Raw genomic sequence first — 461,373 nt, 5'->3', positions numbered from 1 at the left:
TGCAAAGTATTCTAACCATTGTGCTGCTGCCCGTCACCTTGGGACTGATCATGAATACCTTTTTCGGCCAACGGCTGGGCAAACTCACTGACATTTTTCCCGTCCTTTCGGTCTTTGCCATTGTGCTTATCGTGGCGATTATTGTCGCCATTAATCAGGATAAGCTGACCCTTATCGCTCCTGCCCTCACCCTCAGCATCCTGTTACATAATGGACTGGGCCTGGCAAGTGGCTACGGCTTAAGCCAGTTGTTCGGCTTTAATCCACGCCAGTCCCGTGCCGTAGCCATTGAAGTAGGCATGCAGAACTCAGGTCTAGCAGTGGCCCTCGCCCTAAAGTACTTTAGCCCTCAAACCGCCTTACCCGGGGCCCTCTTCAGCATCTGGCACAACCTCTCCGGTTCCCTGCTTGCCTACTATTGGTCACGCCATCCCAGCGGGCCATTAATAGCCAAAAATTACTCCGTCTGGAAGAAGGCTTCCACCTCCTTGATATCTCGACTCTGGGCTATCCTTGGCAAGCTCCTCAGGAATAAGCGACCATAAGATTTACTGCGAAGACGGGGATCGCACAGCATCAACACCCCCCGGTCATGGGCATCGCGAATCAGCCGCCCCACCCCTTGCTTAAGCTGAATGATGGCATTAGGCAGCTGGTAGTCCATAAAAGGATTACCGCCCCGACGACGGATGGCCTCGATCCTAGCTTGCAACAGCGGCTCGTCTGGTGCAGCAAAAGGCAATTTATCGATAATCACACAAGATAAGGCCTCACCGCGGACATCCACCCCTTCCCAAAAACTGCTGGTGCCTAATAGCACGGCATTACCCAGGGTGCGAAAACGGCTCAATAGCTCACTGCGGGGCACACTGCCCTGAACTAACAGGGGGAAGGCGATTTGCTCCTGGAGCAAACTATAGGCTTCCTGCAGCGCCCGATGACTGGTAAACAACAAAAAAGCACGACCACAGCTTGCAGCGAGCACCGGCAGGGCCGCTTTGATCACTTCCCGGGTATAATCGGAATGGTGGGGTTCGGGCAGTCCAGTGGGTTGATACAATAGGGCCTGCCGTTGAAAATCGAAGGGGCTTTCCCAACGGTGAGTGGTGGTGGTTTCCAAACCCAACTGCCGATTGAAGTGCTCGAAGCGTTCCCCCACCGCCATCGTGGCCGAGGTAAATATCCAAGCGCTCTGTTGACGTCCCATGTAAGCCTGAAAATTTTCACTGATATCCAAAGGGCTTGCACTTAAAATAAAAGATCGACTGCGGGCCTCGAACCAATAAACAAAATCCTCACTGATCTCTTCAGAAAAGACCGCAAGCTGTTCCTGTAAACTCCCGCAACGCTTAAAGCAGTTTTCCAAGCCCTTACCCCGCACTGCCGCCAGCTCCAGTTCAGCTTCCAGATCCGCCAATGCCTGACTTAATTTCTCCAAAGCTCTAATCACCGAGGGAGTATTGGCAACCTCCCTCCAAGCCAAGCGACGTTCTCCGAGCCCCAAGGCCAGACGGAAATCAGCCGTGGCTTTTTCCAGCCGCTGACAAGTTTCGCGAATATGGGACATATCGGGAGCATCGTTGAGCTGTTCCGCAACGCTGTCACGGGCCAACTCTACCAATTGACGACTACTCACCCGCCGCCCAAAAAAGCGGGAGGCAATTTCAGGGAGCTGGTGGGCCTCATCCAAGACATAAGCCCCCACCATCGGCAACAGATCACCGTGGCCTTCCTCCCGCAAGGCCATATCCGAGAGCAGTAAATGATGATTAATCACCAGAATGTCCGCTTCCTGAGCCTGCCGCCGGGCCGCCATTAGGTGGCACTCTGAAAATGACGGACAATCTTGTCCAAAACAATTATCCGCTGTCGAAGTGACCCGGGGCCACAAGGGCGAATCCTCAGGGATTCCGCTTAACTCATTCGTATCGCCAGTAGCAGTCTGTCTCGCCCACTGTTGCACCTTAACCAACTCCGACGCCAAACGGCTATGCCCTGTTTTTCCTTCCTTTTCAAATAGATGTAAACGGTGCAAGCACAGATAATTGGCCCGCCCTTTAAGCAGAGCCAGCCGGGCAGAAACGCCGAGGGCATTTTTTACTAAGGGTAAATCTCGGTGGTAGAGTTGGTCCTGCAGATGCTTGGTACCCGTAGAAATAATAACCTTAATTCCCGACAACAGAGCTGGTACCAGATAAGCAAAGGTTTTGCCGGTTCCAGTACCGGCTTCAGTCACCAGGATCTGTCCTTCTTCTAAAGCCTTGGCGACCGCTTCAGCCATCTCCTGTTGTTGATGGCGAGGGGCAAACCCCTCAATTTGGCGAGCCAATGGACCCTCTTTACCCAAAAGCTCGGCTATAGAAAATAAAGCATATTCCATGGGTACGTTGTTGGAAACCAATAACCAATTCCCCTTAAGTTAAGGCCTAAGTATTTCAGTATAAGTTTTGAGGGGCGGGTTTTCCTGGCTTCTCATTCCTCCTCTTCGTGCGCGCAGCGCATGCTACTTGTCAGCTTGTAGGAGCGGTTGAACAGCGCGAAAACGGCCCATTCCTCCCAAAAATTTTACCGACTCGCAACCCCCTCTATCCAATGTACATATTATTGAAGGAGCACAAGGAAGTGCGACACCCCCCCTAGCGAGAGTGCGAAGTGAAACGGCGCATGAGACGCGAGGGCCACATTACTTTCGTTTCGCCATAAATTCGCGTTTCGCGTAGTTGGCCAGTACCGTCTCGACCAAGTTCGACAGCGTTCGGTTTTCCCCTTTCGCCAACTCTTGTAGTTTCTTCTTGAGTTCGGAATCGATTCGCACATTCAGCATTTCTCTTGCCATTGACGTGACCATTCATTTGCAATACCATCGCATTATGGTAGCACAATGGGCCTACAAGTTCAGGTTTTACCCCACACCCACACAAAAGCGGCAATTGGCCATCGAATTTGGCCATGCGCGGTTTGTCTGGAATTGGGCGTTGGAGACCCGAACGAAGGCGTACCAGGAACACAGCAAATCTTTGAACTATTCTGGCCTGAGCCGCAAGCTGACAGCACTGAAACAAACGGAGTGCCCCTGGCTTGGCGAAGCCACCGCCAGTTGCCCTACCCAGAAACTGAGGGACCAGGACACGGCGTTTAAGCATTTCTTTGCCGGACGGGCCAAGTATCCCCGCTTTAAGAAGCGCCATCAGACTCAGTCGGTGCGCTACCAGTTGGACCAACGCCATGTAGAAAAGAACTTCAACGCCGAAAGCCAGCGGTTGAAGCTGCCCAAACTCGGGGCGCTGAAGCTGAAATGGTCTCGCAGGATGACGGGTATTCCCAAAATGGTGACGGTCAGTAAAGACCCGGCTGGCCGTTATTTCGTCAGCCTGGTCTGCGAGATAGAAATTCTCCCCTTGCCTACCCGCAAGAATGTGATTGGCGTGGATGTGGGCGTTAAGGATGTAGTGATTACTTCCGAGGGGTATAAATCGGGCGCACCCAAGTACACCTATCAATATGCTCGCCAATTAAAACAAGCTCAGCGACGCTTGAGCAAGAAGCGTAAAGGGTCTTATCGCCGCCGCCGCCAGCAGCAGCGCGTAGCACGGATTCATGCCCGGATAGCGGATAGCCGCCGGGATTTTTTGCACCAGCAATCCTCGAAGCTGATTAACGAGAACCCAGTAATTTGTCTTGAGGATTTGAACATCAAAGGGATGTTGAGAAACCGCCACTTGAGCAAAGCCGTCGCGGACTGTGGGTTGTTTGAGCTTCGCCGGCAAATGGAGTACAAAGCCGCTTGGTATGGCCGGGAAGTGTTGATCGTGGACCGCTGGGCACCGACTAGCAAAGCGTGCTCTGAGTGCGGGACTATTCACGAGTCCATGCCGCTCAAAGTTCGCGAGTGGGTTTGCCCTGATTGCACTACCCGCCACGATAGGGACATCAACGCGGCTATCAATGTTTTGAGGTTGGGTACGGTGGGGAGCGCCGGAACCGATAAAGCGCGTGGAGCGGTAAAGACCCCAAGGGCCGTGGCCTAGCCGCCGCCCGAGGACTGCTGAGAAACGCGAGTTTGTCAGACTGACAAGGTGAGGAGGGACCGAACCGGAGTCAGTTATGGCGAAACTCCAAGCAACCAAGACACGGTAGTGAATAGACAACTCAATGACCTAAACCATGAAGAGGCCCTTAGGCGCCATTATTATTGGCGATGAACTGCTTACTGGGAAACGGCACGACAAGCACTTTCCCCATCTTATCGAAACCTTGAACCAGCGGGGATTAGAATTAAGTTGGTGTAGCTTTATCGGCGATGATGCCAGGATAATTACCCGAGCCCTAGGCCATACCCTCCAGTCTGAAGATATTGTTTTCTGCTTTGGTGGAATTGGTGCCACACCAGACGACCGCACCCGGCAGTGTGCCGCAGAAGCAGCCGGCGTCGCCCTTTTTCCCCATCCCGATGCCATGCGGGAGATTGAGGCTCAATATGGGGAGCGTGCCTATCCTTACCGCATTCGAATGGCTCACCTTCCCCAGGGGAGCCAAATTATTCCCAACCCCTTTAATCGAGTCCCTGGTTTTTCCCTTCATTCCCATCACTTCTTGCCAGGATTCCCGGAAATGGCCTGGCCTATGATGGAATGGGTACTGGACACTTGTTATTCAGATTTACAGGAGCTAACGCCTAAAACGGAGCAAATTATTCGGGTGACGGGGGTTGGCGAAAGTGATCTGCTTCCGATAATGGAAGAGATAGTCTCCCGCTACCCCAACCTGCGTCTCTCCTGCCTTCCCCACCTCGGTGGTAGCCAGCCTATGCTTGAACTTGGATTACGGGGAGATACTCCAGCAGTCATAGAGGCCATGAATGAACTGAAGGATCGTTTAGACATGCTCAATGTATCCTGGCATTTTATTTGATTTGACGCGCTTAGCTAAGGCAGCGATACCAAAAGGGCAACGTCAGTAGACTAAAGATGGTAGAGAGAGTCACCGCCGCCGCATAAATGGAGGTGTTCAGCTGAAAGCGATCACACAATACCACCCCCAACACCATACTCGGCATGGCCGCCTCCAAGATCGCCGCAATCCGCTGAGAGGAATCGAAGTTAAAAAAATCACTAATGAACCAGGCCCAGACGGGCATTAACCCTAACTGGATAATAAGTATGGGAAGCAATAGCGGTAAATTCCGCCACTGGCCACGGGGCCATTCCAACCCCATACCCAGTGAAAGGAGCATTAAAGGCACCACACTCGAAGCCATCATGGTTAAAAAGCCATGGAACCAATCGGGCTCTGCCACACCGCCAAGATTAAGACTCACCCCCATGGCAGCCGCCCACAAGGGGGGTACTTTGAGTAGCTCAATCAAGGGATTAGCAGATTTTTCACCGATACCATGAGTACGGGCAATGTGGATTCCCAGGGTAAGCACCAGCGGTGTACAGGCAAATAAATCATATTGTATAGCCACCGCTCTTGCCCACTCCCCTAAGGTGCTTTGCAACACGGGGAGCCCTAAATAGGTGGCATTTGGAAAACCGGCCGCGAGAAGCAACGCGCCACGGGTAGGACGAGGAGTGGCTGCCAAATAATAAACGACCCAAGCCAGGGCAAGCCCCATTAACACGCCGCTCGCAGCCACCATGGCAATGCCCGCAGTAGCCCTTCCTAAATTCGTTGACCATAGGACATCTAGCACCAAGGCAGGGAGAAATAAATAGTAAACCAACTCCGTTAGGACTTCACGCTTCTCTTTGGGGCTGAGGCGTCGTTGAGAAAAACGGCGCCAGGCAACGCCACAAACAATGAATGCTGCCATTTGCAGCAGGACTTCAATCATGGATCACTGTGTCAATATGTGAGATAGATGGATTTTAGTTATTGAAATGTGATGCAGATCCCTTAAGCCCCTAGCAGTAGGGTCGAAATAATGTCGGAATAACGCATAAATAAATCAACCCGCTTTTGGAGGCTCCACCATGGAATTTAAGGATTACCTGAAAATATTAGTGGCCCACGATGGCTCGGATGTTTATCTCAGTGCCGGAGCCCCCCCTTGTGCCAAGTTTCACGGTTTACTGAAACCCCTTGAAAAAAAAGCCTTAACCTCTAACGACATTAAGGAAATAGCCTATGGCATCATGAATGAAGAACAAACAGCCGAGTTTGAGAACAAACCTGAGATGAATTTAGCCATTTCCGAAACGGGCATAGGACGCTTTCGGGTCAATATTTTCAAGCAGCGCAGTGCCGTTTCGATGGTCATCCGAAATATTAAGACCACTATCCCCAACGCGGATAACCTCGGTCTACCCCCCATATTAAAAGAGGTTGTCATGTCTAAACATGGCCTCATTCTGTTTGTAGGGGCAACGGGTTCCGGCAAATCTACTTCCCTTGCCGCGCTCATCGACCACCGCAATAATCACAGCGCCGGGCATATCATCACCATTGAGGACCCTATCGAGTATATCCATCACCATAAAAAATCTATTATTAATCAACGGGAAGTGGGCGTTGACACGGATTGCTATGAAGATGCGCTTAAAAACACCCTTCGCCAAGCTCCTGATGTGATTCTGATTGGAGAAATCCGTGATCAGAACACGATGGAACATGCCATTGCCTTTGCAGAAACAGGCCATTTGTGCCTCTCAACCCTGCATGCTAACAATGCCAACCAAGCCCTTGACCGGATCATTAACTTTTTCCCCGAAGACCGGCGTTCGCAGCTTCTATTGGACCTCTCCTTGAACCTACGGGCTTTTGTGTCTCAACGTCTCGTTCCCACTATTGATGGCAAACGCACCGCGGCTATTGAAATTTTACTGGGTACGCCTTTGGTTCGCGATCTTATCCACCGCGGTGATATCCATGCCATTAAAGAAGTAATGGAAAAGTCAGAAAATCTCGGCATGCAAACTTTTGACAGTGCCCTCTATAAATTATATATAACAGGCCATATCAGCGTTGAGGAAGCATTACGCAATGCCGATTCCCCTAACAACCTCCGCCTTAAAATCAACTTATCAAAGAAAAACCCCGGGGCTACCGCTAAGCCCACCTCCACAGAAAACGCTTCCTCAGAGCAAAAAACGGAAAAGAGCGCATCAGGGGGACTCTCTTTTAGCCTAGTGGAAGAAGAAGATTAAATTTTCTTGGGCAGCCGCACTAATCCTTGTTATTCTAATAGTGCAATCAACCTGGTACCGACGGAAGCCTCTCCCTTGCCTTGGTAAGCTTGAGGCATGCCCAGCAATATAGGGCTAGCTATCGATCCTATTCCCATATTGCCCGGCGTTGACTACAATCCCGCCTTACCCAAGAAGACCATAACCATTTATCAAGAGGTAGGGGCATGTACCATAGCTGGCTATCGCTAATGCTTGCTATTTTATTAGAGGTGGCAGGAACGACCTGCATGAAATTATCTATGGGGTTTTCGCGCTTGACCCCCTCGATTTTGATCTTTATCTTTTATGGTCTATCTTTTACTGCATTGACCTATAGCCTCAAAAAGATCGATCTCAGTATCGCCTATGCGTTGTGGTCAGGTATCGGAACAGGGCTTATTGCGATTATCAGCTTCTTTTACTTCAAGGAACAAATCACTTCACTAAAGCTTGCAAGCATTGCGCTTATCATGTTGGGTGTAATTGGAATTAATCTAAGCGATCTGAAGCATTGAATTTTACCTACCCTCCGCAAAAACGATCTCTACCCTTACCAAGCCAGACTCTCTAGAAAGAGCAATTTTAGTGAATTATTGATCGGCCGATAAATTCTAAAAGCTTGCGATTACCGTTAGGTAGGATCAAAAAATCCTATAAGCATTCCTGTTCCGAGGCAAATATTATGGCAGAATTCAAGCAAAAATCTCTAGTTTATCTACTTTGTCTAGCATTTTTCAGTAGTGCAGCCAACTTTCCAATCCTTGCTAATGCTGCCGGCACCTCTATGCAAGCCTATGAATCAAGTCCTGCGTCATCCTATACCGAGACTGAAGATGAACCACGTTACTTCCGAATGATCGGAGATCTCCTGATCGGTCGCCCCTTACTGTTAGTGGCCACAGGGATAGGCACAGGTATTTTCCTAGCCAGCCTCCCTTTTAGTGTCTTAGGTGGTAATGTTAAAGAAGCTGCAGATACCCTAGTGATTGGTCCTGCTCGGCAAACATTTGTGCGCTGCCTAGGGTGCCGAATATCTGTTATAGGATCAGACCAATATTCAGATACCCCCGAAACTTCAATAGAAGAGGGTTCCCCCCACGCGCCTATCAATAAGCACACCCCTTTTCAAGGTATTCCCCCCACGGACTAATTAGCCTAAACTTTGGTTTTTATCCCCAGAAATTGTTGGACAACCCTTTTATAGAAAGAGAAAATTGAATGCAGCGACCGATCGCCGGGCGCGAATTAGGATATCCGAGGGGTGCACGCAGAAGCGCGCCAGGGAAGGCGCATCTCTGCCTGTTTGCTGATTTCTATTTCGATGATGCCATCGCTAGCCGCACCTATCTTACTATAGGGTTTAACTCCTAAATTATCTCAATCTTTCTCCCCCTTCCGCGACTCTATGATATTATTTCGCGTTGTTTTAACCTCTCTTTTTTATTTAAACTAAAATCATTGGCCCTGATATTTTAGGCCTATTGTATTTGTCATGAATATTTTGACGGCTATACCCAATGGAGAATAATATGGCTAGGAAACCAAGCACAGCTAAAAAAACAACAAAAACAATGGCAGCTCACAGCAAAGCAACACCCGCAACCTCCCGCACAACTACGAGGGCGGCCACTAAAACACCCAATAACACCAAGCGCAAACTCGCTGGACTGCGTGAGCCAATGACGAAGACCCAGCTCTATGCCACCATTGCAGAAAATACCAATCTTTCCAAAAAAGACGTTGTCGCTGTGTTTGATGAACTCAATACACTCATTAACCGCCATATTAAAAAACGTAGCGCAGGGGTATTTACCCTACCGGGATTATTAAAGATCACTACAGTAAAAAAACCTGCACGAAAGGCGCAAAAAAATGTCCCTAATCCCTTTAAACCGGGGGAAACCATGGACGTTGCCGCTAAACCTGCTAGAACCGTCGTCAAAGTACGGCCATTGAAAAAACTAAAGGATATGGTCGCCTAATTTTTAGGAAAAACTCCCTCATAGGCGGCTATGTTTCGCTCCCATATACGTAGCCGCTGCATTTTTTCGCCCCATTGCTTCTAATAAAAAAAGCTGGAAATTACATTTACCAAATTTAGTCATCCAGACACCCTATCAGTCCCCTATCAGTTTTATCCTCCATCTCGCCAAGCCCGCCTAGCAAAGGTTTCCTTGCAGGCCCATCAATCAATATCTATAAAACCAATCAGGGTCATCATTAGCGGCAAGGCTCAGAAGAACTATGACTACCCATTTTTTGCATTCATTATTTGAACCCCAATCCGTTGCGGTCTTTGGCGCCAGTGATCGCCCCAGCTCCGTGGGTATGACGGTATTTAAGAACATGTTGGAGGCCGAGTTCCATGGTGAAATCCACGCCATTAACCCCAAGCGGGAAACGGTCCAAGGAAAACCCGCTTATCCCTCATTGGAAACCTTAGGAAAACCCATTGACCTTGCAATTATCACCACTCCGGCAGCCACAGTTCCTGACATTATTGAATCTTGTGGCAAACATGGCGTGGGGGCGGCTGTTATCATTTCCGCAGGCTTTCGGGAAATTGGTCCTCTGGGTAGGGAGTTAGAGGAAAAGCTCCTATTCCAAGCGCAGAATTATGGGGTTCGACTGTTGGGCCCTAATTGTCTCGGTATTATGCGCCCCCATCTTGGCCTCAACGCCACTTTTAATAAGGGTATGGCACTTCCCGGCAAGTTAGCACTAGTATCCCAATCCGGAGCTCTATGCACGGCAATTTTAGACTGGGCGACTTATAACAAAATTGGCTTCTCCTCGGTGATCTCTACAGGTATTTCTGCCGATTTAGATTTCGGTGAAATCTTGGATTATTTAGTCTTGGATCATCACACCGAAAGCATTCTTCTTTATATAGAAGGAATTCATCATGCCCGGGGATTCATGAGCGCGCTCCGCGCTGCTGCCCGGGTAAAACCCATTATTGCGGTAAAAGGGGGTCGGCACGCCGGGGGCTCCCAAGCCGCAGCTTCTCACACTGGAGCGCTAGTAGGAGCCGATGATGTCTTTGATGCTGCCTTACGGCGTGCAGGTGTGGTACGGGCCACCACCGTAGTGCAATTATTTTCTATTGCCAGGACTTTGGCCTCAGGTTACCGCACCCGAGGCAACCAGCTTGCTATCATCACCAACGGCGGAGGCCCTGGGGTGTTAGCCGCCGATCGGGCTGAGGACCTAGGCATACCACTGGCATGTTTAACCCCTTCAACCACTGAAAAGTTAAATCAAGCCCTCCCCCCTACGTGGTCTCATGGCAATCCCGTGGATGTGATTGGAGATGCTTCAGCGGAACGCTACCGAGAAGCAATTACCCTGTGTTTACAGGATGATCATGTGGATACCCTGTTAGTCATTTTGACCCCCCAAGCCATGACCCATCCCCAAGAGGTGGCCGAAACCCTCATTAAGCTCGCTTCTGAGGACAGAAGCAAACCGATTCTCGCCTGTTGGATGGGGGAAACTCAGGTGGCTTACGCTCGCGAGGCCTTTAGTAAAGCCCAAATTCCATGGTTTCAAACTCCAGAAGCGGCCGTAGAAGCCTTTGCTTTTCTCGCCGAATATCATCGCAATCAACTGCAATTACTGCAAACTCCAGGGCCCTTATCCCGACGTGAACCCCCTGATGCCAGCGGAGCACAGCTTATCATCGAAAATGCCCTTGCTGAACATCGAAAAGAACTCAGCACCATGGAGGCAAGAGCTGTGTTACGGGCCTTCCGTACTCCCGTTGCCACTTGCATGATGGCCCGCTCTCCCAATGAAGCATTGGTTTTGGCGCAAGAAATCGGTTACCCCGTGGCCATGAAAATCGCCTCTGCCCAGATCACCCATAAAAGTGACGTGGATGGGGTTCGACTTCACCTAGATAATGGTCAAGCGGTGCGGCGCGCCTATCAAGATCTTATCAATAGCGTCAAAAGTCATAGACCCGACGCCCCTATTGAAGGGGTTACCATTGAGCCCATGTGTATCAAACCCAATGGACGGGAATTAATGATCGGAATTATTCGAGATCCCATCTTTGGCCCTGCAATTACTTTTGGTGCCGGAGGCACTGCTGTGGAAGTACTTAGCGATCGGGTTGTGGCTCTTCCTCCGCTCAACCGGAGTTTGGTGCAAAGTATGATCGCCGGCACCCGTATCTCCCGTCTGCTAGGTCCCTTCCGTAATTTGCCCGCGGCCAACATGGAAGCCATTGAGCAAATTCTGCTACGCGTTTCTGAAATGGTCTGTGAGCTTCCCTGGCTTAAGGAAATGGATATTAATCCTCTCATTGTGGACGAATGTGATGCAGTGGCTGTGGATGCCCGGATGACCCTCGATTATCCGCCCCCGGCGATGACTCCTTACGCCCATATGGCGATCCATCCCTATCCCCATCATCTCGTCCAGCGCTGGCAATTACCCGACGGCACAGAAATCATTATCCGCCCTATTCGTCCCGAGGATGCGGAAATAGAACAGCGGTTTGTCCGTGGACTTTCCGCGGAAGCACGAATGTTTCGATTTATGCAGGCTTTAAAGGAACTTCCGCCCGCCTTGCTAGCCCGTTTTACGCAAATTGATTATGACCGTGAAATGGCTTTGATCGTGGTGACCGAACAAGAGGGCCAAGAAGAGGAAGTGGCCGTCGCCCGTTATATTACCCACCCTAATGGAACGAGCTGTGAATTTGCCCTCGTCGTCGCCGATGCTTGGCAACATAAAGGAATTGCCCACAAATTGATGGAAGCACTCATGGATGTAGCGCGAGAGCGGGGCCTAGAAATCATGGAAGGGGATGTCTTAGAGAATAACTACCGCATGCTTAGTTTATGCCGATCATTGCATTTCATCCTCACCGCCCATCCTGACGATCCTGCGCTTATGCGGGTCTATCGCCGGCTATAGCAATATTGCTAGAGAAGCTCTTTATCCTTAAATCTGGGACTAACCCTTAGCAGGCCAATCCACCACATGATCCTCCAAGTCCCGAACTTGGGATTCTAGAACTGTCCGCCCCCGTGCTGAAACACCAGCCTGGTGTACGGTTTCCGGATCACCGGAAATCAAGGGATGCCAATCAAACAGTTCTTTGCCCTCCCCTATCAGACGATAAGCGCAGGTGGAGGGCAGCCACTTCAGCGCTTCTGTCAACTCCGCCCTCAAGCTTAAACAGTCTGACACTTTCTGAGCACGGTGCTGATAATCCATGCAGCGGCAACTATGTAGGTCCAAGAGTCGACAAGCCACATCCGTATAGAAGATCTCTCCAGTCTCCGCATCTTCTAGCTTATACAGACAACATTTACCGCAACCATCACACAGCGCCTCCCATTCCTCTGGGGACATAGCTTGCAAAGTCTTATGTTTCCAGAATTCAGGTTCAATCATCGTATTTTCCCGCGAGGTTTATCCCTTAAAACTTTCCACGATAGGGGTATTAATACGGCCAAAAATAGTTTGAGGTTGGGTACAGCGGGGAGCGCCGGAACCGATAAAGCGCGTGGAGCGGTAAAGACCCCACGGGCCGTGGCCTAGCCACCGCCTGAGGACCGCATTGAGGCGCGAATTCTCCCGACTAGCCACAGGCGAGTAGCTCGTCATGTCGAAACGCCAACTTAGGAGCACGCGATTACCGTAGCTCGACTTTAATTTCTAGTTCCTTATCCTCATCAAAAAAAGCACTTCGACGTACCTTGACGATCACCTCATCACCGGGCTTTTTATCCCACATGATTTCTTTCACATCAGACATATCAACAACAGGATGACCGTTCAAAGCAAGGAGTTCATCTTTCTCTTTAATTCCAGCCGTCTTAGCCGCGCTAGTCTCAGAAAAAGCCTGGATTTTAAGTTTTCCGTCGGATTGCTTGAGCATTACTCCCAAAAAACCGGCATTTGGCAGTTCTTTTTTCTCGGAGAGCAATAAATAATCCGCAATTTCTGGCTCAATAAGACCTTCCCAATCATTCAGCACGATAGCCACACTCACCTTGTCAAGACGCCGGCTGAAGCGCTCTGGGATACCCACGCCATAGGCTAAATGACCATTGCCCGCAAGGACCACCATGTGAGTATCAGGATGGTCCTGCAGATAGTGGGTAGCCCCCTCCGCCATGGATTCGTCCCATACCAGTTGAGCCTCATAAAAAGTCTCGAAAGTCCCGAAATGCTGGGGATGATTTTCAAACACTTTTTTCAGGCGCTGACGGTACTCTGCATTGGAACGGTCAATATCGGCAGGAAGCTGCCCCCGTTCCTCTTTAGAAAGTCCCTCTAGACCATCTCGGCCCACCTTTTGAATGAGCTCCGTGGGGACATTGAGGGCCAGTATGGGAATGTCGTTCTCTTGGGCAAACTCAAGGATCGGGGCATACAGGCGGAAATCATAGATCCAACGATCATAATATTCGGTTTTATCTAAAAACTCCCCGACGCTTAATTCACCCGCGATGTATTGATCCAAATAAGGCTGAAACGGTTGCTGAAAAAACTCAACCCCAATCACCAATTCCGGATGTATGGCGTGCAGTCCACGAATGATGGCAAGCTGATTCAAGTGGTGATCATAGCGGGGGTGCTGCTCCCCCACAAAGACAACCTGATAACGTGACAGCTCGGGAATAAGTCCCTCCAACTCGAGCAACTGCCTCAAATTTACCGCCTTGGTGGAGGGCTCAATTTTAGTAGTATCTGGAACAACTTCCCTCTCCTTGACTTCCCCCTGCACTGCTCCCTCTGGGGCGCTTTCCCTAGGCGAAGATTGCACTAGCGCAGGGAATAAGACAATAAATAACAGCAGCAAGAAAATAGGAGTAGTTGCTTGATTTTGCATCTATGGAAATCCGCCTTAATCGATTTTTTTATCTAATATCATCAGGTAAGACACGGGCTTCTGTAGAAAGTTTATAAGGATGTCCTGCCGAAGTGGTCATCTCTACTTCAAATAGGTAGGCACGATACCCCTGCTTTGGAATATCTACCTGAGTCGCCGCATAGCTGCTGCCAGATAGGATTTTTAGATTTCTGCTTGACCAACGCTCATCACGAAAATCCCGATCGGCTGAAGTCGCTGTCCAAAGACGGATTGCCCGAGCGGATTGATCGCCAAAGACTTTAACACTCGCCTCTCCGCCAGCCCCCTCTTGTCGTTTCCATTCCATTTTCGGCAACTCCTCACCATCAGCAATCATTTGGAAAAAAGCAGCTAGAGTCTGCATGGCTTCTTCTCCCCCCCCTAAGTGATGCCCCCCATTGGGGGTTTGAAAAACCAATTTGGGTGCCGGCAAATCATTCCAATAATGTCGTAACGAGTCCACCACCCAATAGGGGTCATTGGTGCCAAGCAACAAAAGTTTAGGCATGGTGTAGCGCAACCGGTATTCATAAGGATCGATCCAACTGCGCAGTTTTACCATGGCCGGGTCATCTTGATTTTGGTGGAGATTGAGCTCGGTATAATCACTGATTTCTTTGCTTTGCCTACCGTAGACTTTTGCACTCCAACGCAATTGCTGCTCCATATTGAGCATATCGATGACCATGGGGGCCATCCCTTTTATCCGAGAATCTAACGCGCCCGTCAACCAAGTCGTCCATCCCCGCTTGGAGGCGCCCGCCACCACAAATCCTTCAATCTGCTGCTGAAATGCCTGTTGGGCAAAGGACTGCACGGTATCCATACCCCGGACAACGCTCTTCACCATGGGAAACAGTAAAGGCCAAGTTTCATCGCCGGTTTTTAAAAATTGGACCAGAGTAAAGGCAATTAAGGCGTCTTCTTTGAGTCCATTATAAAGCGGTTGGTTAGGAACTTGGGTAATGACGGCGGTCACCGCGCCAGCCCGCTGAGCCATCATTTTCAATCGCTCCAGGTATCTCTCCCCATTACCCTCGCCAGCAATCAGGAGAAAACCGATTTCAGGATTTCGGACTTCATTAGGTCGCGCTACCATCAGATGATGGCTCCAGAACTGATTACGCCAATGTTGAGAAACCAATTCCAGGCGAGCCAGTGTTCCCCAATGGTCTTGCTTCTGTGCCGTCAGTTTCCAATTGTAATGGGGGTCGGGCTGGCTTACATAATCTTCAAGCGCACCTGCAAAAGCTGATTTTATTGCCAAAAATAGCGACATTGCTAAAAAAATTGCCTTTGAAGATAAGGGAAAAGGGGGAAATAACATCGTTTTAAGGCCTTTAATATCCTTTAAACCTAGCATCCCAAAATGAGGCCACAAAAATCTTGTTCGCCCTCGACTTAAAGAGTCAATGTGAATTTATCGACTAATGCTCCAGGAAGCCGAAAACTCGATAAGGAGCGGCGCTCGTAGGTATTCGGATCCAGAAGAAATTCCCGCTCCGTGGTAAGGCCCAGCAGGTTGTCGCCAAACATTTGATACCAACTCTCATCAAAACGCATGACGTCGATAGGCGCTTGGGGTTTGCCCCCCTCCACCCAAAAACAGGCATAACGGGTCATGCCAGTAATGCGGGCATCATTAGGATCAGAAAAATTGCTATACCATAGATTAGTGATATAGATACCCTTCTCCAAGTTCTCGCAGACTTCATTCGTCTTCAGTCTACCGGGAGCTAAATCCAGTGACTGGGGGATCTCGCTGCCGGCATTCACCGGAATACCATATTCTTTGCTGCTACGGGGTGAAACCAGGCAATCCTGGTAGGCCCCCTGGGTAATGAGTCGAATCCGCTCCGGCTTTTGAAAGCCCGTCTCTGTAAAGCAGGGGACAACACCGCCCCCCGGGTACTCACTCAAGTTTACCAGGGGATGAAGCAGCCTTTTGCCCTGGGCCATTTTCAGAAGCGGGGTTTGCTGGGTTCGATGGCTTTTTAAGCCGAACCCGCTCCAACCCAGTAAGGAGAAAATTTCCATCAACGCCGTGGGAGCGAGATACACTCGATACCGCCCTGGAGGAAGCACCTTAGCCGGACGGTGAAATAAGCCTAATTGCTCACGCACTCTTTGCATTTTGTGCTCTAAATGGATGGGGTCCCAGCTGGTTCCGGCATATTGGGATTTAACAGCCCCACCACCACCATGATAGCAGCTCCAATCAAAATTAAAATTACCCGTGGAATACCAGTTGTACTGGCCCAGCGAATTGGCAAAACCGCGATATAATCGGCCGCCCGCCCAGAGACCCACCAGATCTAAGCCAGCAGCGACAGTGAGAATATCCTTTAGGACCACCTCCACCCTGGGAAGGTCCTCTTCCTCCATAGTCTCGGTATTGTACCCTGCGGTAGCATAAAAGAGGTAAGGATCCTCAGGGATAAAGCGGCGCTGATCACGCAATGCCGCGAGTAGGGATTGAACGGGAGGCAGATCATTGTTCAAATCCCCCACCAAATGACAGCGTCCGGTGGCATGACGATAGCCTGCTGATAGATCCAAGGAGAGTTCTAATTGCTGAACACTGCCCGCCTGGCGCACCTGGTTCCGGTTAAATCGAATAAAATCCGAGTCCTCTGCCTCGAAGTAAAGCGTCAAAACCTCTCCCGAGTGCAGATTAGTGGTCAAGGTATCGGCCAGAGTGTTAAAGAACTCCCGCAGAGGCATTCAAACTCCCCCAAAGACATCCACAGCAGTGAATAGGCAGGCGGGAGAGGCGTGACCCACGTAGATGGCCTGATTCGGTTCCCCCTTGCCACAATTGAGTGTTCCCATTAACTCAACCGTACCAATATCCCCCACCCCCGAGAGGGCGCGCCAAAAGGTGGCGGAAATGCCACGATAATTAGGGTTCTTGACTACTTCTTGAAGTTCACCATTACGGATCAAACGACCATATTCACAACCAAACTGGAATTTATTACGGCTATCATCAATGGACCAGGAACGGTTAGTGTCCATGAGTACCCCATGCTCTACCTGGCTAATCAGTTGCTCCAGGGTGCTGTCACCAGGTTCTAGATTGAGATTAGCCATGCGATCGATAGGCGGCCGATTCCAATTACAAGCCCGGGCATTCGCCACTCCTGACAGATTAGCACGATTCTGGGATATCACCCCCCCTAAAGGCCGCTTCAGAATACCCTTCCTAATCACATAGGTATGTTCGGCCAGGCTTCCCTCGTCATCGAATCGATAGCTTGCCAACTGGGCGGCGCAGCGGGGGTCGAAGGTCACGTTCAAAAGTGTTGAACCATAAGGATAGGTTCCAAACATATCCAGAGTCACAAAACTGCTTCCGGCGTAGTTGCGCTCATCCCCGAGAATCCGATCCAGCTCCAGCGGATGTCCGATACTCTCATGGATCTGCAGCATCATCTGCTCAGGCAACAGCAGTAGATCCATCTGGCCAGAGGGACAGTTCGGCGCCAGGAGTAATTGCAATGCCTCTTCCGCCACCCGCTTGGGGGCGTCAAAAAACCTCAAGCGGTCCAGATGTTCCAATCCTCCCTGGCGGGCATGGTCATAGCCATAACTTCGAATCTGGGTCTCACTGCCCCCATGGGCCACCGCCTTAAGCTCAGGCATCAGGTAATAAAAAGACTGGGTGATTTCAGCCCCGGCACTGGTGAGGAACAATACCTCACTGGCTCGGTAACTGAGGGTGGCCAACCAATCCACGATGGCATCTGTGATTTTTAAACGTCGGCAGGTATCCTGCAACAACTCGATTTTGGCATTCAAGTTCAAGGATTCCCAGGATTGCTCTACCGGAGTGCGGTACTGTCCGGATTGATGGGGCCAAGTGATATGCTCAGGAGATAAAAGACTGGTGTTAGCCGTACGTTTTGCCCAGGTCATGGCGCGCCGAAAGGCTTCCGCTAACCCTGTTGTGCTGAGATCGCTAGTGGCGGCATAACCTAGGCCCCCTTGATCCATGACTGTAATATAAGCACCTAGACCATGATGGTTAGTGATGGGCTGTAACACATCCTGCCGCACGCCCAACCGCTGACGCCGATCTTCTACTAGGCGCAGGGACCAAAAATCAACCGGAGAGGGAATATTTTTAAAACGCTTTGCGATCAGCTCAAGCATGGCATGTAGGCGTCAAGATCGGTTTGTAGCATCAAGGGGAATTCTTTACAGTAGTTGAAAAAAATGATTTCGTTCAACAAGCTTAGAACAGTCACTGGATGGACGCCCTAATCACAGCGGATAATACCTGGACCCTTTGGGCTATCTTACTCACTGCCGCTGCCCTGGGCACCTGGGGAGAACGCACAGCCTTAGGCGCCCGGTTCTCTGGGGCAGTCATTACCTTGCTCACGACCTTTGCTCTGTCCAATTTAGGAGTCATCCCAGCGGCTGCCCCCGTTTACGACACTGTCTGGACCTACCTGGTACCACTCGCTATTCCCTTGCTGCTGTTTTCCGCCGATCTACGCCGTATCGTCCATGAATCTGGGGCGACCCTAATGGCTTTTGCCCTGGGTGCCTTAGGCACGGTGATGGGCACGGTAGCCGCTTTTTATTTGATCCCCTTAGGAGAACAGGATTGGCAACTGGCTGCTATTTTCAGCGCCACTTACATTGGCGGCTCAATGAACTATATGGGAGCCGCCGAGGCGGTAGGATTACGTACCGGTGATCTACTTACCGCCGGTATCGCGGCTGACAATCTGATGATGACTCTCTATTTCCTGCTGCTTTTTACGCTGCCCTCACTTCCTTGGCTCCAGACATGGTATCCGACTCCTCTCCTCAGGGACACCCCCTCCCTCGATGGTGCACTGACTTTGGAGCCCCCCCCAACCCCCCACCTGCATCTTTCTTCCCTTCTTACTGGACTTGCCCTTAGCAGCCTAATCTGTGCCATTAGCTTTGCCTTGGAAGCAGAACTGGATTGCTCGGGTAGCGGCATCCTCATCCTAACCGCCCTCACCATTACGCTGGCGACCTTGCTTCCCCGCCAGATGGCAAAGTTGGAAGGCGCCCATGAGGTGGGGCTTATACTCATGCAAGTTTTCTTTGCCGCCATCGGCGCCAGTGCCAACATTACCGTCGTTTTAACGGTGGGGCCGGTGTTGTTTGGATTTGCGGGACTGATTCTTGCCATCCACCTGATGACCCTTTTGATTGGCGGCAAACTCTTCAAACTCAGCCTGCCAGAAATGGTGGTCGCCTCCAATGCCAACATGGGAGGCCCAACAACCGCCGCTGCAATGGCAGCAGCCCGCCGATGGGACTCTCTGGTCATTCCGGCCATCCTCTGCGGCACACTAGGCTATGCCACTGCCACCTTTATCGGGGTAGCGCTGGGTTCTGGGTTAAAATCCTAACCCCTCATCACAGTATCAATTTTAAGCTGGCTTATTTTTTATACCGCCCCTATCGGCAGTGATTTTGCACACCACACGGCCGACCCCGCCGGCGACATAGTTTTCCCATTGCAATACACGCAGGTTAGCAGGCTCCTTGGCTCCCCCTGGAGTGATGTAATCAATCTCCCAACCAAATTCTGAATCGCGATTTCCATAGTGGTCACGCCGTACCCAAGCACCACATTCATCCTTTCGCCATAGATTTGGGTCCTGATCAGGAGCAACTCGACTTTTCTGTTCCCAAACCGCCTGTACCAACTCTTCACTGAATGCCATTGCCTGTCTCCCCTTTATCTGAACTATAACTTTTTTGATTTTTACTGAGTTTATTCCGAGGCCAAAAAAAACAGCAATTTAAGATAAATTTTAAGCTCAGGCTCCCCAGCGCTCCTGAAGTATTTTCTTGTAGTTACGGTGGATCATCAGCACCACCTCGTCACCCTTTTTTAGCTTAGTGTCCGACTCCGGCCAAAGGAATTCATCATTCCGATAAATACAGGTCACCCGTGCCAGTTCCGGTAACCCCAATTCTTGTATCCGCACCTGGTCCTCTTCTCTGGCCACAAAGGAAAAGACATCCGCATCCCCCTTGATGAGCGCTGAAATCTCATGCACATCCCGACCTACGGCGAGTTCAGCCAAATAGCGGCCCATCGTCCGGTCTGGGATGATGACATCTTCCAGGCCCAATTCAAGACAAACATGCTGCAGTTCATCATCCTCAATGCGTGTAATGACACGGGGGAACCCCAAAGAGCGCCCTACTAAACTGGCTACTATATTAGCGTGGTCATCACTTGTCAGGCAGAAAAGGACATGGGTCGCCTTGGGGCCCACTTCTCTTAGAATGCTTGGCTTACCGCCATCACCATGCAGAAAACCACAATCTAAATTATCCGCAAGTGCTTCTAGGGTTTCTTTATCCCGCTCGATGATAACCACCTCATGACCCCGATCCACTAGGATGCGGGCCGTCCTTATAGTGAGTGCACTAGCGCCAATAAATACAAATCGCATTTCAATCTATCCGCTTGCCGAACCAGGTGCCGGGGAGTAAAAGAATTAATAGCGCAACTATTTCGAGACGCCCAAGCAACATATCCAGGCACAACACCAATTTAAGCGTCGGCTCTAGACTAGGGCTCGTGACCCCTGTGGAAAGCCCCACGGTAGCCACGGCGGAGACCACATCGAACAGCGAATCCAAGGGGTCATAGCCATAGGCAAGAAAGGGCAGCCAGGACAACACAATAGTAATCAAATACAAAAACACAATTGCGACTGCACGCTCAATGTCAAGGGGCTCAAGGCGCCTACGTCCAAGCGTAGGTTCCAGCACGGCATGGGGTGGCAGGCTAGCACGGACGAACAGGAGCTGAAGCAAGCGCAGCAGGATCAAAAAACGTATTATCTTGATGCCCCCGGAGGTTGAGCCCATCCCACCACCTAGAAACATGGATACAATTAAACCCAATTTTGATACTGAGTCTAGCTCCCCAATCTGCAAACTGGAAAAGCCGGTTGTACTTTGGGCCGAGAAGGCCAGCAAAGGAGCATGCCAAACCGCTTCGCTCCAAGAAGCCCCCCCTACCCATACCCTACTCCAACTTAGGAACACGGTCAGGAGCAGTACCGCTAAAACCAACACGCGCACCTCCATGTCTCCTACCAGCTCACGGAATCCGGCACGGTAAGCCCGATAGTAAAGGGCTAATGGGATCGCGCCGAAAAAAGCAAAGAGCAGGTTCGCTGCCTGCTGCAACCAGTCGCCAAGCCCAATTAAGCTGTCGTCATAGGGGGAAAAACCGCCCGTGGAAACAGCCGCCAAAGTGTGCAGCAGAGCAGGAAATGCCTGCACTCCCATTGACCGCAGAACCAGAAACCCGCAGACTGTAAGCAACAGATACACCATCAGTGCGCTACGAGCGTGAGCACGGGCGCTACCTACCATATCCGATGGTTCCCAGGTTCCGCCAGCAAGGCGCCTAGCGACCTGGCCATGGCCCATAAACAATGCCAAACTTAGAACCACAATACCCAGGCCGCCATACCATTGCATCCACGCTCGCACAAACAGAAAGCCAGAAGGTTTCCCTTCAATAAAACCCAAAGTTGAAAGCCCAGTGGTCGTCACACCAGAAGTGGCTTCAAACAAGGCATCTAGAAAAGAGAGGCCGTATCCCATGAGTGGGTATACCGTGAGCAAGGGCGCGATAAGGAAAATTAAAGCAGTGATGGCCAAAGCCTCATTGACCTGAAGATGAGTGCTCTCCTTGATATATACTGCGCCAGCTGCAACCACGAGCAAAGCACCGGAAATAATTAAAAAGCGCAGTACTACCCGCAATTCACCGAAGCCCAGGGAAACCATGGCAGGCACGAGAGTCAACACGGCAACAACAAAGCATAGCTGCCCCCCATATTTTGCGATAACTGACCACCGAACCGCAGAGGCAAGGGGCTTGATTTGTGAGGCGAACATAGATTTTGTGCGTGCTGACCTCTCCGGCCCCTTTCTTACTTCTTAAATCTTAGTCAGCAAAATGAGTGGGTCTGCATAGCCGTGCGCCTCGCACCCAGCTCCATGGCCGTGGCGCCAGAGAACGATTTTCTCTAAGATCAAATTTTTGGCGGCAAATTACTAGGGTATTTGGATGACTGCCCCTAAGCCCGCCGTAATGAAATCCTCGCCCCAGACTCTCCGAGCCGGACACTTCAAGTCCCTTCCCGCCAAGAAGCCAAGTAAGTGCTTTGTTTTTGGGTTAGCGTATCAATAGAAAGACCCAAAGCCTCCAGCTTTAACCGGGCCACTTCTCCATCAACCTCCCTGGGGACCCCATGGACCTGATTGGCGAACTCACCCTGGTGAGCCCAAAGATGGGCAACGCATAAGGCCTGATTGGCAAAACCCATATCCATTATGGCAGCAGGATGGCCCTCTGCCGCCGCGAGGTTGACTAACCGCCCTTCGGCCAATAAACGGATTCGCCGACCATCTTGGAGAAGATACTCATCTACAGAGGGTCGGGGTCGCCATTTGTCTACTGCCAAAGATTCCAAGGCAGAGAGATTAAATCCCACATTGTCCTGGGTGCTAAGGAGATTGCTGGCGCAGGGCAATAGCTCGGCCCCGCCGGTGGTCAATATCCGAGCCAGATTGGCCGTTTCAGTGGTAATATGCAAACAGCTACTCATGCGCACACCTGCCAACGGGCACTCTCTAGCAAAGCGCACCTCCAGGGTTTGCAGGACAGGCATTTCTGAGCAGGCCCACTGGATCCGCTCTCGCCCTTTATCGGCCAGCCCCTTATCCCGGATATCAAAGGATACAGCGGTCACCGCCCTTTACTCAGAAGGACATGGGTTCCTATTATGCAAGGCGGGTACCTCGGCGTAATTCCTCAAGCTCTTTTTCCAGGCGTTGGAGTCGCTGTGCTAATTGGTCTCGCTCTTCTTCTAATCGCCGAATACCCTCCTCCTCCGGGGCGGGCGGGTAACGCCGGGGATAGGAGGGCGGCGGGTAAGGGTGGGGCTGGGGCCAATCCCAATGATGGTGATGATGCCAATAGTGGCAACAAGGGCAACAACAAGGCATGAATTCAGCTCCTCCTTCATCTACCGCATTAATTCACTCTGTGACTATCTCTTAACTAAATAGCACAAATTACAAATGATGAGACCAGAGAATGCTTATCCTGGAATTAGGTAGAAATACCCATTTCATCACAGAACATTTTAGGGTTTACTTACTAAAAACTGCCAAGCTCCTGTTAATCAGAGGCGATCCTGTTAAACCGAACAACAAAAGGAGGTTGTCGTGTTATTAGCCACTCACCTCGCAGCAAAAACTGTTCCCTTAAGCGGAGTCAAAGCTCACGCTCACACGGTGACTTTAACTCTCCCTCCCATTTTAGACAGCGCCCTGTGCCGGGAATTTTGGGAAGCCGCGCAACAAGCCCGTGATACAGGGATAAAAGTCATTATCGATCTGGAAAAAACCCTCTCTATACGCGACTCCGGTTATACGCTACTCTGGATGTTGAAGGATAGCCTCGATAAGGAGCCGGCCGACCTCTTGCTTGTGGGTTGTCATCCAGCTCTAAAAAGAGCGCTCCAGCTACGCGGCTTCGGACCTCACTTTACTCTGTTATAACTCCACCACAACTCCTGTCGCTTTATCTAGAATTCACGTAGGAGAAGTTACATGGGGAGTCAATACCTACAAAAGATCATTAACCCTGCCAAGTACCTGCGGGACAAAATCTACCCAAGAAAACAAACAGTTCCAAAACCTACTGTTTTTATTGTGGATAGCAATCATTCCAGGGACCCCACTCTAAGTAGGTTAAACAACGCCCAGAATTGGGAGGTCAAAATCTATAGCTCAGCGGAAGCATTTTTAGAAGCTTTTGACCCGTCCCACCCCGGTTGTCTGCTGCTTGATGTTCACGTCCCCAAGATGGGAGGACTAGCATTGCAAAAACAACTGGAGGACCAAAACAGTGAGCTTCCCCTTCTCTTTGTCTCCACCCAGGGAACTGTATCCGAGGCAGTACAGGCTATACACGCCGGAGCCGTGGACTTCCTTATTAAACCCGTCAAGCAATCCCTCTTGCTAGAGCGTCTCCAGGAGGGACTAGCCCAGAGCTTAAGAATCCGGGAGGCCCAGCGGAAACAAGAGGAAATGGCCGCCCGAATTTCCCAGTTAACCCCCCGGGAACAGCAGGTCATGGAACGGCTGATTGAAGGCAAGCTCAGCAAGGTCATCGCTTCAGAGCTGGGCATAAGCACTAAAATTGTCGATCACCACCGGGCGCAAGTGATGGCCAAGCTGCAAACAAGAAATCGGGCGGAGCTGCTCCAACTCACCCTCTCGGGACCACAGGGGGCGAGAGAGAAAACACCGAGAAGAGTCAGCTTATAGCAGCGGCGCTTATAATCTCGTAAGGAATCTCCTACAGGAGTTTGGCAGCGTCCACCGCACCGATTTTTACAACGTATTGGTGCTAGAAGTGCCGGATATCCACGAATTCCTAGGGCAACTCCATCAACGGGTCGCGGCTGAATCCTTCTTATGGACTCGGGAAGACTTGCAGCGCTACCCTCTGCTGAAACTGGACTGATCTTGAGGCCAAATCAATGGATATCCAATGATCAGAAAAAAACTGACCCGATGTCTGCTCCTGGCGTTCTCGGGTTTGATCACCACCAATGGAGTGGCGGTAATGAATGATCCAGCGGAGACCCTCTCCCTGCCCCAGCCCCACTACGAGGGGAAAGTCTCGGTAGAGGCCGCCCTCCAGCAGCGGCGTTCCATCCGAGAACTCAGTCGGCACCCCTTAAGCAGGGAAGAAATCTCTCAGCTATTATGGGCAGCCCAAGGCATCACCCACGGTCAGGGGTTTCGCACCGCCCCCTCCGCTGGCGCGCTCTATCCCTTGGAACTCTACCTCGTTATAGGACAGACACAGGAGTTAGAGGCCGGAGTATACAAATATCAACCCCATGAGCACACGCTGCTTCGGATTACCACTGAGGACCGGCGGAACCAACTCGCCCGTGCCGCTTTGGGCCAGGACCCGGTTAGACATAATGGGGCGCTGCTGGTGTTCTCTGGGGTAGAACAGCGCACGACTCGTAAATACGGCCAAAGGGGAGCACGCTATATGCATATAGAAGTAGGCCACGCGGCCCAAAATGTGCTGTTGCAAGCCATCTCCCTAGGCCTAGGCGCAGTGGTGATTGGGGCCTTTGAGGATAAAGAAGTGGCCAGAATCCTAGAAATGCCCCCCAACGAACAAGCTTTGAATTTGCTGCCCGTCGGACGGTTTTGATCTCCAACAATAGCTTACAAATTAGTCTACCAGAGTTCTCTGTACTGCTTGGACATGGTCGACGACTAGGTCGACTGCCGCACTGTTGGTGAAAGGAGACATGATAAAAGATTTTAGTGCTGCAATAGGAGCGCCATAGATTGTCTCTCGATAATTATCCGTTATTGAAAGACCATGTGGCTATTAAATATTGGTCTATATTTTTCGATCCTAAAGTCCCTTCCAGAAAAAACCTTGAACCACAGACTAACCACTTTCAGCAAAAAGAAAGGGTTGCCAAATGAATATCTATGTTCGTTTAATTATTTGTTTAGGAATTATCGTTCTACACTACGTCAGTTTATTCCTGCCGTTAACTGAACTATTCTTGATTTACATACTTCTTTTTAGCCCGCGCTGGTTCAGGGAATTCCTTAACCATCTCGATAAAAATAGGTCAAGAGAGGCCGTCGATTAAACTTTTTTTGCAAGATTTAGGCTGATTTTTCTTAGGCAAACCTCCTGCTGTTTTTAATGATGGTTGCACACCGTCTTAAGCATTCCAATGGTGTCTTCATAGGAAAGTTCCGGAGCCTTCCTTCCGCTAGCGCCTTTTTCAGAACAAGCCACAATATCGTCTGCGGATAGAATACCCTCCAGATGCCCATTGCCGTCAGTGACCAGGATACGGTGCTCTGACATCGCCTGAAGGGCCGTATGGATATCATCGTCCGGATGAGAAGTAAAAACCTGCCTGTTGTTCCAAACTTCCCTGGCGGTAATTTCCCAAAGGGCTTTATGATTAAGCCCGCACCCCATGGTAATATCCCGGTCCGTAATCACCCCAAGTTGAGACAAATCAGCTAACTGTTACCTACCCCTTGATACAAATGAGAGGCTCAAGACGGGCCACCTTACGGGCCAAACCGGATTCATGGGCTGCATCTACAACCGCATCCACATCTTTATAGGCATCCGGGGCTTCCTCCGCCACGCCCCGATAAGAAGCGCTGCGGATAAGAATGCCTCGCTTCGCGAGCCGGTCCACCACTTCCCGACCGTACCAACGGCGTTTAGCCTCATGACGACTCATACTCCGCCCGGCCCCGTGGCAAGCGGAACTGAAGGCCAGCGCTTCGGTCTCCTTTGTCCCTAGCAAAATGTGGGAACTAGTACCCATGGAGCCTCCTATAAGGACTGGCTGTCCCACCTCCTGCAGGGCTTGGGGCAAATCCGGATGTCCCGGCCCATAGGCTCGCGTGGCGCCCTTGCGATGGATAAAGAGCCGTTTGCGCTGGCCGTCAATGACATGCTCTTCCACTCACTTTGCAGGTGTTATGAGATACATCATATAAGAGGGTAAGATTCGCCTCAGGCAGGATTTCGGCAAAGACTTGCCGGGTCAGATGGGTCAGGATCTGGCGATTGGCGAGAGCACAGTTGATCCCGGCACGCATGGCTCCCAAGTAGGCCTCCCCCAAGGGAGAATGGATGGGTGCACAGGCCAATTCTCGATCCGGCAATGTGATTCCATAGCGGGGCGCGGCGATGGCCATATCCTTCAAAAATTCAGTGCCGATCTGATGCCCTAGCCCCCGCGATCCGCAATGGATGGTGACCACCATATCCCCCCCATAAAGGCCAAAGGCAGCGGCCGTCGCCGGGTCATAGACTTCGACCACGTACTGAACTTCCAGGTAATGGTTGCCTGAGCCTAGGGTCCCCATCTCATCTTGCTGGCGCTTCTTGGCCCTGGCCGAGACTTCATCGGGCACCGCTCCCGGCATGCAGCCCTGTTCTTCAATGCGTGCCAAATCCTCGGGACGGCCGTGGCCCCGCTCCACCGCCCACCGGGCCCCACCGGCCAACATGGCATTCATCTCCCGGTCGTTGAGATGGATAGCGCCCCGACTCCCCACGCCGGCAGAAATCTGATGGTACAGCCGGTCAGCCAGGGGACTCTTAACCGCCTCAATCTGCTCCCGGCGCGGCCCCGTGTGGAGAGTACGGACTCCACAGGAAATATCAAAGCCTACGCCACCTGCCGAGATAACTCCTCCTTGCCCCGGGTCAAAGGCCGCTACACCACCGATAGGAAATCCATAGCCCCAATGGGCATCAGGCATGGCAAAGCTCGCCTCCACAATGCCCGGCAAGGTGGCCACATTCCGCACCTGCTCATAGACCTTCTCATCCATGGCCTGGATTAAGGCTTCGTTGGCGTAAATGATGCTAGGCACACGCATCTCCCCGTGGGGATCGATACGCCACGCATACTCTGAAATTTGGGTTAAACGGCTAGTATCCATGGCTTCTCACACATCCACAATACATTGGGCGATCCAGAGACCCTCCTTGTGGCGCTCTACATGAAGTTCGCTTAGGGTGGCGCCTTTGACTTCCACGGCAGGATCGTGCTTGGTCCGATCCACAGGCTCTCCCCAAGCCTCCCCCACTAGATGGTCATCCTCAATTGACACCGCAAAGTGGCTAAACAACATCTGGCGGGTCGCCATCTCAAACACGAGAGCATTAAGCCATTCCACCAGCAAGAATTCCTTATCCGGCGCAGAGCACTTCACTTCCACCCGCTCTTTGGGCGCAACCGTGTCTAAATCGGCGATGGTCGCCGTCAATGCCAGAGCGGCACCGCAAAAAGCCTCCTCCATGCTGGCCCCCAGGCCACGGACACCTACATCCCCTTGGTGGGGGAAGTGTTCCCAACGGGGTGTGTTTATTTCAGCATTCACAGAATGCGTTACCCGTTACCATGGAAAATAAAATAGACCAAAGAGTAGAATTGCGCCTCATGGAGGGCTTCCATCCTAATAGCTCCCCCAATTCAAGATCACTATTACCGATCTTAGATAGCCGAGAAACGGTGTGATAGCGAGTCTTTTTTCATCACCTGACTGTCATTTTTTCTAACCAAGATCGCTGGCCATGGCCCAAACCGAACTGCCTGATAGCCCCAATAGGCGACGGACACTTTCTGTATCTGCTGCGGCGCAAACTGCCGCCCCTAAACCATTGGCCTCTGGGATATTACAGTCGGCAACCGATTGTGCTAAGTAGGGAATCAATAGCGGCTCAATGGAAAAGTGGCGATAGCCCAAACCCAGTAGCATGGGCAGTACACCGGAGAGCTGCGGAAACAACCCACACAGGCGGATGCGGTCTATCTCCTGTCCCGCTTCCTCGGCGATTTGGCGAAAGAGGCGAAACATCACCGGAGTATAAGGATCCAAAAGGGGACTTACCTGCTCTAAATCCCGATCTGCAGCAAATAAACACTGCATCAAATCGTTACACCCGATTGCCACAAAATCTGCTACGGCCAACCAATCCTTAATGGCCAATACGGCTGCTGGCGTTTCCACCATGGCGCCAATGGCCATGGGAAGGGGTAAAAATTGCTCGATTTCATCCCGCCAGTGGTAAAATTCTTCAATTCGTGCCAAGAAGGGAATCAACAGGGACACTTCATGGTCGGGGGCAATCCGCGCCAAGGCGTCGAGTTCAGCAATAAAAACGCTGCGAACCGGTTCTATGCTATATAAACGTGCCCCTTGCAAACCTAAGGGACCGACTAACCCCGATATCTGCCCTACCCACGGCGGGCACTTATCGGCAGCCAAGTCGAGCAGCCGAACGGTGACGCTTAGCGGATGAGCCGCCCGACATAGGACCGATAAAGCGTGAGTATAGAAATCAGCATCAGGTGCGCCACCATTTTCCGGTGTTAAATACTCGGAACGCACCAGGCTGATCCTGGTGGCGCCACAACCCATGGCATGGGTCACCCCCTGGAGGTTGGCGACACTTGCACCAAGCACAACGGCTTGCCCGTCCCGTGTCAACACTGGCTTGCCCTGCTGTGGTGCTTCAGGCAGCGGCACCTGTGCCTCGGCTCCCGCCAATTTGGAGAGTGCAATAACGCCGCTCATGCCGTCGACAATAACTTCCAAACCCGCTTTCAGTAGTGCTGCCTGCTGGCCTGTTATCAATACCGCAGGCATCCCTAAACCAAGGAGTCGAATCATAAAATGGGACAAGGGCGCAGCATCGACTACGATTACAGCCGCCGGTCGGGTGGTCAACGTAGTCAGTTCCCTGTGGCTAACTACGGCCACTTCCGCGCTACCAGCGCCTCGACCACCAAGCCGAATAACCCCGCGACCACAACCAGGGAAAAAGGGAGTACCCTGAATCTGTTGCATCGGAGTATCCACTATGAACGATAACTTTACTTATAAATATAGATTATTTAGGCAATGAAACCGTTACCTGTGGCTATTATCGGTTTTGGCCGATTGGGCAAGGACTGTGCAGAAAGGATTTTGACTGAGGAGCAGCTTACCCTAGCTGGCATTGTGCGTCGGGCCGAGCGAGTCATGGAACCGCTACCGAAGCCCTTCCAAAAAAATCCCCTCGGTTGTCCATCCCTCCGAGCTAGCAAAAGTGGATGCAGCGCTCCTCTGTGTCCCAACAGAGGAAGTACTGGGGAAAGCCCAGGAGTTTATTCAGCATGGCGTTCCCATTGTGGAGTGCGCTACTTTTCATGGTGAGGCGTTTCAATACCATCAGCAGGCAATCAAGCGGCTCGCTCTCCGCCACAAAGCGGCGGCAATTGTGGGGGCAGGTTGGGATCCGGGCGCACTGTCATTGTTGCGCGCCCTTTTTATGCTTTTAACCCCTAAAGGGCATACGGAGACGACAAGGCGTCCCGGCAAAAGCCTACATCACACCACTGTGGCGCGCGCCATCTCTGGCGTGAAGGCGGCGCTTTCCACTGAGTTACATAGCCGGACAGGAAAACGGCAACGTTACGTCGATATCGAACTGGAGAAAGAAGCAGAACTAGAAAAAGTGAAAGAGGCGATCCGCACTGATCCCCTGTTTCTCAACGAAGAAACCTTTGTCTTTCCCGGAGACAGTGTTGCCATTCTGGAAGAGGAAGGCCAGGGCGTGCTGATGGAGCGCTGGGGAGCAACAGGACACACTGAACACCAATTACTTTTATTTGAGGCCCGGTTCTCGGACTAGCCCTAGCAGCGCAAGTGATGGTGGCTGCAGCACGAGCCTTCCCCTTGTGCGACAGTAAGGCTTACTCTTTGCTAGACCTCCCTTTAGGGAGACTGTGGGGGCAATTACGGGAACAGGTTAAATTTCTATGAACTTCTAAAGCTTATTATGATCTAACGATTAGCTTTATTAATCAGGTATTTTCTGGGAATCAATCAAAAAGCACAGCGGGTACCACCTGCGGAGCTAGTTACCTTCACACTAAGTAGGGGGTGCGGTTCTATCATTTATTGCCTTCTGGTGCTACCTCTTGAGGACACACTAAGGCAGTATAGCGAGTTTAAATTGGGATGACACTGGGGATGATCTTTGCTGTGAATATACTCGCAGATGAATCATCTTTTTAGAGCCCGCTGAGGGTATACGCTGGAGCTTCATCTTTATCGAGAAGCTTGTTACCGTAGGTTACCACAGCAAAGGCAGGAACAAAAAGCGTGAATCGCCACTGGTATTGATAAAAGGGACATCCATTTATCAACTCGCCTGAGGGATTATCACTAAAAAACGGAATAAACTCCAGACGTACTCATTCTGGGCCCTGCTCGAATATGAGCTTCTGACCAGAGAACGAGTCAATCCCAGAATTTAAAGAATACCGCTGCCTTCATGATAGAGGGCCACCATGCGGGGACGGAATCCCTGCGTATTAATATAGTCAATGGTAAAAGTTTTTAGAAGCATCGTGTATTAATCATACAGGGGAATAGGTCCATGGATTTTGAAATGAGACAAGAGGAGCTGAAAAGGCTTATTCTCAAGGGCAAGGCGCAAGGTTTGCTGACTGAGGAGGAGCTACAAGAGTATGTCGTGCAGGAAGTGGAAGACAGTGATGAGGCTGAGGCTGTCGTCAGTCTTTTCCATGATCAGGATCTCGAGGAATTTGATGAAGCCCTAGATCCGGCATTATTGCTCAAAAGCGGGCCGGAGTCGGAAGAGGAAACGGCTGAGGTAGTGCTGTCCTCGGACGGGGCTATCAGCGACATGGTTAACACTTATATGCGGGAGATGGGGGCCCATGCCCTGCTCGCCCGTGAGGAAGAAGTCGCGCTGGCCAAGGCGATTGAAGCAGGATTAAACCAAAGTATTGAGGCTTTAGGCAATTATCCAGCCATAGTGGCCGAGCTACTGCGTTGGGCCGAAGAAGTAGACTCAGGCGAGACCCGCTTGACAGACTGGCTGATTGGCTTTACCGAAACGGAAGCAACAACTTCAGAAACCGAGGCAGGAGATACAAAAGGTCCAAACTTAAAGGAGGTTAACGAGCACTTCTCCCGCATCCGGACCCTCCACTCGGGGCTAGAAGTGGCTTTAGCCCAAGAAGGGGTGGCAAGCGCTCAGGCGCGGGAACTGCGAAGAGAACTCGCCCAGGAGTTCCGGCTCCTTCGCTTAGTCCCGGCTCGGCTCAAGCAACTGGCTCAACCGGTACACGATTGGGTGAGCAAAGTGCAAACCCAAGAACAGGTGCTCAAGAATTACTGTATCCACCAGGGGGGGCTGTCCCAGGAGGACTTTAGGCAGAGTTTCTCCAGCAATGCCACCAACCCCCAGTGGGTTGAAGACCTCTTAGCCGGCAGTCAGGGGGACCGACAGCCACTGCAAGCCCAGGCTGAAACAATCCGAACGGCCCAGGGGATACTGATTCAGGTGGAAACCGAAGCGGGACTTCCTTTGGCTGAACTCAAGGCAGTTCATCGGCACTTGACCCGTGGTCAAATGCAAGCCCAGCGGGCCAAAGCACAAATGGTAGAGGCCAATCTGCGCTTGGTGGTCTCGGTGGCGAAGAAATATCGCAATCGGGGATTGACCTTTCTGGACCTGATCCAAGAAGGTAATATCGGCCTGATGAGGGCAGTGGATAAATTCGATTACCGCCGGGGCTATAAGTTTTCTACTTATGCCCATTGGTGGATACGGCAGGCGATTACCCGGGCTATCGATGATCAGTCCCGCACCATCCGCATCCCAGTGCATGTGATGGAGAAACTCAGTAAGCTCAACCGGGCTTCCTACCAGCTCCGGCAGGAAAAGGGTCGCGAAGGTCGTCCTGAGGAATTGGCCGAGCGCCTGGCCCTGTCTGAGCAACAGATCCACCATATGCATGAGATTGCAAAACAGCCCATCTCCCTGGAAACGCCCCTGGGTAAAGATGAGGACTCTCAGTTGGGCGAACTCATGGAAGACGAGCAGGTCCCGAACCCTATGGAGATCGCCATCACCGCCGGTTTGCAGGCCGGGACCCAGCAGTTGCTGGCCACCCTGACCCCTCGTGAAGCTCAGGTAGTCGCCATGCGCTTTGGGATCGGTATGGACACTGACCATACCCTGGGGGAAGTGGCTCAACAATTCGATCTGAGCCGGGAGCGAATCCGGCAAATCGAAGCCCAAGCCTTGAACAAACTTCGCCGCTTGGGCTACTCCAAAGCCCTGCGCAGCTTTCTCGAAGAGTAAGCTGAAAGGGCTATCAAGCTAAATTAAGGGTTACTAAGGGCAGGGAATAGACTCCCTGCTCCCCTCCCATTTATAGCCTAGCGCTCATTCTATTGTTCCGAAAACTTACTTTCTCCCAATAAAGCAATCACTTATTGGCGATTCCCCTGACTTTTCGCCATTCAGCGCCCCAAGAAGGCCTCAAAACTTTCCTACCCACCTCATTTTCTTAAACTATACTTACGGGGGCAATTACACTTGTTTAATATAGAATTCTATAGAACCAACAAAAAAAACTTGCGAAGGGTAGCCTCCCAACCTCTCAGGCGCATCGGAACAGGGAATAAGTTTCGAGCGCCTTTTTATTTTGCTTGGTTTATCTGTCTTAATTGTTGTGCTTTTGTTTTCTAAGTTGACTCACTCTCATAATCAGCAGGGCGGTCAGGATCAGCCATCCTATAGGATAATGAATAAAACCCATAAAAAAAGCGCCCAAAGTAAGTATCAACAAAACACTCAAGAGCAGGAGATATCGGTCCATAGCCTCAGCTCCTTGATTGCCAATAAAAAAAGCTTAGGGGGCAAAATAAGCACAATTGAACTCTAGCATAAAAGTGTGTCTAATAAGCCTTTATTAATGTGTATAGTCCATTTGGAATTTGATAAGTTTCCTCCATGATTGATCGGGATAATTTGCATCGCTTCTTGTTTGAAGAGATTGGGATTCGGGGCGAGCTAGTCCAGCTTGATGCGAGCTGGCAGGCCGTGCTTACCTGCCACGACTACCCTTCTGCAGTACAATTTCAACTCGGCCAAGCGTTAGCCGCCACAGTTTTGCTTTCGGCCACCATTAAATTTAAAGGATCCCTCATTCTCCAGGCCCAAAGTGAAGGCCCTCTGCAAACCTTAGTGGCACAAGCCACTCACCATAGAACCGTGCGTGGATTGGCCCGCTGGAATGGCGAGGTTCCCCGAGGATCGCTTTCCGAAATGTATGGTCCCGGACGCTTGGTGCTCACCATCCAAACAGAAGGCACAGACCCTTACCAGGGCATTGTTTCCCTGGAGGGCACCAATCTGGCCGAAGCCCTGCAAACCTATTTTTCCTATTCAGAACAGCTTCAAACCCGACTCTGGTTAGTCGCCGATGAGCAACGGGCAGTAGGACTCTTTCTCCAAGAGCTGCCTTCCCAGCCAGGACACGAGACGGATTGGGAGCGCATCACATTGCTGGCGAATACTGTTACAGCACGAGAAATGTTATCGTTACCCAGTACGGAACTGCTGTATCGATTATTCAATGGAGAGCAACTCCGTTTATTCGAGCCTGAACCGATCTCCTTCCGCTGTGGTTGTTCCCGGGAGCGGATCGAGAATACCCTAGTCGCTTTGGGACGGGAGGAAATGGAAGCTATTCTGGAAGAGGAAGGCACAGTTGAAGTAGATTGCGAGTTTTGCAATCGCCACTACAGTTTTGACCGAGTGGATGTAGAGCAACTATTTGCTGAACAGGTAAAAACTCCTGTATCTTCTACGCGGCATTGAGCAATGGTTATGACGCAACTGACCAACTTATCTCCCAGGGAATCAAAAACTGTTTCTCCTTTGACCCTGATTACCCTAGATCTAGACGAAACGGTTTGGCCTAGTGAATCGGTGTTGAAAAAGGCCGAAGAAATACAGTTTAAGTGGCTCCAACAACGGGCACCGCGCCTCACAGCAAGCCATGATCTTGACAGCTTACGAGCCCACCGACGGCTAATCCGGGAGCAATACGCGGAGATTGCTTACGATCTGACAGCCGTACGTACCACCTCCCTACGCCTGCTGCTAAAGGAATCCGATGACTCACCGGATTTGGCGGAAGAGGCTATTGGGGTTTTTCTTGAGGCTCGAAACTGGGTAACCCCCTACGCTGATGTACCGCCCGTACTTGAAAAGTTAGCCCGGACCTACCGCCTCGCCTCGCTCACTAACGGCAACGCTGATGTTCAGTGCACACCGCTAAAGGCTCATTTCCATTTTTCCCTGACCCCTTGTATAGCGGGCGCAGCAAAACCCGCACCGGACATGTTTCAGCAGGCCTTGGAACAAGCCGGTGTTGAACCTCACCAGGCCGTCCATATTGGTGATCATCCAGAATGCGACGTCATCGCTGCCCAGCAAGTAGGGATGCGCGCAGTCTGGATTAACCGACGAGAAGCCCCTTGGCCGGCAGATCTGCCACCTCCAGAGGTGATCATCAAGGACTTTCATGAATTGGAGCGTTGGCTTTTCCAGCAAATTAAAATTTAAATTCATTGCTTCCTACTTGCAGATAAAGAACTTCGTTTTATGAATAACATCTCTGCCCACGATCCCAAGACCTATTCCTCAACTCACCCTGCTTTCGATAAGTTACGCAGCCAACGGATTGCTTCCCTTAATCTTACCCTTGAGGAATACCGCCATCGCAGAACCGGCGCCAAACACTTCCATCTGGCGACAGACAACCCAGAAAATGTATTCCTGGTGGCTTTCCGTACGGTTCCCATGGACTCCACCGGAGTGGCCCATATTCTGGAGCATACCGTCCTTTGTGGGAGCGAAAAATATCCGGCACGCGACCCTTTCTTTATGATGCTGCGTCGCTCTCTCAATACTTTCATGAATGCCTTCACCAGCTCCGACTGGACAGCCTATCCCTTTGCGAGCAAAAACAAAAAGGATTTCAATAATCTTTTAGGCGTCTACTTGGACGCCGTATTTTTTGCCCGCCTCGATCCCTTGGATTTTGCCCAGGAAGGACATCGAGTAGAGTTCGAAGAACCCCACGATCCTGACACTGATTTAGTCTTCAAAGGGGTGGTATTCAATGAGATGAAGGGGGCCATGAGTGGACCGGTGACCGTTCTTTGGCAGACCCTCTCTAGCCATCTGTTCCCCACCACTACCTATCATTACAATAGTGGTGGCGATCCGGAGCATATCCCAGACTTAAGCTACGAGCAGCTCAAGGCCTTCTATCATACCCACTATCATCCCTCCAATGCGGTGTTCATGACCTTTGGTGATATCCCTGCCCAGGAGCATCACCAACAATTTGAATCCCATGCCCTCTCCCAGTTCGATCGGCTGGAGATGAATCTTAGGGTGGGGGAGGAAAAACGCTACGCTGCCCCTCTGCAAGTAGAGGAAAACTATGCCCTGGAAGCTGAAGATGTTACCCATAAGACCCACATTGTGCTGGGCTGGTTGCTAGGTCAAAGCACAGCATTAGAAGAACAGCTCAAGGCCCATCTGCTTTCCGGGGTATTGCTCGATAATAGCGCCTCCCCTTTACGCCATGCTTTGGAAACTTGTGGCCTAGGTGCGGCTCCCTCCCCCCTTTGTGGCTTGGAAGACAGCAACCGGGAGATGAGTTTTGTTTGTGGCCTTGAGGGCTCTCAACCCGATCATGCCGAGGCACTCGAGCAGCGGGTGCTGGAGGTATTGCAGGAGGTGGCCGAGAAAGGCGTTCCTCAGGATCAGGTGGAGGCGGTGCTCCATCAATTAGAGCTACACCAACGGGAGATCGGCGGTGATGGAATGCCCTACGGCCTTCAGCTAATACTGGAAGGGTTGCCAAGCGCTATCCACGAGGGCGATCCCGTAGCCCTGCTCAATCTGGATCCGGTGCTAGAAAAACTACGCCAGGAAATCAAAGATCCTGAGTTTATCAAAGAGCTAGTGCGGGAAAATCTTCTCAACAACCCCCACCGGGTGCGTTTGACCCTACAGCCAGATCCCCACCTTAGCGCTCACCGCACCACAGCGGAAAAAGCCCGCCTGGCCACCCTGAAAGCAGCCATGGATGAGAAGCAAAAAGCAGCCGTGGTAAAACTCGCTGCTGAGCTTATGGCCCGTCAACAACAACAAGACAACCCTGATCTCCTGCCTAAGGTAGGGATCGAAGATATTCCCCCTACCCTCTCTATTCCCGAGGGTACTCAGGAAATCGTTCACAAACTCCCGGTCACCTTTTTCGATCAAGGCACCAATGGCTTGGTCTATCAACAGATTATCATCGACATGCCCCACTTAGAAGACGAGCTGTTGGAGGTGTTGCCCCACTATACCGCTTGCCTTACAGAACTGGGGGTCGGCGATCGGGATTACCGCCAAACCCAAGCTTGGCAAGATAGTGTCAGCGGTGGCATCAACGCCATCACCACCTTACGGGGGCGGATAGACAATGTCCAGCAGGTGAATGGCCATTTTGTCCTCTCCGGCAAGGCCCTTGCCCATAACTACGAGTACCTCGCCGAGTTACTGCAGACCACCTTGCAAGAGGTACGATTCGATGAGTTGGACCACCTCCGTGAGGTGATTGCCCAACGCCGCGCTGATTGGGAAGAGCATATTACCGGCAACGGTCATGCCCTTGCCATGGCGGCGGCAGCCAGCGGAATGAGCCCCACAGCGGCCCTCGCCCATCGCTTGAGTGGGCTCTCCGGCATTTCCTTTCTGCAGGAACTGGACGAAAGCCTCGCCGATAAAACCGCCTGCGAGGCGCTAGCCGATAAGTTCCGCCACATCCACCAACATCTCTTGGCTGCCCCGCGCCAATTGCTGGTTATCGGTGAACAAGAACGTCGCCCAGAATTTCTAGCAATGTTACGCAGACAGGGGCACTATAATCCGGAAGCTGCCGCAAAATTTACCCCTCTGCACCTGTCTGAGATACGCACCTCTGTGCGCCAAGCCTGGACCACAAGCACCCAGGTTAATTTCTGCGCCAAGGCCTATCCCACAGTGCCTGTTGACCATCCAGATGCTGCCGCCCTGACAGTACTCGGTGGGTTCCTTCGCAATAATTACCTCCATCGGGCAATCCGGGAACAGGGTGGGGCCTACGGCGGCGGTGCCGGACAAGACTCGGACAGTGCGACCTTTCGCTTCTTTTCCTATCGAGACCCGCGCCTCACTGAAACCCTCGATGACTTTGATCGGTCTGTGCAATGGCTACTGGAAAATGATCACGAATGGCGCCTTGTGGAGGAAGCCCTCCTCGGCGTTATCAGTGCCATCGATAAACCTAAATCGCCCGCTGGTGAGGCCAAAAGCGCCTTTTATAACAGCCTCTACGGCCGCACCCCTGAACAACGCCGTCGTTTTCGTAGTCGGATATTAGACGTGCGCCTTGAAGATCTCAAACGAGTGGCTGCGGAGTACCTCAATCCAGAAAATGCGAGCATTGCTGTCATCACTAATGCTACTCGCTTTGAACAACTGACTGGGCTGGAGCTGACAAGGTATAAAGTCTAATTAGAGTAGCATCCTATGCATTACCCTCCCCTGTTAGGGTAGCGATGATTATCGCTGTCAGCGATAACGGATTTATAAAAGAAGTAAGAAGTGGGATATATGATGATGCCGAAGCCTAAAACAAGAGATTAAACCAATCGTGGCACGGACAGCAAAACATTCTCAAACTTTAACAAAACTGCGCAGGGGTTACTTCCCTATTATCATTATTTCTGACACCCATTTCTTTAAGAGACAAAATTTAGCCAGGTTACTTTATGAATTTCTAAGTTGGGTTGATTACAGTCTATTGATAAAAAATGGGGATATTATTGATGGCTGGTATATCGAGGATCTTCCTTATAAACCCATTTCGGAATGGGAAAAGCGGGTTCTCGATATCCAAACCGCTAGGCGCTTTGAAGGAAAAGAAGAAATCCAGATTCCTGGAAACCATGACCACCGCTTTCGGAAAATCAATGGGCTGTTTCAACAACCTATCCCCTTTGGGGAAAGCGATCCTGGCATCATTTTTAAACATGAACATCTCCTTGATCTAATGGAGTATCCCCAGGTCCGCATCCGTCACGGGGATCAACATGATGCCCATTTATTAAAATATCTCAAAGAGCGACCCAAATACCATATCGGTCATAAAATTGTCATAGAAGCCCGGGAACTTGGACTTTCACTCCATCAATCCGCCACCCAGTTGTCCCATGGTCTACTAGGTCAGCATTTTTCTGTAGTCGATGCTTTCAAACATGCCGCCAACAGAGGGCCCAACCTGCTGCTGAAAAAGCAACTAGGATTTATTAGCCGTTATCAAGATGTCGTCAAAGAAGCTGTTAAAAACTCAGATTACAGTGGTGAGATTAACGGCCACATTCACAAGCTCTATTTGGAATATTTTAGAGATGAAACGACGGGGCGTCGATTGATGATTGCCAATTCAGGGGACTGGTCGGAAAGCGGGAGCGCCCTTGGAATAGATGAAGACGGTTTCATCCATACCCTAGATTGGTATCGTATGAGGCTTAAGCTTGGTTTCAGAAATTTACCGCGGATTACCGATGAAAATCCCTTCAGAAAATATCGACCCTTTACTGAACAACAGATTGAGTTTATCCGCAGTATCTGGCCGTCCGCAGTAAAGAATAACCTGAAAAGAAAGCTCGAGAACAGGGATCGCCGACCAGGAATTTAGAATTTTAGCGGGAGATTGGAGCCATGCAGGTAGGTTTTATCGGTTTAGGCACCATGGGCTCTCCCATGGCAAAAAATGTCGCCAAAGGTGGTTTTCTTGCTGCCGTCTGGAATAGAACCCAGGCGCCGGCTGAAACCTTAGCCCAGGAATTACAAATCACCTGCGCACGAGAACCGGCGGAATTAGCCGCAGCGGTGGATGCAATATTCACTTGTGTCTCTGCTGACAAAGATGTGCTCGCCGTCGTTGAAGCCCTTGCTCCCGGTCTTACCTCTGGAAAAATAGTGGTAGATTTTTCCACGGTGAGCCGGGAAACTGCCTGCTGCGCGGCAGCTATCGCCCGTGACAAAGGTGCTGATTTCCTGGATTCTCCAGTCTCAGGGGGCGTGGAGGGGGCCCGTAATGGCACCCTGGCGATGATGGTGGGAGGTCAGGGGGCAACGCTAGCGAGAATCCGGCCGGTACTTAAGACCATGGCCCATCCCATTGTCCATATGGGTGAAGTCGGTACCGGGCAGGCCACCAAGGCAGTTAATCAGATCATGGCGGCGGGGATCAATGAGGCTGTCACTGAGGCCCTGGCTTTTGGCGAGGCCCAGGGGCTGAATATGACAAAAGTTATTGATGCAGTCTCCGGCGGCGCGGCCGGCAACTGGTTTCTGGAAAAACGCGGTGGGACCATGGTTCAAGGCAGATTTAACCCTGGTTTTAAAGTCGCATTGCATCATAAAGACCTCCACATCGGAAAGGCCATGGCAGAACAACTTGGCCTCCCCCTGCCCCTTACCGAAATGGCCCTCACCGATTATCAACAATTGCTGGAAAAGGGATTCGGCGAAGAGGACATCTCCGCTTTGTACCGAATCAAGCGGTTAGATTAAAGCACTAGAACAATGTGCCTGAGCTGATTTAGAAGGGGAAAGGAGAGCCTCCGGGGCAAAGACAAAGGCGCAACCTTTTTGTTAAACTCCCTTTCGGTTAGGGGCAGCGTTAAGGATAAGACCGCCTTAAAAGGTTTTTCTTTTCCAACTTTCGTTAAGAGGTAGCAACGGTGGCTAAATTCTTCATCAGTGTTGGCGCAATTCTTGCCGCCTTGGGCGCTACTTTAGGTGCTTTCGGCGCCCATGGGCTACGGACCAAACTTGAACCTCGGATGCTGGAAGTTTGGCAAACGGGCGTTGAATACCACATGTATCATGCCTTGGGTCTCATTCTAATTGGCGTGATCTCTCACGGGATAGACAGTGGCAGCTTAATCAAATGGTCAGGTATCTTAATGCTCATTGGCATTCTGCTTTTCTCTTGCAGTCTCTATCTATTGACTCTGACCAAACTGGGTTGGTTAGGCGCGATTACCCCTTTCGGCGGTACCGGCTTTATTATTGCTTGGATATTGCTTGCCATAGCCCTGTTGCGGGCCGGTTAAGACACCAGGGGCAATTAACGGCAATATCAGCTAAGTTCCTCGACAAAAGTTTTGAGGTATGGGAACGAGGGGGTGGTGTGGAGCCAGAGGACAGGGATGTCCCCACAAACCCTTTTTTCAGGGAGGAAAAACGGGCTTGCAAAGCACTACCCCCTCGTTCCTAAACATCCCCCATATTTTATTCATAGGTACTTATCCAGCGTTTTGGACCTCTCACAAAGGCCAGAGCCTGCCTTCCTATTGCCCCCGCGTTGAACCGGTAACAGGGCGATGCTGTCTGATAGCACAGAGCCTAACAGGAGAGAAACTTCCCGTGTTTAAACGTCACCGCAAAATCGAAATGCCTACGGCTGAGAAAGCGCTGCCGGGCCGAGCAGAAAAAATGCCAGTGCCAGAGCGACATCATGTAAACGGTCACCCCCTCGTGCCTCCTTTCCCTGAAGGTATGGAACAAGCCCTATTTGGAATGGGCTGTTTTTGGGGCGCAGAACGCAAATTTTGGGAAACAGCGGGAGTTTATACCACTGCGGTAGGGTATGCAGGCGGATATACGTCCAATCCCACTTATGAGCAAGTGTGCACGGGGATGACTGGACATGCTGAGGTGGTGCTAGTCGTCTATGATCCCAAGGTGGTCAGCTACTCATCACTGCTCAAGATCTTTTGGGAATCCCACGACCCTACCCAAGGCATGCGCCAGGGAAATGATCTCGGCACTCAATATCGATCCGCCGCCTATACATATAATGACGGGCAGAAAAGAGCGGTAGAATCCTCAAAAAAGATCTATGAGGACAAGCTGCGGGAAACTGGCTATGGCCCAATCTCCACTGAAATTCGCCCAGCACCAGAGTTTTATTACGCCGAGCCTTATCATCAACAATATTTAGCCAAAAACCCTCACGGATACTGCGGACTTGGCGGCACCGGAGTGAGCTGTCTCATTTAACCCCTAGTTTTACCAAAATTTATTCAGCAAATGGAGTGCCTTATCGCCTATTGCCGGGCGGGTTTCGAGGGCGAGTGCGCAGCAGAACTCCAGGCACAGGCTACAGAGCAAGGTTTAACCGGTTATGCCCGCGCCAAACCCGACACCGGGTATGTGGTATTCACTTTATATGAAACGGGCACAAGCCAATCGTTGGCCAACCAGATAAGTCCCCTCCACCTAGTCTTCGCTCGCCAGCTTTTCGTCTCCCACGGCCTGTTGAAGGATTTACCCATCACGGATCGCGTGACGCCCATTGTGGCCGCCCTGGAAAGCCAATGTGAACAATTCTCCGAGATTTGGGTAGAAACGGCCGATACCAACGAATCCAAGGCATTATTGACCTTTTGCCGTAAGTTTTCCAAGCCCTTGCGTAGCATGCTAGAGCAACGGGGCAAAGTGGACTCTGGAAATGCGACCGCACCCCGAGCCCATGTTTTTTTCTTAAGCTCCGTCGCCGCCTATCCCGGTCTTTCCTTTCCCTCCCATTCATCACCCTGGTTCATGGGTATTCCCCGCTTAAGGTGCCCATCCAACGCCCCCAGCCGCGCTACCCTGAAACTAGAGGAGGCCTGGCAGGTATTTTTGACCCCCAAGCAGCGGCAGGAGCGGCTCCAACCAGGAATGCAAGCGGTAGATTTGGGCGCCGCGCCGGGGGGCTGGACCTGGCAGTTTGTGTGTCGAGGAATCCGGACCACGGCGGTAGACAATGGCGCAATAGCACCCTTATTACTAGAATCTGGCTTGGTGGAACACCGGCAAACGGATGCATTTCGTTACGCACCCCGGCATTTTGTGGACTGGATGGTATGCGATATGGTGGAGCAGCCGCGCCGTGTAGCCCAGCTTGCAGCCCAATGGCTAGCCAAGGGGTGGTGCCGACAATGCATATTCAACCTAAAACTTCCAATGAAAAAACGTTACCATGAGGTGCATATCTGTTCGGTCTTTATAGCCGAGACTTTAAACAGGGCAGGTATTCCCTATGAACTTGCTTTCAAGCAGCTCTATCATGACCGGGAGGAGGTGACAGGCTATCTCCACCGTATAGAATAAGTACCTATGAATAAAATATGAGGTGTTTTAGGAGCGAGGGAGTGGTGTTCCGCAAACCTATTTTTTCTCCCTGAAAAAAGGCTTTGTGGGGATATCCCTGTCCCCTGGCTTCACGCCACCGGCTCGCTCCAGGAATACTTCAAAACTTTCACTGAGGTACTTAAAAGCCTTCTGTCAGTTTTGGATTAAACAAGAAAATAAGGTTATCCAGGTGAACGATCAATCCCGCAAAACACAATATAACGCGAACAAACTCCAGAAGAGATTGCGCCGCCTCGTAGGCCAAGCCATCGAGGATTTCAATATGATTGAAGATAAAGATCGGGTGATGGTCTGTCTATCTGGAGGCAAGGATAGCTACGCCCTACTCGACATACTCCTCAATCTACAGAAACATGCGCCGGTGGATTTTGAGTTGATTGCCGTTAATCTTGACCAAAAACAGCCCGGTTTCCCCGAGCATATCCTCCCCCAGTACTTAGAATCCTTAGGCGTACCTTACCAGATTGTGGAACGGGATACCTATAGCGTAGTCAAGCGGATTATTCCAGAAGGAAAGACCTCTTGTTCTCTCTGCTCACGCCTGCGACGGGGCATCCTATACGGAACTGCCGAAGAACTAGGAGCTACAAAAATTGCCCTAGGCCATCATCGAGATGATATTCTAGAAACCCTCTTTCTTAATATGTTCCATGGCGGGACTCTCAAAGGTATGCCACCGAAGTTGCTTAGCGATGATGGGAAACATATCGTGATCCGCCCTCTAGCCTATTGTCGGGAAAAAGATCTGGAAGTCTACGCTAAAATTAAAGCCTTCCCTATTATTCCCTGTAACCTCTGCGGCTCTCAGACAAACCTCCAGCGCCAAGCTATCAAGGAAATGATGAAAACCTGGGATAGACAATTTCCCGGACGCCTTGAAACGATGTTCCGGGCTCTACAGAATGTCAAACCTTCCCATTTGGCCGACTCTACTCTTTATAACTTTAAAGGACTCCGACAACAAGGAAGCCCCTTTCCAGAAGGCGATAAAGCTTTCGACGAAGAAATATTTTTAGAATCTCAAGAAAAACCGCTGTCGTTTAACAGAGACAGAGTACAAGCATTAAAATTCAAATAAGCATCCGCCATCCCTGGCAAATAACATTAGGCGCTATCAGAATTCAATTTTGAGACTACCATTTTTCTAAATGGTTTAATAGACCACACACCAGGGAGCGCATTTCATGATTGGTTGAAAAATTCCAAGATCTAACGAAATTAACGCGAATTTCTCGTATGCTGGGGTTTGAGGCAGAGGGCGGATAGAGATAGCTCAACAGCAATCTGAGGTAAGCTAATACCTCACCATGCTCAAATACACGGTCGATGGCTAATCCAAAGGCATTACGGGTGCGGATCTCTTCGTCTACGCTGTACCAGCCGGTCACTGGTGATGGATTAAAGGCAAAGACCTGGGATACTCTTGGAACTTCAGGATGCAAAGGTAAAGAATAAGCAAATTGTTGTGCCAAACCGCCACCCAGAGAATGACCGCATGAGACAATGGAAACATCTCTCAAGTGATATCCCCGCCGAATGAATTCCCCCACAAATTCATTTCCGAATTTTTTTGCAACTACCGTATATTGGTCCTCGTAGAAAGGAATAAAATGCGCAAACCTCTTCCTAAACCATCGTAAATTCGAGCGCCAATCACGCCAATCTTCGAACTGTGTCCCCTTAAAAACAACGGCAACTGTTCTTTTGCCAGACAGTATTTTCTCCCATACCTCCACATATAATCCCGTCTTCTTAGCTTCCCCAGCTAAATCTGGACTCGGAAAGTTACCCCAGAATACCCAACCGGGCAAAAACAGGCGACCCCTCTCACCAGGTGCGCAGGCGGCCTTGTAGTCACTTGGCCCCTGGCCCGGCACTGCCATACCATTCCTCAACGGAGATCTCCATCCGTTCCCCTCTTTTACCCAGTCACCAAAATAAACATTTTCGCTGAGAACAGCAGCTTCCCAGAGCTTCTCAGCTAAGGCTTTGAATTCAATACCTTGCTTAGTTTTATAAGTTCTGCTGCCGGGCTCACGGATAAGCACCTCATCACTCCGTTGGCCGGATCTTTTAGAATTAATATCTTCGCTCATATCCTGTTCCCCTTTCACTGTGTTATAACTAAACCAGTTTTCATGGTTGAACCGGCAGAACAGACAGAATAGGTAAATTTGCCCGAACCCCCGGATTGGTATATTTTAGTACTAACTCGCTGAAATTATTAAGCCTTAAGAGGTTGTGAAACAGAATTAAATTTTCTATTTTTATGGATTATATAGGATAAACCCAAGGCTCCGAGGAAACCTTTTATGTATTTCAAACAATTTTATTTAGGATGTCTTGCCCACGCTTCCTATCTGATTGGAGACGAAGAGACCAAAACGGCAATTATTGTCGACCCGCAACGGGATATTGACCAATACCTCCAGGAGTCCCAAGAACAAGGTTTTACTATTCGCCATGTTTTTCTAACCCATTTTCATGCAGATTTTATTGCTGGTCATATTGAACTGCGAGACCGGACAGGCGCAAAAATTTACTTGGGTGCACGCGCTGATGCCGATTATGAATTTACCCCAGTTAAAGATGGCGGGATCTTAGATTTTGGCAAAGTCCGCATCAAAATTTTTGAAACGCCTGGCCACACACCAGAGGGAATTTCCCTCGTTGTCTATGATTTAGAGAAAGACCCGGCCATTCCCTATGGGGTGCTTACTGGAGACACTCTTTTCATCGGTGACGTCGGCCGCCCTGATCTGCTGGCATCATTTGGTGTAACCGCAGAAGAACTCGCAGCGGATCTCTACGACTCCCTTCACCAAAAATTGCTGCAATTACCCGACAAAACGCTGGTCTATCCCGCCCATGGGGCAGGCTCAATGTGCGGAAGGAATCTAAGTACAGACACCGTTTCTACGATGGGAGTTCAACGCCAGTATAACTATTCCCTACAGCCCATGGATAAAGAGGATTTCATCAAGCTTGTTACTTCCAACCAACCAGAAGCACCGCAATATTTTTCCTACGATGCCGTCCTTAACCGTAAAGAACGACCCACTTTGGAAGAGGCATTAGAAACAGAAAAAAAACCCCTTTCCTTGGAAGAAGTGCTCAAACAGAAAGATGCTGGGGCACAACTGTTGGATGTGCGCGATGCCGCAGATTTTGCAGGATCACACCTGAGAGATAGTCTCAACATCGGTTTAGGGGGATCTTTTGCTACCTGGGCAGGGACCTTGCTGGATCGAACCCAGCCTATCATTATTATTGCTGAACCTGGCCGGGAAAGAGAGGCTGCCATGCGGCTTGGGCGGATTGGTTTTGATAATGTGGCGGGCTATCTTAAAGGTGGAATGCAAGCACTGGATAAGTATCCTGATCTTGTGCATCGGACGGAGCGCATCACGGCTCCCACATTATCTGAGAAACTTTCCGCGGCAACTCCTCCCCTTGTGCTCGATGTCCGCACGGAAAAAGAATGGAAGGAAAATCGGATTGGGGATAGCCTCAACATCCCCTTGAATAAACTTGAAGGACAGCTCGATAAAATTCCCCGGGATAAAGGAATCGTAGTCCATTGTGGCTCAGGTTATCGCTCATCAATTGCAGCGAGTCTAATGCAAAAGCACGGAATAACCAATTTGTGGGATCTGGTCGGAGGATTTGGGGCCTGGAAAAAATGTTGCCCTGATAAAGTCACGACCTAATCGTAGACAGAGAAGTTCATGAAGTTCATTATGAAAAACTCAGCTTTGTCGCATTCAAGATTCATTTAAAAGGTTTTCCGTTAAATAGCTACGCTGGCTTGGACGCGCAAACTCATACTTAGCAACCGGATAGAAGTTCCGATAATCCTTAAAATACATATAATGAAAAATGCGAATGGAATCTGCCAAGATCTCTATCCAGTTAAAGGAATTCTTTTCTTGTTCCCGCACCCTGCCACGTCGTGAAGTACTCGTACCACATTGAGCAATGATGATGCCGTGTTCCCGGTCTTCCCCCGAGTAGACATCTAATGAATTGCCAACATAAGCACGATGTAAATGACCCGCTAAGATAAGATCAACTTTTAGGTGGGTGAAAAGATCTAGCGCCCGTTTGGCCTTAGGCATTACTTCGCCACCTTTATAATCCGGTGCCGGCGCAAAATGATGATGAGCCACCACAATCCGCACGGCTTCCGCCGGCGCTGCCGTAAATGCCTTAGCACAGAATGCCAATTGCTTCCGATGAATCCGGCCATTAGTGATAGCAAAATAGGGGTTAGTAGAGTCTAATCCCACAATGACAGCTTTATTTTGACGTAATACGGTATTGCGCTGCTCAGAAATATAACGGCGATAGAGTTCGTAGGGCTGAAATAACCTTTCAAAAATTCGATAAAGCGGGATATCATGGTTCCCAGGAACCACCACCTGAGGTATTGGGGGCATAAGGTCTAAATAAGCACGGGCTGCTCTAAATTCCTGCGCTTTAGCTCGCTGAGTAAGATCGCCGCTCACCACTAAAAGTTCGGGAGATAATTTCTCAATTTTACCCAGTAATGCCTCACTTACTTCGGGTAAAAAAGGCTTTCCAAAGTGAAGATCTGAAATGTGTAAAAGATTCAGCATGGAACTACAGTACCTTACCGTGAAGGCAGCTAGAGAGCATTTCCAACGACAATCAACTGCCTTTCCACATCAGCAATTTGTGCTCATTTAGGGATAAGACCATCTATTACCCCAATTTTAAAACACCTGTATCAAAAAAGTATAGCAAAGTATTGAATTCATGCTAGAAACGGCAGTTGACCAATGAGAAGTAAAGGAAGCCACTATTATCCAAATTATCAGCCTGCCGGTAATCAGGGCTAATATTAACTGAAAAACGCGCTAAGCAAAAAAATTATTGTTCATCTATCCTTTAAGGTCATGAAGAGTGCATCATGGCTTAGTTTTTTTCTTGGCCTTACCTTAATCACCCTGCTTGCTCTCTGGCAAGATATGGCAATGATAGCCGGACGGCTCACAACGCCAGGGTGGGGCATTCTATGGGTTGCCGTCTTTGCCCTCCCCGATTTGCTGTTAAGCTCCGCCTCGTGGCGATTTTTATTTACTCCTAACGACTATCAACCCACTTATCGCCATACGGTTACCGCTATGTGGATCGGAACCTCAGTGAATACGATTTTGCCGGTAGCTTCTGTTGGAGGTGAATGGGTTAAAGCCCGCCTACTAACAAAATGGGCAACACCGGGTACCTATGCCGCTGCCTCTGTGGTAGTCGATAAAACAGTGCAGGCACTTTCCGTATTACTATGGGCCATACTGGGCATGGTGTTTCTATTTCTGATTATGCCCGATGCCCAAGTACTATCAGCGGCATTTTTAGGGTGCGCCCTTCTGGCAATCGGCATTATCGGCTTTGTCATGATACAGTGCGTCGGTACGTTTGGTTTCCTAGCGCGCATCCCTGCTAATAGGGCACGCAGTCCTAAATGGCAATCGCTTGCCAGCAATGCGGTCATTCTAGATGCTGCGATTCTAGCCATTTACCGCCAACCTAGCGCTATCCTTCTAGCCAGCGGGGTGCGCCTCCTTTTGCGCATTCTCATGGCGGGAGAAGTCTGGCTGGCGGCCTTGTTAATAGGTTATCCGATTAAAATGGAGGAAGCATTAATTTTGACCAGCCTAGGAATGGCCATCCGCAGCGCAGGCTTTATCATCCCAGGAGGACTAGGCATTCAAGAGGGTGGCTTCATAGCGATTGGAACAATGCTCAATCTCCCCCCCCACGTGGCCCTATCAATTTCCTTGGCAACCAGGATTCGCGAACTGATAACTGCATTCCCCGGCCTTATTACCTGGCAGTATTTAGAAAGCCAGATGCTCTGGCCACGCCTAGCCGCGGCCCTTGCTCACCGGAATCGAACACGGAAAATCTAATTTTTTCTCATCCTTAGCAGGCTTTCAACCCGCTCTTAGCTATTGAGGTAAAATTGGCAGCGGATCAAATCTTGTCCTACTGACTGGGCCGCTTCGACCGGGAGGATTTCTATGCGCTCTTCCTGGATCCCCCCTTGGTCGATGAGATATGTTTTAATGGCTACGGCACGAGCCTGGCCCAGCTGGTGAAGTTCCTTGTTAGTGACTGTCTGTGTCTCAATAAGTTGCTCCTGAAGCGCTTTGCGATAGGGAGGAGCTTCCACTGCTAGATAGCGAGGAATAATTTCTTCAACTGGCTCGGTTCCCGCCTCTGCTGGCCGAAGCCCATATTGGGATCGCTTCTGGTTAAGGGCTTCAATGGAAAACTGCTCTAAATAAAGCTGCTCTAACACCTGTTGCCGGTCAAAAGTAGCTTCTTTTTTGCCGGAAATGTTCCTCTCCTGTTTAAGCCGGGTTGAGACGACGGTTTCAAATTTTTCTTTCTTCAAAAAATTAGCATCTGTTATCGGGTCGTACCGACCTTGAATTTGTAACCGCAATTTTGGACGATTCTTTAGGGCTTCTGCCAACTGTAAAAGCTCCTCTTGGGCCGGAGGCAACAATTTGCTACTCGCTGGTCTAAATTCGACAAATTCCAGATCTAACTCTTCAGCACCAGCCAAGTTGGCCAAAAATCGAAACGGTGAAGAAATGACTTCTCCAATAAAACCGACCAAAACCTTGCCCACAAGATGCCCATAGCTAAATTGAGGGCTATTTAGATTCCCGTCAATAGGCAAACCAACATCAATTATTCCTCGGGGATTCTCAAGTAATGCAATAGCAAGCTTGATAGGTGCCTCAATGGCTTCTGGACTTTCAACTTTCTTGCCTAAATCTAAATTTTCTAGGAGAATTTCATTCTCACCCTCAAGTTGGCCTTCTCTTATCTGGAAATCCAGGTTAAGTGACAGTTTTCCTCCTTCTATGGTGTAACCCAAATATTTCATCGCATAAGGCGTTAATGCGGTAAGCGCAACATTTCGAAAGAGAGCATTGAACTTTGTGGCTCGGCTTAAAGCAAAGAAATTGATCTCTCCTGCCACACGCGTCACCCCATAGGGTTCAACCGTTCCCTCTAATGAAACAGAAGATCTTTTCTTGGTAGCCGAGGATAGATTTTGAATTTCGCCCTGGAGGGAATGAATGCCCATTGAAAATTTCGATGAAAATTCCGGCGGCAAGCTTAGATCAGTAAAAATAACTGCAGCTTCTTTGGCATGGATGGAATTAATAGTAACCTGGGGAGGAACAGATTTAGGCGCTGGTTGGGTCTCCTTTTTTTCTGTTAAGGGACTCAATACCTCTTTGATATTAGTTGTTTGATTCTCATTAATGACCACTTTTCCGTAAGGGGCATCTATTTTTATATCAGCGATTCGGATTCGAGTAGGAAATAGCTCGACCAACATTTGATCAGCTTTCAAAGCATCCCACGCCAGAAAACGTTCACCTAGGAGAGTATCCTCGGCAGAAAATTGCTGCAGAGCAAGATGACCATTGAATCGGAAATCGGGAGTACCGTTATTCTGAGCGTATTCAATATTCCCCTTAGCATCCAAATGACCTGAAGTCATCTCCATTTTGAGAAAACGGCTTACGTAGGGTTGAAAAGGTAACAGCGATAAAGATGTCAAATGAATATTAGCGTCAATGGTTGGGGACAAGGCCGTAAAATTACCATAGGCTGAGAATAGGCCTTGCTCATTAATGGTAAACTTCAAATCAAAGTCAGAGGCTAAATCTGGCATTGAACTAACGTCGGTCAGTTGCAGGGCTAGATCGCTGATATCTACCGTAACTGGCGGTTCAGTCGTTCGATCTTGGAAGCTGGCGCTAAGGTTTTCAATAATGATAGTTTTTATCGCCGCCTGCCAACTCTTGGCTGGAGAGTTAACCGTAGAAGCTTTTTCTTCGGTCGTTTTCTTATTTAGTAATTGCTGCCAATTCAACACTCCTTGTTCATTAAGCCAGGCCCGTAAATTCGTTCCAGCCATGTAGATTTGCTCAATTCCTATGATTTTTTCTGGCCATCGTAATTGCCCCCCAGAAATTTTCAATTTCGGCACCGTAAGAACTTCTTTATCCCCTTTATTGGCTCTCAACCCTAATTGGGACAATGTAGCGGTTGCATTATTCAGGGTAACTTGCAGTGGATCCTCACGGCTATCTAGCATGTAATCCATGCTCGTATCAAACCGACCGCTGCTAATTTTAAAAGCGACCTGATCTGACAAATATTGCCCTAGGGGAGAGGCCTTACCACCTATAAGTGCAAAATGCCCCTTGGCATATAAAGGATTTAAAGTAAAAATATCTCCCTTCATATGAAGGGTTTCCCCTGCCTTAGTCACTGCCTTAAAGGAGTAATCTACATTATGTTCAGCTAGGGTACTGAATTTCGTTAAATTTACATCAATGGATTCTAGGTATTTTTTAAAGGGAGTAGGCTGGCTCCGATCCACAAAATAGACTTCCCCCTTCGAGATGGTAATTTGGTGGCTTATCAGTGGCACCCATCCCTTGCGCTCATTGGGAGTTGGCGTTTCAGCTGGTGGTAGTAGTTCCACCACGTTGAGCTGCCCACTTTTGCTAATTTGCAGCTTCAAATAGGGGTGAGTGAGTCGAAGCTCTTGGAAGGTCCAAGCCTTGTGAAAAACACTTAAAAGCTCAAAATTGGCATAAAATTGTTTAAAACTGAAAAACTTAGGCTTACCTGGCTGCCGGAGGGAAAAATCATCGATCGTCAGAGTTAGCGTATAAGGATTAATAATGACTTGCTCAACACTTGCTTCTGCACCTAGATCTTCCTTTAAGTAATGGACTAGCTGCTTCTCTACCAGATAGGGAACAAGGAAAAAACCAGCCAAAGTGTAGAGGAGAAAAACAAGAAATACCCCAATGGCACTATTGCGTACCCATGGTCTCCTGATCCAAGCAGGGAGGTTGCCTGCTCTTAGGGAAGATTCTGGCATTAGAGAGAGCTTAACGCAACACTCAGAGGTTCCTTAGACCCTCGTTTTGATAGCCTTCCGGGGAAGGACCCGCTGGAATATCGAAAGAGCGATCAATGGGATCAGGTGGAAAAGAAGAACTTTTGGCATCCTCGAAGGTTATTACCTGGACATCGTAGTTCATCTGGCAATGAGACTTAAAAAGCTTTTCACTATTCACCTCAAACTGGCCGGTTGTCATTTGGGTCAGCAAGGGAACAGCGCCTTGGTCGGATAAATTGCCTAATCCTTGATACTCAGGTGATGAGGCACAGGTACCGCTAGAACCAACGATTAGCACCATTTTGCGTTTAACGTCCTTATATACATAGATGGAGCTTCCAACATCCTCTGAAGGACTGATTGTGTCTAGCAAAGCAGCAGTAGCGGGAACGATGAAGAAAGATACCGCTAATCCAATGATTAAACCTATCCCGCGGATAATTTCAGCCATACTGGACAACAACATGTTGCACCTCCTCAAGTGTTGAATATGCCTTATCAAGGCAAATATCAACTGTATCAATCCTATAGCAGCAGAAACACCTTACCTGGTTAAGAATACCCCCCTCCCTAACTCCTTAATAGGTGTTTCTCACAGCCATGTCAACCAAAAACAGGCTCAGCAACCGTTTCCCTCACCTCAATAGGATTAGGCTTAACAATTAAGATATCACAACTCAAAGCATCCAATACTTTTTCTGCAGTATTCCCAATAAATAAATTTTCTAGCGTGCCTTTGGAAACCGCTCCCATCACCACGAGGCTAGCATTCATTTTTTTTGCAAAGGATAACAAAGCATCCGCTGGCTTACTCTCGACAATATGGATTCTCCGGCTCCCTATTCCATAGGGCCTCAGTAATTCATTTAAAAGGGTCTCATGTTCTTCGCGGGCTTCCTGCTTATAATTATTATAACTAGCTCCGGGTTGCCAAAGCCTAAACATAGGTTCAGGCATGAACTCAATCGCATGGAAAATATGCAATTCCCCTCGCAAGCGATAAGCAAGCCATTGCGCAATTTCGATTATCAAATTATCTAGCCCCTCCTCGCGACCATGGATATGAGAGGGGTCAACGCAGGCCACTATTGCCCGCGTTGTCCACGTATTCTCGTCCTTTGCCAGCATTAGGGGGCAAGGACAAGTTCGGATAAGATGCCAATCAGTATAGTTGAAAAGCGTCCGGTTCAACCTGCTGTCATGATGAATAGTTTTAATCATCAGATCCGGTTTAATGCTGGATACTTTTTGCATAATCCCGTCGTATTGATGACGGTTCCATGCCGCATCGGAGGAAACCCTCAACTGTTCTCGACTAGCGAGTGTTTCGGAGATTTCCTGCAATCGCGACAAGGCGAAACGGATGTACGTCTCGGGTTTCCACTCATTATGCAAAGTCTTGCCAAGGAGAGGTGTATAGAATGAGGGATGGTACTCACTGATAAACAGCTCTAGCATCGCGTTGGTTTCTCTGGCAATAAATACCCCCCGATCCAGTGCTGGCTCTGGCTGGGAATCCAACTCATTCTGGCTGAGAACAACGAGTACCCTTTGACGCTTAGCCATAGCGTTTACCCTAATACCCTATATACGAAAGATTAGCGACAACCAAGAGGTAAATAAAGAGGGCAATTACCCCCAGGAGGGGATAATCAATAGAGGTTAAGAAAAGATCAATCGTTCTTCACGACGGTGAAAGCGGCTCTCCAGGAATTCCATTTGGTCCTCCAGAATGCGACGGTTTTTGAGGACTAACCATTCTGCATAGTTCGGGACATAGGGCACCGCGAGGAGGGTCATGCCTGCTTGTTCTGGGGTACGCCCATCTTTTTTTTGGTTACAACTCCGGCAAGCCGTCACTACGTTAGTCCAGGTATCACCACCTCCTTGACAGCGGGGAATAATATGATCACGAGTGAGTTGATTATCCCGAAAAGCCCCCATACAGTAAAGGCATCTGTAGTGGTCCCGATGGAACAATTCACGGTTATTTAAGGGGGGGACTACCTCATATTTATGATGAGCGATCTTACCCTTACAGGCGATAATTGAACTTAGTTCTAAGTGGGACTGCTTCCCAGTCAAGCGGCTAATCCCCCCCCGGACTCGGAAAACAGTATTACCCGCAGTCCATGTCACCATTTCCTTGACATAAAGAACGACAGCCTCTTGCCAAGGAATCCACGCGGTCGGCGTGCCAGTGATATCAAGACGCAGGATAAGCGGGATCATTCATTACCCCCTGTCGATTATTCAGATCATTTCGGTATGTGGTGAACTGAAGTACATCATGACCTATCCCTTAGTCGCTACACTATACTTGAATGCTACACGAAAGTCTTAACGCACACCCCCTTAGACCTCCCTTTTGCCAAGGAAATTCCCTTTTGCCTGATTGCCTTAGGATAGGGCACCGCAGAGGACCCTACTTCTTAGCAGGACGATAAAGGTGAGTGCTTTGGCCAAAAAAGACTTCCGCTGCTTCCATTACTGTCTCTGAAAGAGTCGGATGGGGATGAATGCTAAGCTTAATATCCGAGGCCACGGCCGCCATCTCCACAGCGAGAACCAACTCAGCAATAAGCTCTCCCGCGCCTGGCCCCACAATCCCTGCCCCCAGAACCCGTTCCGTCTCTGGATCGATAATAAGCTTGGTAAGGCCATCGATGCGATGTAAGGTGACTGCCCGACCGGAGGCTGCCCAGGGAAAGCGAGCAACCTGGATGGAGCGGCCTTCCCGCGTAGCCTCGGTTTCCGTCAGACCACACCAGGCCACTTCCGGATTGGTAAACACGACTGCGGGAATGGCTTGGGGTTCGAATAAAACCCGGCGCCCGGCAATGACTTCAGCGGCGACTCGCCCCTCATGACTAGCCTTGTGAGCCAACATAGGTTCTCCCACCACATCCCCAATGGCAAAAATGGCAGGATCAGCGGTTCGACGTTGGGAATCCACTTGGATAAAACCCTTTTCATCAAGTTCCACCTGGGTATGCTCTAATCCAGGGATAGCTGAATTGGGCTTGCGTCCCACTGCCACCAGCACTTTTTCGAAGGTCTGCTCCCCCTCCTCAGCCCCCTCAAAACGGACCCGGATGCCCTCGGCCGCTTCTTCCATATGGGCGACTTTGGTCTTAAGCAGGAGACCATGGAGAATCCCGTCCATGCGCTTGGCCAGTATCGAGGCTAAATCCCTATCCGCTCCAGGCAATAAACCTTCGGTCATTTCAACCACGGTGACCTGGGATCCTAGGCTCCCATAGACGGTCGCCATTTCCAAGCCGATGTAGCCGGCACCAATCACCAGTAAACTTTTGGGAACGTCCTGAATTTCCAACGCTGAGGTGGAATCCAGTAAACGGGAGCTGTCCAAGGAAAGATGAGGCAGGGAAGCAGGATAGGAACCGGTCGCCAAGATAGCATTTTGAAACCGCAATCGAGCTTCGCCCTGCTGTTTCTTAATCCGCAGGGTTCGGGCATCCATAAATCCGGCTTGCCCTTGAATATAATTGATTTTCCGTTGTCGGGACAGCTGCCCCAGCCCCCCCGTAAGCTTGCCCACTACCTGTTCTTTCCAGGCTCTCAGCTTATCCAAATCAATCTCCGGATCAGAAAAGCTTACTCCCCAAGCACTCGCCTCCCTAGCCTCACTAATCACCTCAGCCACATGTAATAAAGCCTTGGACGGAATACACCCCCGGTAGAGGCAAACCCCCCCAGGGTTAGGTTCCGTGTCAATCAGAGTAGTTTCCAAGCCTAGATCGGCAGCGAGAAAGCCTGCCGCGTAGCCACCGGGTCCTCCCCCAATAATGGCTAACTGCGTTGATCCCACTTCATTAGCCATACCTGCTTCCTCTTATTAATTTATGAGATTCCATACTATAAAGCCCTGACACTGGAGCGGCCCTATCCCTCCAATGACAACAAGAGAGGATCTTCCAAGGCCTCTGCAATCCAACGGAGAAAGCGAACCGCATCAGCGCCATCAATGACCCGGTGGTCATAGGACAGGGAAAGGGGAAGAAGCAAACGAGGCTGGAATTCCCCCTCCACATAGAGAGGGGCCATTTTGGCCCGGGAGATACCCAAAATAGCCACCTCCGGCCAATGGATAATGGGGGTGAAATGGGTCCCTCCCAAGCCACCTAAATTGGTGATAGTAAAGGTACCTCCTGCCATCTCTTCTGGGCTGAGTTTTCGACTTCTCGCCTTTTCCCCTAACCCCGTCAGCTCCGCCGCTAACTGGGTGATATTTTTTTGGTCAACCTCCCGAATGACGGGAACCAACAGCCCATAGGCCGTATCTACCGCCACCCCGATATGGTAATACTGTTTATAAACAAGCACTTTGGTACTCAAATCAACCGACGTATTGAATCGGGGGAAGACCTTCAATGCGGCCGCAACAACCTTCAAAGCAATGGCGGTTAGGGTGAGTTTACCTCCTGCTTGCTCCACCCGCTTGGCAAAGCGCTTGCGGTCTTGCTCAAGCTGGGTGATATCGGCTTGGTCGTGCTGAGTCACATGGGGAATAGTCCATGCTTGAAGCATCTGTTCCGCAGTTTTGCGGCGCACCTTACTCATGGGCTCCCGCTCCACCGCGCCCCATTTTTCAAATGGCGGAAGAGGTAGAGAGGGAGCTGCTGGAGAAACGGCCTCGGGGGCCGGAGCAGCCCTCCGCTGTGATACCAAATCGCGGACATAGTGCTTCACATCGTCCACCGAGATCCGTCCACCTGGGCCAGAACCTGGCACTTGATAAATATCAACCCCCAACTCGCGAGCCAGCCGCCGTACCGAAGGTGTTGCTGGAACAGGTGCCAGGGTCTCAGTCTCAGGAGCTGGAGCCATTTCTCTTTTTGCCCCCCCCTGTGTGCTGGCCTCTATGGAGGGAATTTCTGGCGTTGGTTGCTTGCTCTCCTCTGCTGCTGCCTCTTTCTCTAGTATTTTGTGCGTTTCTTCGGCCTTTGGCTCTGTCTTCTCAGCCGGGACCTCCTCTTTTACCTCTTCTCCCTCATCTTCGAGGGTAAGAATGACTTGGCCTATGGTAATTTGATCTCCCTTTTGGACCCGCAACTCTTTGACCTTACCGCTGACCGTGGACGGGATCTCCACCACCGCTTTGTCGGTCTCAAGTTCTAATACCGGCTGATCTTTTTTCAAGACATCTCCCGGTGATACCAACACTTTGGCCACATCACCGGTTTCAATATTCTCACCCAATTCAGGAAGCTTGAATTCATGCGCCACAGGAAATACCCTTCTCAAGAAGTCACGGGATTAGCTTTTTCCGGATCAATGTCTAGATCTTTCATCGCCTGGTGAACCCGCGTCGGCTCTATTTTTCCTTCACGGGCTAGCGCCGCTAGAGTGGCTAAGGTGATAAAGCGGGCATCCACTTCAAAGAAATCACGCAGGGCACGCCGACCGTCACTGCGACCAAAGCCATCCGTTCCCAGGGAAATCACCGGCCGGGGAAACCAACGATAAATTGAATCCGGCAGCATTTTGAGGTAATCGGAAGCCGCCACGAAAACACCGGGGGCCTCTTCTAAGCATTGTCTGACATAAGGTACCCGCGGCTTTTCCATCGGATGTAACATGTTCCAACGCTCTGCGGCGTGCCCCTCTAAGTAGAGTTCCTTATAACTGGTAATACTCCAAACGTCTGCCGCTACCTGATAATCTTCCAACAGCTTCTGGGCCTTTAAGACTTCATTCAAGATGGCGCCACTGCCAAAAAGCTGGGCCCTCAGCTCCGCATCAGGATGGGATGAGGATTTCAATCGATACATTCCCTTCAAGATCCCTTCTCGACTCCCTGCGGGCATCTCCGGCATGGGGTAGAACTCATTAGTGACCGTCAAGTAATAAAAAATATCTTCCTGTTGCTCGTACATACGATAGATTCCATCCTGGATAATCACCGCAATTTCGTGAGCATAAGCCGGGTCATAGGCCTTCAGATTGGGCACCGAGTAGGCCAGCGCATGGCTATGGCCATCCTGGTGCTGAAGCCCCTCACCGGCAAGGGTAGTACGGCCCGAAGTTGCCCCCACGAGGAAACCATGGCAGCGCATATCCCCCGCCGCCCAAATAAGATCTCCAATGCGCTGGAAACCAAACATGGAATAGAAAGTAAAGAAGGGAATGGTGTTGATACCATGGGTGGCATAGGCCGTACCCGCAGCAATAAAAGAAGACATGGAGCCTGCTTCTGTAATTCCCTCTTCTAAGATTTGTCCGTCAGTGGCTTCTTTGTAATAGAGCAAGGTAGAGATATCAACGGGCTCATAGAGTTGACCCACATGGGAATAGATGCCCACCTGACGGAAGAGGGATTCCATCCCAAAAGTACGGGCTTCATCCGGAATAATGGGCACAATCAGTTTACCGATTTCCGGATCACGAAGCAGCTTGGCGAGCATTCTGACATAAGCCATCGTGGTCGCCATGGTCCGCTCACCCGTGCCCTGATAAAACTCGGCAAAAAACTCTTCAGAAGGAGCTTGCAGGGGCTCGCAATGCACTTGCCGCGCCGGCAGATAACCTCCTAGCTCCTGGCGGCGTTCGTGCAGATATTTCATCTCCGGACTGTCTTCCGGCGGTTTATAAAAAGGGGCATGAGCCACCCGGTCATCAGAGATGGGAATACCAAAACGGGTCCGAAAATCACCCAGTTCCTGCTCATTGAGTTTTTTCTGCTGGTGGGTAATATTTTTTCCCTCGCCAGCCTCGCCCAACCCATAGCCTTTAATAGTTCGTGCCAAAATAACGGTAGGTGAGCCCTGGTGCTCTACCGCCGTCTTATAAGCCCCATAGACCTTCTCCGGGTCGTGTCCCCCGGTGCGCAAACGGCGCAACTGCTCATCCGAAAGGTGTTTGACCATTTCTTGGAGGCGAGGATCGGTACCGAAAAAATGCTCTCGAATATAACTTCCCGATTCAACTGCATATTTTTGGTAATCCCCATCCACGGCTTGTTCCATCCGCCGTACCAGCACCCCTTCGTAGTCTTTGGCCAGCAAAGGATCCCAATCACTCCCCCAAATCACTTTAATCACATTCCAGCCCGCACCCCGGAAAATAGCCTCCAATTCCTGGATGATTTTTCCATTGCCCCGTACTGGTCCGTCAAGCCGCTGGAGATTGCAATTGACGACAAAAATAAGGTTGTCCAGCTTTTCACGGGCAGCAAGACTAATAGCCCCCAAGGTTTCTGGCTCGTCTGTTTCCCCATCCCCAATAAAGGCCCAAACTTTTTGCTTGGAAGGCTGTTTAAGTCCCCGATCCTCCAGATAGCGATTAAATCGGGCTTGGTAAATGGCCATGATGGGACTGAGTCCCATGGAGACCGTGGGAAACTCCCAGAAATGGGGCATTAACCAGGGGTGAGGATAGGAGGCTAAGCCCCCTTCCGGTTTTAACTCCCGGCGAAAATTCTCTAGCTGGTGTTCGGATAAGCGGCCCTCGAGGAAAGCCCGGGCATAGGTACCCGTCGAGGCATGGCCTTGAAAATAGATGAGATCACCTTCCTGGTTTTTGCTTTTGGCCCGAAAAAAATGGTTAAGGCCAACTTCATACAGGGTAGCCGCCGAAGCAAAGGTGGAAATATGGCCGCCGATCCCTTCTTCTTCCCGATTGGCCCGCACCACCATGGCCATAGCATTCCAGCGTACCAAACTCCGGATACGCCGCTCGATTTCCTGACTCCCAGGAAAGGGAGACTGTTGATCCGCAGGAATAGTGTTAATATAGGGTGTGTTGGCTGGATAAGGCAGACTCACACCCGCTTTCTGGGCATGGAGTCTCAAGCGATCCAGCAGCCGCACCGTGCGCTGGGGACCTCCCTGCTGTAATACATAATCCAGAGACTCCAACCACTCTCGGGTTTCTTGGGCCTCGATATTTTCGATAGTCTCCGCCTTGTTCTTTGCCATATTGCCTTCCTGCCTTCGGCCCCGTGTATTCCGAATGCCAATATCCTGCCCTTTCCCGCCCTTCGCTAAGCTCAGGACGAGAGTTCTTGGGTGGCCCCAAAAACCTTCCTGCTCCATCACGCCTTCTCTAGAAGCCAGCAGATGCTGGTGTCCCCGTTCCGGTCGTTCCACAGGCTAACCCCGCCAGTCCGGCGGTTTGCGCTTATATCCCCGCCCGAATGAGCAAGACTTTACGCACTATTTGGGTAACAGCTTAAGACTATTCCAAACCTTAGACAAGAATATCTATAAAAGCGAAGCTGTCTCCCTCCCTAAGCATAGTCTGATGATACATTAAATTATAAATATGGCTTAATGATGAAAGTGGCTTAATTCAGGGTTAAGTTCTCCTGAGGCACTAACCCTTCCATCGCCCCCTGGATTAACCTGACGGAATCGACGGGACCGTTCTCATAACGGAGTAATTGCCCTAATTGAGCGGCTCTATCCCCCATGGCAAGAGAGTCCATCGTTGCCTGAATTCGGCGGGCTAATCTTGCTGCCGTGAGTTTCTTTCGAAGAAGAGGTTGGGGGGCTACTCCCAACCGTTTCAGCTCCTTGCCCCAAAAGAACTGGTCGGCCACATGGGGCACCACTATGGATGGGACCCCAGCTGCAAGCGTCGAGTGGGTGGTCCCTGCTCCACCATGATGTACGACTGCCGCGCAGTGAGGAAAAATAAGGTAATGGGGCAATGGTGGCGGGCACAAGAGAATCCGGTCATTCAGGAGAACATTTACTCCAGAATCCGGCCATCCTTGTATAATTGCTCGGCACCCAGCTCGCCGGACCGTATCCACGAAAAGCTCCAGAGTTTGCGGCCATGCTTGATCGCTTTTCGGCGTCAGGCTCCCAAAAGTCATAAAGAGGGGTGGGGCACCTTCAGCAAGAAAGTCCTCTACCACCCTGGGAATAGAGTCTTTATCTCTATCTCTCGCCTGAGAAAAGCCCAAGAATCCGCACACTTGATGCTCAGTAGTCCAATCCGGCTGCCGGGGGAAGATACTTGAACTCACAGCGACCAAGTTCAATCTCGAAGATTGCCACGCTGTGACTAGATCTTTTGCCAGCGGAAGCCCCGCCTGCTGGCGCAGGCCATTGACCTCAGCCAAAAACATCTGATTAAGCAGTTTCTTAACGAGCCACCACCAGGCTGGATTTGCCCAGCGACCCAAATCAGGGACACCCGTTGGAACGATATAACGGGACGGAATGAGATTATGAGCCAGAGTCACACTGAACTCTGGGATACTATAGACCTCAGCTGCAATACGGAGCGGGTAATGCATGAAATGGCCAATGACCAAGTCGCTCCCAGAGCACAACTCCAGAGCCGCATTATAGAGTTCTGGCACCGTCGGCAAAAACAACTGTTCAATAATGAGTTTCCCTTGGCGGGCTGGATGGTTTTCTCTAAGGATGAGCTCTCCAATACGTTCCAGCTCCGTGGGACTAGAGATGACTGGCGTCATCACATGACGAACTTGAATGCCCAGTCGTTCCTCGTAAGAAGAATAATCCCGATCATCCAGATCGGTGACCACCACTGTCACAGTATGCCCTACCTTTGACAGGGCCCCTCCTAGAATAAGGAAAGGGCGAATATCGCCTTCACTGCCCCACGTCTGAATACCAATTCTCATTTAATTAGTCATCAGTAAATTCGGTAAATTAAGCTTTAAATTCCCTTATAATCCGCAAACCCTCACGCTTTCTCCAAATCAGAAACTGGTTATTAGCAGGCATTGAATAGTCATTCAATAAATCTAATCCCTGTTCCTGGGCAAGAAAATTTACGTCTTCAAAATTACGGATACCGCTCTCAGGATCTCGTTCTTTCAGCCACACATCAAAATAAGCATTACTATCACTGGTGTAATTCCCCCCATAGCGAAATGGCCCATAGAGGCACAGCAACCCATCTTGCTTTAGTACCTTCCCAACACCCTTGAAGAATTGCCGAACACTAGGCCAGGGCATTATATGCAAAGTATTTGCGCTAAATATGCTAGAGGTCAAATCGATCGGCCATGGGTGTTGGCGGACATCCAGTTCTATGGGTATTAATACATTGTTTGGCGAATTTGTGCGCAAATTATGCCGCAATACGCTTATAACCGATGGCAGTTCGGTAGGTTGCCATTCCAAGTGAGGGAGGTGCTCCCCAAAGTATACCGCGTGTTGACCCGATCCGCTCCCGATTTCCAACACTTCACTGCAATCCTTAAGCGCAGTTTTTAATCTCTTCAAAATCGGTCTCTTATTATTTTCACACGCCTGTGAGAAGTTCTTCATCAATTGAGAAAATACCTTATAAATAAAGGGGCGAGTGACACTACCAAGGAGGTTTTGGCACAGCAGGACCCTCAGGACCCTTATGAGGCTGTACCGCACCGAACCATCATTCTGACGAGGCCACTCCCCTTAGTATAGGAAATCTAGCATGGATTTACTCCCGCTTCAGTAAACTGAAGCAGGAGTAAAATAAGGACTCCTTCCTGCAATATTCTGGGCTGACCTCCACTCAATCCGGGCTCTCCAACTCAAAGAGCTTCCTCCCTACCTTTCCATGCTCATCATAATCCTTCTTCGCCTTCAGGATCTTCTCGATCCAATTTCGAAGCCAAAAATTTCTCAATAGTCAAGTATCTCTGCAAAAATTTCGAGAAAAGTGGGGTTGGTTTCGCACAAATCAACTGCGCCTCCGAACCGATAAGCGCACGCTGTGCGCACGAAGAGACTGAGTATTCTGTGAGCTTTATCTAGGTATTCAATACCTCTTTTAGCTCATACTTGAAAAGTAGAACTAAGTAAAAAAGAAACTTGGCATATGAAGCCCTGTTAACAGATTTTCAAAGACTTTTTTCTAAATTGATTAGCAATAGGAATATCAAATGCGCGCAGATATGCTGACTGCTGTCCTGCATGACCTCAATGGTACTTCAGCCGATATTGAGGCATCCGGAGTAATTTCAACAGACGGTCTAATGATGGCCGCAGTCTTGCCCGCTACTCTCGATGAGGACAGAGTAGGCGCCATGAGTGCTGCTATGTTGTCATTAGGCGATAGAAGCGCCAAAGAACTGGAGCGTGGAACCTTGGAACAAGTTTTGATCAAAGGGGATCACGGCTATGTATTAATGACCTATGCAGGCGATGAAGCTGTGCTTACAGTAATGGCAAAACCCAATGCCAAACTCGGATTAATCTTTCTTGATGTCAAAAGAGCGGCCGAGAGCATCGCTTCGATGTTATAAAAGTAGCATAAGAAATCATATTTCTGAAAATTTATTGCCGGTTCTGGTGGACATTTTCAATTCATCCGGGGGGAAAACTAAATGATTAAGGATATGGCGCCCGAGGATATGGTGGGAGATTACAAGGAAACGAAGCTAGAACTCTATGGCATCGGGCCACGTCGGGTTCTCTATACGGAAATAGAAGCACCTTATCCAGACGGTCGTCTCATTGTCTCAAGAACTGATTCAGAAGGGCTCATCACCCATTGCAACAAGTCTTTCGTTGATATGTCCGGCTATACCAAAGAAGAATTAATCGGTGTCCCTCATTCCATTTTAAAACACCCTGATATTCCACCGGTAATATATAAAGATCTCTGGGAGACTCTGAAAAAAGGAGATAAATGGCAGGGATTTATCAAAAACCTTCGCAAAGATGGAGGTTATTACTGGGTAAAAGCAACCGTACTCCCCAATGTGCGCAACGGTGAAGTCATTGGTTACACTTCAGTGCGCCGTAAACCTTCCCGTAAAAAAATAGAAGAATGCATCGCCCAATACCCAAGTATGTTTTAACCTAAAATCCGCGGAGATAAATCAATGCCATACAATTTTACAGTCAGCCCAGATTTTACTCCAGATCATTTATCTGGCTGGTATATTTTCAATACTTGGCTACAGAAAGCTCTTGGTGAGGCCGTTCATCTAGAAATGTATAATGATTTTAAAACTCAGCGTGACGCCATCGAAGCAGGAAAAGTAGATTTGATTTACGCTAATCCCTATGATGCCTCTATGCTGGTAAGAGAAAAAAGGTTCACTGCTTTAGTTAAGCCCAAGGGTGATTCCGACGAAGCCACTATCGCCGTTAACGCGAATAATTCTGCAAAAGCCGTAGAAGATTTGCAAGCCGGAGTAAAAGTGGCGATTACCAATGATCCCGATGTCCACATGATGGGATTAATTATGCTTGAGCCTGCTGATTTGAATTCCTCCAATATTCAGTTGAATATACGAGATAATTACATCATGGTTGCAAAAGACTTATTACGCGGTGAAAGTGATGTGGGCATTTTCCTTGCTGAAGCTTTTGATAATTTGTCTTCTGTCGTCAAAAACCAGCTTCGGGTTTTAGTCAACAGCCAAATTCATGTCATTCATCACTCACTAATGCTTGGCCCCGCCTTAGCGGCGAAGCAAGAAATCCTATTACAGGCGCTAATGGACATGATAGAAGATGAAAAAGGTCAAGGCGTTTTGAAAAGCCTCGGCTTTAGCGGCTGGGACCCTGTCGATCAAGAGAACACAGAATTTATGATTGATCTCATGGATACCTTAATGGTTTAACCCCACCTCTCTTCTCACCATGGTAAAGTTAGCATTTAACATACCGGACATGATCAGATGAAATTATATTCAGGGCATGATAGCCAAAGTACTGGTACCTCAATGAGTTACGGACACACTGGGCAGCGGCAGTGCAGGAGGGGTCTGATAGTACCCGGCTCACCAATAAACGTAGCCCCCTGGGGGTTGCCCGCGGGAGTGTGATACTCTCCCCGGCTCCCGCCCAGGCACTCCGGATGGCGATACCCGATGCTCATTGGTCATCAGAATGGCCACCATCGGGACATCAGTGCTCAGCGCGTCAAGGACCGTATTCAGGCCAGCGTGGGTGACTGCGATAACGGCTCGGCGGAGAAATTCCAGTTGTGGAGCGTGGGCACCGCGGCCGGCTAACCAGGGAGATCACCGAGAGCCTATAGAGCAATCCCACGGCCAGTCAAGGGGGGCGAGGATTGCTTTATTGCCTACGTGGACGTGAAGGGCCTGTGCCCATTAGCTCGCGCGCCATCTGCACTCTCTCTGGGCCTGCGCCGGGATTCACCGCATGGCGGTTAAATGGTCTCCGACCTGTTTGAAAAGGAAAACGCCGAGATCATAATATCCCTCGTCATTCAAGTGACAGGCGTCGATAAACACCGGCGCCTGTACCCCGTCAAAGGCACCCGCAAGATCGATGACCGGAATTCCTGCAGCGATCAGATTTTCAGTTAACAGTTGGTGCAAGTCCGCCCGATATTTTCCGTAAGTTGTTTCGATATCGCGCCAGCCTTCCGTGACCCGCCGCCTCACGCCGAGTTCCTCGCCGGTCATGGCTTTTTCTGTCGTGTATATATCGGGTTGCAACGCAATGATGAGTTGTGATCCATGCCGCTGGGTATAGTCCGCCATGGCGAGATATCGATCAAGGATATCAGACGCAACCTTGCTGGAGGTTTCGGCATTATAGCGGGTAACGCCATCATGCGGCTTTGCCAGGGTCATCTTCTCCCTGAAATGGATAACGATCCGCCAGATACCAAGTGATCCCGCAACCTTGCGCAGCGCCCGGATTGTCGTCATTGGTTTGAGGGATTCATCGACGGCATTGGCTAACATTCGGCTTTCCGGGCGCGTATGCAACTCGCCATCGTTGCCATGGGTCAGTGTGAACAAGTCATTATAGCCGGTGAGCACAATGACATAATCGGGGTCAAAGCGATTATAGAATTCCATAAGCGCTATCAGCTCATTTCGCGATTGCCAGCCGGGATAGGCCCCGTTCATCACGCGATAGTTGTAGGCCTGTGTGCCCTGGTTCAGGAGCGATTCCATGACCCCGGTAACGGTATACTCATTAGCAGATGCGCCGAGACCCCAGGCTGTGGAGCCGCCGAGTATCAGCACGCGCCGTTCATCTGTTTGGCGCGGCTCGATGGGGTCGTCTCGAAAGCCCAGGGAGTTTGTACTTATGGTCGGCAAATCAGTGTTTGGTGCTCCTATCCATCCCAAAAACGGGATATAGCGCTGTGGTTGACGATGCACATCAAAAAGAATGGATTTCCCGTCACCGGACCGAGAAAGATAGCTCAGCCGAATGCGTGGATCGCGCTCCGCCTTGATCATTGCCCTAGCGTCAATGTCAAACGGATAGATGACCCTGCCAGTTATCTCCAGAATCACCAGCAGGAGCAACACAGGAAAAAGGCTGAATGTGATAGTCCTGGCCCTACTCATGATTGATTCTCCGCCAGCCTCATGGAAAAGTTTCCAACTGGCATGCAGCGTCCTCCCTTTGCAGCACCATGATTACTTCACATCAGCATGAGGCCATCTTCATCCGCGCCTGCATAGCTGGCTTTTAAAACAGAGTGTAGATGAATGGTGCGACGGCAGAGCCCTGGCCCAGGACGATTAGTGCGCCCAGGAGTAGCATCACGACTATGATCGGTGCCATCCAGAGCTTTTTACGCTCACGCATGAAACACCAAAGATCTTTTATCAGCTCAATCATCAGAAAGGTCGCTCTATATTTTCCTTGGGGGGTTTAGCGCTTGGAATCCTGTAGGTCCGCACGACAGTGTTTATACGTCCTATCATAGGATCCCGGCCAAACATCCGCATTACAAAACCGATGGGAAAGATCACCAGATAAAATACTATGCCCAGCACGAGCGGTGTCGTAATTTTGCTGAGTAACTGCCCAAACTTCATCCAGCCACGGTAGACGGGTCTTAAGGTCGCGGGCGCAACCAACCCCCAAGCCGCCAACACGCTAGCAAGCACCCAAGGCCAGACCGGGATCTTGAATCCAAACACCCAGGGGAAAAAGAGGCCGACCAGGACAATGATAATGGCACCCGTCAGTAGCGCAAAATTGCGCAGCCCCCGTGCGTCCAATTCTGGTATTTCATACATGATTCAGCGCCTCAATCCAGTTCGAATTCATCCTTCCAGGAGTCATCCTTTTCCCAGGCCGGCTGATTCCGCTTGGCCATCAGAAATCCCTCGATGACCAGATAATCCATTTCGGTGCGCATAAAGCACCGATAGGCGTCCTCGGGAGTGCACACGATCGGTTCACCGCGGACATTAAATGAGGTGTTTACCATCACCGGGCAACCGGTTCGTTTTTTAAAATGATTGATCAGGTCGTAATAACGTGGATTGGTTTCCTTGTGAACAGTCTGAATACGAGCCGAATAGTCAACGTGTGTTATAGCAGGGATGGCGGAACGCGGCACATTCAATTTCTCAATGCCGAAGAGCTTCTCCTGCTCTGCGGTCATCGGTGTACGATGCCGCTCCTTAACGGGCGCCACCAGCAACATATAAGGGCTAGAACAGTCAATGTCGAAATAATCAGACACATGATCCGCCAGTATGGAGGGCGCAAAGGGCCTAAACGATTCACGGTATTTAATCTTCAGATTCATGACCGACTGCATTGCCTTACTGCGGGGATCACCAATGATTGACCGTCCGCCCAAGGCGCGCGGCCCATATTCCATACGCCCCTGGAACCACCCGACGACGTTTTCCCCGGCCAGAATATCGGCGAGTCGGGGCATCAGTTCAGCATCGGCCAGTTTTTCATAGTTTGCATTCACGGAATCCAGGTAATGTTTTATTTCATCATCCGAGAACCTGGGGCCGAGGTAAGCGCCGGCCATGCTATCTGTCTGCCCAACCGTGCGCGAATTGCCAAGATATTCGTACCAGATGGATAGCGCCGCACCGAGGGCCCCGCCGGAATCTCCTGCTGCAGGTTGAATCCAAAGATCCTTGAATGGCCCTTCGCGCAGCAATCGCCCGTTAGCAACGCAATTCAATGCAACGCCACCGGCAAGGCACAAGTAATCCGCGCCGGTCTCCTGGTGAATGTTATTCGCCACACGCAGAACCACTTCCTCTGTGACAGCCTGGATCGAGGAGGCGATGTCCATCTCGCGCTGTGTGACCGGCGATTCCGGCTTGCGTGGCGGACCGCCAAACAGATCGTCGAATTTACGATTGGTCATCGTCAACCCGGTGGCATAATTGAAATACTGCATATCCATGCGAAAACTCCCGTCTTCCTTCAGCGAGAGGAGTTTGTCCAGAATCAGCTCAGCGTATTTCGGTGTGCCATACGGGGCGAGCCCCATAAGCTTATATTCACCGGAATTGACCTTGAAGCCGGTGTAATAAGTAAACGCCGAGTACAGGAGTCCAAGAGAGTGTGGGAAGTCGATCTCCCATTGGGGCTCGAGCGAGTTACCTGCGCCCAACCATACACTCGTCGTCGCCCATTCGCCGACACCGTCCATGCACAGGATGGCGGCCTTTTCAAACGGACTCGGAAAAAACGCGGACGCCGCGTGAGATTGATGATGCTCGGTGAACAGCAGCGGTGGAAGATCTTTTGTCTTGCAATGGCCAAGTGCAGCAAATTCCTCCTTCAGCAGTTTTTTCAGGAACAACTTTTCCTTGAGCCATACTGGCATGGCCGCGGCAAATGATTGGAATCCATCGGGCGCGTAGGCCAGATATGTTTCCAGCAGACGGTCGAATTTGAGCAGTGGCTTCTCATAAAAAACAAGATAGTCAACATCCTTCAATTCGGTGCTGCTGCCAGCCAGGCAGTAGTCCAATGCGTTTACCGGGAAGCGCGCATCATGCTTTTTACGGCTAAAGCGTTCTTCCTGTGCCGCGGCGACGATGTGCCCATCGCGCACTAGGGCGGCGGCACTATCGTGGTAATAAGCCGAGATACCAAGGATATTCATCAAGACACTGATGCAGTTACATGAGCTGTTTATTTTACTTTAATTAGATAGTGCGGTGTATAAGAAAAATAAACGCCTATTTTTAATTTTAAGTGTTAAGATGAAAGATACATGAAGTCAGATATTTTATCAAACTCGCTGTTGAACGATCAAAAAAGCGTCTACTTTTCTTAATAACTGGTTAATAACTGTACTTTGTTGTTAATGGGCATAAATATTGATATTTTCCCCCGCTTGGAGTCGATCAAGCCGCCGCCGCTGCAAATACGCTTGATTTTCTGGAGCAAGTGATTGAGCAGATGCCATTCCCTATCCACCAAACACCGCTGTGGGAGGATGTGGGGGAAATGTACGACCCGACTTTCCGACCCCCCCTTTGAGAAAGTGAGGTTTAAGTGCCATGCTAAGCGGATGGACACGAACTATGAAACGAAGACGATAGAGCATGTGGGCTTGGTGGCCGGGATGTTTGATGAATTAGGGGTTGGCGAGTTGCTCGATATAGTCGTGACAATCAACCGGATCTGAACCAGGTGGCCCTAGAGCTCATTAACTATAATGAACAAAGGAGGCCAGTGTCACGGAGACTGTGCACTATGCTCAGCCTGGACGGCCCCGCAAAGATAGCTCCGATCAAAGCACCCGTTACCGCCTTCAAGGGTATCTCGCGGCGCCCATCACCCACTATCAACAGCGCCTCACCCGGGCCTCTTTATTCCTCCTCGCCACCCATGAACTCGATGGCCAAGCGCTCAGTGACCCCGACATACTCACCACCTACAAGGGGCAAGCGATCTCAGAACAGGACTTTAAATTTCTTAAAGTCCCCATGTTCCTGGCGGCCACCCTCTTTCTCAAAAAGGTCGAGCGTCTCATGGCGCTGCTGATGGTCATGACCGTCTGCCTCCTGGTTTATGCAGCGCTGGAGCAGCGTATCTGCACCACCCTCGCCGCCCATCAGGCCAGTGTGCCCGATCAAAAGGGCAACCCCCCCCACAAACCCACCGCCCGAGGGGTCTTTGAACTCTTTTTGGATGTGCATCTGCTCTTGATCACCCAAGAGACCACCCAAGTTTTGACCGTCCATCTCAAAGAAGAACTTAGAACACTGCTGGTCTTGCTGGGTTCACCCTATCTGGAGGCTTACCCGTGAAAATCGGGAATATCTTTATAGGGGGGTCGGAAAGTCGGTTCGACCCCAACAAGGAACGTATTATCTTGCAAAATTACGCAATGGATACCGCTCTGAAAGCGTTGAAACCATCTCTATGAATCACACATATGAACAATACTAAAATCGCAGAAACCGTCCGGCTGGCCTGTTTAGAGGCTGCGCTTAATGCTTACGAGGACGCTGGAATAAGCGGACTTTGCGCCGAAGGCCGGTGGGAATATGCAGTAGCGGCCATTCGAGAATTGGACTTAGAGACCATTTTACGTGAGGTTAATTCAGATCACCGAGATAAGCCCAATTTCCCAAAATAAAAAAAGAAAAGCAATAACTACCCCAAAGGGTCATCCAACTATTCAAGGCTTGATAATCTCAAGCGCTTCCTGAAGTGCAGGCAATGCTGCCTTAAAATTCGCTCGCCTAGCTTCTGCATAAAGCTGCTGCAATGTTTCCTCCATTGTACTTTCCCGAATACCAGCCCCTAAAGCAGCGAGTACACGGGCCCACTCAATAAAGAAATCACTCCAAGGCAGTGGTTCTAGCCGGGTGTATTCCTCCAGCAATGCAGCATAGCGCTCTGCCGCGCACCAATCCTTATCTGCCAAGGCAGCTTCAATGGCATTTTGATAAAATTGAGTGACTCCACGCATGGCAAGATTGGCAACCTCCACTCGACCCAAACCATGCTCGCGGCACAACGCCACGCAACGGTCAAAATAGCCATAGGCGGCGATCATCAAACCGCACTCTGGTAATAGGCATCCCCTAGCCCACTTAAAGCACAGACTTCCAGCAGAGGAGAGTTGGTTTCTGTAGCGAATTTAAGCGCTTGCCGGTGAGCACTCAAACAATCCTCGATGCGGCCTAAAGGAAATAGAATATTGCCCCGATGATGGTAAATTTGCGCCAATTGCTCGATTTGAGGCTGAGGCCCCATTAACTGCTCAGCCCTGCCCAAAGCCTCCAAGGCTTCGGTGTAGCAACCTTGAATACGTAAACCAGCGGCACCGTAGAAAGATATTTGACGGTGTCATGATCGGCCAGCTTCGTGAAGCGTTCGATTCGGCCTGCGAGAAGCTCGATTGCCGCATCCTAGAGTTCGATGGCGAGGAAGATCATGTCCACCTGCTGGTGGAATACCCTCCGAAGCTGTCAATCAGCGTATTGGTCAACAATTTGAAGTCCACCTCTTCGCGTCGCATACGATTCTTGAACACCCACATCCCACGTTTAAGCAAAAGCGTCGCGCTGTGGTCACGATCGTATTTCGCCTGCAGCGCCGGCGCAGCCACCACTAAAACCCTTAAGGCATACGTCAATAGACAGAAAACACCGGACTAAAACTGCTTCGCAGTTCCCGCTTGTCTCTCCGCCCGAGTGGGCGGAGATTTACGCGGATTTTTGCTAATGTCAACAGGCGGATAGATAATCGGATGGCAGGTTCAATCGCCCCCAAAGCTAAGTAATGCTTCAACAGCTTGGCCATGGTCTCCAATATGCTCCCATTATGATGACGCCTTTTCAATAAACTCGCTGTTTAAAGAGAACGGACTGCAGCCAGCAATCCGAGCTTTTACCCCAATACTGAGAAAGCTACTATAAAAGCAATCAGCATTGAGAAATAAACCCCAAAGAGGTTCGCCATGAAAGAAAGATCTCACTTTCCCGCTTGCTATGCTTTTGCGCTGACTCTTAGCGCCATGGTCCTAGTGTTTTTTACCCCCCGGGTTCAGGGGGAAATTCTCGCTATGCTTAATTATGAAACGAAACCGGAACAAATCGTTCGCAAGGAAGGGCTGGCAATCATTGATGTTGACCCCAACTCACCCACATTTGGCAAAATGTTGATGGATATTCCCCTGCCCCCTAACTTGATAGCCCATCATATCTATTACAATAAGGATCACAGCAAAGCCTACGTAACTGCCCTTGGGAAAAGCATTTTACATGTTATGGATATGACCCAGTTTCCCTACCGGATGAAAGGGGTTGCCATTCCTGAATGTAAGGTTCTAGAAGACATGACCTTCTCAAAGGATAACCAAACATGGTATCTCACCTGCATGGGCTCCGATAATGTGATTGTAGGCGATGCCACCACGGATAAGCCTATCAAGAGCATCGAGGCCCCACCCCCAGGTCCCCCCTTTGTGCGTTATCCCCATGGAATTGCCCTTCATGAAGGCATCGATCGCCTATTGGTCACCAGTACGATCCGGCACTCGGATCTAGGCGATCCGGGAGAAACGATTACGGTAATTGAACCCAGCACGGGGAAAGTCCTTTCCACCCACAAAGTTTCCCTGAAACCCTCTCCTTCAGGGGCAGCCCCCGTAGAGGTTTACTTCCTACCCGACTCTAGTCCACCGCTGGCCTATATCACCAATATGTACGAAGGAACCCTCTGGTCAGCCGTTTGGAATCCGAGCCAAAAAGCTTTTGACTTCCAGCAAGTTGCAGATTTCACTCCTCACGATCAAGGCGTTCCTCTAGCCATGCAGTTCAATCGCAAAGGCGACCGGCTTTTCGTGACCACAGCTAAACCCGGTCATTTAAACATTTTTGACATTAGCCATCCCCAAACGCCTAAACTGCTGCAGGCCATTCCCGCGGCTCCCGGTGCTCACCACTTGGAATTGTCACCCGATGAACGTTACGCCTTCGTCCAGAATAGCCTCCTCAACTTGCCAGAAATGAGTGATGGTTCCATCAGCGTGATTGATCTCACAAAAGGCGAAGCCATTGCTCAAATTGATACCCTCAAAAATCAAGGATTCAATCCCAATTGCCTCGTACTTCTCCCTGAATGGAGTGCGGGTAGCCATTCACATTAATTGCAAAATTGCTTAGTTAATGCGGCGGAGCTAGGGCTTGGAGCCCACGGCCCGCCGCGCCTTTGTTTTTCTGCTCCAAAACCTAGCCCGGTTTAAATCCAAATTAATAAACAGAGAAATCAGGAATAGGTAATTCACTGCCTTCTCTAGCAACATACCAACGATGGTGAGTATTGAGCTTAGTGGGATTACTTATCGCAGCTGATAATTTCACTATTCAACAGGCGGATGGAGTGCCGCAGCTTCCGCTCTCCAGAGGCCAGCCGCTCTTGCTCCCTTGGGGGTAAAAAACTTATTGCAGAAATTATTGACATCGCAGAATAAAGCCTCTATCTTTAACTGATTTACCCATACCCAGAACTCAGATTAAATTTTACGACAAATGCGCGCGCTGCAAGAGTTCCTTGCTGCTGAGATTTTAACTGGCGCAATTGCTTAATTTGCAGCCAATGCATGTGCGACATGTGATGGTAGTTAAGTAAAGAGTGGTAGTAGTCTACCATTAGGGCATAGATCCTACTTTAAAACGCGCGGCAAGCCTACACCCTATCCGAGCCCCGGGCACTAAGTCATTTTTGGCCCATTTCATTCAATAATTTTTTCTATAATTCAAGGGGATGCCCTATGCATGTAGTTGAAAACACCCCTGCACCTGTCAAACAGCAGCTACCGAAGGCATCAACCGGAATTCAAGGGTTCGACGAGATTACTCAAGGGGGGCTGCCCCGCGGGCGTACGGCGCTCATCTGTGGTGGCCCGGGGTGCGGCAAGACATTATTTGGAATGGAGTTTCTTGTCCGCGGAATCCTGCAGTATGACGAACCGGGCGTCTTCGTCTCATTTGAGGAAAATGCCGACGATCTGGCGCAAAATGTTGCCTCGCTGGGATATGATCTCAACGAACTTTGCCATCAACAAAAACTAGTTCTCGATCATGTGCACATTGAGCGCAATGAAATTGAGGAAACCGGGGAATACGACCTCGAGGGCTTGTTCATCCGGCTGAATTACGCCATCGACCAGGTAGGGGCGAAACGGGTAGTGCTCGATACACTAGAGGCATTATTTGCAGGGCTTCCGAATGAAGCGATCCTACGCGCCGAGCTGCGACGCTTGTTCAGTTGGCTGAAGAAAAAAGGAGTTACCGCTGTGATCACAGCGGAACGAGGCACCGGTGTGCTGACCCGGCATGGCCTTGAAGAGTACGTCTCCGATTGCGTTATCCTGCTCGATCACCGAGTTGACGAGCAGATTTCCACGCGGCGGCTGCGGATCGTGAAGTATCGGGGTTCGGCGCATGGAGCCAATGAGTATCCATTTCTGATCGATGAGGGCGGATTTTCCGTCTTTCCAGTAACCTCTCTCGAGCTCAACCATCGGGCTGCTACGGAGCGAATCTCCACGGGCGTTCCCCGGCTAGATACCATGCTCGATGGAGAGGGGTTTCACCGAGGCAGCAGCATTCTCGTCTCCGGGACTGCAGGTACCGGAAAAAGCAGCATTGCTGCACAGTTTTCAAGTGCTGCCTGCGCACGTGGAGAGCGTGTCCTCTATTTCGCTTTCGAGGAGTCTCCAAGCCAGATTATGCGGAACATGCGCTCGATCGGCCTCGATCTGGAGTCCTGGGTAAGGGCAGGGCTGCTTCGTTTCCATGCCGTGCGGCCGACGCTCCATGGCTTAGAGATGCACCTTGCTATCACACTCAAACTGGTGCAGGAGTTTCAACCCCAGGCTATCATCATCGATCCAATTTCCAATCTCATTGCTGCGGGGACCCAAAACCAAGCTCGGATTATGCTCACGCGCATGATCGACTATTTCAAGAACAGGGGGATCACAGCGCTTTTCACGAGTCTCACAGAAAAGGCGGATTTTCTAGAGCACACCGATATCGGTGTTTCTTCCCTGATGGATACATGGCTTGGACTACGCACCATCGAGAGCGGTGGGGAGCGCAACCGTGGGCTCTATATCCTCAAATCTCGCGGTACCGCGCACTCGAACCAGATCCGCGAGTTCCGCCTGACCGATCACGGTATCGACCTTGTCGATGTATATTTGGGCCCTGAGGGAGTTCTCACCGGGACAGCCCGTTATCAGCAAGAGGCAAAGGAGCGCGAGGCCGCACGGATCCGCACTGAAGAGATTAAAACCAAGCAGCGCAACGTGGAACGCAGGCGACTCGCCCTTGAGGCACAGATCGCACAAATGCGTGCTGAGATCGAGGCGGAAGAGGATGCACTCGCTCAGGCCGTAGCTCAGGAGAAGCGGGCGGTGGCGTCTCGGGAAAAGAATCGCGCGGCCATGGCGCGGATGCGGCATGCAGAGGAACCCTAGCGCTCGAATTGGCGTCCTATAATATCATTCGGTAGAGCAAACAACTTGAGTAAGCACTGATATTAATTATGATGAGGGAAGAGATAACCGAAGACTTAGGTGAATCAGAGGTTTGGGATCTGCGCCTCTACACGGCAGGACAAACACCGAAGTCGCTGGCGGCGATCCGCAACTTGAGAAAGATTTGTGAGGAACACCTTGCAGGCCGATATCGGATCGAGGTCATCGACTTGATACAGCACCCACAGCTTGCGCGTGGAGATCAGATTCTTGCCGTCCCCACGCTCGTGCGAAAACTACCTTCGCCCATCTGTAGAATCATCGGAGACCTCTCCAATACCGAGCGGGTTTTAGTCGGCCTCGATCTCCGCCACCATTCTGAATAGATGCCCACCCCTTCATAGGAAGAATCGTTCAATGAGTCAACAGAGGGATGATGGCTTTCAGCAACCAAATGATAGAGATTTCTTAGCGATAGACGATCTAACGCTGCGCTTTGAGGAAGCACGAGAGACCCTGCAGGCACTTCGCTGTGGCGAAGTCGATGGCGTAGTCGTTCGAAACGGTCCCCACGACCATGTCTTCACTTTAAAGCCAGTAGACGACTTTTATCGCGTGCTAATACTCCTCATTGAGGAAATGAATGAGGCCGCACTGATTTTGGGACGCGATCGCATCATTCATTACACCAACCGTTGCTTCGCTGAACTCGTTTACAAGCAGCCGAGCGATGTGATTGGCACTCCCCTGGAGCGCTTCCTTTCACTGGCGGATCAATCTCGGATAGGGGAAATGTTTCAGCAAGCCAATGAGGGACCTGTGCGAAGCGAACTCGTTCTGCGTTCAGCAGATGGCGAGGAGTCTATCTGCCTAATATCTATCAAACGACTCACAGTAAGCGGAATGACTGAAAATTACGTTGCTTCGCTCACCGACGTCACAGCTTTGCGGCGAACCCAGGCCGCTTTACAGATAGCACACGATGATTTAGAAAAGCAGGTGCAGCAACGCACCCAGGCATTGGCGGAAACGAACGCGGCTTTAAAAGCCGAGATCATGCAGCGGCGTCAGTTGGAGGAGATACTGCAGAAAAAAGCCAAGGAGCTCAGCCGTCAAAATCACCAGAAGGACGTATTTCTGGCCACACTCGCTCATGAGCTCCGAAATCCCCTAGCGGCAATCTCGAATATGCTACAAATCATGTCTGTAACCCGCTTTGACCCTGATGCGATAAAAGAAGCCCATTCTGGCGCCGAGCGACAGCTTGCCCATTTGGTACGATTGGTAGATGACTTGCTTGATATCTCCCGCATTACACGCGGAAAAGTTGAGCTAAAGAAGAGTCCTGTTACCCTGCAAGCAGTCATCGAAAGTGCCATTGAAACCAGCCGACACTATATTGAAGCAGCTGAGCATCAACTGGTACAACATGTGCCGACCGAGCCAATTCATCTGGATGCGGATCTCACTCGCCTTGCGCAAGCCCTATCCAATGTGTTAATCAATGCCGCCAAGTACACCAAACCCGGAGGAAGAATTGAGCTGGAAGTGCGTCGAGAGGTAAGCGAAGCGTTACTGGAGATCAAGGATAATGGTATTGGTATTGCCCAAGATGACCTCCCTTATCTGTTTGATATGTTCTCACAAAGCAGCGACCACGATTCATTGAAGTACTCTAATTACCACGGGCTAGGTATCGGTCTTTCGCTGACGAAAGCCTTGGTAGAGCTGCACCATGGGACGATTCAGGCATTCAGTGGGGGCCGCGATCAGGGGAGTACTTTTACGATCCGCCTACCCCTAAGAAGCGAATATCAAGCGGACCAGAAGGAGGCAAATAATACAGCTACTGGCTGTGAACCCAACAGAGAGACAACCCAACTACGCATTCTGATTGCCGATGATAATGGTGATGTGCTAGAGAGCTTGGCATCACTACTCAGGGTGGCTGGATATAACGTGTCTACCGTTAAAGGGGGGGGGGCCGCTGTAGAAGAAGCGTTCCGATTCTGCCCCCACATAGCGATTTTAGATATCGGGATGCCAGATATGGATGGTTATGCGGTTGCCGAGAGATTCCGCCAGATGCCGGAGCTAAAGGAAATCCCCATCATTGCGCTTACTGGCTGGAGCCAGGAACAGGATCGCGAACGTTCACGGGTCGCTGGCTTCGACCATCACTTGGTCAAACCAGTTCAGTGGCCAGTGCTCGAACGCCTACTTGAGACCATTATCAATGCCCCGTGAGGTGTTATCAAGTCGGCATCTGGATCAATCGAAAAAATGTCGGCATGCCAGACTTTTGTGGTGATCTCATGAAGTATCCAGGCTAGCTTTATCGCACTACAGCCACTTTGCCTTGCGGAAAGGATAGAAAAGATAGGCGTCCAGGATCACCATGACCCCTAGCGTCACCGGATAGCCAAAGGTCCACTTCAGCTCCGGCATATGTTCGAAGTTCATGCCATAAATACCGGCAGTCATGGTCGGCACGGCAATGAGCGCCGCATAAGCTGCAAGCCGTTTCATCGTCTCATTTTCCGCCAAGGTGATCAGCGAGAGATTGACGGAGAACGCGGTGGTCACCATCTCCCGCAAACTGTCAATCGACTGGTCGATGCGTAGTAGGTGGTCGGCGATATCACGAAAATATTCCTGCGAGGACGATACAATCTCGGGAACGCGTCCACCATAGAGCTTGCCGAGGGCATCGTGCAGGGGCGCAACGGCATGCTTGAGCGTTATGAGCCTCTGGCGTAGGGCGTAAAGTTCTTCAATATTCTCCCGGATGGGATGCTTGCCGAAGATTTGCTCCTCCAACTGCTCGAATCTCTCTTCCAAAGTTTCGAGTGTTGGAAAGTAGCCGTCAACCACAGCATCCATCAGTGCATATAGCACGAAGGCCGAGCCATGCTTAAGAAGGCGTGGTTCCCGTTCGGACCGTGCGCGCACGCTGGCAAAGCATTTTTTGGCACGGTTGCGCACGGACAGTACATAGTTTGCTCCTACGAAAATATTGACCTCACCAACGTGCATATCCTCTCCCGCAGTCTCCAGAGTGTGCAACACGGCGAAGAGGGAATTGCCATACTCCTCGATTTTGGGGCGCTGGTGGCCGTGCCGTGCGTCCTCCACCGCAAGCTCGTGCAGATTGAATTCGTGCTGCATCTCGAATAATTCCTCCGGCGTGGGATCTTTCAGCGCAACCCACACGAAGCAGCTGGGTTTACTCAGGTATATATGGATATCCGACTTGGTGATATCGGCAATCTTTTTTCCCTCCTCGTAAGCCACACAGTTATGAGCATGATCCCTCCGGTCGGTAAGGTGGCGAATCTAGGCGTGACAGGGTCAGAGTGAAGGGGATATCGCTCTTTTTTACCTTCAGCTTTTTGGGTAGGGACTTTCTCTTTAATCCTCAGACCTCGCGCTGACGCTTGAGGGTGATTGACCAGGATGATACCTTGCCACCTCTTGCTAGCAATGCCCCCCGCCCCAGGTAACTTTCATCGTTCTGCTTAACCAATACTTCCATCCCCTTATGTTCACCCTTCTCACTTTCAAACAGAGAGAGGATCATCTCCCCGACCAAGACAAATCGGCCGGAAAGTTTCCCCAACACAGGGTTCACGGATACCCATGAGGTGGTATCACGTCCCGGCGCAAAGGGAATAATATCGTAGCGATTCTCAATGACTAAGGGCGGCTCGCTCAGTACGCGCATCCGCCCCTCATTACGCCAACCTCGAGTAGTATGGGTTACCCGTGTTTCTCCCTCCAACTGCAGTGCATGCCCAGTTGCATCAAAGAAGGTTCCCGCAGCTTCCCATACTGCAGACTCGAATAGAAATGTGTGGCGCATGCTCATTAAGATCCTAATGATTTGAGTGAAAAGGTAAACTGTACTTTGCCACGGGGATCATGCCGATGTTTTTCTCCATTTTGAACCGTTCGAAAACAACCCCATGCCGCACTGCAAGTTCTCTTTCCATCAGTGAAAAAAAAACCGCACCGCCGCCTCCACAGCATCAAAACGACGCTCTGTGAGACCAAGAAAGGCCGGAAAACTTCCCTCTGGACCAGGTATTGTATGCCCACCCCCGTGCACGATGTAAAGTCGTACCTCAGGTTTTCCATGCGTACGCCAAGCGATTTCCTCGACCCAACTCTTCCAACTCGGACCGAATCGCGCTGGAGCAAGCTTTCCGCCCATGCATTCGGTGCGACTATCCCGAGCAGGAACACCACAAAGCCAAGCCTAAAACAATAAAAGCCCCAAAATAATAGGGTAGTCCGATGCCTGCTCATCACCCTCTCCAGCCTAGGTTAGATTCGCGAACTCCTGCTTTACAAAGCGCTCCAAGAACGGGGTAGTTCCAAACAAGTAGTCACATTACACTATTTCCTTTTAAATCGACGCCCTTTTCTCTAATGCTCAATGGGCCCTCATTTATTCAAAGATTTATAAAAATTCTATGCGCTGGCAAAAAATATTACTTTTTCTAACCCTCGGGTTAATAATGTTGCTGCTGATCTCGGGACCAGTAGGCGCCCAGATCCACCATCAATTGCATATCACTCTTGACCCGGAGACTCATCGCCTCACCGCGACAGATACCATCACCCTACCGGAAGATGCTTCCTCCCCGGTGACATTCCGGCTTCACTCGAGCCTCCAGCCCCAAACCATAAGTCCAGGGGTCCGGCTTCGGCAGGTAAGAAAAACCCAATTCATTGAAGACTACGCTGTGATTCTTCCCACGGGAGTCCGCCAGTTCACCTTGGAATACAAGGGGGAAATCTTTCATCCTATCACCCCCATCAGCGAAGAATATGCCCGCAGCTTTAGTGCCTCACCGGGATTGATCGCCCCCGAAGGGGTTTTCCTTGCCGGTCCCAGTTACTGGTACCCCCACTTCGGCGAGAATATGGTGACCTTTTCCCTGGCGACCCAGCTCCCTCCAGGATGGCATTCCATCAGTCAGGGCAGTCGCACCCAGCAAGCTAAAGAGGACGACAGTACCGAGGAAGTCTGGACCATTGATCATCCCCAGGAGGAAATCTATCTAATAGCGGGCCCCTTTACCGAATACCGGGAACAAGCCGGTCAGGTGGAAGCCATGGCATTTTTGCGCCAACCTGACGAAGCCTTAGCCCGAAAATACCTAGACGCCACCGCCCAGTATATTGAAATGTACCGCCAACTAATTGGGGCTTATCCTTACCGAAAATTTGCCCTGGTGGAAAACTTCTGGGAGACGGGTTACGGAATGCCCTCCTTCACCTTGCTAGGCTCACGGGTCATTCGCTTCCCCTTTATCCTCCGCTCCTCCTATCCCCACGAGATTCTCCATAACTGGTGGGGTAACGGGGTGTATGTGGATTACGATTCCGGCAACTGGGCCGAGGGGCTGACCAGCTATCTAGCCGATCATCTGCTTAAAGAACAGCAAGGCCAGGGAGTAAAATACCGGCGTGAGACGCTTCAAAAGTACACCGATTATGTGCAGGAAGAAGGAGACTTTCCCCTGACCGAATTCCGCAGTCGCCACAGTGCCGCCACCCAAGCCGTAGGCTACGGCAAGACCTTGATGCTATTCCACATGTTGCGCCAACAGTTGGGCGATTCCGCTTTTATCGAGGCTCTCCAGCGCCTTTACCACCAGTATCGGTTCCAAGTGGCAAGCTTCAGTGAGGTAGCAGAAATTTTCAGCGAGGTAAGTGATCAACCCCTACAACCTTTCTTTAAGCAATGGGTAGAAGGCACTGGGGCACCCTTTTTGCGCATCCGCGAAGCACGGACTGAACCCCTAGACGAAGAATACCTCCTGACGGCCACTATCGAGCAGCTTCAACCCGGCAAACCCTATCAATTGGAGCTGCCCCTGGCCATTTATCTGGAAGGTACCGAGAAAGTATATCAAACTCGCCTCTCCATGGGAGAAAAAACCCACGGGCTAAAACTGCGGTTACCGGCCCGCCCTCTACGGCTGGAGGTGGATCCTCAGTTTGATGTCTTCCGGCGACTCCACCGCAGTGAGATCCCACCTGCCCTCAGCCAAGCCTTTGGCGCTGATCGGGCCCTGGCGGTATTACCTTCCCAAGCCCCTCGTGCGGTGCGGGAAGGCTACGCCGCCCTGGCTCGGTCCTGGCAGCGGGGACGGGAAAATCTGGAAATCACTACCGATGCAGACCTGGATGAGTTGCCAACGGATCGGGCCGTGTGGCTATTCGGGTGGGAGAACCGCTTTCGCTCCCAACTCAATGAAGCCCTCACCGATTATGCTTATAAAGCAGAAGCAAACCGCCTCCGCCTAGAGGAAAGCGAGCTCCATCGGAAACAACATTCGGCCGTCGTAGTGGCCCGCCATCGGGAAAACCCCGATCATGCCCTCGCCTGGGTGGCTACAGACCAGATGGCGGCTATGCCGGGACTGGCCCGCAAACTCCCCCATTACGGCAAGTACAGCTATTTGGGCTTCACGGGTACAGAACCTGAAAATGTGGTGAAAGGCCAATGGCCGGTGGTCAATTCGCCCCTATCGGTCCTGCTGGTTGAGGATCACCCTCCTATTAAGGCCCAACTTGCCCCTCGCAAGCCCCTGGTGGAACTCCCTCCCCTCTTTAAAGCCCAGCGGATGATGCAAGACATTGCTTATCTGGCTAATCCTAAGATGGCAGGCCGGGGTCTGGGTACGCCGGAGCTGGACCAAGCCGCCCAATATATTGCTCATGAATTCCAGGCTGCGGGGCTCAAGCCCGGTGGGAACGGAGGGAGCTACTATCAGACCTGGACCACAACGGTCGGCGAACCGGAACGAACCGTCACTCTTCGCAACGTGGTGGCCATACTCCCCGGTACCCGTCCAGAACTCCCCCAGGTAGTAGTGGGCGCCCACTATGACCACCTGGGCCGAGGCTGGCCAGATGTGCATCAAGGTGATGAAGGCAAAATCCATCCCGGCGCCGATGACAACGCCAGCGGCATTGCCGTGATGCTGGAATTGGCCCGGGTTTTGGGTCCCCATTGGCGGCCCGAGCGCACCGTGGTGTGGGTCGCTTTTACCGCCGAAGAAGCCGGCAAGCTAGGCTCAGCTCACTATCTGCAACATCTGGGCGAGTCTCCTGCAAACGCTACCATGGCCATGCTCAACCTGGATACTGTAGGCCGCCTGAACAGCGGTGAGCTCTTGGTGCTTGCCGCCAATTCTGCCCGGGAGTGGGTGCATATTTTTCGGGGAATAGGTTTCGTCACCGGCGTGCCTATTAAGACCGTCCCCCAGGATATTGGCTCCAGTGATCACACCAGTTTCCTAGCGGCGGGGATTCCCGCCGTGCAACTTTTCACCGGACCCCATGCCGACTTCCACCGCCCCACGGACACCATGGACAAGATCAATCCTGAGGGACTGTCCAAAATCGCTGCCGTACTGAAAGAGGCGGTAGAATATCTGGCCTTCCGTCCTGACCCCCTGCACTCCCAACAGCTAGCTAAACAGGAAAAGGAAAGAGATCAGCCTAGCCAGAGCCGGCGGGTCGTGTTGGGTACCGTGCCAGATTTTAGCTGGGCGGGAACAGGGGTCCGGCTTTCAGGGGTTACTCCAGACACGCCGGCTGAAACAGTGGGCTTACAAAAAAATGATATCATCATCCGACTCAATGACACGGCTATTCATACTCTAGCGGATTTCGCCAACGTCCTTCGCGCCCTCAAAGCGGGCGATTCATTAACGATTGAATTTCTGCGCGACCAGCAACAACAGACCGTTACCGCTCAGGTGGTCGCGCGATGACTTTCAGAGGTAAGCTTATGCAAAAAATTAACGGTATAGCTTCAGGGCTCTTAGTGATAGCACTGGGAGCGGGGGCTGGAGCTATGGCAGCAGAATCCACTAGCAGCCAGACTCCAGAGGCGGAGGAGCTACGCTATCCTGGGGAAAAACATCTGACCCACATCCGCCAGCTCACCTTTGGCGGTCAGAACGCCGAGGCCTATTTCTCTTTTGACGGCAGCGAGCTGATTTTCCAATCTACCCGTGACAATCTGGAGTGCGATGCCATCTTCCGTATGGATGCCGATGGCAACAATGTGCGCATGGTCTCCTCCGGCAAAGGGGTCACCACCTGCTCATTCATTGCCCCCGATAACCAATCCATTATCTACGCCTCTACCCATCTGGCAGGTGACCAATGTCCCCCCAAGCCGGACTACTCCCAGGGCTACGTCTGGCCCCTCTATAAGGACTATGATATTTTTCGAGCTGGCCCGGAAGGGGATAATCTGGTACGCCTGACCGATACCCCTGGGTATGATGCCGAGGCGGTCTACTCCCCCCTCGGGGACAAAATCATATTCACTTCAGTGCGCACCGGGGATCTGGAACTGTTCACGATGAATCCAGATGGCAGCGAAGTGGAACAACTTACCAATGAACCTGGCTATGATGGCGGGGCCTTCTTCTCCCGCGACGGGCAGTGGATTGTCTGGCGTGCCTCCCGCCCCCAGGGTAAGGCGCTAGAGGATTATCAACATCTGCTCAAGCAAGGCCTGATCCGGCCCGGTCAGCTGGAAATTTTCATCATGAATCTAGAAGAGCGCAAGCCTATCCAGCTCACCGATAATGGCGCCGCCAACTTCGGCCCCTATTGGCACCCGGATGGCAAACACATCATCTTTTCGTCCAACATGCATAATCCAAAAGGCCGCAATTTCGACCTATTTCTCATCAACGTGGAAACCCGGAAAATCGAACAGGTCACCCACTATCCTGATTTCGACGGTTTCCCCATGTTTTCCCATGATGGCAAAAAGCTGGTGTTTGCCTCCAACCGCAATGGCAAGGTGAAAGGGGAAACAAACGTATTCATGGTAGATTGGCGTTGGTAACGGTCTCTATAGCATTCTCGTTTAAAGGAGACTTAAGATATTAAAGAAAAACCCCCCGACGGTTGTCGGGGGTAAGGAGAGGCATAATAAATACAACTATGAAGCTGTAACACGGTTGTAACAGATTCCCGGGATATCCTTAGAAAAACTTGCCATCCCAGGACCGGCGTCGTGTTGTAAATAAGATACTATTTTTTTGTGGACTCAATAAAGAGCCACAATTAGACTTTCATGTAGAACCAAAAAGGTCCATAAGCCCTGTTGTAGATAGGACCAGTAAATCCCCTCTCCTGTTAAGCCGTTATATCCAAGCTTACCCAGGGTTATAGAGGAGCTCCTGTTAGGAGAAAGGCCATAACGCCCTAATTTGACTCAAAGCCACTGAAGGATCACGGTAACTGAAACGGATAGGAGAATACTCATCCGCCTGCTGGAGAACTAAACTAGGAAAACCCTGTGCCCCAATGATTTGAGCGAATTGAATTTGCCGAAACAACTCTGCCTGGGTTTCCGATGAGTTCAAATCATTGGTAAAACGCTGCTCGTCCAATCCTAGCTCAATAGCCAGTTCAATGAGGGTACTGTCATCCGAGGGATTACGTGCTTGCAGGTAGTAGGCCCGTTGAATCAGCAGGATCATTGCTTCTCCAAGTTTGCCCTCTTGTCTTGCCGCAGCGATCACCGCTCGGCAAGCTGGATAAGTGGAACGGCGCGGCTGACATTTAGCCCAGAAATCAAAATTAAATTCGGTCCCCGGCACCTGCTTTTTTATCGTTTCCCAGATCCTTTGAATCTTGTGTTGCTGCTCAAGGGGCATCGGCTGATGGGTATCGGGCGCAAGCCCCCCCAGGACATACTGAATAAGAATCTTTTCGGGAAGAGCCGCGCGGATTTTCTGCCAAGTCGGGCGAAATGCCCAACACCAGCTGCACATGGGATCATGAATATAGTAGAGAATAGCTCGCACCAGTGGAAATATTAAATAGAGTAGCGGTTATTTCATCAGACTGTTCGGAAACGAGCTATAATTGCAATAATAAACATCATTGGAATACCCAGTTCAAAAACTTCTTCTACAATTTTCGCCAACTGTTCCATATTATTACTCGTAGATACACCCACGCTTGCAAGCTTTCTCGATAGACCATCAAGGGTTTTAGTTAAAAATACAAGCAATATTCCCACCCCAACTCCTATAGCGGACGGTTCTCTTTTTTTTACTGCACTTATAAATCCATGAAAATGAGTTTTTGCTAAGTGAACAATAATGTATAGAAACAGCGAGACTATAGCTACACCAATCATTTTCTCTAATAGGGGGACCTCAGAACTCACATAAAATGTGATTTTAGACATACTCATCGTGGTAAAACGATTATGGAAGTCCAGTTCTCTTAACCCCAAGAGAACCAAAATAAATATTACATGGGTATGGTGGGGAATTTTTCTTTTTATAAGGATCACTAACATTGCGCCAGCAAAGTAGCCGATGGCAGACAGTGACTCGATAACCCCTCCCTCCTTAATAATTGAGTCTTTAAGATCCACGCTAGCTGACTGCAAAAAAATAGTGACAATGACTAATCCCGTGAAAATAAGTCCATATAATTTATAATAAATTTTATTATTCACAAAAATTTACTCCCTCACATGGCTTTCGAATTTAATGCCTCTAAACAATTCTCGGCCTTCCCTGTCTGAGGATCGAGGCTGAAATCTATGCTGAGTCGGGCTGAGACTAAGTGGAGATCACCAATGGGGGGCCAGCCGATGGGCCAGAGCGGAAGGGCAACATAGTTCAGATCAACCTGGACACTGAGATCCGTTGGCTGGCGCAGCCAAGGGAGATTTTTCGCAGCGGCGATTCGCAGGCCGATGGTCAACGGCATACCCTCCTGCGTGGATAAGGTAGGAATATCGGTAGGGTTATAATAGCTTCCTCGATTTTTATAGGCGTTTAAGAGATACTACGCGGTTTTAGACAAGACTAGAAACCCGCTTTGAAATACCTTAGCTATCTTTCATTTTTGCTTTTGACGTTCTTAGCGACAGAGGCCCTAGGGGCACCCGCCACATGGTACGAGATAGAGATTCTGATCTTTGAACATCTGACCCAAAATACCAGAGTCTCGGGAACGGGCCTCTCTAATCTTGCCTCACTAGACCTAAGCCACGCCTTAAAATTACCTTCGACGGGTACCCAAACACTGGCCGAAGAAAGCGCGGGCTTATTTCCCCTCCCTTCCCGCACTTGGAAACTCACAGGCATCGAACAGCGCTTACACCAATCGTCCCGTTATCGCAACCTATTACATCGCTCCTGGAGTCAACCGGCAACCTTTCCTCAGGGTGCTCGACCGGTCTATTTACGCTTTCCAGCTTCGACACCTTCTGACCGCAGGGAAGAAACTGCTCCGGAAACAAAACTGACGTCTTCTCCTAGGGAATACCCGAATCCTCAGCTAGAAGGGATCATTAAGCTTAGGCAAGAACGCTTCTTGCAAATATCCCTGGATTTGCGCTACCGGCACCCCTCAAAGACCACCTTATCTGGAGCAGAAGAGGAGGTATACCAACCCCCGCCCCCCGGCAGATATTTTCATCTTACCGAATCACGTCGTATCCATATCCAGGAACTGCATTATTTTGATCATCCCCTATTGGGGGTATTGATTCAGGTCCGGCCGGGCAGTGCTCCCAATGCCAACGACCTGAGTACTCCCAAAACATTTCCCCTGGAGGCCACAGCTGTTCAGGAAATATTGCCAGATGAAGCTGGCGAAGCCATCAAGCCAGGGGAATGAGATGCTCCAGCAGACGACGGACTTTTTCCATCCCTATTTTAAGATTTTGCTCGAGGCTGGCCATATCAATTAGCCCCTCGCTGCGACCAGCCGCCCGGTTAACAATGACGGTAATCGCGGCATAACTCAATTCCAATTCCCGTGCTAGGGCAGCCTCGGGCATGCCGGTCATTCCCACCACATGGCACCCATCCCGCTCTAGACGATCGATCTCCGCTGCGGTCTCTAAGCGCGGCCCTTGGGTCGCACCATAGGTTATCCTATCGACCACCTTTAACTCGGCGGCAGCCGCCGCCTTAAGTAGCAAGTTCCGCAACTCCGCGGAGTAAGGGTAGGTAAAGTCCACATGGGTGACTTGTCTTAAATCTTCTTCAAAAAAAGTATGGGCACGGCCCCAGGTATAATCAATAATCTGATCAGGGATGGCCAGCTCGCTGATACCCAAATGGGCACTAATCCCTCCCACCGCGGCTACAGCTAACACTCGGGTGACGCCTGTTCTGTGGAGAGCCCAGAGATTAGCGCGATAATTAATCTTGTGAGGCGGAATGGTATGCCCAGGGCCGTGGCGTGGCAGAAAAACCACTTCCTTACCACAAAGTTGACCATAAGTCAGCGGACAGGAGGGCTCTCCAAAAGGAGTATGCACCACTTCTCGCCGGGTGACCTCTAGGGCTCTCAAGGTCGTCAACCCAGTGCCACCAATAATAGCTAGATCTGTCATCCCAGTGCGCTCACAGTCCCTTTACTGCATAGATTCCGGGAGCATTGCGAAGGTATTCCTTATAATCCATACCATACCCAAATAAGTAGCGGTTGCCAGTTTTAAGCCCCACAAAATCCGCCGGTGAACCCTGTTTATGGTCCCGTACCTTGTCCACTAACACGGCACTGTAAGCCGTGGCGCCTGCCCCTCGGCAATATTCCATGATAGCAGCCAAAGTATGTCCCTCATCAAGGATATCATCCACCACCAGCACCACTCGATCCTGAAGGGGAATTATAGGCTTACGCAGCCAACGCAGTGTCCCTCCGGCAGTGTTTCCCTGATAACGGGTGACATGGATGTAATCCAGTTGCAGCGGAAAATCAAGGCGTGGCAGAAGACAGCCACAAGGAATAATCCCCCCCACCATACAACACAGCAGCAAGGGATTTTGGGTGCTTAGCTTGGCGGTAATCTCTTCAGCAAGCTGATCCAGCGCTGCCTCCACCTGAGTCTGGGTATAAAGGCGGTCTGCCTCACTATAAACTGATTGAATCTCCTCCAAAATATTTCCCATTAATATGTCTTTTCCGATTGCAGGGTAACGGTAAGGATCACTTTAGGTCAGTGAGTTCTGATTGAACCCGTGCCACCGCCTCTCGTCCCTCGGCAATAGCTTCCTCTGCCCGGTGAAAATCCAACAAGGCAAGGTCGTTAAGACGGGGAGTGATCAACAGGTCGGGAGGGTCCCCTGCCAAACGGCTGCGGGTAATGCGCACTTGCATGATATTAATGCTACTGGCGACAATATCAAACAATGAAGGCGGCGTATTAATTCCGTGGTCCTTGGCGCGCCCTTCAGACTCTCCCCAAAAGCTAGCCCAGAGGGCTTGCGTCAAAGTAGATCCCAGATTCCGGAAGGGAGGCGTTGTTTGATCCCGGGACTGAACCGCCGAACGCACCCGACGACCCAATAAACCCGCATTAAGGTCTACTGCAATGACCTGCGCCGCACCCAAGGCCCGGCAAACACTCACCGGCACTGGATTAGCTAGGCCACCATCCACTAACCAACGACCGTTGCAGTATACTGGAGTCAATAATCCGGGTAAAGCAACAGAAGCGCGCACCGCTTCCAGTAAAGAACCCTGTTGCAGCCAAACTTCCCGCCCATTTTCCAAATCAGTTGCCACGGTGGCAAAAGGCATCGGCAGATCTTGAATTTCTCGGTAAGGAAAACGCCGGCCTAAAAATTTAAAGAGCTTTTTCCCCTCGATGAGACCACCACGAAGCCGGATATCAAAAAAAATAACAGTATCTTTCCACACCAAGGAACGGGCCCATCGCTCCAAGTTATCTAAAATCCCGGCGGCATAGGCGGCTCCCACAAGGGCACCGATGGAAGTCCCTGCCACTACATCAGGGATAATGCCGTTCTCTGCCAAAGCGCGAATCACACCAATATGGGCCCACCCCCGGGCGGCACCTCCTCCCAGGGCAAGCCCGATACGAGGGCAAAGCTGACCCCCTCCCTGAGTCGTTCTAACTCCATAGTTAATATTCTCTTTAGCCAACAGAAAATTCCTCGGAAACTATTTTAAAATGGCTTGCTCTCGCAGAATCGCTCTTACCCGCTGGCAATGTTGCCTAAGCTTGGGATAGTCTATGTTTAAAAAATTGTTTTTATGCTATCCGCTTACCATAGCGTCTAGTAATTATTTGAATAACAGAAGCTTCTTTAAGCTTTGTAATAAAGGGAATACAACCATGCGTGAATTTGCCCGGTTCATTATGCGAGGCCGCCTCTATGCGATAGCGATAGCAGGGTTATTCGGTGCGCTCGCTGTTGCTCTGCCGCCCCTATCTTTATTCAGTGGTGCCGCAGTTGGCTTAGTGACCTTACGGCATGGCATGAAAGAAGGGCTTACCATTATCGCAGGCGCGGCTTTAATAGTGGCAGCAGTATTTTTAGCTATTGCGGGGAGGGCGGATTTATCCTTTCTCCTGATATTAGGATTATGGCTACCCAATGCCTTAGGTTGTTGGATCTTGAGGATCACCCAATCCCAGGCCGTAACCCTGTTAGTTGTCGGAGGATTTGCCGCTTTCTTTGTAGTGAGCATGCATATTTTAACGGGTGATGTCATTGCTTGGTGGCAACAATGGATTGAGCAAGCCATTACCCAGGCCAATATTGAGGGCGTCACGGTTGAGCAGATCTCCCAAGAAAGTGCTCTAGCCTTGATGAACGGTCTTGTAGCCATGTTTTTTGGCCTCAACCTCATGTTGACCATTCTACTGGCCCGGTGGTGGCAATCCCTTCTCTACAACCCAGGAGGGTTTGCGAAAGAATTCAACTCCTTGCATTTGCCACGTAGCCTTACCTATCTCGTCATTCTTCTCTCGGCCCTGGTGCTTACGGGAGTGCTTGATGGCAGAGGCCACGTCTTGACCGATCTATTCATCGTGGCGGTAATGATATACCTATTCCAAGGATTGGCAGCCATGCATGGAATGGCTGCTCTTCGCAGCTTATCCTCATGGTGGCTCCTGCCTCTCTACCTAGGGCTATTTCTTCTTCCCCCCCATTTTATCATCGGCCTGGCCATGGTCGGAGTCGTAGATAGCCTAATCAATCTTCGCAGCACCCCCCCCGCCCCGCCTAAAACTTAGCGTAGGCGGTGACTGCCTGCACTGCCTTCTGCCAAGCCGAGCTTCGGGGTAACTGAGGGCGACTCAAGGGATAACGTCCATAGAGGCGAAGCAGGTGGGCGGAAGGACCTGGAGGGCGGTCCACCTCCAGTTCAGCCAGCAAGTGAGCATAGCCATCGGGATCATTACAAACTAAGGCCATATTGCAGCCGGCACTTAAAGCCGTCCGTACCCGCTCACTCACGCCCCCCACTCCCGCCGCGCCAGCCATACCCAGGTCATCGCTAATAATGGCCCCTTGAAAACCCAACTGCCCACGCAATACTTCCTCTAACCAGAAGCGGGAAAAACCGGCGGGGAGGGGGTCCACTGAAGCATAGCGCACATGGGCCGGCATTATCGCCGGCAAACCGATACCTACCAGACGTTCAAAGGGCAAAAAATCCCGCTCTCGGATCTGCTGCCAAGGGCGCTCATCCACTGGAAGGGCCACATGGGAATCGGCCGCCACTGAGCCGTGCCCCGGAAAATGTTTTCCCACCGCAGCCATGCCCGCCCAAGCCATCCCCCGAACATAGGCTCTAGCCAGCGCGATTACAGCATTAGGTTCCGAGTGAAAGGCCCGATCCCCTATCACCGTGCTGACTCCCTGATCCAAGTCCAAGACCGGGGCAAAACTAAAGTCGACCCCCACCGCCCGCAATTCAGCCGCCATCAACCACCCTGTGATGGCCGCCAAACGCCGAGCTTGTGGCGGATTCCGGTCATAGAGCTGGCCCAGGAAACGCACCGGAGGCAAGGAAGTGAAGCCCTCCCGAAAACGCTGCACTCGCCCACCCTCGTGATCCACGGCCACCAATAGTCGAGGCTCCTTGAGGGTACGGATGCTATCGATCAATGCTGCAATTTGTTCTGGAGATTCATAGTTACGGCTGAACAAAACCACTCCGCCTACCCACGGATGCCGTAATAGCTCCCGTTCCTCCAGATCCAGGGTCATGCCTTTTAAATCAATCATCAACGGACCCATGGTTATGGCTTACCCCCCTGATTTCTACTTGGCTACCTTACATCTAGTCGGTCCCGTAACCAATCCCCCAGGAGATTGACGGCTAACACCACCAGCATCAGGGCAAACCCCGGAACCAACACCATATGGGGAGCAACCAGAAGATAACGGGTCCCATCCCGGATCATACTGCCCCAAGAAGCCGCCGGCGGCTGCACCCCCAATCCAAGGAAAGACAAACCCGCTTCCGCCACCACCACCCCGGCCACCCCAAAGGTAGCCTCCACAATCAGCGGCGCCAGAATAAGGGGGAGTAAATGCCGCCCCACAATGCGCATTGTCCCCGCCCCCAGGGCAATGGCCGCTTGCACATGCTCACGGCCCCGGAGACTAAGCACCTGAGCCCGCGCCAAACGAGCGTAACCTACCCACCCCACCGCGGCCAAAGCGAATACCACATTTTCAATCCCCGGCCCTAAAATCCCTGCCAAGGCGATGGCCAGTAAGATCCCGGGAAAGGCCAAAAAAATGTCCATTAGCCGAGCGAATCCATGATCCCACCAACCCCCCAGATAGGCGCTTAGCATCCCAATCAACGTTCCACAGAACCCAGCGATAGATACCACCCCTACCGCTACTAGAAAGGAAGTGCGGGCCCCAACCACCAAACGATCCCATAGGGGCCGACCCAAATCATCAAAACCCAACCAGGCCTCCGGGCAAGGGGGCATTAAGATCCGTTTCAGATGGATAGCATTGGGCTCCAGCCCCCACCAGGGTCCCAGTAAGGCCAATATCCCCCATATCAGGAGAATCCCCAAGGGTAGCCGCGCTCCCCTCATTGTCCAGCGCCTAACCGCACCCGGGGATCGGCCCAGTCATAAATGAGATCCGTCAAAGTATTGACCGCCACGTAAATCAGGCTAATCAGCAGCACGCACCCCTGTACCACAGGATAATCCCGGCGTTGAATGGACTCCACGGTAAGCTGGCCGATTCCCGGCCAAGAAAACACCACTTCGGTAATCACCGCTCCCCCCAGCACAGTGCCCAATTGCAAGCCTAGCACCGTAATCACCGGAAGCAGGGCGTTGCGCAGTGCATGCCGTCCTATCACCCGACTCAACGACAAACCTTTTGCCTTCGCCGTCCGGATATAATCTTCGCCCAAGACCTCCAACAGGGCCGTTCGAACCATCCGGGAGAGAATGGCGGCCATGGCGCTCCCCAATGTGAGGGCCGGCAACACCAAAGAATCCCAACCGGCTCGTCCACTGACTGGAAACCATCCTAAACCAATGGAAAATACCAAGATCAATAGGGGACCCAGCCAGAAATTGGGCACTGAGACTCCCACCAGGGCAAAGGTCGTCGCCATTCGATCCCAAATCGTGCCCCGCCGCACTGCGGCTAATATTCCTAAAGGAAAGGCAATGATTATCGCCACCACGAGTGCCGCCAGGGCCAATTCCGCGGTTGCCGGCAAACGTTCAGCCAGTAGCTCCATCACCGGCCGCTGGGAATAGAGCGAAGTTCCTAGATTGAATTGGATTAACTCTTGGAGAAATTGCTCCAGTTGCACAAGCAAGGGGCGGTCCAGCCCCAAGGCCTGGCGCAATGCCTCCCGATCGGCGGGTTGGGCGCCTTCCCCCAAAATGACCTCCACGGGATCGCCCGGAATAAGGTGGATGAGCAGAAAAACGAGGCAAGCCACCCCTAGCACCACCACTATTGCACTCAGTAGCCGGCTAAGAAGGAAATATCCCATGACATCTACTCAACCAATAAATATCCGCATTCCCGGCTTGACCCGCTCAAATAACTCCAGCAAGGGGCCATTGTGAATGCGGATGCACCCATGGGAGCCTGGTATGCCCATGGCTACCTCGTCCGGAGCCCCATGGATATAGATATAACGGCCCATGGTATCTACCTTGCCGAAACGATTTTTCCCGGGTTCCAAACCACTTAACCATAAGATCCGTGTCAATATCCAATCCCGCTCCGGATAGGCCCACCCCAATTTCGGGGTATAAATCTCACCTGTGGGCCGCCGTCCCCGAAAGACCGTATTCACAGGGCAACCGGCGCCGATCTTGGCCCGGATCTGGTGCCAACCCCGGGGCGTGCATTCACTCCCCCTTTGCTCTCCAGGACCCTTTTTTGCCAGGGAAACCGGCGTCTCAAACACTACCTTCCGCCCCTGCCTTAGGGTAAGCCGTTGTTCCAAAAAATGGACCCGAATGTAAGGTTCAAGCTTCACCATTGTCTAATCGAAAAATAAAAAAGCAAAATAAACAACTCTTCCTGCCGGAAGCATCTTTTCCAAGCTAGATTAACAGGTTTGAGAAAATCAACCGCGCAATGCTCAAATAAAGCACTAATCCCATCAGGGTGTTCCAACTGCTTCGAGGGCGAGAGTTTGTCTACACTATAACGCTATAAATATTAATAAATATATTAGGGAACCCAGCTTTTCAAAACCGCCAACCGGTGAGGTAACTCCCATGAACAACACAGAAAACAGCTTACTTGCATTGCATAAGCTAGGCCAGGCTATTTGGCTTGATGGAATTGACCGTCAAAGGCTTATGGATGGCACCTTAGAGCGGCTGATTGAAGCAGACGGTCTTGCGGGCCTTAGCACCAACCCCGCTACTTTTGAGAAAGCGATTGAGCAAGATAAAAATTATCAAGCAGCTATTGAAAACGAAGCCCGGGCAGGACACTCCGCCACTGAGATCTACGAACGGCTGCTAGTGGAAGATGTCCGTTTGGCCGCCGATTGCTTCCAATCCCTTTACCATCAAACCGAGGGTCAGGAGGGCTTTGTCAGCCTGGAAATTTCGCCCCTGCTTGCCCATGACACTGAGGCCACGGTGAATGAGGCACGGCGCCTGTGGCAATGGGTGGATCGAGCTAACGCCATGATTGCCATCCCTGGGACCAAAGCCGGACTACCCGCCATCGAACAACTCATCAGTGAAGGCATTAACGTCAATGTTACCCTCCTTTTCTCCGTGGGACGTTACCTGGAGATGACTCACGCTTATATGATAGGGTTGGAAAAGCGCTTGGCAGCGGGCCAACCCATTCAGCGGGTCGCTTCAGTCGCCAGTTTCTTCCTCGGCCGTATTGATCTCAAGGTAGATCGTCTCTTGGATGAAATTGCCAAGGAAAAGGATCCCCAGCGTGTTGAATTGGCCCGGGGATTGCGGGGTAAGGCGGCTCTAGCCAGCGCGGGATTTGCCTATGAGCGCTTCGGGGAATTCCATGGCAAGCCCCGCTGGGAACATTTAGCCGACCAAGGTGGCCGGAAACAGCAGTTGCTTTGGGCCTCTACCTCGACCGAGGATCCCCTTTATAGCGATGTCAAATACGTGGACTCCCTCATCGGTCCGGAAACAGTGAACGCCATGCCCTTAGCCACTCTAGAAGCCTACCGCGAACACGGACAACCTGACATCCGAATATGGACGGCTGTTCACGAAGCCCCTGAGATCATGCACTGCTTGGCGGAATTGAAAATTGATTTGCGCATCGTGGATGAAAATCTGGAAAAGGAAGGAATAGCGCAGTTCATTGAACCCTATCAGCAGTTGTTAGCCACCCTAGAGCAGCGCCAAAAGCAGATTTAGGCAGCCGCCTATCCCTGCCTGGCATTTCGGCTCAATCTGGACAAGATAAATTTTGAGTTCTAAATCAAGAGAGGGGTGTCTAGGGTGGTGAATCCAACCAGCGGTCATAATCCCCAGCAATGTCTGGAAAGTTATCTTGCCCAAGCCCTGCAACGGATTGGTGCTAATGAAGAGATGAATCATCTTCTCCAGGCTTCTTATCGGGAAGTAAAATTCGAATTACCTTTAGTGCGGGAAAACGGATCATTAGCTGTATTCCATGGCTACCGGGTCCAACACCATCGCAGTCGTGGTCCCTTTAAAGGGGGAATCCGTTACCGCCCCCATGTGGATTGGGAACAATTTCGCGCCCTTGCTTCTATCATGACCTGGAAAACGGCACTGGTAGATATCCCGTTTGGCGGCGCTAAAGGGGGTATCGATTGCGATCCTAACACCCTCTCCCCCCTAGAACTGGAGACTCTGACCAAGCGCTTTATGATTAAATTGGGCCCTTTAGTGGGACCGACTCAAGATATCCCGGCACCAGGGATGGGCACGGATGAGCAAATCATGGCCTGGCTCTATGATGCTTACTCCCAAGGACATGGCAATGAACCGGCTGTGGTCACAGGTAAACCCGTGGGTCTTGGGGGTTCCTATGGCCGTACCGAAGCTACTGGCCGTGGCTTAGCCCTGATCACCGCCTGGGCTATGCAAGCGAGGGGTTTTCCCCTTGATGGCGCGACAGTAGCCATCCAAGGCTTTGGCAATGTCGGCAGCCACATTGCCCGTTTCCTTGCCGAAAAGGGAGCCCAAGTGGTGGCCATCAGCGATATCCGGGGAGGCCTCTACAACGGCAATGGCCTCCCTATCAAAAGCCTTATTGATTCCAAAACCGCCGCGGGAAAATCTGCTTCTGTCACGGAGCTAGACGGAAAAGGGGAATCCATCGGCAATGAAGAGTTGCTGACCCTGGATGTAGACATTCTGATACCGGCAGCAGTAGAAGGGGTATTACACGAAAAAAATGTCGACCAAGTCAAAGCCCGCCTAATTGTGGAAGGGGCTAACCTGCCCACAACCTGCGGGGCGGCTGAAATTTTTAAAGATCGGGGGATCCCTGTGGTACCTGATATTTTGGCTAATGCCGGCGGCGTCACCGTATCTTATTTTGAATGGGTGCAAAATTTACAGCGCTATCGCTGGGAACAAGAAACAGTGCACCAAAGGTTAGAGAAAACCCTGCAAAAGGCTTGGGAGGAAGTGCGAAAAAGGGCAGTAGAAGACAACCTCTCTTACCGGGAAGCCGCCTACGTAATTGCCACTAAACGGGTGAAACGGGCCATTGAATTACGAGGATTTTAATATCAGCCTGATGACATCCTGACCTTTTCTCCTCCTGCCATCTCTTTCAAGGCCATTACAGCGGCAATAAGAGAAAGATGGATCAGGCCTTGAGGGAAATTGCCCAACATCTCTTCTCTTTCGGTGTCGTATTCTTCCGAATATAAGCCAAGATCATTGCCCATCGCAACAACCCGCTTGAACAGCTCATGGGCCTCCTCAAGGCGACCTTGATAAGCTAAGCACTCTACCAGCCAAAACGAGCAGGCCAGAAACACGCCCTCTTTGCCCTCCAGAGCATCGTTATTTGCCCGGTAGCGACGCACAGCAGGCCCTCTTCCCCTAATGCCTTCCAAATAGCGTCAGTCGTCCGTACCATACGCTCGTCCTGATAATCCACGAATCCTACCAGAGGGAGCAACAGCAATCCTGCATCCATTTCAAAATAATCAAAGGCCTGGATAAAAACACCATCCCGAGGATCATAGCCCTTTTCCTCTACGGCCCGGCGGATCGCTGCCCGTTCCTGCTCCCACCACGCCACCGGCGCATGATTGCCAAGTTCCTGTGCCAATTTGATTCCTCGGTCCAGCGCCGCCCAACACATGACCTTGGATTGGACGAAATGGCGGGGCGCACCTCGCATCTCCCACAAACCTTGATCTGGCTCCCTCCAGCGTTCAGCAGCTGCATTCACTAGCTCCACCAGGAATTCCCAATAATCTTCATCTGGCATATGCCCCCGCTGATACCAACGCCATGCCAGTTCAAGCAGCTCTCCATAGACATCCAACTGCAACTGCCCTTCTGCCGCATTGCCTTGGCGCACCGGCTTTGCCCCCCGATACCCCGGCAATTCTTTGATTTCATGCTCATGCAAACGACGCTCTCCCCCAATCCCAAATAAAATCTGAATCTCCTCTGCGCTCCCTGCTGCAGTGCGCTCAATAAAACGGCGAAAGCCATCCGCCTCCTTGACATATCCTAGCTCTGCCAATGACCTTACTGTAAAGGTGGAATCACGAATCCAAGTAAAACGATAATCCCAGTTCCGCTCTCCCCCAGTCACCTCGGGAAGAGAGGTGGTCGGTGCTGCTGCGATAGCCCCCGTAGGGGCATTGCAAAGGCCTTTGAGAACCAAAGCTGAGCGCTGCGCTTGTTCGGCATAGAGGCCCTTGAACTGGGCCCGGAAAGACCAGGTACGCCACCATTGGATGGTTTCCTCCAAACGCAGCTCCAGAAGCTCAATAGGGGGGATATCCACCCGGCCTTCATCGAGGTCTTCCGGGAGTCGATAAAGGAGCGAAAGATACGCTCGCTGTCCCTCTTCCACCACACAGGTGGCTACCAGCTCATGACGATGTTTCATTGTCAGGGGGAAATTGCCGGAAATCAGCAAACCATCACTGCCACCGATGGCGATGTAATGTTCCCCTTGGCAATCTTCACAATGCCGTCGGATCCAAGGTTTAATAGCGCCGTAATCAAAACGCGGTGCAATCTCAACCCGGAATCTCAACCGCCCTTTTATACCGGTAACTACCCTTAAGATCTGCCGGTGAGGATGATGTTCTCCCCCTTCTCTCATGGTGAAACCATCTAAAAGGCGAGCTTCCCCTGCCTGAGTTCGAAAGGTGGTTTCAAGAATCAACGTCTGGGGAAGATAACGGCGGGAGATTTCATAAGGATCTAGGGGCACAATTTGGCAGTACCCGCCTTGCTCCCAGCCTAGGAGGCGACCAAAACAACTGGGAGAATCAATTCTTGGCATACAGCACCAATCGATAGAACCGGATTTGGAAACCAGTGCTGAGGAATGGCAGTCGGCAATATGACCATAGTCGCTAAGGGGAGGGTATTTATCCTTCAAAGGCATTTATCCTTCATAGTATGGACGGGAAGCCCGCCGCTCAGGTCGGGGTGGTTAACACTCTTAGAAGAGAAGCTGCCTCTATTTGGCTAAAAGCCTAGTCAAGTTATCTGGGATAAGCTACTCATAGCCTTCCCTACTTAATCTAGAATAATTCATAAGTGAACAGGAGAAGAATAATGACCGATCCAAAATCACCAGCGTCAGCGGACATTGGACTCATCGGTCTTGGCGTGATGGGTGCCAACTTGGGACTGAACATCGCCGAACATGGCTTTACCGTCAGCGGTTACGACCAGGATCCCGGTAAAGGAATCCGACTCACCGACGCCGCCCAAGAACAGCTTTCGGAGCCTGAGCGGATCAAAGCCTATAGTGATATCGTTCCCTTCATAGCCGCCTTGCGCCGGCCCCGGGCCATCCTCATGTTGGTTCCCGCCGGGGCAGCGGTGGATACAGTCACTGAGGCACTTTCCCCCCACCTCGATCAGGGCGATATCCTGATTGACGGGGGAAATTCCCATTTTCGGGACACCGAGCGCCGCCTGCAGACACTGACGGAACAAAATATCCACTTTGTGGGGATGGGAGTGTCCGGCGGCGAAGCCGGTGCCCGCCACGGCCCCAGTTTAATGCCGGGAGGCGATCCGGCGGCTTGGGAACGGCTTCGTCCGTTACTAGAAGCCGCTGCGGCTAAAGTAAAAAGAGAACCCTGTGTCGGCTGGCTGGGGCAAGGCTCCGTCGGCCACTACGTGAAAATGGTCCATAACGGCATTGAGTATGGCCTGATGCAGCTGATTGCCGAAAGCTATGATCTTATGCACCGGGGATTGGGCCTTAGCCAAGAGGAAATGGGTGCTATTTATGGCCACTGGGCCCAGGGGCCCATGGGAGGCTTTCTCCTGGAAATCACGGTGGACATCCTAGGACAACAGGACCCCCTGGGGGAAGGTTACTTGCTGTGCAAAATTCTCGATTCCGCCCACCAGAAAGGCACTGGCCAATGGACCTCCCAGGAAAGCCTGGCCCTCCAAGTCCCTACTCCTCTCATCAATGCCGCCGTCACCCAGCGGGTACTGTCAGCGGCAAAAGCCCAACGCCAGCAGGCCAGCCAACAACTAGGAGGGCCTATCGAGTTGGCGCCCATTGATCAAGAGACTTTTCTTACCCACTTAGGCCATGCCCTCCAAGGGGCGATGCAATTGACCTACACCCAGGGCATGCATCTATTGCAGGCGGCAAATCAGCATTATGACTACTGTCTTTCCTTAGAACTTGTTGCCTCCATCTGGCGCGGGGGCTGCATTATCCGCTCCCAACTGCTGGAAGACTTGCGCGCTGTTTACCAGCGCAATCCGGATCTCATCAATCCCCTTCTTGACAGCGATTACGGAGCCGCCCTTACCCGTACCCAGGAGGGGCTTCGAGCAGTGGTCCAGGCGACAGCCTGCTGGGGACTCCCCGTGCCAGGCCTTATGGCTGCGCTGGGCTACTACGATAGCTACCGTAGCTCCTGGCTCCCCGCCAATTTACTGCAAGCCCAGCGGGATTATTTTGGCGCCCATACCTTCCAGCGTATCGACCGGGAAGGAAACTTTCACCTAGAATGGGGTAAAAAATAAACCATGGAGCCTTACTCCCCTAGCCTGCATAATTCATGAGATCACCACAAAGTCACTGGGTGTCCCTTGTGTCTTGATGGTGAAAAATCCAGCGCCCCTTACCCTACAAGGCCCCGTTCCGTTTGAGCAATGGCCCAAGCGGCGTTAATAAGGCCAATATGGCTAAAGGCCTGGGGAAAATTACCGAGCAATTCCCCACTCTTGGGGTCCACTTCTTCCGCGAGCAGGCCCAGGTCATTGGTAAAAGCAATGGCCCGGGAAAAAACCTTTTTGGCCCGGTCCACTTGTCCCGCCAATGCCACTGCGTGGGCCAGCCAGAAAGTGCAGATAAGAAAGGTCCCCTCCTCTCCTTCCAACCCATCCTCGGTTCGGTACCGGTACACCAGACCATGCTGATCAGTCAGATGGGCTTCAATAGCATCCATGGTGCTCAGCATTTGGGGATCATCCGCCGGCAGGAAACCCACAATGGGCATCATTAAACTGGCGGCATCAAGAACATCGCTGCCAAAGGCTTGGGTAAAGGCCCCCCTTTGCCCATTCCATCCCTGGGTAAGAATCGCCTGGCGAATACTTGCCCGCATCTCTTGCCAATATTCCACCCGGTGGGAAGCTTGCAAGAGATCCGCCAGGGCAATGGCCCGGTCCAGGGCGACCCAACACATGAGCTTGGAGTAAAGAAAATGCTGGGGTGGGCCGCGCACTTCCCAAATTCCCTGATCGGGCTCCCGCCAACGGCAGGCGGCCGTGTCCGCCACCTGGGCCAGAAATTGCCGGGTCTCCTCAAGATGGGGAAAATAGTCTCGCAGCCGATAGGCCGCATTCAACAACTCACCATAAACATCCAGCTGGCGCTGGTCCCAGGCGCCGTTACCTATCCGCACCGGAGAGCTCCCCTGCCAGCCCGATAGATGGGAGAGCTCCCGCTCACTGAGATCATGTTCTCCCCCTACGCCAAACATAATCTGCATATCCACTCCCCGCTGAACTTGGGTCAGGGCGGAGGCCGCCATAAAATCAAAAAATTTATGGGACTCATCGGGACAGGCGGCGATCCAAAGGGCATCTAGGGTCAGACTGGCATCCCGCACCCAGCTATAACGGTAGTCCCAGTTCCGGGTTCCCCCTACCACTTCCGGCAAGGAGGTGGTAGGGGCGGCGATAATGGCCCCCGTGGGATAATAGGTTAAAGCCTGAAGCACCCGGCCGCTGTGTTGAACCAAGGCTTTCCACGGCCCCTGATAATTTTGGTGCAGTTTTGACCAACTCCGCCAAGCCCGAACAGTCTGCTCCAATTGATGGGTGATGCGATGGGGCACCCACGGCGTCGGGGGCGGTTCAGAACTGGAGCGATATTGTAAGGAAAACTCTAAGGCCTGGCCCGCATCGAGCCGAAACCGTCCCCGGGCCGTGGAACCACTAATTTTCAAGGGTACCGTGGAGGACAACAGCAACACCACCGCCCCTCCTCGGGCTAACACTCCCCCATCCACCTGTCGTAGTTGGGGCAGCACCAAACCATACTCCGGGCGGGGGGCATATTCGACTTTAAATTCCACCTTTCCATGGGTGCAACGTACCCGCCGAAGCAAGCCATGGGGAACTTCAGCCCCCAGATGATGGCCGTCCAGATTGGGCCCCACGGCCAGGGTATCCAGCAGCACCGCCGTGCCGGTGGGAGTCCGAAAGGTGGTTCGAAGGACTAGGCTGCCTTCCAAATATCGCCGAGTGATCGTCGCCTCCGAAGTAGGCCGGAGAGACCAGTGGCCGCCGGTTTCATCCAGCAAACGGGTGAAGATGGAAGGGGAATCAAAGCGAGGAAAACAGAGCCAATCCACCGACCCCCTCCGGCTAATCAATCCACTGGAGTGGCAATCGGAAATCAAAGCATAGTCAGCGATGGGTAATTGGCTCATAGGTAACCGTTCCGTCCCCCCTTCAATGCACTACACCAGGGACGGATTATCCAGCCCCCCATAGTTCCCTAAGCCCCCCTTCTCTCTGGTGGGAGAGGACTCGACGGGCACCAGCGCCGTACCATCAGACAAACTCCCTTTCTCCTGGTAGAGGAGGACTATAGCGTTTCCCTTATAGGAGAGATGCGGTTAGATTGAAAATTAAGGTCATGCTAGGTCGATATTCATATCTCATTTATTCGGGAAACGCTATAAACCGCCCCGATTTTTTAACGCCGCTGCTTTCTCCCCTCCCCCTGGCGGGGGAGTAAATGGTGATGTTTACGGCAGGCCTCCCTGCTGCTTGCCCAGGCATTTTTTTCAAGCAGAGTGCTTGGACTCTTTCTTCCCCAGCGTATGGAAGATGCGCATACTGAAAGGGGCGACCCGAATCCGCTGATGCCCCGCTAGGGAATCGGCTTGATGGAGAGGCGTGATTTCCTGGATGGCGTCAATGTCCACACCCATTGCTTCCCCTAAGTGGTCAAGTCCAAAATCATGGCTGTGTTCGGTATCCGTGTTAATCAGCCCGACGGCACTTTCAGCGGTGTGCTCCGACTGGCGTAATAGCCCCACTAGGGGATGGCCGGGCGAAGTGAAACGCCTTTGGGGACCTTCTTCGTTCAACACCCGCGTATTGGCCTTCATGGCATTGACCGCGCCGATAAAAGAAGTCAGGTCGAATAGGGGTTCCTCCCAATCTTCCGGCCGAGTCTCCACTACATGCAACTTGCGCTGGAAACCGTACTCATAGCCGATGGGCAACATCACCCCCGCTGAAAAAAAGGCGGCAAATAGATACCAGGTGCGGGAACGCCGCTCCTCACCCCCCCATTCCGCCGCCAAGCGCTCCGTATCATGACTTTCTGGAAAAGCGATGGAGGGGGCAATATGGCGAAACTGCTCATACTGCTCCAGCAGCCAATCGGCGTGAAAATCCCACCACTTGGCGCTATTGAAAAAGTAATCAAAGCCCGCAGAATGGAGCTGTTCAATTTGATGGAGGGGCGCTCCCAAAGTTTCGGCGAAAAAATGGACCTCCGGATTGACTTGCCGGGCGGTCTCAATCAATTCCGCCCAAACTTCCCCTGGGACCTTATAGGCGGCATCGCAACGAAAACCATGGAACCCCAATTGCGTATAATGGCGAACCAACTGTTTCCAATACTCCAAGAGACTTTTCCGGGCCGGCCGTTGCTGGTAATCAATCTCAGCCAAATCCCCCCACACCGTGATGTTTTGGGGATCATCCGGGTCCACCACGAAGGGGGAGCGCACCGAACCGTCTTCTTCATGGAGATACCATTCCGGATGCTGAGAGACCAAGGGCGAGTCTTTGGCGGTATGATTGATCACCAAATCCATCATTACCCCCAGCCCTTGCTTTTCGGCCTGGTGGACAAACTCTTTAAGCAACTGCTCCGGTTGCTCCTGATGATCCCCCTGAAACAGGGGATGCAATTGATAGTAATCCTTAATGGCGTACAGGCTACCGGAAAATCCGGGTGCCTGGAAAGGGTTTAGAAAGACCCAATTAAACTTCATGGCGGCAATTTCAGGAAGGCGCTGCTCCCAAGCAGGCACCGAACCCACCAGCAAGGGGAAAAGATTATAGATACGCGGACCCGTAGGTATTTTTTTTTCCACAGTTCACCTCGTTAGTTGCTCATCCTGCTCAAGCGCTTCTAATACCAATTTAGCAAAAGGATGCAATTTATTAAGGTTATAAATGATTGTTTATACTAAGCATTATACAATGCGAAGTTACATGAAATTGGTATAAAAATTCTTCCATTACCCACCCTTCATTGATCCTTTTCACCATGGAGGCATGTTCGCTTCCAATGGGCGCCATATCGAAGATCTCTCCTTCAATTAATTCCACTCGCGCTTCGGGCGAAAAAATACCGGCTTCTCCCATTTTGGGATAAACCTCGACAGTAAGGGGATACTTTGCGGGTAATGAATTCGTGGGCCGATTCACCGGGGATGGGGCGGTAGGCATGAGGCTTGTCCTTCAGGCTTCAATCATCGTTATCACTTATTAGTATATATTAATCAGTAAACATCAAATGTTCCCATTAAAAAAATATCGCCACACCAACCCCTTATAGATCTCAGTGGTCAAGACATCTATCGGGGCACTCATGCGTTATTTCTGGATAAGCGGGCCATCTACGTGATTGCCAGGAATCCTCAGTACGAGTGCCCTGAAAATATAGAGGACCCTGGGCCACAGGATGCCTTCTCGCGCAACCGGTCCCTGACCTATAGCGTTTCCCGAATAAATGAGATACGAATATCGACCTAGCAGGACTTTAATTCTCAATCCAACCATATCTCTCCTAAAGGGAAACGCTATAGGCGACAAAAAACGCGAAATTTTTTAAAATTTGTGGATTACTCTGCGCTTATTCAAAATCCCACAACTTCAATCCAGAAAAATGATAAGCATGGAATCATTTGAAACCTCCTCCTATCCCGCAAATGAAGAGGGCGCCCTTGTAACTTTTGCCTCCCCTAAGGGGGATCAGCGCTATGTGCGTATTTGCGCCCTTCACTTTGCCCCGCCCTTGTCCAACAATTTTCTATTGCCCCAGTTTCCTCTGACCGCCACCATCGAGGCGGAATCCGATTGGCCAGAAATCCAGTTTGCCTTGGAGATTTCTCACTTAGATGGATCTCGGCAGCGTATTCCCATGGGCCTGACCCAGCAGCAAGGGCCGCGCCGCCAGTTCAAGGTCACTTTTTTGCCTCCCCAGCCAGGCCCCTATAGGATTGGGATAGAGCTATCAGCCAGCGCTCAATCTATTCCTCTGTTTGAAACCGAGGTTGCCATCTGTGAGCCCCGTGCTCATGAAAGCTGGACTCTGGGTCCCATGATTACGGAAATCGAGCCCTACCTTTATATTGGCAATGCGGCGGCGGCTGCCAATCCCAAACTTCATCCGAAGGATGCTGAAGGACTCTTAGAAAGGCAGGGGATCCGGGCGGTGCTCAATGCTGCCGAGGAAAGGGATCCCCACCCTGCTTTGCTCAATTCGGGCATCGATTACGCCCATTTTCCTTTCCAGGACTTCTCTCACAACCCCCTCGAAGAAGCCCGGCTCTGGGAGGCGGTCCAGTGGATGGCCTGTCATATAGAGAAAAAAAGGTCCGTCTTCGTCCACTGCCATGCGGGCATCGGCCGTTCCGGCTCACTGGTGGTGGCTTATTTACTGCTTTTCGGGTGCCCCCAAGACACTTTCGATACCATCGTCCACCGGATAAACACAAAGCTGAAACTGAAAGGCCATTACATTTATCCCCATGTGGGAATACCGGACACCATTAATACGCTGCGGACCCGCTTAGCATCTTCAGATCCGGCTTGGGAGAGCCGCTATCCGCCGGAAGCCGTCAGTAAAATCCACGCTGTCAGCATCGCTTCTCTGAGGATTAGTAACGCTCCCCCCTTGATTGAAGAACATATTTGCACCGAGCACCCCCATCTAGTACGCCAAGGGATCTCCCTCACATGCCGTGTCAGGGTGGATTACCAAAGTACACCGCCGCGGGGCGTTTACCTTCTCACTAACTTGAACCAAGACGGCCCGTCCTTTGAGAAAATATTCATGTCTCCCACGGAAGAAAAAGGGATTTTTGAAGTCACTGTTACCCCCCGGAGAGCGGGGGATGAGTTCTGGCTGACGGCCTATGCCACCCCACGCCGCTACGACCATGAGTTAACCGCAATGTGGGTAGGCCAGGATATTCGATTTAGGGTAATCGAGCAGTGATAGAGGGGTTCCCATTGAGAGGGAACCCTGTGGGAGTGGGACTAATACTCTCTTTTATTCCTTCTCCTCTCGCGGGAGAAGGTTAGGATGAGGGGGTTAATAAAGAATGCTGGTAGTGTTCCAGATAGGAAGATTCCAAGCATTGTCTTTGCCGGATACGCGACGCTTAGTCCGGCCTACTTAGCCGTTGGCAATGAGTTGCTCACTGCTTTCTAGGCTAAGCGCATGCTCCCGGATGGCATGGAAAGTCACCTCAGGCCAACGTTCCATGGTGAGATCCAGGTTGACCCGGGTGGGCGCCAAATAGGTAAGATCCCCGGCCCCATCCAAAGCCAATTGGGCAGCGGCTTTGGTGCGAAATTCCTCTAACCGTTTGGGATCATCACAACTCACCCAGCGGGCGGTCACCACCTGGACATTCTCATAGCCACAATCGACGCCATATTCATGCTTCAAACGATGGGCCACCACATCGAACTGGAGCACCCCTACCGCCCCTAGGATCAAGTCATTACCCACTAGGGGACGAAAGAGCTGAGTGGCCCCTTCCTCGCTTAGCTGTTGCAGTCCCTTGAGCAGGGCCTTCATGCGCAGGGGGTCTTTCAGGCGGACCCGGCGAAAGAGTTCCGGAGCAAAATGGGGAATCCCGGTAAATTGTAAGTCTTCGCCTTGGGTAAAGGTGTCGCCGATTTGGATAGTGCCATGGTTATGAAGGCCGATAATATCCCCGGGACAGGCGGTTTCCGCCTGCTCCCGCTCGCCCGCCATGAAAGTCAGGGCATTAGCGATTTGTACTTCCCTTCCTAGCCGCACATGCCGCAACTTCATCCCCTTCTGGTAACTGCCGGAACAAACCCGTAAAAAGGCAATCCGGTCCCGGTGTTGGGGATCCATGTTGGCTTGGATCTTAAACACAAAGCCGCTGAATTTCGGCTCCTCGGGCGCTACCCTGCGGGTCACTGTCTCGCGGGCCTGGGGAGGGGGAGCATAATCCTCATAAACATCCAGCAGCTCTTCCACGCCAAAATTATTCATGGCCGATCCAAAGAACACAGGGGTCTGCTCTCCCCCCAGAAAAGCTTCCTTATCAAAGGGGTGGCTGGCGCCTTTCACCAGTTCGATTTCTTCCCGGAGTTCCTCTGCCTGGCCGTCTAATAATTCATCCAGACGGGGGTTATCCAACCCTTGGATCTGTTCCCCGCTTTTAACCTTTCCCCCGTGGGTAGGGCTGAACAAATGGATGCTGTTGCGGTTTAGGTGGAAAATTCCTTTAAAGCGCTTTCCCATCCCAATAGGCCAAGTCACAGGCGCGCAGCGAATTTGCAGCACCTGTTCAATCTCATCTAGGAGCTCAATAGGGTCTCGGCCCTCTCGATCCAGCTTATTAATAAAAGTCAGAATCGGCGTGTTGCGCAAGCGGCAAACTTCCATCAATTTGATGGTCCGCTCCTCCACGCCCTTGGCGCTGTCAATGACCATCAAGGCCGAATCCACAGCGGTCAGGGTCCGGTAGGTATCCTCGGAAAAATCAGCGTGCCCAGGCGTATCCAATAGATTGATAATGGAATTTTTATAGGGGAATTGCATCACCGAGGAAGTGACCGAGATTCCCCGCTGCTTTTCCAATTCCATCCAGTCCGAAGTGGCATAGCGGGCCGCCTTGCGGGACTTCACTGTACCGGCAAGCTGAATCGCCCCGCCGAAAAGCAGTAACTTCTCAGTAAGGGTCGTTTTACCTGCATCCGGGTGAGAGATAATGGCAAAGGTCCTTCTTTTCTCGATTTCTCGGGCAAATTCAGCTGGCGACATACTTTAAAAACTTCAAATAAGAGTGAATATACCATCAACCAAGCGCCCCTTGAGGGAGGCTGTAGAGGTTTAAAAAAGATACCTTGATATTTTCCCTGATCTTGGCCGAATAGACAAACCACTGCCGGACTTCGGCCTATGCCAGCCATCGCCTCTCCAGGGAGGAATTGTTATGATGGAATAGCTTTCCATTCAGTTTGGGAGTTGACCACCGTGGCTTCTCACGCCCTGCTATCCACCGTCAGCATTCAAGATTATCTCGCCGGCGAACAGGCCCGCGAGGTCCGCCATGAATATATCGCCGGCCAACTGTTCGCTATGGTTGGCACCAGCCGCGCCCACAATACCATTGCTGGTAATTTTTTTGCCCTCCTACATACCCACCTCCGGGGCAGTCCCTGCCAGGTTTTTATGGCTGATATGAAGGTTCGGGTAGACAAGGCTGAAGCCTTCTATTATCCGGATATCGTCGTCACCTGTGAGCCACGGGATGATAAGGCCCTATTCCTCAATGCCCCCTCCCTGATTGTAGAAGTGCTGTCGCCGGCCACGGAAAATATTGATCGGCGTGAGAAACGGATAGCCTATCAGTACCTGGAAAGCCTTAAAGAATATGTGCTGGTGGCCCAGGACAGGCCCCAGGTGGAGGTCTACCGGCGCAGTCACACTGGCGTCTGGGAGGTGGATATTTATGAGAGCGGCGAAACCGCTACGCTATCTTCGCTGAATCTGGAGCTGCCTTTGGCCGTCGTTTATGAGGGCGTGGGTTAATTGGGGTTATAGCGGTTCCTATTTAGATGCGCTGAGGGTCGGTCAGATAGGTATCCTCGAAGCGGAAACCACGCTTTTTTAAAGCGGCGAACAAAGACTCGATTTCCCATCAGCCATCACACCCTTAGTTTAGAACTATTGATTGTAACTCGACTTTGGCCATTTTTAACAGGTCAGCAATTAAAAAACAAACGGATATGATTTTGTGATTGGATAACAAAAGGCAATGGTGGCATGATTTGTTTACCACAACGAATCAACCCATCAAAGAATGAAGGGGCCACCATTGCCAGCAGAAATTATAGCAATTTTATCGGCATTTGCGCCGGTTATGAGAGTGACGACTTGGCTAAAAGCGGAAATTTTGCTCATTGGGGCATTTCTATGTCAAGGTCCAAGGCGCATTAGCTCGATATTAAGGGTGTTGGGGAAATCCAATGAAAGGAGATTTGAAAAATACCATCGGGTATTGAACCGTGACAAAGGGTCTTGTGCACTCTGTGCGAAAATACTCTTGGGCCTATGGGTCGCGTTATTACCTGCGGATTTTCCCATTATCATTGCCGTTGACGAAACGCTGGAAAGACGCAAAGGGAAAATGATAAAGGCCAAGGGATGTTATAGGGATGCTGTTCGATCAACCGAGAGAAGAGTGGTTAAATGCTTTGGTTTAAAATGGATTTGCATGGCCTTAATCATCCCACTGCCTTGGAATGAGAGGCCATGGGCGTTACCTTTTTTGACGGTTTTGGCCCCCTCAAAAGCGGCCAATGAGAGACGAAACCGGGAGCAGCGCACCGTGGTGGATTGGACAGTGGTGATGTTGAGGCTGGTTAGTCGATGGCTCAGGAAGTCATGGATATTGGTGGGCGACGGAGCCTATGCTTGTATTGAATTGGGACACCATTGTAGGAAGCATGGAGTAACGCTCATCTCCATATTAAGACGGGATGTAAATTTATATGAATTTCCTGAGCCGCCCAGGCCAGGCAAGCGAGGAAGAAAATCTACTAAGGGCAAACCCATCGCTAAATTAAAAGATATGGCAAAGGATGCTGGTCAAAATTGGACTGAATCGGGAATCACTGGGTATGGCGGGAAGAAGAAATCGATCAAATACTTAACTGGTGTCAATCTGTGGTATAAAGCAGGCGAGGTGCCTTTGCCGGTGAGATGGGTGTTGGTTATTGATCCTGATAATCCTGAACGGCCTGAAGCGTTTTTTAGCACCGACACTGAAATGTCGCCGGAGCAAATCGTAGAACATTTTGTATTGCGTTGGAATATAGAGGTGACTTTCGAAAAATCACGAGCGCACATGGGTATCGAAACGCAAAGGCAATGGTCTGACAAAGCGATTGGGCGAACGACACCGGTCTTAATGGGGCTATATTCATTGGCCTGTGTGATTGCCAAGGAGATGAGTCAAACAATGAAATTAAATGCAGAAGTCACTGCTTGGTATAACAAAGAAGGTCAAGCGACATTTTCCGATGTGATTGCGTTTGTCAGACGATCCATTTGGGCTGCAAAGTTTTTTTTAAACTCAAAATCAACTGATAAAAGCATAAAATTGCCACGCCAAGAACTTGACTTTTTGATAAATCAGCTAGTTATGGCTGCTTAGCGTGGCCAAAGTCGAGTGTAAGAAATAAGAGAAAACAACTAGGAGACACCCCTCCGTTTATCCAGAACTCAGGTTAGTAGGATAATCAAGGAGGGGGTTAATCCGCACATAAAGTAGACATGAAGGCGGGGGTATCCGTGGGAGGAGAAGGGGGCCTTGCAAGTGAGGAAAGAGGAAATGGATAGGGTGGTCGTATTATGGGGTTGTGGAGCGGGAATATTAGGTAGCCCCATCTACTATTTAATATTACATGTAAAACATAGAGGATATTATGAAATCAGTAGATGACATCACAGTGTTTGATCGCGGCCAGGAGATAGGGGCTGAGGAAAGATGAGTTCGCGACATGGAGGCTATCGAAAGGGCAAGAGAAGATAAGGAGGTGGGTATGGATAGAAGCATAAAAGTGCTGTGGGTAATAATAATAACAGTAGTATTAGGGATAACTGCTTACGTAATAAACATAATAGCTGAGATTGGTGAATCTGTGGGCTGGGTTAATATAGTTGTTGGGATAGGGGTGATAACTGGTATAGTTGTTTGGAGGAGGGTGGTGAAAAGGAAAAGACGTCGTGAAAAGTTAATGAATAAATATAGGGATGAAGAATTAGTAGAAGAACTTATGAATGGAAGTTTCTGGAAAGGCCAGACATATGATCAGCTAATAGATTCTCTTGGAAATCCAGAGGAAGTAGAAGAAAAAATTGAAGAAGGAATTATAAAAACTAAAAAGAAGGAGATATGGAAATATGATAAACACGGTGGTAACAGATACGGTTTGAGTATTACATTGGAAAATGGTGTTGTAGTGGGGTGGGATAAAAAGACATAGTACACAGCCTAGGTTTTGACTCTGATGAGGCGCTGACCCTGGGCCGGGCAGTGGCCGGCCTTAACGCCTACTCCAAAAGCAAGCGGCTCGGATTATTCGAGCCTGCTCCCGAGGAAATCAATGAAAAGCGCCACCGGATGCACAAAAAAAGCCATCAAGATTGATCTATTAAACCCGCCAAGCAGACCCATGAAGGCATCCGGGCGTTGAGCAAAGATAAGCCGATCAACCCGGAGAGCGTACAGCGCTATCTGGAGAAAAAGTTCGACGATGCACTTGATGAGGCCTATCAGGGATCTCACCAGGTCGATGGACACCACCCGTCTTGCCGAGGTGGCCTATAAGCTCTTTGAGAAGTTCCGCCCGGATATCCCAGAGGGCAAAAAGGGCTGGGGCGCGGAAGGCACATTGAGCATCGACGAAATTCGCAAGATGGCGAAACTGTTTTTTCAGCATTGCACATAGACCCAGGAGCACCAGAACCAAAAACCTTAATGCATTCTGAAGATGGACCCCCATTCGATGGCAGAAAAGATGAGGAACGGTTCGCCGATTAACAAACAAATTTCCCTGCTCCCCCAAGAACGCATTGATTGGTTGACCAAGCCCATTGCCCGATTCTTGCGCATCGAGTCCATGGCGGATTTGGTGCTTCTGCTGTTTACCCTGTCAGCGTTGGTGCTATCCAACTCCTTATGGAGCCCTCCTTTCCTAGAGGTTTGGGAAACGCCGGTGGGTCTTCAGATCGGCCCATTGGAATTCACCCGTTCGCTGCGTGAATGGATTAACGACGCTTTAATGACCCTGTTCTTTTTCCTTGTCGCCCTGGAACTCAAACGGGAACGGGTGTTTGGCGAATTGCGCAATCCACGTCTGGCCGCGCTGTCTATTATGGCGGCCTTGGGTGGTATGCTCGTGCCTGCTCTCTTCTACTTGATGCTCCAAGTTAGGCCAACCCGGCCGGAATGGTTGGGGCACGGTGATGGCCACCGACACCGCCTTTGTCATCGGTTGTCTGGCGCTGTTAGGGTCGCGCATTCCCCAAAGTCTACGAGTGTTCATGCTGTCCCTGGCCATTATTGACGATATCGGCGCTATTCTGGTGGTAGCTATTGGCTACAGTAGCCACATCAGTTGGAAGGCGCTCGCTCTAGCCGCCATGGGTATCGTTATCGTACGCGCCATGGCGCTGCTCGGCGTCCGTAGTGTGGCGATCTATTTTATAGGGGGAGGGTTGATCTGGATCGCAGTGGATATCTCCGGGATCCATGCCACCGTGACCGGCATCATCCTCGGCTTAATGGCGCCGACCCGCCAATGGGTGAGCGACGAGCGTTTGCATGCCATTTTAAATCGTGTCGTGGCGTATCCACCCGGTGATCACTGGAGTGGTGACTCTGAGGATCGCAAGGCATTTGGATTCGTGATCATGCCTCTTTTTGCATTTGCCAATGCTGGAGTGCCCCTCGCTTTCGCCGAGTTGGAAAACGCCGTCACCCTGGCCGTGTTTGTGGGATTCGCGCTGGGCAAACCGATAGGAGTCTTGATCTTCAGTTGGGTAGCCTCACTAAGATAGAATAGAAACGAGCAGAGAGTAAGGTGAATGATGGCAAAAAAAAGTACACCCCGGAGCTCGAGCAAGGAGCGGTTGAGTGGATTCCCGCTGGCCCTGTATTGAGGCGTCCTTGTTCACGGAGCCATGGTGCGCCATTTCCTTCTATTCGGCTTTGAGGTAGAAAGATTATCCCTACGCGCCATGGTATAAATAAACTTCCAATGAAAGCCTAACCCTATTAGTACCGCCAGGTGAAATAACTCGTGTGGCCCCAAGATCTCACGAAGAAAAAGCGGCTGCCCAGCAAACTCTAAAACGGCGCCTACGGTGTAGGCCAAGCCTCCAGCGAGTAATGGCTTGATGAAGGCGCTGCCTTCTCGATACCAGAGTATCCCTACAGAGACCGCTCCAAGCCACCCGAGGCCCAAAAACAAGGCTAGCCCCCACCCTTCTGGAAAGGAAGTAAAAAATACATTTTTAAGGGTTAGGGCCGTTATCGCGATCAGCCACACCAGCAACAGCCACCCCCAGCGCATCACCCCTTGGAACAACATTTGGTGGATAGGAGTCATCGTGCCCACTATTAAAATAAATATTGCCGAATGATCAAGTCGCTGCAAAATGCCCCCCTTGGGAGATAACCCATGATAGATCCCACTGACAGAGAGCATAAAAACACTGGCCAAAGCGAAAACCCCCAATGCCATCAATTTCGGAAGATTTCCCCCGCCTAATCTCAATAGAGGAAAGGACAATAACAAAAACACGCCGGCGCCCAGCAGATGGCTTAAAGCACTAAAGGGTTCATTGAACCCGGAGATTAAATCGGTCTCATTCATGCGTTTTTGCCTCCTAGACTTTAATGAAGATCCTGGAGATAAACGGCAGGTGACCCGCGGCAATGTGGAATGGCTAGACTATCTTAAGTACCCTTACTCGAAGGAAGAAGCGTACCAAGGATTATAAAGCCAGCTTATAGCAATAGTATAAACGATAAAATTTTTATAAAGAGGAATACCCCCCCAATGAGTCTAGATGAAGACAAGGTAACAAGGGCTACAGAGATCGCAAAGGCCGAGGAACTTCTACCCGCCTGGTTTATTGAGAGGATGATGAACGACACGTGGTTTTTTGGCGTTCTGCTGGATACCGGGCAGATGCTAGGAATTGAGCATATTAATAAGGTGAGGCAGGCCGCCAACGGTGACGTATGGATTGACGTTGAGATGCTTGAACATAGGCAGTTCCGCGTCGAATATTTGCCTGATTCCTGGAAGGGGGTCAATCTTCTCTGCTCGCCAACCTCCAGGACAGACACTTCAATCAATACGCGCCATATTGTGGCCGTCTTCGATCTAGCAGACACCTCGATCTGGCAAATACCTAAAGAAGAGAGTCAGTGATCGGCGAACCCAAGACAGGGAAGTCGTGATAAAGTTACAGGACTATAAACGATGGAACCCCAGCCGGGAAACTGGGGCTTTATCCAGGGCTAACGCATAAAATTTTGAGAAGCGGCGTTATTCAAAGTGACTATCGGCATGATTCAGAAGCTGGTGGCCGTGATGTTACTCTCGCTTGGGGTATTGCTAGTGGCGGGTATTCTCTAGTTTCCGTGCCAGCACCGCATCCAGCGACCATCTGCCTGCACCCACCGCCAGCAGATAGCATGCGCCCATGAGCACGCCCAGTCGGTGCAGGATTCGTGCATGAAGTTCCAGAAGCCGTAGCGCTTCCACGCGTTACACTACGTGTCCTTAGGTGAAGGTTTCCCTTTTACGGGTAAACAACGGCTTGTCTAAACATAATATTTCCATTATTCTGGATATATGGATATAAAAACCGCGATTAAGGCATTGGCGGCATTAGCCCAGGAAACCCGGCTTAGGGCCTTCAAAATGCTGGTAGAGGCCGGGCCGAAAGGACTGTCCGCTGGCGTGATGAGCGAGCGGCTGGGCGTGCCGCAAAATACGCTTTCTTTCCATCTCTCCCATTTGAACAACGCTGGCATCACCCAATCACGCAAAGAAGGCCGCAGCATTATTTACTCGGCTCACTTTCAATTCACCCGCGAGCTTATCCGCTTCATGGTCGAGAACTGCTGCCAGGCGGATACGGTGTCCTGCCATGTGGATGCTCAAGGGGCAAAAGAGATCATCGAATTTTTTATCGAAAAGGAGTGCTGTGGATGAAACGGTTACATATTCATGTCTCGGTGGACGATCTGTCCCCCTCCATCCGTTTTTATTCGGCGCTATTTGGGCGTAAACCTACCAAGCAAAAAAGTGAAAGCAAAAAAGTGACTATGCCCAATGGAGGCTAGACGATCCCCGGGTCAATTTCGCTATTTCCGCCCATGGCGCAGAAGCAGGGATCGATCACCTGGGCATCCAGGTAGAGGAATCGGGCGAGCTGGAGGAGATGCGCGCGCGCCTTAAAAAGGCCGATCTAGCCACCTTTGCCGAAGGGGAAACCACCTGCTGCTATGCCAGGTCGGATAAGACCTGGGTGGAAGACCCCAGCGGCCTTGCCTGGGAAGCGTACCAGACCATGGCGGAAGCAGAATTTTTTAATGAGGTTGACGTAAACGCCACGGCCTGCTGCGCCCCTGAGCGGTGAGTTTTCCGTGCATAATCCATCCTAAAAGAAATTTCCAACAGCTTCCGAAGTCTCATTTAAACGAGAAATGCTATTTCCTTCACTGCTCGAAAAGAACGGCGGTGGATAGGACAGGGGCCTAACTTTTCCAGGGCAGCCAAATGGGCCCGAGTCGGATAGCCTTTGTGAGTACCAAAACCGTAACCAGGATAACGTTTCTCCAATGCGATCATCTCCGCATCCCGGGCCACTTTGGCCACAATGGAGGCGGCGGCAATAGCAACAATCTTTTGGTCTCCCTTGACCACAGCTCGCACCGGACAAGCGGCGGAGGGACAGTGCTTGCCATCCACAAGAACCAGGGAGGGGGCCTCTGAAAGGGCCGCAACGGCCCGCTCCATGGCCAGCAGGCTGGCCCAAAAGATATTGAGTTGCTCGATCTCTTCTACTTCAGCCCGCCCTAAGGCCCAGGCCACCGCCTGGGCTTGAATAAGCGCGGCTAAGCGTTCCCGCGCCAGGGGTGTTAACTGCTTGGAGTCCTTCACTCCGGCGATAGGATATTGCGGATCAAGAATCACCGCCGCGGCGACAACCGGACCGGCTAAGGGACCCCGACCTACCTCGTCCACACCGGCAATCCATCCTTGGACTTCGCTTTGAAAAATTCCTTCCTCCCCCATTTCATTCCCTGCCAAAGGCTCAAGTGACATATTCCACCACTTCCAGGCCAAAGCCCGCCAGTCCGTGCATCCGCCGGGGAGCCCCCATAACCTGCATCTTTCGCACTCCCAGATCGGTAAGAATTTGAGCGCCAACCCCATAGGTCCGTAAATCACTGGAGGGTTCCTGCCGGGGCAGACGCACCCCTTGATCCTCCAACTGATAGTCTTGAATGCGCTGCACCAGATCCCTAGGGGACTCCTGCCGACGGAGGATTACCACCACCCCGGTACCCGCCTGCGCAATGCGATTCATGGCATCACTTAGGGGCCAGCCACAATCGCCACGCCGTACCTGGAGAATATCGCAAAGGGTATCAGCCATATGGACCCGCACCAAGGTGGGCTCTTCCGGATGGAGTTCCCCCTTGACCAAGGCTAGATGGAGCTGTTGATCCACTAGATCCTGGTAGGCCAAAAGGCGGAATAGCCCCTGTTCCGTGGGCAGGGCGCACTCCGCCACCCGAGCCACAGACCGCTCATGCTCCAGGCGATAACGAATCAGATCAGCAATAGTGCCCAACTTCAAACCATGGCACTCGGCAAAGACTTCCAAATCCGGGCGGCGAGCCATGCTCCCATCTTCATTAAGGATCTCAACAATGACTGCCGCCGGTTCAAGACCCGCCAGTCGCGCCAAATCACAGCCGGCTTCGGTGTGGCCAGCCCGGGTGAGCACTCCCCCCGGCCGGGCCATGAGAGGAAAAATATGGCCCGGTTGGATCAGATCCTCAGGTCTAGCCTCCGGGGCCACCGCCACTTGCACGGTCCGAGCTCGATCCGCAGCGGAAATGCCCGTGGTAACCCCCGTTGCCGCCTCAATGGAGATGGTAAAATTGGTGCTGTGTTTGGCGTTACTGTCTGACACCATCAAAGGCAACCGCAATTGGCGGCAACGCTCCTCGGTCAGGGTCAGGCAAATCAGGCCCCGCCCATAGCGGGCCATAAAGTTAATATCCGGGGCTTTCACCTGGGAGGCTGCCATGATCAGATCCCCCTCATTCTCCCGGTCCTCATCGTCCATCAGGATCACCATCTTTCCTTCCCGGAGGTCTTGGATGATGGCTTCTATCTCGCTCAAAGGCATAATCAACTACTTGCTAAAACCGTAACGGGCCAGGAAGGCCTCATCGAGACTTGGCCGCATGGTGGCGGCCGAATCACCCAGTAATAAACGCTCCAAATAACGGGCCAAAAGGTCCACTTCCAAATTCACCTCCCGCCCCGGAAGGTATTCATTCAAAGTGGTGGCTTGGAGAGTATGGGGAATAATATTGACCTCAAAGAGACTCCCCTTCACCCCGTTGACAGTCAAGCTCACGCCATCAACGCCAATGGAGCCTTTCTCGGCGATGTATTTGGCAAGGCCTGCCGGGGCGCGGATAGAAAAACGCACACTTTCCCCCACTGAGGTGCACTCAACCACCGTTCCTACACCATCACAGTGGCCACTAGCCAAGTGTCCGCCGAGAGGATCTTTGAGGGTCAGGGCCGGTTCCAGATTGACCCCATCGCCAGACTGTAACTTCCCCAATACCGTGCGAGATAGGGTCTCTTGGGAAACATCAAAGTCAAACGCCGGGTTAGCGAACCGAGTCACCGTCAAGCAGACCCCACTGACCGCAATACTATCTCCAATACCGACCTCCGCAAGATCCAGTTTACCGCTATCAATACGAAGGGCGGCCTCATTCCCCTTGCGTTGCAATGCCACTACCGTCCCAACCGCCCTGATGATCCCGGTAAACATAGTTTTCCCCACCTATCTCTTATGAATTTCAAATCCAATTTTAACCAGGGTCATAACTCACCCTTTAGGGAGTATTTTGGCCACTAGCCGCCAATCCCGACCGATTGCCCGTATTTCTTTGATGTCTACCTGAATACAATCCTCCATGGTCTGGATACCGGGCAGCCGCAACAACCCTAAAGAGGCCTCCCCCATCAATTTGGGGGCCATATACAGTACGAGTTCATCCATTAAACCGGCCTGGAGCAATGATCCTGCCAACCGCGCACCACACTCCACATGGAGTTCATTGATTTCCCGTGCGGCTAGAACCGCCATTAAGGCCTTAAGATCCAACCCCTCGGTGGTCACCGGCAGGCTGATTACTTCCGCGCCCTTAGAGCGTAAAGACTCCGCTTTCGGCTGCTCGGCATCGGCACAGACAATCAATACCGGCCCCGGCAACGAGAACAACCGGGCCTTCTCCGAAATGGTTAACTTCCGGTCCAGTATGACTCGCCAAGGTTGGCGGTCAAACCCCGGTGGCACCTCATTTTGCAATTCTTCATAGCGGACGTTGAGCGCAGGATTATCTCGGGCGACAGTCCCTATCCCCGTCAAAATTGCGGAACTGCGGGCCCGCCACCGTTGCACATCACGACGAGCAGGGGGGGCAGTAATCCAACGGCTCTCTCCAGAGGCCAGCGCTGTAGCTCCATCCAAGCTCATGGCTAACTTACAGCGCACCCAGGGACGGCCTTGGACCAGACGTTGTACAAACCCGGGATTAAGGGCCTGGGCCTCTTCCTGGAGCAATCCATATTCCACCTGGAGACCGGCCTCCCTAAGCTGCGCTAGCCCCTGGCCGGCGACTTTGGGATTAGGATCTCGCATGGCGGCAACCACTCGAACGACTCCTGCTTTAATAAGCGCCTGGGTGCAGGGAGGGGTTCGCCCCCGATGGCAGCAGGGCTCTAAAGTGACATAACAGGTAGCCCCCCGGGCCCGGCCACCCGCCTGGCGCAAGGCATTGACTTCTGCGTGGGCATTGCCGGCCCATTGATGCCACCCCTCCCCCACAATCTCGCCGGCACGCACCAAAACACAACCGACCCGGGGGTTAGGGTCAGTCGTGAATAAACCCTGCCAGGCTAGCTTTAGAGCCCGGGCCATGTATGCTCTATCGTTCACCTGATCCACGCCAAAGGCAAAAATCTTAACGTGGATATTGCACTAGAAAGACCTCTGATTGCCACTATAATTAAAGCAATGCTCTCACCACTTGTTCTGGCGTAAGGCCATCATGAGAGGGGGGGATGGAAAAATAGCCCTGCTAGTCCGGTTTATTAACCAGAGATCTCTCGTCAAGGAGCAAAGATAACTGAGCAGCCTTTTCCGCCGGTGACAGCGCTTGTTCCAAGCGTTCAATTTCTTCCCGGAAAGCCTGAACGTCTTGAAAGCGGCGGTAAACCGAAGCAAAGCGGACATAAGCCACCTCATCTAAGTGGCGCAATTCATCCATGACCCATTCACCCAACACCTGCGAGTCTAACTCCCGCTCACCGCTCGCCCGTAAACGGCGCACAATGCGGCGGATAGCAGCCTCCACCCTCTCAGTGCCGACAGGACGTTTTTCCACCGCCCGGAGAATGCCGGCCCGCAGTTTGCCTTCCTGAAATGGCTCCCGAGTCCCATTACGCTTGATGATACGGGGCAAAGCAAGTTCTGGAGTCTCGTAGGTCGTAAAGCGCTCACTACACACCTGGCATTCCCGACGACGACGGATAGCATCGCCCTCATTGGCAAGGCGAGAGTCGATGACCTTGGTATCTCCTGCCCCACAAAAGGGACAATGCATCGCCGTCTTAACCTCTAACCATAGACCGGAAAGCGAGCGCAGAGAGCCAATACCTTCTCCTTAGTATTCGCAATCACGGTCTCATTTTCGATATCATCCAGCACGTCGCAAATCCACCCTGCCACTTCCCGGACTTCCGTCTCCTTAAAACCGCGGGTGGTCATTGCCGGGCTCCCGATACGAATTCCACTGGTCACAAACGGAGACTGAGGATCGTTGGGTACCGTGTTTTTATTCACAGTGATATTGGCCCGTCCCAGGGCTGCATCTGCAGCCTTGCCGGTAAGACCCTTATCAATGAGATCCACTAAAAATAGGTGACTGTCTGTGCCTCCAGAAACAATTTTGTAGCCCCGCGACTGGATGCTCTCCGCCATCGTCTGAGCATTGCGAATAATTTGCCGCTGATAATCCTTAAATGCCGGTTCCATGGCTTCTTTAAAGGCCACTGCCTTGGCCGCAATAATATGCATTAAGGGCCCCCCCTGCATACCGGGGAAAACCTTGGAATTAAGTTTTTTCTCAATCTCAGGATTGGCCTTGGCCAAAATCAGCCCTGAGCGGGGACCCCGAAGGGTTTTATGGGTCGTACTGGTAGTCACATCGGCAATCTGAACCGGGTTAGGATAAATCCCGGCTGCGATCATCCCAGCCACATGGGCAATATCTGCTAATAGATAGGCTCCCACCGAATCGGCAATCTCCCGAAAACGCTGCCAATCGACAATTCGGGAGTAAGCAGTAAAACCGGCAATAATAATTTTAGGCCGGTGGGCTTTCGCCAACCGCTCGACTTCATCATAATCGATAAGGCCCGTGTCCGTATTCACCCCAAACTGGACCGCGTTAAAGACTTGGCCGGAAAAATTGACCTTGGCGCCATGGGTCAGGTGTCCGCCATGGGCAAGGCTCATTCCCATGAGCGTATCCCCCGGCTCTAGTAGAGCCAGACAGGCAGCGGCATTGGCCTGGGATCCAGAGTGGGGTTGAACATTGGCGTAATCGGCCCCAAACAGCACTTTAACCCGTTCAATGGCAAGCCGCTCCGCCACATCCACATACTCACATCCCCCATAATACCGTTTGCCGGGATAACCTTCCGCATATTTGTTGGTCAATACAGACCCTTGGGCTTCCAAGACCCGAGGACTGACATAGTTCTCCGAAGCAATCAATTCGATGTGCTCTTCTTGCCGCCGCGCTTCATTGGCAAGGGCGGCTTCGAGTTCTTCATCGTAACCGGCAATACGCATCTCTTTGCTGTACATGGACTATCCTAGTGCTGCAATTTCTATAGATAAAGCCATTCATTTTAACGCATTTTTAGGGAAAATAACGACGCTGAATAGGCCTTCTTCTCCCCTTAGCCAACGACCTCTCCCGACTAGAGGCTAAGATAGTGGACGCTGAACAGATCTTGCGGATCGGTCCAAACCCGCTGCGGTTGAAACCCTGCCGAGCTTGCCAGTTGTTGGAACTCTTCAATGGTGTACTTATAGGAATTCTCGGTATGGAGGGTTTCTCCAGCCTGGAACTCGAAAACTTGGTCGCTCACCGTCACCACTTGTTCCTTTCGACTGACCAGGTGCATTTCCACCCGCCCCTCGGCTGCGTTGTAAAGGGCGCGATGTTCAAAACCGGCCAGGTCAAAATTCCCTTCCAGTTCCCGGTTAATGCGCTGCAAAAGGTTCAAATTGAAAGCCGCCGTAATATCCTGGCTATCGTTATAAGCGGCATTGAGCAACGCCACCTCCTTTTTTAAATCCACACCGATGAGCAGCCCACTCCCCGCGCCTAGCAGGGTTGCTATCCGCTCTAGGAATTGGCGAGCTTCTCCTGGTTCGAAGTTGCCAATACTCGAGCCAGGGAAAAACCCCCCCTTGGGCCTGCCAGCAAACCCCTCGGGTAACACCAAAGGGCGGGTATAATCGGCACAGATAGCATGAACGGCCACCAGGGGATACTCCTCGGCCAGCTCTCTGGCGGAATTAAAAAGATGTTCCCGGGAGATATCAATGGGCAAATAAGCCGCTGGTTGCAGCGCATTAAGAAGCAACCGGATCTTGAGGCTACTGCCACTGCCAAACTCCACCAGGACACTACCCTCGCCGATATACTCGGCCATTTCTGCCCCATATTGTTTCAATAAGCCGATTTCGGTACGGGTAGGATAATATTCTGGCAATTGACAGATGGCATCGAAAAGGCGGGAGCCGGTCCGATCGTAAAAATACTTAGGGGGAATCCGCCGCTGATTCTTGGCCAACCCAGAGAGGACATCTTCCCGGAATCGGGCTGGTTCCGGCCGGTAATCATGGAAAACAGGTTCCCGCGGCGTTTGATTAGAGAACGACGATTTCATGTATCATCCGCCAATCGAAGGCCCGTGAATTGCCAGCGGGCATGGGGGGGGAAGAAGTTCCGGTAAGAAGCACGTAGATGGTCACGGGAACTTACGCAAGAGCCTCCTCGTAAAACCATTTGGTTGCACATGAACTTCCCATTGTACTCACCGATAGCGCCCTCGGAGGGGCGATAGCCGGGGTAGGGAGCATAGGGACTTGCCGTCCACTCCCACACATCTCCAAACATTTGCACGGGAGCATTCTCTGCCGGAGGCGCAGGCAGCGGCTGTAAGGCCCCTGAATCCAAAAAGTTGCCTTGGCATAGCAACGCCCGTGCCGCCACTTCCCATTCAGCTTCCGTAGGCAACCGATAGCCAGCCCAGCGGGCATAGGCCTCTGCTTCATAGTAACTAAGGTGACAAACCGGAGCGTCTTTCCGAACAGGTTGCATCCCATTGAGAGTCATCTGCCACCAACCCTCATCCCGCTGTTCCCAATAGAGGGGCGCCTGCCAACCCTGCTGGCGCACTGCAAACCAACCATCGGATAGCCAATAGTGAGGCTCTTCATATCCCCCTGCCTCCATAAACGCCAAGTACTCTCCGTTGGTAACCAGGCGAGAGGCCAGACGAAAATCACGCAGGTAAATCTGGTGGTTCGGCCCTTCATTGTCGTAGGCAAAGCCTTTGCCCCCATGTCCTAGAGCATGTTGTCCTCCTTCATACTCATACCATTCCAGATTCCCACTTTCCTCACCTCCCCAAGGTTTAGGGATAGCCGGCTCCTGGTAAGCAGGACGGAGGGGGTTAATAGCAAAGATATGTTTAAGATCAGTTAGGAGCAGTTCCTGGTGCTGCTGTTCATGGTGAAGTCCCAATTCAATCAGAGGGGCTAGGGTTGCCCATTCCTCTGGCTCCAAATTTTCTGCTAAGCGCGCCATCCCCCTATCCACGTGGCGGCGATATTCATACACCTCGGCCACCGTGGGGCGGGACAACAACCCCCGCTGGGGACGAGGCCAAAACTCCCCCACGGTTTCATAGTAAGAGTTGAATAAATAGCCATACGCGGGATGGAAGGGTTGATAGTCTTTTAGTTGGGGGATCACAATGAAGTTTTCAAAAAACCAGCTACTATGGGCCAAATGCCACTTGGGCGGACTCACATCCGGCATCGTCTGAATCACATAATCCTCGCTCTCCAGGGGCTGGCATAGCGTTTCACTGAGCTGACGCACCTGCCGGTAGCGCCGCATAAGATGGGAAGACTCCTCCCCCCTATTCAGTTCTCTTTCTTTTAATTCAACTGCATCCTGGCACGATCTCATGGTCTCTCTCCCAGGCCATTCGAATTGACTACGAATAGGAGTGTAATCCATGGCGCCCTAGGCCGCAAAAATTGCTTTGCTTTACCCATTGGCAAGCAGGTGGCGAATAGCGCTAAAATGATTGCCATGCTACTTCTGGAGAAAATTGCCGAGGCCCGCATTACAGAGGCCCTAGAACGGGGAGAATTGGATAATCTCCCCGGCCAAGGGCAGCCATTGTGCCTTGATGATGACCGGCTGGTGCCCGAATCCCTACGCGCCGCCTACCGGATATTAAAAAATGCGGGCTACCTCCCCCCCGAGCTAGAGCCCCGCCGAGAGATCCGAACCATTGAGCAGTTATTAGCCACCACCGAAGATAAAATTGAGCGCCGAGAGGCCCGGAAGAAACTCAACTATTTACTGGGAAAAATAGCGACCCTTCGAGGAGGCTCCAGTCACCTCCAAACAGAGCAATACTATTACGAAAAGCTTATGCAGCGTCTGCAGGAGGAAAAAAAAGGTGAGTGAGAACAAAAATATTGAATTAGAACGCCACCCATCCCTAGAACAGCTGGGAGTATCCTCATGGCCTACCTGGGAATGTGGGATTTCCACTTTTCCCTGGCACTATGACAGCACCGAAGTCGGTTATTTCCTGGAAGGCACGGTGACCGTCACTCCGGAAGATGGCGAGCCTCTCCAGGTAGGCAAGGGAGATTTAGTCACTTTTCCCGCTGGGATGTCCTGCACCTGGGAAGTCCATCACCCCGTCAAAAAACATTATACCTTCAAATAATTGTTATTTTGTATCTTTTCCGGGGGGATAAAGAGGTGAGGGAAAGAAAGTCACATTGCTATCGGCATTGCTGGCTTCGGTGATTTTATTGACTCCCTCCTTATCCACTTCATCAATACGCAAGATCGTATGGAGGGGAATATAGGTTCGCTTTACCCCGGCAAACTCCGTCTTCAGATGTTCCTCAGAGGGGTCGACCACCACTGCCGATTTTTCTCCAAAGATGATTTCGCCAAGCTCGACAAACCCATACATAGCGCTTTGCCCCACCTCGCGGGCGAACAGCTCGTAGATCTTGCCTTGACTAATAAATTTGATTTTATAAACTCGTTTTTTAGCCACTGACCGCAACATCCCCACTTAACAAAATTTGACTCCATTGCCCACTCTGCTGTGGGCGCCCCTTCGCCGATAACATGACCTCAAATGCAAACCAATATCTAACGACTGCTAGCCAGTTTACCAACGAGCGCCCTTCCCCTCAATCAATTGAGGAATTTCCGCACCACTACCAGCAGAGTAGGGTATCGTACCGAAAGCGACGACATTCTTCAGTATTTGGCTGAGGGAGTCGATATAGCGACAATATTCCATCACGAAATGAGGCGCACAAAAGGCATATGCAAGGCGTATTCCTTGATCGAGACACTGTCCATCCCGCCGATATTGATTTCTCTCCTCTGGAAAGGGTCATCCCCCAGTGGAGGTATTACGGGACCAGTTCCACTACTAGCGAGATTATCGACCGCATCCGGCAAGCCACGGTGGTGGTGACCAACAAAGTCATTCTGACAGACGCCATTCTCAAACAGGCGCCCCATTTACAATTGGTCTGCATCGCCGCCACGGGAACCAACAATGTGGACCTGAAAGCCGCCCGCCGTCTTGGGATTGCCGTTTGCAATATCCGAGGCTATTGCACCGCCTCCGTGGCCGAGCATGTCTTTGCGCTGGTTCTGGCGCTCACCCGCCGCCTTGCGGCGACTACCCGCGCGGCAACCAGCGGCGCTTGGCAACACAGTCCCCACTTTACAGTCCCGGACTTTCCCTGCCGAGAGCTTTCAGGAAAAACCTTTGGGATTATCGGTTACGGTGAACTAGGCCGGGCGGTGGCCCGGATCGCCACTGCTTTTGGGATGACCGTGCTAGTGGCGCAACGACCGAATACGCCTAATGGACCCGGCCGCATTCCTCTCAAAGATCTACTCCCTCTAGTGGATATCCTCAGCCTCCATTGTCCGCTGACCTCAGAAACTACCGGATTAATCGACCGGGAAGAATTGGCTTTAATGCGTTCTGATGCGCTTCTCATTAATACCGCCCGGGGCGGGATCGTAAACGAACAAGCCCTTGCTGATGCTCTGCGCGAAGGACGATTGGGAGGGGCCGGGGTAGATGTTTTAAGCCAAGAACCCCCGCCACAGGACAACCCTTTACTAGCGCCGGATATTCCCAATCTGCTGCTGACTCCTCATGTGGCTTGGAGCAGTCGCGAGGCACGCCAGCACCTTCTCCAGCAGGTGACTAAAAATATCCGGAGTTTTCTCGACGGCGAACCCTGTAATCTCGTGAGCTGATATTAAATCCAGGAGCCTCACATGGATGTTAGGCGCCCCCCTAGCAAGGTTGCGAAGTGAAAGCGCAAGGAGCGATAAAGACCCCGAGACCAAGGTCACCCCTTCGTCAAGGACCGCGAGGAACCGCGAATTCTCCAGATTGATGAAGTTTTGTAGGAACACAATTGAAATCAGTCATGGCGAAACTCCAAAATCGACCCTTAAAGGGCGCTGAGTTGGCCGTGAATGCACGCGAATAAACGCTCATAAAAAGAAAGTATTGAGTAGGTTATAGCATTGAATCTGTGGTACAAGCCCTGTTTCTAGACCATAGAAATATTTGCGTGCATTCGCGGCTAAAAGCCAAACTCCCCTAGCCTGGATTTTTTACCACCAAGACACATGATTTCTTTGTGCTCTTTGTGCCTTTGTGGTGATCTCATGAATTATCCAAGCTAGCTTCCCCCTTCACGGTAATTCAGCAAGAAATCCCGCAGGAATTGCAATAACTCAGAGGCTCAACGGCTAGCGTGCAGCAAAAAACTCCCGCGCCGCCACACAATCCTTCTCGATTTGCTGGCGCAAGGCAGAAAGGGATTCAAAGCGCTGTTCGGGTCGCAATTGGCGCAGAAAAGTCACCTGAACGTAACGACCATAAATATCCCCCTCAAAATCCAGCAGATGGACTTCTAAGAGGGCACGGCGGCCACCGATGGTAGGCCGCACTCCCACATTGGCGACCCCCAGCAATGGCGCTGCTGCCAGCCCCTGGATTGCTACTGCGAAGACTCCCGTGAAGGGCGTCCGGCGCCGATGCAAGGCAATATTAGCAGTCGGAAACCCCAATGTTCGGCCCCGTTTATCGCCCTCAATAATGCGTCCACTCATATGGTAAGGGCGTCCCAGGAATTTTTCTGCTTGGGCTAAATTGCCACGGGCCAAAGCTTCACGGATGCGGGTGCTGCTAATCCGTTCCCCCTCCAGGCAAAGGGTAGGCATGGTGGCAACTTCAAAACCATAATGCTCCCCCGCCCTTTGCAGCAGGCTCAAATCACCGCGGCGGCCATGCCCAAAACGAAAGTCCTCGCCGACAATCAAATAGCGGAGTCCCAGCTTTTCCACCAGCACAATTCGAATAAATTCACCGGCCTCCATGCGGGCTAGGGCATGGTTAAAGCGAAGACACAGCACCCAGTCCAGCGGCTGACAATGAAGGGCTTGGATTTTTTCCCGAAAGCGGGTCAGCCTTGCTGGCGCGCGCGCTGGTGTAAAGAATTCATCAGGAGACGGCTCGAAAGTAATGAGCAGTGATGGTCGCTGAAGCTCTGCCGCTTTGGCGGCCAATTGTCCAAGTACGGCCTGATGACCCAAGTGAATCCCATCAAAATTACCGATGGTGGCCACCCCTCCTCGATGAGAGGGCTGCAGGTTGTATAAGCCCCTGATGAGCTTGCTCATAGGACGGTCTCAATCACCAAAATGCATATAGCGTAGCCTTTGCCCGTAATCAGGTCTAGCAGGATAAAATAAAGCTGACCACTTGGTTGACCCCTAACCTAGTCTACGTTAAATTGGAAAGTTTGCCTCATAAATACTTTCTAAGTCATGACAAAGCGTAATAAACTTGACTTTGAAGCCGCCCTTGCCGAGCTAGAAGCACTGGTCTCACGCATGGAACAAGGCGATGTCAACCTGGAAGAGTCCCTGCGACTGTATGAACGGGGAGTCAAGCTCTCTCATCATTGCCAAGAAGCGCTGCGTAATGCTGAACAGAAGATCCAGATATTGCAGCAAAAACAGGGAAAAGAACAAATAAGCGACTTCCCCAGCGAGGAATAGCATGTCATCCACCGATGATTGGATCGGCGCTTTGCAGGCGCGTACTGAACAGGCTCTAGAACGGGTCCTCCCGCCAGCGGATAAACCACCGAAACGGCTGCATGAAGCGATGCGTTATGCAGTCTTGGGGGGAGGCAAACGGCTTCGACCGTTGCTGGTCTACAGTACGGGCATGGCCCTTGGGGCCCCTGAAGCGGTTCTCGATGCTCCAGCAAGCGCGGTAGAACTCATCCACGCTTATTCCCTGGTCCACGACGACCTGCCCAGCATGGATAATGACGACTTGCGGCGGGGGCATCCCACCTGCCATAAGGCCTTTGACGAAGCTACCGCCTTGTTAGTAGGAGATGCGCTTCAGTCTCTGGCTTTTCGCATACTGGCAACTCCCACGTCTGCGCTTCCAGCCAAAAATCAAATTAAAATGCTGGTGCTATTGGCGGAGGCAGCGGGTTCCCGTGGAATGGCGGGAGGTCAGGCCATTGACTTGGAAGCGGTAGGTCAACATTTAACGCTTTCTGAATTGGAAACCATGCATCGGCTCAAAACTGGGGCGCTGATTCGCGCCAGTGTCCTGCTTGGCGCCTGGTGCCATCCCACTATCAATCCCCATACATTGGAGAATCTTGACCGTTTTGCCCAATGTATTGGATTGGCTTTCCAGATCCAGGATGATGTCCTTGACGTGGAAAGTGATACCGTCACCCTAGGCAAACCCCAGGGTTCAGATAGGGCCCGGGATAAACCGACTTATCCTTCCTTGCTTGGCTTAACCCAGGCCAAAGCCAAAGCCCAAAGTCTGCTGGAAGAGGCCCACCAAGCCTTGCGGGTGGTGGACGCACCGACGGAACATTTAGAATGGCTAGCGGATTTCGTGGTCCAACGTCGCCACTAACCACTTCTATTTTGTCAGGATACCAATATCCTAGTACAATGGTCAGGATTAGCGATGGCAGCAATTTATACTCTTAAAATCCTTACCGATTTTGCCTCGGCCCACACCTTGCGTGACTATCCGGGGGAATGTCGCCGTATGCATGGACACAACTGGAAACTAGAAGTAGAGGTCACGGCCCATGTCTTGGATCAACAGGGCATGGCCATGGACTTTAAAGCGATCAAAGAAAATGCCCGAAACTTATGTGCTCAACTCGACCATCGTTATCTAAATGATATTCCCCCCTTTGACCAAATCAATCCTACCGCTGAGAATTTGGCGGCTTTCTTTTACCGTGGCCTAAGCGAAAAGCTTAATAATGAGCGGGCACGAGTGAGCGCCATTACTCTATGGGAGACTGAGCGCGCCTGCGTGCGTTATACAGAGGACCAACAACAATGAACCCAATCGTCCCGGCAGTAGAGTGTTCCATCGAAGACGTACAAGCAAAGGCTGACAAGCGGAAAATTGCGATTAATAAGGTGGGAATTAAAGATATTCGCCACCCCGTACGGGTTAGGGACCGCAGCGGGGGGGAACAGCATACCGTGGCAAATTTCAACATGTATGTGGACTTACCCCACCATTTTAAGGGAACGCACATGTCTCGCTTCGTGGAAATTCTAAACCAGCATGAGCATGAGATCACCGTGCAGTCCTTTAAGGAAATGTTGCAGGAAATGACCCACCGTCTCCAAGCCGAGTCTGGGCATATCGAGATGAACTTTCCTTATTTTGTAACCAAGGAAGCCCCCATCTCAAAGGTGCAGAGTTTGATGGATTATCAGGTCACCTTTATCGGCGAGATTAAGGGAAATAAACCTCAAATGACCGTCAAAGTCGTGGTCCCCGTCACCAGCCTCTGTCCTTGCTCCAAACAAATTTCAGATTATGGAGCCCATAATCAGCGCTCCCATGTGACCATCACCGTGCAGGTAGAACGCTTCGTCTGGATTGAAGATATCATTGATTGGGTAGAGGAAGAAGCGTCTTGTGAGATCTATGGCCTGCTCAAGCGGCCAGATGAAAAATATGTCACCGAGCGCGCCTACGATAACCCCAAATTTGTGGAAGACATGGTGCGTGATATCGCCGCGCGCCTTAACCAAGATGATCGAATTTCTGCCTACATGGTAGAGTCTGAGAATTTTGAATCCATCCATAACCACTCCGCCTATGCGATGATCGAGCGGGATAAGCAACTTAATCCCTAGGGAAGAATAAAGGGCGGAGGCTTCTGAAACTAGACGTTGGCGGCAAAAACGTCGACGTTACGGTCACCCCTGCCCCAGCTCAAGGAGGTTTTCTCTAAATGGAAACCGCTATACCCTTCTACCCTACTTGGATTAACCTCAACCACTTTCTCCCCCTCCACAAATGGGTCCAGCAAAATTGGAGGCTGCATTACCATCTACCTCCTGACTCTCCATGGAGAATCAATTCTCCATATCCATTTAACCTCACGAAGCAGAGGGTAAAGAAGGATTCTTCTTCGAAGAAGAATTTAATATAATGCGCCAGGCAATGGCTATATATAGGAGATAACTGAAACGACGCCATCTGGTAGTCTTCCCTCGCGGTCACCCATTGGCTGCATTTGATGGAAGGCATTTTTTTATTTACATTCTCAAGTCAACCCCCCTGACTGAAGTCAGAGGGTTGGGAAACCCGCAAGCCAAGCGGGCGGCCAATCGAGACTAAACGGTTGACTAGACAGAAAGCTGAACGGGCTGCTCGTGGCAAGGCAAGCGATATCGGGAATGCCTCCCTAGTTTCCGGTCCCTCGGTTCGTCAGCGTCGAAGAGAAGTAGATACTCGAAAGAGGTTTAACGCATGTTTATCCCCGTAAAGGAAGGCTTTACTGTGAAGTCCGAGGCGCAGCAGCCCGCTAAAGGAGGTATTCGAAAACCCTATGGCGGTACCCTCTATGAGTAGGCCCAAGGTTGTGGTTGGTTTATCTGGAGGTGTGGATTCCTCTGTGGCTGCCCTGCAACTCCAGCAGCAAGGCTATTCCCTAAGCGGTCTTTTCATGAAAAATTGGGTGGATTTCGCCGACGAATCCGAATGCACCATTATCCAAGATAGGGAAGACGCCCGTGCTGTTACCTCCTTACTCGGCATATCCCTCCATGAGGCCAACTTTGCAATGGAATATTGGGATCAGGTATTTCGATATTTTCTCGATGAATACCGCCTAGGACGTACCCCCAACCCGGATATCCTCTGTAATCGAGAAATAAAGTTCAAGACCTTCCTTAACTATGCCTTGGAACTGGGTAACACCCTGATTGCCACGGGCCATTACGCCCGCATTAAGCAACAGGAAGGGTGTTACCATCTTCTTAAAGGACGGGATAAGAATAAGGATCAAAGCTATTTTCTGTATACTTTGGGACAAAAACAACTCTCCCACACCTTGTTTCCGCTAGGGGAGTTGGAAAAGCCCCAAGTCCGCCAGATTGCTGCTCAGGCGCGGCTTCCTAATCATAATAAAAAAGATAGCACCGGGATCTGCTTTATTGGTGAGCACCGCTTTAAGGAGTTTCTCAGCCGTTACCTCCCCGCCCAACCCGGTGAGATGCGCACCCCCGAAGGGGAATTTATCGGGGAACATGACGGGCTTATGTACTACACCTTAGGACAACGACGCGGGCTAGGCATTGGCGGCCGTAAAAATAGCAACGGCGCTCCTTGGTTTGTCGTGGGTAAAGATTTGCCACGGAATACCCTCTATGTGGCCCAAGGTAGGGAGCATCCCTGGCTGAAAAGTCAAACCCTTGAGGCCAATCAGTTACATTGGGTAGCCGGCCAGTCTCCTCCTCTGCCCTATCCCTGTGCTGCCAAAACTCGCTACCGCCAAGCCGATCAGCCCTGCACCCTCACAGAAATAATCAATGACCGTATCAAAATTGTCTTTGATTCACCACAATACGCCGTCACTCCAGGACAAGCCGTCGTTTTTTATCAGCGCAACGAATGTCTTGGTGGAGGCACAATTACTACCACGGACGCACCGGGGATACAATTATGAGCAACGTTTGGCATAATCGAACACTGGCTTTGGCTGGCATACTCCAAGCTCTGCACTCAGTCCAACAAATTGCACGTCATGGCAATGCCCCCACTGATGCGATTGCCACCAGCTTGGCCAGCGTTTTTAAGATGAATCCGAAAACTGCGGAAGATGTCTATGGCAACATCGAAGGACTCTCTATGGGGTTGCGGCTCTTAGGCCAACAGCTTGATAGAAAGCGCTACCGTACTGACCCTGAATTGCTACGTTACCTTATCAACATCATGTATTTGGAGCAACGCCTAAGAAAACGCCCTAAGATACTAGCGCAGATTGCGGAGCAGATTAAACACATTGAGCAGCAAATGGAGGATTTTTCCCCAACTCATCCCGACGTTATTGCACGCCTCGCTGACACCTACGTCAACACTATCAGCACCCTGACTCCGAGAATCCAAATTCGGGGTGAAGAGACCCACCTCAAACAGCCGGAGAATATTGAACGGGTACGCGCACTGCTGCTAGCAGGAATTCGATCAGCTGTCCTCTGGCGGCAGATGGGGGGTAATCGCCTCCACTTGCTGTTCCATAGCCGTCAGTTGTTATACGAAACCCACATGCTCCTCAAGCGCCTACCCGAAGCAGGCGCAGCCTAGACAAAAAGCTTTGCTTTAAAATGGCTTCGCCGGACGTCTATACGGCTTCCCTGATCAGCCCCTGGAAGGCAGCGCTTTGAAGCCGCCTTCCATTCTGCGGGCCATGCTGATAGTAGAGGCGTTGATTTAGCCAGGGCGGCGGTACTCGTCGGCCTGCTCTCCAGCACGGAGAATCACAATTTCCACACGACGGTTTTGCTGGCGACCTGCGGTCGTATCATTAGGCGCCACAGGATAATCCTCACCATAACCGCGGGCCACAATACGCTCTGGCGCAATCCCATTATTTATAAGAAAATTACGTACTGCATTAGCACGCTGTTGTGAGAGTTCCTGATTATAAACCCCCGAACCGGTGCTATCCGTATGACCCTCGACAACTATCTCCCGGTCGGGGAACTCTTTGAGAAATGTGACTAGCCGAAACAGGTTTTGCATTCCGCCCGGGGTCAGCTCGGCACGGCCTACCTCAAATAAAATATCCCCCACGGTCACCACATAACCACGCTTGGTCTCTTTAGCCTTGAGTTCCTCAAGTCTTTGCTTAAGCTCACGCACCTCACCTTCCGCCATTTCGGCTTGCTCTCTAGCCTGCTTTGCCTCAAGCTCGCGGACTTCCACCAGCATCTGCTGGCGCCCCTGGGCGAGATCTTTGATCTCAGCCTGTGCTGCTTTTTCTGCCGCCGCCGTTTCAGCAATGGCGGCGCGCTGCTGCGCCAAATAGGCAAGATGATCGACTTCCTCTACGCTCTTATCTTTCTCCCAGGCTACCCGTGCCCGTTGTAAAGCTTCCTCTGCTTCATCTAGCTTTACCGGAGCATACTGGGTAATACTGGGGTCGGTTTGTACCTGCTCAACAGCAACTTCGGCACGTTTCAGATCGGCTGGCTTTGTAGGAGGGGTACATGCTACGACTAAAAACCCTAAGCAGATACCCAGAATGAATATACCGGCCCTGCTCGAGCCACCTATGGAAAAAGGGATTATCATGCTCTCACCTCCTGCCCATCATCTCCGTTCAATTAATTCACGGCGCAGCATTTCAATGCTTTTGCGTAGCTCTTCCACCTGTTGGCGCTGAATCTCTGCCTGAGATTTAGCCTCTGCAAGCTGGGCATCGACGAGGGCTTGCTCGGCAAGGCGGCGTGCTTTCTTATAATCCTCCTCCGCCATCGCACTTTCAGCCGCACTCAGCTTGTTGCGCGCAGTGCGCAGCTCTACGGGGGCATACTGGGGAGCTTCCGTCTCTTGGGCTTCGCTCACAATAAGCGTTGCCTCTGCCATTTCCTTACGGGGTGGTGGTACACTTGCACAGCCACTTAATCCCCATAAGCCTGCTGCAATCACCAAAATAACCAATAAATTTTTTAAACTTATTTGTGGTAGGGACATAGCTTGTCCTCCTCAGCAATTTCCCCTCTGGAAGGTGCTGTCAGCGTAAACCGTCACCCCCCACCGCCAAAGTGAAACGACATGGTATAAACCACTTACAGCTAAATAAAGAATAGCTTAAATAAAGAATAATTTAAGCTGAATTTCGCTCTACCGAGATAAATGCTGGAATAAAAGGTATTGAATGAGATTGAGTATGGAAAGGTGGTGGCTTTATGCCGAAAGTAGCCAAATCACCGCTCGCGCTGCACTGGCGCTGGACTGGGGGTTTTGGCCTGTAATCAGGTTGCCGTCCACCACCACGTTATCCTGCCAGTTCGCTGCAGGCACAAACTCCGCCCCCAGCTCACGCAGCCGACTTTCAAGTAGGAACGGCATGTGTCGGTCGAGCGCCACAGCCCGCTCTTCTTGGTCGGTAAAGGACGTTACCCTACGTCCCTTTACCACTGGTGTGCCGTCCCTCAGCGATGCACCCACCAAGCAAGCTGGACCGTGGCAGACCGACGCCAGGACCTTATCGGCCCGCACAAACTCTGCCACCCACCGCTGCACATCAGCGTTATCCGGCAGGTCAAACATGGTCCCGTGACCACCGCAAAAGAAGAGGGCGTCGAAATCAGCGGTCTGCAGGCTTGAGTCTAACCTGCGGGTCCCTTTAAGCGCCGTACGGGCCGCCTCATTAGCCACAGTGGCTTCGTATTCTTCCAAGCTGCGCGGATCGATAGGGGCATCTCCTCCCTTGGGACTGGCAACCGTGATGGCATAACCCTGGTTGCGAAATAGGGTATAGGGCACTGAGAACTCCTCAAACCATAAACCCGTGGGATGTTTTCTATCGATAGCATCGTGGCTAGTGACGACCATGAGAATGGATTTGCGTTGCGACATATTGTCCCCCTGTGACTGTCGGCCTCACAGAAGTTTACAAGAAAGAAATAACCCATGCTTCAGCGGGTCCAAGAGCCAGCTGAACATTTGTTGGGCTGTTTATTGACTATAGAGAACAGCCCACAAGTTAGCGAATAATTTTTGGGTCACGGCAGGGAGTGATGCTCACTATTTATCTTGCAAAAGAGGTGGGTTTAATTCCCACCAGTCAAGGTCATAAAAACGCCTTTAATCTACTGAAACGGTTTGCTCGGTTGCCTGCTGATATTCCTCCATCTCGTTAAAATTGAGATAGCGGTAAATATTAGCCGCCACAGGCTTGAGACTTTTCACCTGGGCCAGATATTCTTCCACTGTGGGCAAGCGCCCTAAAATGGAAGTTACTGCTGCCACCTCCGCCGAGGCCAAATACACATTGGCATCTCGACCCATCCGGTTGGGGAAATTACGAGTCGAGGTGGACACCACAGTGGCACCATCCATCACGCGGGCCTGGTTGCCCATGCACAAGGAGCAGCCGGGCATTTCGGTACGGGCGCCGGCCTTGCCGAAGATACTGTAGTAGCCCTCTTCCATTAATTGATGGGCATCCATTTTGGTGGGGGGAGCGATCCAAAGACGGGAAGGAATTCGGCCCGAATCCTCTAAGATCTTGCCTGCTGCCCGGTAATGACCAATATTGGTCATACAGGAACCAATGAACACCTCATCCACTTCATTGCCTGCCACTGCCGACAGGGGCCGGACATCATCCGGATCGTTGGGGCAGGCCAGCAGTGGTTCGGTAATTTCATTCATGTCAATCTCGATAACTTCCGCATACTCGGCATCCGCGTCCGCCTCCAATAGGGTTGGATTCTTAAGCCAATCTTCCATGGCAGCGATACGTCTGGCCAGGGTACGCTGATCTTCATAGACCTGGGCAATCATCCAATTTAGCAGAGTGATATTGGACTTCAGAAACTCGATAATAGGTTCTTTGTCCAGCTTCACGGTGCAACCATTAGCGGAACGCTCCGCTGAAGCATCGGCAAACTCAAAAGCTTGCTCTACTTTAAGTTTCGGCAACCCCTCGATTTCTAAGACTCGGCCACTAAAAACATTTTTTTTGCCCTCTTTGGCCACCGTCAACAGGCCTCGCTGGATGGCTACATAGGGGATGGCATGGACCAAATCCCGCAAGGTAATCCCCGGCTGAATTTCCCCTTTGAAACGGACTAAAACCGACTCCGGCATATCCAGGGGCATCACCCCCAGGGCAGCAGCAAAGGCCACTAAGCCAGAGCCGGCGGGAAAACTAATGCCAATGGGAAAACGGGTATGGGAATCCCCGCCAGTACCCACCGTATCCGGAAGAATCATCCGATTAAGCCAGGAATGAATGATGCCGTCACCAGGACGCAGCGTGACCCCCCCGCGGGTGGCCATAAAGTCCGGCAATTCGTGTTGCAGGGTGACATCCACCGGTTTGGGATAGGCGGCCGTGTGACAGAAACTTTGCATCACCAAATCGGCGGAAAACCCTAGGCACGCCAACTCTTTGAGTTCATCCCGGGTCATAGCGCCGGTGGTGTCTTGGGAACCCACGGTGGTCATTTTGGGCTCGCAATAGGTACCCGGACGCACCCCCTCAACGCCACAGGCCCGACCCACCATTTTCTGGGCCAGGGTGTATCCCTTCTGACTATCGGCAGGCGCCACTGGTCTTATAAACAAAGGAGAAGGATCCAGTCCCAGCGCTTCTCGGCTTTTATCGGTTAAGCCGCGCCCAATGATCAGGGGAATCCGGCCACCGGCACGGACTTCATCGGGCAAGGTACTGGGACGAAGTTTAAAGCGGGAAAGTTCTTCGCCCGCTTCGCTGAGAATAACCCCCTCCAAGGGGCGAATTCGAATCATATCACCGGTATTGAGGCGACTTACGTCACACTCAATGGGTAGAGCGCCGGAGTCTTCAGCGGTGTTAAAAAAGATCGGGGCGATCTTGCCCCCCAAGATCACACTGCCTTGGCGTTTATTGGGCACGAAGGGAATCTCGTGGCCCATGTGCCAGAGGATAGAATTGATGGCGGACTTACGGGAGGAGCCAGTTCCCACCACGTCACCGACAAAGGCTAGGGGGAGCCCCTGATCTTTCAAATCGGCTATGGCTGATAATGCCTCAGGCATCTTGTTGACCAACATTGCCTTGGCATGGAGGGGAATATCCGGGCGGCTCCAAGCTTCCTGGGCAGGTGAAAGGTCATCGGTATTAGTCTCACCAGGGACCTTAAAAACGACTACTTTGATCTCCTCTGACAGTTCAGGGCGGCGCGTAAACCATTCGGCCTCAGCCCAGGAGTCGACAACCTGCTTGGCGTATTCATTGCTCTTTGCTTTTTCCAATACGTCATGGTAGTGGTCATAGACCAAAAGCGTATTCGCCAACGCCCTGGCAGCCACCGCCGCTGTAACTTCATCCTCCAAAAGGTCAATCAGCGGCTCAATATTGTAGCCTCCCAACATGGTGCCGAGCAGCTCCGTAGCCTGAACCCGGTCGATAAGAGGGCAGGCAGTTTCACCTTTGGCAACAGCTGCTAAGAATCCGGCCTTGACGTAAGCGGCCTGATCTACTCCTGGTGGCACCCGTTGCACCAAAAGTTCCTTCAGAAAGGTCTCCTCGCCTTGGGGTGGGTTTTTCAAAAGTTCTACCAACTCTGCAACTTGGGTAGCATTTAATGGCAGCGGCGGTAACCCTTCTGATTCCCGTTCGGCGACATGTTTACGATAAGCTGTAAGCACTTTTCTCACCTTTTCCTGTTGAATATCTTATTGGTAATTTTACCTTATTTATTATTTTATGTGGTTGTGGATACTCTTTGCAGCTATCCGGGGGCTTGGAGGACGAATGAGCAGTTCAATCAGCCTCCATTCTCTGGAGCTACATTTGATATAGGAAGTATCTAATCAGATATTCACGCAGGGGGCATTGGCGTTTAGGGGATGGGATTGGATTTTCGCCATGACTGACTGCAGTTTGGTCTCTTTCACTGTAAATCTAACGGCCACCTCTTAAGCGACGCATAAAACCATAAATTCCACCTTGTTTTTGGCCTGTGGTCACCAATTCTGGAACGCTTTCAACTTCTATACTCGTTTCCAATAATCCCACCACAGAGCAAGCGTTGATGAAATTCACTGTCTTCTGCCTGGTAACACCCGTATAGGCGGCAATCGTGGCCAACGTAGCTGCCTGCTTAGTCATAAAGGTGGCTAACCGCATTTCATCCAAGCTATGCCGGAGCACACCTAGATTAGGCCATTGTTTTAGCTTAAGTAGGCCCTCCTCTTCCCAATCGAGTAGCGGCCGTCCTGCAGATCCTTCCAGGGCAGCTAACCAGATGAGACTCTGCAGGGAGCGCCCATCCATCCTTTCTGAGGTGATCCGTTGAGTCAGCAGTTCTTTGGTTATTGCTTCAACCGTGATGTGAGATGAGATACTTCCACAGAGTTTGCGTAAGCATTTCTCGTTATCTTGGTAGAAATATTCCCAATCCGTAGGTTCGACGTATAAGGGCAAACTATCCTGGTATTGAAATTGTACCGGCTGTTTCTCTTCGATTACCGAAAATAGCAGACCAAGAAAATGTTCCGCAGGATTAAAAACTGTATCAGCGAGCCTTTTCTCGGACTTGTTTTTAATAATAGCAGAGACCGGGGCAATTTTCCGTGCTTCTGGTTTTGATCCTCTCACTGCCGTCAATAAATCAACCAAGTATTGATACCGGTAAGGTTTTTTTAGGTAATATTTGACGGCTTCCGTGGGACCCTGTCGCGAGCACCATACCCGTATCGATTCTCGTGTTAGTCCTTGATTAGCATTCCAGGCTGACCGGCCGGCTTCGGTGTCCACATCAAACAGCACCACATTCGCCCGCTCCCCTTCTACGAGGGACCAGCTTTGGCGGGTCCGCGAATTCACAAGTTCCAGCAAAGATCGCAGCACCATAAGATCTCTGTGCTCAAATCCGTGTGCTGACAGACGATAGGAGCTATTTTTGTTCACAAGCCTCTCATGCAGTCCGAACCATTTGCAGATACTATGCTGTAAGAATAATCGACCGAGAGGGCTGAAAGTTTAAATACTTATTTGGACCCTAGTGGTAAACCTAAGCTTAATCTTTCCTCGGCTAGGTTATAATGTGTTTTTGTCTTGCTAAATATAAAAGCCCCATGGATTATTTACCGCTAACTGCTCTTTCTCCTATTGATGGCCGTTACGCCGATAAAGTGAATGCCCTTCGCCCCATTTTCAGCGAATACGGATTGCTGCGCTACCGGGTAGCGGTGGAAGTACGGTGGTTGCAGTTATTAAGTGCTTGCCCTGATATCTCTGAAGTTCCTCAGCTAAGCGATGAAGCTGAAGCCTTCCTGAATGCCATTATGGACAATTTTTCAGAAGAAGATGCTCAGCGTATCAAGGATATCGAAACCATCACCAATCATGATGTCAAAGCGGTGGAGTATTTCTTAAAAGAAAAAGTGAAGGGCCACTCGGAACTAGAGTCAGTCGGTGAATTTATTCATTTTGCCTGCACCTCTGAAGACATTAATAATATGGCCTATGCCCTCATGCTGAAGGACGCCCGGAAAAAGGTACTCCTTCCCCAAATGGAAGCGCTGATCGCCGCCATCCGGACCCTGGCCCATCGCTATCAGCATATCCCGATGATCTCTCGCACCCACGGCCAACCCGCTTCCCCAACCACCTTAGGGAAGGAAATGGCGAATTTCGTCCACCGCTTGGAAATACAACGCCAGCACACGGAAAAAGTTCTCCTTTATGGCAAAATGAACGGTGCCGTCGGCAATTACAATGCCCATCTAGCCGCCTACCCGAACATTGACTGGCCCTTTATAGCCCATGCCTTCGTCACCCAATTGGGCCTGCGTTGGAATAAATACACTACCCAGATTGAACCCCATGACTATATGGCTGAGCTCTTTCAGGCCATGATGCGCTTTAATTCCGTGCTCCTGGATTTCTGTCGGGATATCTGGGGTTATATTGCTCTAGGGTATTTTCGACAAAAGACGGTGGAAGGGGAAGTCGGCTCTTCTACCATGCCTCACAAAGTCAACCCCATCGACTTTGAAAATGCCGAGGGCAATCTGGGGATGGGGAATGCCCTTTTTGAGCACTTGGCTGTAAAGCTGCCCATCTCTCGCTGGCAGCGGGATCTATCCGACTCCACGGTGCTGCGAAACCTAGGGGTCGGATTTGCCCATTCCTTGATTGCCTACCATTCCGCGCTAAAGGGAATCGGCAAATTAGAAGCCCACAAGGGACGGATGAACGCCGACTTGGAAGCCAGCTGGGAAATACTCTCGGAGGCCGTGCAAACCGTCATGCGCCGTTACGGAATCCCGAAGCCCTATGAGAAGCTCAAGGCCTTTACCCGAGGGCAGCATATTGACCGGGATAGTCTCCGGGTATTTATCGAAAGCTTGGATCTGCCGATAGAAGCTAAACAGCAGCTGTTGGCGCTGACCCCGCAAACCTATACTGGCCATGCAACACAACAGGCAAAAGACGTATAAGAGCCCCACTTGAAGGACTCTAAATATTGGTATTCACGAGGAGATTACCACCAGCTTTATGGAAAAGGGCCCGTTTAGCCCCCTAAAAAAAATCCTCTCCGGGCTATTTTTAGGGCTACTTCTTTACCCTCCCTGGAATCAGGGTGAAGAGCTTGCCATCCTCCCCCTAAAGCATCGAATACCAGAGGAGGTGTTACCCACATTGCGCCCTTTTCTAGCCGAGGGTGCCACCATCCAAGCCGACAATAATCTTATTATTGTCCGCACCACTCAGGAGAATCTGGAACAACTCAAAACTATCCTGGCCCAAGTGGATAGGCCCTTGCAGCAGCTGTTGATCACCGTCAAGCAGTTAAGTACCCGCGAAGCGGCTCGCTTTCGCGCCCGTATTAAGATACCTCACTCTAACCAACCCAGGGCCCGTATAACGGGAACGGGGGCCCGGGATCAAAGAAGTGACACCCAGCAGGTGCGGGTATTGGAAGGACAAGCCGCCTTGCTACAAACAGGTCAATCCATTCCCCTAGCTGATAGGGTCTGGCTGCTCCCAGGGGGGCGGCTACTCGCTCAAAACTCAATCCGTTATCGCGACGTAGTCAGCGGATTTGAAGTACTTCCTCGCACTAATGGGAACAAAGTCACCCTGGAAATTCGGCCTTATCAAGCCAACCTCAGCGGGCAAGGCGGGGGCCGCATTGGGATACAAACATTAGTCACCCAAGTCTCGGTCCCCTTCGGACAGTGGTTTGAATTGGGCGGCGCTGATGGAACCCGCCAACAACAAGGGATCGGAGCCGTCTACGGCACCCACAGCCGCACCGAGGAGCTACGCCATATTTTTATCCGCGTGGATAAGGCGCAATAACTACCCCCCTTGTTAAGTATCCCAGTAAAAGTTTGGAAGGATTCCTGGAGCCAGCCGGTGGGCTTGGAGCCAGGGGACACCCTTTTTTCAGGGAGGAAAAACGGGTTTGCGGAACACCACCAGCTCGCTCCTACCTCATCTTTTATTCCTGGGTACCTAAAGAGGCAGCTTTTTTAATGCATCGATGCGCAAGCGAAGCGCGTTGAGCTTAATAAAACCTTCTGCATCCTGCTGGTTATAGGCGCCAGCATCTTCCTCAAAGGTGGCAATTTCAGGGGCAAAGAGGCTATCGGTCTTCGATTGACGCCCGATTACCGTGACATTGCCCTTATATAGCTTGAGGCGGACGGTGCCGTTAACCGTGGCCTGAGAAGCATCAATAAGCTGCTGCAGCAAGGATCGTTCTGGAGACCACCAGTAACCATTGTAGATGAGGCTGGCATAACGGGGCATCAGCTCATCCTTCAGATGAGCCACTTCTCGATCTAAAGTCAATGACTCCATCGCTCGGTGGGCTTTGAGCATGATCGTCCCCCCTGGGGTTTCATAACAACCCCGGGATTTCATCCCCACATAACGGTTCTCCACCAAATCCAGGCGGCCAATCCCATTCTTCCCGCCAAGGCGATTGAGCGTCTCTAGCACTTTGGCAGGGCTTAGGACCTCACCATTAATGGCCACGATATCGCCACAGCGGTAATCCAACTCCAAGTAGGTGGGTTCATTGGGAGCCAATTCAGGGGAAGCTGTCCAGCGCCACATAGCTTCCTCAGGTTCAAACCAGGGATCTTCCAGGGGACCCCCTTCATAGGAAATGTGCAGCAGATTAGCATCCATAGAATAAGGAGAACGGGTCCCCCGCTTACCTTCTACCGGAATGCCGTGGGTCTCCGCATAGGTCAGTAATTTTTCCCGTGAAGTGAGATCCCACTCCCGCCAGGGGGCGATGACTTGAATGTCAGGGCGCAAGGCATAGGCGCCCAATTCAAAGCGTACCTGGTCATTTCCTTTACCGGTGGCGCCATGGGCGATGGCATCCGCGCCGGTTTCACTGGCAATCTCCGCCAAACGCTTGGCAATGAGAGGGCGAGCAATGGAAGTCCCGAGCAAGTATTCCCCCTCATAGAGGGTATTGGCCCGAAACATAGGAAACACATAATCCCGGGCAAATTCCTCGCACAGATCCTCAACATAGATCTCCTTGACCCCTAGCGCCTCTGCTTTAGCGCGCGCGGGTGCCACTTCCTCCCCTTGACCGATATCCGCGGTGAAGGTCACCACTTCACAGCCATAGGTCTCCCGTAGCCACTTCAAGATCACGGAGGTATCTAGCCCTCCCGAATAAGCCAACACGACTTTTTTAATCGTTGACATGGAATCCTCTACGCTAAAACAAGAATAGTGACACTTCTCTGCTATTGCCGTTGGGTGCGGCGCAAGCGCGAAAGTAATCGCCGGGCCATTTCCCCAAACAACTCGGTCTGGGTTGGATGAGGATGAATAGCGCGGGCGACCTGCTCCAAGGTCATCTTCCCCGTCACCATCATGACCGCTTCCCCAATCAAGGTATCGGCGTGATCTGCCAAGAAATGGACCCCAATAATCCGGTGACTGGTCTTGTCCGCCACAATCTTGATGAGACCTTCAGTCTCATTATTGATCATCGCTTTGGCATCAATGCGGATGGGCATTTTCACTTCCGCCGCATCCACTCCCCTTTCTTTGGCCTGGGCCACTGATAGGCCCACAAAAGCCGCCTGGGGGCGGGTAAAAATCACCCCGCAATCCTTCTCCACCTCATAGGCATGGGCCTCACCTAAAATGGTAGCTGCCGCCACCCGCCCTTGCTGCCCTGCGGTATGGGCCAGCATCAACCCCCCAATGACATCCCCCACCGCAAAGATATGGGATTTAGAGGTAGCGCATTGGGCATCCACTTGAATCACGCCGTTTCCTGTGGCCACACCCGCTTGGTCCAAAGCCAAGGATTCCAGATTGGGCCGTTTTCCGGTTGCCATAAGAATATAATCCACCTCCAGATGGTGGCTGTTACCCTCTGAATCATCAAAGGCAACCTGCATCGCTCCCGGCTGACCGCTGATGGCCTGGACCTTGGCGGAAGTCTGCACAGTAAGCCGGGGATCGGCATTGAGGATTTCCGCCAACAGTTTACCAACCTCCGGCTCGACCTCAGCCAATAACCGCTCCTGGGCTTCCAATAATAGGACTTCAGTTCCAAAATCCTGGAAGATTTGGGCCATTTCCACACCAATGGCACCGCCGCCAATGACTGCCAAACGCTCAGGGACACGCTCTAAACCCCAGACCGTATCAGAGGTTAATACCCCACCGGCCTGCAGACCTTCTTGGGCGCCGGGAATAGGGGGAATAAAAGGCGGCGCGCCGGTGGCGATCACCGCTCCCGCAAAACTTATCGTTTGTCCCTGGGAGTCTGGCATAGACTGGGTGCGGGTAAAAGGATCTTCACTGTTACCGCTGGTATCCACCACCAGGTGATGTTCATCAATAAAATGGGCATGCCCCTGAATGAATTTGATTTTCATCCCCTTATCGGTCTTCAAGGCCATCTCGCCCCGGGACTGGAGCACATGGCGGCGGGTTGCCTCTAGCGCTTTCCAGTTCAGCGCAGTAGGCGTGGTGCCGCCTACCCCCAAGTGGGAGTCGTGAACCCGATCGCGAATGCGATCAGCGGCTGCGCGCCAGGTCTTAGAAGGGATGCAACCACGCCACAAACACTCGCCACCCGGGAAAGGAGAATCATTAATCAGGGCCACTTTAATACCGTGTTCAGCCAATTCTCGGGCACAGTCCTCCCCACCAGGTCCCCCTCCAATCACCACCACATCGTAATCCCAGTCTCCCTCCAGGGGCAGCGCCTCCTTGGCCGTCGATGGGGAAGCGCTACCCCCGCTGATCCAGGTTTCTGGGAATTCCACCCGCTCCTTAAAGGTGTTTAAAAAGCGAGCGGCATCAGCGCCATTGATAATCCGATGGTCGGCGGTGATGGTCACCGGCATCCCCTGAGAGCCGGTCGTGGCAATAGCTAAAATAGCGGAAGTCCCCGGCGAGGGGATGGCGTCAAAATAGGCCACCCCCAACATTCCCATATTGGAGATCACAAAGGTTGGATTAGAGTACTCTTCCGGTTTTAACCTTTTAATCCGTGCCCGCTCCACCAGATCCGCCCAGCTAGCGCTGAGTTCGGCAAGATCACGATTAGAGGTATCCCGCAATACGGGCACCACCAAACCCATACCCTCTGTGGTTACCGCTAACCCCACATCGATCTGCTCCCGCTCCAGAATGCGGTCCTCGTGCTGATAAACGCTATTAATCTTAGGGTGTTCTTCAACGGCTAAAGCCGCCGCTTTGGCCAGGGCTACGGTCACGGAGCTGCCCTGTTCCTTAGCTGCTGCCACCAGCCGGGTGGGATCCACATAGACCGTGGCCCGAAAAAGGGGCATAGAAAGGGAATACTCCATATTATGAGCAATCGCCTTCTCCATGCTGTCCATAGGACGCCCCGTGCCCGGAACTTCGAAAATCCGGCGGGTCATGCCTCTCGCTCCCTCTCCACTGACCACATCGGCGGCCACGATTACCCCTTCCGGGCCACTACCCTTAATCCCCGCAAGGTCAATAGCATGAGCGCCAGCGAGCTGCCTGGCGTAAGGGGTAGCACGAGTATGGCTGGGGTGCGGCGCTGGAGTTGCCCCTCCTGGCATGGCTGGGATCTTGGTCTTAGGCTTTGAGGTGCCGGCAGGCTCAAATTTAGGTCTTTCCTCCACCTCAGGCGTTGGCTGGGGACTAGAGCTGGCCTCAGTTTTTTCAACTTGCTCAGCCTCCGCCACCAGGTAAGCAATAGGCTCGCCCACTGCAGCGACCCCATCTACAGGCAACTGAGGTCCGGAAAGGTAACCTTCGCGGAACACTTCCACATCCATGATGGCCTTATCGGTTTCCACTGTGGCCACCACCGTACCACGCTCAATAAATTCGCCAATCTCTTTTTCCCAAGAAACCAGCACCCCCTCGGTCATGGTATCCGAGAGTTGAGGCATCTTGATGACATAGGGCTCAGCCATAAAATCCCAACCTAATTATCTTGTTACTAAACTTTTCCCAATACCTTGAGAGCCCCCTGGTAGACATCTTTGGCATCGGGGATCGCCAACTTCTCCAGGTGATAGTTATAAGGTACTGGGACATCCGCTGCATGCACCCGTACCGGCTGGGCATCCAAAGCAAAGAAACAGTCTTCAATAATCCCGGTAATTATTTCACTGCCCACTCCCACTGGGGCCTCATCTTCCTCAGCCACCAGAACCCGGTGGGTTTTTTCTATGGAACGGCGAATGGTTTCCCGATCGATGGGTTTCAGGGAACGTAAATCGATAACCTCGGCATGAATCCCTTCCTGGGCCAGTTTATCCGCTGCAGACAGGCACCAATGCACACTATAGTTGTAACCAATTAGAGTAATATCTGTTCCTTCCCGAATGACCTCAGCACCCTCCAAAGGCCGGAACGCTTCTTCATCAGGCACTTCCCCTTTGAGGTTATACATACTCTCGTGCTCAATAAAGATCACCGGATCATTACAGCGCACCGCAGATTTAAGCATGCCGTAGGCATCCAAAGGGGTACTCGGCGTAACCACTCGTAGACCCGGCGTTCCCATAAACAGCCTGGCCAACCGTGCTGAATGTTGAGCGGCAAGCTGGTGGGCTGTTCCACCGGGGGTTCGCATCACAATGGGGCACTGGGCCCGACCACCGGACATATAGCGGATCTTGGCTGCTGCATTGATAAGAGTATCCAGCGCCAACAACGCAAAATTAATAGACATTATCTCAATAATGGGTCGCATTCCCGCCATTGAGGCCCCAATCCCGATACCGGTATAGGAATTCTCAGAAATCGGGGTATCGACAATCCGTTCCTCCCCATACTTGTCGTAAAGGCCTAGGGTGACTTTGTAGGTACCCCCTGCCACCCCAATATCCTCCCCCATGGCAATGACCATAGGATCATTAGCCAATTCTTCGTCGTGGGCGCGACGCAACGCCTCCCAATAAGCCAGCTCAGCCATGCCCCCCTCCTTGTGCTTCTAGCGGCCCGATCCACCGGGGATTGGGCTTGTCTTCCAGAACGTACTTCGTCAGCTCTTCTACTTTCGGTTCTGGGCTCTCTTCCGCAAATCTGACAATGTCGTTATCGATTTCATCCTGAACTGCCTGCTCCATCGCCTTAAATTCTTCTTCTGTTAACTCGCCCGCCTCAATTAACCGCTTAGCTAGGATCTGAATGGGGTCCTGCTGCACCCACTTCGCCACTTCTTCCTTGCTGCGGTAGGCCCCAGCATCCGACATCGAGTGCCCCCGATAACGGTAGGTCAGCAATTCTAGGAAATAAGGCCCGGCACCGCTACGCACATGGTCTACAGCGGATTGGGCGGCTTCCATAACTACTTCGATATCCTGGCCATAATGTTGACTCGCCGGGATGCTATAAGCAGCAAGGCGCTTGTATTGATCAACCATTGGCGTTGAGCGCTGGATAGCGGTACCAATGGCGTAGAGGTTATTTTCGCACACAAACAATACCGGCAATTTCCATAGGGAAGCCATGTTCATGGTTTCATGGAAAGTGCCTTGGTTGTTGGCACCATCTCCAAGAAAACAGACGGCAATTCGCCCTTCCTTCTGGTACTTACAAGCTAAAGCCAACCCTGCGGCAAGGGGGAATGGCTGCCCCACTAAGGCATACCCCCCCATGAAACGCACACTAGGATCAAAGATATGCATTGACCCGCCACGGCCTTTGGAACTCCCGGTTTCTTTGCCATATAGCTCGGCCATAACCTCCCGTGCGGGAGCCCCCGTTTTGATGGCGTGGATATGATCCCGGTAGCCCGTGATAACATAATCAAAGCCTATCCCGCGATCTGCCTGGATGACCTCAAGCACTCCCGTCGCCACTGCTTCCTGTCCCGAATAGAGATGCAGAAAACCACCAATTTTACGCTCCATGTAGGCCTCAAATGTGCGGTCCTCGAAGCGCCGGAAGAAAATCATCTCCCGTAGCAACCGTTTACGATCAATCTTACTCATGTCCCCTCTGCGTATTAAGTCCGCAATCTGGAAAAATTTTCTTAAAAATTGGGCAGCCAGTCCGCTGACAAAGCTGCATATGATCGCTTTTTTTATGTTAACTGGTCAAGCTATTACCACTTCTTCGAGCTAAACAACCCACATCGCCCTCCTAAGAATTTAAGAAAATTACTGCGGGAAAAATGGCAGAAACACTCGAATTGATTCCCCCCTATTTAGGACATAATCTTCGCTTTAATTTTCTTCTAGTATGGTGAGCTCTGCTTCAGAAAACCCCGCTTGTAGCCGCGCTTCACGATATAAAGGCCCGCGAGTTTCACCCTTAAAATAGCCGTTAATCAAGTGACGAAAGGTTCTCTCAGAGTCGAGTTTACGAAGCCTGCAGAGGTAGCGGAACCAATGGGAACCCACCGCCACATGTCCCACCTCATCGCGCAAGATAATTTCAAGGATGAATGTTGCCCGCAAATCACCCGCTTGCCGCAGCCGTTCCATCATGCCAGGGGTAACATCAAGTCCCCGGGCCTCTAATACTCTAGGGACGAGGGCCATACGCACGAGTGGATCATGGGTGGTCTTTTGGGCCATCTCCCAAAGCCCGTCATGGGCTGGAAAATCCCCATAGGCATAGCCTAAGGAATGCAAATGCTCCTGTAGTAAACAAAAATGATAGGCCTCTTCCAAGGCTACCTGCACCCAGTCGTCATAAAATGCCTTAGGTAAGTGGTTAAAGCGGCAAACTGCATCCCATGCCAAATTAATTGCATTAAATTCAATATGGGTAATGGCATGGATCAACGCCGCCCGCCCCACTGCTGAGGTGAGCTTACGACGGGGTAATTCCCGGGGGGCAACTAAAGGAGGTCGTAGCGGCCGACCGGGCGTATCAGGCAAATCACCATTTGTAGAACCCGCTCGCAAGCACCCGGCTTTCCAAAGCTGCGCCACATCGCAGGTAGCTTTAATTTTTTCTTCCGGATCGCCAACCCCGAGGCAATGTAAAGCTGCATCGCCAAGAGATAACTTTTCCCATACCAGAGACATGGTACCCACCTTTACCCTACGCTATACCGCCACTTTGCTCGCTTCTCTTCTTAAGAGAGAGTATCATTTCTTTTAGCCTATCCGCTTCGCTGCTAGATTACGGTTCTATCCTCCTCTCAGGGCGTTTGCGGGAATCCACTAATCTTTATCTTTGTATCACTAGCGATAAATAATGATGACACGACCCAGTGCTTTTAGCTATGAAGATCTCTTGCGATGTAGTCGCGGTGAGATGTTCGGCCCAGGGAATGCTCAATTGCCCATGCCCCCTATGCTAATGTTTGATCGCATTACCCACATTAGCAATGAGGGAGGTGCTTTTGGTAAGGGAGAAATTACCGCTGAAATGGAAATCAAACCTGATCTGTGGTTTTTTGATTGCCATTTTCCTGGCGACCCTGTGATGCCAGGCTGTTTAGGTTTGGATGCAATGTGGCAGCTCTTAGGATTCTACCTTGCTTGGCGAGGCGGTCCTGGCCATGGCCGTGCATTAGGCTCGGGGGAAGTCAAATTTACTGGCCAAGTCACCCCTAAGAACAAGTTGGTTACTTATCACATTGATCTCAAACGTGTTATTATGCGTAAATTGGTTATGGGTATCGCCGATGGCATGATGGCGGTAGATGGCCGAGAAATTTACCTGGCTAAGGATCTTCGGGTTGGCCTATTCATTTCAACAGAGGCATTTTGATACTTTCTCCCGTGAGGTCGTCGAAGAATAGTTAATAAGTTTGAACATTATCACGATTCCATCACGCAATTTGCATTCTGTGATGCATTACACGCCATCTCCTATAGTCCAAAGCTATAAAAGTCAGTACCAATTGAGGCCATAAGACCTACTGACTTCCACTGCAGGTATCCACGATGGCGACAAACGTCCATTACTTGCCCCAAGGGGCCAATAAGCAGGCGCAATTCCCAACCCAGCAAATTGCTGATCGGCTTTTCTCCCAAAGTCTTGAGCAGTTTAAGATTCTTATCGACGAGACCTTCGGAGCAATTGATGATACCTTTTTCAAACGTGCCGAAAAGGCGGCAAATAATAGCGAACAAACGACCTATCTAGACGACATGCGTCTGGTGCGTATGGAACGCACGGTTATCGAACGTGCCTTTCTCAATGATATCAGTGGCCGCTTTAATAAACTGCTCGAGCAACCTTATTATGCTGCACCAACAAAACCTAGTGAGCCTCCCCCCACTGCCCATGATGGACTCTCGCTGGTAGAGGATAGCCAGCTAGAAGAAACCTTGGCCCTTAGTAGCATGGTCGCCAGGGCAAGAACCCGTTTCTCGCTTCCCCTGTCTCAGCTAGAAACTCGTCTCGCTTTTCTGATTGGCCTTACTAAAATTGACTATCAGTCTAATCCCGTTGACCCTGAAATCATCGCCAATGCCTTTGATAAAGCTGCTCGAGACCTGGAATTGTCCGTTGAAAACAAACTTATTATTTATAAGCTCTTTGATAAGCATCTAATGAGTTATGTTGGCGAACTCTATGAAAAACTGAATCACCTACTCATTGATGCCAATGTACTGGCGGAATTTGGCCAAACCCCTTGGCTCCACCACCGAAACCAAAGAGCAGAGCCCGTAGACAATGCCCAGCCGGTTAATCCTAGCCAAGATCCCGTAGTCACCTCATCAATGAGCTCAGCTACGGGTTCCGCTGATTTATTTCAATTAATGCAACAGCTATTGAATGCTTCCGCTCCCTTCGAGGGCATGCAACACGCCACCTCCCCTGCACTTGAGGAATCCCCCCATGAATCCGAGCCGGTTTGGAGTGCGGAAAAACTGGTGAATGTTTTATCCACCATCCAAAGTAGTGCCCAAAAAAAAGCAGGCGTAACCTTAGAGAAATTTTCCTATCTTGAAAAAGATATTCTTAAACAAAAACTTATAGGGATATTTCAGCAATCTTCCCCCGAAGGAAAGCTAGCAAACATTAGCCGTAGCGAAGACAATGTCATCGATATCATCGGCATGCTGTTCGATTTTATCCTCGATGACCAAGGAATACCCGATACCATTAAAGCGCTGATTGGCCGACTTCAGATTCCAATGCTCAAGGTCGGCATCCTGGACAAAACTTTCTTTAGCAAAAAGCAACATCCGGCACGGATGCTATTAAATGACTTGGCAAGGGCAGGAACCGGCTGGAATGAAGATGACCCCTTAACCCAGCAAGAACTCTATACCCAAATGCAACATATTGTTAACCGCATTCTCAATGAATTCGACGACGATATTTCAATTTTTATAGAACTTCAAAAAGAGTTCAGCACATTCCTTAGCACGGAACAAACTCAGGTAAAAATTATTGAAGAACGAACCCGACAAGCCGAGGAAGGAAAGTATCGAGTTGCCGAAGCTCGTGCCCAAATACAAAAAGTGATAGAGACTCGTGCCCAAATCAATACGCTACCTGAAGCGATGACGACTTTACTCCATCAAGTTTGGTCTAAAATTCCGCTACTCATTTATCTCAGGGAAGGACCGACCAGCCACGATTGGCAGCAAACTATCGCCACCCTTGATAAATTGACTTGGACATTAGTTCCTAAACACACCGAGGAAGAAAGAAAAAAACTTCTAACAACTATACCGGGTTTATTACAGGAGCTGCGCCAGGGCTTTAAGCAAGTCCAGTGCAATCCGATGGATACCCTACGATTTTTCAAAACCCTAGAAACCTGCCACATTAACTGTATCCGTGCTTCATCTAAGCATAGTTCCCAGAATACCAGGAACCAGGCAGCCGCAGTAGAAAAATTCGAGCAGCCCTGCTCAGGTACAAGCCACTCAAAGCCAACCCCATTTTTTGAAAATCAGTCTAAACCTCATTCTAACCAAATGAGTCAAGAGACTGATCATGTTTCTTCTTCTTCACCCACCGGAACACCCTCCTCCGCTGAAAAAGATCAATATTTACAAGAACTGGAGTCCGCACCTCTTGGAAGTTGGTTCTTATTTACAAATGCCGAAGGGCAGAAACACCGTGCTAAGCTCTCCATCCGAATTGCTGGAGGTGGCAATTACGTTTTTGTGAACCGTGCAGGCATCAAAGTATTGGAGCGATCACCTTCGGCTCTTGTGGAAGGGATACGCCAAGGTCATGTCAAAATCCTGGCTGATGAGCTCATCTTAGACCGTGCTTTGGAGTCTGTTTTAAAAAGCCTACGTCAAATGCACGATAATTTATAGTTTATTATAGGGAAACCTTAGTTTAGGGTTAGGGGCCGGATTGAGTACTACCCACTGAATAAGCCGGAATCTGCTCCAGTCTCCAAATATCAGCGTTATATTCCTTGATAGTCCGATCGGTAGAAAATCTACCACTTGCTGCAGTATTGAGGATAGCCATACGGGTCCAGCGTTCTTCATCACGATAGGCTTCTGCAACCCGACGCTGCGCATCGATATAACTCCGAAAATCAGCAATTGTCATCCATGGATCAAGGGGACTACGCAAGGCGTGTAGGATAGGGTCGAAGATTCTTGGCTCGAACTGGTTGAAATGGCCACACTCGAGCAGGTGTATTACCCGTTGCAGCTCCTCATCACTTGCAATAATAGCGTTAGGATCATAATGATGGCGCGCTGCTTCGACCTCTTCAGCCTTTAGTCCGAATAAAAAGAAATTCTCGTTCCCCACCTCCTCAAGAATCTCAATATTGGCACCATCTAACGTTCCAATAGTAATAGCACCATTCATCATGAATTTCATATTGCCGGTCCCGGAAGCTTCCTTGCCAGCAGTAGAGATTTGTTCTGAGAGATCAGCACCAGGACAAATAATTTCCATGGCTGAAACCCCATAGTTGGGGAGAAAGAAAACTTTAAGGGCCTCATCTGCCTTCGGATCGTGATTAACCACATCGGCAACATTATTAATTAATTTAATAATTAATTTTGCCATCCAATAACCCGGCGCTGCCTTTCCACTGATCAAAACACAACGAGGAACCCAGCCTTCCATATCGCCCCGCTTGATCCGGTCATAGAGGTGGATGATATGCAAAACATTCAGCAGCTGCCGCTTATATTCGTGGATACGCTTCACTTGCACATCGAATAAAAAATGAGTATCGACCTGGATACCATATTGGGCCTGAAGCGCTAGCAACCGTCTCTTGTTTGCATATTTGATACTGCGCCACCGAGCCCGAAACTCTGGATTTTCCGCATGGAGAGAAAGACGGCGCAGCTGGCTTAAATCGGTGGTCCATCCATCCCCAATGGTCTCAGTAATTAGACGGGCTAAATCCGGATTGCATTTGGCCAGCCAACGGCGTGGGGTCACTCCGTTAGTTTTATTATTAAATTTGTGTGGCCAAATTTGATAAAAATCATGAAATAACCCATGCTTCAGCAAACGGGTATGCAAAGCAGCCACCCCATTAACGGAAAAACTAGCAACGATGGCAAGGTGAGCCATCCGCACCTGTTGACTCTCTCCCTCCTCTATAATAGACATACGCGCCTGCCGGTCAGTATCTCCTGGCCAACAGCGGGCAACTTCAATTAAAAAACGTGCATTAATTTCATAAATAATTTCTAAAAGGCGCGGTAGCAGAGAACCAAACAGGCTCACCGGCCATTTCTCCAGAGCTTCCGGCAATAGGGTATGATTAGTATAAGCCACCGTGTGGCTAGTAATTTCCCAAGCCTTGTCCCAGCCTAATCCGTGCTCATCCATCAGCAAGCGCATCAACTCCGGCACCACGCTTGTGGGGTGGGTATCGTTAAGTTGAAAACGATTTTTCTCGGCAAATTGGCTAAAATCCTCACCATAACGCCGCACCCAATCGCGAAGAATATCTTGCAGACTTGCTGAAGTCAGGAAATACTGCTGGCGCAGACGTGTTTCCTTACCCAGTTCCATGGCATCATTAGGATAGAGCACCATGGTGATATTTTCGGCAGCATTCTTTGCCGCGACAGATTCTGGATATCTTCCCGCGTTGAATTCACCTAGATCAAAAACATCCGTAGCTTCAGCTTTCCACAACCGCAAAGTATTGACTGTACCATTGCGGTAACCTGGAATAGGAATATCATAGGGCACGGCTAAAACATCATGGCTGTTAACCCACCGCACACGCCAACCTCCATGACCGTCATCCACATGTTCAGTGCGCCCACCGAATTTGATCCTCTGGGTGTATTCCGGCCTTTCTAATTCCCAGGGATTGCCGTCCCGGAGCCAATGGTCGGGCTCTTCTACCTGATAGCCATTGTTGAATTCCTGACGGAACATCCCGTACTCATAGCGCAAACCATAGCCTCTGACGGGAAGCTGTAAAGTAGCGCAGCTATCCAAGAAGCAAGCAGCCAGACGTCCCAAGCCTCCATTACCCAGGCCAGCATCGTGCTCTAACTCCGCCAATTCTTCTAAGTCTAGGCCATACTTTTCCAAGGCCTCATGCATCTGATCATCAAGACCTAAATTAAGCATGGCATTACCTAAGCAACGCCCTAACAGGTACTCCATGGAAAGATAGTAAGTCCGAGAACAATTACTCTCGTCATAGGCACGATTAGTACTTTTCCAACGCTCCATCAATCGGTCGCGGATTGTGAGCGCCAGAGCAAAATATAGGTAATGTTTCGATACGCAACTTTCATCACGTCCCAGAAAACGGCCAAAATAGCCCTTGTAGTCATTGGCCAGACTATCCCTATCCATACCCAGTGGAGGTAATTCTGTGAGCTTGGATGGGGGTATGATATTGCATACGTACCGAGTTGGCATAGCGTATTGCCCTCATGGTGCTAAAGAGAAAATTAACTCCGGCAGCCGCTCCCTTTTCTGCTACCTAGAAATTCAGCAACAACTAAAGAGTTTGGCTGCCAACCCGCTATGTAGGCATTGCTAAAAAAAACTATTTTCACCGATTTGCTCCCGGCAAATCGGGACATCCGAAGGATGTCCCACCGGGAACGCATCAAAGCTATTCGTTTCCAATCGCCTTGATACTCAAACGAACCCGGCCTTGCTTATCTACTTCTAAGACCTTAACGCGAATAATGTCCCCTTCAGACAACTTATCGCTCACGTTCTTCACTCGCTCGTCTGAGATCTGAGAAATATGGAGCAAGCCGTCTTTGCCAGGCAAGATGGTGACAAAGGCTCCAAAATCCATCAGCCGAGAAACTCGTCCCTCATAGATTTTGCCTACTTCCACATCGGAGACAATTTCTTCCACTCGGCGCCGGGCTTCTTGGCCATCGGCCTTGTCAGAGGAAAAAATTTTCACTGTTCCATCGTCTGTAATGTCAATGGTGGTACCAGTTTCCTCGGTAAGTGCCCGGATAGTCGCTCCCCCCTTACCGATCACATCACGGATCTTCTCTGGATTAATTTTGAATACAATCATGCGCGGGGCATACTCAGACATCTCCTGACGTGGCGCAGAAATGATCTCATTCATCTTCTGAAGGATATGAAGACGGCCCTCTCTCGCCTGAGACAATGCAGTGCGCATGATTTCCTCAGTAATACCGTCAATTTTGATATCCATTTGCAAAGCAGTCACTCCCTTTCCGGTACCAGCCACTTTAAAATCCATATCCCCTAGATGATCTTCATCGCCAAGAATATCACTCAAAACAGCAAACTGGTCCCCTTCTTTAATAAGTCCCATAGCAATGCCCGCCACTGGCTCAGTAATGGGAACTCCCGCATCCATTAGGGAGAGACTGGTACCGCACACTGTCGCCATGGAACTAGAACCATTTGATTCCGTGATCTCAGAAACCACTCGAATCACATAAGGGAAGCTTTCTTCATCGGGCACCACCGCATTTAAGCTGCGCTTAGCTAAGCGGCCATGACCAATTTCACGCCGCTTAGGCGCTCCCACAAAACCTGTTTCACCAACACAATAGGGAGGAAAATTATAATGCAGCATAAAACGCTCGCGACGCTCCCCCTCAATGGCATCAATTACTTGGGCATCACGTTCAGTCCCCAAGGTCGTCGCTACTAAGGACTGGGTCTCACCCCGGGTAAACAGGGCTGAACCATGGGCCCGAGGTAACAATCCCGTCATAATCTCAATAGGCCGGACTGATTGGGTATCACGACCATCGATACGCTCTTCTCCGGCCAGGATCTGCTCGCGCACTAGACGTTTTTCTAAGGCACTGACAGCTTCCAATACCTGTTCTCTGCTCCACTGGGGCTCTTCTTCCGGTACCAAGTGCTCGGCAATAAAATTCCGCACCTCTGCCAAGGAAGCTTGGCGTTCTTGCTTCGAGCGTACTTGGTAAGCTTCTTGCAAGCGGGCCTCTCCACAGTTCCGAACAGCTGACATCAAATCTTCATCTTCAACAGGAGGCGACCAATCCCAAGCAGGCTTTCCAGCTTCCTCCGCTAATTCCCGAATGGCCTGAATCACCGCTTGCATTTCTTGGTGACCAAAGATGACGGATCCCAGCATAATTTCCTCGGGCAACTCTCGAGCCTCGGACTCGACCATCAACACCGCCTTTTCCGTTCCTGCAACCACTAAATCAAGAGCGGATTTTTCCATTTGGCTCAAAGTTGGATTGAGTACATATTGACCATCGATATATCCCACTCGGGCTGCTGCAATTGGCGTGGTAAAGGGTATTCCAGAGAGTGCTAAGGCAGCAGAAGCACCAATGATAGAGGGAATGTCTGGATCATTCTCACCATCTGAAGAAATGACGGTCGCAATGACTTGAACCTCATTAGTGAAACCCTTCGGAAATAAGGGCCGCAGCGGGCGGTCAATCAGTCGAGAAGTTAGTGTTTCCTTCTCAGTAGGCCTTCCCTCACGCTTAAAAAACCCTCCCGGAATTTTACCCGCAGCATAGGTCCTTTCCTGGTAATTAACCGTTAGCGGAAAGAAATCACGACCCTCGATCGCTTCTTTCACTCCTACTGCCGTCACCAGTACGGCTGTTTCACCATAGTGGACTACAACAGCCCCTGTGGCCTGCCGCGCAATACAACCGGTCTCAAGAACTAAGGAGCGATCACCGTATTCGATTACTTTTCTAATGGGGGTCACATTTATTTCCTTACACTGGATAGCTAGGGAAGGGAGACAGCCGACCACCGAGTGGCCTCATCTACAGAGCAGTGGCGCAACTACGGCGGCGATATTTCAGTTCTGATAACTTCAAGCGCTACAACTACTAGCGACGTAGCCCAAGCCTGCTAATCAGCTCACGATAACGATCTAAATCTTTTTTCTTCAGATAGTCCAACAGCTTACGGCGTTGGCCCACTGCCCGCAGCAATCCTTGACGGGAGTGATGGTCATGGGTGTGCTGCTTGAAATGACCAGAGAGTTGATCGATGCGCTGGGATAGCAAAGCCACCTGCACCTCTGGTGAGCCGGTGTCGTTTACGGAGCACTGATACTCCCTAATAATTTGCGATTTTTTTTCACTGCTTAAGGGCATATTGTCATTCCTCGATTTCGGCTTTCAGCTAATACCGACTGTTTGGCTAATCAACTTTAAATTTTACTAATAAATGAGAATTTCCAACAATAATAAGTCACCTGTAACCGACCCCATATCATGAGGGTTCAACCGCTCTGGGTAAAAACCAGGCGACGTGGAGCAATACGACCGTCCTCCATAATCTGCCCTACCCCAAAAAATCCCTTGTCGCGCTCTATCAGGCGAACCCAACCTTGATGTGGGGCTTTTGGAACCCGTACTGATTGTCCTTGCCGCAAGTAATAAGCCAAATCAGCAATTAAGTCTACTGCAGGCCAATCAGCGAGAACTTGTTCCAGAGGCAGCAACAATGCGCTGAGTTGCTCAGCATCTGTTTTAGCTAGTATTTCTAAATGCTCTAGGGAGATCATTCCTGGAGCATTGAAACAACCGACTTGGGTACGGCGCAACGCCGTCACATGGGCACCGCACCCAAGTGCCCGACCAATATCCTCAGCTAAGGTACGGATATAAGTTCCCTTGGAACAAAAAACCTCAAAACTGAGGTGCTCTTTGGCCAATGCTGTCAACTCAATAGCGTGGATAGTTATCTGGCGAGGCTCACGCTCTACTTCAATACCTTGGCGAGCAAGCTTATAAAGTGGCTGGCCCTGGCGTTTAATTGCCGAATACATAGGAGGCATTTGCTCCTGGGAGCCGGAAAAACTGGCTAACACTTTTGCCGCCTCTTGCGTATCTAACTCCTTGACTGGATGAGTTTCTATGATCTCACCATCCGCATCCCCGGTTGTCGTCACTACGCCTAGGCGGCAGGTCACCTGATAACGTTTATCAGCTTCTAATAAAAATCCCGATAACTTAGTTGCTTCCCCCAAACAAATGGGTAACAGTCCACTTGCAAGGGGATCTAGACTACCGGTATGCCCTGCCTTGCGGGCTTGATAGATTCGCTTGACTCGCTGTAAAGCGCTATTGGAGCTAATACCCACTGGCTTATCCAACAGGAGCAGGCCATGAACATTTTGCCTTTGATATCGGCGTTGCTTCCTCATATCCAGTGTACGTTCCTGCCCATTAATTTAAGAACCTTATTCGCTCGAGTTTTCTGATCCACCACCTGGTTGTTTTCGGACCGCTTCATCAATAAGTGCACTTAAATGCCTACCGCGCTCGATGGAATCATCATAAACAAACCGTAGGCGTGGTATAACCCGCAACTCCACCCGCTGGCTTAAACCATGTTGGAGAAATCCAGCGGCTTTATTGAGAACCGCTAACTGCTGCTGAATATTTTTTTCCCCTCCCAGGAAAGTGACGTAGACCTTGGCCTGTCTCAGATCCGGTGATACCCCCACATGAGAAACAGTAACCAGCTTTACTCGAGGATCCTTTAACTCCTTCTGAATCAGTTGAGCTAATTCTCGTTGCAACAGTTCGCCAATGCGACGGGTACGAGAGAATTCTTGACTCATGCCGATTTGCTATAAGGTGGGCTCTATTTTTATTTTTTCATAGACCTCAATGTGATCCCCCACTTTGACATCTCTATAATCCTTGACGCCAATACCACACTCAGTCCCCGATCGAACCTCTTGGACATCTTCTTTAAAGCGGCGCAAGGATTCCAATTGGCCTTCAAAGATAACGACATTATCACGCAATACCCGGATAGGGTTATGACGACGCACAACACCTTCAATCACCAAACAACCTGCAATAGCACCAAACTTGGGTGAGCGGAACACATCATCCACCCGAGCCAAACCGATAATTTCCTCCCGATATTCGGGCTCTAGCATACCGGTTAAAGCCCCTCTAACTTCATCGATGGCATTGTAGATCACACTATAATAATGTAGATCAACCCCTTTCTCCGCAATTGAACGACGAGCCGTTGCATCAGCTCGGACGTTAAAACCGATAAGGATGGCATTAGAGGCGACTGCCAGATTAACGTCCGTCTCGTTAATACCGCCTACACCAGCAGCGACCACTTTAACTTTTGCCTTATCAGTCGACAGCTTAATTAGAGCTTCAGAAAGAGCCTCGGCCGATCCTTGCACATCAGCTTTAATCACCAGATTAAGAGTCCTAACCTCGCCCTCTTCCATTTCACTGAACATATTCTCTAGCTTAGCCGACTGCTGTCGCGCTAGCTTAGCTTCACGCTCTTTAGCTTGGCGAAGCCCCGCAATCTCCCGGGCTTTACGCTCATCCGAGACGACTATGGCTTCATCACCAGCATTGGGTGTTCCTGACAAACCAAGAATTTCTACCGGCGTCGAAGGTCCTGCCTCCGTTATTTCCTGACCCGTTTCAGTAAGCATGGCACGAACTCGACCCGTCTCTACTCCGCTAAGAAGGATGTCGCCTTTATACAGGGTACCACTTTGCACCAAAACGGTAGCTACCGGGCCCCGCCCTTTATCCAACCGGGATTCGATCACAACTCCCCGAGCAGTCCCTTCAGAAGAGGCCTTAAGTTCCATTATTTCCGCCTGGAGCAAAATGGCTTCAATCAGTTCATCAATTCCTTCTCCAGTCTTGGCAGAGACATTGACAAACTGAGTTTCCCCTCCCCATTCCTCAGGGATCACATCGTGATTAGTCAATTCTTGCTTAACTCGATCGGGATCAGCATCAGGACGGTCAATCTTATTGACTGCTACTACCAGCGGCGCCCCTGCTGCACCCGCATGTTGAATCGCTTCTACGGTCTGTGGCATAACGCCATCGTCCGCAGCAACCACCAGAATCACAATATCGGTTACTTTAGCTCCACGGGCGCGCATGGCAGTAAAAGCTGCGTGACCTGGAGTATCGATAAAAGTAATTTCACCTCTGTCCGAATGGACTTTATAAGCCCCAATATGCTGGGTAATCCCCCCTGCTTCACCCGAGGCCACCTTGGCTCGCCGGATATAGTCAAGGAGCGAAGTTTTACCGTGATCCACATGACCCATAATCGTAACCACAGCGGCCCGTGAAACTTGCTTACTGACTTCCTGCTCAGGCTGGGTCAACTCTAATTCAAGCGCATTTTCTTGCAAGAGTTTAGGCTTATGTCCCATTTCCTCCACGACAATCGTGGCTGTCTCCTGGTCCAAGGCTTGATTTATCGTCGCCATAGTTCCCAGTTTCATGAGGACCTTAATGACCTCGGCTGCCTTCACAGACATTTTCTGGGCTAACTCGGCAACAGTAATGGTCTCGGGAATCGGTACTTCGCGCACAATAGGAGCCGTTGGTTTTTCAAAACCATGCTTAGGTGTGGGTGCCGCCGTCTTTTGGGAGCGGAGTTTTTTACGCTTACTGGGCTTACCCGGAGTGATGTGCAATTCCTTGCGCCCAAACTTGGTTCTCCGCTGCTCTTGCTCAAGTTCCCGGTCCCCAGAGCGGGAACGGGGTTTCGCCTTCCTCCCAGCAGATTTTTCGGTTCTAGCTTTTTCAGGCTCAACTCTGGGCCTCGGCTTCCTCTCCTCCTCAGCACGGCGCTTAGTCTCTTCCTCAGCACGGCGCTTAGTCTCTTCCTCAGCACGGCGCTTAGTCTCTTCCTCGGCATGGCGCTTGGCTTCTGCACGGCGCTTGGTCTCTTCCTCGGCACGGCGCTTGGCTTCTGCCTCGGCATGGCGCTTGGCCTCTTCCTCGGCATGGCGCTTGGCTTCTTCCTCGGCACGGCGCTTGGCCTCTTCCTCAGCGATAAGCCGTGCTTCTCGTTCTTGTTGAGCACGAAGGGATGCCTGCTCCTGAAGTGCCTGTTCCTCTTCTTGCCGACGACGCTCCGCCTGGACTTCTGCTAGACGCTTTTGCTCCTGCTCTAGTATCACGCTGCGCTTAATATAGGTGCGCTTTTTACGCACCTCAACGTTAACTGTTTTGGAGCGGCCACCACCGGCATTGACCTGAATCTCACTATGACTCCGGCGCTTTAAGGTAATCTTTTTTGGTGTTGCAGCATCCACACTAGCACCGTGACTACGTCTCAAATACCTTAGCAGCTGCAGTTTTTGCGCCTCTGTAATCGCCGCATCCTCGCAGTCAACACCAATACCCGCTTCACGTAGCTGCTCAAGCAAGCGGCCGACAGGGGTGCCGACTACATGGGCAAGTTGTCGTACGGTTACATCACTCATTGCCGTTCCTCCGTTCCTTCACCCTCCTGCTCGCTAGCAAACCAGGACTCCCGTGCCGCCATGATGAGGCGAGCAGCCTTTTCCTTGTCCATTCCTTCAATTTCCATTAGGTCGTCCACCGACTGCTCTGCCAAGTCGTCTTTGGTTACAATACCTTTGCTAGCCAATATGCCGGCCAATTCATAGTCAATTTCTTCCATGTCTAACAATTCCTGGTCCGGCTGCATGGTTTCAATAGTTTCTTCATTAGCAATCGCTCGCGTGAGAAGAACATCACGGGCCCGATTGCGCAGTTCCTGAACAATCTGGGAGTCAAACTCTTCAACAGCAAGGATCTCCTGTTCCGGCACATAGGCCACTTCCTCAATACTGGAAAAACCTTCGTGCACCAGAATAGCCGCCACTTCTTCATCTACATCTAGCTGTTCCATGAACATTTGCTGGAGTGCTTTTGCCTCGGCCTCACCCTTCTCGCCGGCTTCTTCTTCAGTCATGACGTTGAGTTCCCAACCAGTCAACTGGCTGGCCAAACGTATATTTTGTCCTCCGCGACCAATGGCCTGAGATAGATTTCCCTCGGCTACGGCAACGTCCATGCTATGGCTCTCCTCGTCAACCACAATGGAGGCGACCTCCGCCGGTGCCATGGCATTAATTACAAAATGAGCAGGATCTTCGTCCCAAAGCACAATATCTACCCGCTCGCCCGCAAGTTCATTTGATACAGCCTGGACTCTGGAACCCCTCATCCCCACGCAGGCTCCCACAGGATCAATACGTGCTTCATTAGTTTTCACCGCAATCTTAGCCCGGAGTCCGGGATCCCGGGCGGCGCCCTTAACCTCAATCCGGTTTTCGTTAATTTCAGGAACCTCTAGCTTAAACAATTCGATCAAAAGTTCCGGAGCGGTCCGACTAAGCACCAGCTGAGGCCCCCGCCCCTCAGCACGTACTTCCTTAAGATAGCCCCGCAGCCGGTCCCCTGGTCGAACTGCCTCGCGGGGTATCATTTCCTCCTGGGGGATCATACCCTCGGCATTATCTCCCAGGTCCAAAATCACATTACCACGATCGGTACGTTTGACCACACCCATGGCCATTTCTCCAACCCGGTCCTTGTAGGCAGCCACAACTTTAGCCCGTTCCGCCTCCCGCACCTTTTGCACGATCACCTGTTTAGCGGTTTGGGCAGCAATACGCCCAAATGCGATCGATTCCATGGGTTCTTCTATAAAGCCCCCCACTTCAACATTGGGATCACGCTTGAGCGCTTCACTCAAATATATCTGGCGCTGAGGTGCCTCTAATTCTGCCTCATCCTCCATAACCTCCCAGATCCGGAAAGATTGGTAGTCTCCCGTGGTCCGGTCAATAGCAATCCGTACCGCAATATCCTCTTGGTAACGCTTGCGAGTCGCCATTGCCAAGGCTGCTTCTATGGCCTGGAAAATGATTTCCTTGGCTACGCCTTTTTCATTAGAAACGGCGTCTACCACCATCAGGATTTCTTTGTTCATTGCCGCCCTCGAGCTAGGTCCATCCTCAACACTTCCTTCAGAGTTTAGAGTTCCGGTATTAATTGAGCTTTTTTAATACGCTCTAATGGCAACTCAAATTCTTCACCTTCCACTAAAATCATCACACCATTGCCGCGCACCCCTCTAAGTAGGCCTTTAAACCTACGGCGCCCGTTTAACGGTTCACTTAAGGTGATAGAGACCTCTGCACCAGCAAAGCGCTTGAAGTGCTCTTCCGTAAACAGCGGCCGATTCAGTCCGGGGGAAGAAATCTCTAGAGTATAGGGTGACGCCACAGGCTCCTCTACATCGAGTAGGGCACTAATTTGATGACTCACTCGCTCGCAGTCGTCCACAGTCACCCCTAAAGGAGTATCAATGTATATCCGCAAAAGGACCCCTTTGCCTATCGATAAGCGCTCCACGCCTACTAACTCATAGCCAAGGGCGGTCACTACCGGTTCCACTAATTTGCTAATTCGTTCGTCGCCCCACATACTGACAGAAACAAAAAAAGGGCCAATGGCCCAGTTTTAATCAACAAGTACCTCTCAGATTGCGAGCGCCATATACGACAAAACCCCGAATTCGGGGTTTTGCCATTTAAATTTGGTAGCGGGGGCAGGATTTGAACCTGCGACCTTCGGGTTATGAGCCCGACGAGCTGCCAGACTGCTCCACCCCGCATCTGCAACCTCGATATCTCTTTATGATATCTAATAGATAAAATGCTTTCAAGCTAAGCTGATCTAATTGGAGTTTCATCGTGACTGATTTTGTCCATTCAAAATTTCATCAGTCCGACAAATTCGCGTTTCTCAGCAGTCCTTGGCGAAGGGGAATCTTGGCCTCGGGGTCTTTACCGCTCCACGCGCTTTGGCTTCGGATCCTCCCGACCCTAGGCTCCGCGAGCAGACAAATCGTAGCGCGAATTTGAGGATGAAACAAGTTTTGATTTCGACCCTCGCGCTCGACGCGCCATTTCACTTCGCGGCCTCGCTAGGGGGACATTCACCATCCATGGAAGACTCCAAGACACCTTCTAACCGAAGGATTTTTAAATAGCGTTACTCCGTTATCCTTGTGCAAATGGTAACATAATATTTTTGGGTATATTTAAACCAAAAGTAATGAAAACACCCGTCGAACAACTCATAGAGCAAGCATCAGGGCTATTAGAGCGCTTTGAAAATTTGCTGACGGCTGAGGTATTAGAACCCGATTGGGAGCATTCGATTGCTTTTCGCTGGCGCCGAATCCACACCCGGGATCCTGGCCATTTAGAAGCGGTTCCCCATACCCATAACATCCAGCTAAGTGAACTTCAGGGCATTGAAGTTCAAAAGCGGCAAATTGTCCAAAACACTGCTCAGTTCCTTTCTGGCCTACCGGCTAACAACGTCCTCCTCTGGGGCGCCCGGGGGACAGGTAAATCCTCGCTCATCAAAGCGCTGCTCAACGCTTTCGCTGACCAAGGCTTGCGTCTTATCGAAGTCGATCGACATGAGTTACTCAATCTACCTGACATTGTCGCCCTTGTTTCCCAACGCCCGGAACGTTTTATTCTGTTCTGTGATGACCTCTCCTTTGAAGCCGACGACCCTAGCTATAAGGCACTTAAAGTGGTACTCGATGGTTCCGTGAGCACCACCCCGGAAAACATTCTGGTCTATGCCACCTCCAACCGCCGCCATTTATTGCCCGAATACATGGAAGAAAACCAACATGCCCGACGAGTTAAGGGGGAAATCCACCCCAGCGAAGCGGCGGAGGAAAAGATTGCGCTCTCTGACCGGTTTGGTCTCTGGTTATCCTTTTATCCCTTTGATCACAAAAGCTATATTACGATCGTTAAGGCCTGGCTCAACCATTACGGCGTAGCCCCTGAATTAAGGGAGCAGGCCACTGAAGCTGCCCTGCAGTGGGCTTTGCTTAGAGGTTCCCGTAGCGGCCGTACCGCATGGCAGTTTGCCCGTGATTTTGCCGGCCGCCATGGACTTAACGAGGCCTCTTAATTCCCCTGACGAGGATTATGGAAGTGAAGTACAATCGCTTATACTACCCACCCTCGCTGCATGATCTTCAGTCTTCAAAATGACCAATCCGGATCTCAACCAACTCCAAGCTTATCCCTTCGAGCGCTTAGCCCAACTGTTCAAGGAGGTGGTGCCATCGTCTTCAAAATCTCCCCTTGCCCTTTCCATCGGCGAGCCTAAGCATGCCACGCCTGGCTTGATCGTTGAAGCGGTTATCAGCCACCTGCATGGCTTAGCCACTTATCCCACCACCCGAGGGACGGCAGCCTTTCGAGAAACCATCGCCGCCTGGCTCACCGGGCGGTTTCATTTGCCTGTCGAGGCGATCGACCCTGAACGCCATATCCTCCCGGTCAATGGAACCCGCGAAGCCCTGTTTGCCATTGCCCAGTGCACAATCGATTCTAGCAAGGCCCCGGTGGTAATCATACCTAATCCCTTTTACCAAATTTATGAAGGGGCCGCCTTGCTTGCCGGTGCTCAACCCTATTATGTTAACTGTACCGCCGAAAATCATTTTGTCCCTGATTATCGTGCTGTACCCCAACAGGTGTGGCAACGCTGTCAACTTCTCTATCTCTGCTCGCCCGGTAACCCCACCGGGGCCGTCTTGGACCTAGACACACTAACCGAACTTATTGAACTGTCTCAGCGTTTTGATTTTATTATCGCTGCGGACGAATGCTATTCTGAAATCTATTTTGATGAGAGCGCCCCTCCACCAGGCCTATTGCAGGCAGCCGCCCAAAGTGGCTTGAATGATTTCCATCGCTGCTTGGTCTTTCATAGTCTCTCCAAACGCTCCAACGCGCCCGGACTGCGCTCAGGTTTTGTGGCCGGTGACAGTCAGCTCATCAAGCAATTCTTGCGCTACCGCACCTATCATGGTTGCGCCATGCCCCCTCCAACCCAAGCGGCCAGTATCGCTGCTTGGAATGACGAGCACCATGTGATAGAAAACCGCCGCCGCTACCGGGAAAAATTTTCTGCCGTCCTTGATGTTCTAGGTTCTGCCCTGTCTCTCTCTTCTCCCATGGCAGGATTTTATCTCTGGCCGAAAACCCCAATTGCTGATCCTGATTTTGCCCGCGGACTGTACCAACAGGAAAATGTCTTGGTATTGCCTGGGCGCTTCCTGGCCCGAGAAGCCAACGGGGCTAATCCAGGAGAGCAACGAATCCGTTTGGCCCTCGTCGCCCCCCATGATGAATGCGTTGAAGCCGCGTGGCGGATCAGAAATTTTATCAATACGATTTAAATGATTAATAATGGAGTAGCTCATGAGTGACATCCACACAATTATTGAAGAAGCTTTCGAGCGTCGCGCTGAGATTAACCCTCGCAAAGCGGAAACCCTGGTTAAGGATGCGGTAGAAGAAGCCTTACATCGGCTGGATACGGGGGAAGTTAGGGTAGCAGAAAAGCAAAACGGCGAATGGGTGGTGAATGAATGGCTTAAAAAAGCGGTCCTGCTCTCGTTCCGTTTGTCGGATAATGTTTTTGTAAAAGGGGGCTATACCAATTACTTTGATAAGGTCCCCTCCAAGTATGCCGATTATAGCTCCCGGGACTTCCGTCAGGATGGAGTCCGGGTCGTACCGCCTGCTTCCGTTCGCAAAGGCGCCTTCATTGCACCCAGCGTGGTGCTGATGCCTTCCTATGTCAACATCGGGGCCTATGTGGACCAGGGCACCATGGTAGATACCTGGGCCACCGTGGGCTCTTGCGCCCAAATTGGGAAAAATGTTCATCTTTCTGGCGGAGTAGGCATTGGGGGAGTGCTAGAACCCCTGCAAGCCAAGCCCACCATTATTGAAGATAACTGCTTCATAGGCGCCCGCTCCGAAATTGTGGAGGGCGTTATTGTAGAAGAAGGTTCGGTAATTTCCATGGGGGTATTTATTGGCCAAAGCACCAAGATTTACAACCGAGAAACGGATGAAATCAGCTACGGTCGTGTTCCCGCCGGCTCAGTGGTAGTACCCGGTAATTTGCCTTCTCAAGAGGGTAAATACAGTCTTTATTGTGCGGTTATTGCGAAACGAGTCGACGAAAAAACTCGCAGCAAAGTAGGCATCAACGACCTGCTGCGGAATATTTAACCTAGAAATCTCTATGTCCGCTATCCTAGAACTTGCGAAAAAATTGATTGCTTGCGCCTCGATTACCCCCCAGGATGCCGGCTGCCAGCCCCTTCTGGCTGAACGCCTCGAGGCCCTTGGGTTCCGGGGTGAGCGGCTACCCTTTGGTGAGGTAGACAATATTTGGTTGCGGCGGGGGCAAAAATCACCCGTGTTTGTATTTGCTGGCCACACCGATGTGGTCCCTCCTGGGCCAGCAGAGCAATGGTTGATTGACCCCTTTAAGCCTGAGATCCGGGATGAAATGCTGTATGGCCGCGGCGCTGCCGATATGAAAGGCAGCCTGGCCGCCATGGTCACCGCCAGCGAACGCTTTATTACTGTCCATCCAGATCACTTAGGATCTATCGCTTTTCTTCTCACCAGCGACGAAGAAGGCCAGGCAGTGAATGGGACCGTCAAGGTCGTGGAAACCCTGGAAGCCCGGGGTGAAAAAATCGACTACTGCCTGGTAGGAGAACCCACTAGCCGTGAGCGGGTGGGAGATATGGTCAAAAATGGCCGGCGGGGCTCCCTTAGTGGCCGTCTGCTTGTACACGGAACCCAAGGTCATGTGGCCTATCCCCATCTGGCCGACAACCCCATCCATGGGCTGACCCCGGTGCTAGTAACCCTCTGCGCTAGAGAATGGGATCGGGGCAATGAGGATTTCCCCCCCACTACTTTTCAAGTCTCAAACATCCATGGGGGAACAGGGGCGACTAATGTCATTCCCGGAGAGGTGGAAATTCTATTTAATTTCCGCTATTCCACGGAAGTGACCCATCAACAGCTGCAACAACAAGTGGAAGCAATACTGTCCCAGCATAATTTGAATTATGAGTTAGAGTGGACCCTCTCTGGCAAACCTTTCCGCACAGCACCAGGCAACTTGATGAGGGCAGTCTCCCAGGCGATAGGGGATATCACCGGTCTTGAAACAGAATTTTCAACGACCGGTGGAACTTCAGATGGAAGATTTATCGCCCCCACAGGGGCTCAGGTAGTGGAGCTGGGGCCCGTCAACGCCACCATTCACAAGGTGAACGAATGCGTTGCGGTCGCTGATCTGGAGCGGCTATCGCAAATTTACAGTCGCCTATTAGAAATATTACTTACCGATTAAAAGTTATCCCAATCCCTCAGAACAGGAATTATTCCCTGGGCGTCTCATCAGGAGATTCTATTGCTCCCGCATGGAAGGCTTCAATTTCCAGCAATAGATCGTTCCTGCAGATATCCCCCTGGAGAAACAAAGTGGGCACACCACCACCGAGGCGTTGTTGCAGGCGTTGGGCGATAGAGGCCCTATCCACTCCCTGCCGCAAATAAACCTTCAGTAAGCTAAGCTCGTTGAGGGCTTGAATTTTTAATCCATGTAAACAGCGGGCATTATCTGCCAGTGCTTGCAAATTATTGAGGATCTCATCAAGCTGGGCCGAAGGATTCCCCACATGCTGGGTTTCGTGTCCCACAATACTGGCCGTCCCGGAAATGTAGAGATGGGCCTCGCTTCCCCAAGATTTTAAGGTGGCCCGGGAGAAGGAGGGGCTGCGGGGAGCATAGCGAGAGGGATAGTGGAAAGCGCTGACCTGGCGCGGGTTTTCTACCCGAACCCCGGGTTCAAGCGCGGCCAAAAAATAGATGAGCCCCTGGGAAGTACGGGTTCCCATGGCGGTAGCCGCCACCAAGTGGTGTTCAAAGTTTGGAGTCGTTTCTAGGATTCGGTGACGTCCTAAGCAGAAGGCCCGATAGCGCTCCAACCCCCCCTCTTCCCGGTGAATATCCGGAAGATAATTCCATGTCCGTAGCAAATAAGGATAGCCGAGGCGCTGCTGACAAGCCAGAATTGAGCGGTAGGCATAATAAGTGGCCTGCTCCATCCCTGGAACACGTCCTTCTTCAAAGGGTAAGCAACCAAACAACACCGCATCCGTCCGGCTGTAGCGGATCTCCCCGTCATAGCCCGTCTCCGGCGCACAGGGGGCACGCCAAACTTCTAGGGTGGACTCCCCACCCAGTTCCGGCAGTTCCACGGTCACTAGACGCGGATCCCCTCCCCCACCCCTGACCTCTTGGCCAAAGGAAATAAGCACCAAGAGATCTTCTTCCTTCAGCAGGGTTGGAATACACGCCGTATTTTCGTAGCTCACCTGGAATGGAGAGGCGCGCAAACCGGAAACCCGTTGCTGGCAACTGTTTCCCATTATGGCTTGGAAAGGCAAATATTGGACAGATTACCAAACTGCCCGGGCCGCTCTGACGGCGACCCCTGGCTCAATATCAGCTCCCAGGTCGTGGAGCACAGCTTCCAGCGCACCCAGGAAAACCAGGACATTGCGTGGATTAGAGCCATAACCCATCAGGCCAACACGCCAAATCTTTCCCGCCATTTCACCTAGTCCTGCACCAATTTCTAACCCATATTCTTGCAGCAGCCGAGTCCGCACTGTAGCATCGTCAATGCCTTCAGGAATCGCAATTGCGTTAAGCTGAGGGAGGCGCTCCTCCTCCTTAACGACAAACCGTAATCCCATCGCTTCGATACCCGCACCCAGTGCTTGATGGTTGCGCTGATGCCGCTCCCAGGCTTTTTCCAATCCTTCTTCTTGCAACAACACCAAAGCCTCATGCAGTCCATAGAGGGCATTTATCGGTGCAGTGTGGTGATAAGCCCGTTTGCCGCCCCCTCCCCAGTAACCCATCACCAGATTCAAGTCAAGAAACCAGCTCTGCACCTTGGTCTGCCGAGTCCGGATCCGCTCAGCAGCACGCTCATTAAAGCTTACTGGCGACAACCCCGGCGTACAGGAAAGGCATTTTTGACTCCCGGAGTAAACTGCATCAATACCCCACTCATCCACTTTCAGGGGACTACCTCCCAGAGAGGTCACCGTATCCACTATCGTCAAACAATCATTACGATGCGCGATTTCCACCAGAGTCTTTACATCAGAACAGGCACCGGTAGAAGTTTCCGCATGGACAAAAGCCACTACCTTGGCGTCTGGGTGGGATTTAAGGGCCTCTTCCAGTTTATGCGGGTCCACTGCCGCACCCCAGGGATCCTGGACCAGGATAGGGACAGCGCCGCAACGCTCGGCATTTTCCTTCATCCGCCCACCAAATACGCCATTTTGGCAGATGATCACCTTATCGCCAGGCTCTAGCAAATTCACAAAGCAAGTTTCCATTCCTGCACTGCCCGGCGCAGAAACAGAGAAAGTCAATTCGTTTTTGGTTTGAAAGGCATATTGTAATAGGCCCTTCATCTCATCCATCATGGTAATAAAAATAGGATCTAAATGGCCGATAGTGGGCCGGGACATGGCTTCAAGAATGCGTGGATTCACATCCGAGGGCCCCGGCCCCATGAGGATACGGACAGGGGGATAAAAGGAAGTGATGGACATGGACTCTCCTCTAAAAATAATAATCGCTACAGATTGGGTTAGGTCAGCGGTATCCTCGGGGACGAGCAATAATCAGGCTCTAACCTGAATAATTCATGAGATCACCACAAAAAAAAATCAAAAACTTAAATAGATAAAAATAGTTGGCTTCATGAGCAACGAGCATCTCCATCAGTTTCTCCCAACCGAGTGAGATTCCTTCACCTTCGTGTCCTTTTGTGTTTTAGTGGTAAAAAATCCAGGCTGGCTGCTCCTCGATACTGGAAAACAGCAGCGATGGCAAAGCCAATGAGTCCCCGACCTCAAAAATCACCCTACTCCTCATGCATAATGGGCTGGATAGTCTACCGATGATGGCTATAAATACCAAGTCGGCCCTGCCATCACCCGCTATTTCTTTTAGGACGGAAAAAGATCCTTTTGGGTAACCCCTTGAAATTGACGATGTTCGTCAATTTCAAGCACGAGATCGGCCCGCCCCGGCATCTCCTCCAACAGGTACTCCGTCAACCGTTGAAAATGCATAATAAAGCGTCGAAGTTCCGGCATACTCATCGCACGCCGACCTGCTCTACCTATCCGCCCCTGCCGAAGTGCTTGCGCAAGTTGCTGTTCTTGCTCCAATCGCTGAGTATAAACTACCTCAAACTCAGGTATCTTAAGAAAGAGTAACCCATCTAGCAAACCGAACAGTCGCCTATACTGGCTTCCTAATACCTGGTTGACATAACCTCGCCACACCCCATCAACGTCCTCCTCCGCCTCCAGAGTATTCACTGGCCTTGCTAAACGCTGCTCAGGCTCAGGCTTGGCCCCCACACACCATCCCTCGAATAAAATAACATCCGGCTTTCCCTGAAAAGCGGGCCACTTTTCCCGCGGTAGGGGATCATCGAGCGCCTTGTCAAAAACCGGTAATGGCGTTGAAGTCTCTTGGTTCGCCCCTTGCAAGGACTTTAAAACGTCAATGGCCAAGGGCACATCGTGAGTGCCAGGCACTCCCCGGGTAACCAATAGGGGGTGGACTTGGTCCGCTAAATGTTGGCGCTCGGCCCGGCTAAGATAAAAATCATCAATGGACAAAATCGCTACCCGCTGTCCAAAACCAATCTCAAGAATAACCTGAAGTAAACTGCAAAGGGTGGACTTTCCAGACCCCTGAGCCCCATTTACCCCCAGCACAAACACCTCCATTGGAGCTCTTTCCCCTTGCGCCACTATCCATTGCGCCAAGGGGAGATAAACCCGCCATAGCATTTCTAGCGGTGGCGCCACCAACTGTAACTGCTGACATCTGACCTCAAAAGCGGAATAGACTAACGATAATAGCTGGCACTTGGTCTCCAGCTTCTGGGCATAAGGGGGTTCGGATACGCCCCAAAACCGGTCCGTACAGATTTCCAACTGCTCAAGGACATGGCGGGCACGGGCATCAAGAGTCCCCATCCTTTTGCCTTTCCCCACCAGGCGAAGAATGCTAGAGTTCGAATGATCCATGCTCATTCTGCTCGGACATACTTAGCTTAGCTATAGTAAAATGCTATGATTTAGGATTGGAAGTGGATTGTCATATAGGAACCTAAAGTTTGCCTTCATCAGCTCAAGAAACCCTCGCCCCTGGCATTCCCAAGGGAGATCTCATTAAAGAATTTGGCACTTTTCTCCCTCCAGAAGCCATCCTCTCTGAGGAGGAAGATCTATACCCCTATGAGTGCGATGGACTCTCTGCCTATCGCGCCCTTCCCTGGCTGGCAGTACTGCCGGAAACCGTTGAACAGGCCCAAAAAATCCTCCAAATTTGCCATGCTTGGGATATTCCCGTGGTGGCACGAGGTGCGGGTACCGGCCTTTCCGGTGGTGCCTTACCCTTACAAAACGGTGTTTTGCTCAGCCTTGCTAAATTTAACAAGATCCTTGCCATCGACCCTATCAATCGCACGGCCCGCGTGCAACCGGGGGTGCGGAACCTTGCCATTTCTGAAGCTGCTGCACCCGATGGACTCTATTATGCCCCTGATCCGTCCTCCCAAATTGCCTGCACCATTGGGGGCAACGTGGCAGAAAATTCCGGCGGCGTCCACTGCCTCAAATATGGCCTGACTGTCCATAATATCTTAGCCCTAAAAATTCTGACCATGGATGGAGAACAGATTTCACTGGGGGGTGAAACCTTGGACTCCCCAGGCTATGATTTGCTGGCCCTGATGACAGGGTCAGAAGGGTTACTCGGAGTTATCGTCGAAGTCACGGTAAAGCTTTTACCTCTCCCCGAGCGTGCTCAGGTGGTTCTAGCGGCCTTTGATGAGGTAGCTAAGGCAAGCGCTGCCGTAGGAGGGGTTATTAGTGCGGGGATCATCCCCGCGGGGCTGGAGATGATGGATCACTTGGCTATTCAGGCTGCCGAGGATTTCGTCCATGCAGGTTATCCTCGGGATGCGGCCGCCATTCTACTTTGTGAGCTGGACGGTACTAATGCGGAAGTTTCCCAACAGATCTATCAGGTCCGCGAATTACTGCTGGACTATGGTGCCGTAAAAATCCGGACTGCCCAGGATAAGCAGGAACGGGCAAAACTATGGCAGGGGCGTAAGGCCGCTTTCCCAGCCGTCGGGCGCCTGGCACCCGATTATTATTGCATGGATGGCACCATTCCCCGTAAACGCTTACCCCAAGTCTTAGAACGCATCACCGAACTCTCTCAAGAGTTTAACCTACCTGTGGCTAACGTCTTCCATGCCGGTGACGGAAACTTGCACCCTCTTATTCTCTACGATGCCAATCAACCCGGCGAGCTGGAGCGGGCTGAGCAGCTTGGTGCCCAAATCCTAGAGCTTTGCGTTGCCGTTGGTGGCACGATTACAGGTGAACACGGGGTAGGAATAGAAAAGATTAATCAGATGTGCGTCCAATTTGGCACTGCTGAACTGCAACAATTTCATGCCCTCAAAGGGGCCTTTGATCCCAAGGGCCTGCTCAATCCCGGCAAAGCTATTCCTACTTTGCACCGCTGTGCCGAATTTGGCACCATGCATGTTCACCAGGGTAAGCTCCCCTTTCCAGAATTGGACAGATTCTGACGGCCTGAGCCCCTTGGCTTCCAGTAGACAAAACCATGCCGGAAACGGCCCTAAGGCCTTATTCCGGCCTACTTTTTGCGGCTAGCCCTGATGGGAGACCCCGTGGGGGACATGACCTGTAGTCACGTGACGGCTGGCGGATTCGCAATGGCCCTGCTGGTCATCAAAAAAGATATCGGCGCCAAAGGCCTTAAGGAAATCGCCCTTATCCAGTCCACCAAGGAATAAAGCCTCGTCGATGCGAATATCCCAGGCCCGCAAAGTGCGGATCACTCGCTCATGGGCCGGTGCCCCCCGTGCCGTAACAAGGGCCGTTCGGATAGGTGATTTCTCTGGGGGGTATTCCCGTTGAATCCGCTGTAGCGCTGCCAAGAAATTGCGGAATGGCCCTCCTGAAAGAGGCTGCCGGGCTGAGGCTTGCTCACTGGTTTGAAAAGCAGTCAAACCTTGTTCCTTGAAAATCCGCTCGGCATCATCGGAAAATAGGACAGCATCGCCGTCAAAGGCAATCCGCAGTTGCTCTGAGTAGACATTGAGACTAGCTTTCGAGCGCACAATAGTGGCTGCCGCTACCCCTGCCTCCAGCGCTTTTTTGACATCATCGGGATCGGCAGAAAGAAACAAATGAGCACCGAATGCGGAAACATAACGATAGGGGCTTTCCCCGGAGGTAAAAGCTGCCCGGGTCACCTCAAGCTTATGGTGTTGAATGGAATTAAATACCCGAAGACCCGTATCTGCATTGTTTCGCGACAGCAAGATGACTTCCACTCGTGGTTGGTCGGGGCGCCCCTGATTAAGGGCCAACAGCTTCCGTACCAGCGGGAAAGCCACCCCCGGCTCCAAAAGCACCTCTTCCCGCTCAATCTGATACTGACAGTACGAATCGGTCCCCTGTTCCTCAAAGACCTGATGACTTTCATCCAGATCGAACAAGGCCCGTGAAGAGATAGCGACGACGAGTTTGTCACCCAGTGTGGTGGGCATAACCTTCTGAACCCAATTAGACACAAGGTAATGGGTAATTAACCCCTTGCTAGTACACCAGAGTTATCATCTTGCGTAAAGTCGATAGTGCTTATCCTTTGGGGTTGAACCGGCGTGATATAGAATTTAAGTCAATCATCCAAATTTTTTCGGCCATGAATAGATCTCCACTGTCATCCTCGTCCAAACTTAAGAATCAGCCCAGCGGCCGGCACCCAATGGCCACCATGAATATACTTCTGGCCGCACTCTTACTTATTTCATGTACTCTGGAGCGATCTGAAATGCTAGGCGTCCACAATGACAAATTATCCTCCTGTCCAAGTAATCCCAATTGTGTGTGCAGCGATTCAACAGATGAAAAACACTACATCGAGCCCTATCGACTCAAAGTTGAACCCTACCAAGGATGGGAGGCACTGAAAGAAGTGATCAGCTCATTACCCCGGACAAGGATTATTTCAGCCTCTAGCCATTATCTACACGCAGAAGCCAGAAGCCGTATTTTCCGCTTTGTCGATGACCTGGAATTTCAGCTGCGCCCACGGCAAGGGATTATTGCTGTTCGTTCAGCCGCGCGTTTGGGATACTACGATTTTGGGGTTAATCGAAGTCGAATTGAGAAAATACGCCACAAGCTCCGCGCCCGGGAAGTCTTACAGTCAATCCCGGAATCACAGTAATCTAGGTTAAGGCCATGGGAGAGCATGAAGTTCACAAAAGCACCAGCAAGCAGGAATTACGCGCTTTCATGCAAGCCATCTTAAGTGATCTTCGCGCCCTTGAAGTCATGATTGAACGCCATCTGTTCGAAGGAGGCATCACCCGCACCGGGGCGGAGCAGGAAATGTTTCTGATTGATGGGAAAACCCATGCCGCACCCACTGCGGCCGAATTACTCACCCATCTTTCCGATCCCCGCTTTAAGACTGAATTGGCCCGCTTTAACTTGGAGTTCAACTTAGATCCCAAGCCACTCAGCGGAGGTTTCCTGCGCCAGCTCGAAGAGGAATTAACAGCAGGACTCGATAAAGCTGGGGAAGCGGCCGCCGCCGTGAATACCCAGATTCTGCTCACGGGAATCTTACCCACCTTGCGCCATGAAGATATCAGGCCAGACATGCTTACCCCCGATGCCCGCTATCAACGGATCGATGATTCGGTTTTTCATACTCATCCGCAACCGGTATCCGTGCTCATTGATGGACCGGACCAATACGAGGGAACCCATGACAGTGTGGCCTTAGAGGGAGCGAACATCAGCTTGCAACTACATTGGCAAGTGGAACCTGAAAACGCAGCCTACTACTACAATCTAGCACAGCTTATCAGCGCTCCCTTGCTTGCGGCTGCGGTTAACTCACCGGTGCTCTTTGGCCACCGGCTTTGGCACGAAACCCGAATAGCTCTTTTCGAACGGGCCTTGGATACCCGAAGCGGCCCGCAACTCACTCGCGGGATGCCCTCCCGGATCAGCTTTGGAAGTGCCTGGGTCCAAGAGTCGATCCTGGAAATCTTCCAAGACAACGCCGCTCGGTATCCTATTATCATGACCCGCAAACCAGACCCTAACCCCCTTAAGCTGATTGAGCAGGGGATCATCCCTAAATTATCCGCCTTGACCCTTCACAGCGGCACGGTCTGGCGTTGGAACCGACCCTGCTATGGAATCCTTGAAGGCAAACCTCATCTTCGCATTGAAAACCGGGTATTGCCGGCAGGTCCCACCCTCTTGGATGAAGTGGCCAATGCTGCCCTTTTTTATGGGCTAATGCTAGGGCTCGCGGAGGAATACCATGACTTTACTTCCCGGTTACCCTTCCATGAAGCGAGAGCCAACTTCTTGGCGGCCGCCCAACAGGGTCTTGATGCCCGCTTTACCTGGCTTGACGGCCGGGTCATCCGGGCGCGCAGCTTGCTGTTGGAGGAGCTTATCCCTAAAGCCCGGCGGGGGCTTACTCAGGTGGGCGTGCTTTCTGAGGATCTTGAAAGATACTTAGGCACGCTTAATGCCCGCGTTCGCAAAGGCCAAACAGGGGCCCTCTGGTTGCTAAATGCACTGGCACAGAACCCTCATCAAGACTCAACAACCCTGTTGCACCATGCTGTGTTGGCAATGCTCCACTATCAGCAACAGGGCATACCGGTGCATCGATGGGCGCCTTTAATGGTGGCAAACCAGAGTGAATCGGCCCGCCTTCCCCACACGGTTAGCGATATCATGGCTCAAAACCTTTTTACCGTTCGCCCTGATGATATCATTGATCTTGCGAGTCGCATCATGGACTGGAAGCATGTGCGGCACATCCCAGTGGAAACGGAAAAAGGTAAATTGGTTGGACTTCTCACCATTCACGAGCTATTACATGCCCATAATATCCTGTCTACACAGGACGCCCCCCGTCCTATTCCTGTGGCTGAAATGATGAATCCAAAACCGATTACCATCCCTTCTGATATGCCCATCCTAGAAGCAATGCAACTTATGCTTGCCTCCGAGACCGGTTCTCTATTGGTTGTCAATCGTACTCAATTATTAGGGATCGTCACCGAGCGGGACCTAGTCCGCGCAGCGTGCCAGCTGCTCACTACTGTCTCCTAACTATTTGGTACCGAAAAATGACGCTGAGAAAATATTATGGAAACAGGCGAAACGCTTCTGATTAGTATCGTAATTTTTATTGTCATTATTGCAATTGTACTTATTTATGCATGGTTTTCCCTTAATGGGCTCATAAAAGTTGCCATTGAAAGGTATGGTTCCCAGGTGACTCAAACTAAGGTACAGGTCTCTAAGGTTAAAATTGCGCCTACTGCCGGTGGAGGCTCCCTATCCCATTTTACCATTAGCAATCCACCTGGATTTTCAGGCTCCAGCGCTATTACCTTAGACACCATCAGTATCAAAATTGACACCGCCACCCTTACTCAAAATCCCATCATCCTGAGCGAAGTGATTATCCACTCACCACAAGTACTTTTTGAAATTAACCCGCCCGGCAAATCCAATATTAGCGTCTTGAGAAAAAATATCGTGACGGGGAGTCAGTTTACTCCACCAAAACTGAAACAAGCCGGTAAAAAAGAGATTAAATTAGTGATTCGACGGTTAATCGTGGAAGATGGCCAAATTCAGGCAAGAATGACGGGCCGAAAAGGACCTCAATTGGGGGGAAAATTGCCACGACTTGAATTAATGGATATTGGAGATAAAACAGGGGGGTTCTCCCCCAGAGAAATGGCAGAAAAAGTGATGGCAATACTTATCAACCCCATCGATTCAGCAGCTTCTGGACTCCGGGCAAAAACAGAAGAATATCTAAGCGATGCTTTTAAGGAAATTGGGAAAATAACAGGCCAAAAAAGTAAAACTAGGGCTGGGTGATAAAGGGCCAATCGGGAAAAACATTCTCGAATCGTTTCTTCCCTTGCAGGGGTTGCTCCCTGAGTAGTTGACCGGTTTGGGCATCAAAGATTAATTTTCCCTCGTAGACCACCTTCTTGCCTGCACGACCGCCTGCATATTGGGTTTCTAAGAGCACAATTTGGCTGGGTATTCCCTCCTCTGGGATTTCCATCCCATCCATCGCTTTGGCTTCAGCAAGCAAATAACCATCGCTACCATAAGCTCTTGCAGAAGAGGGAATATTAAACTTGGCCAGGGGGCCAATGCGACTATAACGAATAGTATATTCCGAGCGACCACTCTCAAAATCAACCCCGCACGATAAAATGAGCCCTGAAAGAGGTATACAAAGGAGAAGTACTGCATACAAAATGCGCCTGCGTAACATCTTAAATCCCCCTTCCCTTTGGGCCTGCCAACGAGCAGGGCACCTTAGGCGTTTATTGGAACGCTGACATCAGGACTGCGGGCAACAAGGATTATAAGGGATTAGCTTGTAGCCACTTCTGTAATTAAACAGGATGGCAGATACCTACTTGGCTGGGTCCCTAATTCCAGGATCTGCTCCCTTTAATAAAAAGGTAGTAAAGGAAACTTCTATAATTAATGGAAGTTGACGGTCTCAAAATACAACGCTGCGATCCCGTTCGGCGACTGCCTTAATATAATCTGGCATCCCTTTAACCGTGGCGCCTTTGACCAGATCCTCTTCGGCAATCTGACGGGCTACTGCACAAGCACCGCAGACCCAAATCGGAACATCCAGAGATTGAATCGTCACGAGCAATTCCTTAAGCGGGGTTAGATTTACCCCGGTGATATGATCGGCCGTACCTTTTCGGGCCAAGGTAACCGCTTCATTCCATAACCAGAGAACTACCTCATGACCTTCTTCCTTTGCCACCTTAGCGGCCATAAACGGCAGAGTGGCCATCGTCGGGTCATCAGTACCTCGGCTACCAGAGATAATAAATGTCGCCATTATTGCTCTCCTCAAGTTAACTGCGCCAACTTATAATAATGACTATCTAGAAGGCGGGACCCAAAAAAGCAAGAGACCATGACCTATTAACTATTCTCCACCACAATATTAGGAAATTTGGTACTGTAGTCTTTGCCCTGCAACGAGAGCTTGGCCGCAACCCGGCGAGCAATATCCCGATAGATCTGAGCGATACGTCCCTCCGGATCGGTGACAACGCTGGGATGGCCATTGTCGGCGTCTTCACGGATACGTTTATCCAGGGGAAGCTGTCCCAAAAGGGTGACCCCGTACTGGGCTGCCATACGCTCTCCTCCCCCTTCACCAAAAATGGGCTCTTCATGCCCACACTGACTGCAGATATGGATGCTCATGTTTTCCACGATTCCCAATACGGGCACATTAACCTTCTCAAACATCTTAAGCCCCTTACGGGCATCTAAAAGGGCAATATCTTGGGGCGTGGTGACGATTACAGCACCGCTGACAGGTACCCGTTGAGCCAAAGTAAGCTGGGTATCCCCCGTCCCTGGCGGCAAATCCACCACCAAATAATCTAAATCCCGCCAGTTAGTATCCTGTAACATCTGTTGCAGGGCTGAGGTCACCATGGGACCCCGCCAAATCATGGGTTCTTCTTCGTCGATGAGAAACCCAATAGACATGGCCTGAACCCCATAATTCATCAAGGGCTCGATAGACTTGCCATCCCGGGATTCGGGTCGGCGCTGAACGCCTAGCATCCGGGGCTGGCTGGGGCCATAAATATCGGCATCTAATACTCCCACCGAGGCACCTTCCGCCGCCAAAGCTAACGCCAAATTAACGGCTGTCGTGGATTTGCCCACCCCTCCCTTGCCAGAGGCCACCGCAATCACATTCTTAATGGTCGGATAGGGCTTCACTCCCTGTTGGACTTTATGGGCAACCACTTCCCAACTGACGTCTACCTGGGTATGGGCCACACCTTCCAAAGAGGCCGTTGTTTTTTGAATGGCCGCCACTAATTCTGGAATATAACCCTTGGCGGGAAACCCGAGCTTGATCTTCAAGTCGACCCTATCCCCCTCAATGACAATGGAATCCACTGCTTTCGCAGAGACCAGGTCCTGTTCCAGGTACGGGTCGTGATAACTCTTTAGGGTCTCTTCGACCTGGGCTTGGGTGACCATAATATATTCTCCAGAACACTTTTAGCTTTTATAGCAGATCCCTAATTGACAAAATAGATAGGGATAGATGAATTCTTGAGTATTTTACTATAGTACTCCCTGGACGTCATATCCACAGGGTGATAGCGTAGACTGAGTAAAACTGGTACCTTATGGGGTTTTTTAACCCTCATTAAATTTATTTATGCCGCGTAGGATACTCGTTACCAGCGCTCTCCCTTACGCCAATGGCCCAATCCACCTTGGCCACTTAGTGGAGTACATCCAAACTGACATCTGGGCGCGCTTCCAGCGGATGCGTGGCCATGAATGTTATTACGTCTGCGCTGACGATGCCCATGGCACGCCTATTATGCTGCGGGCCCAACAAGAGGGGATTACTCCCGAGGCGTTGATTGAACAATGTGGCCGGGAACATCGGGCTGACTTTACCGACTTTGCTATCAGCTTTGATAACTACTACAGTACCCACTCGTCAGAAAACCGCACCCTCTCGGAAACGATCTATCTTCGTAACCGGGATGGAGGACATATCACCACCCGCACCGTTCGACAGGCCTATGATCCCATCAAGGAGATGTTCCTGCCGGATCGGTTTATTCGCGGCACCTGTCCCCGCTGCGGGGCTCCCGATCAATACGGCGATAGTTGTGAAGCCTGCGGGGCGACCTACACCCCCACTGAATTGAAAGATGCCATCTCGGTGCTCTCGGGAACGCCCCCGGTAGAGCGGGAATCGGAGCATTATTTTTTCAAACTTAACGACTTCGAACCTTTGCTGAAGGCGTGGACCCAGGGAGGACATCTTCAGCATGAAATGGCCAACAAATTAAATGAGTGGTTTGAGGCCGGACTGCAGGACTGGGATATCTCCCGCGATGCCCCCTACTTTGGCTTCCCGATCCCTGATGCCACCGACAAATATTTCTATGTTTGGCTCGATGCGCCGATTGGCTATCTGGCCAGCTTCAAGCACCTGTGCGACCGCAATGGGCTTGATTTTGACGCCTTTATGGCCCCAGACAGTATCGCCGAGCTTTACCATTTCATTGGCAAGGATATCCTCTATTTCCATGCTTTATTCTGGCCCGCCATGCTTCATGGAGCTGACTTTCGTTTGCCCACGGCCATCTTTGCCCATGGCTTTTTGACGGTCAATGGCCAGAAAATGTCCAAATCCCGGGGAACCTTTATCAAGGCGCGCACTTATCTCAACCATTTGGACCCAGAGTATCTGCGTTATTACTTTGCCGCCAAACTAGGCAGCGGGATTGAGGATTTAGACCTAAATTTCGAAGATTTCACTGCTCGGGTCAATGCCGATCTGGTAGGTAAGGTGGTGAATATTGCCAGTCGTTGCGCGGGCTTTATTAATAAACACTTTCACAGCCGCCTTGCAAACCAGTTGCTCAAGGAAACGCTATTTCAGGAGTTTGCAGCAGCCGCTGACCGCTTGGCCCAATACTACGAAAATCGGGAATTTGGCCACGCCATGCGAGAAATCATGGCACTTGCCGACCAGGCCAACCGCTATATTGACGACCGTCAGCCCTGGGTGGCCATCAAAGAGCCGGGGCGAGAGCAGGAAGTCCAACAGGTTTGCACCCTCGGCCTCAACCTCTTCCGACAGTTAATGGTCTATCTCAAACCGGTCTTGCCGATGATGGCAGAAAAAGCCGAAGAGTTTCTCAATTGCCGCCCACTAGCTTGGTCCGATGCCAACACCCCTTTGCTCAGTCAGACCATTAACCGTTTTCAACCCCTGATGACCCGTGTGGAAAAACCCAAGATCGATGCCATGGTTGAGGATTCCAAAGAACATCTGGAGAAAAAGGCAAGCCCTGCTCAAGCAAATGGCCCCTTAGCTGAAAATCCCATCGCGGAAATTATTCAGTTTGAGGATTTTGCCAAACTCGATCTGCGGGTGGCCCGAATCCTTAAAGCAGAGCAGGTGGAAGGTGCCGATAAACTCCTACGCCTAGAGCTAGATTTGGGGGGTGAAACTCGCCAGGTCTTTGCTGGAATCAAGGCCGCTTACGCACCGGAGAGCGTAATCGGCCGTCTCACAATTATGGTGGCTAACTTGGCTCCACGAAAAATGCGCTTTGGGGTTTCCGAAGGCATGGTCCTGGCAGCCGGCCCGGGAGGTAAAGAAATTTACCTGCTCAATCCCGATGAAGGTGCACAGCCTGGAATGCGGGTCAAATAGCCTTAAAGCCTTCCCATGACCGAGTATGCTTTGATTCTAGTCAGCACAGTGCTGGTCAATAATTTTGTGCTGGTGAAGTTTTTAGGTCTCTGCCCCTTTATGGGCGTCTCCCGGAAACTGGAGACCGCGATAGGAATGGGGCTAGCCACGACTTTTGTGCTCACCCTCTCTTCCGTATGTAGCTATTTGCTCAATCAATACCTATTGGCACCCTTGGGGATTGAGTATCTGCGTACCATCGCCTTTATCCTCGCCATCGCCTTTGTCGTGCAATTTACGGAAATGGTGGTCCATAAAACCAGCCCGCTCTTATATCAGGTATTAGGGATTTTTCTACCCCTGATTACCACCAACTGCGCAGTGCTGGGAGTGGCTTTGCTGAATATACAGCATCAACAGGGATTCTTGCCCTCAGCCCTCTATGGCTTTGGGGCCGCCCTGGGTTTTTCCCTGGTATTGGTCTTATTTGCGGCCCTGCGGGAGCGAATTGCGGCAGCAGAAGTGCCCCGTCCCTTTCAGGGACCGGCCATTGGACTAATTACCGCTGGGCTGATGTCCATGGCCTTTATGGGCTTTTCCGGACTGGTCAAAGGATAATCCCATGCTGGTTGCAATTTTGGCGTTGTCCGCGCTAGCGGCACTGTTTGGCCTCCTTTTGGGGTATGCCAACCTGCGCTTTAAAGTGGATGGCGATCCGGTAGTAGATCAGATCGACGCCCTCCTGCCCCAGACCCAATGCGGTCAGTGCAGCTATCCCGGCTGCCGCCCCTATGCTCAAGCCATTGCCGCCGAGGAAGCGGATATCAACCGTTGTCCTCCAGGAGGAGAGGCAACCATCATCGCCCTAGCGGATTTATTAGGACGCGATCCCAAACCCCTGGATTCGGAGCAGGAAGAAAAACCCAAAGCGCTGGCGGTGATTGATGAAAAGCACTGCATTGGCTGCACCCTCTGCATCCAGGCTTGCCCGGTGGATGCCATCCTCGGCGCGGCCAAGCAACTCCATACCGTGATCGCGGCTGAATGCACGGGCTGTGAGCTGTGCGTCGCCCCCTGCCCGGTGGACTGTATTGAGATGGTTCCCCTCACCCCTGAGCTAGCCACCTGGAAGTGGCCATTTCCGGAGGTCACAGAACCGCCATTACCCATTGCCCTCCAACAGCAAAAGGTAGAGGCGAATAAACCTCTTTTGCCTGAAGTTAGCGACTTTCAGGGAGAAAAGGCTTCATGAAAAAACGTCGGCTTTGGTCATTCCCTGGCGGCCTGAAACTACCTGACCACAAAAGCCCCTCTACCCAAACGCCGATTGCCCCAGCAGCGCTGCCAAAACAACTGGTGTTGCCTTTGCAACAGCACATTGGCGAACCGGCGGAGCCAGTGGTTAACCTCGGTGAGCGGGTGCTTAAGGGCCAAGTCATTGCCACCGCCCAGGGCTACCTCAGTGCCCCCGTGCATGCCTCAAGTTCCGGCCAAGTGGTGGCTATTGACAACTTGCCGATTCCCCATCCTTCCGGTCTGAGCGCCCCTTGCATCGTTATCGAAACCGATGGCGAGGACGCCTGGGGCGAACGCCAGCCGGTGGAAAATTACCGGCAACTCAATCCTAGCCAGTTGCGCAACCTGATCCGCCAGGCGGGGATCGTAGGGCTAGGGGGAGCGGGTTTCCCCACCTTTATCAAGCTCAATCCCGGTCCCGAGCCCCGGGTTGAGACTCTGATTCTCAATGGCGCCGAGTGCGAACCTTATATTACCTGCGATGACCTGCTCATGCGGGAGCGGGCCGAGGAGATTATCCAAGGGATTGGGGTCATAGGCCATGCCCTCCACGCCCGCCATTGCCTCATCGGCATTGAAGACAACAAGCCTGACGCTTATCGCGCTTTGGCGGCCACAGCGACCGAGGGAATCGAGGTCGTGCCGCTTCCAACCCGCTATCCCACCGGAGGCGAGAAACAGCTCATTAAGGTCTTAACCGGCCAGGAGGTCCCGAGCAACGGTCTCCCCATCGATATCGGGGTTGTCTGCCACAATGTGGGCACCGCAGTGGCCGTCCATCGAGCCATAAACTTAGGGGAACCCCTTATCTCCCGAATCGTGACCGTCACCGGCAGCGCCGTGGCCCGCCCCCGCAACCTAGAAGTCCTGTTGGGAACCCCCATCCGCCATCTGTTAACCCAGTGTGATACAGAGATTGACTGCATCGACCGCCTGATCATGGGCGGCCCCATGATGGGCTTCACCCTCCACCATGACGCCGCGCCGGTTATCAAAACTACCAACTGTCTGCTGGCGGGCCTTCAGGAAGGAAGCCGGCAACCCCCGGTGATGCCCTGCATTCGTTGTGGCGCTTGCGGGGAGGTTTGCCCGGTGCAGCTCCTGCCCCAACAGCTCTACTGGCATGCTCGGGCCAAAGAATTGGATAAACTACAGGATTACCATCTTTTTGATTGTATTGAATGTGGCTGTTGTGACTATGTTTGCCCAAGCCACATTCCCTTAGTTCATTATTATCGTTACGCCAAAAGTGAAATCTGGGCCCAAGAACAGGAGCGGGAAAAAGCTGATTTGGCCCGCCAGCGGTATGAGTTTCGGCGCCAACGGCGGGAACGGGAACAACAAGAAAGGGCAGCCCGGCAGCAAGCCAAAAAAGCCGCTGTGGCCCCTTCGGCCAGTAAGACAGACAAGCAGGCGGCCATTCAAGCCGCAGTAGAACGGGCCCGGGCCAAACGCACCGCCCAGAAAAAAACGATAGACGAAACGCCTCCCTCTCAATAGGGCCACTGATATCCCAGAATACCAATATTCACCCATGCCGTTTCAATTTTTCAGCTCCCCCCATCTCCATCAGGGAAAGGGCATTTCCCAGCTCATGTTCCAGGTGATTTATGCCCTGGTGCCGGCCATTGCCCTCTATGTGGGGTATTTCGGTTATGGAGTCCTCATCAATATCGCCCTTGCCGTCATTGCTGCTTTGGCTACCGAAGCGCTCATGTTAATCACCCGGCAGCAACCCCTCACCCCCTTTTTGACCGATGGCAGCGCGGTGGTGACGGCCGTTCTGCTCGCTCTTTGCCTCCCCCCCCTGAATTCCTGGTGGGTGCCCGTCGTCGGCACTGCGTTTGCCCTTATTTTTGCCAAGCATCTCTATGGAGGTCTGGGCTACAACCCCTTCAATCCCGCCATGGTCGGCTATGTACTATTGCTGATTTCCTTTCCCAAGGAAATGACCACCTGGCTACCGGTGCAGGAGCTGGCTGCCCAACCTTTAAGTCTGAAAGAGAGTCTAACCTGGGTATTCACCGGTACCTCTGTTCAAGGAATAGCAATCGATGCCCTTTCAGGAGCAACCCCCTTGGACTATACCAAAACCCAATTGGGGCTAGGTCAACCCATGGCGGAAATCCGCACCCACCCCCTATTTGGTACGCTGGGAGGCAAGGGTTGGGAGTGGATCAATATGGGGTTCCTCCTGGGAGGCCTGTGGCTTCTCTATAAACGGGTGATCAGTTGGCATATTCCCTTTGCCATGGTGGGCAGCTTGCTGACCCTGGCCTTGCTTTTCCAATGGCTGGATCCCACCACCCATCCCTCCGCCCTGCTCCACTTTGTCAGTGGCGGTACCCTGCTGGGGGCCTTTTTCATTGCCACCGATCCGGTCACCGCCGCGGCTACACCCCGGGGCCGTTTGCTTTATGGGGTCGGAATCGGCTGCCTGACTTATATCATTCGCACTTGGGGAGGTTACCCGGATGGCGTGGCCTTTGCCGTCCTGCTCATGAATATGGCGGTTCCCCTCATTGACTATTACACCCCGCCGCGGGTTTTTGGCCAAAACCGGCGCCCGTGATGGGGAATCGCCCAATGCTCCGAGTCGGCTTGCTGCTCGGCCTCTTTGGGGTAGTGGGGACCGGCATCGTGGCCATCACCGAAGCCCTGACCCGAGAACAGATTGCAGCCAATGAACGGGCAGCCTTACGGCAGGCCATTGAGGCAGTCTTGCCTAGTACGACTTACAATAACCCTATTCTAGAAGACACGCTCCAAGTGAGCGACCCCCTGCTGGGAACGGAAAATCCCATACTGGCTTACCGGGCCCGCCGGGATAGCCAACCGGTGGCGGTGATCCTCACGCCCGTAGCGCCGGAGGGTTATAATGGGGCGATTAAGCTGCTGGTGGGAATCCACTACGACGGCAGCCTGGCGGGGGTAAGGGTCCTCTCCCATAAGGAAACCCCTGGGCTGGGGGATGAGATCGAGGAAGGAAAGTCTGAGTGGATCTTGGGTTTTAGGAACCGCTCCCTCGGCAATCCCCCTGAATCCAAGTGGCAAGTCAAGCGAGACGGTGGCACCTTCGATCAGTTTACCGGAGCCACCGTCACTCCCCGGGCCATCGTCAAAGCAGTCCGCAATACCTTGAAGTATTTCGAAAATCATCGGCATAGGCTCTTTTCCAAAGAGGAGGAACACTTCCATGGCAGCCCCCGTTAGCTACGGTCAGATCAGCCAAGAAGGACTATGGAACAATAATGTCGCGTTGGTGCAATTACTGGGACTCTGTCCCCTGCTGGCGGTCACCGGAACGGTGATCAACGGCCTGGGTCTGGGGCTGGCCACCTTGTTAACTTTAGTGGCCTCCAACAGCCTGGTGGCCCTTATCCGCCACTGGGTTCCCACGGAAGTGCGCCTACCGGTGTTCGTGCTGATTATCGCCTCCATTGTGACCACCATCGAACTGTTAATGAATGCCTATTTTTATGATTTATATAAAGTTCTGGGCATTTTTATCCCGCTGATTGTCACTAATTGCGCGATTATTGGCCGCGCCGAAGCCTTTGCCTCCCGGCAAAAAGTGGGGCCGGCTTTTGCCGACGGCCTCATGATGGGCCTAGGTTTTACCCTAGTGCTGGTGCTCTTGGGTGGCCTACGGGAAGCCCTGGGCCAAGGAACCTTGCTGGACCAGGCCCATCTCATGTTTGGTGAAGCCGCCCGCGATTTGAAATTGACCCTCATAGAAGATTACCGGGGCTTTCTCATGGCCGTGCTGCCACCGGGCGCTTTTATCGGCCTCGGGCTTTTGATCGCCCTGAAAAATGTCATTGACCACCGGCTTGCGCAACGGGCGGCAGCCCGAAAAAGCCGTGCCGCCAAACCCGCAGGTATCTTGCCCGAGCGCATTTGAAAAACCATTCCTGCCATGAAAAATAGCGAAGAAATTCATGAAATATTCTCCCGCTTCCAGGCGGCCAACCCTAAGCCCACTACGGAACTGAAGCATCACACCCCCTTTGAACTTCTCGTTGCCGTCATCTTGTCCGCCCAAGCCACTGACAAAGGAGTCAATAAAGCCACCGCCAAGCTTTTTCCGGTAGCCAATACTCCCCAGGCCATCCTAGATCTGGGAGAAGAAGGACTAAAGGGTTACATCAAGACCATTGGCCTATTCAATAGCAAAGCGAAGAATATCCTCCAGACCTGCCATCTTCTGCTAGAGCGGCATGGTGGCCAAGTGCCTAATGAACGAGCCGCTTTAGAAGCCCTACCCGGGGTGGGACGAAAGACCGCCAATGTCATGCTTAACACTGCTTTTGGCCAACCCGTTATTGCCGTCGATACCCATATTTTCCGAGTGGCCAACCGCATCGGTTTGGCCCCGGGTAAAACGCCGCGCCAGGTAGAGGACATGCTGACCCACGTAGTTCCGGATGAATTTAAGCACGACGCCCACCATTGGCTCATTCTCCATGGCCGCTACGTGTGCACCGCCCGCAATCCCCACTGCCAAGACTGTTTAATCAGCGACCTTTGTGACTATTATCAAAAGATAGCCACAGCAGAATCCCGTGGATTAAAAAAAACAGCGAGCTAAATCATGTACAGTCAAGACCGGCAACAAATGCGGCAAATCTTCCTCGCAGTGCGGGAAAAGCAGCGCGCGCAAGAACCCCTTTCTCCCTTGGAAGCCATCATTGGACAGGTCATCGACCAGCATCCTGAGTATTATCCCTTGCTAGACCGCAAAGAATCCTTGGAGCAAGAGTTTTCCGGTCAAAACGGGCAAGAAAATCCTTTTCTGCACATGGCGTTACATATCTCGATCCAGGAGCAAATCAACGTGGATCGTCCCCCTGGAATTCGGGGCATCTACCAAACCCTAGCCTCCCGCTTCCCCGATCTCCATCAGACAGAGCATCGGATGATGGAATGTCTAGCTCAAACCCTCTGGGATGCCCAGGATACCGGTAGGCCCCCCTCGGAAGAGGCCTATTTGGGCTGCTTGCGGCGTTTACTGTAATTGGCCCAATATGCACGGCCGTTCATGGAGAACGTGCCGGTGTCCATTCTGCTCCCGGATCATCCCTTAGCCAAGGAAAACGCCCTCCCTCTAGAATACTTTAGCCAGGGAAGGCGAAGTGGGCAGAGGAAAAGGGATATGCTTTCCACCGCCCCTTCTTAAACAAGAAAAAAGTTATCCGCCGTTCAAGGGGAGTAAAATTTAGGGCAGGACATTATGAATCGTTTCATCCTGGCTGGCTTTTATCTCGCCTTTAGCAACGGCTGCCGGGGATACTGTTGTGGTGCCGTAATAGGCGGCGTTTTCTTCATCATCCCAGACAATATCCTCCACGTTGATAGCGAGATCGGCAAAGAGGCCTTCGGTATCAGACCAGATAATGATATCGCCTTTACCTAAGGAACCTTGGGCACGTGCCGAAGAGTCGATGATAGTGAACCCGGCGTCAGCATTCAGAGAGAAGTTATTATTGGTCATAAAACTCTCTACGGCTTTCTCAGTCATCAGGAGCATGGCAATCTGCCCCGCTTCAATACCGGCCTCAGCTCCAGCGCTGATAGCGGCAAGATTATAGAACATGGGGCTGCTCCATTGGCCATTACGGTGTGTGAGCAATACCCCTTCACCACCTGCCCCCCCCCCACGCCTAGTGCGGCCCTTCCATAATTGGGTACGATAAAAATGCCTTTCGCCGTTCTCATCTGCTGCACTAAGTCGGGATCGGATTTCATTTGCTGCACAACTTTGGCCGCCTCATTAACCGTCTCTTGGGCTTCTGCCAGTTGTTCGGTCCTCTCCTCAACGGATTCGGCAGCTTGCGCAGTACTGAGTGGAAGAATTATTGATATGACGGCGAAAAAACCAGCGGCTGTCAATAGAGTAATTTTAGTATTCTTACTCTCTTCTCCTTAATTGAGTCAATGGGGTTAAGTGCATGGCCCGCTTAGACTGAAGATAGCGCGTGGCCGCCAATTACTTTTCCCTTTGCAGAGGAGCGCGGATAGGATGCGCATAGGCTGATATGCCCTCTATGGGCTAGCACCCACTTTGGCTCTACCGAGGTATTGCCTTTATGGGTCCTTACCTAGCAAAAATAGCAAGGCATATGCCAAGTGAGTCTGTTCAAAGCCTGCTCCCTTGGCATAGACAGTCGCATCGCCTGTCTAATGGGTTTATTAGGAGCATCTATGGCAGTCGCTAGTATGTACTTGTTGCAATAGCTGCAAATGCATTTGTAATATTTACGTCATTCGATATACAAGTCATTGTCCACTAAACCACCTATTCTCATATACCTGTTCTCACTATAAAAGGCACATGTTCACCCCATGATGAGGTGGAAATTGACTTCACAGGGGAAAGTGCTTAACTCTCTACTAATTGATCTCCAAATTGGAGACAGCCTGAACCATGCGTTTCTTGCTGCACTGCATATGTCATTACTCCCCTTGAGGCCCTCGTGAGGAGAACAGGTCATGAGAAATCAGCGACTTAGAAATCAGACTGCGGTGGTCACCGGCTCCGACTCCGGCATCGGTCAAGCCACCGCGATGGCCTTTGCCCAAGAAGGCGCAGATGTCATGGTGACCTACCTCCATGACCAGCAAGGTGCCGAGCACACCCGGCAAGCCGTCGAGCAGGCGGGACGCCGGGCGGTGGTGGTTCAATTCGACCAGCGGGACCCGGACCAGGTCGCCCAGCTTTTTCAAATCACGCGAGAGCAACTGGACACGCCCACTATCCTGGTGAACAACGCCGGCATCGATTCCACTGGTCAGTACGTGAAGGACATGCCCATTGAGGATTGGGACAATGAACTCAAAACCAATCTCTACGGGCCCTTCTTCTGTTGCCAGCAGTTCATCCGCGGATTGGAAGGCACGGACAAGCACGGCGTGATCATCAACATCACCAGTGTTCACCAGGAAATCCCACGGGCCGGCGCAGCAGGTTATGATGTGGTTAAGGGAGGGCTCAAGAATCTCACGACCACGCTGGCCTTGGAACTGGCCGAGAAAAACATCAATGTCAATAACATTGCGCCGGGCATGGTGTTAACTCCCTTTAACCAGCAGGCCATGGACGATCCCAAGGTGCGGGAGCAGCAGGTTCAGTCGATTCCGATGAAACGTGCCGCCGAACCCGAGGAAATTGCCAAAGCGGCGGTATTTCTCGCCTCCGAGGATGCCCGTTATATCCACGGCACGACCTTAGTCGTGGATGGCGCGTTGATGCTGTTCCAGGGCCAAGGCGCCTAAGCGAGGCTTTTGGGGATCGCCCCTACGTTGCTCAATGGGGGAAAGTTCAACCTCCTGTCCCAAAACTTCCCGGTAGCCTTCGTGGACCATGAAGGTGGTGATGTAGGGGATGTGGCACGCCTTCAGACGTTGAATCAGCGCGGGCTCAACCGCCTTATCCTCAATGCTATGGACCAGAATATCCGCACCCGCCTCCACCGCCGCCCGGGCCATTTCCCGCTGGATGGCGGTGTGCGGGATCTGCCTGCTCCTCACCGAAGGGATACTAGCCCGCGCCAATGAAGACCTGCTGAGTGCGCCTCGATTGAAGTGGCAGGCGCCCTGGGTTACCGGCGTGATCGCAGTTGGGCTGGATTTGTTTATCGATCCCATCGCCGTGGCCGTCGGCTATTGGGTGTGGTTCGTGCCGGGGGAAATCTATTACGGAATCCCCCTGCTCAACTTCGTGGGCTGGTTCGTGTTGATGCTATTGGCCCCCCTGGCCTGGAGATACTCATCGCGCGGCGCACGGCTTGGGGGGACGGGCGCAAGCTGCTGATGGCCTTCATCGCCCTGGTGCCCCTAGGCCTGGCCGCCACCGTGCTGTCGCTAGTGCTCAATGGGATCATCGCCATGATGGGGTGGCAGTGAGGGTCGGACATTGGAAACCCCTCAGTGGCCTGTCAATTCGTGCTGGAACGTTCGACTGATGCCATCATACCTTTCTTACCCCATTCTCCTGGGCCCGTGTGCAAGCGCTGGTAGACAACGCCATCTCTTTTATTCTTCATGCGTTAGTCTTGATTCCATACCCCCTCCAGGCACAACGGGAATAACCCTTGGCTTATGTCGAACTGACGTTTTTGATGGGTTAGAATGAACTAATCGAGGAGAATCAGTAACGATTGAAGATTTGGAGACCCATGCCATCACCCACAGTCATGAAGCATCAAGATATCGGTTGGCATTTTGATAACACCTATGCGCAGCTGCCTGGCCACTTTTACACGAAGCTACATCCTGTTCCTGTGCGTGAACCACGCCTTGTCATTGTCAATGATGCCCTGGCAGAAGAACTAGGATTAAATTTCAAAGCCACCTCTGAGGATGAATTAGCGCAGCTTTTTTCAGGCAATCAGCTTCCAGAAGGTGCAGAACCCTTGGCACAGGCCTATGCGGGGCATCAGTTTGGCCATTTTACCTACTTGGGCGATGGGCGGGCCCATTTAATCGGCGAGCATCTCACTCCAGACGGCAAACGGGTGGATATTCAGTTCAAAGGCTCGGGCCAAACACCCTATGCCCGGCGCGGTGATGGGCGTGCCGCACTAGGTCCGATGCTGCGAGAGTATCTCATCAGCGAAGCCATGCATGCGCTAGGCACCCCTACCACCCGTAGTCTGGCAGTAGCCACCACCGGCGAACCTGTTTACCGGGAAACGGTACTGCAAGGAGCGATTCTGACACGCGTCGCATCCAGTCATTTGCGTGTGGGCACATTTGAATATCTGGCCGCACAAGAAGATACAGCAGGCCTGAAGCAACTTGCTGAGTATACTATCCAGCGCCATTATCCGGAAATAATAGACTCTGATACTCCCTATCTTGATCTGCTCAAGGCCGTCATGGCTTGCCAGATAAAACTTATCACCGAATGGCTGCGAGTAGGGTTTATTCACGGCGTGATGAACACGGACAATATGGCCATTTCCTGTCAGACCATTGACTATGGCCCCTGTGCATTCATGGATAGCTATGATCCCAGCACCGTGTTCAGCTCCATCGACCATATGGGGCGTTATGCCTATGCCAATCAGCCCCGTATCGCGCAGTGGAACTTAGCACGGTTTGCCGAAGCTATCCTTCCGCTACTGCATGAAAATATGGAGAAAGCTGCCGCAATGGCAGAGGAAACCATCCAATCATTTAAGGTATTATTTCAGCAGGAATGGCTGGCAATGATGCGTCGCAAGCTGGGGCTGTTCGGTGAAGAAAAAGAAGATATGGAATTCATCAACAGGCTTCTGCAATGGATGCAGCGCAGCCATGCGGATTATACCAATACATTTCGTGACCTGATGGATAAGCATTTTCCCGAAGAGCCACACTACCAGGATCAAGAATTCAAACATTGGCATAATAGATGGCAACAGCGGTTGGAGCGTAACACCAAACCGTTCCCATCCTCCCTGTGCCTCATGGATGCGGCTAACCCGGTGGTCATCCCCCGTAATCATCGTGTAGAAGCAGCGCTCAACGCTGCAGCACAGAACACTGACTTCTCAAAGTTACACGAACTGCTGGATGTGCTGTCTGAGCCCTATAAAGATAAAGAGAAATACACTGAATTCAAAAACCCTCCTGCGCCGAAAGAACGTGTGTCCCAAACTTTTTGTGGTACTTGATAACCTATATACCAGCGGATAGGTACTTAAGTGCCATGACGTTATTATGACGGCTATTATTATCGCCGCCTTTCTCGCCTCACTACTAACGTTGTTCTCTGGCTTTGGACTGGGAACCCTGCTTATGCCGGTAGTCGCGATTTTCTTTCCGGTTACTGTGGCGGTGGCGCTCACGGCTTTCGTATATCTGCTCAATAATCTATTCAAACTGGCAGTGCTCTGGAGGACTGTCAATTAGCAGCTCACTTTAAGTTTACTTAGGAAATATTCACCTATATCCTAGCGTTGCGAATCGTAATCGTACAGGTACAGCATTTGCTGGACTATTCCTTTTCATTGGACTAGGTGAGAGGATTCAATGAACAGAAAGTATGGGCTTGCATCTTTTGGTGCTGTTTTACTTAGTATTGGGCTAGCGGGCCCGGCGACAGCTGCTGGAGACTGCATTCCAATAAAAGGAAAATTTTTTAATAATGCACTTGGTCCCGGAAGCACGCTTGGAATTGCACATATCATTTTCGGTAAAGAAAAATTCAAGTGCGGGTTGAGAGGAGACGGAAAGAATCAGAATCCTAATGACCCCGATGATATCGGGCCTCTGAACTTTGATCACACCATAGTGTGCGACGATGATGTGGGCTATGAATTTCCAGTTCATTCCCAATTGGTGTGGGACACAAGTGGCTATCCAACGAGCGAACCAGAAGACTGTGGGCATGGCCTCCAGAGCTTCTCTTTTTTGGAAGTATCGCAGCCCGTGCTTGGCACCGGAACGGGTCGATTCGATGGAGTAACGGGCGGTTCCATCACCATCGAAGGAACCTTATTCTGTAGCCTAGCAATTGATATGGAGTTTTCCGGAGAATTGTGTTTCTAAAATGGCGCTTTCCCGCCAATTCACGGCTGCCGCTTAGGGCCAGAGTTTTCATGCATTAACTCTGGCTCATGGACCTGTTCCAGGCCGATCAGCCTTAATCAGATTGGCTATTTGGCTGAACCGGGCAGGCCTCTCTAGGGACAGCGTAGCCAAATTTCGTCTACCCTCCTCGCGTTGAGGGTGCCCATTCTCCAGGTCATCACCATCAGTATAGCCACAATGCTATACTGATGGTGTCTTTCACTGATGGGAGATAAGTCATACCAATTTACCCAAAAAATGCAATCTATTACGGAAAGGATATTCATAACAAAATTATTGTTCGCCCTTCCGCACCACTCGGCCATCTGCATACATAATCACACTCTACTCTAGCGGTTGGGCACATTGGCGGTGGAATCCCCTTGGGAGCGCTGCCGCACGGTTCCATCACAATAACTGATCGACCACCCTCCGCTCTACACGTGGGCAGAGTTTGTCTGAAGCTTCTAACAGTTTGTGGAGCGGAATGCCATTGTAGAGCTGCCACTTGAGTAGGGATAATACCATCCTGACTAAATGTTAAAAATTTAGTAAATTGGGTCCCTGCCGATTGTTTGGGAAGTCTCATCTCCCCATACCTCTTCAATAGGGCGTTGCATATACGAGAATCATGCGTTGACATACCCCCCTCGCTTGATAAGCATGCCGTCCATTCTAAAAAAAGTGGCTCGCCCCAGAGGCAGGCGTAAAGATTGAATGACACTCTGTGCACCTGACCTCATGGCGCGTGGTACAACACTCAGTAAAAGGATTGGGGCGATAGCACTGGGGAACATAATGAATGTCAATGCACCCTTCCGGGGGTAATGGCTGTGGAGTGCATACTGCAGTGCATTCTTGTCTGCAAAGCGGAACACAGACGCTATGCCTGCCCAGTGCTGGATCTTGTAAACAGTCCTCAAGGCACGGTCGGTAGCAATCCCTATAACATTCCGGGTCTACGCCTGGAGGTACAAGCCTGGCTGCCCGGGCACAACCCCGAGCAAATGCAGCGGGGAGAATTCCCGCTGGCTGGGTTGGAAGTCTCATCTTTAGTGCCTCTTCGCTTAAGGAGGTTACCGCACAAACCAGGAGCGCACCGGCCCCACCATCACTGGCAAAAGCTCCTTGTCCCTGTATCTCATAAATGGGGGTCGCATCTAGATTGAGGGTCCAGAGAATGGCCGCCGCATTCCAAGGGCTCTCTTCAAGATAAGCCAGCAGCTGCTTAGGGTCATCTGGATTGATAATTTTGACCCCAGTTACTTAAGGGAAGCGGCTTGCCTTGGGCATTCATCGCCACTACCGCCAATACCGTGGGCAATGCGCCGGGAATATGAAGGCAATCGCAGCCCTCGTTGCCGACGGCAGCAACCATCAGGATACCCTGGGCGGCACAATGCCGGACCGCATCGGCCAGGAGAGGATGGGCCGTACCGGAAGGGGAAAGTTCGCCACCGCTGATATTGATGATATGAGCCCCTTTTTGTGCGGCTTGCAGGAGGCCACGGGCTAGGTCGAGTTGGGAACAAAGGGCGATAGCGTGATCATTGCCCTCCTTAAAGACCGGCACAATGAGACCGCGGCAATGGGCGCGATCCCTTTTACAAGTCCCTCGTGCTGACCAAAAATAATGCTGGCGATATGGGTAGCACACAAATCGTTACCAACCCTTAACCTTATCATGAGTCGCTGCTGGGGGTCGGCAGAAGACTCCTCCGCATACAAAATTCAACGGTAATTCCCAGATTGGTGAACTATAAATCTATCAAGAGCATTTTAGGCAGATGCTCCATATTGCTGCTGTGGGAATGGGCGTCGCTTCCCCTTTTCTAGACGTAGATAGCTGCCTCGGAGGCCGGTTAAGAAGGGGCAAGAGGGCAATCATGACAGACATAACAGACCAGGAATGCAAGGCGGAATTTGTCAAAAAATATGAAAGATGAAGATCATTCAAGCTTTGAATAAAGGGAGGTTTATTATGGCGAGAAAAATTTTTAGCTTGCTTGGAGCAGTGCTCATCTTAGTGGTGAGCATTACTATGCCAGGATTTGCCCAGGATAACCGCCCGGACGTCAGTGTGCCAGATGAAGCGCTGGCGGAGACGTTCGGGATCAAAACCGGGACAAATACCTACATCGTCCAGTTAGTCGATGAGCCGGTTGTTACCTACGACGGTGGCATTCAAGATCTTCCAGCTACAAAGCTGACTAAGGGGAAGAAAATAAATCCTCACAGTGCTTCGATACGCGGGTACACTAATCACCTTAGGGATCAACAGGCAGCGGTACTGAACGCTACCGGCGCGGTTGAACAGTTCTACAATTACGTCTACAGCTTCAATGGCTATTCAGCCGCTCTTACGAGGCAACAGGCTATTGCTACCGCCAAACACCCCAACGTTCAGATGATCTTTCCTGAGGAAATCCTACAGATTGAGACGGATAACACGCCGGAGTTCCTGGGCTTGACTGAAAGAGGACTTTGGGACCAGCTTGGTGGCCGGGGTAATGCCGGGGAGGACATCATCATCGGCGTGATCGACACCGGTATTTGGCCTGAGCATCCGAGCTTCTCGGACCAGTTGGATCTCAGTGACGCATCCGGGAGAAGCGGCAAGCGCAATTCCGCCTACGGCCCGCCGCCCTCGGACTGGTTCGGCGAGTGCGTTTCCGGCGAGCAGTTCTCCCAGGAGGACTGTAACAATAAGCTTATTGGGGCACGCTTTTATCGAGTGGGCGCTGAAGCCGCCACGGTCATCACGGAGGATTACCTATCACCTCGCGACAGGGACGGACATGGCACCCATACGGCTAGCACGGCGGGCGGCAATGCAAATGTCCCGGCTGAGATCTTCGGTATCGACCGAGGCATGGTAAGCGGCATTGCTCCCCGCGCCCGCATCGCGGCCTACAAAGTGTGCTGGAACAATGTCGGCTGCTTTGTATCGGATATTATAAAGGCCATCGATGATGCCGTTGCCGACGGTGTGGATGTCATCAACTACTCGATCGGCGGCGGAGCTAGCCTGCTCGGCCCCGATGATATAGCCTATCTGTTCGCAGCGGAGGCGGGAGTGTTCGTGGCAACCTCCGCCGGGAACTCGGGTCCGGGTCCCGATACCGTTAGTGGACCGGCCTCCGTCCCGTGGATCACCGCAGTGGGAGCCAGCACCCAGGATCGCACTTTTGAGGGTTCTGTGAAGCTAGAGAATGGTGCAGAGTATTTCGGCGCTTCCCTCACGGGGGGCACGGATGTGCTGCCTTTAGTGGATGCCGAAGACGCCGGATCGGAGCTTTGCCATCCGGATGCGCTCGATCCAGCCCTGGTGGCAGATAAGATCGTCCTCTGCCTGCGGGGAGAAATCGCCCGGGTGGACAAAAGCCGGGCCGTCTTTGAGGCCGGCGCCGCCGGCATGGTGCTCTACAACACCAGCGACACCGAGGCGCAGATCACAGATAACCACTTTGTGCCCACCGTGCATATCAATAACACCGACGGCCTAGCAGCCAAAGCTTACATCGACAGTGCTGGTCCCACTGCAACCGCTCAGATTACTGGTGGCGAGAAGGTCACGATTCCTGCCCCCTGGATGGCAGCCTTCTCCTCGCGCGGCCCGAATGGGATTGCGCCTGACATCATCAAGCCCGATGTAACTGCCCCAGGCGTCAACATCCTAGCCGGGAACACGCCCAATCCCTACTTTGGGGCACCAGGTGAGCTCTTCCTGGCCATCAGCGGCACTTCCATGTCGAGCCCGCATGTGGCCGGGGTAGGTGCATTGCTGAAACAGGCCCACCCGGACTGGACACCAGCCATGATCAAATCGGCCCTCATGACCACTGGTTCGCAAGATGTCAAGAAGGAGGACGGCGCGACACCGGCCGATCCCTTTGACATGGGTAGCGGGCATATCGCTCCGAATTCCGCCGTCGATCCGGGATGGCTCTACCAGGCCGGCTTCCGGGATTATCAGGCTTTCTTGTGCGGAGCCACCACCGGCGTAAGCCAAAACACCTGTGATGTTCTCGAACGCTTTGGTTTCTCGTTCGATGCCAGCGATCTAAACCTGGCCTCCATTGGCATCGCCGAGTTGGCCGGTGTCCAGACGGTCCCGCGCACGGTCACTAGCGTAACACCGGGGGCGGCCACCTATAACGTGTCGGTCGATGCACCGCCGGGAATCAGTGTCGCAGTGAACCCCTCATCGCTGACTCTCGCCGAAGGGGAATCCGGTACCTATGAGGTCACCTTCACCACGACTTCGAGTGCAACCCTGGATGAATGGGCCTTCGGTTCCCTGGCATGGAGTGACAGCGTACACAATGTGCGCAGCCCGATCGCCATTAAACCCGTTGTACTGGCGGCTCCAGATGAAGTTTCGGGAACCGGGACCGATGGCACCTTGAGTTATGAGATTACCTTCGGCTATTCTGGTGACTTTGCAGCCAACCCCCACGGACTGATCCCGGCAGAGACCCAGGCCGATACGGTGGTGGATGATCCCGCGAATGACATCAACACGGCTCTGTCTACCGGGGTCGGCATCACGGTTCATGTGGTTGATATTCCTGCGGGAACGAAATACGCCAGGTTTTCCCTCTTCGACGGTGACACCGATGGGCAAGACGACCTAGACCTGTACGTGTTTGACCCTGATACGGCCGACTTCGTTGGAAGTAGTGGAACACCCACCTCAGCGGAAGAAGTCAATCTTGAGAACCCTGATCCAGGGATGTACCAGGTGGTAGTCCATGGTTGGCAGACCGACGGCCCGGATGCCAATTACACCCTCTTTAGTTGGGCACTGGGGGCAGCCGATGCCGGCAATATGACGGTGACGGCGCCATCCTCCGCAATACTGGGAGCCTCCGACACTGTGACGGTAGATTGGAGCAGTCTGGAAACCGCCACCAAGTACCTCGGCAGCGTCACCTATCATGATATCACTTCGCCGAGCGGCTACAATGACGGTCTTATCGACTTCACCCTCGTCAGGATCGACACGGATTGGCATTAATATCGTATCGTCAAAGGGCACTCTGCCAGGGGTGCCCTTTTTAAAAATTTGCAAAAACGAATATTGGTTCGGGGTTAACGGTCCCCGGAGCCGCTGCTGGGATTATCCTTGGCGGAGAGCGGTTCTTGGGGCATCATGCACAAAAATGGAGCGCGGCCCGCGCCGCTGTGATAGTGCCAATCCCGGCCCACAGCTCGCAGAATGATGCGTGTCCCGTTGACCAGAACCTGGGGGTAGGCTCGGCCGGATTGCGGACAGCCTAGGCTGCCATCCCGCCAGGTGACCTCCTCGAAAAGAACACGTTCGATCTCATCAGAATTGATGTCGAGCTTTTCGGCGAGATCATGCTTAGCCAGCTCCACCAAAGATTCAGCCTTACCTGGCAATGCGGTCGTCATAAGGCCTTCCCGTATTTCAGGTGCCGGTATATCGATTTCCATTGAAGGAACTGTGATCTCCACAGGTCCGATTTGACGCCTTTCACTTAATTCCTCCATACCAGGTAGTCCAAAAGCAAAGCAACAGCCACCCATTAGAAGGAAGATTCTACTTGGAATATATGCCATATAGCTGTAGAGCGATTTGGCCTTTTTTACAGATAGGATAGCACCCCAATTACTGTAAAAATACACACTAAGGATTTTAGGTAGCACGGCTTACACTCTATTGGTTTTTTCTGCTGCTCACGAATGTATTTGTAGAAGGTGGGCTTGGAAATGCCTATCACCCTTGGGACTAATCGGATGTTTCCCTCCATAGGGCACTTACCATGCCAGGTCGATAAAGAAGAACGTTGCAAACAATGTAAGTTATTAAGTAAGAATAATTATATTTTTATCTTCTTGGCTTAGAATGAGGCCGAAGGAGAAAATTTTTTTCCAAAAAGCGTGGGGGTTAAACCGATAAAAAACAAAAATAGTTGGCTAGAACGCAACGTATTTTTTTGATTTTGCCTAGATGAGGAATCCGAAATGTTCCGACTTCAGGGGGGGCATGCTCACCTAGGGTTATTCCTAATAGGGTATTCCTTTATAGCACTCTCGCGAGCATAAACATAAACTTGTCTCTAAGAGCCTCCCCCTATCCCGTCTGGCCACGAGGCGGAAAATTCGTGGCATTTAGCCTTCCTACTAGCCCGGATTCCTCTCCGGGCTATTTTTTTATAAATTCTCTGGATCCCGAGTGATGGGCTGCGATTCAAAAGGTCTTAGTCGGCGGGTCCTGTTGACACCTCCTCGGCGCATGCGCAGTTTGATGCGGATGAAATAGAGGCCAAGCGGGAACTAGACTAGCTACTGGAAGCCAGGAGAAGCGGAGGCGAGAAAAAATAACGGCTAGGGATGGCCTCTACCACGAGGAGCAAGCAATGAGTGATATTTCTACCACGGTAGCGGGCACAGACCTGAAAACGGGTTACCCATGCAATGAATCGGGCCAATTGTTAGATCCTTATAAGGATGGGGAAAATGTAGTTGATTGGAAGCCGGGCATGGAACTCAGCCCGCTGACCGAGCCGTGTGGGCGCTCCGAATACAACATCGGCACTGAGGATGTCTGCTATTGCTTTGATTTCAAAATCATCACCGCCCTTACAGCCCCTTACCGCAAATTCTTAATATTGGATGCGGTGGTCAATTCAAAGATCGGCAGTTTCATCCAACAAGCTGGGTATGAGGTGATTGATTTGGCAGATTATAGGTCAACGGTCTCTTTGGGCCTCATCGATCTAGCTTGCCATGGGATAAGTAACTCGAAGGAACCTTCCATCGTTCACAGTGATGAGAATGCGGATATCTACCACTTTCACCGGGCTGTCTTCGTTGCTGTCCAGCGCGGATTAGGAAAAGAAGTGCCTGATTTTATTGATCAACAACTCCGGTTTGGCGATTCTGAAATTAATACCTACTGCCAGATTACTTGAGGTGAGTGGAACTGAGAGGAAACACCCAGTGAGAGAAGCCGTAGAACTGAGTTTAAGTTTGGCACCCTACAATACTCCTCGACACTAAAGCGCTCATCGAGGTTACTGATGCCAAAAGTACGCCAATGAGGTGCCAAGGCTTAGCTTTGGTCGTGGTGGGGGTCAATCGGGGTTAATTCTTCTCCGGTAAAGTGGGGGGTGCCCGTCAAGATCCCCTCAAATTGGCGCAGCGGCGCGCCGATGCCAATGCCTTTTGGGCCGAACCGAAGCTCCCGGAGCGCGGCTTCGTGGGCGCCGCCACGGCGCTTGTAGGCCGAAATCACCTTCCGAATCTCGCCAGCGTACTCGAAAGCGTGGAACAACAGCACGGAATCGGCAATGTAGCTCAGATCGAAGGAAACGTGCCGCGGGGTGCCGGGCAGCCCGTGCTGGGCCATCACCAGCAGGACAGTGATCTGTTGCTGACTCAAGTAGGCGAGCAACTCATGGAGGTGGAGCGTCAGCCAGCGCTCATCGGGCATGGCGTGGGCGTAACCGGCCAGGCTGTCGATAACCACCAGCCGAACGTCCCGTTCGGTGATGGCCTGTTGAACTTGGTGGCTGAACTCACCGGGGGTCATCTCCGCCGGATCAACCTGCTGGAGCTCAATGCGGCCCCGGTCCCGCTGTCCGGTCAGATCGATCCCCAGCCCCTGGGCACGTCTCAAGAATGTGTGGACCCGCTCATCAAAGAGGTACAGGGCCGCGCGCTCACCCCGCCCGGCGGCCGCCACCGCAAACTGGCTGGCGAGAATGGATTTGCCGGTGCCGGACGGCCCGAGCAGCAGGGTGGCCGTACTGCGATCGATCCCCCCGCCAAACAGGGCGTCTAATTCGGGCAAGCCGCTGGAGATCACTGCTGGCGCCACCTCCTGGCGATGCTCCGCGGCAACCAGGCGCGGGTAGACCTCAAGGCCTCCGGTGCGAATGGCCATGTCATGATAGCCGCTGTAAAAAGGGTGTCCCCGCAGCTTGGTGATCCGCAGCCGGCGGCGGTCGGGACCATAATCGCGGGCCCGCTGTTCAAGGCGAATCACCCCATGGACGATGCTCTGGCCGGACTCCCGCTCGTCCAGTTGATCGTCGCAAAAGAGGATAGTGCACGAGCGGTCGGCCAAATGCTTCCCGAGGGCGAGCACCTGGCTGCGAAACCAGCGGGGGCTATCGGCCAACAGGCGAATCTCCGCCAAGGAGTCGATCACCAACCGCTGCGGGTCGCTCGCCGCAATCACCGACAGGAGGGTGTCGACCATCTGGGGAAGCTCAATCTCGGCGGGATGAAAAACCGACTGCGCAGGCGTTTCCCCCAGGATCTCCTGGGGGTCAAGATAATGAAGGTGGACCCCCTCCAGGGACCAATCATGGGCGTGGGCAATCTCGCGGATATCTTCCTCGGATTCGCAGGTGCTCAGATAGAGGACCCGCTCGCCTCGCTGCGCCCCGGCAATACAAAATTGGAGACTGAGCATGGTTTTTCCCGCGCCGTGGCCCCCCTCCACTAAATAGGTATGATGGCCTGGCAGCCCACCGCCGAGCACGGCGTCTAAGCCCGGAACTCCGGTGGGGATACGGGCCGTTTGCTGGCGTGGCGACGTCAAGGGGTGATTGAAGGGGCCGGGCATCGTCAAAATCTCCTCTGTCGGCAGGGAATGCGGTTTTCAATAGCGGATTCTAAACACATTGTCGGGTCACTGGCGAGCACGCTGGCGGTGATCGCCCACCCACAGGAAGAGGCTGCTGATTGGCAGACCTTAGCCTCCGCTTAGACCTACCCACCTCCCCTATTAATGCAGAAAGTGGAAGTTTTAAGCAAACACAGCTGGGGCCAGGTAGCCAAGGCACAAGTGTCCGGAATAGTCTAGCCACGTCAAGGGTATCTATCTTCTCAATACAGTTTTTTTACACACATCTACACACCAAACGGATAAGTTTCCTCCTCACCCCTTTCCCATTCCGCTATTGTATCTAACGGTTCGAGCGCCTGGGTTTGATCAAAATGCAGCACAGCATCAAATTGGTCCGCCATACGTGCATAAAAATAGTGACTAGCCCGTTCGGTTTCCGGCAAATACAGTACACCGATAGCCCGCTCCAAGTGCCACTCTCTTAGAACTTCAGCGCTCCCCTTGCAGGGAATCAACAGAAAACGGCGGAGACCGGTGCGATGAAACAGGTCTTCAAAACTTTCCGCCAACGCCGGCCGCACTAACTTGCGCTCCACCGGACCATCCCAAGAGGAGGCGGCAGCGACTGTACCAGTATAGGTGGTAAAACCAATCAGCACGCAATTGCTCCCATGCCGCTCACGGGTTAATTGACCCACATTTAATTCTCCCTGGCGACCCATTTCGGTAGCGCGGGCATCGCCCAAATGCGAGTTATGTTCCCACACAGCAATCCGGGCATTACGCCCCGCCTGGGCAGAGAGATGTTGATGCAACTCATTTAGCGTATTGCTCATATGCTGGTCACGTATATTCCAGGTATTGACGCGCCGGCTGAACAGACCACGATAGTAAGCTTCGGCATTTTTAATCAGGCGTGCATTTTGCTCCGCCTGAAATTGTTCATCGGCTGCCGCCATACCATTTCGTTGGACATAATCCAAAGCATTATGACGCAAGGCTATTAACTGTTGCACCACTTCGTCTTCGCAGGATCGCCGAAGCCCCAACATCACACCGGATCCGTAGCGCTGCTCATCCCCTCTATGATCTAAACATTCATAGGCTTTGCGTGCTTCTTCAGCCGCTTCTGGATCGACCTTTTGTAAATAGTCGAGTACCACCGCTACGGACTCATACAAACTATACAAATCCAATCCGTAAAAACCCACTTGTTGTGCCGGTGCACACTGTTGATTGTATTCGCGCAGCCATTCGATAAAGTTGTGAATGACCGTATTGCGCCACATCCACAGCGGAAAGCGCCTAAAGTCGCTCATCGCTTCTTGCGCGCTACTGTCCTTGCCTAAACCACGCACATAACGATTCAACCGATAGGCACTTGGCCAGTCCGCTTCCACTGCCACCGCATTCAAATCCTGCTCCAGTATCAAACGCTGGGTAATCTCAGCACGGGTGGCATAGAACTCGTGGGTGCCATGGGTGGCCTCACCTAGTAAAATAAAGGATTTATCGCCGATCAACTCCATCAGCGGATCATAATCATCCCACTTCCCCTGGAACGGATAAGCTTGCTGCTGAATTGCGTCTTCCGGCTTTGATAACGCGCCTACCATGATCAAGCCTCCTCGATATTTGTCCTTTTCTATCAGTACTGCTTTCGATCTTTTCACCAGTAAACCTAGCCAATGCCACTCTCTTGCACCTGGCATGCAGGCCTTCATAAGCTAAGTACCTATGAATAAAATATGAGGTGTTTTAGGAGCGAGCCGGAGGTGTTCCACAAACCCGTTTTTCCTCCCTGAAAAAAGGGTTTGTGGGGACTTCCCTGTCCCCTGGTTCCACGCCACCGGCTCGCTCCAGGAATACTGCAAAACTTTTACTGAGATACTTATTGCTCGGTTCTCCCCTTAAGAGTTTTTATTTCCATATTTCCATGCGGCGGCAAATCACCCCGCCCTTAGTTCAGGGTTTAGCATTTCCACTTTAGTTTTCAAGAGGTTAAAACGGCCCGGGTTATGGAAAGCTTTTGGCTTAATTCATTGGCTCTTGAAATGTCGTCAGAGCATAAGGTAGTCCATCTGCACCCAGGTTCGGTATTTTATCTGCCTTCTGGCTTCTGGCATGCAACGCACGCAACGGCCCAGGAATCGATATTACTGAATACCGTCTTTCCACAAATAGCACGGGCAGACGTCTTTCTTCGATTAGGGAGCGTCTTGAATTCTCGGCCCGTGATCTTAGGGAAAGCTTATTAAAAGACGCGCTTGCAAAGCGGCTCAGGCGGGAATTTCTATTGACCGCCGCGGGGAGTGCGCGCCAGTACCCCTGGGATAGAACCTAGTTTTCTCTCTCACCTGCTTGAATGGGGAACTTGTATTCGATATCCAAAGTTTACCCAATTAATTTGATTCGGATATTTGCGAAGGCGACATTGCCGGTATGTGTCTGCAGGCCGATAAAGCCCGAATCGGGATCGACACTAGGCGGATTCCCCCGGACCGTATCGGTCGCGCTACGCCGGAACCGAGTTGCTTCCTGGCCATTGAGGCGGACAATATAGTCCTGGTTGTTTACCTCGATTTCGTAGCTGTGCCAGCGCTCCGCGGCGAGATTTTGATTGTTCTTGTAATCCTGCTGCCCCGGCTCCGTGCCTAGCGATTTAATTTTGTAAATGGCTCCGGTGCGGGCAAAGAACGAACCATCGGACTCGCCAAAACGTGTGTCGCCGCGCGCTTCTTCGTCAATCTGAATTTCAAACCCGGTGTGTACCGCGACAAGAGCAGGATTATTCGGCGGGTCGTTCGGATTAAGGGTCGGCTCAGGCAAACGTGGATCGCGGAAGCGGACAAAGACGCCTGAGTTGTCGTTGTTGTTGCCGCGGGGTTGCGGGAGCAAGAAATTAAGGCGCAGAATAAAATTCTCAAAGCGCTGCGGTGTGTAGAAGAGCAATCCAATGCCTCTCCCATCCTGTTGCGCGATTATGGTTCGGCCGAACCGGAGAAAGCCGCCGCCGCCGACCTTTTGCCAATTCACGAACTGCGCCTCGCTTCCGTCGAACAAATAGGTAAAATTTGGTTCCGGTATTGCCAGCGGCGGCTCCGGTATTAAGTGATCTCCAAGTCGGCGCGTAAGCGCAATGCCCGTGAGCATTGGGTTCGGCGAGCCGATTGTGGGAAAGAGTGCAGGCCCGGCGACATATGCATTGGTGATATGGTGAAAACGGCTGTTGGCGTCGGTCACTGATTTATTCGGGTCCTCACCCATCCGCAGTGTGCCTGCTTCATGATGAGTCGTGCCGAGGCCGTCGCGGCGCCCCAGACCACTTGCATCCGAGAATTTATATGGCAGAATTCTCGAAATCTGGCTAGGATCGACGTGCTCTGCAATTACTTGCCCATTTTTAATCACATCGATTTTTTGCCCGTTGGCGAAAACCTTCACGACGTCATCTGCAGCCTTGTCCATTGCGTTCCACAGTTCCTCATCGCGAGTGCTCGGCTGAAGATTGACAAACGCCCGACGCATTTGAAACTCGTCGTCCTGTTGCGGATCGAGATCAAGTGTGACTGAATTGCTGAAATCATTATCATTTTTCGGCTCCATCTCCCCAATGCCGCGAATGGTAATCACAACCTGCGTATCGGTCGCGTTCTTGTGTGCATCGAACGTGTCGATATCGGGAATCTTCTTAAAAAGCTCAGCCTCAGAGTTAGTCCCGCTCGCACTCAATCCCGATGCGGTAATCTGAAAATGAAAGTGCCCGACACCGTCTGGGGATCCGTCTGACTTTTCGAACTGGTGTTGGCCTTTGACGAACAGCGCCGACGTCTCAAGCGCTTTCGCCGTCTCCGGCAACGCCGTCAGCGCCGCACGCGGCACGCGGATGTCCACATTCGAGCGCAGATGCGCCATGAGATTCCTGCCGATCTTTCCGTCGCTGCCAAAAGAGAGTAGCGCGAGCCGTGTACTCTCAATTGTGCCGAGCGCGATGATCACTTTGGCATCCGGCGATACGGGCAGCGGCCCTCGTTCAGTGATAATCTCGTTCACACGCTGGCTGCCCATGTCGTTAATGGTGTTCAGCCGAATCACATGGCAGCGGGCCACGAACATCAGCCGCTTTTTCACGTCATCAAACCCGGATTGGTCGGCTGCCTCGCGCACTGCTTTCATGAGCAGCGGAACGGTGCTGAATTTGTTAAAGGGGAAGAATCCGGCATGGCCCGATTGTCCTTGCACGGCAAGTGGTGCTTCGAGTTTCGCCTCATTGCGGAGTTTCTGGATAGGGGGCGGACTGGGTAATTTGTCAATGCCGAGCATCTTAGCTAGATTATGAAGTTTCTGGATAGGGGGCGAGCTGGGTAATTTATCAATGCCGAGCACCTTAACTAAGTTGCGGAGTTTCTGGATAGAGGACGGACTAGGTAATGTGTTAGCTAGGTCGTCGAGTGCCGCAGGCGTGTCTCGATACTCAACCTCAGGATGGTCGGGCAGTGCTGCGAGATCTAATGCGTCGGTTATTCGGCCAGCGGCAAGGCCGTTGAAAAGCTGCTTTCGCATTGCGCGGTGCAGATCGCCGAAGATAAAGTCGTTCGTCTCGGTGACACCCATCTGATCGCTTGACTGGTGGAAGTAACCTTTGCGGCCGTCGGGTAGATTCTTCGGCGTCAAATCCTCCACCACCGCCTTCGGCCAGAGGTTTTTTGGTAGTTCCGAATCCAGCAGCCGCGGCGACCAGCCGCCCCAGAACACAGAGCGTCCGCCGACGCAGTAGGCCAGGCCGGGAAAGCCAATAGGATCATTTGAATTCCAGGCAAGCCTCCAGACTTCATTCTGCGGCAAATGATCTTTGCGCGGGCCGCCAGCGTTGAGACCGAGCACCGATAGATTCTGCACGTGCTCTGGCAGCAGGAATGATCCACCGTCGAGTACAAGGATGCGCTCACTGCGGTTTGTGCTGCGGAACCAGAGATGTTCGGCAAGGACTGCACCGAATGTGCCGCCGCCAATAATGATGAAGTCGAATGGCCGAAGATCGCCGCGTGGGGGTAGACCCGCAGCGGCCCGTGCATTTGGGTCAATGGTGACGAGCATTTCGTCAAACGTATTGCAAGTGTAACGCCCGAGCACGTCTCGAGTAAACGTAGTGGACTCAGTCGTGAGCGGCATGGCTATTTCCCCTGGTATTCATTTTTGGTAAGCACCTTTTAGGATATGTCAGATGGGCACCGCCAAGTACAATTTTGGTTCCCATCCCCGAACAAAATCCAAATGTTATGCGCCCGGGAAGAACGAAACGCTGGGCTGATCCGTGGACATGGCTATCCTGGAGTACATCTCCCGGTTCCTTGAGCGCTATGCCCAGCACGAAATAGACTGACACACCTGCATTTTAGTAAGACGCAGACCCTCTCTCTAAACAGAGCAAAAAATCACTGATATCACACCTATAGCCGAAGTCATTTAATTTTTCCAGGAAGAAAAACATCCGGGCCCAACAGCAACAGGCGGCCAAGGGGAGATAAACAAGTTCGTGGAAGCAGGCTAAAAATGCCTTGCTAAGCGCCTCGACACCGTGTAATTTTTATCAAAAGAAATGAACGATTTGCTTTGATTTTCTTATTCCTCATCTATCTATTTGAACATTCGTGTCTAACTATTATCCCTGTCCCATTCTCAACCCTAGAGTCGATATTGAGGGAGTAATTCCGAGCCCACGCCATCGGCTGAATCGCTTAGGAAATATTATTGTCATCCTGGTAGGGGCACTTGCCTTGAACCTGCAAATAGCGATATTTCCTGCTTTTGCCCAGCGTGACTCGAAGGCGAGTCAGAAACTTCAGGCAACTGAAATCTATAATGAACGCCTCTTGCTCATCCATCCGGAATCTCCGCGTGGGGTGACCGGAAAGACCTTTCAATATACAGGTCTTGGCACCCCCCTTGGGGGACGCCACTTTATCAGTGATGTTCTTACCCAGAGCACACCCTGGCAACTGTGGGACGGTTTACCCGCAGAACCCGTTGATGTGGCGGAACAAACGCCAGAAAACTACGATAGTGCCCACAACCACTATCAATCGCTGCTGGTGGAGTTGACGTCCGTTCTCCCTGGCGCCAACGCCGTGCCCATTTGGGGAGACTCTACCGCGGCTGTTTCCGGCGCCTCCGCGTGGGGTTCCTTCTTCTCCGCGCGTTCTTACTGCGATAACCCTGTGATCGAGACCACCTTGCCACAAGCAGTACAGGAATGCAGCAAAGACTTTGATGCCCAATTGACCGGTCTAGAAGTGGACGTCCTAAACGCCGGAAAACCTGGGGTGTATCCCAATATGGCCAAGCATGGTGTACAAATCGTCGGCTTTGGTAACCCCAACTCCCATGCCCTCTCCATTATTGCCCACGGTTTCGACCGACCGGAAGACCAACAAGACGGTCAATTCGAAGCGGTACTCTACGCGCAGAATGCCCTGGTTCCTCAATATGGACGGTTCATGGTTTCAGATCAAAGCCGGGCCATGATGGGAATCGACTACCGGAAGACGCTGTTCACGCAGGGGGCGGGCCTTTTTCGCTCTGAAGGGGCCGGAACCGGGTTGATTTTCAATGAGGGAAAGGGGGGGGAGATTTACGCGGGCAATCGGTGGCCTGGGCAGGAGACAGACGACTGGCTGACGCTTCGAGCCGGCGTCAGTGGCCTGCGGATTGTGAGCAACGACAACACCCGGGAGCTCCTCGTGGTGGACAGAAACGGGGAGGTGAGCGTCAAGGGAGCTCCCCTTAACGAGACCACCCTCCAGGTACTCGATTCTTCAACCAGAGAGCAAGTGCTGAGTCTTGTGCTCCTAGCACTTTTAGCCGGCGCTTGTGGCGTAATGGCGGGATTTCTTGCTGCCCGCCGCTTGATCCGCAAGGAGCTTTCCACCGCTAATCTTGGGGAAGCATCAACACCGGGGCTGAATCTTCCGAGCAGCTATCGAAGCAATCCAGGCTAGCTCTCCTTGCTGCCCATCATGATGCTTGCTTTACGCGGCTGATGAGAAATCGACTTTTCGGAAGAGTTGGCATTCTTGTGAGGCTGATTCGCAGATCCTGTTTGGGTTCAGCATACTCCATAGACTGGGTGAGTAAGCGTAGTGCTCGCTTCATGAGTGCTATCGTGATCCATTCTCCTGGACAACGGTGAGTGTGGTAATGATCGCCTGCACCCTAAGGAAAGATGTCGGACTGATAATGCTGAAACCGCTTTGAGGGAAAGGGATAGCCATCACGCCAAAGAGCGAGTGTACTATCTAGGTTCTTGTCCTGAGGAAACAGCGACATCGCGAGCGATTACTCTTGCGGCGACTTTTTATGGAACATAGAGAAACGCCTCCTTATTAAGCGCACCATTGCCGTCTCGATCAGCCGTCTCGAATAATGAATTCTCTAGCTCATGGGGCTCGGTAACACTATCCCTCCTCTTACTTTTTAGAGGAGTCTGCGGATAAGGGTGCAGATAACCCCCGCTTGCCGCATCTCTACCTCTCTACCTCTCTACCTCTCTACCCGTTGGCAGAATCCGGCATCCAAGCAGGCAAAAACAACAGCGCACGTCGTCTGAATTCCATCAAGAATGCAGGTGCAACCACCAATTCGCTCACAGTCTTGCGCTAACCCCCTAGCAGTTTGTCTAAATACCTCAGATGTGGTGCTTACACTTGTACCGGCTGGTGGTATCGGACTTTGGTCTTTCTTCTCACAAGCTGGAACAAGCAGTATGCATAATAAGAGTATTATTAATACAAATAATGTGTTCTTTGCTCGTTTCATGATAAATACTCCTTCTTAAGTTAAGGACCATCAGATGTTCTGGACTCCCATTTTTATGCATCGCTTGAGAAATTAAAGATAGTCGTTGATACCAACTTTTCAATAGGGTGGCGGACGTCTACTACCCTATTATGGCCTTAATCCCTTCAGTGTTGATTCCCCTGTGTGCTTATCTCCAGCAGCGTAAGGGCCAAGCCCAGGAGTAGCATTTATTGATGCCACTTCCATCGCCGTTTGCCAATGTCAGTTCGGCATAAGCTAGATGCCGATGGGGAGGGTTTGAGTGGAGTGAAAGCGAAGGTTAAGAGAGGGGTTTTTTTGTCCTGATAAGTGTAAGCGATCAGGGCAGCTCCGATTTATCGAGCAGCCCGATCTCGTAGCCTCTGGTGATCTCCTGGCACAACCGTTTTCTGGCAAAGTCTTTTTTTTGAATTTCTTGTAGGCATCATCATCTCTCCAGAATGGGGTTATGTTGAGGCCCTAGCCGGTACGGCGGTACCGGCTAGAACGGCTAAGATTAATGTACCTTCTCTATCCTTTCGGCATCCATAACTAACTCGTCAACAGGCAGCCCGGCGGCTTGTCGTTCGGCGATCATTTGATATATCGCGACCTCAGCCTCCTGTGGCGTCATCCCAAGCCGCTTGGCGATATTCTCTAGCCGGTAAACAGGTTTATTGTCGAAATATCCATCAGGCTTCTCGGGTATGAGGCCCACCGCTTTGGCTTTAGCCATCATGGAATCTTGCAATTCTTGGGGGGCTAACTCCATGACTCTCCACATGGCCCACATCGCTTCGGGATGGTCGTCTCCTAATTTTTCAACGAGTGTTAAATGCTCATCCATGGCTTTGCGAAATTTAGATTCATTATTCATATGCGTTTGAGTTCATTATCTGTTGGACTGTTTTTTGTGTGATACAAGCTTTCCTGTTTTACTCTTATAAATGGAAATGAGCTTGAATGAGCTTCATAGTCTATGTGTACATAGTACACCAGGTCAAACACGCTTTTATCTAAAAATAGGAGATTTTAGTGCGGCAAAATGCGAAGGTCTTCCAACAGCTTTTAACTACGCCAGAATATTCGAGAAAATAGCACCAGGACCGTAAATAACTCCAACCGACCAGCCAACATGGCGAAACTGAGCAACCATTTGGCCCCATCGCTCACCCCGATAAAATTCGTGGCCACCTCCCCGAGGCCGGGACCCAAGTTATTCAAGCAAGTGGCCACGGCGCCAAAGGCGGTGACCTGGTCCATACCATAGGCCATAAGCACCATCATGAGAATGGCAAAGAGCAGGATATAAAGGGAGAAAAACCCCCATACGGCACTGGTGACCTCCTCGGCAACAGGTCGGCCGTCTATTTTAAGCGTGCGTACGATCTGGGGGTGAACCAGCCGATAAATCTCCCGTCGGCCTTGCTTGACTAATAGCAAAAAACGGATCACCTTCATGCCTCCTGCGGTCGATCCCGCACAGCCCCCCATGAAACTGGAGAAAATCAGCAACACGGGCAGGAACAAGGGCCACAGGGAAAAATCGGCGGTCCCATAGCCGGTGCTTGTAATCACCGAGATGGTTTGAAAAGCGGCATAGCGCAGGGCCGTGAGAGGGTGCGTATATGTCCCGGAGAGGAATAAGGTAGCAGCAATCAGGGCAATCAATATCGCCACAACCTTTAGGAAAATGCGGATTTCGTCTTGGCGCCAATAGAGATCAATGCGTCCCTTGTGCAAAGCCAAGTAGTGAATCCCGAAATTAATGGCGCCAAGCAACATGAAAAGACAGGCAATAGCTTCGATCAAGGCACTGTCAAAATACGCTAGGCTGTCATCATGGGTGGAAAATCCACCGGTAGAGACGGTGGTCAGGCTATGAGCCACGGCATCAAACCAGGACATACCCGCGAGCCAATAAGCTGTGGCACAAGTTATCGTCAGCCCCCCATAAATAAACCACAAGGCCCGGGCGGTTTGGGCAATACGGGGGGTCAGTTTTTCTCCTTTAATGGGTCCCGGAGTTTCCGCCCGATATAACTGCATCCCACCAATACCGAGCATGGGCAAAATAGCCACGGCGGTGACAATGACCCCGATGCCGCCTAGCCATTGCAGTTCCTGGCGCCAAAATAGAATCGAAGGAGGTAACTGGTCCAAGCCCACTATCACCGTTGCACCCGTCGTCGTGAAGGCGGAGATGGCCTCAAACACGGCATCGGAAAAATCGAGTTGGGGCATAAAAAGAAAAGGCACCGCGCTGATGAAGCCCAAGATAAACCAAAAAAGGGTCACTATAGTAAAGCCATCCCTTCGGTGAAGATCGAGTTCTCTACGGCGCAGGGGCCACCACATCACCCACCCGAGTAACAAAGCCTCCATCCAGATTATCAGCCAATAGGGCCATTCACCGTCTTGATATCCCACCGAGATGAGCAAAGGCGGGATAATCGCCACGCTATAGACGAGCAGAAGAACGCCCAGGGTGCGGATCACCACAACTAAATGGAGCATCAATACGTCTCTTTAGAGGAAGGCATACGGCGGCGCTGTGACAAAGATAGAAAAAGGTCCATTCATCAGCACCGCGGTCAACCCTCAGTGTTAAAGCGGTTAATTATAAAGCGGCGCTACCCCCTTCTCGCTAAAGACATTGCCCCTTGTGGATTGTCCACCTTATCTGGAAGCTCTGGCATATAGAACATAGACGGTTTCTTTGTGCCGCCTGGATATTCGCGGATGGGCTTTTTGAGCCCTAGGCCGTTGCGCTATTCTCCCATTATAGCGTGTGGTGTAAAGGTCAATTTTATGGCTTAGCCGTGACCCCCCTCCGGGCTTTTGTGGAGTTTCGCCTAGAAAGAGGAGTCTGATCCAAATGAGTTTTGTTCCAAGGCCTATAAGAGTTTATTCATTATTTTAATGAGTGGGTTTACCAGCATTTTGATGAACTCACTTAATAATGGAAGCAGAATTAAGGTGAGGTTATTGATAAAAAAGTAACGCCAGGTTTTCGCATTGACGGGCCAGGTGGGCATATGTTCGATTTCCCCATAGCGTTTCGTCATAAAGGACAACCGATCTTTAAGAAGTTCACGTTGAGCAGGGTCTTGAGACTCGATTAAAGTGGTTTCCACATCATTGATTTCCTGCCCCAGAACATCCGCTTCCCTCAAAAGCTGCATCTTCTGCTTTTGCATCTCCCGGTGGAAAAACCACACAGGCACCAAAAAAGCAATCACTTCAAAAGTGATCGCGACGGGTAATAGCCCAAGGTAGATGTTTCTCCAGGCCTCATATCTCGGCCACAAGGGCATCATCAACCACCAAAGGAATAAATACAGCACAGGCAAGGCCAAGAGCATCGCTTGGAAGAAGTAAAAATCGCCCACGGGCTTAAGCCCTACCGCTCCATCGGGGTAACCGGGCTTGATTTGGATCCGAATTCCCTGCCTTTTTAGCCAATGACCGAGTCGGCCGTAAGAAGCCATGATTCCGAGATGGCGGCCGACAATATAACCCCCAATGGCTTCAAAGAGGGTTAAGGGGATCTGGGCGGCAGGATAGGGCAACCCATTTTTGATAATAAAGCTTATCAAAACAGCGCTACCCACTAGACCTCCTGAGGCGGTCGCCCAGATGGCAGCACGTTCCTTGAGTTCTTTTCTTAAATGATCTTCCTGCGCAGAATCTAATGAAATCACTTTACGATTGAACAAACGCGTGAGCGTGTGATTTATTTTCCTGGGAATGAACTTGACTAACCAGAGACCAAGGAGCGCGGTCAATATGCCGGACAGCAGTAACCAATCCCAATCCTCCACGCGGAAATAGAAATGGAAAAAAACCACAATGGCAAATGCCAAAGAGAAAAAGATGAGCTCGTAAGCTTGATACTGCTGTTCGGTCAATGGTCCGTGTTCTCTTTCAACCTTCTAATACGGTTTGCGTGACCTGTTTCAGCAGATGGCGCCTGCGTTATCCAGGCCCACAGGGCCTGTCCACCTGATCTCAAAGGTAGCCCGTGGCATCCACTACTTGCGAATTATTGTGGTTTTTCCGGATCAGGTCTATGGCAATCTGGGTCTTCACGATGTTGGGCGCAGAACGCCGCGATGGCCTGGGATAGGTCTATCGAGGCCATACGTTCTTCCTTTCTGACCAGGCGCATCGTACTCATATTGCGTTTGAACGGCACGATGACCACCGTTTCGGCCGCTTCCGCCACATCTACAAAATCTCTGTTTTCTTCGTCACTCCAGACAAATGTCCAACGCGGGTCCCAGAGCAGTGCGGTGAAGATCACTGTGCCTTGGGGATTTAATAATTGCGCCATGAACATAGGGGGATTGCCGAGGCTGTTGGGCGGTGCACCGTAATAGATTCTGGGATTCTTTAATACCACAGTATTGTGCTTGTCGACGCGCATGTCGACGGCAAGTACCTTTGTAAACTTTGCCGGAGACGGCAGCGCAGCAGTTTCTGGCGCGGTGGTCAGTGTGCCCCCATCAATGCGTTGGACAACAGCCGTCTCTTCTCGATGTTGCGCCATCGTAGGATTTTGCTCGCCTTTGGGGACCTCATTGCAGCCTGCGAGCAGCAGTAACATAGTCCAGAGGCCTTTCCGCGATAGGCTATTCATGATTTTTTCACCCAGCATCTTACTCAAGGCAGGGCATCGATGATGGCCTGAATACGGCGATCATCGGCGGCGCGCGGTACCTTATTATCTATCATCCGATCGTTTTCCACCTCTACCTCTCTACTGGCCGGGGCATGATCGACACGGAAAAACTGATTCCCGCTGCTAATGCGTGAAGACACAAATCCTAGACAGGAATCGCGCAGCCCAGCTAACGGATCGGCTTGGCACGCGGTTAGCGCCGCGGTACTGCCGGGAGGTTCCGGTCCAAACAGGTTGGGATTAACGCTCGTCTGAAAATACCCCCCGTCGCAGCAATACTCATCGGCCAACCCGAAGGGGCTGTGCCCGGTTTCATGGCGCACGGTCTCAGTCGACCCGGGCTCGCTGCTGAATATTCCCCCCGTGGCGCAGTCCCGAAGATCATCCGTATGGAGCAGCACCCCACTATCGGCAAACGGGTAGTCCGTGGTCCAGTTTGCTGGCGGCGTATAACAGGGTGATCCGGTGGTAAAGCCGTGAGCATCTCCCCTATCCTGCGCGATCCAGAAATTGAACCGGTCTTGATTGCGTAGGAACAGCTCATCGGACAAAAATGCAGTCCAAATCACACCGTAGACGTCATTGCGAAAACTGAGATCATTGGCGCTCGCATAGTTATCGCTATCCGGTATGAACACAAAGTCCATTGCCCGATCGGTGGTCTGGTGCTGTAGTACGGCCACCGCGCGGCCACGTGCTGGCGTTCCAATGGTTGAGCCGCGGCTGCCCGTAGTGGTGGCTACACCCCGTTCCTCGGCTAAACAGCTGTAGTTGAAGGTACCGCTCGTCGTTGCATTGAGATGGACCTCACAGGTCGAGGCGTTCTCACAGGTGTGCACTGTCCCAGCCCCCGTTGCTGGCTGGCGCAACGCAATCCGATCGGCGACAATGGGGCGCATATTCGCATCCAGGGCCTCGGCGCTGAAGGTTACCGTGTCGCCCGGCTGGGGCCAGATTGGCGAATGTAGACAGCGCACGTAAACTCGAGGTGAATCGTAAACTTGGATCCGTAGCTGCATACGTGCACGGTCGCTTTGATTACCGCTGACATCGATTCGCGAATTGACGTCCAGGAGGCCCCCACAGCGTCCGGTGGCCTCGCCGCTGATCACGCAGCTTGCGGGGTTTAAGTCCAGCTCCAATACCCGCCCCGCTCCGGGCTGGATGTCCACTGTGTCATCCGGATTGAGAAAGCCGTCGGAATCCATAATTCGGACGCTGAGCGGAAGCGTTGCCCGATTGAGGTTCACCCAGCGGGTGAACCGCCAGTACGCCGCATCGTCATCTTGATTGCCGAACTGCGTACTCTCGTTGCGCCCTTCATTAGATTGCTCCATGCCATCTATGCCGATGCGCCCGTAGTAATCAGCAGCCGAGCCACACCACCAAAGAAAATCATCCACGCACTCGAGGGTCGTTAAGCGCTCGCCGATGACCTCCACCTCCCCTAGCCGTACCGGAGTTACCTCGATGCGAAAATGAATACGGGCCCGGTCATCGCTAGTGCCACTCGATACCAGCGTCGCTCCGCAGGTCCCCGAGACGCCGCCTGTGATCGCGCAGCTGTCCAGGTTCAAGTTCACATCAAGGTTACGTCCACTCCCCGAGGTGATATCCACGTGGTCGTCGCCAAAACGCAGCCCACCATCCGAATCCCAGATCTCAAGGCGTATGGGAATACGGCGCGACGAAACGGTGTGCCGGAAGCTCCAATTCGGTGAGATATCCGCATCATCGCCAATGGAGTTGCTCTGAAAGGAGGTGCCGTCGAGGGTCACTTTGGCATAAAAGTCACCCGCCGATCCGCACCACCACAGTGTTTCATCGACGCACTCGAGCTGTTCAACTCGCTCAATGATCACAGTGACCTCATCTTCCGTAAGGCCCTGCGGAATGGCGATCAGGAAAGATAGAATGAATATACCGGCGCCCGCAGTATATCTCAACACTGATCTGTACTCCCGACCGGAACATTGGACCTTTTCCATTTTGTGGAAAAGTGAATGCACAACATAGTGGATTCTATGATTAAAACTGTCGGGTTATAGGAGGGACGGGAGAAGGATTACCTCCCTTTCGACCGCTATTCATTAATTTGGACCTTGATCCATTTAGCAACCTCTTTATCCTCCCCCGGGTCCGTTTGTATTTCGGCTCTCAAACCAACCTCAAGATCGCTCAGAGAGCCCTTTAAATTTCTCGTCTTACGCTGAGGCTGATCTAACCAGATAGGGGTGTCTTCCATCACTTTATAGCGATGAGTTTCAGAATCTATGCGAATAGTCACCATCTTAGCCTCTCTATCGATAGCAACAATATTGCCGATAGCCACCTTCTTACTCTCCAGCCCCGGAGAGTAGTCAAAAGGAATAAACTTTTCATATCTTTCTATAAATTCTTCACCCCTGTCAGAATTAGCGCCATCGGCGCCTGAGATAAAAAGCATCAAAAACAGGATCGTTCCTAAACCAGGTTGCTTTTTAAACATCACCATCGCTGCTCCATTGTTACTCCTGGTGGGAAGAGACTGGCGAATCACTAGGATCGAATGAGATCGCTGCGCGCATTATTCAACTGAGCAATTGCTTCGGTCGTAAGATGCATTAATGCAGCGTTTTTTCTGACTTTTTCAATGAAAGTAAAGGCTGTGCTTAAAGCCGTTCTTGCTTGGGGATGTAAATCGCCCTCTTCCAATACTTTCATGGCATCTGAAATTTGAAAATTGGCTATCCTCAGCTGTTCATCCTTATCACCAAAGAGAGCGAAACGCTTGCCCATCGCACCTTCAATCAATTCTATACTCCACCGAATATTTTCCAGAGCATTTATAACCCGGAGAAAAGCAGCGACGGCAACGACCTGTTCTGGATTTAATTGGATACCAATGCCATTAGGATCTAAGCCTGCCAATGTCTGACCCGAGGGGGAATTATTGAAAGCTTCACTGTTATAAAAAGCCACCGCCCCTTCCAAGGTATCAATCGCATGGTTATGGAAAAAGGGCGCTGTATCAGCTGCCTCGACAAGAGGGATAGAGTTGAAGGTCCCATCCCCGGGCGTGCCGAAACCATCATCTGGGGGAATCTGCTTGCCCCCCGGGTGAGGTAGATTTTCAACGCCGGTATTGAAATTTGCATTCCCCGCATCTTGGCCTCCCAGGCGGGCATTCGCTCCGGCATTGCGATGACAGATGTTGCATTTTCCAAGGGTGTCGTCAAGAAATACCTCTTGTCCCTGCTTGGCCCTGTCTCCCTTCAAAGGAAGAGGGAGTTGCAGATCTTCCTGCCGGCCCAAAGCCAATTGAAAAGCTTCCAAGGCTACGAGTTCATCTTCCGTAGGTAACCGAAAGTCAACGCCCGGATCTCTATCCAAAGTCTTAGGAAAATGCTGGATGACCGCGCCAAGTGCAAATAATTTTAGGGTTCCCTCCCGCGCTGAACCGTCTCCCGACCAACCCAAGCGCGGGCCTTGAGGACTTTCTACCGAAGTACGCAAAGCCAGAGTCGGAAGTACACCCCGCAGCACGAAGACATTTTCCAAATCTTCAAAACCATCCAGATTTTCAACAACCAACCCAAATTGGCGCATCAAGGCCGGCTTTTCAAAATTCTCATTCAGATCGGGGTTAAACTCGGCGACAAACAAGGGATCCTTGTCCGGCAAGGTGGCAATGAACTGAGGGGGATCCATAGTGAAGTTCGCTTCTGCTCGGTGGCAGGTACTACAAGTTCGGCCATTGCCGTTAAATGTCTCTTTAAAAAAAAGATCCCGGCCCTTGACTATAAGTTTCTGCTCAGGGGTAGGTGACGGAGGAGAAGGAAAATCAGGAGGAGGAGAGCCGGGACAAGCAGTCAACATCACAAGAGTGATAAGGAGACCTCCTCCTCGCATCCAAATGAAGGTGCCTACAGAATTGGATCCCAAAAAATCAATTCGCTTCATTACGGCTTCTCCCCTCTTTGTTCTTATCCTCTGGGCTATTCTTTGTTCCCCCATTAACCAGTGACAAGTATAGAAAATAATAGGAACCCCGTCTGTGAGAATAGCTGTTGCACGTACCAAGCCCTCTTTTTTCTCGGGCCTTGAAGAAAGCAGCGCCCTTAAAATAACGTCAGTTCTGGATAACTACATGGGTTTATCCAAGAGCATAAGTTGCTAGTTAGTCAGGCTAAGTGAGGGTTTGAGAGGCTGATGGGTATAGACTATCAGCCTAGCCTGAATTTTTTACCACTAAGACACAAAGGACACGAAGATGAGAGAATCTCAGTCAGTTGGGAGAAATTGATGGAGTTGCGTATAAGTACCTATGCATAAAATATGAGGTGTTTTAGGAGCGAGCTGGTGGTGTTCCGCAAACCCGTTTTTCCTCCCTAAAAAAAGGGCTTGCGGGGACTTCCCTCTCCCCCGGCTCCACGCCACCGGCTCGCTCCGGAAATACTTCAAAAATTTTACTGAGATACTTAGAATTAAGCATAGGCGGTTTATCCATCCTCGACCATCCCCATTGGCCCCTCATCATCCTTTACCGCGTGTTTTCAAGCCCTTCCCGGAGGGGGTTAAATTTTATTTTGCCTTTTAGGGAATCACCCTGATAGTAATCGCTGCAAAAGACATCTTAAATTATCTTCTAAGGGGGAAGGATCTATCCCCGATGATTTCTGAAATCGATTTTTTCTATTTACCACAATCAAGAAGGAGGTGCACCATGGCACCGCATACCGCCACGGAAGTGGATATTCATCAACTTTTCAATACCAAGGTCTACGATCGCAACGGTGAGGAATTTGCCAAAGTCGCCAACGTCTGGGTGGATGATAATGCGCACCCGTACTTCTTGGGCATCCAAACGCACGGCAGCGCCAACCACGTCATTCCTGCCCAAGGCGCTGAGCTGAGTTCGCGGGGCAACAAGGTCCGGCTGGCCTACGACAAGGCCACGGTGGAGGCCTCGCCGACCTGCGATCCCCGGGAGGATCTGCGCGATGAGGACGAGCGCAAGATCTACACCTTCTTCCAGGACAAGGGTCCGGATTTGACCGCTTCCTATACTGCCAGGGAGCAGTCCGACGTCGGCCGGGCCGAGGAGAAGAGCATTCCCCGTGAGGAGAAGAGCATTCCCCTTAAGGAGGAGGAGATGGTGGTAGGCAAGCGCGATGTGGAAGAAGGCAGTGTACGCCTGAGGAAGGTGGTGCGCAGCAAGACCGAAGAGCAGCCCGTCGAATTGCGCAGTGAAGAACTTGTGGTCGAGCGCGAGCCGGGTTCGGGCGAAAAGGTCTCTCCGGAAACGCTGGGCGAGGAGGAATACTATATTCCCTTGTACCATGAGGAGGCCGTGGTCCAGAAGCAGGCCCGCGAGAAGGAGCGGGTTCATGTGGGCAAGCGGGAGACCACCGAGCGTGAGGTGGTTTCAGAGAAGCTGCGTGAAGAGGAGCTCAAGGGCCCCGAGCGCCAGTCGTAGTCAGTCACGCAGGCCCGTCCGGGATCCTTTTTCCAAGGACCGGGGAAGACTTCCGGACGGGCTGCTTCCCATACCGTGTGGAATAGGGGGTTGGGTAGTCAAATCTTCTTGAGGGGGGTAAGCCCTAGGGAACAGCCGTCGGCTAAGAACGGGCAAGAAGTCATGCCAATGAAACTCTGCATCTTTGAGGTAGAAGACTGGGAACGCGACACATTCGAGGCGCTCGCCGCGGAGCACGATCTAAAGTTTACTGACCAGCCGCTGACGGCCAAGAACGCGAGCCAGTATGCCGAGGCTGAAGGCATCTCGATTTTCATCTACTCAAAAATTGATCAGGCCGTGCTCATCAACACCGCCCGTGGGGAAGTGGTCGATGTTCGAGCGCTTGTTCACGCCCTCGCCGACGGCAAGATTGCCGCAGCCGGTCTGGACGTATTACCCAACGAGCCCGTAGTCCGCGAGGAAGCAGAGCTACTTCGTGCTGTATATGAGCAGCATCATGACTTATCGACTTTGCTGGCAGATGAGGTTCTCGTGCATATGAGAAACGTAGTGGTCACGCCCCATAGTGCTTTTAACACGCGAGAGGCCGTGCAGCGGATCCTCGATACGACCGTCGAAAACCTTCGCACCTTCGCACAGGGCGAGCCGACCAACGCAGTCGCCCGCCAATAAGCAAGGCTTTGAATGGGTGAACCATCAGCAAAGAAACACGCTTTTTACTTCCGGTAAGCAGGATTTTACGTCACTCTTTATCTATTCCCTTCCATACTTAAGCGCCGTTGAAGAAACGCCAGCACCACCGCTTCCCCTTTGTCCAATTGGCCAAATTCCACCGGCAAGTCTGCCTCTGCGCTTTCCTTAAGCTCTCCCGCCAGTGTCCCCTCCAGATAGGCATTGACCACCTCGGGATGAACATAGCACTTACGGCAAACCTCACTTCCCGCCATCGGGGATGGTACCTGTACTGTTTGCGCCCACGAGCATCGCGTCCTGTAGCTTGGATGTGGCCGTGGGGGTCAGGGCATATCCAGACATCCGTCCATGCCGGCGGGACCGCCAGCGACTTGATCCGCCGCAGCTGATCTTTATCGCGGATAAGACGGCCTATAGCATCCCGATAACTAAAGCCGCAGCCGGCGTGATGACGCGTGATACCGGGTTTATCATCGTGAACGTATCGTAGCCCGGCCTCTTCGGCTGCCAGTACCGAATCTGTGGCCATCGTGCTTGCTTCATTTGCTCTCACCTGACTTTCCTCGGGAACGGGAACATCATTGCCATCCTCGCCGCAATCAGTATCGACATGACGCACATAGGGGCAGTCTGTTGAGATCAAAATCTCTTATCACCTCCCAAAGTTCGATTTCCACATCACCGTGTTCAACTCCGCGTCCTTCTTCATAGGCAACAGGGACGCTCAGGCTAATTGGCCACTGAGGCGTAAAATACCATTCAAGCGCCGGCTCCAGGGCAAGTAAATGCTGGTGATTGTCCGTTGATTGCTTTGCGCTCTTAGTGCCTTTGTGGTGATCTCATGAATTATCCAGGCTAGCGGTGCTGCACCCGTGGCCTTTGGGTCAGCCGCGCGCTCAGGTCAAGGAGCGGTTCGTTTTCCGCCACGAGAAATATCCCGCGGTCTCCCGCCGCCACCCGGGCTTCCCGGGCGGCAGCCGAGAGGATAGGCTCGGGCGAGGCATCGAAAAGTTGCTGCGTGGCATCAAAGCGCAAACCATCCAGGTGAAACTCCGCTAGCCAATAGCGGACATTGGCCAGAACGAAGGCTCTCACCGGAGCGGCGTTTTCTTCATCAAAGTTTAACGACTCGCCCCACTCGCTGTGGTATTGATGGGAGAAGTAATCGGCAGAGAATGCCTTGAGGTTATTCCCCTCAGGCCCCAAATGGTTGTAGACCACATCCAGGATGACGCCTAACCCCACCGCGTGCGCCCGATCGATAAAATAAGTGTTCTTTCATCCTCAAATCCATTGGCTTTTTCCGTTGGGGGAACCCCCTAAGGGGGGCCCTCCTTGGCCAGTTCTCCTCAATAGCAGCGTATCTTCCCTCACTTAAGCCTGCCATCCGGATAAACCCGTAGCGGGGACTTTCTGTCACACGCTCTGAGGACACAGTCTTGGCGGCCCAGGCGCCAGCTTAAACGTCCACGTCGACCCTTCGTGCAGGCGATAATGCCATACGCAGAACTTCCTCATCGTGGCGGAAATCGCTGGCGGGTTGGCCGGTATTCCAGGTTATTGCCTCACCCGCCGGGGCAGGAGCGAGCGCCTGCTGTCCTCTTCAGCACCTGCGCCAGGGACTTCATCCTCGGGTGAGGAAGGCCCCCACTCTTGAAATTCCTCCGCTCCCTTAAGAAAGCACAGTATTTTGCGCAAGGCCAGGGATTCAATATTCTCAGATCGCGGCGCGCTTATGTTCTAAGGTGAATAAGAGAATACTACCAAGGTCAAGCGCACTGACAAAGGTCTGATACACCATGGCAACCGCAAAAGCAGGAGGAACTCCACATCACCATAAAATGGTCATCGTGGGTGGGGGGACCGGAGGCCTGCAACTCGCCACCCGCCTCGGCCGAAAGCTCGGCAAAAAAGGACAGGTGGAGATTACGCTGATAGAAGCCAGCCCTACCCACATCTGGAAACCCTTGCTCCATGAAGTGGCTGCGGGAACCCTTGATTCCTACGAAGATGAAATCGAATACCTGGCGCAGGCGGCTTGGAGCCACTTCCGCTATCGCCTCGGGCGGATGGAGGCTCTCGATCGCCAGCAACGAGAAATCTCTGTCGCGCCGACTTATAATGAAAAAGGGGAAGAGATTATCCCCCGACGCCATTTTCATTATGATACCTTGGTGATGGCGGTGGGTAGCGTCAGCAATGATTTTGGGATTCCCGGCGTCCGAAGCCATTGCTTCTTTTTGGATACGACCCAGCAGGCCGCCGACTTTCAGCGCCAACTCATCGAATCTTACGTACGTGCCCATGCCCGGGGCAAACCCCTCGCACGTGGAGAGCTCAATGTCGCCATTGTCGGGGGTGGCGCTACAGGAGTTGAGCTGGCCGCCCAGTTACATACCGTCTCTCGTCTATTTACCGCTTATGGCCTCGAGGTCAAACCTGCCGATATCAAGCTCAGCATTATCGAAGCTGCGCCCCGTCTCCTGTCTGGATTGCCCTCCCGGATAGCGGAGCCTACCGAAAGACAGCTTCGTCAATTGGGCATAGAAATCCTCGCCAATGAGCGGGTCATTGAAGTTACGGAAAAAGGGATTCATACCCACAGTGGGCGTTTTATTCCGGCACGAATCAAAGTCTGGGCAGCCGGGGTCAAAGCGCCTGACTTCTTAAAAGCGCTAGCTGGCTTGGAAACCAATCCCCGTCATCAATTGGTGGTAAGACCGACGTTGCAAACCAGCCGTGATGACCACATTTTTGCTCTCGGTGATTGTGCCGCCTGCCCCTGGATAGGCCATGAAGGAACCGTGCCCCCTCGCGCCCAAGCCGCCCAGCAGCAAGCGCGCTTCTTGTATCAAAATATCCGCAACCAGCTAGCAGGAAAACCGCTTCGGGACTATCACTATCGTGACTATGGCTCACTCGTGTCCTTGGGAAGATATAGTACGGTGGGGAATTTGATGGGCACGATAACCGGCAGCTTCCTGATAGAAGGGTGGATTGCCCGACTGGTGTATTTATCCCTTTATAAGAGACACCAGATAGTCTTGTTTGGCCCCTTTCGCACGGCCATGCTGACCCTTTCCCATCTGTTCCACCGCAGCGTCCATCCCCAAGTCAAACTCCATTGAAGAAGGCAAGAGGCCTGCGAGAGCGAGAGCCGGTTAGAAAGCACCCTCATGACACTTTAGTCGTCAATAGCAGCCCGCGTAGTTCCTGAACGCTCAAATTCAAAATACTCTTTAATTGAGGAATGATCTAATTAGCTTGGACATGGAAAAGAATACCTTTGTGAGCTATCTTCCAAATAATAAAAATGGATCCTTTATTTCTCTAGTTTCCCCAGATAGTTTCCAGAAGAAGGTGCCTCCCCTACTTAAATAGAGAGAGTTTCAGGAGAGGCGACAGCAGGTATTACACCAAGTGGATGAATTGACCGAATCCGGTTATCGGGCTCTGGCGTGGCGCAACGGGATAAGGGAGACCAAAAGCAGATGATCTCGTACTCATGCACCTAAAAAAAAATAAGAAACCGATGATCCCCGCATCGTCGGAAGGCCCCAGGGGAAACCCTCATGCCGAAGACGCGGAGACGACGCTCCGTTCCCTGGAGGTCGACCCCGAACGCGGCCTGACTGACGAGGAAGCCGCGCATCGACGGGAGCGCTACGGTCCCAATCGTCTGCGCGAGGGGAAAACCCGCAGCACCTGGCAGATTCTGCTTGAGCAGTTCAAAAGCACGGTAATTATTGTTTTAGTGATTGCGGGCGCCGTTGCCGTGATTTTTCAACACGGGCCTGAAGCCATGGCCATCAGTGCGGTGCTGCTGATCAATGCCGCCATCGGGTTCTTTACCGAATGGAAAGCCCGCCGCTCGATGAAAGCCCTGCAGCAAATGGCCGAGGCGCGCACCCGGGTGCTGCGCAATGGGCAGATGCGGGAAGTGGCTGACGAGGCGCTGGTACCCGGCGATATAGTCGTGCTCGAGGGCGGGGATCTAGCTCCCGCCGACATACGGCTGGTGGAGGCCCATCATCTGCGGGTGGATGAATCCCCGCTGACCGGCGAATCGGTCCCGGTCGAGAAACAGGTGGCGCCCGAGGCGCCGCTAGCCGAGCGCCTCAACCTACTCTATAAGGGCACCACGCTGACGGACGGTTCGGCCCGCGGCGTGGTGATCGGCACCGGTATGAACACCGAGCTGGGCCGCATCAGCGAGATGGCCGAGCGCGCCGAAGGGGAAGAAACGCCCCTGCAAAAGCGCCTCGACCGACTTGGCCGGCATTTGGCCTGGATCGCGCTCACCATCGCCGCCACTATCGCCGGGGTGGGGCTGGCCACGGGACTGGAACCCCGCCAGATGATCGAGACCGCGATCGCCTTGGGTGTGGCGGCTATTCCCGAGGGCCTGCCGATTGTCGCCACCATTGCACTCGCCCGCGGCATGTGGTTACTGGCCCGGCGCAACGCCCTTATCAACCGCTTGCCGGCGGTCGAAACGCTCGGCGCCACGCGGGTCATCTTCACCGACAAGACCGGCACCCTGACCGAGAACCAGATGACGATGCGTCGGATCCTCACCCCCGCCGCCGAGCACACGCTCAATGAGGCCGAGGGCAGCATCGACGGGGACGAACCTGACGCGGCGGCGGCAGCCGACCCGCTGCTGCGCCGCCTGTTCGAGGCGGTCGTACTGTGCAACAATGCGGCCCTTGCGCCGCCTGATAGCCCCTCCGAGGAGGAACAGGGCGACCCCACCGAGACGGCCCTCCTGCGCGCAGGCCGGCTGCTCGGGCTCGATCGTGGCGAATTGCGCAAACACCATGAAGAGGTGCGCGAAGAGCCCTTCAGTTCCGAGGTGATGATGATGGCCACCTATCACCGCAGCGACGGTGGCTTACGAGTGAATGTGAAAGGGGCCCCCCTGCGGGTGCTGGAGGCCTGTGACCGCATTGGGGGGGGTGGCGATAGTGAGACGCCGATGAGTGAGGCCAAGCGCCGCGAGTGGCTCGATGAGCAGGAGCGGCTCGCCGGCGAGGGCCTACGCGTGCTGGCCGTCGCCGATAAAATCGTCTCGTCCGCCGAAGAAGAGCCCTACCAGGGACTGCGCCTGCTAGGATTGGTGGGGCTGCTCGACCCGCCCCGTCGCGAAGTGCGTGCGGCCATCGAGCAATGCCAAGCGGCGGGGGTGCGTGTGGTGATGGTCACCGGCGACCAACCGGCTACCGCGGCCGCTATCGCCCGCGCCACGGGCATTGTGGAGGAGAAAGCGCCGCGGGTCCATCACGGGCGCGAGCTCAAAGACCCCGGGGAGATGAATGAGAACGAACGCGAAGACATCTTCAGGACCCCGATTTTCGCCCGGGTCAGCCCCGCCCAGAAGCTCCACCTTGTCAAGCTGTTTCAGGAACGCGGCCAAGTGGTGGCGATGACCGGTGATGGCGTCAATGACGCTCCGGCGCTCAAAAAAGCCGATATTGGCGTGGCCATGGGCGGGCTCACCTCTCTGCCGCTGCCCCTGCTGCCGCTGCAGATTCTCTATCTGAATGTGATCACGGACGTTTTTCCCGCGCTGGCACTGGGGATGGGCCAGGGCGAACCCGGCATCATGCACCGCCCCCCACGCCCCAAAGGCGAATCGGTGCTGGCGCGCCGTCACTGGATCGCCATCGGCGGCTGGTCGACCCTGATCGCGGCCGGCGTACTGGGCGCCCTGGCCGCGGCTTGGTATGGGCTGGGGTTGGAACGTGAACAGGCCATCACCGTGTCCTTCCTGACCCTGGCCTTCGGCAAATTGTGGTTTACCTTCAACCTGCGCCGCCCAGAGACGACACTGCTGCGCAATGATGTGGTCCGCAATCCCTGGATATGGGGTTCGATCGGCTTGTGTACCGCATTGCTGCTAGCAGCGGTCTACCTGCCGTTTCTCTCGACTCTCCTGCAAACTGTCCCTCCCGACACCAGCGGCTGGGGAATTATTCTGGGGGTCAGCCTCATGCCAATGCTGGTGGGTCAAGCACTCCGAATTGTGCAGGCGTATCGATTGGGCAGACAAGAGGGAGCGGCTAAGGGGGTAAAGTCTTCGAACGCGCGTCTTGGCTAAATCTCAACCAAGGAAAACTACCTCTTTAACAATAATGCCTTTACTGAATACCCACAAGACGATTTCCCGCAGCCACTTTGACGCTGTCATCTTCGATCTGGACGGTGTGATTACCCGCACAGCTCGCGTGCATGCCGCCGCCTGGAAGGCCATGTTTGATGACTTTCTGCAAAAGCAGGCCAAAGGGGCTGAGTTCAAGCCTTTTGATGACCGTGATTACCGCGATTATGTGGACGGCAAGCCCCGTTACGAAGGAGTGAAAAGTTTTCTCCACTCCCGCAATATTGCATTACCTTATGGCAGTCCCAGCGATTCAGTGGAGAAAGAGACGATATGTGGGTTAGGCAACCGCAAAAATGAACTCTTTCAAGAAAAGCTAAAAACGGAAGGGGTAGAAGTCTACCAGACCTCCGTCCAATTGATCCGGCGCCTGCGCAGTAAAGGGTTTCAGACGGCCGTGGTCTCTTCCAGCAAAAACTGTGGCCAAGTCCTGGAGGCAGTAGAGCTTTCCCATCTCTTTGACGTAAAAGTGGATGGCAATGATGCGGAAGCTTTAGACCTCAAGGGTAAACCCCATCCGGATATTTTCCTGGAAGCTGCCAACCGATTAGAGTTGCAGCCTAAACGCTGTGTGATATTTGAGGATGCGATAGCCGGCGTTCAAGCAGGCAGACAAGGAAAATTCGGCCGGGTAATTGGGGTCGATCGGAAGAATCAGATGGGAGCTTTGCAAGAGGCTGGGGCGGACATCGTCATTAAAGATCTGGTGGAAATAGGGACCATCGTACACATGCTCGATCTTTCTACGGCCCTAGAATCCCTGGACGCAATCCAAAATAGAATAGCCCAGTGCGAGATCGCCATTTTTCTCGACTACGACGGCACCCTCACCCCCATCGTCTCCCGTCCTGAAGAAGCGCTTCTCTCAGATGACATGGGCCAAACCTTGAGGGGACTGGCAGAGCAATGCTTAGTTGCCATTATTAGTGGTCGAGATTTAAAAGACGTGCGCCAACGAGTCGCCATTGAGGACCTCTATTATGCAGGCAGCCATGGCTTTGAAATCGCCGGTCCCAAAGATTTGAAAATGGAGCAAGCACAGGCTAAAGCCTGCTTGCCCGTCCTCGATGAGGCGGAGAAAGAATTAAGTGAGCAGCTTGAAAATATTGCAGGGGCTCAGTTAGAACGTAAGCGATTTTCCATCGCCATCCACTATCGGAATGTGGCAGAAGCCCAACTCGGCACCGTGGGAAGGATTGTGGATTTAGCACTGGAGAAACATACCGGGTTACATAAAAGTGATGGCAAGAAGGTTTATGACCTCCAGCCTGATGTGGCCTGGGATAAGGGGCAAGCCCTATTGTGGCTGTTAGACAAACTAAAACTCAATCGCCCCGATGTCCTGCCCCTTTATATTGGCGATGATATTACCGATGAAGATGCCTTTCGTGTCCTGGAAGAACGCGGTTTAGGATTAGTTGTGGGAGAAGAGGCCCGGGATACCCACGCTGAATACCGACTGAGAGACCCCGCTCAAGTGAGGGAATTTCTCCGTGCCCTGACCCGAATACTGGGAGAACGCCGTACCTGGACCCTGACTTACCGCGGCTTTGAACCCCAGGAAGAAGGCTTGCGGGAAGCCTTATGCACCTTGGGTAATGGCTACTTTGCCACCCGCGGGGCAGCCCCCGAATCCCAGGCTGATAAGATCCACTATCCCGGAACTTATCTGGCGGGCGGTTATAATCGCTTGAAGACTGCCATCGCCGGGCGCACGGTCGAGAATGAAGACTTAGTCAATTTACCTAACTGGCTATGTCTAGACTTCCGAATCATTGATGGACAGTGGCTTAACTTGGAAGAGGCGGATATTCTCTTTTATCGTCAAGAACTTGATATCCAACAAGGGATGTTAACCCGGGTGGTTCATTTTCGGGATAAAAAAGGCAGGGAAACCCGGCTCATTCAGCACCGACTGGTCAGTATGGCCCACATGCACCTGGCTGCATTGGAGACTATGATTACCCCGCTAAATTGGTCTGGCACTTTGGAGGTGCACTCGGCCTTGGATGGACAAGTGAGAAATTCCGGGGTAGCCCGATACCGCGCACTTAATAGCAGACATTTGGAGCCCGTGGAAACTCGCCTGATTAATGGGCACATTCTTCTGCTCAAGGTGCGAACGAATCAGTCCCAATTGACCCTTACCCAGGCAGCTAGGCTGGAGCTCTTCCTGGCTAATAAACCCGTGGCGACAGAGCGGCAAACGGAGGAGGAAACCGCCTATATTGCCCAGGCATTCACCGTGGAAATGGAGAAAGGAACCCCCCTCACCTTGGAAAAGACAGTGGCCCTTTATACGGCTCGGGATCCGGGCATTTCCGAATGCGGCCTAGAAGCGGTCAAAACCGTCCAAGAATCCCCTCGTTTTGAAAGCCTGCTCGATGCCCACAGCTTAGCGTGGAAACATCTTTGGCGACAGTTTGATATGCAGCTGGAAATTGCTGGAAGCGCCGGCGATCACCATATCCAGCAAATTCTTCGACTATACAGTTTTCATCTCCTGCAAAGTGCCTCTATGCACTCCCTAGATATTGATGTGGGTATGCCTTCCCGGGGTTGGCATGGGGAAGCCTATCGGGGACATATCTTTTGGGATGAGTTGATTATTTTTCCCTTTCTCAATTATCGAGCCCCTCAAATCACGCGAACCCTGCTCATGTACCGCTACCGTCGACTGAATGAAGCACGCAAGGCCGCTCAGGCACTCGGCTATAAAGGCGCCATGTATCCCTGGCAGAGCGGTAGCAATGGCCGGGAAGAATCCCAGCAACTTCATCTTAACCCCCGATCGGGACGCTGGATACCCGATAATTCTTACTTGCAGCGGCATATCAACGCGGCCATCGCCTACAATATCTGGCAGTATTTTCAAGTCACCGGCGACTTAAATTTTCTCGCTTTTTATGGGGCGGAAATGCTCCTGGAGATTGCCCGGTTCTGGGCAAGCATCGCCACCTACAACGAAGCGCTAGATTGTTATGAAATTCTGGGAGTCATGGGCCCAGATGAGTTTCACGATGCTTATCCAGAAGCTGAAAGCCCCGGCCTCAACAATAATGCCTATACCAATCTCATGGCTGTTTTCGTGCTGAACAAAGCCTTGGAGTTGTTCCAACTGCTGCCTGAGCAAGAGTGTCAGCAGCTTTGCGAAAAATTGGCCATCGAGGAATCCGAGAAAACTCGCTGGGAAGACATCAGCGGTAAAATGCGAGTCGTTTTCCATGACGATGGCATCATTAGCCAATTCGAAGGCTATGGCAATCTAAAAGAATTCGATTGGGAAGGCTACCGAAAGAAATACGATAATATTCAACGTTTAGACCGCCTTCTGGAGGCGGAAGGTGATACTGTCAACCGCTATAAAGCATCCAAGCAAGCCGATGTCCTCATGTTGTTTTACCTCTTCTCTGCAGAGGAATTGGGTGAGCTGTTCGCACAACTCGGCTATGCTTTTGATCCGGAAAAAATTCCCAAGAACATTGATTACTACCTCCAGCGTACCTCTAATGGTTCCTCCCTCAGTTGGATTATTCATTCCTGGGTCGCCGCCCGCCGGGATCGGGAACACTCCTGGCAACTCTTCCAGGAAGCGCTAAAGACTGATGTCGCAGATATTCAGGGAGGCACCACCCCTGAAGGTATCCATCTCGGCGCCATGGCAGGCTGTATCGATTTAGTACAACGCTGCTATCCTGGACTGGAGGCGAGAGGCCAGGTGCTGCACCTCAACCCTCGGTTCCCGGAAGGGCTAAAGAATATCCACATGCACCTGCGCTACCGCGGGCACTGGTTGGAGCTAGAGATTTCTTGTGAGAAATTAAAGATAGGATCCCTGGCCTGCGGGGCAGCACCGGTGGAAGTAGAGGTCAAAGGCAACTGCTTCCAACTTGAAGAAGGCAAGGTGAAAGAGATCTTTCTAGACTAAAGCCCTGCAATGCTTCAAGCATCTATTCAATTTTCACTGAGCCTGGTATCCTTAATTTATATTGCTTAGGCCATTATTAAAGCCCTCTTGATGATCTTTAGAACAAACGTGCCTTACACCCTTGCTTTAAGGAATGGGCCCGGAAAGATTTAGGAATAAAATGGGAAGAGAGCTTAGACGCGTTGTTATCACGGGGCTGGGTATTGTTTCCAGTATTGGCAACAACAAAGCAGAAGTAGTTGAAGCCTTAAAAGCCGGCCGTTCAGGGATCGAGTTCCACCAAGAGTATGCGGATCTAGGTTTGCGCAGCCAGATTCATGGCTCTGTGGACATCGATATTGAAGCCCTCATCGACCGCAAAGTTCGCCGCTTTATGGGGGACGGTGCGGCCTATAATTATCTTGCCATGGAACAGGCTATCGCTGACGCCGAACTCGCTTCAAATCTAGTCTCCCACCCCCGTACGGGCCTCATCATGGGCTCGGGCGGCCCTTCCACCAAGAATCTGGTGTTGGCGGCGGATACTCTGCGGGAAAAAGGAGTTCGCCGAGTAGGGCCTTATATGGTCCCGAGAACCATGTGCAGCACTAATTCTGCTTGCCTGGCAACTCCTTTCAAAATCAAAGGCATCAATTATTCCATCAGCTCCGCTTGCTCTACTAGTGCCCACTGCATCGGCAACGGGGTGGAACAAATTCAGCTTGGCAAACAGGACATTATTTTTGCCGGCGGCGGCGAGGAACTCCACTGGACCCTGACCATGTTGTTTGATGCCATGGGGGCCTTGTCTTCAAAATTCAATCAGACTCCTCACCAAGCCTCTCGCCCCTACGATATCCATCGTGACGGTTTCGTCATCGCTGGTGGCGGCGGTGTAGTCGTGCTTGAAGACTTAGAGCACGCCCAAGCCCGGGGAGCAAAAATTTATGCCGAAGTGATAGGCTACGGTGCCACCTCTGACGGTTACGACATGGTCGCCCCCTCTGGTGAAGGGGCCGTGCGCTGTATGCAGCAGGCGCTAGCCACCATTGATGGCCCTGTGGATTACATCAACGCCCATGGAACCAGCACGCCTGCAGGCGATATTAAAGAGCTAGAGGCTATCCAAGAAGTTTTCGCGGATCGGGAAGGGGGTATCCCAACCATCAGCTCGACCAAATCCTTAACCGGGCACGCCCTCGGCGCCGCCGGAGTCAATGAGGTGATCTATTCGCTACTGATGATGGAGCATGGCTTTATTGCCGCCTCGGCCAATCTCGATGAGATTGATCCGGGGGCGCAGGAATTCCCCATTGCCAGAGAACGCATTGATGGGGTGCAGCTTGAGACCACAATGTCCAACAGCTTTGGCTTTGGCGGCACCAATGCTTGCCTGGTATTAGGACGTTTTCGCAATTAACTTCGCCCCATACCTCCGGAGCCCACCTACTTTCCAGTTTTTTGAACCTCTCGCTAGAGACCGAAAAGGTATTAACTTTTAGGCATCCCTTCTTATGAGGGTGTCTCCTGCTGGTTTCCCCTCGCTTTCATGCGCCCTTCTAAACTACTTGTTCCCTAGTGCCACATCGCCGCCTCTCTCGAAAATCACAGAGATTAAGAAACGGGTATTTACCCTAATGACAATATCAACTTTAATTTTAGTGTTAGTATTAATAGACTGATTTAACTCAGAATAATTGACGCTAAAAATGGCGAGAGTAAACACGCTCAGACTCGCTCTCAGCCTAATGGGAGTGTTGATCGCCCTGGGCGCTGGTGGCTATTACCTATGGCAACAGGAGCGACAACCCCAAAAACGATTGGTGCTCTACGGCAATATCGATATCCGGGAAGTCAACCTGGGCTTTAACGTCTTTGGTCGGGTTGAACAAATGTTAGTAGAAGAAGGAGATGAAGTCACCCAAGGACAACGGCTCGCCGTCCTTGAACAGGATCGCTTCATCGATAGGGTGGCTGCGGCCCGTGCCAAGCTTGAAAAGCAACGGGCGGTAGTTAAAGAACTGGAAACGGGAAGCCGGCCAGAAGAAATCAAAAAGGCCCGAGCCGAAAAAGAAGCTGCCGAGATTGCGTTTAGAAATGCCCAGAGAATCTATGAACGTCGCTTAACGTTAGCCCATACTGAGGCTGTTTCCGAGGAAACTGTCGATGATGCTCGTGAGGCCCGTGACCGGGCCGCGGCTAATCTCGAAGCCGCCCGTCAAGTATTACAATTGGCTATTGAAGGGCCGCGCCAAGAAGATATTGAAGCCGCCCATGCGGAGGCACAGGCCCTTAAGGCAGAACTGGCCCTAGCCCAGGAAGACTTGCAGGACACCGAAATTTATGCGCCTGCAGCGGGAACTATCCGGGTTCGAATTCTAGAGCCTGGGGCCATTGTGACTGCAGGTGAACCGGTCTATACCCTTGCCCTTAAAAACCCTGTATGGGTACGGGCTTATATCTCAGAGCCTAATTTGGGACGAATTTACCCCGGCATGCCGGTGGAAGTCTTCACCGATAGCCGCCCTGAGCAACCTTACCAGGGCCAAATTGGCTTTATTTCACCCACCGCCGAATTTACTCCGAAAACCGTTCAGACCCCGGAGGTGCGGACCAGCCTTGTCTATCGCATTCGGGTCATTATTGCCAACCCGGACTATGGGCTACACCAAGGGATGCCAGTTACCCTGATCATTCCTTTGCAAAACCATCTAGAGGGCAACCCCTAGGGAATGGCAAACTCAGTGGTCGAAATCAAGGAGGTCACCAAGACCTTCACCGCGACCACCGGCCCTTCGACGGCAATCGCCGATTTGAGTGCGAGCCTCCCAGAAGCTCAGATAACCACTCTGGTAGGACCTGATGGGGCGGGCAAAACCACCCTCATGCGATTAATGGCGGGGCTACTACTGCCTTCCCGAGGAACCCTGCAGGTGCTAGGCCAAAATACCGCCCACTCAATGGCCGAACTTCGCCAACAGATTGGCTACATGCCCCAGAGTTTTGGCCTCTATGAAGAACTTACGGTGCGGGAAAATCTCAACTTTTACGCTGACTTACAGGGCCTAGGCGGTGTGGAACGGGGACAACGATTTAAGGAACTATTGCGCTTTACTGGCCTAGAACCCTTCCAAACCCGACCCGCCGGCAAGCTTTCCGGGGGTATGAAACAAAAGCTGGGACTTGCCAGTACTTTGATTCGGCCGCCCCGCTTACTCTTGCTTGATGAACCCAGTGTAGGTGTTGATCCCCTCTCACGCCGGGAACTCTGGGAGATTGTCCGCACCCTGGTCAAGCAGGGCATGACCGTTCTATGGAGCACCGCCTATTTGGATGAAGCAGAACGCAGTGATGGGATCTTAGCCCTCGACTACGGCCGAAAAATCTACGAAGGAACGCCCCAAGATTTCATCACACCAATGCAAGGCCGAATTTTTATCTTGTCTGCCCCCCAGGCGAATCTACGCTCACTCCAACGCCAGGCGCTAGCACAAAGCAATATTGTTGATGCGGTATTGCGCGGCCAAAGATTACGCCTTGTAACTACTGAAGGCAAGGAGAAACCCCGTTTGGAAGATCTCATTGGGAAAAAAGGAGAACACCAGAAAGCGGAGATTAAGGCCGTCAAACCACGCTTGGAAGATGCCTATGTGGCCGCCCTCCAGCCTCAACGGAAAAAAGGTCTTATGGAAAGCAAAATTGAGTTGGCCGCACACTATATCACCCAAAAAACTGAACAAGCGCCTATCCAGGCGAAGGCCCTCACTCGCCGCTTTGGCTCTTTCACCGCCGTCGATAGGGTGAGCTTTTCCGTTCAACGAGGTGAGATCTTCGGCCTACTTGGCCCCAATGGGGCCGGCAAATCTACTATTTTTAAAGTGCTCTCTGGCCTTTTACCCCCCACTGAAGGGGGGGCTCTCGTGGCCGGCATTGACTTGCGCCGTGCCGCCGCAGTGGCACGCAGCCGCATCGGTTACATGGCCCAGCATTTCTCCCTTTATTCAGCCCTGACGGTAAATCAAAATCTGCGCTTTTTTAGCGGGGTGTATGGGCTTAAGGGCCGGCGCCTCCAGCAACAAATAAAAACTTTCTCTGAGGCACTCGGCCTTGATGCATTTGCCGACCAGACCAGCGGTTCACTGCCTCTGGGCTATAAACAGCGGCTTTCTCTAGCCTGTGCCATTATGCATGAGCCGGAGATCCTGTTTCTGGATGAACCCACTTCCGGGGTGGATCCCCTTACCCGGCGTGAATTCTGGCTTCGGATCAATGAAATGGCCGAGCGGGGAGTCACCATTCTAGTGACCACTCATTTTATGGAGGAAGCAGAATACTGTAACCGGCTCGCTATCATCTACGAAGGACAATTAATTGCCCTGGGCTCCCCCGATGAACTGAAGCAAGAATATCAAACTCCAGAGCACCCCGAACCCAGCATTGAGGAGACTTTTATCCACTTGATTGAAGAACGGCAACAAGGCTAACTCTATGCCCAAACAATCCCCCCTGCCTTCGAGACCTTCTCCCTATCTCAGTTTAAAACGGTTGCAGGGACTCGTCGTCAAGGAAAGCCGGCAAATTCTGCGCGATCCAAGTAGCATCGGCATTGCCTTTGTTCTCCCCACAATCCTGTTATTTCTCTTTGGCTATGGTGTCTCCCTAGATGCCAAACATGTCCAGGTCGCCCTGGTGGTAGAACAGCCCACTGAGGCAACCGCCAGCTTTACCGCTTCTTTTATGGGCTCAGAGTACTTTGAGCCGCGTCTCCTGCCTCAGCGCCGGATCGCCGAGAAGGCCCTACTCGCAGGAAAAGTGCAAGGAATAGTAGTACTCCGGGAAAACTTTGCAGAACAGATCCATAAAAAGGAAGGGGCGCCCATCCAAGTCATTGTGGATGGCACTGATGCCAATACTGGCCGCCAAATCCTCGGTTATGTGCGCCGAGTCTGGCGTGACTGGCTAGAACTCCATGCCCGCAATCAAGGACTCACTTTCCAGCAACCCGTTAACCAGGAGTTCCGAATCTGGTTTAATCCAGAGGTCCGCAGTCAGAACTTTCTGGTCCCCGGCTTGATTGCTATTATTATGACCCTCACGGGGGCTCTACTCACTTCCTTGTTAGTGGCCCGAGAATACGATCGGGGCACTATCGAAGCCCTTATGGTGACCCCGGCGACTGCCGATGAACTGCTCCTAGGTAAGCTGATTCCCACCTTTTTCCTAGGGATGGGAGGCATGGCCCTTTCTCTTGCCATAGGGGTAGGATTGTTCGAGGTCCCCTTTCACGGCTCCCTCTGGGTACTTTTTTTCACGGCTGCCCTTTTTATGTTCGCGACCTTAGGGATGGGACTACTCATTTCGACCCTGGCTAAGGACCAGTTTGTGGCCGGTCAGATTGCGATCATGGTCACTTTTCTACCGGCTTTTTTGCTCTCGGGGTTTATTTTCAATTTGGCCAGCACACCCGCATGGATTCAGGCAATTTCCTATCTCATTGCCGCCCGTTATTTCATTGAGATTCTGAAGACCTTGTTTCTAGTAGGTAACGTCTGGGACATTATTCTCCCTAACGCGGCCGCCCTCTTTTTAATGGCCAGTGTTTTACTTACCCTCAGCCGGGTACTCACCCATAAGCGTTTGGAGTAAAGTCATCATGTGGGGCCGTATTAGGGCGCTGATAATAAAAGAATTTTTAGCGACTCTAAAGGATAAAAGAAGTCGTGCGGTGATTATGGCTTTGCCCTTTTTCCAGTTGATGGTTTTCCCTTATGCCACCACCCTGGATGTGACCTATATCCGACTTGGCGTCCTGAATAAAGACAGCGGCATTTTGGGACGGGATCTGGCAGCACGCTTTACTGCGGGACAGGGTTTTAAGCTGGTGGAAACTTTAACCCATGATGCCGAAATCACTCAACTCGTTAATACCGGTGATGTGGATCTTGTGCTTCATATTGGCGAAAACTTTTCCCAGCATTTGAAACAAAGGCGTTCTGCCCCGGTACAGTTGATTGTGGATGGGCGCAACTCCAACACAGCTTTAATTCTCCTGGATTACGCTGGCCAAATTATTGCTGACTTTAATCGGGAACGGGCTATCCAGCCTTTACCGTCCCATCTGGTGGAACGGGCCTGGTTCAACCCGAACCTTTTAAGCCTTTGGTCTGTACTGCCGGGTTTTCTCGCTATTATCACCTTGGTGGCCACCCTCTCCATTACCGGTTTCGCCGTAGCTCGGGAAAAAGAAGTAGGAACTTTCCAGCAGCTTCTGGTAACCCCCTTGCACCCCCTCGAGATCGTGATCGGCAAGACCGTACCCGCTCTGGTTATCGGCCTGGCAGAAAGCGTTCTTATCCTTCTCGTATCAGTCTATTGGTATGGGGTCCCCCTCATTGGAAATCTGCTACTGCTGTACCTGGGCCTTTTCTTTTTTCTGCTTTCCAGTATTGGGATCGGATTGATGATCTCCTCCCTAGCAAGAACTCAGCAGCAAGCGCTACTGGGGGCTTTTTTTTTCATTGTCCCTACCGTGATCCTCTCGGGCTTTGCTACCCCCATTGCCAACATGCCCGAATGGATTCAAACGTTAACTTATCTCAACCCCATGCGTTATTTTCTAGCGATTTCCCGAGGTATTTTCCTCAAGGATACCCCTGCTGAATTTGTTTTTGCTCAAATCTGGCCGATGGCCCTCATCGCCCTCACCGCTTTGTTTCTTGCTGCCTGGCTATTCCGTCGTCGGCTTTATTGAAATGCTTCCAACTCCATCGTTCCTTATTCACTAGAAAAAATAAATATGTCTTCTGCTCAAAATACTCTCACAGCAACTTTTGTGGTTTACCTACTCGCTATGCTATTGCTTGGCCTGCTGGCCTACGTTCGGACCCGGGATTTGTCCGACTATATCCTCGGTGGCCGGAAACTTGGAAGTTGGACCACCGCCCTAAGTGCGGTGTCCTAAAATTTATATCAATTAAAATCAGACACTTAACCGCCATGCCCACCTCTAAACGTGACAAAATAGGCGATTTTTAGTCACGCCGTGACAAACGAAGTCACGATTTAGTCACGCTGAAAAGGCTAACCCTTTCCTCTGCCAATCCCAATTCTTGAGTTGACATCCCCCCCTTTCCCCTGGCGCTCTAAAGACAGCGATTGGACTACACGGTTCATCTACTGCTCCCTGCAATCGGAGGTAAAGAAGAGGGTACCTATCAGCTTTAAGGAAGTTTTTTCACAGGCACTCCCTTCCCTCTCGCCGGCTACATTCCTTCTCTCTGGTGTCCTTCGCTGCCTTCCTGTGCTCCGCGGTGGTGCTCTTTCAGCTGCTCTTTATGTTCCTCTTTATGTTCCTTTTCATATTCCCTAATAGCGGACTGCCACTCCTCCTGGGCTATAAAGCCGTCATTATTCGTGTCCATGCGCTTAAATTTCTTCTTCATGGCCTCTTCAACTTCATCCTTGCCGATGATGCCATCGCTATTTTTATCGAGCTTTTGGAACTCCTTTTTGTGCATCTCCTTATGCATCTTCTCCTTCCCTGCGGCCCCTCCTTCTTCACTGCCAGAGGGGTTTCCCGCAAAGGCTGGGGTTAAAACCAGCGATAAGACCCCGCCAAGCAAGAGGGAATGACACATCATCTTGTATTTCGCAACCATCCTGAAGTTCCTCCTTTCAGTTTTTCATCGACAAAAGTCACGCCAAGCATGTCTTCTTTCTAATCAAAGGGTAGAATTTTCTCCCCACATCACAAGGGGAAAGGGTATAGCGAATTACCCCTATTGCGGAACGGCAATAGGGTTCACAGGGGGTGCTATCGAGAAAGGCAGCGTATCCTCTCCGGCCCGAATGAGAGGGTGAGTGGCTTCCCAGGGTTAACGCCTGAAAGCTCCGTCTTCAAATAAATGCATTAAAGGCCTCTTTCGGTCGTCCCAGGACGCATTCAATGGCATTCATCCTGATGAACGTAAGAAGCTAGGAAAACGACAAAAAGTACGTAGAAACACTTATACAGGAATTTTGAACTTCATTTAGATTCTCATTCTAACTTTACTAAAAGTTGCCAAACTCCTGTTAAGTACAGGCGGCCAAATGCTTTCGCGCTTAAGGAAGGCCACGATGTCATTAGAGAGGCATGCCGTAAACAGCCTCTCCCACACGCTCCCCAGCCAGAGCGGCGCCTGTCATTGCCCTGTTCACTACCGCGCACGCTCACCTCCGCTCCGGCTCAAGAAGCGGCTTTAAATCCCTTGAGTAAACCTTATCCTTGTCCCGGAGGTGTGGCATGAGTCACTCCCATCCAAAACCCATCACTGATCTCACCCAGTACCGGCGGAGCTTTGGCGATACCCCAGAATCTGTGAGCCCAGCAGCCACCCTCTTGATTGTGAGTGGCGATAGCGGGATGCGCCAGGCGCTACGCCAAATCAGTGAATCCACGGGCGCCCCCTGTTCCGTCTATACCACCGCTGAAGGGTTTTTAGCGGACTTTGATCCCACCCTCTCCGGTTGCCTGCTGCTCGATATGCACGTTCCCCACATGGGCGGCTTAAGACTGCAGCAACAGCTGCAGCACCAGAGCAGTCGGCTTCCGCTGCTCTTCGTCTCGGCAGAGGCGACGGTGCCCGAGGGCGTCCAGGCCATGCAGGCGGGGGCCACGGATTTTATTATCCAGCCCTTGAAGTGTGCGGGATTGGTCAAAACGCGTCTAAAAACCTGTCTCGCCCAAGCTCTGCAAAGCCAAATCGAACAAAAGAAAAAGGCGGAAATCGCCGCTCGGCTGGCCCAGTTAACCCGGCGTGAATGGGAAGTCATGGAAGGGATGATAGCGGGCAAACTGAACAAGCAGATGGCCTTTGAGTGGAACATTAGTTCCAAAACCGTGGAAATCCATCGGGCGCAGGTGATGAAAAAACTCCAGGCCAGAAATTGCGCCGAGCTCATTAACCTTATGCTTTCTCAGAGAGAAAGGCTTCAAGAGTTCCCCCCGACAAAAGACCGTGCCTCTTAGGGAGAGTGGTGGGTTCCCTTCTTCCGGCACAAGTCAGTGCCGATGCCCTCTGGCGGTCAGGGGAGGTCTCCCTTGCCGTCTTTTTTTTTGGCCTGTCGGCGAGGGTGCGTTTCTTCAGTATTCCTCTGGAGACTCGTCATGGAACCTTCTTTGCTTGAATAGGTTACTCAGCTTTTCGCGTTAGGAAAGAAAAGTTGCTTACCGCCGATCTGGTACGCGCCGATGGCCTTCTGGCCCTGGGGCGATACCAGCCAGTCGATGAACGCCTGCCCCAGGTCCTTTTTCACGTTGGGGCATTTCGTTGGGTTCACCAGGATGACGCTGTAGGGATTGAATAGGCGCTCATCGCCCTCGACCAGAATGGTCAAATCCGCAGGGTTTTTGAACGAAAGCCAAGTTCCCCGATCGGTGAGGACATAGGCATTCATCTGTGCTGCGGTGTTGAGTGTCGCGCCCATTCCGGAGCCCATCTCCCGGTACCAGGGACCCTGGGCGTTTTCTAGGTCCACTTTGGCCGCCTGCCACAGGCGCCGCTCCGCTTTGTGGGTGCCGCTGTTGTCACCGCGGGAGGCAAACGCTGCCTTAGCCTTGGCGATCTTTTTCAATGCTGCGGTGATGTTCTTGCCGTCGGCAACACCGGCCGGATCGGATTTCGGCCCCACCAAGACGAAATCATTGTACATTACCCTGTGGCGTTTGAGGCCATGGCCTTCGGCAACGAATTTCTCTTCCGAAGCCGGATCGTGGACAAATACCACATCGGCGTCACAGCGCCGGCCGGTGTCCAGAGCCTGTCCCGTCCCTTGGGCCACCACCCGCACAGTGATGCCGGTCTTCTGCTTGAACTTGGGAAGGATTTCCTTGAACAGTCCCGAATCCTCGGTGGAGGTGGCAGAGGCCACTACAATAAACCTGTCCGCAGCCGCTGTGCTGGTCGCTAGCGAGAAGATCAGCGCCGCCGCGATAAGGCGTTTCCCAGTCAGTACCATCGCAGTTCTCCGCAGACGAAGGTCCCGGATGTGTATAGCTGGCTTTTTAATGGATTGTGCCTTGCTAAGGGGATTGGAAACTGCTTAAATTGTGCCACCGAGACAGCTATGTGTCATCGTAAAGGATAGAAAAGCCTGACGAAATGGGGTGGGCGCCGAAGCCAATTGGATTGGCTATATGCTTTTATTCTCATAGATACGAGTTAAAACCCATGAAAGAGTTGGTTTATTGTTCTATGGCGCGGTTGCGTATGACGGCTGCGGTCTTCGCGGTACTCGTTGTGGGTACGGCTTGCAGTGAAGCTGAGAAATCAGCAAGCAAGCCTGCTGTTCCAGTGTCGATCTCGGGATCGATGACCGGAGAAGACGGGCCGATAAAGGAGGCCAAGCTAACGGCGACGGATCGTAACGGCGAAGTCATCGCCACTGCAGAGGTCAACAACGGTCCACGCTACAGGATAGAATTGCCTGCGGGGGCGGCTTACCCGGTTATTCTTTCAGCGATTTATCCCCGTTCTACAAAAGTGGCTGAGTCGGGCCAAGGAGAGGTCAAGGCTGCCATTATGAAAGCCAGCAGCTCAACAGTCGAACTTAGTCCGAAATCAACCTCCATTGTTGAGATTGCCCTAGCTCGTGGCGGCCTTACTCCTGAGAATTTTAAGTCCGCATCGTCGGCTGTCCTCAGACAAGGCAGCGGTGGTTCAGGTGGTATGCCTTATCACGGAGGGCATTGAGGCTCGCAAGATAGGAGCATGTCCCACTGATGAATAATGTACCCATTTCATAAAATAGAGGCATTATATTCTGTAGTCAGTTTTTTATTTTAGCGGGGTGAGCCCCTGCTCTTATCCGGCTCACCCTGTCAATTTGGTAAGCTTTGTCAGCTAGAAGATCATCAGGACTTCCCCTTTCTAATACCTCCCCCACCGTAAATTCCTATAAACGTCAGTTCTGAATAACTACCTGGGCTTATCCAAGAGCATAATGAGCTTCTATCTGTAACACATCAATAGGCTAAATAACTTTTTCAACAAGCCGTCTAGAGGTTTACAAACAATATTAGGCAGGGTCTTGCTCAGTGATTCTCTGGAGCTTGATATTTAGCCTGGGGCAGGCTTGCAAGCGGCAAAACCCAGGATAGATCCTGAGAATTTCCTGGCGTGGCCACAGGAAACGAGTGCATAGGAGCAAATGTCCTATCTACTAACGGCGTAGTAAGTGAACTGGAACCTGAATGTTTTGTGGGTGATCGATATATTCGATACCTTCCGGTACCTCGCCCCGAAGGGCGGACTTGGGTATGGGGAGTTGGATGCTTTGGTAATCTAGATCACCCCCTTCCGTCTTCTGATGCGGGAACGAATCAAAGCGGATTATTCGCTCGGGTAGGACAACGAGGTTTCTCGGATGTCTAAGCCACAAAGGAACGAGCCAAAGCTTCCCTTCGTAGGCTATTCCATCGCAGGTCACAACCTTGCCATCGCTTAACCTCACTGAACACTTGAATACATCCACTTCTTATATTCCTAACGTCCCGAGAGCTGAGCGGCACCCCAGGCAGAGTGGGCAATCCAAATGAGCCCATCGCGAGCACAAGGCACAGCGCAGTGTCCGCTCCAGCAGCAGTGAAACGTCGCGACGAGAGAAAAGCGCCCACGAGCGGCGCTTAAGCATAAGGTAGACGCCTAAACGACGCTTTGCTCAAAAATGAGAACTATTTCGCTTTTAGCAAAAATTATAGCCTATAGGCACCCCCAACCTGCAAACAGCGTCGGGGATATAGCAGCACGGGTATTCTTGGACCCCTACGAAGTGAATAAATGAGCGTAAGAAGCTACTAAGGAAGTGATAGGGGGGCAACATAGCGTCGAGCAATCAACCAAACTGTGAACGAGTTCTCAAAAAAATAAGACATTCAGCGTTTATTGCCTTATATAATTAAATAGCCTTTCCTTTTTGAGGGCCGCCGCTTTTTTTCTACCCGCGCAATGGAATGGCACCGGCGGTCCTCACCTTTTACTTACTTTCATTGCCTACTGCTCGGCTCGTAATTGGGGAAGTGAATTTCCCTACTCCTTTGGTCCCCAACAAGACGAGCAAAACGAGAATCCGGGATTGGCTTTTCACTGGGAGTGGCACCAAACTTGACAGCCAGTGCGGATGCTGAGGGCGTGAAGTAAAGAGTGACGACATTTCGAAACAGGTCGTAACGCGAGAAGACCGCCATATCTGTCGTAAACCGACCCTGATCAACCACCCTCAAGAATGCTCTTTGAATCGCAGTGCTTGGCCCGAAGGCAGCCACTCCATCACCGACATCCTTTGAGTACCAAGTTGTCATGGGACCTCCTTTGTAGCACTAACATGAAGTAGACGCCCTAAACGACGCCTTATGCCAAAAGTAAGATTAAATCCAGTAGGCTATCGGCCGCTTATAGCTATCCTTTAGTTGACAACCCCCTCCCTTTCCTAATCAAGCAACATGCCGGGGCTGGATTTCGCTGATAATACGTTTGGCTTCTTTTATTTCAGCAACGCGCAGGTCGTACTCGGCTTGTAGTCCCAGCCAGAATTGAGGGGTGGTGTCAAAATAGCGGGCTAATCGCAACGCGGTATCCGCGCTAATCCCACGTCTCTCCCGCACAATCTCATTAATGCGTGGCGTGGGCACATGCAGTGCTTTCGCTAACGCGTTAACGCTCATCTCAAGCGGCACAAGATAGTCCTCGCGCAAGATTTCTCCAGGATGAACTGGGCGCATCCCATTTTTAAACATAGGTTTACCTCCTCAATGATAGTCCACAATTTCAACGGCCTCCGGCCCCTCGCTCGTCCAGACAAAGCACACCCGCCACTGCTTATTGATGCGGATACTGTGCTGTCCAGCGCGGTCGCCTTCCAATGTCTCCAGTTGGTTGCCTGGCGGAGAGGCTAGGTCCCGTAGCTCCCGCGCATTGTTCAATTGAACGAGCTTGCGCTCTGCCACCTTGCGAATGCTTTGCCACCGGCGGGATTTGCCGGTTTCAAACAGACGTTGGGTCTCTTGGCAGCGGAAGCTCTTGATCATGGAGGTAATGATATAACGTTTAACGTTAAATTATATAGCGTTTAACGTTAAGCGTCAATATTGGAAGAAAGAATAAAAACTCGGGAGAGTATTTCTGTCTTATTGACAACCCCCTCCTTTCCACTAGCTCTGCACACCCCGGACTCCGCACAGGTAAAGGGCCAGTCTTGTTCAGTGCTTCTCTGGGGGCTTGCGTATAGCACGGTTATGTATTAGATAAACGAAAGCTTCATACACAAGCTCTATTGTGTATCACCTATGATACTCAACCCCTTTTGTGTATCTAGTTTATAGAAATAAGATACACAAACTTGTATCCTACTCACAAACATTGAAAAAAACTCATCAAGTAGGATACTCAGTGAAGCCTTATCACCCAGAATCTTTACCCTTAGCCAATCTAGATCAAGGCAAGCTAATCACTTTAGTAAGCGAAGCGAGCGCAGCCTTGGCCACTTACAACGGCTTGCTGCAGGCCATGATTAACCCTGCGGTAATGCTCTCACCTCTCACCAACCAAGAAGCGGTGCTATCGTCTCGTATTGAAGGTACACAAGCTACAGTGGAGGAAGTCCTTGAACATGAAGCCGGCCAAAAATATGAGGGTCAAAAGGAACAAGATATTCAGGAGATTCTTAACTACCGGAAGGCCATGGTACTCGCCCGTGAATGGCTGGCCGAAGGACGTCAAGTTACCTTGGGACTTATTCGTACATTACACCACCTGCTAATGGATAGTGTACGAGGTCAAGGTAAGGAGCCGGGCCAGTTTCGTAAAGAACAAAACTGGATAGGCCCACCGGGCTGTGCCATTGAGCAAGCGACTTTCATACCGCCTAGCCCGCTGCAGTTGCTAGATCATCTCCAAGCACTGGAAGTATATTTAAATTTCAATGATTTTGATCCACTTTCCCAGACAGCTATCGTCCACGCGCAATTCGAATTGCTGCATCCCTTCAAAGATGGTAATGGCCGTATCGGACGGCTATTGATTCCTTTATTCCTTTACAGCAAGAAACGCCTATCTGAGCCTATGTTTTACCTGTCAAGCTACCTGGAAGCCCATCGTGAAGAATATTACGCTCGGCTGAAAGCAATTTCCACAGAAAGAGATTGGACAGGCTGGATAGCCTTTTTTCTAAACGCCATTATTCACCAGGCCCGGGGTAACCATAACCGGGTTAGTATAATTATGGCCTTACATGAAGAGATGAAGCACCAAATCCGGGAGATTACCCATTCTCAACACAGCGCGCAAATTGTAGATGCTCTATTTGACCGACCTATTTTTCGTACCAGTGATTTTATAGAGCGCACCGGTATTCCAAAACCCAGCGCCCATCCGCTTATTCGCCAGCTTCTTCAGGCAGGTATTTTAACGACTCTGCGTAAGCAAGCTGGCAGGAAACCCGCTACCCTTGCCTTTCCGCGCCTCATCAATGCAGCAGAAGGTAGAGACGTGCTACCTAATTCTTAAAAAACCTGATATTTAGCCTGATGCAGGAATGGTGGTTAAAGTGTGGCTTATGGGCCGGGTGTTGCCGCAAGCCCACGGGTGGCAATGGACAGGGCTTGAGGCCGGGATTTACTATCATCCTATACCGATTAATTTAGCAGTGTATACTGAAAATAAATTTACAAAGATCATGCCTACTACTGAGACAGATGCAGCCCAAATGTTTTTCCTATTAGCCTTAGAAAATTCTTGTAGAGCCTTATCATCAGCAGGGTTTATCCTCAGACCTGATATTGCTTGATGGGAGTCAATCGCATCCTCACAAAGACCTCCAATTTTAGCAGCAATCATGCCTGATAAATAAACAGCACCAAAGGCTACCAAGCTCCCAGAAAATAATGTCTTAAATGTTGGTGAACTAGTTAAAATTTGATCACTTTGTATCACTACTGTCCCACTAAGAATTAACGAAAAAGGCCTGAAAACCCACTTGTTTTGATACAATGAAATCACGACAAGTCATTGAAGAACAAGAAGGAGTTCAGGCCTTGGCGCATCATAATACCGTATTTTCTCAGTGACTCAAACTAGTTCCGAGACATGAATTCGAGGTGCTGGCAAATCGACACCACGAGGGCCGGAAACTACGCAAGATGACCCGTTGGTCACAATTTGTTTCCATGGCCCTGGCACAGCTATCAGGACGCACGAGTTTGCGTGATGTAGTCAGTAATCTGTCTGCCCAGGCCAGAAAACTCTACCCTTTAGGTGCCGTGCCGGTGAGCCGCTCCTCTCTGGCCCGGGTCAATGAGAAACAACCCTATGCCCTGTACGAAGCGTTATTCGCCAAACTGTTTTCCCGCTGTCAAGGGCTCGCTCCCCGCCACGGTTTCCGGTTCAAAAACAAACTCTACTCACTTGACGCTTCTACTCTCGATCTGTGTCTGAGCGTCTTTTCTTGGGCCAGGTTTCGCACCACTAAAGGCGCTGTCAAACTCCACCTTGGCTTGGATCATGACGGGCTGCTCCCTGCATTGATGACCGTCACTGACGGCAAAGTCCATGATATCACCGTGGCCCGTACTTTGGCATTACCCAAAGGCAGTATCGTGGTCTTCGATCGGGGCTATACCGATTATGCCTGGTATCATCAACTCCATACCCAGGGCATCTTTTTTGTCACGCGCCAACGTAAAAAGGCCCGCTATCGCGTGGTCGAACGCCGTAAAGTCGATAAATCCAAGGGCCTGACGAGCGATCAGACCCTCGAACTGACCGGCGCCAAGGCCCAAAACTGCCCCATCGCTCTACGCCGCATCGGATTCAAAGATACCGAAACCCACATCCAGTATTACTTTCTCACCAATCACTTTCATCTTGCCGCCAGCACTATCGCGGCAATCTATAAATCTCGCTGGCAGATCGAATTGTTTTTTAAGTGGATCAAACAAAATCTAAAAATCAAGCGTTTCTTGGGGACCTCAAAAAACGCGGTCATGACCCAACTCTGGATCGCCCTTTGTGCCTATTTGTTGCTCGCTTATCTCAAGTTCGTCAGCAAAATAAACTGCTCTCTTCAGCAGATGATTCGATTGCTCCAGCTCAATCTGTTTGAGCGGCGCGACCTTCAAGCACTGCTGCGAGGCGATCCGCCAGAACCGGAAGTTCTATCTCTTCAGGCATCAGTGCAGTTTTCATGAAAGTTTATGGGACAGTAGTGCAACAAGATAAATTTCATTTTCCAAATAACTCAAAGAATTTAAGTCTGATATATTCAACAAGCAGCACAGCAACAGGAGCTAGCAATATCACCGCAATGATGACAAAAAACAGAAACGCGAAAGTGGAGTCTGCTTCTACCGGTGTATTTTGAGCGCCAATGCTGATATCACTGGTATAGTTGTTCATAGTTAAAAAGCATCCCTATAAAAACTTGTCGCCTCGTGTTTGCCGTGAGAAATCAACAAAGCCAATGTAGAAATCAACACTCCAACATAGAAGGCAGGAAAAAGCATTATGCGCCAAGCTGCGGTATACCACGGCACTAACAAATTATCTTCTGTGCTCGGCCATTTAAAATTCACTCCTGATTCTCCCTCACAATCTCCTCAATCTCCTTCCCCATCCGCTTCCGCTTCCTGCGCACAATCGCGAGTTCCAATGCGTCATTCTCATTCTCTTGCAGCCGGCGCCGCTCGATTTCTTTCGCAATCAAAGGAACGATTTGCATCAGCGCCTGAGGTAAATACTTGAGCAAGATTACCCCCATCACTTTGCCCCCTGGATAGGTTTATCCGCCTTCAGCCTGCCGTACAAACTCAGCAGACCACCCACACCTGTGGCAATCGCCACCACGGAATTCACAATCAAATCCTGCTGCTCAGGGGAGATCACGACACCCACAGCTCCAGCCGCCGCCGCCGCGATAGTAACCACGCCACCCCAAACACCACGAGACTGATACCACGCTTTGCTTTGTTGCATTTTTCTATCTCCAAAAAACATAACTAACGATTAGTCATTTGATAAAGCTAAAAACCATAGGATTTATCTAACCCTTAACCAATTTCCTTTTTTATATTGCATCATCACGAACCGGAACCAGGGGTACATCTCCCTCGCGATCTTGAATTTCAGATCGGCGTCTTCCATGATAAAACCGCCTTTTACTTCGTGTATTTCAATACAATCTGTTATTACTATAAAGTCAGTCCTATAGTATGTGCCTTTCTGCTTGGCCGCTTTGTCCGGCTTAGATAACTGCAAATTAATTGACTCAAACTTCCAGTCCTTAATTTCACCCGCCTTCCTCTTAGCTTCCAAAATCTGGGCATAGCGTTTTTCCGTTTTGTTCATCCGTGCAAACGGGTCAGTGTTTTTCGGTACAGGTAGGGACACCCCTTCCTTGGTGCGCCCCTGAATAGCTTGGTACTGCTGTTCGGTGAGTCTAAGCATTCCCACTCAACCTCACTGTCAACGGAAAATTAAGATCTTTCCACCTTGCCGGCAGCTTTCTCTTAGGACGACTCGGCCCCATTCTGCTCCACGTCTTTTTCCTCTCATCCATGAGCATTTCCAAATGTTCCTCATCGCTATTAATCCGCTCTGCCATTTCACGGATCGCGGACTCGACGCTTTGTAAACCTTCCTCTTTCTTGCAATGCCCCGCGATCAAAAACGGATGGCTTAAAATAAAATCCTTGATTTTTCTATTCATCGCCCACTTCGGGGAGATCGATATTTTTCGATAGTGAGGGGAAAAGTACACCAGCACACTCCCCCGCTTCTCCGCCCTTGAGATCGTTTCCTCCACTGCTTTGGTTATATCGCTCTCGCTAATCAGCACATCTACCCCTTCTATGTATCCCCTGCTGGTATGCCTGGGACATTACCGCCGATTTAGTTCTACCCAGCCCCCTAGCAATGACTTCCCAAGAAAATTGGGAACTAAAATGCCGGATCGCTTTTATCTCGGTCCTGTTGTAAGGTTCGCCCTCCCTGGCGCGGCGGCCCTCTTTGTATTTGGGGTGACGTTGCATTTTTAGGCTGCCTCTAACTCGATATCCGATAACACCTCATTCCCCCAGGAATCCCATCCTGATACTTTCTCCCTCGCAAACATTTCTAGCCGTGGCAAATCACCAAACAATTCAACGATCCTGTCTCGCACCTCAGCGGGTTTCTCGCTGTGCCGTCCTACCTTGGCCCGGATTAACTGCCTCACTGATCGGCTTTGCCTGGACAATGGTTTGCCCTTGGTTGCCAGCAAGCAAAGCTCAGCATTCGCCCGCGTGTAGTAGCCCATGCCCACATGATCTTTGCCGCTCATCGTTTCCTTGACCCAAGTAAAACCCACTGTTTTGTAGGTAAACCCCCAGGCGGTCATGACCTCAATGGCTTCGGGCAGCGATGGATTAACAGCCCAGAGAAACAGCACCGAATTTTTCTCGGCAATCTCATTCACCGGCAGCGCCTTGATTTGCTCCAGGCTCATCGTTCGGTAATGGGACTCGGCGCTGCGGCCGCTTCCCGTATCCCGGTTCCAGACTTTGAAGCTCCAAGGTGGATCGGCGTAGAGGATTGAGTATTTGATGTTCTCAGGCATAACCTCTACACCTCCTCTTTGCTCTGCTCTGCTCCACGCAGCGCCGCTCTCAGTGATTGCAAATAAGGTCTTGCCTTATCTCGGCTGGGTCGGGGTTTGGGCAACGCCAAATGTTCAGGTTTGCGATAAGCCGCAGCATTTTGCTTATGTGGCACATCACATCCAAGACAAAGTACCCTAAACTCAGGCAACGTCGGCGGCCAAGGATCGTCACGTTCAAGGCACCGAGCCAAACCATGAGCAATCTGTTCTCCTGTAATCCCGCGAAGCCCTTTTTTCCAAGTACGTGCCGTTTCCGTGAGCTTTCCTTGATCGGTAGAGTCTCCATAGGACGACGACCATTTGTGTCCATAGATTTGCGTCATTTTGGCCCAGAGCCGGGTGATGAGCTTGTCAGTTAACTCGTGCACATTGCCCTGTGATGTCGATGATGTCTGCCCCCTCATCGGGGTGCAGCCGCTCAAATTCTCGTTGGAGTTCAAGTTGGCGCTCCGCTGCGCTAAGTTTTCGTTGACTAAATCGCCGATTTTGTTCAAAATAACCCCCGGAAGTACTTCCACATTTGCCCGGTTGGTCTCCATGGTTAACCGGGTTTTCTTTTGTCTCCACTGCCCGCCTAGTAATCCACTGCCTCAATTCCGCCTGGTAGTCTGTCCGCCAAACTCCGTTAGCCCGATGCCAATCCAGTAGCGATTCTGCTAACGCCGGGATCTGGTCTTCAGGGAAATATTTATTCAGCGCATGCATTTTTGTCTTCCCGTCCGGGATGAGTTCATCAGGTGGTGGATATTTCTCTTGAGCCTGAAATCTTGGCCAGTTATTTGCTACACGCGCACGCCCGTTAAAGAGATTTATATTATTATTACCAGACTCCAGAAGTGTGCCCTTTTGAGGGGAGTATTGTGATTTTTGGTGTTCCCTATTAGGTGCACTATCAGCCTCTTTCTCATTGTTTTTACTATTATTTTCTGTTCCCCATTGGTTCCCTGTTGAGTTCCCCTTTAGTTCCCTATTAGTTCCCCATTGAGAATGGCCAGTTGAAGCCAGAGGAAGCTCGAAAACAAAAGGCCCCAAATCCTTACGCAAAATAATGAGAGGGGTTCCGTCATCCGATTTGATTTTTGCTAGTGACTGGATAGAGTAATAAATCTCTTTTTTCGTCGGATAGCCACTTAGTGCCCGAGGTCTCCCTGGTTTGGGTTCAACATACAAAACGCCGCTAAAAAACTGCTCAGAAAAACGCCGCTTAATGCCCGACATTCCCGTCTGGTAATCCATATATTTTCGAATAGCAGCGTACATCTTGAACAAGTGGGAGGGTTCATCAAATAAAACCTGCCATTCCCTATCACTGATCTTGAATTCCATAATATTTCTTTCCTTCAGTAACAGGGTTACTACTTCTTCAACAGATTCCAAACCCACGCACAAAGCCCCGCCACGCCAATAATGGCTACGGCCTTCACGCCCCATACAATGGCGCCCTCAACAATCGCTTCTTGTATGCCCATGTGGCCCACTTTTAACCCCCTTGTTTTGCTTCATCGATAAGATAGGCGCGCCGCTCGATTTTCCGTTTCATGAGCTTCCTAGCCTCTCTCTCAGCCTCTTCCCTGGATAACCCACCCTCAAATTCCATGATCGCGGCACGTTCCTCGAAAAACTCTTGGTCGTCTTCGGTGATCTCCATGACTCAAAAAATCAGCCTAAAAACGGCTATCCAAAACAAAGCGCAGCCCAGCAGCAGCGCTAATAAAATTCGTTTCCCCTCCCGGTCTCTCGCCACGCCAACAGGCCTCCTCCGCTCCCGGGTCTCCTCGAGGCGCTTATCCCAGCCTTCAGCGAACTCCCGGCGCGCGATGTCGTTCAGGTTGGGCCCGAACACATAAGAAACCCGCCTCCCAGAATGGGGTCGATCGCAATGGGGCAAAATGTCTCGCCACATCCCCTCCTGCCATTGCCGGCAAACGGTGTAGCCCACTTGATGCATGAAGTCGTTGCGTCGAGCATCGAGGATAGGGGGATCAATGAGATGATGTTCTGCTAGCATGGAGTTCTCCTTCAGTGGGTTTGATATTCGCCACGGTAGTAAGCATCCAGGAGCGCCTTTGGGTAGGTGTTGACAGTCCCCCATACCGGGTGCGGAGCTCGGCCTAACTTAATGCCCTGGTTCTTGGCGATGTGGGATAACTTGCGCCCGTCTGAATTGGCTTGGTTATTGGAGATTTGTTGAGCAAGGAATAGCTTGTGATAGGCCGTGATAGAGAAGTGCTCCGCGCCGGTAGCGAAATCTTCCAGCTTGCCCTCGGTAATTCTCTGCCGCTCCTCGAGGGCGGCTATTCTGCGTTCGCTTTTAACGAGCATTTGAGCCTGCATCAGTAGCTGCTCCGCAGGCGATAGATTCTTGTTTTTTTGCTCCTCCAAATAAAGCCAGCGATCAATAATCGCGGCCCGCTGCTTGGCGGAATAACCGGAGGTGAGGATGAGGGTTTCGCGTTTTGGCAAGTGATAACAGGGTTTCTCCCTGTTCAGAGAGTCTTTGTAGTTACGCTTGAATTTCAGCCCATCGATAACCCCTTGCTCCTCAAGGGCTCTTATATCAGCGAGCACGTTCTTGTGCTGTTTACCACAGACCTCCGCGATCTCGACGGAGGACATAGTTAGCTGTTGGTCCAGGACTTCCAAATTAACGAGGTTTTGCATCTTGCTTTATCCTCTTGCCTCTTACCGGATATGTGCCCCCAAATTTGGAGGCACATAAAATTCCCTGCTTATCAAGCTCCTTAATATCCCTCATCACATGGCCATGCTGCTTCTTACACAGCTTGGCAATCTCAAGGGAGCTCATTGTCAAATGGTTTCTGGTTAGTGCTTTCATCTATCACCACCCTCCACAAAAAAACGGGCCTGGCACTCCTGCCAGACCCAAACGGTTCCCGTCGGTGTCCCCGGTATTGCCGCCCCGGGGATGGCGGTAGAGAGCGTTAATCTTTCAGCCCCTTCCGCGCGAACAGCTTCAGCGCGGCGTACTCCTCCGCTGAAATGGTGATGGCGTCCTTGTCCACTACCTTCAAATCGTTCTCGTCTAGCGTCTCGATCACCTCGTCCAGCGTGAGCCCGCCATTGCCCGAGAAGAACCGCGATATCCGCGTAACAGTGGACTCGATGCGCTCGGCAATGCGCTTCTGACCCTTTTCTGCAACTCGCTGCAAAACGAGCGATCGCATTTTGCGGGTATTTGCATTGCCGCCCATCTATCATCTGCGCACTGATTTTTGAGGTGGATAGACGAGAGGTTTTTGCAATGACTTGCGCTCAAACTGCCCACACTGCCGCTCGATATCCCAGGCGTATCCCCGCTCGCCTTTGGCCAGGCATTCGACGTGGACCCCGCCATGGACAAGCCAAGGCTTGGCGTGGCGGCAGTGCTGACAGGAGACGGTCATGCGGCTGGGTCTTCTTTAGGGTGTTGATAGGTTTTGTTTTCAGAGCCAGAAAACAGCCCAGGGTTAGCTCTTTGAAGCGCGATCAGCTTTATCTGGCTTGCCCTGGGTTCTTTAATTTTTTCTGGCCATTGATAAATGGCGTGGCGAGTAATCTTGAGAGCAGCAGCTAACTCGCCGACGCTTCCAAACATTTTTATTGCTTCGGATTTAGTCATGATGAGGTTATGTAAGCATACTTACGAAAACAGGTCAAGCATACTAACTAACAGCCAATGTAAGCTTTCTTACATGGCTAGCAGTATTAGTGAGCGCATTAAAATCGCCCGCAGGAAGGCAAAACTGACCCAGCAAGATCTGGCGACTTATGTCGGGGTCAGTCGCGCTGCTGTAGCTCAGTGGGAAAGTGGAGAAACAAAAGGGCTAAAGCCTGAAAATCTTATCTTTACCGCGGAGAAACTTAATGTCTCTGTAAAATGGCTGGCTATAGGCAAAGGCCCTATGTATGGAGAAGCCCCTGCTGATTTCCCGGATCATGCCCTACAGCTTGCCCGCTTGATTTCCCAGGCCCCACCAGAGAAAGTAAAAGCTATCCTGATGCTGCTCGGGGTTAACGAGAACGCAATCCATATTCGTCCTCCATTCCGCGAAACGCCTTCTTCTGAACCAGATCAGAACGCAAAGGAGGGAAAGAAAGACCGCCGCAGCGGTAAGGACCGCCGGCAGAATGTTCATGAAGTGGATTTTGAGCGCAGGAGTGGGCTAGACCGTAGAGACGATGAAGGTGTAATCCTTGGCCCTGGAGAATCCTTGGAGGACATTTTTGGAGAAGAAGACGGTCAGCAAAACAAAAATAACGACTTTGAATGAGCAACATAGATCAGAAGGAACCGTTGACACCCTAAAAAAACTTCTTAAAGCTGCAGAACAGGGGCGTATTATAGGAATTGCTTTTATAGGAGTTGCGAGAGGGCGACGAGTGGTGAAGGGTTGGTCCGGCTATGCTGGGCAAGACCCCAATTTTGCTCTGGGCGCTCTCCGGCAGCTTGATCAAGAGCTATTAATGCATGCCAGGAGAAAGAGACAATAAGGGCGCGCTTGAGGGGAATTATGATGTCTGAGAATGACCAAAAAGATCTGACGATCACCAAGAAATTTAACGGCAAATACGAAAAATCACCTCCAGTGATATGATCGCGGCACTCCGTTACCTGGAGGACAGGGTCCGATCAGGTGAGTGCGTGGGTATTGCTTTTGCAGCTATTTACAAAGGAGAGCGGACTGCGCGCGGGTATGCCGGTGCCATTACAAAGCAGCCCGAAATGGCCATGGGCACCTTATCAGTATTGATACACGATATCCTTGAGGATACGAGGGGAGAGACGGAGTAATATCCTCATAACCCAATTCTAAGGCAGTTTCTAAGACAGTCAGATCCGGCATCACAAAACGCCGAGGGCGGGTGGTAAATGCATAAATCATGATTATGACTTAGTACCTTGAAAATCTATAATTTTTTCTTGGTTTCTCTCAATTTCTCCACTTCATATACTTGACCAATTCAGCTTGAAGGCGAGACTCCAGCGCCGGAATATCTTTGGTCTCACATTCCCAGATAATTACACAGTGCCAACCTAGCTCATTCAGGGCAATATAGTTTTTTCTATCTCGTTCGACATTCGCTGCGAACTTTTCCTCCCAAAAGCTTCTTCGGGATTTAGGTATCGAGGCTTTTTTGCACCCCGGATGGCGATGCCAGAAACAACCGTGAACGAATATTGCGATGCGGTAGCTCGGAAGAACGATGTCCGGTGAACCGGGAAGATCTCGACGATGGAGACGGAATCGAAAACCCATCCGATGCAAAATTTTACGGGCGAGCATCTCCGGCGCGGTATTCGCTTGTCTGACGCGCGACATCAGGATGCTGCGTTGCGGATCGACTGGAGGATTACGTTCCATTCTCAGATTCATAATCGTCTATCGCCTTGATTACCTCCTGCAATCGATCGACGAATTTACGGCTATCCAAATAGTCCTTGTACGCACGGAAAGCATGCTCCAGAAGTTCTTCATACAATTTGATCCTCGCCGATACTGTCTCTAAATTATTTTCAACCAGTTTCGGATCATCATTCCATTCGCTCTGTCGCTGCCCGAGTAAGCACACGAACTCCACAGGTTCATGCGGGCGACCCAGATCTTGAAGAAATTTCTTCATACCGCTGCGGTATTTGTTTATCTGCGCGCTAAGTTCGAAAACGCTTATCGAACGCCCCGGGCGCTTCAATTCGACGATTACGTGCTTGCCTGCCGTTTCTCGATAGCCGATATCCAAACGTGCCAATCTTTCTCCTTCATTTAAGGAAGCGGAAACTTCTTCGAAGAGCTTCCCGACCCTTCTTTCCATATATTCAGTAGCCTCGGCACGCTCCCAGGCCGGATCGAGTAGCCACAAGTGATCGTAAATGTATTCTTGAATGACTTTCTCCTTGGCGTTTTCTTCAACTCTCTCCTGTAGTGTCCTGATGACGGCTATTCTTTGCTGAACGATCTGCCCGTATAAATTGGCTTCTAGACTATCGAGTTCTTGGAAGAGGTCAAACGCCGCACTTAGATTGGTATCATTGATACTTTCGAGGGCTTCGAGATTTTGATGCGCCCTATAGAATTCGAAAGCGAACACGGCATGCTTCAGAAGTTGCTTGCGCTCTTCCGGCCGGTCGGTCTTGATCCGATAAATCTTTCCCAGCCATGCTTTAGCATGCCTCTGGTGAGGCTTGGGCAACTTCCCCATCCAGTCATTGATTGCAGGTATCTCCAATGCTTTCTTGGAACCGTCAAATGCTGTCGGTTACTGGTGGCCGTATCTTCCTCATCATCTTGATCCAAAGTGTCGACCCGTAGCTCTCCGATCAGATAACTTGCGTAGACTCCTCGCTCGCTGAAGTCATCTAGGATGTCCTCTTGGGCCATTTTACCCCGAACGAAAATTGCCACACGATTCAGATTATCGCTGCTCTCGTCGTCCCTCAGTTGACCGGATTCGTGAACGGTCCCCACCCAGCCGGAAACATCTAGATTAATTTCAGAAGCTGATACCGATCGATTTTCAGGCTCACGAGAAAGATTACGGCATAGAGAGACAATGGTCGATTGATTACCGTAGGCCCATAAATATTGGAGTTTATCATAGTAATCGCGATCGGCCGGCGTAATCGCATCATCATCTACATAGACTTCAAATCCTTCTTGAGCACCGATAATAGAAAATCGACGTGCCAGCCGCCTTCTAAGAGCCTTCGCAGTTCCAATGGTTTGTTTACGACGCAACTTGGATACAATGATTCGAGTACCCTTTTCAAAATTCACCAAGCCCTCGGAAAGAGATTCCGGGTTATAAACTCCCTCGTTCTTGTCCTTAATCTTTTCCCGTATTTCGGAGAGTTGCATCCTGAGCGCACTTTTCTGCCCATCATTGATCGTGTGTACTTCAACAGTGTCCGCAACAGAAAACAAAGAAAGTTTTCCTATACCTTTGCGACCCATTGGAGCTCTCTTCTTCTCGGTCAATGCCGGTCCTTCATCCCTGCGGCGGTAACCGACACGGAGAAAACGGTTGTTGACATCCTCCCGAGTCATACCGATACCATCATCTTTGATGATAATTTGATCTTCTCCTAGATAAAGAGAAATTTTCACCGAATCGGCATCCGCATCCCAGGCATTGGCGACGACTTCCGACAAAACCGACGGCACGTTGCTATAAAGGTTAATGCCCAAATGTTCCAGTACATTGAGGCTCAATGTCATTTCGTAGTCGGAACTACTCTGCATCATTCGTAAGCCTTCAAATGTTGTTTAATAGACCGGGCGACTACTCGACCGAGTTCGACCGGAACTGCATTACCGATCATGCGGCCGAGCTTTGCGAAATAGATGGGCCGACCCGGCTCCACGAACTGATAGTCCATCGGGAATCCCTGCAGAATAGCACCCTCACGCAATGAAAGTGCCCGATCCTGCTCAGGATGGCCGAAGCGTCCGTTTCCAAATCCGTAAAATTGGGTGGTAATGGTAGGGGACGGCTCGTCCCATACCATACGCCCATAGACGGAGGCATACCCTCGCCCGCTATTTTCCTGATGGCAGTTGGCGATTAAATTGCTATCCCAATCGCGCCAGCTACCACCGGGTCTGGAATTCTTGATTCGTTTGAGATTAGTTTCCGAAAGCCGGGACGCATGGTGTAGAGGATCGGACGAATCGATTTCGCCCGCATCAATGGATTTCAGATTACCGATGGCATCTCTGACGGTAAGGTATTTTTTGGTATGCATCGGCTTAGATAGGGTGATTGGCCCCAAGCGGGAGGCCAGAAGCACTAGGCGAGATCGCTTTTGAGGTAGGCCATAATCAGGGCAGTAGACAATATCCCAGGTTATGTAATAATCGGCCTTCCTCAAAATATTTATAAAATTGAGGAATACACGACCTTCCCAGAATTTCAAAAGACGCGGTACATTTTCCATTGAGACGACATCCGGACGGACGTAATCTACGAGATTACCGAAATCCGCAAGCAACTGCCAATTCGGATTGTTGTTTTTCTGATTATAAACAGAAAACGGTTGGCACGGCGCACAGCCGGCGAGAATACGCCTTTTATGCTTATAGAACAGATTTTCTATCTCCTGGGGCTTCAAAGTCGCAACGTCCCGCTTAACGAAGGGAGCTCTGTTGTTATACTCATATGCATAACGGCAACTCTCGTCAATATCGACGCCGGCTGCCACTGGCATCGATTCCAAAATAAATCCATGAGAAAGCCCCCCAGCACCACAAAAAAGATCAACCACTGACGCATTTATACTCATTCTTCTAGCTCAGCTAATTTACCCTGTCACTTACGCTTTTATCGCCGCCCCTCATGCCGCCAGCGGCACCCTCACATCGATCTCATCCCAAGGAACCAGAACACGCTCCACCTCATCCCGCTCAATGATTCCCCATTCCTCTAGCGCCTTTACATCCAGGCGCACGTTTTTATAATCTCGCCCCAGCATTTTCGCCAGAGCATAGATAGTCATCGGACCTTCTTGCTTCAAACGCCGAATCAACTCCCAGCGCTTAGGCGTGAGTGTACCCAGCAACTCCGCTAGGCTCTCAAACCCGATACCTTCGAAGGATTCCAATTCAGCCCCTTGCATGGTTTGCTCTAGAGCCTTGCCAAACTGCTCCAGGGATTTCTCCAGGGAAGAGATCTCCACATGCAATACCCGCTTCATCAACCTACCGCCGTTCCTCACGTGCTCTCATATACGCTTTCAGCACCGCGTTAATGCGCGTTTGATAACCCTTCCCTTGGGCTTTAAACCACTCCAGCACCTCGGCATCCAGGCGCAGCGTCACAATTTCCTTAGGCCGTCGGATAACTTCGGCGCGCGCCATCATCTCTTCGGTGATTTCCGGGGAATCCTCATCAATAACGATATCCTCGTCGCGCATCTTCTTCACTCGATCCCAGTCGGTCCGATCTTCCCCGCGCGCGATCATCTCTTTGATTTCCTCTTCGGTATACCTCACCACATCAGGTTCCTCTGGACAGGGCCGTTTCATAAAACATTACCTCTCTGCGATTGGCTTTGCGGAAGGAGATGAGGCGCACCACCTTCGGTCTGCGCTGTACGTAGACCGCGACGTAAACCCTATTATTTAAATAGCCATAGGCAATAAATCGCTCCTCGCCATAGTCCTTGCGGTTATCACGTACCACAAGAAGCTCCGAACTCTCCAGAACTTCGATGGCGCGCAGGAAATCTAGGCCATGCTTTTCCAAATTAGCCGAGCGCTTCTTCTCATCCCACTCGTAGTTCATTTTTTATAGTGTATTTACAATATATAAATACTTCAAGGCGGCAACTATCACCCTAACCCCTCATCCCCTCCCCTTTCGCCGCGGTAGCAGCTAGGGTGAACCCCTAAATATTGTGGAGCCTTAGAAGGTAAGTAGGCTATCGCTAAATAGCAACCTAATACTAAATAGCGGTTTATGACTAAATAGCAGCACGATCTTATTTGGTCTTTACTCGTAAACCGCTATTTACAGCATTTCCCGTTTAGGTCGACACTTTAGTCTGGAGAATAAAGAAGCCCATCGCGCCTTTGCGTATGAGGTTAGTCCCGGATGCCCACATGCCCCAAATAGGCTTTGGCCTGCTCTGGCGTAAGGGTGTGGAGGGCCTGAGCGAGGGCCTCATATATAGCGGTTCTCATTTAAGTTAGGGACAGAGTCCACAATGCTTAAAGTAGGCTTGACAGTTTTGGGGTGAAATCAGCGTGAGCGCTTTGCTGAGGGCCTCATAAAGCTGTTCTTTTGTCCGGGCCGCTTTTTTCTTCAGGACATGTTTTAGCTTAGACCAGGCGTATTCAATGGGATTGAGTTCAGGGTGATAGGGCGGTAAAAAGACCACCTTGGCGCCGGTCTGCTCGATTCGCTCAATCGCCTCTTCATATCGGTGGGCAGCGGCATTGTCTAAAATCACCACTTTTCCTACCCGCAGATGAGGCCAGAGGAAATGTTCGACATCATAGAGGAAAACCGGGCCATTGAGCGTGCCCTCAAAGCACATCGCGGGAAGCGCACCCGTCAGGGATAGGGCGCCGATGGTGCTGATGCGCTCGCCTTGGGTGGTCGGCTTTTCCCCGTAGGCTCTTTGCCCTTGAGGGGCCCGTCCATACGCCGGGGTCAGATTCAATACCGCCCCGGTTTCATCAAGCACAATGAAGTCTTCAGGGGAACACAGGCTTACTTCGACCCAATACTCAAGCCAGCGTTGTTGGACCCGGGGCGTGTGCTTTTTGGGATCGTAGAACGTTTTTTTTTCGCGTGATCCGGTGCTTTTTCAGCCCTCGGTCCATGGCCGAGGTGCTTATCGTTTCGCCAAAGCGGACTTCAAATCGCTGACACAATTCCTGGAGCGTTAAATCGGGTTCGCGCTGGAGCACCTCGGCCAAATACTGGGCCCTCGGCTCATCAATTTTTGCCGGATGCCCCACCCCTTCCCGGCGCTTGGGATGGACCGTCCCCGTCTCCCGAAAGCGCCTCAGAAAACCACTGACCGTGTTCTTCGACAGTTTAAATCGTGTCGCCAACTGACGAATCGAACCCTCTTTGTTCCTATAGGCTTCAATGACTTTTTGGCGTAGGTCTAATGAATAGGGTGCAGGCATAACAGTTAAACCCATCTAATCGGGTTGAAGAAAACAAGCTATTTTAACATTGTGCCTAATGAAAACGGGAAGTGCTATACATCGTTACAGAAGAAGGGAAAAAGTTTGCTATGGACATGGGTGCTGCACCTGATATCAAAAGCAAGGAAGACTACAAAAACACCATAGAAAAAATCCTTAAGCTGTGTGAAGCGGCGCCAGAGATCACCGAGGAAACAAAACTTTCAGAGTTGGGCGACGGTAGAGTCAATGCAGTCAGCGACTGCCCTGGACGAGATTGCCTCGCTTTGCATTCTTGCATTGCACGGCGGGGAGAAAGCCCATGCTGAATGAAGCACAAAGGCAGGCCCTAGCAAGAAAGAAGCATTGGGTTGGCCGTAACAAGATGAATACTGTCCCACTAATCAATAGATTTTTGGAGAAGACTATTCGTATTGAAACAGGGTGCCTTATGTGGATAGGCGCAAAAAACAAAAATGGATATGGATGCATCAGCGTTGAAGGGAAGACTAAGACAGCATCGCGACTTGCATATGAACTATTCATTGGACCCATTCCTGATGGGATGATTGTGTGCCATAGATGCGATTTTCCTTTATGCATTGAGCCAAATCACTTGTTTCTAGGAACTGATACTGATAACCGCAGAGACTGCAAGAAAAAAGGTCGAGCAAATGGCGCACGTGGAGAAAGAAACGTAAAAGCGAAGCTGAAAGAACATGACGTTATTGTGATTCGTTCTTCTAGCGCACGTTCAGGAGTTCTAGCGAACAAGTATGGTGTAAGTCGATCCACTATTAAGAGGATTCGTTCTGGAAAGATTTGGAGGCATATCTGATGTTAACAGAGCAACAATTGACCGAACGAGAAAAGGGTTTGGGTGGATCAGATGCTCCTATAGTCGCGGGGCTTTCTTCATGGAAGCAACCGCTACAGCTTTACTACGAGAAAACGGGTCAGGTCGATTTTGGAGACGTGGAAGGCGAGCATATCGACTTCGGGAATCTCCTGGAAGAGGTTATCGCACAGGAAGCGGCCCGCCGCCTGGAGGTAAAAGTGCGCCGGGTTAACCGGACGCGCCGCCATAAGGAGTTCCCTTTCATGGTCGCCAACATCGACCGTGACGTGGCCGGGCAACCCTGGATCATGGAATGCAAAAATGCCGGATTTAAATCCGCTGAGTGGGGCCCCGAGGGCAGCGACGAAGTCCCTGAGAGTTATCTTATTCAATGCACCCATTACCTGGCCGTCACCGGCGCCGAGTTGTGCAAGCTGGCCGCCCTCTTTTCCGGCAACCACCTACGGATTTACAACATCCCCCGGGACCCGGGATTAATCGATAGTCTGATAGCTATCGAGGCGGCATTTTGGGACTGCGTGAAAGAAGGCGTGCCGCCTGATTTAGATTACGAGCACCCCACGACCGGGCAACTACTCAGCAAGCTCTACCCTGGCACGACCGGCGAGATTATTGAGCTCCCTGAACCCGCCCTGCACTGGCACCAGGTGGCCAGCCAATCCGCCGAGCTGGAGAAGCAATATAAGACGGCCAAAGAGGTGGCCCAGAATCATTTAAGGGCGCTCATGGGCGAGGCCTCCATTGCGCTGCTCCCAGACGGGAGCGGCTACACCCGCAAAGAGATCAAGCGCAAGGGCTACACCGTAGCGCCCGCCAGCTACATGGATTTTCGCTATACCAAGAGACCGAAAGGAGTGGAGAAATGAGTGAACAGAATCTAGCAGTCAAAGAAGAAACCCCGATGTCTGCTTTCGGCAGCATTCAAGCATTTGAGTCCGTGCAGCGCATGGCCACTATGTTGGCTAAGTCAGACATGGTTCCAAAACAATATCAGGACAACCTCCCCAACTGCGTCATTGCCCTGGAGATGGCCAACCGCATGGGCGCTTCCGTTTTTGCCGTGATGCAAAACCTCGCCATTGTTCACGGCAAACCCTCCTGGGAGGCGAAGTTTATTATTGGAGCGATCAATTCTTGTGGCCGGTTTTCTCCATTGAGGTTTGACCTCAGTGAAGAGGGATCCGAGGAAGAGGTCGAGGGTTTTTATTACCAGTGGGACCCGAGTACCAAGAAAAACAAAAAGGTCCCTGTGATCAATAGTTCGGACAGTTTTTATACCTTGTTGCTGTAGGCAGGGGCCTGCTGGTATCGGAAAATGGTGTCTACGACAACGCCATTTTTTGACGATAACCAAAGGCCCCTACATTGATAATAGAAACCCTTTTAGCTCAAATGTCCAGTCTCTCCACGGCGCAACGTAAGTTGATGAAGGTGTTATTAACGACGTGGATGTGTCTGCGTGGCAAAGCCACCTTTCGTAATTTAAGCCGTTATAGCCAACTCAATGAGAAGACGTACGCCCGGTGGTTCCGGCGACCGTTTGATTTTGTCGAGTTCAATCGTCTGTGTTTAGCCGATCTTTTGGCGCAGCGTACCCGGCTTATTGCCGTGATGGATTGCAGCTTTAGTGAAAAAAGTGGTCGGCACACCTATGGTTTGGATAAGTTCTACAACAGCACGCACGATAGGGCCCAGAAGGGTCTGGAAATCTCTACGCTGGCCTTCGTGGATGTGGAATATGCTACCGCCTACAGCTTCTCCACCCGCCAGACGCCTCCCCCTGAGCATCCGGATGAAACACGAGTGGATGGGTACTTGCAGCATCTCAGAGAAGACCGGCACGCGTTATCGATTACCTGGTCACCGACGGCTATTACAGCAAAAAGAAGTTTACTGATGGGGTCGTGGACATCGGTCTTCATCAGATCGGCAAGCTTCGCCACGACGCCAACCTACGCTATCTCTACCAGGGTCCACAAAAACCCCGGGGCCGTCGCAGGCAGTACGACGGCAAGGTGCAATTTGACGACTTGAGCCGCCTTAAGTGGGTCCGGGAAATGGAGGGGGTCTATATTTACACCACAGTCGTCCACAGTGTCGGGCTCAAACGCACGATCCGCATCACCTATTTGCTCAAGCCAGATGGGCACAGGTTGCAGACCGCTCTGCTATTTTCGACCGATACCGAACTCTCTGCGGAGCAGATGTATCGGTACTACAAAGCCCGTTTTCAAATCGAATTTCTATTTCGTGACGCTAAGCAATTTACCGGCTTGTCCGACTGCCAGGCGCGAAGCAAAGAAGCCCTTCATTTTCACTTCAATGCCGCCATGACCGTGTTGAATCTGCTTAAACTTGAAGACCGTCAGCAAGCTTCAAACTCACAGGGGCACGTCATTTCTATCATGAGCTGGAAAATCCGTAAATTCAACGCGCATCTGCTCCAACGATTTTCTGAAAAGTTAGGTTTAGACTTCAGTTTGATAAAATCCCATCCCGCCTATGAAACCCTGCAAAACTATGGGGCTACGGCAGCTTAAAACTGTCTGGAGTATTGAAATAAAAATATTAAAAAATTAAATTAACTAATTGATTGTTAAAACCTTATTAAAGATAATACCCCTATCGTAAACACTGTCAATTCCTCCTGTTTGCTTATTCTGATCTTATACTTTTATCTTCTGGTAGACATAAAAGTTCCAGGGTTTCGCCTTTGTCTCTAACCAGCGTGCAGCTTACCAACTGGTTTTTACAAGGGTGATTCACTACTGGGCTAAGCGGAATAAATAGAAGAATCAGGCAAACGAGGTATTTTGGATGGAAGCTGAAGCGCATACTTTTTTTCTTCATCTCATGCTTATTTTGCTTTCGGCTCGCTTCCTGGCGGAGCTAGCTGTTTATTTCAAAATTCCTGCTGTGGTAGGTGAACTTTTAGCTGGCATTCTCCTTGGCCCCAGTTTACTGGGCTGGTTAGAACCTACCCCGCTCATCGTGTCCCTAGCAGAAATGGGAATCGTTTTGCTCCTTTTTAGGGTCGGACTAGAAACGGATATGACACGTCTGATGCGCACGGGAGGTCGCTCCATCATTGTCGCTACCGCTGGTTTGATACTGCCTTTTATGCTGGGATTTAGCTTAAGCTATGAGATCTTCCATTTTCCCCTACTGACTTCACTTTTTATTGGCAGCACCTTAACAGCTACTAGCATCGGTATTACCGTACGTGTTTTGGCAGACCTCCAGCGTCATCAGTCTCCCGAAAGTCAAATCGTGCTTGGCGCGGCGGTATTGGATGACGTTATGGGTGTAGTGCTGCTAGCCTTGCTCTATCAGTTCTCTATCGGTGGAGGTATTAGTCTCGTCAATACCGGAAGAATACTGCTCTTTGTCGGGGCCTTTTTAATTCTAGCCCCTGTGCTGGCCCGTCTCATCTTTGGAGTGATTCGCCGCTTGGATAAAGTCAGTCAAATCCCAGGACTGATTCCGACCGCCATGGTGGCCTTGGTGCTGTTCTTTGCCTGGATTGCCCATCTCCTCGGTGTCCCTGAGATATTAGGCGGCTTTGCTGCCGGGTTGGCCTTATCTCGACGTTTTTACTTCCCCTTGGGAATGGCATTACCCACAGATCCTCAGTTTGCTGACCACATTGAGAAAACTATGCAGCCCATCATTCACCTCTTTACCCCCCTTTTCTTCGTGGCGGTCGGTCTCTCCCTCGATCTCCAAGCGGTCGATTGGACTTCTTCTTTTATTTGGATCTTTTCTCTTTCCTTGTTTATTGCCGCAGTTATCGGCAAGATGGCAGGAGCTTTCCTAATACCTGAGTCCTGGCCCGCACGGATAGCCATTGGAATAGCCATAATACCTCGTGGTGAAGTGGGACTCATCTTTGCCAAGTTAGGGCACGAGTCAGGAATTTTTAATCACCAGCTTTATGCCAGCTTGGTGATTGTGATTGCCCTGACCACCCTTCTAGGTCCCTTTGCTATGCAAAATTTCTATGCCCGCCTAGATGGACGTCTTCCCCTAAGAGAGGATTGAAGAGATTCTTATCTCTTCAAGGTCTCGTACCCTCTACCTTGCTTGTTTAAGCAAATAGCAGGCTTTCTATGGTTATTTTTTAGGCGCGGTCTAGGCCCTGTATGCCAAGCTATTCAGTTGTCACTTGAATAGCTTGAAAGGACTGAGTAAATCCACACCTATTTTGATACCACAAGCTTGGTTTTTTATCGCTTTTGAATCAACCATGTCCCACTCTTTGCTAGAAATCATTTTATTGTTGCTTCTGTTGTCCACGGTCACCGTGGCCCTTTTCCAGCATCTGCGTCTATCGCCGATTCTGGGTTATCTGAGTATCGGTGTCTTAACTGGGCCCTATGCATTGGGTTGGTTACCGGAGTCGGAAGAGACCCAGTTTTTGGGAGAATTAGGCGTGATATTTTTGATGTTCAGCATTGGCCTAGATCTCTCCCTTCCCACCTTGTTAGCTGCCAGACGCATGGTATTAGGCATTGGAGGGGCCCAGGTCCTCGTGACGACATTGGTCTTCGCCCTGAGTGCTTGGTTACTAGGCGTACCACTAGGGGGTGCTTTTACCCTAGGTGGTGCCCTAGCCATGTCCTCTACGGCCATCGTTCTGAAACAGTTGCAGGAGCAAATGGAACTGCTAACCCGCCATGGCCGTTTGGCGATTGGGATTCTTTTGTTCCAAGATTTAACCATTATTCCCTTCCTGGTGATCTTGCCCTTATTAGCCAAGGGTCAAGATTGGCTAACCAGCTTCTTAATTTGGGAGCTTCTGAAAGCCGGGCTGATATTCCTGGGCCTGGTCTTTGCTGGCCGCTGGCTGCTCCACCCGGTGTTAGGCTATGTTGCTGCTATCCGTTCCCAAGAATTGTTCATGCTCAGTGCTTTATTGCTTGCTCTGAGTGCCGCCTGGATATCCGAGCTTGGAGGGTTATCGCCAGCCCTAGGCGCTTTTATGGCCGGCATGTTTTTAGGAGAAACCGAATTTCGGCATCAAGTGGAAGCTGATATACGCCCCTTTCAGGATCTGCTTCTGGGGTTATTCTTCGTCACTATTGGCATGCAATTGAATATCCAGGCCTTGCCCCAACTTGCCCCCTGGATTGCTCTCCTATTACCCTTATTCATCCTTACCAAGATGGCCTTAATTGCGGCACTCGCTAGCGCGTTCAGGGAGCCTTTACTCCATACCTGGCGAACAAGTATTAGCTTGGCACACGGTGGTGAATTTGGCCTGCTCGTACTTTCAATGGCTATTGGTTACGGCATTCTGGAACCTTTCTTAGCTCAAATCCTGCTCGCTATCATGATACTTAGCATGACCTTGGCTCCAGTAATGGTGCGCTTTAATGGTTCAATCGCCCACTGGCTACTTGCTCAACCCCAAAAAGATATTAAGGTAGAAAAACACATTGAGATCCAGGCAGAAACCCTTGAGAAACATGTCATCATTTGTGGTTACGGTCGTTTGGGCCAGAACTTAGCCCGGTTCCTAGATAGGGAGCAAATCCCCTATCTCGCTCTCGATCTGGATATCGAGCGGATTCATCAAGCGAGTTCTGCCGGAGAACCTGTCGTTTATGGGGATTCTACTCATCCTGGCATATTACGGGCTGCCGGATTGGAGCAGGCCCGCGCCCTAGTCATTACTTTTGGTGAGGCGACAATCGTTCAACGAGTCATAGGCCAAGTACGTTCCCACCATCTGGACCTCCCCATCCTAGTGCGAAGCGTGGAAGACCGACATGAATATTCCCTGCGCCGGGCTGGAGCCACAGAAGTCTTTCCTGAAGGACTTGAGATCAGTGTAACTTTTGCAGGTCAGTTGCTTTTGCTCCTCGGCATTCCCCTTTCACGGGTCGAACAACTGATGAATGAGGCCCGTGAAAGCAACTACCGTCCACTGCGGACATTTTTTCACGACACCAATGAATCTGAAGAAAGAGCCCGGGATTACCGCCACCAATTGCGCGCCATCACATTAACCGACCAGGATGCTGCTATTGGAAAGGCAATCACTGAACTGGAGCTTAAGAAGTATGGGGTCACGCTCATGAACGTGCGTCGGGGGGGAATCCGCGTGCCTGGAGCCACCGTAGACACCCGGCTGCGGCCTGGTGATGTATTAGTCCTTTCCGGTCTCCCTGAGGCCCTAGAGCAGACAGTAATCTCTCTCACGCAAACAAACTCAAAATAGGGCTATTAGGCTATGGTTCAATAGCGCTGCTAAGGGGCATTGATCTCTTGAGATGTTGGCATTATATAAGAAACAGCGACGCAACCTAAATCTTCTCTACAGCTCTACAGTTAGAGTGCTAAAAATTAGAGGTAGGCATCATGGAGAAAAAGGCCCAGTTTAATTTCTGGTACCTACTGGTGGCGGTGCTTCTTGTGTTGCTGTTTCAACACTGGTGGAGCACCAGCCAAGAGGTCAAGGTCATTCCCTATAGTCAATTCGAGCAATTACTCCAGAATGGCCAAATCGAGGAAATCTACGTTGGCCAACAACACCTGGAAGGTAAATTAAAAACACCATTAGATGGGCGCGAACGTTTCGCCACAACCCGCGTTGACCCAGAACTGGCGGATCGCCTTGGCCAATATGGGGTAAAGTTCTCTGGCATCATCGAGAATACTTTTGTCACTCAGCTGCTTTCTTGGATAATCCCCATCCTTTTTTTCTTTGCCTTATGGGTATTCTTCTTCCGCCGGGTTGCTGAAAAACAGGGCATAGGTGGGCTGATGAGCGTGGGCAAAAGTAAAGCCAAGGTTTATGTGGAGAAAGATACCCAAGTCAGCTTTGATGATGTGGCCGGCGTTGACGAAGCCAAGGAGGAACTCAAAGAGGTTGTCTCCTTCCTTAAACGACCGCAGGACTACGGACGACTCGGGGCACAAATACCCAAGGGCGTACTTTTAGTGGGTCCTCCCGGGACAGGCAAGACCTTATTAGCTCGTGCAGTGGCCGGAGAAGCAGGAGTACCTTTTTTCTCTATTAATGGCTCGGAATTCGTGGAGATGTTCGTAGGTGTGGGGGCGGCCCGGGTTCGCGACTTATTCGAACAAGCTCGAAAAACGGCACCCTGTATTATTTTTGTTGATGAGTTGGATGCTTTAGGTCGGGCTCGCAACATCGGCCCCCTCGCTGGAGCCCATGATGAAAAGGAACAGACCTTAAACCAATTGCTCTCCGAGTTGGATGGCTTTGACCCTCGTCAGGGAATTGTCCTGCTCGCGGCCACTAACCGACCCGAAATCCTAGACCCAGCCCTGCTGCGGGCGGGCCGTTTTGACCGCCAAGTTCTTGTAGACCGGCCGGACAAAACTGGACGAATAGCTATTCTCAAAGTGCATATGAAAAAGATTCATTGTGCTAAAGAGGTGGACCCTGAACAGATTGCTGCTTTGACGGCAGGATTTTCCGGCGCGGATTTAGCCAACCTGGTCAATGAAGCGGCTATCTTAGCCACCCGTCGCAGTGCCCATGCTGTCACTATGGAAGACTTTACCAATGCCTTTGAACGCACCATTGCCGGTTTGGAAAAGAAGAACCGTTTACTCAATCCTGAAGAGCGGAAACGTGTGGCCTATCACGAAATGGGACATGCCCTAGTTGCTCTTTCCCTGCCGGGGATGGAACCGGTACATAAAATCTCTATCATTCCCCGGGGGATTGGCGCCCTAGGTTATACCTTGCAACGCCCTACGGAAGATCGATATCTGATGACGCGCCAAGAATTAGAAAACAAAATGGCCGTGCTGTTAGGCGGTCGTGCTGCTGAGATCCTTTTTTTTGAGGATATTTCCACGGGAGCTGCTGATGACCTGGATAAGGCAACCGATATTGCCCGCAATATGGTTACTCGCTACGGCATGTACGAAAAGTTAGGGAATGTGGCTTATGAAGAACGGCAACAGCCGTTTCTCGGTGAGATGACCTCTAGAGGTGCAATCCAACGCAACTATAGCGAAGAAACAGCCCGTGAAATTGACTGTGCAGTACGGGAATTGGTCGAGCGGGCACGGGAAACAGCCTTGCAAATTCTTAATGCTAATCGTCAACAACTTGATGATGGCGCAAAGTTACTCTTGGAAAAAGAAACTCTGCTCTCAGATGAGCTGCCGAAAACCCGCATGATAACAGAACAAAAACGTCCTGCTATTGGTTCCGGCATTGGATCATAAAATTGCATATTCCTATCAAGAGGCAGTAACATAAGGGTACAAGGAGGTACCCATAAACCTTAATTTTAATTGCGTTTTCGCCATCTATCAGCCCGTCCTACGCTAAACGTAAGGTGCATGAATGCACTTGCTAAATGCAGTTTAGTCAATAACCAAACTTGATCTATTTTCTTTTGTCCTATACACTATAACACTCACCATTTAGCCATAACGTCAAGAATGTCAGCAATCAGAATCGTTATGATATGTTGCCAATTACGTTATGAAAGCTGTCTATCTCCTTTCGAGGTAGTTTGTTCAAAACCATAGTTTTACGGGATCCGAACATTACTACTGAAAAACTTCTTCATCAGTCACAGATAACTGAAGGAGGTTGGTATGAAAACCCAACCTGACTACAGTAACAGATGCCTTGAATTGAAAATCTCATTGTAAGTTAAACCGATAATTAAAATTAACCTGTTATAAACTCAAGCATAAATTCGCAACCTATATACCTTATACATATTTACATAGCTTAAATATCGATGCTAACGAATAGAAAGTTAGCATCTCAGCACTTGTGAAAGTGCTCTTAGAGTTAGGAAAAGGAGTTATCCTTTGTTTCGTCATCCAAGCATTCAAGATGCGCCCAAGATTTGGAGACTAGTAAAAGAGTCCGGCACACTCGACTTAAATTCAACATACTGTTATCTCATTTTATGTAAACATTTTGCAGATACCTGCTTAGTTGCTGATGATAACAATGAGTTACTTGCCTTCGTAACCGGATATCGTCTACCGGCCTCTCAAAATTCGCTATTTATATGGCAAATAGCTGTCGCTGAACAAGCCCGAGGGCGGAAACTTGCGTTATCTGCACTCAAGGAGCTTTTACGGCGCAACGCACACCATAATGTGTCATTTTTAGAAACTACAGTTAGCCCATCCAACACCGCCTCGCGCGCGCTTTTTATGTCGTTGGCCCGAGACTTAAACACTGAACTGGTTGAAATGCCTGGCTTTGAGGAGTCCTTATTTCCAACAGGAAATCATGAATCAGAACCTTTTCTTCGCCTTGGCCCATTTGATGTAAAAAATCTCAGGTAAATATTCCCTTAATCATTGATTAATCATCAAAGTTTTAATCTTTAGCTTAATTTAATTCACTATTAACCAAGATTTACTATCAGCAAGGTACAGCGTTATGAGAATTTTTGAACAACTAGAATCGGAAGTTCGTGGATATGTACGTTCCTTTCCTGTCATGTTCGACACGGCAAAAGGCTCCCTTCTCTATGATGAGCAAGGGAATGAGTATATTGATTTTTTTGCCGGTGCGGGTACGCTAAATTATGGCCACAATAACCCCATTATTTCCAAAGCGTTACTAAAATATATAGAGCGTGATGGAATTATGCATGGGCTAGATAAAGCGACTGTGGCCAAGAGAACATTCTTACAAAAATTCTATGATACGATTCTATCTCCCCGCAACCTCGAATATAAGGTACAGTTCACGGGACCCACGGGAACTAACGCCGTAGAAACGGCATTAAAACTAGCCCGTATGATCAAGCGGCGATCAAATGTCATCGCCTTCACTAACGGCTACCATGGTCTGACCATGGGGTCACTTGCCGTCACTGGAAACACCTTCTATCGGGATGAGTCCTACGGGATCCGGAATAATTCGGCCTTTATGCCTTTCGATGGCTACTTTGGGCCAGATGTGGACACCATTGAATATTTCCGTCGCTTTTTAGAAGATGCCAGTAGCGGAGTCGATCTTCCGGCAGCCGTCATTCTGGAAACTGTTCAAGCAGAAGGAGGAATAAACGTTGCCAGCAATGAGTGGCTACAGCAACTAGAACGACTTTGCCGCGAGTTCGATATTCTTCTTATTATCGATGACATTCAAGTAGGCAATGGTCGCACCGGCACTTTCTTTAGTTTCGAACGTGCTGGTATCACTCCAGATATGGTAACCCTATCCAAATCTATCGGTGGTGGGCTTCCCTTGGCATTGCTGTTAATGCGCCCAGAACTGGATCAATGGCAGCCAGGCGAACATACGGGAACCTTCCGTGGTAATAATTTGGCGTTTGTTGCCGCTGCCGAATCTCTTGCTTATTGGGATAACGATGATCTGGCCGAAGCAGTCAAGTATAAGGGCGAGATCATGGAAACAGAGCTAAACTCAATTGCTGAAAAATACCCTGAACTTAACGCGAAGGTGCGCGGTGTAGGCATGATCTGGGGTTTAGAATTACCTCGTAATGGATTTTCCAGTGAGGTTTCTAAAAAAGCTTTTGAAAACGGAGTAGTCATTGAGCTTGCTGGCGCCGAAGATCAAGTAGTGAAATTTTTGCCTTCGCTGACGATTGATGAAAAGATGTTACGTCAAGGACTGGCTATTATCGATCAATCAATAGGAGATCTTCTTGCTCACAAGCGGGAGATGCGCACCGGAGATACCCAGGGAAGTACGCAGGGAGGTGCACAGGATAATGAAACTTTGGTTCGCTTTAAATCAGCATAACCATCCATCATCATCTCCTCGCTAAAACCAAAATGAATTTCATCTGTAAATTAATTTTGGACTAGGAGGCGAAGATATTCATGGCGACAAAGGATGTCCCCTATTACAAAGTTTAAGATTTCAAGGCGCGTTGAACTGATAAAGCATAAGGAGGTTATTGCGTGGGCCACAATCAAGCTTTAAGTGATTCCCATGAGGATCTTTATCCGTCCCGCGTCAGTGATACGCCGCGTCTCATTGAACGCTGCGATCCTGTATTCTACGGACAACACTCAGACTCGGGTCCTTTGAATAAAGAACAAATAAGTTTTTATGAAGAAAATGGGTACCTTTTCTTTGAGAACTTATTTTCTCAAGAACAAGTACAGCGCTACCGCCGTGAGTTGGATGCGCTTTCCAGTGCGCCTCTTGTCAAAGAGGCGCCACAAACCATCTTAGAACCCGAAAGCCAGGAGGTGCGATCGATATTCGATATTCATCGCACCAATGAGTTATTCAAACAGCTCTCCCAGGATGAGCGTATTGTTAGTATGATCACGCAGCTACTGAATAGTCGGGTTTACATTCACCAATCCCGGATTAATTACAAACCCGGCTTCCAGGGTAAAGAATTTTACTGGCACTCTGATTTCGAAACTTGGCACGAGGAAGACGGGATGCCCCGTATGCGTGCCATCAGCTGCTCTATAACCTTGACTGAGAACAATATTTATAATGGTCCTTTGATGCTGATCCCTAAATCACACCAGTATTTCCTCTGTTGTGCAGGAAAGACGCCCAAGGACCACTATAAATCTTCGCTGAAAAAACAAGAATATGGGGTGCCTGATAATAAAAATATTGAGAGACTCGTTGAAAGGGGTGGAATAGTGGCCCCCCGTGGCCCCGCAGGTTCAGTCCTGTTTTTCGAATGTAACCTTATGCATGGTTCCAATTCTAATATTTCGCCCTGGCCACGGAGCAACATATTTTTCGTCTATAACAGCATGGAAAATACCCTAGTGCAGCCCTATTGTGGATTACCACCGCGCCCAGAATATATTGCAAATCGCGAGTTCATACCTATTTAAATGACGAACTTTAGTGTACAAAGGGACGATGAAAAAAAATAAACCTCAGTGTACTTTAGTACAACTGTTTAGCGTCCTGGCAATGTTTGCCGGGATTATTCTTATCATGGGATGTGAGGGGACTCAAGGTCCCTCCGGGGCCGATAAGTCTACTTTAGAACGTATCCAGCAAGAGAAAGTGGTTCGTCTCGGCTACGCTAATGAAGCGCCCTATGCCTATATGGATAATGAAACAGGCCAATTGACCGGCGAAGCCCCAGAAATTGCGAAAAAAATACTCAAACAAATGGGGATAAAAAATATTGAAGGCGTTCTCACAGAATTTGGATCGTTAATTCCAGGCCTTAAGGCAAAGCGGTTCGATATCATTGCTGCTGGCATGTACATTACCCCTCAGCGGTGCCGGGAAATTGCATTTTCAAACCCAACTTATGGAATTGGAGAAGCTTTTATTGTCCAAGCAGGTAATCCACTCAATTTGCATAGCTACGACGATGTGGCAAGCCACCCCTCAGCGCGTATAGGGGTTACGGCCGGTGCGGTGGAGCTTCAATATGCCCGCTCAACGGGGATACCTAATGATCGGATTGTTATTCTCCCTGATCCACCTAGCGCCGTAGCCGCTGTTCAGGCAAAACGAGTAGATGCCTTTGCAGCCACTAGCCTAACCGTCCATAACTTGCTTGAAAAAACCGATACCCGCATTGAGCGGGCTCAACCTTTTCACGATCCCATTATCGATGGGAAGACAGTAGTAGGCTATGGCGCATTTGGATTTCGTAAAGAAGATGAGAAGTTGTTAGCAGAGTTCAATAAGCACTTAGAGAAATTCATTGGAACTGCTCAGCACCTCTCCCTGATAGAACCCTTTGGATTTACAGAAGCAGACTTACCAGGAGAGATCACTGCTGCGCAATTATGCCAGCCCAATGATTAGAACTTATCTTATTCTCTGATAAGAGAGCTGCTTTGCCGTGCCGCCTCCCTTTGACCTCTTGCCCCCCCTACTATCAGGGCTTGCAGTGACTGCAGGCCTTACGGTAGGTGGGATAATAGTAGCCGCAGTCGCTGCTTTCACAGCCGGTTTAGCGCAACTTTCTCGCCACTGGTATTTGCGGGTTATCTCAATTGTTTATATTGATCTTTTCCGCGGCACTTCAGCACTGGTACAGCTATTTTGGGCCTACTTTGCTCTCCCCATGTTAGGTGTTGAGCTCAGTGCCATGGCGACCGGCATTTGGGTGCTGGGCTTAAATATTGGCGCTTATGGGGCTGAGGTGGTTCGAGGAGCAATCCAAGCCGTACCGCAAGAGCAAAGAGAGGCCGCTGTTGCCCTTAATTTTACCCCTCGGCAGACCCTTTGGCGTATCATTATTCCTCAAGCAGTTCCTGCCATGCTTCCTCCTTTTGGAAACCTGCTAATCGAGCTTTTGAAAAGCACAGCACTGGTATCCATGATCACCCTTAGCGAGCTTACCTTTCAAGGCCAAATGCTGCGTGCTTCGACTCTCCGCTCGGCGGAGATCTTTGCACTAGTCTTAGTCTTATATTTCCTTCTCGCGCAAATTATCGCTTTTATTATCCGGCGCCTGGAGCGCAAGTTTGCTGTAGGACGATAGAAAATGGTATTCGACTGGCAGTATGCACTGGATATCTTACCCGATCTATTAAGGGGGTTCTGGGTAACTATTCAGGCTACTTTTTTGGGAATGACCGCTGCCTTGATTCTTGGGCTGGGCTGGGCTATATTGCGGCGCTCTGCCATTCGTATTATGGCTACCATGACTGCTTGGGTAGTGGAGTTCATACGCAGCACTCCCCTCCTAGTTCAACTTTATTTTCTTTTTTTTGTCCTGCCTGATTTTGGTGTCACGCTTTCACCTTTTTTAACCGGAGTAGTAGGGCTTGGTTTGCATTATAGTACTTACACTTCAGAGGTCTACCGGGCAGGGATTGAAGGTGTCCCCAAAGGACAATGGGAGGCTGCTATGGCTCTAAATATGAGCCGCTTCCACACTTGGAAAGCGATCATTCTTCCCCAAGCAATTCCACCGGTCATTCCAGCATTAGGGAATTATCTAATCGCCATGTTTAAAGATACACCCTTATTAGCAGCTATCACGGTCATGGAATTACTGCAGACTGCTAAGCTTAGTGGTGCTGAAACATTCCGCTATTTGGAACCACTCACCCTAGTGGGTCTGCTTTTTCTAGTCATTAGTTTGTTATCTTCCCGATTGGTACGAAAATTGGAAGCCCGTTTTGCTCAAACCTAATCTTGATAAAGAAGACTCAACACATTCCATTATTCGGATGCGTGAGGTACGGAAGTCCTTTGATGGACTTGATGTATTAAAGGGGATTGACTTAGATATTCCCCCTTCCCAGAAGCTTGCCCTGATTGGCCCTAGCGGCTCAGGAAAATCCACTATTTTACGGATTTTGATGACACTAGAAGACATTGATTCAGGCCGGGTTGAAATCGACGGTGAATCGATTTGGACGATGCAGCGTGGTGGTCAAGAAGTGCCTGCGGATCGGCACCATATCCGTAAGGTACGGGGAAAGGTGGGAATGGTCTTTCAACACTTTAATTTATTTCCCCACATGAGCGTATTACGAAATGTTACTGAGGCGATGGTGCATGTACTGCACATGCCCCGGGAAGAAGCAGAAAAGGGAGCCGTTGATCTTCTAAGATTAGTAGGTTTAGAAGACAAGGTTGAAAACTATCCGGCTCAACTTTCTGGAGGCCAGAAGCAACGAGTAGCCATTGCCCGCGCCCTTGCCTTGCGACCCCAAGTCATGCTCTTTGATGAAGTCACCTCGGCTTTAGACCCTGAGTTGGTGGGGGAAGTGCTCAATGTCCTCCGGCAAATTGCAATAGAGAGCGAAATGACCATGTTAATCGTCACCCATGAAATGAGTTTCGCCCAGGATATTTCAGACCGAGTTATTTTCATGGCAGAGGGGAAAATTATTGAAGACGATACCCCCGATGCTATCTTCTCTCGACCAAAACAGAAAAGAACCCAAGAATTTTTACGGACCATTCTCTAAGAGGAGAAATCATTATGAGCGATGTTATCCACACCCATTATCAACGCCTAGCTGAGCGCTATGATAGCTTTCTTTACTATTCTCCAGATTTTGTTCGTCAGCTAACCTCTAAAATGGTTGATAAATTAGCGCTCAATCAAGATGATATTTTGGTTGATTTAGGCTGTGGAACAGGAATCTATTCTTTGGATATCTTAGAACAGGTCTCCCTGAAAAATCCGGTCATCGGCGTTGATCCATTTCCTGAAATGCTGGCTCAAATCCCTGAAGAAGCACCTATTAAACGAGTTGCAGAGGACGCCTTGGAGTTCTCAAACCGTCCAGGAACCTATAACAAAATATTAGTCAAGGAAACTATTCATCATATTGATGATAGGCAAACTCTGTTTAGAAACCTTTATCAGCGCCTAGCTCCAGGGGGTATTTTATTGTTAGTACACGTGCCTCCCAACGTGGAATATCCCTTGTTTAATAAAGCACTTGAACGCTGTCTAAACTGGCATGCTAACCCAGATGAACTTGTCAGTCTGCTTGAAAATGAAACATTCCAAGTCGAGCGGGAAACCTTGGTGTATCGGCATACTATTCCCAAAGAGAAATATTTTGAAATGGTGGCCAACTGTTACATGTCTGTGTTGTCTTCATTTGAGGAGGAGGAACTTAAAGCAGGCCTCCAAGAAATGGAATCCACTTATGCGGATCAAGAGATTTTAGAGTTTAACGATCGCTTTGATTTTATTACCGCCAAAAAAGTTTAGGAGATGCAAAGATTTTTTAAAAAATATTTTTACCTGATTCTAAAAAAGCGGGGCCGATTTAATTAAGATAAGCTTGAAGACGTTTGATCCCTTCCTGCAATTGCTCCATTGAAGTGGTATAAGCAAAGCGCAGGTGCTGCTGAGGGGCATTACAACCAAAATCTATGCCTGGAGTTACCGCAACACCAATGTTCTCCAGCAATTCTCGGGCAAAAGAGAAACTATCTGCCGAGAATCGGGAGCAGTCCGCATAGATGTAAAATGCACCTTGAGGGATGATCGGAATATGGAAACCGAGATCCCTCAACTCAGGTAGAAGGAAATCCCGTCGCCGTTGAAATTCCACTCGACGGGATTCAAGAATCTGGAGAACTTCAGGCTTAAAAGCCGCAAGAGCGGCGTGTTGAGCTGGCGTAGAGGCAGCAAGAAAGAGGTTTTGACCCAATCTATCAGCAGCCCGAGTAAAGTTTTTGGGTGCAACGAGCCAACCTAATCGCCACCCCGTCATACCAAAGTATTTTGAGAAACTATTGATAACAAACACGTGATCTGAAAGCACCAGGGCAGTGGTGGCTTTATCTTCATAAACTAAACCATGGTAAATTTCATCAACAATAAGAGTCCCCTCTCGAGACTCGACACTGCCCATTAATGCTGCAAGTGTATTTTGGGAAAGGAGAGCACCCGTTGGATTAGCAGGTGAAGCAACCAGTACCGCTCGAGTTTCAGGAGTCCAGTGGGACTCAATATGCCTTGAAGTAAACTGGTAGGCACTGGTCTCCATTACCGGGATACAGACGGCTTTTCCCTCTAACAGCCGAACAAAATAGCGATAGCAGGGATAACCCGGATCAGCCATAAGTACCGTGTCTCCTGGATTGAGTAAGACCGCCAGGGCAACTAGCAAAGCCCCAGAGGCGCCTGGCGTCACAATGATACGTTCAGGCGACACGGTAATCCCGGCACTATTGCTATACCAGTTTGCAATAGCCTCACGCAGGGCCGGTAGCCCTGCTGCCGGGGTATAATGAACCTGCCCAGAACGCAATGCCACTATCCCGGCCTCCACAATGGGCTGAGGTGTCACGAAATCGGGTTCACCAATTTCCATATGGACGATGCATTTTCCCTGAGCTTCCAGTTCCTTTGCTCGCGCTAACAACTCCATCACTTGAAAGGACTTAATATCTTCCATCCGTCGCGCTATTCGATCATTCACACTGAATTCTCCCCGTGCAACCGCTGTAAGAGCGCAACGTCTACATACTCGAAATCCTCTAAATCTCCACTTAATACCGTACAGGGTTGATCTGGTTCTCCCAGATGATCCAGCACCAACGCCGCCCCAGTGAAATCTTCATCACGAGTGTAATCATTCACAGTGACCACCACTTTGATCCCAGCGTCTACAGCTGCACGAACACCATTAGCCGAGTCTTCAAAAGCAAGACATTGAGCAGGTTCTCTTTGCAACTGCTGTAAACAGTAATCATAAATATCCGGCGCCGGCTTTTTAGTCCTAACCACATCTCCAGCGGCAATACAATCAAACCAATCCAGGGCATGACTACCAATGCTAGTACGCAACAACGCCATTACATTTTCTGGCGTAGTCGTAGTGGCAATAGCCAATTGCAACCCCTTCTCGCGGGCTAAAGTGAGGAGACGCAACACTCCTGGACGGAGTGGGATTTCTTGCTCTTCCAGCAGTTCTACGTAATATCGAGTTTTTGTCTGATGCAACTCCGCAATGAATTTATCCAATGCCATTGGAGGGCGAAAATCCTGTTGATAATGATCTAGGTAATAACGGATACGTTCTTTGCCACCGGTTATGGCTAATAATTTACCGTAAAGAGCAACATCCCAATGCCAATCCACTCCAATTTCGGCAAAGGCTCGATTAAACGCCACCCGATGTCCATCCCGCTCCGTTTCAGCAAGAGTCCCATCCAGATCAAAAATCAATGTTTTAAGTTTCACCAATGTATTCCCCATAAACAATGTTAACTTGTTCTCATAGCGAGAGCGCTAAAGGATACTAATACCACAATTATTGATAGTTTTTTCGTTTTAAAATATTTTAAGCTGTTGTCAATAAGGAGATATAATTATTGCGCTTCTGGAAAGGTTCTGGTATATATCCGCGACTGTTTTTTAGTACTTGAGGAGCCAAGACATGGCCGTTAATAACAAGGATCTGGTGCAATCTCCCCAAGAATTTACCCCCTATCAACAAAAAGAGGGGGAAGAATACATGAGTGAGCCACAGGTTGAACATTTTCGAAAGATCCTGCTGGGCTGGAGGCAATGGCTTATGGAAGAAGTCGATCGGACCGTTCACCATATGCAGGATGAGGCTGCAAACTTCCCAGATCCCAGCGACCGTGCATCACAGGAAGAAGAATTTACGTTGGAGTTACGCACCAGAGATCGGGAACGTAAACTTATCAAGAAAATCACTGAACGCCTACGGAGTCTTGATAAAGGGGACTATGGCTACTGTGAGGCCTGTGGAGCCGAAATTGGCATCCGGCGCTTAGAAGCCCGTCCCACTGCTACCCTATGCATTGATTGCAAAACCCTAGAGGAAATCAAAGAAAGGCAACGGGCCTAACTGGAAACTCCTGTAACCTAAAAGGGCCAAGATAATTTGCAAGAAAAACACCTGTAAAGGACCCAAGGCTTTCATGGAAAGCATTCTCTGGGGTTAGGAAATCCACGCAATAGAGAAGCGCGTTCTTTACGAAACAAAACGCCCCCGCATTAAACGGGGGCGTTTATTTATAACCGTCGCAATGATCTTAAACTACAAGGTGGTCGCATGCTTAGCTAAATACTGGGCTACCCCCTCCGCATCAGGGCGAATAGCTTCCTCCCCCTTGCGCCACCCCGCCGGACAGACCTCGCCATGTTCCTCCGTAAATTGCAAAGCATCCACCATCCGTAACATTTCCTCTACGGCTCGACCGAGGGGAAGATTATTGACTACCTGATGCTGAACCACTCCATTTTTGTCAATCAAAAAGGATGCACGCAGGGCGACTCCATCAGGATGCTCCACCCCGTAAGCCCGGGTAATATCGTGGTTTAGATCGGCTACCAGCGGAAAATCGATAGCGCCAATCCCTCCATTCGCTACGGGAGTATTACGCCAAGCATAATGGCTATACTGGGAATCAATTGAAACGCCCACAATCTCCACATTACGCTCTTTGAAATCCTTCAAGCGATTGTTATGGGCCAGAACCTCCGAAGGACAAACAAAGGTAAAATCCAGAGGATAGAAAAACAGCACGACATATTTACTGCGTAAATCAGAAAGGCGGAAATTCTCCTTAATAGTACCATCAGGCATTACAGCCGGAGCGGTAAAATCAGGGGCAACTTGCGTAACCAGTACACTCACAGGATGTTCTCCTCTTGATAGGTTGTCAGCGCAGAATTTACCAAAGCAGAATGTATGGGACTTTAGCAATTTCTATCTTAAAATCAATAGATAATAACCATAGACTTTGTTGGGTTTCCTACTGGAAACTTGGAAATCAAGACGATAGAGCCCTTTTCTTTGACGATAAACAACCCGAACGAGTTCATCAGTGGCTAGATAATTCGCAGCCAAGCAGTCAGATAGCCTATTTATCAGGGGTCACCGACGACGCTGCCCATCACAGAATACCAGCGGCTAGCGTCGACACCTCACCCAATTTTCCTGCAGCATTATTCTAGAAACGACGGTTGATCGCTTAGAAGCACAGGAAAAGCGCTATGAATGCCGGCTTTCTAGCCGCCGATCTACTTTACCCTTGAGATGACACGGCGTCATCGCGCCTTGCCCTCCAGCAGGCCCACACGCCCAACTGCCGTTTCTTAAAGATTATATCAATACCAAAGCAAGATAAACGAGATCTGCCATTAAACTATACTTTTACTCTGGCAGCGCTATTTTCCAGCTATCTGCTGACCTATCCCCATTTTTCCGCTTCTAGCTTCCCCTAGGCTTGAGAAATCAGACATATTTACTAGGCTAACAAGTTGGCTTAGAGTGTCTAAATAATAAGCGTACTAATCGCTAATCGGGCAATGTGCAAGCCGTCTGCTAGTGACCTGATGTTTAGATGTTTAAAAGCCCCCAAATGATTCAACTCCCTGCGGGGTGAAAAAGGAAGGAATAAATCATGAACGAAGAAAGCATCGAATCCACTTTGCATGAAGAACGCCTTTTCCCCCCCCTGGCTGAATTTTCGGCCCAAGCCCGCATCCCCGACCGCGCCACCTTGGATTCCTTAGCCCAAGCCGCCAACGAAGACTTGGAAGGATTCTGGGCTACACAAGCATGTGCAGAAATTACCTGGCATAAACCCTTCAAAACGGTTCTAGATAGCACTAACCCCCCTCACTATCAATGGTTTAGCGACGGCGAACTGAATGTGTCTTACAACTGCCTAGACCGCCATTTGCGGGAGAAAGCCGATAAAATAGCCATTATTTTTGAAGGGGAACCCGGGGATATTACCACCTTCACTTATCATCAATTACATCAGCGGGTTAGCCGCTTTGCTAACGTCCTTAAAGCTCAAGGCGTTACCGAAGGCGATCGGGTGGTCATCTACCTGCCCATGGTACCCGAAGCCGTTATTGCGATGCTGGCCTGTGCCCGCATCGGGGCCATCCATTCGGTCGTATTTGGAGGTTTCTCCGCCGAATCCCTTAAAGATCGGATCGAGGACGCAAAAGCCAAACTTCTTATCACTGCCGATGGGGGTCACCGGGGCGGACGCATTGTCGAACTCAAAGCTGCGGCTAACCGCGCATTAAAAGAAGGCTGCGAAAGTATCCAGCATGTCATTGTCCTGCAACGTACGGGTCATGAGGTCGACATGACCGAGGGACGCGATCTATGGTGGCATGAGGCAGAAGCCAAGGCCGACGGCAACTGTGAGCCGGTATGGCTAAATGCTGAACACCCCTTATTCCTCCTTTACACCTCCGGTTCCACCGGCAAACCCAAGGGTATCCAGCATGCCAGCGGCGGCTACCTACTCGGTGCCCTCACTACCATGAAATGGGTTTTTGATATTCGCGATGAGGACATCTTTTGGTGCACGGCTGATGTGGGCTGGGTCACAGGCCATAGTTATGTCGCTTACGGGCCGCTGGCAGCAGGGGCCACTATTGTCATGTATGAAGGAACTCCCACTTTTCCTGACCCGGGCCGTTTTTGGAAAATCTGCCAAGACCATGGAGTCACCATTTTTTACACGGCCCCCACCGCTATCCGCGCTCTGATGAAATATGGAGATGACATCCCTGCCAGCTATAACTTATCCCAATTAAGACTGCTGGGAACAGTGGGCGAACCCATCAATCCCGAGGCCTGGATGTGGTATCACCGCGTTATCGGAGGCGAGCGCTGCCCAATTGTCGATACTTGGTGGCAAACGGAGACGGGAGTCCACATGATTGCTCCTATTCCTGGCGCTGTCCCCACCAAACCCGGCTCTTGTACCCTCCCCTTGCCTGGGATTAACGCTGCAGTGGTCGATGAGAAAGGGCACCCCATTACCACCCCTGATCGGGGCGGTTATTTAGTCATTACCAAACCTTGGCCTTCCATGCTCCGCACTATTTGGGGCGATGATCAGCGTTATTATGACACCTATTGGAGCAAATTTGGCAGCCAATATTATCTTACGGGCGACAGCGCCCGCCGCGATAAGGATGGCTATTTTTGGATCATGGGGCGCACTGATGATGTATTGAATGTGTCAGGTCACCGCCTCGGCACCATGGAGATCGAATCCGCCTTAGTGGCTTATCCGAAGGTAGCAGAAGCCGCCGTAGTGGGTCGCCCTGACGACATCAAGGGTGAGGCCATCCTCGCCTATGTCATACTGAAAGGGACCCGCCCGACAAGAGGGGCCGATAAAACTTTAACTGAGGAACTTCGGGCCTGGGTCGGCGATCAAATTGGGCCTATCGCCAAACCGGATGAAATCCGTTTTGTGGACAGCCTTCCCAAAACCCGCTCCGGAAAAATCATGCGCCGCTTACTTCGGACCATCGCCCGGGGTGAAACCATCACTCAAGATACCTCTACCTTAGAGAGTGAAGCTATCCTCCCCCAGCTTCAGGGTAAAGAGTAATTCGACCATGATCATTCCCAGTAATTTCCGACCTGCCTGGTGGCTACCGGGTTCCCATGCCCAAACGGTATGGGGGTCGCGCTTTCGTCCCCCCTTCCGGGTAGAATTCCTGTGGGAACGGCTAGAATTGCCGGATGGAGATTTTGTGGATCTTGCTTGGAGCGGTCAAGGCAAGGGACCTATTGTGGTGGTCCTCCATGGCCTTGAAGGGTCCTACCGTTCCCGCTATGCTGCTGGACTCCTGAGGGCTGTTGCACAACGGGGTTGGCGCGGGGTATTACTGCATTTCCGAGGTTGTAGCGGCGAACCTAACCGGCTAGCCCGCAGCTACCATTCCGGTGATACGGGCGATCTCCAAGCGCTACTTACCATCCTGCGCCAGAGGGAACCCGATACTCCATTAGCAGCAGTAGGCTATTCGCTAGGCGGTAATGTCCTTCTCAAATGGCTTGGAGAGGCTGGTCAGCAAGCAGACCTCACCGCTGCAATTGGAGTTTCCGTTCCCTTTGAACTTGGCCGGGCAGCATGGCAATTAGAGCAAGCCCTATCCAAAGCCTACCAGTGGTCTCTAGTTAATGCGCTGAAGCGCTCTGTCCGGCATAAATTTCGCTACCGTGATTGCCCCTTTGATCTCCAAGCCTTGGAAAAAGTCCAGACATTTAAGGAATTTGATGACCTCATCACCGCTCCCCTACATGGATTTATAGATGCCAATGATTATTGGCAGCGCTCAAGCTGTCGGCCATTTTTGCGCAAAATCCACATCCCAACATTGATTCTCCATAGCAAGGATGATCCCTTTTTACCGCAAGATGCTATTCCCTCGGCCTCTGATCTTTCCCCCACAGTACAGTTAGAACTCAGCTCAGGGGGAGGGCATGTGGGGTTTATCAGTGGCCACTGGCCCTGGCAACCCCAGTATTGGTTAGAAGAAAGAATTCCAGAATTCCTCAGTCTATATTTAGAAGCAGAAATATCGGGGGAAATCGCCCTAGCCAGCGGCTAATTACCGCGTTTATTGCATTCTTTATATCATTGCAGAGGATAATAGAAATAGCTCTTTAATTTAACAGCGACGAGGATTATCGCTATGAATGAAAAACCCAGAAAAATGGCTAAAGCAGCAGCCGCTAAAGCACCAAAGGCAAAAAAGGCAAAAGCAACTGCTAGCAAATCTGCCCCTAAGCAGACCACCACTCAAGCAGCTGAAACCCAAGAAATGATCACTCCAGTAAGCTCAGCTTCCGAGGCAACAAGCTCTACCCTACCAGCCGCCGCCCCTACCAAGACCGTTCAGGGAACTAAGGCCACGGCAACTGCCAAAACGGCGCGTAAGGATAAAACCAGCGTTAAAAAGACGGCTTCCAAGCAAGCGCCTTCAGCGGCACCTAAGAAGACTGCCGCCAAATCTCGTAAGACCAACCCAAGGAAACCTAAGCAACTTACGCTTACGCCTGAGCAGCGCTGGAAAATGGTTTCGGAAGCGGCTTACTACATTGCTGAAAAACGAGGCTTTCAAAACGGTACCCCAGAGGAAAACTGGTTCCAAGCGGAGACGCAGATCAATACCCTATTGGCAGGAGCGGAAAACAACCCTAAGTAAACCCTGCGCTGTTTGCCGAATTCAATACCCTCAGTCTTATCCAGCTTATCCAGGACACACCCGCGGTGAGAGGAGATAATGACATCTGAAACCGAAAAAATTCGCCTTGATAAATGGCTCTGGGCTGCACGATTTTTTAAAACACGCAGCCTTGCAGTGGCAGCGGTCAACGGAGGCAAAGTCCATCTCAATGGTCGGCGAGTCAAACCTAGCCAGAGGGTAAGTATCGGTGATAATTTAACCATTCGCCGGGGCCAGTTCGAGTATGAAATTACCGTTGATAGGCTGTCTCAACAGCGCCGCCCAGCCACAGAAGCGTCGTTACTTTACCAAGAAAGTGAGGAAAGCAAAGTAAAGCGGCAAACCCTAGCTATGCAATTGAGGGAGGAGCGGGAGCACCGACCCACTACCCAGGGTCGTCCATCCAAACGGGACCGCCGCCAGATCATCCGCTTTACCCGCAAAAGCTGACGAATTCTCCGCTACAGCTGAGTATGAGTTGCTTGATGCCCCCCCTAAGCTGGGGTGCGCCTTGGCGGAAGTAAACGACCGACCTGCTCAAAGCAGGTGACTTTTTCAGACCCAACCCCAAAAGGAGCGGTCATTTATGGTAGTCAAGAGACCCCACATACGGACGGCTTACCCCACCGGGGCGCCCGTTGCCAAGCTGATAAGCAAAGCAATCCCTCGTTATTTATTTACGCCTGTCTGGCAGGCTGGACATCGACGTGGGATACGCGCGCCAAGCCACCAGTATACACCGCTTAATCTCGTAGTTAAAACTGACCGTCTAAAGACGGTGGTATCAACCTTTGGAAGAGTGCGATCATGAAGCGCACCAGTAAAATCTTTAAGGGAAAGAAATTTAATTGATGCTACCCTGGCGACGGTACACGCCCTCATGGAGATCATCAAACAATAGTTCGACTGCGGGATGGTTGATAGGCTCTCCAGAAGTATCTAGGTCCAGGTTTCGCTCCGCCACATAGGTTTGGTAATCCGCATTGTCAACCAAAACATGATACCAAGGCCGGTCTTTTGGCGGTTGGGACTGGGCCATCTGCTCATACCACTCGGGACTACCCTGAAAGACCGGATCCGCATCCACCACTACCCCGCGATAATGGAACAACTTATGACGCACCAATTGTCCAATTCCAAATTTAGCTCTTGATTGTTGCATAGGGTTTCTCCACTTTAGCTTATGCTTGATAAAGCGACGATAATTTAAGGTAATCATTCACTATGGGACATCGCTTATCTAAGATCTACACCCGCACAGGTGATCAGGGAACGACCGGGCTAGGTAACCAACAACGGGTACCGAAAGACCACCCCCGGGTTGAAGCCATTGGCACTATCGATGAACTCAATGCCCTACTGGGCCTGCTTCTTGCCCACCCCCTTCCAACTCCGCTCCATCAAGCCATAACGTCTATCCAGCACCAACTCTTTGACCTGGGAGGGGAACTGAGTATTCCCCCTGCCCATATTATCGAAGCTGACCAAGTTCAGGCCCTAGAACGGCAACTCGATACCTTAAATGAAAAATTGCCGCCACTTAAAGAATTTATTTTACCAGGGGGCGCCATCGCCGCTAGTCTGTGTCACCTAGCTCGCGTGACCTGCCGGCAGGCAGAACGGCGGCTTGTCACACTTAGCAAGGAAGAGGCCATCAACCCAGAGAGTTTGAAATACCTTAATCGCCTCTCAGACCTCTTGTTTGTCATGGCACGGGAACTTAACCGTGCAGAGGGGGTCACTGAAATACTTTGGGAAAAAAGCCAAACCAGGATAAAACCTTAACCCCACAATAGCTTTTTTAAATAATACTATAACACTCAGCAGTGTCTATAATTCAACTATTGTAGCTAAACTAATAAAGATTTGAGGCGCTTCCAATTAAAAGCGGGACCAGGATCAGTTTTACGGCCTGGGGCGATATCACTATGGCCCACAATTCGTTCCTTAGATAGAGTAGGATAGGCCAAAGTCAAAGCGCTGATGAGGCTCGCCAAGATTTGATATTGTATCTCTTCATAGGGGGCAACATCAGTACCCTCAAGTTCTATCCCAATAGTAAAGTCGTTACATTGAGTACGCCCATTAAGGCTCGACATTCCTGCATGCCAAGCGCGCTTGTGAAAGGGTACGTACTGGGTTAAAGAACCATCCCGGGCGATGAAAACATGGGCAGAAACACGCAGGCAATGGACTTCATGGAAATAAGGGTGTGCTGTGGGATCAAGGCAGTTGGTAAATAGGGCATCAATCCATGGCCCTCCGTATTCTCCCGGCGGTAGACTGATACCGTGCACCACTAACCATTCTGGTACCACCCCTGGTGGTCGTTCATCTTGGTTAGGCGAGATAACCTGGCGGACATGGGTCAGCCAACCACTATCCCTATTCACCCAGAGGGCCCAAGGAACAATGACAGTCATGGTTTAGTCTGCCCCAGCCTCACTACTCGACCTGGAAAACATCGAAGCATCCGAAGAGTCATTGCTATAATGGAGAGTTAAACCTAACCGGTTAGCAACAGGATATTGCATGCCTACTGCCCCAATTGAAAAAGAAATTCGCCGCGCACTTGCCGAAGATATCGGGAGCGGTGATGTCACCGCAGCGTTAATTCCAGCAGCTTCGAAAACAACCGCTACTCTAGTTTGTCGCGAAACGGCCGTGCTCTGCGGAACTGCCTGGTTTAATAGGGTATTTCAACAATTAGATGCGGAAATCGCCATCAATTGGGCCCGGACAGATGGGGATCTTATTTCAGTCAATGAGAGGATCTGTACTTTGTACGGACCCTCGCGCCCTCTTTTGACCGGCGAGCGCACCGCTTTGAATTTTCTCCAGACTCTATCCGGGACCGCAACCATAGCCCATCATTATGCTTCAGCCGTGGCCGACTTGCCAGTTAAAATACTAGATACCCGCAAGACTCTGCCAGGCCTGCGCCAAGCGCAAAAATATGCCGTTCGCTGCGGCGGCTGCCACAATCATCGCCATGGTCTCTACGATGGCGTTCTCATTAAAGAAAACCACATTCTAGCAGCCGGATCAATTACCGCCGCGGTTGGGCACGCCCGTATCTATAACCCCGACCTCCCTATAGAAATAGAAGTGGAAAACCTGGACGAGTTGCAGCAGGCGCTCACTGCGGGGGCCGACATTCTACTGCTTGATAATTTTGATCTCCCTGCTCTCTATGAAGCCGTCCGCCTTAACCAGCAGCGGGTCAAGCTGGAAGCCTCGGGCGGGATTACCCTAGAGAATGTCCGCCAGGTGGCTGAAACAGGAGTCGATTATATCTCAGTAGGGATCTTGACCAAGGATGTCCATGCCGTGGATATGTCGATACGCTTTAATCGACGGCGTTAAACCAGGCCAGCTGTGGATAAAGAGAGACCACCTCACCGATGATGATCAAAGTAGGGGCATGAATTTCTTCCCCTTTGACAATACCTGGTAGCGTTGCCAGAGTACCCGTCAATACCCGTTGCTGAGAAGTGGTCCCCTGCTGTACCAAGGCCGCTGGCATGGTAGAGGGCATACCATGGGTAATTAATTCCTGGCAAAGAATCTCAATTCCTAGCAATCCCATATAAACGACAATCGTTTGTTTAGGCTGGACCAAAGACTGCCAATTCAAGCTCAAACGCCCTTCTTTGAGTTGCCCAGTAACAAATATACAGGCGTGGGCATGGTCACGGTGGGTGAGCGGGATGCCCGCATAACAAGCACAGCCTGAAGCGGCAGTAATCCCAGGCACGACTTGAAAAGGGATGCCTTCCCCTGCCAGTGTAGCAATCTCTTCTCCTCCCCGACCAAAGATAAAAGGGTCACCCCCTTTAAGGCGCAATACCCGCTGACCTTGTCGGGCAAAATGGACCAGCATCTCATTGATTTCCTCCTGCCGTACCGTATGCCAGGCACGCCTTTTACCCACATAAATTCGTTCCGCCTCGCGCCGAACTAAATCGAGAATTTCCGCACTGACCAAGCGATCATAAAAGACCACATCCGCTTGCTGCATAAGGCGCAAAGCACGAAAGGTCAAAAGATCAGGATCTCCCGGTCCCGCACCAACCAAATAAACCTCCCCCTGGGTAGGGGTTGTACCCTCCTCCAAAGCGGCTTCCAAAGCCCGCTCAGCTTCACTTTCCTGACCCGAGAAAATCTTTTCGGCAATGCTGCCTTGTAAGACCTTTTCCCAGAAGATACGCCGAGCACTTGCGCCCGCAATACGCTGCTTAACCTGGCTGCGATAGCGAGCCGCAAATTGGCCCAGGCGAGCATAAGTATAAGGAATAAGGGTCTCCAGGCGGGCGCGGAGCAAACGCGCCAACACCGGGGAACTCCCCCCGCTTGAGACCGCTACCACCACCGGCGATCTATCCACAATGGAGGGCAGAATAAAATCACAAAGACGAGGGCAATCAGCCACATTAACGAGTATCCCCTGAGCCTTGGCGAGATGGTAGACCCGTTCGTTGAGGGATTGATCATCCGTTGCCGCAATCACCAAGCGGCAGCCCTTCATTTCGGCTTCACTAAAAGAGGCTTGCTGCACCACAATTTCCCCCTTGTTGGCCCATTCCCACAACTGCTCATGCACTTCCAAGGCTACCACTTTAACGACCGCACCCACTCGGCGAAGCAGGGCCACCTTTCGGGTCGCTACAGCGCCCCCACCCACTACCAAACACCGTTGCCCGCGTACATTTAAAAATATTGGAAGATATTGCATCTTTTATGGTATAGGTTGTTTGTATGAATTTATGGCTATCAATCAAATATTTTATATGGTTTTGGCATTCCGCAATGGTATAGACTACCTCCCGCAATGCTATCCATGCTCCATAAATTACGGCATGCTCACCTGAGCCCCTTGCCCCCATGGCCCAGTGCGGGAGGACTGGCGCTGCTGGCATTGTTTATCATTTTATTTTGGTTTTTCACCTTTCCCCTAAAGCAGGGTTTCAGTCTCAACAACATCATTCTTGAAACCATGGTGTTAGTCGTCGCCTTAGTCGCCCATACTTTTATCTTACGACTAGGCATTACCATTTTGATTTGGGGTTGGGGCTTACTCCTGTACAGTCTCTTATTGGGCTTGCTAGGGGAGTTCACCCAGGAAACCCAACAATGGAATATCCTGGTGGAAAGAATGCTAGAGGTTCTAGGGCTTGCCCTCATTGCCTTTGGGTTTTACCGTTCCCAGCGACTACTCCAAACCCAATTAAAGAAAACCCAAGCTAAGGAAACCCGGTCCCGCCATCTTGCCCAGTATGATGCTCTCACCGGATTGCCCAATCGAGTCCTACTTCACGACCGCTTAGAGCAATCTATGGCGGAAACCCTCCGCAGTAAGCAACAATTGGCGCTTTTATTGTTGGATCTTGATCGCTTTAAGGACATCAATGACAGTTTTGGCCATGAGATCGGTGATGCAGAATTAATCCGAGTTGCCCAGGTACTCCATGACTGCCTAGGACCCACAGATACGGCGCTGCGAATTGGCGGTGACGAATTTGCAATTATCCAAACCCATATTCTGGATACTGATGAAGCCGCTCTTCTGGCCCAACGGATTCTTGGCGCCATTGCTGAATCCCATAGGATTCGGGGACATAAGATAGATAACAGTGTCAGTATTGGGATTACCCTGTTTCCAAGCGATGCCCATAGCGCCAAACAGCTGCTAAAGAACGCCGACATCGCCCTGTACCATGCTAAACACGAGGGTCGCAATAACTACCAATTATATATGCCCGACATCAATGCTCGGGCCCACTCCCGGATGGCACTGGCCAAAGAGCTGCAAAGCGCCCTTGAGACCAGCGACCTCTACTTGCAATTCCAGCCGCAGTTGGATCTCACCAGTGGTAAAACAGTCAGTTTTGAGGCACTGCTCCGCTGGCACCATCCGCAACATGGGATGCTTGCCCGGCAAACCTTTATTCGACTGGCGGAAGAAACCGGTCTCATCATCCCTCTGGGCACTTGGGTTTTAGAAATTGCCTGCCAGGCCTGTTTTAGTTGGCAAAAACTGCACTCGGGTCCTCTACAAGTGGCGGTTAATCTCTCTCCGCGTCAATTTCGTCAACCAGATTTGGCGGGTAGTATCGCAGCCATACTGGAGAAAACCGGCCTCTCGCCGTCCTCGTTAGAGGTGGAAATTACCGAAGGACTCCTTATCGAGGATATGGATTCAGCCCTCAAAACCCTACAATCTTTAAGCGCCCTGGGAGTGCGTATTTCCGTAGACGATTTTGGTACGGGGCATTCCTCCTTAACCTACCTTAAACACCTTCCCCTGGATAGCATCAAAATTGACCGCTCTTTCATTCATGATATTCCCGGAGAAATTGAAAGCCGGGCAATTACTAAAGCCATTATTGCTCTGGGCCATAGCCTCGATCTCAAAGTGGTGGCAGAAGGCGTGGAAACACAGGAGCAATTTCTTTATCTCCAAGAGTACGGCTGCGACAGGGTCCAGGGCTATTTCATCAGCAAACCCTTAAACGCACCTAGAGCGCAAAAGTGGTGGCAAGAAAAAGGATGAAATACGCGCTGCTTTAGGAGGAAGATAACCCTCTGGCCTCCTGGAGTTCCACCACTTCACGCAGCATGGTGGTCGCATAGGCTCCTGCAGGTAAACGAAAGTAAAGTTGCAGGCTATCGTTAGTAGGAAAGGACCATTCCAAATCAGCCGCCACCAGCCTCAAACTACGGCGCTCTTGCTTTAAGCCCTCCCCCTCCAAACCCTTCCGCCATAACACAGAATCGGCCAACACCTTCTCCTCAAAAGCACGGGTTATCCCCCCGCTGGGGAGGCTTCCTCGTCCCCATAAAGGGCCGCTGGGATGGCAATCGAAACACCGCACCCGGGCTTGCAAGGTTTCATCTATAGTCTCCGCCAAAAAAAAACCGTGACTGCCATCGAGAATGAGCGCCTCTCCGGGAAGCGGTTGATTCCAATGGGCTGCCCGTACTCGCTCAGCCAAGACCTGATTAAACAAAAAAGCACGGGCCGCCGAAAGTAACAGCCCCCGCAGGTAGCGATCCTTCGGTGGCCTGCCCCCCGCAAACCATTGGCCGACTTGATCCAGATTTTGACCCTCCCGACCAAACCGCTGGGGTCCAAAATAGTTAGGAACCCCCTCGGCCTTAATCTGCACAAGGCATCTATTCACCGCCTCCCGATCCCCTTGGAGCCGCCGTAAAGTCAACTGGAAGCGATTTTCTTTAAGCGCGCCCCGCCGTAATTTTCGGGGGTGACGAATAACCTTAACCACTTGAACCGCTTCAGTTCCTAGCTCTGCGGCCCAATTAGGCTCTTTTTTCCTACCCAAGTGAACACTGAACCATTGGGTGGTCAGGGCATGGCGGTCCTTTAAACCCGCATAGCCCACATCTACCGACCGCACGCCGGCAATACGGGCAAGCCGACGCGCCAACCACACGGTATTGGTATTACGCTTACAGAGCAAAAGCCAGACATGCTCACCCTCCCCTGAGAGGGTGAATGGAAGTTCCTCTACCACCTGGAAGTCTTCTGGGCAACACCGAATCAGGGCTGTTGCAGGAGGCGAGTTTACCGCGTAGGCAAAAGGGAGGGCCTCACTCACCGACTCTGTTTATCCCTCTTCCAGCAACACTACCGCATGGGCGGCGATACCTTCGCCTCGGCCAATATAGCCCATGCCTTCTGTAGTGGTGGCTTTAATATTGAAGCGCTGATAGGGCAAGTTAAGTTCCAGGGCTAAAACCTCACGCATGGAGGGGATATAAGGGGCCAGCTTAGGGACCTGAGCCACAATGGTCAGGTCGCCATTATGTACCCTAAACTTACGCTCGTTCAGCAACATCATCACCTGGCGAAGCAGCTTTCGGCTATCAGCATCCTTAAATTCGGTACTGGTGTCTGGGAAATGGCGCCCGATGTCCCCTAGGGCAGCGGCACCAAGCAAGGCATCACAGAGAGCGTGAATCACCACATCACCGTCAGAGTGGGCAATTAAGCCCTGTTCATAAGGAACTTCCACTCCCCCCAGGATTAACTTTCCTGTCGAACCAAAGCGGTGAACATCAAAACCATGGCCAATTCTCATCCTTTCCGCCCCTGTCGTTTCAAAAAATCCTCCGCTTGCATCAAATCCTGGGGATGAGTGATCTTAATATTGTCAGGATATCCTTCTACCAAGCAGGGTGAAAATCCAGCCCACTCCATGGCGCTGGCCTCGTCAGTCACCTGCACTCCCGCAGCAATTGCTTCTCTCAAGGCTTGATAGAGCTTTCCAAGCCGAAACATCTGGGGCGTCATGGCCCGCCATAGACCTGCCCGATTCACCGTTTCTAATACCACGCCCTCGGCATTGGCGCGTTTAACGGTATCGCTGATAGGTAAAGCCAGCAAACCCCCTATGGGGTGGTCATGGAGGGTTGCTATCAGCCGATCAATATCTTCTCTCCGCAGGCAAGGTCGAGCAGCATCATGCACCAGAACCCAATCCTCGGGTGCGGCTAAATTCAGCAGACACTCCAGGCCATTGCTTACCGAATGACACCGTTCTGCGCCCCCTGCCACTCGGATAATTCGCCCCTTATCCTGGGGGAGACACTCGGGCCACCACCTGTCTTCAGGAGAAATAGCCACCACAATCGCCTCGATACGGGGATGCTGTAAAAGACTGGCCAAGGTATGTTCAATGACTGTCTTGCCGGCCAGGGGAAGATACTGCTTGGGGATGTGAGTTCCCATGCGTCGCCCAACCCCGGCGGCCGGCACTACGGCCCAATAGTTAGAGCTCATGGCTCTTCAATAATCTGAAAAAAAGTTTCGCCTTGCTTGACCATGCCCAGCTCACTTCGGGCCCGCTCTTCCAAAGCATCAAGACCACTTTTTAGATCTCGAACTTCTGCATTCAGAACCTGATTACGCTCGGTCAATGCGGCATTCTCCTGTCTCTGCTGTTGGATACTCCGACTCAAGCGCCATAGCTCGCCCAAGCCATCTTCACTTACCCATAGCTGGTATTGAAGCGCTAAAAATAACACTAACAGCAACCCAACAACGAACCTCATCACACCGCGGGACTTCTTTGCTAGCGGTGAGCAAAAGCCTGAAGTCCTGGATAACAGGCCTTATCCCCTAACTCTGCCTCAATCCGCAGTAACTGATTGTATTTGGCCACTCGATCAGTTCGGGAGAGAGAACCTGTCTTAATCTGGCCACTCTGGGTAGCCACGGCCAGATCAGCAATCGTGGTGTCCTCAGTCTCCCCAGAGCGGTGGGAAATAACCGCCGTATAACCCGCATCCTTGGCCATGCGGATAGCTGCCAGGGTCTCCGTTAAGGTTCCAATTTGATTAACCTTAATCAAGATGGAATTGGCCACTCCTTTATCAATGCCTTCTTTGAGAATGGCGGTGTTGGTCACAAATAAATCGTCGCCGACCAATTGCACCTGTTGGCCAAGACACTGAGTCAACAGGGCCCAACCTTCCCAGTCCCCTTCCGCCATGCCGTCTTCAATGGAAAGGATGGGGTATTGTTCCACCCAAGAAGCCAGGACGCCGATGAATTCATCCCTGTTGAGCCGCTTACCCTCGGAAGCCAATTCATAGTAACCTTCTTGATAAAACTCAGAACTTGCCACATCCAGGGCCAAACTCACATCACGACCCGGTTCAAAACCGGCCTGGGTAATGGCCTCAAGAATCACCTCAATGGCAGCTTTATTAGAGGAAAGATCGGGCGCAAAGCCTCCCTCATCACCGACGCCCGTGCCTAGGCCACGCCCACCTAACACCTTTTTTAGAACATGAAATACTTCGGCCCCATAGCGGACAGCCTCAGCCATGCTTTCCGCTCCTACTGGGACGATCATAAACTCCTGCAAATCCACATTATTGTCCGCATGGGCGCCACCATTGATAATGTTCATCATGGGTACCGGCATCTGGAAAGGCCCGTCTCCCCCCAGGTAACGGTAGAGGGGTTTTTGTGCCTCTAGTGCCGCCGCCCGCACCACCGCCAAAGAAACGGCCAAAATAGCATTGGCACCGAGGCGGTCCTTATTGGGCGTGCCATCGAGTTCAATGAGGGCCTGGTCGATACGCTCCTGGGCGCTTGCTTCTTGCCCCAACAGCCGCTGACGAATTTCGCCATTAACATGGCCCACGGCTTTGAGTACTCCCTTGCCCCCATAACGATGGGGATCCTGGTCACGCAGTTCTACGGCTTCCCGGATACCAGTTGAAGCACCCGAAGGCACCGCAGCCCGCCCCAGCGCCCCTGTTTCGAGAATAACATCCGCCTCCACAGTAGGATTGCCGCGGGAATCCAGAATCTCTCGTCCCCTAATATCAATGATCTTACTCATCGGATAAACTTCCCTACTCCCTTTAATCTTAGCGGTATCCTGTTTCGGGGAAACCGCGCCTTTTTACCGTCTCATCAATGGCTATCAAGGTCTCTAATAGTGTTTCCATCGCCCCTAGAGGCCAGGCATTGGGACCATCACTTAAGGCCCGTTCGGGCTCTGGATGAGTTTCCATAAACACCCCCGCCACCCCTGCCGCTACGGCCGCACGGGCAAGCACCGGCACCCACTGCCGCTGTCCTCCAGAACATCCCCCTTTTCCTCCTGGCTGCTGGACAGAATGAGTCGCATCAAAAACCACAGGGCAATCGGTATCGCGCATTACCGCCAAACTGCGCATATCTGAAATCAACGTATTATAGCCAAATGAAACCCCTCGTTCGCAGACCAGCACTTGTTGATTGCCGACTGCCCTGGCTTTGTCTACCACATGGCTCATATCCCAAGGCGCCAAGAACTGCCCTTTTTTAATGTTGAGAGGCCGACCCTGACGGGCTACTTTTTGAATAAAATTGGTCTGGCGGCAGAGAAAAGCGGGAGTCTGCAACACATCGACTACCGCTGCGACCTCCGCCAGGGGCGTATCCTCATGGACATCGGTCAGCACCGGAACACCCAGGGTATGCTTGATCTTCTCTAAGATGCGGAGCCCCGCTTCCATGCCAAGGCCTCGAAAACTTTCCACAGAGGTCCGATTGGCTTTATCAAAAGAAGATTTATAAATAAAAGGGATCCCCAGGCGCGCTGTGATTTCCTTCAGCTTACCTGCCGTATCCAAAGCCAACTGTTCGCTTTCAATCACACAGGGACCGGCAATAAGAAACAGGGGCCGCTCCAAACCGACCTCAAACCCGCATAGCTTCATGAACTTCACTCTACCTGAGGTTTAATTTTACTTTGATAATACTCAACGGCAGCCCGAATAAAACCGCTGAAAAGGGGATGACCATCCCGGGGCGTCGAAGTAAATTCAGGGTGGAATTGACAGGCCACAAACCAAGGATGACGAGGAATTTCCACCATCTCCACCAAATTTCCATCCAGGGAAGTCCCCGACATGACCAAACCAGCAGCTTCTAGCGCCTTCCGATAATAATTATTGAATTCATAACGGTGCCGATGGCGTTCGGTAATCACTTCCTTACCATATAGAGCCGCCGCCCGGCTTCCTGGCAATAACTGACATTGGTAGCTCCCCAGGCGCATTGTTCCGCCAAGGTCCATATGCTCATCACGTTTTTCAATGAGCCCATCCGCCCGCTGCCATTCAGTGATCAAGGCAATTACCGGGTCTGGCGTACTCTTGTCAAACTCGGTACTATGGGCTTCTTTCATCCCGGCCTGGTGGCGGGCGAATTCAATCACTGCCACCTGCATTCCAAGGCAAATCCCTAGATAGGGAATATTGTTCTCCCTAGCATATTGAACTGCCGCTATTTTGCCCTCAACGCCCCGTTCACCAAATCCTCCAGGGACTAAAATAGCATCCGCAACTTCCAAACCCCCGGCCCCTTCAGCTTCAATCTCTTCCGAATCCAGGTAGGTAATATTTACCCGTGTGCGGGTATGCATTCCCGCATGAGTCAAAGCCTCGGAAAGTGATTTGTAAGCCTCTGTATGGTCGACATATTTACCCACCAGGGCCACGGTTACTTCATCATCAGAATGCTGTAAATTATCAATAACTTGCTGCCATTCCGTCAGTTCGGCCGGGCCCACCTTAAGACGTAGGTGTTCCGCCACAATTTCATCTAACCCCTGGGCATGTAGTTCTAGCGGGATCTTATAGATACTGTCTACATCCACCGCTGAAATTACTGCTCTATCAGATACACTCGTAAATAAAGCGATCTTGCGCCGCTCTGACTCGGGTAAGGGATGTTCCAAGCGGCACACCAACACATCCGGTTGTATGCCAATGGATCTTAATTCTTTCACTGAGTGTTGGGTTGGCTTGGTTTTAAGTTCCCCTGCAGAGCGGACAAAAGGAACTAAAGTCAGATGCATAAAAAGAGTATGCTCCCGCCCCAACTCCATTCCCATTTGGCGAATGGCCTCTAGAAAAGGCAAAGATTCAATATCTCCTACCGTCCCTCCGATCTCCACCAGGGTAACATCGGCATCATCCGCACCTTCATAGATACAACGCTTAATCTCATCGGTAATATGGGGGATAACCTGAACGGTATTACCTAAGTATTCTCCTCGGCGTTCCTTGGCAATGACATTTTCGTAAATTCGGCCGGTGGTATAGTTGTTGCGTTGGGACATAGTCGCACGCACAAAACGTTCATAATGCCCTAAATCGAGATCAGTCTCCGCCCCATCCTCAGTGACAAATACCTCGCCATGCTGGTAAGGGCTCATCGTGCCAGGATCCACATTAATATAGGGATCGAGCTTAACGAGGGTGACCCCAAGACCGCGTGCTTCGAGAAGGGCGCCCAGGGAAGCAGAGGTGATGCCTTTCCCTAAAGAAGACACAACACCGCCAGTGACAAAAATAAATTTAGTCATCAAGATTTGGAGGAAATGAAGATGATGGAAATAATCGCGGAACAATCACATAAGCTAACAGAATCGGTGCCTTTCCTCAATGCCAGGTCTCTTAGGGAATCCATTCGATAATCACTCCCTCTCTCCCCGGCTCAGCAGCAAAGTCTCGAGCAACGCCTATTCCCGCCACCAAGGCAAGTTTCTCCCCCACATAGATCATCGGAATACGTGCCCGTTGCCAAGGGGGAATACCGCGCTCCTGGAAGATTTTTTTTAGGGTACAACTAGAACTCCGATCCGTTAAGTGAATACGCTCTCCACCCTGGCGGAAGCGAACCGTTATTGGGCCTCGCTGCCACTGATCCGCATCCAAGCCAAATCCCCGAGTCATTTTTGGAACCAATACTCCCCCAACCTCAGGGGGCAATATCAAGGGTTCAACTCCCTTCCAGGCAAACGCCATTGTCACCTCATGGGGAGATAGAGGCTTTTGGACATACACTCGGTTACGGTAACGCCGGACCTCCGCTCCCGGCCAGGTTACTAGAGGTTGGGCATCCTCTGAAGCGGGCAATACCTCCTCCAAGATACGCTGTAAATGAGCGCTATCAGGAAGAGGTAATCCCTGCTGCTTAAACCAATAGCGCAAAAGATTACGGCGCTGAGGAGGCGCTAACGCTTGGAGCGCCTGCACCGAAAGCCCCGGCTCACCGCCACTCACTGCCATCAGTTCCTGCTGGCCTTGATAGTCGAGTATCCAAGCGGCATCCGCTTGATGGCGTGCGGCCCGAGATAAAGTCCGCCCTAAACCTGGCCAACGCTGCCGCAATAAGGGCAAAACTTGATGGCGCAGATAATTGCGATCAAACCCAACATCAAAATTACTGGGATCTTCAATCCAGGCCAGGCCTTCTTGCTCCGCATAGGCCTTCAGCTCGGCTCGGGAAAAAGGGAGTAAGGGCCGCAACAAAGAGCCCTGGCCAAAGGGCATCACCCCCGCCATAGCAGCCAAACCATGGGGTCCCCCCCCTCGCAAAAGTTGCAGCAATACCGTTTCCGCTTGATCGTCTTGATGTTGCCCAGTCAGCAGACATTCTCCTTCTTTCACCCAGTCCCGAAGGGCAGCATAGCGAGCCTCACGGGCAGCCGCTTCAGGGCTTTCTCCCTTAGCTGGATAGGCATTCACCTTAATCACCTCGCAACGGACCCCAAGCCCGGCGCAGGTTTCACGGCAATGCTGGGACCATTGCCCCGATCGAAGGTTCAACCCATGGTCCACATGAAGGGCACTCAGCGCAATGCCCGGCAATTGAGAGCGAATTTGCACTAGACTATAAAGCAATACTTGGGAATCCAATCCACCGCTGTAGGCCACTCGGTAACTGTGACAGGGGAGAAATTGCTGGAGAACCTTAACCAGGCGGTCGGCTGAAAAGCCCATCTCGTGGGTTTATTCTTGAAATTGGCCATAACTTCTAAGCCGCTGCTGGCGGTGCTCTAGTAACTTGTCCATGGGCAACTCGATTAAATAATCGAGCTGTTCACTTAACACTCGCTTGAGCTTCTCCGCCATGGCCTCCACATTCCGATGGGCTCCCCCTAAGGGCTCACTGACAACCCGATCGATGAGTCCTAATTCTTTCAACCGTTTTGAAGTGATTCCTAAGGTCTCTGCCGCATCGGAGGCCTTATCTGCACTTTTCCATAGAATGGAAGCACAACCCTCGGGGGAAATTACTGAATAGATACTGTATTCGAGCATGAAAACTCGATCCCCCACGCCAATAGCTAATGCTCCACCGGAGCCACCCTCACCGATCACCGTAGCCACAATAGGGGTTTTCAACTCGGCCATCACGTATAGATTGCGGGCAATAGCCTCACTTTGACCACGCTCCTCCGCATCAATACCCGGATAGGCACCCGGTGTATCAATAAAGGTCAGTACTGGCAGCTTAAATCGCTCTGCCAATCGCATCAGCCGCAACGCCTTGCGGTAGCCCTCGGGGCGCGGCATCCCAAAATTACGGGCCACTTTTTCCTTGGTATCACGCCCTTTCTGATGCCCAATAACCACGACGGGCCTTCCTTCCAAGCGAGCGATACCACCGACGATAGCCTGGTCATCCGCAAAAGCCCGATCCCCATGGAGTTCTTCAAAACCGCTAAAAATCCGATTGACATAGTCCAACGTATAGGGCCGTTGTGGATGGCGGGCCAATTGCACGATCTGCCAATCGCTAAGAGAACCAAAGATAGATTCAGTTAGCGTCTTGCTTTTGGCCTTGAGACGCTGAATTTCCTCAGAAATATTTAACTTGGCATCATCGCCAACAAAGCGTAACTCCTCGATTTTGGCCTCAAGTTCGGCGATAGGCTGTTCAAAGTCTAGAAAATTCATTTTCATGTACTGAGGCACCTAAAAATTGAAAAAGCAGCCATATTATCTGCTTTACATTAATAATTTGAGCTATTAATTTAGTTATCTTTTCAGATACTGGCCCCAGTCACCCGGTTACGTCCGGCGTGCTTAGATTGATACAAAGCTTGGTCTGCTGCAGCGATAAGCTTTGTCGGATCCTCATCATGCTGAGGTACAAGCGTGGATACGCCTAGACTAATGGTGACCTGCAAACCATCCTGGGAAGCATAACGATGAGGAATTTTCAGGATTTCCACGGCCCGGCGCAAGCTCTCCGCCACACTTCTCGCACCTTTACTTCCAGTCTCAGGAAGAATAACGACAAATTCCTCTCCCCCGTAACGAGCAAGTAAGTCATTGGGCCTTTTGAGCACCGAGCTCAGAGCCTTTGCTACCTGACGTAGACAATCATCTCCAGCCTGATGGCCATAAATATCGTTATAAGCCTTAAAGTTATCAATATCGATCATAATCACTGAGAGCGGAGTCTTATTGCGCATCGCGCGCTGAAATTCTTGACGAATAGTCATCTTGAATTTCCGCCGGTTAGCCACTCTCGTCAACTCATCAAGGGAAGATAACTGACGCAGTTGCTCATTAGCCGCTTCTAGCTGGTGAGTCAATTCAAGTAATTCTTGTTCCCTCTGCCTACGGGTATCGATCTCCCGCTTTAAACGCAAGGCAGAGCGAACCCTCGCCATGAGACTTACGTTATCAAAGGGTTTAGTGACGTAATCTATGGCGCCCGCATCAAACGCTGCCTCCAGATTCTCCTGGTCATCATGCCCTGTAATAATAATAACAGGGATGTCTTGTCCAAGGGGATGACTCTTTAACCGACGGCAGGCTTCAATTCCATTGATTCCCGGCAGCTTTACATCCATTAACACAAGATCAATGTTTGCAGAGGCCTCCGTAGCCAGTATACCAAGCCTTTCAAAAGCCTCCCGAGCAGAATGGGCCAGGCATACTTCATACCCCCCTCCCCCCTGCAGGCGGAGCGCGAGCAACCGGGCAAGGTCTTTATCGTCATCAACCACCAGTATAGGCATATTCGACAATTTTCCATGTTCATAGAGTATCGTTCCCAAAGAACGCCATCTATTCTACCTTCGGGCCCCTGGAAGGCTTTGAACTCTGTTTCAAAGAGGATAAATTAATATATGACCTGCACATGTTCCGCCCCCGGCAGTAATCGCAAACGGGCAAGTAGTGCCTCATTGGGTTGAATTTGCCACTCCTCACCCAACATCAGTCGGGCACTGGCAACCCCATTGCGGTAGCAAATAGCAACAGGACAACGGCCTTGCCGGAAAGGCGCCAAAATCTTCGCTAATTCAGCAATGACTTCCTGCCCGACACAAGTACCGTCAAATCCGATCTCTAAGGTTTTCGCGAAAGCCCCACGGGCCTCAGCAATACTGTAGACCTTTTCCGCCGTAACGGTGGCAGTGTCGGCATAAGAATCCCACCCTAAAGTCCCTTTAATCACGACGATATGATCCGGCTGCAACAGTTCCTGGTAGTTGTTAAAAACTTCGGCAAACACCTTCACCTCAAGACGGGCACTCCGGTCATCCAAAGTCACGAAGGCATTACGTCCTCCCTGACGGGCTTTATTGGTGCGCAAGGAGCCTATCAAACCGGCGATGACAACCCGCTGGTTATAATTTTGGTGATTATTCGCCTGGCCAATAAGCTCGGCTAGGCGGCGGGGAGCTATCTGCCTCAGTTCCTGCTCATAACGGTCAATAGGATGACCGCTAAGATACAACCCTAAGGTCTCCTTTTCTAATGCCAACCGCTGTTCCTCATCCCACTCCTGGGTTTCGGTATAATTTCCTGCTTGGCCGTCCTCCAACACGCAGTCAAGGCCGAATAAATCATTCTGCCCTAGAGAAGTATTACGGGAATGTTGTTCCGCCAAAGCCAAAGCAGTTTCCAAAGAAACTTCTAGAGTCGCTCGATTAGCCCCCAAAGGATCCAAAGCCCCCGAGCGGTTCAAGGCTTCTAATACTCGCCGGTTAATTTTGCGCAAATCAATACGGCGACAGAATTTAAAAAGATCCTGGTAAGGTCCGTGCTGTTCTCGCTCCTTGATGATCCCCTCCAGGGCTGAGGCACCGACGCCTTTAATCGCACCCAAACCGTACCGAATAGCGTTCTCGCCCTGGGCCGAAAAACGATAATCGCTAACATTCACATCAGGAGGAAGCACCTCCAAATTCATGACCTGGCATTCCTGAATAAAAGCCGCTACTTTCTCCGTATTGTCCATATCGGAAGAAAGCACTGCCGCCATATAGGGAGCGGGATAATGGGCCTTAAGATAAGCGGTTTGATAAGCGATTAAGGCATAGGCTGCGGAATGGGATTTGTTGAACCCGTACTCGGCAAATTTCTCCATGAGGTCGAAGATGGCCGTTGCCCGCGCGCCTTCAACCCCTTGTGCTTTTGCTCCTTCCGTAAAGATAGCGCGCTGCTTGGCCATCTCCTCGGGCTTTTTCTTACCCATGGCTCGGCGCAGCAGATCAGCCCCCCCCAAAGTATACCCCGCCAAAACCTGGGCAATTTGCATCACCTGTTCCTGGTAAACAATAACACCGTAGGTCGGTTTGAGGATGGGTTCAAGGGCAGGGTGGGGATAGTCCACCTTGGCACGACCATGTTTCCGATTGATATAATCATCTACCATCCCTGACTGAAGAGGTCCAGGTCGGAACAAGGCCACCAAGGCGATAATGTCTTCAAAGCAATCTGGCTGGAGCCGCTTTATGAGGTCTTTCATACCGCGGGATTCCAATTGAAACACGGCGGTAGTCGCACAACGCTTAAGAAGTATGTAGCTTTCCCGATCATCCTTTGGTAAAAGGGCCAAATCGAGCGGGGCCGCGCCTTGCTGAGCTCGCTGTTGATTGATAGCCTGCAAAGCCCAGTCGATAATGGTCAGGGTACGCAGGCCCAGGAAATCGAATTTGACTAAGCCAATAGCTTCTATGTCGTCCTTGTCAAATTGGGTGACGACTCCGCTCGCTCCCTGCTCGCAGTAGTAAGGAACATAGTCAGTCAATTTCTTCGGTGCAATCACGACACCGCCAGCATGTTTACCGGCATTTCGTGTTAGCCCCTCAAGCTTTCTAGCCAGGTCAATAAGAAATCGAACTTCCTCTTCTTCATCGTAACGGGCCCGTAACCCTTCGGACTCCTCTAGGGCCTTGTCCAGAGTCATCTTAAGATCGAAAGGGATAAGCTTGGCAATTTGGTCCACAAAACCGTAAGGATGCCCTAACACCCGGCCCACATCCCGCACTACCGCTTTGGCGGCCATGCTACCGTAGGTAATAATCTGGGAAACATGATCCCGACCGTAATAGTGGCTCACATAATCGATCACCCGGTCGCGGCGTTCCATACAGAAATCGATATCAAAATCGGGCAGGGAAACACGCTCAGGGTTCAAAAAACGTTCAAAGAGAAGATCAAAGGCTAACGGATCCAGGTCGGTTATTTGCAGAGCATAGGCAACCAGGGATCCTGCCCCTGAGCCCCGTCCTGGCCCTACCGGAATTCCATTTTTTTTAGCCCAGCGAATAAAATCAGCGACAATGAGGAAATACCCTGGAAACCCCATCTGGTTAATCACCGCCAGTTCCTCAGCGAGCCGCGCTTCGTAAGTGGGTCGCTTGATTTCCCTTTCCGTTTCAAAAGGATAAAGTTTTGCTAGCCGTTGCTCCAGCCCTCGACAGGCTTCGACCTCAAGAAACGTTTCGATGCTCAGCCCCTCTGGCACCGGAAAATTTGGAAGGTAGTGGGTCCCCAGAGTAAGTTCGAGATTACAACGCCGAGCGATTTCTATCGTATTTTCCAGGGCTTCCGGCAAGTCCGCAAATAATTCCGCCATTTCCGACGAGGTTCGCAAATATTGCTGCTCACTATAGCAACGGGGCCGACGAGGATCATCTAAAGTCCGCCCTTCATGAATACAGACCCGAGCCTCGTGAGCTTCGAAATCCTGGGATCTAAGAAACCGAACATCATTGGTTGCCACCACCGGGGTATCACACGCTAAAGCAAGTGCTACGGCCCCATGGAGATAATCTTCTTCCCCCTCTCTGCCAGTGCGATGCAGCTCCAAATAATATCGGCCCGGGAAAAGAGCTTGCCAACGTTCCAATAGTCGCTTGGCTTGAGCCTCGTTGCCAGTCAAAAGGGCTTGGCCCACATCACCTTCCCGACCACCAGAAAGGACAATCAGACCATCGCTCTGGCCTTGCAGCCAGTTCCATTGTAAGCGGGGAATGCCATAATATTGACCTTCGCTATAGGCACGCGATAACAGGCGGGATAGATTGCAGTAACCCTTCTTATTCTGACAAAGCAAGGTAAAGCGGCTCGCTCGGCTACTTTCAACTGAATCCACTAAAAAAACGTCAGCCCCAATAACAGGCTTCACTCCCTCTGCCTGAGCAGCGCGGTAGAACTTGACCATAGCAAATACATTATTCTGGTCAGTCACTGCTACCGCTGGCATACCCGCTTCTCGGGCAGCTTGAACCAGGGGTCGGATACGCACCAGGCCGTCCACCATAGAGTATTCGGTATGCAAACGAAGATGAACGAAGGATAAGTCCATAAATAGCTCAATGACATGATGAGGTAGCGGCCTTTTAGCCTACCATAAGCAATCACCACTCTAGCTAAATTGTAGGCATATCCTAGTGGGCGGCTGCCAAATATTTAAAGGAATTGAGGGACAGCACAGAACAAAAACTTTAGTTTTAGCAACGGTGGGGAAGGTATTAGAAAGGGGAGGCCCTGATGATCTTCTAACTTACAAAGCTTACCAAATTGACGGGGTGAGCCGGATAAAAACAGGGGCTCACCCCGTCTCATTCCACAGATATCAGTTCCATATCAATTTCATAGGATTTTGCATTCTAAAATAATAAACTGGCTACAGAATATAATGCCTCTATTTTATGAAATTGGTACGCTTTCATCAGTGGGACATGCTCCTATCTTGCGGGCCTCAATGCCCCCCTTGATAGGGCATACCTCCTGAACCACCGCTGCCTTGATTAAGGACAGCCAATGATGCGGACTTAAAGTTCTCAGGAGTAAGGCCGCCACGGGCCAGGGCAATCTCAACAATGGAGGTTGATTTCGGACTAAGTTCGACTGTTGAGTTGCTCGCTTTCATAATGGCAGCCTTTATCTCTCCTTGACCCGATTCAACCACCTTTGTGGAACGGGGATAGATGGCCGAAAGAATAACCGGGTAAGCCGCCCCCGCAGGCAATTCCACCCTATAGCGGGAGCTGCCGTTGACCTCTGCAGTGGCGATGACTTCGCCGTTATGATCCGTCGCCGTTAGTTTGGCCTCCTTTATCGGCCCGTCTTCTCCGGTCATCGATCCCGAGATCGACACTGGAACAGCAGGCTTGCTTGCCGATTTCTCAGCTTCACTGCAAGCCGTACCCACGACTAGTACCGCGAAGACCGCAGCCGCCATGCGCAACCGCGCCATAGAACAATAAACCAACTCTTTCATGGGTTTTTAACTCGTAGCTATAATCTATTCTAAAAATAATGAAAGCATATCACCAATCGTGATAAATTGGCTTCGGCGCCCACCCGATTTCGTTAGGCTCTGCTCCCCTTTACGATGACACACAACCGTCCCGGTGGCGCAATTTAAGCAGCTTCCAATCCCTTTAGCAAGGCACAATCCATTAAAAAGCCAACCAATCAGCGGTCCTTGTTGCCCTGGGTAAACTATACCGGTTTGAACCTGACACGGGAGCAAGATACTATCTTATGGACAGGTTAAGACAGGTGGCATTGATGGCATGGGCTTATGATGACAGTGAGGCGATTCAGGAAGCGATTCGCGCCGCAGCAGCGGCGCAAACCCCCTTATGCATCAGAGGAGGTAGCACCAAAGCCTTTTATGGCCGCCAACCGCACGGTAAGCCCTTAGAGGTAAGCAAGCACCGAGGAATTACCAGTTATGAACCCACAGAACTTGTCATCACTGCCCGTGCCGGAACGCCCCTGGCGGAAATTGAAGCACTCCTTGCAGAGCAGGGCCAAATGTTTGCTTTTGAACCCCCTTATTTTGGCCCCCAAGCCACTTTGGGTGGTCTCGTCGCCTGTGGTCTTTCCGGCCCACGCCGGCCCTATGGGGGAGCTGTCCGGGATATGGTGTTAGGGGTGCAGATTATCAACGGTAAAGGTCAAATACTGCGCTTTGGGGGGCAGGTGATGAAAAATGTGGCAGGCTATGACATCTCCCGCCTCATGGTAGGCAGCCTAGGCACTTTAGGGGTATTATTGGAAATCTCGCTCAAAGTCTTACCTCGACCAACGAGGGAAATTACGCTTTCCCAAGAGCGGGATGCCCAGAATGCCATTCGTCTATTTAATGTCTGGGCAAACCAACCCCTCCCGCTTTCAGCCTGCGCCTTTGACGGAGAACAGCTCTACGTGCGCCTATCCGGTTCTGAAGAAACCCTCCGAGCCGCACGTAATAAAATGGGTGGCGACATCCTCAGCGACGACACCCTTTTCTGGGAAAAAGTACGAGAACACACCCATGTCTTCTTCCAACGTAGTACCCAACCTCTTTGGCGATGGTCAGTGCCCGCCACAACGCCTCCCATCGATCTGCCCGGGGAGTGGAAGATTGGCTGGGGCGGTGCCCAGCGTTGGTTTCGTTCCGAATTAACCGCGGAAATTATTCGTGCTGCTGCTGAAGACGTCGGCGGCTATGCGACCCTATTTCGGGGCAAGGATCATACGGGTGAGGTCTTTCACCCCTTGCCTCCAGCCCTCATGGCATTGCATCACCGCCTCAAACAAGCCTTTGATCCTCACCGCATTCTAAATCCAGGACGGATGTACCGGGAACTCTAGCTATCCCAATCTTCTTCCTCATCCCCAGCACGGAAATCAAAAAATATGGGCGAATTTTTCTCTGAATACGGGCTATTCCTAGCAAAAACACTCACCTTAGTGATCTTGGTAGCGCTGCTGATGAGGTTATCGGCCACCTCAAAAAGACGAATGCACGCCGCTGAGAAATTGGAGATCAAACATCTTAATAGCCATTATGAGCGCATGGCTCACATGCTTACCATGCACATCATGCCCAAAAAAGAGTTCATCAAAAAGCTCAAGGCGGAAAAGACTCTTAAAAAGAAAAAAAAATACGACAAACGCATTTTTGTGCTTGATTTTCATGGCGATATTAGAGCCACGGCAGTGGCCTCATTACGGGAAGAAATTACCGCAGTACTTAGCGTAGCAACGCCCGAGGATGAGGTCCTACTCCGATTGGAAAATGGGGGTGGCCTGGTTCATGAGCATGGACTAGCGGCCTCTCAATTAGAGCGAATTAGGAAAAAACAAATTCCATTGATCATCGCTGTAGATAAAATGGCAGCCAGCGGCGGCTATATGATGGCCTGCGTGGGCAATCGCATTATTGCCGCACCATTTGCTGTCATCGGTTCCATCGGCGCTTTGATGCAATTACCCAATTTCCACCGTCTACTGGATAAACATGGAATAGACTTTGAGCAAATCAAAGCAGGTGAATTGAAGCGAACAGTGACGCTGTTTGGCATTAACACCGACCGGGATCGTGAGCTGGCTAAAAAACAGGTAGAAGATATCCACCAGTTATTCAAAGAATTTATTACCTATTATCGTCCCCAGGTGGATCTTTCCCAAACCGCGACGGGCCAGCATTGGCATGCCATTCAAGCCCAGGAATTCAACCTTATAGACGATCTCAAAACCAGCGATGATTACTTACTGGAGGCCAGTAACAGCGCCGACCTCTATGAAGTCAGCTATACCGTCAAAAAGGCTTTTACCGAAAGATTCTTATCCCGGGTTCAAGTGGCAAGGGACAAGGTTCTAGGTCTCTTTTAAATTAAGACGGGCCTTTGCCTAGACCTTTTCTAAGCCCTGCTCTAAATCCCCAATCAGGTCTGCAGCTTCTTCTAACCCCACACTGATACGAACCAGAGCCGTATCCAATCCCGCCGCGCGGCATTCTTCCTCCGAATAACTAGCATGGGTCATGGATGCGGGGTGCTCAATCAGGGTGGCCACATGCCCCAAGCTGACCGCCAATAAGCACCACCTTAGATGGTTCAACAAGCGGGGGCCTGCTTCTCGGCTAGGGAGGGTAAAAGAAACCACCCCACTAAAGCCTGCCATCTGTTTCTGTGCTAACCTATGCTGGGGATGGGAAGGAAGCCCGGGATAGTGCACCTGCTGCACCTTGGGATGTTCTTCCAGGAAACGGGCCACCGCTAGCGCTGTTTCCGAATGCCGGGCCATCCGCAGCGGAAGAGTCTGCAACCCCCGCAGGATCAACCAGGCATTAAAGGGAGAAAGAATATTACCAAAATGCCATTGCATCTCTTGGCGTAGAGCCTGAATAGCGGGCTCGGCACCCACAACAGCCCCCCCGACGCAATCCCCGTGACCATTAAGGTATTTGGTGGTACTGTATACGACCCAATCAATTCCAAAATCCAATGGCCGTTGCAAGTAGGGAGTACAAAAGGTGTTATCAACCACGGTAACCAACCCCCGCTTGCACGCCCAGCGACTACAGGCCTCCAAATCCACCAGTACAAGGGAAGGATTAGAAGGTGTTTCCAGATAGACAACTCGACTATAGGGGGTACACTTGGCGTCTAGTTCAGCTTCCAAATCCGGCGCGGTAGGATCAAAATAGGTAATGTCGTATCCCCTGGGCTTAAGATGATCTTCAAAGAGTCCATAGGTGCCTCCATAGACCTCACGCACTGAAAGAATATGCTCACCTGGCTGCACCAAGTGGAGCAACAAACTCGAAATAGCCCCCATGCCCGAGGCAAAAGCTGCTGCCGCCTCACCATTTTCAAGGAGCGCAAGCCGTTTTTCGAGCATATCCACAGAAGGGTTCCCCATCCGGGTGTAAATATATCCCCCCTCCTCTCCTGCAAAACGCCTTGCTCCTTGAGCCGCATCCTCAAAAAGAAAGGCAGTGTTCAGATACAAAGGCGGGATAAACGAGCCATAAGCCGGGTCTATTTTTTCATCGAGGCCGTGAACAGCTCGAGTGCTAAAACCCGGTACGTGGTTTTTTTTCATCAACTCATTCTCCTTGGACCGTATTCCACACTAATCTCACCCTTTTCAATCATCACCCATCCCAGGGATAATAGTTATAAACTTAGACCAGGAAAGCAGTTAAGATACTGATAACGTGCAAACCCACTTAGCAGATTTTATAAAAAACACACCCCAAGGGAGGGAAGCCGACGCTATTCTGCGCTCTTGCGTGCATTGCGGTTTCTGCACTGCCACCTGTCCCACCTACCAATTATTGGGGGATGAGTTGGATAGCCCCAGGGGCCGCATCTACTTGATAAAGCAAGCACTTGAAGGACAAGCAGTCAGTAGAAAAACACAGCAACATTTGGACCGTTGTCTGACCTGCCGTGCCTGTGAGACTACTTGCCCTTCCGGAGTCCGCTACGGTCGCTTGGTGGATATTGGCCGTGAGGTAGTGGAAACTAAGGTCCCCAGGTCACTTTCGGAGCAACTAACCCGAGCAGCATTACGAATGCTATTGCCCTACCCTCGACGCTTTGCTCCCCTGTTACGATTGGGCCAAATATTTTCTCCTTTTTTGCCTTCTTCCCTAAAGCGCAGCATCCCACCCCAGGCCAAAAAAAGATCCTGGCCAACGGCAACCCATTCCCGCAAGATGTTGATTTTGGAGGGATGTGTCCAGCCGGCACTGGCCCCTCAAATCAACGCTAGCACCGCCTGGGTATTGGATCGACTGGGTATCAGCTTAGTACAAGCACCTCAGGGGGGGTGCTGTGGTGCGATTTCCCACCATCTCTCGGCGCCCCAATCGGCTTTGGATTTTATGCGTCAAAATATTGATGCCTGGTGGCCTCAAATAGAGGCAGGTGCTGAGGCCATTGTGGTAACCGCCAGTGGCTGCAGCGCCATGATCAAAGAATATGGAATCTTATTAGCCGAGGATCCGGACTACGCCGCTAAAGCAGCCCGGATCGCTGAACTCGCCCGGGATATTGGTGAAATCCTCGCCCAGGAAGACCGCTCCGCGCTCACCCCTTCCCCCCATATCCCCCGCCGTATTGCCTTCCAGTCGCCCTGTACCCTGCAACATGGCCAACAATTGGAGGGTCTGGTGGAAAGGTTGCTACGGGAGGCGGGCTTTGAACTCACGGAAGTGCCTGATGCCCACCTCTGCTGCGGTTCGGCGGGAACTTATTCTCTTTTGCAAAGGGATCTTTCCCAGCGCTTGCTGGCAAATAAACTTGCTGCACTAGAACATGGTCATCCACAACTCATTGCCACCGCCAACATCGGTTGCTTAACTCATCTTCAGACTCAGTCCTCCTTACCCGTCAAACACTGGATCACCCTCTTTGACCCGACCCCTTGAGCTGTCCTCTTTAAAATGAAGAAGATAGGCTTATTCGTATTATTCACTCTGGTGTTTACTGCGGGCTACTACGGCCTTAACCTGAGAGAAGGGGAAAAAGCTCAACCTGCCCTGGAACGACCCCAGGAGTATCATCGCATCATCTCCCTTGCTCCTAGCATTACGGAAACCCTGTTTGCTTTGGGGCTTGAAGCGCAAATAGTGGGGGTAACCCGTTACTGTGACTACCCACCGGAGGCCCTGGCAAAACCGAAAGTCGGCGGCTATTTGGACCCTAATATGGAGGCCATGGTGGCCCTCAGACCAGACTTAGTGATTACTTTTCCTGGCCATCAAGCACTCACACCAAAGCTGGAACAATTGGGGATTGCTACTCTGCAGGTCCAACACCAAGAGCTGGCGGAGACCCTAGATTCCATCCGCCTTATTGGAGCAGCGACGGGCAAAGAAACAGAAGCAAAGGCCTTACTCACCGGTCTTAGAGCCCGGATAAAAGAGGTAGAGGACAAAATAGCCGGTTTGTCCCGCCCCCGGGTCCTGGTGGTCATGGGCCGTCCTATTGGAAGCCCATTAAAGGAAATCTTTGTCGCCGGGACTGCAGATCCCTATGACGAGATGATTCGCATCGCCGGGGGGATAAACGCCTATCAAGGAGATTTCATCCGGGTTCCTCCCCTCTCCGCCGAGGGCATTATGCATCTTAACCCTGAGGTGATTATTGAACTGGTCTCCAACCGAGAAGTACAAAAAAAGGGCTGGAACAACACTACCCTCCTCCAGGACTGGGCCGGACTCCCTATGATTAGCGCTGTAAAAACGGGTCGTATCCATCTCTTTGCCGATGACTTTGATACGGTCCCCGGACCCCGCTTTATCCTGACCCTAGAAAAGATGGCCCAGGTCATTCACCCCGAAGTCAACTGGCCGAAGCCATGACCAGGGCCGTGATCGAAATCGAAAATCTCTCTCTGTTCCTAGAAGGGCAAACCATTCTCCATGATATCTCCCTGACCGTGACCCAAGGAGAACGCCTGGCTATTGTCGGTCCCAATGGGGCAGGCAAAACCACCCTTCTCAAATGCCTGGTCCGCCTCCTCCACGGCAGGGGAACCATCAAGTTACTGGCTCGGAGGCTCGAAGACTACAGTCAAAAAGAAGTGGCCCGAACCATGGCTTATGTCCCGCAACTCGATGGCCAGAGTCTCCCTTTTACAGTGAAGGAGTTTGTGCTGATGGGCCGCTACCCTCACCTTAGTCCCTTTTCATTTTTGGGCCCTGAAGACTACCGGATTGCCAACCAAGCACTCATGCTCACTGAAACTCACCCTTTCATTGATCGTCCCCTAGACACCCTAAGCGCCGGTGAACGGCAAAAGGTCTTCATTGCGGCCAGCCTCGTTCAAGGAGCCCGCATCTTACTCCTCGATGAACCCACGGCTTTCCTCGATCCCCGATATCAAGTAGAAATTCAGCGCCTGCTAGAGCGGCTCAACCGTGAACATGGAATCACACTCCTGACCGTTACCCATGATCTCAATGCTGCTATCGCCTATAGCACCCAGATCATTGCCCTTAAGCAAGGGACCCTAGCCTTTATCGGTACCCCAGAAGCTTTTGCCGATAACCGGGTACTAGAAGCTATCTACCGGCAGCGCTTCCTGTTTACTCACCACCCCCGGACAGGACATCCTATTGCCATGGCCGAGAGCTGAGATTGGAGTTTCATTGTGACTGATTTCAATTGTGTTCCTACAAAATCTTATCCGTGCGACAAATTCGCGTTTCTCAGCAGTCCTCGGCGAAGGATTCACCTTGGCCTTGGGGTCTTTACCGCTCCACACGCTTTGACTTCGGGTCCTCCCGACCCTCGGCTCCGTGAGCAGACAAATCGTAGCGCGAATTTGACGCTGAAACAACGCTTCATCGGCCCTCGCGCCCCAATCGCCGCTGTGCTTCGCATCGTCACTAGGGGATCGCCTAACATCCATGTGAGGCTTCAATGAGACCTGCCATCACCCTGGGCCTGATGTCTTTATTAGCAGTAGGGGTGCTCAGCGGCGCCCCTTTTCTAGGGATGTACTCCATCCCCATGGAAGCTATTTTTGCCCCCCTAGAGGGAAATGTAGAAGCGGAAATTTTTTGGAATCTGCGGGTACCTCGAGTGATGGCGGCCTTTCTCGCGGGAGCGGGCCTGGCTATTAGTGGGATGGCCTTTCAAGCCCTATTTCGTAATCCCCTGGCCACCCCCTTTACCCTAGGAGTCGCCAGCGGAGCCGCCTTGGGCGCCGCCCTTTATGTGCGCTCGGGCCTAAGCTTTGCCCTCCTGAGTATCTCCGGCCTGTCACTCTCTGCATTCGTCGGTGCGCTAGGATCAATCCTGCTCGTCTATGGTTTAACTCAGATAAGGCAGGGTTTCTCTGTAGCCAGCATGCTCCTTGCGGGCGTGGCCATTAGCTTCTTTTTCTCCAGCCTTATCTTGTTTATCCAGTACATGAGTGATTTTGCCCAATCTTTCCATATCCTCCACTGGTTAATGGGAAATTTGGGGGTCACTGGCATGGAAACCGTGTTGGAAATTTTACCTTTTGTCGTTGCTGGCGCTCTCGTTATTTCATTGCTTGGTCAGGAATTAAACCTTTTAGCCACCGGAGAGCTACTCGCTGTTAGCCGAGGCTTAAATCTCAGAAGAATACGCAGCTTACTGTTTTTCGTGACTTCCCTGACCGTGGGAGGCATCGTCGCCACCTGTGGCCCCATTGGGTTTGTGGGGATGATGGTTCCCCATATCTGCCGCCTCCTTGTAGGCGCTGATCACCGTTTTCTAACCCCGGCCACTTTGCTTTTTGGGGGAAGTTTCCTCACTTTATGCGATACTCTAGCACGTAACTTGATAGCCCCGGCAGAAATCCCCGTGGGAGTTATCACCGCCCTCCTGGGCGGACCTTTCTTTATCTGGTTGCTACTAAGGCGAACCTCGGAAAAGAGGCTAATCTAAGAACCCCTAGGAATGTATCGTGAGGGCCCCCTATGAAAGCTATCTGGAACGGTGCCGTGTTAGCCGAAAGCGATAAAACTAAGGTGGTGGAGGGTAACCATTATTTTCCACCCGATTCCATCCACAAGGAGTATTTTCGGAGCAGCGATATGCACACCACTTGTCCCTGGAAAGGAGAAGCCAGCTACTACCACATTGTGGTCGGTGATCAAATTCATACCGATGCGGCCTGGTATTATCCGGCACCGAAGCAAAAAGCAGCCCCCATCAAAAATTACGTCGCTTTCTGGCGCGGCGTAGAAATCACCGAGTAATCAAAAGACGTTAATCGGTAAATCCCAGCCCCAAACCTTGTTGCGGCAGATAAAAGGCACTCTTGGAAAGCGGCCCCTAATACTCCTAATTTGGGGTAAGTAAGCGCCAAGAGATTGAACTTGATAATATTTCGGGTAATAATAGAAATTATGCCTACACCAACGACGGAAACTCCAAAAACGAAAGCCTCGATAGATCCCCGGAGGTGGGTTGAAGGGCGCGTGATTGCTAATCACCACTGGACTGAGCAGCTCTATTCACTCCGAGTGGAAGCCCCAGTAGAGCCCTTTGAGGCAGGACAGTTCGGCCGCCTGGGTTTGGTTATTGATGACGAATTTGTAGCTCGTTCCTATTCTTTTGTGAACTCCCCCCAGGAAAACTATCTGGAATTTTACTCCATTACGGTTCCGGATGGTCCACTCTCGAATCGCCTTGTCAAATTAGAACCCAATGATCCTGTTTGGGTCTCTCGTAAGGCAGCGGGTTTTCTCACCCTTTCACAAATTCAAACTACCGACAACCTCTGGATGCTATCCACGGGAACGGCCATTGGGCCATTCCTCTCTATCCTCCAAACCGAAGAGCCCTGGCAACGCTTTTCTCGTATTGTCTTGGCACATTCAGTGCGCACTGCGGAGGAACTGACCTATCAGGATCTCATTGAGACCCTTCGCCAACAGCACCCCCAGCAATTTACTATGGTCCCCTTAGTCAGCCGGGAAGGTTATGAGGGTGCTATTCGCGGGCGCATTACTACCGCTATCGCCGATGGCCGTATGGCCCAATACACGGGACTTACCATCGAAGCGGGATCATCCCAGGTGATGCTCTGTGGAAACCCGGATATGGTCCGCGACACCACGGCCCTCCTTAAGGAACGGGGCCTTAAGGAAAACCGCCGGCGGGACCCTGGGCAGATTTCCGTAGAAAGATATTGGTAAAATTGTGGTAGGGGTAATTAACCCTATCATTGCAGCGGGAGGGGTTTGCTGCAAATCTACCCGCGGAGGCACCTCCCCCCTATCAGGTACCAGCTAAGCAATAGCCAGCAGGATTATCACAAATAGGGCGACTAGCGCAATGGGGATCAGGAACCCTTTCCAATCCTTCTCTTTTACCTGCTCCGCATGCTGGAACGCACCCCTAATTCCGGGTCGAAACCACAGGATAACCAAGATCGCTACCAGGCCAAGCAAAAGCACTTCCCAGGTACTCGCCGCTTCCATCTAGATTTATCCTCCCCATTTCCTACAATTTAAAACTTAACTTCTTTAAAGCTTTGAGTGGGTACCATCGCAATAGGGCTTGTTGCCGGTATGCTTGCAACCGCACAAAGCAACCTTTTTCTGTTCGGATAAACTAAACTTTACTGGCGTAAAACCAGTCCCTTTATGAGAACCATCACAAAAAGGCTGGTTTTTAGATTGCCCACAGGCGCACCACCAATAGTCGCCGGGGTCAAGCGTCACAACAAATGGCTTTTTCTGGACGATAAAAGGCTCTGCCATGGAAATTCTCCTCTTGCTCCGGCAATCTGAAATTCAGAATCTTGACATCCTCTCCAGTGTAAAGGACTCAGTATTATAGATCCATAGCGGCGATGAATAAGACTAATTCAATGAGCAGCCCTAGTCAGTTGGTGCTTTTGGTGGGCACCCAAAAAGGCCTTTTTCGTATTAGCACGGAACTAAACCGCAATGCTTGGAAAATTGAGGGACCCCTTATTGCAGGCTATGAGATCTTACATGCCTGGATGGATCCAAGAATGCATCAACATGCTTATGCCGCCGTTAACCATCCTATTTGGGGCTGCCATATTTATCACAGCCACGATGCCGGCTATGATTGGAAAGTGCTCTCCTATGTCCCCCACCATCGCCAAGGGCTTTATGCCCAGAGCCTAAAAGCCATCTGGTACTTGGCTCCAGGTCATCCCACGCAGGAGCAGGTGCTTTATGCCGGAATCGATCCCCCGGGACTATTTATAAGCCAAGACGGCGGTCACCACTGGAAGCCCTTGCCGGGTCTCAATGAACATCCTAGCCGAGATCGTTGGGAACCCGCCCGGGGGGGATTTGCAGTTCACTCCATCTATATTGATCCCCGCACTCCTCGTCGCCTCTATTGTGCCATTTCGGCAGGCGGAGTCTTTCGCTATGATGATGCCGGTGCCAGCTGGATCCCCATTAATCGGGGCGTTCGTGCCGAAAACCTTCCTCAACACTATCCTGATGTAGGCCATAATGTACACCGAATAGTGTTGCATCCTAAACAACCTGATCGCCTTTATCGGCAGTGCTACAACGGAACCTACCGCAGCGACGACCAAGGAAACCATTGGATTGAGATAAACCAGGGACTTCCTAGTGATTTCGGCTATGCCATCGTGGTGAATCCTCAAGATCCCGATATGGTGTATGTCATCCCCGAACAGAGTAGCCACTTACGCACCATGGTCGATGGCAAGCTCCGCGTCTACCGCAGCAACAATGGCGGCGCTAACTGGGAACCCTTGACCCATGGCCTTCCCCAAGAACATGTCTATGTCACCGTATTACGTGAGGCTATGGATTGTGACGGTCTATCCCCCAATGGGGTTTACTTCGGGACCTCCAGCGGCCACCTGTTTGAAAGCCGCGATAACGGCGAACGCTGGGAACTGATTGCCGGATTCCTACCCCGTATACTGTCGGTAAAAGCCGCAATAGTGGAAACATGATAATGAGTAAACCCAACTCATTGCTAGATGCCCTGGAAGCCTGGCGTGGTATCGTCTGTTTGGTAGGCGCGGGAGGTAAAAAAACTACCCTTTATCGCTTAGCAATGCTCCATCCAGGTCGGATAGGAATTACCTCAACCGCCCATATTCCACCTTTCCCCAACAAAGTCTCTGCTTATCAAATCATTACCGACGAAAAACTGCTTCTTACCCTAGTCAGCACAGCGGCCCAAACCCACCGCCTGATTGCCTATGCTCAACCTTCAATAAAAAAAGGGCGTTTAGCCGGTATCTCCCCTTCTTTAGTTGGAATGATCCATCGACAAGCCGGCTTTGACGTCAGTCTAGTCAAGGCTGATGGAGCGCGTAGCCGTTGGCTTAAGGCCCCAGGAGCACAGGAACCGGTGATCCCCGATGAGGCTACCCATGTGATCCCCGTGATTTCTGTGCTTGCCATCGGTCAACCTTTATCGGAGAAAATTGCCCACCGCGTAGAGAACATTGAAACTATCATCGGAATTAAAGCCGGCGAAATCCTAAAGCCCGTCCACCTAGCCAGGCTATTAGCAAGCCCTCAAGGGGGATTAAAAGGAGTAGGTAGAGCAAAAATAGTTCCTCTAATCAATATGGTAGATAAGCCAGCATGGGAAAAACAAGGAATAGCCGTGGCAGAAATAGCGTTAACTCTTACCGATCGCTTTGACCGCGTGGTACTGGCCTGTATGAATCTACCTAATCCCTTAGTAGGGGTAATTCGCCGTCACTAACTCATGGCTTATCCATCAGTTCCTTTACCGAGAACTGCTCATTATTTGAGCTTGAACTTGGCATGATAGTGATTTCTATGCGCCGATTGCGAGCTCGGTTCTCTGTAGTATCATTGGGCGCTAGCGGCTGGGTATCGGCATGACCTGCAATAACGAAGCGCTGAGGGGCAATTTCATCGGTAGCAAAGAGATGATGAACCACAGAAACTGCTCGGGCTGTCGATAATTCCCAATTAGAGCGAAAGCGAGAAGTATGAATAGGCAAATTATCCGTATGCCCCGCGACAACAATTTTACCCTCAATCCTTTTTAGGACAATGCGGATTTTATTTAAAACGGGTTTAAAGTCCTGGCTAAAGGTGGCACTTCCCGAGGGAAAAGAACCTTTCTCCTGAATACGAATGACAATTTGCTCACCTATTCTCTCTAAGACAACCAGCCCCTGGTCGATTTCATTTTGGAGCATATCTTGAAGCTCGGCCACCTTTGCTTCCGTATCCCGGATACGCGCCTCAGAAAAATCCAGCGTTTGTTTAGTCTCATCAATAGTATCCTGACGAATATCATCCCAGGGAGTGAAACGGGGACGACCAGGGCTGAACTCCTGGGCAATAATACTCGTACCCTTAGGGGGTTCCTTAACTTTAATCTCCCGCTGCACCCCAAAGGCAAACTTCATGGAGCCGGCGACTTGTTTGTATTTTTGCAAATCTAGCTCTGAAAAGGACAAAAGCAGCACAAAAAAACTCATTAACAGGGACATAAGATCGGCTAGTGTAACTACCCATGCCGGAGCACCTGACCTTTCCTCCTGCGGTTCGCTCTCGGCCGCAATCAAGTCCTGTTCCATCTCCTCCGATCAGCTCTTCTTTTCTCCATTGTTATTGTGGCGCTTAGAACCTGGCATAAAGGTTAGCAACAGCTCTTCCAATACCCGCGGGTTGTGACCCTGTTGAATCGACAGGATGCTTTCAATGATTATGGAGCGATTAAGCCGTTCTTCATTACTGCGCAGGGCGAGTTTGTCGGCGAACGGCAGCGCCACCATATTAGCAATCATGGCACCATAGAGCGTGGTCAGCAGGGCAACGGCCATAGCCGGGCCAATTTTTTTTGGGTCATCCATAGAAGAAAGCATCTGTACGAGACCAATCAAAGTGCCAATCATACCCATGGCCGGCGCCACTTCGCCAATGGCCCTAAAAATTTTCTGTCCCAAATCATGACGCTGTAGGGTTTGCCGCAGCTCAGCCATCAACACCCGGCGCACCATTTCGGGATCGTGACCATCTACTAGCAAGGTCACCCCTTTTTTCATGAATTCATTCTTAATATCCCAACTTTCTAAAGCTAACAACCCATCCTTTCGGGCTGTATTCGCCATCTCTAAGGCTTGTTTAATAATCTCTTCCGGCTTATCAGCCTTATACACAAAAGCCTTCATAGCCACCTTGAAGGAACCTAAAAACTGGCTGAGGGAGAACTTCATGAGCACTACAGCTGTAGTCCCCCCTAAGACGATCAAAAGAGAGGGCGGATTGAAGAAAACGAGCACGCTAGAGCCCAATAAAATGGCTCCAGCCACAACCCCAAAGCTACTAATTAAGCCAAGCAGGGTGGCCAAATCCACGCCGATATACCTCCCTCATTGTTGAAACAAGCGCAGTGAGAAGATGCCCCACGACTCACGAGGTCTATCGGTCAAGATCGGGAAATTTTTAATTCTGACTCAGTAAATTAAGATTGCCTGAGATAAACCAAGGGGTTGGGATAGAGAGCGAAGGCAAACATGAAAAGTAGCACCCTACCAGGATAGGATGAGAGTACAGGAAAATTACTACCCTAAAAAATTTTTCCAAAACGAGCTATTTTTGATATTTCGCCTTCCACTCTTCATAAGGCATACCATAAATAATTTCCCTCGCTTCATCATAAGATAGGTGTCCACCCTGTTCCTCGACCGCCGCTTGATACCATTTTGCAAGGCAATTTCGACAAAAGCCGGCCAAATTCATCACATCGATATTCTGAACCTCGGTATGTTCCTGAAAATGCTCCACTAAGCGGCGAAACACAGCCGCTTCAACTTCTAACCGGCTCTTTTCATCCATCTTTCTTTCTCCTCCAGCATTTCCATACCTTCATGCACTCAGTCCCCAAACCTTACCAGGGCAGCTTGGCGGCCCGGCGGGCCGCATCCACAAGCTCCCCATAGGAGCACAGTTGAGCAAATTCATCCTCCGTTACCCAAGCCTGAGCTTGATGCTCATTAGAAAGGCGAAGTTCCCCATCTATTCCCTTTCCACGATAGACCAATACTATCATCGGGTCCCCTCCATAATTAGCTTGATAAGCAGTAACAGGCCGGTCATCTAACGCAACCGTCATTCCTGATTCTTCATAGGTTTCCCGCCGAGCAGCCTCATGGGGTAGCTCGCCTCCCTCAACTTTACCAGAAATTACTTCCCACTCCCCGGGAGCCACGGCTTTGGAAGTACTGCGCCGTAGCGCAAGAAAACGGTTGCCCTGGAACAGGAACACCGCCACTGCCACTATAAAATAAGTTGTCTCAGACATACCCCTACAGGACCTCTCTCCACTTCCTTTTTGTCCATACCCAGGTTTACTGCCTGCTCTTGATTAAGAAAAACCAAAGTGCTCCACATAATAGGCCTGAGTCTCAATCTGGCCGTTAGGGAACAAAACTAGCCGACGATAACCTGGTCCCAGCTGGTCCAGTTGGAAATGCTCGCTGCCAGGGACAAATTGGACACAGGTAGAAGGGCTGCCTAATAATTGAACACCGTGGCGCTCAGTATGAAACTCTTGATGGATGTGACCCCAAACGATGCCTCGAACCTGGGGATACTGGTCCAAAACGGCAAAAAAATCCACCGCATTATCCAATCCCATGGCATCCATCCAGGAGCTACCTATAGCCACCGGGGGATGGTGAAGGAAAACTAGCGTATTTAAATCCGGGCGACTAGCTAGACTGCGGTTAAGAAAATCTAATTGGCCCTTGCCCAAGTGTCCATTAGGCTGACGAGGCACTATAGAATTGAGGAGGATAAGCTGCCAACTCTCGAATGTGATTAAGGGCTCAGTGCTAACATTGGCATCATTTAAGATTTCACCCATGAGCGCTGGATTGTCATGATTCCCAGGAAGGCAATACACAGGCAGCTCTAAATCTTGGCAATATTCCAACAGCCATCGATAAGCTTCCGGTTCGGCCTTTTCCGCAATATCGCCACTAATCACCACCAGATCCCCGGGATGGCGCTGTTGTTGAATGTGTTTAAAGACAGCAACCATCGACCTGCGGGTATTTAAATTATCCCATAACAGCGCACCTGGATCGGCCAGCAAATGGGAATCCGTGAGCTGCATCACCCTAACAAATTGGCTAGGGTTATTTGTGACCTCCCAATCACCTGGGGCAACCATTGCTTGCTCTACACCTCGATGGGAGTATCCGGGTCGTTACCCCACTCTGACCAAGAACCGGGATACCCTCTGATTCGTGGATACCCTAAATATTTCAATACCATACAGGTGTGGGCCGAACGATGATGAGTCTGGCAATGACAAATAATTTCCTTATCAGGGGTAACGCCCAGGGCTTCCAGACTCGACCGCAATTCATCCATCGACTTAAAACGCAAATTACGCTCCTGATCAATGGCCCGTGTCCATTCAAAATTCACAGCCCCTGGAATATGGCCGCCACGCTGAGCACGGACATATTCACCATGGTATTCCGCCGGAGAACGGGCATCCAGGATTACTACATTGGGATCCAATAAATGGGCCAAAAGATAGTCCTTGTCTGCTACCTTTTTGCCCTGGTAGTGCCCGTGAAAGTGGCTAGACGGTCGATTTTCCCACCCTTCCTTTAGCGGGTGTCCTTCGATTAGCCATGCCTTTAAACCACCATCAAGCAGAGAAAAGTGCTCATGTCCTAGCTCTTCTAGAGTCCAAAGTAAGCGAGAAGCGCGGCCATTTCCCTCCGCATCATAGGCAATGACATGGCTCTCTGGGGTAAACCCTAGATGGGAGAGCACTCGACTTAAACGGTGCTCATCGGGCAAAAGCCCCATCACTGGAGGGCGAGCTGTTACAATATGGGCATAATCCAAGTGCACCGCCCCAGGCACGTGGCGCGAGAGATAAGATTCTTCACTGCAAAGGTCAATAATCAGCAAGTTTTGGTCATTCAGCCGCCGCTCTAACTCATCAGGCTGCAAAAGCATGGGGAACATTGCCATTTATACCTCCAGGAGCCTACTTAATCAATTAAAACCCATTATCCTAGAAACGGCAGTTTGAAGCGAGAAAGAACCTAAATCATCTTCTCGGAAGAAGACCCTCCTGGGCAATCAACGGCTAGGGTAGCGGATGCCTCTGAAGGAGGAAGGTCGGGCCAGGCCTTAAGCACCGCTTGCACAAGCGTAGCAAGCGGAATCGCAAAGAAGATTCCCCAAAATCCCCAAAACCCTCCAAAAACCAAGATAGCTACAATAATGGCTACCGGGTGCAAATCTACCACCTCAGCGAACAGCAAAGGCACTAAAACATTACCATCTAAGGCTTGAATAATCCCATAGGCACCGAGCAGGTAAGCAAACTCAGCGTTAAATCCCCACTGGAAATAGGCGACGAAAGCTATTGGCAAGGCGGCCGTCACCGCGCCGATATAAGGAATAATTACCGACAACCCCACCAATACACTCAGCAGCATAGAAAACTGCAAACCCATAAGGGAGAAGGTGATGAAACTCACCATCCAGACAATCAGGATCTCAAGAAATTTACCCCGCACATAATTGCCGATTTGAAAATCCACCTCATGCCACACTTGAGCGGCGAGTTTCCGCTCCCGTGGAAGATATTGCTTGAACCAACCGATAAGCCGAACCTTATCCTTGAGGAAGAAAAATACCAGCAAGGGCATAATGACGAGATACACCCCAAGGGTAATCAGACTCATCACTGAAGCTAAGGACAAAGAAAGGACTTTTTGGCCTAATTGGGCAAGCTCAGAGCGAATTGCGCTCATCAAGTCATAAACCTGCTCTTCGGAAAATAAATTCGGATAATGTTCCGGTAGGCTCAACAAAAGTTCCTGCCCCCGGGCAATCATCGTCGGTAGCTGCTGGAAAAACTGGGTTAGCTGCTGTGAGAGCAAGGGGAGTAGACCGAATATCACGGAAAACAAAGCGGCCATAAAGGTAACAAACACCAAGGTTACAGCTAACCAGCGAGGACAGTGCCACCGCTCCATATATCCCACGATTCCCTCTAGCAGATAGGCAATCACTAGGCTCGCAAGCACCGGCGCCAACATGCGCCCCATAAGGACCACAGTGACAAAACCGGCAGCCAGCAAAATAGCCAGACCCGCTACCTGGGGATCGGCAAAATGACGCTGAAACCAATCGCGAATAAGGCGCATATCAACAATAAAAAATCAAATAAAGATCAAGAATAGGACAGTAGCGGTGCCGGGTGAGGGATTTGAACCCCCGACCTTCGGTTTACAAAACCGCTGCACTACCACTGTGCTAACCCGGCTATGATTACTAAAGAGAGGTGACTAGTTCAAAGGAGGGTAAAATAATTCTACCATTTTAAAAAAATTTATTGAGTTGCGCAATCGACATCTGCTTCCCGCCTTACTTTTGAAGTATCCCTAGCCACTCGCGCAAGACCCCACAACACGAGATCTGGAAGGTGTTCATATTTATCCCGCAACAATGGCAACATTCGAGGAGCATCCCCGCCCGTGATAACGCGCTTGAGATCCCCTCTCACTTCGGCCGCCACATCGATGCTAACACGGTCAATAAAGGCAATAGCCGCATACAATGCGCCCGCATTCACTGCAGTACTAGTCGTACTGGCAAGGAGCGAGTACTCCAATGTTTCGGCAGTTTCATCAATTCCTGCAGTATTATCTGCCAGCAATTTAGGCATCATGGTCAGACCGGGGACAATCAACCCTCCTAGATGTTTACCATCAGTGGCAAGCACGTCAATAGTAATTGCGGTGCCACAATCAACAATAACTATTGCTCCCTTATGAGCGCTACCCCGATAACGCTGACGCACAGCCACTAGCTCTAACCAACGATCTATCCCCAAGGTCTCAGGCTTTGAGTAGGCGTTGCGTATCCCATAACCATTACTACGTGAGGTCAAAAATTCAGGCACGACTTGCCATTGATTTTGCGACCATTCTTTCAGTTGTTCTGCAACTTTTGGTCCTCCAACATTAGCGACCACAACCCGGTTGACACCTTCAAGACCTTTCCAAGCTTTAGAAAGAACCCGCTTGATACCGGTCTTGCCCCGTACCATAGCCTTAACATCAGCAGGCTTACCGCCATCCAACCGAGCCCATTTAATCCGGCTATTGCCAATATCCACTAATAAAATCACTTGACTGGCCTCAAGCTCACTTCACCACAGAGGTAGCATGACATCCCCTCTTCTCCTCGCAACAACAATCCCCCCTTCTCATCAATACCCCATGCGATACCGCTGATTACTCTATTACCCATGTATAAATAGACTTCACGCTGATAACAGACGTCCCATTTACGCCAGTCCTCAAGACAATCACCTAGCCCCTGACTCTCGAAATTACACATCACTAACAAGAGATGATGGATCAGTCGCCCAACCAATTGGTTACGATCTATAGGCTGGTCTGGGAGGGCTTCCCGTAAATCAGCACAAGGTTGATCTAACCGTTCTCGATAGAAAACGGGCATATCCACATTGATCCCTACCCCTATTACTGCACCTGTGATCTCCCCCTTGGGTAACAACTCCACCAGAATACCACCCAATTTCCGATCATCCCAAACCACATCATTAGGCCATTTAAGGCCAGCTGTAGTGAGGCCTTGGTTTTCCAAGGCACGCAACACAGCCACTCCAGCAGCCACACTCAGACCGGATAGAAACTGTGGGCCTTTAGAAAAGTGCCATAGCAACGAAAGATAAATATTACCACTTGGAGGTGATATCCAGGGACGTTCATGCCGTCCTTTACCCGCTGATTGGGTCTCGGCTAAACAGACCCCCCCCCTATTAGTGCCCGCCTTCGCTCGAGCTAATAGATAATGATTAGTCGAATCCAATTCTGTGTGAATCTCTAACCGTGACAGCCATTTTAGGCTATCCTCCCCCATGGCTGCCCGGATAAATTGCGGTTTAAGAGGAATGATACCCGCTTGCAAGAGATTCCCTTGGCTCCTTAACAGCAAAACACAAAGCGCATTTTGACACAGCCTACATCCAAGCTAAAGTCAAGCTAACCCTTCACTGGATTGGCGCCAATGCGGTCGCTGTTTCCGCTAGCCGCCGCCCTAGCGCTCGACATAAAATAGCCTCATTCTCACTCAACGGCAATTCATTATCTGCACCGGCAACATGGCTAGCACCATAGGGCGTGCCCCCATCTTTAGTATTCATCAGTGCTGGCTCGGTATAGGGCAGTCCTAATAACAGCATGCCATGATGAAGCAAGGGAATCATCATGGATAACAAGGTGGATTCTTGCCCACCATGAAAACTAGAAGTTGAGGTAAAAACGGCAGCAGGCTTGCCTGCCAAAGCCCCTGAAAGCCATAATGAGCTGGTACTATCAAGAAAATATTTAAGAGGAGCTGCCATATTCCCAAACCGGGTTGGACTCCCCAAAGCTAGCCCTGCGCACTCACGCAAGTCATCTAGAGTCGCATAAGGGTGACCGCTCGAGGGTATCGTATCTTCTACTGCCTCACAGACAGTAGAGACCGCCGGCACCGTTCGCAATCGCGGCTCCATACCCTCCACTTCCCCCACTCCCCGAGCTACCCGCTCAGCCATTGCTGCCACATTACCATAGCGGCTGTAATAAAGGATAAGAATTTCAGGCATGTACTACACCACCTTTAAAGGATCTCAAGTACTTTCTCTGGCGGCCGTCCAATTGCCGCCTTACCATGGGCTAACACGATAGGCCGTTCAATAAGAATGGGGTGGGCACACATGGCCGCAATAAGTTGCTCCTGGGAAAGATTCGGAGCATCAAGTCCGTTATCTTGGTATTCAGGCTCCTTCTGGCGCATTAAATCCCTTGGGTTTTTACCTAACAACCGGAGAATTTCCGATAATTGTTCTGGCGTTGGAGGCGTTTTAAGGTATTCAATTACCACCGGTTCTATGCCTCGTTCCCGAAGCAATTGCAGCGTCTGTCGGGACTTACTGCACCGAGAATTATGATAGATAGTGACCTGAGACATCGTATTCTCCCTATCTCTATTATCGATCGAAGCTAAACTCGGCCATGGCTCCAGATTAAACTGCAAATATTTTATTCAATCCTAGAGGCTATCGTTATCCATAATGGCTGCTTTGCTTCAGGTTAAATGTCCACAATAAAGGGTTTGACAGTTCCCCACCGTTTGCAACTTGGGCATTGCCAATAACAATATTTGCCACTAAACCCGCAAAAGCAACAAACATAATTCGATTTGGCTTTTAGCAAATGACGGGTTACTTCTTCTATCAAAGACCAAGGTTCTAAGACAGCCTTAATATCTTTTGGCATCCCCAAAGCCAGCAATTGCTGGAGACCTTCAACAGAAGGATGCCTCCTAAGCTGCTCAATTAAGAAGCGGCGGGACTTCTCCTGCTCCCCCTGTCGTTGAAGGTATGCCGCCCGAGCTAAAATTAACGGCGTACTCCCTGGATGGCGCGCTAATGCCTCAGATAACCAGGAAAAAAATTTACCTTGACGGCCAAGGCATTGGTAGCACTCCGAAAGGGGTTTTAATATCTCTGACAAATAGTCTGAATCTTGGCTTTCTACCCGCCGCAAGCAGACAATAGCCATCTTATAATCGCCTTGCTCCATTGCCAAACGAGCCTGTAGCAGGGTAGCACGAACACAGCGCCAATCTGAAGCCAAGGCTTGCTTGATAAATTGAGTCGCTTCCATTATTTGTTTCTGAGCCCATCGCTGCTCAGCAAGTTCACAATAAAAATGAGCGATCATGGACTCCGTAGCCTCACCACTTTCCTCATGGAGTTTTTGAGCGATGGCAATGGCCTGGTGCCAGTCCTTTTCCTGCTGATAAATATCAAGCAACTGGTGTAAAGCAATGCTTATGTGGCTTTTTCGCTTAAGGGCCTCAAGAAACAGACTCTCAGCTCGATCTAACATTCCCGCACGCATATAATCCAACCCTAACTCCAAAAGGGCTTGTTCTCTCTGCGAATTGTTTAAATAAGGCCGCTCAACAAGATTTTGGTGAACCCGAATTGCCCGGCCAACCTCCCCCCGGCGACGAAACAGATTACCTAGAGCCAAATGGGGCTCTATCGTATCACTATCCACCTCTAAAACATCAAGCAAAGTGTCAATGGCCTTATCAGGTTGCTCATTTAGCAGGTAGTTCAAGCCAGCAAAATAGGCAGAGTTTAGTTGGGAATGGCTGTTCCTATTTGCTGCTTCTGCACTACGCTTACCCGCTAGCCATCCCGAGGCTGCTGCCACGGGCAAAAGGAGCAACAACCACTCGACCACGTTTATTGCTCATGCTTAACAGTAATCGCCCTTAGGTTGGCATTCTCTTTCTCAACCCACTTAATTGATTTACGCAGCCTCCCATTCTCACGCTTCAACTTCATGATGGTACCTAAGCTCGCGAACATGCCGAGTATCGCTCCTACCATTAGAATAAGCGCTAGAAGCAAAGACAAGGGAACATGCAGCTGACCAAAATGATAATCAATCATGACCGGCTCAGCATGACGCCCTGCAAAGGTAAGCCCTAGGACAAAAACCACAATAAAAATTAAGAAATAAAAAAGTCTTCGCATGCCTCCTCCACATAGACACTATGGCCCAAGCCATACATCATACCTGAATTCTTTAATAAACTGCGCAATGTTTTGGTCTCGTCAGGGTCGGAAATTGAGATTAAAATATTGATGTTATCGTTGAGTACAAGCAACACTATAAAATTCTTTACTAATCTTTAGTGAATCTCAGAACACGGACACGAAATGCTGTGCTGAGAGGAGAGAGTCCTTATGACATTTGTGGTAACTGAAAACTGCATCAAATGCAAATATACCGACTGCGTTGAAGTCTGCCCCGTCGACTGCTTCCATGAAGGCCCTAATTTTCTGGTCATTGATCCAGAGGAATGCATTGATTGCACGTTATGCGAACCGGAATGTCCGGCCGAGGCCATCTTCTCCGAAGATGATTTGCCTGAAGAACATCGAAATTATCTAAAACTCAATGCCGAGTTAGCAAAAAGTTGGCCAGTCATTACCGAAAGCAAGGAACCCCCATCTGATGCGGACCAATGGGATCGTATAAAGAATGGAGAGGTTGAAGACAAACTGCAATACTTAGAGAAGTAGTGTTGAACTCCCATTAAGGGATTCTCCCTATGTCATCCACTGAATACTGAGGTTACCATAAGAAGAAATCATAAACCGTTTCTATACATCCAATGAAGGTGATGCTGTCAATTCAATATCAGGCTGTTAGATCACCACTAGCAGCGGCATGAATGATAGCTAAGGATATGTAAACGGCTTCTTGTAATTTTTCTCAGTTAGGGACGGGCTCGTTGTCTACACATGGTATTAACCTTCAAAAAATGTGGGCACCGGGCACGTCCGCAGTGAAATAGGGGGAAACGCCTTGTCTACAAGCAAATCCGAGACATTATTGCTGGAGCCTGCACCCCAGCAGTTACCCATCGATCCTGAAGACGTGCAGGAAAGCTCATCCTTCAACGATCAAGAGCTTGATGCTACACGCCTCTATTTAAGTGAAATTGGCTTCGCACCTTTGCTGACAGCAGAAGAAGAAGTCTACCATGCGCGCCTTGCTCAAAGAGGAGATTCCGCTGGGCGTAAGCGCATGATTGAGAGCAATCTGCGACTTGTCGTTAAGATTGCAAGGCGCTACATGAACCGAGGATTAGCACTCCTTGATTTAATCGAAGAAGGCAACTTAGGCTTAATTCACGCGGTCGAGAAATTTGATCCAGAGATGGGCTTTCGCTTCTCTACTTATGCCACTTGGTGGATACGGCAAACTATTGAACGGGCGCTCATGAATCAAACCCGCACCGTGCGTTTGCCCGTCCATGTAGTAAAGGAAATCAAGAGTTATCAGCGGGTAGCCAGTAAACTCGCGCAAGAATTAGAGCATGATCCGACCTTCGAAGAGCTAGCCCAGCAATTAGATAAGTCCGTCGAAGAAATTAAGCGCATGTGGAGCCTTAAAGACAATATTGCTTCGATGGATACAGGTTACCGAAGTGACCAAGAAAAGACCTTGCTCGATACCTTACCCGATGAGGGAACACCTGACCCGACCACTTTACTGCAAAATGACGATATGCAGTCCCGCCTTGAATTATGGTTGAGCCAACTCAATGACAAACAGCGAGAAGTCGTTGTTCGACGCTTTGGTCTCCAAGGTTACGAGTCACAAACCTTGGAACAGGTGGGTCAAGCCATTGGCGTGACTCGAGAGCGGGTTCGCCAGATTCAGCTCGAAGCCCTCAAACGACTGCGCCGTATCATGGCTAAAGAAGGGATTTCAGTCGAGGTCTTATTCAAATAAATCGATCTAGAGCAACTTAACCATTAGTAATCATTAATAGCGCTGCAATTACCCGGCGCCCTTCACCGACAAGGATATTATAAGTCCGACAAGCGGCTGCAGTATCCATGAACTCCACTCCTACCTGGTGCCTTAATAAAGGCTCTACCAGGTAGGAGGCAGGGAAGCGCAACCGTTCCCCCGTCCCGACCACCACCACTTCTGGTTTCAGCTCTAGGAGAGATTGAAAATGGGACTTTTCTAGCTCAGAAAAGGAGGCGGGAGGCCATTTCTGCAATTGGCCCGGCAAAACCACAACACTCTGGGATACCTTTTGCCGCCCCTCATTCGGATTTAACCCTTCTTTCAAAAGTTCAGCATCTTCTTCAAGGTAGGTCGGTATGCTAAACTCCACATACCCAAGACCGTAGGCGCTTACCGTATAAACATCTAGCCTCTCATCCAGACTAAACTTCATAAGCGGTTGCTAATATCTCTCCTAAGTTACTGAATCTACCAAAACCAAAACTAAGCATGAGCGCTACGATCCACCCGCTCTCTTAACTCTTTACCCGGTTTGAAGTGCGGAACATATTTAGAGGGCAATGGCACAGCATCACCAGTCTTTGGGTTGCGCCCGGTCCGCGGTGGGCGATAATGCAATGAGAAACTTCCAAACCCCCGTATCTCAATGCGCTCACCTTGCGCTAAAGCCTGGCTCATCGACTCTAGCAGTGTCTTAACCGCTAGCTCTACATCACGATAAGACAAAAGCGCCTGACGCTGGGCGAGTCTTTCAATTAACTCCGACTTGGTCATAATACTACACTCCCAAAGCCACACCAGGACCGGATGCAACCACAATTAACCTTAGCAAAAAAATCCGCTAACTTTCCTCTTCTTGCCTTTCCATCTGCTCCTTCAGGATATCCCCCAATGTTGTTGAAGCAGCGGCACTCGTTCCTGAGTATTCCTTAATAGCTTCCGCCTCTTCCTCTTCATCCTTAGCGCGAATAGAGATAGTAATCACTCGATTCTTACGATCGATACCGGTAAATTTAGCCTCTATTTCGTCACCAACATTAAGAAAATTACGGGCATCATCTATTCGCTCACGAGAAATCTCCGAAGCCCGCAACTGCCCTTCTACACCCTCAGCCAGCTCAACAACCACGCCCTTAGCATCAACCGCCTTGACAGTTCCTTTGACTATACTGCCTTTAGAACGGGCAGCAATATAGCTGGAAAAGGGATCCTCTTCGAGCTGCTTGACTCCCAGAGAAATACGCTCCCTCTCCGGATCAATAGCGAGAACCACCGCTTCAACTTGATCGCCCTTCTTATAATTACGGATTGTCTCCTCACCAGAGGCCGACCAGGAAATATCCGAGAGGTGAACCAGGCCATCAATGCCGCCTTCCAAACCGACAAAAATACCAAAATCAGTAATGGATTTGATCTCACCAACGACGTGATCACCTTTATTATATTTCTGGGCAAACTCCTCCCAAGGGTTAGGCTGACATTGTTTCATCCCCAAGGAAATACGGCGGCGCTCTTCATCAATGTCGAGCACCATCACCTCAACTTCATCGCCCACTTGAACGAGCTTTGAGGGGTGAATATTTTTATTGGTCCAATCCATCTCAGACATGTGGACCAACCCCTCTACTCCCTCTTCAATCTCCACAAAACAGCCATAATCTGTCACATTGGTGACTTTGCCAAAGAGGCGGGTATTGTCAGGATAGCGCCGCGCCAAATCTTTCCAAGGATCTTCTCCCATCTGTTTGAGGCCGAGGGAGACACGCTGACGTTCTTTATCAAATTTGAGCACCTGAACGGTGATCTCGTCGCCAATATTAACGACTTCAGAAGGATGCTTGATCCGTTTCCAGGACATATCCGTAATATGGAGTAGCCCATCTAACCCCCCCAAGTCCACGAAGGCACCATAATCAGTCAGATTCTTGACGATACCCTTGACTGTCTTACCTTCCTCCAAACTAGAGAGTAGGGCCTCTCGTTCTGCGCTGTACTCAGCTTCCATTACCGCTCGGCGAGAAACTACAATATTATTGCGCCGACGATCCAACTTGATAAGCTTAAATTCAAGCTCTTTGCCCTCAAGATAGGCAGTATCGCGCACCGGACGGACATCGACCAACGATCCCGGCAAGAATGCCCGGACACCGTTTAAATCTACCGTGAAACCCCCTTTGACCTTGCCAGTGAGCATCCCTGTGACGGTCTCAGCGGCTTCAAAGGCCTTCTCAAGGTCGTTCCAAACCCGAGCTGCTTTGGCCTTTTCATGGGAAAGGCGGGTCTCACCAAAACCGTCCTCAACAGACTCTAAGGCGACCTCGACTAAATCACCCTCAGAGATACTCAGATCTCCCTTCTCGTCGCGGAATTGCTCAACAGGGATAACCCCCTCCGACTTAAATCCGGCGTTGACAATCACCACGTCGGGACGAATTTCCATGACGGTCCCCGTCACAATAGAGCCCGGCGCCATCGGCGTATTCGCCTGGCTTTTTTCAAACAACTCTGCAAAGCTTTCGCCCATTGACTCACCAAAACCCTTGGTTAGCAGATATCCCTACCAACCAGTTAATACCCCGCAACTTGCGGAGCAATTGTCTATCTTGGCCCGTGGCATAAAATACCTCGGACAACCCTAATTACATAACTTGTTCGGCAACCACAATAGCACTTGCTGGAATACATCCCTAATAGCAAGCTTGGTAGAATCCAGCATTATAGCATCATCAGCCGGCTTAAGCGGTGCAGCATTACGTTCACAGTCGCGTACATCCCGCTCAGCAATTTCTTTCTCTAAGCAATTCAGATTAGCATCTACACCTTTTTCCTTCAACTGGTTATAACGTCTCCGGGCACGTTCTTGCGGGCTCGCAGTAAGAAAAATTTTCAACGTTGCCTCTGGAAACACCACTGTCCCCATATCCCGCCCATCAGTAACTAATCCTGGGGCTTTGCGAAAAGCCCGTTGCCGCCTCAGCAAAGCTTCTCGGACTTCAGGCAAAGCAGCAATCTTTGAAGCAGCATTACCGCAGTCCTCGCTGCGGATAGCGTCACTCACATCAAGGCCTTCTAGAAACACTCGTGCCGAAGCGCCCTCTGGTGCCGAGACAAACCGGACATCCAAATGCTGGGCCAAAGTTTTTAGCCTTTTAGGATCATTTGGTGTAATGCCGTGCTTGCTCGCTGCTAAAGCCAAAACACGGTATATAGCACCACTATCCAAATAGTGCCATCCTAAATGCTGAGCCAATTGCTGCGCCAAAGTGCCCTTCCCTGAACCACTAGGCCCATCTATTGTAATTACAGGGATTTCTTTACCCTCCCCCATGTTCATGGCCCCTAAGGCGAGAAGCGCCAAAAAAGTAAGCCGCGTAGATAGTCATTGCCGGAATCCCGTCACCTTTTATCGCCCATAGTTCACTTAACATGGGCCTTAGGAACTGACTTTAGCAACCAGCCTTGTAATGCCTCGATTGAATCGACACAATCAATGGGATTACAGCGTTGCAAGCGGATTTTTTCGTGAACGCCATAACTCACAGCCAAAGCATCGGTCCCTGCGTATTTCGCCATAAGCATGTCATATTCAGTGTCGCCAACCATCAGGGTTTCCCTAGCTGTGACCTTTGCCTGGGCCATAATCTCCACTAGCATGCGAGGGTGGGGTTTTGACGCTGTTTCATCAGCACAGCGACTGGTACAAAAATAATGGGCAACACCAACCTCAGGTAATACCCGATCTAAGCCGATACGCCCCTTGCCGGTAGCAATGGCCATTAAATACCCCTGCTCCTGCAATTTTTCCAATAACAGTTCCACCCCCTCGAAGAGTTGGCTAGGGGTTGGATCCGCATTCAGATAATAGTGGCGATAGCGCTCGACCAAGGCGCTTTTTATTAATCGGTCACCCTCCGGATAAAGCGTGGCTAAAGCCTCTTGTAAGCCTAAGCCAATCACATTCCGTAAAGCCTCATTCTCACGAGGGAGAAGGTTAAGATCACGGATGGCCGCGCGCATGCTCGCGACGATACGGGCTTCCGAATCCATTAAGGTTCCGTCCCAATCAAAAACTATCAATTTGTAAGGTAACATGAAAGTTGAATGCTTAATTTATTCAGTGCAGCGAATTGTCATGCCAGCACCTGAGGCTAGCTCCAAAAACCCTGGGAAAGAGGTCGCCACATTGGCACAATCGTGAATAGTCACTGTTTTCTTAGCAGCCAAGCCAGCCATAGCAAAGGCCATCGCACAGCGGTGATCACCGTGGCTATGGACTTCTCCCCCTTGCAGCGCCCCTCCTTGGATAATAATTCCGTCCGGTGCCGGCTGGGCAGAAATCCCCAACGCTTGCAGGCCATCAGCCATAACTTGAATACGGTCGCTTTCCTTGACTCGCAGTTCCTCAGCGCCCGTCAACACAGTCTCACCCTCGGCACAGGCAGCAGCGACAAACAAGGCCGGGAATTCATCGATTGCTAGGGGGACGAGATCTTCAGGAATATTAATTCCCCGCAACCGACTGGCACGGACGCGGATCGTCGCTACCGGCTCGCCACCGACGATCCCGGTTTCCTCTATTTCAATTTGCGCGCCCATACGCCGAAGGATATCAATGATCCCTGTCCGGGTTGGGTTGATCCCCACATGCTCCAGCAAAATGTTTGAATCTTGACTAATCGCGGCGCCCACCATAAAAAAGGCTGCCGAAGAAATATCGGCGGGAACCTCAACTGCAGTACCCCGCAATACTCCTGCCCCGTTGACGCAAACTTTTGCCCCCTCTCGCTCTACTGGATAGCCAAAGCCCATTAACATTCGCTCGGTGTGATCCCGGGTCGGAGCAGGCTCAATGACAGAAGTGGGTCCAGTAGCGTAAAGGCCGGCCAATAACAAGCTGGATTTCACCTGGGCACTAGCCACCGGCATGGCATATTCAATCCCCTGCAGAGACTGCCCACCATGAATGTGCAAGGGAGGGGTACCTTGGGCCGCCGCTTCAATCAAGGCCCCCATCCGGGTCAAAGGATCACAGACTCGCCGCATAGGGCGGCGGGAAAGAGATTGGTCCCCCACCAGGGTGACATCAAAGGGTTGCCCAGCAAAAAGACCGGCAAGCAACCGCATTGAAGTTCCCGAATTACCTAGATAGAGGGGTTTCTCCGGCGCCTGCAGCCCCTGCAACCCTACCCCATGGACTTTGACCCGCCCTCCCTCAGGCCCCTCTATATTGACTCCCAGAGCCCGAAAGGCCTGGAGGGTTGCCAGGGTATCTTCCCCTTCCAGAAAACCTGTAATTTCAGTGATGCCCTCGGCCAAAGCGGCAAAAATAATGGCCCGATGGGAGATGGATTTATCTCCCGGAACCCGCAACCGACCCGCCAGAGAACCCCCAGGCTCAACAATGAAGGCGATAGAATCTTGTGATAATTCGATAGACTGCATGCTATTGTCCCTGCATCCCATAATACTCTCCCTCAAGCGTTATAATGGGTATCTCGAGCAGCCTTGGCCCGGGCGAAGATCTCTGCCAGCTTGCCTCCGTCACCATGGCGAAGGGCCTCGCCTACAGTGTGAAGTTCAGCCTCAAAGTGATCCAAAAGCGCGAGCAAAGGCTCCCGGTTGGCAAGACAAATATCCCGCCATACGGTAGGATCGCTAGAGGCAATGCGAGAAAAATCCCGAAACCCCCCAGCGGCAAACTGTAAAGTGTCTTGCGGTTCCCCTACCTTAGCTAGCAGGTCCACTAGGACAAAAGCTAATACATGGGGAAGATGACTAACCCCTGCCAACACTTGATCATGATAAGCACTACTGATTTCAACGACCTCAGCGCCGGCCTGATGCCACATCCTCCTGACCGTCTCCACCGCCCCAGGGCGATTCTCAGGTAAAGGAGTAAGAATCACCTTATGGAGACAAAATAGGTCGGAAAAAGCGGCCTCCGGACCACTTTTTTCTGTGCCAGCGATAGGATGGCCTGGCACAAAGTCCACAATTCGTGTCCCTAATTCAGCACGGGCGGCTGTGACCACGCTACCCTTGACGCTACCCACATCAGTCACCACCATCTCTGGTTTCAAGTGGGGAGCCATTTGTTGAAATAGTCCCTCCATGCCCCCCAGTGGCACAGCCAAAACGACCACCTCTGCCCCCCTGAGTGCCTCTGCAAGACAAACTTCAGCCCGGTCGATGATACCCAAGGAAAGCGCCTTAGCTCTATAAAGTGGGTCCTTTTCATAGCCAATCACTTCGCTTACTGCCCCTGAGCGCTTAAGGGCTAAGGCCAAAGACCCCCCAATCAATCCGACCCCAAGAACGCAGAGACGTTGGATCACCGGGGCTCCTTGAGAATGGCCTCAAGGGCTTGAATAAAACGCGCGTTTTCCGCCTCTTGCCCCACCGTTACCCGCAAGTGCCCCGGTAGGCCATATCCTGCCATGGGCCTGACAATTACCCCCTGCCCCAGGAGGGCTTCATAAACCTTCTCCCCCGGTTGACCCACATCGACGGTTACGAAATTGCTCACCGAAGGAATATACTCTAAGTTCAAAGCCTTAAATGCCGCCGTTAACTGTGCCATTCCAGCACGATTCGCCTCCCGGCTGCGCTGTAAATGTCCTTGGTCCTGCACTGCGGCAGTGGCCGCAGCCAAAGCTAAGCTGTTGACATTAAAGGGAGGTCGAACCCTATTCATCAAATCGGCTAAATCCCGGTGAGACACCCCATAACCAATGCGCAAACCGGCCAAGCCATAAGCCTTAGAGAAGGTACGAGTCACCATCAAATTAGGATAACGGTTAAGCCAGGCCAAGGAGTGGGGATATTGAGCCTCATCCACATAGTCATAATAGGCCTCATCCAGCACCACCAGGACGTGCTCCGGCATGGCAGCGAGAAAAGCTTCCAGCTCATCAGACCGCGACCAAGTACCGGTAGGATTATTAGGATTGGCAATATAAACCAACCGTGTCCGTTCATTGACTACTTTGGCCATGGCCTCTAGATCATGACCAAAATTCTTTGCCGGCACAGCCTGCCCCCTTGCTCCCAGAACTTGAGTCAACAAAGGATAGAGCGCAAAGCAATATTGAGAATAGACCACTTCATGCTCAGGGGACACCAGCACCCGAGCCACAAACTCCAATAAGTCGCTGGAGCCATTGCCTAGAGTAATCTGATCCGCTGAAACCCCCAAGTGTTGGGAAAGAGCAGCCTTAAGGGCAAAACCATTGCCATCGGGATAACGGGCGCTCTCCCCAAGTATCTTAGAAGCTGCTTCCATTGCCAAAGGGCTAGGACCCAGCGGGTTCTCATTGGAGGCCAACTTAACTGCACCCCGCACCCCATACTCCCGTTCCAACTCTTCAATGGGTTTACCCGGCTGGTAAGGAGTCAGTCCTCGTACTCCAGCCAGCGCAAGCTGGTAAAATAAGCTTTCAGTCATAAACTGTGATACCTTCAAATATTTATATGACTGCCCGCGGGTAGGAACCTAGTAACTTGAGAAAGGAGGCCTGGTCTTTAAGAGTGGCCAGAGCGGTGGCGACTTTGGGATCCTCCATGTGCCCTTCCACATCAATAAAGAACACATACTCCCAAAGCTTGCGCCGTGAAGGGCGAGATTCCAGTCGGGTCATACTAATCTCGTTATCTGCCAAAGGGCGTAGCAAATCATACAGCAAACCAGAGCGGTTCGGTCCCGAGAGCAGCAAAGAGGTCTTATCATTTCCACTGGGGACCACCGCTTGGGAACCAATCACCAGAAAACGGGTGGTGTTTCCTGGCTCATCTTCAATATTGGTCGCCAAAGCCTGGAGCCCATAGATTTCGCGGGCCCGGTCGCTAGCGATGGCAGCGCAGCCGGATTCATTCCCCGCCCGCCGTGCAGCTTCTGCATTGCTGCCCACTGGAATGCGCTCACATCCTGCCAGATGAGCATCTAACCACTCTCGACACTGGGCCAGTGTTTGCTGGTGGGCATATAACCGGCTCACTTCAGTAAGGGCCTTGTTCCTGCTAAGCAGATGGTGGTGGATACGTAACTCCACCTCGCCACAAATCTGTAATGGCGAAATTAAAAATTGATCTAAGGTGTGGGTTACCGCCCCTTCCGTAGAGTTTTCTACCGGGACGACCCCATAGTGGGCTGTTCCTGCCTCCACTTCACGGAAAATTTCATCAATGGCGATAAGCGGCCGGGTTTTCACTGAGTGGCCAAAGTGCTTAAGCGCTGCGGCCTCAGTAAAAGTTCCCTCCGGACCCAGATACGCAATCATCAGGGGCGTTTCAAGGGCAAGGCAAGCCGACATAATCTCCCGAAACAGACGTGCCATTTCTTGGCCACTGAGCGGCCCCGGGTTGCGGGCGATAACACGCCGCAAAATTTCTGCTTCCCGCTCTGGGCGAAAACAATTTTCCCCTAAACCCGCGGCCTGTTTTATCTGTGCTGTCTGACGAGCAAGCTCGGCCCGCTCATTAAGAAGACGCTGAATTTGCTCGTCCAAAGCGTCTATGCGTGCCCGGACTTGCTGCAATTGTTGACTATCGTCCATGGTTGTTAAAAAGCTGATGATAGGACCTTAGAAAACCAAGAGGCACAAAATAAGTCCCGCTCAAAGTATTCCCCCTTGATTACAAGGCCCTTACCGATAGCACCCCCTGAATCGCTTTGATTCCCTCAATTAGATGCTTTGGGATAGGACGATCAACATCCACCAGTGTATAGGCCAGATCACGCCGCGACTTATTCAGCATATCGATGATATTGAGTCCCCCTTCAGCCAGATGGGTAGAGATTTGCGCGACCATGGTAGGGATATTGGCATTGGCAATAGCAAGCCGCCAGCCTTCTGTGCGAGGTAACATCGCCTCCGGAAAATTGACCGAATTTTGCACATTACCATTTTGCAGAAATTCACGAATCTGCTCCGCCACCATTACGGCACAATTCTCTTCAGCTTCATAAGTGGAAGCCCCAATATGGGGCAGAGCAATCACCTGGGGGTGCTCCTTCAAGCGATTACTAGGAAAGTCGCAAACGTAAGCCGCAATTTTACCTTCCGTTATGGCCTCAACCACAGCGCCTTCATCAACGATTTCCGCCCGTGCAAAGTTGAGAAGCCTCGCCCCTGGCTTCATGCTTCTTAACCGTTCCCGATTAATCAAACCTTGGGTGGCTTCCAATAAGGGAACGTGGAGGGAGAGGAAATCGGCTTGGGAGAGTAAATGGTCCAGGCTAGTGGCCTGTTCCACCTCCGCGGAAAGCGCCCAAGCCCGTTGTACCGTGATCTGAGGGTCATATCCTACCACCCGCATCCCCAGTGCCAAGGCGGCATTGGCTACCTGAACACCAATTGCTCCTAGACCAACAATGCCCAAGGTCCGCCCCGGTAACTCGATCCCCACAAAGCGTTTTTTTTGGGCCTCAACTTGCCGGTGAATCTCTTCATCGGTTCCGGTTAAGGCGCCAGCAGCTTCCCAGGCCTGACAAACATTCCGGGCGGCCAACAAGAGACCCGCTAGCACCACCTCTTTGACCGCATTGGCATTGGCACCGGGGGCATTGAACACCGCCACACCCCGCTCACTCAAGTGCGTCACAGGAATATTATTAACCCCGACACCGGCACGCCCAACCGCCTTTAGGGTGGGCGGAATAGTCATCTTGTGCATATTATGGGAACGCACCAGGATCGCATCTGGATGCTGAATCTCAGAGGCCACTTCGTACTGATCCCGCGGCAAACGTTCCAAACCTACAATGGAAATATTATTCAATGTGAGTACTTTATACATGCAGCTATCCGCTACCCCCTAATTTTAATGAATAGGGCAACAACCCCGGCTCAAACATTCATTTTATGTCCGGGTACGTTCAAATTCTTTCATAAATTCTACTAAAGCTTCGACTCCTTCTTGGGGCATGGCATTGTAGATGCTAGCACGCATTCCCCCAACCGAGCGGTGCCCCTTAAGATTGGTCAATCCGGCTTTTTCCGCTTGCTGGAGAAAAACCCCATCAAGCCCCTGTTCAGACAGAATAAAAGGGATATTCATTCGGGAGCGGGAGGCTCGTTCTACCGGGTTGTAGTAAAAGTCACTGTTATCGATGAAACGGTAAAGCGTATCCGCTTTAGCCCGGTTCACCTCCGCTATAGCAGTCAACCCCCCTTTCCGCTTTAACCAGCCAAAGACCAATCCGGCTATATACCAGGCATAAGTGGGAGGCGTGTTGTACATGGAGTTATGGTCCCTATGTATTTGGTAGTCAAACATGGTAGGGGCACTCTTGAGGGGCTGCCCTATCAAGTCATCCCGCACTATCACCACAGTGAGACCAGCGCAGCCGATATTCTTTTGCGCCCCTGCATAAATTACTCCAAAGCGACTGACATCTACAGGACGTGATAAAAGGGTAGAAGACATATCGGCCACCAGAGGTACTTCTCCCGTGTCGGGGATCCAATGAAACTCTACCCCAGCGATGGTTTCATTAGGCGTATAGTGAACATAAGCCGCACCTGGATCCAGATGCCACTCCTGATGGGGAGGAATATGCTGAAATCCATTTTCCTCGGAGCTGGCCGCTAAATTGATCTCGCAAAACCGACGACCTTCAGCAATGGCCTTTTTGGACCAATGTCCCGTACAGACATAATCAGCCTTTTGGTTGCCCTGTAACAGGTTGATGGGCACCATGGCAAACTGACTGGTCGCTCCCCCCTGAAGAAACAAAACTTGATAATTATCAGGAATAGCCAACAACTCCCGGAAATCGGCTTCGGCCTGCTTGGCAATGGACATAAATTGCTTGCCCCGGTGGCTCATTTCCATCACCGACATCCCGGTGCCTTGCCAATCAAGCATCTCATCCCGGGCCTGCTCCATGACCTCTTCTGGCAGAATGGCCGGCCCAGCGCTGAAATTGTAGACCCGAGTCATGTTCTTACCCTCTTTAATATCCCTTGCACACTGACCTCGCTATATTGCAGCTTCTCCATCCTCGACAATACGCTCAACACCCACTAACCGTTCACCTTCTAGGAGGTTAATCAGCTTGACGCCCTGGGTATTACGCCCCATAAGAGAAATATCACACACCGGGGTACGGATGAGCGTACCTCGATTGGTAATCAAAACGATTTCATCCTCTTCTTCCACTTGTACCGCCCCCACCACTTGACCATTCCGCGGGGTCGTCTGAATAGAGATGATCCCTTGCCCCCCTCGGCCCTGGAGACGATACTCAGCAATAGATGTGCGCTTGCCATATCCCAACTCGGTTGCCGTTAAAATGGTACCACTCCCCGCAATGATAAGGGCAATAACCCGGTGTTCTGGTGGCAGTTCCATACCCTTAACGCCGCGGGCAGTACGCCCCATAGGCCGCACATTCTGCTCTGAAAAACGAATCACTTTCCCCCCCGAGCTAAACAGCATGATTTCCTGCTCACCATCGGTAAGGTCTGCTCCAACCAACTGATCTCCCTCACGCAGTTCTAGGGCAATAATGCCACTGGGACGGGGCCGAGAAAATACGGCCAAGGAAGTTTTCTTGACTGCCCCCGAGGCCGTCACCATAAAGACGTATTTACCCTCCTCAAATTCCCGGATAGGCAACACCGTATTAATCCGTTCTCCTTCCTCCAAGGGCAGGAGATTGACGATGGGTTTACCTCGGGCTGTCCGCGTCCCCTGGGGCAGCTCATAGACTTTTTTCCAATACACTTTACCCCGGCTTGAGAAACATAACAGGGTATCATGGGTATTGGCGATAAAGAGCTTGTCAATAAAATCTTCTTCTTTCATAGCCGTAGCCGACTTACCCTTGCCCCCTCGCTTCTGGGAACGGTAAGCATCTAAGGCCTGGTATTTGGCATAACCACTATGGGAGAGCGTCACCACCACATTTTCTTCTTGAATGAGATCTTCCAAACGAAGATCCACGTGATTATACTGAATTTCAGTACGGCGCTGTTCGCCATACTGCTGGCGCATCTCCACTAATTCTTCCCGGATGACCGCCATGAGCCGTTCTGGATTGGCTAAAATTTCCAGCAATTCCGAGATAAGCTCTATGACCTGCTGGTATTCATCAATGATTTTGCCCTGCTCAAGACCGGTTAAACGGTGAAGGCGCATATCAAGAATGGCTTGGGCTTGAGCAGGGGACAGCCGATAGCCCTCCTCTTGCAGCCCATAGGCGGCGTCTAAGCCCTCAGGACGGGAGGATTCAGCTCCCGCCCGTTGTAACATATCGATCACAACACCTGGCGGCCAGGTGTGTGCTATCAAAGCATCACGGGCCTCAGAAGGACTTGAGGAGGCCTTAATGAGGGCAATCACTGGATCAATGTTGGTCAAGGCAATGGCGAGTCCTTCCAGAACATGGGCCCGCTCCCTTGCTTTGCGCAGCTCAAACACCGTGCGCCGAGTTACCACCTCCTGGCGGTGTCGCAAAAAGGCCTCTAAAGCCAGCTTCAGGTTAAGCACCTGGGGCTGACCATCCACTAAGGCCACCATATTAATGCCAAAGACAGTTTGCAATTGGGTATGGAGATAAAGATGATTCAACACCACTTCGGGCATTTCATTGCGGCGCAATTCCACCACCATACGCATGCCCTCTTTGTCTGATTCATCCCGCAGCCCCACAATACCCTCGATCTTCTTTTCCTTGACCAGCTCGCCAATTTTTTCCAGCAAGCGAGCCTTATTGACCATATAGGGCAACTCAGTGACGATGATGCTTTGTCTGCCGCTGGCTTCATCGGTTTCTACATGGGTTCGGGCCCGCACGAAGATCCGCCCCCGTCCAGTCAGATAGGCTTCTTGGATGCCACGGCTACCGTTCACGATCCCTGCGGTGGGAAAGTCGGGCCCCGGAATGTGAGCCATCACCCCCGCAATATCCAAGGAGGGTTCATCAATAAGGGCGATACAGGCACTCAACACCTCACCCAAATTATGGGGTGGGATATTGGTCGCCATGCCCACGGCAATACCTGAAGAACCGTTCGCCAATAAGTTAGGGATGCGGGTAGGGAGAACAGCAGGTTCATACTCAGACTCGTCGTAATTGGGAACGAAATCGACGGTTTCTTTGTTAAGATCGGCTAACAACTCATGGGCGATCTTTGCCATGCGCACCTCGGTATAACGCATAGCAGCGGGAGGATCGCCGTCAATGGAGCCGAAATTTCCCTGGCCATCTACCAGCGGATAGCGCATGGAGAAAGGCTGGGCCATCCGCACGATGGCATCATAAACAGCCGCATCCCCATGGGGATGGTACTTACCAATGACATCACCCACCACTCGAGCAGATTTTTTGTAGGGCTTATTCCAATCATTGCCCAATTCTTGCATGGCATATAAGACTCGACGGTGCACGGGTTTCAAGCCGTCACGGGCATCTGGCAAAGCTCTACCTACGATAACGCTCATAGCGTAATCGAGGTATGACTGCTTCATTTCATCTTCGATATTAACTGGGAAGACTTCCTGAGCTATTTCATCCATCGTTGACTTTCAGTTTCCGTAGGATCCAACCAAAATTGGGGAGGGTGAAAGGTAAAAAAATTCTAAATTTTAGAGAATTTTACCATATTGCACTATAGAAATGCCGAAGAGTCTGGCAAAAGCAGGGACCTTTTCTATTCCTGCAAGGGACTATTGAATAATCGGCGTAAGTCGTTCTCAAAGTTCCACAAGATACTCTCTAAGCCCTTGTTCCACCCCTGAACAAGAGCTTGAGGGGTGACCTCGGAGATCTCCGATTCGGTTCGAAAGCCTGTTTGCAGCAACGACTTAGGGGGATCAACCTGGGGATTAATTAAAAAGAATTGAACTTCCAGCACAGCCCGTGGAGCCTTAGGATCACTAAAATCACCGTACAGGGCAGTCACCGCGCCTTCTAAAAGATGAGTCACCCGTAATCGGCTCTCTCCTTCCACCACCGCACCAAATAATCCTGAATGTCTGAGATAGTCACTCACCTGCTCGGTTACTAACACCTGGGGGGGAAGAAGAAAAGCTTGCTCCTCCTCAGCCGGATACCAAGAATCCGCCCCTCGATAGACCCAAACCCGGTCTCGATAGCGAGGGGTAATCCGAAATGGCACCACTTCTAACACCCGTTCCCGGGCTTGGGCTGAAGGCGGCTCCAGGGCCCGCTCGACCTCCAAGGTATAGCCTCTAGGTGAATCCTCTCCGCCAAAGCCAAAGAAAGTACACCCCCCAAGTACGAGGGCCAACACCCCCGCAACATAACCCAAAGGAACAGCGCCGGCCATAGGATTTAAAGCCGCTCTAGATAGCGGGGTAACTCACGTTCAAAATTGGGAAAATAATGGGAAATGACCGTGATGTCGAACTGCCTGAGAATGGCTTCTTTCGGTTCCCGTTCCAGCAAAAACTGGAAGGCGGCCTGAACACAATCCGAAGCGCTTACCTTAGCTCCAGTTAATTTTTGGTAAGTCCCTTGTGACAGAGTAACTTGATGGGTTGTCTTACCTGAACCCTCCGTCACGGTGACCGTAAAAGCGAGCGGATCACTTTCATTTGTCTGTTGAACCTTAATCATATAAAGTCCCTCCCTCATGGATTTCTAGGCTATTTAGGCGAAGTATTGATGGAACAGCTCAAAAGCAAAATCCGAGATATCCCTGATTTCCCCAAACCCGGTATCCTTTTTAAGGATATTACCCCCTTGGTCAGAGATCCTGCCGCTTTACGCTTAGCGGTGCACCAACTCTTCCATCCCTTTCTCGGTCAGGATATCACGGCAGTAGGCGGAATGGAGGCCCGGGGCTTTATCTTTGGAGCCCTAGTTGCCTGGGAATTAGGGGTAGGCTTTGTCCCCTTGCGCAAACCTGGCAAACTTCCCTATAACGTACAAAGCATTTCCTATCATTTGGAATATGGCTCTGCCAGCTTGGAAGCCCATACCGATTCCTTGGGTCCAGGGGACAAGGTCTTGCTGGTAGATGACCTACTGGCCACCGGCGGCACCGCCAAGGCTAGTTGCGATTTAGTGGAAAGTCTAGGGGCTACCATCGCGGCTTGTGCCTTTGTTATCGAACTAGACTTTCTCAAAGGGCGGGAAAAACTATCTAATTACACCATCCACTCTCTGTTGCACTACTAAACAGCTTGGAGCGTTATTGCCGGATATAATAGGCATTCATAAAGCCCCCGTTGTGGCTTTGCTCTATCAGGAAAGCCTCTCAACTTCGCCTGGCACTAGAAGCGACCCCAGAAAACGGTCTGGAAAAACCCAGCCAAAGCCGTGTTTCTAGGATTGGCTTGGGATCCGGGAGAACGGCGCCACATCTCTAAAGTTGTTTTAAAACTACTGCTAGGACACGCCGCCCAACCAAGCCTCCCGAGCCGCCACGATAGCCGGATCGGCATCCTGTTCAAGGGTCAGCACACAGGTATCTTCAGGTGCCATCTTCAAAGTAACCTCAAATTCCCGCAATTCATCCCGCCGAAAAGCGTGAATGAGGACTGTCGCCCCCACCGGGTAGGTCTCGATAAGCTTGTCCAGGTTGCTGGCGGTGACCCTGATTCCATCCACGGCAATGAGGCTATCCCCTGCTGAAAGCCCTGCCCACTGAGCCGCCCCCCCATCAAAGACATGGCTAATCTGGGCCTCTTTTCCATTAGCAACCAGGCGAACCCCCAGCATGGTACGGGGCGTTTCCCCTTTGCCAGGGTTACCCCCTTTGTCTTCGCTGGATTCTGAGGCACGCAGCCCATAGTTAACTCCGACACTAGCCAATAGCGCTTTCAAGGAAAGGTCTTCCGTCCCTCGCAGCGTCGCCTCAAAGAAAGGGCTTAAATCCAGCCCCGAGATTTCAGCCACCAGCTGCTCTAACCCATTTTCAGGTACCCCCACGCTAGTTTTACCATAGGACTCCCACAGTGCCCCCATCACCTCATCTAAAGAACACTTCCCTTGGGTTTCATGTCGGAGAGTCAAATCGAGAGCCAGTGCCGCCAAAGCGCCTTTGGTATAGTAACTAACGATGGCGTTGGGGGCATTTTCATCCTGCTGGTAAAACTTGGTCCAGGCCTCAAAGCTGGATTCGGATAAACTTTGCTTAAGCCGACCTGACCCTCTCAGCACTCGGGTAATCGTCTGCCCCAACAGCTCCAAATAACTCTCCTGACTGATCAGGCCCGAACGCACCAGCCCCAACTCATCATAATAGGAGGTGATTCCCTCAAAAATCCAAAGCAGGCGGGTGTAATTTTCGCCCTGAAGGTCATAAGGCATAAACGCGGCGGGCTTGATGCGTTTGACATTCCAGGTATGAAAATATTCATGGCTACATAAGCCGAGAAAATTCCGGTATCCTTCCCCGACCTCGGTTTCCCCGGCCCAGGGTAAGTCACTTCGATTGCAGAGCAAAGCGCTTGAAGCCCGGTGCTCTAGCCCCCCATACCCCTCACCCACGGCTGTCACCAAAAAGACATAACGGTCCATGGGCGCAGGCTCGCCAAAGAAACGGATATGGTATTCGCACAGGATTTTCAAATCCCGGCACAGGCGGTCCATATCGGCCCGGTGGCGCCCAGTGACGGCGATATCATGGGGAACACCGCAGGCTTCAAAGGTGGCCAAGCTGAACTCCCCCATTTCCACCGGATGATCAATCAACTCCTCATAATCTCCCGCCTGATAGTCACCAAACCCATAGGGCTCAGCACCGGCCCGAGACAAAGCGGTGGCCACTCGCCAGTGGCGGTAAACCTCACCTTCTGGTGGTAAAATGGTGACAACGCAGGCTCGCTCGCCCTGCCCCTCTACCCTAAGAAAGACGCTGGTGCCATTAAAAAAGGCATGGAAAGTATCCAGATAGGCCGTCCGCACTGAACTATCCCAAGCATAGACTTGATAGCGAATCGTTAGCGGCCCCAAGCTCGGTGCGCATTGCCAGGTGGATTTGTCCAATTTTTGGACGGGAAGGGGATGCCCCTGGGATTCGGCGCTAAGCTGGACCACATGCTTGGCAAAATCCCGGATCAAATAACTGCCCGGGATCCAAGCAGGCAGAGATAAACGCTGGCCCTTGGGATCAGGTTCCGAGACAGTGAGGGTCACTTGGAAGAGATGGGCCTGGGGATTTTTAGGGATAATACAATAATGAATTGACGACATCGCTAAACCGCCTTGCTTAACAATAGGACAATAGTTAACACAGTCTCTTAAGAATTCGGCAACGGGCTAAGATACATTTAAAAGTTGCCTTTCATACCGATCCTTAACGGTACACACAACTATTTCGACTAAGGTATCATCGGCCTGCACAATTTTATTTTCAAAATTTAAAGGATAAGCAATGTACCGAGCCTTTCCTCAAATTGATTTGCCATGGGGAATACGAGCGCTTTGGATGGTATTGGCGCTGTCTATTGCGCCACAATTGAGCTTCGCTGCCGAGGCCAATACAACCCTCGACCTCACCCAGCATTGGGTCGGTTACAGCGCCCTGCTAATTTTCGTGATTGCCTATGGAATAGTGATCCTAGAGGAACGGCTGCATTTACGGAAATCCAAACCAGTCATTGTCGCTGCAGGTATCATCTGGGCACTCATCGCCGCTATTGAGGCCCAAAATGGTACTCCTGGCATGGTCGAAAACGCCCTCCGCCATAACTTACTGGAGTTTGCTGAGCTCTTCCTATTTTTGTTGGCGGCCATGACCTATATTAATACCATGGCCGAACGGAGGGTGTTTGCAGTCCTACGTTCCTGGCTAGTTTCACAGGGCTTCACTCTGCGCACTATCTTTTGGCTCACGGGCCTATTGGCCTTTTTTATCTCTCCAATTGCCGATAATCTCACCACCGCCCTGTTAATGGCCACAGTGGTCATGACGGTAGGGGGGAGCAATCGCCATTTTGTGGTAGTCGCCTGTATTAATATTGTCGTTGCAGCCAACGCCGGAGGCGCTTTTAGTCCTTTTGGCGACATTACCACTCTCATGGTATGGCAGAAAGGTATTGTAGAATTTCACGAGTTTTTCGTCTTGTTTGTCCCGTCCGTGGTCAATTGGTTAGTACCCGCCGTATTCATGGCATTTGCCATTCCCAAAGTACGCCCTCCTGCTTCGGATGAGCACATGAAGCTAAAAAAGGGAGCTTTAGTGGTGGTGGGCCTATTTCTGGTCACTATCGCCATGGCCGTTTCTTTCCACAACTTCCTCCACTTACCTCCTGTATTGGGGATGATGACAGGTCTTGGGCTGCTCAAGTTCTTTGGCTATTATCTCAAGCTCCACGACCAAGCTGCTATGAGCAACAGCATGGACCGGCGTAATGGCAGAAAACTGGAAATTGAAGGGCAGCCCCGGCCTGCCAAGCCCTTCAACATCTTTGAGCAGCTAGAACGGGCTGAGTGGGACACCCTGATGTTTTTTTATGGCATTATCCTTTGCGTGGGGGGGTTAGGCGCCATTGGCTATCTGGCCCTAGGCTCCCAATTCATGTATGTGGATCTAGGTCCTACCACCGCCAATATCCTGGTAGGCCTACTCTCCGCCATTGTGGACAATATCCCGGTAATGTTTGCCGTGCTCTCCATGCAACCGGAAATGGGCCATGGCCAATGGTTGCTGGTGACTCTGACCGCCGGCGTTGGAGGCTCGCTGCTCTCCATCGGCTCAGCGGCAGGGGTGGCAGTGATGGGGCAGGCACGAGGAATTTATACCTTTTTTGCCCATTTAAAATGGATCTGGGCCATTGCGCTAGGCTATGCCGCTAGCATCTGGGTCCATTTAATCCTCAATGCCGAACTGTTCCAGTAACCTTTTGCAGATCATAGTGGTCGCCATCGGACTAGACACCAAGTAAAATATGGGCGCTTATCGAGACGGAAATTATTGACTATGAATTTTCCTACCGAAGATCTTAGAATTAAAGACATTAAAGAAGTTATCTCACCGGCCCAGCTCCATGAAGAATTGCCTATCACCAATGGGGCCTCAGAGACGATTTACCGGACCCGGCAAGCCATTCAGCAGGTGCTTGACGAAAATGACGACCGCCTATTGGTCATCGTGGGTCCCTGCTCCATCCATGATCCCCAGGCTGCGCGGGATTACGCCAAAAGGCTCAAGCTGCTAATGGATGAGCTTGCCAATGAGCTACTAATCGTCATGCGGGTCTATTTCGAAAAACCCCGCTCTACAGTGGGTTGGAAGGGGCTTATTAACGACCCCCATTTGGATGGCAGCTTCCAGATCAACGAAGGTTTGCGCCTAGCCCGTAAACTTTTGCTGGATCTTGCCAAAGCCGGTGTGCCGGCAGGTACCGAATACTTGGATGTGGTCAGCCCGCAATATGTGGCTGATCTTATTTCCTGGGGTGCCATTGGCGCCCGCACTACTGAAAGCCAAGTTCACCGGGAACTCGCCTCCGGCCTGTCTTGCCCAGTGGGATTTAAGAATGCCACCAATGGCAGCCTAGACGCAGCCATGGCCGCCATCATTTCGGCCTCCAAACCCCACCATTTTCTTTCTCTCACCATGACTGGCCATTCGGCTATTTTCTCAACCACCGGGAATCCCGACTGCCATATCATTTTGCGGGGGGGGAAAAAACCCAACTATGATGCGGAAAGCATCAATGAGACCGCGAGTAAACTGGCCCGCTCTGGACTCCGGCCCCAAGTGATGATTGATTGTAGCCATGGCAACAGCGGCAAGGATCCCAAACAGCAATTTCTGGTAGCAAGGAATATTGCAGAGCAGATTGCTGCGGGCGATAAGCGTATTATGGGGGTCATGCTTGAAAGTCACCTAGTAGCAGGGCGCCAGGATGTCATCCCCGACACCCCCCTCATCTATGGCCAAAGCATTACCGATGCCTGCATGGGTTGGGCAGAGAGCGAGCAACTGCTCCGCGAATTTGCCAAGGCGATCCAGAAACGGCGGCAGAGCACAGCAAAGCTGGCGAAACAGGCCATTTCGGATCTATAAGAATGGATATATTAGAAAGTAGCCGTTATTCCCACCATCGCCGAGCGACCCGGTAGAGGGGCTTGATTCTTTAAAAATGAGGTATGGCGCCGGGCTTCCTCATCTAACAGATTGGTGCCCCGCAAGAAAATGGTATATTGCACCGGCCCCATAGCAAGCCGGTACCCCATATGGATATTGAGCATGCTGTAACCCTTGGTCTCCGTCTCCAGCAATGCAGTATCCTCTTGCCTTTGAACCCGCATGATATTGATTCCGGTGTACCAGGGTCCCCGCTCATAATCCAGTTCACTTCCAAAGCGCAGGGGGGTGATTCGGGGTAGATTTGAACCCTCACTTAATTCACCGCTGACATAATCGGTCCATAGACGAAGATCCAATTTGCCCCGGCGGTCATCAAACAAACCCAGCACCGTTTCGAACTCAACCCCGAAAAACTCAGCATCCGCTTGCCTCTGATTCACCAGTAACAGCGCATCCGGATCTATCACCAATTCCCCTTCCAAGTTGACCCGATCGGCAATCCCATCGCCATTTTGATCTCTCTCCTGTAAATAAATGAAATCATTGATGAAATTAGCGAAGAGATTCAACGTCCAATTCCAATGACCATGGGTTTTGCGGAAAGAGAGATCAAAATTATTGGAGATTTCCTTATCCAGGGAAGCATCCCCAATCTCAAAAGTATTGGTAGCCAGGTGGGGGCCCTCCGAGAATAGCTCTTCCAGTGCAGGTGCGCGCTGAGAGTGGGAAATATTAACCCCGACCGAATAACCTTGCCAAAATTCCCAGACAGCCCCGCCCGATAGGTTAAAGAGATCATGGCTTACTTGCTGCCTATCTCTGGCTCTCTCAGCCTCCTGGTGCTCAAACCGTCCTCCCACCTCAAAATGCCAGTGTTGCCAATCACGCTTCTCTAAAACAAAGACACTGAGGGAATCCAGCTGCGAAGAAGGCACAAAGGCTTCCTCCCCCGAGGTGGAAAGATCCCGGTTGCGGTACTGAAGTCCCAAGACCCCATCCCATAGCCCAAAAGGCACATGAAGGAATTCAACCCGCCCTTCCCATTCTTTATTGTCTAAAATCGTGCTTGCCACTCCGGAGGGTTCGAACTCTTTATGGGTATGATCGTTATAACCCCAACGAGTTTTGACGGTTTGAATTCCCGGTAAAGGTTCGTAGAGGGCTCCCTTAATGTCGAAACGGGTCTGGGCTTGATCAACACGTACCCCACCTTCCGCCTCTTCATGTTCATGTTCCGCTTCCTCTATGTGCTCCCCTTCGTCGTCTTCATGTTCATGCTCATCATGTCCATGCCCTCCAGGGACGCCATATTCATTGGTGAAACGGCTTATGGCAAACCCTAGAAAACCCTGGTCCCCCACCAGAGAAAAACCGCCGGCAAAATTCTCGGTCTGGATATCGCTGTTTGCAAGCGTTCCACTTCGATCACCGGGTTCAGGCTGGATGTCCGAAAATCCTGGAATGTCATAGTCATCCGTATCCCGCAGGAGACCATCCACATGAAACGCAACGTTACCTATCCCTCCATTAAAGCGAAAAGCGCCAGTAGTATCCTCAGCCACTGAATTATAGTGGCCATAGAGATCTCCCTCGATGCCTTCGGGTACATAGTCAAGAATGCGGCGGTTGACAATATTAACCAATCCCCCGCTAGCACCACTGCCATAGAGCAAGGTAGCCGGTCCCCGGAAGATCTCAATCTGATCTGCAAAGAGGGGCTCGATAGCCACTGCATGGTCCGGGCTGATATTGGATACATCTAAAGTCCCGATGCCATCCTCCAATATGCGAACGCGGGCCCCTCCCAAGCCTCGGATAATGGGGCGTCCTACAGCGGGACCAAAATCGCTGGAGGTCACCCCTATTTCACCAGCCACGGCCTCTCCAATATTTCGTTTGTCCTTAATAAGTAACTCCTTCCCCTTCAACACGGAGGTAGGTTGCACGATATGCTCTCCTGTACTACCTAATGGATCGGCGGTTACAGTCACCGCTTCAAGCTTCATGACTTCTTCTTCCACTTGCTGCGCTTTAACAGGGGGTAACAAGAGCAATGTCATTAGTAAGACATATAAAAATCTCAACTTCACCATAGAGGAGCCTTAACATTAGCAAGACAATAATAATTAAATTATGTTATAACATAACATAATTCGTCAGCAACGAGGTAGTATAAAAGTAAGTACCTATGAATAAAATATGAGGTGTTCTAGGAGCGAGCCGGTGGTGTTCCGCAAACCCGTTTTTCCTCCCTAAAAAAGGTTTGATGCGCGCCCTCCCTGGCGCGCCCCCTAAGGGACCTCCTCCGGATGTCCCGATTCGCTCCCGGCGAATCGGGACGGGGACTTCCCTGTCCCCTGACTCCAGGAATACTTCAAAACTTTCACTGAGGTACTGACTACACTACACTTTTATGAATTAATTCGTAGAATTTTAAATACAAGCCGAAAGAATTGATGGAGCAACCAGACCTAACTTAAGGAATCAAAGGATATGCTGCAGAAGTGGAAACAGGAATGGAAACAAAAGTGGAAAAAAGATGTATCGCAGCTTACGAATGATAAGCCTGGAAAGCGCTTTACTAGACATCATAAACGTCAACAGAATCAAAAGAATGAAAAATCGTGGGAATCTCCTTTTTATATAACATTGGGTATTGTATTGGTGGCCCTTGGAATCCTTATCTCTATTCCCCCTATAGGGGTGCCAGGTTTTATATTAACCTTAATAGGACTTAGCCTGCTTGTTAGCCGCTTAAAAAGCGTCGCTATTTTGTTAGATAAAGTAGAGCTTTTCTTTTACCGTGCTATAAAACGCTGGAAGGAAAAAAAGAATAAAAAACAAGGATAAAATTTTTATTTAATCTGTTTTAGCTCAACACCAGACTCATTTAGCATATAGATAATACCCTTGCGAATGTCGCTCTGGGCCAACGCCGAATTCCCCCCCTTAGGAGGCATTGCTTTAAAACCGTTTACAGCATGGAAAACCAAAACATCCAATCCTTTTTGAACCCGAGTTTTCCAAGCAATTTTATCTCCTATTTTGGGAGCGCCTAAGGCGCCTGTTTCATGGCATGCAGAACATGTCTTGTTATAAACTTGCCTTCCACGCGAAACATTAGCCTCTGCTTGAGGGGTTTTGGAAACCTTTGAAGAAAACGTATTGCTCTTCGTTTGAGAAGAGAGCTGTGTTGGTTTTTCTGGGTATAAGTGAGCCATTTCTTCAGAAGGAATCAGTTGAGAGCGAGTACTATAATCACTCATCGTGAGACCAAACAAAATAACTAACCAAAAAAATCCAGCTGCTGCAAAAATTCTGGTTAAATAACTAATATATTTTAAGTGCATAAAGAAGGCTAGCACCAGCAGCGCTTTACCCACTGCAATGAGAAAATTAAGGACGATATTAAAAGACCCTAAGAAAATATAGGCGCTACCTAGAGTCGCTAGTAATAAAAGGAGCAAGGCTATCCATACAAACAAATAAGTTTTTAACGAAATGATGCTCTGGTCAGTCATGCCCGCGAAACGAGATAGAGAAAGGGGTACAAAAATATCCAAATGATATCCACAAAATGCCAGTACAATCCTGTTAACTCAACTGGCGTAAAATAACGAGCAGAAAAGGACTTACGCCAGGCCATCACAGCAATAGTCATTGCTGCCAATGAGCCGATGATAAGGTGCAGGGCGTGTACACCTGTCATGACAAAATAGAGATAAAAGAAGAGTCTTACTTGTGGTACATGGGGCCCTTCATAGGTAAAGTTTAATCCGGGCACAAGTTGCTTTTTATATTCCTCATAATATTCAAACCCCTTGATTCCAATAAAAATCATTCCTAAAAGGCTGGTGAGTAGCAAAAGCCCTGCTGTTAACCTGTTTTTTCCAAGCTGGATACTACGCACGGCTAATGCCATCGTTAAACTGCTCGTTAGCAATAGAGCTGTATTAATAGTCCCAAGAACTATATTAGTATGCCTACTTGCTTCGGCAAAAGCTTCCGGATAAATGAAACGGTAAACTATATAGCCAGCAAATAAGACGCCAAAAAACAAAATTTCGGTACCCAGAAACACCCACATCCCTAGAGTAGATGCTTCATGCTCTTGCTTTGGATCATCAAATTGTTCGGCCATAAGGTCCCGATTATTTGCCATTAGCAAAACCCGCAAAAATTAGTCGGATGATACCCAATACTTTAACCATCCAATGGCCTAAAAATTAACTCTTTTGGGGAGAATAAGCATAGGCCTCTTCTTTCACTATGGGGGTTTCCTCAAAATTACCCTTTATAGGGGGGGATGGGGTTTTCCATTCCAGTCCTTTTGCTTTCCAAGGGTTGCTATCAGAGACTTTTCCATACCGTAATGACCATAATAAGTAAAAAAGAGGCAATATATACCCTACAGCAAGAACAGCTGCGCCCGCAGAAGAAAGACCATTCAGCAATTGTAATTCTTCTGGATATTGATGGTAACGCCGCGGCATACCAAGATAGCCAAGTAAAAATTGCGGGAAAAATGTCAAATTAAAACCAACAAAAATAACTATTGCCGCAAATCTCCCCCAGTTTTCAGGATATAATCGTCCACTCATCTTGGGCCACCAATAGTGGATACCCCCCAGATAAGCCATCACTGACCCACCTACCATAATGTAATGAAAATGGGCAATAACAAAATAGGTATCCGTCAAATGAACATCCAAAGCTAAGGATGCTAAAAATAGACCTGTTAAACCACCCATCATAAATAGACCGACAAAACCCAGGGCATAAAGCATCGGCGCTTCAAAGGAAATAGATCCCTTATAAAGGGTAGCTGTCCAATTAAAGACTTTGATTGCAGAAGGAATGGCTACTAGAAAACTAAGGAGTGAAAACATCATTCCTGCATACATGGACTGACCACTGACAAACATATGATGTCCCCAAACCAAAAAGCCAATCACTGCAATACCTATAATGGCATAAGCCATAAACCGGTAACCAAAAATGGGCTTCCTCGAAAAACAAGTAATGATTTCACTAGCCACCCCCATGGCAGGCAAAACCATAATGTAGACAGCAGGATGGGAATAAAACCAAAACAGATGCTGGAATAATAATGGATCTCCCCCCAGTGCAGGATCAAAAATTCCCACCTGAAATATACGTTCAATGGCTACTAATGAAAGGGTCATTGCAAGTACAGGGGTAGCCATTACCATGATGACACTGGTAGCATAATTGGCCCAAATAAATAATGGTAAACGAAACCAGGTCAGACCAGGCGCCCGCATTTTATGAATAGTGACAATAAAATTAATTGCGGTAAAAATAGAAGAAAATCCGACAATAAATACGCCAATAATAACTGCTATTACATTCGTATTAGAAAACATGCTGCTATAGGGAGTGTAGAACGTCCAACCGGTATCTACACCGCCGGCAATGAGCGCACCAATAGTAAATATCCCTCCCAAAGTATACAAATACCAGCTGGCGAGGTTGAGTCGTGGAAAGGCTAAATCGCGGGCCCCAATCATAAGGGGAACGAGGAAGTTTCCCATGACGTTGGGGATGGAAGGAATTAAAAAAAACCATACCATAATGACGCCATGGGCTGTAAAAAATTTGTTATAAGTTTGTGAAGTAACCAGATCGCCCGGAGCAGTAGCCAACTCAAGGCGCATTATAGTCGCTGCCGCCCCTCCAATAAAAAAGAATAGAGTAATCGATACCATATAAAGCAGGGCGATGCGTTTGTGGTCATGAGTTGTCAGCCAAGATTTTAAACTGTAGCCTTCGTCGATATAGCTTCTATGCTGTGGCCCAGCATTTGTATTCATGAAACTGACCTTTGTTTAATATGAGCAATTAAAAATAAGAGTGCCTTCCTGGCACCGCCAAAGAATAGCCTATTCGTCTATAAGCTACAAAGAAGCTGCCTCTTAATAATTAGTTACTTCCTTTATTTGAGCGTATTTCATTCCTGTAACCACTGCGCATATGCAGAAGGTTCCATAACGATAATCCGTCCTACCATCCGAGAATGACCCGTCCCGCAATATTCAGCGCAAAAAAGATAATATTCTCCTGTTTCTGTAGGGTGAAACCAAATGGATATAGAGCCATGAGGTAATACATCATGTTTAATGCGAAATGCCGGCACAAAAAAACTATGAATGACATCTTTTGAAATCATATCAAGCTGCACGGTATCACCACGCGGCACATGGAGTTCATTAATTTCTCTCTTCCCTCCAGGATGCTGTACTTTCCACATCCACTGTTTACCGACCACCGTGATCTTCAAGGCGGCATCTTCCTGAGGTGGCGCAAAAATCTCTATATAAAGATTCGCGGCCCAGACAAAAATGACTAAGAAAAGCCCCAAGGGAACAAAGATCCAAGCAAATTCTATTGCTCTTCCTTTACGAATTTTGGCTCGATTCGCCCCAGAAGAATGGCGATATTTAATCGCAAAAAATATGGCCAAAAAAGTAATGCTAAAAGCCACCACACTGCACAGCGAAAGCAGTACTAAGAAGAGGACATCAAAAGAATCTGATAAGCTGGATGCCCCTTTCAAAAATGGTGCAAAACGTTCCATAAATTTACTTTATATATTTTTAAAAAATTCTTTCCTCTTTATTTACTCTTTTTCCTGCACTTGCTTACGGGATTTTTCTCTATGGATTAGCGCCTTCCTTTCAATTAGAAAATTCATTGCCCGCTCAATAGGTATATGCACAATGCCCTTCTCTTTATTCACCCAACCATAACTATATAACAAGTCTTCTTTTTCCTCCCGCAAGTTTTGATGGCCTTGAAAATAAGGTGGCGGTAAAATTTTCTTCTTTTCGCCTACCTGCTGCGGTCCACTGAGGGTACCTTGCCAGTGCCCGCCAAAATAGATTAATAAACCAAAAACAATAATTCCGCTTACAATAAGTATTACTATTATCCCAAAAGCCACCCAAACAATAGAGCGTTCATTTACATCTGTGGACTCATGCCGATGACGTGCCTGTTCAAAATTACTACCTGCCATGTTCCATTGCTTCCTCTGCACCTGGGGCTTGGATCGGTACTAGCGGCTTTCTTTGGAGTTGCCAAAGCACAGTAGCCAACCACAGACCCCCGATGCCAAATGGCACTGTAAAATCAGTCCAATACAGTTGGAACCCCTGGCTACGCAGCGACGGCACTACCAGCCAAAAAGCATCCACTAAATGGACTATGACAACAGCAACTGCAACCCCCATAAGAATAGAATTGGTACGCTTAGCACGCCGAGATAAGAGCACTATAAAAGGCACAGCAAAGTGAAAGATAATTAAAAATATCCCTAGCCATTTCCAACTACTTCCTACCCGGGGAAGATACCAAGAAATTTCATGGGGTAGATTTTCTGACCAGATGATAAAATATTGTATAAAGGCTAAATAAGTCCAAAGCAAGATAAATGCAAGCAAAATATTGCCAAGATCATGAAGCCGGCCTGGTAAAAAAATTGCGGATAAGGGCTTAGTTTTAGAAAAAGATACAGCAATAATGATCGCAAAGGCCATGGCAGACAACATTTGTCCTGACCCGAGGAGAAAGCCAAAGATTGTTGAATACCATCCCGGTACCAGAGACATAACCCAGTCAACCCCTGCAAAAGTAATACTTAAAGTATATAAAATTGCACCTATGGCACTAAAATATTGGAGCCGCAAAACAAGCTCTAGCTGATTTTTTTGATCTTGTTCAGATGACCATTTATTTAGCCAGTAGGCAATGCCCAACCAGATCACAAAATAAATGACTGCCCGAACCGCAAAAAAAGGAATATTTAAATACTCTTGCTTTTTCTGTATTACATGTAATACAGACTTATGGGCGACATCTTCAGGATGGGTCCATATATAAAGATCGGATAACCCAAAAAGAAGAGGAATAAATAATAAGACCATAAGAGGGAGTGCCCGAGTTGCAGCCTCCAAAGGACGGCGGATTAAAAATCCCCAAGCACCGCCCGTTAAATGATGGATCATAACGATAACCATCCCTCCCAAAGAAATCCCTATCCAAAAGAGATAGGCAAAGAGATAGGAAATAAAAAACTGCTGAGGCTGGAGATAAAGCCCAATAAACGAGAGACCAAGCCCTACTGCCCCGGTTAGGAAAGCAATATTTTGGATTTGCCGTATTAGAGGAGGAAAGGCATCTCTTATCATTGGACTTCCAATAGTTGGCGCCGCTGTTTTTCCGACAATTGTATGTTCTGGCTTAATTGCAGAGCACGAATATAGGCTACAATAGCCCAGCGATCTCGAGGTTCTACACGATTAGCATGAGAGAACATATGGCCAAAACCTTGTGTTATGACATTGTAGAAATATGAATCCGGTATGCTGCGCAATCGTGCCGAATGATAAGAAGGCGGCGGGGGAAATCCACGGCGCACCACCTTTCCATTGCCATACCCCGCCATACCATGGCAAGGAGTACAGTAAATATTGTAACGTTCCTGTCCACGCCGTAAGATCTGAAGAGTGAGAGGAAAAGGGATATCCCCCTGGACCGGATCTATCTCCCTTGCTTCGGTATAGATTTCCTTTATCCCCTCTCTGCCACTGGATGGGCTGGCAAATCCTCCAGCAGCACGCGCAATAGTACCGGCTACCAATGGCCGAGCCGATTGTTCATCGGGAAAAAACTCGCTCTTCTCTAATGGCTTATATTTTGGCTGGTCATACATATCCCGCATGACGTTTTCGCAACCATAAATCAGAACAGCACCCATACCAAGCGCAATGATTTTAGGGTATGTGCTTGGAATCCCCCTAAAAAAAATACGCTTGTAAAATAAGCCTTTTTTAATTATGGGTGCCTCTAAAAATAAGCAAAAATGACCGACATCAACTTCGCTGATTTTTCATGTGACTTGAACAGCGATTTCACTAATTGATGTTGTGTTTGAAGGTCACTTAGTGTTTCGCATTTTTATGCGTTATCCCTCATTCTGAGGGCCTATTCCCCAGGTTTCTCATGCGGCGGATAGACCTCTCCTGCAAAGGCTGACACAACGCTTGAGGTTGTAGACCAGGTTCATCAATCCGATTTTGGTTTTGGCCCGTGCCAAGCCTATCACCCGGAGAAAGAGGCCCCCCATCTCATTTTCCATCGAACCAAAGACAGGTTCAACGCGGGCACGTATTCGCGATTTTCTGCGGTTGCTCTGTTGCGCTCGCTTGTTGAGCGGCCGGTTGCGATAGCCTTTTCTGTGAACCTGGCTGCGATAACCCCCGGCTTTGAGCATCCATTCATTCTCTTCGCTGCGGTAGGCACTGTCGGCCCACACCTCCTTGGAGGTGTTCTCACTCAATAACTCAAAAAATACTTGGGAGTCATGCACTTCAGCGGAGGTCACCTCAAAATTGCGGATCAGTTTGTATTCGTTGTCGATGACCAGGTGATCTTTGTAACCGTCGTGTTTCTGTCCATTCTTCTCAGTCCAGCGCGCCTCTACGTCTTTCTGCCGCTTCACGTGGGGGTTGGCCTCAAAACGTTGGGGTATTTCGCCCCGTTTGATTTGGGTATTCTCCTCACGGCTGTTGCGCTGGATGGGGGCACTCACCAGGCTGGCATCGACAATCTGGCCCTTCTTCGCCTTGAAACCTTTCTCCTCTAGTTGCCACTCAAAGTCTTCAAAAAGCGCTTTGATTAACCCCTTTTCCGTCAGTTGTTCTCGGAACAGCCAAATCGTCTTGGCATCCGGCACCCGGTCTTCGGGGGTAAGCCCCAGAAAACGACAGAAGCTGTAGCGGTCGCGGATCTGAAACTCTAACTCTTCATCGCTCAAATTATAAAGGTCTTGCAGCACCAGTGCCTTGAACATCAGTACCACGTCAAAGCCTTTCCTGCCCGCAGCACTTTTCCTCGCCTTCTCTCGGCATCGCTGCAAGGTTTCCCGAAACCCTTCCCAGTCGATGAGCTTATCAAGCCCGATCAAAGCGTCCCGCTCGTTTAACTTCTTATAGCGATCGTCTAAATCAAAAAAACTGGGTTGCATCTCTCTTCTCTAGTATGTGGATTTCGGGTTATTTTACATCTAACAATGAATTTTTAGAGATGCCCTTATTAAAGATCTTAAGTAGGAATATAAAATTACTCCCCCGCCGCCAAAATGCCTTAAAATAATTCTTCCATTCATCAGGACCGCCTACTTTACGCTGCCACTTTATGAATATGAAGGGGATTCAATTCTTCAAGAAATTGCCAAGTTCGGAAATCATCAAAGAGAGGATCACTGGATAAAATACACAAGAAAAATCGATTGCGTGTGGCTAAGTCAAAATCCTTCACATTAAAAACAGGATGGTAAAGTTTAGGCAATCCATTCAATAACAACATACTGAAGAATGCCGCCAGAGCTGCACATAATATAGTTAGTTCAAAGGTAGGAATGATAAAGACGGGCCAGCTGTGATAAGGGCGCCCCCCCGTGTTGAAAGGATAGTCAATCACTGCTGAATAATATTGGAGAAAGTAGCCCCCGATACCCCCTATTAAACCTCCAATTAGAGTAATCAAAGCTATCTTATTGCTTCGAAATCCTAATGCTTCACTCAATCCTTCCACGGGAAAGGGGGTATAAGCATCTACTTTTCGATAATTTTCCTTCCGAGCCCTTTTAGCGGCTTCTAACAGGTGATTCGCTGTTCTGAATTCTGCCATAAAGCCATAAATCACTGGTTTCTTATTCATCTATTTTCCTCTTTTTATCAAAAATGAGTTCCCGCATCTCATAAATCGAGAGGGCGGGTAAAAGACGAATGAACAAGAAAAATAGCGCCGCAAATAATCCTAGAGAACCGACAAGGTGAGCCCAGTCCCAGCCCGTAGGATAAAACATTCCCCAAGCAGCAGGCAGAAAATCGCGATGGAGGCTAGTGACAATAATCATAAAGCGCTCTAACCACATCCCAACATTGATGATGATGCTGATGGCAAACAACGCCAGTACATTTACTCGAACGCGCTGGAACCATAGTGGTTGAATGGCTAAAACATTGCAAATAATGGTTGCCCAGTAAAGGGGGGCATAGGGGCCATAGAAACGATCTAAAATCGTAGAGAGTTCATATTCGTTGCCACTGTACCAGGCCATGAAAATCTCTATCAAATAACTATAGGCGACAATGAATCCTGTCGCCAATAAAACTTTCGCGGCATGGTCAAGGTGCCGTTCGGTAATAAAATCTTGCAGCTTAAAGAAGGCACGCAGTGGAATCGCTAAAGTCAATACCATGGCAAAACCGGAGAAAAGCGCTCCCGCGACAAAATAAGGAGGAAAAATCGTAGAATGCCATCCTGGCGTATTCCCATATGCAAAATCTAGCGCTACGATGCTGTGCACAGAAACCACCAAGGGCGTGGCCAACCCTGCCAATAACAAATAAGCCGTTTCATAGCGATGCCAATGGCGAGCTTCACCACGCCAGCCGAGCGCAAGGAGACCATAGACAATCTGGCGAAAGCGGGTGTTTGCCCGATCCCGCAAAGTAGCTAGATCGGGAATTAACCCCATATACCAGAAGATTAAGGAAACAAGAAGGTAGGTACCAATCGCAAAGAAATCCCAGACTAAAGGACTGCGCCATTGGGGCCATAGCTCCATCGTGTTGGGATAAGGAACTAGCCAATAAAAAAACCAAGGCCGCCCTAGATGTAAAATGGGAAAGATGGCAGCAATACCAGCCGCAAAAATGGTCATAGCTTCCGCAAAACGATTAATCGCCGTGCGCCATTCTTGACGCAGCAACAAAAGAATAGCGGAAATAAATGTCCCTGCATGGCCGATTCCAATCCACCAGACAAAATTGGTAATCGCCCAGCCCCAAGCCACGGGGATATCCACTCCCCAAACCCCCACACCGACAGCGAACAAGTACCCAATGGCATAAAAAAATAACAGGGTAAGGACAAAAGCGATTCCAAAGCCGACGACCCACCCACGGTGTACCGGCCGGGTAAGAACTAGATCACTGAGTTTGTCGGTAATAGAAGCGTAGCCATAGTGCCCTTTAACCAAGGGAAGCTTCGGTTTTTCTATGTCTGCGCCATCATATTTTTCCTTTTTCATCAGTCATTTTGGTTTATTTTAGGGTTTGGGTTGGTCAATTTAGCTAGATAAGTGGTTCGTGGCTTGACATTAAGTTCTGCCAACAGAGCATAGTTGAGCGGTGAATTCTGGGATTCTCTAACCTGACTGTTAGGATCATTCTGATCGCCAAAAATGATGGCTTCCGTAGGACAAGCTGCCTGGCAAGCTGTCAGCACTTCACCATCTCGAATGCGTCGGCCTTCTATCTCAGCCTCAATGCGGGCATTGCTGATCCGTTGCAGGCAATAGTTGCATTTTTCCATCACCCCACGCATGCGCACTGTAACTTCAGGATTCCTCTGGGCTGCTAAACCTGGCGTATCCTTAGCATATTGTAGAAAATTAAAGCGTCTCACCTTATAAGGGCAGTTATTAGAACAAAAGCGGGTCCCAACGCACCGATTGTAGACTTGAACATTAATTCCCTGGGAGTCATGGATACTTGCCTCCACTGGACAGACGGGCTCGCAGGGTGCTTTCTCGCACTGCATGCAAGGCACCGGTTGAAAATAAGTTTGCGGATCTTCCAGAGTTCCGCTGTAGTACCGATCGATGCGCAACCAATGCATCTCCCGCCCTAGGGTAACCTGTTCCTTACCGACTACCGGGATATTGTTTTCTGCTTGGCAAGCCACGACACAGGCGCTACAACCAATACAGGTGCTCTGATTAATTGTCATGGCCCAGGCATAGACAGGATATTCGAAATCCGGATAAAGACTTCCCGAGGGGATCTCCTGATCCGCAAAATCAGAATTTTCTTGGAACTCGGCAAGAGTGGCCGCTCGAACAATCTCCCGCCCTTCCATACGATGATGGTGTTGCGTAGTAGCTAGAGGATAGCGCTTGTTAGTCTTGATAATTTCTAAGCCCCTATCAAACCAAGGCGCATCGGAGGTGCGTAAAGCGTTGGCATTAAAACCGGTTCCCGCTCCTACTTGACCTGTTTGCTCACGACCATAGCCCAAAGTTACCGTGACCGCCTCATCAGAATGGCCCGGCACGATCCAGACAGGCGCCAGCACTTTCCGCCCCTGATAATGAAGCTCTATTACCTCTTCATTAGCAAGCCCCCTCTTCTCTGCCGTCCCGGGGCTAATCAGGGCGGCATTATCCCAAGTAAGCTTGGTGATCGGTTTAGGCAATTCCTGCAACCAGCCATTATTGGCAAATTGTCCATCCCAAATCGTAGGATCCGGCATGAAAATAATTTCCATACCTGCAGTTTCCTTCACTCTAGACTGTGCCCTTGCAATAGCCTTAAGAAAATCGTTTTTTAGCTTCACGGGTTTTGGCTGTAACCCTGTTCCTTCGATAAAACCTCTATGCAGCGCTTTTTCCCAAGTATCTTGGATTTCAGATTCTGGCCACCGCTTTTGCCAATATGCCCGCACAATGTCATAACTACTTCGATTTCCTTGGCCGAGCAACACGGCTAATAGTTCATGGGCTGACTTTCCTTGATAAAGAGGCGCAATGAGCGGCTGCAAGATACTGACCGTACCGTCGAAAGCCCGGGCATCGCTCCAATTCTCCAAGTAGTGGGTATTGGGAATAAACCAGTGACTATGAACGGCAGTTTCATCTTTATACAATCCTAGGTAAACTGATAAATTCACTTTGGAAAGGTGTTCAGCAAACGCCAAATCGGCCGGAGTGCTATAGGCGGGGTTTCCCCCCAGCATAATCAACGTATCCACTTCGCCGGCCGCCATATCTGCGACCAGGCGGCGTAGCGATTGGCTTTGGCTTAAGGGGTTGAAGACCACGGGGGCCGTATAAGTCAGTGTAGTTCCCGCATTTCCCAATGCCAAATTCATCGCATGGCCCAGGGCGTGAACAAAGGGAGGCTGCATCTCCCCCACGACAATGAGTGATTCTCCCTGGTGTTGCTTTAAATCGTTTACTAAAGCGGCAATCCATCGCTCAGGGAGGGGCAGAGCTTCTTCTATTTCTGGCGCGGCAATCCCCAGTTCCCGGGCAAGCCGCCCGGCCAACGCACCTACTTGGCCCGCCCGCAGGGAAAAACGATGATCTGCCATGGCCCCAGTGATCGTGGGGGTCCCTTCCGCCACGTAAAGGCGATTCATTGCCGCTTGGCTAATAGGATCAGGGTCAACCCGCCGCCGCTTTGCAAAATCTCGAGCATAACGTAAATGACCCGGCGGCAAACTCAGGAAATCGGCATCTAGGGAGAGGATTACTTTTGCCTGGTCCAGATGGTAGCGCGTTTCCAGAGCTTCCCCAAATGCTAAACGGGTACCCTCATACTGATTATCGTACCCCACCGGTTGGTAGTGGTGCCAATGGGCGCGGGGGAAACGATTGCCCACTGCTTGCAACTGAGAAGCTAGGGTAGGCGAGGTAACAGTTTGAGTCAGTAAATAAAGACCTTCGCCCCCATTGCGCTCAAAGGTTTTAAGCTTACCGTCCATGGTCGCCAGAAAAGCTTCCCAAGTGCTAAATTTCCCCTGATAATTCACCGCCTTGGGCCGATCAGGGTCCCACAATTGTAGTACTGAGGCCTGCCCAAAGATATCCGTACTCCCTAAACTGGCTGGATGCTGGGGGTTCCCCTCAACTTTGGTGGGACGGCCCATCCGGCTTTCCACTAAAACCCCGGTAGCAAAACCATCCAGAGGCATAGCGGTGGCAAAAAACAGGGATTCACCTGGCACGACTTCCTCTGGTGCCCATACATAGGGCAAGATCTCTTCTATCGGAGGACTGCAGCCGCTCAGCCCGGCCAAGGCCAAGGAGGCCCCCATCAGCCGCATAAAATCTCGCCGGCTGATCGAAGTTTCACTCAGCTCACGGAAGTAGGGAAATTCTTGATATAAAAAGCGTTCGAATTCTTCACTACCTGCTAGTTCTTCTAAGCTTTTCCAAAAATTGCGCCCCTGACTATTGGCAAGCCGTGTTCGGATTGCAGCTAAATCCAAGGGCTTTGCATCCGATCTCGCCATAACTCTATCCTTAACGGTGACAAGTTGAGCAATCGGTCTTAGACTGAATGTTATATTTTTCCACTAACCTCTTTCCCAATACCCTTTGATCCTCCCTTGGTTTCCAATCCATATCAAAGACATACTTGCGTGGTCGTACGAAGCGCTCCGGCTCTCGATGGCAACCTAGACACCATTCCATCGTGAGAGGCTTAGCGCGCCAGGTGAGGGGCATTTTATTCACCGGACCATGGCAAGAAACACAGCCAATACCTTTATGAATATGAATACTATGATTAAAGTATACAAAATCGGGCAGATCATGGATGCGCTTCCAACGCAGCGGTTTTCTTTCCTGAAAACTTGCTCTTACCGGTGCTAATACTGGTGCTTCCGTAAAGATCTGGGAATGACAGGTCATGCAAATTTCGGTTGAAGGCATGCCAGCAAAAGAAGATTTCTCTACAGAAGTGTGGCAGTAGCGGCAATCAATGCCGTCATCTTGCACATGATGCTCATGACTAAAAGGGACAGGTTGTTCAACGGGCTTACCTATAGCTGGCATGGGAGACATCGTGGCGCGCCAAAATAATATTGCACCCGCAAATAAGAAAACAATACTCAGGATCACTAGTTTTATAACCAGCGTTGAACGAGAAGAGAAGATTTGGGGCATTGCTAGAACTTACATTATAACTTACTCAGTACAAGGCTATTGCTCAAATTGCGCCTCCATATATTTTAAATAGTTGGCTACTTGTCGTATAGCAATAGACTATTCTAAGAGCAAATACAACAAGGAATAAAAATCTAGCTTTAGGGAATACTGCGGTGATTGAGTTTCCAAAAAAATGGAGGGGGGACAACTTAGCTTAGGCGTACATTGCTCTATTAGGAGAGGCTGATAGCAAAATTCCCATGCATTTTTAAACTTCTCCTGCCTTAGTTGCCTCAGCCAGCATGCCTAAAAATTCTAGTGGGTAGTTTTTTCTACAAGCAATTGTTTATAGAGATTAATGTAGTTAACAGCCATCTGTTCCGAGGTAAACAACTGCCAATAGCGAGCCTCAGCATTTTTTCCCATTTTTGCTGCAATCTCAGGATTCTGCCAGATAAACGCCATGGCCTCTCTAAATGCGCGGGGGTCGCTAGGCGGTACCACCAAGCCAGTCTCGTTATCGATATTGATATAGCTAGTACCTGTGCCGATCTCACTGGATATCATCGGTTTGCCGAACATGGCGCCTTCCAACAAAGAAATTCCAAAGGCTTCAGAGCGAAGATGGGAGGGAAATACGATAGCCAGGCTCAGTTTAATCAGCGCCACCTTATCTTCATCACATAGGGCTCCAAGAAAGTAAATATTTCCTAAACCCAAACGCTCTGCATGCTCTATCAATTCTTTCTCAACAGGCCCAGAACCCAAAATAACCACCGGAAAATCAGTACCCTGAACGGCATCTAGAAGAATATGCAAACCTTTGTAGTAGCGAATCATTCCCACAAACAAGAAAAATCGGTTACCGACCCGTGCTTGCCAGCGCCGAAGTAATTCTGATCTTATTTCAGGATAAGAAGTTTTATCCAAGCCTATGGGGATTACTTGAGTTTTAGTCTGATAACGATCCAATACCCGACTGGTGGCAAAATAATTGGGAGATGTTGCTACAATTCGGTCCACATGAGCCAAAAAGCAATGCATGAGTGGCCGATAAAGATTAAATAGAAATTTCTGCCGGATAATATCAGAGTGGTAAGTAACAACAGCCGGTTTCTTGACCAGTGAAAGAAAATGCACAACATCCATGAATGGCCAAGGAAAATGATAATGAATCAAATCGACTTGTTTGGCTAATTGAACAAATTTTAACAGGGCTGAGACAGAGAAACTGGTTGATGCCACCTGAAAATCAAGTTTAACACGATGAACAAGGTGGTTATCAATAAAGAGCGTTCCTTCAGTTTTGGTTTTGGTTAAGGTAAGAATTTCTGTTTCAAGGTTATAAGCAGAAACACCACGAGCAATTTGGTAAATAACTTGCTCAACACCTCCCACTGTATCTGGAAAATAAGTTTTATAAAAGTGCAAGATCCGCATGTGAACTCACTTGAAGGGCTCTTTTACTCAGATTGATTTAAAAACTACCTGAGTAATGCTTTAAGCCAGATCGCATAAGGTTGATAAAGCCACCATTTTAAAGGGACACGCCCATAATGTTGGCGAACAACTCCAATAGCTTCTCGATAATGCAAACGCCGCTGAGTCTTTGTTTTGGTCGCTCTATGATCCCGGTTCACGGCAATAAATCTGTCTACAAAGTGTAACGGTCCAAAGTTTTTAAATAGGCGCCACCATAAATCATAGTCCATCGCCAGATAAAAATTTTCATTAACACCGCCTAGAGCTTCCCAAACAGAACGCCTGATCAGCGTTGCAGGCTGAGAAATAATGCAGCGTAACGCCAGGCGGTTTTCGCTAAAAGGTTCCACCCAAACGGGTCTAAATTTTTTCTTTTTTTCAACAAAATTCCATGAGCGCCCATAAGCCGCCGGAACTCCTGAAGATTGCTGCAATACCTTACACAAATGGGTTAAGCCTTTCGGTAGCAGCCAATCATCGCTGTTAAGCCAGCACACAAAAGGCGCTTGCCCCCGTGCGATCCCCTCATTGATAGCCCCAGCTTGTCCTTGATCAGGATGGCTACGCCAGCCAGCTAGAAGGTGTTCCCATTTGCGAATCACCGCGAGGGAATGATCGCTAGAACCACCATCCATCACAAATACCTCAATAGGCAATGGCTGACTAAAGATAGAGACTAAAGCCTGCTCAAGGTAGCCACCTTGATTGTATGAAGGTACTGCCACCGTGATTAATGGTTTCACCGCCACTATTCAGGCGCCAGTATGATTTAAAAAACCGGGTAGGCTTGACCTATACCGCCACGTAAATCCACTCTCATAAATCTGCCTAACTCTCCACTCGGACGGCATTCAAAAATGCCAGGCAACCACCACTCTGAACCATAAAGCTAGTAACCACTACAACTTTCATAATAATAACTCTGATTATATCTTTCTTAGAGACTTGTTTGAATATCCCCATAATTCATCTAAATTAAAGTTTAGTCCAGGAGACAAGCCCGGAAAATATTCTTTTCTTCGTATAAAAAAGGCCGATCGCAATTGTACCCATAGAGAAAAAAAATCCCCTACCAAGGGCGGTAACCTAATATTATTATGTTGTTGCACACGCGCCATCTCTTCCTTGCCGATAGTTGCCAACTGGGTTGTGGTTTTGGCATTTTGGTGAACACGGAAAGCAGCGAGAAACCGGTTGACACGCCGGAATCTACCAATATCCATATAACGAACAAATAAATCATAGTCCATGGCAAAACAAAATCTTGCATCAATATTTCCTTTTTGTTCAAATAAACGACGGCGCCAAAAACAAGATTCCTGGGGAATGAGATCCCAACGCCGCATCAGAAAGCTACTATGCCGGGGTAAAATCCAGTGTCCAACAACCTCATTCACTTCGTTGATAATACAGCGATGCCCATAAAGGCAGTCCACTTCATGATGACGACGGAAATAATCGGCAACGAAATTAAGTGTACCAGGTAAAAGCATATCATCACTGTTTAAATAAGCCATGATTTCACCAGAGCTCAAGCTAAAGCCCTTAGCAATAGCCGCACTTTGCCCTTCATCTGGTCCTGACTGGAAATGGGAAAAATGATCGCGATAGGGGGCGATCCGTTCCAGGGTATTATCAGTAGAGCCACCATCCATAAAAATATATTCTAATTTCGGGTAACGCTGCTCAAATACTGAGCGCACGGTATCCACCACGAATTCACCCTGATTAAACGAGGGCGTCACAATACTGATAATTGGAAGTTCAGAATGAGTCACCCTCTCCATCCTTCATTGCAAAGAAACAATAATCACCTTTACCCAAACGATTCCAAAAGAGTTGCTGCCAAAAATTAATTCTTTGTGCCTGTAGACATAAGGAACGGTCAAAGTTAACTGCATGGGAGACACTACCACCGAGACCCAGGAAGTTTTGCATCAAAGAGATAGCTGTCCAGTAACAATGGGAGAATGTTTTAAAGCAAACAGGTTGCAAACCAACTTGGCCGGCAAGTGCAAATAAACCTTTCCGTGAAAAAATATAACGATGATAAGGGGGATGCCAATGGGCCCAGGTGGGACCAAACCAACCAATCTGCCGGGAATCCAAATTAGGCGTACTCACCACTACTACACCCCCAGGTGCAAGGAGGAGGCGAAGTCGGCGCAGAACCTGCCCCGGGTTGTCCATATGCTCAATACTTTGCCCCATGAATATGACATCAAATTGGTAGGGAGCCGGAATAATTTCAACGGCATTCTCTGCGCGCCCTTGCCAAACACAATGGCCTTTACTCCGGGCTATCTCCACCGCCTGAGCGTTAGGCTCCAAACCATAAGCTTGCCAGGGCTTTTGAGCGGCAATATCATCCAGCAAGTGACCTTCAAAGCAACCGGCATCAAGCACTCGAAGGGAGCTATTGAGGTCTATCCGCGCTGCTTGAAGCACACTGGTCAACTCAGATAATGTGTTGTCTGACCAACCGTTTGGCAGAAAGGGAGCAAACTTTTCCACCGGCAAACGCAGGAGCATTCTTTCCCACAGGCGTTTACCATTGAACTGACGATAAGGCGAAGCGCCCACGGGCTTTTTAATTGCTTCGGGCGGTGCGGAATAATTTTGCCGATATAGCTTATCCAACTCAGAGGGTTGAACAGGGGGATAGGTAATGGCAATAGCGTGCCGCGTATCTAAATAGATATGATTGATGACATTATCACCGAAACGAGTATCGGGTGTGCTGAATAAGAGCCGTTCTGCTGGGTTTCTGTCAATGGGACTTAACGCTTGGCCGTATTCTGTACCGGTAAGGATGACTGGCGGTGGTGGCATGTTGTGGAAATCAATAGGAAAAAATAAACGGTCGTTTTTTGCACACGCAGCCAGATATTTACGCAGGGAACGATATTTAGACTGAAGTTGCCAGCGCAATTTTTTTAAACGCGAAGCTTCAGCAAGAAAGTCGTTGCGGGAGCGTTCAACCTCTTGGTAGTAGCATTCTAAATTTTCACTTAGCTGTCCCCGGCGAATTCGAAAACAGCTAACATGTCCAGATCTACGGATAAACTTAAATTGCGCAGACAAGCGTAACCAGAGATCGTAATCACCCGCCAATTTCAAATCGCGCCGCAAGCCACCAATGGCTTGATAAGCGCTGCGGCGAAAAAACACGCCATCCTGAAATAAAATATGTTTATTCAATAGATCCCCAGTAGTGACGCCTTTCGGCTGCCGAACATTGGGATATTTCCAACCGTTCACCAGAACGGTATCTTCATGGTAGATCACAGCAACCTCCGAATGACGGGCGAAATACTCCCCAACAGCAACCAAAGCTCCGCCTTCGAGCAAATCATCAGCATTTAGGTAGGCCAAGATTTCACCCGTTGCTTGAGAAAAACCCTTAGCAATAGCATCATACATTCCCTGATCAGGCTCTGAGATAATCTGAGTAATTTTACTGGGTAAGGTGGGATCATTCTGAACGCTGCTGATGATCGATAAAGTATCATCCGTCGACCCCCCATCAACAATGATAAATTCCAGTGCGGGATAGGATTGCACCAATACCGAACGCAACGTAGCTTCAATGAATTCAGCACCATTAAGTACTGGTGTTACTACAGTAATCTTTGGTAATGGTGGCACAGCCGGTCCCTGTGCTATACGCCAAGCCCCCTTTTGAACCATTTGTTTAAAACGTTTTTTAATGTACCTAAAATCTGTTTGCAACCACCCTATCAAGTGCATGTTTTGCAACCTATAAAGTTGCTGTTCAAATTCTTCTTTTTGTGTTTCCAATAAAAGCAATCGTTCGTTAAGTATTTTATTCTGGGCGTGTGTAGAATTTAGTTGGTCATCAAGGAGGCTATTTTTTGTTTGCAGAGAGGCTAACTGTTCATCAAGATCCGCATTCTCTTTTTTGGCGGCCTCAACCTGCTGGCTTAAGGACTCAATTTGCTGCTCCAGTACCCCCCGTGATAAGGGACTAGAACAGCATTTTTTACGTTGCTGGACATATCTTTCCGCCACTTCAAATAACTGCAGAAACATTTCATTTGAGGGGGTAATCTCGAATTCTGTACAGGCATTGGCATATTGTGTGGCATACCCTAATCGATAAAATTTTTCTTTACCCAATGCATCCAAAAGAATGGCAATTTCTTCTTTTACAAAAACAGTTTTATAAGCCTCAATGGATTGGGTATGTATACAGCGTGTGGAAAGAATTTTCTTATCGCCAAAAGAACTTCTAGTATAGGGGGTATCCTGGATACCGAGATCTTTCCCAAGCACTTGGGGAGGAAGCGACAGATAGTCGAAAACACGCCCTATCTCTGCCTCAGGGTTAGCCACTAGGTTTTCATAATAAACTCTAAGCACTGGGTGCTCTGTCTCAAAGGCCAACAAATAATTAAAACCCAAAATATAGTCGAACAAAAATGGGTTATCTGACTGATCGGAAATAATTTTTGGGAGATTAACCGACCAGGAGGTTTTAAAAGAAGCCGCTACATCAAGGGGATTACGCAAAAGAAAAATAACTTTCCCTTCAGGCAAAAAATTTTTCACAAAATTAAGCACATGATAGTAACGAGGAGTTTTATCAACAAAAACGGATCTTTCCGTCTCCTTCAAGGCTTGTTGATAAATAGATGAAGCCGCCTGCTTAAGCGTCCCTAACTTCCTCTCCCCTAAAAATTCTGTAATTGCAGCAGACAAAAGAGGCGGGTCAGCAATATGGTCAGCGGGAACTTGCCCAAGTGCCTCTAATCCTAACAACAACCAGGGCTCTGGGGGACAATAAATACTCTGATGCTGATTGAGCAACCAAGACAACAAAGTTGTCCCCGAACGAGGCACTCCTAGCAAGAATACGACTGAGGGATGGTCAGTTATCGCCATATCCCTGACTTCAGGAATCTGTACTTTTGCTCAGAAAAAATTTTTTCTGCTTGGCCATATAAAGCATAATCCAGCTTATTGCGCTGCATAAATTCGGACGCCAAACAGGGATCAATTTTATAGTTTTCACCAACGGCATTCTGAGGGTTGCTGTTATCAGTTCTAATTGGTAAATCTTTTAGTATCGGAAAAACACAGCCTAGCATTTTTACGCTGTCATTGAAATGTTCAGTTAAACCAATAAAATCAAATTGCCTCAAGGGAAAACGCCAAAGAAATTTAGCTTGAAAATTAGTATGCTCCTCGGATAATAGAAACCTTTCTAAACTCCAGCTTTCCCGGGAAAAACGCTCCCAAACTCGGTGCCCATCAACAGTTGTCCTTTTCCAGAAAAAAAAGTGGGATATTGCCCTTTGTAAAGGATCACGAAGAAAAACTCCGTAAGCGATTTCCTTGCGAGGCTTAAAATAATAACCATTAAATTTGGCATATTTTCCAGCAAGAAAATGACCAAAGATAACGGCTTCCTCCCTTGGTCTAGCAGCAATACTTGAAAACAGACAATAGGCTTTGCGCTGCAGATCAGCCTTCGCAAGGGGACGATTATAGTCAAAATAAAGATTATCGTTGCCCACCTTTTTCAAAATAGCTTCCTTTAATGAAGTCCCTGCCGCTTTAGGGATATGAACGAATACGATTCTCATGCTAGCTTTCTCTTACGGAATCAAACTTATAGCCAAAAACCTCAATGTCTTCCCAAAAGCGGTCCGTTACTATTTGAATAAGCTCAGGATCATAATAATCAAAATAAGGCCGCCGGTTGCCTTGATTAAGAACAGGAAGGCTCCTCCCTGGAATGTCTAAAATATCACACAATCTAGAGAAATCCTCATTTAATTGTTCGTAGCGAATAATAAAATCAAGATTATCATCGGGTCTCATTCCAGCTGCATCAGTGGGTAACCGCAAGTAGGTGCTCATCGGATGGATTTCATCCAACATCCGGATAAATTCATTTCGATCCCAGGTATCACACCTCCGGTGTGGTGAAAAATAAAAAGAAATAGCACGGTCCCAGGGATTGCGGACACAGGAAAACTTTCTCTTTGACCAAAATGATTCCGGTCCAAGGGCAGCAAAATAATCAGTCAAAGTTGAATGCTTAATGGTACCGTAAGCACTATATAGTCCGAAGCGGTGAACACCATCCTTGTTATTACCGGCAACAAGCGTATCTTCTGAATAGGCGCTTAGAACACTTTGCAGTGCATTTCCAGCTGTTTTTGGAATATGCACAAAGATAAATTGGTGATATATCCCTATCATAGGCTTAGCCTCGCCTAATAAAAGCGATAGCCATGCAAAGCAATTTCAACCGCGAAAATATTACTAATCCGTTCTGCTTGGGCAGGGGTTAAAACTTCCTGATAAGGCCGCCGATCGGTTCGGTACTCTGATTTAGCATAAACTCCAAGCGAGCCATTAAAAGGTATTCTTAACCCCCGAAACACTTCCCTTAAGCCAGCCATGAGATTGTCAAAATCAATAATCTTATCAACAATAATTTTGAAATTATCATCTGGTTCTGTATACCGGGGAAAGTTGATAGGAAATTCTTGACCAGCGAGAAATTCATCAAGAGAAAGATTCCCATTGGCTCTAAATTTAGCCATATAATAATAAGAAAGAGTCTTATCCCAGGGATTGCGCTCCACGCAAAACTTAAAATAATCTTTCCAATTTTTTTCGCCTATTCGATCCCGGATCTCCGCACTTGTCATACGGTTATAAAAGCCTTGGTAATTACGGGGAAGGTGCAGTTCTACAGGGGGATAAATGGGTGTAACAATATCAGAGAAAGCACAAATCTGAGAAAGGAACACCTCAATACTGGTTCCTGCGGTTTTTCCATTTTTTATAAAAATAAACTTATACTTGTGAGAAATGATCATGGCTTACTGTTCACACACAAGTTCTAAGTCATTAAAACCCAACAAACAGTTATCGGAGCGTGGCAGAATATCAAATGTTAATGCACCTGGAATTTTATGTAAAATGTAGTATTGCTTTTGATCTTTGCGTTCTTCCAGCCTTAGGGTAATAAAATACTTTCCCTCATTAAATTTTGCTGGAAATCTTATGGTGAGGGTAGCTGATTCTCTATCTAAATCACGCTGTTTGATCCGAAACCACTGGCCACCTATACCGACTAGGTTGATTGCTTGGATCACTACCGATAAAGAAGGATATTGGATGTGGACTGAGAACTGGCAGCTAATTTTTAACTCAATGATATCCCCATAATTAAAAAAAGCATTATTTTGGCCAGTGCTAGAGAAAGCAGCAGACAATATTTCTCCTTCGCTGGTACCATAACCACCATAGGTTTTTTTTCTAATAGCCGTATCTATGTCTTTATTTCTTTGTGGTGCGCTACGAGATTGTTCGGCACGCACATCCATAAAATAGTACTCAGAAATATGCTCCGGTTCACCCTCTGCTTTTTTCTGGCCATTTTCAAGATAAATCGCACGATGACAAAAAGATTTAACCGCACTCATGTCATGGGAGACAAACAGCAGAGTGGTGCCCTTAGCAATCAAATCCTGAAGCCGTTCTCGGCATTTGAATTGAAATACCGCATCGCCTACCGCTAAAGCCTCGTCAATAATTAACACTTCGGGTTCGAGACAGGCGGAAACGGCAAAGGCAAGCCGCATGGTCATCCCTGAAGAATAGGTTTTAACCGGTTGTTCAATGAAATTTCCAATCTCTGCAAAGGCGGCAATCTCATCAAACCGGCGTTCGATTTCAGTACGGCTGAATCCGAGGATAGCGCCGTTGAGAAATACGTTTTCTCGTCCTGTAAATTCGGGGTTGAAGCCACTTCCCAATTGCAGTAGAGCGGCGACTCGGCCTTGAACGGTGATCTTTCCAGCACTAGGAGTCAAAGTGCCAGCAATCAGTTGAAGCAAGGTGCTTTTCCCAGCACCATTACGGCCAATAACCGCCACAGCCTCCCGTCTCCGGACTTGCAGGGAAACATTGAGTAATGCCCAAAACTCACGGTGAAATTTCTTGCGTCCTCTAAAAAAGGACTGCCACAAACGATCTTGAGGGCGTTGATACAAATGATAACACTTACTAACCCTGTTCACGTCAATTAAAATTTCGGGATCGATGTTAGTCATCGAAATCAATGTCATATTACATCGGCAAAACCGGTGCGTGTCTTCTGAAACCAGGCATAACCAAACCAGGCCACAGCTGCAGAAATTAAGAAATAGATTAGGTATCCTTTTAATTCCGGAATCTCCCCCCCAATGAGGGTGGCGCGCACCCGTTCAATCACATAAGTGAGGGGATTAAACTCCAGAAAAGCACGAAAAGGTTCGGGCACCGAACTTACAGGATAGAAGATAGGGGAAAAAAAGAGCAGACCACTGCTGATAAAGGTAACCAACTGAGCTAGATCCCGAAAATACACGGTAGCCGCTGCAATAAACCAACCCACGCCAACAGCAATTAAACTCAATGGCAATATCAATAAGGGAATAAAGGCTGCGGCTAACGTCACCCCCTCATGGGCAATACTCCAAACAACAATCAGCAATAAAAAACTAATAGCAACATGCAACAGGCTCGCCCCCAAAACAACAACCGGTAATATCTCAAGGGGAAAAACTACTTGCTTGACATAGCCAGGATTACCAAGGATAAGAAAAGGAGCCCGACTAATGCATTCAGACAATAGCCCGTGAACGATTAAACCGGCAAATAGCACCAGCGCGAAATCAAAAGTATTTTCCGTTGAAAATCCCCAGCGTGCTTTAAAAACTACACCAAAGACGAAGGTGTACATGACTAGGGAAAACAGCGGATTGATAAAAGACCACAAGAATCCGGCAAAGGAGCCCCGATAACGACCTGCCACCTCGCTCCAGATAAGCTGCACAATTAGTTCTCGGGTTTTTATAAATTGTCTGATTGCAATGATAGGGGAAATGGAAAATCTCGGCATTGTAAAATAGGCGTCATTTTAATGTTCATCAAGCACCATGATTGCCGCTTGCTGTTTGCCATTCCCAATCGAAGCAGCAGTCTTAGTGGGCAATTCCTCTAGCGACCCCCCGGTTTTACCCCGGATATCCACCCAGAAATGAGGTAAACCCAAATTTTGCAACCAATCCGGGCCATCAGTTTCTTTCAGCATGGTAATGGTAGAGGCACTTCCCGCCACAACGCATAAATCACTGACCACGGTCACCGATGCCAAATGCCGCACTGGCCAACCCGTCTTAGGGTTGAGGACATGGCCGTAACGGACGCCATTTAACACGATGCAACGCTCATAATCACCGCTACTGGCAATAGCGCCCTCCTGCAACAGGAGCATTCGCGTTGCTGCTCCTTGATGACTCGGGTGACGGATGCCAATCCGCCAAGGCTCACCATCGGGGCGGGGACCAATAATCTTAATATCACCACCTAAATTCACTAAACCATGCCGAACCCCCGCCTGCGAACTCAGTGAGGCAGTGCGGTCAGCGGCATATTCCTTGACGATGCCGCCAAAGTCAATTTCCATTCCGGGTAAGGGAAATTCCAATACCGGCGGTGCCCAATATAGTTTATCCCAGCCAATACTGCTAAGCAGCTCTTGCACTTGCGCTTTACTCGGCAATTTGTCTGACTTAAAGTTCCAAGCGCGCCGCAAGATGCCGGAAGTAATGTCAAATAATCCTTCGCTTTGCTCATAGCAAGTGGCCGCATAATTGAGCAATCCCGCTGTTTCTTCATCTACCGAGATACGCCCACCCGCCATCGCCACCCGATTAATCTCAGAAAGAAAGCTATCAGCCCGGTAACGGGAATACAGCGCCTCCAGCCTGCGCACATCGGCGATGATGAATTCTGCGGCTCGTTGGGCTTTGGCCTGAGTTTGGGCATAGAGTTGAATCTCACAGGGCGTGCCCATAGCATTAAAAGCCTTGCGGTAAAGCTTCACCCTACCCCCAAAAAATCAGCCGCCAGAACCGGAGTCCGAATCCCAGAGAGAAAATGCCCCCCTGCTCACTCCATTGTTGATTAGAACGCCAAACCCCAAGTGACAAACAGCGTACCCTCCCGTTCCAGTTGAAAGCCGTTGACATCATCCCTTATCGGCTGTATCCACTCGAAGCTCAATCGATTTCCCTTAAGCCCACCTCCTAGAGTAGAGGCATTGAGGCCAAAACCCACATCCCAGAAGCGCCCGCCGTAATTATCCGGGAAATCTACCGGCGCCGAACTCGGAGTGGGTCCGTCGAATTGACCTTCAATTGCACCTTGTACCGTATAGATGCCTCGAACCGAGGCAGAGAACCAATTGAACAGGCTATAACCGCCCCAGGCGGTGGCCTGAAATATATCGCCAAAGGCAAAACCGGAGGAGTTTTCGCTTTCCAAGCGCACGGTACCGCTCAGCTGACCGCCCCAAGACCAGCGATCCAGCCCACCAGTGTAGGTCAGACTAGGCAAGAAATCCCAGGTACCGCTGCCAAGCTGCATTCCATAGTGAAGGAATAAGGGTTTGCCAAAATCCGGGCTATTCTCGTTGATTTCCATACCCTCGACTTTAATATCCACGTCACCGGTCGGGGCGCTGACGCCTAAGCCCAGGTGCAAATAATGCTGGGGAGAATCCAATAATTTAACTAGCGCAAACAATCTCGTATCACCCACTCCACCAGTGGCATGGCCGCCCCCCTCGATGGCGTGGCTGTGCCCGCCAACCGCATCCGGATCCGGAGGGGGGGCCCCCTCAAGCTCCCGCAAGCCCATGTCCATATCCATAAACATGGGCATCAGCATCACATTCAACCACTCCGTTGGCACATACATGAGATCAAGCATATGCATATGCATATTCATATGCTCCGAGGTCACCTGGCAGGGTGTGTCCCTGCAGGCATTATTGACAATAGCAAGATCATTGACGGCTTGGCTGCCATGGAGCATGTCGCCACCGTGGCGGCTATAGCTATACCGGTAACCCACCATAAACTCGCCGGGTGTTCTCAGCATATGGCTGAACATCACTCCAGCGGGGGCAAAATCGCTGTGCCCCTCATGACCGACCGGGTGAACATGCCCCCCGTAACCACCGCCAGAATGGTTGAGAGCCGAAAGATCCACCCTCAGCAGCGCATTGGCCAAAAAATAGTTGAAATCGGCAAAATCGCCAGTCCCCCCTCCCCCCAACTTTAAGGAACCGGCGTGGGTATAATATTCAAAACCTGCTTCCAGGGTAACCCCTTTGGCGAATTGTTTACTCAATGTTACTCCACCACTCAGGGCCCCAAAAGCGGACAGTCGATGGTCACTAGAAAAATGGTCGGGAGTAGGCAGTTGGCTTTGGTTGGCTAAAATCTCTTCTACTGAAAGCGGCCCCTGATCGACTATAAAAAAGGGATTGTAAAAGTCCGCAGCACTTTGGCTGTAATATCTGACTGTGGGGGTGATGGTCCACCCCCTACCCAGGGGTTGCCCCCAGGAAATATCAAAAGTATGGGCGTTAATTCCCCAGTTGTCGTGAAAAAAACTGTAATTGAAGTGCAAAGCGGCATCCAATCCAGCAAGGTAACGGGAATAGCCTGCAGTCCAGTTAAATTGATCCCGCTCCTCAGGGCGTTTATCGTAACGGGTAAAAAGCCACGTCATGCCAGGGGTTTCTAAGGGAACGAAAAATACCGATTCCTTATAAGCATTTGAGAGAAAACCTGAACTATGGGTATAACCAAAGCCTGCCTTGAATACTGAGTTTTTGTCTACAACCTGGGTGAAACCAAAATTGACCGAAGTATCCGTCCGCCGGTCATCGACCCTCACCGACCAATCGGGAAAATTGGGATTGACTTCCCCCTCCGGATCGACGGGAACCGACGTCGCTCTGAATGGAAAGCGCAGGGCATTGATGGTGCTATTAATGTAGCCTACCCCTCCCGTCAAAGTAGTGAGTTTCTGGTTGAAATCCCAGCGCCCACTCAGGTTGAAATAGCGAGATTCATAGTCATCCTCCAGAGAAATACCACCGCCCAGGTCCAGCGCCGCTTCATCCCACTCGTAGCCTAGATTGAAATCCCCCTGCTTGCGGGTTTCCGGCGAGGCCTCGGCCATCACATGCACGGTTTCAGCGGTGATCACAGACTCAAAGGTCCTTGGAATGGTCGCCAACCCCTGACCCGTGTCGATATCAAAATTAACTACCCCTCCCCTGAGATCAAAGAAAGGTGACGCCCCGGTTTGGGCATTGGGATTAAATCGGACAGTAGCGGCTGGTGCCGTAGTGATGGGCGTGGCCCCTACCCAGGTATCCTGAATAAAATTAGCCCGAAATCTCAAGCGGTCAGTGAGGTCAATTTCGCCGGAGGTTTCCAGACTATCCACCTGAATGTCATTGTCCTTATTCCGAAATTGGCTTTGAGTGCTGCCGCCCTCCTCGTAACGGCCGTATTGGGAATTGAACTCCCCCCCCTCAAAAGCAGCATGGGCCGGTGGCAACATTAAGCCAGGTAAAGCCAGTGCAGCGGAAGTCAGTGCCAATAACGAAGAACTGGCTCGGCACTTGGAGGGTTTGGCGAGAGGCTTCGGCTTAATAGCAGCCACACCCCGCCCCTTCAGCAGAACCACTGCCGGCAGCCGCCTCGCGGCTATTGTAGCCATGGGCACGCAAACCGCTCTGCATGGGATGGGGGTCTAGGGCCATATGGGGCTTAGCCAGGTTGCCCCGCTCCCAGGGAGCCACCGAGGCGCAACCTGACAACCCTACCGCCAAAAATAATAATAGCGTGCTTATTATTTTTATTATTTTTGTCTTGGTTATTCGCTTGCTTCTCATTATTGCTGTATTTCTCTTCAAAGCCGAAGCGCACTGAAACAAATTTTGGCGTTTGGCAAAGTGTTGTTATTAATGCAGAAAAATTATCGAACAGGGCAGGAAAGACAGACAATAAACCATGCTAAAAATTAAGAGTTAGCCGCTTCTTCTTTTAAAAGCTTTTGGATCTGTGCCCGCAGTTTTTCAACATCCCCGGATCTAAATCCCTTGTGGACATAACGGATCATTCCGTTCCGATCAACCAGAAAAGAAGAAGGCATGGCTTGGACATCGAATAATTGAGCACACTCTTGATCTGGATCAATGACAATATCAAAGTGGGTAGGAAATTTCGCTAGAAAATCTTCGGCATCGCTTAATTTCTCATCAAGATTGACCCCCAAGACCTGCAGTCCCTCGTCACTAAAATGTTGGTACAGATTATTTAAGAATGGAAATGATTTTACACAGGGGGGGCACCAAGAAGCCCAAAAGTCCACATAAATAACTTTTCCTTGCCATTGCTGAATAGTGATCTGTTCTGCTGCACCCAAGGTATTTAAAGTGCAGTTGGGTGCCTCCCGTTTTATTTCAGAGATGGCAAGCGTTTGCAGCGGAATAGTAGCTAGTAGTAAGCAGAAAAGAGCCGGTCTTAGTTTATTCATAACGCTATTAAAACTCTAATTTTTAGGATAGCCCCTGAGTTCTCTCCCTCTCAGGAAGAAAGCTCACTGAAATCCTTTAATAACCATAGATAAGCACAACAGACCATTATTACTGATCTTGTAAAACCGTCAATGACGTACCCGTGTGGATGCCAGAATTTGTCTTGCAATGGTATTCAAGTAAATAACTTTTAGGGCCATCTTTAAGTTTATGCACCATGACATTATAAGCTCCGTTTCCGCCGGAGACAGAGGTCAGGGGACCAAAATTCTTGTCATGGTTGAAATGCTCATCCACTCTAAAGGGATCTGAAGCGGTTCTAACCACTGTTTCCCTCTGGACTACTGCGCTTATTTTACCTCCACCCTGGGCTTCGGTGGCATCAAACACTCGAACCTCAAGCACGTCAGAGGCTTCCCCTGCCTCAGTGGAGCAAATAATTAAGTAGTGATCAGTGGCACTCGCCTCATTGCCCAAGGCACCGACTTGATCATGGGCCGCCCCATTCACAGCATATCCCAAGGCAGCCATCATAAAGGGGATGGCCAACCTATTGACATTTTTCATAAACTCTCTCCTCTTATCATGCTACGCCTATTGACGTGGATTTTCCCGCAAAATTTGATCAAGCTTCATATTAGCTAAATCTCTCACTATCTTATCCGTATCATGGAGCGCCGCTTCAAGTAAAGCCATATCCTCTCCCGCATTGCTAACCGCCATCAACCGCACCCCCACATCACTGTCATGCAAGGCTTCTCGTAATACATCGTCCTTTTCAGGATCATTACGCCGAACGAGCCCGGACACAGCCTGCGCCCTGACATTTGGGTTTCGATCTCCTAAAGCCTCCGTCAGAATATTTCTGATGCTCTCATCATCAGCTTCATCTACAAGCGCAAGGCGAGATAAGGCCTCCTCCCGCTGTGTGGGATTGGGTGATAATCGGGCAAGCGCTGAAAGCTTTTCCCTTTCATTTTGCTTCAAACTGGATAGGGCTATTTGCTCTTCCTCAGACACCGACTGCCGCTCATGCTGAATAGGATTATTAGAATGTTCTGTAGCGCCGCAAATAATTTGATGATCCGTCTCCCGGGGCAACCGATGCTTACTTGGATTTGAACTCAGCACCCACACATCTTGCAGCCGGGGCGTTGGATTATCTGTGGATAACTTGTCCGCGTACCGATAAATGAGATTAGCTTCTTTACCTAGGACGCATTTTAGCACCTCCAGAGTTGCGCCTGCGCAAGTTGCCGTCACCCATTTTTGAGGCATGGGAGAAGCATGTAACCGAATGCCGGTTTCATTTTCAATGATTCTAAATATCTGCTCTAACGGTGCTTGCTCTACTTCTAAATGCAAACCACCATCGTTTCTGGAGATGGATTCAAGTTTTTGGCTCCGATCATGAAAAGTCTCGCCTGCAAAGAGAAAGGAGTGGATAAAAAAGAGTGGGATTAATAGTAAAAATTTACCCACAGGCATCTCAACCCCCGAACGTCAGAAAAGTTTAGGAAAAAGGATTTTAACTCAAGCATCCCAATGGCCCACTGTTAAGCGAGCGCGAGGCGCTATGCGCCTCGCGAACCTTACCCTTTACAAATCTACCTAGAGCCCGGAAATAAACCCCGACATGGGCAGATATTGATCAACTTCTTCCGCCGAAGGTTCCACCGCTACTTCATAACCCTCGCCGCAGTCTTCGGGTAAGGGATTAGCCGCTAAATCCCGGTTAATGGTCAAAGTGGGCCAAAAGCCTACAGAAACCACTCGCTCGTCATTAAATACGGGAGTCAATTTCCCTATCCATACATCCACCCGGCGCGCCCCTTCCCTCTCATGGCACCAGTTAGCTATCCCAATACGGGCCCTTACCTTGGTGGCACAGGACTCTTCCACAAAGGTAACTCCTGAGACGCGAAAAGGGATAACCCCTGCCAGATCGGCCTGTAGCTCGCCATCGGTATAGTGAATACCTCTTACTACGCCGGTCTCATCCTTAAATTGTTCGATCATATTAAAAACATTTATATCTTGAATCGCCTTGGGGTTAATCAGGCCGTTTGAATGGGCGCCGCCGATGAGCACATCCCCTAAATTAATGGCTTCCTCGGTATCAAGACGGGTGACAATAGAGTTAGGGCCATTGGGGAAAACCACCGACTGAGAAATGACAGGAAGACTATCTTTATCTTCAAAGCCGCACCCATGCCCTATGGCAAAAGCTGTATACAGGGTGGTTCCTTCATTAGCTTGATCCTTAATGACGGTATGGGCAAACACCAGGGAACTAACGCTGTATACAGCAAAAAGCAGAACAAATAAGGTTATTTTTTTTATCAAGACAGCCTCCTCGTATCGTTAATCTCGTAAATGCTAAAACATTAAGAGAATTTAACCGTGGGCGACAAAGCTAAACTCACCATCGTTATAAATACGGTTAGAGTAACCACCTGAGTGCAATAACCATTCCATAAATAATTTTACTTAAAATACATGCATTTACAAGCATAGAACTCGGCCGATGCGCAAAAACTGTGTCATTTAGCGTAATTTTAATAACCCGTTACGCTAAATGACACAGTTTTGGTAATAAGTTACTTATATGAAGGCACAAAAATCACACCCGTTGCCGACTTCCTCCTCCGACAACCCCTCCGGCGATAATGTGGGCGGTGCGCAGAGGCTCGGGAATAACGCTATGGATGGCAAAACGCCGGATTGTTGCCTCCGCCACAGCTAGTGTCAGGCCGACCCGCTGGATATAAATGCCAGCGACAGACTCCGGTGGTCCGGCCTGCTCAATCAGCGCCCATTTGCGTCGACCTCCCGGGACCCGATGCAAAAGCGCCTGCTTGATAGCAGTAAAGTTAGGTGCCCGTCGAGCGATGACCAACACCGGAATACCCGTGGCTTGGTGAAGGCGGTGCAAATCCACAACATTAAATCCGGCCAAGGCAATTCCCTGGAGCATCAGCAGTTGGGTGTGAGAGAAAAAACGTGAAGTTGTGATTAAACGGATCAGCGTCCGGGTTGCATTCATACCGTCGCGGCGCACTTTACCGCTCAATACGCCATCAAGGCGTTCTGCGGAATATACCGCCCCTACCACCAGCACATCCCCACGGTGTTGTGCTGGAAAAGGAGCATCATCGAAACCAATGACATGGGACAACGACCGCACCATCTTGGACTAAAATATAAACTTATGCGAATATTTCAGGCTTTTCGCCTCCAAGCGAAGGTACACCGGCCTTTTAATGCATTTATCGGGCCACCTAATAACCTCTCAATTAATTTAAGGAATCAATATGCGTAAGGGAGCCTTGTTTCTGGTCGCCGCCTTCATCTTGTTCTTCACTGCAGGGGCTAGCGCTGCGGACGAGCTTGAAACAGATACTCAAAAACTGAGTTATATTATCGGATATCAAATTGGTCAAAATTTGCAACAGCAAAAGATAGAGCTGGATAAGCAAGCTTTTATCCTCGCTATTGAAGATGCCCTTAAGCAAGCCCCCTCGCGACTTTCTCCTGAGCAAGCGAAGGCAGCAATGGAGGCCATGCAACAACAAGAGCAACAGCAGCGAACCGAACTGGCAGAAAAAAATAAATCTGCTGGAGAAGACTTCCTCAAAGCCAATAAGGAAAAGCAAGGGGTAGTCGAACTTGACAGCGGGCTGCAATACCGCATCATCCGGCAGGGTGAAGGTGAAAAGCCCGCCGCTGACGACACGGTGGTGGTGAACTACCGTGGCACGCTAATTGATGGCACAGAGTTCGACAGCTCTTATCAACGGGGTCAGCCAGTCACTTTCAAAGTCAATGGCGTTATCAGAGGTTGGCAAGAAGCTTTGCAGTTAATGCCTGTGGGGTCCAAATGGGAGGTCGTTGTCCCTCCTAAACTCGCCTACGGTCCACAGGGCGCCGGCCGCCTTATCGGTCCCAATGAAACACTGATCTTTGATATCGAACTGCTTGAAATTAAATAATCGTTCCCCTTAAGGGCTGTGAGCATCCTCTCACAGCCCCTATGTGCTGCCTTATGGTGATCGTCATGCAACGATCACTAAAACAACATTTTAAAGTAGCTTGGTATCGCCGGGAAGAACGCCGGCGTCGAGCTTCCAGGGACGGATTGACAGCGTGTCTTGTTATACCTGCCCCAAGTTCCTTAAGTCTAATTTAAACGGGAATTGCTATATCTACACTTTCAATTGAGCCTCCTGCCACCTAAAGAAGAGCCACTGCCCGGTGACTCTTCTTTTTTTTTTCGGGCAATTGGGATCATTGCAGCAGCGGAACTAATGCCGGCCAAATGTTGTCCAGCATAAGGGCCTGAGCCTCAGGGCGAGGATGGATACCATCGGACTGCATTAACTCTGATCGGGTGGCAATCCCACGCAGGATAAAGGGTGCGGTAGCCACTCCATACTCGTTCTTAAGATCGGCAAATAGTTTTTGGAATCTTTCCGTATACAGAGGACCATAGTTCGGCGGCAAACGCATCCTAATAAGTAACACTTTGGCACCGCTTTGCTGAGATTTTTGAATAATTTGGGAAAAGTTTCGTCGCACCTCCGCCAGCGATAACCCTCGTAGACCGTCATTGCCTCCCAACTCGACAACCACGATCTCCGGCTGATGATTATCCAGCAAGATATCAAGGCGAGCCAGTGCGCCGCGGGTGGTTTCTCCGCTAATACTGGCATTGACCACCTGATAAGGGTAGCCTTCACGGGTCAAACGTTCCTGGAGCCGTGTGACCCAACCTTGATTGAGGGGGATACCATAACTGGCACTCAGACTATCTCCCAGGACTACAATGACCGGCTGGAGCGCGGCCCCGGAAGCCATAGATTGGAGCAGTAAACCGACAAGTACACTAAATCGAACTATGGAAAATAATTTCATCATACGCGCAGAACACCTCATCAAACGCGTGGAAAGCCCAGAGAATCTACTGACTATACTGAATGATATCAGCTTTTCCATTGCCCACTCGGAAGCTTTGGCCATTGTTGGGGCCTCCGGCTCCGGCAAATCAACCTTATTAGGGCTGTTGGCCGGCTTGGACACACCAACCTCCGGGCGGGTTATCTTGGATGGCGTCGATCTACAAACTCTGGATGAAGACGGGCGGGCCCGGTTACGCAGCGACCGGGTCGGCTTTGTCTTTCAGAGTTTTCATCTCTTGCCCAATCTCACCGCCCTAGAAAACGTCATGTTGCCTTTGGAGCTCGGGGGTCACTCCCAGCCGCGAGAGGCGGCCCTAGCCGAGCTAGAAGCCGTCGGCCTCGGCCATCGCACGGGCCACTACCCTAATCAACTCTCAGGCGGCGAACAACAACGGGTGGCCATTGCCCGCGCCTTTGCACCCCGTCCCCAGATCCTTTTTGCCGATGAGCCCACTGGAAATTTGGATGGCAAAACAGGTGCCAAAGTGAGCGATCTCCTATTTGCCATGAAGCGAGAATACGGCACTACCTTAGTGCTGGTCACCCATGACAAAACACTCACCAAGCATTGTAATCGCACTTTAGCCCTGGACAGCGGGCGTTTGGTAGCCTCCCCATGATGGACCATAAAAATTCCTTTAACCGACGAGTGCTCTTTACCAGAGTACTGGCAATGCAACTGAGGAGGGCTGGATGAAATCATTGGCATTTTCCCTCACCACCCTGAAGCGGGACTGGCGTTCTGGCGAAATCCGGTTAATCGCAGTTGCCCTGATCATCGCCGTGAGCGCTGTGACTACGGTTAACTTTTTCGTTGAACGGTTACGCCAGGCCATGGAGACAGAGGCCGGGACGGTGCTAGGGGGCGACTTGGTAGTGGAATCCCGCAATCCCCTACCAGAAAATTTCATCACCAAAGCCCATACCGTAGGGCTAGAAACTACCCAGACGGTGTCTTTTCGAAGCATGATACCTGCTGGCGACAGGCTACAACTTACCGAAGTCAAAGCCGTTGAGGAGAACTATCCCCTGCGGGGCCAATTAATGGTGGGAGAAGATCCCTTTGCGCAGCCCACCGAGGCAGACCACCCCCCCACACCGGGAACCGTGTGGCTTGATCCTCAACTTGCGCCCACTCTCGAGCGAACGGTGGGCGACCAGATAACGCTAGGACGGTCAAGCTTAGTCGTGGATAAGCTACTGCTATTGGAACCGGACCGAGGGGGGCAACTGTTTAACATCGCCCCCCGTCTACTGATGAATTTGGAAGATGTGGAGCGTACCGGTTTATTGCAGCCGGGAAGCCAGGCCCGTTATCGTCTGCTACTGGCAGGCCCCCATAAAGAAATTATCTCCTATAAACACTGGGCCAAAAACCACCTCCCAGAAAATAGCCGGGTGATGGGGGTCCGCGATGGACGACCCCAGCTACGGACCGCCCTCCAACGGGCCGACCAATTTCTTACCTTGGCGGCCCTGACCAGCGTTTTTCTCGCCGGCGTCGCCATTGCCATCGCGGCGAGACGATATGCCGATCGCCACCAGGATAATTGTGCCGTCATGCGTTGCTTGGGTGCGACCCAAGGATTAATTATTCAAATTTATGCCTTGACCATGGTTTGGCTTGGACTGGTGACCAGCCTTATCGGCTGTGGGGTGGCCTGGTTAGCCCAATCGGTGCTTGCCCATTTAATGAGTCACCTTTTTCAAAGCGAGCTGCCTCCCGCCTCCCTATGGCCCCTCCTTACCGGTACCTTGACCGGCTTAATTGCCCTCCTCGGCTTTGCCCTACCGCCCCTGATGCGGCTCAAGGATGTGCCTCCTTCTCGGGTGCTGCGCCGGGATACAGGGGCCTCCCATCAGCCCGTGTACACTGTCTATTTGGGCGCGCTTATCGCCATTGCCGCCCTCATCCCGTGGCAATCGGGGGAAATGAGATTAACCCTCTATGTCCTCGGGGGCAGCATCCTCACCGTATTGGTGCTCGCAGCCTGGTCTTGGCTGCTTATCAGCGGGCTAAAATTGCTGCGCTCACGGGTAGGGGTCGCCTGGCGCTATGGCTTTGCCAGCGTAGCACGGCGGGCAGGGAGCAGCACCGTGCAGACCATTGCCTTGGGGCTTGGAATCATGGTGATGTTGTTGTTAACCGTGGTGCGTTCCGATCTGTTAGCAAACTGGCGAGCTAATCTTCCTCCTGATGCTCCCAACCACTTTATGATCAATATCCAGCCAGACCAAGTAGAGGCCGTTCAAACATTCTTTGCCCATCAAGGCCAACCCGTACCCCCGCTCTATCCCAATATCCATGGTCGTTTGGTGGCCATCAACGACACGCCCATAAAGGACAAACACTACAGCAATTCTCGGGCCCGACACCTGGCGAGGCGTGAATTTCACCTTACCTGGGCCCGTGAACTCCAAGCTGACAACCAAATCGTGGCGGGACGCTGGTGGTCCTCCCAAGAATCGGAACCGCCTCAGTTCTCGGTAGAAGCCGATCTTGCCGAAACACTGGGAATCAAACTGGGCGATTCCCTCACTTTCCAGGTCGCCGACCAAAAGGTCATGGCGCCGGTAACCAGCTTACGCGCCATCGAATGGAGTTCATTTAATCCCAATTTTTTTGTGATGGCCTCCCCCGGGCTGCTTAACGATGCGCCTGGTACCTACCTCACCAGCTTTTATTTACCGGAAGAAGATAAACCCCTTCTCATCGCCTTAGTGAAACAATTCCCCAGTGTCACTATCCTTGATGTGGAGGCGTTAATGGGGCAGGTCAGAGCCATCATCGACCGGGTCACCCTCGCGGTTGAATTTATTTTTGCTTTTACTGTAGCCGCAGGAGTAGTGGTGTTGTTTGCCGCCATTCAGTCCACTAATGACGAACGTTTCTATGAAAGTGCGGTGTTTCGAACATTGGGAGCCAGCAGAGGCACCATCATACGCGGCTTAGCGGCAGAGTTTCTCTCCTTGGGAGCCGTGGCGGGAACCGTCGCCGCCATCGGTGCCCTCGCTATTGGATATTTGCTGGCCGAACGGGTATTGCATACCGGTTTTCAGTTCAATGGCTGGTTGCTCGTCCTAGGCTTACTCGCCGGCAGCCTTGGCGTAAGCCTTGCCGGCCTTCTAGGCACCCGTTCGGTGCTTCACGCGCCCCCTTTTCAAACACTGCGGCAGGTGTAAGGAGGCAAAAAATGGACATTAAACCGATCAAGACCGAGGCGGATTACGAAGCGGCCCTAGCGGAGATCGCCCAGCTTATGGATGCTGAAGCTGATACGCCAGAAGGCGATCGGTTGGACCTGCTAACCACCCTGGCCGAGGCATGGGAAGCCAAACACTTCCCGATTGACAAACCGGACCCAATTGAGATGATCAAGCACCGCATGGAAGCTCAGGGTCTTACGCGCCGGGATCTGGAGTCGATGATCGGCAGCCGAAGCCGGGTTTCCGAGGTTCTCTCTCGCCGGCGGCCCCTGTCCCTCAATATGATCCGTCGGCTCAACCGGGACATGAACATTCCTGCCGACCTTTTGATCCAGGCCTATAAGCTGGACAATAAAACTCAATAGTCTCGGGGGATATTACGTCGACTTTATGCCTATCAATTCCATAACTGAGCACATTCGGGCCTATTGGCGGCGGCAGATTATCAATCGTTACCCTATTCCCCCTGCCCTTTGGGAGAAGGTCACAACCCGGCTCCTGCTCCTCCAGGGGCTCACCTTGGCAGAGGCTAATCATCTTCGCGATTTAAGCGCCTTATTTTTGCACTATAAATCCATTGATGGCATCCAGGGTCTCAGGGTCACGGAGGAGATGCGCCTGGTGGTGGCGGCCCAAGCGTCCCTACTGATTCTCTACCTGGATTGGGATGATTACCAAGGTTGGCGCACAGTACTGCTTTATCCAGGGGCATTTATTGCCAAACATGAAGTGCAGGATGAAAACGGCATCGTGCATGCGGTACAGCACCCGCTGATTGGCGAATCCTGTGACCGGGGACCGGTGATCCTCTCGTGGGATGAGGTGGCACACACCCTGACCCCCTCCGAGCAACTGGGTAATGTGGTCATCCACGAGTTCGCCCATCTATTAGACATGGGCAATGGCGTAGCAAATGGTATGCCCCCTTTGCATCAAACCATGAACCGTCGTGCCTGGACTGCTATTTTTTCTCAGGCTTATAAAAGTTTGAACAAATGCTGGGCGGCAGAGGAACCGATCCCTTTAGATCCTTATGCCCTAGAAAGCCCTGCCGAATTTTTCGCTGTGGCCAGCGAGGCCTTTTTTGTCTTCCCCCAGCGGTTGCGAGCTGCCCTTCCCCAAGTTTATCAGCAACTGCAACTTTACTACCGTCAGGACCCGGCTAGCCGCTCTCCTAGCGCTCGGAAAACCTTGTAGGGAATCACTCTTCTTTAGCGCCGAAGGAACCACATACTATGCTTTCTTGGTATTGATGGAAACAGGGGAGGTTAACCCGGTGGATCTAATTTCACTCCTATTACTGCTCCTGGTAGCCAACGGTACCCCCGTGATAACGGCTTTCCTATTGAAAGATCGTTTCAATTGGCCCTTGGATGGCCGTCTTCGGCTTCCAGATGGAAATCCCCTCTTTGGCTCTTCCAAAACCATTCGGGGAATTGCTGCCGCTATTCTGACTACCGCCCTTATCGCCCTGCTATTCGGCTTCTCCTTAATCACTGGCGCTTTGTTTGGCTTTTGGGCCATGGTAGGAGATCTGGTCTCTAGTTTCATCAAGCGACGCTTTGGCCTGCCCGCCGGCGCTAATGTGCCCGGCTTGGACCACATTCCAGAAGCTTTTTTTCCCCTTTGTTTCCTCCGGAGCCAGATGACCATACCCTGGCTAGATCTAGCGGTGATCCTCCTGGCCTTTGCCTTGCTTGATCTCTTCCTATGGTATTTATGGGGCCGGCTTTATCCTCGCTTCCACTCCCGCTAACTTAATCGCAACGAAGCCGGTGCAGGGTAATTTCAGGGGGGCAATTGAGACGAACATCCACTACGCAGACCCCCGAACCCACTGAAGTATAGCCTTGCATCTGATGATAACGCCAAGGCCCGGCGCAGATCCTGCGAGGGCAACGGGCATTGACCATGAGAGGGATACCACCGGGCAAACAGATCTGTCCTCCATGGGTGTGCCCACAGAACATCACATCAAAGCCACAGTGGGCTGCCCGTTTATAAATTTCAGGAGAATGGGCCAACAGAATTCGGGAGGCCGATTCGGGGATCTCGGCACAGGCCTTTTCTAAGTTGTCGGCGCAATAATAATGGGGATCATCAACCCCCGCTAAATAGAGCGCAGCACCGTCCCGCTCAATAGCCACCGCCTCGTTAAGGAGCACCCGCACTCCCATCGCCTCCAAACCCGGAACCATACGGATAGTATCATGGTTGCCGAGTACCCCGTAGATAGGGGCCTTGAGATGGGGGCGCAATTGTTCCACGGCCTCTATCACGGCTTGGTAAGGTCCATAGGTCTTGGCGCGCAAATCCCCGGTGATCACACACAGGTCATACTCTACCTTCTGAACCTGTTCAATCAGAGCATGGGGAAGCTGCCCGTTCATGTCCAGATGCAGATCACTTAAGTGCAAAAGGGTATAACCTTCAAAAGAGGGAGGTAGCCCCTTGAGAGAAATTTCATTATGACGGACCTGAATGGCCAGGGCATTGCGTTTACCCCGCCGGTGGAGGGCCAAACAACGCAAGGTCATCCGAATGAAGGAATGGACAGAATACCAATTCTCAATATGAAAAAAATTACGTCCCTGGGAAAAGACATGGGTTTCATGATCCCCTTCAATACCAAGACGCTGCCTAAGGTGGAGGGGACCCACCCGCCGTTCAAGCTGTTTTAAGACCAGGATCTCCTCCTGCTCCAGAGGAAGGATCTCCTCCGCGGAGGAGACTCCATTTGCCACCACGCCAGCCCAAGCGGGAGGGGCATACTTATAATTCCTGTGTTTCATTGCTTAAATATCCTGGTTAGTCGGCAAGTTGCGCCTGAATGGCCCCCGCTTGAAGCTGTTTAAGGACGCTTAGATCTGAGAAGGGCCCCAGCCCCGTTTCAAGGCGCGCCACTTGGCCCGAAGGGAGAACTCCTTGAAACTGTTGCCTGTGTGAACGTACTAATCCTTGGGAGTCCAGATAACGCACTTCAATGCCAATGTCACGGACCGCTACTGGGGCCCGGTTGGCCACCTCGGCAATGAGATAACCGCGCCGGTCCAATCCAGCACGAACCGCCAGATACTTTTGGGGGTTCTGGGGTAAATCCAACCGGGCTAAAGCACGGCCCGCTTCAAGGCCAAGAGGAGACTGGGAGGCGGCCGCCTGTTGATAATACGCTATAGCGCTTTGCCGATCATTTTGCGCCAAGGTCAGATCCCCCAGGGCTTTGTTGGCCGTCGCCGTGGGCAATAGGGCCAAACTCCGCTGGAGATCCTGACGAGCGCTTTCCAGATCGCCCAGGGCTTTTTTTACCTGGCCCCGTTGGTTATAGAAGTAAAAAAAGCGGTCATTGCGCGCGATAGCCTGGTTATAATCCACCAAGGCCTCTTGGTAGCCTTCTCTAGCCAAATGGACATCACCCCTCAAGGCGTAGAACAGGGCTTCCCGGGGCTCTTCAGCAATGGCCTGCTCCGCCAAAGCCAGTGCTTGTTGAAGGTGGCCTTCCTGGAGTGCTTTACGGCCCTTATCATAAGCCGCATAGGCATTTTCCGCCTGCTTGAGGGGGGCAATCTTCGCCTGGTACTGCGCTACCCCTAACTCCCCCCCAGCAGGTAAAGTACGGGCAATCGCTCGGTTGGCTTCAACCCGCTCCCGGGAAGGGGGATGACTCGCGAATAACCCCAAAAGCCAATTTTCCTGCCGCCCTTCGGAGAGACGAATAAAAATTTCCTGCAGGCTGACCGCAGCCCAGGGATCATAACCGGCACGGGACATATAGCGCATGCCATAAAGATCCGCCTCCCGCTCCGCATCACGACTATATTTCTGGGTGACCAATTGCGCCGCCACCTGGGCCCCGCCCAATACCAGAGGAGCATATTCACCCCCCCCCGCCGTCACTGCTGTGGCTAGCACTGCCCCCTTGAGTAACAAGCTACGCTCCATGCCCTGGGCACCATGGCGGGCCGCGGCATGGACAATCTCATGACCTAACACCGCCGCTAATTCGGCTTCATTATTGAGTTCAGTTAGCAACCCCCGGTTAAGAGCAATCTTACCGCCGGGTAAAGCCCAAGCATTGGGTATAGAATCATTGATCACTGTAAACTCATAAGGCAGGGAGCGATCACTCACTGCCACCAGGCGTTGGCCCACCTGACTCACGTAGGCGGTTAATTCAGGGTCCACCACATAATCACCGCCCTGCATCTGCCGCATCGCCAAATAATTCTCCTCCCCCATCTGCACCTCCTGGGTTTCGGAGACCAATGCCAACTCTCGCTCACCGGTGACAGGATTAACGGCGCAGGCACTGAGCAGTGCGGCAACCAACAGCAGTACAAAGCTTAATCGCCCAGCCATTTTTTTATTTTTTCCTCACCCTTACCCCTCTCAAGGGTGGATATCTCCATCCCTAAAGATAGAGCATCTTTACAGGATCGTCGCCAAATTCTGCTGCAGCTTTTGCCATTCACTCTACGATGCCCATACAGCAACACACAGTCTTCTCAATTCCCAGGAACATCCAAATAAATCAGGGGAGTCCGCCCCGGTAGGCGAAATATTTCCGTCTTTATCCCCTCAAGATGCTGTCCCCGGCACCAGCGCTCCACCAAGGCCACCGCATCATCCATATATCCTAGTGTCTGCCACTGGGGCTCAAATAAAAGGAGATACCGCTGGAATACGGATATATTCCTTCAGCTCAGATAAAATAGATTGCTGCCAAATCTGGTCGACAAAACCGCGGATTTTAGCCGAGTCCATGGATATTAGGGCTCTCTTACCGAAGAATAGGTCTCTGAATTTAGCTTTACTAAAGATAAACTTAGCTTAAAGCATCGGAGGTTTTCTATACGCTCCCTTGCATCGGCGCAGCTTTATGCTGGCGTAAGGCAAGCTGGTAAAGCTCCAGCAATCTGAGGGCACAGGCTTTTGCACTCCAGCTCTTGACATATTCACGGCCCTCCGCACTTAATCGCTGCCGTAATTCTGGATCGCGAAGGACAGTGAGTACCTTGGCCGTAAAGTCCGCCACGTTATCCTCAGCCACCAAAGCGCCTCTCCCAGGTCCCACCACATCCCGGGTTCCCATCACCGCTGTGGAAACCACTGGGATACCTAAGGCCATCGCCTCTAGAAGCACCAACCCCTGAGTCTCGGTACGGGAGGCAAAAACGAAGGCATCACCGGCATGATAGCAATCGGGAAGTTCCGCCTCCCGATCCAAGTATCCGATAAATAGCACATTATCCTTTAAACCTAAGGCGTCAACTTGCTTTTTCAAATGATTAAAGGCCGGCCCTTCTCCCGCAACAATCAGCAAAATCCTTGGCTCCTGCTGCTTGACCTCCTTTGTCACCTCCAGCAAAAAATCAATATTTTTCTCAAACGCCACCCTACCGATATGCACCAGCGTGGGGCGATCCACAGGGATACCGTAGCGTTCCCGAAAGCGGGCGCCCTTTCCCCCCTTGAAACGTTCCAATTCGATACCGGTCGGGACAATGGCCGCCGGGCTTTTTACCCCATAGTTCCGCAAGATCCCCAACATAGCAGTAGAAGGCACCACCAAGGCATCCACGTTATTACATTGGGTATTGGTCAAACGGCGGGCCGCAAAGCGCAGCCAAGCTTTGGGTAAAAATGGAATGTAATGGTAGAGATACTCCTCAAAGAAGGTGTGATAACTTTCTACCCGCGGCAGACCCAAACGCTCGGATAGGGCCACCCCCGCATAATAGGCCACGAAAGGAGTATGGATGTGGATCAAATCAAAACCTTGCTTTGCCAGCTCCGGGGCCAGATTAAGAATATGCCGCCATTTAAGGAACCGATCTTCTGGATCGCGGATCACCGACCGTGCGGGAATCCGAATAAGGTCAGCTTCCGGGGCTTCGTCTAAGCCATAGGCCGGCGCGATCAAGGTGACTTCATGGCCTAGAACTTGGAACTCGTGGCGAAAAGTTTGGATCGAAGTGGAAACACCATTGATCCGAGGAAAGTAAACGTCCGAGATTTTTAAAATGCGCACGGCAGCTCCAAAGTATCAGCTAAACCCAAAACCGGGATGATTACTTGGACCGTCGAACGCTGTCAATCACTTGCATCCACTTGCATCAGCCAGCAAAAGCAAATCGGCGCCCATCCTTAAAACTCATAGCGCAAGGTAGCAAAGAAATTGCGGCCAGGACCCGGTAAACGCTGCCCTCGTGGAACGTCGCTATTCAGCACCCGATTAAAACCCGTTAAGTGATTGATATAAGTTTTATCCAGCAGATTATCGATTCCCGCCGTAAAAGTGATCCCTTGATTAGGAAAGCGATATTGCCCATAGAGGTTAACCAGCACATAGCCTGGAGTGGCTTCATTAGTATTATTAGGATTTTCAGGATCTTGAGTATTCGTATCCGAAATATCTTCCTGGCGATAAACCAACACGCTCTCTACCGTTGCAAACCATCGTGCCTGCTCATGGGTAAGCCCTAAGCGTAAAGTAGCTGGAGCAATGCGATATAGATCATCGTCAATATCCCGCCGCTTACCCCGGACGTAACTGGCCACCCCATCAATTCGCCATTGCGGATGGAAACGATAGCCGAAATCCGCATCCAGGCCATAAAACTCAGCATCCACATTAGCGAACTGCAATGGGGTAGGATCCCCAGCCGCATTGGTACTGACCGCCGTTACCACGGGATCAGTCACGGGAACGCCCTGAATATAATCATCAACCCGGCGGTAATAGGCCTGCGGTGCAAAGTAGAGGGCTTGAGTTCGCCAATCAAAACCAAACTCCAGCTGATGAGAAACTTCTGGATCAAGATCCACTTTGCCGACATAGTTATTGCCATCCCCAAGACCTGCATTGACCTCTAAGGGGATCCAGAGGAAACGTTCGATATAGGAAGGAGAACGCGTTTTGCGAGCCGCGCCAAAGAACCAACGAAGAGCAGAATTCATTTGATAGTCAAGCTTAACCACCCAGTCCACATTATTATCGGTTTGATCCCGATCAGCATTATTAAACCGCTCCCTGAGCATAAATACCGCCCGGGGAGGAGTCCCCATGGGAAACATGCCTGGATTGGCATCCACCAACTGGGCAGGAAAGGCATTGACCTTGTCCGCATCCATTTCCACGCGGCTGTAACGGACCCCAAGCTCCAATCCCCAGTCTTGATAAATTTCCCCAGTCCATTCACTGAAGAACCCGTAAACCCTGGATTGGGCATCATTAAAATTAGTAATAAAGAAGGGGGCAAAATCAGGATCGAAGACGATCGCATTGTGCTCAGCATCATGACCATCGGTACCAATCGCTAAACTTCCCTTCCATACAGGAAAGATAGCCTGAATACCATAACCCATATTTTCACTATCGGCATTGACAAAACGTTTATCGTCGCCGGCACAGAAGGGCACCGGAAGTTGGCAAAATTCAGGGGCCTGGCGAATCTTAAAATTGTTCATTTGGTGGTCCACATTGGAATAATGGAGTCTGGTTTCGAACTGAATATTGTTCCAAAAACCAGTATAGTTCCCTCCCACTCGATCAGTCTCGGTAAAACTAATGTCCAGAGGTAAGGCTGGAGTACCGGTATCGGTAGTATCCAGGCGTTGATAATCAACACCAAATTCATGGTTGCCCACCCGAAAACCATATCCTCCACCATAGGTATTCCGCTCGTACTCAGTGCCCTTGATGGTGCCATCCCCAAATTCGGTATCATCCCCATCATCCCGGCTACCCAGGAAATGTAACCGGTGGCGATCATTGGTCAACGACAGAATACCCCCCAGACCATAACCCTCATCCACAGAATGACCGCTGGCTTCCACATCACCGTGAAATTCAAATTGCTCGCTGGCCGTAAATTGACTGGACTTGGACTCTGCCTCAATGTAACCACCCACTCCAGAACCACTACTTACCGGGGCAATGCCCCGAATGAGCTCTATCGATTCCAGTAAACTGCGGGGTATATAGTGCAATGGCGGATCCATCCAATTAGGGCCACCCGGCACAAGAGGGGTATCATTTAAGCGCACGTTCATTCGGGGCCCAAACATTCCTCGATACTGAGTAATGCCCGTAATAGGACCATTGGCATTGACGCTTGCCCCAGGGACTCGCTTCAGCAGGTCTGCCGCATCAGGAACCGGCGTGGGTTGTTCTTCAGTTTCTATCACTGAGCGGTCAATGGGTTGCCCCACGACTTCCAGCTCTGGCAAGTCTACCTCCTGAGCAAAAAGTGGGGGGACAACGCAAGCAACCACGATAACGGAGATTGGCGTTCGTTTAATCATTCTTCTCCCCTGGTAACCATAATATTAATTTTTTAGTACCTATGAATAAAATATGAGGTGTTTTAGGAGCGAACCGGAGGTGTTCCGCAAACCCGTTTTTCCTCCCTGAAAAAAGGGTTTGATGCGCGCCCTCCCTGGCGCGCCCCCTGAGGGGCCTCCTCCGGATGTCCCGATTCGCTCCCGGAATACTTCAAAACTTTCACTGAGGTACTTATTTAGCATAAATTTTACGTTAGCAAAATTTATGCTAAATACTTTTCCCAAGAATAAACATATAGTTAATAGATAAACCTAGGGGGGATCAATGACGAAATTGCGGCATTTCCCTTAATATTTGCCCACCCTTACCTTTTTTCTTCCGCCAACCGTAATCCCTTAGGCACCACGACCCGATCCACCCCCTCAAATAGCCCTTGAACCAAGAGGGCCAGCCCGGCTGCGGGAATCGCACCTTCCAAAATCAGGCCTACATCATCCAAGCGAATCCCGCTCAGTATCGGTTGACCATAGCCTCCCGCACCGATTAAAGCTCCCAGGGTCGCCGTCCCCACATTAATCACTGCCGAGGTTTTAATCCCTGCCAAAATAGCGCGAGAGGCCATCGGCAATTCCACCAAGCGCAGTCTAGCCGCTACTGAGAGCCCTAGCGCTGCTCCCGATTCCAACAGCTGAGGGGGAATATCCCGCAATCCGGTATAAGTATTACGAAGGATAGGCAATAAGCTATAAAGAAATAAGGCCACCATCGCGGGGGGTCCGCCGATACCCAGGAGAGGGATCATAAAAACCAATAAGGCAAGGGAGGGAATGGTCTGAATGATCCCCGCAATACTCAAAATAATTTGCCCCAGATGAGGCCGATAGGCAGCAATAACTCCCAGAGGGATGGCGACGATAATGGCACTTAGCAGGGAAACGCTTACCAAGGCCAAATGTTCTTTGGTGTGGCGATAAAAGCGTTGCCAGACAGTAACAGGGGTGCTCTGAGGGTGATAACCCAATGTCTGTTCTAGAAAATTACCAGCTACCTGGGAATCGGGGATTCGCTCCAATTTAGCCTGGGCATTCAAAGCGACCATCGTCACCGAGTCGAGATGTCCTTCTAGGGTTCGCAAGGCAACCACCGCCTCTGGCGCTTGTTTTAAAAGTTCACTTCGATAAAGGAATAGGGCTTTATAGTCGGGAAAGTAATGGCGATCATCCTCCAACACCCGCAATCCGTAGTATTGGATCTCCGCATCGGTAGAGTAGAGATCAATCACCTGCACAGACCCCTGCTCTAGTCCTCGATAAGCCAGATCGTGATCTAACCCACTGACTTGGCGCTGAGGCAACCCGTAGTGGGCGCGTAAGCCCGGCCACCCATCAGCCCGGGCCATGAACTCATTGCTAAACCCCAATACCAATTCTGGATGCTGAAGCAAATCCGAAATCTTGTGGATATTGAGTTTTTGGGCAACCTTCTCTTTCATCCCCAAGGCGTAGCTATTATTGAAACCCAAGGGGCGGCTCATCTCAATTTCCCGGGCGGCCAAAAGACGGCGCAGCTCGGATTCTTCGGTGACCTGCTGGGCAAAGATTTCATGGTAAAGGGTGCCCGTATACTCAGGATAAATATCGATTTCGCCTGTCAGCAAGGCGTTCCACAGGACGCGGGAACCGCCTAGCTCCCGACGATGGATAGCCCTGGTGCCAACACTCCGCACCAACTGGGTGGCCAACTCACCCAGGATAACGGACTCCGTGAACTTCTTGGACCCTACCGTTACCGTCGTATCGGCTAAGCATCCAGAAAACATCATCCACAAAACCAAAGCTAGGCCGGTATTACTTAGGGTGTGATTTTTCATAAACTTCCAGTGGCGAACGCTGAGCCTGAATAAAACGTTCCACAAAGGGAGTCTCCGGCCTTTCCACAAAATCCTGAATTTTCCCTTGCTGAACGATCGTTCCTTCCTGTAGCAAGACGATGTGATCACCAAAATAGGCGGCCTCTCCCATATCGTGGGTGACCATCACTACAGTTTTACCCAAAGACCTAAAAACATTTTTTAGCTCAGACTGCAACTCATAGCGGTTCAGGGGATCTAACGCGCCGAGGGGTTCATCCAACAATAACAGGTCTGGATCGAGCATCAAGGCACGCATCAAAGCCACCCGTTGCCGTTGTCCACCGGACAACTGGGTGGGGTACCGGTCGAGGGCCTCACTTGGAAAACGGGTCAATATGACCAATTCCCCGAGCCGTTGTTGTATCCGGACCTTATCCCACCCCAGATGATCAGCCACCAAAGTGATATTGCCTTGAGCCGTGAAGTGGGGGAATAATCCTCCTTCTTGAATCACGTACCCCATCTCCCGCCGTTGCTCTAGAATATTGGCCGCAGTCAGTAAGGTCCCCCCAAAACGGATGCTTCCGGTATCTGGCTGGATGAGCCCTATCATCAACCGAAGCAAGGTGGACTTGCCACAACCGCTAGGACCAATTAAAACCGTAGTCCGGCCCGGGGAGATAGAGAGATCCGTAGCATGTAAAGCAATGGCACCACCATAGCGTTTAGAAACTGCTTCCAGTTCTAGCATATCCTTGCACTCCGGAATCCAGGGGAGCAGACACTAAAATTCTAGTTCTAAATATGGCGCTACCCCTCGCAAACATAATAATTGGCACTCGGCCATGAGATGAACAAAATATGACCCATCTGATTCTTAAGCAGGACGAGTTATCCCTAAAATGGGTGATTTGACTTAATTCCTTGCGGCAAATGGCCAAATTTAAGGCCCCGCCTATTCCCAGAGTTGAAGTTCCTCACTTTTCCGTTTATTTTGCTGCTTGTGAGTTTTCTAGATCCCCTTTTTACTACCTCTTTCACCTTTGCGCTCCTGCTGGGCCTGCTTAGTGGGCTGCACTGTGTGGCCATGTGCGGCGCCATCATCGGTACCCTCACCTTAAGTCTACCCCGGGAAATCCGTAGCCAAAAAAAGCGACTGGTACCTTTTATCTTTGCCTATAACCTCGGTCGGGTCGTGAGTTATATCACGATGGGATTCATCATGGGGTTGCTGGTAGGGTTACTAGGCTCCACGAACCATCCTGTCGTATTGGGGGTCTCAGGACATGATATATTGCAAGCGACTTCGGCCCTGATCATGCTAAGCACGGGACTGTATATCGCGAATTGGTTCCCCCGCTTCGCTGTGGTAGAGCGGATAGGGATCCCTCTATGGCGCAGGCTAGAGCCCCTGGGGCGACGACTCATTCCTGTCCGCACCCGGAAACAAGCCTTTGTATTTGGTGTCATTTGGGGCTGGTTACCCTGCGGCTTAGTCTATAATGCGGTGGCAGTAGCTGCCACCACGGGCAGCGGGACCCGGAGCGCCTTGACCATGCTCGCCTTTGGTATTGGCACTCTACCCACGGTGATGAGTACAGGCATTTTTACCGCCTGGATGGCTCACCTGGCCACCCTAAATGGCTTGCGTCGCCTGGCCGGTTTGGTGATCATTGCTATGGCTGCGATTAGCTTGCTTGCTATTGGGTCCTATTAGGGCTAATACAGTCAAAGAAAATAGGGTAATATACGTTTTAAGTGACCAATAACTAAACTAATAAGCAGGTGATGGGATGGATGGGTTTGATTCATTGATTGGCAAAGCGCCGGCTTTTGAGTCCCTCTTGCGCAGTGCGCGCATGGTGGCAGCTACAGAAGTGACCGTGCTCATTATGGGAGAGACGGGAACGGGCAAAGAGTTGATGGCGGAAGCCATTCATGCGGAGAGTCGACGGGCAAACAAACCATTTGCGGCCATCAACTGCGCTGCCCTCCCAGAAAGTTTGGCTGAATCGGAACTTTTCGGCCATCGGCGTGGTGCTTTCTCTGGAGCCACCCATGATCACTTGGGGCGTTTCCGAGCTGCGGAAGGGGGTACTGTATTCCTGGATGAGGTCAATGAACTCTCCCCTGGGATTCAAGCCAAATTACTCCGCTTCTTAGAATCCGGAGAATGCCAAGCCGTCGGGGATACGCGCATCCATCATTGTGATGTGCGGGTGATCGCGGCCACCAATTGCGATCTCAATCAATATATTAAGCAAGGACGTTTTCGACAAGACCTTTATTACCGCCTCCATGTGGTACCCCTAGAACTCCCCCCTCTGCGGCAGCGGGGGAGAGATATCAACCAACTGCTAAAGCATTTTTGTGCTTGTTTTGCCCAGACCCATGGGCTCGTGCCACCGACTTTTAATTCAGCGGCCCTACGGGCGCTCAACACCTATCCTTGGCCTGGCAACGTGCGGGAACTGCGCAACTTTTGTGAGCGAATGGTGGTGCTGTTACCCGGACAAACCATTACTCCCCAGAACCTACCATTTGATGTTCGCGGTGGTTTGAATCTACCCACAGAAAAGGAAACCCAGCCGCTAATTACACTGCCAGAAAGCGGTCTAGAATTAGAGCGGGTGGAAATGGAGCTCATTCATCAGGCTATCGCCAGGGCTCAAGGTAATCGCTCTAAAGCCGCGCGACTGTTAGGCATTAGCCGTGATACACTGTGCTACCGGATGCAGAAATACGCCATTTAAACCCACTCAATCAACGCAACGCCAAAGGTGGTTGCAGTGCGGTGCTATACGGATTCGCCCTTTTAGCGCACCTGCAATCACGCTGAACCTGTTGCTTTGGCCTTTCTATTTTTTTGTTTAGATGAATAGCACTGAACAGCAACAGCCTCTGAGTATCATTAAACTCGCTGATCGCCAGATTACTCTTTTAGGTACCGCCCATGTCTCACGAGCTAGCGCTGAACACGTCAAGGCATTGCTCGCAACCGGGGACTATGACGCGGTAGCGGTCGAACTCTGCCCTAGCCGCTACCATGCCCTCATCAACCCCGATGCCCTCTCTCGCATGGACCTGTTTGAAGTTCTGCGCAAAGGCAAGGCTGCGATGGTGACCGCAAGCCTCGCCCTTGCGGCTTATCAACAGCGGATAGCAGAGCAGTTTGGTATTGAACCCGGCGCTGAAATGCGCGCAGCTGTCGATTCGGCTCATAACGCTAAACTTCCCGTTGTCCTGATCGACCGAGAAGTAGGTACCACCTTAAAACGCATCTATCGTAATGTCCCCTGGTGGCAACGCTTTAGCTTGATCTCCGGTCTCTTTGCTAGCCTCGTGTCGCGGGATACGGTCAGTGAAGAAGAAGTGGAACGCCTCAAGGAAGGGGATGTCCTGGAAACAACCTTCTCCCAGTTTGCTGCAGAAGCCCGCCCCCTCTATACCCCGCTTATCGACGAACGGGATCGCTATATGGCTGCCCGCCTCCGGGAAGAAGTCACCCATGGCGAGTACCACCACCTCTTGGGGGTCATCGGGGCAGGACATCTCCGGGGCGTGACCCGTTACTTAGAGCAAGACAGCGCCCCGGCGAAAGAAATTATCACCGAACTGGAGCAGGTCCCCTCCCCGAGCCGTTGGCCCAGGCTCATTCCCTGGTTGATTGTGGCCCTGATCCTGACTGGCTTTATCTTTGGTTTTTACCGGAGTTCCGAGCTGGGCTGGCAATTAGTTATCGACTGGATCGTGATTAACGGTGGCTTAGCTGCCCTGGGCGCCCTGTTGGCTAGAGCCCATCCTTTAACCGTTGTGGGCGCGTTCTTTGCTGCGCCATTGACTTCCCTTAACCCCACCATTGGGGCAGGCATGGTTACCGCCGCGATTGAAACCTTCCTGCGCCGGCCTACTGTAGGAGATTTCAGCCGCCTGCGGCAGGATACGATCCATCTTAAGGGTTGGTGGCACAATCGAGTCACCCGCATCCTATTGGTATTCTTACTGAGCACCTTAGGCAGCGCCATAGGGACTTATGCGGCCGGTTTCAAAATCATCGATCGCTTGGCAGGAGCGTAATTCCCGTCCCCATAGATTCCCTGTGCAAGCCAAGCAAAATCCCTTAATCCCCTCTGAATTAAAAAACCTCTAGGTGCGGGCCTTGCTACTCGGCAGCCGAGGGGAATTTCCCGCACTTTAACTTGTCTCACTGAGGGTCTATGGGGCAAAATATGCGGTTATTCTGCATATTTTATATTTTCTGCTAGAAATCCATGAAACCTAGTGCTGGACGGACTGCGTTACCCATCTTCTTCGCTTTGTGTAACAGGGATCGTGGGTTCGAATTCTGGCAACCTGTCTTTTGGAGCAAATAAATGCGATTAATCTCTCAGCTTAGCCTAGGTCTTCTATTGGTTTTACTGACCATGTCTTCCCATGCCGAAGAAAGCGTATGGGACAAAGCTCAGGTCTCTTATTTTGGTCCCTCCAACATCACTGTCTATCGCAGCCCTACCTGTGGCTGTTGTAAGAAGTGGGTCGAGCACCTGGAAAAACACCGCTTCACCGTCAAAGACATTACCACCAACAATATGCAAACCCTGAAGCAGCAGTATGGTGTTCCCCGTGATCTGGCCTCCTGCCATACCGCCATTATTGATGGTTATGTGATTGAAGGTCATGTCCCCGCTGACGATATCAAACGCCTACTCATAGAGAAGCCCGAGATAGCCGGCTTGACAGTGCCTGCTATGCCGGTAGGCACACCGGGCATGGAGATGGGGGGAAGAAAAGATCCCTTTTATGTCCTTCAATTTAATAAAGAAGGTCAGTCAAAACCATTTAATGCCTATCGAGACTATTAAGTCTTAAACCTACTTCTGAAAAAAGGATGACTCTTAGGGGCAACGGACTGCCGCCTTAACTGGAGTAATAAAAAACTCTTGAACAGGCTCTCGTAGCACTCGCGATCACCTCATTTCAGCCTTCTAAAAACTGCTAGTGATGTGGCAAGGGTTTTCCGGATCCAGAATCATCTGAAAAGACACTAAGACTGCCTATACTCCTTCGCTGGCAGCTGCAAAAAATAACCTTTCTCCTTGAGCATCCGCATCACCTCTTGGGTATTGGCCTGGGCCAGGGAAACCTCAGGCCGCAGTTCCAATCCCATGACAAATTCTAACTTCCCTAGCATTTCCAGTAATTTTTCGGGGACACGAGAGAAGTCATCTTTAGCTTCCACATATAAATAACCGTCGTTCTTTTTACGGCTTCGGTAGACGGCACAGGGCTGGGCCGATTCCTCTCCTGTCCTGTCTTCTTTTCCCTCTTCCATCCACGCCCGGGTTTCAGGAAAAAAGTAGGCCAGACCTTCCAACACCCCGGCGCTGTAATAACCATTGAGCCCCATAAAACTGCCGCGGGCGAGGTAAAGCTGCTGGCGATATTCTGGCGGGAGGCGGCGGAGGGTTTCCTGGCGCACTTCCTCCTGGGCATTGCGCACTAAAATAGCTTGGAGACCACTGGTTAACACTTCCAGATCATTGCCGCTATCCCCGGCGAAAACGGTATGCTTTTTATCAACGTGTTTTTGTTCCATCAGGAAATGAATGGCATGGAGTTTATTGGCACACTTTGGCAAGACATCGAGCAAACCGACCTGAGCAGTTTCATCCACACTCCAAATAAAAGAAGCTTGGATTCCCTGGGCTTTTAACCGCCGTTCCAGCTGTGGAATCAAGATTTCCCGGTCCAGATCCGGAGAGGCATAGTAGCTGAGCTTAAACTGAGTTTGTTTTTCCGGTTCCTGCAGCCGCAGGGACTTGATATCGGCAAACAATTTTGCCAGATTGGTCTGGGTCATTCCCCCCCAGTCCCTTCCAATCTCTTGCCTCCACTGTTCCCAGACATGCCATTGATTATCCCCAATTTCGTAAATTGTGGTTCCCACATCACCAATGGCATAGTCAGGAAAGGGAAGGTCATATTCCTCAATGGCGCTTTGGATCAGGGCCTTGTGGCGACCACTGACATAGACCAGGGTGATTTCTGGACGCTGGGCCAAACGTCGCAGCCGAGGCCGTGCTTGAGAGGACTCGGGTTGGTGGCCATTGGGAAGTAGGGTTCGATCCAGATCAGAACAAAGCAGGATTTTTCGTTTCACAACCATTCTCTAAATTAAGTTTGAAAACTTTGGTGACTTTTCTCCTGAATGTCAATGCGTTCATATTCGGCAATCACTTGAGCGCCGAACAAGACAATAATGGCTGCCGCTTCTAGACTCAACAGGATCATCACCGCCGTGGCAAATGATCCATAAATGATATTCACAAAGGACAGGGTTGAGAAATACCACACTAGGACCTGCCGGGTAATTTCCCATAGTAGGGTCGCCACCACCCCGCCAAACAGAGCATGACTGAACACAATCCGACCCAAAGGCATGACCAAATAAAGGGAGGTCAGCAACACAATTTCACCGAGCAGGCCCAATACATAAATTCCAACGGTATAGTAACCACCGAAGACATTGCCTAATAAGGTTACAGAACGTTCATCTAAGGTATGTAAACCGCTGCTCACCAGAGTCACCACAAACAACCCCAACCCCAAAAGGAATAGATAGCAATAGGGAAGGATAGCGGAGACCAGGAAATGGCGACGATGAAGCGCAACGCGATGAAAGAAGATGATAGACATGGCATTTTCCAGCACCGTAAATGCCATTGAACTGAAAAACAGCAGGACTAAAAAACCTACTATTCCAATTATCTTCCAATCTTCTAGAAACCCTGCAATCTGCTCGGTGAGAGCCTCCGCCTGCCCTGGGGCCAGTAACGCCAGATAGTCATTGGTGGTTTCCAGTAATTGATCCGCATCAACGACCTGGGAAAGCCCCACCAAAATCAGGGCAAACATGGGGACCACCGATAACAAAGTGTAATAAGCGATGGCCCCAGCCAATAATAGCCCCTGGTTAGCCCGAAATCCCGCGACCACCTGCAACAGGAAACGCAGCGGCTGTTCTAGAACAAATTCGGCTCGGGTTGAAAGATGCCTCATACCCTCTCAGTCCACAAATTTAAACGACAGTTCCCTCCTTAATCGCCCCTAAGTGCGAACAAGAATGGCCTCCCTTGAGGTCTCTAGGCGCTTAGGGATTAAAGAGCCCATCTTGAGCTTCAACCTTTTTGGTTCTATACTGCTAGTTTCGGGGCACTTGAATGAGTTTATTTATTTAAAAACCAAACACTTAGGATAGAAAAACAATGGCCCATAAAAAACTTTTTCATATCGGTTCTTATCTCGCGCTATTTTCCCTATCTTTAGCAATAACAACCTCGGCTTATGCCTATGGAGGTGGCCGCGCCCCATCCCAATCAAGCTGCAAACCGGCCCGCTTTTCCGAAGAAAATCCTGCCCCTAAGGCGGTTATTCCAGAATTATCCAATTTTTCCTTTGTCGCCAGTTCGGATGCTCGGGAATCAAGCATAGCGGTTGAAATTCGTGATCAAAAAGGTGTACTAACCATCACCGAGCAGCCCAATGGAAGCTATCTAGTGGAAGGACATCTTCCCGAGCCTATTACCGAAAAACGATATGCAAGGATTGATATCTTTGCAGAAACTGCCTCGGGATGCCCATCTCATCACCATTACCTGGTAAAAATCGAACCCCCCTCGCAACCAGAAGCAGCGCCAGAAGCAGAATAAATCTTCGTCGTCACGGTCAGGAACAGTAAAAGCCAATTAATAAGGGAATATTAACGCTCAGAAAAATAGATACTGTCCTTGATAGTGTTGGATACCATTTGCAGATGGGAACCGTTAATTTCCCGGTGACGGCGAACTTGCAAATAAACGGTTTTTTCACCGCTGCCGGGACTCAACTCAAATTGGGGGGTTAAAACAAAAGTTTCCCATGGGGCGTCCCGAAAGTCTGGAAACTGGCTGGCACGATACTGGGTAGGCTTGCCTTCCACGCTGAAAGAAAGCCTGACCTTCCGTCTTTGGGTCAGGGGCGCCCCCCGGTTAATAGCCAGGGCCTTAACTTGGAGCTCTACTGCGGCGGGAGGTTCCCCTTTAGCTTGAGGTGGGACCTGACAGGTGGGACCGCTACCGCCCGGTGCTAGGGATACGACCATGACCCGATTTAACGTTTGCCTGCCGACAATGCGTTGTTCTCCCCTAAACCCAGATTTGGACACGGTAAGAATAAGGGGCACCGGTTGCAGTTCGTGGAATAACACCTGACCCTTTTTATCTGTCAGGAAGGCACCAAATTGCTGTGGATTTGGCGAGGTTCCAAGACAAACCGCCGCTTCTTCCAGGGGAGTTTTTTTATCTTCCTCCACAACCTGAATTTGGAGGTTAGCTGCCCACAGGTTGCCCACAAACACTCCCGGCGTGCTTAATAGCAAGAGTGCCCTTGCAAAGAATTTGACGCCTTCTAAAAAATTTATTGGAAACTTCAACATCGGTTTCACCTCGTCCCAATTAGCTTAGCCTGAGCCAGAGCACCTTCATTTATTGGCAGGGGGATCCCCCTTCCCTGCCGATAAGGCCCATGAAGGAATCTTAGTAAAACTCGTGGAGGTCTTCTCCTTAAATCCCTCGGACGTTTTAACCAGGAACAGGGCGGCAATTTGCTCCCGCTCGGCCAACAGAAACCCTTGTTCTGGCCCAAGCACCATCAGGGCCGTGGCTAAAGCGTCAGCGCGCATCGCAGTAGCGCTTAATACTGTTACTGAAGCGAGCTTATGGGTAATGGGCCAACCCGTTCGAGGATCAAGAGTATGGGAATAACGTTTTCCCTCTCGCTCGAAGTAGTTGCGGTAATCCCCTGATGTGGCTACCGCACCGGAGTCCAACGCAAGGATGCGCTGCACGCTACGTTCCCCGGCCACTGGCCGTTCAATGGCGATTCGCCAGGGGCCTCCCTGGGGGCCATACCCCTGGATTCGCTCTTCCCCGCCAATATCGACGAGGTAATTGTCAATCCCTTGGGTTTCCAGCAATTCCGCTATCCGGTCCACCCCATATCCCTTGGCAATAGCCGAGAGATCCACATAAATATCTCCCCGCTCTTTTCTTATCGCCGGAGGTAAACGCCGTACCTGCAGCCGCTTAAAATTGACCCTTTCTCTTACGGCCTCCACCTGCTGCCTAGGGGGCAAATCATCGGCATACCGGGAAGGTCCAAAACCCCATAGGTTGACCAGCGGCCCTACCGTCACATCAAAGGCGCCTTCACTCAGTTTGCTAATCCGTTGGGCCTCTTCCAAAACTTTGACTAGCTCTGGAGCCACGGCTATCCAGTCAGTGCGCCTACTGCGATTAAAGCGGGATAGTTCCGAATCCTCTTGGTAAGTGGACATCAATCCATTGACCTCTTCTAGCAACTGGGCAATGTGACGATCCAAGCTTTCAGGGTCGATCCCAGCAGGGAGATCAACAATTTTGACCGAATACCCGGTGCCCATGGTCGCCCCGGTTAGCCAGGTCAAACGGTCCTCAGCTGACTCCAGGCAAGCGGTCAAGAGAAGGCAGAGCAGGAGGCCCAGAAGGCCTACCCTGCTAAACGGAAGAGGAAGCGGCTTCAAAATCCAACGCACAAGAATTAATACAATAACGCTGCCCCGTGGGATCGGGACCATCACCAAAAACATGCCCCAGGTGGGCATCGCAGCGGGCACACCTGACCTCAACCCGATGCATACCATGGCTGTTATCTGAACGCAGCTCTAGCGCCTGCTCCCGGATGGGATTCCAAAAACTCGGCCAACCGGTTCCGGATTCGTATTTTTGCGCCGAACTAAATAAGGGGTGACCACAGCAAATACAGCAATAAGTCCCCTCCGCCTGGTGATGGTAATACTTTCCACTAAAAGCCGGTTCGGTCCCCGCCTCCCGAGTGACATGATATTGCTCCGGCGTCAACCGCGCTTTCCACTCTTGTTCGGATTTATGGATCTTGTTCTCCATCGAGCCCTCCTCTCTAGGCTTGGTATCCTATTAAAATTTTGTTAATAAAAAATTATAGTCTTCTCATTTTATCTATAATCAGCCGATGCTAAGTTTCCAAAATATTTCTTTACGGCGGGGCAGCCGACTGCTTTTCGAATATTTTAACCTGACCATTCATCCTGGCCAGCGGGTGGGTCTCACCGGCGCTAATGGCTGCGGCAAATCCAGTTTATTTGACCTCATCCTCGGGCGACTCCAGCCGGATGCGGGGGAATTCAACCGACCCTCCCAATGGGTAATAGCTCATGTGGCCCAAGAAACCCCAGCGGTAGAGACCCCTGCCCTGGACTATGTCCTTGACGGTGACACCGAACTTCGCTTTCTCCAGGCCGAACTGGCAAAAGCGGAGCAAGCAGAAAATGGAACCGCCCAGGGCGCCCTCCATGCTCGGATTGAGGCCATCGATGGCTATACGGCTCCAGTGCGAGCAATAAAACTCATGCACGGTTTAGGCTTTACCGCCGATCAGGAAAGCCTACCGGTACGGGCTTTTTCCGGTGGCTGGCGGATGCGCCTTAATCTTGCTCAAGCCCTCATGTGCCGTTCCGACTTACTGCTCTTGGACGAACCCACCAACCACCTCGACCTGGATGCCGTGTTATGGCTAGAAAGTTGGCTAAGCACTTATCCCGGTACTCTGTTGTTGATCTCCCATGACCGGGAACTGCTCGACCGGGCGGTGGACCATATTGCCCACATTGAAAATAAGACTGTCGACTACTACCGTGGCAATTACTCTGACTTTGAACGATATCGGACTGAGCAATTAGCCCAACAACAGGCCAGCTATCAAAAGCAACAGCGGGAAATTGCCCATATCCAACGCTTTGTGGACCGCTTTCGGGCCAAAGCAAGCAAAGCGCGCCAGGCTCAGAGCCGCCTCAAGGCCCTACAGCGGATGGAGCGTATTGCTCCAGCCCATATCCATTCCCCTTTTCACTTTTCTCTGCCTCAACCGGAAAAGCTCCCCGCCAATCTCCTGCGCCTTCGTCAAGTGGCCATCGGTTACGGTCAGCGGGAAGTGTTGAGCCGAGTCAACCTCGATTTAACCCCGGGGGACCGTATTGGCCTGCTTGGACCCAATGGGGCTGGCAAATCCACTCTCATTAAACTGCTCGCTGGAGAGCTGCAGGCCCGCAGCGGGACCGTGGACAGCTCACCGGATTTGCGCGTTGGTTATTTCGCCCAACACCAAATAGAGCAGCTCAACGCCCACCAAAGCCCGCTCCAGCATCTGCAGCGACTGACCCCGACCGCCGCCGAGAAAGAAATGCGGGATTTTCTCGGGGGCTTCAATTTCCGAGGTGATCAGGCCTTAGAACCGGTAGCCCCTTTTTCAGGAGGGGAAAAAGCCCGCCTTGCCCTGGCTTTGCTCGTGTCTCAACGTCCCAATCTGCTGCTGCTGGATGAACCCACTAACCATCTTGATTTGGAAATGCGCCATGCCTTGACCGCCGCCCTACAAGATTTTGAAGGAGCCATGGTGGTGGTCTCCCATGATCGCCACCTCCTGCGCAGCACCACGGATATCTTGTGGTTAGTGGCCGATCATAGCGCTTCTCCCTTTGATGGGGATTTGGAAAACTATCAACAATGGCTTAGCCAGCGCCAAAATGGCACTGAGGACACCTCTAACGGGAGCCCTTCTGAACCCCATCTTGCCGCCGCTCGCAAGGAACGCCGACGGCAAGAAGCGGAGCGGCGCCGCCTTTTACAGCCCTTACGGAAGAAGCTTGATGAAATCGAGGGAACATTGGAAAAACTACAGGCTGAAAAATCAGCCCTCGACCAGGCATTGGCTCATCCTGATTTATACCAGGATCCACAACAAAAAGAGCATCTCAAAGCCCTGCTCATGAAACAAGCGCGTCTAGAACAAACCCTTATGGAGACAGAAGAAGCCTGGTTGATGGCCAGCGAGGATTTGGAAGCTGCCCAACATACAAGCTAATTTGCCCTCAGCACCCCCTTGAAAGGGCACGAAAGCATCCCCATTTTTCTTGCTAAGAAGGGACCGCTCATCCTATTCACGAATTTTTACCTAAGGTCCCACTTACAGGAGGAAGAGAAATAATGGCTATTAGACACTATGAACCTTTTGATATGCTCAACCAGTTGCAAAGGGAAGTCAATCGCCTCTTTGAGACCAACCCCCTACGGCACGCTCAAACCGAAGCCGAGCTGACAACCAGCGATTGGGTTCCTGCCGTAGACATCAAGGAAGAGACGGATCGGTTTGTCATTTATGCTGATCTACCAGGCGTTGAAGCCAAAGATATTGAGGTGACCCTGGATAAAGGCACTCTCACGCTCAAAGGCCACCGGGAGCCCCTCCATTCCGGGGAACAACAAAGCTATAAGCGGTCAGAACGGGTCAGCGGCAGCTTTTTACGGCGCTTTGCATTGCCCCATACGGTCGATGCCGCCAAGGTGAGTGCCCGTTCTCAAAATGGTGTCCTGGAGCTGGTGATCCCGAAAACCCAGCAAGCGCAGCCCCGTAAGATTACGGTTGAAGGCTGAGCCAAGAGATCGGTCTCAAAGAACCGTGGTGAGACGGATAACTGAAGGTCTAGAAAAGGAGTAATGAGGATGTCTCCCCTAGAGCAAATCCATAAAGGTGCCTCCCGTGCTTGGGATTACCTCACCGAGGGTTGGCATCACCTGCGGGAACGGGCAAGCCAAGCCCTCACCCACTTTTCGCCAACGACCCAGCGAGGACAGTTGGAAACCACGGAAGAGCAGATCATGGAGAGTGCCTCCCGCTGGGGGCTACTCGCCGCTGAGATCCAAGAGGATGATAAAACCGTGACCGTTCAGCTGGAAGTTCCCGGCATGGAAGTCAGCGATTTTGATATTGAAGTCATTGACAACACTTTGGTTGTCCGCGGTGAAAAGCGGGTAGTACGGGAACAAAGCGAGGGACGCTATTATATGATGGAACGGGCTTATGGGCGCTTTGAACGGGCCCTGCCCTTACCCGCTGAGGTCAATGAAAGCGAGGCTCGCGCCAAATATCGCCGCGGGGTATTATGGATTTCCCTGCCTAAAGCGCGGCAGACAAAACACCGCATTGAGGTAAAAGCCGGCTAAGGGCCGGCCTTTATCTTAATTTAGCCGCTCACCTATGTAGAATTGTTTCCTGAGGGAGTCCGAACCGAATCACTGACTGCTGCCGCGATATTCCTCAGAATTTCCCACTCAGTCTCGATACGGTGCCTGGCAATAGCCCAACGACTTCTTTCGATGGGTTTGAGAGACGGCACCTTGGCTTGCATGGCATTATAAAATTTGAGGGCTCGGTGGGCGCATCTGGTCATAGAAAAATGATTAGCCGTTTCCCGAGCCGCCCCTTCAAAGTTTCGGCGTTTGGCTGGAGTAAGAGAGCACATCCAGGATAGAGCCACGGCAAACTCCTTGGGATCTTCCTGGAACAGCAAGCGTCCATTTCGATGATCGATGACCACTTCACGTACCCCAGGGGCATCAAGAGCGACCACTGGCGTGCTCGCGGCCATCGCCTCGGCGAGCACCAAACCTTGGGTTTCGCTCTGGGAAGCGAATACGAATACATCCATGGCGTGGTAAGCATTTACAAGATCGCTCCCTTGCAAGATACCCATGAAATCCAGACGTCTACCGAGGCCCAGGGACTCAAACAGGCGCTTGATCTCTGCTGCTGAAGGCCCGTCACCCGCCACTAAAAAACGAGCCTTCTCATTCTCCAACAGAAACTGAGCGACAGCATTGGAGAGGAAGTCCAAATTTTTTTCCGGGGCTAACCTGCCAATATGGCCGACGAGAAAAGCGTCAGCAGGAATGCCCTTGGCGCGCCGGAAATCCTGACCATCTCCGCGGACAAAGTATTCCACCTCCACACCAGTAGGAATTACCTCCATCGGCACCTTCACGCCCCGTTGCCGGAGTATCCTTGCAATACTGTCGCTGGGGACAATGACTCCATCGCAAAGGTTGCAGTAACCACTAGCTAGATCAATGGCGAAGCGCTTGAGCCGGGAGGAATCAGCCGGAACATAATGAGTATACTGCTCATACATGGTATGGTAAGTAAAAATTACAGGGAGGTTTTGAGCAGCCCCAATACGGAGGGCCGTATCGCCTAATAGAAACGGATGGTGGGAGTGGAGCACATCAGGTGCAAATTGTTTAAGCGCAGCCGCAAGCTTCCCGGGCACCGGCAAAGGGACCGAAAAATCGCTTCCCCGGAAATGTTGAATGGCGGGAATTCGGATCACGTCCTGCTCCTGCAAAGGGGTCCCCTCGAACAGGGGGGCCACCACCAGCACCTGATGACCAAGGCGACGGTATTCGGCCGTAAAGTTCGATACACTGCGGGCCACTCCGCCAACATGGGGCGTAAAGGTATTGGTCAGCATGCAAATTTTCACAAGGGCATGACTCCCTTTGCCGTAACCTGGTCTTTGCCTTCCGGGGGATGCAAGGGAGCAAGGCCCGGCAAGCGGACCTCTATCCGTGGTGGCTCTTGGCGCCATTGCCCTTGCCAATAAACCACCACGTTCTCCCCCTCTGGCCGCAGGGAAACAGTGATATCCCCAAATGGTGTCGGTGCCGGCCCATAAGAGATAAGCTCTCCCCCCTCAAGCCACCTAGCGGGTATACCAGAAGCCAGAATCAGGCGATCCTCTTCTTCTCGAACAAAACAGTTCCTCATCATGAGCACCCACTCTGCCGCTGCCCACACGTGGTGTCCATCGCCCATGCAGCCACCCCCGGTCCGTGGATGTATCGCTTCTGGCCACTGGCCCGTGGGAGAAGCCAGCCCTGCCACTGCCTGCATCAGCTCCAACGCCCGGGGATCTCCTGCTCGCAGCAGGACCTGGGCAATATGTAAAGTAAGATAAGGATTGATCCCTGAGTGGATCATGTCTTGAAAGAAGCCCCCCCCAACAAAGCAGTTCTCAATGAGATAAGAGGCGGTTGCCAGCAATGGGGGATCAGTGGCTGGACACAACTGAAGAGGATAACCCACAGCCAAGGAACCAATGGCCCCCGCATCCATTCGGCGATAGGGGGAAGCCGGCATTCCTGGATGACCGAGACCCGGTTTTATCGCCGCCAGGCTCTTTTCAATGGCCGCCATGAAACGGTCCGCTTCAAGACGGAACTCACGGGCATGTTTTTCGTCGCCGTAGGACTCTAGCAGCCCTGCTGCGGCTCTCAGCCCCGCCACACCCCAAAAATCATCCCAATAGTAATAGTCGTTAGGCCCCAGGTGCTCGGCGCTAAACCCCGCTGGCAACAATCCGGCATGGGGCGCCTCCAACTGCTCGGACAAGCGCTTCCGTACAAGCCAGCGTCCGCCATGAAGAATCGCCCGCCGCCACGCCTGTTTAGGGGAACGACCTGTCAACTGGCAGAAACGCTTAAAAATCCAGAGGGCTTCACCGTTCGAGTCCCATTCCCCTTCCTGGGAATGGAAAAAGCCCCCCTGGGTTTGCCGCGACGGGAAGGTATCTAAAGTCCGCTCCACTCGATCTTTTAGTCCCCCACAAAGGAGGGCATGAAGGATAAAGGCGGCATCGCGAAACCAAAAGCGCTTGTAGGTATAGGGTCCCGGATAGACCTCCGTCGGCGAATGGAGAATAAGGGTCCGCACCGCCGCATCGTAAAGAAATTGGAATTGGCGCTCAGGCAATTCTAGCTTGGTGCACGCTTGAAGATTGTGCCGCCACAGTGCAGCGCCTGAATCTCCTGAATTTACCCCCTGCTGCACTTTTTCAGCGAGAGGAACACCCACAAAAAGCTCCCTGGACTGCTCTGGTTCGATGGAAAATAGCGCCGCCGCAGTCGCCATGCCCACATTGCAGTAGACCTGACGAGCATCAGCTCCGGCTGGAAGTAGAGTATGAACGTCACCCGAGCGATAGTCGGAAAATTGAGTCCGCTCCATTGGCTGGCTGAAGCGCACTCGCCGGTGGTGGTCCAGTTCCCACCCCATGGCATCCTCGCTTAAATGAATCTGATGCACCAGACTCACCCCTTCCGGGTTATAAGGACGCAAGCTAACCGCCAGCCAGGCCTTGGCATCAGCACGGGCCGTCAGATGTACCTGACAGGTGGGAATACCCTCTTCCATAACAACGTGAACCCGGGAAAGGAGTTGCAACCCCTGGGTAGTGCTTTCGGTCACCACCGCTTCCCCCTCCTCAAGGGCCAAGTAGTGGGTGACTGTCTCGAGCCGCGAGGGAACCAACCAACGGCCGTCCTCACTAATCACCCAGCTATCCAAAGACCAACTATCCCAAAATGGAGTAACCAGCCCCCGAGGATCGACGATGGGCAGCTCCGTAACATCGGGAATTCCAACGGCTGTCCAGTTCCGATGGGTGAGGTTGATGTGGGTAATGGAAAAAGCCCTGGGAATGAATGCCTCATCCTTGGGATCGAATTGCCGTTCCACCCAAAAGGGCCAGATCCAATCCAAGTTGTGCTGAATAGTGGCAGCATTGAGAAGGCCACGGGCGTGGAAAACCACACCAGCGCGAAGTAGCTCTAAGGGCTCTTTGACCTCGGAGGGCTGGGCAAAGCTCTCCAGACGCGCCAGGACTTGTACGGGATCAAGCAGTCCGTGAGCCCTTGCTAAGCGTCCAATAAAAAACTTCCAGGGGAACCATCTGAGCCACATACTATTGGAGTGTTATAACCGTGCTGTTATTCGGATCCTGGTTTCCATGCTTCTGCGTTACATTAACACTCTAGGAGATAGCACAGGAGACTGAGGATTTAAAGCGGAATCTAGTCAAGCCGGGAGGGCCTAACAAGCTAGGGCTCCCGTTCACGGGCAGTCCGGATCCCAGACCAAGCGAGCGATACCGGTCAAATCGATGTTCTTGTCCACTTGCGGCTAGGCACTAAAACTTGACTGAGATTCAAGTTTCGTGCGCCAATAATTCTGCAACCGATATGTCAAAATGGGGCAGATCATCGGATTCCCGAACTTACTTAAGGTCCCTATTACATCACCCCCACCCTAACCCTCCCCCATCAAGGGGGAGGGAATAAGAAGACAAAGTCTGATGCCGATTACCAGGGCTTTTATAAGGTGGTGGTACTTATATCTCTGTGCCCTTATTCTAGAAAATCTATGCATAGGGGCTTGCCCCCATCAACCTTATCAGAGACAAGGATGAGAAAGGAACCCCTTAATCACAGACATTAAGTATCTTAGTAAAAGTTTTGAGGTATTCCTGGGTCGAGCTGGTGGTGTTCCGCCAACCCTTTTTTCAGGGAGGAAAAACGGGTTGGCGGAACACCACCAGCTCGCTCTTAAAACACCTCATATCTTATTCATAGGTACTTATCCCCTACAATTTAGCAAGTAGCTCAATGGCGATGGGGGGCTGCCTATGGACAGGCAGAGTGGTCTATACTGGCCGGGTAATCCTATCTCCTCATTAAAGAAATGACTACGCCGATGCCAAGATCGATTCCTATAGGAGCCTTTGCTTTGGCGATTCTATTCTCAAGCCCTATCGTTTGGAGCCAGGAAGAGACGCGCACCACCGATGCCGATCAAAAAAGGGTGGCGCTGACTATCTACAACAATGACTTGGCCTTGATAAAAGATCAGCGTCGGGTAGCCTTAAAAAAAGGGCATAATATGTTGGCTTTCATGGACGTAAGCGCCAACATCCAACCTGAGACCGCCCTTCTCCGCAATCTCTCTCAACCCCAGGGTTTCTCTATTATTGAGCAAAACTATGAATTTGATTTGCTAACCGCACAAACTTTGATTCAAAAACATGTGGGGCATGAAGTGGGCGTTATTTACCGCCACCCCACTACTGGAGAGGAAACCATTGAACAGGCGACCCTGCTCGCCGCCAACCAAGGGGTAGTCTTACGCTTCGGGGACCGCATTGAGACGGGGATTTCCCCCTCCCGCCTGGTCTACCAGGATATTCCCCAAGACCTGCGAGAGCGCCCCTCCCTGATTTTGCAACTCCATACCGCAATGGCAGGAAAGCAGGAGCTTGAGCTGAGCTATCTTACCAGTGGCCTGAGTTGGAAAGCCGATTACGTGGCTAAACTCAATCAGACCGAAGATCGCTTTGATCTAAATGGTTGGGTGACTCTCATTAACCGTTCCGGGACTTCTTACCAGGATGCCCAGCTGCAATTGGTGGCGGGCAGTGTCCATCGGGTTACTCCGGTAGCTGACTACGCCAAGCGCCAAGCGCGAGAGGCCCTGGCACTTGCTGAGGCTCCCCCCATACAAGAAGAGGCTTTGCTGGACTACCATCTATACAGTTTGGAACGCACCACAACCATCAAAAATAATCAGACTAAACAGGTCGCTTTGTTAAGCACCCAGGACGTCACCGTTCATAAACACTATGAACTCCGCAGCCATACGCCCCATCTCTACTACGGCCATTCCCAGGCCTCCTCCCTCTTAAAGCCCCCGGTCATGGTCTACCTCCATTTCGATAACACTGAAAAAACGGGGCTGGGTCTCCCTTTGCCAGCGGGGGTCATCCGAGTCTATAAGCAAGATTCCAAGGGCAACACCCAATTTGTCGGGGAGGATCGGATTAATCACGTCGCCAAAAACGACTCCGCCAGACTAAAACTAGGACAGGCTTTTGACATTACTGGGGAAAAACGGCGGACCAAGTACCGCAAACTGGATTCCGACTCCTTTGAAGCCTCCTTTGAAATTTTGCTTCGTAATGCCAAAAAGGAATCGGTTCTGGTGAAGGTCGCCGAATTTATCCCTGGCGACTGGCATATTCTGACCGAAAGCCACCCCCACCAACGGGAAACGGCCAATACTGCGCTCTGGCAACTGCCTGTCCCGGCAGAGGGGCAAGTCACCCTCACCGTGAGTTTCCAAACCCGAATCTAGTCCTAAACCATGGGGTACTGAATATCTAATTGGGGAAATCTGCACCATGAGCATCATCCACCACGCCCTGATCTTAAACTTACACCAGCCAGCAGGCAATCTGGAATACTTGCTGGAGCGCAACCCCTGGGAGGCTAAAGAAATCCTCTATACCTTGGACCGGATACCCCGCGCCCTTTGGAGTTATGAAGACGTGGCGCGGGTTCATCTGGCCTTATCGGGCACGCTCCTTGAGACGCTCGCTAATCCTGACTTTCAACAACGCGTGTATGGGATTGTCAAATGCGGTGACTTGCTGTGGTATCTACAGAATACCGCCCTATTTGAGATCCTGGGCAATGCTTACTATCACCCAGCCCTTCCCCTGATTCCCGACTCGGATCGGGAAGAGCATATCAGGCGTTGGCTCGGTATCGGACAGTTCCTTTTTAATCGAACTCAATTCATTGGCTTTTGGCCGCCGGAGATGGCCTTTACCATGGAATTGATTCCCCTGCTGAAAAAACATGGGTTCCGTTATGTCCTAGTAGACAGCCTCCATGTGGAGCCTTTAGAGGAGATGAGTTGGCAGGATCTCCGCTACCGCCCCCATATTGCCGAGTATGGGGGTGAAGAAATCATTGTCGTGGTTCGGGATCGGGAACTCTCCGATGCCCAGGAAGCTGGAATGGAGTTTGACTGGTTCCTTAACGAACTCTACCATCGGACCCAAGGGTGTGACTTCCCGCCTTTGGTCACCACCTGTAGTGATGGGGACAACGGCGGCTGGTTCCGCAATACTTCAAAAGAAGGTAACTTCTGGGGAATATTTTATCAGGAGCTATTGACCAAGGCCCGCCGGGAGAATGCCTTCCTCCGTCCCATTTTTATTCATGATTACCTGGATAAATACGGTGCCAAGGGCCGAGTTAAGGTGAAGACCGCAGCCTGGAATACCGGCGACCACTCAGGAATTAATTTTGTCCAATGGACGGGTTCTGAGTTCCAAAAGGAGGCGCTTAAACGAGTCGCAGAGACCAGTGCGACCCTCCATGGACTAAAGCAAAAACAAGCTGACGCTCAAGCACAGGATCCGGAAATAGCCCAATTGCTCAATGAGGCTGAGTGGCACTTGCTACGCTCGGAAACCAGTTGCCACTTTTACTGGGGCGAGGCTTGGACTCATCGTGCCCACCAAGATTTGGATGCCGCTTGGACTCAGCTTAACACGGTAATGGGAAAATTCCAGGCAAAATAAAGATCCGAGTTTTCCAGTTTTCGTCAAACATGAAATTAAGAATAGACTTTCCGTCTATTCATTCTTATAAAAACCTTAATCGCTTCAAGAAAGCGAGCAAGCGGCACGGGAAAACACTATAAATTTATACAAATTCTAAGCCCATGAAATTATGAAAGGCCTCATCCTATAGAAACAAGGATTCACGCAATGCCCTTAGCCCCAGAGTCAAAGCCATCTCCCTTTGCGGTGGTTGGCCCCATTGATATCCGTAACGCAGCGCTGGTAGTGCTGGCCCTATTTGCCACGCTCCTAATGTTGGACTGGATGCAGGCAGTGCTGATACCGCTAGTGTTCAGTATATTAGTGAGCTATTCTTTAGATCCTGTCGTCAGTGCTCTAGAGCGGCTAAAAATACCCCGTTGGCTAGGGGCAATACTGCTGGTAGCGCTGTTCATGGGGCTGGTGGGCTACAGTAGCTATACTCTTCGGGACCAGGCATTACTGCTCATGGATAAAATCCCCCGTGCGGTGCAAACACTGCGCTCCTCCCTTCACGTCGAATCCTCCAGCCCCGGCGAGGAAGGAGTCATTGAAAAAGCGCAAGAAGCTGCTGAGGAAATTGAAAAGGCCACTAAGGCAGCAGATGGCATGGGTGCGCCTAGCAGGCCGGGAGTGGTGAAAGTAGAAATAGTAGAACCCGGCATCAAGCTTGGGGAGTATGTCTGGTGGGGCTCGCTGGGGGTCCTCGCTTTTTTGGGGCAGCTGGCCACGGTGGTTATACTGGTGCTCCTGTTCTTGATCTCTGGTGATACCTACAAACGCAAGCTGGTGAAAATCACTGGTCCCACCCTCTCCAAAAAGAAAATTACGGTGCAGATCCTCGACGACATTAACATGCAGATCCGCCGCCATTTAGTTGTACTCGTGCTCTCAGGCATTTTTGTAGGGTTAGGCACTTGGGGAGCACTCCTATGGATTGGATTGGAGCAAGCAGCGCTGTGGGGACTCATTGCTGGGGTGGCTAGCACGATACCCTACATCGGACCATTGCTGGTGTTCGCTGCTACCACAATAGTGGCTCTAGTGCAATTTGGCACGATCATTATGGGGCTTGCGGTAGGCGCCGCCACGCTCCTCATTACCAGCATCCAAGGCTATTGGCTTACTCCCTGGCTTATTAGCCGCACCTCCAGCATCAATGCGGTAGTGGTATTCATCGGCCTACTATTCTGGGGCTGGCTGTGGGGACCTATCGGACTCATTGTAGCCACCCCCCTTCTGATTATTATCAAGGTCTGCTGCGATCATGTGGAGAATCTAGCGCCTCTCGGCGAGCTAATGGGAAAACGCTCAAGTGAGGATTAAAGAGTACTCCTGAAGGGATCTGAGGACAAGCAGTAGGGCAATTCTCATTACTCCACTTTTTGGATCTTCTCTTCTATCAATTCTCTTTCTTGAGGCTCCGGTTCCTCAGGCAGCTCCTGTAGCCCTGCAGCTTCAGGTTCAAGGCTAAGTGTGATGTAAATAGGAAAATGATCCGACCCGAAATCTGGCATCCGGGTCATTGTAACCAGAAAAAAATCCTCTGAATGGAAAATGTGGTCAAGAGGCCAACGCATGAAGAGATTCCTAGCATTATAAGAATTGAACATTCCGCGACCGATACGGGGATCGAGTAGCCCGCTTGTCTTTTGAAAAAGCGTGGTGGTATAGGACCAAGCAACATCGTTGAGATCGCCGGCTACGATAACCGGTTGATGGCTGCCTTTTACTTCTTTGCCCACAATAAGTAATTCTGCATCCCTTTCAGTGGAAAATTCAGCTTCCGTGGGAGCGGGCGGTTCCGGGTGGAGACAATGCAATCGAACCAGCTGACCAGAAGCCAGTCTCACCTGCGTATGGATAGAAGGAATCTCTTCTTTGATCAAAAACTTTATCTCGGGAGCCACGAGTTCCAATTTGGAATATAGCAATATTCCATAGCGATTACCCAAAGGTTTTTTCACTGTATAAGGGTATTCAATTTCCAATTCCCGCAATTGCGACTCCCACCGTTGATCAGGCTCCAGCGCAAGCACCATATCGGCGCCAGCCTCCCGCGCTATAGTCAGAAAGCGCTGAGCATCACGATTGCTCATCAACACATTGGCAATTAATAAGGAAATAATGTTGCCAGAGGTCTCAGCACGGGCATTGCGGACTTGTTTAGCCGCTAAAGGGGTGTAGGGAAATATTTTATAGCTCTGTAAGAGAAGAGCCCCAGCAAGGACAGCAAGAACCATACCTTCAAAAACATTCTGTACATCCCAGAAGAAGGAAAAGACCAAAAGCACCACTAAGCCAAGAGCCAAAATTTGCAATCGAGGAAAATCAAAGGCCCGTATCCACCATGCCTCATGTCGGAGCAAAGGCAAAAAGGTGGCTACGCTCAGCCCAAGAGCAGCTGTAATCAATAGAATTTTTATAAAAACCCCAATCTCTTTAATCTTCTAAGAAAGAATCTTCTGAGGAAGGGCCTAACAAAATGCCCTCTTCCTGAAAAGAGCTGTCAATCCTGCTGCATCCAGCAATACAGGTGTTTCGCTCCAGAGAAGCCGCCTCAAAAGTACTTGCACAAAACTTTACGCATCGAGTGTAATCTATGCGGGATACTCCAGCGTCTTGTTCCCTGATAGTCACTTGTCCATCCAGAGGATCATTTTGAGCTGGGTCTGGATTGAGTCCTTGCGCCTCTACGGCAGTACTTGTCCCCATCGTTACCCAAAGAAGAGGTAAAACCGTCATCCATCTTGAGCGCATCATTTCGAACCTCCTCTGGATTTTTTATCCACAGCGCTACCTATGCTCGGTAATGGCTTCCCAAATCCGGAACACGTTATCTGGGTTGTCCCCCATCAACTGCGCCAGATTCAGAGGTCACCGTCCTAACAATAATAATAATAGCCTATGATGTCCCTGATTATTAGGTGAATTTACCGTGCCCCTCAAGACCTGGATCTGGGCTCCTCTCTAGCCTGAATTTTTCACCATCAAGACACAAAGGGCACGAAGGTGAGGGAATCTCAGTCAGTTGGAAGAAATTGATGGATAGGCTCATTGCTAACGAAGCAACTTATTTTAATCTATTTAACTTTTTTGTGCTCTTAGTGCCTGTGTGGTGATCTCATGAATTATCCAGGCTAGCCGTTTAACCCGCTTAGGCTCGAACAAGCCTTCCCGTGTAGAGCAAAGCCCTTTCGTTGGCGGCAGTCCTTGCGGTAACCTCCACCCAGACTTCCCGGACCTTACGGTCCAGGGGGCGCTTAAACTCCCAGCCGACTGGGCCTAGACGGTCATCCCCAAAGACCTTGCGGACATCGTCCCGCTGAAGTCCGGTAGGGCATAGATAAAGGTTTTCGTTGACCTTGATCTCGACGGCAGGCAATACCCCATCATCCAGAGAGGCTGCCCAACCTCGCAGAGATAACTCGCCGGACTCCAAAATTCGCCGCTCATCCACCCAACCCCAAGGGCCGCGCCGGAATGCTTGCAATCCTGACAGGTCCCGATCCTGAGACTTGGGAACCACATAGATATCCTGCTCGTGAGCCAAGCCCTTGGGAATACGAAAATAGGGATGACCCCCACCATTTGCTTTGTGGAGGGCTTGTCCCACAAAGTGCTCACTAACAAAGGTGGTGCCATAGATCTTAGGATCCAATTGGCTATTTTCGCTATGAGAGTTAAACAGAATACCCTCCGCTGGCAGACTCAATCCAGGGGGGAGGAGCGCCTGATCATGGACACTAAAACATAGCATTCCCTGGGGGGTTAGCAAAGCGAGTAGCCGCTGCAGCCACCGCTGGAACAAATCGGGAGGCAGGTGTGAAAAAAGGGAGGCCACCCAGATGAAATCAAACTGTCTGCCGGCTTGAAACTGCTCCGGGTCAGCACTGGACTCCACTGCTTGGACGTTGAATTGTTGAGTAACAAAGGCAAGGGCGTCTTTTTGTATTTCCGCGACCCAAACATTAGCGTTGGGCAAACTCAGGGTTAGAAACCTGACCAGCCGACCGAAGCCACAAGCGAAATCCAGAAAGGCAAAATCAGCTCCTGGGTTTGGAAAGAACGTTTGCAGGAGCTGTTGCGCGGCAAAATGCTGCTGCAAAGCCACATTGTAATACTGGCTCAGGGCCGCGTTGGAATCCCGATGATGCCGCAGTGAATGAAGGAGCATCTGGTCATTGGGATGGAGAGTCGTATTGAGCCCCATCCCAATAATCCCATTTTCTGGCCGCCGATAGTGACGCCAAAGGGCCTGCCTGAAGCGCTCATCCCGGCACAGGGTATCTACTTCGGCCCGCAAATCCTGTTCTATCGGGTCGATATTTTCCATCCGGATCCCTCTTTATTGCGGCAGCTGAGGCCAGATGTCTCCGCCGGAATAGGGAGGTTAACTAACCGGAAACGGCCATATGCTCGATAATCGCCTTCCCAAATCCAGAACAGGGTACTTGGGTGGCGCCTTCCATCAATCGGGCTAGATCGTAAGTCACCCTCTTGGCGGCGATAGCCCCCGAAATCCCTTGGATGATGAGATCCGCCGCTTCATTCCAGCCGAGATAACGCAACATCATTTCCCCGGAAAGGATAATGCTGCTGGGATTGACCCGATCCTGACCGGCATACTTGGGGGCCGTCCCGTGGGTGGCCTCAAACACGGCGACCCTATCCCCCATGTTCGCTCCCGGCGCCATGCCAATCCCCCCCACTTGGGCCGCTAAGGCATCGGAAATGTAATCTCCATTAAGATTCAGGGTCGCAATGACATCATATTCCTCGGGGCGGAGCAGGATCTGTTGGAGAAAATTATCGGCAATCGCGTCTTTGACAATAATTTTGCCGCCGCTTTTAGGGTTAGTGAATTCACACCAGGGCCCCCCATCAATGGGCCGGGCGCCAAACTCTTCCTGGGCCAAGGCATAACCCCAGTCACAGAAGGCGCCTTCGGTAAACTTCATGATGTTCCCCTTATGCACCAGGGTTACCGAACGGCGATCATTATCAATGGCGTATTGCAGGGCTTTGCGGATCAGGCGTTGAGAACCTTCCTGGGACACCGGCTTAACCCCAATGCCGGAGCTTTCCGGGAAACGGATTTTTTCCACCCCCATCTGTTGTTGTAAAAACTCAATGACCTGCTTCGCCTCCGGCGAACGGGCCGCCCACTCGATCCCGGCATAGATGTCCTCGGTATTTTCCCGAAATACCACCATATTGGTGCGGGAGGGATCGGCCAGAGGGCTCGGGGTGCCCGAAAAATAACGGACCGGCCGGATACAGGCATAAAGATCCAAGGTTTGGCGGATCGCCACATTAAGAGAACGGATGCCTTTGCCGACCGGCGTGGTTAGCGGTCCCTTGATAGACACCACGAATTGCCGCAGGACATCCAAAGTCTCCGCCGGCAACCATTGATCGGCGCCATACACTTGCGCGGCCTTCTCCCCTGCATACACCTCGGCCCAGGCCAGGGAACGCTCTCCCCCATAGGCCTTCGCCACCGCCTCATCCACCACCTGGCGCATCACCGGGGTGATGTCCACCCCAATGCCATCCCCTTCTATAAAGGGAATGAGGGGACGGGCGGGGACTTCAAGGCTGTAGTCCTCCTTGACGGTAATGGGTTCGCCATCGGAGGGAAGGGAAATCTTGTCATAGGCCATTAGGGGTTCCTTCTCAATAACAACAACTCGAAAAATTAGGTTTGCTCTTTACTATAGCATTTCCCATTTAAATTAGACCTCAGTCTCTCGGCAAAAATTTTGAGAAAAATGCGACGCCCCTACGAGCCGACCAGTAGCGTGCGCTGTGCGCACGAAGAGGCTAAGGGGCTAGCGGAGAAGAGCAACAGAAAAAACTTAAGGCTCATAGCCCAGAATAGACCTGAGCCAACGCTCGACCTGCTCCACGCTCATGCCCTTCCGCCGGGCATAATCCTCCACCTGATCCTTTTGGATCTTGCCGGTGCCGAAATAACGAGCCTCCGGGTGGGAAAAGTACCACCCCGAAACCGCGGCGGTGGGAACCATGGCATAACTCTCGGTCAAGGTAATATCGGCATTTTCATCGGGCTGAATGAGCTGCCACAGGATGGCTTTTTCGGTGTGATCGGGGCAAGCCGGGTAGCCTGGAGCCGGCCGGATACCGCGGTAATTTTCGTTAATCAGTTCCTCGTTGGTAAACGCCTCATCAGGGGCATAGCGCCAGAATTCCTTGCGCACCCGCTCATGCATGCGCTCGGCAAAAGCCTCGGCCAGGCGATCGGCGACGGCTTTGAGCAGAATATTGTTGTAATCGTCATGGTGCTCCATAAATTCTTGCAACCGCTCATCAATCCCCAGTCCCGCGGTCACGGCAAAGGCACCGAGATAGTCCGCCACCCCGGTCTCCTTGGGGGCGATAAAATCCGCCAGGCAATAGTTGGGCTGCCCCCCCCGGCGGACCATTTGTTGGCGAATATGATGCAGGGTGGTTAACACTTCCCCCCGGCTTTCATCCCTATAAAGCTCAATATCATCATCGTTGACGGTATTGGCGGGGAAAAACCCAATCACCGCCCGGGCTTGGAGCCACTTTTCCTCAATCACCCGCTTCAACATGGCCTTGGCATCCGCCAACAGTTTCCGTGCCTCCTCGCCCACTACCTCGTCCTCCAAAATCTTGGGATACTTGCCGGCCAATTCCCAGGCATGGAAAAAAGGCGTCCAATCGATGCGGGCGGCCAGTTCCTCTAAGGAATAATCCTCAAAGGTCTTAAGGCCGAGGAAGGTGGGTTGCGGGGGGGTATAGGCCGCCCAGTCCGTCTTAAGCTTATTGGCCCGGGCTTGAGCCAGGGGGGTATGACTTCTTTCTGTTTGCTGTTCCGCCCGCCGCTGCCGCATTTGGCCATATTCTTCTGCGATCTCGGCGGCATATTCCGCTTTGATGGTGGGATTGAGTAGACGCTGGGCAATCCCAACCACCCGGGAGGCATCAGGCACATAAACCACCGGCTGGGCATATTGAGGTTCAATTCTGACCGCCGTGTGCATTTTAGAGGTGGTCGCTCCCCCAATGAGCAAGGGCACATTAAAGCTCTGGCGCTCCATTTCCTTGGCCACGTGGACCATTTCATCCAGGGAGGGGGTAATCAATCCGGACAGGCCCACAAAGTCACAGGACTGTTCCTTAGCCGTTTGCAGAATTTTTTCTGAGGGCACCATTACCCCCAGGTCGATGACTTCGAAGCCGTTACATTGCAGCACCACGGCGACAATGTTTTTACCGATATCGTGGACATCCCCCTTGACCGTCGCCAAAACGACCTTACCGTGGCTTTTGTAGGCCTCCTTCTCCTTTTCCATATAGGGCAGCAGATAAGCGACCGCTTTTTTCATGACCCGGGCCGACTTCACCACCTGGGGCAAAAACATCTTGCCAGCGCCAAACAGATCCCCCACCACATTCATGCCGTCCATGAGGGGGCCTTCAATCACATCCAGGGGCCGCTTCGCCGCCAACCGGGCCTCCTCGGTATCCGCTTCCACAAAATCGGTAATGCCCTTGATCAGGGCATGGGCGAGGCGTTCATTCACCGGTAACTCGCGCCAGGCCAGGTCCTCCTTGCGCTCGGCAGCGCCCCCGGCGCCCCGGTATTTTTCAGCAATGTCCAACAATCTTTCCGTGGCGTCCGAGCGGCGATTGAGAATGACATCTTCCACCCGCTCCCGCAGATCGGAGGGAATCTCATCATAGACCGTCAACTGCCCGGCGTTCACTATCCCCATATCCATGCCGGCTTGAATGGCATGATAGAGAAACACCGCATGAATGGCCTCCCGCACCGTATCATTGCCCCGGAAGGAAAAGGAGACATTGGACACCCCCCCTGAAACCAAGGCGGGGGCCAAGGTCCGCTTGATTTCCCGGGTCGCCTCGATGAAGGTCACCGCATAGTTATCATGTTCCTCAATCCCCGTGGCCACGGCGAAGATGTTGGGATCAAAAATAATATCCTCCGCCGGGAAACCGACTTTTTCGGTCAGCAGTTTATAGGCGCGGGCGCAAATCTCAACCTTACGTTCCTTGGTCTCCGCTTGTCCCTGCTCATCAAAGGCCATAATCACCGCCGCCGCTCCATAACGGCGGACTTGCTTAGCCTGCTGGAGAAAAGGCTCCTCCCCCTCTTTCAAGGAAATGGAATTCACTACCCCTTTCCCTTGAATGCACTTAAGCCCGGCTTCGATAATCTCCCATTTGGAAGAGTCGATCATGATCGGCACCCGGGAGATATCCGGCTCGGCAGCAATGAGGTTCAGGAAACGGACCATGGCTTTTTGGGAATCCAATAAGCCCTCGTCCATATTGACATCGATGATCTGGGCACCATTTTCCACCTGTTGCCGCGCCACCTCCAGGGCCGTTTCATAATCTTCTTCCTTGATGAGGCGGCGAAAACGGGCCGAACCAGTGATATTGGTGCGCTCCCCCACATTCACGAACAGGGAATCCTCATCAATATTGCTCGGCTCCAGGCCGGAAAGCCGGCAAGCTTCTGGGCGTTGGGGAATTTTTCTTGGCGGATACTTTGCCACCGCTTCCCGGATGACGCGAATGTGCTCGGGGGTGGTCCCGCAGCATCCCCCCACAATATTCAAAAAGCCCTCTCGCGCCCACTCGCCGATTTCCTTGGCCATTTCCTCCGGGGTTTCGTCGTAGCCCCCGAATTCATTGGGCAGCCCAGCATTGGGATGGGCCGAGACATAGGTATCCGCCAAGCCGGACAGCTCTTCCACGTACTGCCGCAACTGCTTGGGTCCCAGGGCGCAGTTGAGACCAAACGCCAAAGGCTCCCCGTGGCGCAAGGAATTCCAAAAAGCCTCGGTGGTCTGGCCCGACAAGGTTCGCCCGGAAGCGTCGGTAATCGTGCCCGAGATCATGATCGGGAGACGAACCTCTTGCTCTTCAAAGTATTGCTCAACCGCGTAAACTGCCGCCTTGGCATTGAGGGTATCGAAAATGGTCTCAATCAGGAGGATATCCACGCCTCCCTGGACGAGGCCATGAATCGACTCCCTATAGGCCTCCACCAATTCATCGAAAGAGGTGTTGCGAAATCCGGGGTCGTTGACATCGGGGGAAATGGAAGCAGTGCGGTTAGTGGGCCCCAAAACACCGGCCACGAAACGGGGGCGATCCGGGGTCTTTGCCGTCATCTCATCGGCCATCTCCCGAGCCAGTTGCGCCGCAGCCTGGTTAATCTCCACGACCAACGCTTCCATCTGATAATCGGCCATGGCGATCCGGGTGGCGTTGAAGGTGTTGGTCTCGATAATATCAGCGCCGGCTTCCAGGTAATCCCTATAAATTTCCCGGAGGATCTGAGGCTGAGTCAGCACCAACAGATCATTATTCCCCTTGAGATCGCAGGCCCAATCGGCGAAGCGCTCTCCCCGGTATTGTTCCTCGACAAGCTCATAGCTCTGAATCATGGTGCCAAGCGCCCCATCTAGCATTAAAATGCGCTTGGCAAGTTGGTCCTTAAGTGCTGCAATACGTGGAGATTTTAAAGACATAATGATCTCTAGAGCCTATTTCCGCAATTTAAGCAAAAGATTGTGAGTCTCTCTTTCCTGACTGAATAAGTCAACTATTATTCATTGGAACCTATTTATCCCCTACCGACCTATTCCATGAATGAATTTTAGCAGGCTTTACCTAAGTGGTTATTCCGACACCACCGGCTTAGGCCACGGTAGTCGCCCTACCCTCCTAATTTATTTACCTATTGGTAATGATGTCCCATGAGTGAAAAGTCCTCTGTTTACAAACGGCTGTTCGTTCTCGATACCAATGTGCTGATGCATGATCCCACGGCGATATTCCGCTTCCAAGAACATGATATTTATTTGCCCATGATTGTTCTGGAAGAATTGGATTCAGCCAAGAAAGGCTTATCAGAAGTCGCGCGCAATGTTCGCCAAGCGACCCGCTTTTTAGATGATCTCCTAGAGCAAATCGAGCGTCCCGAGGATATCAATCAGGGACTTCCTTTACCGGCCACGGTCAACACCGGCAACGGGGAAGTCAATGACGCCAGTGGACGCCTTTTTTTCCAGACCCAGGAACTGAGCATCTCCCTACCGGAAGCCCTGCCAGGCCAAAAACCCGATAATAGTATTTTGAGTACCGCCATGGCCCTCCAGGAAGTGCACCCTGATCACACGGTCACTTTAGTCTCTAAGGATATTAATCTGCGGATCAAGGCCACCGTATTGGGTATCCATGCTGAGGACTATTATAACGATAAGGTGCTAGACGACGTGGATCTCCTCTATAAAGGTAGTTTCGAGCTTCCTCCTGATTTCTGGGAAACCCATGGGGAAGCCATGGATTCTTGGAGTGAAGGGGGACGTACATTTTACCGAGTGAGCGGCCCCCTGGCCAAAGAGTGGTATCCCAACCAGTGCCTTTATAGGGAAGACGAAAATAATTTCGAGGCCCTAGTCCGTCGCCGGGAAGACGAGACCGCTATCATTGAGTTGGTCCAAGACTACCGCTCTTCCAACCACACGGTCTGGGGTATCTCCGCCCGTAACCGGGAGCAGAATTTTGCCCTTAATCTGCTCCTGGACCCGGAAGTGGACTTCGTGACCCTCCTGGGAATGGCCGGTACGGGCAAGACCTTGCTCACCCTCGCCGCCGGACTCACCCAGACCTTGGAGACCAAACTTTATCGGGAAATTATCATGACCCGGGTGACGGTGCCCCTTGGCGAGGACATCGGTTTTTTTACCCGGCACCGAAGAAGAAAAAATGACTCCCTGGATGGGCGCCCTTATGGACAATTTAGAAGTCTTGACTAAACCCGATATGGGGGGCGAATGGGCCCGAGCCGTTACCAACGATATGCTTCATAATCGAATTAAAATTCGCTCCCTTAACTTCATGCGTGGGCGAACCTTTCTCAATAAATTTATTATTATTGACGAAGCCCAAAATCTTACTTCCAAGCAAATGAAAACCTTGATCACCCGCGCCGGCCCGGGCACCAAATTTGTCTGCCTCGGTAATATCGCCCAGATTGACACCCCCTACTTGACGGAAACCACTTCGGGTTTGACCTATGCAGTGGACCATTTTAAAACCTGGGAACACAGTGGTCATATTACCCTGCTGCGAGGAGAACGTTCCCGGCTCGCGGATTTTGCTTCGGGCGTGTTGTAGCTTGAATTGTGATACCAATTTCATGTAATTTTGCACTGTATAGATCTAATGCAAACAAACACTTACAACCTTAATAAATTGCATTCTTTTGTTAAATTGGTATGACAGCATAGCCAAGGGGCTGATCACGGCATTCCCCTCCGTTTAAGCACATGGGTGTATAGCGTTTCCCTTATAGGAGAGATATGGTTAGATTGAGAAATTAAGGTCTTGCTAAATTGATATTCGTATCTCGTTTATCCGGGAAACGCTATAAATCTGGGTGGTGCGAATATTTTGATAGCTTAAGACCCCTTTGATCCAAAAAATGCAATCCCTTAAAGCTTCAAGTGGTTATTTGGACTGAAACTATAACCATACAAAATTACATAACATTGGGATAACAATTCCTGAGCCGTCGAGCAAACTCGCCATCAGCCCTGCTCTGCTTCTGGTTTCTACTGTAATCGGGAAACCTCTTTCCGGCTTAAGGTTACCGGTAAACACTGGAATCTTTTTGTCCTCACCACAGAAGATAAAGCGCTTGTCTCAGTTCCAATTTAAAGATTCGCCTATTTCGTCCGTATACTGAAATGGCAAAGACGGATGGCTTAGCGGACCTGCTCTAAAAAAGAGGGTTTTGCCATGCAGAAATTAAGCTGTATTAAATGTTGCTTAATTCTACATAGCATGTTTTCAACCAATTGTGATTTAGCTCATAATGCACTGATTGTAAAATAAAATTATTTATTTTGGATTAACTAAATAGTATCATACGGAGAAAAATTCTCTGTTACAAAGTAGATTTTTTATATCTACTCAATGTTAGAACCCCGAATGACCCACGATCGCATCTCAGCTTAGAGGAAAGGTAAAGTGAACAAAGCGGTTGAAGATACAGAATCGCTAGATCAATCTGAAACGAATGAATCTGATCAAACGGATTCGTCAGAACTCACCGAGGGTTTCGAGGTTACAGAGGTAATAGACACTTTTCTTCACCGAATACTTGATATTGAGGATTGCGCGAAGGAATACATTGTCGCGGCAGCTGAGGCTTATAACGATAACGCAGAAAAACTCAGGGCCGAGATTGAAAGTCATCAAAAAACGCTTCAAGACGAAGAAGATGAAAAGATCAGAGTTTTAACGGTTAAAGGGCTTAGAAAAACCCTGCGTAATATTGAAAGGCATAATAACTCATCACCAGTAACCACATTGGAAAAGAGTCTTTTTATTAGCTTGTTCTCAGCATTTGACAAATTTGTTGGTGATTTAGTAGCTGTTTTATATAGTAAAAAGCCAGATCTCTATAAAAATATCAATAAAGAAATATCATTGTCTGAAGCATTGAAGTACGAGTCTATGGATGAGTTGCGTCAGGCATTTTTAGACAAGGAAATCGAATCCATTAGGAGAAAATCATATATAGATCAATTCAGGGATCTGGAGAACAAGTTCTCAATAAAGCTCACAAAATTTGATCAATGGCCATATTTTGTCGAGCGATCTCAGCGAAGGAACCTATTTACGCACTGTGATGGTGTAGTTAGCAAGCAGTATTTGGACGTATGTAGAGAAGTTGGTTGCAAAATGAAAGGGGGTATAAACGTAGGCGACCAGTTGGAAATTGGAGAGAAATACCTGTTCCAGTCTTGCATGTTGGTAGCCCAGGTTGGCGTTATGCTTGGCCAGACACTTTGGAGAAAAACATTGGAGGATGAGCTAGAAAAGGCGGACTCACATCTTAGTAATATCGTATTTAATTATTTGCATATGGAACACTGGGGTAATGCCATATCAATTAGCGAGTTTAGTCAGGGGCTTCCAAAGATGTCTACGGATCAAATGGAGCGCATATTCGCTGTGAATTACGCAATAGCACTTCGTGCGGTAGATAAACGAAAACAAGCCAAAGATATTCTAGACAAAAAAGATTGGTCCGCAACAACGTACGATTTCAAGTTAGCGTATTCTATCCTTACAGATGACTACGCTGAAGCCGAAAAAATTATGTACAAACTTGGAAAGGAAGGTGAATTGATAAATGAATTTTCGTACCACGACTGGCCTTTGTTTAGGGAATTTCGCGACTCAAAAGAATTCTTTAGTGGATACGAAAAGGTCTACGGGTACAGGTATTCTTCGAAGTTAAGTCAGATCGCTGAATCGAAAAAGGCCGAAGTTGAACAAACGAATTCTCTTGCGCGTGAGAAATAGTTCTAACAATAAAATGCACAATGACCGCGCTGACGCGCGGCACGTGATTTTGGCATTATGAGCTTGAAGAGTAGAACATGAAAGTCACTGCCTGGAACAATGGTCAATATTCAGCAACCGGCGCCGGTTATGGGGTGAAGCTTTCGATTCAGGATCGAGATCGGGAGTTTGATCGTGGCTGGAAAGCGGTAACTCTCGAACTGGAGAATGGAAAATCAATCCGGGTAAAAGTTGCTAAAAAATCCTTCTGGAGCGAGGCCTGTAGAGAGCTTATTCATGCCGAGATTGGGCTGTGGATGCTTGCACAAGGGCTTGCCCCATGGCCAAAAGGCCACCCACCAAAGCTGCAGCTTATTTCAACCGGAGAGGCAAAGTTCAAGTTGTGTCGCCGCTCATAACAAAACCTTCAACCGGACGCGGGGTAAGCTCCCGGCCGGCAAAGCCGGGTCGGGTTTGCGGGCGCGCCGGTTAAGGTAATCGTTAGCATCCACACAAGGACACCGTATGCCGTCATCTTGTGAAGAGTATCTTGAATTGCTTGCAGAGTTTGAATCTTTGCCAAAGGAGATAAGCAGCGAAAGCATATTTGATATAGCCGGGTATCCGCATTACGAGAATGTGGCTAGTAATATATTGGCTTTTTTCCTCAATCCGAATAACGAGCATGGCCTCGGTCATTTGATACTTTCCTCTCTTTTGAATCTTTCTGGGGCAAGCGAAACAAAACAAAGCAATGTACAAGTAAGTCGCGAGGCATATACAATAAACGGTGGAAGACTCGATATTTTAATAGAAACAGATAATCAATTAATTGGCATTGAAAATAAGATCTATCATCATCTTGCAAATGACCTAGCAGATTACAGTAAATCGCTTGACAAGTGGGCGCAGCCTAGTCAGTTGAGCGTGGTGAAAATAGTTCTTGGCATAAAAAAAGAGCAGGAATCGTTTGGTTTTGTGTGTATTACCTATGAAGAGCTATTTTCAAAAGTCAAAGAGCGTCTCGGGAGCTACGCTACAACATCTTCGCAAAAGTGGCTTTTATACCTGATAGACTTCATTCGCACTATAGAAAAGCTAAAAGGTGATGATATGGAATTTAATGAAAACGACAAGTTCTTTATTGAAAATGAGGATAGGGTAAATTCACTGGTCAACGCGAGAAACAGGTTTTTATCTAAGCTCAACTCTAAGGTTCGCGAGTTACAAGAAGAAATAGAAAAGCCTGAAGCATGTGAAAAACAGTGGATATACGCAAAATCTTGCTTAGTGCATGACTTTAACCTTTCGGGAAATTCGATTGCGTTTGATCTATATGTTTCCCCAGCAGGAGGGACAAAGGGGTCAGGTCTTGCATGTTGTTATCTATGAGTTCGTAGGAATATTTGGGGTCAGAGTAACATTTATCCATAAAAAGGGTCTACCATCGGATTTTGCAGGTAGCGGGCGAGCTTTAAAAAGGTTAGCCTAGATTTAGGATGGGGATGTGGCTCTTGGGGTCAGTGGCTGTGATGGCAGTTCACTAGACTTGAAATGCCGTCCCCGTCCTCCTGCGTCATCCGGTGGGTCGTTCGGGATGGTGCCGATTTTAGATTGTAGGAGCATAGAGGGGTCAGGTCTTGTATATTGTTATATATGAGTTCGTAGTAATATTTTATTCATGCTCCTTTCTTTACGAAAGGTAATCGGTGCGTCCTTTGTTTACCCTCCCCTATCAACCCTTTCAAGGTGAGGGATTAATCAATTCAGGAGCCCTTGTAGAGAAATTTTTTAATCATTTTTTTCTTGAACGGTAGGTTTTTCGTTCGGATTGCACCAAAATACCTTTTTGTTTTCAAGAGGGTGGGCTCAGCGATGGCATTCAGTGCAATTTTAAGCCGATTTAGGGAACACAGTCCTCTCCCTGTGATGGCCAGAGCCTTACTGGAAAGGGCATTGACGGAAGAGAAACTGGAAGCGTGTTTTGAGAACGCCACCGAGAAGCAATATACGCGAGAGCTGTTATTTTCCTCGATATTCGAATTGATGAGTTTGGTGGTCACTCAAACCTTTTCTTCCATCAACGCGGCTTATCAAGCACGGAGAGAGACGATAGGCGTGTCGATAACGTCGGTGTATAACAAGCTCAATGGCCTTGAGACGTCGGTATCGGCGGCCTTGGTGCGGGATAGCGCCATGGAGCTTGGTGGGATGATTCACGCGCTAAAGGCCACCTGTTCGCCCCTGTTGCCAGGCTATCGGGTCAAGATGGTGGACGGCAATTGTCTTAAAACCAGTGAACATCGTCTCAAGGCCTTGCGCGATCAATCCGCCGCAGCGCTTCCGGGCAAATCCTTGGTGGTCTACGATCCGGCCTTGGAGGTGGCAGTGGAAGTCTTTCCTTGTGAGGATGGATACGCCCAGGAACGCTCGCTGTTGCCCAAGGTGCTTGGGGTCGTCGAGCACGATGAGTTTTCGGTCAGTTTAGCGTGTGAGCGGATTTCCTCAGACAAGCAGTTTGCCGGTCTGAGCGATTTTTTTGGCGAGCCAGCGCTTCGACTTTTCCGACGTTTCTGTTTACCACAACCCGAGTGCGGCAATTCCCTTGACGCAAGCAGAACTCAGTGCATTTCGCAATCTCATATAACACTGCCCTCCAGCCGGGGAAGGCCGCAGCTTGACATACCATATAACATATATATACTAAAAACGATATGTGGGAGATCTACGAGCATAGGAAGGCGGTAAAGAGTCTCGGGTCGTTGCCAAACGATGTGCTCAAGAGATATGAGAAATGGAAAGATATCGTGACTATCAGCGGTCCCACTGGGCTACGCCAAATTAAGGGGTTCAGAGACGAGGCTTTACGTGGTGAGTGGAAGGGCTGCAGGTCATCCCGCTTAAATCTTCAGTACCGAGTTATTTACAAGATTGAAAAGGAAAAAGTCTTGGTCCAAGTTGTTGATGTGACAGCCCACGACTATCGTAGTAAGTGATATGAAAGATTATCGAAAAGCCAGAAAGATGGTGGATGTTTCTGTTGGTGAATCGGTCAGGATTCTTCGGGAACTCCAGGAATTGAGCCAGAATGAACTAGCCGAACGAACGGGTATTCCTCAATCCACGATTTCCGCGATTGAAAATGATCGAGTCAACCTTGGAGTGGAAAGAGCAAAGATCCTTGCGAGAGCGTTGAAGTGCCATCCCGCGGTTCTGGTGTTTCCGGGCTGGGATGTCCATCATGAATCTGCGGCATAACAAGGGCGCTGCAGTCGGACGCTTGACTGCTTCTTCCCTTCGCTTCCGCTCCGGTCGGTCGCCGTCAAGCGCCGCTGAGCGCCAACGTGTGTACCAGGCATGGCACTTAACTAGTCGGGTGAAAGTCCCGATACCAGGTATTCGCAGAGCCGAAGGTTAGCTAAAGGGCAAGGGCCAACTCGTGAGGGGAGGTCTGGAGGAAGCCCAAGGCAAAATCGCGGGGCGATGGACAAGAACCCAATAAAAAAGCAAAAAAGGGGTCAGGTCTTGATAATTGCTATTATAGCTTACGGTAATACACTTGCTTCATGATCCATCCTTTACGCAAGGAAATCAATGCATATCTCGCTCCACCTTCACTATTCACGTATCCAGCCAATGATTAAAAGCTGTTGGATAATTTTGCTTGCAGCAAAGGGTAATTCAAAGCCAAAAGATACCCCCATTATTATTAAAAGAGGCCAGTAAGCACTTAGATTTTGGTGGGTACGGCGCTGATACACCTTAACCCACCCTACTGAAAAAGGGCTTTTCCAGCAGTTTTTCAAATTCTCGGGGAATCACCAAATAAGACTTAGAGTTCCAGCTTCTCCTTGACAGTAGTACTCCATTGGAGTACATTAACTTAAGCATGATCACTGCCGCTGAAACTCAACCCTATCGTAAAAAAGCCGAAAATCTACTCTTAGAAGAAGAAAGAAATGATCTAATTGCTTATCCTCCTGAGTACCCTTGCTTCAGGGACTATCATTCAAGGCACTAACGGTGTCAGAAAACTTCAATAGGCAAGAAATGCTAGTAGCAAAAGCGGTGGATACAGGATAATTTATTACTTTGATTATTAGAGGCAGAGAAATGGGTAAAGCTTTCGATGACATTCATGCTGGTTTACAAGATGCTCCCAACCATGCAAAGGGTAACAAAAATGGTGTAATTGAGCACAAGCCACGTCATGTGGACGTTAAAGCAATACGAGAAAAGACCGGGATGAGTCAGCAGCGTTTTTGTGCGACTTTTGGTATTTCTTTAGGTACCTTAAGGCACTGGGAACAAGGTTTAAGAACCCCCAGAGGTACAGCTTTGGTACTCCTAAAAGTGGTAGATAAAAACCCGAAAGCCGTCATTGAGGCAGTCGCAGAGTAAGTAAAATCTACCCCATAATGGAAGACACTTTGGTCCATTTCGGTGAGCGTGAATTGGCGCATCACGTTTGAGTTTCGGGATGGTAACGCTTACGTAGTAAATTATGAGGATTATCGCTAATTAGCTATTAGGCATTACACAGTTTGCGCCACAGATTGAATTTGTAAACATGGCAAGAAAAATCAGAGAGCTTATCCAAGATCTAAAAGAAGCTGGGTTTTACGAAATATCAGGTGGCGGTAAAGGATCGCATCGTAAATTTGCACATGCTAAGTATGTCGGTGCCGTGACACTCAGCGGAAGGTCTGGTGACGATGCGAAACCTTATCAAGAAAAGCAGGTGAAACAAGCTATAGAAACGGTGAAGAAATGAAAAAGATCGATCAGTATCATAAATGGGTCGAGTGGAGTGAAGAAGATCAAGCTTATATTGGAAAATGCCCTGACTTGATTACAGGAATTCACGGAGATGATCCGGTAAGACTATACGGTGAATTATGTGAGGTTGTTGAAGATGTTATTCGTCATTTCGAAGCAGAGGGGCGTGCACTTCCTAGTCCTCGCATTCGGCCTATGCAGGAAGTAGTGTAAATCTCTTGAATAAAAGGTTGCTACGGAGGACAGATGCCTAACTCGGCGCTCAACGCGGACGCATCCTTCGTCGTCGCCGGTTTGAAAGCAAAAGGGGTCAAAAGAAGGGTCAGAGCTTGTCTATTGCTGTTTGCGGAAGTAGGCAACTGCTAACTCACCGCTTGTAAACCTCCCGGCGGTTGCCAATCCGCACCACCAGAATCAGCAATTCGCTATCCTGAATGTCGGCGATAATGCAATAATCACCGACACGGTATTTCCAGAACTCGCCCAGCTTCGCGCCCTTGAGGGGATCGCCGATACTGCGCGGGTCGTCCAGCTTGGCGATCCGATCATTCAAAAAGCGTAGGATTCGCTCCGCTATCTGTTTATCCAGTCCGTGCAGGTTTTTTTGCGCCAGTCCCGACAACTCAATCCGCCAGGCCATATTGCTTCATGACGTCTTCCAGAGGCACGGGGATGCTGCGACCCGCACGAACTTCTTCTAGCTCACGCTCGGCCAAGTACACGTCTTCCAGATCGTCAATGTACTCCAGAATGGCTTGGCGGGCGTAAAAGGTTTTGGTGCGCCCGGTAGCAGCGGCCAACGCTTCCAGACGTTCCTCTATCTCCTTGGGGAGTCGGATAGCCAACATGGGAACCTCCAAACAGTCGATTGCTATACGTGTATATCATAGCATGGCAGGTCGGCAAAGTGGAACTACCATGACTGGCTTGAATCGGAAGGTTTTCATGCTTCTTTTGCAAGTATCCGTCAGTGCCATAATATACTCCCATGTATACCGTCGCCGAAACCGGGATCTTCCAGCGCTATGCAGCCTCGATCTGGCCGGAGCAGGAGCGTGAGGCGTTCATCAACTGGATGGCCGAAAATCCCTTGTCTGGAGAGGTCATTCCCGGCTCTGGAGGCCGCCGCAAAGTGCGTTAGGCGCGTTCCGGCATGGGCAAACGCGGCGGTGTGCGGGTGGTTTATTTCAACCGGCTGGATAACGGCGAAATATGGTTGCCGGTAATCTACGCCAAGGCAGTACGCGGCAATATCCCAGCGCATCTTCTCAAGGCTATTAAGAGCATGGCTAAATCATCAATGACAGGCGAGGAATTTGGGCAAAAACTGCTGGAATCAGTACACCAGATGAAGGCAGGCCAGGCGGCGCGGGTGACCCACGTGGAGATCCCGCCCCTGGTGGAGGTACGTAACCGCATCGGCCTTTCCCAAGCACAGTTCGCCGCGTTGCTCGGGGTCTCGGTGCGCACGCTGCAAGAGTGGGAGCAGGGCCGGCGCCAGCCGTCCGGGGCGGCGAAGATGCTGCTGCGCGTGGCGGAGCGCTACCCGGAGGTGTTGCGCGAGCTGGCGGAAGGTTGACGAAAACAGATTTTAATCCATAACGAGGCAGTGACCTCTACCCCCAAATCCGAATGGCGGCATTGTGCCGTTGCCGGTCCAGTTTGGGCACATACAGCTCGCTGCCTCCCGCCAGGGTGAACAAATGGTCGGCGATTCTGTCGGCCAGGGGCAACGCAACATTCTCGTTCAAGTCAAAGACCTGGCCAATGGCGGTGGTGAGGATGTTCCGCAGTTCCACGGAGGCGTCATCTTGATCGTGTAGAAATCCCGGCCACAACGGTGGATGAACCAAGATTTTTGGTTATTGGCCGTATTAAGGATAAGCATTGGTCAGCGGTGATCACACACAGGAGCGAAAAAATCCGCATCATCTCTGTCCGTCGTTCCCTGTCCGAAGAGGTAATATCAATCCCAATAAAATAGCATTCTTTCATTAACCCCCCTCATCCTCACCTTCTCCCGCGAGGGGAGAAGGGATGGAAAAGAGCCTTAATTTTTGGGATTAGTATAACTCTATATGAAAGCAAAGAAATTTGATTCCGAGTTTGACAGCGGCAAGGACATGACTCATGCCTTGGATATTTCCAAGGCGCGTCGTCCACTTCAAAAGCAAAGGCGTGTCAATGTGGATTTTCCAGACTGGATGATTGAATCCCTCGACAGGGAAGCTTGCCGGCTGGGAGTGACGCGCCAGTCGATCATCAAAGTTTAGCTAGCTGAGCGCCTCGAACAGACGGCTTCTAACAAACGTAGTAAATTATGAGGATTATCACTAATGCGTATGCATAATCCACCACATCCGGGCGAATTTATTCGTGAGGTCTATATCACACCTTACGGTATTAGTGTGCGAAAGGTAGCGGCAAGCCTTGGCGTATCACCCTCGACCCTGAATCGCTTATTGAACGGTGAGAGCAACATACCGCCTGAAATGGCTTTGCGCTTATCGAAGGCTTTAGGTCGTACGCCGGAGAGCTGGCTTGCGATGCAGGACCAGTATGACCTTTGGCACGCCAGAAAAAATGTTAAATTTAAAGGAAGTCAAAAAGATTAGCTACATAGAAATTGGCTCCACGGAGCCTACGGCTCGTAAAGTGATGAATAGATGCCTGAAATAGCAAGATTTTACGGGATCATCATAAAGCTGTTCTTCGGTGATCATCCACCGCCGCATTTCCATGCTGTATATGGTGAGTATAATGCTTTATTCAACATAGAAACATTAGAAATGATCGAGGGTGATTTACCTCAAAGAGCAAGAAAGATGGTTATGGAATGGGCCTCTATGTACCAGAAGGATCTTATGGAAATGTGGGAAAAACAAGAGTTTCGAAAGCTTCCACCTCTGAAGTAATAAAGTTATGCAATACCCAAGGATACGTTCAGCAAAAGCTATCACTAATCATATTTTGCTTATAGAATTCGAAAACCATGAAAAGAGAAAATACGATATTACTCCTTTGCTAGAGAAAGAAATGTTTTATCCTTTAAAGGATTCAGCATTATTTAAAAATGTACACATAGAAAAAGGAGGATACGCTGTCTATTGGAATGATGAAATTGATATAAGCGAGTATGAGCTATGGGTACATGGAACACCGATGCCTTAAACAGTTGCATGCAGCCAGTCAGGGTGGGACTGCCCACCATAATGGCCTTGAATGGACTCCCAGCCGCCTCATAAGCTGAAGCCGAGGTCAGGCCTTGCTTATTGCCATAAGCAGTTTAGTTTTGAAAGCTTGGCGAGATTCTACTCAGCGCCCCCCTGCCGAACGAAGGCTCGCAACACTAGAGCCAGAGGCCGACGTTGCAGGGCTAATGACCTGGCCACCGCCACCTCTGCCCCTTCCCTATCCCCTGCCGCCAACCGCTTCACAGCAACCTGTTCCCAGCGCTTAGCTTGGCTCTCGATATGCAGCAGCCGCGATAGCTCCATCCCGCAACGGTGGCATTCCCTTCCTCCCTTATAGCGGGCGCCGCAATTGGGACAGCGTTCCATCAACTCTCTAGATAGTAGAGAATATCCGACAGTTCATCGACGGCGGTCTTCAAAACCGGGCTGTCCTTGGCGACCATGGCATCCCGGATAGTCTCGATGAGATCGACCATGTCTTCCCGATCCTCGGGGGTCGCCTCTTCCAGCATGCACTCGGTCTTTTCCACCAAAGCACCGGCCTGAACCAGGGCATGTTGAAGCTGCGCTTCCTCCGTCTCCTCTGCCTCTAGAATCTCCCCCTCCTCGACGGCTTCTTCCTCGAAGAGGGCGTTGATCCGTGCCTGGGCTGCCTCCACCTCTTCCTGCTCATAGCGCCGAAGCGCATTGTCAATGGTGATGGATTTTTCCAGGCCAGCACGCAAATGTGTCAGGTCTTGTTAATTGCTATTGTGAGTTTACAGTAATATATTTGATTCATGATCTATCCTTTACGCAAGGAAATTAATGCATATTTCGCTCCACCTTCACTATTCACGTATCCAGCCAATGATTAAAAGCTGTTGGATAATTTTGCTTGCAGCAAAGGGTAATTCAAGGCCAAATCAACGTATAAGCCGACGCTCGTACCCCGAGCGGCTGATGCAATCGTAGCGCTGAAGGAAAAGGTGAAAGCGGCTATTAGAGACGGTGTTTGTCAACACTCTCCGCGAGCCACGTCTTAATTAGTGATTGATAAGGCACGTCTCGCTTGTTGGCCTCGACCTTAATACGTTCCAAAAGCGCTACTGGCAGGCGCAGCGAGATAGTCTTCGTTGATGGCTTCAAGTTTGGGAAGCGCGCAGGCTTTGCTTGACTCCAATCCACATAGTTACTGGAGTCATGGCTCTCCCAAAAGGCTCGCTCCTCAGCCTCGGTCTTAAACTCAGGTAGAGTTTTAGTTTTCTTCGGCTTGACCATAGAACGCCCTCTCTGACACCCAGGAACTCTGGCGTGATCCGTATCTTGTAGAAATCCCGGCCAAAACGGTGGATGAGCCAAGATTTTTGGTTATTGGCCGCATTAAGGATAAGCATTGGTCAGCGGTGATCACACACAGGAGCGAAAGAATCCACATCATCTCTGTCCGTCGTTCCCGGTCCGAAGAGGTAACTCTAATCGTGTGTGCGCCTCTGATCCTTACAGAGAACACGGAAGATGCTGCACGACAAGCGATGCGGCTTGGTTTAATCTGCCCTGGCGCCTCACCTACACCGCCTGCCACGAAAACTTGAAGTAAACACAGTTTCCATCTCGTTCATGGCAAGAGCTATTTCAACTCCACCTTGATCCAACCGGATTTGCGTTGATCGAAATTTTTGTAGGCGTCAATCACCGCCGTGAGCGGCTCCTGTTGGGTAAGCACCCGAGTAGGATCGACTACTCCGCTGTGCACCAAATCGACTAGCATGGGGATATACTTGCGGTGATTGCAATTACCCATCTTGAGGGTAAGATTTTTATTCATCGCCTGGCCGATGGGAAAAAATCGGTCATTGGGCGGATAGACACCAATGATTGCCAGGGTGCCTGCCTTGGCCAGACTATCGACCGCCCAGCGCAAGGCCTGAGAGGGAGCATTGCCTGGGCGCCAGAGGTCACCCTGGGGGTGAGTCTCGGGAGCGATCTCCTTGCATTCCTCTTCAAATTGCGCTTGCTGTGCATCGGCTTGCCTGGCGGCCGGCCCGTGATGGGGGCGCTCGGCATCCACACCTACGGCATCGATGGCGCGATCCACGCCGATACCGCCCGTCAAATCCCTGATCGTCTCCACCGGGCCCTCGGTGTTGAAGTCAATGACCTCCGCGCCCTGGGCACGGGCCATTTCCAGGCGGGAAGGCACGGTGTCTACCGCCAATATCCGCCCGGCCCCCAGCAGCCGCGCACTGGCAATGGCGAACTGCCCGACAGGACCGCAGCCGAACACAGCCACCGTATCGCCGGACTTAATCTCAGCCAACTCAGCACCAAAGTAGGCAGTGGGGAAAATATCGGAGACCAGAATGGCCTGATCGTCACTAACCTCATCAGGCAGCTTCACCAGGCCGACAGGGGCAAAAGGGATGCGCGCCTTCTCTGCCTGCAGACCATGAAATGATCCAGAGGTTTTCGGTCCACCGAAGAAAGCGGTGCCGGCCAGGGGGCCGTTAGGGTTGGCGTGGTCGCACTGGGCGTAATAGCCTGCGCGGCAATAGGCGCAATAACCACAGGCAATAGTGGAAGGCACTACCACCCGATCGCCTTCCTTAAGGTTACGCACGCCCTTCCCAAGAGCTTCTACGACCCCAACGGCCTCATGCCCGAGAACGGTCCCACTTTCCATGCCGCCCATGGTGCCACGCACCATGTGTAAATCGGTGCCGCAAATAGCACTGGCGGTGATCCGAATCACAGCGTCGGTCGGGTCTTTGACCTGCGGTTCCGGTACTTCGTCGAGGCGAATATCACCAATCTCGTGAAAAACGACTGCTTTCATCTCGCCCTCCTCAACCATCCAGGTGTGGCTGATGATATGGTTGATCTGGTCAATTTTAAGGGGTAACCCCAAACTGGAGACGATTAATGCATTTAATTGTAGACGGTGATACCGACTTCTCCACGGTGCCAGCGGAGAAAACAAGCAATCACTAGATGGCAAATTCCTGACCCTGGCAATTTTTCTACCAGGGGCCTATTCCGGTACCATCTATAGGAACGCCGCTGGACCCAGGGTATTCCTGTATAGAAATGCAGTAAGTAGAAAAGTAAGATAAAGGCCTTAACCCACATTTTTTCAGCCCGGACCCCCTCCGGGCTTTTTTTTGTTTCTTTACTTCTTTTACTGACTGCATCATCAAGCAGGTGGGGATAGCGATCCTTGCGGGCCCACTGGGGAGGGCTGTTTCCGTGAAAAGGGTAAACCTCAACTACACTATCTCCTAAGTCAACTACCGAATCTAATAGGAAGTGAGGCCATGAAAAAAAAAACCAATCCCGGAGCGACCATTCTGGTCGCCATCATGCTTTTCATCACACCGGCCATGGCTCAGCAGGTCCAAACTGTGCAAACCGAAGGGGTTAGAGTTACTGTGACCAATCTCGTTAGCGGGCTGAATCATCCCTGGGGCATGGCTTTCCTTGCCGACGGACGTTTGCTAGTGACGGAGCGAAGCGGACAGCTGCGTCTCCTTGACGCCGATCACACCTTGTCCGAGCCGCTCACTGGAACACCCGAGGTCTTCAATCAGGGCCAGGGGGGACTTCTTGATGTGGCGCTCGATCCGGATTTTGAATCGAACCGTCTTGTCTATCTCTCCTTTGCCGAACCTGGCGAAGGCGGCGCATCAACGGCGGTGGGACGCGGCCGTTTTGAAGAGGGCCGTATTGCCAACTTTGAAGTCATCTTTCGCCAAATGCCAAAGGTACCGGGCTCTAAGCATTTCGGCGGACGCATCGTGTTTTCGCCGGAAGGCGCGCTGTTCCTGACCATGTGAGAGCGCTTCAAGTTTGAACCGGCGCAGGATCTTTCCAATCACCTCGGTACTATTGTCCACATCAATCCGGATGGCTCCATACCTGGCAATAACCCGTTTGTTAATCAGGCCGATGCGGAAAACGAGATCTGGACCTATGGCCATCGCAATATTGAAGCCGCGGCGATACAACCTGGAACAGGGGCGCTGTGGATTGCGGAGATGGGACCGCGTGGCGGGGATGAGCTGAACCTCATTGAGGCAGGCCGGAACTATGGCTGGCCGGTGGTAAGCTGGGGGCAACACTATGGCGGCGAAGACATTGCCGATCCGTCCACCCATCCGCGCTTTGCCGACGCTGGCATTCACTGGACACCGGTCATTTCTCCCTCGGGGATGGAATTCTATACCGGCGATATGTTTCCCGAATGGCAGGGTAGTGCATTGATTGGCGGTCTGACAGCTCAGGGTATTGTCCGTGTGACATTTGACGGAATGAAAGCGATAGGCGAGGAACGCATTCCTCTTGGCGCCCGTATCCGGGATGTGGAGCAGGCGCCGGATGGGTCCGTTTATGCGCTCACCGATCAGGATAATGGCAATCTCTGGCGATTAAGTGCCTTGGAATAGCGAGGGGGAAGCCTGCTTCTTCGGAGCGGGTAAAAGCTATCACGATGATAGGCCCGTGACTTTACCCTAAAAACAACACAACAAATCGGGTTGAAATTTCCTGGAGACCCACTAAGAATTAAGACCCATATTAAAAAGTAAAGTTAAGCAATGATTCCTAATTAATGCAAGACAGCAACATGACCATCAGTAATGGCGAAGCCCTGCAGGAAATAGAATCTATCGGCGTTCCCGGGCTGGATGAAATCCTCAAGGGCGGGCTACCCAAAGGATGTCTCTATTTAGTAGAAGGTGAGAGTGGCACTGGCAAAACCACACTGGGCCTACAATTCGTCCTGGAAGGAGTTCGGCGAGGCCAACGATGCCTCTATGTGTCTCTCTCCGAAACCCGTGAGGAACTCAAGCAAAGCGCTGCCTCCCATGGCTGGAATCTAGACGGCATCTCTGTATTCGTGCTGACATGCGGCGAGGATGCGTCCGTAGTTACCGACCAGTACACCCTATTCTACCCTTCGGAGGTAGAGCTCACCAGCCAAGTGCTCCAAGAAGTAGAGCGGGTGCGGCCTGAGCGGCTGGTGCTAGATACTCTCTCGGGGCTACGACTCATTGCCAATGATCCCCTGCGCTACCGCCGCCAGATCCAAGGTATCCGGGAATTTCTCAGTCACCGAAACTGCACCACTTTGATCATCGACGAGATCGAAAGTAGCCATCCTAATTTCCACTTCCAGCCGCGCAGCCTAGCCCATGGGATCATCAACTTAGAACGGTGGTCCCCAGCATACGGGCCTGACCGACGGCGACTCACCATCTGTAAGCTCAGGAGCATAGACGTACGCACTGGCTATCATGATTGTAATATCGCCCGGGGCGGGTTGGAGGTCTTTCCCCGCCTTCGGACCACCACCCACCACGGGGAAAAATTCCGTGGCCAGACCCTTTCGAGCGGCATTGCCGGGATGGATACTCTGTTAGGCGGCGGACTCGACTGCGGCACTAGTTGCCTGATAATGGGATCGGCAGGCACCGGCAAATCCTGCCTAGCGATGAGCTACGCCTCCTCGGCGGCCAAGAGGGGGGAAAATACCCTTTATTTTACTTTCGACGAAGATGTAGATATCCAGCTGGCCCGGGCCGAAGTTATCGGTTTGCCCCTGGCCGAGTATGCGAAGGTTGGCAAAGTTCGGTTAGAGACGGCCGATCCGGCCGTTATGTCCGTGGGGGAATTCGCCGTCCGTTTGCGTGACCGAGTGGAGGCCAACGATACCCGGCTGGTAGTGCTGGACAGTCTGAGTGGCTATCTCCAGGCCATGTCCGAACAAAATTTCCTTAACCTCCATCTTTATGAGCTGCTCGGCTATCTGCGCCAAAAGGGCGTTACTACGCTGATGACCTTAGTCCAGCACGGCTTCGTAGGTGCGGAAGTGCAAACCCCGGCGGAACTGAGCAACTTGGCGGACACAGTGATATTGCTGCGCTACTTTGAGGCCAAGGGCGAGGTCCGCAAGGCCATCTCTGTCTTTAAGAAACGTGCTGGCAACCACGAGCGCACCATCCGCGAGCTCTGCATTGGGCCTCCCGATGGCCTACGCTTAAGCGAGCCCCTGCGGGATTTCCAGGGAGTGCTCACCGGTGTCCCCCACTTCGTGGGCAACACTTCAAGAGACGGCCTGCTCTTTCCCAGCTCCTGCTAGGAGATAACGTGGACGAAAGCATTCTGATCCATTGTGTTCTGCGGAAGGATGCCCAATACACCCAGGATATCCTCACCCGGCATAACTTCAGGGCTGTGAGCTATCTCAGCATGAAAGACCTGGCGAACACCCTAGACGAGGACTCCGTGGCGGTAGTGCTTACCAGTGAAAGCTTGCAAAGCCCCGGTGTGGAGGTCTTGTTCGAGAAACTGGAAACCCAGCCTGCTTGGTCAGCGGTGCCGATTATTGTACTCACTGCCGGTGAAGAAATATCTAGAGCTAATCTGCCGATCCTGCAACGGCTGGAGGCCCAGCAAACCGTCTCCTTTCTAGATCGACCGGTACGCATTAAAACCCTGGTGAGCGCTGTCCGCGCTGCCTATCAGGCGCGTATACGCCAGTACCAGGTGCGAGATTTGCTGCTCCAGCTGGAACAGGCGGTAGCCAATCGGGACGAGTTCTTGGCCATGCTGGGCCACGAACTACGCAACCCTCTAGCGCCCATTCAAAACGCCACCGAACTCTTGTCTCTGAGCGGACAACCCCTTACCGGAGAGCAACAATGGGCTTTTGATATGATCCGGCGCCAAACAGGCCAATTAATACGGTTGGTGGACGACCTGTTGGATGTGGCCCGCATTACGCGGGGCAAAGTAAACTTGCAGCGCGCTCCGGTGACCATAGACGAAATTATCCGCCAAGCCGCGGAGCAGATTATGCCACTGACCAAGCAACGGGGGCAGGCGCTGTTAATCACGGCTCCGGATACTCCCCTTACTGTTAACGGCGATACCGCCCGGCTGGCCCAGGCGCTGGGCAATCTTCTGCAAAACGCCGCCAAGTATTCTGACAAGGGCAGTCGTATTTGGCTGCAGGCGGAACAGGAAAACGACCAAGTGACCATCCGGGTACGCGATGAAGGCATCGGCATCCCACCAGAAAATGTGGAAAGCGTTTTTAATCTCTTCAGCCAAGGAGAACGCAGCCTAGACCGCTCTTTGGGCGGGCTGGGGATCGGGCTCACCGTGGTGCGCAAGCTGGTGGAAATGCACGGGGGTACAGTACACGCCTTCAGTGAAGGTCCCGGCAAAGGCAGCGAGTTCACCCTGCGCCTACCTTTGGCCGCAGGCAATCAGCAAGCAAAGGAGAGCGTCACCAACGACAGCCCAACCCATGCAACTCGCCACATCTTGGTGGTGGACGATAACCCTGACGTAGCTAACTCCTTCGCCAAGATTTTGGAGCTTTTAGGCCATCGAGTTAGCATCAGCTATAAAGGCAGTAACGCCCTTCAGCGAGCGGCGGAAGATCCGCCGGACGTGATCTTCCTAGACTTGGGTATGCCGGGACTCAACGGTTTCGAAATCGCCCGCCGCCTGCGGCGCCTGGATATGGAACAGCGCCCCGTGCTGGTGGCCATGACCGGCTACGCCCAGGCCGAGGACATACGTCAAGCCCGCGCCGCAGGTTTTGATCATCACTTGCGTAAACCGGTGGATATGGCTCAGGTTCAGGAAATTATCGCCAATTTCAGCGGCCTGCAGAGCCCCCAAGGCCCTGGGCCTCTCGTGGGGCGCCCCCTAAAGCCGAGGGAGGAATAGGCGCTATTGAGCCTATGTCACCCCATTCGCTGCCATCGACCGCAATCTGGCTACCCGGTGGACTGAATTTGGTGGCGTTGTCAAGTAAATTGGCGAGTACCTGTTCCATACGCAGCGGGTCCACAACGGCTTCGACCGCTGCCAGACATTGCACTACGATGCGGTGTTCGGCGGCTGCCGTCTGTGCCACCTCTGCGCATTCCTCAACCAGGGCTACCAGATCGCAGGGCTGAGTCTTCAACGGCACACCTCCCGAAGTCACACGGGAGGCATCCAATCAGCGACTACCCTAAGCCCAGTAAACCCGGCCCTCAGTGAGTCGATAATAGCCTCACGCGCGTGGCAATCATAGCCACCGGATCGAAAATGCCGTCGGGGAATGAAACCTGCCACTGATCCACTAGCACCAGTGCCCCCCGCTTTTCCTCCCCTTTTTGCATGATTTTTGACAGAGCAACCTAACAGAGGGCCCTATCTTGCCAGGAATGAAGCGCAGTGCTATGTGGGAAGGTGGTCGGCAATACCGCGCACCTGCTCATAATTGCGAATGACGGAACGGAGAGGTCGCTGCTCCTGTTTCTGTTTTGCTTGCGCGAGCGGTCGTATATCAACGCCGAGAAACCGCTGAATCTGCTGCATCGTAAAATCCCACTGGGAAACGAGCTCTTCATAGGAAAGATCCAGGATGGGGACGCCCTGCAGTTGGGCTTTACGGTGACTCCGTAGCTGGTGCCTCTGCTCTGCCCACGTGCGGAAGGCATCCGGATCGATTTGGAGCCGCGGACGATGCTCTGCGCTGAGAATCGGATCTCCCGCTGCCGGGTGAAACTGCCCGGTCTGCTGCGCAATGCAAAGAGAAGCATACTGTGCCAATGGGTCACGGCGCTTGAGAAAGAGCACACGAAGAGACTTCCAAATTGCCAGACGATCCCAGAAAGCTGCCCATTGGGGTTGCTCCTGGGGATCCGGTCGGAAGATCATGGCGCGGAAGCCGGCTGCACGAACACAAGCAACATCAAAGGCGGCCTGCAGCAATTCGCTGGCATTTAAGTCATGCCGACGGACTCGGGAAAGCTGGTTGTCCGGCAAATCGTTTGGATGTAGCAATTCCCCTCGACAGCAGATCTGCGGGTGCTTATTGAGACTACTCGATAGCAGGGTAGACCCGGTACGCAAATCTGCAACGATAGCAAAAGGGAGAGGGATACCTGTTGAGCACATCACCTGCCGAAGCTGGGGACTATATTCAAACTCATAAGCGATTTGCCAACTATTCCACTATCTGCCCTCTTTAGGTAATCCCGGGCTTCACCCAATTCCGGCAACTGGGCGTCAGCCTGCCGCCACTGCTGTTCAAATTGCTTGTAGAACTTAACCGCGCTCTGAGTATCCCCACTATGAGCTGCGGCGCGCGCTGCGCCCAACAATGAACGCGCGCGATTTGGATGCCGGCGTAGGGAAATTGCAAACTGCTCGACGGCTTCTTGCGGGCGGCCCGCGCGCAGCAGAATCTCGCCAAACAATTCGTGGGATGGCTTAATCACCAGAGGTGGCCCTGATGGTGGCGGCATTGCTTCCTCCAGCGCCGTAGCCTTCTGCATCATTCCCATCGCCTTATCAAAGTCGTTCTTCGCGGCGGCGGTTATAGCCTCGATCTCCCATTCCTGAACCTCGGTCATCCCACCTATTTCAGCAATGAAAGGCTCCGGCGCACCCAAGGCCTTTTCCCGAATTGCTTGCAATTCAGTTATGCTTTTCTGGGCTTGGGGAGAATTTTTCACAGCGGCTGCCAGAGCGCGCGCGAAGATCGCCGGAGTCTGGACGATGGCCAGGTTAGTCTGTATCGGGTTAGAGCTGCTGTCAGTCTGAGCCTGTATCCCCCCGCCCTTCGGCAGCAATTGCTCCGCTGCTTCCCAGCGCTCGGTCTCCACCACAAAAATCGCCGCCATAGCAGCGTGAGTGAATGTTCCAAATATGAGATTGCGCGGGTCGTCTTGGGGAAATTGCGCAAGGCTTTCCCCCATTAATGTGAGCTGTTCTTTTGCCTTATCATAGCGGCCCTGTTGCAGGTAAATGTACATCAGCCAGCGCAAACTGTGGTAACTGCGCTCACTAATTGGCAAATTCTGTTGCTGTATCCACTGGTTCGAAGCCTCCCAGGACGCTTCATTTGAGGCGGCGGCTTCCGGCCACATCCCAAGTTGCAGGAAAATATGAGAAGGCATGTGCAATGCGTGCGGCGCTTGGGGGGCAATTTCAGCATAGCGCCGCGCAGCGTCGAGCGCCAGGTGGGCGTGCGCAGGGTCGTCATAAGCGTGGATGAGGTAATGGGCCGCGCCGGGATGATAGGGATTTTCCTTGTAAACCGCCGCAACGATTTCACCCGCGTGCCAACGAGTCTGCGCACCGGCGGGGTCTTCCGACCGAACAGTCCCCATTAGCGCAAGTGCATAGAAGAGCGCCGCCTCTGGATCATTCGGGTAATCTCGGTAGATTTTCTCCATCGCCGCTGCATAGCCCTTGTCGCGCGCCAGCCTATTGCCTTCGCCATACAAAACCCTGACTGCATTTAACCAAGCGCGTTCACGGGCCGTCAGCTTTGGCGTGATTTTGATGTTCTCGATCACCTTGCGCACAACCTCAGTCTCTTGCGGGTCGCCCCAGATCGGATGATTATGGGCCATCGCCTCGCCCCAATAGCCCATCATGCAGTTCGGATCAACGCGGGTGGACTCGCGAAATTCATCAAGCGCCAGCGGATACCAGAAGGAATGCAATGCAGTCACGCCCCGCACGAAATGCCCTTGAGCCTGGGGCGAGCAAGAAGTTGGGAAAACGACCGTGTCTACTTTGACCGACTCGGCTCCCTGAAACTGCTCAGTCGACTTTGAATGCAGCTCGGCTGTATAGGCGGCCAATACTGCTGTCACTAAGGAGAGTAGTAATAACAACGCTCTGTCTGAGGATCGGCTCAATGACATAGGATCACTCATCGCTATTTTCATTTTTCACTTCCCTGATTAAGGAGTACAGCACTCTCCCTCTCTAGACCAACACATCTAACTCTAAAATACCTTCACAGGCGTAAAAATCACACCCTAGAAGAATTATCCCCTTTGATCTGCACCACTGTCCTTCCCCGATGGGTTCCCGCCAGCATTTCCTCAAAAACGGGCAATAGCTTATCCAGGGAAACTACTCCAGTGACAATCTGATGGAGGTGCCTGGGACGTAAATCTGTAGCTAGTCGCTGCCAAATACGTTGGCGCAAAGGCATGGGGCAGTCCGCAGAGGAAATTCCCAAAAGGCTCACTCCACGCAGAATAAAGGGCATAACCGTGGTGTGCAGCTCGCTTCCTCCTGCCAGACCAATACTGGCGATATTGCCCCAGGGCAATACGGTCCGCGTGAGCCAGCCCAATATTTCCCCCCCGACGGTATCAATGGCCCCGCCCCATTGGCCTTTTTCCAGGGGATGTTGGCCTATCTCTAATTCTTGTCGAAATAGAATTTGGGAAGCTCCCAAAGTTTCTAAATCTTCAGCCGCCTCCCACTTACCGGTCAGAGCGACCACTTTGTAACCCAACCCTGCTAACATATTAATGGCCAGATTCCCAACTCCTCCCGTCGCGCCTGTAACCAGGATAGGACCCTGAACCAACTGCTGCCCGTTGTCCTCCATTCTTTGAATCGCCAAGGCGGCGGTAAAGCCCGCCGTTCCCAAGGCCATAGCGTCATACAGGCTTAACCCTTCCGGCAAGGGTACCGCCCAGTCTGCCGGCACCCGAACATATTCGGCATAGCCGCCGTCGTGATCACTGCCCAACCCATAGCCGGTAACCACCACTTTATCCCCTGGATGAAAGCGGGGATCATCTGAGGACTCCACGACTCCTGAGACATCAATGCCGCCCACCAGGGGGAAACGCCGCAGAATCTTGCCTTTGCCAGTAGCCGCCAAGGCATCCTTATAATTGGCACTGGAATAATGGGACCGGATCACCACCGAACCGGGAGCCAGATCCTCTAAGCGCAAGGTTTCCAGCCGGGCATGGATAGCACCCTTTTCCTGGTCAATTTGCAAACCCCGAAAGGATTCCATCAGTGTTCCTCCTTTGATTTAGTGCCCCTGGAGTTCCGGCCGATCCCGGAAATAGTCCAAGGCTTCTGGATTGGCCAAGGCGTCCAGATTTTTCACGGGACGGCCATGGATCACCTGGCTGACCGCTAACTCCACCAGTTTGCCACTCAGGGTTCGAGGCATATCCGGGATTTGAATCACCTTGGCCGGCACATGGCGGGGCGAGGTGTGGTCACGAATGGTCTGTTTAATGCGAGTAATGAGGGCCTCGTCCAACGTCCGGCCTTCCCGGAGGGTCACGAACAAAATAATCCGCACATCCCCCTGCCAAGATTGCCCAATGGCCAGACTCTCGAGAATCTCAGGTAATTTTTCTACCTGGCGATAAATCTCGGCGGTGCCAATCCGCACCCCCCCCGGATTAAGCACCGTGTCGGAGCGGCCATAAATCATCAAGCCACCATGGGCCGTGAGCTCAGCATAATCCCCATGGGTCCAGACTCCAGGGAATCGTTCGAAATAGGCCCCCCGGTACTTTTGACCCTCTGGATCATTCCAGAAAAAAACCGGCATGGAGGGAAAGGGAGCGGTGCACACTAGCTCCCCTTTCTGTTCCTTGATGGAACGACCTTCCTCATCAAAGATCTCCACCTTCATCCCCAAGCCCCGGCATTGCAATTCGCCCCGATAGACGGGAAGGATGGGATTGCCTAGGGCGAAGCAGGACACAATGTCGGTACCGCCGGAAATGGAAGATAACTGAAGATCTCCTTTAATGTCCCGGTACACATAGTCAAAAGATTCGGGCGCCAAGGGAGAGCCCGTGGAAAGAATGGCCCGAAGCCTAGCAAGATCATGGGTGCGCGCCGGCTGGACCCCGGCTTTTTCTAATCCCGACAGATACTTGGCACTGGTGCCAAAGACAGTAATTCCTTCCTCAGCGGCCATATCCCATAAACTCTCTGGTCGGGGATAAAAAGGCGCCCCATCATAGAGCACCACGGTAGCCCCCGTGGCCAGGGCGCTGACCAGCCAGTTCCACATCATCCAGCCACAGGTGGTGTAATAGAAGATCCGATCTTCCCGTTGCAGATCCGTATGGAGCACCAATTCCTTGAGATGCTGGATTAGGGTCCCGCCGGCTCCATGGGCAATACATTTGGGCACTCCAGTAGTCCCCGAAGAATACAAAATATAAATGGGATGATCGAAAGGGAGCTGGACAAAAGAGAGCTGAGGATTTCCCCCTCCTCCCGCAACGGCCTCATAATTTTGAGCCTTGGGGATTGAGGTCAGGTCTGGTGAAGGGTGGAGATAAGGCACCACAATCACCTGCTGAAGGCTAGGCAAAGACCCCATGATTTTGGTAAGGCGAGGCAGGGAATCAATGGGCTTGCCCTTGTAATCATAACCATCGGCGGCAAACAACACTTTAGGCTCGATTTGTCCAAAACGATCCAGTACCCCATTGATGCCAAAATCCGGCGAGCAAGAAGACCAAATGGCGCCTAGGCTAGTGGTGGCCAACATGGCGATAACGGTCTCCGGTCTATTGGGCATCCACCCTGCCACCCGATCGCCGACATCCACGCCAGCCCCTTTCAAGACCTCGGCCAAGCGCGCCACTTGGAGATAAAGTTCTTGATAACTGAGGGAGCATCTACGGCCATCTTCGCCGCGAAATACCAGGGCCGGTCTTTCATCTCGGTAGCGCAGCAGATTCTCGGCAAAATTCAACCGGCTACCCACAAACCAGCGCGCCCCCGGCATCTGGTCGCCCCCTTTTAGGACGGTCTCCCAGGACTGAGAAGCCTGCACTTCACAGAAATGCCAAACCGCCGCCCAAAAATCCTCAGGTTGCTGGATCGACCAGGCATAAAGGGAGGGGTAATCTGCGATCTTAGCCCCGAATTGATCCTGGACAGTGCGCAGAAACCGAGTCAGCTGGGCCTGCTCCACCTGAGTGCTCGATGGTTTCCACAGTAGTTCCTGCATGGGTATTCTCTGGCAACTAGCCGGGCTTAAGCCCATAATCCGTTAAAATCGATGCCACTCTTAAAATATATAGACCATGAACCTAAAAGCAGGCTGCCCATTATTGCTTCAAAAAACACTTTCATCTCGTCTGCCCATTATCCGCTCCGTACATAAATGCACTATGTAAGACCTGACCCCTAAATAGACCCCTAAACTCTCTTTTCGGTGTATCCCATGTTGGTAATACTACTTGAATGCAGAATACAAGTGGTCTCGTGTCCCGCGAAGTTCATGTAAGTGCTTTAAGAACGCCTCTGGTGCCCCTTTGTACAATGTGCCGCCACCGACAGATGTAGTTCCTATGCGTTGTTGTATTTCTTGGAAAGATATTTCAATTTGGTCGTGCATGAAGAGCAGAAATTGTCGAATCCTGGGTGTACAAGAGCTTATATCTAGAGATCCAAATTTTCTTGCCATCGTCTTAAACGGATAAATTCGCCACGAGCCATGCAGGTAGCCCGCGTAGCCGTCGAACGGCATTTTTCCTTTCGTGTCCCTTGTCATCACGGCTCGTTCCTTATTGCCCGTTCGCCAGTCAAAATAATCCACCATCGGCTGTGGATTGTAGTACCATAATTGCAGATTCTTCGGATATCCAACGCGCTCGGCGATACCAATCATTTTACGTACGCGTTCTCCGGGCTTACCGGGAATATCCTTAGCTAACAGGGCTGCGCATCGAACCACGTTGGCCATGATCTTTGCTGCGTCACCCCGTACTTTCTCCGGAGCAAATTCAAAGACTCGTTTCCACTGAATCAAAACGCTACGGTTCACAGCTCTGTTTTTAGACGTGAGGTTATCGGCAAAATACAGGCCCATTTTGCCTGGACCGAAACGTATCTTGGTCTTGGCTGGTATCTTTGGAGCAATCAATTTAGCAACTTCGGTGGCGCGGGAGCGTCGCAAGGCTTCATTATTATTCTCTTGGCCAACACAATCACTAAGTCCTGTTACGAGTATTTTGTCAGGGGGATACGCCTGCAACTTTTTCAGCCACTCTTTTAGCAACTTTTCCCTACGTGTGGAAGCCTTTACCTCGCTTCGACCAACTGCAAAATCTGCAATTACAAGCCACCCACCCTTGGTCATAAACACGTCTTGCTTCAAGTGACCATGTTGGGTACGTGATTTCGCTACTTCGCCTGGTTTGTAGCCTACGCATATCATCACCTTCAGGCGTTTCCAGCTGTTAGGCCCGATAATGCCGTCAGGTTTTAGACCATGTTTTTCCTGCCAGCGAGCAACGGCTCTGGGAAAATCACTCTCCGGCCACATTGAAGGAACCCAGAACTTTGATACCACCAAGTAACCCTCAATACGGTCACGATATTCCTCCCATCCTAGATTTTTGGCATATCGGGCATTCAGGCGGATGGCTCGATTTACACTAGCTGCGTTAAGCTTCCTCTGGATAAGCGCTTCACTTTCTTCTTCGGTCAGTTCGTCGAATAACTCGACAGGCTCTACTTCATTGAGATACTCTTCAGGCTCCTCTTCCGACCCAACAGCGAATTCTGCTTTTTCGAGAGCCAGAGACTCCTCTTCTGCAAAGGGCGCTTCAGCCTCAGGGAACTCCTCTGCTTCTTCTGCCTTTCCTTCAACAAACAAAAGCTCTCCCCTCTCAGCATAAGGCTCCTCAAGCAGTTCCTCCCCTGCCCGGGACTCAATGTTCTGTAGTCCGCTAAATTCCTCTCCTAAGAGCATTTTACCTTCCGCGATAGTCTCCTCGAGACCGTATCCATCGATACCCTCCTCTTCGTCGAATGCCTCGGATGATTCGACCTCTGGTTGGATCGTCGGCTTCATCGAAACGCCGAAAATCCACTCCGAGAGATGCTGCGCCCGAGCTGTATGAATGGTGGCATTGCGCTTGGTCTGATATGGTTTGCGAGGAATGTTTTTGCGAACCAGGATGTCCTCCCCTTTCAGGGCTCTGGCGAGATGCTTGGTTGCCCCTCCGACTCCTGCGTTGAATGCCATTCGGATAAGTGCCCATTGCGTCTCCAACGGGAGCTTGTCGAAGTCTCCGCGTAGCTTTGCGGCCTCTTCGCGAAGCCGGATTTCGCCGTACTTCAGATAGACCGCACTAGCGAGAAGAGCGTCAGGCCCGGAATCGAACTTAATCGTTTTGACCAATCTCGGTTCCTTTGCGTCATTCAGGTGCTCCACAGGCTTTTGTTTTCGATCCCAGCCGATCTTCGCGTAAGCTGAAACCCGCCGCGCGATCGCATGCCGCCTGTCGTAGAAGTCGTCCACTCCGATGCGGTAAGAACTGACTTTGTCATTTGTAAGGTAATCATTTCTGGTGCCGGTTTCGGCGAGCAGGGTCGCAGCCAGCAAGCCCGCATTCAAGCCAGCCTGTTTGGCAGCATGTTCGATGATGTCCTTAAATCTCCTTCCACTCTTTCCCCAGAACTGTCGGTGGTCAGCGGCAACCTCTTTGCCGGAGACGACGAGGGCGGGATTTTCCGCAAACTTCTGAATCGCCGACCAGACCTCACGGTTGCGGATGGTGATCCACTCACGGCTCAGTTGTTTGAACTTCGGATGCTTCGGAGTTAGCTTGCCACCTGCGAGTTCGGGATGCCGTGCAAAGAATATAAGGTTCGTCAGTTTGTTCTCATCACGCCAGCCTTCCTCTATCGCTAGCTTGAGAGCGCCAGCCCAATCGCGGTTGTGAAGTGCGTCAGCAATACCGGGGGAGAGCTCGTACTCCAACCTCTCGTCAATTTCTTCGTCCAGGAACGCTTTGAGCATATTGTGAAAGTGTTCGGTCTCGGCAAAATCCTCCTCTTCCCCGGACGGCTCTAGTCGCTCGGTAAACCATTTAGGAGGCGGCTCAGTTTCCGACCCTTCTAACGCATCGATCCTTTCATCAGTAAGGAGCGATTTTTCCAGTTCTTCTTCGCGCTCTAGCTCAACAAAGAACTCTTCCTCTTCTTCTAGTTCCTCGCCTATTTCCCCCTCGCGAATATCCTCTCTGAATCCTTCAGCTTCCTCGGCCTCGGATTCGCGTAAATCATGCGGCATCGATCTTTCAAAAACATGCAGGAAAGGACTTTCCATCTTAAACGTTTCTAAGCGGGTATCCAGATTCTCTTCTTTCGCTAATTCAGCATATGAAAACAGCTCTTCATCAAGGAATGGTGAAGCAGGGTCAGCTTTTGAGCCGGACTGGGACGAATATCCCTCAGCATGTTTCTTTTGCGAATCCATAGCTAGCCGTTAAACTCCCTATCGAGATCTAGTCATTCAGTACAGGTTGTCAATTCGACGTAACTTTCCTGGCCTTCAAATCATGCCCCGTAGTAATCGACCAATGGGTAATAATCGTCCTGATATCGGCCTCTGGCCCACCAGGCACTGGCGTGTAAAGTGCGGGTACCGCTCCAGGATCATTGTAAATACCCGTCTCGATCTGAATCAGAATCCTAGAAATCGCATCAGCCATATCGAAGAAATTTTTTGATAAGGCGTGCGCAGGCAAACCGACTCGCTGGGCGATTTTGTGCAGTCTTTGCTCGGGACTGGTTCCTTCTGCGCGAAGTGATAACACAATCGGAGAATCAAATTCCAAGGTAAGCTGAAACCAGGCCATCATGGAAACAAAGAAAAATTCTTCACGGGCTAGATTACTGCCTAGTCGGCGCGTCACCAGCATATCATGGAGTTTTTCGGCGAGATTGGCTATTTCCGCATTATCAGTGGGGTTGGAACCACTCGTGTTATTAACGTTGATGATACCCAGCCACACTTCACGGAGAAATTCCTCGAAAATATATACAAATTCAGTATTGGCTGCCTTGGCCTTTTCGTAAGGTATCTTATCTTCGCCTTGATGATTCAGATCCATACCGAACATTCGGTAATAGACGTTGCGGCGGATGGAACAAAGATTAGGGCGAATAAAGCTGCCCAGTGAATAGATAAAAAACGACGCTGGTTCCTTGTAAAAAAGCTCTTCTGTGTTACGCAACCAATGCTCAGCACCTTCAATGGGAACGCCTAATTGCTCACCATGTCGAAATTCATGTAATACTTTGCGGAAGATCTCATAGACCCGCGTGTTTTCAACCATGTAAGCATAGATGAGGTGATCCCACATTACACAACGGGGGAGATCTCGGGGCTCTGAGCAAGGATTGTTAGGCGGGGGATTTACGGCTTCAACTTGGGGACCCGGAGTTTCACAAATCGTTTGAATATTTTCTTCGGTACAAGCAAAAAATTTGAGCAAATAGTTGGGCAGCCCAGGAAGATTGCTTCGCCGAAAGGGATGTCCTTGCGAGACCTCATCATGTCTTCTTAATTCCCAAGCTTGTTCTAATAAGGCGGCTAACTCCACCGGGTGTAGCCGGAAAAGTTTTCGCGCCCCCTCGCCCATCGATCCCGGAAAAGACCCTGCAAATTGTCTGAACATTTTTTATCCCTCCTGTGACACTGTGGCAGCAAAGAAAAACTATTCCTCCTCCTTCGCGCGTGCTCTCGGATTAATAGGAGGCAGGTGCCATGTGGGAGGTTCTATCTTTGGATTGAGTTGTATAGGTACCCTAAGCGCAATTTTAATGGCCTTGAATTGTTCAATCGCCTGGTCCGGTAAGCTGCCTTTTTCGAAGGGTTGCCTGGTCCGCGTCTGAACCAAACCTTGGACTTCTTCAAAAATACCCGTAAGCAATTGGACAATTTCCTGAGTATCCGCCCCTTGCTCCGTCCCAGATCCTGCTGAGCCGCCTTTTTTTGATTTATGATTTTCGTCTGTCATGATTTATTACCTCCTTAACAAAACACTACAATCAAGCTGCTTTTAACGACGCGCCTAACTGGAGCATCCACGCTTCCTGTTTTTTCAGTATCTCGGCGGATTGTTCCGGCATCGTAGCCACCTGCAAGCCGGTAAGCGCCAGCAAGCGCAGAGCTTCCGTCCATATCCAATGCATTGAAGTGTAAAGCGCAGGGCCTAATTGCCGCTCAAGCTGTATCAGGCTTTCTGGACTCACACGAGAGGGGTCGATCAGCATACTGAGTGTTCGTCCCCGAAAAGCCCGCATGGGTGTCCGCAGCACAATGTGGACCACCTTCGACAGTAACGCCAACGATTGTTGTAGTAGCTTGCCCGGTAAAGGCCTGGCGTTCTTCAGAGAATGGGTTTTGGTCCAGGCATGCGCCAGATCGTCCCATGGCCCTGTCCCATAAAACTGCCGACACATCTCTATGCCTAATAGGACGCGGATATAGCTAACGGGATGGGGATCGCCTAAACGATGTCGGAAGACTAAGGCGTCGCTCCCGGACAATACATCGTGAAGTCCGGCTACAGCGGCATAGCCAGTATGAGCAAAGGCGAAAGCATCCGCTGCGATCTCGCTGGCCCATCCCGCCCACATCTCAGCCACTTCAGGTGACACATCTGCAAATGCTTCTTCCAGCACGGTAGCCAATTCATCATTCCAACCCACAATGTGGGCGACCTGATGGCCTGTTTCATGGATCAGCGCCGTAGGGCGATAAAGGTTGTGATAGACAATTTTTATCGCCGCAGCCGGGCTTTCTGTATGCTGGTCCCAAAGCCGAAGCCCTGCTTTCAGAATCGAAGCGCCTAATCCCTTATCCACATAAGTTAAAACCAAAGGGATCGGCTTATCTATGGGGTCAAGAACCTGTGCCATGCTGCGGTAGGCCAGCATATCACAGGCCCGAAGCAGCGCTGCCAGGTGGGGATTCGTTCGGGTGTTTATCGCGTCGGCGTAAAAATCCAGCGTAATTTCGGTGCGCAGGTAACGCTTGCGAAAATCGGCCAATTGCCGGTGGACCTGATTCAAAGCGTTATCGTCATGCGCCGCGTTTAAGGCGGTATGAAGCCGATCACCCTGGCGGAGCAGCCGATCGACCATCTCTCTCAATCTTTGGCGAACCGTCGTGCCAAGATAGCGTTCTAACCCTTCCCAGGCGCTCGGTGCAATGAGACTCTCAAGTTCGCCCAGCCTAGACGCCGCCATGGTCCAATGTCCAATCTGGCGGACAAGCTGCGCCCGCGTTACATTGTCATTCACCGTAGTATCCTGGAATGGTTTGTACGCGGATTTCCGGCATGGCTTCGGAGAAATCTATATTGCGCAGGTCTATCGTTTTCCTTTTCAAAGCGTCGCGAAGGGCTGGCAAACCGGACAGATTATCCAGGGTTATTGCCAAGGTGACGCCATCGGTCGGATCTTCGGTGGCAATGATAAAGCTCTGCGGCTGCTCCCGGAAGTAATGACTCAACCCTTTTCCCAGCCATTCTTTTAGTTTCATCACCAAGTTTTCTTTGACGGACGGGGGGACTTCCATCAGCGCAGCGCCACGCGCGTTTTGTGGCATCATGGCCTCATGGATAATTTTTATATGGCTACATACCCCGCCGGTTAACGCATGTTTCAGGCCAGATTCTATACCCGAGCTCAACGAAGTCATCACCACACCGAGTGGTATTTGCCGACGTAGCTTAACAGCGATATCCTGCGCCTTGGTTTCGCTAAGAAAGTGGCAAACTCGAATCTGCTGCCGGGCAAAATCCAGGATGATCTTAACTGTACTACAACGCCTCATCGTTGCGTTGGCGCCGGCCATAGGTATCATCCGGGCCCGTGCGCCTGGGATTTCCAAATAATAGAAACGTTGCCCAATGCCTGTCACACGGCGGTTGTCGAGGTACTCAGGCGACATCGTACGCCCCAGCCCAGGCTGCCCGAGCAATATTCCAGCCGCCTCAGGAGTCAAGGGGTGTAATTGGGAATAGGCGTAATTTGCAGTCATTCCCAAGCCAGGAGTGTTTTGCTCGTTTTTACTGATTTGCGGGAGCATGGCGCCGGGCAGCATTTCGTAGAGGTGCACCTTAGCCTCAATATCTTTACCTGACGAAAGTCCAAGTTGCTCCTGCATAATTTCCGCCAGAGGGATATCACCGTAAGTTTTAACAGCTCGCAGCTTCTGGGGAGAAAGTTTGGCATTTAAGATTCGGCTGTATTTTTTATAAAATTTTCTCCCGCGCAATGGCTGGAGTATCCAGGTCGCCCTAAGGCCTTTCGTCTCGCGCAAGTCTGGCCGCTTGAGATAAGCTTCTTCCGGAAGAACTTCAGGCAAATTGCGCGTCGCGGCCTGCTCAAAAGCTTCCAGCACATAGCCTTCTAAGAGTTCTTCATCGTCCAATACATAATCGGGCAGCGTGGCGACCTGCTGTATCGTATCTTCAACCGTCGTCGCAACCGCGGCACCTGCCGCTCGGATTGCATCTTCTTCCGTTGCTTCAAGGTTAATTAACCGGAGGCCGGCATCGACAATCGCTTTCGATAAGGGACGAACATACTTGCGCCCGACAAAGCGTTTAATCAGTCTTGCGACATATTTAGCTAGGAAATTGACGAGTTTCGGTCGTCCAAGGAAGCGTATACCCAATTTCACAAGAGGCAAGATAGCAGGAATAAAGTTCTCGACAAGCGGAGTTGGGTCATCTCCTTCTTCTAATTCAAGGACTCCTTCGATAAACCGCTCACGGGCATAATCCAAGTCGCCCACGGGATCGGCGGCGGGTTGCCGATCTTCGGAAATCACTTCCGCCAGCATAAGTTCCTGTTCTGTTTCATCCTCGGAGAACAATAGATTCGCCAGCATCAAATCGAATTCTTGCTGGAACTGACCGATTTCACCCACAGTATCCTCGCCCCCTTCGAACGCTCGTTGATCTTCAATTTCTTTTTGGAAGCCCAGCCGCTTGGCCAGGATTTGGGCCATAGGCTGATATTTCTTAGGTAATTTTTTGATCGCAAAGGTTATGACTTTTTTAATCCACGGTTTTATATATTTTTTAAGTTTTTTCAGGGCAAATCTGAAAGCTTTTTTCGCCAGCGCCTTACCTTTTTTCTTGACCCAATCAATCCCCTTTTTGAGTGCTTTTTTAACTTTCTTTTTTGCCCAACCAAAAATGTTTTCAAAGGCGGGTGAAAGCGGCTGACTGGGCGCATAGTGGTCAATGAAAGCATCTATTTCAGTCTCAGTCATAGCTTCGAGATCACGGCGGTCGATATCATCGGCCATTGTCTCCAGAAGCACCTCTAACTCGCCGACTAATGGCGAAAAATGCGCCTCCAAAATACGTTCGGCCTCCATTGCCTGTTCGGCTGGATGCCGGTACTTGGAAACAAACTGATTGTCATATAGCTCGGAGGCTTCAGTGACCAGTTCAAAGACAGCTTCATCGAATTCTTCATCGTATAGTTCAGAAACGAATTGCACGAACTCTTCAGATTCCGGATCAACTCTTTCCTCGCCGTCTTCCATTTCATAAACAGAAACAAAAGGGCTGACAGACTGAAGCGGAGCTGAAGGCAGAGCGTGTTCCTGATTTGTTTCAGCCTCTGGAGCTGAAAAGCTGGTCACATCAAGAAACGGTGATTGGGAAGTCTTGGCGGGCTGGGACATGAATGCCTCCTTATACTTTCTTTGACCATCATGTATGTTTTTGGCGCGGCATCAGGAAAAATACCTAGAACGCGAACACTTACGATAGCCGTCTCAAAGCTTGAATGGGGCGATTTCATCGCGTAGCAACTGAATAAGTACCTCGGCAACAATTCTCCGGTAGCGGAGCAAATTCTCGGCAAAGATCAACCGGCTGCGGCTGCCCACAAGCCAGTGCGCCCCCGGCATCTTATCGCCATTTTCTAGGACGGTCTCCCAGGATTGGGAAGCTTTACTTCACAGAAATCCCACACCGCTGTCCAAAAGTTCTCAGGTTACTGGATCGACCAGGCGTAGCGGGTGGGATAATCCGCAACCTTAGCGCCGAATTGATCCCGGACAGGGCGTAAAAATCGGGTCATCTGGGCCTGCTCCATCTGGCTGCTCGACGGTCTCCACGGGGGGGAAAGCGGGCTTAGGCTCGTAATCTGTTAAAATCAACGCCGGTTTCAATCTCTACCTTGATCAATATATAGACCATAACGCCTAGCGCGGGTAATCACTTTTCCTTGGGGAGAAGCTACCCTTGCATGCGGTCCCCAATAAAAATACTCAGGAGCATTCTCCACGATGGAACACGGCTTTGATTTTACCCCGGTGCTGATTTTCCTGACGGCCGCGGTGGTGCTGGTGCCCCTGTTTCAAGCCCTAGGGGTCAGCCCCATCCTTGCCTACTTGGCTGCTGGCACCATCATCGGCCCCCATGTCCTGGGGTTAATCAAGGAAGTGGACAATATCGCCCATGTAGCAGAATTTGGGGTCATCTTTCTTTTGTTCGCCATTGGTCTGGAATTATCCATCCTCCGTTTAATGAGCATGCGCCGAGAAGTTTTGGGTCTGGGCACCGTTCAGGTACTCCTGACCGCCCTGCTGATAGGCTATGGAGCTCATAAATTGGGCAGTTCCATGGAAGCTGCGGTTCTGATTGGCGGCGGTTTAGCCTTTTCCTCAACCGCCATGGTGATACAGCTCCTAGCCGAGCGGGGCGAAAACACCAGCCGCACCGGCCGCGGTGCCTTTGCCGTGCTGTTGTTTCAGGACTTGGCGGTGGTGCCTTTTATGGCCCTACTGCCCCTCTTG

436 protein-coding genes, 2 tRNA genes and 12 pseudogenes (2 of these 450 running past the window's edge) are annotated in these 461,373 nt (G+C 50.8%); 193 read left to right on the top strand and 257 right to left on the bottom strand.

The window, feature by feature from the left end:
• Nucleotides 1-545: the 3' portion of a bile acid:sodium symporter family protein gene (locus tag E3U44_RS11890; protein ID WP_134358400.1), read on the top strand. 469 nt of this gene lie to the left of the window's left edge; the window shows 545 of its 1,014 coding nt (coding positions 470-1,014); its start codon lies beyond the left edge, outside the window; it ends in the stop codon at nucleotides 543-545.
• Here E3U44_RS11890 and E3U44_RS11885 read toward each other — a convergent pair.
• On the bottom strand, nucleotides 458-2,380 hold the full coding sequence (locus tag E3U44_RS11885; RefSeq protein WP_134359820.1) for a DNA repair helicase YoaA: 1,923 nt from the start codon (nucleotides 2,378-2,380) through the stop codon (nucleotides 458-460). The genes E3U44_RS11890 and E3U44_RS11885 overlap by 88 nt on opposite strands.
• Before the next feature lie 303 nt (nucleotides 2,381-2,683).
• Entirely contained in the window at nucleotides 2,684-2,824 is a 141-nt protein-coding gene (locus tag E3U44_RS11880; RefSeq protein ID WP_240761824.1) for a ribbon-helix-helix protein, CopG family, read from the bottom strand.
• A 46-nt stretch (nucleotides 2,825-2,870) separates the two neighbouring features.
• Here E3U44_RS11880 and E3U44_RS11875 point away from each other — a divergent pair, with 46 nt between their 5' ends.
• Nucleotides 2,871-4,028, top strand: coding sequence for an RNA-guided endonuclease InsQ/TnpB family protein (locus tag E3U44_RS11875; protein ID WP_134359818.1), 1,158 nt, complete (start codon nucleotides 2,871-2,873; stop codon nucleotides 4,026-4,028).
• A 136-nt stretch (nucleotides 4,029-4,164) separates the two neighbouring features.
• Nucleotides 4,165-4,911: a competence/damage-inducible protein A gene (locus tag E3U44_RS11870; protein WP_134358398.1), complete on the top strand. Its 747-nt coding sequence runs from the start codon at nucleotides 4,165-4,167 to the stop codon at nucleotides 4,909-4,911.
• A gap of 10 nt (nucleotides 4,912-4,921) precedes the next feature.
• Here E3U44_RS11870 and E3U44_RS11865 read toward each other — a convergent pair whose 3' ends face one another.
• Nucleotides 4,922-5,836, bottom strand: coding sequence for an AEC family transporter (locus tag E3U44_RS11865; RefSeq protein WP_134358397.1), 915 nt, complete (start codon nucleotides 5,834-5,836; stop codon nucleotides 4,922-4,924).
• A 139-nt stretch (nucleotides 5,837-5,975) separates the two neighbouring features.
• Here E3U44_RS11865 and E3U44_RS11860 point away from each other — a divergent pair, with 139 nt between their 5' ends.
• From E3U44_RS11860 to E3U44_RS11840, 5 genes are all read left to right on the top strand, one after another.
• Nucleotides 5,976-7,148 (top strand): PilT/PilU family type 4a pilus ATPase, encoded by a 1,173-nt coding sequence (locus E3U44_RS11860; protein ID WP_134358396.1) that lies wholly within the window; start codon nucleotides 5,976-5,978, stop codon nucleotides 7,146-7,148.
• A gap of 206 nt (nucleotides 7,149-7,354) precedes the next feature.
• Nucleotides 7,355-7,684, top strand: coding sequence for a DMT family transporter (locus tag E3U44_RS11855; RefSeq protein ID WP_134358395.1), 330 nt, complete (start codon nucleotides 7,355-7,357; stop codon nucleotides 7,682-7,684).
• Nucleotides 7,685-7,851: 167 nt separating this feature from the next.
• The gene (locus E3U44_RS11850) at nucleotides 7,852-8,319 is read left to right on the top strand and encodes a hypothetical protein (protein WP_134358394.1); all 468 of its coding nucleotides are present in this window, start codon (nucleotides 7,852-7,854) and stop codon (nucleotides 8,317-8,319) included.
• A gap of 379 nt (nucleotides 8,320-8,698) precedes the next feature.
• Nucleotides 8,699-9,151 carry an HU family DNA-binding protein gene (locus E3U44_RS11845; protein WP_134358393.1) on the top strand — a complete coding sequence of 151 codons (453 nt, stop codon included), beginning with the start codon at nucleotides 8,699-8,701 and terminating at the stop codon, nucleotides 9,149-9,151.
• Between the two features lie 262 nt (nucleotides 9,152-9,413).
• A complete protein-coding gene (locus tag E3U44_RS11840) occupies nucleotides 9,414-12,095 on the top strand; it encodes a bifunctional acetate--CoA ligase family protein/GNAT family N-acetyltransferase (protein WP_134358392.1) in 2,682 nt (893 codons plus the stop codon).
• A 39-nt stretch (nucleotides 12,096-12,134) separates the two neighbouring features.
• Here E3U44_RS11840 and E3U44_RS11835 read toward each other — a convergent pair whose 3' ends face one another.
• From E3U44_RS11835 to E3U44_RS11810, 6 genes are all read right to left on the bottom strand, one after another.
• Complete coding sequence (locus E3U44_RS11835) at nucleotides 12,135-12,578, bottom strand: YcgN family cysteine cluster protein (protein ID WP_134358391.1); 444 nt, start codon at nucleotides 12,576-12,578, stop codon at nucleotides 12,135-12,137.
• Between the two features lie 18 nt (nucleotides 12,579-12,596).
• On the bottom strand, nucleotides 12,597-12,791 hold the full coding sequence (locus E3U44_RS11830; RefSeq protein ID WP_134358390.1) for a hypothetical protein: 195 nt from the start codon (nucleotides 12,789-12,791) through the stop codon (nucleotides 12,597-12,599).
• A 28-nt stretch (nucleotides 12,792-12,819) separates the two neighbouring features.
• Nucleotides 12,820-14,022, bottom strand: a complete 1,203-nt coding sequence (locus E3U44_RS11825; protein WP_134358389.1) for a ChaN family lipoprotein — start codon at nucleotides 14,020-14,022, stop codon at nucleotides 12,820-12,822.
• 28 nt (nucleotides 14,023-14,050) lie between these two features.
• Nucleotides 14,051-15,310 (bottom strand): PhoPQ-activated pathogenicity-related family protein, encoded by a 1,260-nt coding sequence (locus E3U44_RS11820; RefSeq protein WP_240761412.1) that lies wholly within the window; start codon nucleotides 15,308-15,310, stop codon nucleotides 14,051-14,053.
• Between the two features lie 134 nt (nucleotides 15,311-15,444).
• Nucleotides 15,445-16,767 (bottom strand): TldD/PmbA family protein, encoded by a 1,323-nt coding sequence (locus E3U44_RS11815; RefSeq protein WP_134358387.1) that lies wholly within the window; start codon nucleotides 16,765-16,767, stop codon nucleotides 15,445-15,447.
• Nucleotides 16,768-18,198: a TldD/PmbA family protein gene (locus E3U44_RS11810; RefSeq protein WP_134358386.1), complete on the bottom strand. Its 1,431-nt coding sequence runs from the start codon at nucleotides 18,196-18,198 to the stop codon at nucleotides 16,768-16,770.
• Nucleotides 18,199-18,296: 98 nt separating this feature from the next.
• On the opposite strand from E3U44_RS11810, the gene E3U44_RS11805 reads away from it, so the two are divergent.
• The gene (locus E3U44_RS11805; RefSeq protein WP_134358385.1) at nucleotides 18,297-19,442 is read left to right on the top strand and encodes a DUF819 family protein; all 1,146 of its coding nucleotides are present in this window, start codon (nucleotides 18,297-18,299) and stop codon (nucleotides 19,440-19,442) included.
• Between the two features lie 21 nt (nucleotides 19,443-19,463).
• On the opposite strand, the gene E3U44_RS11800 is transcribed toward E3U44_RS11805, so the two are convergent.
• The 5 genes from E3U44_RS11800 to E3U44_RS11780 all read right to left on the bottom strand — a co-directional run bounded on the left by E3U44_RS11800 (nucleotide 19,464) and on the right by E3U44_RS11780 (nucleotide 23,079).
• On the bottom strand, nucleotides 19,464-19,760 hold the full coding sequence (locus tag E3U44_RS11800; protein WP_134358384.1) for an HNH endonuclease: 297 nt from the start codon (nucleotides 19,758-19,760) through the stop codon (nucleotides 19,464-19,466).
• Nucleotides 19,761-19,856: 96 nt separating this feature from the next.
• Nucleotides 19,857-20,501, bottom strand: a complete 645-nt coding sequence (locus E3U44_RS11795) for a potassium channel family protein (protein WP_134358383.1) — start codon at nucleotides 20,499-20,501, stop codon at nucleotides 19,857-19,859.
• Nucleotide 20,502: 1 nt separating this feature from the next.
• Nucleotides 20,503-21,966 carry a TrkH family potassium uptake protein gene (locus tag E3U44_RS11790; RefSeq protein WP_134358382.1) on the bottom strand — a complete coding sequence of 488 codons (1,464 nt, stop codon included), beginning with the start codon at nucleotides 21,964-21,966 and terminating at the stop codon, nucleotides 20,503-20,505.
• A gap of 233 nt (nucleotides 21,967-22,199) precedes the next feature.
• Nucleotides 22,200-22,823 (bottom strand): adenosylhomocysteinase, encoded by a 624-nt coding sequence (locus E3U44_RS11785; RefSeq protein ID WP_134358381.1) that lies wholly within the window; start codon nucleotides 22,821-22,823, stop codon nucleotides 22,200-22,202.
• 31 nt (nucleotides 22,824-22,854) lie between these two features.
• Nucleotides 22,855-23,079 (bottom strand): hypothetical protein, encoded by a 225-nt coding sequence (locus E3U44_RS11780; RefSeq protein WP_134358380.1) that lies wholly within the window; start codon nucleotides 23,077-23,079, stop codon nucleotides 22,855-22,857.
• Between the two features lie 222 nt (nucleotides 23,080-23,301).
• Here E3U44_RS11780 and E3U44_RS11775 point away from each other — a divergent pair, with 222 nt between their 5' ends.
• The 3 genes from E3U44_RS11775 to E3U44_RS11765 all read left to right on the top strand — a co-directional run bounded on the left by E3U44_RS11775 (nucleotide 23,302) and on the right by E3U44_RS11765 (nucleotide 25,318).
• On the top strand, nucleotides 23,302-23,637 hold the full coding sequence (locus E3U44_RS11775; protein ID WP_134358379.1) for an STAS domain-containing protein: 336 nt from the start codon (nucleotides 23,302-23,304) through the stop codon (nucleotides 23,635-23,637).
• Nucleotides 23,638-23,688: 51 nt separating this feature from the next.
• Complete coding sequence (locus tag E3U44_RS11770; RefSeq protein ID WP_134358378.1) at nucleotides 23,689-24,408, top strand: response regulator transcription factor; 720 nt, start codon at nucleotides 23,689-23,691, stop codon at nucleotides 24,406-24,408.
• A 226-nt stretch (nucleotides 24,409-24,634) separates the two neighbouring features.
• Nucleotides 24,635-25,318 (top strand): SagB/ThcOx family dehydrogenase, encoded by a 684-nt coding sequence (locus E3U44_RS11765; protein WP_134358377.1) that lies wholly within the window; start codon nucleotides 24,635-24,637, stop codon nucleotides 25,316-25,318.
• Nucleotides 25,319-25,828: 510 nt separating this feature from the next.
• Here the strand turns inward: E3U44_RS11765 and E3U44_RS11760 are convergent.
• The 4 genes and pseudogenes from E3U44_RS11760 to E3U44_RS11745 all read right to left on the bottom strand — a co-directional run bounded on the left by E3U44_RS11760 (nucleotide 25,829) and on the right by E3U44_RS11745 (nucleotide 29,517).
• Entirely contained in the window at nucleotides 25,829-26,155 is a 327-nt protein-coding gene (locus E3U44_RS11760) for a CBS domain-containing protein (protein ID WP_206054777.1), read from the bottom strand.
• A 16-nt stretch (nucleotides 26,156-26,171) separates the two neighbouring features.
• Nucleotides 26,172-27,606, bottom strand: a pseudogene (locus E3U44_RS11755) (RtcB family protein).
• A gap of 6 nt (nucleotides 27,607-27,612) precedes the next feature.
• A complete protein-coding gene (locus tag E3U44_RS11750; protein ID WP_166805071.1) occupies nucleotides 27,613-28,047 on the bottom strand; it encodes an archease in 435 nt (144 codons plus the stop codon).
• A 174-nt stretch (nucleotides 28,048-28,221) separates the two neighbouring features.
• On the bottom strand, nucleotides 28,222-29,517 hold the full coding sequence (locus tag E3U44_RS11745; protein WP_134358376.1) for a putative PEP-binding protein: 1,296 nt from the start codon (nucleotides 29,515-29,517) through the stop codon (nucleotides 28,222-28,224).
• Between the two features lie 241 nt (nucleotides 29,518-29,758).
• Here E3U44_RS11745 and E3U44_RS19645 point away from each other — a divergent pair, with 241 nt between their 5' ends.
• The 11 genes from E3U44_RS19645 (at nucleotide 29,759) to ttcA (ending at nucleotide 43,871) form a co-directional block, all read left to right on the top strand.
• Nucleotides 29,759-30,343: a hypothetical protein gene (locus tag E3U44_RS19645; RefSeq protein ID WP_206054774.1), complete on the top strand. Its 585-nt coding sequence runs from the start codon at nucleotides 29,759-29,761 to the stop codon at nucleotides 30,341-30,343.
• A gap of 750 nt (nucleotides 30,344-31,093) precedes the next feature.
• Nucleotides 31,094-32,830 carry an RNA polymerase sigma factor RpoD gene (gene rpoD / locus E3U44_RS11735; RefSeq protein WP_134358375.1) on the top strand — a complete coding sequence of 579 codons (1,737 nt, stop codon included), beginning with the start codon at nucleotides 31,094-31,096 and terminating at the stop codon, nucleotides 32,828-32,830.
• Between the two features lie 654 nt (nucleotides 32,831-33,484).
• Nucleotides 33,485-34,354 (top strand): Hsp33 family molecular chaperone HslO, encoded by an 870-nt coding sequence (gene hslO, locus E3U44_RS11730; protein ID WP_134358374.1) that lies wholly within the window; start codon nucleotides 33,485-33,487, stop codon nucleotides 34,352-34,354.
• 9 nt (nucleotides 34,355-34,363) lie between these two features.
• Nucleotides 34,364-35,104 carry an HAD family hydrolase gene (locus E3U44_RS11725; protein ID WP_240761410.1) on the top strand — a complete coding sequence of 247 codons (741 nt, stop codon included), beginning with the start codon at nucleotides 34,364-34,366 and terminating at the stop codon, nucleotides 35,102-35,104.
• A gap of 39 nt (nucleotides 35,105-35,143) precedes the next feature.
• Nucleotides 35,144-38,095, top strand: a complete 2,952-nt coding sequence (locus E3U44_RS11720; protein WP_134358372.1) for an insulinase family protein — start codon at nucleotides 35,144-35,146, stop codon at nucleotides 38,093-38,095.
• A 289-nt stretch (nucleotides 38,096-38,384) separates the two neighbouring features.
• Nucleotides 38,385-39,281: a hypothetical protein gene (locus tag E3U44_RS11715; protein ID WP_338040754.1), complete on the top strand. Its 897-nt coding sequence runs from the start codon at nucleotides 38,385-38,387 to the stop codon at nucleotides 39,279-39,281.
• A gap of 23 nt (nucleotides 39,282-39,304) precedes the next feature.
• Entirely contained in the window at nucleotides 39,305-40,162 is an 858-nt protein-coding gene (locus tag E3U44_RS11710) for an NAD(P)-dependent oxidoreductase (RefSeq protein ID WP_134358370.1), read from the top strand.
• A 170-nt stretch (nucleotides 40,163-40,332) separates the two neighbouring features.
• Nucleotides 40,333-40,707 (top strand): DUF423 domain-containing protein, encoded by a 375-nt coding sequence (locus E3U44_RS11705; RefSeq protein WP_134358369.1) that lies wholly within the window; start codon nucleotides 40,333-40,335, stop codon nucleotides 40,705-40,707.
• A gap of 313 nt (nucleotides 40,708-41,020) precedes the next feature.
• On the top strand, nucleotides 41,021-41,656 hold the full coding sequence (gene msrA, locus E3U44_RS11695) for a peptide-methionine (S)-S-oxide reductase MsrA (RefSeq protein ID WP_338040753.1): 636 nt from the start codon (nucleotides 41,021-41,023) through the stop codon (nucleotides 41,654-41,656).
• Nucleotides 41,657-41,686: 30 nt separating this feature from the next.
• Nucleotides 41,687-42,751, top strand: coding sequence for a 23S rRNA (cytidine(2498)-2'-O)-methyltransferase RlmM (gene rlmM, locus E3U44_RS11690; protein WP_134358368.1), 1,065 nt, complete (start codon nucleotides 41,687-41,689; stop codon nucleotides 42,749-42,751).
• Between the two features lie 211 nt (nucleotides 42,752-42,962).
• Nucleotides 42,963-43,871: a tRNA 2-thiocytidine(32) synthetase TtcA gene (gene ttcA, locus E3U44_RS11685; RefSeq protein WP_134358367.1), complete on the top strand. Its 909-nt coding sequence runs from the start codon at nucleotides 42,963-42,965 to the stop codon at nucleotides 43,869-43,871.
• A gap of 55 nt (nucleotides 43,872-43,926) precedes the next feature.
• On the opposite strand, the gene E3U44_RS11680 is transcribed toward ttcA, so the two are convergent.
• Nucleotides 43,927-44,889: a lipase family protein gene (locus tag E3U44_RS11680; RefSeq protein ID WP_134358366.1), complete on the bottom strand. Its 963-nt coding sequence runs from the start codon at nucleotides 44,887-44,889 to the stop codon at nucleotides 43,927-43,929.
• Nucleotides 44,890-45,105: 216 nt separating this feature from the next.
• Between E3U44_RS11680 and E3U44_RS11675 the strand changes: the two genes are divergently transcribed.
• Nucleotides 45,106-46,503 (top strand): MBL fold metallo-hydrolase, encoded by a 1,398-nt coding sequence (locus E3U44_RS11675; RefSeq protein ID WP_134358365.1) that lies wholly within the window; start codon nucleotides 45,106-45,108, stop codon nucleotides 46,501-46,503.
• 54 nt (nucleotides 46,504-46,557) lie between these two features.
• On the opposite strand, the gene E3U44_RS11670 is transcribed toward E3U44_RS11675, so the two are convergent.
• Nucleotides 46,558-47,412, bottom strand: coding sequence for a metallophosphoesterase family protein (locus E3U44_RS11670; RefSeq protein ID WP_134358364.1), 855 nt, complete (start codon nucleotides 47,410-47,412; stop codon nucleotides 46,558-46,560).
• Between the two features lie 300 nt (nucleotides 47,413-47,712).
• Here E3U44_RS11670 and E3U44_RS11665 point away from each other — a divergent pair, with 300 nt between their 5' ends.
• A complete protein-coding gene (locus tag E3U44_RS11665) occupies nucleotides 47,713-48,726 on the top strand; it encodes a flippase-like domain-containing protein (RefSeq protein ID WP_134358363.1) in 1,014 nt (337 codons plus the stop codon).
• A 35-nt stretch (nucleotides 48,727-48,761) separates the two neighbouring features.
• On the opposite strand, the gene E3U44_RS11660 is transcribed toward E3U44_RS11665, so the two are convergent.
• The 9 genes from E3U44_RS11660 to E3U44_RS11620 form a co-directional block, all read right to left on the bottom strand.
• A complete protein-coding gene (locus tag E3U44_RS11660) occupies nucleotides 48,762-51,740 on the bottom strand; it encodes a DUF748 domain-containing protein (RefSeq protein ID WP_134358362.1) in 2,979 nt (992 codons plus the stop codon).
• Nucleotides 51,741-51,762: 22 nt separating this feature from the next.
• Nucleotides 51,763-52,227 carry a hypothetical protein gene (locus E3U44_RS11655; protein WP_134358361.1) on the bottom strand — a complete coding sequence of 155 codons (465 nt, stop codon included), beginning with the start codon at nucleotides 52,225-52,227 and terminating at the stop codon, nucleotides 51,763-51,765.
• Between the two features lie 137 nt (nucleotides 52,228-52,364).
• Complete coding sequence (locus E3U44_RS11650; protein WP_134358360.1) at nucleotides 52,365-53,327, bottom strand: universal stress protein; 963 nt, start codon at nucleotides 53,325-53,327, stop codon at nucleotides 52,365-52,367.
• A 96-nt stretch (nucleotides 53,328-53,423) separates the two neighbouring features.
• Nucleotides 53,424-53,993, bottom strand: a complete 570-nt coding sequence (locus E3U44_RS11645) for an HNH endonuclease (RefSeq protein WP_134358359.1) — start codon at nucleotides 53,991-53,993, stop codon at nucleotides 53,424-53,426.
• 193 nt (nucleotides 53,994-54,186) lie between these two features.
• Nucleotides 54,187-55,605, bottom strand: a complete 1,419-nt coding sequence (lpdA, locus tag E3U44_RS11640; protein WP_134358358.1) for a dihydrolipoyl dehydrogenase — start codon at nucleotides 55,603-55,605, stop codon at nucleotides 54,187-54,189.
• A gap of 62 nt (nucleotides 55,606-55,667) precedes the next feature.
• On the bottom strand, nucleotides 55,668-57,011 hold the full coding sequence (locus tag E3U44_RS11635) for a 2-oxo acid dehydrogenase subunit E2 (RefSeq protein ID WP_134358357.1): 1,344 nt from the start codon (nucleotides 57,009-57,011) through the stop codon (nucleotides 55,668-55,670).
• A gap of 14 nt (nucleotides 57,012-57,025) precedes the next feature.
• Nucleotides 57,026-59,701: a pyruvate dehydrogenase (acetyl-transferring), homodimeric type gene (aceE, locus tag E3U44_RS11630; protein WP_134359810.1), complete on the bottom strand. Its 2,676-nt coding sequence runs from the start codon at nucleotides 59,699-59,701 to the stop codon at nucleotides 57,026-57,028.
• Between the two features lie 368 nt (nucleotides 59,702-60,069).
• Nucleotides 60,070-61,383, bottom strand: coding sequence for a nucleotide disphospho-sugar-binding domain-containing protein (locus E3U44_RS11625; protein WP_134358356.1), 1,314 nt, complete (start codon nucleotides 61,381-61,383; stop codon nucleotides 60,070-60,072).
• Between the two features lie 28 nt (nucleotides 61,384-61,411).
• On the bottom strand, nucleotides 61,412-62,035 hold the full coding sequence (locus E3U44_RS11620) for a DUF938 domain-containing protein (protein WP_134359808.1): 624 nt from the start codon (nucleotides 62,033-62,035) through the stop codon (nucleotides 61,412-61,414).
• 599 nt (nucleotides 62,036-62,634) lie between these two features.
• Here E3U44_RS11620 and E3U44_RS11615 point away from each other — a divergent pair.
• The 4 genes from E3U44_RS11615 (at nucleotide 62,635) to E3U44_RS19345 (ending at nucleotide 64,719) form a co-directional block, all read left to right on the top strand.
• A complete protein-coding gene (locus E3U44_RS11615; RefSeq protein WP_134358355.1) occupies nucleotides 62,635-62,997 on the top strand; it encodes a roadblock/LC7 domain-containing protein in 363 nt (120 codons plus the stop codon).
• An 81-nt stretch (nucleotides 62,998-63,078) separates the two neighbouring features.
• The gene (locus tag E3U44_RS11610; RefSeq protein ID WP_134358354.1) at nucleotides 63,079-63,555 is read left to right on the top strand and encodes a PAS domain-containing protein; all 477 of its coding nucleotides are present in this window, start codon (nucleotides 63,079-63,081) and stop codon (nucleotides 63,553-63,555) included.
• Between the two features lie 24 nt (nucleotides 63,556-63,579).
• A complete protein-coding gene (locus E3U44_RS11605) occupies nucleotides 63,580-64,326 on the top strand; it encodes a phosphate/phosphite/phosphonate ABC transporter substrate-binding protein (protein ID WP_134358353.1) in 747 nt (248 codons plus the stop codon).
• A 249-nt stretch (nucleotides 64,327-64,575) separates the two neighbouring features.
• A complete protein-coding gene (locus E3U44_RS19345; RefSeq protein ID WP_166805069.1) occupies nucleotides 64,576-64,719 on the top strand; it encodes a hypothetical protein in 144 nt (47 codons plus the stop codon).
• 144 nt (nucleotides 64,720-64,863) lie between these two features.
• Here E3U44_RS19345 and E3U44_RS11600 read toward each other — a convergent pair whose 3' ends face one another.
• From E3U44_RS11600 to E3U44_RS11590, 4 genes are all read right to left on the bottom strand, one after another.
• Nucleotides 64,864-66,039, bottom strand: a complete 1,176-nt coding sequence (locus E3U44_RS11600) for an SGNH/GDSL hydrolase family protein (RefSeq protein WP_134358352.1) — start codon at nucleotides 66,037-66,039, stop codon at nucleotides 64,864-64,866.
• Between the two features lie 124 nt (nucleotides 66,040-66,163).
• Entirely contained in the window at nucleotides 66,164-66,316 is a 153-nt protein-coding gene (locus E3U44_RS20385; RefSeq protein WP_276321933.1) for a DUF5989 family protein, read from the bottom strand.
• The gene (locus E3U44_RS11595) at nucleotides 66,316-66,720 is read right to left on the bottom strand and encodes an SxtJ family membrane protein (RefSeq protein WP_206054773.1); all 405 of its coding nucleotides are present in this window, start codon (nucleotides 66,718-66,720) and stop codon (nucleotides 66,316-66,318) included. The genes E3U44_RS20385 and E3U44_RS11595 overlap by 1 nt, the downstream gene beginning before the upstream one ends.
• An 11-nt stretch (nucleotides 66,721-66,731) precedes the next feature.
• A complete protein-coding gene (locus tag E3U44_RS11590) occupies nucleotides 66,732-68,570 on the bottom strand; it encodes a carbamoyltransferase family protein (RefSeq protein WP_134358350.1) in 1,839 nt (612 codons plus the stop codon).
• A gap of 411 nt (nucleotides 68,571-68,981) precedes the next feature.
• On the opposite strand from E3U44_RS11590, the gene E3U44_RS11585 reads away from it, so the two are divergent.
• The 3 genes and pseudogenes from E3U44_RS11585 (at nucleotide 68,982) to E3U44_RS11575 (ending at nucleotide 70,055) form a co-directional block, all read left to right on the top strand.
• A complete protein-coding gene (locus tag E3U44_RS11585) occupies nucleotides 68,982-69,098 on the top strand; it encodes a DUF4277 domain-containing protein (protein ID WP_134358349.1) in 117 nt (38 codons plus the stop codon).
• Nucleotides 69,099-69,138: 40 nt separating this feature from the next.
• A pseudogene (locus tag E3U44_RS11580) lies at nucleotides 69,139-69,723 on the top strand (transposase); the annotation flags it as partial.
• 128 nt (nucleotides 69,724-69,851) lie between these two features.
• Nucleotides 69,852-70,055: an acetyltransferase gene (locus tag E3U44_RS11575; RefSeq protein ID WP_134358347.1), complete on the top strand. Its 204-nt coding sequence runs from the start codon at nucleotides 69,852-69,854 to the stop codon at nucleotides 70,053-70,055.
• A 42-nt stretch (nucleotides 70,056-70,097) separates the two neighbouring features.
• On the opposite strand, the gene E3U44_RS11570 is transcribed toward E3U44_RS11575, so the two are convergent.
• Nucleotides 70,098-70,478: a hypothetical protein gene (locus E3U44_RS11570; RefSeq protein ID WP_134358346.1), complete on the bottom strand. Its 381-nt coding sequence runs from the start codon at nucleotides 70,476-70,478 to the stop codon at nucleotides 70,098-70,100.
• Nucleotides 70,478-70,699: a tetratricopeptide repeat protein gene (locus E3U44_RS11565; RefSeq protein WP_166805068.1), complete on the bottom strand. Its 222-nt coding sequence runs from the start codon at nucleotides 70,697-70,699 to the stop codon at nucleotides 70,478-70,480. Before E3U44_RS11565 ends, E3U44_RS11570 begins: the two co-directional genes overlap by 1 nt.
• A gap of 44 nt (nucleotides 70,700-70,743) precedes the next feature.
• On the opposite strand from E3U44_RS11565, the pseudogene tnpA reads away from it, so the two are divergent.
• From tnpA to E3U44_RS11540, 5 genes and pseudogenes are all read left to right on the top strand, one after another.
• Nucleotides 70,744-71,082: pseudogene (gene tnpA, locus E3U44_RS11560) on the top strand (IS200/IS605 family transposase); the annotation flags it as partial.
• Nucleotides 71,083-71,384: 302 nt separating this feature from the next.
• On the top strand, nucleotides 71,385-72,575 hold the full coding sequence (locus tag E3U44_RS11555; protein WP_134358344.1) for a YncE family protein: 1,191 nt from the start codon (nucleotides 71,385-71,387) through the stop codon (nucleotides 72,573-72,575).
• A 624-nt stretch (nucleotides 72,576-73,199) separates the two neighbouring features.
• Nucleotides 73,200-74,912, top strand: a complete 1,713-nt coding sequence (kaiC, locus tag E3U44_RS11550) for a circadian clock protein KaiC (RefSeq protein WP_134358343.1) — start codon at nucleotides 73,200-73,202, stop codon at nucleotides 74,910-74,912.
• A gap of 71 nt (nucleotides 74,913-74,983) precedes the next feature.
• Nucleotides 74,984-75,298, top strand: coding sequence for a circadian clock KaiB family protein (locus E3U44_RS11545; RefSeq protein WP_420812619.1), 315 nt, complete (start codon nucleotides 74,984-74,986; stop codon nucleotides 75,296-75,298).
• 31 nt (nucleotides 75,299-75,329) lie between these two features.
• Nucleotides 75,330-77,159, top strand: a complete 1,830-nt coding sequence (locus E3U44_RS11540) for a hybrid sensor histidine kinase/response regulator (RefSeq protein ID WP_134358341.1) — start codon at nucleotides 75,330-75,332, stop codon at nucleotides 77,157-77,159.
• 96 nt (nucleotides 77,160-77,255) lie between these two features.
• Here the strand turns inward: E3U44_RS11540 and corA are convergent, their stop codons facing one another.
• Entirely contained in the window at nucleotides 77,256-78,206 is a 951-nt protein-coding gene (corA, locus tag E3U44_RS11535) for a magnesium/cobalt transporter CorA (protein ID WP_240761408.1), read from the bottom strand.
• 124 nt (nucleotides 78,207-78,330) lie between these two features.
• Complete coding sequence (locus tag E3U44_RS11530) at nucleotides 78,331-78,774, bottom strand: hypothetical protein (protein WP_240761406.1); 444 nt, start codon at nucleotides 78,772-78,774, stop codon at nucleotides 78,331-78,333.
• A gap of 658 nt (nucleotides 78,775-79,432) precedes the next feature.
• On the opposite strand from E3U44_RS11530, the gene E3U44_RS11525 reads away from it, so the two are divergent.
• A complete protein-coding gene (locus E3U44_RS11525) occupies nucleotides 79,433-82,705 on the top strand; it encodes a M20/M25/M40 family metallo-hydrolase (RefSeq protein WP_240761405.1) in 3,273 nt (1,090 codons plus the stop codon).
• A 17-nt stretch (nucleotides 82,706-82,722) separates the two neighbouring features.
• The gene (locus tag E3U44_RS11520; protein ID WP_240761403.1) at nucleotides 82,723-83,799 is read left to right on the top strand and encodes a TolB family protein; all 1,077 of its coding nucleotides are present in this window, start codon (nucleotides 82,723-82,725) and stop codon (nucleotides 83,797-83,799) included.
• 340 nt (nucleotides 83,800-84,139) lie between these two features.
• Here the strand turns inward: E3U44_RS11520 and E3U44_RS11515 are convergent, their stop codons facing one another.
• The 3 genes from E3U44_RS11515 to E3U44_RS11505 are packed head-to-tail and all read right to left on the bottom strand — an operon-like array spanning nucleotide 84,140 to nucleotide 85,688.
• Nucleotides 84,140-84,766 (bottom strand): DsbA family protein, encoded by a 627-nt coding sequence (locus E3U44_RS11515; RefSeq protein ID WP_134358336.1) that lies wholly within the window; start codon nucleotides 84,764-84,766, stop codon nucleotides 84,140-84,142.
• Between the two features lie 35 nt (nucleotides 84,767-84,801).
• On the bottom strand, nucleotides 84,802-85,431 hold the full coding sequence (locus E3U44_RS11510) for a hypothetical protein (protein ID WP_134358335.1): 630 nt from the start codon (nucleotides 85,429-85,431) through the stop codon (nucleotides 84,802-84,804).
• Between the two features lie 14 nt (nucleotides 85,432-85,445).
• Complete coding sequence (locus tag E3U44_RS11505) at nucleotides 85,446-85,688, bottom strand: hypothetical protein (protein ID WP_134358334.1); 243 nt, start codon at nucleotides 85,686-85,688, stop codon at nucleotides 85,446-85,448.
• 111 nt (nucleotides 85,689-85,799) lie between these two features.
• Here E3U44_RS11505 and E3U44_RS11500 point away from each other — a divergent pair, with 111 nt between their 5' ends.
• Nucleotides 85,800-86,603, top strand: coding sequence for a CsiV family protein (locus E3U44_RS11500; RefSeq protein ID WP_134358333.1), 804 nt, complete (start codon nucleotides 85,800-85,802; stop codon nucleotides 86,601-86,603).
• On the opposite strand, the gene E3U44_RS11495 is transcribed toward E3U44_RS11500, so the two are convergent.
• The 3 genes from E3U44_RS11495 to rssA are packed head-to-tail and all read right to left on the bottom strand — an operon-like array spanning nucleotide 86,587 to nucleotide 88,883.
• Nucleotides 86,587-87,327, bottom strand: coding sequence for an S-methyl-5'-thioinosine phosphorylase (locus E3U44_RS11495; RefSeq protein WP_134358332.1), 741 nt, complete (start codon nucleotides 87,325-87,327; stop codon nucleotides 86,587-86,589). The genes E3U44_RS11500 and E3U44_RS11495 overlap by 17 nt on opposite strands.
• Nucleotides 87,328-87,337: 10 nt before the next feature.
• Nucleotides 87,338-87,886, bottom strand: a complete 549-nt coding sequence (locus tag E3U44_RS11490) for a hypoxanthine-guanine phosphoribosyltransferase (RefSeq protein ID WP_134358331.1) — start codon at nucleotides 87,884-87,886, stop codon at nucleotides 87,338-87,340.
• Nucleotides 87,887-87,923: 37 nt separating this feature from the next.
• On the bottom strand, nucleotides 87,924-88,883 hold the full coding sequence (rssA, locus tag E3U44_RS11485) for a patatin-like phospholipase RssA (protein WP_206054772.1): 960 nt from the start codon (nucleotides 88,881-88,883) through the stop codon (nucleotides 87,924-87,926).
• Between the two features lie 193 nt (nucleotides 88,884-89,076).
• Between rssA and E3U44_RS11480 the strand changes: the two genes are divergently transcribed.
• Nucleotides 89,077-89,982 carry a DUF2232 domain-containing protein gene (locus tag E3U44_RS11480; RefSeq protein WP_134358330.1) on the top strand — a complete coding sequence of 302 codons (906 nt, stop codon included), beginning with the start codon at nucleotides 89,077-89,079 and terminating at the stop codon, nucleotides 89,980-89,982.
• On the opposite strand, the gene nagZ is transcribed toward E3U44_RS11480, so the two are convergent.
• Genes nagZ through E3U44_RS11460 form a run of 4 tightly spaced genes read right to left on the bottom strand, consistent with a single transcriptional unit; the run spans nucleotide 89,972 to nucleotide 93,236 of the window.
• On the bottom strand, nucleotides 89,972-90,997 hold the full coding sequence (gene nagZ / locus E3U44_RS11475; protein ID WP_134358329.1) for a beta-N-acetylhexosaminidase: 1,026 nt from the start codon (nucleotides 90,995-90,997) through the stop codon (nucleotides 89,972-89,974). The two genes, E3U44_RS11480 and nagZ, sit on opposite strands and share 11 nt — an antisense overlap.
• Before the next feature lie 26 nt (nucleotides 90,998-91,023).
• Complete coding sequence (locus tag E3U44_RS11470; RefSeq protein ID WP_134358328.1) at nucleotides 91,024-91,812, bottom strand: ABC transporter permease; 789 nt, start codon at nucleotides 91,810-91,812, stop codon at nucleotides 91,024-91,026.
• Complete coding sequence (gene nikB / locus E3U44_RS11465; protein ID WP_134358327.1) at nucleotides 91,809-92,738, bottom strand: nickel ABC transporter permease; 930 nt, start codon at nucleotides 92,736-92,738, stop codon at nucleotides 91,809-91,811. The genes E3U44_RS11470 and nikB overlap by 4 nt, the downstream gene beginning before the upstream one ends.
• Nucleotides 92,739-92,747: 9 nt before the next feature.
• Nucleotides 92,748-93,236 (bottom strand): L,D-transpeptidase, encoded by a 489-nt coding sequence (locus E3U44_RS11460; protein ID WP_206054771.1) that lies wholly within the window; start codon nucleotides 93,234-93,236, stop codon nucleotides 92,748-92,750.
• A 241-nt stretch (nucleotides 93,237-93,477) separates the two neighbouring features.
• On the opposite strand from E3U44_RS11460, the gene tal reads away from it, so the two are divergent.
• Together tal and E3U44_RS11450 are read left to right on the top strand one after the other, a co-directional pair.
• Nucleotides 93,478-94,608: a transaldolase gene (gene tal, locus E3U44_RS11455; RefSeq protein ID WP_134358326.1), complete on the top strand. Its 1,131-nt coding sequence runs from the start codon at nucleotides 93,478-93,480 to the stop codon at nucleotides 94,606-94,608.
• An 84-nt stretch (nucleotides 94,609-94,692) separates the two neighbouring features.
• Nucleotides 94,693-95,955: a Glu/Leu/Phe/Val family dehydrogenase gene (locus E3U44_RS11450; RefSeq protein ID WP_240761402.1), complete on the top strand. Its 1,263-nt coding sequence runs from the start codon at nucleotides 94,693-94,695 to the stop codon at nucleotides 95,953-95,955.
• Nucleotides 95,956-95,957: 2 nt separating this feature from the next.
• Here E3U44_RS11450 and E3U44_RS11445 read toward each other — a convergent pair.
• Nucleotides 95,958-97,810, bottom strand: a pseudogene (locus E3U44_RS11445) (glycoside hydrolase family 15 protein).
• A 173-nt stretch (nucleotides 97,811-97,983) separates the two neighbouring features.
• Here E3U44_RS11445 and gndA point away from each other — a divergent pair.
• The gene (gndA, locus tag E3U44_RS11440) at nucleotides 97,984-99,426 is read left to right on the top strand and encodes an NADP-dependent phosphogluconate dehydrogenase (protein WP_134358325.1); all 1,443 of its coding nucleotides are present in this window, start codon (nucleotides 97,984-97,986) and stop codon (nucleotides 99,424-99,426) included.
• Nucleotides 99,427-99,524: 98 nt separating this feature from the next.
• On the opposite strand, the gene E3U44_RS11435 is transcribed toward gndA, so the two are convergent.
• Both E3U44_RS11435 and E3U44_RS11430 read right to left on the bottom strand, forming a co-directional pair.
• The gene (locus E3U44_RS11435) at nucleotides 99,525-101,342 is read right to left on the bottom strand and encodes a glycoside hydrolase family 15 protein (protein WP_134358324.1); all 1,818 of its coding nucleotides are present in this window, start codon (nucleotides 101,340-101,342) and stop codon (nucleotides 99,525-99,527) included.
• A 360-nt stretch (nucleotides 101,343-101,702) separates the two neighbouring features.
• Nucleotides 101,703-103,028, bottom strand: coding sequence for an alpha-amylase family glycosyl hydrolase (locus E3U44_RS11430; RefSeq protein ID WP_134358323.1), 1,326 nt, complete (start codon nucleotides 103,026-103,028; stop codon nucleotides 101,703-101,705).
• Nucleotides 103,029-103,834: 806 nt separating this feature from the next.
• On the opposite strand from E3U44_RS11430, the gene E3U44_RS11420 reads away from it, so the two are divergent.
• The gene (locus E3U44_RS11420; protein ID WP_166805067.1) at nucleotides 103,835-105,160 is read left to right on the top strand and encodes a dual specificity protein phosphatase family protein; all 1,326 of its coding nucleotides are present in this window, start codon (nucleotides 103,835-103,837) and stop codon (nucleotides 105,158-105,160) included.
• A 180-nt stretch (nucleotides 105,161-105,340) separates the two neighbouring features.
• Here E3U44_RS11420 and E3U44_RS11415 read toward each other — a convergent pair whose 3' ends face one another.
• Complete coding sequence (locus E3U44_RS11415) at nucleotides 105,341-106,969, bottom strand: peptide chain release factor 3 (protein WP_134358321.1); 1,629 nt, start codon at nucleotides 106,967-106,969, stop codon at nucleotides 105,341-105,343.
• Between the two features lie 213 nt (nucleotides 106,970-107,182).
• Here E3U44_RS11415 and E3U44_RS11410 point away from each other — a divergent pair, with 213 nt between their 5' ends.
• The 3 genes from E3U44_RS11410 (at nucleotide 107,183) to E3U44_RS11400 (ending at nucleotide 110,199) form a co-directional block, all read left to right on the top strand.
• Nucleotides 107,183-107,740 carry a Uma2 family endonuclease gene (locus tag E3U44_RS11410; RefSeq protein WP_134358320.1) on the top strand — a complete coding sequence of 186 codons (558 nt, stop codon included), beginning with the start codon at nucleotides 107,183-107,185 and terminating at the stop codon, nucleotides 107,738-107,740.
• A 286-nt stretch (nucleotides 107,741-108,026) separates the two neighbouring features.
• Nucleotides 108,027-109,367, top strand: a complete 1,341-nt coding sequence (locus E3U44_RS11405) for an IS701 family transposase (protein ID WP_166805066.1) — start codon at nucleotides 108,027-108,029, stop codon at nucleotides 109,365-109,367.
• A gap of 346 nt (nucleotides 109,368-109,713) precedes the next feature.
• Entirely contained in the window at nucleotides 109,714-110,199 is a 486-nt protein-coding gene (locus tag E3U44_RS11400; protein WP_134358318.1) for a hypothetical protein, read from the top strand.
• Between the two features lie 92 nt (nucleotides 110,200-110,291).
• Here E3U44_RS11400 and E3U44_RS19340 read toward each other — a convergent pair whose 3' ends face one another.
• The gene (locus E3U44_RS19340) at nucleotides 110,292-110,501 is read right to left on the bottom strand and encodes a hypothetical protein (protein ID WP_166805065.1); all 210 of its coding nucleotides are present in this window, start codon (nucleotides 110,499-110,501) and stop codon (nucleotides 110,292-110,294) included.
• 7 nt (nucleotides 110,502-110,508) lie between these two features.
• On the opposite strand from E3U44_RS19340, the gene E3U44_RS19335 reads away from it, so the two are divergent.
• From E3U44_RS19335 to E3U44_RS19635, 3 genes are read left to right on the top strand one after another with little or no spacing between them, the layout of a single operon-like run.
• A complete protein-coding gene (locus tag E3U44_RS19335) occupies nucleotides 110,509-110,664 on the top strand; it encodes a hypothetical protein (RefSeq protein ID WP_166805064.1) in 156 nt (51 codons plus the stop codon).
• Between the two features lie 57 nt (nucleotides 110,665-110,721).
• Nucleotides 110,722-111,282 (top strand): Na+/H+ antiporter NhaA, encoded by a 561-nt coding sequence (locus tag E3U44_RS19640; RefSeq protein ID WP_206054769.1) that lies wholly within the window; start codon nucleotides 110,722-110,724, stop codon nucleotides 111,280-111,282.
• Nucleotides 111,182-111,775 carry a Na+/H+ antiporter NhaA gene (locus tag E3U44_RS19635; protein WP_206054768.1) on the top strand — a complete coding sequence of 198 codons (594 nt, stop codon included), beginning with the start codon at nucleotides 111,182-111,184 and terminating at the stop codon, nucleotides 111,773-111,775. Before E3U44_RS19640 ends, E3U44_RS19635 begins: the two co-directional genes overlap by 101 nt.
• Before the next feature lie 113 nt (nucleotides 111,776-111,888).
• On the opposite strand, the gene trhA is transcribed toward E3U44_RS19635, so the two are convergent.
• Nucleotides 111,889-112,593: a PAQR family membrane homeostasis protein TrhA gene (trhA, locus tag E3U44_RS11385; protein WP_134358316.1), complete on the bottom strand. Its 705-nt coding sequence runs from the start codon at nucleotides 112,591-112,593 to the stop codon at nucleotides 111,889-111,891.
• Between trhA and E3U44_RS20380 the strand changes: the two genes are divergently transcribed.
• From E3U44_RS20380 to E3U44_RS19630, 5 genes are all read left to right on the top strand, one after another.
• Complete coding sequence (locus E3U44_RS20380; RefSeq protein WP_276321932.1) at nucleotides 112,592-112,720, top strand: hypothetical protein; 129 nt, start codon at nucleotides 112,592-112,594, stop codon at nucleotides 112,718-112,720. The two genes, trhA and E3U44_RS20380, sit on opposite strands and share 2 nt — an antisense overlap.
• A gap of 59 nt (nucleotides 112,721-112,779) precedes the next feature.
• Nucleotides 112,780-113,157 carry a hypothetical protein gene (locus E3U44_RS11380; protein WP_134358315.1) on the top strand — a complete coding sequence of 126 codons (378 nt, stop codon included), beginning with the start codon at nucleotides 112,780-112,782 and terminating at the stop codon, nucleotides 113,155-113,157.
• A gap of 426 nt (nucleotides 113,158-113,583) precedes the next feature.
• Nucleotides 113,584-113,946 (top strand): ArsR/SmtB family transcription factor, encoded by a 363-nt coding sequence (locus tag E3U44_RS11375; protein ID WP_134358314.1) that lies wholly within the window; start codon nucleotides 113,584-113,586, stop codon nucleotides 113,944-113,946.
• Nucleotides 113,943-114,077 (top strand): VOC family protein, encoded by a 135-nt coding sequence (locus tag E3U44_RS20375; protein ID WP_276321931.1) that lies wholly within the window; start codon nucleotides 113,943-113,945, stop codon nucleotides 114,075-114,077. Before E3U44_RS11375 ends, E3U44_RS20375 begins: the two co-directional genes overlap by 4 nt.
• A 98-nt stretch (nucleotides 114,078-114,175) precedes the next feature.
• On the top strand, nucleotides 114,176-114,373 hold the full coding sequence (locus tag E3U44_RS19630) for a VOC family protein (RefSeq protein WP_206054767.1): 198 nt from the start codon (nucleotides 114,176-114,178) through the stop codon (nucleotides 114,371-114,373).
• Nucleotides 114,374-114,429: 56 nt separating this feature from the next.
• Here E3U44_RS19630 and rnhB read toward each other — a convergent pair whose 3' ends face one another.
• The 8 genes from rnhB to egtB all read right to left on the bottom strand — a co-directional run bounded on the left by rnhB (nucleotide 114,430) and on the right by egtB (nucleotide 122,330).
• Nucleotides 114,430-115,032 carry a ribonuclease HII gene (gene rnhB, locus E3U44_RS11365; protein ID WP_134359801.1) on the bottom strand — a complete coding sequence of 201 codons (603 nt, stop codon included), beginning with the start codon at nucleotides 115,030-115,032 and terminating at the stop codon, nucleotides 114,430-114,432.
• A gap of 19 nt (nucleotides 115,033-115,051) precedes the next feature.
• The gene (ribBA, locus tag E3U44_RS11360) at nucleotides 115,052-116,158 is read right to left on the bottom strand and encodes a bifunctional 3,4-dihydroxy-2-butanone-4-phosphate synthase/GTP cyclohydrolase II (protein WP_134358313.1); all 1,107 of its coding nucleotides are present in this window, start codon (nucleotides 116,156-116,158) and stop codon (nucleotides 115,052-115,054) included.
• A 6-nt stretch (nucleotides 116,159-116,164) separates the two neighbouring features.
• Nucleotides 116,165-116,821: a riboflavin synthase gene (locus E3U44_RS11355; protein WP_134358312.1), complete on the bottom strand. Its 657-nt coding sequence runs from the start codon at nucleotides 116,819-116,821 to the stop codon at nucleotides 116,165-116,167.
• A gap of 57 nt (nucleotides 116,822-116,878) precedes the next feature.
• Nucleotides 116,879-118,000: a bifunctional diaminohydroxyphosphoribosylaminopyrimidine deaminase/5-amino-6-(5-phosphoribosylamino)uracil reductase RibD gene (gene ribD / locus E3U44_RS11350; RefSeq protein ID WP_338040752.1), complete on the bottom strand. Its 1,122-nt coding sequence runs from the start codon at nucleotides 117,998-118,000 to the stop codon at nucleotides 116,879-116,881.
• A 133-nt stretch (nucleotides 118,001-118,133) separates the two neighbouring features.
• Entirely contained in the window at nucleotides 118,134-118,658 is a 525-nt protein-coding gene (gene nrdR / locus E3U44_RS11345) for a transcriptional regulator NrdR (RefSeq protein WP_134358311.1), read from the bottom strand.
• 14 nt (nucleotides 118,659-118,672) lie between these two features.
• Nucleotides 118,673-119,926 carry a serine hydroxymethyltransferase gene (gene glyA, locus E3U44_RS11340; protein WP_134358310.1) on the bottom strand — a complete coding sequence of 418 codons (1,254 nt, stop codon included), beginning with the start codon at nucleotides 119,924-119,926 and terminating at the stop codon, nucleotides 118,673-118,675.
• 116 nt (nucleotides 119,927-120,042) lie between these two features.
• Nucleotides 120,043-121,020: an L-histidine N(alpha)-methyltransferase gene (egtD, locus tag E3U44_RS11335; protein ID WP_134358309.1), complete on the bottom strand. Its 978-nt coding sequence runs from the start codon at nucleotides 121,018-121,020 to the stop codon at nucleotides 120,043-120,045.
• A complete protein-coding gene (gene egtB / locus E3U44_RS11330; protein WP_134358308.1) occupies nucleotides 121,017-122,330 on the bottom strand; it encodes an ergothioneine biosynthesis protein EgtB in 1,314 nt (437 codons plus the stop codon). The genes egtD and egtB overlap by 4 nt, the downstream gene beginning before the upstream one ends.
• A 24-nt stretch (nucleotides 122,331-122,354) precedes the next feature.
• On the opposite strand from egtB, the gene E3U44_RS11325 reads away from it, so the two are divergent.
• Entirely contained in the window at nucleotides 122,355-122,840 is a 486-nt protein-coding gene (locus E3U44_RS11325) for a DnaJ family domain-containing protein (protein WP_240761394.1), read from the top strand.
• The gene (locus E3U44_RS11320) at nucleotides 122,833-123,108 is read left to right on the top strand and encodes a cupin domain-containing protein (protein WP_240761393.1); all 276 of its coding nucleotides are present in this window, start codon (nucleotides 122,833-122,835) and stop codon (nucleotides 123,106-123,108) included. The genes E3U44_RS11325 and E3U44_RS11320 overlap by 8 nt, the downstream gene beginning before the upstream one ends.
• 3 nt (nucleotides 123,109-123,111) lie before the next feature.
• Here E3U44_RS11320 and E3U44_RS11315 read toward each other — a convergent pair whose 3' ends face one another.
• Nucleotides 123,112-123,450 carry a DUF1820 family protein gene (locus E3U44_RS11315; protein ID WP_134358307.1) on the bottom strand — a complete coding sequence of 113 codons (339 nt, stop codon included), beginning with the start codon at nucleotides 123,448-123,450 and terminating at the stop codon, nucleotides 123,112-123,114.
• 278 nt (nucleotides 123,451-123,728) lie between these two features.
• Between E3U44_RS11315 and E3U44_RS11310 the strand changes: the two genes are divergently transcribed.
• Nucleotides 123,729-124,685, top strand: a complete 957-nt coding sequence (locus E3U44_RS11310; RefSeq protein WP_134358306.1) for a 2-hydroxyacid dehydrogenase — start codon at nucleotides 123,729-123,731, stop codon at nucleotides 124,683-124,685.
• A 504-nt stretch (nucleotides 124,686-125,189) separates the two neighbouring features.
• Here E3U44_RS11310 and ribF read toward each other — a convergent pair.
• On the bottom strand, nucleotides 125,190-126,122 hold the full coding sequence (gene ribF / locus E3U44_RS11305) for a bifunctional riboflavin kinase/FAD synthetase (RefSeq protein WP_134358305.1): 933 nt from the start codon (nucleotides 126,120-126,122) through the stop codon (nucleotides 125,190-125,192).
• A 147-nt stretch (nucleotides 126,123-126,269) separates the two neighbouring features.
• On the opposite strand from ribF, the gene E3U44_RS11300 reads away from it, so the two are divergent.
• Genes E3U44_RS11300 through folE2 form a run of 4 tightly spaced genes read left to right on the top strand, consistent with a single transcriptional unit; the run spans nucleotide 126,270 to nucleotide 128,651 of the window.
• Nucleotides 126,270-126,503: an exodeoxyribonuclease VII small subunit gene (locus tag E3U44_RS11300; RefSeq protein WP_013033722.1), complete on the top strand. Its 234-nt coding sequence runs from the start codon at nucleotides 126,270-126,272 to the stop codon at nucleotides 126,501-126,503.
• A gap of 1 nt (nucleotide 126,504) precedes the next feature.
• Nucleotides 126,505-127,395, top strand: a complete 891-nt coding sequence (gene ispA, locus E3U44_RS11295) for a (2E,6E)-farnesyl diphosphate synthase (RefSeq protein ID WP_134358304.1) — start codon at nucleotides 126,505-126,507, stop codon at nucleotides 127,393-127,395.
• Between the two features lie 54 nt (nucleotides 127,396-127,449).
• Nucleotides 127,450-127,839, top strand: coding sequence for a 6-carboxytetrahydropterin synthase QueD (queD, locus tag E3U44_RS11290; protein ID WP_134358303.1), 390 nt, complete (start codon nucleotides 127,450-127,452; stop codon nucleotides 127,837-127,839).
• A complete protein-coding gene (folE2, locus tag E3U44_RS11285; RefSeq protein WP_134358302.1) occupies nucleotides 127,836-128,651 on the top strand; it encodes a GTP cyclohydrolase FolE2 in 816 nt (271 codons plus the stop codon). The genes queD and folE2 overlap by 4 nt, the downstream gene beginning before the upstream one ends.
• Before the next feature lie 29 nt (nucleotides 128,652-128,680).
• Here folE2 and E3U44_RS19330 read toward each other — a convergent pair whose 3' ends face one another.
• Nucleotides 128,681-128,842 carry a hypothetical protein gene (locus E3U44_RS19330; RefSeq protein ID WP_166805063.1) on the bottom strand — a complete coding sequence of 54 codons (162 nt, stop codon included), beginning with the start codon at nucleotides 128,840-128,842 and terminating at the stop codon, nucleotides 128,681-128,683.
• Between the two features lie 522 nt (nucleotides 128,843-129,364).
• Here E3U44_RS19330 and mnmA point away from each other — a divergent pair.
• Together mnmA and hflD are read left to right on the top strand one after the other, a co-directional pair.
• Nucleotides 129,365-130,468: a tRNA 2-thiouridine(34) synthase MnmA gene (gene mnmA / locus E3U44_RS11280; RefSeq protein ID WP_134358301.1), complete on the top strand. Its 1,104-nt coding sequence runs from the start codon at nucleotides 129,365-129,367 to the stop codon at nucleotides 130,466-130,468.
• Nucleotides 130,465-131,106, top strand: a complete 642-nt coding sequence (hflD, locus tag E3U44_RS11275) for a high frequency lysogenization protein HflD (RefSeq protein ID WP_134358300.1) — start codon at nucleotides 130,465-130,467, stop codon at nucleotides 131,104-131,106. The genes mnmA and hflD overlap by 4 nt, the downstream gene beginning before the upstream one ends.
• A 126-nt stretch (nucleotides 131,107-131,232) precedes the next feature.
• Here hflD and E3U44_RS11270 read toward each other — a convergent pair whose 3' ends face one another.
• The 5 genes from E3U44_RS11270 to E3U44_RS11250 all read right to left on the bottom strand — a co-directional run bounded on the left by E3U44_RS11270 (nucleotide 131,233) and on the right by E3U44_RS11250 (nucleotide 137,431).
• Nucleotides 131,233-132,096 carry an OmpA family protein gene (locus E3U44_RS11270; protein ID WP_134358299.1) on the bottom strand — a complete coding sequence of 288 codons (864 nt, stop codon included), beginning with the start codon at nucleotides 132,094-132,096 and terminating at the stop codon, nucleotides 131,233-131,235.
• An 18-nt stretch (nucleotides 132,097-132,114) separates the two neighbouring features.
• Nucleotides 132,115-132,498, bottom strand: coding sequence for a DUF4398 domain-containing protein (locus tag E3U44_RS11265; RefSeq protein ID WP_134358298.1), 384 nt, complete (start codon nucleotides 132,496-132,498; stop codon nucleotides 132,115-132,117).
• 213 nt (nucleotides 132,499-132,711) lie between these two features.
• Nucleotides 132,712-133,386 carry a type 1 glutamine amidotransferase domain-containing protein gene (locus tag E3U44_RS11260; protein ID WP_134358297.1) on the bottom strand — a complete coding sequence of 225 codons (675 nt, stop codon included), beginning with the start codon at nucleotides 133,384-133,386 and terminating at the stop codon, nucleotides 132,712-132,714.
• Nucleotides 133,387-133,614: 228 nt separating this feature from the next.
• Nucleotides 133,615-136,167 carry a bifunctional aconitate hydratase 2/2-methylisocitrate dehydratase gene (gene acnB, locus E3U44_RS11255; protein WP_134358296.1) on the bottom strand — a complete coding sequence of 851 codons (2,553 nt, stop codon included), beginning with the start codon at nucleotides 136,165-136,167 and terminating at the stop codon, nucleotides 133,615-133,617.
• A 256-nt stretch (nucleotides 136,168-136,423) separates the two neighbouring features.
• Nucleotides 136,424-137,431, bottom strand: coding sequence for a hypothetical protein (locus tag E3U44_RS11250; protein WP_240761392.1), 1,008 nt, complete (start codon nucleotides 137,429-137,431; stop codon nucleotides 136,424-136,426).
• A 167-nt stretch (nucleotides 137,432-137,598) separates the two neighbouring features.
• On the opposite strand from E3U44_RS11250, the gene purB reads away from it, so the two are divergent.
• On the top strand, nucleotides 137,599-138,966 hold the full coding sequence (gene purB / locus E3U44_RS11245) for an adenylosuccinate lyase (protein WP_134358295.1): 1,368 nt from the start codon (nucleotides 137,599-137,601) through the stop codon (nucleotides 138,964-138,966).
• A gap of 58 nt (nucleotides 138,967-139,024) precedes the next feature.
• A complete protein-coding gene (locus E3U44_RS11240) occupies nucleotides 139,025-139,831 on the top strand; it encodes a secretin N-terminal domain-containing protein (protein WP_134358294.1) in 807 nt (268 codons plus the stop codon).
• Nucleotides 139,832-139,987: 156 nt separating this feature from the next.
• On the opposite strand, the gene E3U44_RS11235 is transcribed toward E3U44_RS11240, so the two are convergent.
• The 5 genes from E3U44_RS11235 to E3U44_RS11215 all read right to left on the bottom strand — a co-directional run bounded on the left by E3U44_RS11235 (nucleotide 139,988) and on the right by E3U44_RS11215 (nucleotide 147,009).
• Nucleotides 139,988-141,205 (bottom strand): argininosuccinate synthase, encoded by a 1,218-nt coding sequence (locus tag E3U44_RS11235; protein ID WP_134358293.1) that lies wholly within the window; start codon nucleotides 141,203-141,205, stop codon nucleotides 139,988-139,990.
• A 41-nt stretch (nucleotides 141,206-141,246) separates the two neighbouring features.
• Entirely contained in the window at nucleotides 141,247-143,937 is a 2,691-nt protein-coding gene (locus E3U44_RS11230) for an FAD-dependent oxidoreductase (protein ID WP_134358292.1), read from the bottom strand.
• Between the two features lie 26 nt (nucleotides 143,938-143,963).
• Nucleotides 143,964-144,944, bottom strand: coding sequence for an alpha-ketoacid dehydrogenase subunit beta (locus E3U44_RS11225; RefSeq protein WP_134358291.1), 981 nt, complete (start codon nucleotides 144,942-144,944; stop codon nucleotides 143,964-143,966).
• Complete coding sequence (pdhA, locus tag E3U44_RS11220) at nucleotides 144,937-145,965, bottom strand: pyruvate dehydrogenase (acetyl-transferring) E1 component subunit alpha (protein ID WP_134358290.1); 1,029 nt, start codon at nucleotides 145,963-145,965, stop codon at nucleotides 144,937-144,939. The genes E3U44_RS11225 and pdhA overlap by 8 nt, the downstream gene beginning before the upstream one ends.
• Nucleotides 145,966-146,199: 234 nt before the next feature.
• Nucleotides 146,200-147,009 carry a ferritin-like domain-containing protein gene (locus tag E3U44_RS11215; RefSeq protein ID WP_206054766.1) on the bottom strand — a complete coding sequence of 270 codons (810 nt, stop codon included), beginning with the start codon at nucleotides 147,007-147,009 and terminating at the stop codon, nucleotides 146,200-146,202.
• A 175-nt stretch (nucleotides 147,010-147,184) separates the two neighbouring features.
• On the opposite strand from E3U44_RS11215, the gene fabA reads away from it, so the two are divergent.
• Nucleotides 147,185-147,700, top strand: coding sequence for a 3-hydroxyacyl-[acyl-carrier-protein] dehydratase FabA (fabA, locus tag E3U44_RS11210; RefSeq protein WP_134359791.1), 516 nt, complete (start codon nucleotides 147,185-147,187; stop codon nucleotides 147,698-147,700).
• 176 nt (nucleotides 147,701-147,876) lie between these two features.
• A complete protein-coding gene (locus E3U44_RS11205; protein ID WP_134358288.1) occupies nucleotides 147,877-150,219 on the top strand; it encodes a DUF1631 domain-containing protein in 2,343 nt (780 codons plus the stop codon).
• A 28-nt stretch (nucleotides 150,220-150,247) separates the two neighbouring features.
• Here the strand turns inward: E3U44_RS11205 and E3U44_RS11200 are convergent, their stop codons facing one another.
• From E3U44_RS11200 to E3U44_RS11160, 9 genes are all read right to left on the bottom strand, one after another.
• A complete protein-coding gene (locus E3U44_RS11200; protein ID WP_134358287.1) occupies nucleotides 150,248-152,770 on the bottom strand; it encodes a glycogen/starch/alpha-glucan phosphorylase in 2,523 nt (840 codons plus the stop codon).
• A 199-nt stretch (nucleotides 152,771-152,969) separates the two neighbouring features.
• The gene (gene pnp, locus E3U44_RS11195; RefSeq protein ID WP_134358286.1) at nucleotides 152,970-155,057 is read right to left on the bottom strand and encodes a polyribonucleotide nucleotidyltransferase; all 2,088 of its coding nucleotides are present in this window, start codon (nucleotides 155,055-155,057) and stop codon (nucleotides 152,970-152,972) included.
• 127 nt (nucleotides 155,058-155,184) lie between these two features.
• Complete coding sequence (gene rpsO, locus E3U44_RS11190) at nucleotides 155,185-155,454, bottom strand: 30S ribosomal protein S15 (RefSeq protein WP_134358285.1); 270 nt, start codon at nucleotides 155,452-155,454, stop codon at nucleotides 155,185-155,187.
• 128 nt (nucleotides 155,455-155,582) lie between these two features.
• A complete protein-coding gene (truB, locus tag E3U44_RS11185) occupies nucleotides 155,583-156,509 on the bottom strand; it encodes a tRNA pseudouridine(55) synthase TruB (RefSeq protein WP_134358284.1) in 927 nt (308 codons plus the stop codon).
• Nucleotides 156,510-156,545: 36 nt separating this feature from the next.
• Nucleotides 156,546-156,929, bottom strand: coding sequence for a 30S ribosome-binding factor RbfA (rbfA, locus tag E3U44_RS11180; protein WP_134358283.1), 384 nt, complete (start codon nucleotides 156,927-156,929; stop codon nucleotides 156,546-156,548).
• A gap of 9 nt (nucleotides 156,930-156,938) precedes the next feature.
• Nucleotides 156,939-159,590, bottom strand: a complete 2,652-nt coding sequence (gene infB, locus E3U44_RS11175; protein ID WP_134358282.1) for a translation initiation factor IF-2 — start codon at nucleotides 159,588-159,590, stop codon at nucleotides 156,939-156,941.
• On the bottom strand, nucleotides 159,587-161,107 hold the full coding sequence (gene nusA, locus E3U44_RS11170) for a transcription termination factor NusA (protein WP_134358281.1): 1,521 nt from the start codon (nucleotides 161,105-161,107) through the stop codon (nucleotides 159,587-159,589). Before nusA ends, infB begins: the two co-directional genes overlap by 4 nt.
• A gap of 44 nt (nucleotides 161,108-161,151) precedes the next feature.
• Nucleotides 161,152-161,604, bottom strand: a complete 453-nt coding sequence (gene rimP / locus E3U44_RS11165; protein ID WP_134358280.1) for a ribosome maturation factor RimP — start codon at nucleotides 161,602-161,604, stop codon at nucleotides 161,152-161,154.
• A gap of 113 nt (nucleotides 161,605-161,717) precedes the next feature.
• Nucleotides 161,718-161,794 (bottom strand) — tRNA-Met (locus E3U44_RS11160).
• A 443-nt stretch (nucleotides 161,795-162,237) separates the two neighbouring features.
• On the opposite strand from E3U44_RS11160, the gene E3U44_RS11155 reads away from it, so the two are divergent.
• The 4 genes from E3U44_RS11155 (at nucleotide 162,238) to dapE (ending at nucleotide 166,389) form a co-directional block, all read left to right on the top strand.
• Entirely contained in the window at nucleotides 162,238-163,122 is an 885-nt protein-coding gene (locus E3U44_RS11155) for an ATP-binding protein (protein WP_134358279.1), read from the top strand.
• A 79-nt stretch (nucleotides 163,123-163,201) separates the two neighbouring features.
• Nucleotides 163,202-164,401, top strand: coding sequence for a succinyldiaminopimelate transaminase (dapC, locus tag E3U44_RS11150; protein WP_134358278.1), 1,200 nt, complete (start codon nucleotides 163,202-163,204; stop codon nucleotides 164,399-164,401).
• A gap of 22 nt (nucleotides 164,402-164,423) precedes the next feature.
• Nucleotides 164,424-165,245 (top strand): 2,3,4,5-tetrahydropyridine-2,6-dicarboxylate N-succinyltransferase, encoded by an 822-nt coding sequence (gene dapD / locus E3U44_RS11145; RefSeq protein ID WP_134358277.1) that lies wholly within the window; start codon nucleotides 164,424-164,426, stop codon nucleotides 165,243-165,245.
• Nucleotides 165,246-165,258: 13 nt separating this feature from the next.
• Entirely contained in the window at nucleotides 165,259-166,389 is a 1,131-nt protein-coding gene (gene dapE, locus E3U44_RS11140; RefSeq protein WP_134358276.1) for a succinyl-diaminopimelate desuccinylase, read from the top strand.
• A gap of 28 nt (nucleotides 166,390-166,417) precedes the next feature.
• Here the strand turns inward: dapE and E3U44_RS11135 are convergent, their stop codons facing one another.
• From E3U44_RS11135 to E3U44_RS11125, 3 genes are all read right to left on the bottom strand, one after another.
• Complete coding sequence (locus E3U44_RS11135; protein ID WP_134358275.1) at nucleotides 166,418-167,470, bottom strand: chorismate transformation FkbO/Hyg5 family protein; 1,053 nt, start codon at nucleotides 167,468-167,470, stop codon at nucleotides 166,418-166,420.
• A gap of 30 nt (nucleotides 167,471-167,500) precedes the next feature.
• Nucleotides 167,501-168,676 (bottom strand): pyridoxal-phosphate-dependent aminotransferase family protein, encoded by a 1,176-nt coding sequence (locus E3U44_RS11130; protein ID WP_134358273.1) that lies wholly within the window; start codon nucleotides 168,674-168,676, stop codon nucleotides 167,501-167,503.
• Nucleotides 168,677-169,075: 399 nt separating this feature from the next.
• A complete protein-coding gene (locus tag E3U44_RS11125; protein WP_240761391.1) occupies nucleotides 169,076-170,173 on the bottom strand; it encodes a kinase in 1,098 nt (365 codons plus the stop codon).
• A gap of 89 nt (nucleotides 170,174-170,262) precedes the next feature.
• Between E3U44_RS11125 and E3U44_RS11120 the strand changes: the two genes are divergently transcribed.
• Nucleotides 170,263-171,753, top strand: a complete 1,491-nt coding sequence (locus E3U44_RS11120; RefSeq protein WP_134358270.1) for an FAD-linked oxidase C-terminal domain-containing protein — start codon at nucleotides 170,263-170,265, stop codon at nucleotides 171,751-171,753.
• Nucleotides 171,754-171,834: 81 nt separating this feature from the next.
• On the opposite strand, the gene E3U44_RS11115 is transcribed toward E3U44_RS11120, so the two are convergent.
• Nucleotides 171,835-172,740 carry a 5'-nucleotidase gene (locus E3U44_RS11115; RefSeq protein ID WP_134358269.1) on the bottom strand — a complete coding sequence of 302 codons (906 nt, stop codon included), beginning with the start codon at nucleotides 172,738-172,740 and terminating at the stop codon, nucleotides 171,835-171,837.
• A gap of 284 nt (nucleotides 172,741-173,024) precedes the next feature.
• On the opposite strand from E3U44_RS11115, the gene E3U44_RS11110 reads away from it, so the two are divergent.
• The 3 genes from E3U44_RS11110 to E3U44_RS11100 are packed head-to-tail and all read left to right on the top strand — an operon-like array spanning nucleotide 173,025 to nucleotide 176,125.
• Entirely contained in the window at nucleotides 173,025-173,423 is a 399-nt protein-coding gene (locus tag E3U44_RS11110; protein WP_134358268.1) for a DUF1499 domain-containing protein, read from the top strand.
• Nucleotides 173,424-173,437: 14 nt separating this feature from the next.
• A complete protein-coding gene (locus tag E3U44_RS11105) occupies nucleotides 173,438-175,342 on the top strand; it encodes a glutamate-cysteine ligase family protein (RefSeq protein WP_134358266.1) in 1,905 nt (634 codons plus the stop codon).
• A 36-nt stretch (nucleotides 175,343-175,378) separates the two neighbouring features.
• Nucleotides 175,379-176,125 carry a DUF748 domain-containing protein gene (locus E3U44_RS11100; protein ID WP_134358264.1) on the top strand — a complete coding sequence of 249 codons (747 nt, stop codon included), beginning with the start codon at nucleotides 175,379-175,381 and terminating at the stop codon, nucleotides 176,123-176,125.
• Here the strand turns inward: E3U44_RS11100 and E3U44_RS20005 are convergent.
• The 3 genes from E3U44_RS20005 to apbC all read right to left on the bottom strand — a co-directional run bounded on the left by E3U44_RS20005 (nucleotide 176,112) and on the right by apbC (nucleotide 178,300).
• Entirely contained in the window at nucleotides 176,112-176,534 is a 423-nt protein-coding gene (locus E3U44_RS20005; protein WP_240761390.1) for a hypothetical protein, read from the bottom strand. The two genes, E3U44_RS11100 and E3U44_RS20005, sit on opposite strands and share 14 nt — an antisense overlap.
• A gap of 234 nt (nucleotides 176,535-176,768) precedes the next feature.
• A complete protein-coding gene (locus E3U44_RS11090; protein WP_134358262.1) occupies nucleotides 176,769-177,128 on the bottom strand; it encodes a DsrE family protein in 360 nt (119 codons plus the stop codon).
• Nucleotides 177,129-177,214: 86 nt separating this feature from the next.
• Nucleotides 177,215-178,300, bottom strand: coding sequence for an iron-sulfur cluster carrier protein ApbC (gene apbC / locus E3U44_RS11085; RefSeq protein WP_134358260.1), 1,086 nt, complete (start codon nucleotides 178,298-178,300; stop codon nucleotides 177,215-177,217).
• A gap of 184 nt (nucleotides 178,301-178,484) precedes the next feature.
• Between apbC and metG the strand changes: the two genes are divergently transcribed.
• From metG to E3U44_RS11040, 9 genes are read left to right on the top strand one after another with little or no spacing between them, the layout of a single operon-like run.
• Entirely contained in the window at nucleotides 178,485-180,509 is a 2,025-nt protein-coding gene (gene metG / locus E3U44_RS11080; RefSeq protein ID WP_134358258.1) for a methionine--tRNA ligase, read from the top strand.
• A 15-nt stretch (nucleotides 180,510-180,524) separates the two neighbouring features.
• A complete protein-coding gene (gene rsxA, locus E3U44_RS11075; RefSeq protein ID WP_134358256.1) occupies nucleotides 180,525-181,106 on the top strand; it encodes an electron transport complex subunit RsxA in 582 nt (193 codons plus the stop codon).
• Nucleotides 181,107-181,110: 4 nt separating this feature from the next.
• Nucleotides 181,111-181,740 (top strand): electron transport complex subunit RsxB, encoded by a 630-nt coding sequence (rsxB, locus tag E3U44_RS11070; RefSeq protein ID WP_134358254.1) that lies wholly within the window; start codon nucleotides 181,111-181,113, stop codon nucleotides 181,738-181,740.
• On the top strand, nucleotides 181,737-183,284 hold the full coding sequence (gene rsxC, locus E3U44_RS11065; RefSeq protein ID WP_134358252.1) for an electron transport complex subunit RsxC: 1,548 nt from the start codon (nucleotides 181,737-181,739) through the stop codon (nucleotides 183,282-183,284). Before rsxB ends, rsxC begins: the two co-directional genes overlap by 4 nt.
• Before the next feature lie 34 nt (nucleotides 183,285-183,318).
• The gene (gene rsxD / locus E3U44_RS11060) at nucleotides 183,319-184,356 is read left to right on the top strand and encodes an electron transport complex subunit RsxD (protein WP_134358250.1); all 1,038 of its coding nucleotides are present in this window, start codon (nucleotides 183,319-183,321) and stop codon (nucleotides 184,354-184,356) included.
• A gap of 14 nt (nucleotides 184,357-184,370) precedes the next feature.
• On the top strand, nucleotides 184,371-184,997 hold the full coding sequence (gene rsxG / locus E3U44_RS11055) for an electron transport complex subunit RsxG (RefSeq protein WP_134358248.1): 627 nt from the start codon (nucleotides 184,371-184,373) through the stop codon (nucleotides 184,995-184,997).
• The gene (locus E3U44_RS11050; protein ID WP_134358246.1) at nucleotides 184,981-185,688 is read left to right on the top strand and encodes an electron transport complex subunit E; all 708 of its coding nucleotides are present in this window, start codon (nucleotides 184,981-184,983) and stop codon (nucleotides 185,686-185,688) included. Before rsxG ends, E3U44_RS11050 begins: the two co-directional genes overlap by 17 nt.
• Nucleotides 185,689-185,703: 15 nt before the next feature.
• Nucleotides 185,704-186,375, top strand: a complete 672-nt coding sequence (gene nth / locus E3U44_RS11045) for an endonuclease III (RefSeq protein WP_134358245.1) — start codon at nucleotides 185,704-185,706, stop codon at nucleotides 186,373-186,375.
• Between the two features lie 3 nt (nucleotides 186,376-186,378).
• Nucleotides 186,379-186,801: a DUF1841 family protein gene (locus tag E3U44_RS11040; RefSeq protein ID WP_134358244.1), complete on the top strand. Its 423-nt coding sequence runs from the start codon at nucleotides 186,379-186,381 to the stop codon at nucleotides 186,799-186,801.
• Nucleotides 186,802-187,002: 201 nt separating this feature from the next.
• Here the strand turns inward: E3U44_RS11040 and E3U44_RS11035 are convergent, their stop codons facing one another.
• Entirely contained in the window at nucleotides 187,003-187,416 is a 414-nt protein-coding gene (locus E3U44_RS11035) for a lipid-binding SYLF domain-containing protein (RefSeq protein WP_134358242.1), read from the bottom strand.
• An 860-nt stretch (nucleotides 187,417-188,276) separates the two neighbouring features.
• Here E3U44_RS11035 and E3U44_RS11030 point away from each other — a divergent pair.
• Nucleotides 188,277-189,059, top strand: a complete 783-nt coding sequence (locus E3U44_RS11030) for an SDR family NAD(P)-dependent oxidoreductase (RefSeq protein ID WP_134358241.1) — start codon at nucleotides 188,277-188,279, stop codon at nucleotides 189,057-189,059.
• Here E3U44_RS11030 and E3U44_RS11025 read toward each other — a convergent pair.
• The gene (locus E3U44_RS11025) at nucleotides 189,012-189,338 is read right to left on the bottom strand and encodes a hypothetical protein (protein WP_166804968.1); all 327 of its coding nucleotides are present in this window, start codon (nucleotides 189,336-189,338) and stop codon (nucleotides 189,012-189,014) included. The two genes, E3U44_RS11030 and E3U44_RS11025, sit on opposite strands and share 48 nt — an antisense overlap.
• On the opposite strand from E3U44_RS11025, the gene E3U44_RS20660 reads away from it, so the two are divergent.
• From E3U44_RS20660 to E3U44_RS11005, 4 genes are all read left to right on the top strand, one after another.
• Nucleotides 189,223-189,597: a carotenoid biosynthesis protein gene (locus E3U44_RS20660; RefSeq protein ID WP_134358237.1), complete on the top strand. Its 375-nt coding sequence runs from the start codon at nucleotides 189,223-189,225 to the stop codon at nucleotides 189,595-189,597. The genes E3U44_RS11025 and E3U44_RS20660 overlap by 116 nt on opposite strands.
• Nucleotides 189,598-189,961: 364 nt before the next feature.
• A complete protein-coding gene (locus E3U44_RS11015; RefSeq protein WP_206054764.1) occupies nucleotides 189,962-191,443 on the top strand; it encodes a protein adenylyltransferase SelO in 1,482 nt (493 codons plus the stop codon).
• 46 nt (nucleotides 191,444-191,489) lie between these two features.
• Nucleotides 191,490-191,681 carry a hypothetical protein gene (locus tag E3U44_RS11010; protein WP_206054762.1) on the top strand — a complete coding sequence of 64 codons (192 nt, stop codon included), beginning with the start codon at nucleotides 191,490-191,492 and terminating at the stop codon, nucleotides 191,679-191,681.
• A 120-nt stretch (nucleotides 191,682-191,801) separates the two neighbouring features.
• On the top strand, nucleotides 191,802-192,320 hold the full coding sequence (locus tag E3U44_RS11005) for a hypothetical protein (protein ID WP_134358235.1): 519 nt from the start codon (nucleotides 191,802-191,804) through the stop codon (nucleotides 192,318-192,320).
• A gap of 1,255 nt (nucleotides 192,321-193,575) precedes the next feature.
• On the opposite strand, the gene E3U44_RS11000 is transcribed toward E3U44_RS11005, so the two are convergent.
• Nucleotides 193,576-193,998, bottom strand: a complete 423-nt coding sequence (locus E3U44_RS11000) for a S8 family serine peptidase (RefSeq protein WP_206054760.1) — start codon at nucleotides 193,996-193,998, stop codon at nucleotides 193,576-193,578.
• Between the two features lie 285 nt (nucleotides 193,999-194,283).
• Here E3U44_RS11000 and E3U44_RS20370 point away from each other — a divergent pair, with 285 nt between their 5' ends.
• Nucleotides 194,284-197,361 carry a S8 family serine peptidase gene (locus E3U44_RS20370; protein ID WP_134358233.1) on the top strand — a complete coding sequence of 1,026 codons (3,078 nt, stop codon included), beginning with the start codon at nucleotides 194,284-194,286 and terminating at the stop codon, nucleotides 197,359-197,361.
• A gap of 74 nt (nucleotides 197,362-197,435) precedes the next feature.
• Here the strand turns inward: E3U44_RS20370 and E3U44_RS10990 are convergent, their stop codons facing one another.
• A complete protein-coding gene (locus E3U44_RS10990; protein ID WP_134358231.1) occupies nucleotides 197,436-197,801 on the bottom strand; it encodes a hypothetical protein in 366 nt (121 codons plus the stop codon).
• A gap of 926 nt (nucleotides 197,802-198,727) precedes the next feature.
• On the opposite strand from E3U44_RS10990, the gene E3U44_RS10985 reads away from it, so the two are divergent.
• Nucleotides 198,728-199,282, top strand: a complete 555-nt coding sequence (locus tag E3U44_RS10985) for a hypothetical protein (protein WP_134358229.1) — start codon at nucleotides 198,728-198,730, stop codon at nucleotides 199,280-199,282.
• A 140-nt stretch (nucleotides 199,283-199,422) separates the two neighbouring features.
• On the opposite strand, the gene E3U44_RS10980 is transcribed toward E3U44_RS10985, so the two are convergent.
• The gene (locus E3U44_RS10980; protein ID WP_134358228.1) at nucleotides 199,423-200,943 is read right to left on the bottom strand and encodes an ATPase domain-containing protein; all 1,521 of its coding nucleotides are present in this window, start codon (nucleotides 200,941-200,943) and stop codon (nucleotides 199,423-199,425) included.
• Between E3U44_RS10980 and E3U44_RS19325 the strand changes: the two genes are divergently transcribed.
• Complete coding sequence (locus E3U44_RS19325) at nucleotides 200,899-201,087, top strand: hypothetical protein (protein WP_166804967.1); 189 nt, start codon at nucleotides 200,899-200,901, stop codon at nucleotides 201,085-201,087. The genes E3U44_RS10980 and E3U44_RS19325 overlap by 45 nt on opposite strands.
• Before the next feature lie 143 nt (nucleotides 201,088-201,230).
• Here the strand turns inward: E3U44_RS19325 and E3U44_RS10975 are convergent, their stop codons facing one another.
• The gene (locus E3U44_RS10975; RefSeq protein ID WP_134358227.1) at nucleotides 201,231-202,562 is read right to left on the bottom strand and encodes an erythromycin esterase family protein; all 1,332 of its coding nucleotides are present in this window, start codon (nucleotides 202,560-202,562) and stop codon (nucleotides 201,231-201,233) included.
• A 778-nt stretch (nucleotides 202,563-203,340) separates the two neighbouring features.
• Nucleotides 203,341-206,118, bottom strand: coding sequence for a 3-keto-alpha-glucoside-1,2-lyase-like domain-containing protein (locus tag E3U44_RS10965; protein WP_134358225.1), 2,778 nt, complete (start codon nucleotides 206,116-206,118; stop codon nucleotides 203,341-203,343).
• Between the two features lie 479 nt (nucleotides 206,119-206,597).
• Between E3U44_RS10965 and E3U44_RS10960 the strand changes: the two genes are divergently transcribed.
• On the top strand, nucleotides 206,598-207,944 hold the full coding sequence (locus E3U44_RS10960) for a hypothetical protein (protein WP_240761388.1): 1,347 nt from the start codon (nucleotides 206,598-206,600) through the stop codon (nucleotides 207,942-207,944).
• Nucleotides 207,945-208,880: 936 nt separating this feature from the next.
• Nucleotides 208,881-208,999: pseudogene (locus E3U44_RS20655) on the top strand (IS982 family transposase); the annotation flags it as partial.
• 279 nt (nucleotides 209,000-209,278) lie between these two features.
• Here the strand turns inward: E3U44_RS20655 and E3U44_RS10955 are convergent.
• The 7 genes from E3U44_RS10955 to E3U44_RS10925 form a co-directional block, all read right to left on the bottom strand.
• Nucleotides 209,279-209,638, bottom strand: coding sequence for a hypothetical protein (locus E3U44_RS10955; RefSeq protein WP_134358224.1), 360 nt, complete (start codon nucleotides 209,636-209,638; stop codon nucleotides 209,279-209,281).
• A 191-nt stretch (nucleotides 209,639-209,829) separates the two neighbouring features.
• On the bottom strand, nucleotides 209,830-211,278 hold the full coding sequence (locus E3U44_RS10950; RefSeq protein WP_134358223.1) for a TrkH family potassium uptake protein: 1,449 nt from the start codon (nucleotides 211,276-211,278) through the stop codon (nucleotides 209,830-209,832).
• 380 nt (nucleotides 211,279-211,658) lie between these two features.
• Nucleotides 211,659-212,672: a hypothetical protein gene (locus E3U44_RS10945; RefSeq protein ID WP_134358221.1), complete on the bottom strand. Its 1,014-nt coding sequence runs from the start codon at nucleotides 212,670-212,672 to the stop codon at nucleotides 211,659-211,661.
• 134 nt (nucleotides 212,673-212,806) lie between these two features.
• Complete coding sequence (locus E3U44_RS10940) at nucleotides 212,807-213,430, bottom strand: hypothetical protein (protein ID WP_134358219.1); 624 nt, start codon at nucleotides 213,428-213,430, stop codon at nucleotides 212,807-212,809.
• On the bottom strand, nucleotides 213,427-215,394 hold the full coding sequence (locus E3U44_RS10935; RefSeq protein ID WP_134358218.1) for a M64 family metallopeptidase: 1,968 nt from the start codon (nucleotides 215,392-215,394) through the stop codon (nucleotides 213,427-213,429). Before E3U44_RS10935 ends, E3U44_RS10940 begins: the two co-directional genes overlap by 4 nt.
• A gap of 134 nt (nucleotides 215,395-215,528) precedes the next feature.
• Complete coding sequence (locus E3U44_RS10930; protein ID WP_240761387.1) at nucleotides 215,529-215,939, bottom strand: hypothetical protein; 411 nt, start codon at nucleotides 215,937-215,939, stop codon at nucleotides 215,529-215,531.
• Nucleotides 215,940-215,983: 44 nt separating this feature from the next.
• Nucleotides 215,984-217,387 carry a hypothetical protein gene (locus E3U44_RS10925; protein WP_134358216.1) on the bottom strand — a complete coding sequence of 468 codons (1,404 nt, stop codon included), beginning with the start codon at nucleotides 217,385-217,387 and terminating at the stop codon, nucleotides 215,984-215,986.
• Nucleotides 217,388-218,150: 763 nt separating this feature from the next.
• Between E3U44_RS10925 and E3U44_RS10920 the strand changes: the two genes are divergently transcribed.
• Nucleotides 218,151-218,903 (top strand): DUF2382 domain-containing protein, encoded by a 753-nt coding sequence (locus tag E3U44_RS10920; protein WP_166805061.1) that lies wholly within the window; start codon nucleotides 218,151-218,153, stop codon nucleotides 218,901-218,903.
• Between the two features lie 168 nt (nucleotides 218,904-219,071).
• Nucleotides 219,072-219,578, top strand: a complete 507-nt coding sequence (locus E3U44_RS10915; protein ID WP_240761386.1) for an NAD(P)-dependent oxidoreductase — start codon at nucleotides 219,072-219,074, stop codon at nucleotides 219,576-219,578.
• 77 nt (nucleotides 219,579-219,655) lie between these two features.
• On the opposite strand, the gene E3U44_RS19320 is transcribed toward E3U44_RS10915, so the two are convergent.
• The 3 genes and pseudogenes from E3U44_RS19320 to E3U44_RS10905 all read right to left on the bottom strand — a co-directional run bounded on the left by E3U44_RS19320 (nucleotide 219,656) and on the right by E3U44_RS10905 (nucleotide 220,844).
• The gene (locus E3U44_RS19320; RefSeq protein ID WP_166805060.1) at nucleotides 219,656-219,853 is read right to left on the bottom strand and encodes a hypothetical protein; all 198 of its coding nucleotides are present in this window, start codon (nucleotides 219,851-219,853) and stop codon (nucleotides 219,656-219,658) included.
• A 47-nt stretch (nucleotides 219,854-219,900) separates the two neighbouring features.
• Nucleotides 219,901-220,128: pseudogene (locus E3U44_RS20650) on the bottom strand (hypothetical protein); the annotation flags it as partial.
• A 326-nt stretch (nucleotides 220,129-220,454) separates the two neighbouring features.
• The gene (locus E3U44_RS10905) at nucleotides 220,455-220,844 is read right to left on the bottom strand and encodes an alpha-amylase family protein (RefSeq protein WP_134358212.1); all 390 of its coding nucleotides are present in this window, start codon (nucleotides 220,842-220,844) and stop codon (nucleotides 220,455-220,457) included.
• Nucleotides 220,845-221,398: 554 nt separating this feature from the next.
• Between E3U44_RS10905 and E3U44_RS10900 the strand changes: the two genes are divergently transcribed.
• From E3U44_RS10900 to E3U44_RS10860, 9 genes and pseudogenes are all read left to right on the top strand, one after another.
• Nucleotides 221,399-222,727 carry an NAD(P)/FAD-dependent oxidoreductase gene (locus E3U44_RS10900; RefSeq protein WP_134358210.1) on the top strand — a complete coding sequence of 443 codons (1,329 nt, stop codon included), beginning with the start codon at nucleotides 221,399-221,401 and terminating at the stop codon, nucleotides 222,725-222,727.
• A 377-nt stretch (nucleotides 222,728-223,104) separates the two neighbouring features.
• On the top strand, nucleotides 223,105-225,699 hold the full coding sequence (locus E3U44_RS20365; RefSeq protein ID WP_206054758.1) for a cation-translocating P-type ATPase: 2,595 nt from the start codon (nucleotides 223,105-223,107) through the stop codon (nucleotides 225,697-225,699).
• 34 nt (nucleotides 225,700-225,733) lie between these two features.
• Nucleotides 225,734-229,687: a trehalose-phosphatase gene (otsB, locus tag E3U44_RS10890; protein ID WP_240761385.1), complete on the top strand. Its 3,954-nt coding sequence runs from the start codon at nucleotides 225,734-225,736 to the stop codon at nucleotides 229,685-229,687.
• Nucleotides 229,688-229,847: 160 nt separating this feature from the next.
• Entirely contained in the window at nucleotides 229,848-231,086 is a 1,239-nt protein-coding gene (gene fabB / locus E3U44_RS10885; RefSeq protein WP_134358208.1) for a beta-ketoacyl-ACP synthase I, read from the top strand.
• A 289-nt stretch (nucleotides 231,087-231,375) separates the two neighbouring features.
• A complete protein-coding gene (hlyD, locus tag E3U44_RS10880; protein WP_134358206.1) occupies nucleotides 231,376-232,395 on the top strand; it encodes a secretion protein HlyD in 1,020 nt (339 codons plus the stop codon).
• Between the two features lie 3 nt (nucleotides 232,396-232,398).
• The gene (locus E3U44_RS10875) at nucleotides 232,399-234,150 is read left to right on the top strand and encodes an ATP-binding cassette domain-containing protein (RefSeq protein ID WP_134358204.1); all 1,752 of its coding nucleotides are present in this window, start codon (nucleotides 232,399-232,401) and stop codon (nucleotides 234,148-234,150) included.
• A 4-nt stretch (nucleotides 234,151-234,154) separates the two neighbouring features.
• Nucleotides 234,155-235,312, top strand: a complete 1,158-nt coding sequence (locus E3U44_RS10870) for an ABC transporter permease (RefSeq protein WP_134358202.1) — start codon at nucleotides 234,155-234,157, stop codon at nucleotides 235,310-235,312.
• Nucleotides 235,313-235,319: 7 nt separating this feature from the next.
• Nucleotides 235,320-236,417, top strand: a complete 1,098-nt coding sequence (locus E3U44_RS10865; RefSeq protein ID WP_134358200.1) for an ABC transporter permease — start codon at nucleotides 235,320-235,322, stop codon at nucleotides 236,415-236,417.
• Nucleotides 236,418-236,462: 45 nt separating this feature from the next.
• Nucleotides 236,463-236,618, top strand: a pseudogene (locus E3U44_RS10860) (sodium:proline symporter); the annotation flags it as partial.
• A 310-nt stretch (nucleotides 236,619-236,928) separates the two neighbouring features.
• Here E3U44_RS10860 and E3U44_RS10855 read toward each other — a convergent pair.
• Nucleotides 236,929-237,324 (bottom strand): EF-hand domain-containing protein, encoded by a 396-nt coding sequence (locus tag E3U44_RS10855; protein ID WP_134358199.1) that lies wholly within the window; start codon nucleotides 237,322-237,324, stop codon nucleotides 236,929-236,931.
• Between the two features lie 626 nt (nucleotides 237,325-237,950).
• On the opposite strand from E3U44_RS10855, the gene E3U44_RS10850 reads away from it, so the two are divergent.
• Nucleotides 237,951-238,676, top strand: coding sequence for a response regulator transcription factor (locus E3U44_RS10850; RefSeq protein WP_134358198.1), 726 nt, complete (start codon nucleotides 237,951-237,953; stop codon nucleotides 238,674-238,676).
• Between the two features lie 8 nt (nucleotides 238,677-238,684).
• The gene (locus tag E3U44_RS19315) at nucleotides 238,685-238,834 is read left to right on the top strand and encodes a hypothetical protein (RefSeq protein ID WP_166805059.1); all 150 of its coding nucleotides are present in this window, start codon (nucleotides 238,685-238,687) and stop codon (nucleotides 238,832-238,834) included.
• A 9-nt stretch (nucleotides 238,835-238,843) separates the two neighbouring features.
• On the opposite strand, the gene E3U44_RS10845 is transcribed toward E3U44_RS19315, so the two are convergent.
• Complete coding sequence (locus E3U44_RS10845; protein ID WP_134358196.1) at nucleotides 238,844-239,665, bottom strand: ABC transporter substrate-binding protein; 822 nt, start codon at nucleotides 239,663-239,665, stop codon at nucleotides 238,844-238,846.
• A gap of 212 nt (nucleotides 239,666-239,877) precedes the next feature.
• On the opposite strand from E3U44_RS10845, the gene E3U44_RS10840 reads away from it, so the two are divergent.
• Nucleotides 239,878-240,399 (top strand): hypothetical protein, encoded by a 522-nt coding sequence (locus E3U44_RS10840; RefSeq protein WP_134358194.1) that lies wholly within the window; start codon nucleotides 239,878-239,880, stop codon nucleotides 240,397-240,399.
• A gap of 469 nt (nucleotides 240,400-240,868) precedes the next feature.
• Here E3U44_RS10840 and E3U44_RS10835 read toward each other — a convergent pair whose 3' ends face one another.
• The 3 genes from E3U44_RS10835 to E3U44_RS10825 all read right to left on the bottom strand — a co-directional run bounded on the left by E3U44_RS10835 (nucleotide 240,869) and on the right by E3U44_RS10825 (nucleotide 242,732).
• The gene (locus E3U44_RS10835; RefSeq protein ID WP_134358192.1) at nucleotides 240,869-241,180 is read right to left on the bottom strand and encodes a hypothetical protein; all 312 of its coding nucleotides are present in this window, start codon (nucleotides 241,178-241,180) and stop codon (nucleotides 240,869-240,871) included.
• Between the two features lie 958 nt (nucleotides 241,181-242,138).
• The gene (locus E3U44_RS10830) at nucleotides 242,139-242,441 is read right to left on the bottom strand and encodes a HigA family addiction module antitoxin (RefSeq protein WP_134358191.1); all 303 of its coding nucleotides are present in this window, start codon (nucleotides 242,439-242,441) and stop codon (nucleotides 242,139-242,141) included.
• 12 nt (nucleotides 242,442-242,453) lie between these two features.
• Complete coding sequence (locus tag E3U44_RS10825; protein WP_134358189.1) at nucleotides 242,454-242,732, bottom strand: type II toxin-antitoxin system RelE/ParE family toxin; 279 nt, start codon at nucleotides 242,730-242,732, stop codon at nucleotides 242,454-242,456.
• A 361-nt stretch (nucleotides 242,733-243,093) separates the two neighbouring features.
• On the opposite strand from E3U44_RS10825, the gene E3U44_RS10820 reads away from it, so the two are divergent.
• A complete protein-coding gene (locus tag E3U44_RS10820; RefSeq protein WP_134358187.1) occupies nucleotides 243,094-244,209 on the top strand; it encodes a Fic family protein in 1,116 nt (371 codons plus the stop codon).
• Nucleotides 244,210-244,323: 114 nt separating this feature from the next.
• Here E3U44_RS10820 and E3U44_RS10815 read toward each other — a convergent pair whose 3' ends face one another.
• Nucleotides 244,324-244,635, bottom strand: coding sequence for a hypothetical protein (locus E3U44_RS10815; RefSeq protein ID WP_134358185.1), 312 nt, complete (start codon nucleotides 244,633-244,635; stop codon nucleotides 244,324-244,326).
• A gap of 101 nt (nucleotides 244,636-244,736) precedes the next feature.
• On the opposite strand from E3U44_RS10815, the pseudogene E3U44_RS10810 reads away from it, so the two are divergent.
• Nucleotides 244,737-245,888 (top strand): annotated as a pseudogene (locus E3U44_RS10810) (IS4 family transposase).
• Between the two features lie 34 nt (nucleotides 245,889-245,922).
• On the opposite strand, the gene E3U44_RS19310 reads toward E3U44_RS10810, so the two are convergent.
• The 14 genes from E3U44_RS19310 to E3U44_RS10745 form a co-directional block, all read right to left on the bottom strand.
• Nucleotides 245,923-246,096 carry a hypothetical protein gene (locus E3U44_RS19310; RefSeq protein ID WP_166805058.1) on the bottom strand — a complete coding sequence of 58 codons (174 nt, stop codon included), beginning with the start codon at nucleotides 246,094-246,096 and terminating at the stop codon, nucleotides 245,923-245,925.
• Nucleotides 246,097-246,268: 172 nt separating this feature from the next.
• Entirely contained in the window at nucleotides 246,269-246,457 is a 189-nt protein-coding gene (locus tag E3U44_RS10805; protein ID WP_134358183.1) for a hypothetical protein, read from the bottom strand.
• Nucleotides 246,457-246,672 (bottom strand): hypothetical protein, encoded by a 216-nt coding sequence (locus tag E3U44_RS10800; RefSeq protein WP_134358181.1) that lies wholly within the window; start codon nucleotides 246,670-246,672, stop codon nucleotides 246,457-246,459. The genes E3U44_RS10805 and E3U44_RS10800 overlap by 1 nt, the downstream gene beginning before the upstream one ends.
• Nucleotides 246,673-246,735: 63 nt before the next feature.
• The gene (locus E3U44_RS10795; protein WP_206054756.1) at nucleotides 246,736-247,143 is read right to left on the bottom strand and encodes a hypothetical protein; all 408 of its coding nucleotides are present in this window, start codon (nucleotides 247,141-247,143) and stop codon (nucleotides 246,736-246,738) included.
• Entirely contained in the window at nucleotides 247,136-247,534 is a 399-nt protein-coding gene (locus E3U44_RS10790) for a hypothetical protein (protein ID WP_134358179.1), read from the bottom strand. The genes E3U44_RS10795 and E3U44_RS10790 overlap by 8 nt, the downstream gene beginning before the upstream one ends.
• 195 nt (nucleotides 247,535-247,729) lie before the next feature.
• The gene (locus E3U44_RS10785) at nucleotides 247,730-248,293 is read right to left on the bottom strand and encodes an MT-A70 family methyltransferase (RefSeq protein WP_134358177.1); all 564 of its coding nucleotides are present in this window, start codon (nucleotides 248,291-248,293) and stop codon (nucleotides 247,730-247,732) included.
• A 5-nt stretch (nucleotides 248,294-248,298) separates the two neighbouring features.
• Nucleotides 248,299-248,703 carry a hypothetical protein gene (locus tag E3U44_RS10780; RefSeq protein ID WP_134358175.1) on the bottom strand — a complete coding sequence of 135 codons (405 nt, stop codon included), beginning with the start codon at nucleotides 248,701-248,703 and terminating at the stop codon, nucleotides 248,299-248,301.
• On the bottom strand, nucleotides 248,687-249,766 hold the full coding sequence (locus E3U44_RS10775; protein WP_166805057.1) for a hypothetical protein: 1,080 nt from the start codon (nucleotides 249,764-249,766) through the stop codon (nucleotides 248,687-248,689). The genes E3U44_RS10780 and E3U44_RS10775 overlap by 17 nt, the downstream gene beginning before the upstream one ends.
• 49 nt (nucleotides 249,767-249,815) lie before the next feature.
• Nucleotides 249,816-249,983 carry a hypothetical protein gene (locus E3U44_RS19305; protein WP_166805056.1) on the bottom strand — a complete coding sequence of 56 codons (168 nt, stop codon included), beginning with the start codon at nucleotides 249,981-249,983 and terminating at the stop codon, nucleotides 249,816-249,818.
• Nucleotides 249,984-249,986: 3 nt separating this feature from the next.
• Complete coding sequence (locus E3U44_RS10770; RefSeq protein ID WP_134358171.1) at nucleotides 249,987-250,343, bottom strand: hypothetical protein; 357 nt, start codon at nucleotides 250,341-250,343, stop codon at nucleotides 249,987-249,989.
• An 11-nt stretch (nucleotides 250,344-250,354) separates the two neighbouring features.
• Nucleotides 250,355-250,996, bottom strand: a complete 642-nt coding sequence (locus E3U44_RS10765) for a Rha family transcriptional regulator (RefSeq protein ID WP_134358169.1) — start codon at nucleotides 250,994-250,996, stop codon at nucleotides 250,355-250,357.
• Nucleotides 250,997-251,277: 281 nt separating this feature from the next.
• The gene (locus E3U44_RS10755; protein ID WP_134358167.1) at nucleotides 251,278-251,547 is read right to left on the bottom strand and encodes a hypothetical protein; all 270 of its coding nucleotides are present in this window, start codon (nucleotides 251,545-251,547) and stop codon (nucleotides 251,278-251,280) included.
• Nucleotides 251,548-251,550: 3 nt separating this feature from the next.
• Nucleotides 251,551-251,739, bottom strand: a complete 189-nt coding sequence (locus E3U44_RS10750) for a hypothetical protein (protein WP_134358166.1) — start codon at nucleotides 251,737-251,739, stop codon at nucleotides 251,551-251,553.
• Complete coding sequence (locus E3U44_RS10745) at nucleotides 251,736-251,954, bottom strand: Cro/CI family transcriptional regulator (RefSeq protein ID WP_134358165.1); 219 nt, start codon at nucleotides 251,952-251,954, stop codon at nucleotides 251,736-251,738. Before E3U44_RS10745 ends, E3U44_RS10750 begins: the two co-directional genes overlap by 4 nt.
• Before the next feature lie 73 nt (nucleotides 251,955-252,027).
• On the opposite strand from E3U44_RS10745, the gene E3U44_RS10740 reads away from it, so the two are divergent.
• Nucleotides 252,028-252,606, top strand: coding sequence for a helix-turn-helix domain-containing protein (locus tag E3U44_RS10740; RefSeq protein WP_166805055.1), 579 nt, complete (start codon nucleotides 252,028-252,030; stop codon nucleotides 252,604-252,606).
• Between the two features lie 371 nt (nucleotides 252,607-252,977).
• Nucleotides 252,978-253,127 (top strand): hypothetical protein, encoded by a 150-nt coding sequence (locus tag E3U44_RS19300; RefSeq protein WP_166805054.1) that lies wholly within the window; start codon nucleotides 252,978-252,980, stop codon nucleotides 253,125-253,127.
• 139 nt (nucleotides 253,128-253,266) lie between these two features.
• Here the strand turns inward: E3U44_RS19300 and E3U44_RS10730 are convergent, their stop codons facing one another.
• The 9 genes and pseudogenes from E3U44_RS10730 to E3U44_RS10690 all read right to left on the bottom strand — a co-directional run bounded on the left by E3U44_RS10730 (nucleotide 253,267) and on the right by E3U44_RS10690 (nucleotide 258,969).
• Nucleotides 253,267-253,698 carry a very short patch repair endonuclease gene (locus E3U44_RS10730; RefSeq protein WP_206054754.1) on the bottom strand — a complete coding sequence of 144 codons (432 nt, stop codon included), beginning with the start codon at nucleotides 253,696-253,698 and terminating at the stop codon, nucleotides 253,267-253,269.
• Nucleotides 253,688-254,422: a hypothetical protein gene (locus E3U44_RS10725; protein ID WP_134358163.1), complete on the bottom strand. Its 735-nt coding sequence runs from the start codon at nucleotides 254,420-254,422 to the stop codon at nucleotides 253,688-253,690. The genes E3U44_RS10730 and E3U44_RS10725 overlap by 11 nt, the downstream gene beginning before the upstream one ends.
• 8 nt (nucleotides 254,423-254,430) lie before the next feature.
• Nucleotides 254,431-255,576: an ATP-binding protein gene (locus E3U44_RS10720; RefSeq protein ID WP_134358162.1), complete on the bottom strand. Its 1,146-nt coding sequence runs from the start codon at nucleotides 255,574-255,576 to the stop codon at nucleotides 254,431-254,433.
• Entirely contained in the window at nucleotides 255,573-256,613 is a 1,041-nt protein-coding gene (locus tag E3U44_RS10715; RefSeq protein ID WP_134358161.1) for a DNA cytosine methyltransferase, read from the bottom strand. Before E3U44_RS10715 ends, E3U44_RS10720 begins: the two co-directional genes overlap by 4 nt.
• Nucleotides 256,614-256,664: 51 nt before the next feature.
• Nucleotides 256,665-257,024 (bottom strand): HVO_A0114 family putative DNA-binding protein, encoded by a 360-nt coding sequence (locus E3U44_RS10710; RefSeq protein WP_134358159.1) that lies wholly within the window; start codon nucleotides 257,022-257,024, stop codon nucleotides 256,665-256,667.
• 4 nt (nucleotides 257,025-257,028) lie between these two features.
• Nucleotides 257,029-257,355 carry a BrnA antitoxin family protein gene (locus tag E3U44_RS10705; RefSeq protein ID WP_134358157.1) on the bottom strand — a complete coding sequence of 109 codons (327 nt, stop codon included), beginning with the start codon at nucleotides 257,353-257,355 and terminating at the stop codon, nucleotides 257,029-257,031.
• Complete coding sequence (locus E3U44_RS10700) at nucleotides 257,327-257,614, bottom strand: BrnT family toxin (protein WP_134358155.1); 288 nt, start codon at nucleotides 257,612-257,614, stop codon at nucleotides 257,327-257,329. Before E3U44_RS10700 ends, E3U44_RS10705 begins: the two co-directional genes overlap by 29 nt.
• A 403-nt stretch (nucleotides 257,615-258,017) precedes the next feature.
• Nucleotides 258,018-258,560: pseudogene (locus E3U44_RS10695) on the bottom strand (transposase); the annotation flags it as partial.
• 1 nt (nucleotide 258,561) lies between these two features.
• Nucleotides 258,562-258,969, bottom strand: a complete 408-nt coding sequence (locus E3U44_RS10690) for a helix-turn-helix domain-containing protein (RefSeq protein ID WP_240761383.1) — start codon at nucleotides 258,967-258,969, stop codon at nucleotides 258,562-258,564.
• Between the two features lie 71 nt (nucleotides 258,970-259,040).
• Between E3U44_RS10690 and E3U44_RS10685 the strand changes: the two genes are divergently transcribed.
• From E3U44_RS10685 to E3U44_RS10610, 16 genes are all read left to right on the top strand, one after another.
• Complete coding sequence (locus E3U44_RS10685) at nucleotides 259,041-259,298, top strand: hypothetical protein (protein ID WP_134358151.1); 258 nt, start codon at nucleotides 259,041-259,043, stop codon at nucleotides 259,296-259,298.
• Nucleotides 259,292-259,807, top strand: a complete 516-nt coding sequence (locus E3U44_RS10680) for an HNH endonuclease signature motif containing protein (RefSeq protein WP_134358149.1) — start codon at nucleotides 259,292-259,294, stop codon at nucleotides 259,805-259,807. The genes E3U44_RS10685 and E3U44_RS10680 overlap by 7 nt, the downstream gene beginning before the upstream one ends.
• A complete protein-coding gene (locus E3U44_RS10675) occupies nucleotides 259,807-260,694 on the top strand; it encodes a YqaJ viral recombinase family nuclease (protein ID WP_134358147.1) in 888 nt (295 codons plus the stop codon). Before E3U44_RS10680 ends, E3U44_RS10675 begins: the two co-directional genes overlap by 1 nt.
• Nucleotides 260,691-261,119 carry a hypothetical protein gene (locus E3U44_RS10670; RefSeq protein WP_134358146.1) on the top strand — a complete coding sequence of 143 codons (429 nt, stop codon included), beginning with the start codon at nucleotides 260,691-260,693 and terminating at the stop codon, nucleotides 261,117-261,119. The genes E3U44_RS10675 and E3U44_RS10670 overlap by 4 nt, the downstream gene beginning before the upstream one ends.
• Nucleotides 261,120-261,675: 556 nt before the next feature.
• On the top strand, nucleotides 261,676-262,368 hold the full coding sequence (locus E3U44_RS19625; RefSeq protein ID WP_166805161.1) for a transposase: 693 nt from the start codon (nucleotides 261,676-261,678) through the stop codon (nucleotides 262,366-262,368).
• Nucleotides 262,369-262,645: 277 nt separating this feature from the next.
• On the top strand, nucleotides 262,646-263,869 hold the full coding sequence (locus E3U44_RS10660; RefSeq protein ID WP_134358144.1) for a cation:proton antiporter: 1,224 nt from the start codon (nucleotides 262,646-262,648) through the stop codon (nucleotides 263,867-263,869).
• Between the two features lie 205 nt (nucleotides 263,870-264,074).
• Nucleotides 264,075-266,051: a cation:proton antiporter gene (locus E3U44_RS10655; protein WP_134358143.1), complete on the top strand. Its 1,977-nt coding sequence runs from the start codon at nucleotides 264,075-264,077 to the stop codon at nucleotides 266,049-266,051.
• A 140-nt stretch (nucleotides 266,052-266,191) separates the two neighbouring features.
• The gene (gene ftsH / locus E3U44_RS10650) at nucleotides 266,192-268,039 is read left to right on the top strand and encodes an ATP-dependent zinc metalloprotease FtsH (RefSeq protein WP_134358141.1); all 1,848 of its coding nucleotides are present in this window, start codon (nucleotides 266,192-266,194) and stop codon (nucleotides 268,037-268,039) included.
• Nucleotides 268,040-268,639: 600 nt separating this feature from the next.
• A complete protein-coding gene (gene ectA / locus E3U44_RS10645) occupies nucleotides 268,640-269,128 on the top strand; it encodes a diaminobutyrate acetyltransferase (RefSeq protein ID WP_134358139.1) in 489 nt (162 codons plus the stop codon).
• A 97-nt stretch (nucleotides 269,129-269,225) separates the two neighbouring features.
• The gene (gene ectB / locus E3U44_RS10640; protein WP_134358138.1) at nucleotides 269,226-270,560 is read left to right on the top strand and encodes a diaminobutyrate--2-oxoglutarate transaminase; all 1,335 of its coding nucleotides are present in this window, start codon (nucleotides 269,226-269,228) and stop codon (nucleotides 270,558-270,560) included.
• A gap of 161 nt (nucleotides 270,561-270,721) precedes the next feature.
• Entirely contained in the window at nucleotides 270,722-271,630 is a 909-nt protein-coding gene (thpD, locus tag E3U44_RS10635; RefSeq protein ID WP_134358136.1) for an ectoine hydroxylase, read from the top strand.
• 28 nt (nucleotides 271,631-271,658) lie between these two features.
• Nucleotides 271,659-272,567, top strand: a complete 909-nt coding sequence (gene ehuB, locus E3U44_RS10630) for an ectoine/hydroxyectoine ABC transporter substrate-binding protein EhuB (RefSeq protein ID WP_134358135.1) — start codon at nucleotides 271,659-271,661, stop codon at nucleotides 272,565-272,567.
• Nucleotides 272,568-272,604: 37 nt separating this feature from the next.
• The gene (gene ehuC / locus E3U44_RS10625) at nucleotides 272,605-273,249 is read left to right on the top strand and encodes an ectoine/hydroxyectoine ABC transporter permease subunit EhuC (protein ID WP_134358133.1); all 645 of its coding nucleotides are present in this window, start codon (nucleotides 272,605-272,607) and stop codon (nucleotides 273,247-273,249) included.
• 3 nt (nucleotides 273,250-273,252) lie between these two features.
• Nucleotides 273,253-273,906 (top strand): ectoine/hydroxyectoine ABC transporter permease subunit EhuD, encoded by a 654-nt coding sequence (ehuD, locus tag E3U44_RS10620; RefSeq protein WP_134358132.1) that lies wholly within the window; start codon nucleotides 273,253-273,255, stop codon nucleotides 273,904-273,906.
• Nucleotides 273,893-274,690, top strand: a complete 798-nt coding sequence (gene ehuA / locus E3U44_RS10615) for an ectoine/hydroxyectoine ABC transporter ATP-binding protein EhuA (protein WP_338040748.1) — start codon at nucleotides 273,893-273,895, stop codon at nucleotides 274,688-274,690. The genes ehuD and ehuA overlap by 14 nt, the downstream gene beginning before the upstream one ends.
• 14 nt (nucleotides 274,691-274,704) lie before the next feature.
• Nucleotides 274,705-275,448 (top strand): class I SAM-dependent methyltransferase, encoded by a 744-nt coding sequence (locus E3U44_RS10610; RefSeq protein ID WP_134358130.1) that lies wholly within the window; start codon nucleotides 274,705-274,707, stop codon nucleotides 275,446-275,448.
• A gap of 58 nt (nucleotides 275,449-275,506) precedes the next feature.
• Here E3U44_RS10610 and E3U44_RS10605 read toward each other — a convergent pair whose 3' ends face one another.
• A complete protein-coding gene (locus tag E3U44_RS10605) occupies nucleotides 275,507-276,667 on the bottom strand; it encodes a pyridoxal phosphate-dependent aminotransferase (protein ID WP_134358128.1) in 1,161 nt (386 codons plus the stop codon).
• A complete protein-coding gene (locus E3U44_RS10600; RefSeq protein WP_134358127.1) occupies nucleotides 276,664-277,431 on the bottom strand; it encodes an HAD family hydrolase in 768 nt (255 codons plus the stop codon). The genes E3U44_RS10605 and E3U44_RS10600 overlap by 4 nt, the downstream gene beginning before the upstream one ends.
• Nucleotides 277,432-277,627: 196 nt before the next feature.
• Between E3U44_RS10600 and dksA the strand changes: the two genes are divergently transcribed.
• Nucleotides 277,628-278,065 (top strand): RNA polymerase-binding protein DksA, encoded by a 438-nt coding sequence (gene dksA / locus E3U44_RS10595; protein WP_134358125.1) that lies wholly within the window; start codon nucleotides 277,628-277,630, stop codon nucleotides 278,063-278,065.
• A 192-nt stretch (nucleotides 278,066-278,257) separates the two neighbouring features.
• Here the strand turns inward: dksA and E3U44_RS10590 are convergent, their stop codons facing one another.
• Nucleotides 278,258-278,857, bottom strand: a complete 600-nt coding sequence (locus E3U44_RS10590; RefSeq protein WP_134358124.1) for a peroxiredoxin — start codon at nucleotides 278,855-278,857, stop codon at nucleotides 278,258-278,260.
• 769 nt (nucleotides 278,858-279,626) lie between these two features.
• Between E3U44_RS10590 and acs the strand changes: the two genes are divergently transcribed.
• The 4 genes from acs to E3U44_RS10570 all read left to right on the top strand — a co-directional run bounded on the left by acs (nucleotide 279,627) and on the right by E3U44_RS10570 (nucleotide 283,668).
• Entirely contained in the window at nucleotides 279,627-281,594 is a 1,968-nt protein-coding gene (acs, locus tag E3U44_RS10585) for an acetate--CoA ligase (RefSeq protein WP_134358122.1), read from the top strand.
• A gap of 7 nt (nucleotides 281,595-281,601) precedes the next feature.
• Entirely contained in the window at nucleotides 281,602-282,600 is a 999-nt protein-coding gene (locus E3U44_RS10580) for a hydrolase (protein WP_134358120.1), read from the top strand.
• Between the two features lie 84 nt (nucleotides 282,601-282,684).
• The gene (locus E3U44_RS10575; protein ID WP_240761381.1) at nucleotides 282,685-283,197 is read left to right on the top strand and encodes a DUF2934 domain-containing protein; all 513 of its coding nucleotides are present in this window, start codon (nucleotides 282,685-282,687) and stop codon (nucleotides 283,195-283,197) included.
• Nucleotides 283,198-283,275: 78 nt separating this feature from the next.
• A complete protein-coding gene (locus E3U44_RS10570) occupies nucleotides 283,276-283,668 on the top strand; it encodes an RNA-binding S4 domain-containing protein (protein WP_134358119.1) in 393 nt (130 codons plus the stop codon).
• Between the two features lie 394 nt (nucleotides 283,669-284,062).
• Here the strand turns inward: E3U44_RS10570 and hspQ are convergent, their stop codons facing one another.
• Nucleotides 284,063-284,380: a heat shock protein HspQ gene (gene hspQ, locus E3U44_RS10565; protein WP_134358117.1), complete on the bottom strand. Its 318-nt coding sequence runs from the start codon at nucleotides 284,378-284,380 to the stop codon at nucleotides 284,063-284,065.
• Between the two features lie 62 nt (nucleotides 284,381-284,442).
• Between hspQ and E3U44_RS10560 the strand changes: the two genes are divergently transcribed.
• A complete protein-coding gene (locus E3U44_RS10560) occupies nucleotides 284,443-285,003 on the top strand; it encodes a cob(I)yrinic acid a,c-diamide adenosyltransferase (RefSeq protein WP_134358116.1) in 561 nt (186 codons plus the stop codon).
• A gap of 65 nt (nucleotides 285,004-285,068) precedes the next feature.
• Here the strand turns inward: E3U44_RS10560 and ampD are convergent, their stop codons facing one another.
• A complete protein-coding gene (gene ampD, locus E3U44_RS10555) occupies nucleotides 285,069-285,641 on the bottom strand; it encodes a 1,6-anhydro-N-acetylmuramyl-L-alanine amidase AmpD (RefSeq protein ID WP_134358114.1) in 573 nt (190 codons plus the stop codon).
• Nucleotides 285,642-285,750: 109 nt separating this feature from the next.
• Here ampD and nadC point away from each other — a divergent pair, with 109 nt between their 5' ends.
• Entirely contained in the window at nucleotides 285,751-286,584 is an 834-nt protein-coding gene (gene nadC, locus E3U44_RS10550) for a carboxylating nicotinate-nucleotide diphosphorylase (protein WP_134358112.1), read from the top strand.
• Here nadC and cysG read toward each other — a convergent pair.
• A complete protein-coding gene (cysG, locus tag E3U44_RS10545; RefSeq protein WP_134358110.1) occupies nucleotides 286,568-287,953 on the bottom strand; it encodes a siroheme synthase CysG in 1,386 nt (461 codons plus the stop codon). The two genes, nadC and cysG, sit on opposite strands and share 17 nt — an antisense overlap.
• Before the next feature lie 105 nt (nucleotides 287,954-288,058).
• On the opposite strand from cysG, the gene E3U44_RS10540 reads away from it, so the two are divergent.
• Nucleotides 288,059-289,771 (top strand): putative bifunctional diguanylate cyclase/phosphodiesterase, encoded by a 1,713-nt coding sequence (locus E3U44_RS10540; protein WP_134358109.1) that lies wholly within the window; start codon nucleotides 288,059-288,061, stop codon nucleotides 289,769-289,771.
• Nucleotides 289,772-289,784: 13 nt separating this feature from the next.
• On the opposite strand, the gene truD is transcribed toward E3U44_RS10540, so the two are convergent.
• The 12 genes from truD to E3U44_RS10480 form a co-directional block, all read right to left on the bottom strand.
• Nucleotides 289,785-290,837 (bottom strand): tRNA pseudouridine(13) synthase TruD, encoded by a 1,053-nt coding sequence (gene truD / locus E3U44_RS10535; protein ID WP_134358108.1) that lies wholly within the window; start codon nucleotides 290,835-290,837, stop codon nucleotides 289,785-289,787.
• 9 nt (nucleotides 290,838-290,846) lie between these two features.
• Nucleotides 290,847-291,320 carry a 2-C-methyl-D-erythritol 2,4-cyclodiphosphate synthase gene (gene ispF, locus E3U44_RS10530; RefSeq protein ID WP_134358106.1) on the bottom strand — a complete coding sequence of 158 codons (474 nt, stop codon included), beginning with the start codon at nucleotides 291,318-291,320 and terminating at the stop codon, nucleotides 290,847-290,849.
• Nucleotides 291,317-292,021 (bottom strand): 2-C-methyl-D-erythritol 4-phosphate cytidylyltransferase, encoded by a 705-nt coding sequence (ispD, locus tag E3U44_RS10525; RefSeq protein WP_134358104.1) that lies wholly within the window; start codon nucleotides 292,019-292,021, stop codon nucleotides 291,317-291,319. The genes ispF and ispD overlap by 4 nt, the downstream gene beginning before the upstream one ends.
• Entirely contained in the window at nucleotides 292,018-292,293 is a 276-nt protein-coding gene (gene ftsB / locus E3U44_RS10520) for a cell division protein FtsB (protein WP_134359772.1), read from the bottom strand. The genes ispD and ftsB overlap by 4 nt, the downstream gene beginning before the upstream one ends.
• 20 nt (nucleotides 292,294-292,313) lie before the next feature.
• Nucleotides 292,314-293,594, bottom strand: coding sequence for a phosphopyruvate hydratase (eno, locus tag E3U44_RS10515; RefSeq protein ID WP_134358103.1), 1,281 nt, complete (start codon nucleotides 293,592-293,594; stop codon nucleotides 292,314-292,316).
• 28 nt (nucleotides 293,595-293,622) lie between these two features.
• Complete coding sequence (kdsA, locus tag E3U44_RS10510) at nucleotides 293,623-294,459, bottom strand: 3-deoxy-8-phosphooctulonate synthase (RefSeq protein ID WP_134358102.1); 837 nt, start codon at nucleotides 294,457-294,459, stop codon at nucleotides 293,623-293,625.
• A gap of 5 nt (nucleotides 294,460-294,464) precedes the next feature.
• Complete coding sequence (locus E3U44_RS10505) at nucleotides 294,465-296,111, bottom strand: CTP synthase (protein WP_134358100.1); 1,647 nt, start codon at nucleotides 296,109-296,111, stop codon at nucleotides 294,465-294,467.
• Nucleotides 296,112-296,202: 91 nt separating this feature from the next.
• Entirely contained in the window at nucleotides 296,203-297,531 is a 1,329-nt protein-coding gene (gene tilS, locus E3U44_RS10500; RefSeq protein WP_134358098.1) for a tRNA lysidine(34) synthetase TilS, read from the bottom strand.
• A gap of 9 nt (nucleotides 297,532-297,540) precedes the next feature.
• Nucleotides 297,541-298,497, bottom strand: coding sequence for an acetyl-CoA carboxylase carboxyltransferase subunit alpha (locus E3U44_RS10495; protein ID WP_134358096.1), 957 nt, complete (start codon nucleotides 298,495-298,497; stop codon nucleotides 297,541-297,543).
• Between the two features lie 83 nt (nucleotides 298,498-298,580).
• A complete protein-coding gene (locus tag E3U44_RS10490; protein WP_134358094.1) occupies nucleotides 298,581-299,564 on the bottom strand; it encodes a diguanylate cyclase domain-containing protein in 984 nt (327 codons plus the stop codon).
• Nucleotides 299,565-299,668: 104 nt separating this feature from the next.
• Nucleotides 299,669-303,145 carry a DNA polymerase III subunit alpha gene (gene dnaE, locus E3U44_RS10485; protein ID WP_134358092.1) on the bottom strand — a complete coding sequence of 1,159 codons (3,477 nt, stop codon included), beginning with the start codon at nucleotides 303,143-303,145 and terminating at the stop codon, nucleotides 299,669-299,671.
• Between the two features lie 396 nt (nucleotides 303,146-303,541).
• Complete coding sequence (locus E3U44_RS10480) at nucleotides 303,542-304,063, bottom strand: hypothetical protein (protein WP_134358090.1); 522 nt, start codon at nucleotides 304,061-304,063, stop codon at nucleotides 303,542-303,544.
• 266 nt (nucleotides 304,064-304,329) lie between these two features.
• On the opposite strand from E3U44_RS10480, the gene glcE reads away from it, so the two are divergent.
• Together glcE and sohB are read left to right on the top strand one after the other, a co-directional pair.
• Nucleotides 304,330-305,427 carry a glycolate oxidase subunit GlcE gene (gene glcE / locus E3U44_RS10475; protein ID WP_420812580.1) on the top strand — a complete coding sequence of 366 codons (1,098 nt, stop codon included), beginning with the start codon at nucleotides 304,330-304,332 and terminating at the stop codon, nucleotides 305,425-305,427.
• 45 nt (nucleotides 305,428-305,472) lie between these two features.
• Complete coding sequence (sohB, locus tag E3U44_RS10470; RefSeq protein ID WP_134358088.1) at nucleotides 305,473-306,450, top strand: protease SohB; 978 nt, start codon at nucleotides 305,473-305,475, stop codon at nucleotides 306,448-306,450.
• Between the two features lie 18 nt (nucleotides 306,451-306,468).
• Here the strand turns inward: sohB and E3U44_RS10465 are convergent, their stop codons facing one another.
• The gene (locus E3U44_RS10465; protein ID WP_134358086.1) at nucleotides 306,469-307,665 is read right to left on the bottom strand and encodes a trans-sulfuration enzyme family protein; all 1,197 of its coding nucleotides are present in this window, start codon (nucleotides 307,663-307,665) and stop codon (nucleotides 306,469-306,471) included.
• A gap of 115 nt (nucleotides 307,666-307,780) precedes the next feature.
• Between E3U44_RS10465 and glcF the strand changes: the two genes are divergently transcribed.
• From glcF to E3U44_RS10430, 6 genes are all read left to right on the top strand, one after another.
• Nucleotides 307,781-308,998: a glycolate oxidase subunit GlcF gene (gene glcF, locus E3U44_RS10460; RefSeq protein WP_134358084.1), complete on the top strand. Its 1,218-nt coding sequence runs from the start codon at nucleotides 307,781-307,783 to the stop codon at nucleotides 308,996-308,998.
• Between the two features lie 15 nt (nucleotides 308,999-309,013).
• A complete protein-coding gene (locus tag E3U44_RS10455) occupies nucleotides 309,014-309,934 on the top strand; it encodes an ABC transporter substrate-binding protein (protein ID WP_134358083.1) in 921 nt (306 codons plus the stop codon).
• Nucleotides 309,931-310,710, top strand: a complete 780-nt coding sequence (locus E3U44_RS10450) for an ABC transporter ATP-binding protein (RefSeq protein ID WP_134358081.1) — start codon at nucleotides 309,931-309,933, stop codon at nucleotides 310,708-310,710. Before E3U44_RS10455 ends, E3U44_RS10450 begins: the two co-directional genes overlap by 4 nt.
• A 287-nt stretch (nucleotides 310,711-310,997) precedes the next feature.
• Nucleotides 310,998-311,993, top strand: coding sequence for a FecCD family ABC transporter permease (locus tag E3U44_RS10440; RefSeq protein WP_134358077.1), 996 nt, complete (start codon nucleotides 310,998-311,000; stop codon nucleotides 311,991-311,993).
• A gap of 32 nt (nucleotides 311,994-312,025) precedes the next feature.
• A complete protein-coding gene (locus E3U44_RS10435) occupies nucleotides 312,026-312,307 on the top strand; it encodes a DUF427 domain-containing protein (RefSeq protein ID WP_134358076.1) in 282 nt (93 codons plus the stop codon).
• Nucleotides 312,308-312,457: 150 nt separating this feature from the next.
• A complete protein-coding gene (locus tag E3U44_RS10430) occupies nucleotides 312,458-313,249 on the top strand; it encodes a ferredoxin--NADP reductase (protein WP_134358075.1) in 792 nt (263 codons plus the stop codon).
• Nucleotides 313,250-313,342: 93 nt separating this feature from the next.
• Here the strand turns inward: E3U44_RS10430 and E3U44_RS10425 are convergent, their stop codons facing one another.
• Both E3U44_RS10425 and E3U44_RS10420 read right to left on the bottom strand, forming a co-directional pair.
• The gene (locus E3U44_RS10425; RefSeq protein WP_134358074.1) at nucleotides 313,343-313,534 is read right to left on the bottom strand and encodes a hypothetical protein; all 192 of its coding nucleotides are present in this window, start codon (nucleotides 313,532-313,534) and stop codon (nucleotides 313,343-313,345) included.
• Nucleotides 313,535-313,579: 45 nt separating this feature from the next.
• Nucleotides 313,580-313,816, bottom strand: coding sequence for a CDGSH iron-sulfur domain-containing protein (locus E3U44_RS10420; protein WP_134358073.1), 237 nt, complete (start codon nucleotides 313,814-313,816; stop codon nucleotides 313,580-313,582).
• 110 nt (nucleotides 313,817-313,926) lie between these two features.
• Here E3U44_RS10420 and E3U44_RS10415 point away from each other — a divergent pair, with 110 nt between their 5' ends.
• Together E3U44_RS10415 and yqeC are read left to right on the top strand one after the other, a co-directional pair.
• Complete coding sequence (locus tag E3U44_RS10415) at nucleotides 313,927-315,027, top strand: WD40/YVTN/BNR-like repeat-containing protein (RefSeq protein WP_134358072.1); 1,101 nt, start codon at nucleotides 313,927-313,929, stop codon at nucleotides 315,025-315,027.
• 2 nt (nucleotides 315,028-315,029) lie between these two features.
• Nucleotides 315,030-315,794, top strand: coding sequence for a selenium cofactor biosynthesis protein YqeC (gene yqeC / locus E3U44_RS10410; RefSeq protein ID WP_240761380.1), 765 nt, complete (start codon nucleotides 315,030-315,032; stop codon nucleotides 315,792-315,794).
• A gap of 1 nt (nucleotide 315,795) precedes the next feature.
• On the opposite strand, the gene E3U44_RS10405 is transcribed toward yqeC, so the two are convergent.
• The 14 genes from E3U44_RS10405 to E3U44_RS10340 all read right to left on the bottom strand — a co-directional run bounded on the left by E3U44_RS10405 (nucleotide 315,796) and on the right by E3U44_RS10340 (nucleotide 325,673).
• Entirely contained in the window at nucleotides 315,796-316,644 is an 849-nt protein-coding gene (locus tag E3U44_RS10405) for a flagellar motor protein MotB (RefSeq protein WP_134358070.1), read from the bottom strand.
• 9 nt (nucleotides 316,645-316,653) lie between these two features.
• A complete protein-coding gene (gene pomA / locus E3U44_RS10400; RefSeq protein WP_134358069.1) occupies nucleotides 316,654-317,424 on the bottom strand; it encodes a flagellar motor protein PomA in 771 nt (256 codons plus the stop codon).
• Nucleotides 317,425-317,659: 235 nt separating this feature from the next.
• A complete protein-coding gene (locus E3U44_RS10395; RefSeq protein ID WP_134358068.1) occupies nucleotides 317,660-317,905 on the bottom strand; it encodes a DUF1244 domain-containing protein in 246 nt (81 codons plus the stop codon).
• 52 nt (nucleotides 317,906-317,957) lie between these two features.
• On the bottom strand, nucleotides 317,958-318,371 hold the full coding sequence (locus tag E3U44_RS10390; RefSeq protein WP_134358067.1) for an NUDIX domain-containing protein: 414 nt from the start codon (nucleotides 318,369-318,371) through the stop codon (nucleotides 317,958-317,960).
• Between the two features lie 63 nt (nucleotides 318,372-318,434).
• A complete protein-coding gene (gene cpdA, locus E3U44_RS10385) occupies nucleotides 318,435-319,244 on the bottom strand; it encodes a 3',5'-cyclic-AMP phosphodiesterase (RefSeq protein WP_134358066.1) in 810 nt (269 codons plus the stop codon).
• 8 nt (nucleotides 319,245-319,252) lie between these two features.
• Nucleotides 319,253-320,065: a sulfurtransferase gene (locus tag E3U44_RS10380; RefSeq protein WP_134358065.1), complete on the bottom strand. Its 813-nt coding sequence runs from the start codon at nucleotides 320,063-320,065 to the stop codon at nucleotides 319,253-319,255.
• A gap of 74 nt (nucleotides 320,066-320,139) precedes the next feature.
• Complete coding sequence (locus E3U44_RS10375) at nucleotides 320,140-321,252, bottom strand: AI-2E family transporter (RefSeq protein ID WP_134358064.1); 1,113 nt, start codon at nucleotides 321,250-321,252, stop codon at nucleotides 320,140-320,142.
• A gap of 47 nt (nucleotides 321,253-321,299) precedes the next feature.
• Nucleotides 321,300-321,371 (bottom strand) — tRNA-Thr (locus E3U44_RS10370).
• 66 nt (nucleotides 321,372-321,437) lie between these two features.
• Nucleotides 321,438-322,238, bottom strand: a complete 801-nt coding sequence (locus tag E3U44_RS10365) for a type III pantothenate kinase (protein ID WP_134358063.1) — start codon at nucleotides 322,236-322,238, stop codon at nucleotides 321,438-321,440.
• The gene (locus E3U44_RS10360; protein ID WP_134358062.1) at nucleotides 322,235-323,044 is read right to left on the bottom strand and encodes a biotin--[acetyl-CoA-carboxylase] ligase; all 810 of its coding nucleotides are present in this window, start codon (nucleotides 323,042-323,044) and stop codon (nucleotides 322,235-322,237) included. Before E3U44_RS10360 ends, E3U44_RS10365 begins: the two co-directional genes overlap by 4 nt.
• A gap of 82 nt (nucleotides 323,045-323,126) precedes the next feature.
• Nucleotides 323,127-323,726: an NAD(P)H:quinone oxidoreductase gene (gene wrbA, locus E3U44_RS10355; protein ID WP_134358061.1), complete on the bottom strand. Its 600-nt coding sequence runs from the start codon at nucleotides 323,724-323,726 to the stop codon at nucleotides 323,127-323,129.
• 14 nt (nucleotides 323,727-323,740) lie between these two features.
• Complete coding sequence (gene arsC, locus E3U44_RS10350; protein WP_134358060.1) at nucleotides 323,741-324,091, bottom strand: arsenate reductase (glutaredoxin); 351 nt, start codon at nucleotides 324,089-324,091, stop codon at nucleotides 323,741-323,743.
• A gap of 122 nt (nucleotides 324,092-324,213) precedes the next feature.
• Nucleotides 324,214-325,377 carry a lipopolysaccharide assembly protein LapB gene (lapB, locus tag E3U44_RS10345; protein WP_134358059.1) on the bottom strand — a complete coding sequence of 388 codons (1,164 nt, stop codon included), beginning with the start codon at nucleotides 325,375-325,377 and terminating at the stop codon, nucleotides 324,214-324,216.
• A 2-nt stretch (nucleotides 325,378-325,379) separates the two neighbouring features.
• Entirely contained in the window at nucleotides 325,380-325,673 is a 294-nt protein-coding gene (locus tag E3U44_RS10340) for a LapA family protein (protein ID WP_134358058.1), read from the bottom strand.
• A 213-nt stretch (nucleotides 325,674-325,886) separates the two neighbouring features.
• On the opposite strand from E3U44_RS10340, the gene fdxA reads away from it, so the two are divergent.
• Both fdxA and rpoS read left to right on the top strand, forming a co-directional pair.
• Entirely contained in the window at nucleotides 325,887-326,225 is a 339-nt protein-coding gene (fdxA, locus tag E3U44_RS10335) for a ferredoxin FdxA (protein WP_134358057.1), read from the top strand.
• A 286-nt stretch (nucleotides 326,226-326,511) separates the two neighbouring features.
• On the top strand, nucleotides 326,512-327,444 hold the full coding sequence (gene rpoS / locus E3U44_RS10330) for an RNA polymerase sigma factor RpoS (RefSeq protein WP_134358056.1): 933 nt from the start codon (nucleotides 326,512-326,514) through the stop codon (nucleotides 327,442-327,444).
• A gap of 16 nt (nucleotides 327,445-327,460) precedes the next feature.
• Here rpoS and E3U44_RS10325 read toward each other — a convergent pair whose 3' ends face one another.
• From E3U44_RS10325 to E3U44_RS10260, 14 genes are all read right to left on the bottom strand, one after another.
• Nucleotides 327,461-327,901, bottom strand: coding sequence for an Mth938-like domain-containing protein (locus E3U44_RS10325; protein WP_134358055.1), 441 nt, complete (start codon nucleotides 327,899-327,901; stop codon nucleotides 327,461-327,463).
• A gap of 50 nt (nucleotides 327,902-327,951) precedes the next feature.
• Complete coding sequence (locus tag E3U44_RS10320; RefSeq protein ID WP_134358054.1) at nucleotides 327,952-328,242, bottom strand: integration host factor subunit beta; 291 nt, start codon at nucleotides 328,240-328,242, stop codon at nucleotides 327,952-327,954.
• Between the two features lie 67 nt (nucleotides 328,243-328,309).
• A complete protein-coding gene (rpsA, locus tag E3U44_RS10315; protein WP_134358053.1) occupies nucleotides 328,310-329,992 on the bottom strand; it encodes a 30S ribosomal protein S1 in 1,683 nt (560 codons plus the stop codon).
• A 111-nt stretch (nucleotides 329,993-330,103) separates the two neighbouring features.
• Nucleotides 330,104-330,796 carry a (d)CMP kinase gene (gene cmk / locus E3U44_RS10310; protein WP_134358052.1) on the bottom strand — a complete coding sequence of 231 codons (693 nt, stop codon included), beginning with the start codon at nucleotides 330,794-330,796 and terminating at the stop codon, nucleotides 330,104-330,106.
• 89 nt (nucleotides 330,797-330,885) lie between these two features.
• Nucleotides 330,886-331,560, bottom strand: a complete 675-nt coding sequence (locus E3U44_RS10305; RefSeq protein WP_134358051.1) for an HAD-IA family hydrolase — start codon at nucleotides 331,558-331,560, stop codon at nucleotides 330,886-330,888.
• Between the two features lie 18 nt (nucleotides 331,561-331,578).
• Nucleotides 331,579-332,910, bottom strand: coding sequence for a 3-phosphoshikimate 1-carboxyvinyltransferase (gene aroA / locus E3U44_RS10300; RefSeq protein ID WP_134358050.1), 1,332 nt, complete (start codon nucleotides 332,908-332,910; stop codon nucleotides 331,579-331,581).
• A 32-nt stretch (nucleotides 332,911-332,942) separates the two neighbouring features.
• Nucleotides 332,943-333,803 (bottom strand): prephenate dehydrogenase, encoded by an 861-nt coding sequence (locus tag E3U44_RS10295; RefSeq protein WP_134358049.1) that lies wholly within the window; start codon nucleotides 333,801-333,803, stop codon nucleotides 332,943-332,945.
• Nucleotides 333,800-334,912, bottom strand: a complete 1,113-nt coding sequence (gene hisC, locus E3U44_RS10290) for a histidinol-phosphate transaminase (RefSeq protein ID WP_134358048.1) — start codon at nucleotides 334,910-334,912, stop codon at nucleotides 333,800-333,802. Before hisC ends, E3U44_RS10295 begins: the two co-directional genes overlap by 4 nt.
• A gap of 22 nt (nucleotides 334,913-334,934) precedes the next feature.
• On the bottom strand, nucleotides 334,935-336,020 hold the full coding sequence (gene pheA / locus E3U44_RS10285) for a prephenate dehydratase (protein ID WP_134358047.1): 1,086 nt from the start codon (nucleotides 336,018-336,020) through the stop codon (nucleotides 334,935-334,937).
• Nucleotides 336,021-336,099: 79 nt separating this feature from the next.
• A complete protein-coding gene (locus tag E3U44_RS10280) occupies nucleotides 336,100-337,263 on the bottom strand; it encodes a 3-phosphoglycerate dehydrogenase family protein (protein WP_134358046.1) in 1,164 nt (387 codons plus the stop codon).
• Nucleotides 337,264-337,326: 63 nt separating this feature from the next.
• The gene (serC, locus tag E3U44_RS10275) at nucleotides 337,327-338,409 is read right to left on the bottom strand and encodes a 3-phosphoserine/phosphohydroxythreonine transaminase (RefSeq protein WP_134358045.1); all 1,083 of its coding nucleotides are present in this window, start codon (nucleotides 338,407-338,409) and stop codon (nucleotides 337,327-337,329) included.
• A gap of 39 nt (nucleotides 338,410-338,448) precedes the next feature.
• The gene (gene gyrA, locus E3U44_RS10270; RefSeq protein WP_134358044.1) at nucleotides 338,449-340,989 is read right to left on the bottom strand and encodes a DNA gyrase subunit A; all 2,541 of its coding nucleotides are present in this window, start codon (nucleotides 340,987-340,989) and stop codon (nucleotides 338,449-338,451) included.
• Nucleotides 340,990-341,123: 134 nt separating this feature from the next.
• Nucleotides 341,124-341,762 carry a hypothetical protein gene (locus E3U44_RS10265; RefSeq protein WP_134358043.1) on the bottom strand — a complete coding sequence of 213 codons (639 nt, stop codon included), beginning with the start codon at nucleotides 341,760-341,762 and terminating at the stop codon, nucleotides 341,124-341,126.
• A 5-nt stretch (nucleotides 341,763-341,767) separates the two neighbouring features.
• Entirely contained in the window at nucleotides 341,768-342,052 is a 285-nt protein-coding gene (locus E3U44_RS10260; protein ID WP_134358042.1) for a hypothetical protein, read from the bottom strand.
• Between the two features lie 48 nt (nucleotides 342,053-342,100).
• Between E3U44_RS10260 and E3U44_RS10255 the strand changes: the two genes are divergently transcribed.
• Complete coding sequence (locus E3U44_RS10255; protein WP_134358041.1) at nucleotides 342,101-342,616, top strand: adenine phosphoribosyltransferase; 516 nt, start codon at nucleotides 342,101-342,103, stop codon at nucleotides 342,614-342,616.
• Between the two features lie 210 nt (nucleotides 342,617-342,826).
• Here E3U44_RS10255 and E3U44_RS10250 read toward each other — a convergent pair whose 3' ends face one another.
• Nucleotides 342,827-344,635 (bottom strand): M61 family metallopeptidase, encoded by a 1,809-nt coding sequence (locus E3U44_RS10250; protein WP_134358040.1) that lies wholly within the window; start codon nucleotides 344,633-344,635, stop codon nucleotides 342,827-342,829.
• A 181-nt stretch (nucleotides 344,636-344,816) separates the two neighbouring features.
• On the opposite strand from E3U44_RS10250, the gene nhaD reads away from it, so the two are divergent.
• On the top strand, nucleotides 344,817-346,283 hold the full coding sequence (gene nhaD, locus E3U44_RS10245) for a sodium:proton antiporter NhaD (RefSeq protein ID WP_134358039.1): 1,467 nt from the start codon (nucleotides 344,817-344,819) through the stop codon (nucleotides 346,281-346,283).
• Nucleotides 346,284-346,364: 81 nt separating this feature from the next.
• Nucleotides 346,365-347,456 (top strand): 3-deoxy-7-phosphoheptulonate synthase, encoded by a 1,092-nt coding sequence (locus E3U44_RS10240; RefSeq protein WP_134358038.1) that lies wholly within the window; start codon nucleotides 346,365-346,367, stop codon nucleotides 347,454-347,456.
• Nucleotides 347,457-347,467: 11 nt separating this feature from the next.
• On the opposite strand, the gene E3U44_RS10235 is transcribed toward E3U44_RS10240, so the two are convergent.
• Nucleotides 347,468-349,540 (bottom strand): TonB-dependent receptor, encoded by a 2,073-nt coding sequence (locus tag E3U44_RS10235; protein ID WP_240761379.1) that lies wholly within the window; start codon nucleotides 349,538-349,540, stop codon nucleotides 347,468-347,470.
• A gap of 433 nt (nucleotides 349,541-349,973) precedes the next feature.
• On the opposite strand from E3U44_RS10235, the gene E3U44_RS10230 reads away from it, so the two are divergent.
• Nucleotides 349,974-350,330, top strand: coding sequence for a hypothetical protein (locus E3U44_RS10230; protein WP_134358036.1), 357 nt, complete (start codon nucleotides 349,974-349,976; stop codon nucleotides 350,328-350,330).
• A gap of 5 nt (nucleotides 350,331-350,335) precedes the next feature.
• On the opposite strand, the gene E3U44_RS10225 is transcribed toward E3U44_RS10230, so the two are convergent.
• The 30 genes from E3U44_RS10225 to E3U44_RS10085 form a co-directional block, all read right to left on the bottom strand.
• Complete coding sequence (locus tag E3U44_RS10225) at nucleotides 350,336-351,043, bottom strand: c-type cytochrome (protein ID WP_240761378.1); 708 nt, start codon at nucleotides 351,041-351,043, stop codon at nucleotides 350,336-350,338.
• Nucleotides 350,998-351,621: a cytochrome c oxidase subunit 3 family protein gene (locus E3U44_RS10220; RefSeq protein ID WP_240761377.1), complete on the bottom strand. Its 624-nt coding sequence runs from the start codon at nucleotides 351,619-351,621 to the stop codon at nucleotides 350,998-351,000. The genes E3U44_RS10225 and E3U44_RS10220 overlap by 46 nt, the downstream gene beginning before the upstream one ends.
• An 85-nt stretch (nucleotides 351,622-351,706) precedes the next feature.
• A complete protein-coding gene (ctaD, locus tag E3U44_RS10215) occupies nucleotides 351,707-353,314 on the bottom strand; it encodes a cytochrome c oxidase subunit I (RefSeq protein ID WP_134358034.1) in 1,608 nt (535 codons plus the stop codon).
• Between the two features lie 137 nt (nucleotides 353,315-353,451).
• Nucleotides 353,452-354,078 (bottom strand): cytochrome c oxidase subunit II, encoded by a 627-nt coding sequence (gene coxB, locus E3U44_RS10210; RefSeq protein ID WP_134358033.1) that lies wholly within the window; start codon nucleotides 354,076-354,078, stop codon nucleotides 353,452-353,454.
• A 42-nt stretch (nucleotides 354,079-354,120) separates the two neighbouring features.
• The gene (locus E3U44_RS10205; RefSeq protein ID WP_134358032.1) at nucleotides 354,121-354,519 is read right to left on the bottom strand and encodes a hypothetical protein; all 399 of its coding nucleotides are present in this window, start codon (nucleotides 354,517-354,519) and stop codon (nucleotides 354,121-354,123) included.
• Entirely contained in the window at nucleotides 354,509-355,426 is a 918-nt protein-coding gene (locus E3U44_RS10200; protein ID WP_240761376.1) for a hypothetical protein, read from the bottom strand. The genes E3U44_RS10205 and E3U44_RS10200 overlap by 11 nt, the downstream gene beginning before the upstream one ends.
• Nucleotides 355,427-355,686: 260 nt before the next feature.
• Nucleotides 355,687-356,259, bottom strand: coding sequence for a c-type cytochrome (locus E3U44_RS10195; RefSeq protein ID WP_134358030.1), 573 nt, complete (start codon nucleotides 356,257-356,259; stop codon nucleotides 355,687-355,689).
• Nucleotides 356,260-356,502: 243 nt separating this feature from the next.
• Nucleotides 356,503-357,528 carry an IS5 family transposase gene (locus E3U44_RS10190; protein ID WP_134358029.1) on the bottom strand — a complete coding sequence of 342 codons (1,026 nt, stop codon included), beginning with the start codon at nucleotides 357,526-357,528 and terminating at the stop codon, nucleotides 356,503-356,505.
• Nucleotides 357,529-357,683: 155 nt separating this feature from the next.
• On the bottom strand, nucleotides 357,684-358,223 hold the full coding sequence (locus E3U44_RS10185) for a DUF3341 domain-containing protein (protein ID WP_134358028.1): 540 nt from the start codon (nucleotides 358,221-358,223) through the stop codon (nucleotides 357,684-357,686).
• On the bottom strand, nucleotides 358,216-359,601 hold the full coding sequence (gene nrfD, locus E3U44_RS10180) for an NrfD/PsrC family molybdoenzyme membrane anchor subunit (protein WP_134358027.1): 1,386 nt from the start codon (nucleotides 359,599-359,601) through the stop codon (nucleotides 358,216-358,218). Before nrfD ends, E3U44_RS10185 begins: the two co-directional genes overlap by 8 nt.
• The gene (locus tag E3U44_RS10175; protein ID WP_134358026.1) at nucleotides 359,601-362,588 is read right to left on the bottom strand and encodes a TAT-variant-translocated molybdopterin oxidoreductase; all 2,988 of its coding nucleotides are present in this window, start codon (nucleotides 362,586-362,588) and stop codon (nucleotides 359,601-359,603) included. The genes nrfD and E3U44_RS10175 overlap by 1 nt, the downstream gene beginning before the upstream one ends.
• Nucleotides 362,589-362,598: 10 nt before the next feature.
• A complete protein-coding gene (locus tag E3U44_RS10170) occupies nucleotides 362,599-363,141 on the bottom strand; it encodes a cytochrome c3 family protein (RefSeq protein ID WP_240761375.1) in 543 nt (180 codons plus the stop codon).
• A gap of 399 nt (nucleotides 363,142-363,540) precedes the next feature.
• Nucleotides 363,541-364,665: a glycosyltransferase family 4 protein gene (locus E3U44_RS10165; RefSeq protein WP_134358024.1), complete on the bottom strand. Its 1,125-nt coding sequence runs from the start codon at nucleotides 364,663-364,665 to the stop codon at nucleotides 363,541-363,543.
• A gap of 44 nt (nucleotides 364,666-364,709) precedes the next feature.
• A complete protein-coding gene (locus E3U44_RS10160; RefSeq protein WP_134358023.1) occupies nucleotides 364,710-365,450 on the bottom strand; it encodes a glycosyltransferase family 2 protein in 741 nt (246 codons plus the stop codon).
• A gap of 183 nt (nucleotides 365,451-365,633) precedes the next feature.
• On the bottom strand, nucleotides 365,634-366,485 hold the full coding sequence (locus E3U44_RS10155) for a glycosyltransferase family 2 protein (RefSeq protein ID WP_420812578.1): 852 nt from the start codon (nucleotides 366,483-366,485) through the stop codon (nucleotides 365,634-365,636).
• The gene (locus tag E3U44_RS10150) at nucleotides 366,472-369,612 is read right to left on the bottom strand and encodes a sulfotransferase (RefSeq protein WP_134358021.1); all 3,141 of its coding nucleotides are present in this window, start codon (nucleotides 369,610-369,612) and stop codon (nucleotides 366,472-366,474) included. The genes E3U44_RS10155 and E3U44_RS10150 overlap by 14 nt, the downstream gene beginning before the upstream one ends.
• A complete protein-coding gene (locus tag E3U44_RS10145) occupies nucleotides 369,603-370,316 on the bottom strand; it encodes a sulfotransferase family 2 domain-containing protein (protein WP_134358020.1) in 714 nt (237 codons plus the stop codon). The genes E3U44_RS10150 and E3U44_RS10145 overlap by 10 nt, the downstream gene beginning before the upstream one ends.
• Before the next feature lies 1 nt (nucleotide 370,317).
• Complete coding sequence (locus E3U44_RS10140; protein ID WP_134358019.1) at nucleotides 370,318-370,938, bottom strand: sulfotransferase family 2 domain-containing protein; 621 nt, start codon at nucleotides 370,936-370,938, stop codon at nucleotides 370,318-370,320.
• Nucleotides 370,939-370,952: 14 nt separating this feature from the next.
• Nucleotides 370,953-371,564 (bottom strand): sulfotransferase family protein, encoded by a 612-nt coding sequence (locus tag E3U44_RS10135; protein ID WP_134358018.1) that lies wholly within the window; start codon nucleotides 371,562-371,564, stop codon nucleotides 370,953-370,955.
• 3 nt (nucleotides 371,565-371,567) lie between these two features.
• A complete protein-coding gene (locus E3U44_RS10130; RefSeq protein WP_134358017.1) occupies nucleotides 371,568-372,803 on the bottom strand; it encodes an ABC transporter ATP-binding protein in 1,236 nt (411 codons plus the stop codon).
• A gap of 11 nt (nucleotides 372,804-372,814) precedes the next feature.
• Nucleotides 372,815-373,567, bottom strand: coding sequence for an ABC transporter permease (locus E3U44_RS10125; RefSeq protein WP_240761374.1), 753 nt, complete (start codon nucleotides 373,565-373,567; stop codon nucleotides 372,815-372,817).
• An 84-nt stretch (nucleotides 373,568-373,651) separates the two neighbouring features.
• Nucleotides 373,652-374,620 carry an FAD:protein FMN transferase gene (locus E3U44_RS10120; RefSeq protein WP_134358015.1) on the bottom strand — a complete coding sequence of 323 codons (969 nt, stop codon included), beginning with the start codon at nucleotides 374,618-374,620 and terminating at the stop codon, nucleotides 373,652-373,654.
• Between the two features lie 80 nt (nucleotides 374,621-374,700).
• A complete protein-coding gene (locus tag E3U44_RS10115) occupies nucleotides 374,701-377,316 on the bottom strand; it encodes a DUF3570 domain-containing protein (protein ID WP_134358014.1) in 2,616 nt (871 codons plus the stop codon).
• Nucleotides 377,246-377,398, bottom strand: coding sequence for a DUF4266 domain-containing protein (locus tag E3U44_RS20500; RefSeq protein WP_338040747.1), 153 nt, complete (start codon nucleotides 377,396-377,398; stop codon nucleotides 377,246-377,248). Before E3U44_RS20500 ends, E3U44_RS10115 begins: the two co-directional genes overlap by 71 nt.
• The gene (locus E3U44_RS19970; protein WP_240761372.1) at nucleotides 377,367-377,603 is read right to left on the bottom strand and encodes a hypothetical protein; all 237 of its coding nucleotides are present in this window, start codon (nucleotides 377,601-377,603) and stop codon (nucleotides 377,367-377,369) included. The genes E3U44_RS20500 and E3U44_RS19970 overlap by 32 nt, the downstream gene beginning before the upstream one ends.
• Before the next feature lie 16 nt (nucleotides 377,604-377,619).
• Nucleotides 377,620-378,135 carry a TlpA family protein disulfide reductase gene (locus tag E3U44_RS10105; protein WP_134358013.1) on the bottom strand — a complete coding sequence of 172 codons (516 nt, stop codon included), beginning with the start codon at nucleotides 378,133-378,135 and terminating at the stop codon, nucleotides 377,620-377,622.
• A 109-nt stretch (nucleotides 378,136-378,244) separates the two neighbouring features.
• Nucleotides 378,245-378,703, bottom strand: coding sequence for a hypothetical protein (locus E3U44_RS10100; protein WP_134358012.1), 459 nt, complete (start codon nucleotides 378,701-378,703; stop codon nucleotides 378,245-378,247).
• Nucleotides 378,704-378,730: 27 nt separating this feature from the next.
• Nucleotides 378,731-379,624 carry a HEAT repeat domain-containing protein gene (locus E3U44_RS10095; RefSeq protein WP_134358011.1) on the bottom strand — a complete coding sequence of 298 codons (894 nt, stop codon included), beginning with the start codon at nucleotides 379,622-379,624 and terminating at the stop codon, nucleotides 378,731-378,733.
• A 123-nt stretch (nucleotides 379,625-379,747) separates the two neighbouring features.
• The gene (locus E3U44_RS10090) at nucleotides 379,748-380,482 is read right to left on the bottom strand and encodes a hypothetical protein (RefSeq protein WP_134358010.1); all 735 of its coding nucleotides are present in this window, start codon (nucleotides 380,480-380,482) and stop codon (nucleotides 379,748-379,750) included.
• 277 nt (nucleotides 380,483-380,759) lie between these two features.
• A complete protein-coding gene (locus E3U44_RS10085; protein WP_134358009.1) occupies nucleotides 380,760-381,326 on the bottom strand; it encodes an endonuclease dU in 567 nt (188 codons plus the stop codon).
• Nucleotides 381,327-381,450: 124 nt separating this feature from the next.
• On the opposite strand from E3U44_RS10085, the gene E3U44_RS10080 reads away from it, so the two are divergent.
• A complete protein-coding gene (locus E3U44_RS10080) occupies nucleotides 381,451-382,128 on the top strand; it encodes a BamJ family beta-barrel-assembly machinery protein (RefSeq protein ID WP_134358008.1) in 678 nt (225 codons plus the stop codon).
• Between the two features lie 295 nt (nucleotides 382,129-382,423).
• Here the strand turns inward: E3U44_RS10080 and E3U44_RS10075 are convergent, their stop codons facing one another.
• Nucleotides 382,424-383,053 carry an arylesterase gene (locus tag E3U44_RS10075; RefSeq protein ID WP_240761371.1) on the bottom strand — a complete coding sequence of 210 codons (630 nt, stop codon included), beginning with the start codon at nucleotides 383,051-383,053 and terminating at the stop codon, nucleotides 382,424-382,426.
• Between E3U44_RS10075 and E3U44_RS10070 the strand changes: the two genes are divergently transcribed.
• The 5 genes from E3U44_RS10070 (at nucleotide 383,034) to E3U44_RS10050 (ending at nucleotide 388,057) form a co-directional block, all read left to right on the top strand.
• Complete coding sequence (locus tag E3U44_RS10070; RefSeq protein WP_134358007.1) at nucleotides 383,034-383,714, top strand: ABC transporter ATP-binding protein; 681 nt, start codon at nucleotides 383,034-383,036, stop codon at nucleotides 383,712-383,714. The two genes, E3U44_RS10075 and E3U44_RS10070, sit on opposite strands and share 20 nt — an antisense overlap.
• Before the next feature lie 73 nt (nucleotides 383,715-383,787).
• Nucleotides 383,788-386,277, top strand: a complete 2,490-nt coding sequence (locus E3U44_RS10065) for an ABC transporter permease (RefSeq protein ID WP_134358006.1) — start codon at nucleotides 383,788-383,790, stop codon at nucleotides 386,275-386,277.
• Nucleotides 386,278-386,288: 11 nt separating this feature from the next.
• Nucleotides 386,289-386,666, top strand: a complete 378-nt coding sequence (locus tag E3U44_RS10060) for a helix-turn-helix domain-containing protein (protein ID WP_134358005.1) — start codon at nucleotides 386,289-386,291, stop codon at nucleotides 386,664-386,666.
• A gap of 25 nt (nucleotides 386,667-386,691) precedes the next feature.
• The gene (locus E3U44_RS10055; protein WP_134358004.1) at nucleotides 386,692-387,498 is read left to right on the top strand and encodes a M90 family metallopeptidase; all 807 of its coding nucleotides are present in this window, start codon (nucleotides 386,692-386,694) and stop codon (nucleotides 387,496-387,498) included.
• Between the two features lie 79 nt (nucleotides 387,499-387,577).
• Nucleotides 387,578-388,057 (top strand): CDP-archaeol synthase, encoded by a 480-nt coding sequence (locus E3U44_RS10050; RefSeq protein ID WP_134358003.1) that lies wholly within the window; start codon nucleotides 387,578-387,580, stop codon nucleotides 388,055-388,057.
• 1 nt (nucleotide 388,058) lies between these two features.
• Here E3U44_RS10050 and E3U44_RS10045 read toward each other — a convergent pair whose 3' ends face one another.
• From E3U44_RS10045 to E3U44_RS10020, 7 genes are all read right to left on the bottom strand, one after another.
• Nucleotides 388,059-389,093 carry a metallophosphoesterase gene (locus E3U44_RS10045; RefSeq protein WP_206054752.1) on the bottom strand — a complete coding sequence of 345 codons (1,035 nt, stop codon included), beginning with the start codon at nucleotides 389,091-389,093 and terminating at the stop codon, nucleotides 388,059-388,061.
• 16 nt (nucleotides 389,094-389,109) lie between these two features.
• Nucleotides 389,110-390,657, bottom strand: a complete 1,548-nt coding sequence (locus tag E3U44_RS10040; RefSeq protein ID WP_134358002.1) for a M48 family metalloprotease — start codon at nucleotides 390,655-390,657, stop codon at nucleotides 389,110-389,112.
• A gap of 146 nt (nucleotides 390,658-390,803) precedes the next feature.
• A complete protein-coding gene (locus E3U44_RS20360) occupies nucleotides 390,804-390,929 on the bottom strand; it encodes a hypothetical protein (RefSeq protein ID WP_276321930.1) in 126 nt (41 codons plus the stop codon).
• Between the two features lie 218 nt (nucleotides 390,930-391,147).
• Nucleotides 391,148-392,329, bottom strand: coding sequence for a glycosyltransferase (locus E3U44_RS10035; RefSeq protein WP_134358001.1), 1,182 nt, complete (start codon nucleotides 392,327-392,329; stop codon nucleotides 391,148-391,150).
• 116 nt (nucleotides 392,330-392,445) lie between these two features.
• Entirely contained in the window at nucleotides 392,446-394,605 is a 2,160-nt protein-coding gene (locus E3U44_RS10030; RefSeq protein WP_134358000.1) for a TonB-dependent receptor, read from the bottom strand.
• Nucleotides 394,606-394,949: 344 nt separating this feature from the next.
• Nucleotides 394,950-396,455 carry an ABC transporter permease/substrate-binding protein gene (locus E3U44_RS10025; protein WP_134357999.1) on the bottom strand — a complete coding sequence of 502 codons (1,506 nt, stop codon included), beginning with the start codon at nucleotides 396,453-396,455 and terminating at the stop codon, nucleotides 394,950-394,952.
• Nucleotides 396,433-397,188, bottom strand: coding sequence for an ATP-binding cassette domain-containing protein (locus E3U44_RS10020; protein WP_134357998.1), 756 nt, complete (start codon nucleotides 397,186-397,188; stop codon nucleotides 396,433-396,435). The genes E3U44_RS10025 and E3U44_RS10020 overlap by 23 nt, the downstream gene beginning before the upstream one ends.
• A 252-nt stretch (nucleotides 397,189-397,440) precedes the next feature.
• Here E3U44_RS10020 and E3U44_RS10015 point away from each other — a divergent pair, with 252 nt between their 5' ends.
• The 4 genes from E3U44_RS10015 (at nucleotide 397,441) to E3U44_RS10000 (ending at nucleotide 401,299) form a co-directional block, all read left to right on the top strand.
• Nucleotides 397,441-398,154 carry a sulfite exporter TauE/SafE family protein gene (locus E3U44_RS10015; protein ID WP_134357997.1) on the top strand — a complete coding sequence of 238 codons (714 nt, stop codon included), beginning with the start codon at nucleotides 397,441-397,443 and terminating at the stop codon, nucleotides 398,152-398,154.
• Nucleotides 398,155-398,230: 76 nt separating this feature from the next.
• Nucleotides 398,231-399,190, top strand: a complete 960-nt coding sequence (locus E3U44_RS10010) for a sigma-54 interaction domain-containing protein (RefSeq protein ID WP_134357996.1) — start codon at nucleotides 398,231-398,233, stop codon at nucleotides 399,188-399,190.
• Between the two features lie 121 nt (nucleotides 399,191-399,311).
• Nucleotides 399,312-400,514, top strand: a complete 1,203-nt coding sequence (locus E3U44_RS10005) for a TraB/GumN family protein (RefSeq protein WP_134357995.1) — start codon at nucleotides 399,312-399,314, stop codon at nucleotides 400,512-400,514.
• Between the two features lie 296 nt (nucleotides 400,515-400,810).
• On the top strand, nucleotides 400,811-401,299 hold the full coding sequence (locus E3U44_RS10000) for a DUF411 domain-containing protein (RefSeq protein WP_134357994.1): 489 nt from the start codon (nucleotides 400,811-400,813) through the stop codon (nucleotides 401,297-401,299).
• 182 nt (nucleotides 401,300-401,481) lie between these two features.
• On the opposite strand, the gene E3U44_RS09995 is transcribed toward E3U44_RS10000, so the two are convergent.
• Both E3U44_RS09995 and E3U44_RS09990 read right to left on the bottom strand, forming a co-directional pair.
• On the bottom strand, nucleotides 401,482-402,597 hold the full coding sequence (locus E3U44_RS09995) for a YcgL domain-containing protein (RefSeq protein ID WP_134357993.1): 1,116 nt from the start codon (nucleotides 402,595-402,597) through the stop codon (nucleotides 401,482-401,484).
• Between the two features lie 14 nt (nucleotides 402,598-402,611).
• Complete coding sequence (locus E3U44_RS09990; RefSeq protein WP_134357992.1) at nucleotides 402,612-403,496, bottom strand: YihY/virulence factor BrkB family protein; 885 nt, start codon at nucleotides 403,494-403,496, stop codon at nucleotides 402,612-402,614.
• 206 nt (nucleotides 403,497-403,702) lie between these two features.
• On the opposite strand from E3U44_RS09990, the gene E3U44_RS09985 reads away from it, so the two are divergent.
• Nucleotides 403,703-404,146, top strand: coding sequence for a hypothetical protein (locus E3U44_RS09985; protein WP_134357991.1), 444 nt, complete (start codon nucleotides 403,703-403,705; stop codon nucleotides 404,144-404,146).
• 50 nt (nucleotides 404,147-404,196) lie between these two features.
• Here E3U44_RS09985 and E3U44_RS09980 read toward each other — a convergent pair whose 3' ends face one another.
• The 3 genes from E3U44_RS09980 to msrB all read right to left on the bottom strand — a co-directional run bounded on the left by E3U44_RS09980 (nucleotide 404,197) and on the right by msrB (nucleotide 406,417).
• Complete coding sequence (locus E3U44_RS09980) at nucleotides 404,197-404,910, bottom strand: carboxypeptidase regulatory-like domain-containing protein (protein WP_134357990.1); 714 nt, start codon at nucleotides 404,908-404,910, stop codon at nucleotides 404,197-404,199.
• A gap of 45 nt (nucleotides 404,911-404,955) precedes the next feature.
• Nucleotides 404,956-405,939: an FAD:protein FMN transferase gene (locus E3U44_RS09975; RefSeq protein ID WP_240761370.1), complete on the bottom strand. Its 984-nt coding sequence runs from the start codon at nucleotides 405,937-405,939 to the stop codon at nucleotides 404,956-404,958.
• 70 nt (nucleotides 405,940-406,009) lie between these two features.
• Nucleotides 406,010-406,417 carry a peptide-methionine (R)-S-oxide reductase MsrB gene (gene msrB / locus E3U44_RS09970; protein WP_134357988.1) on the bottom strand — a complete coding sequence of 136 codons (408 nt, stop codon included), beginning with the start codon at nucleotides 406,415-406,417 and terminating at the stop codon, nucleotides 406,010-406,012.
• Between the two features lie 85 nt (nucleotides 406,418-406,502).
• On the opposite strand from msrB, the gene E3U44_RS09965 reads away from it, so the two are divergent.
• From E3U44_RS09965 to E3U44_RS09955, 3 genes are all read left to right on the top strand, one after another.
• The gene (locus E3U44_RS09965; protein WP_134357987.1) at nucleotides 406,503-408,410 is read left to right on the top strand and encodes an ATP-binding cassette domain-containing protein; all 1,908 of its coding nucleotides are present in this window, start codon (nucleotides 406,503-406,505) and stop codon (nucleotides 408,408-408,410) included.
• A gap of 122 nt (nucleotides 408,411-408,532) precedes the next feature.
• Complete coding sequence (locus E3U44_RS09960; protein ID WP_134357986.1) at nucleotides 408,533-408,979, top strand: Hsp20/alpha crystallin family protein; 447 nt, start codon at nucleotides 408,533-408,535, stop codon at nucleotides 408,977-408,979.
• A gap of 69 nt (nucleotides 408,980-409,048) precedes the next feature.
• Nucleotides 409,049-409,549 carry an Hsp20/alpha crystallin family protein gene (locus E3U44_RS09955; protein ID WP_134357985.1) on the top strand — a complete coding sequence of 167 codons (501 nt, stop codon included), beginning with the start codon at nucleotides 409,049-409,051 and terminating at the stop codon, nucleotides 409,547-409,549.
• A gap of 32 nt (nucleotides 409,550-409,581) precedes the next feature.
• Here the strand turns inward: E3U44_RS09955 and E3U44_RS09950 are convergent, their stop codons facing one another.
• Nucleotides 409,582-410,853, bottom strand: a complete 1,272-nt coding sequence (locus E3U44_RS09950) for a glycosyltransferase (protein ID WP_240761369.1) — start codon at nucleotides 410,851-410,853, stop codon at nucleotides 409,582-409,584.
• A gap of 8 nt (nucleotides 410,854-410,861) precedes the next feature.
• Entirely contained in the window at nucleotides 410,862-413,123 is a 2,262-nt protein-coding gene (locus tag E3U44_RS09945) for a glycoside hydrolase family 15 protein (protein ID WP_134357983.1), read from the bottom strand.
• Between the two features lie 822 nt (nucleotides 413,124-413,945).
• On the opposite strand from E3U44_RS09945, the gene E3U44_RS09940 reads away from it, so the two are divergent.
• The 3 genes from E3U44_RS09940 (at nucleotide 413,946) to E3U44_RS09930 (ending at nucleotide 417,930) form a co-directional block, all read left to right on the top strand.
• Complete coding sequence (locus E3U44_RS09940) at nucleotides 413,946-415,346, top strand: DUF4139 domain-containing protein (protein WP_240761368.1); 1,401 nt, start codon at nucleotides 413,946-413,948, stop codon at nucleotides 415,344-415,346.
• Between the two features lie 46 nt (nucleotides 415,347-415,392).
• On the top strand, nucleotides 415,393-416,583 hold the full coding sequence (locus tag E3U44_RS09935; RefSeq protein WP_134357981.1) for a polysaccharide deacetylase family protein: 1,191 nt from the start codon (nucleotides 415,393-415,395) through the stop codon (nucleotides 416,581-416,583).
• A gap of 189 nt (nucleotides 416,584-416,772) precedes the next feature.
• Nucleotides 416,773-417,930: an AI-2E family transporter gene (locus E3U44_RS09930; protein ID WP_134357980.1), complete on the top strand. Its 1,158-nt coding sequence runs from the start codon at nucleotides 416,773-416,775 to the stop codon at nucleotides 417,928-417,930.
• Nucleotides 417,931-417,977: 47 nt separating this feature from the next.
• On the opposite strand, the gene E3U44_RS09925 is transcribed toward E3U44_RS09930, so the two are convergent.
• The 5 genes from E3U44_RS09925 to metH all read right to left on the bottom strand — a co-directional run bounded on the left by E3U44_RS09925 (nucleotide 417,978) and on the right by metH (nucleotide 426,161).
• Nucleotides 417,978-419,018 (bottom strand): endonuclease/exonuclease/phosphatase family protein, encoded by a 1,041-nt coding sequence (locus E3U44_RS09925; protein ID WP_240761367.1) that lies wholly within the window; start codon nucleotides 419,016-419,018, stop codon nucleotides 417,978-417,980.
• A 28-nt stretch (nucleotides 419,019-419,046) separates the two neighbouring features.
• Nucleotides 419,047-419,367, bottom strand: a complete 321-nt coding sequence (locus tag E3U44_RS09920) for a hypothetical protein (RefSeq protein ID WP_134357978.1) — start codon at nucleotides 419,365-419,367, stop codon at nucleotides 419,047-419,049.
• A 394-nt stretch (nucleotides 419,368-419,761) separates the two neighbouring features.
• Nucleotides 419,762-420,940, bottom strand: a complete 1,179-nt coding sequence (locus tag E3U44_RS09915) for a class I SAM-dependent methyltransferase (RefSeq protein WP_134357977.1) — start codon at nucleotides 420,938-420,940, stop codon at nucleotides 419,762-419,764.
• Between the two features lie 61 nt (nucleotides 420,941-421,001).
• Nucleotides 421,002-422,270, bottom strand: a complete 1,269-nt coding sequence (icd, locus tag E3U44_RS09910; RefSeq protein ID WP_134357976.1) for an NADP-dependent isocitrate dehydrogenase — start codon at nucleotides 422,268-422,270, stop codon at nucleotides 421,002-421,004.
• A gap of 195 nt (nucleotides 422,271-422,465) precedes the next feature.
• The gene (gene metH, locus E3U44_RS09905; RefSeq protein ID WP_134357975.1) at nucleotides 422,466-426,161 is read right to left on the bottom strand and encodes a methionine synthase; all 3,696 of its coding nucleotides are present in this window, start codon (nucleotides 426,159-426,161) and stop codon (nucleotides 422,466-422,468) included.
• A gap of 228 nt (nucleotides 426,162-426,389) precedes the next feature.
• On the opposite strand from metH, the pseudogene E3U44_RS09900 reads away from it, so the two are divergent.
• The 10 genes and pseudogenes from E3U44_RS09900 to E3U44_RS09850 all read left to right on the top strand — a co-directional run bounded on the left by E3U44_RS09900 (nucleotide 426,390) and on the right by E3U44_RS09850 (nucleotide 434,982).
• Nucleotides 426,390-427,812: pseudogene (locus E3U44_RS09900) on the top strand (PhoH family protein).
• An 855-nt stretch (nucleotides 427,813-428,667) separates the two neighbouring features.
• On the top strand, nucleotides 428,668-430,011 hold the full coding sequence (locus E3U44_RS09895; RefSeq protein ID WP_134357974.1) for a hypothetical protein: 1,344 nt from the start codon (nucleotides 428,668-428,670) through the stop codon (nucleotides 430,009-430,011).
• Nucleotides 430,012-430,088: 77 nt separating this feature from the next.
• Nucleotides 430,089-430,409 (top strand): hypothetical protein, encoded by a 321-nt coding sequence (locus E3U44_RS09890; RefSeq protein ID WP_134357973.1) that lies wholly within the window; start codon nucleotides 430,089-430,091, stop codon nucleotides 430,407-430,409.
• Nucleotides 430,410-430,515: 106 nt separating this feature from the next.
• Nucleotides 430,516-431,382 carry a PD-(D/E)XK nuclease family protein gene (locus E3U44_RS09885; RefSeq protein ID WP_134357972.1) on the top strand — a complete coding sequence of 289 codons (867 nt, stop codon included), beginning with the start codon at nucleotides 430,516-430,518 and terminating at the stop codon, nucleotides 431,380-431,382.
• 483 nt (nucleotides 431,383-431,865) lie between these two features.
• Entirely contained in the window at nucleotides 431,866-432,738 is an 873-nt protein-coding gene (locus E3U44_RS09880; RefSeq protein WP_134357971.1) for a hypothetical protein, read from the top strand.
• The gene (locus tag E3U44_RS09875; protein ID WP_134357970.1) at nucleotides 432,705-432,986 is read left to right on the top strand and encodes a type II toxin-antitoxin system RelE/ParE family toxin; all 282 of its coding nucleotides are present in this window, start codon (nucleotides 432,705-432,707) and stop codon (nucleotides 432,984-432,986) included. The genes E3U44_RS09880 and E3U44_RS09875 overlap by 34 nt, the downstream gene beginning before the upstream one ends.
• A gap of 1 nt (nucleotide 432,987) precedes the next feature.
• Nucleotides 432,988-433,248: a helix-turn-helix transcriptional regulator gene (locus tag E3U44_RS09870; RefSeq protein WP_134357969.1), complete on the top strand. Its 261-nt coding sequence runs from the start codon at nucleotides 432,988-432,990 to the stop codon at nucleotides 433,246-433,248.
• Between the two features lie 855 nt (nucleotides 433,249-434,103).
• A complete protein-coding gene (locus tag E3U44_RS09865; RefSeq protein ID WP_134357968.1) occupies nucleotides 434,104-434,391 on the top strand; it encodes a helix-turn-helix domain-containing protein in 288 nt (95 codons plus the stop codon).
• Between the two features lie 169 nt (nucleotides 434,392-434,560).
• Nucleotides 434,561-434,764: a type II toxin-antitoxin system HicA family toxin gene (locus E3U44_RS09855; RefSeq protein ID WP_134357967.1), complete on the top strand. Its 204-nt coding sequence runs from the start codon at nucleotides 434,561-434,563 to the stop codon at nucleotides 434,762-434,764.
• Nucleotides 434,761-434,982, top strand: a complete 222-nt coding sequence (locus tag E3U44_RS09850) for a pilus assembly protein HicB (RefSeq protein ID WP_134357966.1) — start codon at nucleotides 434,761-434,763, stop codon at nucleotides 434,980-434,982. The genes E3U44_RS09855 and E3U44_RS09850 overlap by 4 nt, the downstream gene beginning before the upstream one ends.
• Nucleotides 434,983-435,136: 154 nt before the next feature.
• On the opposite strand, the gene E3U44_RS09845 is transcribed toward E3U44_RS09850, so the two are convergent.
• Both E3U44_RS09845 and relB read right to left on the bottom strand, forming a co-directional pair.
• The gene (locus E3U44_RS09845; protein ID WP_134357965.1) at nucleotides 435,137-435,409 is read right to left on the bottom strand and encodes a type II toxin-antitoxin system RelE family toxin; all 273 of its coding nucleotides are present in this window, start codon (nucleotides 435,407-435,409) and stop codon (nucleotides 435,137-435,139) included.
• Entirely contained in the window at nucleotides 435,393-435,617 is a 225-nt protein-coding gene (relB, locus tag E3U44_RS09840) for a type II toxin-antitoxin system RelB family antitoxin (RefSeq protein WP_013033471.1), read from the bottom strand. The genes E3U44_RS09845 and relB overlap by 17 nt, the downstream gene beginning before the upstream one ends.
• A gap of 140 nt (nucleotides 435,618-435,757) precedes the next feature.
• On the opposite strand from relB, the gene E3U44_RS19965 reads away from it, so the two are divergent.
• Both E3U44_RS19965 and E3U44_RS09830 read left to right on the top strand, forming a co-directional pair.
• Entirely contained in the window at nucleotides 435,758-435,910 is a 153-nt protein-coding gene (locus E3U44_RS19965; RefSeq protein WP_240761366.1) for a hypothetical protein, read from the top strand.
• Between the two features lie 12 nt (nucleotides 435,911-435,922).
• Nucleotides 435,923-436,348, top strand: coding sequence for a helix-turn-helix domain-containing protein (locus E3U44_RS09830; protein WP_338040745.1), 426 nt, complete (start codon nucleotides 435,923-435,925; stop codon nucleotides 436,346-436,348).
• A 37-nt stretch (nucleotides 436,349-436,385) separates the two neighbouring features.
• On the opposite strand, the gene E3U44_RS09825 is transcribed toward E3U44_RS09830, so the two are convergent.
• Complete coding sequence (locus E3U44_RS09825; protein WP_134357964.1) at nucleotides 436,386-436,568, bottom strand: hypothetical protein; 183 nt, start codon at nucleotides 436,566-436,568, stop codon at nucleotides 436,386-436,388.
• A gap of 26 nt (nucleotides 436,569-436,594) precedes the next feature.
• Here E3U44_RS09825 and E3U44_RS09820 point away from each other — a divergent pair, with 26 nt between their 5' ends.
• The 5 genes from E3U44_RS09820 to E3U44_RS09800 all read left to right on the top strand — a co-directional run bounded on the left by E3U44_RS09820 (nucleotide 436,595) and on the right by E3U44_RS09800 (nucleotide 437,940).
• Nucleotides 436,595-436,753 carry a BrnT family toxin gene (locus E3U44_RS09820; RefSeq protein ID WP_134359758.1) on the top strand — a complete coding sequence of 53 codons (159 nt, stop codon included), beginning with the start codon at nucleotides 436,595-436,597 and terminating at the stop codon, nucleotides 436,751-436,753.
• Nucleotides 436,754-436,847: 94 nt separating this feature from the next.
• Nucleotides 436,848-437,042: a type II toxin-antitoxin system BrnA family antitoxin gene (brnA, locus tag E3U44_RS09815; protein ID WP_134357963.1), complete on the top strand. Its 195-nt coding sequence runs from the start codon at nucleotides 436,848-436,850 to the stop codon at nucleotides 437,040-437,042.
• A gap of 63 nt (nucleotides 437,043-437,105) precedes the next feature.
• Nucleotides 437,106-437,384: a HigA family addiction module antitoxin gene (locus E3U44_RS09810; RefSeq protein WP_134357962.1), complete on the top strand. Its 279-nt coding sequence runs from the start codon at nucleotides 437,106-437,108 to the stop codon at nucleotides 437,382-437,384.
• 51 nt (nucleotides 437,385-437,435) lie between these two features.
• Complete coding sequence (gene dhiT / locus E3U44_RS09805; protein ID WP_134357961.1) at nucleotides 437,436-437,684, top strand: type II toxin-antitoxin system toxin DhiT; 249 nt, start codon at nucleotides 437,436-437,438, stop codon at nucleotides 437,682-437,684.
• 7 nt (nucleotides 437,685-437,691) lie between these two features.
• Nucleotides 437,692-437,940 (top strand): DUF2442 domain-containing protein, encoded by a 249-nt coding sequence (locus E3U44_RS09800; protein WP_134357960.1) that lies wholly within the window; start codon nucleotides 437,692-437,694, stop codon nucleotides 437,938-437,940.
• A 140-nt stretch (nucleotides 437,941-438,080) separates the two neighbouring features.
• Here the strand turns inward: E3U44_RS09800 and E3U44_RS09795 are convergent, their stop codons facing one another.
• From E3U44_RS09795 to E3U44_RS09785, 3 genes are all read right to left on the bottom strand, one after another.
• Nucleotides 438,081-438,329 (bottom strand): hypothetical protein, encoded by a 249-nt coding sequence (locus tag E3U44_RS09795; protein WP_134357959.1) that lies wholly within the window; start codon nucleotides 438,327-438,329, stop codon nucleotides 438,081-438,083.
• A complete protein-coding gene (locus tag E3U44_RS09790; protein WP_206054750.1) occupies nucleotides 438,329-438,688 on the bottom strand; it encodes a hypothetical protein in 360 nt (119 codons plus the stop codon). Before E3U44_RS09790 ends, E3U44_RS09795 begins: the two co-directional genes overlap by 1 nt.
• A gap of 256 nt (nucleotides 438,689-438,944) precedes the next feature.
• Nucleotides 438,945-439,223 carry a BrnA antitoxin family protein gene (locus tag E3U44_RS09785; RefSeq protein ID WP_134357958.1) on the bottom strand — a complete coding sequence of 93 codons (279 nt, stop codon included), beginning with the start codon at nucleotides 439,221-439,223 and terminating at the stop codon, nucleotides 438,945-438,947.
• 20 nt (nucleotides 439,224-439,243) lie between these two features.
• Between E3U44_RS09785 and E3U44_RS19960 the strand changes: the two are divergent.
• Nucleotides 439,244-439,420 (top strand): annotated as a pseudogene (locus tag E3U44_RS19960) (BrnT family toxin); the annotation flags it as partial.
• Nucleotides 439,421-439,572: 152 nt separating this feature from the next.
• Here the strand turns inward: E3U44_RS19960 and E3U44_RS09775 are convergent.
• Nucleotides 439,573-440,778 (bottom strand): zinc-dependent alcohol dehydrogenase, encoded by a 1,206-nt coding sequence (locus E3U44_RS09775; RefSeq protein ID WP_134357957.1) that lies wholly within the window; start codon nucleotides 440,776-440,778, stop codon nucleotides 439,573-439,575.
• A gap of 92 nt (nucleotides 440,779-440,870) precedes the next feature.
• Nucleotides 440,871-441,071, bottom strand: coding sequence for a hypothetical protein (locus E3U44_RS09770; protein ID WP_134357956.1), 201 nt, complete (start codon nucleotides 441,069-441,071; stop codon nucleotides 440,871-440,873).
• Between the two features lie 185 nt (nucleotides 441,072-441,256).
• On the opposite strand from E3U44_RS09770, the pseudogene E3U44_RS19955 reads away from it, so the two are divergent.
• The 3 genes and pseudogenes from E3U44_RS19955 (at nucleotide 441,257) to E3U44_RS09755 (ending at nucleotide 445,679) form a co-directional block, all read left to right on the top strand.
• Nucleotides 441,257-442,384 (top strand): annotated as a pseudogene (locus E3U44_RS19955) (PQQ-dependent sugar dehydrogenase).
• Between the two features lie 179 nt (nucleotides 442,385-442,563).
• Entirely contained in the window at nucleotides 442,564-444,078 is a 1,515-nt protein-coding gene (locus E3U44_RS09760) for an ATPase domain-containing protein (RefSeq protein ID WP_134357955.1), read from the top strand.
• A gap of 8 nt (nucleotides 444,079-444,086) precedes the next feature.
• The gene (locus tag E3U44_RS09755) at nucleotides 444,087-445,679 is read left to right on the top strand and encodes an ATP-binding response regulator (protein WP_134357954.1); all 1,593 of its coding nucleotides are present in this window, start codon (nucleotides 444,087-444,089) and stop codon (nucleotides 445,677-445,679) included.
• On the opposite strand, the gene E3U44_RS09750 is transcribed toward E3U44_RS09755, so the two are convergent.
• The 12 genes from E3U44_RS09750 to E3U44_RS20350 all read right to left on the bottom strand — a co-directional run bounded on the left by E3U44_RS09750 (nucleotide 445,609) and on the right by E3U44_RS20350 (nucleotide 460,482).
• Nucleotides 445,609-445,956: a sensor histidine kinase gene (locus E3U44_RS09750; protein ID WP_134357953.1), complete on the bottom strand. Its 348-nt coding sequence runs from the start codon at nucleotides 445,954-445,956 to the stop codon at nucleotides 445,609-445,611. The two genes, E3U44_RS09755 and E3U44_RS09750, sit on opposite strands and share 71 nt — an antisense overlap.
• 34 nt (nucleotides 445,957-445,990) lie before the next feature.
• A complete protein-coding gene (locus E3U44_RS20355) occupies nucleotides 445,991-446,119 on the bottom strand; it encodes a hypothetical protein (RefSeq protein WP_276321929.1) in 129 nt (42 codons plus the stop codon).
• Nucleotides 446,120-446,177: 58 nt separating this feature from the next.
• Nucleotides 446,178-446,900: a sulfotransferase gene (locus E3U44_RS09745; RefSeq protein ID WP_166805052.1), complete on the bottom strand. Its 723-nt coding sequence runs from the start codon at nucleotides 446,898-446,900 to the stop codon at nucleotides 446,178-446,180.
• Complete coding sequence (locus E3U44_RS09740) at nucleotides 446,900-448,684, bottom strand: tetratricopeptide repeat protein (protein ID WP_134357951.1); 1,785 nt, start codon at nucleotides 448,682-448,684, stop codon at nucleotides 446,900-446,902. The genes E3U44_RS09745 and E3U44_RS09740 overlap by 1 nt, the downstream gene beginning before the upstream one ends.
• Nucleotides 448,685-448,770: 86 nt before the next feature.
• Nucleotides 448,771-449,781, bottom strand: coding sequence for an oxidoreductase (locus E3U44_RS09735; RefSeq protein WP_134357950.1), 1,011 nt, complete (start codon nucleotides 449,779-449,781; stop codon nucleotides 448,771-448,773).
• An 18-nt stretch (nucleotides 449,782-449,799) separates the two neighbouring features.
• A complete protein-coding gene (locus E3U44_RS09730) occupies nucleotides 449,800-451,755 on the bottom strand; it encodes an acetoacetate--CoA ligase (RefSeq protein WP_134357949.1) in 1,956 nt (651 codons plus the stop codon).
• Nucleotides 451,756-451,983: 228 nt separating this feature from the next.
• Complete coding sequence (locus tag E3U44_RS19610) at nucleotides 451,984-455,016, bottom strand: hypothetical protein (protein WP_206054939.1); 3,033 nt, start codon at nucleotides 455,014-455,016, stop codon at nucleotides 451,984-451,986.
• Nucleotides 455,017-455,065: 49 nt separating this feature from the next.
• The gene (locus E3U44_RS09720) at nucleotides 455,066-456,220 is read right to left on the bottom strand and encodes a hypothetical protein (protein WP_134357948.1); all 1,155 of its coding nucleotides are present in this window, start codon (nucleotides 456,218-456,220) and stop codon (nucleotides 455,066-455,068) included.
• A gap of 39 nt (nucleotides 456,221-456,259) precedes the next feature.
• A complete protein-coding gene (locus E3U44_RS09715) occupies nucleotides 456,260-456,562 on the bottom strand; it encodes a hypothetical protein (protein ID WP_134357947.1) in 303 nt (100 codons plus the stop codon).
• 31 nt (nucleotides 456,563-456,593) lie between these two features.
• On the bottom strand, nucleotides 456,594-457,850 hold the full coding sequence (locus E3U44_RS09710; RefSeq protein WP_240761796.1) for a hypothetical protein: 1,257 nt from the start codon (nucleotides 457,848-457,850) through the stop codon (nucleotides 456,594-456,596).
• On the bottom strand, nucleotides 457,843-460,254 hold the full coding sequence (locus tag E3U44_RS09705; RefSeq protein WP_134357946.1) for a hypothetical protein: 2,412 nt from the start codon (nucleotides 460,252-460,254) through the stop codon (nucleotides 457,843-457,845). Before E3U44_RS09705 ends, E3U44_RS09710 begins: the two co-directional genes overlap by 8 nt.
• 93 nt (nucleotides 460,255-460,347) lie before the next feature.
• The gene (locus E3U44_RS20350; protein WP_276321978.1) at nucleotides 460,348-460,482 is read right to left on the bottom strand and encodes a hypothetical protein; all 135 of its coding nucleotides are present in this window, start codon (nucleotides 460,480-460,482) and stop codon (nucleotides 460,348-460,350) included.
• A gap of 381 nt (nucleotides 460,483-460,863) precedes the next feature.
• On the opposite strand from E3U44_RS20350, the gene E3U44_RS09695 reads away from it, so the two are divergent.
• Nucleotides 460,864-461,373: the 5' portion of a monovalent cation:proton antiporter-2 (CPA2) family protein gene (locus E3U44_RS09695; protein ID WP_134357945.1), read on the top strand. 1,215 nt of this gene lie beyond the right edge of the window; 510 of the gene's 1,725 nt are visible here — the first part of the coding sequence; it begins with the start codon at nucleotides 460,864-460,866; its stop codon lies beyond the right edge, outside the window.

The organism is Nitrosococcus wardiae (assembly GCF_004421105.1).
Lineage (GTDB): Bacteria > Pseudomonadota > Gammaproteobacteria > Nitrosococcales > Nitrosococcaceae > Nitrosococcus > Nitrosococcus wardiae.
This window is presented reverse-complemented; position numbering and strand designations above follow the sequence as displayed.

Coding starts and splice junctions, on each gene's coding strand:
- E3U44_RS11470 (WP_134358328.1), bottom strand. CDS start 91,812: ATGAGGGGAGCGCGGCTACCCTTGGGGATTCTCCTGATATGGGGGATA.
- E3U44_RS10805 (WP_134358183.1), bottom strand. CDS start 246,457: ATGGGGGTAATCTTGCTCAAGTATTTACCTCAGGCGCTGATGCAAATC.
- E3U44_RS10990 (WP_134358231.1), bottom strand. CDS start 197,801: ATGGAAATCGATATACCGGCACCTGAAATACGGGAAGGCCTTATGACG.
- queD (WP_134358303.1), top strand. CDS start 127,450: ATGGCAGCAATTTATACTCTTAAAATCCTTACCGATTTTGCCTCGGCC.
- E3U44_RS11270 (WP_134358299.1), bottom strand. CDS start 132,096: ATGATAATCCCTTTTTCCATAGGTGGCTCGAGCAGGGCCGGTATATTC.
- E3U44_RS11710 (WP_134358370.1), top strand. CDS start 39,305: ATGCAGGTAGGTTTTATCGGTTTAGGCACCATGGGCTCTCCCATGGCA.
- E3U44_RS10395 (WP_134358068.1), bottom strand. CDS start 317,905: ATGGATGAAAAGAGCCGGTTAGAAGTTGAAGCGGCTGTGTTTCGCCGC.
- E3U44_RS11780 (WP_134358380.1), bottom strand. CDS start 23,079: ATGCCTTGTTGTTGCCCTTGTTGCCACTATTGGCATCATCACCATCAT.
- E3U44_RS10700 (WP_134358155.1), bottom strand. CDS start 257,614: ATGAACTACGAGTGGGATGAGAAGAAGCGCTCGGCTAATTTGGAAAAG.
- E3U44_RS09800 (WP_134357960.1), top strand. CDS start 437,692: ATGCAATACCCAAGGATACGTTCAGCAAAAGCTATCACTAATCATATT.
- aceE (WP_134359810.1), bottom strand. CDS start 59,701: ATGGCAAAGAACAAGGCGGAGACTATCGAAAATATCGAGGCCCAAGAA.
- E3U44_RS10750 (WP_134358166.1), bottom strand. CDS start 251,739: ATGACCGTCTCCTGTCAGCACTGCCGCCACGCCAAGCCTTGGCTTGTC.
- tilS (WP_134358098.1), bottom strand. CDS start 297,531: ATGGGCTTTTCAGCCGACCGCCTGGTTAAGGTTCTCCAGCAATTTCTC.
- E3U44_RS10340 (WP_134358058.1), bottom strand. CDS start 325,673: ATGCGAAGACTTTTTTATTTCTTAATTTTTATTGTGGTTTTTGTCCTA.
- E3U44_RS11765 (WP_134358377.1), top strand. CDS start 24,635: ATGATCAGAAAAAAACTGACCCGATGTCTGCTCCTGGCGTTCTCGGGT.
- E3U44_RS11655 (WP_134358361.1), bottom strand. CDS start 52,227: ATGTTGTTGTCCAGTATGGCTGAAATTATCCGCGGGATAGGTTTAATC.
- E3U44_RS10770 (WP_134358171.1), bottom strand. CDS start 250,343: ATGCTAGCAGAACATCATCTCATTGATCCCCCTATCCTCGATGCTCGA.
- relB (WP_013033471.1), bottom strand. CDS start 435,617: ATGTTGGCTATCCGACTCCCCAAGGAGATAGAGGAACGTCTGGAAGCG.
- E3U44_RS11130 (WP_134358273.1), bottom strand. CDS start 168,676: ATGTCCATCACTTCCTTTTATCCCCCTGTCCGTATCCTCATGGGGCCG.
- E3U44_RS11480 (WP_134358330.1), top strand. CDS start 89,077: ATGCGTGAATTTGCCCGGTTCATTATGCGAGGCCGCCTCTATGCGATA.
- hslO (WP_134358374.1), top strand. CDS start 33,485: ATGATTGATCGGGATAATTTGCATCGCTTCTTGTTTGAAGAGATTGGG.
- hlyD (WP_134358206.1), top strand. CDS start 231,376: ATGGCGAGAGTAAACACGCTCAGACTCGCTCTCAGCCTAATGGGAGTG.
- E3U44_RS10465 (WP_134358086.1), bottom strand. CDS start 307,665: ATGAAAAAAAACCACGTACCGGGTTTTAGCACTCGAGCTGTTCACGGC.
- E3U44_RS11005 (WP_134358235.1), top strand. CDS start 191,802: ATGAACAGAAAGTATGGGCTTGCATCTTTTGGTGCTGTTTTACTTAGT.
- E3U44_RS10825 (WP_134358189.1), bottom strand. CDS start 242,732: ATGATCAAGAGCTTCCGCTGCCAAGAGACCCAACGTCTGTTTGAAACC.
- E3U44_RS10875 (WP_134358204.1), top strand. CDS start 232,399: ATGGCAAACTCAGTGGTCGAAATCAAGGAGGTCACCAAGACCTTCACC.
- E3U44_RS11680 (WP_134358366.1), bottom strand. CDS start 44,889: ATGAGCGAAGATATTAATTCTAAAAGATCCGGCCAACGGAGTGATGAG.
- egtB (WP_134358308.1), bottom strand. CDS start 122,330: ATGAGATCGTGCCAGGATGCAGTTGAATTAAAAGAAAGAGAACTGAAT.
- E3U44_RS19305 (WP_166805056.1), bottom strand. CDS start 249,983: ATGGAGATCACCGAAGACGACCAAGAGTTTTTCGAGGAACGTGCCGCG.
- E3U44_RS09955 (WP_134357985.1), top strand. CDS start 409,049: ATGTCTCCCCTAGAGCAAATCCATAAAGGTGCCTCCCGTGCTTGGGAT.
- E3U44_RS09985 (WP_134357991.1), top strand. CDS start 403,703: ATGGCCCATAAAAAACTTTTTCATATCGGTTCTTATCTCGCGCTATTT.
- rpsO (WP_134358285.1), bottom strand. CDS start 155,454: ATGCCCTTAAGCAGTGAAAAAAAATCGCAAATTATTAGGGAGTATCAG.
- E3U44_RS09880 (WP_134357971.1), top strand. CDS start 431,866: ATGGCATTCAGTGCAATTTTAAGCCGATTTAGGGAACACAGTCCTCTC.
- cysG (WP_134358110.1), bottom strand. CDS start 287,953: ATGCAATATCTTCCAATATTTTTAAATGTACGCGGGCAACGGTGTTTG.
- E3U44_RS19335 (WP_166805064.1), top strand. CDS start 110,509: ATGGACACCACCCGTCTTGCCGAGGTGGCCTATAAGCTCTTTGAGAAG.
- E3U44_RS11870 (WP_134358398.1), top strand. CDS start 4,165: ATGAAGAGGCCCTTAGGCGCCATTATTATTGGCGATGAACTGCTTACT.
- E3U44_RS10980 (WP_134358228.1), bottom strand. CDS start 200,943: ATGCCCGGCCCCTTCAATCACCCCTTGACGTCGCCACGCCAGCAAACG.
- E3U44_RS11590 (WP_134358350.1), bottom strand. CDS start 68,570: ATGAATATCCTTGGTATCTCGGCTTATTACCACGATAGTGCCGCCGCC.
- E3U44_RS11880 (WP_240761824.1), bottom strand. CDS start 2,824: ATGCTGAATGTGCGAATCGATTCCGAACTCAAGAAGAAACTACAAGAG.
- nusA (WP_134358281.1), bottom strand. CDS start 161,107: ATGAACAAAGAAATCCTGATGGTGGTAGACGCCGTTTCTAATGAAAAA.
- E3U44_RS10975 (WP_134358227.1), bottom strand. CDS start 202,562: ATGGTAGGCGCGTTATCAAAGCCGGAAGACGCAATTCAGCAGCAAGCT.
- E3U44_RS11115 (WP_134358269.1), bottom strand. CDS start 172,740: ATGCCCACCACACTGGGTGACAAACTCGTCGTCGCTATCTCTTCACGG.
- E3U44_RS20375 (WP_276321931.1), top strand. CDS start 113,943: ATGAAACGGTTACATATTCATGTCTCGGTGGACGATCTGTCCCCCTCC.
- E3U44_RS10085 (WP_134358009.1), bottom strand. CDS start 381,326: ATGGTGCGGTCGTTGTCCCATGTCATTGGTTTCGATGATGCTCCTTTT.
- E3U44_RS10920 (WP_166805061.1), top strand. CDS start 218,151: ATGGCACCGCATACCGCCACGGAAGTGGATATTCATCAACTTTTCAAT.
- E3U44_RS19630 (WP_206054767.1), top strand. CDS start 114,176: ATGCGCGCGCGCCTTAAAAAGGCCGATCTAGCCACCTTTGCCGAAGGG.
- E3U44_RS11125 (WP_240761391.1), bottom strand. CDS start 170,173: ATGGATCATTCGAACTCTAGCATTCTTCGCCTGGTGGGGAAAGGCAAA.
- E3U44_RS10240 (WP_134358038.1), top strand. CDS start 346,365: ATGAATTTTCCTACCGAAGATCTTAGAATTAAAGACATTAAAGAAGTT.
- E3U44_RS11105 (WP_134358266.1), top strand. CDS start 173,438: ATGGGAGAGCATGAAGTTCACAAAAGCACCAGCAAGCAGGAATTACGC.
- E3U44_RS11415 (WP_134358321.1), bottom strand. CDS start 106,969: ATGTCGCCAGCTGAATTTGCCCGAGAAATCGAGAAAAGAAGGACCTTT.
- metH (WP_134357975.1), bottom strand. CDS start 426,161: ATGTCTTTAAAATCTCCACGTATTGCAGCACTTAAGGACCAACTTGCC.
- E3U44_RS10870 (WP_134358202.1), top strand. CDS start 234,155: ATGCCCAAACAATCCCCCCTGCCTTCGAGACCTTCTCCCTATCTCAGT.
- ehuB (WP_134358135.1), top strand. CDS start 271,659: ATGAAAAAAAATAAACCTCAGTGTACTTTAGTACAACTGTTTAGCGTC.
- E3U44_RS11850 (WP_134358394.1), top strand. CDS start 7,852: ATGGCAGAATTCAAGCAAAAATCTCTAGTTTATCTACTTTGTCTAGCA.
- egtD (WP_134358309.1), bottom strand. CDS start 121,020: ATGAAATCGTCGTTCTCTAATCAAACGCCGCGGGAACCTGTTTTCCAT.
- E3U44_RS11310 (WP_134358306.1), top strand. CDS start 123,729: ATGCAAGGCGTATTCCTTGATCGAGACACTGTCCATCCCGCCGATATT.
- dapE (WP_134358276.1), top strand. CDS start 165,259: ATGTCCGCTATCCTAGAACTTGCGAAAAAATTGATTGCTTGCGCCTCG.
- ispF (WP_134358106.1), bottom strand. CDS start 291,320: ATGAGAATTGGCCATGGTTTTGATGTTCACCGCTTTGGTTCGACAGGA.
- E3U44_RS10075 (WP_240761371.1), bottom strand. CDS start 383,053: ATGATGAAATTATTTTCCATAGTTCGATTTAGTGTACTTGTCGGTTTA.
- E3U44_RS11240 (WP_134358294.1), top strand. CDS start 139,025: ATGGAAAAGGGCCCGTTTAGCCCCCTAAAAAAAATCCTCTCCGGGCTA.
- E3U44_RS11805 (WP_134358385.1), top strand. CDS start 18,297: ATGGACGCCCTAATCACAGCGGATAATACCTGGACCCTTTGGGCTATC.
- E3U44_RS11610 (WP_134358354.1), top strand. CDS start 63,079: ATGATTAAGGATATGGCGCCCGAGGATATGGTGGGAGATTACAAGGAA.
- rnhB (WP_134359801.1), bottom strand. CDS start 115,032: ATGGGGGAGGAAGGAATTTTTCAAAGCGAAGTCCAAGGATGGATTGCC.
- nth (WP_134358245.1), top strand. CDS start 185,704: ATGAAAAATAGCGAAGAAATTCATGAAATATTCTCCCGCTTCCAGGCG.
- E3U44_RS09915 (WP_134357977.1), bottom strand. CDS start 420,940: ATGGAAAATATCGACCCGATAGAACAGGATTTGCGGGCCGAAGTAGAT.
- E3U44_RS19610 (WP_206054939.1), bottom strand. CDS start 455,016: ATGGATTCGCAAAAGAAACATGCTGAGGGATATTCGTCCCAGTCCGGC.
- E3U44_RS10065 (WP_134358006.1), top strand. CDS start 383,788: ATGAAATCATTGGCATTTTCCCTCACCACCCTGAAGCGGGACTGGCGT.
- E3U44_RS11375 (WP_134358314.1), top strand. CDS start 113,584: ATGGATATAAAAACCGCGATTAAGGCATTGGCGGCATTAGCCCAGGAA.
- E3U44_RS10800 (WP_134358181.1), bottom strand. CDS start 246,672: ATGCAACAAAGCAAAGCGTGGTATCAGTCTCGTGGTGTTTGGGGTGGC.
- E3U44_RS11845 (WP_134358393.1), top strand. CDS start 8,699: ATGGCTAGGAAACCAAGCACAGCTAAAAAAACAACAAAAACAATGGCA.
- E3U44_RS09935 (WP_134357981.1), top strand. CDS start 415,393: ATGAGCATCATCCACCACGCCCTGATCTTAAACTTACACCAGCCAGCA.
- dapC (WP_134358278.1), top strand. CDS start 163,202: ATGACCAATCCGGATCTCAACCAACTCCAAGCTTATCCCTTCGAGCGC.
- E3U44_RS11235 (WP_134358293.1), bottom strand. CDS start 141,205: ATGTCAACGATTAAAAAAGTCGTGTTGGCTTATTCGGGAGGGCTAGAT.
- nrfD (WP_134358027.1), bottom strand. CDS start 359,601: ATGAAAAAGGAAAAATATGATGGCGCAGACATAGAAAAACCGAAGCTT.
- E3U44_RS11605 (WP_134358353.1), top strand. CDS start 63,580: ATGCCATACAATTTTACAGTCAGCCCAGATTTTACTCCAGATCATTTA.
- yqeC (WP_240761380.1), top strand. CDS start 315,030: ATGAGTAAACCCAACTCATTGCTAGATGCCCTGGAAGCCTGGCGTGGT.
- E3U44_RS10175 (WP_134358026.1), bottom strand. CDS start 362,588: ATGGCGAGATCGGATGCAAAGCCCTTGGATTTAGCTGCAATCCGAACA.
- E3U44_RS09950 (WP_240761369.1), bottom strand. CDS start 410,853: ATGCTGACCAATACCTTTACGCCCCATGTTGGCGGAGTGGCCCGCAGT.
- E3U44_RS10705 (WP_134358157.1), bottom strand. CDS start 257,355: ATGAAACGGCCCTGTCCAGAGGAACCTGATGTGGTGAGGTATACCGAA.
- E3U44_RS10230 (WP_134358036.1), top strand. CDS start 349,974: ATGCTGCAGAAGTGGAAACAGGAATGGAAACAAAAGTGGAAAAAAGAT.
- E3U44_RS10480 (WP_134358090.1), bottom strand. CDS start 304,063: ATGAAAGAGTTGGTTTATTGTTCTATGGCGCGGTTGCGCATGGCGGCT.
- E3U44_RS11155 (WP_134358279.1), top strand. CDS start 162,238: ATGAAAACACCCGTCGAACAACTCATAGAGCAAGCATCAGGGCTATTA.
- E3U44_RS10850 (WP_134358198.1), top strand. CDS start 237,951: ATGAGTCACTCCCATCCAAAACCCATCACTGATCTCACCCAGTACCGG.
- E3U44_RS11050 (WP_134358246.1), top strand. CDS start 184,981: ATGGCAGCCCCCGTTAGCTACGGTCAGATCAGCCAAGAAGGACTATGG.
- E3U44_RS10730 (WP_206054754.1), bottom strand. CDS start 253,698: ATGGAACGTAATCCTCCAGTCGATCCGCAACGCAGCATCCTGATGTCG.
- E3U44_RS10715 (WP_134358161.1), bottom strand. CDS start 256,613: ATGAGTATAAATGCGTCAGTGGTTGATCTTTTTTGTGGTGCTGGGGGG.
- E3U44_RS10130 (WP_134358017.1), bottom strand. CDS start 372,803: ATGACTAACATCGATCCCGAAATTTTAATTGACGTGAACAGGGTTAGT.
- hspQ (WP_134358117.1), bottom strand. CDS start 284,380: ATGCAACAATCAAGAGCTAAATTTGGAATTGGACAATTGGTGCGTCAT.
- E3U44_RS10145 (WP_134358020.1), bottom strand. CDS start 370,316: ATGAGAATCGTATTCGTTCATATCCCTAAAGCGGCAGGGACTTCATTA.
- E3U44_RS20370 (WP_134358233.1), top strand. CDS start 194,284: ATGAAGATCATTCAAGCTTTGAATAAAGGGAGGTTTATTATGGCGAGA.
- E3U44_RS20355 (WP_276321929.1), bottom strand. CDS start 446,119: ATGCAAAAAGGGGAGGAAAAGCGGGGGGCACTGGTGCTAGTGGATCAG.
- E3U44_RS11110 (WP_134358268.1), top strand. CDS start 173,025: ATGCTAGGCGTCCACAATGACAAATTATCCTCCTGTCCAAGTAATCCC.
- E3U44_RS11520 (WP_240761403.1), top strand. CDS start 82,723: ATGCAAAAAATTAACGGTATAGCTTCAGGGCTCTTAGTGATAGCACTG.
- E3U44_RS10755 (WP_134358167.1), bottom strand. CDS start 251,547: ATGGGCGGCAATGCAAATACCCGCAAAATGCGATCGCTCGTTTTGCAG.
- E3U44_RS09775 (WP_134357957.1), bottom strand. CDS start 440,778: ATGAAAGCAGTCGTTTTTCACGAGATTGGTGATATTCGCCTCGACGAA.
- E3U44_RS10570 (WP_134358119.1), top strand. CDS start 283,276: ATGACATCTGAAACCGAAAAAATTCGCCTTGATAAATGGCTCTGGGCT.
- pdhA (WP_134358290.1), bottom strand. CDS start 145,965: ATGAGTAAGATTGATCGTAAACGGTTGCTACGGGAGATGATTTTCTTC.
- infB (WP_134358282.1), bottom strand. CDS start 159,590: ATGAGTGATGTAACCGTACGACAACTTGCCCATGTAGTCGGCACCCCT.
- E3U44_RS09795 (WP_134357959.1), bottom strand. CDS start 438,329: ATGGAACGCTGTCCCAATTGCGGCGCCCGCTATAAGGGAGGAAGGGAA.
- E3U44_RS11860 (WP_134358396.1), top strand. CDS start 5,976: ATGGAATTTAAGGATTACCTGAAAATATTAGTGGCCCACGATGGCTCG.
- E3U44_RS11545 (WP_420812619.1), top strand. CDS start 74,984: ATGAGGGAAGAGATAACCGAAGACTTAGGTGAATCAGAGGTTTGGGAT.
- eno (WP_134358103.1), bottom strand. CDS start 293,594: ATGAGTAAGATCATTGATATTAGGGGACGAGAGATTCTGGATTCCCGC.
- ribF (WP_134358305.1), bottom strand. CDS start 126,122: ATGAGCAAGCTCATCAGGGGCTTATACAACCTGCAGCCCTCTCATCGA.
- E3U44_RS10040 (WP_134358002.1), bottom strand. CDS start 390,657: ATGGCTGGGCGATTAAGCTTTGTACTGCTGTTGGTTGCCGCACTGCTC.
- rimP (WP_134358280.1), bottom strand. CDS start 161,604: ATGTGGGGCGACGAACGAATTAGCAAATTAGTGGAACCGGTAGTGACC.
- E3U44_RS09990 (WP_134357992.1), bottom strand. CDS start 403,496: ATGAGGCATCTTTCAACCCGAGCCGAATTTGTTCTAGAACAGCCGCTG.
- fabA (WP_134359791.1), top strand. CDS start 147,185: ATGACACGACCCAGTGCTTTTAGCTATGAAGATCTCTTGCGATGTAGT.
- E3U44_RS11525 (WP_240761405.1), top strand. CDS start 79,433: ATGTTGCTGCTGATCTCGGGACCAGTAGGCGCCCAGATCCACCATCAA.
- E3U44_RS10415 (WP_134358072.1), top strand. CDS start 313,927: ATGAGCAGCCCTAGTCAGTTGGTGCTTTTGGTGGGCACCCAAAAAGGC.
- E3U44_RS11830 (WP_134358390.1), bottom strand. CDS start 12,791: ATGACGAGCTACTCGCCTGTGGCTAGTCGGGAGAATTCGCGCCTCAAT.
- E3U44_RS10165 (WP_134358024.1), bottom strand. CDS start 364,665: ATGCGGATCTTGCACTTTTATAAAACTTATTTTCCAGATACAGTGGGA.
- E3U44_RS10690 (WP_240761383.1), bottom strand. CDS start 258,969: ATGCCTGCACCCTATTCATTAGACCTACGCCAAAAAGTCATTGAAGCC.
- E3U44_RS11555 (WP_134358344.1), top strand. CDS start 71,385: ATGAAAGAAAGATCTCACTTTCCCGCTTGCTATGCTTTTGCGCTGACT.
- E3U44_RS20385 (WP_276321933.1), bottom strand. CDS start 66,316: ATGATTGAGCTGATAAAAGATCTTTGGTGTTTCATGCGTGAGCGTAAA.
- mnmA (WP_134358301.1), top strand. CDS start 129,365: ATGAGTAGGCCCAAGGTTGTGGTTGGTTTATCTGGAGGTGTGGATTCC.
- dhiT (WP_134357961.1), top strand. CDS start 437,436: ATGCCTGAAATAGCAAGATTTTACGGGATCATCATAAAGCTGTTCTTC.
- E3U44_RS19320 (WP_166805060.1), bottom strand. CDS start 219,853: ATGGCGGGAAGTGAGGTTTGCCGTAAGTGCTATGTTCATCCCGAGGTG.
- E3U44_RS11840 (WP_134358392.1), top strand. CDS start 9,414: ATGACTACCCATTTTTTGCATTCATTATTTGAACCCCAATCCGTTGCG.
- E3U44_RS10235 (WP_240761379.1), bottom strand. CDS start 349,540: ATGACATTGCTCTTGTTACCCCCTGTTAAAGCGCAGCAAGTGGAAGAA.
- E3U44_RS09850 (WP_134357966.1), top strand. CDS start 434,761: ATGAAAAAGATCGATCAGTATCATAAATGGGTCGAGTGGAGTGAAGAA.
- E3U44_RS10675 (WP_134358147.1), top strand. CDS start 259,807: ATGTTAACAGAGCAACAATTGACCGAACGAGAAAAGGGTTTGGGTGGA.
- ectB (WP_134358138.1), top strand. CDS start 269,226: ATGAGAATTTTTGAACAACTAGAATCGGAAGTTCGTGGATATGTACGT.
- E3U44_RS10070 (WP_134358007.1), top strand. CDS start 383,034: ATGGAAAATAATTTCATCATACGCGCAGAACACCTCATCAAACGCGTG.
- E3U44_RS09785 (WP_134357958.1), bottom strand. CDS start 439,223: ATGGTCAAGCCGAAGAAAACTAAAACTCTACCTGAGTTTAAGACCGAG.
- E3U44_RS11495 (WP_134358332.1), bottom strand. CDS start 87,327: ATGACAGATCTAGCTATTATTGGTGGCACTGGGTTGACGACCTTGAGA.
- aroA (WP_134358050.1), bottom strand. CDS start 332,910: ATGCAGTCTATCGAATTATCACAAGATTCTATCGCCTTCATTGTTGAG.
- E3U44_RS10670 (WP_134358146.1), top strand. CDS start 260,691: ATGAGTGAACAGAATCTAGCAGTCAAAGAAGAAACCCCGATGTCTGCT.
- E3U44_RS09945 (WP_134357983.1), bottom strand. CDS start 413,123: ATGTGGCTCAGATGGTTCCCCTGGAAGTTTTTTATTGGACGCTTAGCA.
- msrB (WP_134357988.1), bottom strand. CDS start 406,417: ATGGAGAACAAGATCCATAAATCCGAACAAGAGTGGAAAGCGCGGTTG.
- ehuD (WP_134358132.1), top strand. CDS start 273,253: ATGGTATTCGACTGGCAGTATGCACTGGATATCTTACCCGATCTATTA.
- E3U44_RS11800 (WP_134358384.1), bottom strand. CDS start 19,760: ATGGCATTCAGTGAAGAGTTGGTACAGGCGGTTTGGGAACAGAAAAGT.
- E3U44_RS10840 (WP_134358194.1), top strand. CDS start 239,878: ATGAAAGAGTTGGTTTATTGTTCTATGGCGCGGTTGCGTATGACGGCT.
- E3U44_RS10260 (WP_134358042.1), bottom strand. CDS start 342,052: ATGATTAAGGTTCAACAGACAAATGAAAGTGATCCGCTCGCTTTTACG.
- E3U44_RS10845 (WP_134358196.1), bottom strand. CDS start 239,665: ATGGTACTGACTGGGAAACGCCTTATCGCGGCGGCGCTGATCTTCTCG.
- E3U44_RS10795 (WP_206054756.1), bottom strand. CDS start 247,143: ATGCTTAGACTCACCGAACAGCAGTACCAAGCTATTCAGGGGCGCACC.
- E3U44_RS11435 (WP_134358324.1), bottom strand. CDS start 101,342: ATGAGCCAATTACCCATCGCTGACTATGCTTTGATTTCCGATTGCCAC.
- E3U44_RS10115 (WP_134358014.1), bottom strand. CDS start 377,316: ATGGCTACAATAGCCGCGAGGCGGCTGCCGGCAGTGGTTCTGCTGAAG.
- E3U44_RS11675 (WP_134358365.1), top strand. CDS start 45,106: ATGTATTTCAAACAATTTTATTTAGGATGTCTTGCCCACGCTTCCTAT.
- nikB (WP_134358327.1), bottom strand. CDS start 92,738: ATGGGATATTTCCTTCTTAGCCGGCTACTGAGTGCAATAGTGGTGGTG.
- E3U44_RS11600 (WP_134358352.1), bottom strand. CDS start 66,039: ATGAGTAGGGCCAGGACTATCACATTCAGCCTTTTTCCTGTGTTGCTC.
- E3U44_RS10900 (WP_134358210.1), top strand. CDS start 221,399: ATGGCAACCGCAAAAGCAGGAGGAACTCCACATCACCATAAAATGGTC.
- E3U44_RS10420 (WP_134358073.1), bottom strand. CDS start 313,816: ATGGCAGAGCCTTTTATCGTCCAGAAAAAGCCATTTGTTGTGACGCTT.
- E3U44_RS10575 (WP_240761381.1), top strand. CDS start 282,685: ATGAATGAAAAACCCAGAAAAATGGCTAAAGCAGCAGCCGCTAAAGCA.
- E3U44_RS20660 (WP_134358237.1), top strand. CDS start 189,223: ATGCTATGGACCAGAATATCCGCACCCGCCTCCACCGCCGCCCGGGCC.
- E3U44_RS11420 (WP_166805067.1), top strand. CDS start 103,835: ATGGAATCATTTGAAACCTCCTCCTATCCCGCAAATGAAGAGGGCGCC.
- E3U44_RS10190 (WP_134358029.1), bottom strand. CDS start 357,528: ATGCAACCCAGTTTTTTTGATTTAGACGATCGCTATAAGAAGTTAAAC.
- sohB (WP_134358088.1), top strand. CDS start 305,473: ATGGGCGAATTTTTCTCTGAATACGGGCTATTCCTAGCAAAAACACTC.
- E3U44_RS11215 (WP_206054766.1), bottom strand. CDS start 147,009: ATGTCTCTGGTATGGGAAAAGTTATCTCTTGGCGATGCAGCTTTACAT.
- glyA (WP_134358310.1), bottom strand. CDS start 119,926: ATGTACAGCAAAGAGATGCGTATTGCCGGTTACGATGAAGAACTCGAA.
- coxB (WP_134358033.1), bottom strand. CDS start 354,078: ATGGAACGTTTTGCACCATTTTTGAAAGGGGCATCCAGCTTATCAGAT.
- E3U44_RS10655 (WP_134358143.1), top strand. CDS start 264,075: ATGTCCCACTCTTTGCTAGAAATCATTTTATTGTTGCTTCTGTTGTCC.
- otsB (WP_240761385.1), top strand. CDS start 225,734: ATGCCTTTACTGAATACCCACAAGACGATTTCCCGCAGCCACTTTGAC.
- E3U44_RS11380 (WP_134358315.1), top strand. CDS start 112,780: ATGAGTCTAGATGAAGACAAGGTAACAAGGGCTACAGAGATCGCAAAG.
- dapD (WP_134358277.1), top strand. CDS start 164,424: ATGAGTGACATCCACACAATTATTGAAGAAGCTTTCGAGCGTCGCGCT.
- E3U44_RS11205 (WP_134358288.1), top strand. CDS start 147,877: ATGGCGACAAACGTCCATTACTTGCCCCAAGGGGCCAATAAGCAGGCG.
- rsxG (WP_134358248.1), top strand. CDS start 184,371: ATGCTCCGAGTCGGCTTGCTGCTCGGCCTCTTTGGGGTAGTGGGGACC.
- E3U44_RS10280 (WP_134358046.1), bottom strand. CDS start 337,263: ATGTATAAAGTACTCACATTGAATAATATTTCCATTGTAGGTTTGGAA.
- E3U44_RS10950 (WP_134358223.1), bottom strand. CDS start 211,278: ATGCTCCATTTAGTTGTGGTGATCCGCACCCTGGGCGTTCTTCTGCTC.
- E3U44_RS10000 (WP_134357994.1), top strand. CDS start 400,811: ATGCGATTAATCTCTCAGCTTAGCCTAGGTCTTCTATTGGTTTTACTG.
- ftsH (WP_134358141.1), top strand. CDS start 266,192: ATGGAGAAAAAGGCCCAGTTTAATTTCTGGTACCTACTGGTGGCGGTG.
- E3U44_RS20005 (WP_240761390.1), bottom strand. CDS start 176,534: ATGTTACGCAGGCGCATTTTGTATGCAGTACTTCTCCTTTGTATACCT.
- E3U44_RS10140 (WP_134358019.1), bottom strand. CDS start 370,938: ATGATAGGGATATATCACCAATTTATCTTTGTGCATATTCCAAAAACA.
- E3U44_RS11530 (WP_240761406.1), bottom strand. CDS start 78,774: ATGCGCCACACATTTCTATTCGAGTCTGCAGTATGGGAAGCTGCGGGA.
- E3U44_RS11885 (WP_134359820.1), bottom strand. CDS start 2,380: ATGGAATATGCTTTATTTTCTATAGCCGAGCTTTTGGGTAAAGAGGGT.
- E3U44_RS11200 (WP_134358287.1), bottom strand. CDS start 152,770: ATGCCAACTCGGTACGTATGCAATATCATACCCCCATCCAAGCTCACA.
- E3U44_RS10200 (WP_240761376.1), bottom strand. CDS start 355,426: ATGGTCTTATTATTTATTCCTCTTCTTTTTGGGTTATCCGATCTTTAT.
- E3U44_RS09960 (WP_134357986.1), top strand. CDS start 408,533: ATGGCTATTAGACACTATGAACCTTTTGATATGCTCAACCAGTTGCAA.
- cpdA (WP_134358066.1), bottom strand. CDS start 319,244: ATGGTTGCCCCAGGTGATTGGGAGGTCACAAATAACCCTAGCCAATTT.
- E3U44_RS10765 (WP_134358169.1), bottom strand. CDS start 250,996: ATGCAAAACCTCGTTAATTTGGAAGTCCTGGACCAACAGCTAACTATG.
- rpsA (WP_134358053.1), bottom strand. CDS start 329,992: ATGGGCGAAAGCTTTGCAGAGTTGTTTGAAAAAAGCCAGGCGAATACG.
- E3U44_RS09855 (WP_134357967.1), top strand. CDS start 434,561: ATGGCAAGAAAAATCAGAGAGCTTATCCAAGATCTAAAAGAAGCTGGG.
- E3U44_RS10185 (WP_134358028.1), bottom strand. CDS start 358,223: ATGAATAAGAAACCAGTGATTTATGGCTTTATGGCAGAATTCAGAACA.
- E3U44_RS20380 (WP_276321932.1), top strand. CDS start 112,592: ATGCGTTTTTGCCTCCTAGACTTTAATGAAGATCCTGGAGATAAACGG.
- E3U44_RS11745 (WP_134358376.1), bottom strand. CDS start 29,517: ATGCAACAGATTCAGGGTACTCCCTTTTTCCCTGGTTGTGGTCGCGGG.
- E3U44_RS09980 (WP_134357990.1), bottom strand. CDS start 404,910: ATGTTGAAGTTTCCAATAAATTTTTTAGAAGGCGTCAAATTCTTTGCA.
- E3U44_RS11670 (WP_134358364.1), bottom strand. CDS start 47,412: ATGCTGAATCTTTTACACATTTCAGATCTTCACTTTGGAAAGCCTTTT.
- E3U44_RS10320 (WP_134358054.1), bottom strand. CDS start 328,242: ATGACCAAGTCGGAGTTAATTGAAAGACTCGCCCAGCGTCAGGCGCTT.
- E3U44_RS10010 (WP_134357996.1), top strand. CDS start 398,231: ATGGATGGGTTTGATTCATTGATTGGCAAAGCGCCGGCTTTTGAGTCC.
- E3U44_RS10030 (WP_134358000.1), bottom strand. CDS start 394,605: ATGATTAAACGAACGCCAATCTCCGTTATCGTGGTTGCTTGCGTTGTC.
- E3U44_RS10495 (WP_134358096.1), bottom strand. CDS start 298,497: ATGAAAATGAATTTTCTAGACTTTGAACAGCCTATCGCCGAACTTGAG.
- E3U44_RS10455 (WP_134358083.1), top strand. CDS start 309,014: ATGAAGAAGATAGGCTTATTCGTATTATTCACTCTGGTGTTTACTGCG.
- icd (WP_134357976.1), bottom strand. CDS start 422,270: ATGGCCTATGACAAGATTTCCCTTCCCTCCGATGGCGAACCCATTACC.
- pheA (WP_134358047.1), bottom strand. CDS start 336,020: ATGGACGATAGTCAACAATTGCAGCAAGTCCGGGCACGCATAGACGCT.
- E3U44_RS11400 (WP_134358318.1), top strand. CDS start 109,714: ATGGAGGCTATCGAAAGGGCAAGAGAAGATAAGGAGGTGGGTATGGAT.
- E3U44_RS09870 (WP_134357969.1), top strand. CDS start 432,988: ATGAAAGATTATCGAAAAGCCAGAAAGATGGTGGATGTTTCTGTTGGT.
- E3U44_RS10985 (WP_134358229.1), top strand. CDS start 198,728: ATGAGTGATATTTCTACCACGGTAGCGGGCACAGACCTGAAAACGGGT.
- E3U44_RS09830 (WP_338040745.1), top strand. CDS start 435,923: ATGGGCAAACGCGGCGGTGTGCGGGTGGTTTATTTCAACCGGCTGGAT.
- E3U44_RS11355 (WP_134358312.1), bottom strand. CDS start 116,821: ATGTTTACCGGGATCATCAGGGCGGTTGGGACGGTAGTGGCATTGCAA.
- E3U44_RS10660 (WP_134358144.1), top strand. CDS start 262,646: ATGGAAGCTGAAGCGCATACTTTTTTTCTTCATCTCATGCTTATTTTG.
- E3U44_RS11665 (WP_134358363.1), top strand. CDS start 47,713: ATGAAGAGTGCATCATGGCTTAGTTTTTTTCTTGGCCTTACCTTAATC.
- E3U44_RS10095 (WP_134358011.1), bottom strand. CDS start 379,624: ATGCCTGTGGGTAAATTTTTACTATTAATCCCACTCTTTTTTATCCAC.
- rsxB (WP_134358254.1), top strand. CDS start 181,111: ATGCTGGTTGCAATTTTGGCGTTGTCCGCGCTAGCGGCACTGTTTGGC.
- E3U44_RS11015 (WP_206054764.1), top strand. CDS start 189,962: ATGCCATCACCCACAGTCATGAAGCATCAAGATATCGGTTGGCATTTT.
- wrbA (WP_134358061.1), bottom strand. CDS start 323,726: ATGCCTGAAATTCTTATCCTTTATTACAGCCGCTATGGTAATGTGGCA.
- ampD (WP_134358114.1), bottom strand. CDS start 285,641: ATGACTGTCATTGTTCCTTGGGCCCTCTGGGTGAATAGGGATAGTGGT.
- ctaD (WP_134358034.1), bottom strand. CDS start 353,314: ATGAATACAAATGCTGGGCCACAGCATAGAAGCTATATCGACGAAGGC.
- acs (WP_134358122.1), top strand. CDS start 279,627: ATGAACGAAGAAAGCATCGAATCCACTTTGCATGAAGAACGCCTTTTC.
- E3U44_RS20365 (WP_206054758.1), top strand. CDS start 223,105: ATGCACCTAAAAAAAAATAAGAAACCGATGATCCCCGCATCGTCGGAA.
- E3U44_RS09705 (WP_134357946.1), bottom strand. CDS start 460,254: ATGTCCCAGCCCGCCAAGACTTCCCAATCACCGTTTCTTGATGTGACC.
- E3U44_RS09845 (WP_134357965.1), bottom strand. CDS start 435,409: ATGGCCTGGCGGATTGAGTTGTCGGGACTGGCGCAAAAAAACCTGCAC.
- E3U44_RS10025 (WP_134357999.1), bottom strand. CDS start 396,455: ATGAAAAATCACACCCTAAGTAATACCGGCCTAGCTTTGGTTTTGTGG.
- cmk (WP_134358052.1), bottom strand. CDS start 330,796: ATGGGGGAGGGTAAAGAAATCCCTGTAATTACAATAGATGGGCCTAGT.
- E3U44_RS11650 (WP_134358360.1), bottom strand. CDS start 53,327: ATGGCTAAGCGTCAAAGGGTACTCGTTGTTCTCAGCCAGAATGAGTTG.
- rpoD (WP_134358375.1), top strand. CDS start 31,094: ATGGATTTTGAAATGAGACAAGAGGAGCTGAAAAGGCTTATTCTCAAG.
- E3U44_RS11660 (WP_134358362.1), bottom strand. CDS start 51,740: ATGCCAGAATCTTCCCTAAGAGCAGGCAACCTCCCTGCTTGGATCAGG.
- folE2 (WP_134358302.1), top strand. CDS start 127,836: ATGAACCCAATCGTCCCGGCAGTAGAGTGTTCCATCGAAGACGTACAA.
- E3U44_RS10505 (WP_134358100.1), bottom strand. CDS start 296,111: ATGACTAAATTTATTTTTGTCACTGGCGGTGTTGTGTCTTCTTTAGGG.
- E3U44_RS10170 (WP_240761375.1), bottom strand. CDS start 363,141: ATGTCTCCCATGCCAGCTATAGGTAAGCCCGTTGAACAACCTGTCCCT.
- E3U44_RS19965 (WP_240761366.1), top strand. CDS start 435,758: ATGTATACCGTCGCCGAAACCGGGATCTTCCAGCGCTATGCAGCCTCG.
- E3U44_RS10490 (WP_134358094.1), bottom strand. CDS start 299,564: ATGCCTATACTGGTGGTTGATGACGATAAAGACCTTGCCCGGTTGCTC.
- E3U44_RS10060 (WP_134358005.1), top strand. CDS start 386,289: ATGGACATTAAACCGATCAAGACCGAGGCGGATTACGAAGCGGCCCTA.
- E3U44_RS09760 (WP_134357955.1), top strand. CDS start 442,564: ATGACCATCAGTAATGGCGAAGCCCTGCAGGAAATAGAATCTATCGGC.
- E3U44_RS11815 (WP_134358387.1), bottom strand. CDS start 16,767: ATGCCTCTGCGGGAGTTCTTTAACACTCTGGCCGATACCTTGACCACT.
- E3U44_RS10150 (WP_134358021.1), bottom strand. CDS start 369,612: ATGGCGATAACTGACCATCCCTCAGTCGTATTCTTGCTAGGAGTGCCT.
- E3U44_RS11645 (WP_134358359.1), bottom strand. CDS start 53,993: ATGATCCCGCTTATCCTGCGTCTTGATATCACTGGCACGCCGACCGCG.
- E3U44_RS11825 (WP_134358389.1), bottom strand. CDS start 14,022: ATGCAAAATCAAGCAACTACTCCTATTTTCTTGCTGCTGTTATTTATT.
- E3U44_RS09885 (WP_134357972.1), top strand. CDS start 430,516: ATGCCGTCATCTTGTGAAGAGTATCTTGAATTGCTTGCAGAGTTTGAA.
- E3U44_RS10255 (WP_134358041.1), top strand. CDS start 342,101: ATGGAACAGCTCAAAAGCAAAATCCGAGATATCCCTGATTTCCCCAAA.
- serC (WP_134358045.1), bottom strand. CDS start 338,409: ATGACTCGGGTCTACAATTTCAGCGCTGGGCCGGCCATTCTGCCAGAA.
- E3U44_RS11720 (WP_134358372.1), top strand. CDS start 35,144: ATGAATAACATCTCTGCCCACGATCCCAAGACCTATTCCTCAACTCAC.
- E3U44_RS11595 (WP_206054773.1), bottom strand. CDS start 66,720: ATGTATGAAATACCAGAATTGGACGCACGGGGGCTGCGCAATTTTGCG.
- E3U44_RS10265 (WP_134358043.1), bottom strand. CDS start 341,762: ATGGCCGGCGCTGTTCCTTTGGGTTATGTTGCGGGGGTGTTGGCCCTC.
- E3U44_RS11855 (WP_134358395.1), top strand. CDS start 7,355: ATGTACCATAGCTGGCTATCGCTAATGCTTGCTATTTTATTAGAGGTG.
- E3U44_RS10855 (WP_134358199.1), bottom strand. CDS start 237,324: ATGGTTGCGAAATACAAGATGATGTGTCATTCCCTCTTGCTTGGCGGG.
- E3U44_RS10865 (WP_134358200.1), top strand. CDS start 235,320: ATGTGGGGCCGTATTAGGGCGCTGATAATAAAAGAATTTTTAGCGACT.
- lpdA (WP_134358358.1), bottom strand. CDS start 55,605: ATGGCTAATGAAGTGGGATCAACGCAGTTAGCCATTATTGGGGGAGGA.
- E3U44_RS10710 (WP_134358159.1), bottom strand. CDS start 257,024: ATGAAGCGGGTATTGCATGTGGAGATCTCTTCCCTGGAGAAATCCCTG.
- E3U44_RS11835 (WP_134358391.1), bottom strand. CDS start 12,578: ATGATTGAACCTGAATTCTGGAAACATAAGACTTTGCAAGCTATGTCC.
- E3U44_RS10740 (WP_166805055.1), top strand. CDS start 252,028: ATGGCTAGCAGTATTAGTGAGCGCATTAAAATCGCCCGCAGGAAGGCA.
- apbC (WP_134358260.1), bottom strand. CDS start 178,300: ATGGTCACCCAAGCCCAGGTCGAAGAGACCCTAAAGAGTTATCACGAC.
- ribBA (WP_134358313.1), bottom strand. CDS start 116,158: ATGCCTTTGAGCGAGATAGAAGCCATCATCCAAGACCTCCGGGAAGGA.
- nhaD (WP_134358039.1), top strand. CDS start 344,817: ATGTACCGAGCCTTTCCTCAAATTGATTTGCCATGGGGAATACGAGCG.
- E3U44_RS11490 (WP_134358331.1), bottom strand. CDS start 87,886: ATGGGAAATATTTTGGAGGAGATTCAATCAGTTTATAGTGAGGCAGAC.
- E3U44_RS10925 (WP_134358216.1), bottom strand. CDS start 217,387: ATGAAGCGAATTGATTTTTTGGGATCCAATTCTGTAGGCACCTTCATT.
- E3U44_RS11625 (WP_134358356.1), bottom strand. CDS start 61,383: ATGAGAATTGGTATTCAGACGTGGGGCAGTGAAGGCGATATTCGCCCT.
- rlmM (WP_134358368.1), top strand. CDS start 41,687: ATGGAGTGCCTTATCGCCTATTGCCGGGCGGGTTTCGAGGGCGAGTGC.
- E3U44_RS10965 (WP_134358225.1), bottom strand. CDS start 206,118: ATGCCGCTCACGACTGAGTCCACTACGTTTACTCGAGACGTGCTCGGG.
- E3U44_RS09770 (WP_134357956.1), bottom strand. CDS start 441,071: ATGTGGGTTAAGGCCTTTATCTTACTTTTCTACTTACTGCATTTCTAT.
- E3U44_RS19310 (WP_166805058.1), bottom strand. CDS start 246,096: ATGAACAACTATACCAGTGATATCAGCATTGGCGCTCAAAATACACCG.
- glcE (WP_420812580.1), top strand. CDS start 304,330: ATGGACAGGTTAAGACAGGTGGCATTGATGGCATGGGCTTATGATGAC.
- E3U44_RS10745 (WP_134358165.1), bottom strand. CDS start 251,954: ATGACTAAATCCGAAGCAATAAAAATGTTTGGAAGCGTCGGCGAGTTA.
- E3U44_RS10435 (WP_134358076.1), top strand. CDS start 312,026: ATGAAAGCTATCTGGAACGGTGCCGTGTTAGCCGAAAGCGATAAAACT.
- E3U44_RS10045 (WP_206054752.1), bottom strand. CDS start 389,093: ATGAAACACAGGAATTATAAGTATGCCCCTCCCGCTTGGGCTGGCGTG.
- E3U44_RS10610 (WP_134358130.1), top strand. CDS start 274,705: ATGAGCGATGTTATCCACACCCATTATCAACGCCTAGCTGAGCGCTAT.
- E3U44_RS10560 (WP_134358116.1), top strand. CDS start 284,443: ATGGGACATCGCTTATCTAAGATCTACACCCGCACAGGTGATCAGGGA.
- E3U44_RS10915 (WP_240761386.1), top strand. CDS start 219,072: ATGAAACTCTGCATCTTTGAGGTAGAAGACTGGGAACGCGACACATTC.
- E3U44_RS10250 (WP_134358040.1), bottom strand. CDS start 344,635: ATGTCGTCAATTCATTATTGTATTATCCCTAAAAATCCCCAGGCCCAT.
- E3U44_RS10425 (WP_134358074.1), bottom strand. CDS start 313,534: ATGGAAGCGGCGAGTACCTGGGAAGTGCTTTTGCTTGGCCTGGTAGCG.
- E3U44_RS11585 (WP_134358349.1), top strand. CDS start 68,982: ATGGACACGAACTATGAAACGAAGACGATAGAGCATGTGGGCTTGGTG.
- E3U44_RS11225 (WP_134358291.1), bottom strand. CDS start 144,944: ATGGCTGAGCTGGCTTATTGGGAGGCGTTGCGTCGCGCCCACGACGAA.
- dnaE (WP_134358092.1), bottom strand. CDS start 303,145: ATGGACTTATCCTTCGTTCATCTTCGTTTGCATACCGAATACTCTATG.
- E3U44_RS10005 (WP_134357995.1), top strand. CDS start 399,312: ATGAATAGCACTGAACAGCAACAGCCTCTGAGTATCATTAAACTCGCT.
- rsxA (WP_134358256.1), top strand. CDS start 180,525: ATGACCGAGTATGCTTTGATTCTAGTCAGCACAGTGCTGGTCAATAAT.
- tal (WP_134358326.1), top strand. CDS start 93,478: ATGAACAACACAGAAAACAGCTTACTTGCATTGCATAAGCTAGGCCAG.
- kdsA (WP_134358102.1), bottom strand. CDS start 294,459: ATGAAGCTATGCGGGTTTGAGGTCGGTTTGGAGCGGCCCCTGTTTCTT.
- E3U44_RS11265 (WP_134358298.1), bottom strand. CDS start 132,498: ATGTCCCTACCACAAATAAGTTTAAAAAATTTATTGGTTATTTTGGTG.
- E3U44_RS09735 (WP_134357950.1), bottom strand. CDS start 449,781: ATGGAATCCTTTCGGGGTTTGCAAATTGACCAGGAAAAGGGTGCTATC.
- E3U44_RS10305 (WP_134358051.1), bottom strand. CDS start 331,560: ATGTTACCTTACAAATTGATAGTTTTTGATTGGGACGGAACCTTAATG.
- hflD (WP_134358300.1), top strand. CDS start 130,465: ATGAGCAACGTTTGGCATAATCGAACACTGGCTTTGGCTGGCATACTC.
- E3U44_RS10405 (WP_134358070.1), bottom strand. CDS start 316,644: ATGGAACAGGACTTGATTGCGGCCGAGAGCGAACCGCAGGAGGAAAGG.
- purB (WP_134358295.1), top strand. CDS start 137,599: ATGGATTATTTACCGCTAACTGCTCTTTCTCCTATTGATGGCCGTTAC.
- E3U44_RS09715 (WP_134357947.1), bottom strand. CDS start 456,562: ATGACAGACGAAAATCATAAATCAAAAAAAGGCGGCTCAGCAGGATCT.
- E3U44_RS11575 (WP_134358347.1), top strand. CDS start 69,852: ATGAACAATACTAAAATCGCAGAAACCGTCCGGCTGGCCTGTTTAGAG.
- E3U44_RS10100 (WP_134358012.1), bottom strand. CDS start 378,703: ATGAAAAATGTCAATAGGTTGGCCATCCCCTTTATGATGGCTGCCTTG.
- E3U44_RS09740 (WP_134357951.1), bottom strand. CDS start 448,684: ATGAAAATAGCGATGAGTGATCCTATGTCATTGAGCCGATCCTCAGAC.
- E3U44_RS10380 (WP_134358065.1), bottom strand. CDS start 320,065: ATGGCAATGTTCCCCATGCTTTTGCAGCCTGATGAGTTAGAGCGGCGG.
- E3U44_RS11770 (WP_134358378.1), top strand. CDS start 23,689: ATGGGGAGTCAATACCTACAAAAGATCATTAACCCTGCCAAGTACCTG.
- gndA (WP_134358325.1), top strand. CDS start 97,984: ATGACCGATCCAAAATCACCAGCGTCAGCGGACATTGGACTCATCGGT.
- E3U44_RS10930 (WP_240761387.1), bottom strand. CDS start 215,939: ATGGTGATGTTTAAAAAGCAACCTGGTTTAGGAACGATCCTGTTTTTG.
- E3U44_RS11090 (WP_134358262.1), bottom strand. CDS start 177,128: ATGGCGACATTTATTATCTCTGGTAGCCGAGGTACTGATGACCCGACG.
- E3U44_RS10020 (WP_134357998.1), bottom strand. CDS start 397,188: ATGCTAGAACTGGAAGCAGTTTCTAAACGCTATGGTGGTGCCATTGCT.
- E3U44_RS09930 (WP_134357980.1), top strand. CDS start 416,773: ATGCCCTTAGCCCCAGAGTCAAAGCCATCTCCCTTTGCGGTGGTTGGC.
- E3U44_RS11725 (WP_240761410.1), top strand. CDS start 34,364: ATGACGCAACTGACCAACTTATCTCCCAGGGAATCAAAAACTGTTTCT.
- E3U44_RS10450 (WP_134358081.1), top strand. CDS start 309,931: ATGACCAGGGCCGTGATCGAAATCGAAAATCTCTCTCTGTTCCTAGAA.
- E3U44_RS10785 (WP_134358177.1), bottom strand. CDS start 248,293: ATGCCTGAGAACATCAAATACTCAATCCTCTACGCCGATCCACCTTGG.
- nadC (WP_134358112.1), top strand. CDS start 285,751: ATGCCTACTGCCCCAATTGAAAAAGAAATTCGCCGCGCACTTGCCGAA.
- arsC (WP_134358060.1), bottom strand. CDS start 324,091: ATGTCTCAGGTCACTATCTATCATAATTCTCGGTGCAGTAAGTCCCGA.
- nrdR (WP_134358311.1), bottom strand. CDS start 118,658: ATGCATTGTCCCTTTTGTGGGGCAGGAGATACCAAGGTCATCGACTCT.
- E3U44_RS20350 (WP_276321978.1), bottom strand. CDS start 460,482: ATGCCGGGGGCGCACTGGCTTGTGGGCAGCCGCAGCCGGTTGATCTTT.
- E3U44_RS10430 (WP_134358075.1), top strand. CDS start 312,458: ATGCCTACACCAACGACGGAAACTCCAAAAACGAAAGCCTCGATAGAT.
- truB (WP_134358284.1), bottom strand. CDS start 156,509: ATGAGGAAGCAACGCCGATATCAAAGGCAAAATGTTCATGGCCTGCTC.
- E3U44_RS11790 (WP_134358382.1), bottom strand. CDS start 21,966: ATGTTCGCCTCACAAATCAAGCCCCTTGCCTCTGCGGTTCGGTGGTCA.
- E3U44_RS09720 (WP_134357948.1), bottom strand. CDS start 456,220: ATGTTCAGACAATTTGCAGGGTCTTTTCCGGGATCGATGGGCGAGGGG.
- ispD (WP_134358104.1), bottom strand. CDS start 292,021: ATGAGCTCTAACTATTGGGCCGTAGTGCCGGCCGCCGGGGTTGGGCGA.
- trhA (WP_134358316.1), bottom strand. CDS start 112,593: ATGAATGAGACCGATTTAATCTCCGGGTTCAATGAACCCTTTAGTGCT.
- E3U44_RS10135 (WP_134358018.1), bottom strand. CDS start 371,564: ATGATCATTTCTCACAAGTATAAGTTTATTTTTATAAAAAATGGAAAA.
- hisC (WP_134358048.1), bottom strand. CDS start 334,912: ATGACTGAAAGCTTATTTTACCAGCTTGCGCTGGCTGGAGTACGAGGA.
- E3U44_RS20360 (WP_276321930.1), bottom strand. CDS start 390,929: ATGGATGATGCGGTGGCCTTGGTGGAGCGCTGGTGCCGGGGACAGCAT.
- E3U44_RS11010 (WP_206054762.1), top strand. CDS start 191,490: ATGACGGCTATTATTATCGCCGCCTTTCTCGCCTCACTACTAACGTTG.
- E3U44_RS10830 (WP_134358191.1), bottom strand. CDS start 242,441: ATGTTTAAAAATGGGATGCGCCCAGTTCATCCTGGAGAAATCTTGCGC.
- E3U44_RS19635 (WP_206054768.1), top strand. CDS start 111,182: ATGGCCACCGACACCGCCTTTGTCATCGGTTGTCTGGCGCTGTTAGGG.
- E3U44_RS09875 (WP_134357970.1), top strand. CDS start 432,705: ATGTGGGAGATCTACGAGCATAGGAAGGCGGTAAAGAGTCTCGGGTCG.
- E3U44_RS11540 (WP_134358341.1), top strand. CDS start 75,330: ATGAGTCAACAGAGGGATGATGGCTTTCAGCAACCAAATGATAGAGAT.
- E3U44_RS10325 (WP_134358055.1), bottom strand. CDS start 327,901: ATGAAGTTTAGTCTGGATGAGAGGCTAGATGTTTATACGGTAAGCGCC.
- E3U44_RS11570 (WP_134358346.1), bottom strand. CDS start 70,478: ATGATCGCCGCCTATGGCTATTTTGACCGTTGCGTGGCGTTGTGCCGC.
- E3U44_RS10195 (WP_134358030.1), bottom strand. CDS start 356,259: ATGGGTGCTGTTCTGATTTATGGTTGCGAAAACGTCATGCGGGATATG.
- E3U44_RS09810 (WP_134357962.1), top strand. CDS start 437,106: ATGCGTATGCATAATCCACCACATCCGGGCGAATTTATTCGTGAGGTC.
- E3U44_RS10220 (WP_240761377.1), bottom strand. CDS start 351,621: ATGGCCGAACAATTTGATGATCCAAAGCAAGAGCATGAAGCATCTACT.
- E3U44_RS10105 (WP_134358013.1), bottom strand. CDS start 378,135: ATGAATAAACTAAGACCGGCTCTTTTCTGCTTACTACTAGCTACTATT.
- E3U44_RS19640 (WP_206054769.1), top strand. CDS start 110,722: ATGGCAGAAAAGATGAGGAACGGTTCGCCGATTAACAAACAAATTTCC.
- E3U44_RS11875 (WP_134359818.1), top strand. CDS start 2,871: ATGGTAGCACAATGGGCCTACAAGTTCAGGTTTTACCCCACACCCACA.
- E3U44_RS11795 (WP_134358383.1), bottom strand. CDS start 20,501: ATGCGATTTGTATTTATTGGCGCTAGTGCACTCACTATAAGGACGGCC.
- rsxC (WP_134358252.1), top strand. CDS start 181,737: ATGAAAAAACGTCGGCTTTGGTCATTCCCTGGCGGCCTGAAACTACCT.
- E3U44_RS09745 (WP_166805052.1), bottom strand. CDS start 446,900: ATGTGCTCAACAGGTATCCCTCTCCCTTTTGCTATCGTTGCAGATTTG.
- E3U44_RS11300 (WP_013033722.1), top strand. CDS start 126,270: ATGACAAAGCGTAATAAACTTGACTTTGAAGCCGCCCTTGCCGAGCTA.
- gyrA (WP_134358044.1), bottom strand. CDS start 340,989: ATGGATGAAATAGCTCAGGAAGTCTTCCCAGTTAATATCGAAGATGAA.
- E3U44_RS10680 (WP_134358149.1), top strand. CDS start 259,292: ATGCTGAATGAAGCACAAAGGCAGGCCCTAGCAAGAAAGAAGCATTGG.
- E3U44_RS10540 (WP_134358109.1), top strand. CDS start 288,059: ATGCTCCATAAATTACGGCATGCTCACCTGAGCCCCTTGCCCCCATGG.
- E3U44_RS10390 (WP_134358067.1), bottom strand. CDS start 318,371: ATGTCTGAGACAACTTATTTTATAGTGGCAGTGGCGGTGTTCCTGTTC.
- E3U44_RS10720 (WP_134358162.1), bottom strand. CDS start 255,576: ATGATGCAGAGTAGTTCCGACTACGAAATGACATTGAGCCTCAATGTA.
- E3U44_RS11615 (WP_134358355.1), top strand. CDS start 62,635: ATGCGCGCAGATATGCTGACTGCTGTCCTGCATGACCTCAATGGTACT.
- kaiC (WP_134358343.1), top strand. CDS start 73,200: ATGCATGTAGTTGAAAACACCCCTGCACCTGTCAAACAGCAGCTACCG.
- E3U44_RS09730 (WP_134357949.1), bottom strand. CDS start 451,755: ATGCAGGAACTACTGTGGAAACCATCGAGCACTCAGGTGGAGCAGGCC.
- E3U44_RS09920 (WP_134357978.1), bottom strand. CDS start 419,367: ATGATGCGCTCAAGATGGATGACGGTTTTACCTCTTCTTTGGGTAACG.
- E3U44_RS11620 (WP_134359808.1), bottom strand. CDS start 62,035: ATGAAGAACTTCTCACAGGCGTGTGAAAATAATAAGAGACCGATTTTG.
- E3U44_RS10440 (WP_134358077.1), top strand. CDS start 310,998: ATGAGACCTGCCATCACCCTGGGCCTGATGTCTTTATTAGCAGTAGGG.
- E3U44_RS09965 (WP_134357987.1), top strand. CDS start 406,503: ATGCTAAGTTTCCAAAATATTTCTTTACGGCGGGGCAGCCGACTGCTT.
- rsxD (WP_134358250.1), top strand. CDS start 183,319: ATGCCGTTTCAATTTTTCAGCTCCCCCCATCTCCATCAGGGAAAGGGC.
- fabB (WP_134358208.1), top strand. CDS start 229,848: ATGGGAAGAGAGCTTAGACGCGTTGTTATCACGGGGCTGGGTATTGTT.
- metG (WP_134358258.1), top strand. CDS start 178,485: ATGCCGCGTAGGATACTCGTTACCAGCGCTCTCCCTTACGCCAATGGC.
- E3U44_RS11230 (WP_134358292.1), bottom strand. CDS start 143,937: ATGGCTGAGCCCTATGTCATCAAGATGCCTCAACTCTCGGATACCATG.
- ispA (WP_134358304.1), top strand. CDS start 126,505: ATGTCATCCACCGATGATTGGATCGGCGCTTTGCAGGCGCGTACTGAA.
- E3U44_RS10205 (WP_134358032.1), bottom strand. CDS start 354,519: ATGGCAGGTAGTAATTTTGAACAGGCACGTCATCGGCATGAGTCCACA.
- E3U44_RS19345 (WP_166805069.1), top strand. CDS start 64,576: ATGCTCATTGGTCATCAGAATGGCCACCATCGGGACATCAGTGCTCAG.
- E3U44_RS09890 (WP_134357973.1), top strand. CDS start 430,089: ATGAAAGTCACTGCCTGGAACAATGGTCAATATTCAGCAACCGGCGCC.
- E3U44_RS10775 (WP_166805057.1), bottom strand. CDS start 249,766: ATGGGGCGTGAAGGCCGTAGCCATTATTGGCGTGGCGGGGCTTTGTGC.
- E3U44_RS11030 (WP_134358241.1), top strand. CDS start 188,277: ATGAGAAATCAGCGACTTAGAAATCAGACTGCGGTGGTCACCGGCTCC.
- E3U44_RS09865 (WP_134357968.1), top strand. CDS start 434,104: ATGGGTAAAGCTTTCGATGACATTCATGCTGGTTTACAAGATGCTCCC.
- E3U44_RS11135 (WP_134358275.1), bottom strand. CDS start 167,470: ATGGGAAACAGTTGCCAGCAACGGGTTTCCGGTTTGCGCGCCTCTCCA.
- E3U44_RS11810 (WP_134358386.1), bottom strand. CDS start 18,198: ATGCTTGAGCTGATCGCAAAGCGTTTTAAAAATATTCCCTCTCCGGTT.
- E3U44_RS10955 (WP_134358224.1), bottom strand. CDS start 209,638: ATGAATAATGAATCTAAATTTCGCAAAGCCATGGATGAGCATTTAACA.
- E3U44_RS10375 (WP_134358064.1), bottom strand. CDS start 321,252: ATGCGCCTTATTCGCGATTGGTTTCAGCGTCATTTTGCCGATCCCCAG.
- brnA (WP_134357963.1), top strand. CDS start 436,848: ATGAAAGCAAAGAAATTTGATTCCGAGTTTGACAGCGGCAAGGACATG.
- E3U44_RS11260 (WP_134358297.1), bottom strand. CDS start 133,386: ATGTCGCAACGCAAATCCATTCTCATGGTCGTCACTAGCCACGATGCT.
- fdxA (WP_134358057.1), top strand. CDS start 325,887: ATGACATTTGTGGTAACTGAAAACTGCATCAAATGCAAATATACCGAC.
- E3U44_RS19330 (WP_166805063.1), bottom strand. CDS start 128,842: ATGCAGCCTCCAATTTTGCTGGACCCATTTGTGGAGGGGGAGAAAGTG.
- E3U44_RS10080 (WP_134358008.1), top strand. CDS start 381,451: ATGCGTAAGGGAGCCTTGTTTCTGGTCGCCGCCTTCATCTTGTTCTTC.
- ftsB (WP_134359772.1), bottom strand. CDS start 292,293: ATGAGGTTCGTTGTTGGGTTGCTGTTAGTGTTATTTTTAGCGCTTCAA.
- E3U44_RS11460 (WP_206054771.1), bottom strand. CDS start 93,236: ATGGTGAAGCTTGAACCTTACATTCGGGTCCATTTTTTGGAACAACGG.
- E3U44_RS11505 (WP_134358334.1), bottom strand. CDS start 85,688: ATGCCGTTGACCATCGGCCTGCGAATCGCCGCTGCGAAAAATCTCCCT.
- rbfA (WP_134358283.1), bottom strand. CDS start 156,929: ATGAGTCAAGAATTCTCTCGTACCCGTCGCATTGGCGAACTGTTGCAA.
- E3U44_RS11040 (WP_134358244.1), top strand. CDS start 186,379: ATGTACAGTCAAGACCGGCAACAAATGCGGCAAATCTTCCTCGCAGTG.
- E3U44_RS11865 (WP_134358397.1), bottom strand. CDS start 5,836: ATGATTGAAGTCCTGCTGCAAATGGCAGCATTCATTGTTTGTGGCGTT.
- E3U44_RS11100 (WP_134358264.1), top strand. CDS start 175,379: ATGGAAACAGGCGAAACGCTTCTGATTAGTATCGTAATTTTTATTGTC.
- E3U44_RS10580 (WP_134358120.1), top strand. CDS start 281,602: ATGATCATTCCCAGTAATTTCCGACCTGCCTGGTGGCTACCGGGTTCC.
- dksA (WP_134358125.1), top strand. CDS start 277,628: ATGGCCGTTAATAACAAGGATCTGGTGCAATCTCCCCAAGAATTTACC.
- E3U44_RS10055 (WP_134358004.1), top strand. CDS start 386,692: ATGCCTATCAATTCCATAACTGAGCACATTCGGGCCTATTGGCGGCGG.